The following is a 461,373-nucleotide window of genomic DNA, read 5'->3' as shown; positions in this document are numbered from 1 at the left end:
GAGTAGGGTCACCCCCGGCATGCCCGCTAGCGAGAGGCGCAGAGAAGAGTGACAACCCCCCGGAAGACCCGTGTCGCGATCGTGTTCGGCGGGCGCAGCACTGAGCATGCCATTTCCTGCGTGAGTGCGGGGGCGATCCTGGGCGCGCTGGACCCCGATCAGTACGAGGCCGTACCGGTCGGTATCACCCGGGAGGGGCGCTGGGTCCTCGCCGGGGGCGACCCGTCCCAGTTGGCCATCGCCGGCTCCCGCCTGCCCGAGATCACCGCGGATTCCGGCAATTCGGTGGTGCTGGCGGCCGACCCGACGACGACCGAGCTGATCGTGCGGGACCCTGCGGCGGGCGTCTCCGAGCTGGCCGGGGTGGACGTGGTCTTCCCGGTGCTGCACGGCGCGTACGGCGAGGACGGCACCATCCAGGGGATGCTGGAGATGGCCGGGATTCCGTACGTCGGCGCCAACGTTTTCGCCTCGGCCGCGGCCATGGACAAGGAGTTCACCAAGAAGCTCGCGGTCGCCGAGGGCATCCCGGTCGGGCCGTACGCGGTGCTGCGCGCCGGAGCCTCGCTCGCCGAGAGCGACAAGGAGCGGCTGGGCCTGCCGGTCTTCGTCAAGCCGTCCCGGGCCGGCTCGTCCACCGGCATCACCAAGGTCAGCGACTGGGCCGACCTGGACGCGGCCATCGCGACCGCCCGGGAGATCGACCCGAAGGTGCTGGTCGAGGCCGCGATCGTGGGCCGCGAGATCGAGTGCGGCGTGCTGGAGGGGGAGGCCGGCGGGGCGCCCGAGGCGTCGGTGCTCGCCGAGATCCACATGGACGACGCCGACTGGTACGACTTCGCGACCAAGTACATCGTGGGCAGCCGCTACACGATCCCGGCCGACCTGCCGCCGGCGCTCGCGAAGCAGGTCCAGGAGTACGCGCTGCGGACCTTCACGGCGTTGGACTGTGCCGGGCTGGCCCGGGTCGACTTCTTCGTGACGGCCGACGGCGAGATCTTCCTGAACGAGATCAACACCATGCCGGGGATGACGCCGACCTCGATGTTCCCGCAGATGTGGGCGGCCGCCGGGCTCGAGTACCCGAAGGTCGTGGACCGGCTGATCCGCACCGCGATCCGGCGCGGCACCGGCCTGCACTAGCCCACTAGGCCGGGAAGCAGCCGCTGGGCACGCCCTCCGTGATCGACTTGTCGGTCTCCACGACGAGGTCGGAGAACTCGTTCGCCCACTGCGCCCGTTTCTCGTAGGACGTCGGCACGACCACCTGCACCGGGACCTCGCGGTCCATCGTGGTGAAGGTGGTCTTGCCGGCGCCTTCCGCGAAGTGCCAGCAGACCTGGTTCATCACCAGCAGGTCGGAGACGAGCGGCACGCACGTCCCGGAGGTGTCGTCCACCGTGGCGCACATCTTCGGCTGGGCGACGCCGCACGCGACGGTGATCGGCGGCTCGCCGTAGGCCCCGTTCTGCTCCGGGCCGGCGCTGACCTTGCGGGCCGGCAGGTCACGCAGCTGGTTGGGCAGTTGCGAGGTCACCGCCAGGCAGACCTGGGTGGCCCGCGGGGAGAGCTTGGGCGCGGCGATCTCGACCGCCGTGCTGGGCACGACGATCGGACCGCTCGCGCTCGGCGCCGGGTCCGCCTCCGGCGCTGTGGACCTGTTGATCTGCACGAAGGCGACGGCACCCACGATCAGGACCGCCGGAACGGCCACCGCGGTCGCCCAGATGGCGGCGATCCGGCGAGTGTTGTCCGGGGCATCCGCTCCCTGTTCGGGAGTGTCCCGTGGGGTGTCGACGTCGATCATGTTCAGAGGTTTACCACGGAGCAGGTGAGTGTCCGGGTGATGCCCGGCACGTACTGGACCTTGCTCACAATCAGACTGCCGAGCTCGTCGACGGTGTGGGCCTCGGTGAGCACCACCACGTCGTACGGGCCGGTGACCGCGTCGACTCGGACCACTCCCGGTATTTTCTCGATCGCGGCGGCCACGTCACGGGCCTTCCCGACCTCCGTTTGGATGAGGATGTATGCCTGGACCACGATCGACTCCATTCGTCCGCCACCGTCGGTGATCCCCGATCGTGAAACTACCGTACGAAGCGACCCGGCAGCGGGACGCCACCATCGAAGGACGTGCACGTGAGCATCGCAGAGTCCGGTGAATTCGGACTAATAGGCCGAATTGTGTCACGCCTCGACGCCGGCTCGGCCACCCTGCTCGGCCCGGGTGACGACGCCGCCGTGGTACGCGCGGCCGATGGCCGGGTGGTGGCCTCCACCGACGTGCTCGTCGAGGGCCGGCATTTCCGGCGCGACTGGTGCGGCCCGACCGACGTCGGGCACCGGGCCGCCGCGGCGAACCTGGCCGACATCGCCGCGATGGGCGCCACCCCGACCGCGCTGCTGGTCGCGCTCTGCGTGCCGGTCGACCTGGACCCGTCCTGGGCCGAAGGGCTCGCCGACGGGCTGACCCGGGAGGCCGCGCGCTGCGGGGCGAGCGTGGTCGGCGGGGACATCTCCGCCAGCCCCACGCTCACCATCGCGGTCACCGCCCTGGGCGACCTCGGCGGGCTCGACCCGGTGCGCCGCGACGGCGCCCGGCCCGGCGACATCCTCGCGCTGGCCGGCCGGATCGGGTACGCCGCGGCCGGCTACACCGTGCTGTCCCGGGGCTTCCGCACCCCCAAGATCCTGGTCGAGGCGTACCGGCGGCCGGAGCTGCGGTACGAGGCCGGGCCGGAGGCCGCCCGGCGCGGCGCCACCTCGATGATCGACGTCTCGGACGGGTTGGTGCAGGACCTCGGGCACCTGGCCGCCGCCAGCGCGGTCGGGATCGACATCCGTTCGGGCGCCTTCGAGGTGCCGGATCAGATGCGGGACGCGGCCCAGGCGCTCGGTACCGACCCGTACCAGTGGGTCCTCGCGGGCGGCGACGACCACCCGCTCGCCGCGACCTTCCCGGCCGGGACGCGGCTGCCGGAGGGCTGGCGGGAGATCGGCTCGGTGCACGACGGCTCCGGCGTCACGGTCGACCGGAAGCCCTGGACCGGACCGTTGGGCTGGGATCACTTCCGGTGATTCGGAGTGCCGGTTTCCGCTTTACATCAGTGATCTTAAAAGCATAGATTCCCATGCACGATGCGGCGGCGCTCCCGGCGGGGGACGGCGAAGTCTGCCGTCGATGCATGAGCGCTGTCCGCAGTGGTCTCTTGGCGCCGGCCGGGAGCGTGTCCATCGATCCTGATGTTCACACTCGTCACCGGAGTACCACGTGCTCTCTTTCCGGCCCCCTGGGCCATTCCCACGGCGGACCGCGGTAGTAGCGGCCAGCCTTGTCGTTTCCCTGCTAGCCAGTTTCGCCCACTCGCCGGAGGCCTGGGCGGCGAAACCGAAGCCGTATGCCCCCACCTCGGCGAAACCGGTTCCTGACGTCCCGGTGAAGACCGCGGCGATCGCACCGGCGAAGGCGGCCGTACAGCCGGCATCAGCGTCGGCGCGGCCCGCGCCGGTCTGGCCGAAGGCGGCCGGCGCGGTCCTCGACGTGTCCGCGGGGGATGCGTCCGCCGCGGGATCGGACCTCCTGCCGATCCGAGTCACGCAGCCGGCCAGGGCGGCCACCTCGCGGTCGGCTCGGCCGGGTCCGGGCCGGATCCGTGCGGAGGTGCTCGCCCGGACGGCCACCGACCGGGCCGGTGTCCGTGGCGTCCTGATGCGCCTGGGCCGTGCGGACGGCGTCACGACGCCGGGGGACACCAGGATCACGCTCGACTACCGGTCGTTCGCCACGGCCTACGGCGCGGACTGGTCGAGCCGGTTGCGGCTGGTGACCCTGCCGGCGTGCGCGCTGACCACGCCGGAGCGCAAGGAGTGCGCGGCGCGGCCACTGGCCTCGTCGAATGACGTCGCGGCGAAGACGCTGTCGGCCACGATGACGGTCTCCAGCACGTCGACGCTGGTCGCGGCGACCGCGTCGGCGTCCGGCCCGGCCGGCGACTACAAGGCCAGCACGCTCAACCCGTCGTCGACCTGGGCGGTCGGCGGCAACACGGGCTCGTTCACCTGGCAGTACCCGATGCGGGTCCCGCCGGCGCTGGCCGGACCGACCCCGCAGCTCGCCCTCGCCTACTCGTCGCAGTCCGTCGACGGCCAGAGCGCGGCCTCGAACAACCAGCCCGGCTGGGCCGGTGAGGGTTTCGACGCGTCCTTCAGTGGATTCGTCGAGCGGCGCTACGTGTCGTGTGCCGAGGACATGAACGGCTCGGCGAACAACGACAAGAAGACCGGTGACAGCTGCTGGGAGACGAGCAACGCGACGCTGTCGATCCCTGGCCACTCCGGCGAGATGCTCTACAACGCGACCGAGAACCGCTGGCACCTTCGCGGTGACGACGGGTCCCGGATCGAGCGCAAGACCGGCGCGACCAACGGCGACAACGACGGCGAATACTGGGTGCTCACCACCACCGACGGGGTGCAGTACTGGTTCGGCCTCAACCGCCTGCCGGGTTGGACGACCGGTAAGCCGCTGACGAATTCGACGCTGACCGCGCCGATCTTCGGCAACGACCCGGGCGAGCCGTGCCACGCCAGCGCGTTCGCCGACTCGGCCTGCACCCAGGCATGGCGCTGGAACCTCGACTACGTCGTCGACCTGTCCGGCAACTCCATGTCCTTCTGGTACCAGAAGGAGACCAACAAGTACGGCAAGAACCTGAAGGCCGACGACCCTGTCTCCTACGACCGCGCCGGCAACCTGGAGCGGATCGACTACGGGACGCGCCGGATCAACGGGGTCGACTCGGTACTCGGCACTCTCGCTCCGATGCGGGTCGACATCGCGGTGGCCGACCGGTGCCTGAGCGACTGCGAAAAGCACGACGCGACGCACTGGCCGGACGTGCCGTGGGACCAGTCTTGCATCGGGGACAAGTGCGACGACAAGCTGTCGCCGACCTACTGGACCACCAAGAGACTGGCGAGCGTCACCACCCAGGTGCGCAACGGCTCCGGGTACACCGACGTGGAGCGCTGGACGCTGCGGCACACCTTCCCGGACCCGGGTGACGGCACCCGTGCCGGGCTGTGGCTGTCGAAGGTGTCCCACGACGGCCTCGTCGGCGGCACCACGGACCTGCCGGACACCGAGTTCACCCCGGTGCAGATGGCCAACCGGGTGGACGCCACGGGGGACTTCGCCGCGGCGATGAACTGGATGCGGATCTCCCGTATCCGGACCGAGAGCGGTGGCTCGACCAGCGTCGTCTACTCCGAGCCGGACTGCAAGGCCGGCGAGACCATGCCTACGCCGGAGACGAACACCCGGCGCTGCTACCCGGTGCGCTGGGTGCCCGAGGGCTACACCGACCCGGTCACCGACTGGTTCCACAAGTACGTCGTGACCACGGTCTACGAGAACGACAACACCGGTGGCGTCCCGCCGATGGGCAGCGACCGGGTCGTCTACTCGTACCGGTACCTCGACGGCGCGGCCTGGCATTACACAGATGACGACGGTCTGGTCAAAAAGAAGTACAAGACCTGGTCCGACTATCGCGGGTACGGCACGGTAGGTGTCACCGTCGGCGACGCCAAGGACCACCCGACCTACACCGAGATGCGGTACTTCCGCGGGATGAACGGCGACCGGCTCAACGCCGGCGGCGGTGCCAAGGCGGCGACCCTCGACGGCATCGCCGACGAGGACTGGTATGCCGGCACCACCCGCTCGACGTCGGTACTCCACGGGCCGGGCGGCGCGGTGGTGTCCCGCCTGGTCAACACGCCTTGGGCGTCGTCGCCGACCGCCACCCGCACGATCAACGGCGACACGGTTACCGCCCGGTACAGCCGGGTCGCGACGGCCGCCCGCTACACCACGCTCGACGGGGGGCGGGATGAGCGCGTCGTCAAGACGAACACCACCTACGACGCGTACGGCATGGCGGTCGAGGTCGAGGACCTGGGCGACGAGGCGGTCACCGGCGACGAGGAGTGCACCAGGACCGACTACACGCCGCGGAACACCACGGCGTGGATCATGGATCGGGTCCACCGCAATCAGGCCTATGCGGTCAAGTGCGCCGACGTCTCGGCCACGCTCGCCGAGGACAAGGTGATCGGGGAGACCCGCACCCTGTACGACGGCGGGGCGTTCGAGGCGACCCCGAGCAAGGGCCTGGTCACCGAGTCCCAGGAGATGGCGGCCTGGAACAGCGGCGCGCCGACCTTCACCGCGATGGAGAAGAAGGCGTACGACGTGCACGGCCGGGCGACCTCGTCCACCGATGCCCGGGGATTCACGACCACGACCGCCTACACTCCGGCCACCGACGGGCCGGTCACCGCCACGGTGACCAAGAACGCGCTGCTGCACGCGACCGCGACCACCCTGGATCCGGCCTGGAACCTGCCGGTCACCATCGTGGATGCGAACGGCAAGCGGACCGACCTCGACTACGACGGGCTCGGCCGGATGACCGCGGTCTGGCAGCCGGGCCGCAGCAAGGCGACCCAGACGCCTCAGCTGAAGTTCTCCTACCAGGTGCGGAACGACGCGCCCTCGGTCGTCGGCACCTCGAAGCTGACGAAGTCCGGCAACTACGTGACGTCGTACGAACTGCTGGACGGTCTGCTCCGGCAGCGCCAGACCCAGGCGCCGTCGCCCACCGGCGGCCGGATCATCACCGAGAAGTTCTACGACTCGGCGGGGCGAGCGGCTCTCACGTACGACAAGTACAACGCCGCGGGTGACGCCGGCGGCACCCTGCTCGCCACCACCGACCGGGCGTTCGTGCCACGGCAGAGTCGGGTCGAGTACGACGGCGCGGGCCGGGTCGTCGCGGATGTCTTCCAGCCGTACGGCGTCGAGCGGTGGCGGATCAGCACGTCGTACGCGGGGGACCGGACCGACGTCACCCCGGCCGCCGGTGGCACGGCGACCTCGAAGGTCCTGGACGCCCGGGACAGGCTCGTCGAGCTGCGTCAGTACCACGGCGCCACCCCGACCCCGGGGACGCCGGGCAGCTGGGACACCACGACGTACCAGTACGACACCCGCAGCCTGCTCACCAAGGTCGTCGACACCAGCGGCGACGAGTGGACCACCAAGTACGACATCCGTGGCCGGGCGCTCGAGACCCGGGATCCGGACAAGGGCCTGACCACCAACACTTACGACAACGCCGGCAATCTGCTCACCTCGACGGACGCCCGAGGTAAGAAGATCGCCTACGAGTACGACAGTCTCGGCCGCAAGCGTGCGGCTTACGACAACTCGGTCAACGGGACCATGCGCGCCCAGTGGATCTACGACACCGTTGCCAAGGGCATGTTGTCGCAGTCGACACGATTCGTCGGGTCGGCCGCCTACCAGTTCAAGTACCTCGATTACACCGATGGCTACCAGGCTGGCAACACCCAGGTCATCATCCCGGAGTCCGAGACCGGGCTGGCTGGAATCTACAACTTCAACCACACCTACAACGTGGACGGGACGCTCGCGTCGAGCAGCATCCCGGACACCAGAAGCGACCTTCCGGCCGAGACGCTCCTCTACCGCTACAGCGACATGGGGCTGCCGACCGGTCTGGACACCCTGTACGGCAGCGTGAACATGTCGTACGTCGCGGACACCGACTACAACGCGCTCGGCGAGATGGACCAGGTCGAGCTCTACACCGGTACCGGGGGCCGGGTCTACACCAAGTACACCCGGGAGCTGGAAACCGGCCGGCTGACCGGCATCCGCACCGACCGGGACTCGATCGCGCCCTACGTGCTGACCGACACCACGTATCAGTACGACGACTTCGGCAACATCACCAAGGCGGTTGACGCCGCGCCGGAGACGACCGATGAAACGCAGTGCTTCACCTACGACAACCTGCGCAGGCTCACCCAGGCCTGGACACCGGGCAGCGGGGACTGCACGGCGGCTCCATCGACAACGGCGTTGGGCGGTCCGGCGCCGTATTGGCAGAACTGGCAGTTCGACGCGCTCGGCAACCGCACCAAGGAGGTCACGCACACTTCGGGCGGTGACGTCACCACCGACTACACGTACCCGAAGGCCGGGGCCAGCGTGGTCCGGCCGCACGCGCTGACCGGCACCACCGGCGCCCGGACCGGCTCGTACACCTATGACGTGACCGGCAACATGGTGACCCGGCCCAGCGGGTCGGGAACCCAGACGATGACGTGGGACCCAGAGGGAAAGCTGGAGACGTCGACCGACGCCGGCGGCCAGACCACGTTCATCTACGACGCCGACGGCAACCGCCTGATCCGGCGTGACCCGGCTGGCCGGACCCTCTACCTGGCCGGGGTGGAGATCCGGTTTGCCGCCGGCACCGGCGCCACCAGTAGCACCCGCTATTACACGTTCGGCGGGAGCACAGTTGCCATGCGCAACAGCGCGGGGTTGAACTGGTGCGCCTCCGACCACCAGGGCACGTCGGTGGTCTCGGTGGAGGCCGGCACGCAGCGGGCCACGGTCCGGCGGCAGACGCCGTACGGCGTCGCGCGCGGCGCCGCGGTCGCCTGGCCGACGGACAAGGGCTTTGTCGGTGGCACGAACGACAACACCGGGCTGACCACGCTCGGCGCCCGGCAGTACGACACCGCACTGGGCCGCTTCATCTCCCTCGACCCGGTGCTCGACCTGCTCGATCCGCAGCAGATCAACGGGTACAGCTACGCCAACAACAGCCCGTTCACGCTCTCCGACCCGAGCGGGCTCAAGTTCGACGATGAAAGCGGCAAGGACTACGCCAAGCGACTTGAGAAGCAAAGGGCCGACAAAGCAGCCAGGATCAAGCCGGTGCCGGCGTGGAAGGGCAAGAGCTGGATCTCATACTCCAACCCGACCCGGCACCATGCGGCGGTAAAGGCCGCAGCCGCGGTGATCGCGGCCAAGGTGATGGAGATGGGTGGCGACCCGAATGCGGTGCGCCTGGAGTACCCGGTCGAAGGCGGCTGCACTCGGAAACACAAGGGCGCCTGTGACCATGACGGCTCGGCCGACATCGTCTACATCGATCGGGACACCGACACCATCTATGTCTGGGAGGTCAAGAGCCTCGGCGTGGCGTTCGAGGCCGAGCCTCAGGTGAACAAGTACCTCAAGAAACTGCAGGGCAGTGGCCCGGATCAGTTCCGCTCGGCGAGGAAGGGATGGCGGCTCGGCGAGATCGTCCCCGGTTTCAGTTCGGGCACCGAGGAGGGATTGGCGGTCACCGACATCATCAATCCCCTGCATCCCACCGCCGAGACCGGCGGCCTCGTGTACACACACTTCCGGGTTCCCCGGCCGCAGCTGTATGTGCGATATGTTCCGGTTCCGGCCAAGGTTCCGGTGCAGCAGAACACCCCGCAAGAGAAGGGATCCGACAATCACCCTTGGTTGGTGCCGGCCATCATCGGCACGGGCGCGGCAATCATCGTCGGCATCGGCGTCGGTGCCTGCGTCGTTGGTACCGTCGGCGTCTGCGGTGTTGTGCTGGGCGGTGGCGCGCTAGGCACCGCACTCGCTACGGCGTGACCAGGGGCACCGTCACTCAGCTGAGGCCACCGAGAGGAAGTAGATGGACGCCGAGGCGTTGCTTGATGAGTTCGCGGTCCGGCTCGGCGAGTACCTTGCCGGGCAGGGGTTCGAGGCCGATGAATGGACGTTCCGCCGCTATTCGGAGCATCGGGACGCCCTCATCATCGAATTCCAGAGAGCGAAGCTGTGGAACGACGAGGAGGCGTACTTCTTTATCAACGTGTCCCTCTCGTTGAACCCGACGTGGGAATACCGGTGCTCGTTGGAAGGCAGGTCCGCCGACGAGCCGCCACGGGGCACCGCCGGCAAGCTGCTCACCCGGATCGAGCCGGTCAGCCCCTACGAGGACTGCTGGCGGATCGTCAACGAGGCGACCCTGGTCGACGTCCTGAACAAGGCGTGCGGTCAGCTCGGCGAAGTGCTTCCGCAACTCGCCGAGCTGCTCGATCGCACCGAGTTGCTCGGCCGGCTACCGGAGATCTTCGGCCGTGGCGCCGCTTGGCGGTTCCACGGCTGGATCCTCGCTGAACGCGGACCCTCCCCGGAACTCGAGCGCCTGCTCGCCGAGGAGGTACGGGCGCATCCGGTCTCGAGCGAGATCGCGGACGAGATCCGGGGTTACGCGGCGACCAAAGCCTGACGGCACCCTTGGGGCGGACTTCGGTCCGCTCCAAGGGCGTCCCCTACGCTGGCTACGTGGCACAGATCAAGATCAGAACGGCTCGTTTCGATGAGCCGGAGGTGGTGGAGCTGGTCGCGGAGAACATGCGCGACCTCTCCGAGCGGTACGGCGGCACCGGCGACGACACCCCGATCGCCGTGGCTGACTTCCTCCCGCCCGACGGCGCCTTCCTGGTGGCCGTCCGGGCCGAGGACGACCGGCTGGTGGCCAGCGCCGCCTGGCGCCGGCACGGGTCCGACGCCGAGCTGAAGCGGATGTTCACCCGGGCCGAGGCGCGGGGTCAGGGCCTGGCGCGGCGGATGCTCACCGCCGTCGAGGAGTCGGCGCGGGCGGCCGGCTGTGAGCGGGTCATCCTGGAGACCGGGGACAAACAGCCCGAGGCGATCGCGCTCTACCTTTCCGCCGGATACGAGCGGATCGAGGACTTCGGGTACTACAAGGGGCACGACGGCGTGCTGTCGTACGCGAAGAAGATCTGACTTTCCGCTCCACGCAGAAAAGCCGCCGAGTCAGCGACTCGGCGGCTTTTCGGGAAGACCTCAGGCGCGGGCGACCTTGCCGGCCTTGATGCACGAGGTGCAGACCTTGAGCTTCTTGGTCGTGCCGCCACCAGCGGGAGTGCGCACCGACTGGATGTTCGGGTTCCAGCGACGGTTGGTCCGCACGTGCGAGTGGGACACATTGTGACCGAAGCCCGGTCGCTTGGCACAGATGTCGCACACGGCAGCCACGGGATACTCCTGGTTGATTCGAAGAACAGATAGTGCCTAGAGAGAGTCTCGCCAGGCAACCCCGCTACCCTACCCGACTCGGTGGCCCGACAGCCAATCGCCCCCGGTCAGGGTGCGTGCACAGCGATTGTCGGTGGTGGTTAGTAGGATTTTCGAGTGCTGGAGACCCTCGATGCCGCTGCGGTGCACCGCTGGTGCCACGGTGGGCTGGAGGCGCTCCGGGCCCACCAGCGTGAGATCGACGATCTGAACGTCTATCCGGTGCCCGACGGTGACACCGGGACCAACCTGGTGCTCACCCTCACCGCCGCGCGGGAGGCGGTCGATTCGGCCCTGCACGAGGAGCCGCGCACCCCGCTCGGCCGGCTGATGGGCCGGATGGCGCGCGGCGCCCTGCTCGGCGCGCGCGGCAACTCCGGCGTGATCGTCTCGCAGATCCTCCGCGGCATGGCCGACTCGTTCGCCAGCACGGTCGCGGTCCGCGGCACCGAGCTGGCCCAGGCCCTGCGCCAGGCCACCGACGCGGCGTACTCGGCTGTCGCCCGCCCGGTCGAGGGCACGGTGCTGTCCGTGGTGGCGGCCGCCGCCGAGGGTGCCGGCCGGATCAAGTCCGACAGCCTGGTCACCGTCGCCCGGGCGGCCGCGCGGGCAGCCTCCGAAGCCCTCGACCGGACTCCGCACCAGCTTCCCGTCCTGGCCCGGGCCGGCGTGGTGGACGCCGGCGGGCGCGGCCTGTGCCTGCTCCTCGACGCGCTGGTCGACACGGTCGAGGAGAGCGACTTCACGCCGTCCCCGCTGCCGGTTGTCGTGCCCTCCGCCGCGCATGATCACCATGGCTGCGAGGGGCACGGCTACGAGGTCCAGTACCTGCTCGACGCCGTACCGGAAGCGGTCGAGAAACTCCGCGGCGACCTGGCCGGGATGGGCGACTCCCTGGTCGTCGTCGGCTCCGGGGACGGCGTGTGGAACGTGCACATCCACGTCACCGAGATCGGCCCGGCCATCGAGGCCGGCGTCGAGGCCGGCCGGCCGCACCGGATCCGGGTCACCCCCTTGACGGAGAAACGGCCCGGCGCGGACTCGCGTGGCGCGGTGGTCGTCGCCGCGGGCGGGGGCCTGGCCGCGCTCTTCGAGGCCGAGGGCGCCGTCGTCGTCGACCGGAACCCGTCCACCGCCGAGTTCCTGGCTGCAGTGCACGCCTGCGACGCCGCCGCGGTCGTCCTGCTACCGAACGACGCGAACACGCAGGCCGTGGCCGTCTCCGCGGCTCGCGAGGCGGAGGCCGCCGGGGTGCGCGTCAGCGTGGTGCCCACCCGCTCCCCGGTGCAGGCCCTGGCCGCCCTCGCGGTGCGCGACAGCGGCCGCTCGTTCGCCGACGACGTGATCGCGATGGCCGAGGCGGCCGGCGCCTGCCGCTACGGCGAGGTCTGCACCGCCCAGCGCGACGCCCTGACCGTCGCCGGGCCGTGCCGGGCCGGCGACCTGCTCGGCCTGGTCGACGGCGAGGTGCACGTGATCGGCGACGACCTGGCCGAGGTCAGCCGGCGACTGCTGGACCGGATGCTCGGCGGCGGCGGTGAGCTGGTCACCCTGATCCTCGGTGCGGACGCCCCCGCCGACCTCGAGGACGACCTGCGCGACCACGCGCATCGCACCTGGCCCTTCATCGAGCTGCACTGCTACACCGGCGGCCAGCCCCGCTACCACCTGTTGGCAGGAGTCGAATGACCACGACCGACACCCCGTTGACCAAGGTGCTCGGCGCGAAGACCGCCAAGGCCCTGGCGGAACATCTCGAACTGGACACCGCCGGTGACCTGATCTATCACTTCCCCCGGCGCTACGACCAGCGCGGCGAGCACACCGACCTGCGCCGGCTGGAGGTCGGCGAGCAGGTCACCGTGCTGGCCCAGGTGCAGGGGATCGGCGTCAAACCCATGCGGCAGCGCAGCGGCAACCTGCTCGAGGTGACCATCGGGGACGGCTCCGGGGCGACGCTCACCTGCACGTTCTTCAACCAGGCGTGGCGTGAGCGGGAGCTGACCCGGGGCCGCTGGGGGCTGTTCGCCGGCAAGGTCACCGACTTCCGCGGCAAGCGGCAGCTCAACAGTCCGAACTATCAGCTGCTCAAGGCGGACGCCACGCAGGACGAGGCGGCCGAGGAGATCGAGGAGTTCGCCGGCGCGCTGATCCCGGTCTACCCGGCCGCGCAGGCCGTGGCGACCTGGACGATCGCCAAGTGTGTCCGGACCCTGCTGGACACGTTCGAGCCGCCGGCCGACCCGATACCCCGCTCGGTGCGAGCCGGCCGCAACCTGGTCGGGATCGGCACCGCGCTGCGGGAGATCCACCGGCCCAGCTCGGAGGCCGCGCTCTACTCGGCGAAACACCGGCTGAAGTGGGACGAGGCGTTCGCCGTGCAGGTCACCCTGGCGCAGCGCCGGACCCGCGCCGCGGCCGCCCCCGGCACCGCCCGTCCCCGCCGTGACGACGGGATGCTGGCCAAGTTCGACGCCTCGCTGCCCTATGAGCTGACCGAGGGCCAGCGGACGGTGGGCGAGGAGATCGCCGACGACCTGGCCCGGGCGCACCCGATGCACCGGCTGCTGCAGGGCGAGGTCGGCTCCGGCAAGACGCTGGTCTCGGTGCGCGCGATGCTCCAGGTGGTGGACGCCGGCGGGCAGGCCGCGCTGCTCGCCCCCACCGAGGTCCTGGCCACCCAGCATTTCCGCGGGATCGGCGCGCAGCTCGGCGCCCTCGGCCGGGCCGGTGAGCTGGACGGCGACCACTCCGGCACGCAGCTGACCCTGGTCACCGGCTCGCTGGGCGCGGCGGCCCGGCGTGCGGCGCTGGCCAAGGTCGCGGACGGGACCGCCGGGATCGTCGTCGGCACCCACGCCCTGCTGTACGAGGGTGTCGACTTCAAGGATCTCGGCCTGATCGTGGTGGACGAGCAGCACCGGTTCGGCGTGGAGCAGCGGGACGCGCTGCGCGCCAAGGCGGCCCGTCCGCCGCACGTGCTGGTGATGACCGCGACGCCGATCCCGCGGACGGTCGCGATGACCGTCTACGGCGACCTGGAGACCTCGGTGCTCTCCCAGCTGCCGCGCGGGCGGTCGCCGATCGCCTCGCACGTGGTCCCGGCGCTGGAGAAACCGGCGTACCTCGACCGCGCCTGGAAACGGGTCCGCGAGGAGGTCCAGGCCGGCCATCAGGCGTACGTCGTCTGTCCCCGGATCGGCGAGGGGCCGGAGGACGACTCCTCCCCGCCGTCGGACAACGAACCCGCCCGGCGCCCCCCGCTCGCCGTCACCGAGGTGCTGCCGGCGCTCCAGCAGGAGTACCTCAAGGGCCTGCGGATCGAGATGCTGCACGGCAAGATGCCGCCCGACGAGAAGGACGCGGTGATGCGCCGCTTCGCCGCCGGCGACGTGGACGTGCTGGTGGCGACCACGGTGATCGAGGTCGGCGTCGACGTGCCGAACTCCACCGTCATGATCATCATGGACGCCGACCGGTTCGGGGTGTCCCAGCTGCACCAGTTGCGCGGCCGGGTCGGCCGGGGCTCCGCGCCCGGCATCTGCCTGCTGCACACCGAGGCGGTGGAGGGCTCGGCGGCCCGCGAGCGGCTGGACGCGGTCGCTTCCACCACCGACGGCTTCAAGCTCTCCGAGATCGACCTGGAGCAGCGGCGGGAGGGCGACGTGCTGGGGGCGTCGCAGTCCGGCAAGCACTCACACCTGCGGCTGCTGTCGCTGCTGCGGGACGAGAAGCTGATCAAGGAGGCCCGGGCCGAGGCGGCCACCCTTGTCGCGGAGGACCCGGACCTGACCACCCATCCGGCGCTGGCCGCGTCGGTCGCCGCGCTGGTCGACGAGGACCGCGCCGAGTACTTGGAGAAGGGATGATCTTCCACCTCTGCCCACGTTCCGTGTGGGAGTCCGTTTCGGACAGCTACTCCGGTGACACGCTGGAGACCGAGGGCTTCATCCACTGCTCCGACCCGGAATGGGTGCACGTTCCGGCAACGCTGCGCTTCCGTGGGCGGACCGATCTGGTGCTCTTGGAGATCGACCCGGATAAGATCGATGTCCCGGTGGTCTGGGAGGACGGAAGCCCGCCGGACCCTTCGGGCCGCCAATTTCCGCATGTGTACGGGCCTCTGCCGGTTGCAGCCGTGGTTGCCGTCCACGAGTTTCAGCCGCTGTCGGACGGCTCGTTCGCGCCCTTCCCGCTGCGTACGGATCGGCAGGAGTAAGCGAAACAACTCCCCGGGCCGACGGCGGCGATCGACCACGGCCCTGACCTCCAGCTCGATTGAAAGAGGGATCATGCAGGTCTCGGTGGGGGACACGACCGGCGAGATCAAGTTGTGCGGAACTTCGTCGGAGCTGGTCGGCTCAGCTGAGATGCTGCTCTCCGGTGAAGGTTTCCATCGTGCTCGCATCGGAGGGCGATCCGTCGCCGTACACCCGATTTCTTTCCTGTCTCAGGTTTGTTCCGGAGGCGGCTCCGGTGGTGATCCGCTGGATGGCGGAGAGTGATTCTCTCGAGATGGCCTTCTGTGATTGACCGGGTGCTCGGGTTCGATCCGGAGACGCCGTCGGTCTTGCCTGCGATGAGGGCCGGACGCGGAGTCACCGCCCTGGTCATCGCTCATCTGTCAGGGGAAGATCCGCTGGGATGAAAGAAGGGCGCCCGGTGAACCACGCGGGGTGCGCTCCTTCTTCGGTCGCCTTCGGAGCAGACGAATACTGCTCGGTCCCGTTGGGCGACCTCTGAAACACGATTGTGAGCCTAATCACTCTACTGTGAGTCCGTTGCGCATGGTGACGGCGAGGGTTCGAGTTGGTACCCATCCTGGGCTGCAGTGAGGTTCCCGTGGCCTGGTGGCGGCGCTGCCGGTCGTTACAGCGTGTTACGCCTTCAACCGGGATGCCCCGGTAGGACTCCCCAAAATGATCATGAATCTTTAAAATCATCGATTGATTGTTTGCATTTCGCTCTACGGGGGAGCGTCGATGAGCGCTGTTGTCGTGCCCATTTGTCGCCGCACGCGCGGCTGCGTTGCCAGATCAGAGCGTTTCTGGTCGAGCAAGCACGATCGGTGACCGCTGCCGACGACGCTCTCGGGCGGCAGTGACGTCTTCGTCGGGCTGTAGTGCGCGCTCGATCTCGCCTACGCCGGGCAGCGTTCCGTCCCGCGACCCCGCCTCGGACTCCGGTTCAAACCGCTGATCCGCCCTCCCTCCTCATGCCTGGCCGGCGTCGTCAACGGTGCCGCCGGCCAGAGATCCCTCGCCGATTACTCCCCGAAACCGGAGTGCCACGTGTCACCACCCAGATCCCCAAGGCTCCACAGGCGGCGTACCGCCGTACTGGCGGCAAGCCTTACCGTCTCTCTCCTGGTCGGCTTTGCTCAGGCGCCCGACGCCTGGGCGGCGAAGCCGAAGCCCTATACGCCCTCGTCGGCGAAGCCGGTCCCGGATGTACCGGTAAAGGCCGCGAAGATCGCGCCGGCACCGGCGGCGAAGCAGCCGAGGCCGGCATCGGCGCGTACCGCGCCGGTCTGGCCGAAGGCCGCCGGCGAGGAGATCGAGGTTCCAGCGGCGGGCAGGACCGCCGTGACCTCGGAGAATCTTCCGATCCGGGTGGCGCGGTCGGCGAAGAGCCCGGCGTCGCGGGTGCGCGCGGAGGTTCTTGACCGTACGACCACTGAACGCGCCGGAGTCCGCGGTGTGCTGATGCGCCTGGGCCGGGCCGATGGCGTCGCGGCGGCGGGCAAGACCAAGGTCACGGTCGACTACAAGTCCTTCGCCACCGCCTTTGGCGCGGACTGGGCGAGCCGGCTTCGGCTGGTGACGCTGCCCGCGTGTGCGTTGAGCACGCCGGAGAAGAAGGAGTGCGCGGCTGCTCCGCTGAAGTCGGAGAACGACGCGGCGACCCAGACGGTCTCGGCCGAGGTCGCCGTCTCGGGCACGTCAACGTTGATGGCGGCTACCGCCGCGGCGTCCGGCCCGGCCGGTGACTATGCGGCTACTTCGCTGAGCGCCTCGTCGACGTGGAGTGGAGGTGGGAACACCGGCGACTTCACCTGGAACTATCCGATGAGGATCCCGCCGTCGCTGGGCGGTCCGGCACCCAGCCTCGGTCTGGCGTACTCGGCGCAGTCGGTCGATGGGCGGCACGCGGCCTCGAACAACCAGCCCTCCTGGATCGGTGAGGGCTTCGAGATGTCGGCGGGCGGCTACGTCGAGCGCCGCTACCAGTCCTGCCAGGAGGACATGAACGGGAGCGCGAACAACGACAAGAAGACCGGCGACCTGTGCTGGGAGACCAGCAACGCGACGCTCTCCCTCTCCGGCCACTCCGGTGAGCTGATCTACAACTCGACCCAGAACCGTTGGCACCTACGCGGCGACGACGGGACTCGAATCGAGCGCAAGACCGGCGCCACCAACGGCGACAACGACGGCGAGTACTGGGTCGTCACCACCGTCGAGGGCATTCAGTACTGGTTCGGTGTGAACCGCCTGCCGGGCTGGAGCACCGGCAAGCCGCTGACCGACTCGACACTGACGGCGCCGGTGTTCGGCAACGACCCTGGCGAGCCGTGCCACCAGACCGCGTTCAAGGACTCCGACTGCGTGCAGGCGTGGCGCTGGAACCTCGACTACGTCGTCGACCTGTCCGGCAACTCAATGTCGTACTGGTACACGAAGGGCACCAACAAGTACGGCCGGAACCTCGACGCCGACGACGCCGCCTCCTACGACCGCGAAGCGTGGCTGAACCGCATCGACTACGGCACCCGGCGGATCAGCGGGGTCGACTCGGTGCTCAGCACCCTCGCGCCGATGCGGGTCGAGTTCACCGTCGACGACCGCTGCCTCAGCGGCTGCGACACGCACAACGCGACCCGCTGGCCGGATGTGCCATGGGACCAGTCCTGCACCGGAGACTCCTGCAAGGACGACTTCTCGCCGACGTTCTGGAGCACCAAGCGCCTGGCCGCCGTCACCACCAAGGTGCGCGACGGCAGCAGCTACCGCGACGTCGAGAAGTGGACGCTGACGCACTCGTTCCCGGACCCGGGTGACGGCACTCGCGCGGGTCTGTGGCTTTCGAAGCTGTCTCACACCGGTCTGGTCGGCGCCGACGCGTCGGTGCCGGATGTGGAGTTCACGCCGGTGCAGATGCCGAACCGGGTGGACACGACCGGGGACTTCGCGGCCGCGATGAACTGGATGCGGGTCTCCCGGATCCGTACCGACAGCGGCGGTTCGGTCAGCGTCGTGTACTCGGAGCAGGACTGCAAGGCTGGCCAGACGATGCCGAACCCGGCGACCAACACCCGTCGCTGCTATCCGGTGCGCTGGATTCCGGACGGCTACGAGGAACCGGTCACCGACTGGTTCAACAAGTACGTCGTGACCACGGTCTACGAGAACGACAACACCGGTGGCGCGCCGCCGATGGGCAGCCCGCGAGTGGTCTACAAGTACGACTACTACGACGGCGCGGCCTGGCATTACAACGACGACGACGGCCTGATCCAGAAGAAGTACAAGACCTGGTCGGACTACCGCGGCTACGGCCGGGTCGGGGTCACCGTCGGCGACGCCGGAGACAAGCAGTCCTACACCGAGACCCGGTACTTCCGGGGCATGAACGGCGACCGGCTCAACGCCGACGGCGGTGTCAAGCCGGTGAACGTCGACGAGATCGCCGACGAGGACTGGTTCGCCGGACAGACCCGGGAGACCAAAACCTTCGACGGGCCCGGCGGCACGGTCGTCTCCCGCGAGGTGAGTACGCCGTGGGCCTCGTCCGCGACGGCGTCGCGCACGATCAACGGCGACACGGTGAGCGCCCGGTACGTGGGCGTGGAGTCCACCGCCGACTACGTCACGCTGGACGGCGGCCGCGGCGAGCGGGTCACCAAGACGGTCAACACCTACGACGCGTACGGCATGCTGGTCCAGGTCGACGACCTCGGCGAAGACGGCGTGGCCGGCGACGAGCAGTGCATCAAGACCGACTACACGCCGCGTAACACCACCTCGTGGGTGCTGAACCGGATCCACCGCGAGCAGACGTACACCGTGCCCTGCGCGCAGACCACCGGCACCCTCACCGAGGACAAGGTGCTCGGGGAGACCCGCACCCTGTACGACGGCCAGGCTTTCGAGGCGACACCGACCCGCGGTCTGGTCACCCAGACCCAGACGATGTCCGCCTGGAACAACGGCACGCCGACCTTCGTGTCGACCGGTCGCAACACCTACGACGTGCACGGCCGGATCGTCACGGCCTCGGACGCCCTGGACGCCAAGACGACGATCAGCTTCACCCCGGCCACGGACGGACCGGTCACCTCCGCGGTGAGCACGAACCCGCTGCTGCAGAAGACGACGAACACGTTCGAGCCCGCGTGGGGCACCACGACGGCCACCGTCGATCAGAACGACAAGCGCGTCGATACCGAGTACGACTCGCTGGGCCGGCTCAGGAAGGTCTGGAAGCCGGGCCGGGCCAAGGGCACCGACAACCCGAACCTCAAGTACGACTACGACATCAACGCCGACAAGCCGTCGGTCGTCGCCACCTCGGGCCTCAACGCCGCCGGCGACTATGTCACCGCGTACACGCTGTACGACGGGTTGCTGCGGCAGCGGCAGACGCAGTCACCGTCACCGACCGGCGGACGGACCGTCACCGAGTCGTTCTACGACAGCGCCGGACGTTCGGTGCTCAGCTTCGGGGCCTACCACGCCGACGGGAACCCCGGCGGGACTCTGCTGGCGACCACGGACCGGGCCTTCGTGCCGAAGCAGACCCGGACCGTGTACGACGGCGTCGGCCGGGTCGTCGCCAATGTCTTCCAGCCTTTCGGCACCGAGCGTTGGCGCAGCTCGGCCGCGTACGGTGGCGACCGCGTCGACACCACCCCACCATCCGGTGGTACGGCGACGGCAACGGTCGTCGACGCCCGTGGCCGGACCGTGGAGCAACGGCAGTACCACGGGACGACGCCGACCCCGTATACGGCCGGTAGCTGGGATGCCACCAGGTACACCTTCGATTCGCACGGTTACCAATCCAAGATCGTCGACACGGCTGGCAACGACTGGACGTACCGGTACGACGCCCGGGGCCGGGCGCTCGAGACCGACGACCCGGACCACGGCGTCACGACCTACACCTACGACAACGCCGGCAATGTCCTGACCTCGAAGGATGCCCGCGGCAAGACGATCGCCTACCTGTACGACTCGCTCGGTCGTAAGCGCGCCACATACGACGACAAGGTCGGTGGCACGATGCGCGCCCAGTGGATCTACGACACGGTCGCGGTGGGCAAGCTCTCGCAGTCGACCCGGTTCGTCGGCTCGGCCGCCTACCAGACCAAGGTCCTCGACTACACCGACGACTACCTGCCCGGCAACACCCAGGTCATCATCCCGGACAGTGAAACCGGGCTGGGCGGCACCTACAACTACAACGCCACCTACAACCCGGACGGCTCGACGAAGTCGATCAGCGTGCCGGGCACCAACAGCAACCTCCAAGCGGAGACGCTGACCTACGGCTACAACAGCCTCGGGCAGCCGATCACGCTGGACAGCCTCTATGCCGGAACCAACCAGCCGTACGTGGTCGGCACCGACTACAACGCGCTCGGCGAGCTCGACCAGGTCAAGTACCGCACCGGCACCGGTGAGGGCGGCCGGGTCTACACCAAGTACACCCGGGAGCCGGACACCGGACGGCTCACCGGAATCCGCACCGACCGGGACACCGTCGCACCGTACGTCCTGACCGACACCACCTACCAGTACGACGACGCCGGCAACATCATCAAGGCGGCCGACACAGCGCCCGAGGCGACCGACGACACCCAGTGCTTCACGTACGACAACCTGCTCCGGCTGACCCAGGCCTGGACGCCCGAGAACGGCGACTGCGCCGCGGCACCTTCCGTGTCTCTCCTGGGCGGTCCCGCGCCGTACTGGCAAAGCTGGGAATTCGACGCCACGGGTAACCGTACGAAGGAGGTCGTGCACTCCGCCTCGGGTGACGCCACCACCAGCTATGCCTACCCGGCCGCGGGCAGCACCACCGCTCGCCCGCACGCGGTCACCGGCACCACCGGGGCACACACCGGCAGCTACACGTACGACGGCTCCGGCAACATGTTGACCCGGCCCACCGCCACCTCCGGCACCCAGACCCTGACCTGGGACCCGGAAGGCCACCTGAACACGGCCGCCGACAGCACCGGCACGACCACCTACATCTACGACGCCGACGGCAACCGGCTGGTCCAGCGGGACCCGACCGGTCGCACGCTGTACCTGCCGGGCCAGGAGATCCGCTACACCAACAGCTCCGCGGCCGTCTCCTGCACCCGCTACTACAGCTACCTGGGTGGAACCGTCGGGTCCCGGACCAACACCGGTCTGACCTGGCTGTCTCCGGACAACCAGGGAACAGCCGGCGTCGCCGTCTCCGCCTCCGACCAGGGCGCGACGACCCGCCGGCAGAACCCTTACGGAACCCCACGGGGCACCGCCGCCGGCGCCTGGCCCAACAACCGCGGCTTCATCGGTGGCGTCATCGACAACACCGGCCTGATCCACCTCGGCGCCCGCGAATACGACCCGTCCACCGGACGCTTCGTCTCCCCGGACCCGGTCCAGGACCTGACCGATCCGCAGCAGTGGAACGGCTACGCCTACGCCAACAACAGCCCGATCACCCTGAGCGACCCCAGCGGCCTGCTCGTCGACACGGGAAACGGCTCAGGCAACGGCGAGCGCTACAACCCGGTGAGCCGTAAGACCGTCAACACCAGCACGACGAGTGGCGTAACCGCGACGTCTCACCGGAGGCTGAACAACGGCACCACCGTCACCACCTACTCCAGCGGCCGTAAGGAGATCAACGGCGTCGAGATCCGCGCAGGCGGTCCCGACATCGATGCTCTCGCCGCTGGGGTCGATCGGGCCAAGCTCGATTACATCGGGACGCCTTGTTACAAGCGGTGTGACAGCGAAACCTTCGATCTGATCTTCTACGCCTGCGCCTGGAAATACACCGAGTGCGGCGACGGATACACCTGGAAGGCCGAGACCGACCGGACGATCCAAGGGTGCATCGACTATGGCTGCCCTTGGCGCGAATTCGGCGGCGGCGGCGTTGGAATGACCGAAGAGTTCAAAGCGGCTGGACTCAAGGCAAGAGCTGATTGGCGCGCCAAGTCGAAATTCAGCGAAGTCGACGAGACCCCCGGCAAGAACAGCCTGACGAGTAAGTGCAAGAGCTTCAGCGCCGATACTAAGGTGCTCATGGCCGATGGCAGCATCAAGGAGTTCGCGAACCTTGAGGTCGGTGACGAGGTTCTCGCCACCGACCCAGAATCTGGTAAGCAAGGCCCGCGCAGAATCGAGGCTGTTTGGGTCCACAACGATGACCTATATCAGCTCACCGTCGGCGGCGCTCCGATCGTTACCACCGAGGATCACCCGTTCTGGAACGAGACCGACCAGAAGTGGGAAGAGGTTCAGGATCTCGACCGAGGTGACCTGGTCCGCACGCCGACCGGCGTTGCCCGGGTCGGTGAACTCGACCTCGCGGCGCACCGATACGCCAAGGCCTACAACCTCACCATTGCTGACATTCACACGTACTATGTGATCGCCGGCAATACCCCGGTTCTCGTACATAACGAAGGCGAAGGCCGTGGACCTTGGGGTAATGCCCATCCTTGGACCGGCGGTGACTTTCCGATCGGAGGTGCGCGAGACGCGCCCGGGCCGAAGGGTGGAATTTACTACCGGACGAACGATCAGGGTGCTATCACGAACTACGCTGTTTATGACGAAGATGGGATGATCTTGCGTCGTGTTGACCTTACCGGCAACACGCATAGAGGAGTCGAAACGCCGCACATGCAGCCGTGGACATATAACGAAAATAAGAAGACGGGCGGCAAATTCCCGAAGGAAACAGGAGAGGCTTTTCCTGGTGTTGGGCCCGAAGGGGAGCCTCCATTCGGGTGCTAGCAAAATGCGGCTAGCGGCGGCGCCTAACCTATTTATTTCCGAGCAGATGGCTGATTTGGATGAATGTGGATGAACTTCGCTCGCTGGCACGGTCGGCGCTGTGGTCCGATCGTGCACGCGCTGGCGAAGAGCTGAGCTCCTACGTGGGTCGCGCGGATGTTGACGCCGTGCTTCAGGAACTTCTGCTGGACAGGCGGGACACCGGGGTAATCGCGCAAACTGCCGAGGCGCTGCTTGCTCGCGGTGGTACTGCTGCGTGGAGAGTGTTTCTGGTTGTGTGGGGGTTGGCCACACCCGTACAAGCAGATCATCTCGGAGGGGCTACGGGCCAAGTCTTGTTTGAGGCGAGCATGGATGCGGCTAAAGCGCAAGCAATGCGTGAGTGCCTCACTCTTCTGTCGACTGACGAAGACGAGTCGGTCCGGCAGTCGGCAGAAGAATGGCTGCGCCGGGTCAACAGGGCGCTAGCCTACGGAATGGAAGGTTGAGGGGTAGCCTCCCTCGGAAACACAAGATGATCAAGGGGTCTGAACTGCGGAGACGCAGATCAGGCCCCTTGCCGTTTGGGTCCACAACGATGACCTGTATCAGCTCACCGTCGAAGGCGGCCCGATCGTCACCGCCGAGGATCAGCAAGGAGCATGGGACGAGCACTGCGCGGTGGTCAAGGACGGTATGGGGGGGTATGGCGGTTTTACCGGAAAAGAGGGCATGTCAATGGATGCGTACCGCTCACAGCGGACATACAGTGAATGGCTGAAGTTCACGCCGGTCAAGTGATCTGCCATGACCCTGACCGAGTTGTGCTTTCATCTCCGGAAACGGCGCCGAATGTATCTCTTGGACGATCGATTCGCCACGGCGGTTGCCTTCGTGGAGGGCTTCAACACTGCACTCGACGGAGCGCCGTTGGCCGGATTCCAGGATTATGTCGCGGATCGGATCCTCGGCCGCAGGTCATCGCTCCATTGGTCATACATCGTGGGCTCCTTGGAATTCCCTTCGCTCCTGGAGGGCGAACTCGGGATCGACCAGATCCCGATCGGATCGGGGCCCGAGGTCACGGAACTTCTGGTCGATCTACTGGAAGACTTCCAGGCGCGAGGTGCAGCCTCCGGGGGCTGAGGGAACAGGATGCAGGAATGAGATTGATGATCCATCAGGCCGTGCACTATTCGGCCGCATAGCCCAGATTCCGCGAGGTGACACCTGGCCGATGGCTGGGTGTCACCTCTTCACCTGTCAGAGGGATGTCGGCAGGGACAAGAGAAGTGCACCCCGTGATCCACGGGGTGCACTTCTTCTGATCAGCGCAGGTGTGGTCAACAGGGGCATGAGCCGAGGAGTGGGTCGAAGCCCAGCCCTCGGCCGGTCGTTGTTACGGATGGATCGGGCGGCGGGGGATGGCGGCGAGTTAGGCCCACCCGGCGCATCGTGTTGTGATGTATATCACTTTCGAGTGTTGAAGTTGCTGGCTGTAACAATGCGCTCGATGGTTCGACGCCTGTCTTGGCGTGCTGTGAAGCCTCTTCGGATAGGCGCATGCCCGTGACCAGCTGCTACAGCGCGTCACGGCTCGGCGGCGGGCGGCCTTGACGAGGGCTTCCCAGTGGTGATCTTGGATCCGTAAGGTCATCGATCGTTCAGGAGTTTTCGCTCTACGGGGGAGCGTTGATGAGTGCTGCTGTCGTGTCGTTTCGCCGCCGCACGGCCACCGCGAGTTCGGTGGCATCGCTGAGTGCGAACTCGTCTTGATGACCTCCCTGGCTTATTCCCGCTAACTCGCCCTTCTGCGACCTGGCGTCGACCTGCCATTCGGCCCCTCGCCGTCATCGCCTCCTGATCCATCGGGTGAGCAACCGCCGAGGGTTGGCCAGAATGCCGGCCTTCAGCGAGCGCCCGTCACTCCCCCCGAATCTGGAGTCTCACGTGTTTTCCTCCGCGCCCGCTGGATCACCTTCGGTAAGGAGATCCCATTTCAAACGACGTACCTCGGTCCTGGCGGCGAGCCTTGCCGTCACCCTGCTAGGCGGATTCGCGCAAGCGCCTGATGCGTGGGCGGCGAAGCCGAAGCCATACACGCCGTCATCGGCGAAGCCGGTCCCGACGGTGGCGGTGCGGGCCGCGAAGATCGCATCGGAACCGCTTGCCAAGCAGTGGCGGCAGGCGTCGGCACGTCCTGCCCCGAGCTGGCCGAAGGCCGCCGGTGAGGTGATCGATGTGCCAGCGGCGGGGAAACCCGTCGTGGCCTCGGGTGTCCTCCCGATCCGGGTGGCGCGTCCGGCGAAGGGCGCGGCGTCGCGGGTGCGCGCGGAGGTTCTCGACCGTACGACCACTGACCGTGCCGGCGTCCACGGCGTGCTCATGCGCCTGGACCGGGCAGACGGGGTCGCGGTTGCGGGCAAGGCGAAGGTGATCGTCGACTACAAGTCCTTCGCCAACGCCTACGGCGCGGACTGGTCGAGCCGGCTTCGGCTGGTGACGCTGCCGACGTGTGCGTTGAACTCTCCGGAAAAGAAGGAGTGCGCGGCTGCTCCGCTGAAGTCGGAGAACGATGTGGCGGCCCAGACGGTCTCGGCGGAGGTCCCTGTCTCGGGTGTGTCGACATTGATGGCAGCCACTGCGGCCCCTTCGGGGCCGGCAGGAGACTACTCGGCTACATCTCTGAACGCATCGTCCAGCTGGTCTGCCGGTGGCAGCACGGGCGCCTTCACCTGGTCGTATTCGATGCAGGCTCCGCCGTCGCTCGGCGGGCCGGCACCGCATCTCGAGCTCGGATATTCATCGCAGTCGGTCGATGGCCGGCACGCGGCTTCGAACAATCAGCCCTCCTGGATCGGCGAGGGCTTCAGTGCGACCTTCGGCGGCTTCCTCGAACGTCGCTATCAGACCTGTGCCCTCGACATGGACGGCGATGCCAACAATGCCGAGAAGACCGGTGACCTGTGCTGGGAGACCGACAACGCGGTGCTGTCGCTGTCAGGTCATGCCGGCGAGCTGATCTACAACTCGACCGAGAAGCGTTGGCACCTGCGCGGTGATGACGGCACGCGGATCGAGCGCAAGACCGGCGCGAGCAACGGCGACAACGACGGCGAGTACTGGGTCGTCACCACCACCGAGGGTGTGCAGTACTGGTTCGGCGTCAATCGTCTGCCGGGCTGGAGCAGCGGCAAACCGTTGACGAATTCGACGTTGACGGCGCCGGTGTTCGGTAACGACCCGGGCGAGCCATGCCATGCGACGGCGTTCTCCGACTCGGATTGCACGCAGGCCTGGCGCTGGAATCTCGACTACGTCGTCGACCTGTCCGGTAACTCCATGTCGTACTGGTACACGAAGGAATCCAACAAGTACGGCCGGAACATGAAGGCCGACGACGCGGCGGGGTACGACCGGGCCGCGTGGCTCGATCACGTCGACTACGGCACGAGGCGAATCAGTGGTGTCGACTCGGCGCTCAACACACTGGCACCGATGCGGGTCGACTTCGCTGTCGAGGACCGCTGCCTGAACGACTGTGGGGCCCACGACGCGACCCACTGGCCGGACGTTCCATGGGACCAGTCGTGCACCGGAGATTCATGTAAGGACCAACTCCAGCCGACGTTCTGGAGTACCAAGCGTCTGGCGAATGTCACCACCCAGGTACGTGACGGCACCGCCTACCGGAGCGTCGAGAAGTGGACGCTGACCCACACCTTCCCGGACCCGGGTGACGGCACCCGCGCCGGCCTGTGGCTCTCCAAGCTGTCACGTACGGGGCTGATCGGGACCAATGTCTCCGTGCCGGATGTGGAGTTCACGCCGGTGCAGATGCCGAACCGGGTGGACGCGACCGGGGACTTCGCGGCAGCAATGAACTGGATGCGGATCTCCCGGATCCGTACCGAGGCCGGCGGGTCGATCAGTGTCGTGTACTCGGAGCAGGACTGCAAGGCCGGCGAGACGATGCCGAACCCGGCGACCAACACCCGTCGCTGCTATCCGGTGCGCTGGATTCCGGAGGGCTATAAGGATCCGGTCACGGACTGGTTCAACAAGTACGTCGTGACCACGGTCTACGAGAACGACAACACCGGTGGCGCGCCGCCGATGGGCAGCCCGCGAGTGGTCTACAAGTACGACTACTACGACGGCGCGGCCTGGCATTACAACGACGACGACGGCCTGATCCAGAAGAAGTACAAGACCTGGTCGGACTACCGCGGCTACGGCCGGGTCGGGGTCACCGTCGGCGACGCCGGAGACAAGCAGTCCTACACCGAGACCCGCTATTTCCGGGGCATGAACGGCGACCGGCTCAACGCCGATGGTGGCGTCAAGGAGGTGAGCGTCGACGGCATCGCTGACGACGACTGGTTCGTCGGGATGACCCGTGAGACCAAGATGCTGAACGGGTCGGTCGGAGCGGTAGTCACCCGCCAGTTGTATACACCTTGGGCGTCGTCGGCGACTGCCACCCGTACCCTCAACGGTGACACGGTTACCGCCCGATTCGTACGAGTGGGTACGGTCGCGAACCATGTCGCCCTCGACGGCGGCCGTGGTGAGCGGGTCACCAAGTCGGTCAACACCTACGACGGCTACGGCATGGTGGTTCAGGTCGACGACCTGGGCGAGGACGGTGTCGCCGGCGACGAGCAGTGCACCAAGACGAGCTATACCCCGCGGAACACCACCGCCTGGCTTCTGAGCCGGGCACACAAGGTGCAGACGTACGCGGTCAAGTGCGCGGACACCGGCGGCACCTTGACCGAAGAGGATGTCGTCGGCGAGGTCCGGACCAGCTTCGACGGTCAAACCTACGGAACGGCTCCGACCAAGGGCCTGGCCACACAGAGCCAGACGATGGTGACCTGGAACAGCGGTGCGCCGACTTTCTCCGTCGTCGGTAAGACGGGCTACGACGTTCACGGCCGAGTCACCTCGTCCACCGATGCGATGGGCGCGACCAGCACGACGGCGTACACACCGGCAACGGACGGTCCGGTCACCTCGCGGCTCGTCAAGAATCCGCTGCTGCACGAGAGCACTGTGGTCGTCGACCCGGCGTGGGGGTTGACCACCTCGACCATCGATCCCAACGGTAAGCGCACCGATGTGACCTATGACGGGTTGGGGCGTCTGACCGCCGTGTGGAAGCCGGGCCGGACCAAGGGCGTGGACTCCGCGAGTGCGACGTTCGCATACGACATGCGCACCGACGGGCCGAGTGTCGTCAAGAACTCCACCCTCAACGCGGTCGGCAAGTACGTCACGTCATTCCAGCTCTACGACGGTCTGCTCCGGCCGCGGCAGGTGCAGGCACCCTCGCCCTCCGGGGGACGGATCATCTCAGAGTCGTTCTACGACTCGGTCGGCCGAAAAGCACTGCAATTCGACAGCTACCACGCCGACGGAGAGGCAAGCGGAACGCTGCTCGCCACCACCGACCGGGCATTTGTGCCGCGGCAGACCCGCATGATCTACGACGGTGTCGGCCGGGTCGTAGCCAGTGTCTTCCAGCCCTACGGCGTGGAGCGTTGGCGCACGACGACGGCGTACGGCGGCGACAGGACGGACGTCACCCCGCCGGCTGGAGGCACCGCCACCTCCACCGTTGTCGACGCGCGTGGTCGTGCCATCGAACTTCGCCAGTATCGCGGGGCCGCGCCGACGCCCGCCGTCGCGGGCACCTGGGACGCCGCGACGTATGAGTTCGACCGCAGAGGCAACGAGACGAAGGCCGTCGACACCCTTGGTGACGAGTGGACCTACAGGTACGACGTTCGAGGACGCAAGGTCGAGGTCCGCGACCCGGACAAGGGCGCGAACACGTTCACCTATGACAACGCCGGCAATGTTCTTACGTCGACCGATGCGCGTGGCAAGACGGTCGCTTATCAGTACGACACGCTCGGTCGTAAGCGCGCCGTCTACGACGACAAGGTCGGCGGCACGATGCGAGCCCAGTGGATCTACGACACGATCGCGAAGGGGCATCTGTCGCAGTCGACCCGGTTCGTCGGTTCCGCCGCGTACCAGGCGAAAATCCTTGACTACAACGACCGCTACCAGCCGGGCAACACGCAGGTCATCATCCCGGACACCGAAACTGGGCTGGCCGGCACATACAACTACAACGCCACATACAACAGCGATGGCTCGCTCAAATCGACCAGTCTGCCCGGCACGAACCTTGACCTGCCGGCCGAGACACTCAGCATCGGCTACAACGATTTCGGGGAAGCGACCACCCTCGACAGCCTGTACGGCAGTCAGAACCTGCGCTATGTGGTCGGCACCGACTACAACGCGATCGGTGAACTCGACCAGATCAAGCTTTACACCGGCTCGAGTGAAGGTGGCCGGGTCTACTTCAAGTACACCCGAGAGGCGGAGACCGGCCGGGTAACCGGGATCCGTACAGACCGGGACTCGGTCGCGCCGTACATGCTCGGGGACACTAGCTACACCTACGACGACGCCGGCAACATCACCGAGGTAGCCGACGCGGCCCCGGACCCGGTCGATGACACCCAGTGCTACACCTATGACAATCTGCGTCGGCTGACCCAGGCCTGGACGCCGGCCGGTGGCGACTGTAAGGCGGAACCTTCGGCCGGAGCGCTCGGCGGTCCAGCACCGTACTGGTACAGCTGGCAGTTCGACAAGATCGGCAATCGCACCGAGCAGGTCGAGCACGCCGCTGCCGGTGACAGCGTCACTCGATACCAGTACCCCGTACCCGGTGCGGCTAGTGTCCGGCCGCACGCGGTGACCGGGACCACCGGGGCACAGGCCGGCGACTACACGTACGACGCCACCGGCAACATGCTGACCCGGCCGACCCGATCCTCCGGCACCCAGACGATGACCTGGGACCCGGAGGGGCATCTGGACACGGCGACCGACGTCGCCGGGAAGACCAGCTACGTCTACGACGCGGACGGCAACCGACTGATCCGTCGGGATCCGGCCGGTAGCACGCTTTACCTGGCCGGCCAGGAGATTCGCTACACGAAGACCAACGCGACCACAACTGGTACTCGCTACTACACGTTCGGCGGTGCGGTAGTCGGCTCCCGGGTCAGCGCGAAGCTGACCTGGCTGTCACCCGACCATCAGGGCACGGCCTCGATCGCGATCGACTCAACCACGCAACAGGCCACCGTCCGGCGGCAGACGCCGTACGGCACTCCCCGCGGTGCCCAGGTGGCGTGGCCCAATGACCGGGGACTGGTGGGAGGTGTTGAGGACAACACCGGTCTGCTTCATCTCGGCGCCCGGGAGTATGACGCGTCGCTCGGCAGATTCATCTCTGTCGACCCGGTTCAGGACCTCGCCGATCCGCAGCAGTGGAATGCCTACAGCTACGCGGGAAACACCCCCATAAGTCAGAGTGACCCTACTGGCCTTCGTGGCGACGACGCCTATTACGGTCCGAGCGGCGCGGCGACCAAGGAGAACGAAGCGGATCCCGTTGCCGCGGGGGTCAACAATGATGAGGCGAAGCGGGAAGCTGATGCGGAGAACAAGAGAAAGAAAATTTCGGCGGAGGAGTTGAACGACTACAGCACCCGACACCGGGCAGCGCAGAAACAACTCCGTGATTTCATCCAATTCGCGCATCCGACGTGGTATGTCAGAACCGAGTGGCACATTCCCGGTGCCACCAAGTATTCGAATAAAAATCAGCCTGGGTACGCCGACGTAATGGCGTACGACCCGGATACCGAGACGTTCTATATCTGGGAAGTAAAACATGTCGGCGGTAACCCCGTGCCGGCGCCCGGCACCGGTGAGTACAAGGCGCCGAGCGAACTGGAGCATTATATTGAACAATTCAGGGCAAACACCAGGCATGAGGTGAAAATTGAGCCTGGGGAGCGGCTTCCCTACCGGCTCAGTCAGCCGGATCCGGTCACTAAGGGCAAAACACTATGGACCAGCTCTTCCGAGAACGAGGGGCGACCGCCCAACTACCAGGGAGTCGTCATCTACTGGACGACGAACAGAAAAAAGGAAGACTCGACGTTCAATGAGCCGTACGCGACCATGGGCCAGATGCGGGAAGAGTCCTGGAGGAGGCAGAACGAGTTGACTCAGCAGCCGTCGGCGGCGGCTCCCAGCGCCCCGTCCAACTCTTTCGATAACCCGCCGAATCCTCTCGACTGGTTGCTTCCTGTTTCAGTTTCACCTGGCTTCCGAATGCCCCTCAGGCCCGTGCTTATCCGCTAACCTGTCGGCGAGTTGATCGCTGCCTCCGGCGCCCAGGCGGCACGGCCCCGGGCGCCGGACCTTCCATGATCCAGGCTGATCGGGAAGATTAGGATCTGCAATGGCTCGCGTCAGCTGTCGATCTCGAGCTGGAGGCACAGCGAAGGAGTATGCGAAACATGGATTTCTTTCCCGGGCCGAAGGCCCCGATCGACCACAGCCTTGACATCCAGCTGAACGTTGATGGCTCGGCTGAACGGCTCGCCCAGTTGGCCTACCACTGGATCGACCACCTACTCACCGAGGTGGCTGGCGATGCCCGTGCGCAACTGGCCGGTTTGCCGGCGTTGCCCTCGGCGGCCATGAAAGCCCTAGGGGTGGGGGACCTGTTCGGCCTGGTCACGGTGACCAGGCCGAACCCTGCCGGTGGCATGGCCCGGGAGAAGACGCGGACCTTGTCGGTGAAGGGTCTGCAGTGGCTACGGAGCGAGTTGGCGGACACACCGCCGAACTGGGTTCGTCTGGAAACCGGGCGGATCGACGAGTTTGGTGGCCTGGTGGGCGGTGACTTCAGCGCGTCGATCCAGACCTACGATGAGTCTCCAGGGTGGATGCAGCTGCAGGCCGCGGTCCGCGCCTCACGCTTCACGGACCCCGCGCAAGGCTCTCAGGCCCAGCGTCGCTGGCTTGACGCCGTGCGCGCGTACGCCGAACACGCAAATCCAGGTTTCGGGCAGGTCGGCTACCACTATTACGCGGGTAAGACCGTACTCGAGCAGCACACCGACCATCGGGTTGCCGGTCTTCGGCGGGTGGAGCCGCGCTATGCGATCGGTTCATGCCGAGATTGGCTTCGTGGGTACTCGTGGCTGACCCTTGTTCCCGGAGACCTCACCGAAAAGGTCGGTGGGTCCGGGGGGCTCGGCGCGACCGGCGCCTTCGTCGAGGTGGCTCAGCTGGGCGACGGCGGCATGTGGCTACTGGCGACAAATGACTTCCGTGACTATCTACCCGAGAAGGCGGCGGAGGTTTTCCACGCCCTGGCCCCGATCCTGCCTCCGGGAATGCCGGTGCAGGCCGCGCCCTCGCTCGTCGCGCCCCCCGCGCTTCTCGTATACGAGGACCCGAGTGTTTCTCGATAGCCGGGTCGGACGGAGAGGACGCGGCGATGGGTGCGTCGGGTTGGCACTACTTCACTGACTACGAGCCCGACCTCCGTGTTGTCCTCGATCGGCTTCATCGGCAGGCCTTCGGAGCTGGTGAGTACTACTGGCCGGACGACGATGAGGACGACAGCTGGGAGCCGGTCCGACCGGCGACTCTAGAACGGCTTCTGGCCGATGCGGCCGTAGCCAGCACCGGGACGCACTCGGTGCTGGACATCGTACGGGTTGTCGCTCCAGGAGAGTCCGACGGCTTCGGGACGTTGCGTCACCTCATGCCGGAAGAAGTGCATCGATTGTTCGGTACGGCCATGCCCACCCGTGAGCAGTTCCTGCATCGGTTGAGCACCTTAGGCGACTTCGGTCAGCGGTGGAGCGGTTACTGCGTGGTGCTCGACAACGGGGTGGGTGGGATGCGACAGCTCGCTGTTTGGGGATATTCCGGGGACTGACGGATCCGGGCCGCAGGCGTGTCTGGCCGAGCCTTCTGTGATGCATCCGAAGTTTGGCTGAAGGGGGAGTATGCGCGTCTCGGTGGGGGACAAGACTGGCGAGATCGAGTTGTGCGGAACTTCGTCGGAGCTGGCCGGTTTGGCGGAGAGGCTGCTGTCCGGCGAAGGTTCTGTCGCGCTCGCGACTGAGGGCGATCCGTCACCTTACAGCCGATTTCTTTCCAGCCTCAGGTTTGTTCCGGAGGCGGCTCCGGTGGTGATCCGCTGGATCGTGGAGAGTGACTCTCTCGAAATTCGAGGGGGTGGCGCCCATCTCGAATTGTTCGCATCCAACCTCAAGGATTTCGCGGAGGAAGCCGCGCCGTCGGATCACACGCACGTGGAGTATTGCGATCGTGGATACCTGGCCGAGGAGTCGGAGGCCTTGGTGGTGACCTTCTGCGATTGACCCGGTGCGTCAACTTCAACCCGGAGCCTGCGAGGCCAACGACGCCTTGCAGGGTGTGAGGCCGGAGGCGGGATCATCGCCCCGGTCACCGTTGATCTGTCAGGGAAATGTCCGCAGGCACGAAAGAAGCGCACCCGGCGATCCGCAGAGCGCGCTTCTTTCGATCAGCTGGGGTGGAACCAATAGAGGAATGGTTCTATGTTTGGGTCGAAACCCACTCCCCTGATGGTTGTCATTATGGACCCTCTGCACGTCGGTTCCCGTAGGGCCCCGAGGGCGGCGTCGCGATGACGGCCGAGGTCTCGGTCGGAACATCGTCGAGTTGGTACCAAAGTAGTTGTCGTCGGTGCCGGTGGTCGCGAGACCGAGGTGCTGCCGATTGGGGAGGCCGTCCGGCTGGGCGGCGGCCGTCGCAACGATCCCGTGCTGTTCTGATGGGAAGTTTTCGCAGGTGAGCGACCAGCGCGCAGGGGTGGCGGCCGTTTGAGCTGGTCGCGGGGTAGCCATGATGATCTTGAAAATCTAAGATTGTCATTGGTTTCGATCAAGCCCATAAATGAAGAGGGAATCGATGTATTTTGTCGACGTCCGCCGAAGATTGGCCGCCATGTGCGCGGTCACTCTGGTGGCGGCAGGTATACAGGTGGCCACCGGCGCGGATGCCGCCGTGGCGGCGCCCCCGAAGAACGGGAGCTGCGCACCCGAACAGACGGACGGAGCGGTGGCCGGCCGAGCGGCGCGGGACTGCGGGAGGCGTGTGGAGATCCTCGCCGAGCGCACCGAGTCCTCGCAGACATTCGCCAACCCGGACGGCACGCAGACCGTGGAACAGTCGGTCGAGCCGGTCCGGGTGCGTCAGGGCGACACCTGGGTGCCGGTGGACACGACGCTGAAGGTCACCTCGGCCGGTGTCGTGCCGAAGGCCGCGGTGCTGCCGATGACCTTTTCCGGCGGCGGTGACTCGCTGCTCGGCAAACTCCGCGACGGCAAGCGCGAACTGGGCCTCAACTGGCCCGGCAAGCTGCCGAAGCCGGTGCTGGACGGCTCGACCGCGGTCTATCGGGAGGTGCTGGCCGGCGTGGACCTGCGGGTGACCGCCACCGCCACCGGCTTCTCCGAGGTGCTGGTGGTGCGCGACCGCAAGGCCGCGGCCAACCCGAAGCTGAAGGCCCTGAAGCTGGGGCTGGCGGCCAAGGGCCTGAAGGTGAGCGCTGCCGCCGGCGGTGGGTTGGTCGGCAAGGACCCGGCCGGCGCCCAGGTGTTCAACGCTCCCGCGCCGCTCATGTGGGACTCGGCCGGTCCGGTGGACACCCCCGCCGGGGCGTCCGGGGGCGAGGCCACCAAGAAGCCGGCCACGGTGCAGAAGAGCGATCAGGTCGGGAACGAGCGCAGTTCCGGCAAGGCCCGGCGCTCGGTGATGCCGCTCCGGGTGGCCGGCAACGCGGTGACGATCACGCCGGATCAGAAGATGCTGGCCGACCCGACGACCAAGTACCCGGTCTACATCGACCCGTCCGTCACCGGAGGGTTGTCCGGCAACGCCTGGACGTCGGTGTGGAGCAAGTACCCGACGAAGTCGTTCTGGCAGAACAGCACGGCGCTGACCGACGGCAAGCTGACCGGTTCGGCCGGGGCCGGCCGGACCGAGGACTGCACCGGCTGCTCGGACTACATCGTCCGGTCGTTTTTCCGGATGGACACGAGCAAGGTGGTGGGCACTGACGTCAAGTCCGCGGAGTTCCGGATCGAGCAGCGCTGGGCCTGGACGTGTAACCCGTCCACCAACGCGAAGGTCTGGCGCACCGGCACCATCTCGTCGTCGACCACCTGGAACAACCAGCCGACCTGGTACACCGCCAACACGGCGCAGGCCAAGGGCAACCACAAGTACGGCGCGATCCACGGCTGCCTCGGCCCCGGCACGCTCGAGTTCGACGTCTCGAAGCTGGTCGACGGCTCGGCGAGCACGCTCACCCTCGGCATGAAGGCCATCGATGAGGGTACGACCAGCCAGTGGAAGCGGTACGACCCGTCGACCGCGAAGCTGGTGGTCACGTACAACCAGAAGCCGAACGCGCTGCGGGACCTGAAATCGGACGGTAGGGCCTGCGCCACCGGCACCGCCCGGCCGTACGTGCTCTGGACCTACCCGGTGAAGCTGACCGGCACCCAGTCGGACCCGGACACCAGCCAGCAGAACCTGACCACCTCGTTCTACTGGTGGGCCAGGGGCTCCGCGCGTAGCGAGACCAACAAGGTGTCGCAGTCGAACGGCAACCCCGGACCGGTGGTCGGCAACATCCCGTCCGGCAAGTTGGTCGACGGCTCCACCTACGTGTGGCAGGCCAAGACCAGTGACGGCAGCCTGGACACCTGGTCGGGTCTCTGTGAGTTCACCGTCGACGAGACGCCGCCGCCCACGCCGGGCGTGATCAAGTCGACGTCGACCAGCTACACCTCGTCGACGACGCCGAGCGGCGGGCCGGGGATCACCGGCACGTTCTCGGTCGCGGCGCCGACGACGCGGCCTGAGGAGGTTCTGCAGTACGCGTGGTCATTGGACTCCGGCGAACTGTGCACCACCGCGGCGAAGGTGAACGCCGACGCCACCACGCACGGTGGTGCGATGTCCGTGACGCCGGTCAAGGACGGCATCAACACGTTGCGAGTGTGGGCGATCGACCGGGCCAGCCGGTGTTCGGCGACTCCCGCGACATACGTGTTCAGCGTGAAGGCGAACGGTCCCGCCGGGCACTGGACGTTCGGTGAGGCGGACGGCACGACCACGGCCACCGACATTAGCAACCACGGCAACACCCTCACCCTGGGCGGCGGCGCCACCCGGTCGACCGGTCGGAGCGGTGACGGCACTGCCCTGTCCTTGAACGGGACGAGCGGGTTCGCGGCCAAGTCGACCCCGGCCACCTATCCGCACCCGGATACCGGTGCGACCATGACGATGCGGACCGACAGCACGTTCACGGTGACCGCGCGGGTCAAACTGACCGCTACCGGTGGCACCGGCCAGCGCGTCGCGGTCGCCCAGGGCGGCAGCCGAACTTCGGCGTTCACGCTGGGCTACTCCGCCGGCGACAACAAGTGGCGCTTCGCGATGGCGGGAACGGACACCGACGGTGTCGCCTATGTCCAGGCGTTGTCGACCGCTACGGCGACCGCCGGCAAGTGGGTGCATCTGGCCGGGGTCTACGACTCCTCGACCAAGAAACTGACCCTGTACGTCAACGGTGTGGCACAGCCGACGGCGACGTTGACCGGTGGGTTCAACGCCGCTGGCGCGCTGACCATCGGCAAGAGCAAGGTGAGCGGCGCCGACAGTGGCTTCTTCAACGGCGACGTCGACGACGTGCGGGTCTACGCGTTCGCTGAGGCCGCAGCCAAACTGGCCGACATGGCCCTGCCGATGCAGCCCGCGATCTCCTTCCCGAACGGGTCGGAGGCCCCATCCGGTGGCAGCCTGAGGGTCAAGCTCGACGCCGGCGGTGACACCAACGTCACCAAGTTCAAGTACAGCATCGGCGACACCAGCCTGGGCAACACGGTCAATGCCGCCACCGCCGGTGGCAGCGCGACCGTCGACGTTCCGGTCGGCACCATCACCGGCGATCGGCCGTTCTACGCGGTGTCGGTCGACGACGGCGCGCGGGTCGGGCCGTGGAATCAGGGGCAGCTCACCGTCTTCGGGGCGAGCCTGTCCGGTTCCGTGCTGGATACGAACTGGCTCGGTGCCGCCGGCGCCACAGTCACCCTGCAGCCCGGCGGCTACACCACGACCACCGACGCCGCCGGCAGCTACGTCTTCGCCAACCTGCCGCCAGGCAACTACTCGGTGAGCGCCGGTTCCGGTGGCCGGTGTGGCATGGCCGGCAACCAGTCCTACCTGGTCGACAAGCAGGGCTTGTACCTGCAGTTGTACCTGTACCGGATCAAGGACAAACTCGGGCAGACCTGTATCGAGCGGACCGCCAGCTTCGCCACCGGCACCACCGTGTTGCCGCTGACGGGCGACGACGCGGTCACCACGGTCACCCTGCCGTTCTCGTTCCCGTTCTACGGCAGCGCCTACCGGACGGTCTGGGTCGACACGAACGGCGTGCTGTCGTTCGCCAACCCGGGTGGCTCGTACCCGTACCTCGGCTCCGGCGACTTGACGACCATGGCGGGGCAGAACCCGGTGATCGCCCCGTTCTGGGACGACCTGGTCGTCGACGCCTCGGCCAGTGTGCGGACCGCTGTCTCCGGCAGTGGCTCCACGCAACAGGCCGTCGTGGAGTGGCGCAATGTCTACCGCAAGGGCAACACCGCGCAGCGGCTCAGCTTCGAGGTGACGCTGGGCTTCGACGGTTCCGTCACCACCAACTACAGCGGCCTGGACAACGCGACCGAGCAGGGCGACAACGCCCTGGTCGGGATCGCTGCGCCGACCGAGGAGGACGGATTCACCTACTCGACCGGCGACCCGGTGCTGGCCAACGGCAGGGCGATCGTGTTCACCCGCCCCGACTCCGCCGGCATGCTGGAGGTGCACAACCTGTCCGGCACCCTGACCGGGACGGACGGCAAGCCTATCGGTGGCGCGGTCGTCAAGCTCGACCCGAGTGGTTTCACGGCCACGACGGCGGCGAACGGCGCGTACAACTTCACCGGTCTGGTGGCGGACAGCTACCGGGTCACCAGCACGCCGGGCGGCCGGTGCGCGCTGCTGGCGGACAGCCAGGTGCAACTCGACGCCGATGTGGTCCGTGATCTGCGACTGGCGCCGGATTACGGCGCCTTCGGGTATGCCTGCAGCATCGGGGCCGACCAGTACGTTCCCGCGTCGACCGTGCTTCCCGTGACGGGCAGCCAAGGGGAGTACAACGCCCCGCTGAACTTCCCGTTCCCGGTGCTGTACCACGGTCAGACCTACAGCACGGCCACGGTCGGCGTGAACGGTCTGATCATCATGGGTGGCGGACCCGAGGAGGACAGCTACGCCAACGGACCGATGCCCTCGACGGAGACTCCGAACGCGGTGATCGCGCCGTACTGGGATCAGGTCAGCAGGCTGGACCAGAGCACCATCCGCAGCGAGCTGATCGGCACGGCGCCGAACAGGTCCTTTGTGGTGGAGTGGCGTGACGTCAGCATCGACTACCCAACGCCGAGCACCTTCGAGGTGATCTTCCGCGAGGACGGGCGAATCGTCTTCGAGTACGCATCCCTGGTTGCGAACGGTGAGCGGGGGAACGCCGCGTCCATCGGGCTGGAGAGCGCCTCTGGCTCGGCCGCGGCCGTCTACTCCTACAACGAGGCGTCGCTGACCACGCAGTCGTCGATCACCTGGACGCCAGCGGCGGCCGGTACGATCGGCGGAACGCTGACGACCGCGGTCACCGGCGCTCCGATAGCCGACCACGAGATCACCCTGGAGCCGGGTGGCAAGAAGGTGACTACGGACGCCGACGGTAACTACCAGTTCACCGGCGTGCCGGTCGGCGAATACATGGTGACGGCGGCCGGCGTGGGCGATTCGTGCTCCGGCCAGTATGCGTCCGACCTGGTGCAGCATGTGGTGCGGGACACCCGGACCGACCTGTCGTTGATGCTGGCGGGCGACGGACTGGGTTACACGTGCACCGTCGGAACGGGGTCCTTCGCCGACGGCGAGACCCTGCAGACGTTCGGGTCCACCGAAGCTGCCGAGTACTCCTGGAGGGCGACGACGCCGTTCCCGATCAAGCTCTATGGGGAGTCGTACACGAAGGCCCTGGTGGGCGAGAACGGCGCGGTTTCGTTCCGGGATGCCTGCTGTGTGATGCCGTTCAACTATCCGGTGCCAACAGGCAACCCGTCCGACGTGCAGGGTGACGTGTTCGCTTTCTGGGACGACTGGGAGGGCGACACGAACTCGGTGATCTCGACGAAGTCCAGTGGGACGGCCCCGAACCGCAGCTGGATCGTCGAGTGGGACAACGTCTATCTCGACGAAGATCCGTCGGCGCGGGTGAGCTTCCAGGCGGTGTTCACGGAGAACGGCGAGATCACGCTGAACTATCGCGACATCGATCCGGCCAGCCCGGCGGAGCAGGGCAGCACCGGCAGCATCGGCATCGAGGACGCCACCGGCTCGATCGGCTATCGGTACCTGTTCCACCGGGCCGCGCTCAGTGAGGGTCTCAGCGTGACCTATCACCCGGGTGAGCCCGGCCAGGGCAGCGTCACGGGTCTGGTGTCCTGCGCGGGCGGGGCGGCGGAGGGGGTAGCCGTCACGGTTGCCGGTCAGTCGACGACCACCGCGGCCGACGGTAGGTACCGGTTCGACGGGGTGCCGGCGGGTACCTGGCAGGTGATCGCCACCGATTCGGGGCAGACCTGCCTGGGCTCGGTCGCGCAGACCGTGGCCGTCAGCACGAATGCTCAGGGCGCGGCCGATTTCGCGTTGACCGCGAGGCCGGCTGTCGGCAGCTACACGATGTCCGAGCAGCCGATCGACTACACGTCGCTGGACGACGACGCCACCAAGCTGGCGATCAGCGGTGACGACGACTTCATGTCGATCAAGCTGCCGTTCCGGGTCCAGCTCTACGGCGAGTTGTACGGCTCGGGTTGGGTGGACAGCAACGGCTACATTGCCTTCGCGGACCCCGAGACGTCGAAGGTCGGCTATAGCGGCATCCCCACTCCTGGCGCGGAGAGCGGTCCGAACGCGGCCGTCTACCCGCTCTGGAGCGACTGGGTGGTGGATGACGAGGCCGCGGTGCGGACCGCGACTCGTGGCGAGGCGCCGAACCGCCAGTTCGTCGTCGAGTGGAAGAACGTGTACCAGTACGGCGACATCTCGGTCCGGACCAGCTTCCAGGTGATCTTCAACGAAGCTGGCGGGTACGACTTCGTCTATGCCCCTGGTGACGACACCTTCATCCGCAGGGGCGGCGCGTCCACGATCGGTATCGAGGACGCGGACGGCCTCATCGCGATGCAGTACAGCTCCATGCAGCCGGTCTTGCGGCCGGGCACGGGCGTGCACATCGAGTCGCACCTCGCCACAGCTCCGATCGCGGCGTGGCAGCTGGACGAAGGCACGGGCAGCACGGCGGCGGACACCGGGCCGACCGGCGACCATCCCGCGACGCTCACCGGCGTCACCTGGTCGGCCGCTCGGCGGGCGGGCGGCAAGGCGGCGACGTTCAACGGCACCTCGAGTTACGCCGAGACCACTCTGAAGCTGGACACCAGCCAGAGTTTCACGGTGTCGGCGTGGGCCCGGTTGACCGACAAATCGGCTGACCGGACCATCCTCACCCGGGACGCCAGCGGCAGCGCGTCGCTGTACTTCCAGTACCAGAAGTCCACGGACCGGTGGCTCGCGCAGATGCCGTCGGCCACCTCGGGCAGCGGGGTCACCTGGTGGAACGCCTACTCCGCAGCGGCGCCGCAGGCCGGCGTGTGGACCCACCTCGCCGCGGTCTACAACGCGGGGACGAAGGTCCTCACCATCTACGTCAACGGCCGGGCCGAGGGGAGCGTCGCCGACGTCACCCCGTTCAACGACCCGGCCGGCGCGACGTGGATCGGCCGCGGTGGCTCGACCTGGTTCGCCGGCGACCTCAGCGAGGTCAAGCTGTGGGACCGGGCCGTCGATATGACCGAAGTGGTGCACCTGGCCCGTAGCGGCTGGGGCACCCCCGAGGTCGCGACTTGGCTGATCGATAATTCAACGATCGGCACGTATAACGACAGTATCGACACTAGTCACGGTTACGGGAGCCCGCGGAAGCAGTATTGGCTCGACTTTCACAACGCGGTGCTGGGCCAGGGCCGGCGAGCGGACACGCAAGCGGCGGTCTTCACCAAGATCCGGGAGTTGAGCAACGCCAGCGCCGTCACCTTCCTGCCGCTCAACACGACGAAGAGTTTCACCATCACCATGTGGACTCGTCTGGATAAGCTGGACGGCGATGCGATCGCGCTCCAGCGCGAACTCATCAGCCAGGACAACCCGTCGGTGGAGGTCAGGTACCAGAAGTCGACGAACCGTTGGGTCGCCAGCATGGCGTCGACTCCGATGGGCACGCCGACCTGGTTCACCGTGACGTCTACGGTGGCTCCGCAGGCCGGCGCCTGGACGGAATTGACGGTGACGTACGACGCCGAGTCGAAGACTCTGGCTCTCTATGTCGACGGCAAGAGCGAGGGCAGTGTGGCCGGCGTCACGCCGTTCACCTCGAGCGAGACGTACCTTGAATTCTGCTCGGACACCCCCGGCGACGGGTACAGCGGTGCCCTCGACGAAGTCCACATGTGGGATCGGGCGCTGACGCCCAATGAGGTCGGGGTTCTACGGACCACCGACTGATCGATTCAGCAGTGAGCCGAGGGCCGGGCACTTGCCCGGCCCTCGGTGCGTCTCTCATTCATGATCATCTGACAGCCGAACCTCACGACGCCGAACCGGTTGAGGCGTCACTGAACATGGCCGCCACCCGGGGTGACACCGTGGACGGGGTGATCTTCACTGCGACCGCGGCAGCCAAGATACGTCCGAGGCCTACGAGAAGGCGTGCCGGTGACTGGGTGTGCTGCAGTCGATGGGCCGGGCCGGCTCCGCCCTCGACAACGCCGCTGCCGAGGCCTTCAACTCCGCTGTCAAGGTCGAGTACATCCACCAGCGCCGGTTCGTCATCCGGCACGAGGCCCCGGCTGAAGGTCTCGACCTGGATCGTCGACTTCGGAGGTCGCTCCGAAGCTGATTCGGCTGATGGGGCCGCTTACTGCGGGCACATCCGCGCCATTCGGCAGTCTCCCGCGAACCGGATCCACAACGAAAAGGCGCGCCGACCTTTCGGTCGGCGCGCCCCTTCAGTTCAGTGCGCTGTAGCTGCCGCTATCAGGCGGTGAACTTGGTCTTGCGACGGCGAGCGATGAAGAACATCGCCATACCGCCACCGAGCAGCAGAACCGCGATGCCCGCGATGCTGCCGGCAGCGGCACCGGTCACCGGCAGGGACGGCTCGTCGCTGGCCACCGGGGTGGTGGAGGGCGACGCGGTCTCGGTCGGGCCACACTCGATGTCCTTGACCGCGACCTTCAGCGGCTCCAGGTTGAGGCCCTCGAAGGCCACCGTGGCGAACTTGACCTCGGTCAGCTTGAAGGTCACCTTCTCCTCGGAGTCGGCCTTGACCGTGACGGTCTTGGTCTCTTCGCCGTAGGTCACCTTGGCGGTCACCGGGGTGACGTCCTTCGGGTTGTCGATGACGACCGAGACGTCGGTGCAGTCGTTCTGGATGGTGACGGCCGGCGGGGCGCAGTCCTCGGGACGGCTCCAGCTGTACGTCTTCGTTTCGAGCCCGTCGGCGCTCACGGTCACGTCACCGGCGCCGGCCGGGATGATGAGGGACTCGGACTTGCCGGGGGCGACGTTCACGATCTTGGTGGTCTCGCCGTACTTGACGGTGAAGTCGACCGCGTACTTGCCCAGCTCACCGGTGTTGGTGAGGTTGATCGCCTGCTCGCCGATGCAGTTGGGGACGGTGGTGACGGCCGGGGTGGTGCAGGCCTTGGTGCCGCCGTTGTACCAGCCCTGCGGGCCCTTGGAGCGCGAGCCGAGGCCGGTGTCGCTGCCCAGCTTGGTGTTGCCGTAGCGGGCGCCGTCCTTCTCCATCGGATTGATGATCTTGGCGCCGAAGAACAGGTCGACCTGGGTGTTGCAGTCCGGCGCCGCGACTTCCAGCGTGATGGACCGCTTCTGGTCCGTGATCGTGTCGGTCTGGCTGTCGTACTGGTACTGCGGCCAGTTGTCGCCGTTGTTGTCGTTCGGCCTCGGCGCGAAGTAGGAGACCAGGGTGACCGGCTCCTCCTGGCAGAGCTTGGACTTCTCGTCCAGGGTTACGACGGCCTTCCACTTGCCGTCGACCAGCGCGAACGTGTGGTTGAACTCGGTCTTGCTGGCCTCACACGTGGTTTCCGTGTCGGTGCAGCCCTGGACGAGCTTAACGGTTTCCGTGTCGTCCGACTTCTCGGTGAAGCCGTCCTTCGCCCAGGACGCCCGGAAGGAGAGGGTGGCCTCAGTGCCACTGTCGATCTTCTGGGTGAAGACGACCGTGCCCCACTCCTTCCAGCTCTTCGCGGCGGGCACCACGTAGCCCTCGGTGAGTTCGTGGCCGTTCTCGTCGACCGGCTTGGTGCCGTTCGCCGGGATCACCAGCTTGTTCAGCGTTGCGGGGGTCCCGAAGTCGTTCTTGATCGTCCAGGTGACGAGGTTCTTACCGTCGGTGCTGCACACCGTAGAACCCTTGAGTGTGGCGTCGTGGGCGCTGGCGGGGGTGGCGATGGCCACGACACCCGTCAGACCGACCACCGCTCCCGCGAGGAGCGTTGCGGTACGGCGAAGTGATGACTTGATTTTCACGCCTTCTCCTGCGGAGGGGAACAGGGGGACTCACAGGAAGAGAGACGGAGACGGCTGTGGATAGCAGCCGGTCTACGACGACACCTCCCCGCGTCGTCGTGTCGGCGGCGTACCGACGACACAGCGGCGTTGACCTTAGTCACGTCCCACGCCCGGCGAAACACTTAAGCGCGCTCCAAGGGTGTTGATGCGCATCTGAGATCTTCAGTCGACGGTATGGAATCTTGCGAATGCGCTGAGTGCCCAAACAAGCCCGCAAGTGTGGTGAAATCGCACGGCGGTGACCAATGCCCGAGGACCCCATGGGACGGTTCATAGTGGGCGCCGGGAGTGGCCCCGGGAGAGTTCCGCGTGGGCCGGGCCGGCTCTGGCGTAGCGTCTTGCTGTGCTTGTGAAGAACTACGGCCGGCGCCGATGACCAGGATCATCGCCGGTGCCCACGGCGGCCGGCGGCTGCACACCCTCTCCGGCCCGCAGACGCGACCCACATCGGACCGGGTCCGGGAGGCGTTCTTCAGCGCCCTGGATTCGATGACCGATCTGTCCGGTGCGCGGTTCGCCGACCTGTACGCCGGATCCGGCGCGGTTGGCCTGGAAGCGTTGTCCCGCGGGGCAGATCACACTCTTCTGGTCGAATCGGACGCCAGGGCGGCCAAGGTGGTCCGCGACAATGTCGTGGCACTGAAAGTAGGCGCGGCCGCACGCCTGGTGACCGGGAAGGTGTTGCAGGTGCTCGCCACTCCGCCGGGCGGTGAACCGTACGACGTGGTCTTCGCGGATCCGCCCTACGCGGTGGGTAACGACGAGATGGACACTCTGCAACGAGAGCTGCTCACTAACGGGTGGCTGGCCCCGGAGGCCGTGGTGGTGTTCGAGCGTTCCACTCGGACAGAGCCGTTGAGCTGGGTGGATGGTCTGGTCGGGGACCGCACCCGGCGCTACGGCGAGACCACACTTTGGTACGGTCGCCGATCATGAGACGAGCTGTGTGTCCCGGCTCCTTTGATCCGGTCACGAACGGTCACCTCGACATCGTCGGGCGGGCCAGCCGGCTGTTCGACGAGGTGATCGTCGGGGTTCTGATCAACCAGTCGAAGACCGGGATGTTCCCCGTCGAGGAACGACTCGAGATGCTCAGCGAGGTGACCGCCCCGTACAAGAACGTCCGGGTGATGTCCTTCCATGGGCTGCTGGTCGACTTCTGTCGCGACCAGGGTGCCGAGGTCGTGGTCAAGGGCATACGCGCGGTGAGCGACTTCGACTACGAGCTGCAGATGGCGCAGATGAACATCGGGCTCTCCGGTGTGGAGACTCTGTTCATGCCGACCAACCCCCTCTATTCGTTCCTCTCTTCCAGTCTGGTCAAGGACGTGGTCAAGTGGGGTGGCGACGCCTCGGCGTACCTGCCGGACCCGGTGCTGGCACGGCTGGTCAACCGGCTGAAGCAGAATTAGGAGCCACCGGCGCGCCGAAACCAGGCGGGGCGGCGGCACAGTAACGTGATCGCACCACGCTGGGTGGCGGTTCGACGACGGGAGTGAGAAACCGGTGGATCCGCTCGACCGTATCGACGAGCTCATCGAGATCGTCCAGGACGCGCGTTCGGTTCCGATGTCCCGGACGAACTTCATGTTCGATCGGGCCGAGATGATCGAGCGGTTGGAGGAGCTCCGCGCCGAGCTCCCCTCCGAGCTGCGCAAGGCCGCGGCGGTCCTGGACGAGCGGGACCGGATCGTCGATGCCGGCCGCCGGGAGGCGGACCGGATCATCAGCGAGGGTGAGGCCGAACACACCCGCCTGGTCTCGGTCAACGAGATCACCGTCTCGGCGGAGCACGAGGGCTCCCGGATCATCGCCGAGGCGCGGACCGAGGCGCAGCGCCTGCGGGAGGAGGTCGACGACTACGTCGACACCGCGCTGGCTAACTTCGAGCAGTTCCTGACCCGGGCGCTGGCATCGATCGAGCGGGGCCGTGACAAAATGCACGCACTCCGCGAGATCGGTAATTTCCAGGGTGAGGACGCGGAGCGCCCGCTGCCCTTCTGACCGAAACCGCTCCTGGCGAACGTGGGGTCGATTCGACGACGTCCCGCAAGCTCAGGTAATGTTTTCGGCTGGCCTACCCATGGCTGAGGAACATGATGCCCAAGTCACCGCAGAGTCACCTGGATCCCAGGCAGCCGCTGGTCGTCGACACGACGAAGCTACCCCGGCAGCCTGGTGCGACGCGTGCCCTGAACCGGGTGGTGCCGGCGCCGGCGGACCTCGGCCTGGAGTTGATCTCAGTCCCCGAAGGCTCCGACCTCGAGCTCGATCTGAGCATGACGTCGGTCTCCGAGGGGGTCTACATCAACGGCACCGTGCGTGGCTCGCTCAAGGGCGAGTGCGGTCGGTGCCTGAACGAGATCGACAACAGTTTCGTGGTGTCCCTCGCGGAGATGTACGCCTACGAGGACAGCACCACGGAGGAGACCACCGACGAGGACGAAGTGGGCCGGATGCAGGGCGATCTCATCGACCTGGAGCCGGCGGTACGGGACGCGGTAGTGCTGACCTTGCCGACCACCCCCCTCTGCCGGCCGGACTGCCCAGGGCTGTGCCCCGAGTGCGGGGTGCACTTCGACGATCTTCCGGCCGATCACGGTCATGAGGAAGTCGATTCCCGCTGGGCCGCTCTTCGCAACCTGTCAGCCGAGTCGCCAGGGGCGGCTTCGCCGCACCAAAAGCAAGATTCTAAGGAGTAGGAACCGTGGCCGTCCCCAAGCGCAAGATGTCGCGCAGCAACACCCGCTCGCGCCGGGCGAACTGGAAGGCGACCGCGGTTTCGACCGTGGCCTGCCCCCAGTGCAAGTCCCCGAAGCTGCCGCACACCGCTTGCTCGGTCTGCGGCACCTACAACGGCCGTCAGGTCCTCGAGGTCTGACGACACCGAGTGACGCGCCCGATCATCGGGCGGGTCGCACCTGAGCAGTGGCGTTCCACCGGTGCCACGGCTCCCGGACAGCGGACTGTCGGGGAGCCGGGCACCGCGCGGATCGCCGTCGACCTCCTCGGCGGGGACCATGCTCCCGCCGTCGTGGTTGACGGCGCTCTGCGTGCCGTACAGGACGATCCGTCCCTGCACCTGATTCTCGTCGGACCGGCCGAGGCCACCGACGCGGTGTTCGCCGCCCTCGAGCCGGCGCAACGCCATCGCATCACCGTCGTTCTCGGTGACAGTGCCGTCCGGGCCGTCGCCGAGGGCCGCGCCGACGCCGTGGTCTCCGCCGGCGACACCGCGGTCACGGTCGTCTCCGCCACGCGCGCCCTGGGCTGCTGGCCCGGCGTCCGCCGCCCTCCGCTGGCCGCCGTGCTACCCACCGCCACCGGCCACCTGGTCCTGCTCGATGTGGGCTCCACCGTCGATCCCGACGCGGAGACCCTTGCCGTGCACGCCCGGCTCGGCGCCGCCTATGCCACCGCCGTCCACGACGTTCCCGAGCCCCGCGTGGGCCTGCTCACCATCGGTACCGAGCCCGGCAAGGGCGACCGCCTGCGTCGCGCCATGCCGCGACGGCTCGCCGGCCTGCCCCGGTACATCGGCCTGGTCGAGGGGCACGACGTCGTGCTGGGCGAGGCCGCCGACGTCGTGGTCACCGACGGATTCACCGGAAACGTCCTGCTGAAGGCGCTGGAAGCGAGCTATTCCCGCCTCGGCGGCCCCGAGAGCACCCGTGCCGCGGTGCTGCTGGGCGTCAAGGGCGTCGTCGTGGTCTGCCACGGCGCGGCCACCGGAGCCGATCTCGCGGGCGGCATCGCCTTCGCCGCCGACCTGCATCGCCGTGCCGCGATCGCGGCCATCGTCACGTCGCTTTCTGACAACCCCGTGCTGACGTACAACGAGGTATCGCATGATTGACAAGCGCCGCCGTCCCCCCACGATCCCCCTGGAAGAGGCTTTCGGTATTCCGTTCGAGCCCGACCTGCTCGAACGCGCGCTGACCCACCGCTCGTACGCGTACGAGAACGGCGGTCTGCCCACCAACGAGCGCCTGGAGTTCCTCGGCGACTCCGTCCTCGGCGTGGTGATCACGTCGGCCCTCTTCCACAACCATCCGGACCTGCCCGAGGGCCAGCTGGCCAAGCTGCGGGCCAGCGTGGTCAACATGCACGCGCTCGCCGATGTGGCGCGCGGCCTGGGCGACAAGGGCCTCGGCCCGCACCTGCTGCTCGGCAAGGGTGAGGAGACCACCGGCGGCCGGGACAAGGCCAGCATCCTGGCCGACACCCTGGAGGCCCTGCTCGGCGCGATCTACCTGGAGCACGGCCTGGAGGTCGCCGGCGAGGTGATCCACCGGCTGTTCGACCCGCTGATGGCCGAGTCGGCCGGCCGGGGCGCCGCCCTGGACTGGAAGACCAGCCTGCAGGAGCTGACCGCGGCCCTCGGGCTGGGCGTGCCGGACTACGTGATCGAGGACTCCGGTCCGGATCACGCGAAGACGTTCACCGCCTGGGTGGTGGTGGCCGGCGTCCGGTACGGCGGCTCCGACGGCCGCAGCAAGAAGCAGGCCGAGCAGCGCGCCGCCGCGGCCGCCTGGCGGACGCTCACCGAGCGGAACGAAGCCGATGACGACGACAAGCCCGAGTGAGGCGGAGCCGGTGGCGCCGGACGCGGTCGAGCCACCGGAGACCCTCTGGGAGAAGGCCGGCGGCGGGCGCGGCGTCGCCGTCGCGGTCGGGCTGCTCGCGCTGACCCGGGTCGGCCAGCTGCTGATGGTCTGGTGGCTGGGCGGCGCGTCGACCGAGAACGGCGGCGTCTGGCAGCGGCTGCTGGTCTGGGACGGCGGCTGGTTCCTGCGGGTCGCGATGAACGGGTATCCGCACGGGTACACGTACGACGCCAACCATGTCCTGCAAGCCAACGAGCTGGCGTTCTTCCCGCTCTACCCGGCGCTGATCCGTGGCGTCACGATGTTCGGCGTCGCCCCGGGGACCGCCGCCGTTGGCGTGGCCTGGCTCGCCTCGATCGGGGCGGCGGTCGCGCTGCACCTGCTCGGCACCACGCTCTACAGCAAGCGGGCCGGCTGGGCGCTGGTGGCGATCTGCTGCTCGGCGCCGGTCTCCGTGGTGCTGTCCATGGCGTACTCGGAAAGTCTGTTCCTGGCCCTGGTGGCGGGCATGTTCGTCGCCGCCCACCGGCGGGTCTGGCTGCCGGCCGCGCTGTTCGGTCTGGGCGCCGCGTTGACCCGCCCGACCGGCGCCGCCGCCGCGATCGCCCTCGCGGTCGCGGCGATCATGGCGGTCCGGGACTCCACCGAACGGATCAAGCCGTTGGCGGCCGCGGCGACCGCGCTCGCCGGTGTCCCCCTCTTCCTGGCCTGGGTGGGCTGGCGGGTCGGCGACTGGACCGCCTGGTTCCGCATCCAGACGGCCGGCTGGGGCACCTCGTTCGACTACGGGCGCAGCACGGCCGTCTTCCTGCACGCGACGTTCACCGGCGCCGACGGCTGGGTGCAGATCAGCGTCGGCCTGATCCTGCTGGCCGCGCTCGCGGCGGCCGGCGTCGCGCTGGCCGCCAGGCCGTGGCCGCCGCTCGCGGTCTACGGCGTCGTCGCGATGATCCTGGTCTACGGGCAGGCCGGTTTCTATCATTCGAAGCCACGGCTGCTGCTGCCCGTGCTGTTGACGCTGCTGCCGGCGATGGTCGCCGCCGCCCGCGCCCGCCCCCGGGTCGCGGTCCTGTCGATCACCGCGTGGGCCGTCTTCGGCCTCTGGTACGGCGCCTACATGATCACCATCTGGCCCTACACGATGTGAGGACCCCCCTTGCCCGAGCTTCCCGAGGTCGAGACCGTCCGGATCGGCCTGGCCAAGTGGGTGACCGGCCGCACTATCTCGGCGGTCGAGGTACACCACCCGCGGTCGATCCGCCGCCACCTGCCCGGCGACGCCCACTTCGCGGCCGTGCTCACCGGCCGCACCATCCTCGACGTCGCCCGCCGAGGCAAGTACCTCTGGCTGCCCCTCGACTCGGGCGACGCGGTCATCGCCCACCTCGGGATGAGCGGCCAGCTGCTGATGCAGCCCGCGACCGCGGCGGACGAGAAGCACCTGCGCGTCCGGTTCACGTTCACCGACGACGGGCCCGAGCTTCGCTTCGTCGACCAGCGCACGTTCGGCGGTCTGTCGGTCTCCGAGGGCGGCGCGGAGCTGCCGGACGAGATCTCGCACATCGCCCGTGACCCGATGGACCCGCTCTTCGACGACGCCGCGTTCTCGGCCCGGCTGCGCGGCCGGCACACCGAGGTCAAGCGCGCCCTCCTCGACCAGACCCTGATCTCCGGCGTCGGCAACATCTACGCCGACGAGGCCCTGTGGCGGGCGAAGCTGCACGGCACCCGGCCCACCGACAAGCTGACCAGGCCCGCGGTCGAGCGGCTGCTCGGGCACGTCCGCGACGTGCTCGCCGAGGCGATCGTCGCCGGCGGAACGAGCTTCGACGAGCTCTACGTCGACGTCAACGGCGAGAGCGGCTACTTCGACCGCTCGCTGAACGCCTACGGCCGCGAGGGCGAGCCCTGCAAGCGCTGCGGCGCCATCATGCGCCGGGAGAGCTTCATGAACCGCTCCTCCTTCAGCTGCCCCCGCTGCCAGCCGAAACCCCGCTAAAACCCTTTCCGCGGTACGACCATTGGAGCCCCGTGGCCAGGCCACCGGCCAAGCCCCGTGCCGGTCTCGCGCGACGTCAGCGCGGCGCCGGGTCGCGGTCGCGCCGGTGCGGCCGACGGCACGGGACTCCGCCGGTCGTACCGCGGAGATCAGTCGGCGCTGTGTGCGCCACCGCTGTGGCCGCCACCGGCGGGAGCACCGGCCGGGCTGAGGTCCGGGCTCGCGTCGGTGGCCAGGCCGAAGCCGGCGCCGCGGCGGCCCATCAGCCGGCGCGCCGCGGTGAGCATCCCGGCCGGCACCCCGTGCACGAGGTGGCCGTCGCCGGGGCGGGTGCCGTCCCCGTCCCAGCTCTGGTATGCCTCCCACGGGCCGTCGAAGGTGCAGATCCGCGCGCCGAGATCACGGTAGAGCGGATGCGTCGGCACCCCCGGATTGAGCACGACACGGTGCAGGCCGCGGCGGGCGGCCAGCCGGATGGTCAGGGCGACCGGGCCGACGCCGCCGTGACCGGCCGGGGCGCGGTCCAGGAACAGGCCCTCCACGCCGTCGGCCCGCCAGGCGTCCACATCGGTGAGTACGTCGGCGAGGGAGCGGCTGCCCCAGTCCAGGTCGATCCGGCCCAGCGACTGGTGCAGGGTGCGACGCTCGCCGGGGCGTTCGTGGATGATCCAGGTATCGGTGTCCAGCTCCAGCTCGGGGCCGGGGTGGGCGTACGTGGGGAAGAGGGTTTTCACGGAGTCCTCCGGAGTTCGGCGGCGGTCAGGGCGACGATGAGCAGGCCGGCCACGTGCGTCGCGGCGAGGACGGCGACGGCGGTCGGCAGGGGACTGGCGCCGGGCTGCGGGAGCAGCGGCAGCGCCAGGGTGGCCAGCGGGGGGATGGTGGCCAGGGTCGCGGCGACGCCGATCCGGGCGCGCGCCGCCAGCAGGAACGTGATCGCGAAGACCCCGCCCAGCAGGGTTCCGGCGGCCAGCGCGAGCACCGCGTTCCGCGTGCTGCCCAGGCTGGCCAGGGTGTACGGGAGCTGGTACGCGGCCAGTGCGAGCGCCCCGCCCCCGGCCAGCGGCGGGAACAGCCCGGCCAGCGTGATCATCGTGACGTTCCGGATGCGCCGGTCCAGCGCCGCGGGGTTGTCCGTGGAGTCCAGCCCGGCGTCGATCCGCCCGGTGTGCCAGCCGATCAGGGCCTCCAGCATCGGCACCGAGACCAGCAGCGGCAGCGCGGCCAGGGACGATGTGCCGGCCGTGCCGGCCCGCCAGAGCAGCGCCACGCTGATCGCCTGGGCGATGCCGATGACCAGGTACCCGACGCCGCGCCGGCGTTCCACCCGGGTCAGGCTCGGGATCCGGCACTCGCGGCCGAGCAGCACGGCCGGCCGGAACGCCCGGACCAGCACCGCCACGATCATGGCCGGCAGCAGCGTCTCGACCGGCACGTACCGCGCCCAGCCGGCCCCGGCGGCGGTGGCGAGCACCGCGCCGCCAAGCAGCCAGCAGGGCAGGTACCAGCGGATCACGGCGATCTCGGAGCGGCTGACCAGGGCGGCGGTCACCGTGGCGAGGGTGGCCAGCCCGCCGGCCCCGACGGACGCGGCCAGCAGCCGATCGGGCCCGAGCAGCGACGCCGGGGCGATCCAGACCAGTGCGCACCAGAGCACGGTCACGATCGCGAAGCCCGCGCCGACCAGGCGTACCGCCGGCTCGGGCCCGGCCCGCCGGGAGACCGTGACGCCGACACTGGTCAGCGCCTGCGCCGCGGACCAGCCGAGCAGCAGGGTGATGGCCGGAACCGGCCACGCGACCCGGTCCAGCGCGCCGGCACCGGCGACCGCGACGCTGAGTGGGCCGAGGTAGAGCAGGCAGCGCAGGAACACCGGCCAGAGAAAGCCCGGCCGCTTCGGCGGGCTCGCCGCCTCCAGCTCCGGCTGGGAGCCGGTGAGCGAGGTCATCCAGCGGCTTTTCGCCCGGCGGCCGGTGCGGATCTCGGCGCCCGCCTCCCGCTCGCCCTCGGCGAACGCCTTCCAGGCGGCCTCGGCGGCCGCGGCCTTGGCGATCCGTTCCGGACTCAGCTCCGGCGAGCCGTCGGCGAGCTGCTGCTGGTCCAGCTCCCGGATGTCCTCGGCGGCCCGGGGGTAACTCCGGTCGACGACGGGCTCGACGTCGACGAGCCCTGCCGCTCCCATCCCGAGATCGGCGACGGGAGTGCTTTGGGCCCGCTCCGGCACCATCCCGAGATCGGCTGCGGGGGTGCTCAGCGCGCGGTTGCGCCGTCCATGCCGGACGGCCTGCCCGTCCTGCGCGCTCTCCCAGCCGAGATCGGCCGGAAGCGGCGCGGCCGGCTGACGATCCAGCTCCGCCCAATCCCGGAGATGACCTTCCGGGATGCGCTGGTCGATCTCCGCGACCTCCCGGTACGCCGGATTGGCCGCCGCGAACCGAGGCTCCACCGCCCAGCCCGGCCCGTCCACGGGCGCGGTCCAGCCCTGCTCGGCCGCAGGCTCGGCCCAGGCCGGCTCGCTCCCGGGTTCAGCCCAGCCCTGCTCGCCCACGGGTTCGACCCACGCTGGCTCACTGACGGGTTCGACCCAGGCCGGCTCACTGACGGGTTCGACCCACGCTGGCTCACTCACGGGTTCGACCCACGCCGGCTCACTGACGGGCTCGGCCCAGCCCGGCCCGTTCATGGGCTCCGCCGGCGCCGCCCCGTCATCGGGGTGGGCCGACCCGTCCCACGCCACCGCGCCGGGCTCCTCGACCGGCTCCAACCGGGTCGCCAGAGCCCGGGCCAGGCCCGCGAAGAGCAGCGTCTCCGCCGCCCCGTCGATCGGCGACCGCGGCTCCTGCGCATGCCGGGCCGGTGGTCCGAACAGGAAGGTCTCCGTCAACGGGCTGACCTCACGCCGCCCGTCCCGCGCGGAGTCCGGTGGCTCCTCGTCCACCGGATCGACGGTCCGGGCCGCGAGGTAGCGCTCCGCCGCCGCGTCCCATTCGGCCTGCCCTGTGAAGAGGATGTTCTCGGTCGAACCGGCCGGCGACTCGTCGGCGAAGACCGGCCGCACGAACAGCAACGTCTCGGCGACCGCCGCCTCCCGCTCGGAGTCCGACATCACCTCGTACAGCTGCGCACCCAGTCCGTCCGGCGGCTCGAAGCCGTGCCCGGCACGTGGCGACGGGGCCCGGAACGACGGATCGGGACCGTGCTCCGCGGTCGGCCGGTACTCGGCTGAAGCGTCGGTGAACCACCCGCTCGGGCCCTCGCCCGAGTGTGCTCCCGGCTGATCGGCCCGGCGCCACGGGGCCGGCGCCTCCTCGAACGCCGGCGCGTTCGCCGCGTGCCGCGGCTCGCCCGGCACCTGCGGACGGCGCCGCCGGTTGCGGGAGGCGGCACGCGTGGCCCCGCCCGTCCCGCGTGGGGGAGTGATCGTCATTTCAGTCTTCCCTGGTCAGCCAGCGCAACGTGGCCGGCGTCGGAGTTCGGGGCGCCGGCACCGCGAGCGCCAGTTCGATGGCCGGCTCCGGTGGCGGCTCGGCCAGATCGGTGTAGAGGGCGCCGTACACCCGCATCACCCTGTCGGCGGTGAAGTGGTCGAGCGCGCGCCGGCGGGCCGCGCCACCCAGCGCCCGCCGCCGGGGCGTCGCCCGCAGCAGGTCCACGATGGCGATGGCCAGCTCGGACGGGTCGTCGGCGGGCACCACCACGCCGGTCTCGCCGAGCGTCTCGCCGGCCGGTCCGATGTCCAGCGCCACCACCGGGCGGCCCGACATCATCGCCTCGACCAGGCGGGACGGTGGATCCGACGGCCCCGGCACGTGCGCCACCACCTGACCGACGGTGAACCGTTCACACGGGTCGGCGGGGAGCGGATGCATCCGGATGGTGCCGGCGAGCCCGGTCCGTTCGATCTGGTCGGCGCAGTGTTCCTCGTGCGCCTCGGTGACCCCCACCAGGTGCAGCACCGCGTCCGGCAGGGCGGCCGCGATCTCGGTGAACGCGTCCAGCACCAGGGTCAGGCCGCTGTCCGGTCCACCGCTGCCGGCCCACACCAGGGTCGGCGGCGAGTCGATCTCGGCGGCGCCCGGGTACTCCTTCGGATCGACCCCGGCCGGCACCTGGATCAGGCGGGCCGGATCCGCGCCGTGTTCCAGCGCGAAGGTCTGGTGGTAGCCGCTGAGCGGGGCGATCAGGTCCGCCTCGGCATACCCGGTGCGGGCCACGGCGGCGCGGAACCGGCGCAGGAGCAGGCGGACCGCGGGGGAGTGCCGTTCCTCGGTCGGCCGCTGCCGGGCCACCGGGGTGCGGGCCTCGGTGAGCAGCAGCGGTGTGCCGCTGCGCCATCGGCCGGAGAGCGCCGCGAGCAGTGGTGTCGTTCCGCCCACGCAGTGCACCAGGTCGACCTCGGGCACCGGCACGGCGAGAGCGCGCAGGGCGTGCCGCAGCAGGGCAGCCACGATCCGCGCGTCGCGTACGCCGAATCTCGGCAGTTCCTCCACCGCGGCGTCCTGCCGTGCCCACCACACGTCGAGCAGCTTGTCGGCGAGGGGCAGGCGGGTCAGTGGATTCGGCCGGTTGCCGGACACTTCAGCGATCCACCGCAGTCCCGCGGTGAACCGGTCGGGGGCCGACTCGTCGAGCAGGCCGTGGCAGAACTGGGTGACCGCGTCGGCGGCACCCTCGGGCAGTTGGGCGCGGCGCCGCCCGGAGCGGGCCGGTTCGTGGCCGAGCGCGACGGCGCGCGCCGAGCCGACATTGGGTGGAAGCGGGTACGCGGGGGCGGACGGGAGTTCCCGGTCCGTGACGGTGAGCAGCTCGAAGCGGAACCGGTGCAGCCCTTCGACGAGCGTCCGGCACCAACCTCCGAGTGCGTCCCGACGGTACGGGTACCCGCCGCCGGTGAGCAGACAGATGTGCTCGCGCGACGGGGTCGGATTCACGCTGGGGGCAACGACAGAGTGGGCCCGAGCCACCGGAGCATGTCAGCTAGGCGACAGAAATAAGCACCCTTTGTCCTAATTTGTCGACCGTGTTTGCCCGTTTTTGCCCGAAACGCCACGCTGTTCGAGTGGGTTTCACGCCTGATCTGATCAAGCCCGGGCGGCCCCACTCCGGCGGCGAATCGCCCCTTCTCGGTCCCGCTGATTCGCGCCGGGATCGCAGTTTCTTGATCAAATGAGTGGCCCTGAGGGGTCTCCAACGCATACGGTGTTGATCAAACTTCATCCAGTGAATCGGCCGTGCAGTGTCCCACCGGGGCCCCGATGTCGCCGGGAACGCGCATAATCGCTGTTCAAGACCCCCTGGTGGCGTGATTCACTAATGTCGGCCGGGCGACCGTGAACGCTCGGCTTGACGGAGCATGGGTATCGGCGGACTATGGAGATGTCGCCAGTCGCGCCCACTCATGCCTCGACTTGTTTCGGTGCTTGAGTCTTCGCATCTAAAGAATTCCACCATGACAGTGGCGGGACTCTGTGCTCACGCGTGCCCGTGAGTGCTTCGGTGCGTCAGTTCGCGCTGGGCGCACATTGGCCGGCTGTGGTCCGGCGAAGCATTCAATACGAGACGCACCGCGTCACAAGGAGTCACGATGGCGAAGGCCCTCTACGGCCACGTAGGTGCGGCGCCCGATCGGCGCCTGCTCGACGAGGTCACCCGACTGCGTTCCAGGGTGCAAGCCCTGGAGTTCGAGGTCACCCGCCTCCGGGCGGAAAATGATCGTCTGGCGGCGGCAGCCGCCGAAGCGGATGACATTCTACGGCTGACCGAGCCGGCACTGACCTGAGCTCCACCGACCGCCGGGACGTTTCTGCGGGGTGACCGACCGGCGTTCAATCCCCCTCGCACCACAAAACGCATCAAAGAAAAGCGCGCCTCCACAGTTTGTGGCGGCGCGCAGTTTTTTGGGGTGACAGTGACCGAAACGGGGTCTCTCAGGCGGATTTTCTGGCCGCCGGTGATCGGCCGGGCGCGGCGTAGCCGTGCCCCGCGTGGGCCGGGCGGGTAGCCTGCCACCCAGCAGACCATCGTCAACACTCGGAGATCCGTGCACCTCAAGAGCCTGACGGTAAAGGGCTTCAAGTCCTTCGCCTCCGCCACCACGTTGCGGCTGGAGCCGGGCATCACCTGTGTGGTGGGGCCGAACGGTTCCGGCAAGTCCAACGTCGTCGACGCCATCGCCTGGGTGCTCGGCGAGCAGGGTGCGAAGGCGCTGCGCGGCGGCAAGATGGAGGACGTCATCTTCGCCGGCACGGCCGGCCGGGCGCCCCTGGGCCGCGCCGAGGTGACGCTGACCATCGACAACAACGACGGCGCGCTGCCGATCGACTACACCGAGGTCTCGATCACCCGGCGGATGTTCCGCGACGGCGCCAGTGAGTACGAGATCAACGGCAACTCGTGCCGCCTGCTCGACATCCAGGAGCTGCTGAGCGACTCCGGCATCGGCCGGGAGATGCACATCATCGTCGGCCAGGGTCGCCTGGACGCGATGCTGCACGCCAAGCCGGAGGACCGCCGCTCCTTCATCGAGGAGGCGGCCGGCGTCCTCAAGCACCGCAAGCGCAAAGAGAAGGCGATCCGCAAGCTCGACGCGATGCAGGTCAACCTGAACCGGTTGACCGACCTCACCGCCGAGCTGCGCCGTCAGCTCAAGCCGCTGGGCCGGCAGGCCGAGGTGGCCCGGCGAGCCGCTGGCATCCAGTCCGACCTGCGGGACGCGCGGCTCCGGCTGCTCGCCGACGACCTGTTCACCCTGCGTACGACGCTGGACAAGGAGATCGCCGACGAGTCGGCGATGCGTGAGCGGCGCGGCGAGGTCGAGGCGGAGAACCGCGAGGTGCAGCGGATGCTGGCCGACCTGGAGCTGGCGCACGCCGAGGACGCGCCGCTGCTGCAGGCCGCCCAGGACACCTGGTACAAGCTCTCCACCCTGCAGGAACGCTTCCGCTCCACCGAGCAGCTCGCCAGTGAGCGGCTGCGGCACCTGGCCGCCACCCCGGACGACGAGCGCCCGGGCCGCGACCCGGACATGCTCGAGGCCGAGGCCGAGCGGGTCCGGGAGCAGGAGGAGGAGCTGCGCGAGGCGCTCACCGACGACCAGATGCGGCTGGCCGAGGCCGTCGAGCACCGCCAGGAGCTGGAACGCCAGCTCGCCGCCGCCGAGGGCGAGCTGCGGGCGGCCGCGAAGGCGATCGCCGACCGCCGCGAGGGCCTGGCCAAGCTGGCCGGCAACGTGAACGCGGCGCGGGCCCGCACCACCAGCGCGGCCGAGGAGATCGAACGGCTCGCGGCCGCGCACGAGGACGCGCTGATGCGGGCCGAGGCGGCGCAGGCCGAGGTCGACGTGGTCTCCGCCGAGTCGTCGGACGCCGATCGGGACAACGTCGAGCTGGACGCCCGGCACGACGAGGCGGTCGCCGCGCACGACCGGGCCGCCGCTGTGGTGCGCGAGCTCTCCGACGCGGAGCGCGCCGCCGAGAAGGACGCGGCCAGTCTCAAGGCCCGTGAGGAGGCCCTGGCGCTGGGGCTGCGGCGCAAGGACGGCGCGGGCGCGCTGCTGGCCCGGTCCGGCCAGGTGCCGGGCCTGCTTGGCAGCCTCGCGTCGATGCTGACCGTCCGGCCCGGCCACGAGGCGGCGCTCTCCGCGGCCCTGGACACGCTCGCCGACTCGGTGGCGCTGGCGAGTCTGGACGAGGCGGTGGAGGCCGTCCGTACCCTCAAGATCGCCGATGCCGGCCGGGCCGCGCTGGTCATCGCCGCCCCGGCCGGGCCCGGCTCGCAGGGCTCGCTGGACAGCCTGCGCCCGAACCTGCCGGAGGGCGCCCTCTGGGCGCCCGACGTGATCGACTGCCCGGAGCAGATCCGCCCGGCGCTCAACCGCGCGCTGCGCGACGTGGTGCTGGTCGCCGATCTGGCCGCGGCCACCGCGCTGGTCGCCGCGAACGCGGAGCTGCGCGCGGTGACGCCGGACGGCGACGTGCTGGGCGCCTGGGCGGCGGCCGGCGGCTCGGCGAAGGCCACCAGCTACATCGAGGTGCAGGCGGCGGTCGACGAGGCGAAGGCCGGCCGGGCCACCGCCGAGCAGACCATCGCCGAGCTCAAGGAGCAGCTCGGCGAGGTGCGCGCGCGGGTCGCCGAGCTGAAGCAGGCGGTGGCGACGGCCGCCCAGGCCAAGCGGGCCGCCGAGGGCGAGCGGAACGCGGCCGCCCGCCGGCTGGCCGAGCTGGGCGCGGCGGCCCGCTCGGCGAAGGCGGAGAGCGAGCGGCTCGGCGCCTCCCGGCAGAAGGCCGAGGCGGCCCGGGAGGCCGACCTGATGCGGGTGGCCGAGCTGGAGGAGCGGCTGAAGCTGGCCGAGGACACCCCGCTCGACGAGGAGCCGTCGACCGAGGAGCGCGACCGGCTGGCCGCGCTGGTGCCGCAGGCCCGACAGAACGAGATGGAGGTGCGGCTGGCCGTGCGTACGGCGGAGGAGCGGGTCTCCTCCATCGCCGGCCGCGCCGACTCGCTGCTGCGCCAGGCCAATCAGGAGCGACAGGCCCGCGAGCGGGCCGCGGCCCGCCGGGCCGCCCGCGCCCGGGGCGCCGAGATCGCCCGTGCGGTCGCGCTGGGTGCGAACACCGCGCTCGCCCGGGTCCGGATCTCGCTGGCCATGGCCGCCGAGGAGCGCGACCGCATCGCGCACGAGCGGACCAGCCGGGAAGCCGAGCTCCAGGAGGTGCGTGCCACCGCCAAGCGCCTGGTCACCGAGCTGGAGCGGCTGACCAGCGAGGTGCACCGGGACGAGATGGCCCGGGCCGAGCAGCGGATGCGCATCGAGCAGTTGGAGGCCAAGGCCGCCGAGGACTTCTCGCTCGACGTCGAGACGCTGATCGGTGAGTACGGCCCGGAGCAGCTGGTCCCGCCGACCCAGGCGGACGTGGCCGCCGCGGAGAAGGATGGCAAGCCGGCCCCCGAGCCGGTCCCGTTCCACCGGGCCACCCAGGAGAAGCGGGCCAACAAGGCGGAACGTGACCTGACCATGCTCGGCAAGGTCAACCCGCTGGCGCTGGAGGAGTTCGCCGCGCTCGAGGAGCGCTTCAAGTTCCTCTCCGATCAGCTCGAGGACCTCAAGGCCACCCGCAAGGACCTGCTCACCGTGGTCAAGGACGTGGACGACCGGATCCTCGAGGTGTTCACCTCGGCGTTCCACGACACCGCCCGTGAGTTCCAGACCGTCTTCCAGGTGCTCTTCCCGGGCGGCGAGGGCCGGCTGGTGCTCACCGACCCGGAGGACATGCTGACCACCGGCGTCGAGGTCGAGGCCCGCCCGCCGGGTAAGAAGATCAAGCGGCTGTCGCTGCTCTCCGGTGGCGAGCGCTCGCTCACCGCGGTGGCCATGCTCTGCGCCATCTTCCGCGCCCGCCCCTCGCCCTTCTACATCATGGACGAGGTCGAGGCGGCCCTCGACGACGTGAACCTGGGCCGGTTGATTACGCTCTTCCGGCAACTCAGGGAGAAGAGTCAGCTGCTCATCATCACGCACCAGAAGCGGACGATGGAGGTCGCGGACGCGCTGTACGGCGTCACCATGCGGGCCGGCGTCACGCAGGTGATCAGCCAGCGGCTGAGCCCCGACGCGACAAATGAGCCCGCCGCCACCCCCGAGCGGACCGAGGGCTGATCTGACATGGAGGACCAGTAAAAGATGCGCGACCGCGCCCGGGCCTTGTTGATCGACCTGGACGGCGTGCTGCGCCGCTGGGACCCGGCCCCGATGATCGCCGTCGAGGTGAGGTACGGCCTCGCCCCGGCCGCCCTGCTGGAGACCGCGATGTCCTGGGACATCTACCGGCCCGCGATGGCCGGCGAGATCACCGACGCGGAGTGGATGGGCCTGGTCGCGAGCCGGCTGCCGCTGGACGAGCCGGAGGCGGCCGCCGCGGTCGCCGAGTGGCAGGCGTACCGGGGTGAGGTGGACCCGGAGGCGCTGGAGTTCGTCCGCGGCGTGCGCGCCGCCGGCCGCAAGGTCGGGCTGGCCACCAACGCCACCGACCGGCTCCGCGGCGACCTGGACGCGCTCGGCCTGACCGACGAGGTGGACCTGGTCCTCAGCTCGTGGGAGATGAAGGTGCACAAGCCGGCGCCGGAGTACTTCGAGCAGGCCTGTCTCACGCTCGGCGAGCAGCCGAAGCACGTGCTCTTCGTGGACGACGACGACCGGGTGATCCGGGGCGCCAGGTCGGCGAAGCTGTCGGCATCTCGGTGGACCGGGCCGGAGCACCTGCCGTACCTGCGAAAGGTGCTCGATCTGCCGGTTTGATGCCGGACCGGTGTGCCTGGCGCGGTTCGGGGTGACCCGTCCAAGATGGGTGATGTTTCACCGAGGCACACCATCTGGAAGGAACGTCATGTCAGCTGTGGCCAAGATCGGTCTGCTCGCCGGCGGTAGCTTGTTCGTCCTGAGCGCCGCGGCCTGCTCCTCCAGCGACCCGGTTTCCGCTCCGGCGGACGGCTCGGCGCCCGTGGTGAGCAGCGCGCCGGCCTCGACGGCTCCGCCGACGGAGAGCGGGTCGACCACTCCGGCCGGGATCGCGCCCGTCGGCCCGGGAGCGCCGGTCCGCGCGGACCGTCAACTGGTCTTCGCGACCGCGCAGTCGGGTGGCCGGAAGATGCTGACCGTGGGCTCCGACGGTGTCGTGGCCCTGACCGACCGGCTCGGCGACAAGGCCCTCTTCGTGCCGTCGCCGGTCGAGGTCGGCGGCGACCGGTACCTGCTCAAGACCGCGAAGATGATCGAGGGCGGCGAGGCCTGGTGCCTGCACGTGAACTCGCCCGGCGGCGGGCAGCCGCTGAACCTCAAGACCACTGCCTGTGACGCCGGCAAGGAGGACCAGATCTTCACCTTCCCGTTGGCGCCCGGCGGCAAGGGCCGGCTGATCGAGGTCGGCGGCATGTACGTGTTCGCCGAGGGCGCCGACGGTGCGGTGGTGGTCCAGGAGAGCGGCGAGGGTGACGCGATGAGCAGCTTCACGGTGCGGGACGAGGGGAAGTCGACGATCCCGCACCTCGGCGACTAGGCGCTAGTCCCCGGTCACGCCGTCGATCCGCTCCCGGATCAGGTCGGCGTGACCGTTGTGCCGGGCGTACTCCTCGATCATGTGCTGGTAGGCCCAGCGCAGGCTGATCGGGCCGCGCCGGCCGGGGAACTCGTGCTCCAGCGACAGCCCGGCTACCGCCTTGTCACAGACCACGATCTCGGCCCGGAAGGCGGCGAGGTCGGCCTCGGCGTTCGCGGTGGCGACGTCGTCGAAGTCGCCGTCCTGGTTGTCCTCGGTGCAGTACAGGTCGTCGGCGTCGGCCTCCTGGGCGGCGTTGGTGCGAAACCACCACCGCTCGACCCCGGTCATGTGCCGGACCAGGCCGAGCAGGGTCAGGTTGGACGGTTCAGCGCTGGCCAGCTTGAGCTGCTCGGCGGTCAGGCCGGCACACTTCCGCAGCAGGGTCTGCCGGTGCCAGTCCAGCCAGCCCTGGAGCATTGCCCGCTCGTCGCCGGTCATCGGTTCGGGTTCGCGATGCGCCTCGGGCGCGGTCCAGGTAGTCATCGACGACATCCTGCTGCGAAAGTCGATCGGCCGCCATGCGATTTCAGGGCCGGTACGTGGTCGCCGCCACCTCGTACAGGTGACCGTCGCCGTTGGTGCCCTCGATCACCGCGGCGGCGGCGTGCCCGTCCAGGGTCAGCGTGCCCAGCGCGTTGCCGAAGTAGGGCCCGGACGTCCGCTTCCACCGGATCGCCGGCTTCACCACCCCGGCCGACTTCGCCAGGCCCCGAGCGATCCGGGCGACCGGTGGCAGCCAGCTGACCCGCATCAGCGGCCGCAGCGGCAGCGGCACCTCGTTGTGGATCGGTGAGCAGGTCAGCTGCATCACCGGGGTGGCCATGGCGGGACCGAAGTCGGCCCGGGCCACATAGGAGTGGTGCACGTCCCCGGAGAGCACGCTGATCGAGGCGGGGGCCGCGTACGCCCCGCCGGCGCCGACCCGGTGCCCGGGCGCGCCGAGGCCACCCTCCCCGAGCCGCCGGAACAGCTCACCCAGCGCCGTGAAGGACTTCCCGAACGCGGCCCAGTGCTCCAGATCGAAGGCCCGCCGCACCTTCTCGCCGAACGCGGCCCACCGGGGCCGGTGGGACTCGGCGACCCGTTCGTTCCAGGCCTCCAGGTGGTGGATGGCGGGCGGCATCAGCCACGGCAGGGACGAGCCGACGACCAGGTGGTCGTACTCGCCGTGGGCCTGGTCGAGGAACCAGCCCCACTCGGCGGCCGGGAGCATCGCCCGGCTGCCCGGGGTGAGCACACGGTTGCACCGGTTGTCGAGCACGACCAGCCGGGTACGGCCCACGTCGAGGGCGAAGCTCCACTGATACGGCCGGTCGGTGTTCTCCGCCGAGTCCGGCTCGTCCACCTGGCGACCGAACTCGCGCAGCAGATCGGTGGCGTCCTCGGCGGCCGACACCTTCTGGAACAGCGGGTCGGCGGCCAGCTCGTCCGGGCTCAGGTTGCCCAGGTGCTGATAGATCCAGTAGGAGCCGAGCCCGCCTGAGATCCGCTCCCGCCACCACGGCTGCCGGGACATCTCGGCCCGCCAGGAGGCCGAGGTGTTCCAGTCGTCGATCATCTCGTGGTCATCGAAGATCATCACGCTCGGTACGGTGGAGAACAGCCAGCGCACCTCGGGATCGCGCCAGGACTCCAGGTAGAGCTTGGTGTACTCCTCGAACGTGACCACCTGGTCGGCCGGCTGCTCGTGACCGGCCGGGCGGTGCCGGCGCAGGAACCGGCGCACCTTGTGCGAGGTCTCGTCCGCGTAGACCTGGTCGCCGAGCAGGACCAGCAGGTCGGGGCGGTGCCCGGGGTCGGCCATCAGGCGCCGGGCGTACGCGTCCAGCGCGTCCGGGGGCAGGCGCCGGCTGACTGCCTGCGGGGTGCCCTGCCGGCAGGAGCCGAAGAGCAGGGAGACCGGTTGGGCGCTGTCGTCGGCGGCCCGGGTCCGGATCACCGAGGGCGGGTACGGCGAGCCGGCGGCCGGCCAGACCTGATGGTCGTCCAGGTACACCCGGTACGCGTGGGCCGAGTCCGGGGCCAGGCCACTCACCACGATCAGGGCGTAGTGGTGTCCAAACGCGCAGAAGGTGGTCGCCGTCCCGCCGGCTCCGTCGCCCGCCTCGACCCGCACCCGCGCGGGCCCGCTGGTCTCCACCCAGACGGTGGCGCGGTCGCCGACGACCCGGCGCAGCACCGGCCCGATGAGCAGCTGCGCGGTCATCGGACGGGACCGGAGATGTGTCGCATGACAGAGCCTTCCACGCTGGGCTTCTAGGGTGTCCACATCCTTCCCAATCACTGCCCGGAATAGCCAGTACGTGGCCGTTGCCACGGCCCGGCGGCTCATCTGTCAGGATTTCGGCATGGAATACGTGGTCGCCGCAGTGATCCTGCTCGTCGTCCTGGTCGTGGGCGCGGTCGGGCTGGTCGTGCCGAGGATGCGCCGCAAGGAGCTTCCGCCGCCGCCGGTTCCCACGGTGCCCGCGGAGGAGGAGCTCCCCCCGCTCGTCGAGAAGGCTCCCGTCGCCGAGACGCCGGTGACCGAGGCCCCGGTGATCGAGGCGCCGGTGATCGAGGAGCCGCCGGTCGCGGCGCCCACGCCGGTCGTCGAGAAGCCCGAGCCGACCGCCGGCCGCCTGGTCCGGCTGCGTGCCCGGCTGGCCCGCTCGCAGAGCGCGCTGGGCCGTGGCCTGCTCACCGTCCTCTCCCGGGACCACCTGGAGGACGACGACTGGGAGGAGATCGAGGACAGCCTGATCACCGCGGATGTCGGAGTCGAGGCCACCCAGGTGATCGTCGAGCGGCTGCGCGAGCGGGTCCGGATCCTCGGCACCCGGACCGTGGCCGGGGTTCGCGAGCAGCTCACCGAGGAACTGATCGCCGCGCTCGAACCGGACCTTGACCGCAGCCTGCACACCGCCCCGCACGACGGCCGGCCCGCGGTTCTGATGGTGGTCGGCGTGAACGGTGCCGGTAAGACCACCACCTGCGGGAAGATCGGCCGGGTGCTGATCGCGGACGGGCGCACCGTGCTGTTCGGCGCGGCCGACACGTTCCGCGCGGCGGCCACCGAACAGCTGGTCACCTGGGGTGAGCGGGTCGGCGCCGAGACGGTCCGTGGCCCGGCGGGTGGCGACCCGGCCAGCGTGGCCTTCGACGCGGTCAAGCGCGGCATCGACGTCGGCATCGACACCGTGGTGGTGGACACCGCCGGCCGGCTGCAGAACAAGGTCGGCCTGATGGACGAGCTGGGCAAGGTCAAGCGGGTGGTGGAGAAGCACGGCCCGGTCGACGAGACGCTGCTCGTGCTGGACGCCACCACCGGGCAGAACGGGCTGGAGCAGGCCCGGGTATTCACCGAGGTGGTGGATGTCACGGGTGTGGTGCTCACCAAACTCGACGGCACCGCGAAGGGCGGCATCGTCATCGCTGTGCAGCGCAAGCTGGGGATCCCGGTCAAGCTGGTCGGCCTGGGTGAGGGGCCGGACGACCTCGCGCCGTTCGAGCCGGCGGCCTTCGTCGAGGCTCTCCTCGGGGAAACCGCGTAGGCTCGGGTCTGTTCGGGGACATTCAGGGAGGCTGTGGGTGACGCAGGAGCCGCTGCGCGAGATACCGCTGCACGGTGGCAACGTCAGCACGGTGTCCCGGCTCGGTGACACGGTCCGGCGTAACGCGGGGCCGTGGACGCCGGCCGTCCACGCGCTGCTCAATCATCTGGAGCGGGTCGGTTTCACCGGCTCGCCGAGCGCGCTGGGGATGGACGAGAAGGGCCGCGAGGTGCTCACCTACCTCGACGGCGAGTGTGGTGAGTACCCGCTGGCCCCGCATTGGGTGACCGAGGAGGCGCTGGTCACCGTCGCCACCATGCTGCGGATGTTCCACGACGCGCAGTACGGCTTCGTGCCCCCGCCCGGCGCGGTCTGGCGCTCCTTCGGCCCGCCGCCGCCCGACACCGAGGTGATCTGCCACCACGACGCCGCACCGCACAACGTGGTCTGGCGGCCGGACGGCACGCTCGCCCTGATCGACTTCGACCTGGCCTCACCCGGCTCGCGGATCTACGACGTGGCGTATGCGGCGTGGACCTGGGTGCCGCTCTTCAGCGACCGGGACTCGTACACGCTCGGCTGGAAGCGGCCGAACCGGCCGCGGCGCCTGCGACTGTTCGCGGACGCGTACGGGTTGATCCCGCGCGACCGGCACCGGCTGGTGCGGACCATCCGCAAGCGGATCGTCGACCACGTCGAGGGCATCCGCCGGATGGCGGCGGCCGGTGACCCGGCCTTCGTCCGCATCGTGCACAAGGGCCATCTGCGCCGTCCGATGCGTGACCTGCGTCTGCTCGATTACGAACGGCACACGCTGGAGTACGCGCTCCGTTGATCTTGGTAATTGCCGCGTTCGGCATTTTTCCAGCTCAATCATGATCGAATTCGGCCTGTGAGAGTTTCTTCACACGTCGGAAACAACCCGTGACGCGCCGGAAATCGCGCGTAGACCGTGCTCGAAACAGCCAGCCGGAACGCTCTGCGTCGAACCGGCCGACAGGCATTGCCGCCCCACTCGGTCGTGTGTGAGAGGACACCTAATCCGAGAGGAGGCAGCGTGGAGATCAACATCGGCAACACCGCTTGGTTGCTCCTGTCGTCTGCGCTCGTTTTGCTCATGACCCCCGGCCTGGCGCTCTTCTACGGTGGCCTCAACCGGTCCAAGGGCACCCTGAACATGATGATGATGAGCTTCTCCTCCATCGGGATCATCTCGGTGCTGTGGGCGCTCTACGGCTTCAGCCTCGCGTTCGGCGCCAGTGGCAGCGCGGGCCTGAACAACTTCATCGGCAACCTCACCCAGTACGGCGGGACCAGCATCAGCTGGTCCAGCGACCTCTGGGGCACCACCGGCATCCCGGTCTACGTCTTCATGGCGTTCCAGATGATGTTCGCCATCATCACCGTCGCCCTGATCAGCGGCGCCCTCTCGGACCGTCTCAAGTTCGGCGGCTGGGTGCTCTTCGCCATCGGCTGGTTCACGGTGGTCTACGTCCCGGTCGCCCACTGGGTCTGGGGCGGTGGCTGGATCGGCGCCAAGCTCCACGCGCTCGACTTCGCCGGTGGTACCGCGGTGCACATCAACGCCGGTGCGGCCGCCCTCGGCGTCGCCCTGGTGCTCGGCAAGCGGGTCGGCTGGCCGCGGGAGAACATGCGTCCGCACAACGTCCCGTTCGTCGCCCTCGGCGCCGGCCTGCTGTGGTTCGGCTGGTTCGGCTTCAACGCGGGCTCCGAGCTGACCGTCGACAGTGTCACCGGTATCGCGTTCGTCAACACCCAGCTCGCCACCGCCGCGGCGCTGGTCGGCTGGTGCGCAGTCGAGTGGATCCGGGACAAGAAGCCGACCCTGGTCGGCGCCTCCTCCGGCGCCGTCGCCGGCCTGGTCGCCATCACCCCGGCCTGTGGCTTCATCGCCCCGCTGCCGGCCGTGCTGCTCGGCCTGATCGCCGGTGTGGTCTGCGCCCTGGCGGTCGGCCTGAAGTACCGCTTCGGCTACGACGACTCGCTCGACGTGGTCGGCGTCCACTTCGTCGGCGGCTGGATCGGCTCGCTCTTCATCGGTCTCTTCGCCACCAACACCGCGAACGCCGCGATCTCCGATGTGCTCGGTGCCAAGGACGGTCTCTTCTACGGCGGCGGCTTCACCCAGCTCGGCCGGCAGTTCGTCGGCAGCGCGGCGGTCACGGTGTACTCCCTGCTCGCCGCGGCCCTGATCGCCTTCGTCCTGAAGAAGGTCAAGGCCCTGCGGGTCAGCGAGGAGGCCGAGGTCGGCGGCATCGACATCTCGGACCACGGCGAGACCGCGTACGACTTCACCCCGGCCGCGGGTTCCGGCGGCGGCGGAGCGTTCGCCCTGGCGGGCATCGGGACGACCAAGTCGGTCGACGCCGACGGCAAGGTTGACGCCGATGGCAAGGCTGACACCAGCCAGAAGATCCCCGGTTAATCTCTCCCATGGCTGCTGGAATGGAAGGACTGAGCATGAAGCTGGTGACCGCGGTCATCAAGCCGTACCAGCTCGACGCGGTGAAGGAGGCTCTGCACGCCCTCGGCGTCGCCGGGCTCACCGTGAGCGAGGTACAGGGCTACGGCCGGCAGAAGGGGCACACCGAGGTGTACCGGGGTGCCGAGTACACCGTCGAGTTCCTCCCGAAGATCAAGGTAGAGGTGATCACGGACGAGATCGACGTCGAGAAGATCGTCGACGCCGTGGTGACCGCCTCGCGGACCGGCAAGATCGGTGACGGCAAGGTCTGGGTGACGACGGTCGACGACGTCATCCGGGTCCGCACCGGCGAGCGCGGCCTGGACGCGCTGTAAGCACATGACCAACCCGTTGAGTGAGCCGCCGGCCCCGCCCGCACGCCCGGCTGCCGGCGACTCGCTCGACAAACTTCGCGAACATCTGGGTGCCACGGCGCGCGACAAGCGCGCCGTGGCACTCGACGTCTGGCTGAAAGAGCTCTTCCCGAGCCACCTCACCGGCGTCAGCCTGCTCGCGGTGGGCGGGCTGGGCCGCCGCGACTGTGCCCCGTACAGCGACCTGGACCTGGTGCTGCTGCACAACGGGACAGCCGGGATCGACCGGATCGCCTCCGCGCTGTGGTACCCGATCTGGGACGCCCGGCTCGGCCTGGACCACTCGGTGCGCACCCTGCCCGAGGCGCTCTCGGTCGCCCACGACGACGTCAAGGTCGCCCTCGGCCTGCTCGACGCCCGGCACGTGGCCGGCGACGCCGGGCTCTCCGCCGACCTGATCGCGGCCGCCGGAGACCAGTGGCGGCGCACCGCGGTCCGCCTGATGCCGCAGCTCAAGGAACTCACCAAGACCCGCTGGGCCGGCCACGGCGAGCTGGCCTTCCTGCTCGAGGGCGATCTCAAGGAGGCGGCCGGCGGGCTGCGCGACGTGACCCTGCTGCGCGGCATCGGCCGCGCCGGGATCGCCGACACCATGCGCCCCGCGGTGCGCGCCGCCACCCTGCGGCTGCTGGACACCCGGGACGCCCTGCACCTCGCGGTCGGCCGCCGGGTGGACCGCCTGGTCGCCCAGGAGCGGGCCACGGTCGCCGGCCTGCTGGAGATCGAGGACCCGGACACGCTGCTCAGGAGGGTCTCCGGCGACGCGCGTACGGTCGCGCACGCCGTCGACGACGCCTGGCGCGCCATCGACCGGTTGCGCGGCAACCGCCGCCGGCCCGGCGCCCCGGCCGCGTCGGCCCGCCGCCCGATCGCCCGGGACGTGGTCGAGCAGAACGGCGAGCTGGTACTCGCCCGCACCGCGATCGGCCCGGTTCCGGACCCCAGCCTCTCCCTGCGGGTGGCCGCGGCGGCCGCCACCACGCGACTCCCGATCGCCCGGGCCACCTGCGAGTGGCTCGCCGCCTTCTGCCCGCCGCTGCCCACCCCGTGGCCGCCGGCCGCCCGCGCCGCGCTGGTCTCGCTGCTCGGCGCCGGCCCCGGCCTGCTGCCGACCTGGGAGACCTGCGACCGGTACGGCCTGATCGACGCCTGGCTCCCCGAGTGGGCCCGGATGCGCAGCCTCCCGCAGCACCACCCGATCCACCGGTTCACCCTGGACCGGCACCTGGTGCAGGCCGCCTACGAGGCCACCAAGTACGCCCGCGAGGTGGACCGCCCGGACCTGCTGCTGCTCGGCGCGTTCCTGCACGACGTCGGAAAGGGACTGCCGGGCGACCACAGCGTCGTGGGCGCGCCGATCGCCGCCGACATCGCCGCCCGGCTCGGCCTGCCGCCGTCCGACGTGGCCACCGTCGAGAAGATGGTCCGGCTGCACCTGCTCCTCCCGGAGGTGGCCACCCGCCGCGACCTGGCCGACCCGAAGACCATCTCCACGGTCGCCGAGCAGGTCGGCGACTCCACCACCCTCGACCTGCTGCACGCGCTGGCCCGGGCCGACTCGCACGCCACCGGCCCGGCCGCCTGGTCGGACTGGAAGGGCCGGCTGATGGCCGAGCTGGTTCGCCGGGTGCACACCGCGCTGGACACCGGCGCCCTGCCCGAGCCGCCCGAGCCCGATCCCGAGCTGCTCAACGGCACGCTGCCGGTGGTGCACCTGGACGGCGACAAGGTCTCGGTCGCCGCGTCCGACCGCCGGGGCCTGCTCGCGGGGGTGACCGCCTGCCTGGCCATGCACCGGCTGGACGTGGTGGCCGCGAACACCTCGACGGTGGACGGGCGGGCGATCGTCGAGTTCTACACGCAGCCGCGCTACGGAACGCCGTACGATCCGGTCGCCCTCACCGCCGACCTGCGCCGCGTCGCCTCCGGCGACGTCTCGGTGACCCAGCGGGTCCGCGCTCGCGCGATGAGCGCCCGCGGCGGTACCCCCGAGCCGAAGGTGATCTGGCAGCGGGCCGCCGCGACCGACGCGGTGGTGCTGGAGCTGCGCGCGGCCGACTCCCCGGGTCTGCTCTACCGGGTGACGACCGCGCTCGACGAGGCCGGCGCGGAGATCCGGGCGGCCCGCATCTCCACCCTCGGCGGTGACGTCGTCGACGCGTTCTACCTGGTCGGCACGTGGCCCGACCAGGACGCCCGGGACCGGGTGCAACGGGCCGTGCTCGCCGCGGTGTAACCCCGGCGCGGGTAGCGCGTTGGACCATCGATGTTCGGGGAAGAGGATCCGGTCGCCCTGGTCGCCGCCGCGGTGCGCAACCGCGCGGTGGGCCTGCGCGACGAGCTGGCCCATGCCGGGCTGGGCGGCACGGGCACGCTGGCCGAGCTGCTGACGGCGGCCCGTGACGGGCAGGACGGCTGGCTGCGGGCGCGGCGCGAGGCGGTCCGGCCGGCGCTGCTTGCCGTCCTCGCGCAGGTCATCGCGTTGCAGGAGGTGGGGGCGACGGACCGCGCCGACGCCCTCGCGGTGTTCGAGCTGCTCGGCGTCCGTGCGGTGCCGCGCCGCCAGCGCGCGGTCTACGCCCAACTGGCCGGCGCGCCGAAGTTCCGGGTGGACCGGCAGGTGCGGCACGAGATCGTCACCGACCGGGCCAACCCGTTCCGGAACCCGGGCCGGCCGATGGGCCGCTGGCTGCGCCTGTTCCGGGCCGGGCTGCCGGCGCCGGCGGTCGGGTTGGACGACCGGGAGCACCTGCCGCCCTTCGACCGGTTGTGCACCGCCGAGCCGTCGCCGGTGGAACGACCGGAACGGATCACCGTGGTGGTCACCGCGTACCGCCCGGACGAGGGGCTGCTCACCGCGGTCCGCTCGATCCTCCGGCAGTCCTGGCGCAATCTGGAGGTGCTGGTGGTGGACGACGCGTCGCCGCCGGCGTTCGACGAGATCCTGGAGCGGGCCGCGGGGCTGGACCCACGGGTGCGCCTGTTGCGGCAGGCCGAGAACGCCGGGACCTATGTCGCCCGCAACGCCGGCCTGGACGCGGCGACCGGTGACTTCGTGACGTTTCAGGACTCCGACGACTGGTCACACCCGCGCAGGCTGGAATCGCAGGTCATGCCGCTGTTGGCGGAGCCCGGCCTGGTCGCGTCCACGTCGGACGGCCGCCGGGTCACCGAGGACCTGACGCTGACCCGGCTCGGCCGGCGCGGCGGCAAACTCAACCCGTCCGCGCTGCTGTTCCGCCGGGAAGCGGTCCTCGCCCGGGCCGGTTACCTGGACGTGGTCCGCAAGGGCGGCGACTCCGAGTACATCGACCGGATCGTCGCCGCCTTCGGTCCGCGGGCGGTCCGCCACCTGCCGGTGCACCTGGCGTTGATCCGGCTCTCCACCGGATCGCTGTCGCGGGCCGAGATCCTGCCGTACTGGATCCACCCGGCCCGGGCCGCCTACCGCTCCGGCTACGTCGCCTGGCACCGCCGGATCGCCGAGGGTGCGCCGGCCTTCCGGCCGCGGGACGGTGCGGATCGTCCGTTCCCGGCGCCGGCTTACCTGTCGCGGTCCGCTTCGAGCGAGATCCCGATCACCGGGTACGACGTGATCGTCGCGGCCGACTGGCGCGCCGTGGGGGAGACCCAGCGGTCCGCGCTGGCCGAGATCGAGGCGCTGCTCGCGCGGGGGCTGCGGGTGGCGATCCTGCACCTGGAGGACTGGCGGCGGCTGGAGCGCACCCGGCTGCCGGTGCATCACGCGGTGCAGGACCTGGTCAACGCGGGACGGCTGGGGCAGGTGGTGCTCACCGACCCGGTGCGTTGCGGGCTGCTGCTGGTCCGGCAGGCCGAGGTGCTGCGGTTCGCGCCCGTGGAGGAGGTGCGGGTCGTACCCCGTACCGTGCGAATCCTCCTCGACGAGGCGCCGCGCGGCGCGCCGGCGGCCTGTGCCGTCGCGATCGGGCGGCTGTTCGGGGTGACCCCGCTCTGGTGCCCGCGCGGCCCGGCGGTCCGCGCAGCCGCGGGAGACCTGCCCATGACCGATTTTGACCTGCCGACCGTGGCCGCCGCGCCGGTCGCGCCGCCCCGCTCGGCGATCCCGGGGATCCCGGTGGTCGGCACCGAGGTGACCGATCGCCGGCAACTGGCCGTCCTCGGCGGGTTGACCGGTGCCGACGAGCGGATCCTGGTCGCCGACGGGGTGCGTCTGCCCCGGCAGCCCGCCGAGCGCCTGGTCTACCGGGGCTCCGAGGTGGACCCCCGGGAGTTCCTCGGACAACTCGACTTCTACCTGAACTCGGCGGAGTCGGAGCGGCCGGTGCTGGACGCGGCCGCGATGGGTTGCGTCGTGGTGACCGTGTCAGCCGCTCCGGTCGGTGTCCACTGTGGGCCTGGTGAGATCGCCGACGTGGTGCGGCGCCATCAGCGGGATCCGGCGCTCGCGGCGGAACAGCGCCGGCGGGACCGGCTGGTGCTGGCGAAGGCGTACCACCCGGACCTGTTCGCCGGCCGGGTGGCGGAGCTACTGGCGTAACGACGGCTTCGGTTGGGCCGTTAGGGGAGGGTGTGGCCGCCCCCGCGGCCGCGTGCGGGCACGGGAGGTGGCGACAAATGGATCTTCGCAAGCTGGCCGGCCGGGCCCGCGGACTCGGCCCGCTGACCCTCGGCACCGTCGCGCTCACCTCCCTGCTGGTCGCCGGGATCACGGCGGCCGCGCTCGGCGACGCCGGGCGGGTGGCGATGTGCCTGATCGCGATGCTGCTCGCGCTGGTCATGGCCGGGGTGCTGCGGCTGAACCAGCGGATGCTCGGGCTGCGCGCCGACCACCGGGAACTCCGCGACCTGCGGATCGTGCTGGACCAGACGCAGCGGCGGGTGGTCTCCGCGGTGGAACGGCAGCGCCTCGACGCCGCCGACCGGCACCGGGAGCTGACCGACGCGGTCGCCCGGGTGCAGCGGATCACCGACCGGGGCGTACGTGACCTGCGCTTCGCCGTGCCCCGCGAGGTGGAGGCGACCGTGCAGCTCTTCCAGGGCTGCACGCCGCGCGCCCCGATGCCGTCCTCCGGCGACTATGCGCTGAATCCGACAGACCTGCTGGAACTGCTCTTCCTGGTCCGTTCCCGGCGGCCCCGGCTCGTCCTCGAGCTGGGCAGCGGCACGTCCACGGTCTGGCTCGGCTACGTGCTGGAGCAGACCGGCGGCAAGCTGATCTCGCTGGACCACGACCCGGAGTACGCCGACCGCACCCGCGCCGCCCTCCGGGCGCACGGGCTGACCGGGGTCGCCGAGGTGCGCGACGCCCCGCTGACCCCGGTGGAGCTGGGCGACCGCACCTACCCGTGGTACGAACCGGCCGCCCTGGAAGACCTCGACGGCATCGACTTCCTGCTGGTCGACGGCCCGCCGGCGGCCGTGGGACCGGACAGCCGGCACCCCGCGCTACCGGTCGTCGCCCCGCGCCTGGCCGACCGCGCCACGATCGTCTTCGACGACGCGAACCGCAAGGACGAGCAGGCCGCCATCGATCGCTGGCTGGCCACCACCAGTGGCCTGACCCGCGAGGGCGAGCTGCTGGGGCGGCACGCGATCCTCTCGTATGTCCGCTCCGCCGAGCTGGCGACGGCAAGCACCCCCGCCGCATGAAGCGACGGGGGTGCCGGGTGTCGAAGGATCAGTAGCCGAAGTCCTGGGTGACGTACGCGGTGGCGCCCTTGTAAACGACGCCGACGCCGACGGTCTTGGACTTGCAGTTGAGGATGTTGGTGCGGTGACCCGGGCTCTTCATCCACGCGATGACCAGGTCCTTGCCGACGTAGCCGTAGGCGATGTTCTCCGCGGACGGGCTCGGGTAACCGGCGGCCTTCTCACGGGCGGCGAAGCTCGAGCCGCCCCGGCCGGTGTGGCTGAAGTTGCCGGTCTGCGCCATGTAGGCGCTGTGGCCGCGAGCCGCGGCGGTCAGCCGGCTGTCGACCTTGAGGGCGGGGCAGCCGTGGGCGGCGCGCTGCACGTTGGTCAGCTTCACGATGTCAGCCTGCTGTGCGTTCACGGAGACCGCGGCGTTGGCGGGCGACGCGATGAGCGACGCGACGAGCGCGGTGGCGGTGACGACGGCGGTGACAGCGGCGAAACGACGGAACAGTGAGCGCACAGTGGACCCTCTCCGAGTTCGGCGCCTGGCTTGCGGCCAGGTTCACCGTTCCCTTCGGCGGGTCCTCTCGCTCCTTTGATCGCCGTACGGTTGTCGATGCGTCGCTGATTGGTTGCTGAAAAACCCTCCCGCGGGCGCCGGGCCGCCGCCGGTCGCGCTCAATCCCTTTCCGGTACGACCGGTGGAGTCCCCTGAGCGGGCCTTTCGGCCGCGCCCCGCGGTGGGCGGCGTGGGCCGGTGCCGCCTCAGGCCGGGTGCAGCAGGGCCAGCACGGCGTCGGCGTAGCGGCCGTGGTGGTGGCGCCGGGCGAAGTCGCGACCACGGGCGCTCTGCGCGGACCAGCGGGCCGGGCTGCGATGCAGGCGGCGCACGATCCGGTGCAGGTCACCGGGGGTGCAGTAGACGGCGGCCGGGCCGTACTCCGGTTCCCGATCGGGCGGCAGCAGCAGGACGCAGCCGGCGGCGAGCGGGGCGAGCAGGTCCGCCGGAGCGTCCGAGCAGCCCGCGTCGGGGTGCTCCGGGCCGGAGAAGCCGAGATAGAAGTCGAGCTGGTGGAGGAAGCCGCGCGGCGAGACGTCCGGTTCCCGGTAGCTGAGCCAACCGGGTGGGAGCCGGTCCCCGGTCGTGCCGGCGGCGCGGTTCAGGATTCGTACGTCGAAATGCAGTGAATCGCCCACCGCACGCCACAGCGACCGCAACCCCTCGGGATCGTCGCCGATGAACCGCCCGAGGACCGGCCGATCGGCCGACGGCACCCCGCGCGCCATCCGCCACCTGCGGGGATCCACCGTGGGCGGGAGCGCGGCCAGCGCCGGCTCCACCCCGAACAACCGGCGGGCCGCGGCCGCGCACGCCTCGGCGGCGCGGGCCCAGGCGGCGTCCTCCTCGATCACCACCCGGTCGGCGCGCAGACCGCTGGGCAGCGCGGAGGCGAAGGCGAGCGACGCGGGACCGCGCACCACGACCAGCTTCGCGTGCACCCGGTCGTCGAGCATCACCTGGTCCACCGCGCCGACGTTGATCATCTGCTGCACGTCCGGGTCGAGGTTGCGGGTCGCCGCGCCCAGTACCGGCAGGTGCAGCACGGTGACCGGCACGCCGCCGGCGAGCAGGGCCCGGACCGGCTCGGCGCTCTCCGGCCGGGTGAAGTCCCCGGCCAGGACCAGGTCGACGGCGACGGGTGCGGCGGTGTTCCCGGCCACGCCGCGGGCGGCGGCGAACGCCCGGGTCGCCGGCGTGCGCGGCCGGAAGGCGGGCTCCCGGCCGTCGGCGACCCGGGCGTGCCAGGTCTGGAACGCCGAGAGGTACGCGTACCGGGCCGGATGCATCCACCCGGGCGCCATGTCGGTGCCGGAGAGCGAGCCGTCGGAGAGCCGGATCAGCGCCAGGGTCTCGCGGCTCAGGTGCTGAACGGCGGGGCGGCCGAAGACCGCGCGGGCGCGCTCGACGTATTCCGCGTCCGCTCCCTTGCGGACGGTGTCCAGGTAGCCGAGTCTCGCCAGGGCCGGTTCCCGGCGCAGCATCAGCGACGACAGGTTGTACGAGCGGTGCGCCGGATAACCGGGCCGGGTCACCCGGAGATCCGCGCTGACCCGCATCCCCGCCGACGTGGTGGCGAAGAGGTCCCGGTCCGCGAGCAGCGGTGCGACCTGGCGTTCCAGCCGGAGCGGATGCGACCAGTCATCGGAGTCCTGAAATGTCACGAACTCCCCGGTCGCGGCGTCCAGGCCGGCGTTGCGGGCCAGGTAGGTCCCGCCGTTCACGGGCAGCCGGAGCACCCGGACCCGCGGGTCGAGCCCGGCGGCCTCGTCCAGGATCGCGGCCTGCGCCGAGCCGTCGTCGACGATCAGGATCTCCTGGTCGGCCCAGCTCTGTGCGATCAGCGAGCGGATCGTGACCAGCAGCGCCGGCCCGGGCCGGTAGGTGGTGACGATCGTGGTGATCCGCCGCGCGGCGCCAACCTGGTCGACCCGGCCGGAGAGGATCCGGTCGAAGCGGGGCCCGGGCGTGTCCGCGAGCGTGATCCCCGGTGCGGGCAGCAGGCCGTTGAAGCGTTCGAGCCAGCCGGACGGCTCGGCCAGGTCGACGGCGAGCGCTTCCCGGACCGGCCCGGGGATCCGGGGATACCGCTCCGACAGCTCGGCCGCCCGGCCGGCCGAGAGGGCCAGCTGGGCGTGCAGGCCCTGATGCTCCGGGGCGATCGCGTCCGGCCCGTGGACACGCAGCAGCGCGTCGAGGAGCCGGAGGCCGTCGGCCCGGTCCTCCGGCTCCAGGTCCTGGCCGGCGATCACCCGGGCCAGTTCGCCGAGCGCCCACGGGTCGGCGGAGGGCGCCGGCTGATCGACGCCGGCGAGCAGGGCGTCCAGGTCGGTGACTCCGGCCGCGTACGCGAGCAGGGCCCGCGCGTCCGCCGACCGTGCCGCCAGCGCGGCCGTCGCCGGACCGTCCGGACCGGTGCTTTCCAGGACCCGCAGCTGCCGTTCGAGCAGGGCGGATCCGTACGCGCCCGGGGTGATGTGCGTCCGCATGGTCTGCCCAACGCCCCGGCCCGGCGCGGCGTGACGTGAGCGCCCCACGGGTCGTTGCACTCCGGGGACTGCGCCACCGGAGACCGGGACCGAACAGCGGGAGTGCACGATCATGACCACGACCGCCCATGACGTGGCGATCCTCTCGGACTTTCGCTACCCGGGTGGTAACTCGACGGCCATCGCGGCCGAGGTGCGCGCCCAGGCCGAGGCCGGACTGCGCACGGTTCTGGTGCACGTGCCGTCCCCGCACAACCGGGACGGCCTGCCGTTCAGCCCGCGGATCGCCGACCTGCTCCGGGACGGGCTGGCCGAGCTGGCCGCGCCGGACGCCGTCACGCACGCCCGGCTGCTGGTGATCCGCCAGCCCCGGATCTTCACCGCCGACCTGGCCGTGGTGCCCCGGATCCGCGCCGGCCACACCGTCATGGTGCTCAACCAGGCCCCGGGCGACGCCGCGGACCCGCGCCGCTACTACGACTTCGACGAGGTCCGGGACCGGGTCGAGCTGTACTTCGGCCCCGGCATCGAGGGTGCCGGCATCGAGTGGGCGCCGATCAGCCCGCCGATCCGGAGTGCGCTGCCGGTCGCGCCGCTGTCGGCCGAGGACTGGCACGAGATCATCGATGTGGCGCAGTGGTGGACCGAGCGGACCGGACCGGTCGCCGACGTGCCGGTGCTCGGCCGGCACGGGCGGGCCGATCCGGTGAAGTGGCCGCGGACCGCCGACGAGCTGCTGCGGGCCTACCCGGACCGAGCCGACCTGCGGGTCCGGGTGCTGGGCGGCGGGGAGATCGCCACCCGGCTGCTGGGCCGGCTCCCGGCCGGCTGGGACGTGGTCCCGTTCGGCGGCGAGCAGCCGCCCGACTTCCTGCGCAGCATCGACTTCTTCGTCTACTTCCACGACCCCGACCTGGTCGAGGCGTTCGGCCGGACGATCCTGGAGGCGATGGCCGCCGGGGTGCCCGCGATCATCGGCGAGCACTTCCGGCCGATCTTCGGCGACGCCGCCCTCTACTCGACGCCGGCCGGTGTGGAACCGCTGGTCCGCGAGCTCTGGGCGGACCGGGAGCGGTACCGGCGGGTGGCCACCCGGGCCCGGGACTTCGTCGAGAGCCGGTACGGCACCGCCGCCCACCTGGCCCGCCTCGCCGCGCGCGGGGCCGGCGCCCGCCCGGCCGCGCACCGCGCCCCGGCACCGGCCCGGCGTCCGGCCCCGGTACCCCGGCCCCGGCCGGTGCTGATGCTCAGCGACAACGGCGCCGGTCTCGGGCACCTGTCGCGGCTGATGGCGATCGGCCGCCGGCTGCCGGAGGGCCATCCGGCGGTGATCGCCACCCAGTCGTACGGCGCCTCGGTCGCCCACGAGGAGGGCTTCCTCACCGAATACCTGCCGTCCCGCACCGTGCTCGGGCTGCCCAGGCAGCGCTGGGCCGGCTTCCTGCGGTCGCGCCTGGAGCACCTGGTCGACCTGCACCGCCCGGCCGTGGTCGCGGTCGACAGCGTCCCGCACGACGGCATCGTGGCCGCCGCGACCGCCCGCCCGGACGTCACCTGGATCTGGGTGCGCCGGCCGATGTGGCGGCGGGACACCGGCACCGACTGGATCGCCAAGGGCTCCGCCTTCGACGGCATCCTGGAGCCCGGCGAGTTCGCCGCGGCCGCCGACGAGGGCCCGACCGTGGCGGACCGGGCCGGTGTGCACCGGGTCGACCCGATCATGCTGCTGGACCACGCCGACCTGGCCGGCCCGGCGGAGGCGCGGGCCGCGCTCGGGCTGGCGGAGGACCGCCCGGCCGCGCTGTTGCAGCTCGGCGCCGGGAACATCAACGACATCGCGTCGCCGGTCGGCCGGATCGCCGCGCACCTGTGCGAGGCCGGCTTCCAGGTGCTGCTCGCCGAGTCGATGATCGCGACCGAACCGCTGCCGCCGCTGCCCGGGACCCGGGTGGTCAAGGTCTATCCGATCAGCCGTTACCTGCGTGGCTTGGACCTGGTGGTCAGCGCGTCCGGCTACAACTCCTTCCACGAACTGCTCGCCTTCGGGGTGCCGGCGGTGTTCGTGCCGAATCGGGAGACGTCGCTGGACGACCAGGTGGCCCGGGCCAGGTTCGCGGCGGCGGCCGGTGTCGCGCTCTGCGTCGAGGACCCGGCGAGCGACGAACTGGACCGGGTGCTGGCCGAGGCGGTACGGCCGGAGGTGCGCGAGCGACTGGCCCGGCGAAGCGCTGCGGCCGGGATCGGTAACGGGGCGCGGGAGGCGGCGCGCTGGCTGGCCGAGCTGGCGGCGGAGAACGTACGAACCGGAGCGTGAACATGTCCGACTCATCCACCATGGCCCCGGCCGCTTCCCCCACCGGGCTGGAGCTCGAGCGACTGCGCTGGGAGATCGCCGCGCTGACCGGGCGGATGCGCTCGGTCGAGCTGGAGCGCGACTCCTGGCGGGCCCGCTGCGATCGGCTCACCGAGCAACGTGACCGGGAGCGGGAGAAGAGCCGGCGGCTCAGCGACAGCGGCTCGTACCGGCTGGGACGGGCGCTGGTCTCGTTCGCCAAGGAACCGTTGCGTACCTCGCCCCGACTGATCCGCGGTCTGGTCCGGCGGCTACGGCCGGGCCGGGGCGGGATGCCGGTCGTACCCGGGCAGGCCACCCGGGCGCCGTCGGTCCAGCGCCGGCCGGCCCACCTGTACGTCGCGATCGGCCTGGACCACGACGCACTGCGCGACCTCCTGGTCACGATCAACCAGCGCCTGCTGGTGACGCCGGACCACCGGCCGGTGGTCCTCACCGACGATCCGGCGTTCTCGCTGCTGCGCAAGCTCGGGGTGGTGCTGGAGTACCTGCCGGACCGGGCCACCTGGGAGCGGCACCGGCCCGGCCGGGCCTGGGACGACCTGCTCGCCGAGCGACTCGCCCAGCTCTGCCGCGACCACGACACGGAACTGACCGTGGTGGTCGACCGGCTGCGCCCGCCGACCCTCGCGGACCTGCTCAAGGCTTAGGCAGGGCGGCGTCCAGCAGCGGGGCCACCGTCTCGACGTACGTCGTGGTCAGGTGGTTCGAGTCCCGGTAGGCGAGCACGTTCCCGATCACGGGCGGGCAGAACGACGTGCAGAGCCACGGGACCGGGTCGATCACGGTGACCTTCGGGTCGGTGATCTGCGCGATCGCCGCCCGCTGTGCCGGACCGCGCAGGGCCGTCTCCGCGCTCTTCCCGCAGCGGTTGATGCGCTGGAGACGGGCCTGCCGGGCCACGCAGTTCGGTGCCCGTTCGGCGAGGTACGGGGTGTCGGTGATCAGCGCCACCCGCGTGCCCATCCCGGTGAACGCGGCGAACGTCCGCCGCCAGGCCGCCTCCCACTGGGGCTGCTCAGGGGTGCTGGTGTCGACCGGGCGGTAGTTGAAGCTCGACCCGATCACCACCAGGGACGGCTTCAGGGTCCGGAAGCGGGCCAGCGCCGATTTACGGAACAGCGCGCACTCGGTGTACTCGCGTTTCTGGCCGCCGTGCCAGAGCCGCAGGTCGGCCGCGGAGCAGGAGGACTTGCTCAGCGACACCAGTCGCCAGTGCCGCTTGATCGCCACCCGTTCCAGGGCGGGGAACCACTGGGCGGCGTGCGAGTCGCCGAAGAGGGCGACCGTGGTGCGCGAGTTCAGGTCGCCGTAGAGGCAGCCGGTCGGGGCGACCTTCGCCGGCGACTCCACGTGGCAGCCGTCCGCCCAGACCTGGGCCTTGTCCGCGTTCACCTCGGAGAGCTGCGGGGTCAGGTTCGCCGGCAGGGAGCGGGCCGTGCGGCCGGCCCGGACCGCGTGGGCGATCACCTCGTACGGGTCGGCGGCGTGCAGGGTCGCCGTCCGCAGGTCCCGGATCGCCGCCCCGGCCGGCACCGGATGCGGCAGCAGTGCGATGGCGACCGCGGTGGCGGCCACCGCCCCGGAGAGCCCGGCGCCCAGGCCGAGCGCCTGGGCGGGTCGGACGCGTAGTCGCCGGTTGTGCCGGAGCGGGTTCTCCACCAGGTGATACGTCACCCAGGCCAGGCCGAGCGCGGCGACCGAGAGCACCAGGGCGAGCGGCAGGGACGGGTCCACACCGAGCGCGCCCGGGCCGATCAGCAGCACCGGCCAGTGCCACAGGTACCAGCCGTAGGAGAGGCGGCCGACGAACTGCAGCGGGCGGGCGCCGAGCGGGCGGAGACCACCGGCCAGCACGGCGGCCGCGCCGGCCACCGGGAGCAGGGCGGCGAAGCCGGGGTACCGCGTCGAGTCGTCGAAGCACAGGGCCGCGGTGAGGATCGTCACCAGGCCGGCCCCGCCCAGCCAGCCGTTCCGCAGGCCCGGCACGCTCTGCAGGCGGCCCGCGAAGAGCGCCAGCAGCGCGCCCACCCCCAGCTCCCATGCCCGGGTGTGCGGGCCGAAGTACGCCCACGACACCGACCGCTCGGTCTCCAGCACGCCGGCGACGAACGAGGCGGCGACCAGTCCGATGAGCAGGTGCTTGCGCTTGGGCAGCAGGAGCAGCAGCGGCCAGACCAGGTAGAACTGCTCCTCCACGGCGAGCGACCAGAAGTGCTGGAACGGTGACGGGGGCGCGTCGGCGTTCAGGTAGTCCGTACCGGTGCTGGCGAATCTCAGGTTGGCGACGTATCCGGTGGCCGACAGCGCGTCCCGGGCCAACTCGCCCATCCGGATCGACGGCAGCCAGAACCGGGCCGCGATCAGCGTGCTGACCAGCACCAACGCGGCGGCCGGCAGCAGCCGCAGGGCCCGCCGGGCGTAGAACCGGCGGATCGAGATCCGGCCGCCGGCCGCCTCTCGCAGCAGTAGCGAGGTGATCAGGAAGCCGGAGATCACGAAGAAGACGTCCACGCCGACGTAGCCGCCGGCGGCGAAGGGCACTCCGGCGTGACCCAGCACGACCAGCAGCACCGCGACCGCGCGGAGACCTTCGACGTCGGAACGGAAGTTCGGCGGGAGGCTCACACCGTTCTTGAACGCGCCGCGCCGAGCACAGGTGATCGGCCTGTCGGATGCGTCGCAACCTCGTTCCGGCGGCCTCGTTGCCATGGTGTGACAGCTCAGACGTTGAGCGCGACCACACTGCCGGACGCCGGCGCCGAGCGGCGGCCCACCGAAGATCGGTCCCCGGAACAGCGGTCCTGGTGGCCGGTGTGGCGGGGCATCCTGCTGCGGAGCGCGCTGGTCCCGGTCATCGTGCTCGCTCCGCTGGTCGCCCTGCAGCCCAGCGCCGACCACCGGTTCAACACCTACTCCAACGGCGCCCGCTACCTGGCCCACCCGGGAGACCTGTTCTTCGAGGCGGTGCGCTCCGTTCCGCAGTACCTGGCGCTGGGCAACTTCCGGCCGCTCGGCCGGATGGTCGAGTGGACGCTGGACGCCCTGACGTTCGCGATCACCGGCCTGCTCGGCCTGCCGGCCAACGTCTCCCTGCGGCTGGTCTCGTTCGCCAGTGCGGTGCTGCTGACGCTGGCCACGGTGGTCCTCGCCGAGTGTGTGGTGAGCCGCGGCCGCCCGTTCACCGGGCCGCCCTCGCCGGTCGCCGCGGTGCTGCCGTTCGCGGTCGGCGGGAGTTTCGTGGCGGCCGGCCGGACCAGCACCACGGTCCTCTTCGGTGGCCTCTACTTCCTCACCGCCGCGCTGGTGCTGCTGGTCGCCGCGGCCGCCGCCGGGGCCGTGGGCCGGCCCCGGCTCGGCACCCGGCTCGGGGTGCTCGCCGGGGTGACCGGTGCGGTGCTCGCCGGATTCAACGAGATGGCCTGGCTCGCGCTGCCGCTGGCCACCCTCGTCGTGCTGGTCCGCGCCCGGCTGGTGCTCGCCCTGTCCTGGCGGGAGACGGTCCGCGGCGCGGGTGCCCGCTTCACCGGGCTGCTCTGGGCCGGGTTCCTGCCGGTCGCGATCCCGGTCCGGCTGATCATCGCGCGCGAGTGCCTGGCCGGGAGGTGCTACTCCGGCTCCGAGGTGGCGCCGGACGGCATCCTGGGCGCGCTGCCCAACCGGCTGACCTCCTGGGTGCCGCCGCTGATGTGGCAGCGGGCGACCGAGGGGCCGTACGGCCACACCCTCGGCCTCGCCCTGCTGCCCGCCCTCGTGCTGCTGCTCCTGCTGATCCGCCGGTTCTGGCGGGACCTGCCGAGCTGCGAGATCCCGGACCGGCGGCAGGTCTGGGCGCTCGCCGCGACGGGCCTGGGCGTACTGGTCCTGGCTGCCACCATGGGCGCGCTCAACGCCCAGATGCAGCTGCTCGCCGCGGCGGGCTGGTGGGGGCTGGGCTGGCGGGACAGCGCGCTCGCCGGAGCCGGCGGCGCCCTGCTCACAGTCGCGTTGCTGACCGGAGTCTCCGTTCTGGGCCGGCGCAAGGCCGGTACGTATCGCGGCGGGGCGCTCGCCGGCGTACTGCTGCTGGTGCTGATCGCCGCGGTCTCCAGCTCCGCGAACCGGGACTATCGCGCGGCCGCCGCCTCCGAGAAGCCCGCGTTCGTGCACGACCGGGTGGCCCAGGAGATCGCCGACTTCGACCGCTCCGCGGCCGGCGACGCCCGCCGCTGCGCGCTGCGTGAGCAGTACCGCAACGGGCTGCGGCGCGACCGCCGCACCGGGTACCCGGCCGAGCTGCGCCGCTTCGACCAGGCCGTCAACGCGGCGACGTTCCGGCTCGCCCACCGCCCCTTCTGCGCGAAGTTGCCGGCATGATCTCGGTGGTGGCACCGGTCTACAACGAGGGTGCGGGCGTCGACCGCTTCGTCGGGCGGATGGCCGAGGTGCTCCGCGGCCACGACTACGAGCTGGTCCTGGTGGACGACGGCTCCCGTGACGACTCGTGGAGCCGGATCGCCTCGAACGCGCTGCTCGACCCGCGGGTGCGCGGCGTGCGGCTGTCGCGCAACTTCGGCAAGGAGGCCGCGCTGCTGGCCGGCCTGGAGCACGCGGTCGGCGACGCCGTCGTGGTGATCGACGCGGACCTGCAGCATCCGCCGGCCGTGATTCCGGAGATGATCCGCCGCTGGCGGTCCGGTGCCCAGGTGGTCGAGGCGGTGAAACGCAACCGCACCGGCCAGTCGCTGGGCAGCCGCCTCGGTGCTCGCGTCTTCAACCGCGCCTTCACCCGGCTGACCGAGGTCGATCTGGTCAACGCCACCGACTTCCGGCTGCTCGCCCGGCCCGCGCTGGACGCCCTGCTGCGGATGCCCGAGCACTCGTCGTTCTTCCGCGGGACCAGCAGCTGGATCGGCTTCGCCCGGGAGACGATCGAGGTCGACATCGACCAGCGCGCGGGTGGCGGCTCCCGCTGGACCGGGCGGGCCCTGTTCCGGCTCGCGGTGAACGGCCTGACCTCGTTCACCTCGGCCCCGCTGCATCTGGTCACCCTGGTGGGCATGGCGTTCGCCGCGTTCTCGGTCGTTCTCGGCGTGCAGACCATGGTCCGGTGGATGCGCGGGGACTCGGTCGCCGGGTTTCCCACGGTGATCCTGCTGCTCCTGGTCACCGGCACGTTCGTGCTGCTCGGGCTGGGGGTGATCGGGGAGTATCTGGCCCGGATCCACGAGGAGGTCCGGGGCCGGCCCCGCTACCTGGTCCAGGAGCGGGCCGGAGTGCCGCGCGTCGCCGAGCTGGTCGGCGTGGATCGGCTACGGTCGCTCGATGGCCCGGAGCAGTGGATCGAGCGTGCGAGGCAGCGTTGACGAACTCGGTTCGCGCGCTCCGACCCGCCCGGTCCACGAAGCCGGGAAAGCGTCCTTGAAGGGGAGCCTTCTCCGCAGCGCGGAGCTGGCCCGATTGGTCCGCTACGGGTTGAGTGGTGGAGCCAGCGCATTCACCCATTTCGGTATCGGCCTGGTCGGTGTCCACCTGCTGCACCTACGCCCGGTGATCGCCTCGACCACCGGGTTCGTCGCCAGCATCGCGGTCTCCTACCTGCTGCAGCGCGCCTGGGTCTTCCGCTCAGCCGCAGGCCACGCGCTTGCCGGTTCGAAGTTCCTCGTCGTCACCGCGGTCGCCTTCGCGATCAATACCGGGGTGCTCTGGCTGGGCACCGAGCTGCTCTCCGCCCCCTATCCGGTCGTCCAGCCGGTCGCCCTCACCCTGATTCCGATGATCAATTACTTCCTCAACTCCCGCTGGACCTTCTCCACCTGACCTACCCGGTGGCGGGGCTCGCGCGGCGCTGTGGCCACGGGGCTCGGTCGCTGTCGGTCGCGGGCGTAGGTCGTACCGGAAAATGGTTTTGATCTTGAAGGGTCGGGTCAGAGGCGGTGGGCCTCGCGGATGGTGGTGACACCGCGGGTGTCGAAGAAGCGCTTGGCCAGGCGGGCCAGGTGGTCGACGTCGTACTCGCGGTGGTTCTGGACCAGGATGACCAGGTCCGCGGCGGAGACCGCGCCCTCCAGATCGTCCGTGCGGGAGACCGGGACACCGCCGATGTCCCACGTGCCGACGTGCGGGTCGTGATATGCCACGGTCGCGCCCAGCGCGGAGAGCTGGCGGGCCAGCGGCGTCGCCGGGGACTCCCGCTGATCGGCGATGTTGGCCTTGTAGGTGATGCCCAGCAGCAGCACGGTCGCCCCGCGAACCGCCTGGCCGTCGGCGTTGAGCAGGTTCTGCGCGCGCCGGGCCACATACGCCGGCATGGTCGCGTTGATCTCCTGAGCAAGCTCGACGAAGCGGAACGGGTAGCCGAGCTTGCTGCGCACGTTGTGGCTCAGGTAGTTCGGGTCGATCGGGATGCAGTGCCCGCCGACGCCCGGGCCGGGATAGAACGCCTGGAAGCCGAACGGCTTGGTGGACGCCGCGTTGATCACGTCCCAGAGGTCGATGTCCAGCTCGTGGCAGAACCGGGCCATCTCGTTGACCAGTGCGATGTTGACGTGCCGGTACGTGTTCTCGAGCAGCTTCGCCGTCTCCGCCTCGCGGGTGCCGCGCGCCCGGACCACCGTGTCGATGAACCGGCCGTAGAAGCTCTCCGCCGCGTCGGTGCAGTTCGAGGTGTACCCGCCGACCACCTTCGGGGTGTTCTGGGCGCCGTACTCAGCGTTGCCCGGGTCGATCCGCTCCGGCGAGAACGCCAGGTGGAAGTCGATGCCCGCGGTCAGGCCGGAGAGCTGTTCGAGCAGTGGGCGGACCACGTCGTCGGTGGTGCCCGGGTAGGTGGTTGACTCCAGCACCACCAGCATCCCGGGGCGCAGGTTGCGGCCCACCAGGCGGGTCGCGCCGGTGACCGCCCGCAGGTCCGGGCCGTCGCCCTCGGAGAGCGGGGTGGGCACACAGATCACCGCGGTCCGGGCGGTCGCGATCTCGGACTCGTCGGCGGTCGGGCGGAAGCCGTCGGACACCATGTCGGCGACGTCGGCGTCGCTCAGGTCGTCCACGTGCGACCGGCCGTCGGCCAGGGAGTTGACCACGTTCTTGTCGACGTCGAAGCCGAGCACCGACAGACCGGCCCGGATCGCCTGCTGGGCCAGCGGCAGGCCGACGTACCCCAGGCCGAGGATGACCACGTCGTAGCTCAAGGGAATCTCCTTGTGTTTCTCGGGACGGTTCATGCCACCGGGGGGAGGGCTGCCACGCCGGCCGGCCGGCGCGGGCCGATCGGCGGGCGGGAGAGTGCGGCCGGCGACGCCGTGGCGCCGCGCGGATGGCGCAGCTCGAACGGGGAGGGGAAGGGCAGGTACGCCGGCAGGAAGTCGGCCAGCAGCGCCGCCTGCTCGGCCAGCACGGCGGCCGGGCTGTCCACGTCGTTCAGGCAGAACGTGTCCACGTTCCGGGAGCGCAGCAGCCCGGCCAGCCGGAGCGGCGTCCCCGGGTCGGCCAGATCGGCGTACCGGTGCCGGATCCCGCCCGGGACGGCCCGCCCGGTCAGGTACGCGTAGTACTGCTGGAGCGAGGAGAGCATCGACACGTCGTCGGGATGCCGGAACTGGTGCCCCGCGGTGCTCCGGACCTGCTCGGCGAAGCGCTCCTCGAGTTCCGCGAGGACGCTGCGCCGGCACGCGTGCGGCGTGTGCATCATCTTGCGGGTCGGCACCCGGCCGAAGGTTTCCCGGATCAGCCGCCGGTTGTTCTTCGCCGCCGAGTCGGCCGGGCGGTCGCCGGGCCCGCGCGGGGCCAGGTCGACCAGGGACGGTGAGGGGAAGAACCTGGTCAGCCCGCCGGCGGTGAAGAACAGGTCGGGGGTGACCGGCCGGCCCAGGATCACGTCGTCGTTGAGGTAGAGGAAGTGCTCGGCGAGCCCGGGGATCCGGTGCAGCCGCGACTCGATCGCCTGCGAGTTGAAGGTGGGCAGGGCGCCCGTGTCACCGAAGATCTCCCGGTGCCCGACCAGGGTCAGGCCCGGGTGGTCCAGGTCCAGCCAGGACGGCACCTGGTCGTCGGTGACCAGGTAGACGTGGCGTACCCAGGGGGCGAAGCCGTGCAGCGCGCGCAACGAGTAGCGCAGCTCGTCCCGGCTGGTGTAGCGGGAGTCGTTGGCGGCCTCCCCGTTCGCCTCGCCGACCCACGGGTTGCCGGCCAGCGCTCGCGCCTTGCGCCGCCGCCAGGCCGGGTCGCCACCGTCCACCCAGGTGTAGACGGCGTCGACGGGGAAGTCGATGCGGTCCGGGCCGACCGTGGTGAAGCTCTGCCGGGTGCGGTAGGTGGTGGCGTCGTCCGGCGCGCAGAACGCGCCGAAGGCCGGCTCCGGGGCGAGGACGACCGGCTCGCCCGCGGGGATGCGGTCGGCGATCGGGTTGGGGCGTGGCGCGACCAGGCTCGCCCGCTCCCCGTCCGGCCGCCAGAACTCGACCTCGCAGGCGTGCTCCTTGCCGAGGACCAGGCTGCCGGTCGGGTCGGTGACCGGCCAGCAGGCGGCCAGGACCCGGCCCTGCGGGCCGCTCGGCGAGAGCATTCCGTGGTCCCGCCCGGCGATCTCGGCGAGGATGCGGACCACCAGGTCACGTTCGCTCTCCGGTACGCCCACCACGGTGCCCGTGGGACGCGTCGAGGGCACCCGGAACCAGTCGACCCCGGCGAGTCCGAGCGCTCCGGTGACCCGCTCCAGGTTGGCCCGGCGGACCCCGGCCGGGCTGGCCGCCGTGACCACCCGGGCGGACAGCCGGCCGTGCGGGGTACGGACCCGGAGCACCCGGCCGGCCGTCGCGGGCCGGCCCGGCCCGAGCGGCACCAGCGCGCGGGCGATCCGCAGTCGTCGTTCCGGCGCGAGGCGGGGCAGGACGAGCTTCCCGGCGGCCGCGGCGATCCGGCGCCGGATCGGCCAGGGCATGCGTCGCAGAATCACGCCTCCGTCCGTTCGCCGCACCACGCGAGATTTAACGCCGCGACGGAGAGGGAAGTTGCGGTCTATGACTATTAATGCGCTATAGACCATCGATGGGCGGATTGGCGGAAATCCGGGAAGTCCCACCCTTAGGGGAACGTCTCAGGGCCTTGGCCGATGCGTGTTGTTGCACTCGCGCGGCATGGTGGAAGGCAGACGAGATCCGGGAGGCTCTGCGATGGGCAAGGCGATAGTTTTCCTGCTGGCAGTGGTCGGCGGCGTGGTCGTGGCGAGCTGGGTGGCGCACGCGCTGTTCGGTGCGTTCTTCTATCTGGTGCTGACCGCCGCGGTGGTCGGCGGCGGGCTCTGGCTCTACGGGCGGATCAAGCGCGAGATCGCGCCGGGCACCCGCACCCAGCGGCGCATCGAGGCGGCGACGAAGACGTACCGGATGCGGAACAGGTGACCTTCGACCGCTCCGGATAGGCTGGCGGGCGACGCCATCACTAACGACCAACGGGAAGTCGCACTGTGTTTGACACCCTGAGTGACCGCCTGTCCGGGATCTTCACCAAGCTCCGCGGCAAGGGCAGGCTCACCGATGCCGACATCGACGCCACCGCTCGCGAGATCCGTCTCGCGCTGCTGGAGGCTGACGTAGCGCTTCCGGTGGTCAAGGCGTTTATCGCCAACCTGAAGGAGCGGGCGCGGGGCGCCGAGGTCTCCCAGGCCCTCAACCCGGCACAGCAGATCATCAAGATCGTCCACGAAGAGCTGATCAACACGCTCGGTGGCGAGGGGCGGCGGCTCAGCCTCGCCAAGCAGCCGCCCACCGTGATCATGCTGGCCGGTCTGCAGGGTGCCGGTAAGACCACGCTCGCCGGCAAGCTCTCCCGCTGGCTCAAGGGTCAGGGCCACCAGCCGCTGCTGGTCGCCGCCGACCTCCAGCGCCCGAACGCGGTCAATCAGCTGCAGGTGGTCGGCGGCCGGGCCGGCGTCGACGTCTACGCGCCGGAGCCCGGCAGCGGCGTCGGCGACCCGGTCAAGGTCGCCCGTGACTCGATCGAGCACGCCAAGCGCACCGCCAAGGACATCGTCATCGTCGACACCGCCGGTCGTCTCGGCATCGACGAGGAGATGATGCAGCAGGCCCGCGACATCCGTGACGCGGTCCAGCCGGACGAGGTCATCTTCGTCATCGACGCCATGGTCGGCCAGGACGCGGTGCAGACCGCCGAGGCCTTCCGCGACGGGGTCGGGGTCACCGGCGTGGTGCTCTCCAAGCTCGACGGCGACGCCCGCGGTGGCGCCGCGCTCTCCGTCCGGCACGTCACCGGCCAGCCCATCCTGTTCGCCTCCACCGGTGAGAAGCTGGAGGACTTCGACGTCTTCCACCCGGACCGGATGGCCAGCCGGATCCTCGGCATGGGTGACGTGCTGACCCTCATCGAGCAGGCCGAGCAGGCCTTCGACGAGGATCAGAAGGAGAAGATGACCAGCAAGCTGCTCGGTGGCGAGCAGTTCACGCTGGAGGACTTCCTGGACCAGCTGATCGCGGTCCGCCGGATGGGCCCGATCGCCAACATCCTCGGCATGATGCCCGGCATGGGCCAGATGAAAGACCAGCTGGCCGAGCTGGACGACAGCCACTTCGACCGGGTCACCGCGATCATCCGCTCGATGACGCCGAAGGAGCGCACCGAGCCGAAGATCATCAACGCGTCCCGCCGGCTGCGCATCGCGAACGGCTCCGGCGTCACCGTCATGGACGTGAATCAGCTGCTCAACCGCTTCGCCGACGCGCAGAAGATGATGAAGCAGATGACCGGCATGATGGGCCTGCCCGGCAGCCGCCGCAGCGCGACGAAGAGTTCGAAGAACAAGCGCAAGGGCAAGAACAACCGCCCGCGTACGGGTGGCGGGATGCCCGCCGGTCTGCCGGGCGGCTTCCCCGGCGGGATGCCGCAGCTGCCGCCGGGCCTGGACCCGAGCGCGCTGGCCGGCGGGGGCATGCCGCCCGGCTTCAAGCTGCCGAAACTCGACTTCAACAAGCTGAACAAGCCGAAGGACAAGGATCGCTGAATCTGGGCATGGCGCAACTAGTCGTGGGGCAAGTAGCATGAGTGTCGATCCCAGCGAGGAGGAGCTCATGACTGCTGCCCTTGACCGGTTTGGTGACCTTCACGTGAACAGGTCGGACTGGACCGTCGACGATCTGGTCAGCCTTCCGTCGGATCTCTGGTATGAGTTGATCGACGGAAGGCTGATTTTGCCCTCTGCTGTCCCCTTCCATCAGCTACTTGGCGTCGAGCTTGTGCTGGCGCTTCGCCCGGGCTGCCCCACGGGCTACACGCCGGTTCCGGGTCTGTCGCTGCAGGTCGACCGATTCAGCGAGCCTCGCCCGGACGTGGTCGTTGTTGCGAAGAGCGAGTACAAGCGAAGTCCGGTCCCGGTCGACAAGGCACTTCTTGTCGTGGAGATCATTTCGCCTGAGTCCCGCTTCCGGGACATGGACTCGAAGACCAAGATCTATGCGGCGGCGGGTCTCAACCACTACTGGGTCATCGACCCGGATTTCAAACATGGTCTGGAGCTGACGGAGTTCCGGATCGGTAGCAACGGCGAATATGAGCAGGTCGCGAGCACCAGCGGAATTTTCGAGACCGATCTTCCCTACCCCGTGAAGATCGATCTGCCGGTGCTGACGGCGTTGCGAGACGAGGACCTCGCCGCATGGGAAGAGCGCTGATCCGGTAGGACTGTTCTATGGCGTTGCATGTGCGTGGGACTGTGCTGCCGGACGGTGAAGTCCGGGACATCTGGCTGGTCGGGGATCGGGTCACGTTCGAACCCGTGGCGGATGCCGAGACGATCAGCGACGGCGGGTGGATCGTGCCGGGGCTCGTCGACGCGCACTGCCATCTGGGGATCGCGTATGGCGCGAAGCCGATCGAGGGCCTTGACCAGGCCCGTGAGCTGGCCGCGATCGATCGGGACGCGGGCGTGCTGGCGCTGCGGGACGCCGGCTCGCCGTATCCCTATCCGGAGTTGGACGACGAACCCGGAGTGCCCCGTCTGGCCCGCGCCGGTCGGCACGTCGCGGCCCCGCGCCGCTATCTGCGCGACATCGGCGTCGAGGTGGCCGCCGAGGAGGTCGCGGCCACGGTGACCGCGCAGGCCAAGGCCGGCACCGGATGGGTGAAGCTGGTCGGCGACTGGATCGACCGGGAGGTCGGCGACCTGGTGCCGAGCTGGGACGCGGCGACCATGGCCGCGGCGGTGGAGGCCGCACACGCGGCCGGCGCGCGCGCCGCGGTGCACACGTTCTCCGAGGAGGGCGTGGAGATCATGGTCAAGGCCGGGGTGGACTCGGTCGAGCACGGCACCGGCCTGTCCCTCGAGCTGATCGACGAGATGGCCAGGCGAGGGACCGCCCTGGTGCCCACGATGATCAACATCCGGACGTTCGGGAAGATCGCGGATCAGGCGCGGTCCAAGTTCGCCGGGTACGCCGACCACATGATCGCCCTGCGGGACAACTTCCCCGAAGTCGTGCTCGCGGCGTGGGAGGCCGGCGTCCCGATCTATGTGGGCACCGACGCGGGCGGCGGGATCCGGCACGGGCTGGCCGCCGAGGAGATGCTCTACCTGCACGAGGCCGGCATCCCGGCGGTGGATGTGCTGGCCGCCGCGTCCTGGCGGGCACGGGACTGGCTGGGCTTCCCCGGCCTGGTCGAGGGCGGGTTGGCCGACCTGGTGGTCTACGACGCGGACCCCCGGGCCGACCTGCGGGTGGTGCGAGCACCCCGCCGGATCGTGCTGCGAGGCGCCGTCATCAGGTAGCCGGTCGGCGGGTGAACCCCTGGCCCACCCGGCCGGTTGCGCGCGGGACGCGACTAGGATGCTGCCTCATGGCTCGCGTGCTCACTCCCCGTGCGGAGGACTTCCCCCGCTGGTACCAGGACCTCATCGCCAAGGCGCAACTCGCCGACAACGGCCCGGTTCGCGGCACGATGGTGATCCGGCCGGTCGGCTACGCCATCTGGGAGCGCATGCAGGCCGACATGGACGCCCGGATCAAGGAGCAGGGCGTCCAGAACGCCTACTTCCCGCTCTTCATCCCGGAGAACTACCTGCGCCGTGAGGCCGACCACGTGGAGGGCTTCTCGCCGGAGCTGGCCGTGGTCACCCACGCCGGCGGCAAGGAGCTCGCCGAGCCGCTGGTGGTGCGTCCCACCAGCGAGACCGTGATCGGCGAGTTCATGGCCAAGTGGGTCGACTCGTACCGGGACCTGCCGCTGCTGCTCAACCAGTGGGCCAACGTGGTCCGCTGGGAGCTGCGCCCGCGGACGTTCCTGCGGACGACCGAGTTCCTCTGGCAGGAGGGGCACACCGCGCACGCCACCGAGCAGGACGCCCGGCAGCACGCGCAGGACATCCACAAGCACGTCTACCAGGCGTTCATGGAGGAGCTGCTGGCCATCCCGGTGGTGCCCGGCCGCAAGACCAGGGGCGAGCGGTTCGCCGGCGCGACGAACACGATGACCGTCGAGGCCATGATGGGCGACGGCAAGGCGCTGCAGATGGGCACCTCGCACGAGCTCGGGCAGAACTTCGCCAAGGCGTTCGACATCACGTACTCGTCGGCCGACCGCACGGTCGAGCACGCCTGGACCACGTCGTGGGGCACCTCGACCCGGATGGTCGGCGGCCTGATCATGGTGCACGGCGACGACAACGGCCTGCGGGTGCCGCCGCGGCTGGCGCCGATCCAGGTGCAGATCATGGTGGTCAAGGCGGGCGAGGGCGTCGCGGAAGCCGCCGCGCAGCTCCGCGACGACCTCAAGACCGCGGGTGTACGGGTGAAGCTCGACGACCGTGCCGACATCCCGTTCGGCCGCCGCGCCGTCGACGCCGAGCTCCAGGGCATCCCGATCCGGGTCGAGGTCGGCCCCCGTGACCTGGCGAACGGGAACGCCGTGATCGCGCGCCGGGTGGACGGCTCGAAGTCGCCGGTCGCGCTCGCCGAGGTGGCGAACGCGGTGGTCGCCGCGCTCAAGGCGGACCAGCAGCGGCTCTACGACGACGCGCTGGCGTTCCGGGTCGAGCGCACCTTCGAGGTGAAGACGCTGGACGAGGCGATCGAGGCGGCCCAGACGGGCTGGGCCCGGGTGCCGTGGGCGGCGGTCGGTGAGGCCGGCGAGAAGCAGGCGAACGGCAAGGCCGTCACGGTGCGCTGCCTGACCCGTGAGGACGGCTCGATGCCGGAGTCAGACAACGAGCCGGGCCTGGTCGCCTACCTCGGCCGTTCGTACTGACCGTGAGGTTCGCAGCGGGTCGGCTGATCCTGCACCGCGATACCCACCACGGCCGGATCGCCTTCGTGCACCCCGGCCGGGTGATCTCGGACGACGAGCGCGGGCTGCTCATCTGGGTGGCCCGCGACTCGGTGATCGCGGTCGAGACCACGCTGGACGGGCTCTTCCCGCGGGACCTGTCGTTCGTCGACTGGATGACCACGGAGAAGGCACCCCGGATCGCCGGCTGGAAGGGCCCGGGCGTGCTGCGGTTCTTCCCGCCCGGGGCGAACCACTCGGTCTGGTTCTTCCGGGACGACCAGGGTGATTTCACCAACTGGTACGTCAACCTGGAGGAGGCCGCCGTCCGCTGGGATGACGGCGACGTCGCCGGGATCGACGTGATCGACCAGGACCTCGACATCGTGGCCACGCCCGACCGGGCCTGGCGCTGGAAGGACGAGGACGACTTCGCCGAGCGGCTGGCCTCACCCGAGCACTACTGGGTGCCGGACGAGGCGGCGGTCTGGGCGGAGGGCCGCCGGGTGATCGAGTCGATCGAGGCGGGCGCGTTTCCGTTCGACGGCACGTGGACCGATTTCCGGCCGGATCCGTCCTGGCCGGTGCCGGCCGAGCTGCCCACTGGATGGGACCGGCCGGTCGTCGCCAGGTCGTAGCGGGGCCGGTTGGGATTGTCGGCGCCTCATCTGGCAGAATGACTCGTTGGTATCCGGCATGTCGTGAGGCGCCCTCTAACCCCTCACCACGCTGCCAGTCCACGAGACATCGGTCCCGCATCCCCACGTGGGTTCCGGTCGGCTCACCCACGTAGTCACCCAGGAGCGATAAACCGTGGCCGTTAAGATCCGGCTTCTGCGGATGGGCAAGATCCGCAACCCGCAGTACCGCATCGTCGTCGCCGACTCGCGCACCAAGCGCGACGGTCGCGCCATCGAGTACATCGGCATCTACCAGCCGAAGGAACACCCCTCGGTGATCGAGGTCAAGTCCGAGCGCGTGCAGTACTGGCTGTCCGTCGGCGCCCAGCCGAGCGAGCCGGTGCAGCGCATCCTCGAGAAGACCGGCGATTGGCAGAAGTTCAAGGGCCTGCCGGCCCCGGCGCCGCTGCTGGTCGCGCCGAGCAAGCAGAACAAGACCGAGGTGTACGAGGCTGCGGCCAAGGCCGCCGCGGGTCTCACCGACACCAAGCCGGCCGCGACCCCGAAGAAGGGCGCCAAGGCTGAGGCGAAGGCCGCCGAGCCGAACCGCGAGGCTGTCGCCGAGACGGCAGAGGACCCGGCCGGTGCCGGCGCCGACGCGAGCTGACGGGGCGCTCCGGCCGGCGCTGGAGCACCTCGTCAAGGGCATCGTCGACAACCCGGACGACGTCCGGGTTCGCCTGGTCGACTCGCGCCGCGGTAAGCGGCTCGAGGTTCGCGTGCACCCGGAGGACCTGGGAACGGTCATCGGGCGCGGCGGGCGTACGGCCAAGGCGTTGCGTCAGGTGATCGGGTCGATCGGTGGGCGCGGCATCCGCGTCGACATCGTCGACGCGTACTGATCGATGCTGCTCGTCGTCGGCCAGATCGGTAAACCGCACGGCATCCGGGGCGAGGTCTCGGTGGTCGTGCGGACCGACGAACCCGAGGAACGCTTCACCGCCGGTTCGGTGTTCATCACGGAGGTCCCCCGGGACCGCCGGGTGAGCACCGGCCCGGCGGCCGCGCCCGTTCCCGGCGTTCCGTTCAAGGTTCCCGCACAGCTCACCCTCGAGTCGATCCGCTGGCATCAGGGCCGCGGCATCGCCGTCTTCGAGGGCATTCACGACCGCAATGTCGCCGAGGCGATGCGCGGTGTCTACCTCCAGGTGGACAGCGCCGACCTGGCGCCGCCGGCGGATCCGGACGAGTTCCACGACCACCAGCTGATCGGCCTGCGGGTCGTCGCGGCGGACGGCACCGAGTACGGCACGGTGGACCGGATCGATCACGCCCCCTCCTCCGACCTGATCGTGCTGAAGAAGGCCGGTGGCGGTACGGCGCTGATCCCGTTCGTCACCGCGATCGTCCCGACCGTGGACATCGCCGGCGGCCGGATCGTCGTCGACCTACCCGAAGGACTGCTGGATCTGTGAAGGTCGACATCGTCTCGATCTTCCCGGACTACTTCGCCCCGCTCGAACTCTCGCTGATCGGCAAGGCGCGGACCACCGGGACCCTGGACCTGACCGTTCACGATCTGCGCACCTGGACCTATGACGTGCACCGGACGGTGGACGACTCGCCGTACGGCGGCGGTCCCGGCATGGTGATGCGTCCCGAGCCGTGGGGCGAGGCGCTGGACGCGGTCTGCTCGCCATCAACCACCCTGGTCATCCCGTCCCCGGTCGGCAGGCCGTTCACCCAGGCCGACGCGTACGAGCTGGCCGCACTGCCGCACCTGGTCTTCGCCTGCGGGCGGTACGAGGGCATCGACCAGCGGGTGATCGACGACGCCGCGGCCCGGATGCCGGTGCGCGAGGTCTCGCTCGGCGACTACGTGCTCTTCGGTGGCGAGGTCGCGGTCATCGTGATCATGGAAGCGATCACCCGTCTGCTGCCCGGTGTGCTGGGCAACGCCGACTCGCTGACCGAGGAGTCGCACGCGGCCGGCCTCCTCGAAGCCCCGGTCTACACCAAGCCGGCGTCCTGGCGTGACCGGGAGGTGCCGGACGTGCTGCGCTCCGGCGACCACGGGCGGATCGCCCGCTGGCGCCGTACCGAGAGCCTGCTGCGGACCGAGGCCCGGCGACCGGACCTCTTCGCCGCCTACCCGCCGGAAAATCTGGACAAGAAGGACCGGAAAGCGCTGGCCGAGGCCGGATTGGAGCTCCCGCCACCCGGTGTGGCAAAGTAGGGAGGTTGCCGTCTCGCCTCACGCCGTGAGCCGAGACGAGGACCTCCTGGCCGAGCTTGATCAAGACCGGCGTGGGAGGTCAGCAGTACCCATCCGCGTCACCGAACTCCCGGTGCGCTTGAGTATTACGAGGATGCAGCGATGAACACGCTGGACGAGCTCGACGCCCAGTCGCGGCGCACCGACATTCCGGACTTCCGGGCCGGTGACACCCTCAAGGTGTACGCCCGGGTCGTCGAAGGTAACCGTTCCCGTGTCCAGGTCTTCCAGGGCGTCGTGATCGCCCGTCAGGGCTCCGGCCTGCGGGAGACCTTCAAGATCCGGAAGATCAGCTTCGGTGTCGGCGTCGAGCGGACCTACCCGTTCAACAGCCCGGTGATCGACAAGATCGAGGTCGTCACCCGTGGTGACGTCCGTCGCGCCAAGCTCTACTTCCTGCGTGAGCTCCGCGGCAAGAAGGCCAAGATCAAGGAGCTGCGGGAGAAGCAGACCGTCTGAGTCTCTCCACCCCGGCACTCCCAGGCGCAAGCTCAGGCGAACTAAGCTTGCGCCTGTGCCGGATGGATGAACCATTCCAGTCCTACCGCCCGTAACCTTCCCTAGACGGGGAACCCGGGCGGTAGTGCTGTATCCGGGGGCGGTTCGGCCGGTCGGCGTCAGGAGATGCGAAGCGTGGATCCGATGGAGGGCTATCGTCCGTCCCGGCGGCGTTCGATGCTCAGAAGCAAGGAGATGCCGCTCTGGCAGGAGCTGCCGCTGCTGCTGGTGGTGGCGTTCTGCCTGGCAGTGCTGATTCGAACCTTCCTGGTGCAGGCGTTCTACATCCCCTCCGGGTCGATGCAGAAGACCCTGGAGCTCAAGGACCGGGTGCTCGTCAACAAGGTCGTCTACGACATGCGTGACCCGGTGCGCGGCGAGATCGTGGTCTTCCGGGGCACCGACAACTGGGCGCCCGAGGTCACCGAGCCGGTCAGCAACGCGTTCATGGCCAAGCTCGGCCGCACCATCGGAGACCTGGTCGGGGTGAGCCGTCCCGGCGAGCGCGACTTCATCAAACGGGTGATCGGCCTTCCGGGTGACAAGGTTGCCTGCTGTGACGACCAGGGCCGGATCACGGTCAACGGGGTCGGCATCGACGAGAGCTACATCGCCGACGGCTTCAACTCCGACCTGAGCCAGCCGCCGATCGCGGGGCAGTGCAGCAGCCGGAAATTCGCCGAGATCACCGTGCCGGCCGGGCAGATGTTCGTGATGGGTGACCACCGCTCCGTCTCGCAGGACGCTCGCTGCCAGGGCCCGGTGCCGATCGAGAACATCATCGGCCGTGCCTTCGTCACCGTCTGGCCGACCGATCGGTTCAAGAGCCTCACCGTTCCGGACGTCTGGAAGCAGTTCGCCCAGGACCATCCGGCCGCGGCCGCGGGCCCGTCCGAGCCGCAGCCCCGGCGGGAGCCCCAGGTGGCCGGGGGTCTCTTCCCGCTGCTGGTCAGTGTGGTGCTATCCGCGCGTTACGCCATGTCGTTCGTTGCCCGACGACGTAGGCTCCGAGCGTGATTGACGAGCAGACCGAAAAGCGCAGCGGGTCCTTCTGGCGCGAGCTTCCCATCCTGCTGGGCGTGGCGATCCTGGTCGCCGTCCTGGTGCGTGCCTTTGTGCTGCAGACTTTCTACATCCCGTCCCCGTCCATGGAACACACCCTGAACGTGTGGGACCGGGTGCTCGTCAACAAGCTCGTCTACGACTTCCGGGACCCGAAGCGTGGCGAGATCGTCGTCTTCAAGGCGCCCACCCTGTGGCAGTCCGGCGCCGAGGGTGAGGACTTCATCAAGCGGGTCATCGGCACCCCGGGCGATCACGTGGTCTGCTGCGACAGCCAGAGCCGGCTCGTCATCAACGGGCACTCGCTCGACGAGCCGTACATCTACACGGACGCCGACGGCAACCGCAACGAGGTGGCGTCCGCGAAGTTCGACATCGTCGTGCCGTCCGGGCGGCTCTGGGTGATGGGTGACCACCGGGAGGCCTCCGGCGACTCGCTCGAGCACTACGAGCAGAGCACCGCCGCCGACGAGGCGGGCAAGCTGCGGGACGCGACCACCACCATCGACTCGGTGGTCGGGCGGGCCTTCACCATCTTCTGGCCGGCCGGCCGAGCCACATGGCTGACCGTGCCGCACTCGTACGACGGCATCCCGGACGCCTCCACCCGGTGAGAGGGCGGCTCGAAAGATCCACCGCGGGCGCTTAGGCTTGACCGGTGACCGAGTCGAACCAGCCCGTCATCGCGCGCCGTGCCGGCCGGGTGCTCCTCGTCGATCTGGCCGGCCGAGCCCTGCTGCTGCACGGCGGTGACCCGGCCCGTCCGGGGCTGCGCTGGTGGTTCACCCCGGGCGGCGGGCTGGAGCCGGGCGAGAGCCCGGTCGAGGCGGCCGCCCGCGAGCTCTTCGAGGAGACCGGGCTGCGGGTGGAGCCGGTCGAGCTGGGCGAGTCGATCCGGCACGAGCAGGCCGAGTTCTCCTACAGCGGCCGTGACTACGTGCAGACGCAGGACTTCTTTCTGCTGCGGGTGGCCGACTGGCAGGTCGACACGGCCGGGATGGATGCCGAGGAACGGCTCACCATCACCGAGCACCGCTGGTGGTCCACGGCCGAGATCGAGGCCAGCGAGGAGCTGATCTTCCCGGCCGACCTGGCTGGGCTGCTGCGCGCACAGCAGGCCGAGGCCGTACCCGAAATGGGTCTGTGATGCTCGCCCCACCCCGCACCGTCGTGCGCCGCGAGGCCGGGATCTATGCCCTGGAGCAGGCGTTGCAGCGCCGTGGCTTCGAGTATGTGGCCGGGGCGGACGAGGCCGGCCGTGGCGCCTGCGCCGGGCCGCTGGTCGCGGCCGCGGCGATCCTGCCGGCCGGCCGTCGCGGCGAGGTGCCCGGGCTGGCCGACTCCAAGCTGCTCACCGCCGCCGCCCGGGAGCGGGTCTACGGCGAGGTGGTCGCCCGCGCTCTGGCCTGGTCCGTGATGATCATCCCGCCGGCCGAGGTGGACGCCCGCGGTCTGCACGTCTGCAACCTGTCGGCGATGCGCCGCGCGCTCGCCTCACTGACCGTCCGCCCGGAGTACGTGCTGACCGACGGCTTCCCGCTGGACGGACTGGGGGTGCCCGGCCTGGCGGTGTGGAAGGGTGACCGGGTGGCGGCCTGTGTCGCGGCGGCCAGCGTGCTGGCCAAGGTCACCCGGGACAGGCTGATGGTGGAGCTCGACGAGAAGTTCCCGGAATATGGCTTCGCCGTACACAAAGGCTATATAACGGACGAGCATAGCGCCGCGCTGGTGAAACACGGACCCTGCGCCGAGCACCGCTTCTCGTACGTGAACGTCGCCGCCGTCTCGGGGCGGCGCGACGTGCCGCCGCGGGCGCGTCGCCCGGCCACCCCGCCGGCCGACCCGGTGCCGTCGTTGTTCGATGTATCCGTTACCGAGCCGCTGCTGCTTCCGGGAGCGGCTGAGGGTACCGTCGGCGTGGCGTCGGGCGAGCAGCCTCAGCCGTCGCCGTCGGTGGGGGAAGATGAGGCCATGGAGGGCGAAACACGATGAGCGCAGAGGATCTCGAGAAGTACGAGACCGAGATGGAGCTGCAGCTCTACCGGGAGTACCGCGACATCGTCCGCCAGTTCTCCTACGTCGTGGAGACCGAGCGCCGGTTCTACCTGGCCAACCAGGTGGACCTGCACGTGCGCAACTCCGACGGCGAGGTGTATTTCGAGGTCGAGATGCACGACGCCTGGGTCTGGGACATGTACCGTCCTGCCCGGTTCGTCAAGAACGTGCGGGTGATGACGTTCAAGGACGTCAACGTCGAGGAGCTGGAGAAGCCGGACATCTCGCTGCCGGACGACGCCAACTTCGGCGGCTGACGGTTTTCCACACCGGGCGGCTGTCCACAGGGCGGGTCGCCGGTCGGCTGAACGCCGCCCAGACTCGCCCGCATGTTGCTCCTTCTGGCGTTCGTTCTGGCCGCGATCCCGGTTCCCTACGCGTGGCCGGTGTCACCGCCGCAGGTGACCAGACGATTCGAGGCGCCACCCGAGCCCTGGCTCGCCGGGCACCGCGGCGTCGACCTCGGCGGCACGCCCGGGACGGCGGTCCGGGCGACAGCCGCCGGGACCGTGCTCTACGCCGGAGTGCTGGCCGGCCGCGGCGTGGTCAGCGTGGCGCACCCCGGTGGGCTGCGCAGCACCTACGAGCCGGTCAGCCCCGCCGTCGCGGCCGGTGACACGGTGACCGCGGGCGAGTCGCTGGGCACCCTGGACCCGGGGCATCCCGGCTGCCCGGTCGCCGCCTGCCTGCACTGGGGCGTCCGCAGGGGCACGGACTATCTCGATCCGCTCACGCTGCTCGGCCTCGGCCCGGTCCGGCTGCTACCAGTGCCAGGTGTTCAGGACGGCGGGTAACCGCTCGGCGAAGCGGTGGTACTCCTCCGGCCGGTTGTAGATCTGCGCGCTCAGCCGCAGCAGGCCGCGACCACCCCAGGCGTTCACCTGAGACTCCACGCCCAGCTTCTCGGCGATGTGGGCGCGCAACGCGTGCGCCTCCGGGATGGTGGTGGCCACCCCGGCCGGCAGCGGGACGATCCGCATCGAAACACCCGGTCCGGGGTCCGGCAGCTCCGCCGGCGCCAGGCCGAGGGCCTGACCGACGACCCGCTGCCCGTACGCCGCCAGCGCCACGTTGTGCTCCCGGATCGTGTCCAGCCCCAGCGTGCGCATCGCGAAGACACCCGCCGGCGCCGCGAGCCACGGCGTGTAGTCGAGCGTCCCCTGGAACTCGACCGACAGCGGGAAACCCTGATCGTGCTCCCAGGAGACCACCAGCGGATCGATCCGCCGGCGCCACTCCCGCGCCACCACGAGCAGGGAGGTGCCGCGCGGCGCCCACGCCCACTTGTGCAGGTTGCCCACCCAGAAATCGGCGCCGATCTCGTCCACGGTCATCGGCAACATGCCCGGTGCGTGCGCGCCGTCGACCATCACCGGGATACCCGCGTCGCGGCCCGCGGCGACGAGTTCCCGGACCGGCATCAGGGTGGCGGTCGCCGAGGTCAACTGGTCGACGATCAACAGGCGGGTGCGGCCGGGGCGGAGCGCGGACCGTACCCGGGAAACGATCTCCGGCCCGGAGGCGCCGAGCGGCACCGCGACCGTCCGGGCGGTCGCACCGGTGCGCCGGCACTCCCGCCGCACCGCCATCGCGACCGCGCCGTAGGTGTGATCGGTGAGCAGCACCTCGTCTGACTGGCCCAGCCCGGCCGACTGCAGCACCAGGCTGACCGCGGCGGTGGTGTTAGTGGTCAGCGCGCTGCCCTCCGGATCGGCGCCCAGGAACGCGGCCAGATGCCGTCGGGTGTGGACGAGCCGGTCCAGCAGGCCGGGGCCGAAGAACCGCATCGGGTTCAGATCCATCTCGTCGCGCAGCCGTTGCTGGGCGCGCTGCACACTGATCGGAAGCGCGCCGAACGACCCGTGGTTGAGGTAGGACACCGCCGGGTCCAGCGAGAACAGGAGACGGGCGCCGGGAATGGGTTGCGGTGGATCTTCGGCGCTCATGGTTCCCGATCGTACGGTGTCAGGCTCGTGGATGGGCCTGGTTGAATGCGGCCCGCAGTCGTTCGGTGGAGACGTGGGTGTAGATCTGGGTGCTGGACAACGAGCTGTGACCGAGCAGCTCCTGGACTGCGCGCAGATCGGCGCCGCCGTCCAGGAGGTGGGTGGCGGCGGAGTGCCGCAGGTCGTGCGGCTTGGTGTGGGGGAGGCCGGCCGTGCGGGCGGCGGCGGCGACGATCCGGCGGACGACGGTGGGTTGGAGGCGACCGCCCTTGAGACCGAGGAAGAGGGCGTCGTCGTCGCGCTTCGTGGGGTGGCCTTTTCGGGTCTTCCGTGCTCTCCCTACGGCGTTTGCTCGCAGGCTGCCCTCGGCGGTCAGGGTGTCGGTGTTTGGCGTGCTCTTCCCTGTGGTCGGGCCGGGGGTGTTTGGTGTGTTCTCTCCTGTGGTCGGGCCGGGGGTGTTTGGTGTGTTCTCTCCTGTGGTCGGGCCGGGGGTGTTTGGTGTGCTCTCTCCCGTGGGCGGACCGACGGTGCTCGGCGCGTCCCTTCCCGTGGTCAGGGTCGGGCGGCCGTGCTGGAGCCAGACGGCGAGGGCGTCGCGGGCCGGATGGCCGTAGGGGACCGCGCGCTCCTTGCCGCCCTTGCCGAAGACCCGCACCACCTGGCGTGCGTGGTCGAGGTCGGCCCGGTCGAGGCCACAGAGCTCACTGACCCGGATCCCGGTGGCGTAGAGCAGCTCCAGGACGGCTCGGTCGCGGATGGCGGTGGCGTCCGACTCCCTCGTCCCGCTGCTCCCCTCGGCGGATCCCGCTTCCACGCTCGTTCGGGGCTCAGCCACATCAGGTGCGGACGGGCGGGCGCCGGGAGTGCTGACCAGCGCGGCGGCCTGGTCGGCGCGGAGCACGTTGGGCAGGTCACGGTGGGCGCGCGGGCTTGCCAGCCCGGCTCCGGCGTTGCCGGGAGAGAGACCGATCCGATGGGCCCATCCGGTGAAGGACCGGGCCGCCGCGGCACGGCGAGCTTGTGACGTACGGGCGGCGCCCGCGCCCAGGCGAGCCGCGAGCCACCCGCGCAGCACCGGGAGATCCAGGTCCCCGACGGTCGCGCAGCCCTGGTCGGCGGCGTGAGTGAGCAGCGAGACGACGTCACCCAGATAGGCCCGCACGGTATGCGCGGATCGGTCCTCGACCACCGCGAGATGGTGGCCGAACCGATCCACAGCGTCCCGCAGGGCCGGCGGCAGCGCCTCGTGCAGCTCCGTCACACTCTTCGTTTTCGGCCGGCGTCGATAGGCGTCCACGATGTTCAGTGTGCCGCGATTCTTGTCGTACCCCGCCCCTATGTTCGGGTCATGGCGCGCCGTCCGAAGCCCTGTCGCCCGCCGTCGCCGGCATTCAGCCGACGCATGCGGTTGCTCAGGTCCGCGCGGCTTGTGCGGCTGCTGGAGTTCGCGCAGTGGGCGCGGTTGCTTGGGTCTGTGCGGCGTGTGCGGTTGCTGGGGTTGGCGCAGCCTGTGCGGTTGATCGAGTTCGCGCAGTGGGCGCGGTTGCTCGGGTCCGTCCGGCAGGAAGGCGATGCTCCACGGCACCTCGAGGCCCTTGGTCAGCACGGTGACCGCGATCTCCTGCTCGTGCGGCGCGTGCGGCTGCTGGAGTTCGCGCAGCCTGTGCGGTTGATCGAGTTCGCGCAGTGGGCGCGGTTGCTTGGGTCTGTGCGGCGTGTGCGGCTGCTGGGGTTCACGCGGCGCGTGCTCGCGTTGGACTCCGGTCGACGTGGGTCGTTGGTCGAATGCGTTTGGCGCGGGTCGTCGGCGAGCGCATCAAGATCGCCGTTCTCGGTCCTGGGCCCTCGGGCTCGGAGCGTACGCGAGCGTCGGTCAGGGGCGGGTGAGCTGGACCCGGTCGGCGGGGTGGACCGTCTCGTTGCCGTCCGGAGTGATCACGACCAGCACGGGCACGCCCTCGCCGAGCCGGTACTTGCGACGCTCGGCGTCAGTCGGCATCCGGGAGCCGACCCGCTCGCCACGGGCCAGAGTGATCACCTGAACAGGCTCCGGCACCCGGACGAACGTCCCGCGCGGCCGGTCCACCGTGACCAGCCCCTCGGTCCGGAGCTGCCCGATCGCCTGACGCACCGTGGTGCGACTGATCCCGTAATCCTGGGCCAGACGCAGCTCACTGGGCAGGGGCTCCCCGGGGCCCAACTCGCCGGACTTGATGCGATCCCGCAGCAGATCAGCAAGCTGCCGAAAGACCGCACGGTCCGCCGAATGATCGATCATGGCAATTATTTTACGTGACCACAATGCTCCGTCACGTTGTACCTACAGACCTATATAACTATGATGAGAACGCCGCACCGGAAGGGCTCGGCCGGACCGGGCGGAGGAGCGGGCGACGGTTTTGCCAGGCCGGTCGAGAGGCTGCTGGGCGCGACCGCCGCCCGTTCGCCACCTCCGACGACCTGCCCTCGCCGGGCGGTATGACCTGGCATCGGAGCACAGCGCGAGTGTCCCGCTTGCCGCGCAGTGCGTCCTCGCCCGGCTGTGGCGTGAGCGTCCCGATTACCGTGTGTTGTCGCTTCGCCTCGGGTTGCAGCGTGAGTGTCTCGCTTACCGCAGCACTGCGTCCTCGCCCGGCTGGGGCCGTGAGCGTCCCGATTGCCGTGTGGTGCCGCTTTGCCTCGGGTTGCAGCGTGAATGTCTCGCTTACCGCGCACCGCGCAGTGCGTCCTCGCCCGGCTGTGGCAAGTGCGTCCCGATTGCCGTGTGGTGCCGCTTCGCCCTCGGGTTGCAGCGTGAATGTCCCGCTTGCTGCGCGGTGCAATCTCCAGGCCGTTTATGGCCGGCCGGGTCTGGCTACCGCTAGCCAGCAGGGTTTGGCCACCGTGTGGGCGAAGACCTGGAGTTTGCGCCGGCATCTCGCCGCCGTCCGGCCCCTATGGAATGTGGCCGGGGCCGGACGGCGGGTTGTCATGCGGAGGGCGGCTTGCGCCAAGCCCAGGCGAGGAACCGTGCGTGGAGGTTCAGCGGTGTCTCGCCGTCGATGACCATGTCTTCGAGCGCCTCGTACATCTGCGCGGACAGGTAGATCCGCAGCAACGACGGGAAGGCGCGGTATTCGTGCAGCAAGCTGACTTGAGCGGTCGAGCATGGCCAGGGCAGGCCGCAGACGCGGCAGTTCCAATCCGGCCGGTCGTGCAGGTGTTCGGCTTCTTGTGCGGTGGTCAACTGTGTCCCCCGAATCCGGCCCGGTTGACGTCAATGGCATTCACCCGCGGCGCCTGAGCCCGCGAGTCCGTCGTGCGATGGCACCTCTGAACAGCACGTTTCCTTGTGGCGTGGTGAGAGGTGCGGTGTGATGTGGCGCTGTGCGACGGCACCTCTGAACAACACGCTTTCTTGTGGCGTGGTGAGAGGTGCGGTGTGATGTGGCGCTGTGCGACGGCACCTCTGAACAACACACTTCCTACTGGTGTGGTGAGAGATGCGGCGCGGTGTGGCGCCGTGCGGTGCGGCGTGATGTGACGCCGTGCGATGTGGCGCCATGCGTTGCGCTGTGGCGGCGGGGCGCCATGCGGCGTGATTTGGCGCCATGCTGTGCGGTGTGGCGCGGTGCGGTGTGGCGCGGTGCGGTGTGGCGCTGTGCGGTGCGGTGTGGCGAGATGTGGTGCGGTGCCGTGCGGTGTGATGCCACGGGGTGCCTCGCCGTGCGATGTCACGTGACAACTGTGGTGCCGCCGTGCGCTGCGCCGTGATGCCGTGCCGTGCGAAGTCACGCGACGCCATTGGTGCCGTGCCTAGCGGTGGTGTCATGTGATGCCGTGTGACGCGATGCTAAGTGGTGTGCTGCCACGCGGTGCGACGCGTCGTGTGCGGAACTCAGCGACGGTCGCGGCGCCGGTGAAGGTGGTTCTTGAACGGGTCGTTGCAGTGGGCGCGATGACGTTGCCCAGGCGTCAGATTCCCAGCGCGACCCACATTCGGCTCCAGGTGCCTCGGCCGCGGCACCGCGGCCCGTCCCACCGCCTGACCCGCGAGTGCATCTCCGATCGACCGGCTTCCGCCGGATCTGCCCCACCCACATTCCTCCTCGGCGGCCCGGCCGCCACATGGCTCGTCCTCCTCTCGACCGGTGGAGCCATGCCGCCCGGCTGTTCGATGGTCGTGCCGCCCGGCTGTGCGGCTGTCGTGCCGGCCCGCTGTTCGATCGTCTTGTCGTCTGGCTGTGCGGCCGTCGTGCCGCCCTGCTGTTCGATCGTCTTGTCGTCCGGTTGTGCGGCTGTCGTGCCGGCCCGCTGTTCGACCGTCTTGTCGTCCGGCTGTGTGGTCGTCCTGCGCGCCGGAGCCTTGGCGTTGCCGGGGCACATCGAACCGGGGCGGTGCGGCCAGGCGAGGCTTTTGCCGATCTGGAACGACATTGTCGGAATGTGCGGGCCCCGTCCCGCTCTGCTCCGCAGGACCCCGCGGCGGGTACGGCTTAGGCGGCGCCGGCACCAGTCGATCGACGCACGGAGCCGGCAGCCCGCACCGGCATCGGCGCCACAGCGTCCGCCAATCACGGCGGTGACGAGGGGAGAAGGGCACCCCTCCAGTTGTCATGCGACATCTAGTCATGACGGCGATCCTAATGGACGAGCGACTAGCTGTCTTCCGCCAACCTGCTGAGCGCCTAATAGTCCCGCGCCTACGGTCGATCATGTGGGAGTGAAGCCGATCCGCCTCATGGGCGCACACGAGATCCGCATTCGCCTGGGCGGTGTGAGCCGCCAGCGGGCGTACCAGATCACCAGCCGCGCGGACTTTCCCAAGCCGGTCGCCGACTGGCCCAGGGCAAGGTGTGGCTGACCGAGGATGTCGAGGCATGGATGAAGGTCCACCGCCGTGACCTGGACGAATCCGAAGACTGATCGCCTCCGCGCCGCCCGTGGGACGCGGCTGCGCCGTACGGGCCGGGATGTCCGTCCACTCTGCGCGAGCGCGGCGGAGCATCCGGCCCGCCAACCAAAGTTTCCGCATTCCTTCGTTGGGAAAGCGGTGGTGAGGGGCGGGATCGCGACGCCTGCCGTCTACTCAGGAGGCGCGGAATTCGCCGTGGAACGGCGCCTCGTCCGGCGCTGAGCGCGCCAGATCTTTCCCCCGATCGGGTGGTGGGATCATGTGACTAGGCCTCCCGGGTCGCCAGCATGATCCCGTCCTCGGCTCGCATCACGAGCCCGGCGGACTCCAGCAGGGTGAGCCGCCGGAGGACCGTGCGCAGCTCCAGCCGGGCCCGCGCCGCCAACTCCTCCGGGGTCAGCGCCCCGCGCCGGGGAAGTGCCTCCATGATCAGCGCCGATTCCTCGTCCAGCCGGTCCCGGACACGTTCGCGCCCGCGTGGTGGCGGCTCCAGGTACTCCCCGACCCGGCCCACCTCCTCCAGCACGTCGGAGACCGAGGTGACCAGCCGCGCGTCCGGATGCGTTCGCAGCAATTCGTGGCAGCCGACCGACATCGCGGACGTCACCGGTCCCGGTACGACCATCGCGGGCCGGTTCAGGGCCAGGACCCGGCTCATCGTCTGGGTGGCGCCGCTGCGTGCCGCGGCCTCGACCACAACGGTGCCCGCGGTGGCCGCCGCGATCACCCGGTTCCGGATCAGGAATCGGTGCCGCAGCGGCTCCGCACCCGGCGGCCATTCGCTGATCAGCAGGCCCTGCTCGGCGATCCGCGCGAACATCGTCGCGTTGCTCGCCGGGTAGGGCCGATCCACTCCGCAGGCCAGCACCGCCACGGTCGTCCCACTCGCGGCAAGGGCGCCGTGGTGGGCCGCCGCGTCGATCCCGAACGCCCCGCCCGACACCACCGTCCAGCCACGTTCGGTCAGCCCGTACGCCAGATCACTGGCGACATGGACGCCGTACCCGGTCGCCGCCCGCGCCCCGACGATCGCCACCGAGCGCTCCAGCGTCGCGCCGAGCGGCAGGGCGCCGCGCACCCAGAAACAGAGCGGCGGCCGGGTGTCCCGGTTCACCCGGACCCGGCTCTCGACCTCCAGCGTGGCCAGGGTGTCCACCCGGGCGGGCCACTCGTCGTCGGCGGGCACCACCAGACGGGCGCCGAGACTCTCGGCGTACCGCAACGTGGTCTCCGCCACCTGGCGGGCGTCGCCCGCGGCGGACCGGGCGGCGATCGCGGACCGCAGCGAGCGGCTCTGGACGTCCCCGGCGAGCAGCCGATCCAGGGCGGCGGGCGCCCCGGCCTGCTGGACCAGCTCCCAGACCTCCCGATTGCCGGGCTCGGCCAGCCAGGTGAGCGCGGCCCGGGCCGCCCGGTCCGCGCGACCTCCCGGCTCGCTCATCGCGGCACCGCCGATCCGGCGGGACCGATCGCCGAATCGGCGACCGGTCCGAAACCGTGCGAGGCGGGCTGCGGCCGGTCGGCAGCGGCTGCCGCCGGCCCGGCCTCCCCGGTACGAAGTTGCAGAGCCTCCGCCACGTCCTCCTCACCGGGCCGGTCTCGTCCGTCCAGGTCCGCGATGGTCCACGCGAGCCGGAGCACCCTGTCGAATCCCCGTGCCGAAACCGTCCCCCGATCCAGTGCGTTCCGCAGCGCGGCGGTGTCGCGCGCCGGCAGGAGCCACGGCGCCCGCCGCAGTTGCGGCCCCGGCACCTCGGCGTTGACCCGCCACCCGCCCACCGCCCACCGTTCCGCCGCCGCCTCCCGGGCCCGCAGGACCCGGGCCGCCACCGCGACGGACGACTCGGCCGGCGCCTGCGTCGTCATCAGTTGAGCGGCCCGCATCGGCAGCAGATCGATCTTGATGTCGATCCGGTCGAGCAACGGTCCGGAAAGCCGCGCCAGATAGCGGCGCCGGACCAGCGGACTGCAGGTGCAGCACCGGTCGGTCGTGGCGCACGGGCAGGGGTTCGCGGCCAGGACCAGCTGGGCCCGCGCCGGATACTCGGTCGTGCCGCGGGCCCGGGCCAGGACCACCCGCCCGCTCTCCAGCGGTTCCCGCAACGCTTGCAGCGTCGCCCGGCTTATCTCCGGAGCCTCGTCCAGGAACAGGACGCCCCGGTGGGCCAGCGAGAGCGCCCCGGGCCGAGCCAGCCCGCCGCCGCCACCGATCAGCGACGCCAGGCTCGAGCTGTGGTGCGGCGCCTGGTACGGCGGACGCCGCACCAGCCCGCTGTCCGGCGGGAGCACCCCGGCGATCGACTGCAGCGCCGTCACCTCCAGCGCGGCCTCGTCACTCAGCGCGGGCAGGAGCGACGGGAGGCGCTCGGCGAGCATCGTCTTGCCGGCCCCCGGCGGCCCGAACAGAACCAGGTGGTGGCCGCCCGCCGCGGCGATCTCCAACGCGTACCGGCCGAGCCGCTGGCCGGCGACGTCGGCGAGGTCGGGGCCGGCCGGAACCGGTGGCGACGACTCCACCGGCGGGTCGAGCAGCCGGTCGGCGCCCCGGACGAAGTCGACCAGGCGGCGCAGCGAGTCGACGGCCCGAACCGTCACGCCGGGCACCACGGTCGCCTCACGGGCGTTGGCCAGCGGGACGACAACGCGGGTGACACCGGCCTGGGCGGCCGCCGCCACCATCGGGAGCACACCGCGCACCGGGCGGACCGTGCCGTCCAGGCCGAGCTCGCCGAGGACCAGCACCCCTTCCAGCGGCCCGGCGGGCAGTTCACCGGCGCCGGCGAGCAGCGCGGCGGCTATCGCGAGATCGAATCCGCTGCCGTGCTTCGGCAGGGCGGCCGGCAGCAGGTTGACGGTGATCCGCCGGTTGGGCCAGTCGCAGCCGCTGTTGACCACCGCCGCGCGGACCCGGTCGCGGGCCTCGTGCAGCGCGGTGTCCGGCAGGCCGGTCAGCACCACCGCCGGCAGGCCGACGGAGAGGTCCGCCTCCACCTCGACGAGGCGGCCGGTGACGCCGATCAGGCCGACGCAGAGCATCCGGGCGTAGCTCATCAGAACGCCGCCCGGATGTGCACGACCCGGCTGGCGCCCCGCGGCTGTGGGAGCACCTCCACCACGTCGAAGCGGATCTGCCGGGCGGTCGTCCCGGACTCGGCCAGCCAGCGGACGGCGAGCAGTCGCAGTTTCCGCACCTTGCGCGGATCGACGGCGGCGGCCGGCGGTCCGAACGCCGCCGTCGTGCGCGTCTTCACCTCGCAGAACACCACGTCGTCGCCGTCCCGCAGGATCAGGTCGACCTCACCGTCGGCGCATCGCCAGTTGCGGGCCAGCACTCGCAGCCCGCGCTCCTGCAGGTGCCGGGCGGCGAGTCGCTCGCCGTACGCCCCGATCGCCTGTCGCTGAGTCGTCATGCCGCCGGACCGTGGCAGGACCGGTGGCTCGCCGTGGATCGGGGTGTGGACGGATCGTCACTGTGGATTCGCGAACGGTCACCGATGCGGTGTGATATGTGCTCACCTGTGGCCTGAACGCCCTCGGTCGCCTACGGTGCGAATTCGTGGAGCACCGTTACGCGGACGAGTCCGGCCCGAGCTGGTATTCCGGGAGCCGGTACACCGACCCACCCCGATACCCCCGCGAGCCTGAGGTGTCCGGTTCACACGCGTTGCGCGAGGAGCCGTACGACACCGGCAGCATCCGCTTGCCCGAGCAGCGCCCCGCCGATCTCGAGCCCCGCGCTCCGTACGAGTCGGGCCGGATCCCGATCCGTGGCCCGGAGTACCCGACGATCCAGCCGCCGCAGCAGCAGTTGCAGAACGAACCGACGACCCTGGTCCCGCCGGTCACCCCCGAGCGGCCGCGCGCGGAACGCACCCGCCGCCCGGTCTCGTCGGTGATCGTGGCGATCGCGCTGCTCGTCCTGTTCCTTCCGGTGCTGCGGTTGTTGATGAGCGTGACCTTCGCCTCCGATCCCACCGCCCGCGGCATCGTGCCGGCGGTCCTGCTCACCCTCGGCCTGGCGCTGACCGGTTTCGGGCTGTTCGCCGCGACCGGCGGTGCTTCGGTGAGCCGGGACGCCTGGATGCGCCTGCCGTTGGCCTATCTTCCGGCCGGTCTGATCATCCTGCTGGCGGCGGGCCTGGCCGTCGCCTGAGAAAAAACACGTTGGCGTATGCTGGTCACCGGCGACCGCCCACGCGGTCGACCTCGCGCGCCCTCCGGCGGTTCCGAGCGCTGTTCCTAGCGCCGGCCGGTGGCGACGGCCCTCCCTGGTCCCGATCTTCTTCGGGTCCGACTGTGGCCGCCGACCGGGCGCCAGGACGCCCACCGCCGGTGGGCGTGACAACCAGGGAAGATCAGGGAGCACCACCATGGCCGTCGTGACCATGCGCCAGCTGCTGGAGAGCGGTGTCCACTTCGGGCACCAGACCCGTCGCTGGAACCCGAAGATGAAGCGCTTCATCTTCACCGAGCGCAACGGTATCTACATCATCGACCTGCGCCAGACCCTCGACTACATCGAGAAGGCGTACAGCTTCGTCCGTACCACCGTCGCCGAGGGTGGCCACATCCTCTTCGTCGGCACCAAGAAGCAGGCTCAGGAGGCCATCGCCGAGCAGGCGACGCGGGTCGGCCAGCCGTACGTGAACCACCGTTGGCTCGGCGGCATGCTGACCAACTTCCAGACGGTTTACAAGCGCCTTCAGCGGATGAAGGAGCTCGAGGCCCTGGGTGACCTGACCGGCACCGCCGCGGGTTACACCAAGAAGGAGACCCTCCAGCTCTTCCGCGAGAAGACCAAGCTCACCAAGACCCTCGGTGGCCTGCGGGACATGACCAAGACGCCGTCGGCGATCTGGGTCGTGGACACCAAGAAGGAGCACATCGCCGTCGACGAGGCCCGCAAGCTGGGCATCCCGGTCATCGCGGTGCTGGACACCAACTGTGACCCGGACGAGGTCGACTTCCCGATCCCGGGCAACGACGACGCGATCCGCTCGGCTGAGCTGCTGACCCGGGTCATCGCCACCGCCGTCGCCGACGGTCTGATCGCCCGCTCCGGCCGCAACCGCGGCGACGCGGACGCCAAGCCCGAGGCCGGCACCGCCGCCGGCGAGCCGCTGCCCGAGTGGGAGCGGGACCTCTACGAGGGTGCCGAGAAGAAGGCCGATGAGGCCGCCGCCCCGGCCGCTGAGGCTCCGGCCGCCGAGGCCCCGGCCGCTGAGGCCCCGGCCGCTGAGGCTCCGGCCGCCGTCCCCGCCGAGTAAGTCGACCGACGTGCTTCCGGCCGCCGTCGCTTGCCGGTGACGGCGGCCGAATCCCGACTGACATCGAGAGAAGAGTCATGGCTAACTACACCGCCGCGGACGTGAAGAAGCTCCGCGATCTCACCGGTGCCGGCATGATGGACTGCAAGAAGGCGCTCGAGGAGTCTGCGGGCGACTTCGACAAGGCCGTCGAGTTCCTGCGCGTCAAGGGCGCGAAGGATGTCGGCAAGCGGGCCGGCCGCACCGCCGCCAACGGCATCGTCAGCCACTCCGGCAAGGCTCTGCTCGAGCTGAACTGTGAGACCGACTTCGTCGCCAAGACCCCGGACTTCGTCGCGCTGGGTCAGCGCTTCGTCGAGTTCGGCGAGGCCAGCAAGGCCGCCGACGCTGCCGCGCTGCTCGCCGCGACGCTGGAGGACGGCAAGACCGTCGCCGACACCGTTCAGGAGTACGCCGCCAAGATCGGCGAGAAGATCGTCCTGAACCGCTTCACGATCGTCGAGGGCAACGTCGCGGTCTACCTGCACCGCAAGGCGCAGGACCTGCCGCCGCAGGTCGGTGTCCTGGTCGAGTACGCCGGCAAGGACGACGAGGCCGCCGACGCGGACGCTCGTGGCGTCGGCATGCAGATCGCCGCGATGCGGCCGAAGTACCTGACCCGCGACGAGGTTCCGGCCGAGGTCGTCGAGTCGGAGCGCCGGATCGCCGAGCAGACCGCTCGCGAGGAGGGCAAGCCCGAGCAGGCCATCTCGAAGATCGTCGACGGCCGGGTGAACTCCTTCTTCAAGGACTTCGTCCTGCTCGAGCAGGCTTCGGTCGTCGACAACAAGAAGACGGTCAAGCAGGTCGCCAGCGAGGCTGGGATCGAGATCACCCGGTTCGTCCGCTACGAGGTCGGCCAGGAGTAAGGCTCCACAAGCGTTTTGGTACGGGAGGTCGGGTACGCGATTGAGCGTCCGGCCTCCCGGTCGCATAAGGTCTCCTGCAGAAAGTGAAGGGAAGGCGGGACTCATGACGATGGTGACCGAGCAGTCCGCCACGGTTGACGATCAGGACCCGCCGACCATGCGGCCGCGCCGGGTGGTGCTGAAGCTGTCCGGTGAGGTGTTCGGCGGCGGCGCGGTCGGCGTCGACCCCGACGTGGTGCAAGCGCTGGCCAAGCAGATCGCCACGGTGAACCGACGCGGCATCCAGGTGGCCGTCGTGGTCGGTGGCGGCAACTTCTTCCGCGGCGCTGAGCTGCAGAAGCGCGGTATGGACCGAAACCGCGCCGACTACATGGGCATGCTCGGGACGGTGATGAACTGCCTCGCTCTCCAGGACTTCCTGGAGAAGGAGGGGATCGAGACCCGGGTCCAGACGGCTATCCACATGGCCCAGGTCGCCGAGCCGTACATCCCGCTGCGCGCGATCCGGCACCTGGAGAAGGGCCGCGTCGTGATCTTCGGCGCCGGCGCCGGTATGCCGTATTTCTCGACCGACACGGTGACCGCCCAGCGCGCGCTGGAGATCCACGCCGACATGGTGCTGATGAGCAAGAACGGTGTCGACGGGGTGTACACCGCCGACCCGCGGATCGACCCCGACGCGCGCAAGCTGGAGAACATCACCTTCCAGGAGATTCTCCAGCGTGGCCTGCGGGTGGCCGACCAGGCCGCCTTCAGCCTGTGCGAGGAGAACAAGCTGCCCATGCTGGTCTTCGGCGCGGACGGCGACGACACGATCGTGCGCGCGTGCGCGGGCGAGAAGATCGGCACTCTGATCACCGCGTGAGCTCGCGCTCGCCCCGCGGCAGACGTTCCCACATCCGGCACCACCGAAGACAGCAAGGAGGCGAGAAGAGCCGGTGATCGAGGAAACCCTCTTCGAGGCCGAAGAGAAGATGGACAGCGCGGTCGAGCATGCCAAGGAGGAGTTCGCCGCCATCCGGACCGGCCGGGCCACTCCGGCGATGTTCTCGAAGATCATGGTGGACTACTACGGCGCGCCCACCCCGGTGACGCAGATGGCCTCCGTCGGCGTCCCGGAGCCCCGCATGGTCATCGTCAAGCCGTACGACAACACCCAGCTCGGCCCGATCGAGCGCGCCATCCGTGACTCGGACCTCGGGGTCAACCCGAACAACGAAGGCACCCAGCTGCGCATCCACCTCCCGCAGATGACCGAGGAACGCCGCCGCGAGATGATCAAAGTGGCGCGGTCCAAGGCCGAGGAGGGCCGGGTCGCCATCCGCAACGTGCGCCGCAAGGCCAAGGAGCAGATCGACAAGCTGGTCAAGGACGGCGGAACCGGCGAGGATGAGGGCCGTCGCGGCGAGAAGGAGCTCGACGACATCACCCACCGGTACGTCTCGGTCGTCGACGAGCTGGTCAAACACAAGGAAGCCGAGCTACTCGAAGTCTGATGTCCTACCTCGATCCGCGTGCCGGGCAGACCTCCGGCGACGACACGAGCGTGCCGACGCCGTACGCCTATGGCAGCCCCGGTGGCCCGGCGTACCAGAATCCCGCCTGGCACGCGGACGAGCAGCGGCCGGAGACGCCGCCTGCCAAGCGTGGCCCCGGAAAGCGCCGAGCCGGCCGCGGTGAGAAGGGCAAGAGCCGGGCCGGCCGGAACCTTCCCGCCGCCATCGCGGTCGGGGTCAGCCTGGGCCTGGTCGTACTGGCCTCGTTGCTGGTCTGGCCGCCGGCCCTGCTGGGTGTGGTGGTCGTCGCCGCCGCTGTCGGCGTCTGGGAGACAACCCGCGCGCTCTCCGTGACCGGCGCCCGCCCGCCGCTGATCCCACTGATCGCCGGCACCGCGGTGATGACCGGCCTGGCCTGGTACGAGGGCCCGGACGCGCTCACCCTCGGCCTGGTCGCGACGATCGGCGCCGCGTGCCTCTGGCGTCTCGCCGACGGCGTCGCTGCCGTGCGCCGCGACTTCACCGCGACCACCCTGATCGCGGTCTACGTGCCGTTCCTGCTCAGCTTCGCCGGCATGCTGGTGCGCCCGGAGGACGGCCAATGGCGGGTGCTCGCCGTCGTGGTCGCCGTGGTGCTCTCCGACACCGGCGGGTACGCGGCCGGCGTCTTCCTCGGCAAGCACCCGATGGCACCGAAGATCAGCCCGAAGAAGTCCTGGGAGGGCTTCGCGGGCTCGGTCACCGCGTCCGCCATCGGCAGTGCCGCGCTGTTGTTCTTCCTGATGGAGATCCCGGTCTACCACGGCCTGCTGTTCGGTGCGGTGATCTCCGTGGTCGCGGTCCTCGGCGATCTTGCCGAGTCGATGCTGAAGCGGGACCTCGGCGTGAAGGACATGAGCAACCTGCTGCCCGGGCACGGCGGGCTGATGGATCGGCTGGACTCCATCCTCTTCGCGGTCCCTACCGCCTACCTGCTCTTCGCGATCATCGCGCCGAACTAGCTATGGGCGACCTACCCGGAGAGCGTGGGAGACTGGATACGCCATGACGATTCTTCCGGTCATCCCGACCAGTCCCGACCAGCCCGACGCGGTGCCGACTCGGCGCCGTCCGAGCATGCCCCCTCGTCACCTCGCCGACCTGGACCTCGCCGCGCGCAAGACCGCGGTGGCAGGTCTCGGCGAGCCGGCCTTCCGGGCCAAGCAGCTCTCCACCCACTACTTCGGCCGCCTGGTGCGCGACGCCGCGGCGATGACCGACCTGCCGTCGGCCACGCGGGACAAGCTCGCCACCGAGCTGCTGCCCACGCTGCTGACCCCCGTCCGCGAGCAGGCCTGCGACGACGGTGCCACCCGCAAGACGCTGTGGCGGCTGCACGACGGCGCGCTGGTCGAGAGCGTGCTGATGGGCTACCCGGACCGGGTCACGGCCTGTGTTTCCAGCCAGGCGGGCTGCGGCATGGCCTGCCCGTTCTGCGCGACCGGCCAGCAGGGCCTGACCCGTAACCTCTCGGTGGCCGAGATCGTCGACCAGGTGGTCTATCTGGCCGGGGTGGCCGCCTCCGGCGCGGTGACCGGCTCACCGCCCCGGTTGTCCCGGGTGGTTTTCATGGGGATGGGTGAGCCGCTGGCCAACTATCCCCGGGTGATCGAGGCGGTTCGACGGCTGACCACTCCGGCTCCGGAGGGTCTCGGACTTTCACAACGGCACATCACGGTGTCAACTGTGGGTTTGGTGCCCGCAATGCGCCGGTTGATCGCTGAACAGCTTTCGGTGACTCTTGCGTTGTCACTGCATGCCCCCGATGATGATCTGCGCGATGAGCTTGTGCCCGTCAACCAGCGTTGGAAGGTGGCCGAGGTGCTCGATGCCGCGTTTGACTACGCGGCGCAGACCGGTCGTCGGGTTTCCATCGAATACGCCCTGATCAGGGACGTAAACGATCAACCCTGGCGTGCCGACCTGCTAGGCCGCCTACTGCACGGCAAGCTGGCCCATGTGAATCTCATCCCGCTCAACCCGACACCGGGCAGCAAATGGGATGCCAGCCCGAAACCGGTCGAGCGCGAGTTCGTCCGGCGGCTGCGAGAGGCTGGCGTGTCGACGACGGTTCGTGACACTCGCGGCCGGGAAATCGACGGTGCCTGCGGTCAGCTGGCCGCGGGAGAGTTGACGCAGGCAGGCGCAGCAGGCGTCGCAGCCGACGCGGAGGTGGCACAGTGACTGGGCTTAGGTCCCAGCAAACGGAGTGGGAGACGTTGTGACGAGTCAGGGACAGCGTTTCCGGCGGCGTGCGCTGCGCCGGGGCTACAAGGTCGACGAGGTTGACGCATTTCTGGACCGGGTCGAGGCGACCCTCTCCGGTGAGCAGGCCGGCCCGCCGGTGGCCGCGCAGGAAGTGCATGACGTCGTCTTCCGGGTGCGTTTCGGTGGATACGACGAGTGGCAGGTGGACCTGCACCTCGACCGGGTCGAGCGGCAGCTCGCCGAGTTCGAGGAGCGTGGCGGCCGCCCGATCGACCCGATGCGTGACTCGATGCGGAGCGGCCTCACGGCGGACCGTTCCGGCGCTATCGACCGGTCCGGCCCGATCGGCCAGCCGAGCGGCCCGCCGGCGCTCTCCGGTGGCATGCCGCGCAACGGGATGGCCGGCGCCGGCATGGGCATGGGCGGCCCGCAGCAGCCCGGCCCGCAGCAGTTCGGCAACCCCGGTCAGCAGTTCGGTAACCCGGGTATGGGCAACCCCGGCGTGACCCCGGGCATGGCGCAGACCGAGCGGATCCCCGCACCGGTCCGCGACGACCGGATGATGCCCCCGCAGATGCCGCAGCGCCCGCAGCTGCCCCCGCCGGATCCGTACGGTGGCCGTTACGACGAGCCGCCGACCTACGGTGGTCAGCAGCAGCCCCAGCTCCCGCAGCGGAATGCCCCGCAGGGATACGACCAGGGCGGCTACGACGAGCCCACCACCTTCGGCGGCTTCGAGCCCGGCCGGCACGGTCGCACGGACATGACCGCCGAGATCCGGATGCCCGACCGTGACCCGCGTGGCGGCTACGGCGGCCCGCAGCTGCCGCCCGGCCCGATGCAGCAGCCCCCGGGCGGGATGCAGGGCGCCCCGATGAGTGGCCCGCCCGCCGGCTACGGCCCGCCTCAGCAGCAGGCCGGCCCGCCGATGGGCGAGCCGGGCGGTGAGCTCTACCGCGTGGACCAGCTGCGCCGGACGTTCCAGCCGCGCCGCTTCGGCAGCGGGTACGACCCGATGCAGGTGGACCGCCTGTTCGAGAGCATCCTGCAGGCGATGACCGGGCGTGGCCCGATGCCGGTGAACGAGAATGACCTCGACATGCTGCAGTTCGGCCTGGTTCCGAACGGGTACTTCGAGGCCGAGGTCGACGCCGCGCTGCGCGAGGTGAAGGACATCCTGCTGCGCCGGCGGTGACAACGAACGAGAAAAGGGTCCCGCTCCGGCGGGACCCTTTTTCGTGGTGAGATGGATCAGTCGTTCGGCCGGAGACCGGCCTTACGCAGCACGATGTCGCCGACCACGGCGCCGATCAGCCCGATCGCGATCACGACGAGCCACACCTTCTCGGTGTTGCCCTGCTGGTTGCCCCAGAAGAACATCAACAGGACGATCGCCGAGATGATCGCGCCACGCTGCGCCCGCCGCCGGTTGGTCGGCTTCAGCTGGTCCGGAGCGTAGACGTCCTGGTGTTCTTCCGTCGCGGACACGTCGGTTCTCCTCGTCGCTCTCTCGGTGAGTCGGCCATCAGTCTGTCACGGGGTCGCCGGGCGGAACCCGGCAACCCGGCTGTACTTTCGATGCGGTCACACAGCGCTGCCTTGAAAACAGGCGCCGAAGCAGAGGAGCGACAAGTGCGGATCACGGGCACCGGCCATGCGAGCATGCGGATCGACACGGCCGCGGGCAGCATTCTGTGCGATCCGTGGGTGAATCCGGCGTACTTCGCCTCTTGGTTCCCGTTCCCGGACAATTCCCTGCTCGACTGGGAGACTCTGGGCAACGTCGACTACCTGTACGTCTCCCACCTGCACCGGGACCACTTCGACGCGGAGCACCTGAAGCGGTTCATCAACAAGAAGGCCACCGTCCTGCTGCCGGAGTACCCGACCAGCCAGCTCGAGGACGAGCTGCGCGACCTGGGCTTCACAAGCTTCCTGCGGACGAAGTCGGACGAGGTGCACGAGCTCGACGGCGGCCTCAAGGTGATGATCCAGGCGCTGATCAGCCCGACCGACGGCCCGATCGGTGACTCGTCACTCTGGGTGGAGTACGACGGCATCCGCGTGCTGAACCAGAACGACGCCCGCCCGTCGGACCTCACCCGGTTCAACGAGCTCGGCCACGTGCACGCGCACATGCTGCAGTTCTCCGGCGCGATCTGGTACCCGATGGTCTACGAGCTGCCGGACAGCGCGAAGACCGCTTTCGGCAAGCAGAAGCGGGACCGGCAGTTCGACCGCACCTGGCGTTACATCGACGACCTGAAGGCCGACCACGTCTTCCCGATCGCCGGCCCGCCGTGCTTCCTCGACGACTCGCTCTGGCAGTTCAACGACATCCACGGTGACGAGGGGAACATCTTCCCCGACCAGTCGGTCTTCCTGAGCGAGTACGCGAAGGTCGGCGGCACCAACGCCGTCGTGCAGCTCCCGGGCAGCGTGACCGTGCTCTCCGACGGTGGCGCCACGCAGACGACGACGCACCCGATGCCGGTCGAGGAGTTCTTCGCCAACAAGGCCGCCCATCTGGAGGAGATGCGCCAGCGCAAGGCCCCGATCATCGCGGCCGAGAAGGCGTCCTGGCGGCACCCCGAGATCGACGTGCTGGGCGAGTTGAAGAAGCGGATCGAGCCGCTGCTCGAAGAGTCGATCTACATGGCGAAGGGCGTCGGTGGCCCGGTCCGCTTCGACCTGACCGACTCGTTCGGCCCGGACGGCGAGATCATCGAGTCGATCGTGGTCGACTTCCCCGGCAAGCAGGTCCGTCCCTACGCCGACGAGAAGGTCCGCTACCGCTTCAAGACCGGCCGCGCCCTGATCGAGCACCTGATCTACATCGACGAGGGCGACTGGGTCAACTCGCTCTTCCTCTCCTGCCGCTTCTCCGCGGCCCGGATCGGCCAGTACAACGAGTTCGTCTACGCGTTCTTCAAGTGCCTTTCCGAGGAGCGCCTGCAGTACGCCGAGGGTTGGTACGACGAGCACGAGAAGTCGGTCGACGCCGAGGACACCCAGTTCGGCGACTGGACCGTGCAGCGCCGCTGCCCGCACCTGAAGGCCGACCTCTCCCGCTTCGGCATCGTCGAGGGCAACGTCCTGACCTGCCAGTTGCACGGCTGGAAGTTCGACCTGCCCAGCGGCCGCTGCCTGACCGGCGTCGGCCACAAGATCCGGGCCCACAAGACCGAAAACCCCTGACCCATATCGAGGTACGAACCAGGAGTCCCGCCGCAGGCTACAAGCCGAGTCCCGTGCCGATCTCGCGCGACCGCCCGGCCCTTCGGGGTCCCGGGCGCGCCGCACGGTGATGCGGTCGGGACGCCAGGCCGACGGAACTCCGACCGAGCAACGCGACTCACGGTCGCGGCTGGTTCCCCCGGCGGGACCCCAGCCGAGCAACGCGACTCGCCGCCTCGGCTGGTCCCGGTGGTATCCGGGCCGTTATGGCCCCCGCCGACCCCAGCCGCCGATCCCTGGCTGGGGCCGGCGGTGGTGTCGCCACCTTGATCACGACGGTGAGAGCCAGCCGGTCGAAGCGGCTGGTTCTCACCGTCGTGTTGAGCCCTTCATCCGGCGCGCAGCCGATTGGGGCCGGCCGTCGTGTCGCCATGTGACGCGGCCGGGACCCCGAGAGGCCGGCCGGTCGCGCGAGATTCGCACGGGGCTTGGCCTGTGGCCTGGCCAGGGGGCTCCATGGTTCGTACCGGATCAGGATTTTGGTCTTGGGTTTTAAGGGTTGAGGTCTTTCAGGATGCGGACAGCGACGTTGTGGCCGGCGGCGCCGATGACGCTGCCCGCCGGGTGGGTGCCGGCCGAGCCCGCGTAGAGGCCGTCGACTCCGGTGAAATAGGGCATCCGCTGGTCGAAGGCGACGGTGTTGTCGACGTGGTGGATGTGACCGCCGGTGATGCCGAAGTGCTCCTCGATGCCCGGCGGGGTCAGCGGGAAGATATCGGCGACCAGGTCGGACGTGCCCGGGGCGTAGCGGTCGCAGATCGCCAGCAGGCGGTCGACATATGCCGGGAGCTCCGCGTCCCAGGACGAACCGGCGGGCTGGAACGGCACCGACTGCACGAAGAGCGCGGACGAGTGGTGGCCACCGGCGTCCCGCAGGGACGGGTCGACCGTGGTGTGCAGGTACCACTCGATGGTCGGCTCCGAGGGCAGCTCCCCGGCCCGCACCTGCGCCCACATGTTCCGCAGCGCGGCCATCGGCGAGTCGCCCGCGCCGGGCAGCAGATGGATCGTGGAGCCGAACGGCGACGGCGTGCCCTCCGGCAGGCAGGTGAACTCGGGCAGCCCGCGCAGCGCGAGGTTGACCTTGAGAGTGTTGCCGGGGCGCTTCACCGCGTTCATGTGCTCGGTCAGCGCGGAAGGCAGCGTGCCCGCCGGGACCAGGGACATCAGCCGGTACGGATCGCAGCTGCCGAGCACCACCCGAGCGCTGATCGACCGGCCGTCGGCGAGCACGACACCGCTGGCCGCGCCGCCGTCAACGGTCACCGAGGTCACCGCCGAGTCGGTGTAGAGCCGGGCGCCGGCAGCCCGGGCCGCGTCGGCGAAGGTCCGGGAGACCGTGCCCATGCCGCCCTCGGCGATCAGCCAGGTGCCGTCCGCGCCGGGCAGCCGGCACATGTTGTGCACCAGGAAGTTGTGCCCGGTGCCCGGGTCGTCCGGCCCGGCGGTCAGGCCGGACAGGCCGTCGGTGACCGCATACATGCTGGTCAGCAGCTCGCTCTTGAAGCCGAACCGGGCCAGGTAGTCGGCGACCGAGCCACGCACCAGATCGAGGAACGTGCTCTGCAACTGCGGCCGCACGTACCGGTCGGCGATCTCCTCGACCGGTGCCGGCTCCTCGAGCCAGGACGCCGCCAGATCGGCGCGCAGCGCGCCGATCTCCACCGCGAGGGCCTCGTCGGCGGCCGCGTCACGGGCCGAGAAGAACGTCTCCAGCTGCTGCCGGACGGCCTTCCGGTCGCGGCCGAAGAGCAGGAACGGCGAGCCGGGCGGGCCGGGGGTGGGCAGGAAGTAGTGCGGATCGCGGCGCAGCACCGGGATGTCGACGTCGAGCGTGCGCAGCAGCTCCGGCGGCATCAGACCGAGCAGGTAGGAGCCGGTGGACTGGCCGAGGCCGGGCACCTTGGGGAACGGATGCTCGGTGCGGGTCGCGCCGCCGAGCACCCCGGCCGCCTCGAGCACGACGACGTCGAGCCCGGCGCGGGCCAGCAGGATCGCGGAGACCAGGCCGTTGTGACCGGCTCCGATGATCACCACGTCGGCGCGATCGGGAATGGGTGTCATGCCGAGGGACGGTACCCCGCGTCGGTCTCCGGCGCCGCCCTCGATTTTTTGTCTGTGGACAACGGCCCGGCGGCGCGTGTCGCCGCGAATCCCACCAGGACGATCGTGTGGAACAGATAGAGCCACAGCCCGACCGCGACCGTTCCGCCGATCGCGTCGAACCCGCCGAACGGAGCGCCCAGGTCCAGCGGCAGCGAGCAGAACAGCACGAAACCGTGCAGGAAGCCGGAGAGGTTGGCGGCGGTGAATGACCCGATCAGGACCGTCGGCAACCACGGCGGGTGGCCGGGCGCGACGTAGCGGAACACCCAGATCACGACCGGCGTCAGCACCAGCCACGTGACCAGGAACGACAGCGCGACGGCGAGCACCGCCCACCAGCCACCACGGGTCCACAGGCGGCTGGTCGTGGGCAGTGCCAGGAACAGGGTCAGGAGCAGTGCGGGAGAGGCGGCGAGCAGCGGCAGCCAGAGCAGTCGGCCGCGCCAGCCGACCAGCGATTCGCCGGGCCTCGTCAGCGCGGCGAACGCCCGGCGCAGGCCCTCGCCGTAGAGGGTGGCCGGGAGCAGGCTGGCCAGCGCGAGCAGCGGGGTGAGCTGCAGGCCGGCGTCGATCAGGGCGGCCAGGGCACGCGACGCGCCGATCTCGTCGGGGAGGGCGATGACGGCCCGGCCCGTCAGCCTCCGCACCCGATCGGGACCGACGGCCAGGCCGCTCAGCCAGATCGCCAGCAGGGCCACCGGAACTACCGCGATCCCGCTGTAGAAGGTGACCGCGGCGGCGTGCAGCGCCAGGTCGCGCCCACGTAACGGTCTGAGCACCTCGTCGACCACATGTCGCACCCGGATCAGCACGCGTTTGAACTACCCACTTGAGCCCCGTTGTCGACAGGCGGGGGAACAGGATCCACGGCGACAGGATGCCCGCAGTGGAGTGCGGGCTCACTAGGATCACGCGTTCATGACGAGCGATGTGATCTTCACGTTCTCCGCCCAGCCGGACGAGGAACAGAGCAGAGCCGCCCTGCGGCACCTCTTCCGGCAGAATTTCGTCCTCATCCGCAGTCTGGGCACGGCGCTGTTCCTGATCGGGTTGATCTCGCTGACGTGGGACGGTTCGGCCGCCCTGTCCGGGATCTGCCTCGGGCTGGGTGTCGCCTTCGTGTTCGTCGTGCCCCCGCTCGTCCTGCGGCGTATCTGGCGCAAGATGTCCTCGATGCTCAACCTCCCGATCACCTACCGGGTCGACGACCAGGGCGTCTTCGTCGCGAACGAGCTCATGGAACAGCTCCTTCGCTGGCCGGCGGTGACCCGGATCGAAGAGCTGCCCGGGATGACGATCCTCAGGGTGGGTGACAGCGCGTTCGTCACGCTGCGGACCGGGGAACTGTCGGCCGAGGAGGCGGCGGCACTGACCGAGTTCGTGAAGGCCCGGGTCGGCCGAGCAGCCTGAGTGCCGTGCTCCCGGGGCGGTCCGGGAAGATGGGCGACATGCGCGACCTCGTTCTGCTCGGCTCGACCGGATCCATCGGCACCCAGGCCATCGACATCGTGCGCCGCAACCCGGACCGGTTCCGGGTGGTCGCGCTCGGCGCGGGTGGCGGCAACGTCGCACTGCTCGCCGCGCAGGCCCTCGAACTCGAGGTCGACGTGGTCGGGGTCGCGTACTCGTCCGTCGTGCAGGATCTGCAACTGGCCTTCTACGCCGAGGCGCGCAAGCGCGGCTGGTCGTCCGGGAACTTCAAGCTCCCCAAGATCGTGGCGGGGCCGGACGCGATGACCGAGCTCGCGCGCTGGCCCTGTGACGTCGTGCTCAACGGCGTCGTCGGCAGCCTCGGCCTGGCGCCCACGCTGGCCGCGCTGGAGTCCGGCCGGATCCTCGCCCTGGCCAACAAGGAGTCCCTGGTCGCCGGTGGGCCGCTGGTCCGGCGGATCGCCAAGGAGGGCCAGATCGTCCCGGTCGACTCCGAGCACTCCGCGCTGGCCCAGTGCCTGCGCGGCGGGCGGGCGGACGAGGTGCGCCGGCTGGTGCTGACCGCCAGCGGTGGCGCGTTCCGCGGCCGGCGGCGCGACGAGTTGACGAACGTCACGCCGGAGGAGGCGCTCAAGCACCCGACCTGGGACATGGGACCGGTCGTCACGATCAACTCGGCGACCATGGTGAACAAGGCGCTCGAGGTGATCGAGGCGCACGAGCTGTTCGGGGTGCCGTACGACGACCTCGAGGTGATGGTCCACCCCCAGTCCGTGTTGCACTCCCTGGTCGAGTTCACCGACGGGTCGACGCTGGCCCAGGCCAGCCCGCCGGACATGCGGCTGCCGATCGCGCTCGCGCTGGCCTGGCCGGACCGGGTGCCGGCGGCGGCCGCAGGGGTGGACTGGACGCTGGCCCACAACTGGGAGCTGCGCCCGCTCGACAACGAGGCGTTCCCGGCGGTCGAGCTGGCCAAGGAGGCAGGCCGCACCGGCCGCTGCCGGCCGGCCATCTTCAACGCCGCCAACGAGGAGTGTGTGGCCGCTTTCGTCGCCGGTCGGCTACCGTTCCTGGGCATCGTCGACACCTTGGAGAGGGTGCTTGCGTCGGCGCCGGATTTCGCGGAGCCGGGTACCGTCGATGACGTGCTGGCCGCAGAGGCCTGGGCCCGGGCCCAGGCGCAGCGGACGATTGCGACTCTGGCTGAAGGAGCCTGATGCTGTTCTGGCTGGGTGCGGCGGCCTTCGCGCTGACCATCCTGATCTCGGTGAGCCTGCACGAGCTGGGCCACATGATCACGGGCAAGCGCTTCGGTATGAAGGTGACTCAGTACTTCGTCGGCTTCGGCCCGACGATCTTCTCGTTCCGGCGCGGTGAGACGGAGTATGGCCTGAAGGCCATCCCGCTCGGCGGCTTCTGCAAGATCGTCGGGATGACGCCACAGGACGACGACGTGGCGCCGGAGGATCAGCCCCGCGCCATGTGGCGGTTCCCGGTCTGGAAGCGGACCATCGTGATGTCCGCCGGGTCGATCACGCACTTCGCGCTCGCGATCGGCGGCATCTACGTGATGGCGCTCGTCTTCGGCCTGCCCAACCCGGCCTACCCGACGACGGACCCGGAGCTCCGCGCGCTGCCCGCCAAGATCAGGGTTTCCGAGTGCGTCTCGCTCACGCTCGCCGAGGGTGATTGCAAGCCCGGCGTCTCCGGCGTGCCCGGCCCGGCCCAGTCGGCGCGGCTGCAGCAGGGTGACGTGATCACCAAGGTCGGCACCACCCCGGTCGCCAACTACGGCCAACTCGTCGACGCGATTCGCGCACAGCAGGCCGGCCCCGTCGACTTCGGGTACGAGCGCGGTGGCCAGGCCGGCACGACGACCGTCACGCTCGTCCAGGCGGAGCGCCCGGCCGATGACGGCAGCGTCGTCAAGACGGCCATGGCCGGTGTCGGGGCGGACCTCTCGGACACTCCGGTCTACGTCAAGTACGGTCCGGTCGCGGCGTTCTCGGCCACCGGCGACCAGACCGTGGCGATGTTCAAGGCGACCGGTGAGGCGATCAAGAAGGTTCCGCAGAAGCTGCCCGCCCTGTGGCACTCGATCACCGGTGGCGAGCGCGACCCGAACACCCCGATCAGCGTGGTGGGCGCCAGCCGCCTGGGCGGTGAGGCCGTCGAGCACGGCGCCTGGGACCTGTTCTGGCAGATCTTCATCGGGCTGAACGTCTTCATCGGCGTCTTCAACCTGCTGCCGCTGCTGCCGCTCGATGGCGGTCACATCGCCATCGCCTGGTATGAGCGGGTTCGCTCCTGGCTTTACCAGCGGTTGCGTAAACCCGACCCGGGACGGGTCGATTACTACAAGTTGATGCCGCTCACCTACGCGGTCATCCTGATCGGTGGCGCGTTTACGCTGCTCACCGTCACCGCTGACATCATCAACCCGATTACGATCTTCAAGTGAGTGAGATGACCGCGATCAGTCTCGGAATGCCGGCCGTTCCCCCACCGCCGCTGGCCCCGCGCCGGCAGAGCCGGCAGATCAACGTCGGTGGAGTCCTGGTCGGTGGCGGCGCCCCGGTCAGTGTCCAGTCGATGACGACCACGCTCACCTCCGACATCAACGCGACGCTGCAGCAGATCGCCGAGCTGACCGCGTCCGGCTGCCAGATCGTCCGGGTCGCCGTGCCGTCCCAGGACGACGTCGAGGCGCTCCCCGCGATCGCCAAGAAGTCGCAGATCCCGGTGATCGCCGACATCCACTTCCAGCCGAAGTACGTGTTCGCCGCGATCGACGCCGGCTGCGCCGCGGTCCGGGTCAACCCGGGCAACATCCGGCAGTTCGACGACAAGGTCAAGGAGATCGCCAAGGCCGCCGCCGGCGCCGGCGTCCCGATCCGGATCGGCGTCAACGCCGGCTCGCTCGACAAGCGGCTGTTGGAGAAGTACGGCAAGGCCACCGCCGAGGCGCTGGTCGAGTCGGCGCTCTGGGAGTGCTCGCTCTTCGAAGAGCACGGCTTCCGCGACATCAAGATCTCGGTCAAGCACAACGACCCGGTCGTTATGATCCGGGCTTACCGGCAGCTCGCCGAGCAGTGCGACTACCCGCTGCACCTGGGCGTCACCGAGGCCGGACCGGCCTTCCAGGGCACGATCAAGTCGGCCGTGGCGTTCGGCGCGCTGCTCGCCGAGGGCATCGGCGACACCATCCGGGTCTCGCTCTCCGCCCCGCCGGTCGAGGAGATCAAGGTCGGTCAGCAGATCCTGGAGTCGCTCGGACTCCGCGAGCGCGGCCTGGAGATCGTCTCCTGCCCGTCCTGCGGTCGCGCCCAGGTCGACGTCTACACCCTGGCCGAGCAGGTCACCGCGGCCCTCGACGGCTTCCCGGTGCCACTGCGGGTGGCCGTGATGGGCTGCGTCGTCAACGGGCCCGGCGAGGCGCGAGAGGCCGACCTCGGGGTGGCGTCCGGCAACGGCAAGGGCCAGATCTTCGTGAAGGGCAAGGTCATCAAGACGGTGCCTGAAGCGGTGATCGTGGAGACGCTGGTGGAGGAGGCGCTGCGGCTCGCCGACGAGATGGGCGCGGAACTACCGGACGAACTGCGGGAGCTTCTCCCCGGGCCGACTGTGACTGTGCATTGAGCTAGCTGGCTTCGCTTCGCTTCGCGGCACTTCGCCTTGTAACCAATGAGTTGAGGCCCGATTTCCGGCCGCCCGCAAACACCGCGGGTGTCCGGAAATCGGGCCTCAACTCATTGGCGGCGAAGTGCGGGGGTGGGGTGGCTGTGGGCCGGAGTGGAACCCTGCGGGGGGGGATTGGGCCTCGGCTCGGGGGCGGCGGAGTGCGGGGTGTGGAGTTGCTGGGGGTTGGAGCGGTGTTGGTGGGGGAGCGGAGCGGTTAGAAGAGCACGGTCGCGAATGCCCCGGCGGACACGAAACCGCAGCGCTGATAGACCCGCCGCGCCGCGGTGTTGTAGTCGTTCACATAGAGGCTGACCGTGGGGGCGACTCGGCGGAGGGCGTCGTTGACGACGGCGGCCATCGCTGAGGTGGCGATTCCGCGTCCGCGGTAGTCGGGGTGGACCCAGACGCCCTGCACCTGGGTGGTGCGGCGGGTGATGATCGCCAACTCGGCTTTGAAGATGACCTGGTCGCCGGCGAAGCGGGCGTAGGCTCGCTTGCCCTTGGCCAGCTCGGCGACCCGACGGCGGTATCCGCGGCCGCCGTCGTCCTGCAGGGGGGAAACGCCGACCTCCTCGGTGTACATCGCGACCGCGGCTGGGAACAGCTGGTCGACCTCGCTCGGTCGGACCAGGCGTACCTCTGGGTCGGCCGGCGTCGCGGGCGGGCGGTCGGTGACCAGCAGCGGCTGGTTGGGCCGCACGTCCCGCGCCTTTCCCCAGTGCACACTCAGCCGGTCCCAGAGGTCCAGCACGGCATCGGCGCGCCCGATGATCGACGAGCAGACCCGCGGCTCATGGCTGAGCAGGTCGGCGAAGGCCGCGATGGCCGGGGGAGTGGCACCGACCGGGACCAGGTGCGCGCCGGACCAGATGATCGACTCGACTCGGCGGGCGGGCTCGTAACCGTAGATCCGCCCGTCGGACCGCCACCAGTTCAGCCCGTGCGCGGCGACCCGTTCGGCGATCTGGGCACCCGCGTAAGGGTCGGCGTCCAGGATCCGCTCGACCGCCGTGCGCTCCGGCTCACCGAGCTGGCGAATGGGCACCGTCAACACAGCTACCACATTGCCAGATCCGCGTCCCCGGACGCGCATGGCAACCCCAGGACTTCTGAAAGCCTTGCCGGCGACACGTTGCCGATATATCGTCTGACTATCGACAACAGAACGGAGAAGATCTTGAGGTTCGCACACGAGGGACATCGCGGACATCGCATGCGCGGTTTCGGCTTCCCGCCCGGTTTCCCCTTCGGTGGCCCCGGCCCGGGTGGCTTCGGCTCCGGTGGCCCCTTCGGCTCCGGGGAGTTCGGCGGGCGCGGCGGGCGGCGCGGTGGCCGCGGCCGGATCAACGTCCGCCCCGCCGTGCTGGCGCTGCTCCTGGAGCGCCCGATGCACGGCTACGAGATGATTCAGGAGCTCGATGCCCGCACCAACGGCATCTGGCGGCCCAGCCCCGGCTCGATCTACCCCACTCTCCAACTGCTGGAGGACGAGGGCCTGATCGAGGCGACCGCCGACGGCGGCCGCAAGAGCTACCGCCTTACCGAGGACGGTCGCCCCGAGGCCGAGACCGCCGCGCAGAATCCGCCGTGGGCCCAGTTCGGCGACGACACCCTCAACCAGGTGCAGGACTTCCGCGATGCCGCGGTCGGCATCTTCGGTGCGCTCAAGCAGGTCGGTTTCTCCGGCACGCCGGAGCAGCGCCAGCGGGCGCTCGAGGTCCTGAACGAAACGAAGCGCAAGCTCTACGCCATCCTCGCCGACAGCGAGTGACCGGCATCCCGCCCACCGGGCGGCCGGCGTCCCCGGCCGGCCGGTGGGCGCTTCCAGTCCAGCCGCTGCTCGAAGCCGTCCAGCCACTGTTCGAGGCTGTCCAGCCGCTCAGTCGAGGTCGGTGAGACCGAGCAGCTCGCGCAGGGCCGACCTACCCGACGGCGTGACGCGTACCGCCCGCCCGGAGCCGATCCGGTTCACCCACCCCCGGGTCAGGAACGTCTCGCACACCCGGGCCCCGGCCAGCCCGCCCAGGTGCGGCCGGCGTTCGGTCCAGTCGAGGCAGGCCCTGGCCAGCGGCCGGCGGCCCGCCTTCAGCTGGGCGGGCGCCACCCCGAGCCGGTCGATCAGCCAGGTCACACCGTCGCCGGTGACCGCGAACCCGCCCGCTTGATCGAGCAGCCCGGCACCGGTCAGCGCGTCGGTGACCGCTACTCCGAGCCGGCCGGCCAGGTGGTCGTAACAGGTGCGCCCGCGCCGCAGCGCCGCGTCCGCGGTGGCCGCCCGGAGCCCGCGTGCCGGCGGCGTCACCGGCTCCAGCCGGGCGCTGATGTCCTCCAGCAGCCCCGCGACCGAGGGGTCGGCGAGCCGGACGTACCGATGCCGCCCCTGCCGGGCCTCGACCAGCAGCCCGCCGCCGATCAGCCGGTCCAGATGCCCGGTCGCGGTCGACCGGGCCACCCCGGCATGCGTGGCCAGCTCTCCGGCGGTCCAGGCCCGCCCGTCGAGCAGGGCCAGGCACATCGCCGCTCGGGTCCGATCCGCCAGCAGCGCCGCGAACGCCGCCAGTTCCGAGGCGTCAGTCATGTCCCCATTGTTCGGCGGCGACACTTCGGTCCCCACCGAACCTTTCGGGCCTAGGAGTCGCCGCGGCCCAGGGCGCTGATCAGGGAGGTGAGCGCGGAGAGGCCGCCGCGTTCCAGCTCCGGCGTCGGGAGCAGGGCCATCACCGGGATCGTCACGCCCGCGTCGGCGTACGCCTGGACCCGCGCCCGCACCTCGTCCGGGGCGCCGTGCACCACCAACTCGTCGACCAGCGAGTCCGGGATCGAGGCCAGCGCGCCCTTCCGATCCCCGGACTCCCACGCCCGCCACATCGGGGTGAGCGCCTCCTCGCGGCCCAGCCAGCGGTGGAAGGCGGCGTACGCCGGAACGGTCAGGTACGACGTGATCAGCCGGCGCCCGACGGCCCGCGCGTACGCGGCGTCGTCGGTCGGGACGACGAAGATGCGGGTGGCGACGGCGAAGTCCGGGCCGGCCGCCTTGGTCTCGGCCAGTGCGGTGTGCACGTCGGCGGCGGAGAGCCAGTTGAGGATCACCCCGTCGGCCTCGGCCGCGGCCAGGTGCAGCATCTGTGGGCGCAGTGCGGCGAGCAGGATCTGCGGCGGGACGGCCGGCGGTCGCTCCAGCCGGAACCGTTTGACGGTGAAGGTCGGGAACTCCTGGTCGATCAGCTCACCAGAGAGCGCGGCGCGCAGGAATCGGAGCATGTCCCGGCTGCGGGCGAACGGTTTCACGAAGTCGGCGGCGTTCCAGTCGCCGGCCACCACTGGTGAGGAGGCGCCGATGCCGAGCTGGAACCGGCCGGGCGCGGTCTCGGCGAGCGCGGCCGCGGTCATCGCCAGCAGGCCCGGTCCACGGGTGTAGACCGGGGCGATCGCCGTGCCCAGCCGCAGCCGGGGCTCCCAGGCGGCGGCGAGGGCGAGTGGCGTGAACGCGTCGGTGCCGGCCACCTCGGCGGTCCAGGCGTCGGTGAAACCGGCGTCTGCCAGGGCGGGGAAGACGGCGGCGTGGTCGGCCAGCGGAACGCCGCCGAGCGGCACGGTGAGGCCCCATCGCATCGACATGACCTTGATCCTGCCGTCCGCACCCGCGTGATGTCCACCACCCAGGGCTTCCGGGCGCCCGCGACAGGGTAGGTTTTTGTACTGACCAGTCAGTTTAGTTCGAGGAGTCTTGATGCCGGTGCTGAGTGCCACCGGCGCCGGGGTGCGACACCGCCGGCGCTGGCTCCTGCGAGAACTCGACCTCGTGGTCGAGCCCGGCGAGACGGTCGCGATCGTCGGCCCGCCCGGTAGCGGGCGGACCAGCACCCTGCTGGCGCTGGCGCGACGGTTGCGGTTGTCCACCGGCCGGGTCTCCCTCTCCGGTACGGCCGCTCTCGGTCACGTGGCCGGCGTCGACGCCCCGGAGCCGGTCCTCACCGTTCTCGAGCACGTCCGGGAACGGCTCGCGCTGCTCGGGCGTCCGCGACGGGAAGCCGCCTCGGTCCCGCTGTACGGCCTCGACCCGAAGCTGCGCGGGCGGGACCTGACGCCGTACCAGAAGCAGGTTCTGGGTCTTGTCCTGGCCCGCCTGGCCCGGCCCGCGGTGATCGCCCTCGACGGGGTCGACGCCGGTCTGGACGCGCGGGAACAGGCCGAGCTCTGGGGCCTGATCGAGGCGCTCGTCGCTGACGGCCCGGCGGTGCTGGTAACCGCGCGTGCGGTCGACCCGGCCCGGGTCTCCCGGGTGGTCCTGCTGAACGACCCGCAGTCGGCTGAGCCGGGGCGCGCCCAGGTGTGGTCCGCGGAGGAGTACGCCGCGAGCCTGATCGACCCGCCAACCCCCGCGCTCGCGCGCGAAGAGGAGCCCCCCGGTTCCGTGGCTGAGCCGGAGGAAGCGGAGGAGCCGGCGGAGAAGTCCGGTTCCGTGGCTGAGCCGGAGGAAGCGGAGGTGCCGGCGGAGAAGCCCGGTTCCGTGGCTGAGCCGGAGGAAGCGGAGGTGCCGGCGGAGAAGCCCGATTCCGTGGCTGAGCCGGAGGAAGCGGAGGAGCCGGCGGAGAAGCCCGATTCCGTGGCTGAGCCGGAAGAAGCGGAAGACGCGGCGGAAGCCCGCGACGAGAGCGAATCGGACACCGGGGCCAAGGCCACCGGGGAGCAGGGGGAATCGTGACCAGGTTTGCGGCGGTCTTGCTGGCCAGGCTGGAACTCCGGCGTTTCATGCGGAGCCGGCTGACGGCGGCCGCGCTCGCGATCCTCGCGGTCGTCCCGCTGCTCTACGGGGCGCTCTACCTCTACGCCTTCTGGGATCCCTACGGCAAGCTGAACCACATCCCGGCGGCGCTGGTCATCGAGGATCAGCAGGTGTCGGACCAGGACGGCAACGCGGTGCACGCCGGCCGGGATCTGGCCGACAAGCTGATCGAACGGCAGGTCTTCGACTGGCACGTCGTCGACGCGAAAACCGCGGAAGCCGGATTGAGGGACGGCGAATACCACATCGAGCTGCGGATCCCCGCGAACTTCTCCGGCAGTCTGGTGGACGCCCCGGACGCCGTTTCCGTGCCGGAGAACGCGCGGTTGAACGCGATCTCCGACGACTCCACCAACTACCTCTCGGGCGTCTTCGCCCGCACCGCGTTCAACGAGGTCCGGGCGGCCGCGAGTGTCAGCGCCTCGGCGAAGTACTACAACCAGATGCTGATCGGCTTCACCGACCTGCGGACGCAGACGGAGAAGGCCGCCGACGGCGCCGGGCAGGTCACGGACGGGGCCGGCAAGCTGCACGCGGGCGCCGCGAAGGAGGCGGCGGGAATCGACGCCGCCCACGACGGCGCCGGGCAGATCGCCGGCCACCTGGACGCCGCCGGCCGTGGCGCCGACCAGCTCGCCGACGGGCTGAACCAGCTCGAGACCGGTGCCGCGCAGCTGGCCGCCGGCACCGCCCAGGCGGCTGACGGCGGGCGCAGGCTGGCCACGGCGGTCGACGCCGCGACCGACAAGGTCGAACCGATCCTCCGGGACAACGCGGAAACCATCGCGGAGTCCGCGACCCTGGTGGCCGACGGCGCCGACACGTTGGCGAAGAACGTCGGCGCGATCGACGAGGCCGCCGATCAGGCCGTTCAGGACGCGAAGGACCTGCAGAAATATCTGAACGGGCTGCCCGAGGGGACCGACGGCCTGGCCGAGGCGAAGCGCCTGGCCGCGCGCCTGGTCAGCGACGCCGAGCGGATCCAGCAGAGGGTTGACGCCGCCGACCTGGACGGGCTGAGCGCCCGTCTCAAGCAGGTGGCGAAGACCGCGCGCGCGGTCGCCGCGGCCGCGCCGCACCTGGCCGACGACGTGGCCGGCGCCCGCGCGCAGGTGGACCAGCTGGCGAACGGCCTGGACCAGCTGGCCACCGGGGCGAAGCAGCTGAGCACCGGCACCGCCAAGGCCGCGGACGGCGCGACGGAGCTGAAGAACGGCGTCTACCGGCTGGCCGGCGGGGCCCACCAGGTCGACAACGGCCTGACCAAGCTCTCCACCGGCGGGCACCGGATCGCCGACGGCCTGGCCGGTCTCCAGGACGGCGCCCGGCAACTGGCGGACAAGCTGGCCGACGGGGCGGACCAGATCCCGGCGTACGACGACGCCGGCTCGCGCTCGGACATCCTGGCCGACCCGGTCTCCCTGGACCGCGTGGTCCGCAACCCGGCCGGCACGTACGGCGTCGGTTTCGCCCCGTACTTCCTGGCCCTCGCCCTCTGGGTGGGCGCGATGATCAACTACATGCTGCTGCGCCCGCTGAACCGGCGGCACCTGCTCTCCGGCGCTCCCGCGCCCCGGGTCGCCCTGGCCGGGCTGCTGCCCGGTGTGGTGATGGGCATGATCCAGGCCGTCCTGCTCTACGTCGTGGTCCACTTCGGCCTCGGTCTCACCCCGGTCCACCCGTGGGTCAGCCTCGGCCTGCTGCTCGGCACCGCGGCCGTCTTCGCCGCGATCATGCAGCTGACCGGCGCGGCGCTCGGCGCGCCCGGCCGGATCGTCGCGCTGGCCCTGCTGATGCTCCAGCTGACCTCGTCCGGCGGAACCTATCCGGTGCAGACCACGCCGTGGTTCTTCCAGGCGATCCACCCGCTGTTGCCGATGACGTACGTGGTGGACGCGATGCGGCACGCGATCGACGGCGGCCTCACCGGGCCGATCGTCCACGGCGCTCTGATCCTGGGTGGCTTCGGGCTGGCCGCCTTCCTGCTCACCATCCTGCTGGCCGGTCGGCAGCGCCGGATGCGCACCGCGGACCTGTACCCCGACCTCGTCCTTTAACCTGTGCTCGTGGCGATGGACGGGCGGAGCCGGCGCCGGGGTGACACCCGGCAGCGGCTGTACGAGGCCGCGGTGGAGCTGATCGCCGAGCGGGGTTTCTCGGCGACCACCGTGGACGACATCGCCCTGCGCGCGAACGTCGCCAAGGGCACCGTCTACTACAACTTCAAATCCAAGACCGAGCTCTTCGAGGAGCTCCTGCGGCACGGCGTCGGCCTGCTCACCGAGGAGTTCCGGGTCGCGGTCGAGGGGCTGCCGCCACGCGAGGCGGTACGGGCGCTGGTCCGGGCCCAGCTGGCGTACATCAAGCGGTACCGGGCCTTCGCCCAGTTGCTGGTCTCCGAGATGTGGCGGACGAACCGGGAGTGGCAGCAGACCCTGGTCCTGCTCCGCGAGCAGGCGATCGGCGTGATCGCGGAGACGGTCCAGGCCGGGGTGGACTCCGGCGACCTCCCGGCCGACCTGGACGTGCGGGTCGCGTCGGCGGCCCTGTTCGGGGTCGGCCTGGTGGTCGCCGTGGACTGGCTGGTCTTCCAACCGGACCGCCCGATCGAGGACGTCGAGGAGTCCATGCTCGCGATCGTCCGCCGCGTCGCCTGATCAGGAGCGCCGGAGCGCCGCCAGGAACGACGTCTTCACCTGGGTCTTCAGAAGCGATGCCGAGTAGACCCGGGCGCCCACGGCGAGCATCCCCAGCGCGGTGATCACCAGCAGGGCCAGTGCCACCACCGGCTCCCAGATCGGGACGCCCCCGTCGAAGAGGCGGATCGGCATCGCGAGCGGTGACGAGAACGGCACGAACGAGAGGACCCGCATCGCGACCCCGTCGTGCGGAACGCTGAGGACCGCGAAGAACGGGATCAGGACCAGCATCTGCACCGGCGTCGTGGTGCTGGCCAGTTCCTCCTGGCGGGAGGCGAGCGCGCCCACCCCGGCCCAGAGCGAGGCCAGCATGACGAAGCCGACGACGAAGAACGGCAGGAACCAGCCGATCGCCGGCAGGACCGCGGAGAGCAGGCCGGGGGCGGCGTCGGTGACGCTCATACCGACGATCGCGACCACGGCGAGCAGCGCCACCTGCGCGAAGGCGAGCAGGGTCAGCGCGACCACCTTGCCGGCCAGCAGGGCCCGGACCGGGACGCTGGAGACCAGGATCTCGACGATCCGGGTCTGCTTCTCCTCGGTCACGCTCTGCGCGATCTGCATGCCGAACGTGAACGAGGTGAAGAAGAACAGCATCGCGAACGCGAGCGGCACCATCACCTTCAGGACCGGATCGACCTCGCTGGTCTCCAGCAGGCGGACCGGCGGCTCGGTGCTGAGCGCCCGCACCACGTCGCCCGGGCGATCGTCCTTGGCGACCACCTCCGGGCCGGGCAGCACCGCCGCGTCCACCTCCCCGTCCCGGACCAGTTGCTCGGCGGTGGCGGCGTCCGGGACCACCTGGACCTCCAGCCCGTGCTCCTGGAGCACGCTGACCGAGGCGCTGTCGACGACCGCGACCTTGTCCGGGCCCCCGTTGAGCAGCGAGGGCAGCATGATCGACGCGAGCACGATGACCAGGAAGATCCCGGTGCCGATCAGGAAGGCCTTGTCGCGCAGCTTGACCCGGAGCTCCCGGGCGGCGACCAGCTTGGCGGCCTCGAATGTGGTCACTGGATCACCTCTCGGAAGATCTCGGCGAGCGAGGGGCGGACCGGGCCGAACGCGTGCACCGGGCCGCGGTCCAGGGCGGCGTGCAGCACCCGCTGGTCGTCCGCGCCGGGGTCGAGGTCGAAGACGGCGTGCCGGCCGTCCAGGTCGATCAGGGTCACGCCGTCCTGGTCGCGCAGCCAGCCGGCGTCGGTGCCGACCTCGATGGCGTAGCGCGGGAGGGTGTACTGGTCGCGCAGTGTGGCCCGGTCGCCGGCCGCGCGGATCGCGCCGTCCGCGATGATCACCAGGTCGTCGCAGAGACGTTCCACCACGTCGAGCTGGTGGCTGGAGAAGAGCACCGCGGCGCCGCCGGCGGCCCGCTCGCGCAGCACACTCACCACGTTGTCGACGGCCAGCGGGTCGAGCCCGGAGAACGGCTCGTCCAGGACCAGCAGCTCCGGGTCGTGCACGAGGGCGGCGGCGATCTGCGCGCGCTGCTGGTTGCCCAGCGACAGCTTCTGCACGTGGTCGTCGGCCCGTTCGGCCAGTTCCAGGCGCTCCAGCAGGGCCATCGTGCGGCGGCGCGCCTCGGCGGCGCCCAGCCCGTGCAGCCGGCCCAGGTAGACGACCTGCTCCAGGACGGTCATCTTCGGGTAGAGGCCGCGCTCCTCCGGCATGTAGCCGAAGCGGTGCCGGATCTCCTGGTCGAGCGGCTCGCCACGCCAGGTCACCGTGCCCGAGTCGGCGGCCAGTACGCCCAGGATGATCCGCATGGTGGTGGTCTTGCCGGCGCCGTTGGCGCCGACGAATCCGGTCAGCCGCCCGGTCGACACGGTGAACGACACGTCCTTGAGGACCTGCCGATCACCGAACGACCGGTCGACCGCGTCGACGGTGAGAACGGTGTTCATACCATTGACGCTAGGCTTTCCGGCCGTCTCCGGCGTCCGGCACGAGAAGGACGGCGCGGGTCATTCCCGCGAAGGACGAACCACACCCATCTCGTACGCGAGGACCACGGCCTGTGTGCGGTCCCGCGCGCCGAGCTTCATCAGGACGCGGCTGACGTGCGTCTTCACCGTCGTCTCGCCCAGCCGCAGGGCGGTCGCGATCTCCGCGTTCGTCGCGCCACCGGCCAGTTCGACCAGCACCTCGTGCTCGCGTGGGGTCAGCTCGTCGAGCCGCACGGCCGGCTCCGGCGTGCGCTGCCGGGGCGCGCTGAACTCGGCGATCACCCGCCGGGTCACCGCCGGGGCGAGCAGCGCGTCGCCGGCCGCGAGGACTCGAACCGCCTCGGTCAGCGCCTCCGGCGTGCCGTTCTTCAGCAGGAATCCGCTGGCCCCGGCCTGCAACGCCGCGAACAGGTAGTCGTCCCGGTCGAAGGTGGTCAGGATCAGCACCGACGGGCCGCCCGCGGCGGCGATCCGGCGGGTCGCCTCCAGGCCGTCCATCCCGGGCATCTCGACATCCATCAGTACGACGTCGGGGCGCAGCCGCAGCGCCATCTCGACCGCCCGGGCGCCGTCGGCGGCCTCGCCGACCACGGTGATGTCGTCCTCCATCTCGAGGATGACCCGGAACCCCGAGCGCACCAGCTGATGGTCATCCGCAAGCAGGACGGTGATGCTCACGCGGTGGTTCTCGCCTTCTGGTAGGGCAGCCGGGCGCGGACCCGGAAGCCGCGACCGCCACGGCGGCCGTGTTCCAGGGTGCCGTTGTGCACCGCTACCCGTTCCCGCATCCCGATCAGTCCCATCCCGTTTCGTCCCGCTCCGGTGCCGCCGTGCCCGTCGTCGGCGATGTCCAGCTCCAACTCGTCGGCCAGGTATCGGATCCGGAGATCCAGGGTGCCGGCCCCCGAGTGCTTGAGCGTATTGGTGACCGACTCCTGCACGATCCGGTAGGCCGCCTGGGAGAGGGATTCGGGCAACGCGACCGGATCGCCGTACGTGCCGAAGTGAACCTCGAGCCCGGCCTCCCGCGCGCGTTCGACGATCTCTTCGACCCGGTCGATCCCGGCGCCCGGCGCCGTGTCGGTCTCCGCCTCGCTGGAGCGCAGCGCGCCCAGCATGCGGTGCAGCTCGTCCACCGCGGTCCGGGCGCCCTGCTCGATCGCGATCAGTGCCGGGGCTGCCTTCGCCGGATCCTTCTCCAGGGCCCGGCGGCAGGCGGAGGCCTGGATGCCCATCACCGAGACGTGGTGTGCGACCACGTCGTGCAGCTCCCGGGCGATCCGCACGCGCTCGTCGAGGACCGCGCGCCCGGCGGCCGCCGCCTGGGCCGCGCGCAGCTCCTCGGCCTGCCGCTGCAGCTGGTGCCGCCGCCACACCGCGTGCCAGGCGGCGTCACCCATCAGGTACGTGAAGGCGAAATAGACGATGTTCTGCAGGTAGCCGAGGAAGATCGCCGACCAGAGTTCCGGCAGCTCACCGGAGCTGCCGGAGAGGTTCGCCGACACGGCGTCGTGGTACAGCGCGTAGGAGACGGTCAGCCAGCCGAACATCACCGCGATGATCAACAGCCGGAGGTTGCGGGCCCGTTGCCGGTCCTGCCCCCAGGCGCCGAGGGTGTAGATCGCGGCGCACAGGGCGTACGTGGTGACCACCTGCTCCGGGGAGAAGCGGACCTGGCCGAGGATGAAGCCGACCGAGATCAGTGCGGCGACCAGCTCGGGGGCGCGACGGCGCCAGGCCAGCGGCAGGGTGGTCAGCACTGCCCAGAAGATCTGCTCGCCGACCACGGGAGATCGCTCGTTGTCCAGATATCCGGCGCTGCGCAGCAGGAAGAGGCTGAAGACGGCGACGGCGGCGACCGATACGCCGACCCACAGGTCGGTGCGGCGCTGCTTGGCGGTCGGTCCCGGCCGGCGCCACTCTTCGACTTTCCACGATGGCATGCAGAGACGATTACATGTTCTGTCTCGGGGTGGTGTCGCGGCGGGTCTGGATCGGGATGCTGGCGTCCTCGCCGGGGCCGAGTTTGCCGCCCAATGCCCGGATTCGCCGGTGCGCGGCGGCCAGGCGGTCTTCCAGGGTGACGATCCGGACGGCGGCGGCCAGCAGGAAGCCCTGGTCGAGCAGGATCCGGACCCGGCCGGCGAGGTCGAGTTGGTGGCGGGAGTAGCGGCGGTGGCCGCCGGCCGAGCGTTCCGGTTCGATCAGGCCGGTGCCGTCGAGACTGCGGAGAAAGGCCGGTGTCACACCGATCAGCTCGGCGGCCCGGCCCATCGTGTACGCCGGGAGGTCGGCGTCGTACGAGTTCCTGGGCTCCGGGTTGCTGGGCATCGTCTCCCCATGCAAGTCCAAGGCCCCGGCGGGTAACCGGGGCCCTGGCTTTTCAATTCTTGTGCCGACTTTCACTGGCCGGCGCAGGTGGTCGACCGGCTGCGTGCCGCTAGCAGTCGACCGGAGTGATGGGCATCGGCTGCGATCACCTCTTGTCGGGTCGGGGACGTCGTGATTACGCGTTGCTGCGGTATCTCGTCCTCCTTCTCCAACTCAGCGGCTGTGCCAGTTGCGTTGTCGGCCGTGACCGACCCCGCAAACATAACTCTCTTTGGGGCTGATTTCTAGAGTCGCCACTGTAGATTTTTTAGGGCAAAAGTCAGACTGAGCTGCGATAACGCAAGGGGCGGTCAATCCCTGCAAGGGGCTTCACTCGTGTTGCAAGAGCGTGCTGGGGATCGTGGGGGCAGCGATGCGGGGCGGGCGCTTCGCGGCCCGAGGGCCGCGTGCGGAGAGAGAGGTGACCGCGCCCCGCATCGCCGCGGGAAGGTTGTCGACAACCTGGACGAGCGAAGCCTGCCGAGGGATTCGCGATCGCCCTGATGACGTAAAGGCTCGCATCGGAGAAACCTCAGCGGCAACGCAATTAACGCTGATCATTGACGTCCGTAACACAGCGGAGCGATCATCACCGATACCAGTGGCTCAGGTCACACCTTCGGCAAGGGAGCTCGCGCATGAGCACTGAACCAGCCGTTACCGCCAGCGACGAGGAACGCCTCGCGCAACTCGGATACAAGCAGGAACTGCACCGCCGGTTGTCCGGTTTCTCGAACTTCGCCGTCTCCTTCTCGATCATCTCGATCCTGGCCGGCGCGATCACGTCCTATGTGATCGCGATGAACGCCGGTGGACCGTTCGCCATCACGATCGGCTGGCTCCTCGTCGGCGGCATGGTCACCCTGGTGTCGCTGGCGATGGCCGAGGTCTGCTCGGCCTATCCGACCGCCGGCGCGCTCTACTGGTGGGCCGCGGCACTGGCCAAGCGGAACAAGGCGGCCTGGGCCTGGTTCATCGGCTGGTTCAACTTCCTCGGCGAGGTCGCGGTCACCGCGGCGATCGACTTCGGCGCGGCGATGACCACCGCGGCGTTCCTCAGCCTCACCTTCGACATGGAGGTCACGCCGGGCCGTACCTTCCTGATCTTCCTGGTCATCATCGTGGTGCACGGCCTGCTGAACACGTTCGGCGTGAACCTGGTGCGGGTGCTCTCGGACGTCAGCGCCTGGTGGCATCTGGTCGGCGTGGCGGTGATCGTCGTACTGCTGACCGTGCTGCCGGACCAGCACAAGCCGATCTCCGAGGTCTTCTTCGAGGTACGGAACGCGACCGGGTTCGGCTTCACCGGGGCGACGGTCTACGCGGTCCTGATCGGACTGCTGATGGCGCAGTACACCTACACCGGGTACGACGCCTCCGCGCACGTCGCGGAGGAGACCCACGACGCGGCGAACGCGGCGCCCCGCGGCATCGTGCTCTCCGTGGTCGTCTCGGTGATCGCCGGGTTCGTGCTGCTGTTCGCGATCACCTGGTCCATCCAGGACTACGAGGCCGAGGCGGGGACCGCGCTCGGGCTGCCACCGGCGCAGATCTTCATCGACGCGGTCGGGCACGACGTCGGCACGTTCCTGCTCTTCATCTGCATGGTCGCGCAGTGGTTCTGCGGGATGGCCTCGGTCACCGCGAACTCCCGGATGTCGTACGCGTTCGCCCGCGACGGCGCCCTGCCCGGGTCGCGGATCTGGAAGCGGGTCAACCCGCGCACGGGCACACCGACCAACTCGATCTGGCTCTGCGTGACCATCTCGACGATCCTGGTGCTGCCGTCGCTCTGGAACACCACGGCGTACGCGGCGGCCACCTCGATCGCGGTGATCGGCCTGTACATCGCGTACGTCGGCCCGGTCTTCCTGCGCCGCCGCAACACGGACTTCCAGGTCGGGCCGTGGAACCTGGGCCGGTGGAGCGCGCCGATCGGCTGGATCTCGATCGTCTGGGTCGGCGTGATCTGCGTTCTGTTCGTTCTACCCACGGCCGGCCCGATCACGGCGAAGAACTTCAACTACACCATCGTCGCGGTGGCGATCGTGGTCGGCGGCGCCACGATCTGGTGGTTCGCGGGGGCGCGGAAGTGGTTCACCGGCCCACGTTCGAACCTGCTGGAGGCGTCCGCACAGGGTGAGCCGACGATGCCGACGGCCAACGACTGATAGGACTGATCCATGGATCTCGAGGACCTCGACGTAGCGCTCGGCAACGGCTCCATCGACACCGTTCTGCTCGCCCTGACCGACATGCAGGGGCGGTTGCAGGGTAAGCGGCTGCACGGCCGGTACTTCATGGACGAGGTGGTCAGCGGCGGCAGCGAGGGCTGCAACTATCTGCTCGCGGTGGACGTCGACATGAACACCGTCGACGGCTACGAGATGTCCTCCTGGTCCACCGGTTACGGGGACTTCGTGATGCGGCCGGACTTCGCGACGCTGCGGCCGGTGCCGTGGCAGCCGGGCACCGCGCTGGTCCTCGCCGACCTGTTCGACACCGCGGGGGAGCCGGTGCCGGCCTCCCCGCGGCAGATCCTGCGCCGCCAGCTGGACCGGCTGGCGGCGCACGGGCTGACCGCCTTCGCCGGGACCGAGCTGGAGTTCGTGCTCTACCGGGACACGTACGAGCAGGCTTTCGCGCGACGGTACCGCGACCTCACCCCGGCGAATCAGTACAACGTGGACTATTCGCTGCTCGGTACCGCCCGGGTCGAACCGCTGCTGCGCCGGATCCGCAACGACATGTACGGGGCCGGTCTGCTCCCGGAGAGCGCCAAGGGCGAGTGCAACTTCGGCCAGCACGAGATCGCGTTCCGCTACGCCGACGCGCTCACCGCCGCCGACAACCACGTCATCTACAAGAACGGGGCCAAGGAGATCGCCGCCCAGGAGGGCATGGCGCTGACCTTCATGGCCAAGCCCAACGAGCGGGAGGGCAACTCCTGCCACATCCACTTCTCGCTGCGCGGCGAGGACGGGCGGTCGGCGATGCTCGGCGACGGGCCGGCCCATCTGAGCGTGACCGGGCAGCGGGTGCTGGCCGGGCTGCTCGCCACGATGCGGGAGTTCAGCCTGCTGTTCGCGCCGAACATCAACTCGTACAAGCGGTACCAGCCGGGGTCGTTCGCGCCGACCGCGCTGCGGTGGGGGGTGGACAACCGGACCTGCGCGCTGCGGATCGCCGGGCACGGGCAGGGGATGCGGGTGGAGAACCGGGTTCCGGGCGGGGACGTGAATCCGTACCTGGCGATCGCGGCGCTGGTGGCCGGGGCGCTGCACGGCATCGAGAGCGAGTTGTCCCTCGAGGAGGAGTTCGCCGGAAACGCCTACCAGGACGCGACGGCGGAGCGGGTGCCGAGCACCCTGCGCGAGGCGACCGATCTCTGGGCGGCCAGTTCGACAGCGGAAGCCGCATTCGGGGCGGATGTGGTCGCGCACTACGCCAACATGGGCCGGGTGGAGCTGGCGGCCTTCGACGCCGCGGTGACCGACTGGGAACTACGTCGTGGATTTGAACGCCTCTGAGTGTGAGGATCTTGGCGTGGGGACTACTGACGTGATCGATCCGGCGACCGGTGCGGTCTTCACGACCGTACCGTCGCTGGATCTGGCCGAGACCGACGCCGCGATCGAGCGTGCCCGGAAAGCTTTCGAGAGCTGGCGGGCGGTCGCTCCGGGCGATCGCGCGCGGTTGCTCCGCCGCTTCGCGGCGGTGGTCGAGGACCACCTCGAAGAGCTGGCCCGCTTGGAGGTACGCAACGCCGGCCACACCATCGGCAACGCGCGCTGGGAGGCCGGCAACGTCCGGGACGTGCTGAACTACTACGCCGGCGCGCCCGAGCGGCTTTCCGGCCGGCAGATCCCGGTGGCCGGTGGCCTGGACGTGACGTTCCATGAGCCGCTCGGCGTGGTCGGGATCATCGTCCCGTGGAACTTCCCGATGCCGATCGCCGGCTGGGGTTTCGCCCCGGCCCTGGCGGCCGGCAACACGGTCGTGCTGAAGCCGGCCGAGCTCACCCCGCTGACCGCGATCCGCCTCGGCGAGCTGGCCCTGGAGGCCGGGCTGCCGGAGCACGTCTTCCAGGTGCTGCCGGGCAAGGGCAGCGTGGTGGGGCAGCGGTTCGTCACCCACCCGGCGGTCCGCAAGGTCTGCTTCACCGGTTCCACCGAGGTCGGAAAGTCGATCATGGCGGGCTGCGCCGACCAGGTGAAACGGGTGACCCTGGAGCTGGGCGGGAAGTCCGCGAACATCGTCTTCGCGGACGCGGACCTCGAGGCGGCGGCGAACGCTGCGCCCGGGGCGGTGTTCGACAACGCGGGCCAGGACTGCTGCGCACGGTCGCGGTTGCTGGTCGAGGCTTCGGTGTACGACAAGTTCCTCGCCCTGCTGGAACCGGCCGTCGCGAGCTTCCGGGTATTGGACCCGTCCAGCGAGATGTCGGAAATGGGGCCATTGATCTCTTCCGGTCAGCGCGACACCGTCGCCTCGTATGTGACGGGCGCCGACGTGGCGTTCCGGGGTTCCGCGGACTTCGAGAACGGCTGGTGGTTCCCCCCGACCGTCCTTCTCGCCGCATCGCCCGCGGACCGGCATTGGCGCGAGGAGATTTTCGGCCCGGTGGTCAGCGTGCTCCCGTTCCGGGACGAGGCGGAGGCGGTCCGGCTGGCCAACGACACCGAGTATGGCCTCTCCGGCTCCCTGTGGACCCGTGACGTGGGCCGTGCGCTGCGGGTCTCCCGCGCGGTGGAGAGCGGCGCGCTGAGCGTCAACAGCAACTCGTCGGTGCGGTACTGGACCCCGTTCGGCGGGATGAAGCAGTCCGGCCTGGGCCGCGAACTGGGTCCGGACGCGCTGCTGTCGTTCACCGATGTCAAGAACGTGTTCATTTCGATGGGGGCTTGAGTGGAGCGTCTGCAGGACCGGGTCGCCGTGATCACCGGTGCCGGTAGTGGAATCGGATTGGCGACTGCCCGGCGGTTCGCCGCGGAAGGCGCCTTCGTGGTCTGCGTCGATATTTCCGCCGAGGCCGGCAAGGCGATCGCGCAGGAGGTCGGCGGTGAGTTCGTGGCCTGCGACGTCAGCGACGAGGAGCAGGTCAAGGCGCTCTTCGACGGCGTCGTGGAGCGGCACGGGCGGGTGGACATCGCGTTCAACAACGCCGGTATCTCGCCGCCCGACGACGATTCGATCCTGGTCACCGGGATCGAGGCGTGGGAGCGCGTTCTCAAGGTCAACATCACCAGCGTCTTCTTCTGCTGCAAGTACGCGATCCCGCACATGCAGCGGCAGGGCAAGGGCTCGATCATCAACACCGCGTCGTTCGTGGCCCTGCTCGGGGCGGCGACGTCACAGATCGCGTACACCGCGAGCAAGGGCGGGGTGCTGGCGATGACCCGGGAGCTGGGCGTGCAGTTCGCCCGGGAGGGCATCCGGATCAACGCGCTCTGCCCCGGACCGGTGGCCACCCCGCTGCTGCTGGAGCTCTTCGCCAAGGACCCGGAGCGGGCCGCCCGCCGCCTGGTGCACGTGCCGATGGGCCGGTTCGCCGAGCCCGAGGAGATCGCCGCCGCGGTGGCGTTCCTGGCGAGCGACGACGCGTCGTTCATGACCGCGTCCCAGTTCGTCGTCGACGGCGGTATCACCGGCGCGTACGTAACTCCGCTTTAAAAGGTTTAGGCCCCTCCGACCAGGGAAGAAAGCTCCGTGCAGGGGTCGGATCCCTGTTTCGGACGGGACCCGTCGCGCGGCGTCGAATTACCGGCGCCGCGCGTCTGTGCCGGACGAACCGGTGGGTGGTGGCTACGGTTGTGCGATGCGTCCGATCATCGGGATAACGACGTACGTGATGCCGGCCTCCTGGGGCGTCTGGCGGGACCTGCCCACCGCCCTGCTTCCACACGACTACGCCGCCGCGGTCACCCGGGCCGGCGGCCGCGCGGTCCTGATTCCCCCCGATGACCAGGACACCGACGTGCTGCGAGTGCTGGACGGCCTGCTGATCTCCGGCGGCCCGGACATCTCGCCCGGGCTGTACGGCGAGGAGCCCGGCCCGCACACCGTCATCCACCCAGAACGGGACGAGGCCGAGCTGCTGCTGCTCCAGGCCGCGCTCGACCGCGACCTGCCGATCCTCGGCGTCTGCCGGGGCATGCAGCTGCTGGTCGCCGCGCACGGCGGCACCCTGCACCAGCACCTGCCCGACGTGCTCGGCCACGAGCGGCACCGCGTGGCGCCCGCCGTGTACAGCCGGCACGACGCCGTCTTCACGCCCGGCAGCCGGATCGCCGAGCTGATGGGTGCGGACGTGGCCATCAACTGCTTCCACCACCAGGGGGTCGCCGACCCTGGAAAACTGGTCGTTACCGGCCGGGCCGAGGACGGCCTCCCCGAGGCGGTCGAGGACCCGGACCGGCGGTTCCTGCTCGGTGTGCAGTGGCACCCCGAGGTCGGCCGCGACCGGCGGATCTTCGGTGCACTGGTGGCGGCCGCGGCGCAATCCAGCTGAAGGAGTGACGCATCCTCATGCGCAGACCGCTGATCGGCCTCACCTCGTACGCCCAGCACGTGCAGTTCGGCCGCAACGACATGATGGCCGGCATGCTGCCGATGAACTACGTCAAGGCGGTGCACGCGACCGGCGGCCGGGCGGTGCTGGTCACTCCCGACGATCCCGGCACCGACGTGCTGGAGTCCCTGGACGGCATCGTGTTCACCGGCGGCGGCGACGTCGACCCGGCGCACTACGGCGCCGAGCCGCACCCGCAGACCGAAGTGGACGCGATCCGGGACGCCGCCGAGCTGCTGCTGATGCGCGCCGCTCTCGACGCCGACCTGCCGGTGCTGGGCGTCTGCCGGGGACACCAGGTGATGGCGGTGGCGACCGGCGGCGCGCTGCACCAGCACCTGCCCGAGCTGATCGGCCACGACCGGCACCGGGCACACGCCGGCACCGACCCGCTGGCGGCCAGCGCCGGTGACTACGGCCGGCACGACGTCGTGATCGCGGAGGACTCCCGGGCGCACGACCTGTTCGGCCGGCACGTCAGCGTCAACTCGTTCCATCACCAGGCGGTGGCCGACCCCGGGGAGTTCGTGGCGACCGGCTGGTGCCCGGACGACCGGGTCATCGAGATCATCGAGCATCCCGGGCGCCGGTTCGCGCTGGGCGTGCAGTGGCATCCGGAGCGGACCGCGGACCTGCGTGCCTTCGTGGCACTGACGGAGGCGGCCCTGATCGATCGCAAAGTGGCCGCGGTGGTGTAAAAAGGCGGTTCCGGCGGGCCGGTGTTAACGTGCGTCCAAGCCGGCTTTCCGGTCACCCGACCCCCACGGGAGGCTTTCGATGGGCGCCCTGCCGGCCCGGCTGCGCACCGCCTTCGAGCGTGGCGGCGAGATGGGCCGGCGGATGGCCGCGCTGGACTGGTCCGCCTCACCGGCCGGTGACCCGTCGACATGGCCGCCGGAGCTGGTCGACGCGGTGGTCACGGCGCTCGCGTCGCGGGCGCGGATCTGCGTCTTCTGGGGACCGGAACACGTGGTGCTCTACAACGACGCGTACCTCCCGGTGCCGGGCGCCGGGCATCCGGCCCATCTGGGGCGGCCCGGCCGTGAGCTGTGGGCCGAGTCCTGGGATCGGATCAGCGGCCCGTTGCGCCGGGTGGCCGAGACCGACGCGGCGGTCCGCGCCGACGACCTGCTCCTGACCATCGAGCGGAACGGTTCCGTGGAGCAGGCGTACTTCGACGTCTCGTACGCCCCGATCCGGGCGGCGGACGGGTCGGTCTCCGGGTCCACCTGCATCGTCACCGAGACCACCGGGCGGGTGCTGGGGGAGCGGCGGCTGCGCACGCTCGCCGCGCTCGGCCGTCGCCTGACGGGTCTCGCCGATCCGTCCGCGCTGGCCGCCGCGGCCGCCGAGGTGCTCGGCGGGAACCCGGACGACGTGCCGTACGCCGCCGTGGTGCTGGATGACCAGGACACGCACCCGGCGATCCGGAAGGTGATCGCGGCTGGGCGGCCGGGCCGGGTGCCGCTCACCGAACTGGCGAGCGGCACCGGTGCGGCCGTCGCGGAGGAGGCGCTGGCGTTGCCGATCGACGTCGGCGCGGAGACGGTCGGCGCGCTGGTCGTCGGCGTCAACCGGCACCTCACCCTGGCGGGTGACTACCGGGACTTCCTGGAGCTCGCCGCCGCCCAGATCGCCCGGGCGGTGGCCGGGTTCCGCGGCTCGCCCACCCCGATCGGCGGCGAGCCGGCACGCGGAACCGGCCCGCGGTTCCGGGCCGACGGGGGTGCCGACGGTGCCGCCGACGCCGCCGACCTGCGCGACCACGTCGCCCGGCTGCGCGGGCTGGTCGACGCCGCGGTGGCGCTGAACACGGTGGCCGGGACCGTCGAGGTGCTCGACGTGGCGGCCCAGCACGTGCGGGCGATGACGTCGGCCGGCCGGGTGGTGGTGACCGCCCCGGAGATCCGGGCCGAGCGGGACGGCGGTGCCGCCGCGGCGGCCGAGCCCGACGTGGTGCTGCCGTTGCCGGACACCGCCGGGGCCGCGCTCGGCGAGCTGCGGGTCTGGGCCGGGCCGGACGGGCCGGTCGAGCCGGTGCTGCTCACCCAGCTGGCCCGGCTGGTCGGCCTGCGGCTGGCCGGCGCGCGGCTCTACGAGACCGAGCACCGGATCGCCCGTACCCTGCAGCACAGCCTGCTCCCGCAGTCCCTGCCCCGGATCCCCGGAGCGGTGGTGGCCAGCCGGTACGTGGCCGGCAGCAGCGAGGCCCGGGTCGGCGGTGACTGGTACGACGTGATCGCCGTTCCGGACGGCCCGCTCTACCTGGTGATCGGTGACGTGGTCGGCAAGGGCGTGCAGGCGGCCGCCGCGATGGGCCAGCTGCGCAACGCGCTCCGGGCGTACGTCCTCGAGGGTTTCGACTGCGGACCGTCCCTGAGCCGCCTCAACCGCCTGGTGGACACGCTCGGCCGGCGGCAGTTCGCCACGGTCTTCTGCCTGCGCTTCGACCCGCGCACCCGGGTGATGCGCTACTCCTCCGCCGGTCACCCGTCGCCGATCGTGGTCACCCCCGGTGAACTGGGCACCTTCCTGCACCGGACGGCGCTCGGCCCGCCGATCGGGGCCCTCGGTGAGGTGCCCTACCCGACCCGGGAGGTCCAGTTGGCCCCCGGCGACCGGCTGCTGCTCTACACCGACGGGCTGGTCGAGGATCGGACACAGGGCATCGACAGCGGGCTGAGCGAGCTGACCGCGGACGTGGCCAAGCCCACCGAGCACGTGGAGGACCTGCTGGACACCCTGCTGGCGAAGGCGTCCCGGCAGGTCCGCCGCGACGACATCGCGCTGATCGCGCTGGAGGTGACCGAGCCGCGCGAGTTCGTCCTGCGCCTGCCGGCCGATCCGAACCGGCTCAGCGTGCTGCGCAAACGGCTGGACGACTTCCTGGCCGCACACTCGGTGCCGGAGCCGGACCTGTTCGACCTGATCGTCGCGGTCTCCGAGGCGGCCGCGAACGCGATCGAGCACCCGATCGAGCCGAGCGAGCCCTGGATCACCGTGGAGGCGTCCATGCACGCGGACGCGATCGTGGTGACCGTGCGGGACACCGGGCGCTGGCGGCCGGCGACCGACCCGGGGTTCCGCGGGCGCGGGCTGGCGCTGATCGGAGCGCTCACCGAGTTCTCCGTTCACCGCTCCCCGGAGGGGACGGCGGTCACGCTGCGACGGCCTATCCGACCGGCCTGAGCCAGGGCTGCCCACCGAGGCCGGAGATGTCCAGCACGCGGTGGACCCGGTCGGACGGGATCACCTCGAACGTGTCCGGGTAGCGCTCGGCCAGCAGGATCAGGGTGTGGATGGCGGCCGAGTCGAAGAACGTCACCGCGCGCAGGTCGATCGTGGCGCCGGTGATCAGCTCCGGGGTGGCGGCCCGGAAGAGGGCGTCGGCCGTGGACATGTCGACCTCGCCGGCCACCGTCACGGTGACCCGGTCGCCGGAGACCGCGATGGTCGCCGAGAAAGCCGGGTCCTGGCCGTCTTGATCCACCGACCCACGATTTCACAGCGTGCCGGGGGCGGCAAGGACAGGCCCGATCGTGGGTTCACGCGGCGGATAGGCTGTGTTCATGACCGTGCGTGCGCCACTCGTGCCGGGTAAGCAGTCGCCCTGGCGATCGGTCCCGGCAGCCATCACCCGCCCTGAATACGTCGGCAAGAAGCGCCCGAAGGAGTGGCGCGGCTCCCACGTGCAGACGCCCGAGACCATCGAGAAGATGCGGATCGCCGGGCGGATCGCCGCGCAGGCCACCCAGCTGGCCGGCGAGCACTGCAAGCCGGGCGTCACCACCGACGAGATCGACCGGGTGGTGCACGAGTTCATCCTCGACCACGGGGCGTACCCGTCGACGCTGGGCTACAAGGGCTTCCCCAAGTCCTGCTGCACCTCGCTGAACGAGGTGATCTGTCACGGCATTCCGGACTCGACGGTGCTGGAGGACGGCGACATCATCAACGTCGACGTCACCGCGTACATCGGCGGCGTGCACGGTGACACCGACGCGACGTTCCTGGTCGGCAACGTCAGCGAGGAGGCCCGGCTGCTGGTCGAGCGCACCCACGAGGCAATGATGCGGGGCATCCGCGCGATCGCCCCGGGGCGGCCGATCAACGCCATCGGGCGGGTGATCGAGGCGTACGCTCGCCGGTTCGGTTACGGCGTGGTCCGTGACTTCACCGGGCACGGCATCGGCGAGACGTTCCACTCCGGCCTCTACGTGCCGCACTATGACAAGCCGAGCCTCGACACCGTGATGGAGCCGGGGATGACCTTCACCATCGAGCCGATGATCACACTCGGCACCTATGAGTACGACGTCTGGCCCGACAAGTGGACCGTGGTCACCAAGGACCGTAAGTGGACCGCTCAGTTCGAGCACACCCTGGTGGTGACCGAGGACGGTTTCGAGATCCTGACCCTGCCCTGACCGCTCAGGTGGTCGGCCGGCCCGGGAAGGTGAGCGTCAGCGGTGTGATCTGGGCGAGCTTGCGCCACTTGGTGGCACGCACCGCGGAGTCGGTCAACGCCGACAGTGCATCGACCCGCTGTGCGCCCTCGGTGACCGGCAGCACCACCCGCCAGGCCTGGGCCACCCCGTCCTCGATCTGCACCGCCAGCTTCAGCGCGGACGCGCGGTCCTCGACCGGGAACGGCAGCTCGTAACCGGCGGGGACGGGCGGGGTGCTCGCCTTGAGCGTGCCGAGCCGGACCACCAGGTCGTCGCGGCGTACCCGGTGCACGTCCTCGGCGGCGTGTGCCTGGTCCTGCTCGGCGCCCTCGCGCAGGTGCACCCCGATCAGCCCGTACGCCCAGATGGCCGCCTCCTCGGCGGCGAGCGCTCCGGCCAGTTGTTCATTCACGTTCGGAAAACTAGCGCAACGTCTCGACCCGGGCGGTACGAGCGGTGGCGATCGATCGGAAACCGGCGCAACGTCCCGATGTGGGCGGTACGACCGGTGGCGGGTCGATCGGAAACTAGCGCAGTGCTTCGGCGTGGGTGGCGCGAGCGGCGGCGATCGATCCGACCAGCGCGGCCCTCCCGGCCGCCGCGGTCTTGCAGGCGGCCACCGCGGTCTTCTGCGCGGCCAGTTCGGCCTTGCGCAGCCCGGCCACGGTGTCGTCCGCGGTGCCGGGGGCGGAGGGTGCCGCCGATCCGCTCGGCAGCGTGGTGCCGATGACCTTGGCCAGCTCGGTGGCGTGCGCCCGGTGTGCCTGGGCCAGGGGAGTGAGCCTGGCGCTCAGCGTCTGCTGGGTGAGGATCACCCGGTCGTACGCCGAGGCGAGCGCCAGAGCCTCGTCCAGCACCGGCTGCAACGGATCCGGCGCGGGCGCCGGCTCGGGGTCGTCGCCGAAGAGTCCGCAACCGCCCAGCGTGACCAGGCCGACCAGCACGCCGCCGGCGCCCAGCGCCCGGCGGCGGGTGTGTCCCGAATCGCTCATCCGCACCGCGCCAGTCAACACCATCCCCTCCTAGGATGAAGCCCCGGGCCGCTGACCTGCGGATCAGGTGGTTTTGGTGCGGCGATGCTTCGCCTGGCGGGTCGGCGCGTTACGCTCTGGGTCAGCCGCGGGGCCAACCACTGCCCGGCGGCATATAGTCGTTGCAGCATAAAAACGATAGTCGTTGCAACGCAAAAACGAATGAGAGGTCGAGCCCGATGACGCAGCGTGGTCGCGCCGGGGCCCGGCCCGGTGGTCGCCCGAGTCCCCGACGGACCCGGCCGGAGCCGGAGAGCCGGAGCGCTCCCATCGCACCGCGGATCGACCTGACCGCCGCCCGCGCCCGGTTGCGCGAGCTGGTCGGGCCGGTGGTCGCCAAGGCGGGTTACGACCTGGAGGATCTGACCCTGTCCCGGGCCGGCCGCCGGTTCGTGGTCCGGGTGCTGATCGACACGGACGGCGGGATCAGCCTGGACGACGTGGCGGTCGTCTCCCGAGAGATCTCCGAGGCTCTGGACGCCGAGGATGAGCAGGGCGGCGAGGTCCTGGCCGGGGAGTATCAGCTGGAGGTCGGTTCGCCCGGGGTGGACCGGCCGCTGACCGAGCCGCGCCACTGGCGCCGCAACATCGGCCGCCTGGTCGCCGTGAACGGGTTGACCGGCCGCGTGCTGCGCACCGACGACAGCGGCGTGACGCTCGAGGTGGACGGCGCCGAGCGGGAGCTCTCCTACGGCGATCTCGGGCCCGGCAAGGTTCAGATCGAGTTCAAACGCATGGACGAAGCCGATTTCGGCGACGAAGCCGACGACGACGAAGACGAAGACGAAGGGGAGGGCGAGGAATGAACATCGACCTCGCGGCGCTGCGCGCCCTCGAGCGCGAGCGGGAGATCCCGTTCGACACGATCCTCGCGGCCATCGAGACCGCGTTGCTGACGGCGTACCGGCACACCGAGGGCGCGGAGAGCCACGCCCGGGTGGAGATCGACCGCAGGACCGGCGTGGCCTCGGTGCTGGCGCAGGAGTTGGACTCCGACGGCACGGTGGTGCGGGAGTGGGATGACACCCCACACGACTTCGGCCGGATCGCCGCGATGACCGCCAAGCAGGTGATCCTGCAGCGGCTCCGGGAGGCCACCGACGAGCAGCACTTCGGGGAGTACGCGGGTCGCGACGGTGACCTGGTCACCGGCGTGGTGCAGGCCGACGCCGCCCGGGCCGAGAAGGGCATCGTCATCGTCGACCTGGGCAAGCTGGAGGCGGTGCTGCCGCAGTCCGAGCAGGTCCCCGGTGAGTCGTACGAGCACGGATCGCGCCTGCGCTGCATCGTGGTGCACGTCGCCAAGGGTTTCCGCGGCCCGCAGATCACCCTGTCGCGCTCGCACCCCGCCCTGGTCAAGAAGATGTTCGCGCTGGAGGTGCCGGAGATCGCCGACGGCACCGTGGAGATCGCCGCGATCGCCCGTGAGTCCGGTCACCGCACCAAGATCGCGGTGCGGTCCACCGTGCCGGGCGTGAACGCCAAGGGCGCCTGCATCGGCCCGATGGGCCAGCGGGTCCGCGCGGTGATGAGCGAGCTGCACGGTGAGAAGATCGACATCATCGACTGGTCGGATGACCCGGCCCAGTTCGTCGGCAACGCGCTCTCCCCGGCGAAGGCACTCCGGGTCGAGGTGGTCGACGCGGCCACCCGGACGGCCAGGGTGACTGTGCCCGATTTCCAGTTGTCCCTGGCCATCGGCCGGGAGGGGCAGAACGCGCGGCTCGCCGCCCGGCTCACCGGATGGCGCATCGACATCCGTCCGGACAACGAACCTGCTCCAGTCGCGGATCGTGATGCGGCCGAGGCGGGGAACTGACCGGATACGCGGTCGCCGCGATCGAGGGGTAGACTTGCCTTCGGTCGGCCCGACGCGAACCTGTGTCGGTTGCCGCAATCGCGCGCCGGCCGCTTCATTGCTGCGGTTCGTCGCGGTCGGATCCGGGAAAGACCTCCGGCTTCTGCCCGATCCAAACCGCCGACTGCCGGGCCGGGGAGCTCATCTGCATCCCGATCCGGCCTGCTTCGCGCAGGCGGAGCGACGCCGAGCCTTCGGGCGGGCGTTGCGTCTCTCCGGTGTTGCTGACGCCGGACTGCTTGCCGAGCACATCCGCGCGGTCTCCGTGCCGTTCGGAACCACTGATGACGAGGCGTCGTCGCCCCGTCTCGACCCAGCAAGGTAGGACGACCCAGATGAGCACACGATGAAGTCCCTGAAATGACCAGGCTTCTAGTGCACGAGTGAGGTCGCTGCGGGTACTGCTCGCACGACCTCGAAGTGAGGAGTGCAGTGCCAGGCAAGGCCCGCGTACACGAGCTCGCCAAAGAGCTCGGGGTCGACAGCAAGACCGTGCTCGCCACCTTGAAAGAGATGGGCGAGTTCGTTAAGTCCGCATCCAGCACCGTCGAGGCCCCGGTGGCCCGGCGGCTCCGTGGCGCCCTCGAGGCGGGCGGCAGCATTCCCGCGGCTCCGGCCGCTCCGGCTGCGGCCAGTCCCGCCCCTTCCGGGGCCACCTCCACTCCGTCCGCGGCCCCACGGCCCGGTCCGCCGAGCGTCCGGCCCGCGCCGCCACGCCGTCCCGGACCGCCGCCCGGCCCCGGCACGTCCAGCAGCGTCCCGACCTCGCCCGCCCCGTCGCCCGGCCAGCTCGTCCGGCCGAAGCCGCCGGCGCCCGGTCGTCCGGGTCCGACGCCCGGCCCGATCGCGAAGCCGGCCAGCGCGCACGACATCGAGGTGGCGGCCGCTGAGGCGCGCGCCTCAGCGCTGAAGGCCGAGCAGGAGGCCGCCGTCAAGGCGGCGCAGGCGGCTCAGGCCGCCCGCGCTCGCGATGCGGAGCGTCGCGACGCCGAGCGTCGCAACGCCCCGCAGGCTCCGTCGGCTCCCTCCGATGGCGCTCCGCGTGGCCCGCGCCCCGGTCCCGGCGGTATGCCGCCGCGCCCGGGTTCCCCGGCCGCCGGTCGTACCGGTGGTGGCCAGCCAGGCCAGGGTGGTCCCCGTCCGGGTCCGGCCGGTGGCGCTCCGCGTCCGCCTGCCCGTGGTCCGGGTAACAACCCGTTCGGTGTCTCCGGCGGCGCCGGTCAGCGGCCCTCGCCGGCCTCGATGCCGCGTCCGAACCAGCCCGGCATGCCGCCGCGGCCGAGCCCTGCCTCGATGCCGCCGCGGCCCAGCCCCGCGTCCATGCCCTCGCAGCGTCCCGCCGGCCCTGGTGCCGGTCGTGGCGGTCCTGGTGGTGGCGCCGGTCGTCCCGGCGGTCCCGGTGGCGGTCGTGGCGGTGCCGGTGGCGGCTTCCGTCCCGGTGGCGGTGGCGGTGCCGGTGGTGGCTTCCGTCCCGGCGGCGGTGGCGGTGCCGGTGGTGGCTTCCGTCCCGGCGGCGGCGCTCCCGGTGGTGGCGGCGGTGGTTACCGCGGTGGCCCCGGTGGCGGTGGCGGCGGTCCGGCCGGCGCGGGTGCTCCGGGTCGTCCCGGTGGCGCCGGTGGCCGTGGTCGCGGTGGTGGCGCGGCGGGTGCCTTCGGGCGTCCCGGCGGCCGGCCGACCCGTGGCCGCAAGTCGAAGAAGCAGCGGCGTCAAGAGTTCGACAACCTGTCCGCCCCGCAGATGAGCTCCGGCGCTCCGCGTGGTCAGGGCCAGGAGATCCGGCTCTCCCGCGGCGCGTCGCTCTCCGACTTCGCCGACAAGATCAATGCGAACCCGGGCTCGCTCGTCCAGGAGATGTTCAACCTGGGCGAGATGGTGACCGCCACGCAGTCCGTGTCCGACGACACGCTGCTGCTGCTCGGTGAGCACCTGGGCTTCAACGTCGTGATCGTCAGCCCCGAGGACGAGGACCGTGAGCTGCTCGCGCAGTTCAACATCGACCTCGACGCCGAGGTGGCGGAGGACCGTCTGGTCACCCGTCCGCCGGTGGTGACCGTCATGGGTCACGTCGACCACGGTAAGACGAAGCTGCTCGACGCGATCCGCAAGACCAATGTGGTCGCCGGCGAGGCGGGTGGCATCACCCAGCACATCGGCGCCTACCAGGTGCAGTACGAGCACAACGGCGAGGACCGGGCGATCACCTTCATCGACACCCCGGGTCACGAGGCGTTCACCGCCATGCGTGCCCGTGGTGCCCAGGTGACCGACATCGTCATCCTCGTGGTCGCTGCCGACGACGGCGTGATGCCGCAGACGGTCGAGGCGTTGAACCACGCCAAGGCCGCCGAGGTGCCGATCGTCGTGGCGGTCAACAAGGTCGACAAGCCGGACGCCAACCCGGACAAGGTCCGGCAGCAGCTCACCGACTACGGCCTGCTCGCCGAGGAGTACGGCGGCGACACGATGTTCGTGAACGTGGCCGCCAAGCCCGGCATCGGCATCGACGACCTCCTCGAGGCCGTCCTGCTGACCGCCGACGCGTCGCTGGAGCTGACCGCTCCGATCGACGGGCCGGCGCAGGGTGTCGCGGTCGAGGCCCACCTCGACAAGGGCCGCGGTGCGGTCGCGACCGTCCTGGTGCAGAAGGGCACGCTGCGGGCCGGCGACTCGATCGTGGCGGGCGGCGCGCACGGCCGCGTCCGCGCCATGCTCGACGAGAACGGCAAGCAGGTCGCCGAGGCCGGTCCGGCCCGTCCGGTGCTGGTCCTGGGTCTGACGTCGGTGCCGAGCGCCGGTGACACGTTCCTGGCGGCCGAGGACGACCGCACGGTCCGGCAGATCGCCGAGCAGCGGCAGGCTCGCCGTCGTGCGGCCGCGTTCGCCAACTCGGGTGCGAAGGCCACTCTCGAGACGCTCATGGCTCAGCTCAAGGAGGGCGAGAAGACCTCGCTCACGCTGGTCATCAAGGGTGACAGCTCGGGTTCGGTCGAGGCGCTCGAGGACGCGCTGTTCAAGATCGAGATTCCGGACGAGATCCAGCTCAAGGTCATCCACCGCGGCGTCGGTGCGATCACCGAGAGCGACGTCAACCTGGCGTCGGCCTCGTCGGAGCAGACCGCGACGATCATCGGCTTCAACGTCCGGGCCTCGAACAAGGTCAAGGAGATGGCCGACCGCGCCGGCGTGGAGATCCGCTACTACAGCGTGATCTACCAGGCCATCGAGGAGATCGAGGCGGCGCTCAAGGGCCTGCTCAAGCCGGAGTACGAAGAGGTCGAGCTGGGCACGGCGGAGATCCGCGAGGTCTTCCGCTCGTCCAAGATCGGTCTGATCGCCGGTTGTATCGTCCGGTCGGGTCTCATCCGCCGCAACACCAAGGCGCGCATCCTGCGGGAGGGCACCGTGGTGGCGGACAACGTCAACATCAGCTCGCTGAAGCGGTTCAAGGACGACGCGACCGAGGTCCGCGAGGGCTTCGAGTGTGGTATCACCTTCTCCGGTTTCGGCACGCCGCAGGTTGGCGACGTGATCGAGACCTTCGAGATGCGGGAGAAGCCGCGGGCCTGATCCCCGGCTGAGGTTTTCCCTGCGGCCCCGGCGCTTCGGCGTCGGGGCCGCTCCTTTTCGTTCCGGCCCCCGGCTGGGTCGCTTCTTTTCGCTCCAGGCCCCGGCTGGGGGTGGCTCCTTTCCGGTCCGGGTCCCAGCTGGGGTCGCTCCTCTCCGGTCCGGCCCCGGCTGGGAGGATGGACGGCATGCCCCGCTACGCCATGCTGCTCGCCCCGTCCGCCAACCGCGTCTACGCCGACCAGGCGTCCCGCATTTCCCAGGCGGAGCTGGCCGCGTTCGCCCCGGTGCTCTCCTCGGAGCTCGCCGAGATCGGGGTGGCCGAGATCGGCGGGGTGGAGTACCTGACCTTCACCGCCGAGCTGAGCCCCCGGGACATCGCGTACGTGTCGAACCTGTCGTCCGCCTACGCGCTCTTCGAGCTGGTCGGGGACGACCTGCTGCGGCCGCACCAGTTGACCCCACTGGCCCGGTACGACAGCGACCTGATCACCATCCCGAAGTACGCCGGCAAGACCAACGAGCAGTTCACCAAGCTGGTGCTGAACCTCACCCTGCTCGCCTCGGCCTCCGCCGAGCGGATGCTGGACGGTCACCTGACCGTGCTCGACCCGCTCTGTGGCCGGGGCACCACGCTCAACCAGGCGCTGATGTACGGCTACGACGCGCTGGGCGTGGAGATCGACGGTAAGGACGTGGAGGCGTACAAGCTGTTCCTGCAGACCTGGCTGAAGCGCAAGCGGCTCAAGCACACCGCCGAGCTGGTGCCGATGCGCCGCCAGGGCCGCCGGGCCGCCCGCCGCCTGGAGGTGACGATGGCCGCCAGCAAGGACGACCACAAGGCCGGCGCGGTGCAGAAGCTGACCGTGCTGCACGCCGACACCACGGCGCTGGACGGGCTGATCCGGGGCAACGTCGCGGACGTGCTGGTGGCCGACCTGCCGTACGGGGTGGCGCACGGCTCGTACGACGACGCCGGTGGCATCTCCCGGCGGCCGCTGGACCTGCTGGAGCGGGCCGTCCCGGAGTGGCTGCCGCTGCTGCGGCCCGGCGGGGCGATCGGGCTCTCCTGGAACACCAAGGTCGCCCGGCGCGAGCTGGCCGAGGACATCCTGCTCGCCGCCGGGCTGGAGCTGGTCGAGCACGGGCCGCTGGAGCACCGGGTCGACCAGGGCATCGAGCGGGATGTGATCGTCGCCCGGAAAAGGGGCTGACCAGCGCGGGAACGCGGCGTAGCCTGGCTCGCTGATGTATACCGAAACCGCAGTCTTCGACCTGCTGCTGCCCGGCGATTCGCAGTCGCTCAAGCAGAAGCGTTCCTACCTCCGCCCGATCATCGCGATGCTGAAGAAGTTCGAGGTGAGCGTCGCCGAGGTGGGTTTCCACGACCTGCACGGCCGGGCGCAGATCGGGGTGGCCGTGGTCGCCCCCGATACCGCGCAGGCGCGCGCGGTGATCGACACCTGCGAGAACCAGGTGGCCGGTCGGCCCGAGATCGAGCTGCTCTCGGTCAAACGTCGTCTCTACGGCGACGACGACTGACCCGGCTCTCAGCGGGCAAAACCAGTTAGTAGCCAGGCAATGCCGCCTGGGTACGCTTCAGCAATTGGGCGGGGGAAGGTTACCCGCGTGTTCCACAGTCGGAGGTGGGCGAGATGGCGGATCCGGCCAAGGGGCGGCGGCACGCGGAGCGTGTCCGTGAGCTGGTGGCGTCGCTGGTGCGGGAGATCAAGGATCCCCGCCTCGGCATGGTGACGATCACGGACGCCCGGCTTACCGGTGACTTCCGGGAGGCGACCGTCTTCTACACGGTTCTGGGTGACGTGACCGAGCAGGCGTCGACCGCCGCGGCGCTGGAGAGCGCCAAGGGCATGTTGCGCAGCCGGGTCGGGCACGCGCTCGGGCTGCGGCACTCACCGAGCCTGGCGTTCAAGCTCGACAACGTGCTCGACAACGTCAAGGAGATCGACGATCTGCTGGCGGCGGCGCGGCACCGGGACGAGGAGGTGCAACGCCTCGCGGCCGGTAAGAAGTACGCGGGCGACGCCGACCCGTACAAGAGCGAGGAGCCGGAGGACGAGGAGCAGGGCGAGCGGGTGTCAGCCCGCGAGGACCTCGGGTGACTCTGCCGCCGGAGACGGTGCCCGCCGCCGGGCAGTGGGACGCCGCCGTCGCGGCGGTCCGCGCGCTCGGTGGTGACGCCGAGATCCAGCTGGTCTGCCACGTGAGCCCGGACGGGGACGCGCTCGGCAGCATGCTCGGCTTCGGGCTGGGGCTCCGGCGGCTCGGGTACACCCGGGTCCGGGCCACGTTCCCGGGGAAGTTCACCGTGCCGACGCCGTACGCGGAGCTTCCCGGTGTCGACCTGCTGGTGCCGGAGGCGGACGCCTACCCGGCGCCGGCTCTGGTCCTGGTCTTCGACGTGGCCGGCGAGTCGCGCCTGGGCGGTCTCGCCGCCCGGGTCGCGGCGGCGCCGGTCAGCGTGGTCCTCGACCATCACGCGTCGAACACCGGCTTCGGCACGATCCGGCTGGTGGATCCGCGTGCCGCGGCCACCTCGGTGCTCGCCGAGCAGTTCGTCGCGCGGCTCGGTGTGCCGCTGGACGCCGAGATCGCCGAGTGCTTCTACGTGGCGCTGGCCACCGACACCGGGTCGTTCAAGTTCGACATGACCACGGTGGCGGTGCACGAGCTGGCCGCCCGGCTGATCGCCACCGGGCTGCGGCCCGGCGACATCTCCCGGCGGATCTTCGACTCCCGGCCGTTCGGGGCGATGAAGCTGACCGGTGAGGTGCTCGGGCGGGCGGTGCTGGAGCCGGCCGCGGCCGGCGGTCGCGGGCTGGTCTGGACCTACGCCACCCTGGCCGACCTGGCCCGGCACGACCAGCCGCCGTACGTTCTGGACACTCTGATCGACCCGGTCCGCTCGGTCGCCGAGGCGGACGTGTCGGTGCTGGTGCGGCAGGTGGCCGAGCGGGAGTGGGCGGTCTCGCTGCGCAGCAAGGGCGCGGTCGACGTGAGCCGGCTGGCGGTCTCGCAGGGCGGTGGGGGTCATCGCCTGGCGGCCGGTTTCACCGGTTTCGGAGAGCCCCGCGACGTGGTGGACATCGTACGTCGGCTACTTGACGATTTCCTGAATTAGCGCTGTTTCAACAGCTCACAGGGGGTCGCCCGAAAGGGCGGCCCCCTGCTTTTCTTCCCGGATCGCGGGAAGCACCCATACGTTCGGCTTGGTGAACGTTAATTTGGGTCCTGAACGGTGATTTGGTTTTGCGCGGCTGACACCTTCGCCTCCCGTGAGACCTCGAGCCGCCCGTGGCCACCGCCCCGGGTCGCGTCACCTCGCCAGGCGTCCGGCGATCCCGGACCGGCCCATGTGACGCCCCGCTCGACCGCTTCCGGGCGCTCCGCAGGTGTGCGGGCGCCCAACCACACCGTGGAAGGAAACCCGCATGGCTGCCAAGCCGAAGCCTCAGCCCTCCGAAGACGCCCGCGAGCAGGCGCGCCGCGCGCTGCAGACCTCGCTGGACACGCGCCAGTAGGGCACCGATCGGTGTAAGGCACCGATCCGGGTTGTAAGCCTTACTGCCGGGCGGGCATCATGGGACGCCATGAGCCCGTCCGCCAAGCCGATCGCCGGCTCCCGTCAGATCGCCAAGCTCGCCCTGCCGGCGCTCGTGGTGCTCGCCGCCGAGCCGCTGTACGTGCTGGTGGACACCGCGGTGGTCGGCCATCTCGGTCCGGTCCCGCTGGCCGCGGTCGCGGTCGGGGGCACCGTGATGTCGGTCGCCGCCTGGGTCGGCACGCTGATGGCGTACGGGACGACCGGACGCGCCGCCCGCCGCTTCGGCGCGGGTGACCGCGCGGCCGCCGTCGCCGAGGGCGTCCAAGCGTCCTGGCTGGCGTTCGGCCTCGGCCTGCTGCTGGTCCTGCTCGGCACCGCGTTCGCCGGCCCGGTCACGCACGCGCTGGCCGGGAACCCGCAGACCGCCGAAGCCGCCGCCGGATGGCTGCGGATCGCCGTCCTCGGCGCCCCCGGCCTGATGCTCTCCGCGGCCGGGAACGGCTGGATGCGCGGCGTGCAGGACACCCGCCGCCCGCTCGCCATCGTGCTCGGGGCCAATGTGCTCTCGGCACTGCTCTGCCCACTGCTGGTCTACCCGTTCGGCCTGGGCCTGACCGGTTCGGCGATCGCCAACGTGACCGCCCAGTCGCTCGGCGGCGGGCTGTTCCTGTGGTCGCTGATCCGCGAGACGCGGCAACTGCGGCCGGTGCCCTCGGTGATCGTCCAGCAGGTGGTGCTCGGCCGTGACCTGCTGGTCCGGGGCGCGGCGTTCCAGGCGTGCTTCCTTTCCGCCACCGCGGTCGCCTCCCGGTTCGGGGTGGCGGCGGTCGGCGCCCACCAGATCGCGCTGCAGTTGTGGTTCTTCGCCGCGCTCGTGCTGGACGCGGTGGCGATCGCCGCGCAGTCGCTGGTCGGAGCGGCCCTCGGCGCCGGCGACGTGGACCAGGCCCGCGATGTCGCGCGCCGGGTCACCATCGCGGGCGGGGTCTCGGCCGTGGCCTTCGCGGCGCTGGTGGCGGCGGGCGCCTCGGCGATCCCGGCCCTGTTCACCGGCGACGCCGCGGTGCGCGAGCAGACCACGGTGATCTGGCCCTGGTTCGTGGGTCTGCTCCCGTTCGCCGGTGTGGTCTACGCCCTGGACGGTGTCCTGATCGGCGCTGGTGACGTGGCCTATCTGCGCACGACCACAATTCTGGGCGCCCTGCTCGGCTTCCTCCCGATGATCTGGCTGGCCTATGCCTTCGATCTCGGTCTCGCCGGCGTCTGGGCCGGCCTGGCCCTGTTCGTGCTGGTCCGCCTGGTCGCCACGGTCGCCCGCTGGCGCTCGCCACGGTGGCTGGTGGTCGGCGCGACGCGCTGACCGCTCTCAGCTGTTGATTTCATCTTTCGCCGTGACCACCCACGGACCTTGCAGGGTGCGGCGATCGTTCTGGACGCGCCAGCGGCCAGATCGCCGTGCCCGGTCCCGGCGGGAGCGGCGATCTGTACCCCAGCGGACGCACGACATCCAGGTCTTGAAGTTGATCTCGATGGGCCCTCGGCGAACATGAACGAGCAGGAGTCATAGGGTGAACCGGTGGATGGGTTGATTGTGGTGGACAAGCCTGCCGGGATGACGTCGCACGACGTGGTGGCGCGGATCCGGCGGCTGGCGAAGACCCGTCGGGTGGGGCACGGCGGGACGCTCGATCCGATGGCGACCGGCGTGCTCGTCATCGGGGTGAACCGGGCCACCCGGCTGCTGACCTACGTGATCGGCTCCGAGAAGAGCTACACCGCGACGGTTCGCCTGGGCGAGGCGACCGTCACCGACGACGCCGAGGGCGATGTGACCGCGACCGCGTCCACCGCGGCCGTGACCGACGAGGCGATCCGCTCCGGTCTCGCCGTTCAGGTCGGCGAGATCGACCAGGTGCCGAGCGCGGTCAGCGCCATCAAGATCAACGGCCAGCGGGCGTACAAGCGGGTCCGTGACGGCGAGACGGTGGAGATCCCGGCGCGCCGGGTCACCGTGCACCGGCTCGACGTGCTGGACATCCGCCGCCCGGAGGGCCGGGACGTGATCGACGTCGACATCGACGTGACCTGCTCCTCCGGGACGTACATCCGGGCCATCGCCCGGGATCTGGGCACGTCGCTCCAGGTCGGCGGTCATCTCACGGCACTGCGCCGGACGGCGGTGGGCGGCATGACCCTCGACGCCGCGTCGACCCTGGAGCAGCTCGAGGAGCGTGCCCCGGACGTGGTCGGCCTGCCGCTGTCCGAGGCGGCCCGGCGGGCCTTCCCGCAGCGGGTCGCCACCGAGGAGGAGACCCGGGTCCTCCGGCACGGCGGTCCGTTGAGCACGGCCGGAATCGACGGGCCGTACGCGGTCTTCGACCCGGACGGCGAGGTGCTCGCGATCGTGAGCGAGCGGGACGGTCGTGCCCGCGCCGAGATCGTGCTCGCGCCGGCCTGAGGCCGCTCTTCGCGAGCGTCGCCTTGCTGCCGGGGCGTCAGCTGTGCAGGTGGCGGGCGACCGTGGCGACCAGATCAGCGGCGGCGTAGGGCTTGTCGAGGAAGTCGTCACAGCCCGCGTCCAGGGCGGCCTTCTGGTCCTGGGGCAGGACGCTGGCGGTCACCGCGACCACCACCGGCTTCGGGCGGTCCAACGGCGGGTCGTCCGCCTTCAACTCGCGGGCCAGCGTCAGGCCGTTGCCGTCCGGCAGGTTCAGGTCGAGCAGGATCAGGTCGAGCACGGTGTCGCGGACCCGTTCGCGTGCCTCGGTCAGGGTGCCGGCGTCGACCAGTTCGGCGTTGCGGACCGCGTCCACGCTCGCGCGCGAGAGGACCGCCTTGACCAGCATCCGGTTGAGTTCCTCGTCCTCCACGAGAAGGATGCGGTGCCGATCGCTCACTGGTCCTCCTTCAGGGGAACGGCCTCGGTCGATGCCGGGTGGGCGGTGCCGATGAACCGGCCGGGGACGGCGCTGCGCAACTGGACGGCGACGGCCGGCGGGTGGGCGCCGCCGGGGGTACGGCGAGCCGCCGGGTGGGCCGGGTGTTGGGCCGTCGGGTGGTGCCCGAGCAGCGGGGCCAGGCTTTCCCAGCCCGTACCGCCGGCCATCGCCTCGGCGACGACCCCGCCGGCCATCGCGGTCGCGAGCAGCGGGGCGGTGTCGCCGGGCCCGCGCTCGGCCAGCGCGGCGGCGCTCAGCCCCAGCACCGGCGTGTGCCGGCCGGCCGGATCCTGCTCGATCGCGGCGAGCAGGCTGAACCCGTCCGCCGCGGGAGACTGCATGTCGCAGACGATCAGGTCGAAATTCTCCGCGCGGCTGCGGGCCAGGCCGTCCCGGCCGTCCGCGCACGCCACCACATCGGCCCCGCCGGCGCGCAGGCCGTCCTCGATGGCCTGACGGACCGCGTCGTCGTGGTCGATCACCAGCACCCGCGGGGCCGGCCGGGCGGCGATCGCGTTGGCCAGTGCGGCGAGCAGCGCCGGTTGGTCGACCGGTTTGACGAAGTAGTCGTGTGCGCCGAGGGCCAGCCCGGCCGGGGCCTCGTCCAGGATGCTGGCGAAGAAGACCGGCACGGCGGCGAGTGCCGCGTCCGCCTTGAGCCGCCGGATGACCTCCCAGCCGGAGATGCCCGGCAGCTCCACGTCGAGAACGATGGCGTCCGGCCGGTGGGTCCGGGCCACCGCGAGGCCGCTCTCCCCGGTGCCGGCCACCTCGACCCGGTACCCGGCGTTGCTCAGCTGGGTCTGCGTCAGCTCGGCCGATTGCGGGTCGTCCTCGATGAGCAGGATGTACGGCGCGTCGGCGGCCCCGGCGGCGCTCGGCACCGCCACGGGCGCGGCGGGGAGCCGTACCGTGAAGGAACTGCCCTGGCCCGGCACCGAGCGCAGCATGATCTTTCCGTGCTGCGCCTCCACCAGCCGGCGCGTCAGCGCCAGGCCCAGGCCGGTTCCCCCGTGACCCGGTTCCGGGTCGCCGAGCTGCTGGAACTCCTCGAAGACGCGCTCCTTGTGGTGGTCCGCGATGCCCACCCCGGTGTCCGTGACCGTCACCCACACCTCGGTGTCCGATCCGGCAGTGGTGATCGTGATGGTGCCGCCGTTCGGGGTGAACTTGATCGCGTTGGAGAGCAGGTTCTCCGTGATCTGCCGCAGCCGGAGCCGGTCGGCCAGCGCGGTCGCCGGGGTCAGCTCGGTCGACACGGTCAGATTCTTCTCGGCGAAGAGCGGGGCCAGGGTGGTGAGCAGTTCCTCGACCGCGGTGTCCACCCGCACCGGGGCGACCCGCAGGTCCATCCGGCCGGCCTCGACCTTGGTCAGGTCCAGGATGTCGTTGATCAGGCCGAGCAGGTGCCGGCCGCTGCCGTGGATGTGATCGACCCAGTCGGCCGGCACCCGGCGACGGTCGCCCTCCGGCTCCTCCAGCCGCATCAGGTCGCTGAACCCGATGATCGCGTTGAGCGGCGTGCGCAGCTCGTGGCTCATGTTCGCCAGGAAGTTGCTCTTGGCCTTGTTCGCCCTGGTCAGCGCCTCGACCGAGTTGCTCAGCTCAGCCGTCAGCCGACGCTCGCGGACCGCCACCGACTGTCGCTCGGCGAGGACCCCGGCCTGCCCGCCGAGCTCCGCCAGCAGCCGCAGGTCGTCGTCGCTGGACAGATTGCGGTACCGGTTGAGCAGCAGGACCCAGCCCTCGACGTCGGGCGGCACCGGCATCCGCAGCACGGTGACGTAGGCGTCGCGCAGCTCCTCACCGAAGTGCCGGACCAGCGCCGGGTCGCCCTCCCGGAGCCGGGCCGGCCGGCCGGAGCGGATCAGCGCGGTCAGGTCGGCGTCGATCGGCTCGCTCAGCATCTCCAGTGGCGGGCCGGAGTAGGCGATCTGCTCCAGCACCGTCCCGCCGGGCGGCGGGAGCAGCACCGCGACCGCGTCCGCGCCGGTCTGCACCCGCATGATCTCGGCGTACGTCTGCCAGACCTCCTCGGGCGAGTCGGCCGGCGCGCGCAGCAGCCGCTCGGTGACCGACTGCACGGCGGTCGCCGAGGCCTGCCGGCGCAGCCAGCGTGGCGGCACGAACGCGACGAGGTAGCCGATGCCGCTGATCAGGGCGAGGACCCGGCTGGCGTTGGGATACCCCACACTCCCGGCGACGGCCGTGTTCCGGGCGGTGGTGGTGCCGATCACTGTGATCATGATCCCGAAGGTGAAGGTCGCCGCGGCGGCGGTCATCAGCCGGACCCGGGTCGTGCCGGTGCGGGTGCGGGCCGCACCGAACAGCAGGGCGGCGGCGATCATCTCGGCGGTCAGGAAGTACAGCACCGAGGCGGCGACCAGCACCGGCGGGAACGGCCGGGGGATCAGCGCCAGCGGGACCGCCAGGATCAGGAAGCCGATCAGCGTGCTGCGGGTCAGCGTGCTGGAGACGTGGCGTAACCGCCCGGCCAGGCGCATGGTCAGGTAAGGCTGGGCCATAAGGGGCACCGCCGTGACCACGTCGCCCCAGATCGGCCGGGAACCGGACGCCTGCCACAGCATGTCGAGTCCGAAGGCCAGCGTGCACGGGCCGAAGACCAGGGTGACATCTCGTTGCAGCGGGTCGCGCCGGCGCAGGTAGACGACCAGTGCGCGCAGGAAGAGCACCCCGAAGGTGAGATCCGCGGCGAGCAGAACGAGGCCGGTCCAGTCGATCGCCATATCGGGGCCAATCGTACCGATCCGGGCGCTCCCCAGGGGAGATACACCGGCTCCCCGCCATCGATAGGCTAGGGCCGACAACCGAACTGGAGGGGCTTCTCGATGCAGCGGTGGCGAGGATTGGATTCGGTTCCCGGCGGTTGGGGCCGGTCGGTCGTGACCATCGGTGTCTTCGACGGGGTGCACCGCGGACACCAGGCGATCATCGGGCACGCGGTGAAGCGCGCCCGGGACATGGGTCTGCAGTCGGTGGTGATGACCTTCGACCCGCACCCCTCTGAGGTGGTCCGCCCGGGCTCGCACCCGGCGGTGCTCACCGAGGCGATCCGCAAGGCGGAGCTGATCGAACGGCTCGGTGTGGACGCGCTCTGCGTGATTCCGTTCACGCCGGCGTTCTCCCAGCTCACCCCGGAAGAGTTCGTGCACGACGTGCTGGTCGAGGTATTGCACGCGGCCGATGTGGTGATCGGTGACAATTTCCGCTTCGGGCGCCGGGCGGCCGGTGACGCGGCGCTGCTGGAGAGCCTCGGGCGGACGTTCGGCTTCACGGTGGAGGACGCGCCGCTGGTCTCGGCGGACGGGGTGGTGTTCTCGTCGACGTACATCCGCAGCTGTGTCGACGCCGGGGACGTGCGTGCCGCGGCCGCCGCGCTCGGCCGCCCGCACCGCCTCTCCGGCGTGGTGATCCGCGGTGATCAACGCGGCCGTGAGCTGGGCTTTCCCACCGCTAACCTGATGACGCACCGCTACGCCGCGGTGCCCGCCGACGGTGTCTACGCCGCCTGGCTAACCCGCGGTGGGGAGAACGCCGGACGCTGGCCGGCCAGCGTCTCGATCGGCACCAATCCGACGTTCTCCGGGCGCGAGCGCCGGGTGGAGGCGTACGCACTCGGCTTCTCGGGTGATCTGTACGGCGAGCGGGTCAGCCTGGACTTCGTCGCGCATCTTCGCGAACAGCGGAAATACGATTCCATCGAACCGTTGATCGCGCAGATCAGGGCCGACGTGGAAGAGACCCGCGTGTTGCTTCGGTAACCCCCTGGTAGGGTTTGAGCGTCGTATGAATTATTCGACACCGGTCCCGCCACGCCTGCCCGACGCCGCGGGTTGCGGGAACCGCAGAATCGGCAACACAGAAGTTCGGAGATTATGGCGCTCGATCAAGAGACCAAGAACAAGATCATGGGTGAGTACGCGATCAAGGAGGGCGACACCGGTTCGCCCGAGGTTCAGGTCGCCATGCTCACCAAGCGGATCGCCGACCTGACCGAGCACCTCAAGTTCCACAAGCACGACCACCACAGCCGTCGTGGTCTGCTGCTGCTGGTCGGTCAGCGCCGCCGCCTGCTGAACTACGTTCAGAAGAAGGACATCGCGCGCTACCGGACGCTCATCGAGCGTCTCGGCCTGCGCCGATAGTTTTGCGAAGGGAGCGGCTCTAGCCGCTCCCTTCCGATTACCACCCCACGGACCCGCGCGGCTCACACCGGCAGCACCGGTCTCCGGTAGTGGTTCTCAGGCTTTCTCTTGACCTGGGCACTTCGATCGAAGACCGGCCTTCTGAACCGCGCTGTTAGACCGCCGGGTCCTCGACGAAGGAGTACCACACTTCATGACAGAGCAGACCGCTCTCGGGACGGAGTCCCGCACCGCGATCATCGACAACGGGGCGTTCGGCACCCGCGAGGTCGTGTTCTCGACCGGCCGCCTGGCCAAGCAGGCTGCCGGTTCGGTGATCGTCCAGCTCGGCGACACCACCGTTCTCTCCGCGACCACCGCGAGCAAGGCGCCGAAGGAGCACTTCGACTTCTTCCCGCTGACCGTCGACGTCGAGGAGCGGATGTACGCCGCGGGCCGGATCCCCGGCTCGTTCTTCCGGCGTGAGGGTCGTCCCAGCGAGGACGCCATCCTCACCTGCCGCCTGATCGACCGGCCGCTGCGCCCGTCGTTCACCAAGGGCCTGCGCAACGAGGTCCAGGTCGTCGAGACGGTCCTGGCGCTCGACCCGGCCCACCCGTACGACGTGGTCGCCATGAACGCGGCCTCGATGTCCACCAAGCTCTCCGGCCTGCCGTTCAGCGGTCCGGTCGGCTCCACCCGGGTCGCGCACGTCGAGGGCCAGTGGGTCGCGTTCCCGACCCTCGAGGAGCTCGAGCGGGCCACCTTCGACATGGTCGTGGCCGGCCGGGTCCTGGCCGACGGCGACGTCGCGATCATGATGGTCGAGGCCGAGGCCACCCCACACGCGATCAAGCTGATCCAGGCCGGTGCGACCGCTCCGACCGAGGAGATCGTGGCCAGCGGCCTGGAGGCCGCCAAGCCCGCGATCCGCGAGCTGTGCCGCGCGCAGAGCGAGCTTGCCGAGGTCGCCGCGAAGCCGGTCGCCGAGTTCCCGGTCTTCCTGGACTACCAGGACGACGTCTACGCCGCGGTGGCCGAGGCCGTTCGCGCGGAGACCGCCGAGGCGCTGACCATCGCCGGCAAGGCCGAGCGCGAGGAGGCCCTCGACCTGATCAAGGCGAAGGCGCACGAGCTGCTCGACGCCCGGTTTGAGGGCCGGGAGAAGGAGATCAGCGCCGCGTTCCGCTCGGTGACCAAGTCCGAGGTGCGCAACCGCGTGCTGCGCGAGCAGATCCGCATCGACGGCCGTGGCCCGCGTGACATCCGTCCGCTCAGCGCCCAGGTCGGCGTGCTGCCGCGGGTGCACGGCTCGGCGCTGTTCGAGCGTGGCGAGACCCAGATCCTGGGCGTCACCACCCTCAACATGCTGCGCCTGGAGCAGTCGCTGGACACTCTCGCCCCCGAGAAGACCAAGCGCTACATGCACAACTACAACTTCCCGCCGTACTCGACCGGTGAGACCGGCCGGGTGGGCTCGCCGAAGCGGCGTGAGATCGGCCACGGTGCGCTGGCCGAGCGCGCGCTCGTTCCGGTGCTGCCGTCGCGCGAGGAGTTCCCGTACGCGATCCGGCAGGTCTCCGAGGCCCTGAGCTCGAACGGCTCGACCTCGATGGGTTCGGTCTGCGCCTCGACGCTGGCCCTGCTCAGCGCCGGTGTGCCGCTGAAGGCCCCGGTCGCGGGTATCGCGATGGGCCTGATCTCGGACGAGATCGACGGCAAGACCGAGTACATCGCGCTGACCGACATCCTCGGCGCCGAGGACGCGTTCGGCGACATGGACTTCAAGGTCGCCGGCACCAGCGAGTTCGTCACCGCCCTGCAGCTGGACACCAAGCTCGACGGCATCCCGTCGGACGTGCTGGCCGGCGCTCTGCAGCAGGCGCACGAGGCCCGCGCCACCATCCTCGCCGTGATGACCGCGGCCATCGAGGCCCCGGCCGAGATGAGCGAGCACGCGCCGCGGGTCACCACCGTGAAGATCCCGGTCGACAAGATCGGCATGGTGATCGGCCCGAAGGGCCAGACCATCAATGCGATCCAGGACGAGACCGGCGCCGACATCTCCATCGAGGACGACGGCACGATCTACGTCGGCGCGACCAACGGCCCGGCGGCCGAGGCCGCGGTCGAGCGGATCAACGCGATCGCCAACCCGACCATGCCGAAGGCCGGTGACAAGTTCCTCGGCACCGTGGTGAAGACGGCCGCGTTCGGCGCGTTCATCTCGCTGCTGCCCGGCCGGGACGGTCTGCTGCACATCTCCAAGGTGGGCGACGGCAAGCGGGTCGAGAAGGTTGAGGACTTCCTCAACGTCGGCGACCGGGTCGAGGTCCAGATCGCGGAGATCGACCAGCGCGGCAAGATCTACCTGGACAAGGTCCGCCCGGAGGGTGAGGAGGCCCCGGCCGCCGCGGCTCCGGCCGCCGCGCCCGCCGAGGGCCGTCCGGAGCGCGCTCCGCGTGGCGAGGGTGGCGGCGAGCCGCGCCGTCGCCGGTCGCGCCCGTCCGGCGACCGTGGCGAACGCCGCGACTGAGTGACAGCGAACAACCGCGGGCCGGCCGAGAGGCCGGCCCGCGTTTCTACCCGGACCCTGCAGGACGGCGTACGTCTGACCGTCCTGCCCAGCGGTCTGCGCATCATCACCGAGGCGATCCCGACCACCCGCAGCGCCGCTCTCGGCATCTGGGTCGGGGTCGGCTCCCGTGACGAGACCCCGGCGATGTCCGGCGCCTCGCACTTCCTGGAGCACCTGCTCTTCAAGGGCACCCCGAAGCGCACCGCGTTGCAGATCTCCGCGGAGATCGAGGCGGTCGGCGGCGAGACCAACGCCTTCACCACGAAGGAGTTCACCTGCTACTACGCGCGGGTGCTCGACGCCGATCTGCCGCTGGCGGTGGACGTGCTGGTGGACGCGGTGGCCGACTCGATCCTCGAACCGGGGGACGTGGAGACCGAACGTGGCGTGATCCTCGAGGAGATCGCCATGCACGAGGACGAGCCGGGCGACGAGGTGCACGACGTCTTCGCCGAGGCGATCTACGGCGATCATCCGCTGGGCCGGTTGATCTCGGGTACCCCGGAGTCGGTCACCCCGATGACCCGGAACCAGATCAACAACTTCTACCGGAAGCGCTACCAGGCGCCCGAGGTGATCATCGCCGCGGCCGGCAACCTGGACCACGCCGCAGTGGTCCGGCTGGTACGCAAGGCGCTGGCCGGGACGCCGCTGGACACCGAGCCCGCCGAGCCGGCCGGGCCCCGTCCGGGCGACAAGCGGGTCCGGGTGCGCAAGCCGCAGACCGTTGTCCTGCACCGCGACACCGAGCAGGCGCACATCGTGCTCGGCACGGTCGGCCTGAGCCGGTACGACGACCGCCGCTTCGCCCTGGGCGTGCTGAACAACGTTCTCGGCGGCGGCATGTCGAGCCGCCTCTTCCAGGAGATCCGGGAGAAGCGGGGCCTGGCGTACTCGGTGTACTCGTACGCCAGCCAGTACGCCGATTCCGGCCTGTTCGGCGTCTACGCCGGCTGTGCCCCGGGCAAGGCCGGCGAGGTGCTCGACCTGATCCGCACCGAACTCGAACGGGTGGCTGAGAGCGGAATCACCGCCGAGGAGCTGGTTCGAGGCCGGGGCATGGCCAAGGGCGCGTACGTCCTGGGCCTGGAGGACACCGGTTCCCGGATGAGCCGGCTGGCCAAGTCCGAGCTGCTCTACGGCGACCTGATGAGCGTGGACGAGCTGCTGACCCGGGTCGACGCGGTGACGATCGCCGATGTCGGGCAGGTTGCGGCCGACATACTCGCACGTGAACAGTCCCTGGCTGTGGTCGGGCCGTTCGACGAGGGCGCGTTTCCCCCTGGTTAACCTTGGTTCCTGTGACGATGCTGGAGACCCCGCCCGAGACACCCGCTACCCCGACGCCTCCCGACCTGCGCAGGCGACGGATCATCGGGATGCTGATCTGGGCGGTGGTCTTCGCCGTCGGGGTCTGGTTCATCGGGGTGCCCACCAGTGACCCGCTGATCGCGTTCGGGTGGCTGTGGCTGGCCACCATCGCGTGGCGCAACCACGCGCCGCTCCGGACCCACCTGAGCTTCCTGCGGGACTGGCTGCCGATCGCGCTGCTGCTGGTGGTCTACAACGTCTCCCGCAGCTGGGCCGACGACTTCTTCGCCCCGCACGTGACCCCGCTGATCGACACGGACAAGGCGATGTGGGGCTGGCTCACCGGCGGCCAGGTGCCGACGACCTGGCTCCAGGAGCATCTCTACCACCCCGGGCAGACGCCGTGGTGGCTGGCGATCGTCACCCTGGTCTACGTCTCGCACTTCCTGACCGTGCCGACCATCGCGGTGATCCTCTGGGTGCGCGACCGGCGGTCCTGGGCCCGGTTCATGCGCCGGTGGTTCACGCTCTGCGTGTTCGGGCTGGCGACCTACTTCCTCTACCCGGCCGCCCCGCCGTGGTGGGCCCACGAGCACCGACAGCTCGCCGAGCCGGTCGCCCGGATCTCCACCAACGGCTGGGACGTGATCGGCCTGCACGGTGCCGGGAACACCCTCAACGCGCTGCAGGTGGAGCAGTCCAACCCGGTCGCGGCGATGCCCTCGCTGCACACCGCCTGGGCGATGATGGCGGTCGCGTTCTTCCTGCCGCTGGTGCGCCGGCGGTGGTGGCCGCTGCTGTTGGCGTACCCGCTGGCGATGACCTTCACGCTGGTCTACACCGGGGAGCACTACGTGATCGACGTGCTGGTCGGATGGGCGTACGTCGGGCTGGTGTTCCTGGTCGTGGGCCTCGCCGAGCGGTGGTGGGCGGCCCGTCGCCGTACGTTAAGTTGACGCTGTGACTGACCTGTCTGAACCCATCCGTGTCGGTGTCCTCGGCGCCCGGGGCCGTATGGGCCTCGAGGTGTGCAAGGCGGTCGACGCCGCCGCCGATCTCGACCTGGTCGCGCTGATCAACCAGGGCGACTCCCTGGAGAGTGCCAGCGGGTCGGGCGCGCGGGTGCTGGTCGACTTCACCAACCCCGGCGTGGTGATGGAGAACCTGCGCTGGGCGATCGGCCAGGGCATCCACGTGGTGGTCGGCACGTCCGGGTTCACCGAGGAGCGGCTGGCGCAGGTGCGCGGCTGGCTCGCCGAGAAGCCCGGTGTCGGCGTCGTGATCGCGCCGAACTTCGGCATCGGCGCGATCCTGATGATGCGTTTCGCCGCGAGCGCGGCGCGTTACTTCGACTCGGTGGAGATCATCGAGCAGCACCACCCGCGCAAGCTGGACGCGCCCAGCGGCACCGCGATGCACACCGCCCGGTTGATCGCCGAGGCGCGCAAGGCCGCCAACTGCCCGCCGATGCCGGACGCCACCCAGGAGGAGCTCGACGGTGCCCGCGGGACCGACATCGACGGTGTCCGCGTGCACGCCGTCCGGGCCGCCGGCCTGGTGGCGCACCAGGAGGTGCTCTTCGGCGCGGCCGGCGAGACGCTGACCATCCGGCACGACTCGCTGGACCGGTCCTCGTTCATGCCGGGCGTGGTGCTCGCGGTGCGCGAGGTCGTCAAGCGCCCTGGCCTGACCCTGGGCCTGGACGAACTGCTCGACTGAGGTCAGAGCTCGACGTGCAGGCGGAGCTGGGGGACGAGCAGGTCGTCGACGTCCAGCGCCCGCCCCGCGCCGTCCGGCTCCCAGCCGGCCGATTCGAGGAATTTGCGCATCACCGCGTCGGCGTCGTAGGCCCAGGCCACCGCGTATCGGAAGCCGTCCTCGCGCCACAGGTCCACGGCGGCGGCGAGCAACCTGCTGCCGTGGCCCCGGCGCCCCCAGCGCGGCTCGATGAGCAGGTCGGTGACGGCCGCGATGCCCTCGGGCAGCGGCGGCTCCTCCGGCGCCAGGGCCTGCTCGTCGGCCGGACCGGCGGCGGCGAACCCGACCACGTGCTCGGCGGTCTCGCCCTGCTCCACCGCGATCAGCACCCGGTGCCGCGGTGAGGGCGGTGCGGTGATCGCCTCGGTCCAGCCGTCGGTCAGCGCCGCGACGTCGAGCTGGGCGAGCACATGTGCGGGGAACATCCTCCGGTAGGCGCCGCGCCAGGTGGTGATCTGGACACGAGCGATCTCCGGGGCGTCCTCGGGACGCGCGGGACGAACGAAGCCGAGAGCCATGGCGGCAGCCTACAGACGAGCGCGGTAGCGGAGTTTCGGCAGTTCGATCCCGGCGTCCAGCAGCCGGTGTGGCGCGGGCACTCCGTCGGTGGTCATCCCGGCCCGCTCGTAGAACCGCCGGGCCCGCTCGTTGGCGGCCAGCACCCAGAGCCGCATCTCCGGGTAGCAGTCGTCTTTCAGGATCCGCCGGGCCTCGGCGAACAGTCGCCAGCCGGCATCGGTGCCCCACTCACCCGGGTCGACGTAGATCGAGTAGAGCTCGCCGGGTCCCGGATCGTCCCGGTCCAGCCCGAAACTGGCGAACCCGACGATCCGGAGGTCCTGCTCGGCGATCAGGGTGTGCAGTCCGGGCCGCCCGTGAAGACTCCGGCGGCGCTCGGCGAAGACCACCGGGTCGAGGGACGCGAGATGGGCGGCGGGTAGCAGCCCGGCGTAGCTCGCCTGGATGCTGCGCACGTGCACGGCGGCGACCACGTCGAAATCGGCCTCGGTCTGCGCCCGGATCGATGTCACCACCCCGGCGACTTTGTCATACCCCTGGCCTACTCTGCATCCCGATGACCAGTCTCGAGACGATCTCCGTCGCGCAGGCCCGCCGGATCACTCTGGCCGCGCAGGGCTTCACCGACTCGAAACCGGGCGGCACGGCCGGCCCGCGCCATGTTCGCCGGGTGCTGCGCCGTCTGCATCTGATCCAGATGGACTCGGTGAACGTGCTGCAGCGGGCCCACTTCATGCCGCTCTACAGCCGTCTTGGGCCCTACCCGGCGGGTCTGCTGGAGCGGGCGGCCTATCAGAAACCCCGCGAGCTGTTCGAGTTCTGGGGGCACGAGGCCTCCCTGATCCGGACCGAGCTCCAGCCGCTGTTCCGCTGGCGGATGGCGCGCGCCGGTGAATATGCGTGGGGCAACATGCGCCGGATCGTCGCCGAGCAGCCCGAGCTGGTCGCCTGGGTGCTCGACGAGGTGCGCCGGCGCGGCCCGATCACGGCGAACGAGATCGAGCACGACGCCCCGCGCCGCAAGGACCACTGGGGATGGAACTGGTCGGTGGTCAAGCAGGCCCTGGAGTGGCTCTTCTGGAGTGGGCAGGTGACCGCCGCCGAGCGGACCACGTCCTTCGCCCGCCGCTACGACCTGCCCGAGCGGGCGTTGCCGGCCGCGGTGCTGAACGCGCCGACGCCCGAGCCGGCGGAGGCCTTCCGGTCCCTGGTCGAGCTCTCGGCGCGGGCCCTGGGCGTGGCCGCCGAGCCGGAGCTGCGGGACTATTTCCGGCTGCCCACCCAGGCCGCCCGCACGGCGGTGGCCGAGCTGGTCGAGGCCGGAGTGCTGCGCCCGGTGACGGTCCGCGGCTGGAAACCGGTGGCCTACCTGCACGCCGACGCGAAACTGCCGCGCCGGGTCGACGTGGCCACCCTGATCAGCCCGTTCGACCCGTTGATCTGGCAGCGTGAGCGCACCGAGCGGCTCTTCGACCTGAATTACCGCATCGAGATCTACGTGCCGAAACCCAAGCGGCTGTACGGGTACTACGTGCTGCCGTTCCTGCTCGGCGACGGTTTCGCGGCCCGGGTCGACCTCAAGGCGAACCGGCAGGCCGGGGTGCTCGAGGTGCCGGCCGCCTGGCTCGAGCCCCGGGCCGATCAGGAGGTCACCGCCGAGGCGCTCGCCGCCGAGCTGCGCAGGCTGGCCGGCTGGCTCGGCCTGGACGCCGTCGCGGCCCCGGTCGCCGGCGATTTCGCGGGCCCGCTCGCGGCGGCGGTCAAGGCCCTCTGAGGTGTACCGTGGCGCTCATGAGCACCGACCTCCCGCCCTGGCTGGAGGCCCAGCCGTTGCAGGGTCCCCCGGTGCCCCCCGACTGGCCGGCGTATCGGTTCTACACCGCTCCCCAGCCGGACCGGATCACCCGCTTCTTCGACCGTCTCGCGACCCGCTCGCCGATCTGGCTCGCCCCACTCGCGGTGCTGGCCTGCATGGGCGGCGCGGTCGGCTACACGCTGGTCACCGACCCGGCCTCCGCGGAGGCCGGCGCCGAGCCCACCTGCCTGCTGAAATACACGACCGGCTTCGTCTGCCCGGGCTGCGGCGGCACCCGTGCCGCGTGGTACCTGTTGCACGGCGACCTGCCGGCGGCGGCCCGGCACCACGCGCTCTTCGTCTTCGCGGTGCCCTTCCTTCTCTATATGTACTTTGCCTGGGCCGGCCGGAAACTGTTCCGGTGGAGGATTCCGCAACTGACGGTCACTCCGACCGCCATGATCACATTCATGGCGGTCTGGGCGGTCTGGAGCGTCCTGCGTAACCTGCCCTGGGCCCCGTTCACCGCTTTCTACGTGTGACCAAGGCGTCCGATAGGTTGTCAGGTATGACGCACCACCCGCGGCCCTTCGGCCGGCTGCTGACCGCCATGGTCACCCCGTTCGCTCCGGACGGCTCCCTGGACATCGAGGGTGCGGCACGCCTGGCCGCCCACCTCGTCGACGAGCAGCGCAACGACGCGCTCGTGATCAGCGGCACCACCGGGGAGTCCCCGACCACCTCCGACGCGGAGAAGGAAACGCTCCTGCGCGCCGTGGTCGAGGCCGTCGGCGACCGGGCCAAGGTCGTGGCCGGGGTCGGCACCAACAACACCGCGCACACCATCGAGCTGGCGCAGGCCGCCGAGAAGGCCGGTGCGCACGGCCTGCTGGTCGTCACCCCGTACTACAACAAGCCTCCGCAGGCCGGTGTGCTGCGCCACTTCCTGGCGGTGGCCGACGCGTCCGGGCTGCCGATCATGGCGTATGACATTCCGCACCGGGCCGGGACGGCGATCACCACCGAGACCATGTGCCGCCTCGCCGAGCACGAGCGGATCGTCGCGGTGAAGGACGCCAAGGGCGACCTGATCGCCAGCTCGTGGGTGCTGAGCCGGACCGGTCTGGCGTACTACTCCGGCGACGACGCGGCCACCCTGCCGCTGCTCTCGATCGGCGGGGTGGGCCTGGTCGGCACCTCCTCGCACTTCACCGGTGTGCTGGCGAAGGGCATGATCGAGGCGTACGAGCGGGGGGACACGGCCGCCGCGCTGGCCCTGCACCGCCAGGCTCTGCCGCTGTTCACCGGCATTTTCCGGTCCCCGGGGACGATGCTGGTGAAGGCCGGCCTCAACGCTTCCGGACTGCCCGCGGGCCCGGTCCGGTCACCGCTCGTCGACGCGAGCGACGAGGAACTGAAGCAACTGCGCCAGGACGCCGCCGCGGCCGGCATCGTGCTCTGACAGGAAGAGGCGAATGAGTCAAGCTCACGTGGAGCTCGGTCCGCCGCCGCCGCTGCCGGAGGGCGCCCTGCGCGTCATCCCGCTCGGCGGGCTCGGCGCCATCGGCCGGAACATGACGGTCCTCGAGTTCGACGGCAAACTACTGGTGATCGACTGCGGGGTGCTCTTCCCGGATGTCGAGCAACCGGGTGTGGACCTGATCCTCCCCGATTTCGCGCCCATTCTGGACCGGCTCGAGGACGTCCAGGCGATCGTGCTGACCCACGGTCACGAGGACCACATCGGTGCCGTGCCGTACCTGCTGGCACACAAGGCGGACATCCCGCTGGTCGGGTCGGAGTTCACCCTCGCGCTGGTCGAGGCGAAACTGGCCGAGCGCCGGCTGGATCCGTACACGTTGACCGTGCGGGAGGGCGGCATCGAGCGGCTGGGCCCGTTCGAGTGTGAGTTCTTCGCGGTGAACCACTCGATCCCGGACGCGCTGGCGGTCGCCGTGCGTACCCCGGCCGGTCTGGTGCTGCACACCGGCGACTTCAAGATGGACCAGGTCCCGCTGGACGGCCGGATCACCGACCTGGCCGGGTTCGCCCGGCTCGGTGCCGAGGGCGTCGACCTGCTGCTCTCCGACTCGACCAACGCCGAGGTGCCCGGTTTCGTGGCGCCGGAGCGGGACATCGGCCCGGTGCTCAGCTCGATCTTCGGCAAGGCCCGCGGCCGGATCATCGTGGCCAGCTTCGCCTCCCACGTGCACCGCGTCCAGCAGGTGATGGACGCCGCCTGGGAGTACGAGCGGAAGGTCGCCCTGATCGGCCGCTCGATGGTCCGCAACATGGGCATCGCCCGGGACCTCGGCCTGCTGCGCATCCCGGACGGCCTGCTGGTCGGGCTGGACGAGGCCACCCACCTGCCGCCGGACGAGATCGTCTTCATGTCCACCGGGTCGCAGGGCGAGCCGATGAGCGCCCTGGGCCGGATGTCCACCGGGGACCACCGGCACATCACCATCGAGTCCGGCGACACGGTGGTGCTGGCCAGTTCCCTGGTGCCGGGCAACGAGACCTCGGTCTACCGGGTGATCAACCAGCTCTCCCGGGCCGGCGCCACGGTCATCCACAAGGAGACCGCCAAGGTGCACGTCTCCGGCCACGCGCCGGCCGGCGAGCTGCTCTACCTGCTGAACGTGACCCGGCCCAGCAACCTGATGCCGGTGCACGGCGAGTGGCGGCACCTGCGGGCGCACGCCCAGCTCGGCATCGAGTCCGGGGTCGCCCCGGACCGCGTGGTGCTCTGCGAGGACGGCGACGTGGTGGACCTGGTCGAGGGCCACGCCCGCGTGGTCGGCCGGGTTCGCAGCCGGTACGTCTACGTCGACGGCCTAGCGGTCGGTGACGTCAGCGAGTCGCTGCTCACCGAGCGGCGGATCCTCGGCGACGGCGGGTTCATCTCCGCCACCGTGGTCATCGACTCGGTGACCGGCAAGGTGGTCGGCGAGCCGAGCGTGTCCGCGAAGGGGTTCTCCGAGGACCCGGAGGCGTTCAACCCGGTGATCCCGCTGCTGACCGCCGCGCTGCACCGGTCCGCCGAGGACGGCATCACCGATACGCACCAGCTTCAGCAGGTGGTTCGCCGGACGGTCGGGCGCTGGGTGAACGACGCCTACCGCCGCCGGCCGATGATCGTTCCGACGGTCGTCGAGGTCTGAGGAAGGGCGGGCGCGGTTTAAGAGAGGCTTTAGGTTTCCTTTGAAACCTGTGAAAGTCGATTTGTTCCGCGCCCTTTTCAACCAAGTTCCGACGGACTGCGTACTCCCAGGCACGGTGTCGCCCCTACGGCACCCGTGGCGGAGGGAGTACTCCAGATGCAGCGCAGATCGATCGCCGTAGCTGCGGCGGTGGTGGCGGCGACCGCGGCGGCGGTCGCCTTCACCCTGCCGTCGCTGGCCGGCACCACGCCGACCGGCGACAGTGGCACGACGAAGGCGAGCGGGGGCGTTTCCCCGGCACTGCTCGCGGCGATGAAGCGTGACCTGGGCCTCAGCGCGAACCAGGCGACCACCCGGCTGGAGCGGTCGAAGTGGGCAGGTGGGGTCACCGCGACCCTGGCCGCGTCCACCGGCGACAGCTACGCCGGCGCATGGCTCGACGGCAACACCCTCAAGGTCGCGGTGACCGATGCCGACGTGGCCGCCGAGGTGAAGGCCGCCGGCGCCGTACCGGTGCTGGTCAAGCGCAGTGAGGCACAGCTCGATGCGGCCAAGAACAAACTGGACGCGAAGCTCAAGTCGGCCGACGACCTGACCGGCTGGTACGTCGACGCGCCGACAAACAAGCTGGTCATCGTCGCGCAGCCGGGCGCCAAGGCGGAAGCGCTGGCGTTCGCGAGCCGGGCCGGCGTCGCCTCCGACGCGGTCACCGTGCAGATCAGCAACCGGCAGCCGAAGCCGCTCTTCGACGTGCGCGGCGCGGACCCGTACTTCATCGCCCTGGACGGCGGCACCGCCCGCTGCTCGATCGGCTTCTCGGTGGAGGGTGGGTTCGTCACCGCCGGCCACTGTGGCACGCCGGGCACCGAGACCACCGGCTTCAACAACGAGGCGCAGGGTGTGGTGAAGGCCTCGGTCTTCCCGGGCGACGCCGACATGGGCTTCGTCGAGGTCAACGACCAGTGGACCCCGCGCCCGGTGGTCAACGACTTCAAGGGCAACGAACTGCCGGTCGGCGGCAACACCGAGGCCCCGGTCGGCGCGGCGGTCTGCCGCTCCGGCTCGACCACCGGCACGTTCTGCGGCACGATCCTGGCCAAGAACCAGACGGTCGTCTACCCGGAGGGCGCCGTGACCGGCCTGACCCGGACCGACGTCTGCGCCGAGGGCGGTGACTCCGGCGGGCCGTGGCTCTCCGGCGACCAGGCCCAGGGCGTCACCTCGGGTGGTTCCGGCGACTGCACGGTCGGCGGCGAGACGTTCTTCCAGCCGGTCAACGAGATCCTGGCGGAGAACAACCTGACCCTGGTGACCACCGGCGGCGAGGACGAGGGCGGGGCGACCGCCGCGCCGACCGATTCCGCGACGGCGGCTCCGAGCGAGTCGGCCACCGCGGCGCCGTCCGCCTGTTCCGACCTGCCGGTTCAGCGGTCCGGTGCGCTCAGCAAGGCCGGGACCGCGCAGGCCCAGCCGAACGATGGCGCCTTCCGGGCCCGGGCCGGCCGGCACACGGCCTGCCTGGACGCGCCCGACGGGTCGGACTTCGACCTGGTCCTGCAGCGGCTGACCCGGGGCAAGTTCAAGACGGTGGCCAAGGCGACCGGGGACGACGTCAAGACGCTCAGCGTCAACCAGCGGTCCGGGACCTTCCGGTACGTCGTGGTCGCGTCCTCCGGCTCGGGCGACTACACGCTGGGCTTCAACGTGCAGTAGTCACCGCGTACCGCAAAAGATGATCACAAGGGACCGGGGCCGTGAGCGGCCCCGGTCCTCTTGGTCTTGCTAGCTTTTCAGCTCACCGAGCGGTCTTGCTAGCTCTTCAGCTCACCTAGCGCCTCGCCGAGCCGGCAGCCGGTCGCGATCCCGCAGATCAGCGTCTGGTCGAGCTGTTCCGGCGTCACGCCGCGCTCCCAGTCGCTCGACACCTCGCCCACCACGACCACCGTGCCGTCGTCGGTGACCTGCACGTACGCCTTCGGCCAAAGCTGGTCACGGTTCCAGGTGTTGCAGAACTCGTAGAGTCGCGGCACGTCCTCGACCGCGAAGACGTGCTGCATCATCGCCCGGATCTGCAACATCTCCTTGTTCTGCCCGAGCCGGAAGAAGTAGATCAGGTTCCCCTGGAAGTTGCCGGCGATGTCGCCGTCCGCGTCGACGAAGTACGCGAAGCCTCGCGCGTCCAGGGCGGCCTTGATCATCTCGTTGTCGAGTGGTTGCACCTCGCGAGCTTAAAGCCTTCAGGCGCGGCTCTCGAGGAACGCGGCGACGGACCGCCGGGATCGGCGGAAAAGCGAGAACCGGTCACGGTGTGCCTTCTCGATGCGGGTTGCGTCCCCGGCTACGGTGTCTTCCATGGCGGGCCGTACTCCTCCGGCGAGCCGGGGCCGCGCCGCGTCGACCACGCGCGGCGCCGCGACCACGCGTGCCCGTCAACCGGCCCGCCCGGCCAAGAAGGCGGCGGCCAAGCCCGCCGCCCGCAAGCGTCCGGCCCCGAAGAAGGGCGGCAACGCCGGCGCCGGTGTCGCGATCGGGTTGGGCCGCGGTGTCACCGCTCTCTGGATGGGCCTGGCGCACAGCGTGGGGTGGGTCGCCCGGGGTGCCGGGCGCAACGCCCGAGACATCGGCCCGGAGCACCGCCGCGACGGCGCGGGCCTGCTTCTGCTCGGGTTCTCGATCCTGACCGCGGTCGCCGTCTGGGGGCACAGCGCGGGGCCGGTGGGGCAGCGACTGGCCGACGCCGTGCACCTGTTCTTCGGCGGGCTCGGGATCTTCCTGCCGTTGCTGTTCTTCTACGGTTCGATCCGGCTGATGCGCGAGCCGGTCGACCCGGAGCACCGCGGCCGTAACCCGGTCGGCTGGTCGGCGATCATCATCGCCACCGCGAGCCTGCTCTACCTCTCCGACGAGCCAAGTGACGACATCGCGCTGACCGGCAGCGGCGGCCTGCTGGGGTACGGCGTCGGCTCGCTCCTGGAGCGGGCGGTGAGCGCCTGGGTCGCCGTACCGCTGCTGCTCCTGCTCTTCGTCTTCGGCCTGCTGGTGATCACCGCCACCCCGATCAACAAGATTCCGGAGCGGTTGATGCTCCTGGGTGACCTGGTCCTCGGGCGGGCCACGGCTCGGCCCGGCCGCACCGGTCCCCTGCTGGACGACGAGGAGGACTCCGAGGAGGAGGAGCCGCCGGCCAAGCCGCGTCGTTCGGCCCGCCGCCGGCCGGCCACACCGGCCCCGCTCGACGACCTGCTGGAGCCGGAGGAGCCCGAAGAGGACCTGATCCTGCACGACACGGTGGCCCTGCCGAAGGCGCCGGCCCGGCGGAAGAAGCCGGCGCCGGAGCACTCGCCGGCGCCCACCCGGGCCGAGCAGTTGGAGATCTCCGCACTGGCGGGTGGTGACTACCAGTTGCCGCCGGCGGGTCTGCTCGCCACCGGCGCCCCGCCGAAGGCGCGCAGCCGGGCCAACGACGAGATCACGGCCGCGCTCACCGGCGTCTTCGACCAGTTCAACGTGGACGCCTCGGTCACCGGCTTCACCCGTGGCCCGACCGTCACCCGTTACGAGGTGGAGATCGGCCCGGGCACCAAAGTGGAGCGGATCACCCAGCTGTCGCGCAACATCGCGTACGCGGTCAAGTCCCCGGATGTGCGGATCCTCTCGCCGATCCCGGGCAAGAGCGCGGTCGGCGTGGAGATCCCGAACACCGACCCGGAGAACGTGGCGCTCGGCGACGTGCTGCGCTCCCGGGCCGCCACTACCGACCACCATCCGATGGTGGTCGCGCTCGGCAAGGACATCGAGGGCGGGTTCGTGGTGGCGAACCTGGCCAAGATGCCGCACATCCTGATCGCCGGCGCCACCGGCGCGGGCAAGTCCAGCTGCCTCAACTCGCTGCTGGTGTCGCTGCTCACCCGGGCCACCCCGGAGCAGGTGCGGCTGCTGCTGGTCGACCCGAAGCGGGTCGAGATGACGGCGTACGAGGGGATCCCGCACCTGGTCACGCCGATCGTCACGAACCCGAAGAAGGCCGCGGACGCCCTGGAGTGGGTGGTTCGCGAGATGGACATGCGGTACGACGACCTGGCCGCCAACGGGGTCCGCCACATCGACGACTTCAACCGCAAGGTGCGGGCCGGCGAGATCACCGCGCCGCCGGGCAGCGAGCGGGAGATGAAGCCGTACCCGTACCTCCTGGTGATCATCGACGAGCTGGCCGACCTGATGATGGTCGCTCCGCGTGACGTGGAGGACTCGGTCGTCCGGATCACCCAGCTGGCCCGGGCCGCCGGCATCCACCTGGTGCTGGCCACCCAGCGCCCGTCGGTCGACGTGGTGACCGGCCTGATCAAGGCGAACGTGCCGTCCCGGCTCGCCTTCGCGACGTCGTCGCTGGCCGACTCCCGGGTCATCCTGGATCAGCCGGGCGCGGAGAAGCTGCTCGGCCGTGGTGACGGTCTCTTCCTTCCGATGGGCGCTTCGAAGCCCACCCGGATCCAGGGCGCCTGGGTGGACGAGAAGGAGATCGCCAAGGTCGTCAAGTTCTGCAAGGACCAGCGCGAGCCGGAGTTCCGGGAGGGCGTCACCGACGCGCCGCCCAGCAAGAAGAAGGAGATCGACGAGGAGATCGGCGATGACCTGCAGCTGCTGGTTCAGGCCATCGAGCTGGTGGTGACCAGCCAGTTCGGCTCCACGTCGATGTTGCAGCGCAAGCTGCGGGTGGGCTTCGCCAAGGCGGGTCGGCTGATGGACCTGATGGAGACCCGCGGCATCGTCGGCCCGTCGGAGGGCTCGAAGGCCCGCGACGTCCTGATCAAGCCGGACGAGCTCGAAGAGTCTCTCGCGGCTCTGAAGGTGGACTGAACAGCTCCCGGAACGTGAAGGCCTCCGGGGTGGGGCCGTCGGCCTGCAGGCGGCCGAGCCGGGAGACGGCCTGGCGCAGGGTGGGGAGCCTGCCGACCGGGGTCCACCACATGACCAGGGCGGCCTGATGACCGTTCGGGTGGAACCACTCCCGGCGGCGGCGCAGGTAGTCGAGGTGTTCGCTCTGGTAGGCGTAGGCCCGCAGATGCTCGGGGGACTCCCACACCGAGAGCGTGTAGATCCGGCTGGGGTCGGTGGGTGCCGCGATCGTGCCGTCGCCGTTCTCCCCGGCGAGCCGCCAGACGAAGCCTGGCGACCGGTCGGCCAACTCGTTCATCAGGGTGAGGCCGGCGACGAACTCGGCCATTGACGGGTCTTCCAGCGGGGCTAGGAGACGAGCGGTGTTCATCTGGGCCAGGTGGAAGTCGCTCATGACTCCAGTCTCACCAGCCCCAGGCTCTAATGTCAATCAGTTTTAGTTTTAGAGAGGGTCACGCAGCAGCGGCCCGGGGCGGCGTCCATCCGGGCGGCCCACTCGCCGTCCAGGCCGGCGCCGGCCAGCAGGCCGTCGATCATGGCCAGGTTCATGCCGCAGATCACCGGCGGGAACTGCTCGGCCAGCCGGTGGAACGGGCAGTTGCGCAGCTCGATCCGGTCCGGCCCGTCCGGCGCCGGCGCGTAGCCGTGCCCGGTCAGCAGTTCGAGCACGCCCTCCGCCGCGGCGGCCCGCCGCCCGTGGTGTCGCGCCACGGTGTTCAGCACGTTCTCGGCGCCGGCCTGCTCGAGGGCCTCGGCGAGCAGTTCGGCCGCGGTGCGATAGGCCCGCGGCGGCACGCTGACCGCGTGCTCCGCCGCGGCGACCCGGTACAGCTTCGCCGGACGTCCGGCGCCCGGCCCGGTCCGGCCCGTCCTTCGCGCGTACGACGTCTCGAGCAACCCGGCGGCGACGAGTTTGTCCAGGTGGAACGCGGCGAGCGTGCGCCCGATGCCGAGCGCCTCGGCCACCTCGTCCCGCCCCACCGGCTCGGTCCCGTCCGCCACCACCCGGTACGCCTGGCGGCGCACGCCGTCGGCGAGGCTGGCCAGCGCGTCGAGATCGTCGAGGTCTTCCGGAGTCGTCACCCCGCCATCGTATTGTCAATGGGAGTTGGCGCTAGAGTCCGGCTGTCCGGGGGACGGGCATTCCGCGACGGCCCGGTAACCTTGGCGAGTGTCTGTAACTCCTCCTTCTCGCCGTGTCGCCCTCCTCACGCTGGGCTGCGCCCGCAATGAGGTCGACTCGGAAGAGCTCGCCGCCCGTCTCGACGCCGAGGGCTGGGAGGTGGGGACCGATGCGGCCGAGGCCGACGTGGTGCTCGTCAACACCTGCGGATTCGTCGAGAAGGCGAAGCAGGACTCGATCGACACCCTGCTCGCCGCCGCCGACACCGGAGCCAAGGTGGTCGCCGCCGGCTGCATGGCCGAGCGGTACGGGCGCGATCTCGCCGAGAACCTGCCCGAGGCCGACGCGGTGCTCGGCTTCGACGACTACACCGACATCGCCGCCCGGCTGAACGGGGTGCTGGCCGGTGAGAAACACGACGCGCACACCCCGCGGGACCGCCGCGAGCTGCTCCCGATCACCCCGGTGAAGCGGAGCGCCGCCAAGGTGGTCGTGCCCGGCCACGCCACGGTCGACGAGCACACCCCCGCTCACCTGCGCAAGGTGCTGCGCCGCCGGCTCGACTCCGGCCCGGTCGCGTCGCTCAAGCTGGCCAGCGGCTGCGACCGGCGCTGCGCGTTCTGCGCGATCCCGGCGTTCCGTGGCGCGTTCGTCTCCCGTGACCCGCAGGAGCTGCTCGCCGAGGCGGAGTGGCTGGCCAAGACCGGGGTCCGGGAGCTGGTGCTGGTCAGTGAGAACAGCACGTCGTACGGGAAGGATCTCGGCGACCCGCGCCTGCTGGAGAAGCTGCTGCCGCAGCTCGCCGCGGTCGACGGCATCGTCCGGGTCCGCGCCAGCTACCTGCAGCCCGCCGAGACCCGGCCCGGCCTGGTCGAGGCGATCGCCACCACCCCCGGCGTCGCGGCGTACTACGACCTGTCGTTCCAGCACTCCAGCGAGCCGGTGCTGCGCCGGATGCGCCGCTTCGGCTCCACCGAGCGCTTCCTGGAGCTGCTCGACTCGGCCCGCGCCCTGGCCCCCGAGGCCGGCGCCCGGAGCAATTTCATCGTCGGCTTCCCCGGCGAGACCCGGCAGGACGTCGACGAGCTGGCCCGCTTCCTGACCGAGGCCCGGCTCGACGCGATCGGCGTCTTCGACTACAGCGACGAGGACGGCACCGAGGCGGCCGGCCTGCCCGGCAAGATCCGCCCCGACACCGTCAAGCGGCGGTACGACAAGATCGTCGCGCTCGCCGAGGAGCTCTGCGCCCAGCGCGCCGAGGACCGGATCGGCACCGTCGTCGAGGTGCTCGTCGACTCGATCGACGACGGTGAGATCGAGGGACGTGCCGAGCACCAGGCCCCCGAGGTCGACGGCTCCACCACGCTGGTCGGCGGTGACCAGGGCGTCGACCTGGCCGCACTGCGCCCCGGTGACCTGGTCCGCGCCCGGGTCACCGGCACCGAGGGCGTCGACCTGATCGCGGTCCCGACCGAGATGATCTCCGCCGCGCAGGTCGACCGGTGATCGACGAGCCGGTCCCGGTGGCCGCACCCCGCGTGGTGTCGCTCTACAACGCGGCGAACGCGCTGACCGTGATCCGGCTCATCCTCGTCCCGGTCTTCCTGGCCCTGGTGGTGGCGTCCGGGATGACGGACCACGACTGGCGGGTCGGTGCCTGCCTGGCCTTCTGCGTGGCGTCGGCGACCGACTTCGTGGACGGCTGGATCGCCCGCAGATGGCAGCTGGTCACCTCGTTCGGCAAGATCGCCGATCCGATCGCGGACAAGGCGCTGACCGGCACCGCGCTGGTCCTGCTCTCCGCCTACGACGTGCTGCCCTGGTGGATCACGGTGGTGATGCTGGCCCGGGAGTGGGGCGTGACCGCCCTGCGCTTCTGGGTGATCCGGTACGGCGTCATTCCGGCCTCCCGGGGTGGCAAGCTGAAGACCGGGCTGCAGACCGCCGCGATCGCCTGGTATCTCTGGCCCTTCCCGGAGCCGGTCGACGTGGCCGGCCCGTGGCTGATGTGGGCTGCCCTGCTGGTCACCGTCGCCACCGGCTTCGACTACGTGGTCCAGGCCCTGCGACTGCGGCAGGGCGCTCGGCCCGGCTCGTGAGCAGCTGAGGAGTCCCGGTGGAGATGTCGGTGGCGGCCGCGGCTGCGGTGCACTCCCTGGTCGAGCGCCGCGAGACCCTGGCGACCGCGGAGTCGCTGACCGGTGGGCTGGTGGCCGCGACGATCGTGGAGATTCCCGGCGTGAGCGCGGTCTACCGGGGCGGCCTGGTCGTCTACGCGACCGAGTTGAAGAGCGCGCTCGCCGGCGTACCGGCGGAGTTGCTCGAAGAGCGCGGCCCGGTCGACCGTGAGGTCGCCGCCGCGCTGGCCGAGGGCGCCCGGGCCCGCTGCGGCGCCGATTGGGGTCTGGCCACCACCGGTGTCGCGGGTCCCGAGCCGCAGGACGGCAAGCCGGTCGGGCTGGTCTATGTGGCCGTCGCCGGGCCGAATGGCCGCCAGGTGCGCGAATTGCGACTGATCGGCAACCGTATGGCGGTTCGTACCGAAAGTGTGACGGCCGTCCTGCAACTGCTCACCGACGTCCTGCATACCGCCCCAGCTCCGGCCTGACCTGGGAATAGCCTAGAAGGGTTTGGAACGTCCGGCCGGGACGTGCCCGGTGGCGGCCGGAAATTCGGCGGGGCGGGATGTCGCCGTCGCTCGCGACGGGTACGGTTGCGGGAAGCCTCCGGCGTGTTGCCGGTGGCCCTGCCCGCAGGAGGAGGTGCCATGGTCCTGCTACGCCGGGTTATCGGCGACGCACTTCGTGCGCGTCGGCAGGGACAGCACCGCACGCTGCGCGAGGTGTCGACCGCCGCGAACGTCAGCCTGGGTTATCTGTCCGAGATCGAGCGTGGCCAGAAAGAAGCCTCCAGCGAGCTTCTCGCGGCCATCTGCGACGCGCTCGGTGCCCGTCTCTCCGAGCTGCTCGGTGAGGTCAGCAGCACCCTGTCGCTGGCGGAGAACATGGAGGGCGTGCTGGTCCCGGTCGACGACCCGGCAGCCATCGACCCGGTTCGCAAAGTCGCGACGGACGGCCGGGTGTCGGTCTCGGTGCGTCAGGACTCGCCGCTGAAGGCGACCCTGCACACCAAGCGGAATGCCAAGCGCGACGTGATCTACGCGGCCTGAGGAAGACTTCTGACCACCCGGGGAGGCCCATCGGCCTCCCCGGGTGCGTGTGTGCCCGATTCCGTTTCACGTCTCTCGCCCGCGTGCCCCCAGGGGCGTAGCCTCGATCTCAGGCTCGATGCCAGGGGAGACCCTGAGATCCCCCGTAGGTCACGTGACGCCGCTGGCGTCGGGCTGACACGATGGTTTCGCGTTGGTGGCGAGAGCGGTCTCGCCATGACGCCACCGACCGAGCGACATTGAGGGGATACCGCGAGATGGCGAACCCGTTCGTCAAGGGCTGGCATTACATGATGGCGCTCTTCGGCGCGAAGATCGACGAGTACGCCGATCCGAAGGTGCAGATCCAGCAAGCCATCGAGGACGCCCAGCGACAGCACCAGGCCCTCGTCCAGCAGGCCGCCGCCGTCATCGGCAACCAGAGGCAGCTCGAGATGAAGCTGTCCCGCCAGATGTCCGAGGTCGAGAAGTTGCAGGGCATGGCGCGCCAGGCCCTGGTGCTGGCCGACCGGGCCCGCGCCGCCGGCGACGAGTCCGAGGCCCAGAAGTACGAGCAGACCGCACAGACGCTCGCCACTCAGCTGGTCTCCGGTGAACAGTCGATGGAGGATCTGAAGACCCTGCACGACCAGGCGCTCGGCGCCGCCGGGCAGGCCCGCAAGGCGGTCGAGAACAACGCGATGGTGCTCCAGCAGCGCATCGCCGAGCGGTCCCGCCTGCTCAGCCAGCTCGAGCAGGCCAAGATGCAGGAGACCGTGGCCAAGTCGCTGGAGTCCATGTCGCAGTTGGCCGCGCCGGGCAACACCCCGTCGCTGGACCAGGTCCGCGACAAGATCGAGCAGCGGTACGCGAGCGCCATGGGCCGTGCCGAGCTGGCCTCCAACTCGGTCGAGGGCCGCATGCTCGAGGTGCAGAAGTCCAGCCTGGACCTGGCCGGCTCGTCCCGTCTGGAGCAGATCCGGGCCAGCATGGCGGGGGAGAAGCTGGGCGGCGCGGCGTCTCAGCCCGCGGTCGGCCAGCAGAACACCACGCCGGCGGCCGACCCGGCCGGGGTCGCGCGGCTCGACGAGATCCGGGCCAGCATGAACCAGAAGCGCGGCGACACCACCGCCGCCGGCTGATCTCGATCCTGAGCGGCGGGAGGGCAGGACGTGGACGACCGGGGAAAGTACTTTCGTCGGCTCAAGCGGCTGCGCGGGTCGGCGCGCCGCTGGAGCGTGCTCGGCGGCGGGCTGACCGCGGCGACGCTCGTGCTGGTGCCGTACTCCGGGCTCGGCCTCGCGGACGCGGCCTGGGCCGCCGGGGCCGGTGCCTCGGTGGTTCTGGCCCGCTGGCGGTGGCGTGACTTCCGCGAGCTGGAGCGTCAGCCCGCCCCCGCGCCCAGCCTGCCCGGCCCGCGGTTCACCGCGGCCCTGGAGCGCACACAGGTCGGCCGGACGGTGCTGAACGAGGTCCGCCGCCAGAAGAACAGGTATGCACTGCGTGGCTCGGCGATCGCCGACGCCTGGGACCGGATGGACCAGGCCTCGGCGACGATGCTCGCGCTGGCCGGCCGGCTCACCGGCCCCGGCGAGACGGCGGCGCTGGAAGCGGCGACCGCCGAGCAGTGGCTGCGGGACCTGGGGCAGCGGGTGGCCAGTGTGGAGCGGGCCATCCCGCTCGGACAGGCCGCCCAACGGGTCACTCTGGAACAGTCGCACGCCGCGCTGGCCGAGCAGTTCGTCGAGGGTGTTCAGGCCTATGAGGAACTGGTCGCGGCGGCCGCCAGCTATGTGGCCGAGGACGGGCATCCCGTCGCGGACACCCGGCACCCGGCGTATTTCGGCCTGGTCGAGGCGGCCGAGCGGCTCCGTGGGATCGCCGAAGGGCTGGCCGAGCTACGGGATCAGACCGCCCGGTTCAGCTCGGGGGCGCCGCGGCAGGCGCAGGCTGACAGCGCGGGCACCAGTACGTGATCCGCTCCTCCAGTTCGGCCTTCTCCCCGATCCTTCCCGCCGCCGGGGGATAGACCCGGTCCTGCCTGCCGGTGGTCCGGGCCGTGTCATTGCGGCCCTGTCTGCCGAAGGTCCGGGCAGTCTCATCGCGGCCCTGTCTGCCGGTGGCCCGGGCTGTGTCGTCGCGGCCCCGCATGCCGGTGGCCCGGGCTGTGTCGTTGCGGCCCCGCAAGCCGGTGGTCAGCTCTCCGTCGCCGGGGACGGGTGACTTCTCGGCCTTCTGGATCGCTGTGCCACAGCGGCGGCACGGCTGGGCGCGCCGCCCGTAGACGTAACTGGTCTCGCCTCGGCGCAACGAGCCGGTCGTGGTCTGCGTCCAGCGACCCCGGTTCGACGCGACCAGGCGCTGGGCCAGCTCGACCGTCCCGGTCAGGTCGTTGACCTCGGCAACCCTGGTCCACGGCCACAGGCCGCGCAGGAACAGCGTCTCGGCCTTGTAGAGGTTGCCTACACCGGCCAGATTCCGCTGGTCGAGCAGGGCCTCGGCGATTGTCGCGTCCGGGTGCTCGGCGATCCGGCGAACCGCCTCGGCCGGATCCCAGTCGGGGCCCAGCAGGTCGGGCCCCAGATGGCCGACCAGGCTTCCCTCGTCCGCTGTCGGCACCAGCGCGAGGTCGTGCAGGTGGTATCCGACCGCTACCGAGCGGGCGGTACGCAGCACCACCCGGATCAGGTGTGCGGGGCGGCCGGTCCAGCGCTCACCCGGCGCGTATGTCCGCCAGGCGCCCTCCATCCGCAGGTGTGAGTGCAGGGTGTGCGGTTCCCGGCCGTCGCGGGTCAGCCGGAGCAGCAGGTGCTTCCCGCGACTGGCGGACTCGGCCACCGTCCACCCGGTCAGGTCGGTGGTTGCCAGTCTCGGCACCCGGAAGTCAGAACCGGTCAGGACCTCACCGGTCACGGCGCGCTCGACGACGCGCGCGGTGTTCCAGACGGTGTCCCCTTCCGGCATGAGCACCATCCTTCCGCGCTTTGACCGGATTCGTTCACCGGTCCGCCCTACCGTGGCCGTCCCGTCGTGCCTTGGCCCGCGATGCGCCTGGCCCGCGTCGTGCCTTGGCCCGCGTCGTGCCTTGGCCCGCGTCGTGCCTCGGGCCGTCTGGCGTCTCGAGCTGCGTCGTGACTCGGCCGGCACCGCGTCTTGGGTCGCGGCGCGCGTCTCGGGTCGTGCCCGTCCTCATCGGCGGCCGGGAGCGCGTGGCGGTCGTACGCCGGGGTCACGCCGCGCGAGATTCGCACGGGACGAGGCCGCGAGGCCTGTGAACGGGACTCCATCGGTCGTACCAGGGAATGGTTTTGAGCGCGACCCGTCGCCGGCGTCGCGCCCACCGGGTCTATCGGCGTTCGGCGATGCGGACGATGTCGCCCGGGACGACGGAGAGGACGACCACCGCGCGCCCGTTGTTCACCGCGATCGCGACCTGGTCCGCGGAATCGGTGTAAACCAGAAGTTCGCCGGCGTTGACGTCGGCGAAGGTGGCGCCCCGGCGGGCTCGCACCGTGCCGTTCACCGTCAGGTCCGAGCCGAGGCCGGTGAGCATCGAGCCGCCGGCGGCCAACTGCACGTTGCCGAACCGGTCCACGGTCAGCACCTCGGCCTCGATCCAGCCGTCGCCGACGCTGGTCACCGGGTCGGGGAGGCGGACGAGCGAGGCCGGGTCGACGGCCGGACCGGCCTCGGCCGGTTCCGCGCCCGACGCGAGCCGGGCCGCGGCCGGGGCGAACACGTCCCGCCCGTGGAAGGTGCGTGACACGTCGCCGAGCATCCAGTCCTTATTGTTCAGCTCGAACGCCGCGGTGATCCCGCCGAGCGCCTCGGCGGCCCAGATCAGCAGGCCGTTGTCCGGGCCGACGAACAGGCCGTTCGGAGTGACCAGGACCACTCCGCGACGTGCCGTGCCGACACCGGGATCGACCACCGCGAGATGGACCGAGGGCGGAAGGAAGGGCGCGGTCTGGGCCAGCACGGCGGCACCCCGGATGACGTCGGCGGGCGGCACATGGTGTGTGACATCGATCACGCGAACCTCCGGCGTGACCCGGGCGATCGACCCGTGGCAGGCCGCGACGAAACCGTCGAAGGTGCCATAGTCGGTGGTGAAACTGATCCATCCATAACCGGCCATGGTGGCCAAGTTACTGCCAGTCGCCGCCGGAAGCGGCCCGGGCGCGCCGCACGGATCTGGCAGGGTTGATGTCATGCGTCTCGTGATCTTCACCGAACCCCAGCAGGGTGCCAGCTACGACGACCTGCTGAGGGTGGCCAAGGCCGCCGAGGACGGCGGTTTCGACGGCTTCTTCCGTTCCGACCATTACCTCCGGATGGGTGACGGGTCCGGCCTGCCCGGACCCACCGACGCCTGGATCACGCTGGCCGCGCTGGCCGTGCAGACCTCCCGGATCCGGCTCGGCACGCTGGTCAGCTCCGCGACGTTCCGGCTGCCCGGGCCGCTGGCCGTCGCGGTCGCCCAGGTCGACGCGATGAGCGGCGGACGGATCGAGTTCGGGCTCGGCGGCGGCTGGTTCGAGGCCGAGCACCAGGCGTACGGCATTCCGTTCCCGTCGGTCGGCGAGCGCTTCGACCGGCTCGAGGAGCAGCTCGAGATCATCACCAAGCTGTGGAGTACGCCGGTCGGCGAGACGTTCCGCTTCGACGGCAAGCACTACCAGCTCAGCGACTCGCCCGCGCTGCCCAAGCCGGTCCAGTCGCCGCTGCCGGTGATCGTCGGTGGGCACGGCAAGAAGCGCACGCCGGAGCTCGCCGCGCGTTACGCGGCCGAGTTCAACGCCCCGTTCTCCAAGATCGAAGAGCTTTCCCCGCTGTACGAACGCGTCCGTGCGGCCAGCGCCGCGATCGGTCGCGCCGAGCCGCCGGCGTTCAGCGCGGCTGCGGTGCTCTGTGTCGGCCGGGACGACGCCGAAGTGCGCCGCCGGGCCGCCGCGATCGGCCGTGAGGTCGAGGAGATGCGGGAGAACGGCGGCATCGTGGGTACGCCCGCGGAAGCGATCGAGATCATCGGACGGTACGGCGAGGCGGGGGCGTCCCGGCTCTACCTGCAGGTCCTCGACCTGGCCGACATTGATCACGTGAACCTGGTCGCTTCCGAGGTCCAGCCGAAGCTCTGAGCGGCGCGTCGCGGTTCTGTGGGCGGCCGTCCTCCGGGGCGGCCGCCGAGCGGTTTCGGCGGCTGTTCTCCGGGCTGGTTGCGGGCGGTTGCTCTCCGGCCGGTTTGCGGGTGGCTGTTCTCCGGGCTGGTTGCGGGTGGCTGTTTCCCGGGTCGGTTTGCGGGTGGGTGCTCTCCGGGCCGGTTTGCGGTGACTGTTCTCCGCTAACCGCGCAGGCGCAGGCCGCGTGGGGTTGCCCGGAAACCTGCCGCGGTCAGGGCGTCCCGCAGCGGCGACGTGTGCACGGACTCGCCGTCCGCACGCTCCACCGACATCGGCCCCAGCGCACCCGACCGCACCGAAGCCGCCAGCGCCTGCCCGGCAGCCGTCAACGCCCCGGCATCGTCCACGAACGACAGCAGGGTCCGCCCGCCCCGCTCGACGTAGAGCACCAGTTCACCCCCGACCAGCACGACCAGCGCCCCCGCCTTGCGCCCGGCCCGGTGCCCGGCTTTCGCGACCGGCTCGCCGTCGCCACTGTCCACGATCCGCTCCGGCCAGGGCAGCGCCGCCCCGTACGGATTGGCGGGATCCGCCGCGGCCAGCACCAGCGCCCCCACCCTCGTACGCGCGGCCAGCTCGGCCGGTTCCGCTAAGGCCCGCAGCCGGTCCACCGCCCCCGGCACCGCGAACTGCGCCGCCCCCAGGCCCTCCACGAAGTAACCGCGGCGCGCCGCACCGCGTTCCTCCAGCGCGCTCAGCACCGGATAAACCGCAGCGAAACCGCCGGTCACACCCTCCGCCAGCACCGCGCCCCGGGTCACCACCCCGTGCCGCTCCAGCAGGAGGTCGGCGAGCGCGGCCGCGCGCCGGGTCGGATCCAGGTCACGATCCGGCAGGCGTGACCAGCGCCCGGCCATGTTCGGCGGACCGGTCCGCGACGGCAGGCTGGGCCGTCCCGGCCGGCGGTACCTGGTCCGGGCCGGCGTCGACCTGGCCTTGTGGGCGCCGCTGCCGCCGAGCAGTGCCCGCAGCGGAGCGAACGTGTCGTTGGTCAGGTGCCCGGCCCACACCAGGTCCCACACCGTCGCGGCCAGGCCGGCATCGTCGGTCGAACCGACCCGGTCGGCGAGCGACCGGAAGAACAGCGCCTGGCCGTCCCCGAGCACGTCCAGCACGGCCTGGTGCTCCGGGGTCAGCGCCAACTCGTCGTCGGCCGGGGGGAGCAGCAGGGGCGCACTGTCCGCGTACGCCAGGGTGACCCATCCGTCGCCGCCCGCGATCGAACCGGACCCTGCCCACAACACCTCCCCACTCCCGCACAGCTCGTCGAGGAGCGGCGGCGTGTAGTCGGCCACCCGCGCCGGCAACACCAGCCGCTCCCAGGCCGAGGCCGGCACCGCCAGCCCCTGTACCTGCTCGATCGCCGCTGCCAGCGCGTCCACCCCGCGAGCGTTCCCGCCCACCTGGTGCCACCGGGGCAGGAACGCGGCCAGCGCCTTCGGCGGCACCGGCTCGATCTCCCGCCGCAGCGCCGCCAGCGATCGCCGCCGCAGCATGCGCAGCACCTCGGCGTCACACCACTCGGTGCCCGCGCCGTCCGGGGAGAACTCGCCGGAGGTGACCCGGCCGGTCGCGCTCAGCCGCTTGAGCGCCTGCTCCACCACGAAGACGCCCAGCCCGAACCGGGCCGCGCAGGTCGCCGCCGCAAACGGTCCGTGCGTGCGCGCATACCGCGCGACCAGGTCACCGAGCGGATCGGCGACCGGTTCCAGGTACGCCTCGGGGATCCCGACCGGCAGCGCCACCCCGAGCGCGTCCCGGTACCGCCCCGCGTCGTCGATCCCGATCCAGCGCTCCTCGCCGGCCACCCGCACCCGGATGGCCCGGCGGTCCGCCTCCAGCGACAGCACCCAGTCCTCGGGCACGCCGCGCTCGGTCAGCTCCGCGACGGACAGTTCCCCGAGCAGCCGGAGCAGCTCGGCCGCGTCCTCCCGGTCGCGCGGGCTGCGCTGCGTGGTCCGCCACTGCAACTGCGCCTCGGCCTCGATCACCACCGCCGGGTCGAGCAGCTCCCGCAGGTCGACCCGGCCGAGCAACTCGCCGAGCAGGGTCGAGTCCAGGGCCAGAGCCGCTGCGCGCCGCTCGGCCAGGGGCGCGTCCCCCTCGTACAGGAAAGCGCCCACGTATCCGAAGAGCAGCGACCGGGCGAACGGCGACGGCCGCGAGGTCTCCGCCTCGACCAGCCGGACCTTGCGCCCGGAGATCTCCCGCATCAGGCCGACGAGGCCTGGGACGTCGAAGACGTCCCGCAGGCACTCGCGGGCCGCCTCCAGGGTCACCGGGAAGTCGGCGAACTCCCGGGCCACGTCGAGCAACTGCGCCGACCGTTGCCGTTGTTGCCAGAGAGGCTGGCGGCGACGCGGGTCGCGGCGAGGCAGCAGCAGTGACCGCGCCGCGCACTCCCGGAACCGGGAGGCGAAGAGCGCGGACGTGCCCACCGAATCCTCGACGATCTGGGCGATCTCCTCGGCGTCGAACGCGACCAGGTCGGCGCCGGGCGGCTCGTCCGCGGTGTCCGGGAGGCGGATCACGATGCCGTCGTCGGAGGGCATCACCTGGCCGTCCACGCCGTACCGCTCGCTGAGCCGGCGGCCGATCGCCAGGGCCCACGGCGCGTTCACCCGGGCGCCGAGCACACAGTGCACGGTCATCCGCCAGTCGCCCAGCTCGTCGCGGAAACGCTCGACCACGACGGTCCGGTCGTCCGGCAGGTGGCGGGTGGACTCCCGCTGCTCACGCAAGTAGCTCACCAGGTTGCCGGCCGCCCAGTCGTCGAGGCCGGACTCGCGCAGCGCGCTGGTAGCGGCATCGTCGCCGGCCTTGGCCAGCGTGCGCAGTCGTGCCCCGATCGCCCGGCCCAGCTCGATCGGCCGGCCCGGCGAGTCACCCTTCCAGAACGGCATCCGGGCCGGGGCGCCCGGTGCGGGCGACACCAGCACCCGGTCGGGGGTGATGTCCTCGATCCGCCAGGAGGTCGAGCCGAGCAGGAAGACATCGCCGACCCGGGACTCGTAGACCATCTCCTCGTCCAGCTCGCCGACCCGGGAGGCGCGCTCGGCCCCGGCCAGGAAGACTCCGAACGTGCCCCGATCCGGGATCGTCCCGCCGCTGGTCACGGCGAGCCGCTGGGCGCCCGGACGGCCGGTCAGCAGGTCGGTGCCGCGGTCCCAGACCAGCCGGGGGCGGAGCTCGGCGAAGGCGGTCGACGGGTACCGCCCGGAGAGCATGTCCAGCACCGCGTGCAGGGCGGACTCGGGCAACTCGGCGAACGGTGCGGCCCGGCGGACCAGCGTGGCCAGCTCGTCGACCGGCCAGGGCTCCAGCGCCACCATCGCGACCACCTGCTGGGCCAGCACGTCGAGCGGATTGCGTGGGTAGCGCAACTCCTCGATCGCGCCCGTGCTCATCCGCTCCGCGACGACGGCACAGGACAGCAGGTCACCGCGGTGCTTGGGGAAGACGACCCCGCGCGACACCGCGCCGACCTGGTGGCCGGCCCGGCCGATGCGCTGCAGCCCGGCCGCCACCGTGGGCGGCGCCTCGATCTGGACGACCAGGTCGACCGCGCCCATGTCGATGCCGAGCTCCAGACTCGAGGTGGCGACGACGGCGGGCAACCGGCCGGATTTGAGCGCCTCCTCGATCTGTTTGCGCTCCTCGCGGGAGACGCTGCCGTGGTGGGCCCGGGCGATCAGGGGCGGAGCGCCCTGCGCGACCGCGGACTGGGCCATGATCGCCGCCGGCATCCCGGCGGCACCGTTGCCCACCACCGCCGTGGGGTCGCCCGAGCCACCGGCAGAAGTGCTCTCGCCGCGCTCGTTGAGCCGGGTGATCTCGGCGCGTTCGCCGGCCAGCTCGTTCAGCCGGGCGCAGAGTCGTTCCGCACCGCGTCGCGAGTTGGTGAAGACGATGGTCGACCGATGCGCCTCGATCAGATCGAGCACCCGCTCCTCGACGGCCGGCCAGATCGACGGTGTGTGCCGGCCGCCTTCCGGATCGTCGTCGGTGGGCGCCTCGTCCAGCCGGGTCATGTCCTCCACCGGCACCTGGACGGACACCTCGATCGTCTTGACGCTGGGCGGCCGGATGATCTCCACGTGCTGCGGACCGCCGAGGAACCGGGCGGTCTCCTCGATCGGGCGCACCGTCGCGGACAGGCCGATCCGCTGCGCCGGGCGATCCAGCAGCGCGTCCAGCCGCTCCAGGGAGAGCGCCAGATGGGCACCGCGCTTGGTGGCCGCGACCGCGTGCACCTCGTCGATGATCACCGTCTCGACGCCTCGCAGCGACTCCCGCGCCGCCGAGGTGAGCAGCAGGAACAGCGACTCCGGGGTGGTGATCAGGATGTCCGGCGGGGTGCGGGCGAACCCGCGCCGCTCGTCGGCGGGGGTGTCCCCGGTACGCATCCCGACGGTGATCTCGGGTGGGGGCAGGCCGAGCCGGCCCGCCGCCTGCCTGATGCCGGTGAGCGGCGCTCGCAGGTTGCGCTCCACGTCGACGGCCAGCGCCTTCAACGGGCTCACGTAGAGGACCCGGCACCGGCGTCGGACCTGCTCGGGAATCGGCTCGCGGGCCAGCTGATCGAGGGCCCAGAGGAAGGCGGCCAGCGTCTTGCCGGAACCGGTGGGCGCGACCACGAGCGCGTGCCGGCCGGCGCCGATCGCCCGCCAGGCGCCGTCCTGAGCGGCGGTGGGCGCGGCGAACGCGGCCGTGAACCACGCCCTGGTGGCCGGACCGAACTTCTCGAGCACCTCTCGCACGCCATCCATCCTCTCCCGGGCGTACGACAAAAACGCGCCGCCGGAACCCGGGGCGGGGCCCGGGTGATCGTCGTTCCTCGGGCGGTCTGTACTTGATTATCCTGATAGCCGACGTGATGGGTGGTTGCCGATGGCGGTCAGGCAGATGCTCGTCGCAGGCCGGTACCGTCTTCTGGAACCGGTCGGCGCAGGTGGAATGGGACGGGTCTGGCTGGCCCGCGATCAGATGCTGGACCGGGACGTCGCGATCAAGGAGATCGTTCCGCCCGACTGGATGGCCGAGGCCGAGAAGAACCGGCTGCACAACCGGACCCTGCGGGAGGCTCGGAGCGCGGCCCGACTGACGCATCCGCACGTGGTCCGGGTCTACGACGTGATGCACGCCGAGGGGCTGTCCTGGATCGTCATGGAATACGTCGCGTCCCGGTCGCTCTATCAGATGTTGATCACGAGGGGGCCGTACCCGCCGGTCGAGGCGGCCCGGATCGGCCTGGCCGTGCTGGACGCGCTGACCGCCGCGCACCGGGCCGGCGTCCTGCACCGCGACATCAAGCCGCACAACGTCCTGATCGGCTCCGACGGACGGATCCTGCTGACCGATTTCGGTCTGGCCATGCTCGTCGACGACGGCATGATCACCACGCCCGGCCTGATCGTGGGCTCCCCTCAGTACGTCTCGCCGGAGCGGGCCCGGGACGGCGCCTCCACGGTGGCGTCGGACCTGTGGTCGTTCGGGGCGACGCTGTACGCGGCGGTCGAGGGCCGGTCCCCGTTCGCCCGGGACAGTGCAATGGCGACGCTGGCCGCGCTGGCCACCGAGTCCCCCGACCCGCCGCAGCGGGCCGGGCCGCTCGGCCCGATCCTTGAGGGCCTTCTCCGGTACGACCCGGAAGCGCGGCCGGGTGCGCGGGAGGTCGAGCGGACGCTCAGGGCGGTGGTCGAGGCGGATGCCGCCCAGTGGTGCCGGAGTCCCGCCGCCGACCATCCGCTCGTCGATCACACGGCGGGTGGTGCGGACCCAGACGAGGAGACGCGCCCGACCGTGTTCGATCAGCCGATGGGGAGCGCGGCCGGTTCGAAGGGGTTCGGCGGGGCGAACCGCGTGGACACCGGCGATCTGGCCCGAACCAGCCCCGTCGCGACCTCGGCGCAGACCGGCGAGCCGCCGGGCATCTCGGCGGATCTCGAGTCTGCTGTCGTCGGCGGCGAGCCGCCGGAGGACGCCGACGACTCGGATGGGTGGTGGCTACCCCCGGAGGGTCTACCGGCCCGCGCTTCCCGCAGGGGGCATAGCGACCATGCTCTGAACGGGTACGTCGAGGGTGCGTCCGCCGCTTCCGGCAGGGAGCACAGTTCTCGTGGCCGGAGTGGTTACGTCGAGGAGGCGTCCGCCGCTTCCGGAAGGGAGCACGGTTCTCGTGGCCGGAGTGGTTACGTCGAGGAGGCGTCCGCCGCTTCCGGCAGGGAGCACAGTTCTCGTGCCCGGAGTGGTTACGTCGAGGAGGCGGCCATCGCTTCCGGCAGGGAGCGCAGCTCCCCTACCCGGAGCGGCTACATCGAGGGCGCGTTCACCCGCGCCGGCGAATCCAGCGACAGCCTCGTCTCTCGGGGCCCAGCGGCCGCTGCGGGCCGTGCCCGCAGCGCCGGCGATCACCGCGTCCCGTTGAGCCACGAATCGTCGCGGTCTTGGCCGAATCGCCATCCGGTCACCGTAGGCGAGCCCGCGGTGACCCCGTCGCTGCGCCGCGGCAATCAGGTGCTGGTTCGCGCGATTCCCGCACCCCGCTCCCGGGCCTCCGGCCCGTCGTCCTGGGAGGAGTGGCCGCCGCGGCGCTGGTCGCTCCGCTCCCGGTCGGTGACCCGGCTGGCGATCGCCGGTCTTCTGGCCGTCATCGCGCTCGGCGGTGGCCTTCTCGCGATCGTCGTGCTCGGCGGCAGACTGCTCAGCATTGATCCGATCGGACAGGGCGGCTCCACCCGGCCGGTGGAGCGTCGGCCAGCATCGTCGCCGGCGACCCCCGTATCAGTGCGAGCCGCCGCCTTCTCGCCGGCCTTCTTCGACGGGCGGCGGGCTGCCGGTGCCCTGGTGGTGCCGAAGGCGACGCGGCCCGGCGGCCCACCCTCCAACGGCACCAAGCACGGTTGACCGCCGTTCATCCGGTCCGGTGTGCCAGCGAGCCGCTCCTGGCGCATCCGCGTTCGGGCTCGGTCCGAGCCCTGAGGTGCTCGGTGGTGGTCCGCTCGGACCGGGCGTGTTCGGGCTCCGTCCGAGCGCCCCGAGGTGCTCGGACGTGATCAGCTCAGACTGGCCGTTGCCAGCTTGATGCTGAACCCGACGAACAGCGCGCCCACTCCGGTGGCCGCGCCGGCGGCCAGCCGTCGGCGCCGCCGGAACTGTCCGGCCAGGGAGCGGCCGCCGAAGATCAGCGCGGTCAGGTAGAGCGCGCTGAAGAACTGCACGACCGCCCCGAGCACCAGGAACGACAGCGCCGGATGCGCGTACCCCGGCTCGACGAACTGGATGAAGAACGAGACGAAGAACAGGATCGCCTTCGGGTTCAGCACGCTGATCACCGCTGCCCGCCGGAACGGCCGCTGTATCTCGGCCAACTCCTCCTCGACCGCGGCGGCGGCCACCTCGCCGCGGGTCCGCCACCGGCTCCAGGCGGAGCGAAGGATGTTCACGCCGACCCAGGCAAGGTATGCGGCGCCGGCGTACTTCAGCACCAGGAACAGCGGCGGGTACGTCCCCAGCAGCGAGGACACACCCGTCGCGGACAGGATCATGAGCACCGCGTCGCCGAGGAACACCCCGGCCGCCGCCTGGTATCCGGCTCGCACCCCACGACGGGCGCCGACCGAGAGCACGAAGATCGAGTTGGGCCCGGGCAGCAGGACGATCGCCACCACGCCGAGTACGTACGTCCAGAAATCAGTGATGCCAAGCACGAGTCACACCCTCCCCGGCCTGATCAGCCGAGGGCCAGTCGGTCCCGCAGGCGCTGCGCCGCGGCCGGCCACTCCTCCGCGGTCAGCGCGAAGACTACGGTGTCCCGCCAGCTGCCGTCGGGCCGCAGTCGTTGCCTGCGGATCAACCCGTCCCGGCTGGCACCGAGCCGGGCGATCGCGTTCTGGGAGCGGTCGTTGCGGATGTCCGTGTACCAGAAGACCTTGGCCGCACCGAGCACGTCGAACGCCCGCTCCAGCAACAACAGCTTCGCCTCGGTGTTGACCCCGGTCCGCCACCACTTCCGGCCGAGCATGGTGTGCCCGATCCCGACCGATCGCCGATTCGGGTCGACGTCGTGGTAGGTGGTGATGCCCATAACGGCTCCGGTGGCCGGGTCGACCTGGGCCCAGCCCGCGCGGTCGCCCCGCCACTGGCCACGGATCACCTCGGCGATGTCCGCCGCCGTGTCCTCCACGGTGCGCGCCTGTGGCTGCGGGATGTGCCGCCAGACCTCCTCGTCGTCCAGCGCCTCGAACATGCCCGGTGCATGCGACGGTGACAGCGGCTCCAGTCGGACGTGCCGGCCCTCCAGCAGGACCGGGGTCTGCCAGGCGGTCGTGGGGTTGCCGGCCAGATAGGCGGGTGGGGGCACCGGGACGCCCGCCTGGGTCTCCGGCGGCCCGGTGACCCGGCGGACCGGGAGCACCCCGGCCCAGTGCGGCAGGGCGAGGTCCTCCGGATCGTCGATCACCCCGCCGTCCCGCGCCCGGACCGACACCTCGACCAACGGCAGTGCCAGCACGTTGGTCTGGGCCATCTCCCGCTTCGTCGGTGGCCGGCTGTCCGCGGCACGGCCGGCGCCGGACTTCTCCACCAGCGCGTGCATGGCCGCTGTCTTCTCGGCCAGGTCGGTGACCGGCCGGGCGACGCCGTGCACGACCACCGAGCGGTAATTGGCGCTGTGGTGCATGTGGGAGCGCCCGTAGACCAGGCCGTCGAGCAGGGTCACGCTCACGCAGACCGGGATGCCGTCGGTGCCGGCCGTCAGTGCCATCCGGCCGCCGGTGGAACCGTGCAGGTAGAGCGTCTCGCCGACGCGGACGTGCAGGGTCGGCAGCACGCGGGGCTCGCCCTGCACCACGAAGCCGACCGCGCAGTCGAACGCCTCGTCGAGGATGGCGTGCGCCCTCTCCCGGTCGTAGTGCATGCGGTCGCGCGTGCGGGTCGCGGTGGTGCGATCGGTAGCGGCGTAGACATCGGTCATCAGGACCTCCCCGGTGGCGCGATTTCGCGTGCGATCCACTTGTCTGTAGACCTGTACTAGTACATAATTCTTGCTGTGGCAGAACAATATCAGGTCAGTGGTCAGACCGCCGCTGAGATTTCGGCGAGCATCGAATCCGGCGTGGTGCGAGGCGACTGGGTCTTCGGCGCGGCGCTGCCACCGGTGCGGGTCCTGGCCGGCGCTCTGCACGTCAGCCCCGCCACCGTCGCCAAGGCGTATCAGGAGCTACGGCAACGCGGCGTCGTGGAGACCGAGGGCCGGCGTGGCACCCGGATCCGGTTGCGTCCTCCGGTGGCACCACCCCGATCGGTGGTCCGGCTCGCCGTGCCGGATGGTGTCCTGGACCTCTCCGCGGGCGAGCCCGACCTGCGCCTCCTGCCACCGTTGGGGCCGGCCCTGCGGGCGCTCGCCGATCAGGTCGGCCCGGCGCGGGGCTACGCCTCGGCGGTGACCATGCCGGAGCTGATCGAGGTGGCCCGCCACCGTCTGCTCGCCGAGGGGGTTCCGGTCGCCGACGCGGCGATCGCCGTCACTGCCAGCACGCTCGACTCGATGGAGCGCCTGCTCGCCGCTCATCTCCGGCCGGGCGACGCGGTCGCCGTCGAGGACCCCGGCTGGGCGAACCTGTTGGATCTGATCGCGGCCCTGGGCCTGCGGCCGCTGCCCGTCGCGGTGGACCAGGAGGGGCCCGAGCCCGAGTCGCTCGCCGCCGCGTTGCGGGCCGGCGCGCGCGCCGTGGTGATCACCGTCCGCGCGCAGAACCCGACGGGTGCCGCAGTCGGCGCCGCCCGGGCCGTCGTGCTGCGGGAGCTGCTCGCCAAGCATCCCGAGGTGCTGTTGGTGGAGGACGACCACGCAGCCGAGCTGTCCCTCGAGCCACCGCACTGCGTTGGCCCGGTGACCAGATGGTGGGCGTTCGTGCGGTCGGCCTCGAAGCCGTTCGGGCCGGACCTGCGCATCGCCGTGCTGGCCGGCGACGAGACGTCGATCGCCCGGGTCGTCGGCCGGATGCGGCTCGGTATGGGCTGGGTCTCCACCCTGTCGCAGCGGCTACTGCTCCAGCTCTGGCGCGACGCCGAGGTCACCGAGTTGGTGGCGGAGGCCGCCCATTCGTACGCGGCTCGCTGCACCGCCCTGATCGGTCTGCTTCACGCACAGGGCGTCCCGGCCTACGGCGCCACCGGCATCAACGTCTGGGTTCCGGTCCCCGACGAGACCCATGCGGTCGCCGCGCTGCGCGACGCGGGTTACGCGGTGGCGGCCGGCGCGCTGTTCCGGGTCTCCTCACCACCCGGTATCCGGATCACCGTCAGCCCGCTCGACGAGCCGGACCTGCCGGCACTGGCCGCGGCGGTCGCGGCGGCGGCCCGCCCCACCGCTCGGGGTGCTCTGATGCGGTGACCGTGTGCGCAAAGCCTTGCTCCGGTGCTGTGACCTCGGATGCGAGCGACCTGCTCTGGTTCGGCGGCCTGTGCGGGCTTTGCCCTGGTGCGGTGACCTCAGAGGCGGGCGCTCTGCTCTGGACCGGTGGCCTCGTCCGCGAGCGTCCGGCTTTGATGCGACGAATTCGTGCACCTTGCTCTCGTCTCGCCCGGGTGCGAAGCCGGTAATCCGGACAGGTGAGTCCGGTCGGCGTGCGGCGGGAGACTACGGGTAGAAACGGAGGTATGCCAGGGATCGAAGCGCCGGCCGGTGCCCAACAGTGGGTGCCGTCACGACCGCACAGCATCGATGAGCTCAAGCAGGCCGCCGCCGGCTGCCAGGGCTGTGAGCTCCACGAGAACGCGACTCAGACGGTCTTCGGCCGGGGCGCTCCGCACGCGAAGATCGTCTTCGTCGGTGAGCAGCCGGGTGACATCGAGGACCAGAAGGGCCTGCCGTTCGTCGGCCCGGCGGGACGCCTGCTGCGGGAAGCCGTGGACGATGCCGGAATCGACCCGACCGATCTATACATCACGAATTCGGTGAAGCACTTCCGGTTTGAGCTGCGGGGGAGCAGGCGCATCCATCAGACGCCCGGCCCCGCCCACATTACCGCCTGTCGCCCGTGGCTGGTCTCCGAGTTCGCCCTGTTGAAGCCGGAGCTCGTGGTCATCCTCGGTGCGACCGCCGGCAAGGCGTTGCTGGGCCCGTCGTTCCGGGTCAACCGCTCCCGAGGTCGGCTGATGGCGTGGCCGGGGTCGGCCGAGCATCCGGAGGACTTCCCGGTCGCTGAGATCCGGGCGCTGGCCACGATCCACCCGTCGGCGGTGCTGCGCGCGGACAATCGGGACATCGCCTATCAGGGTCTGGTTGACGACCTGAAGATCGCCGCCAAGGCCGTCTCCGCCTGAATTCGTCGGCCGATCGGGTGCTGTGCGGTCCTCTCGACGTACGGCACCCGGCTGTTGAAGGAACGCGCGTGCCGGACGTCACAGGAGATCTGGCCGTCTTCGCGGAACAGGGCGCACCGGATCCGCGTGGGTAGGCTCGGTGCGTGCGATTGACGGACTTTTGGGGACGCCTCGAGCAGGTGTTCGGGGCGGCTTATGCCCGCAGCTTCGCGGCAGATCACGCTTTTGCGGATCTGAGCGGCCGCACCATCGACGATGCCATTGCTCAGGGTGTCGATACCGCTACCATCTGGCGCGCCGTGGTGGCTGCATACCCTGATCGGGTGCCGTCTCGGCTGCGGTGAGTCATTTTTCGTACGCTTGTTCTGGCGTGTCGCTCGATGTAGTACAAGTGTTCGGCTATTGTCCACAGCGACTCGGCCATCCACAGCCCTCGGTAGGGCGGAGGATTTTTGTCATACCCACCGCATACCGTGTCGGCCGTGGCGAAGAACGCGAAGTCCAATACAGGGGTGGCGGCAATGGTGGCAGGACCGGACCGGGAAAAGGCGCTCGAACTGGCGCTGGCACAGATCGACAAACAGTTCGGCAAGGGCTCCGTGATGCGGCTCGGCGAGCGGCCCGTCGTGCAGACGGCCGTCATCCCGACCAGCTCGATCGCCCTCGACGTCGCTCTCGGCGTCGGTGGCCTGCCGCGCGGCCGGGTCATCGAGATCTACGGGCCGGAGTCCAGCGGTAAGACCACGGTCGCGCTGCACGCGGTGGCGAACGCGCAGAAGGCCGGTGGCACCGCCGCGTTCATCGACGCGGAGCACGCCCTGGACCCGGAGTACGCGCGAGCACTCGGCGTCGACACCGACGCGCTGCTGGTGTCCCAGCCGGACACCGGTGAGCAGGCGCTGGAGATCGCGGACATGCTGATCCGCTCCGGCGCGCTCGACATCATCGTCATCGACTCGGTCGCGGCACTGGTGCCGCGTGCCGAGATCGAGGGCGAGATGGGCGACAGCCACGTCGGTCTGCAGGCCCGCCTGATGAGCCAGGCGCTCCGCAAGATCACCGGCGTGCTCAACAACACGGGCACCACCGCGATCTTCATCAACCAGCTCCGCGAGAAGATCGGCGTGATGTTCGGTTCGCCGGAGACCACGACCGGTGGTCGCGCGCTGAAGTTCTACGCGTCGGTCCGGCTCGACGTGCGCCGCATCGAGAGCCTGAAGGACGGCACCGACGTGGTCGGTAACCGTACCCGGGTCAAGGTTGTGAAGAACAAGGTCGCGGCGCCGTTCAAGCAGGCCGAGTTCGACATCATGTATGGCAAGGGCATCTCCCGCGAGGGCTCGCTCATCGACGTCGGCGTCGAGCAGAGCATCATCCGCAAGTCCGGTGCGTGGTACACGTACGACGGCGACCAGCTCGGCCAGGGCAAGGAGAAGGCGCGGGAGTTCCTCAAGGAGAACCCCGACGTCGCCGCCGAGATCGAGAAGAAGATCCTGGAGAAGCTCGGCGTCGGGCAGACCGCCGGGGACGCCGCCGGCGGCCCCGAGCTCCCGCCGGTCGACTTCTGATCCGGTAAGCCGCGATGGCCGGACGACGTGGTGCCCGGTCCGGGCGCGGATGGGATGCCATTCCGCCCCGGACCGGTGCCGACGCGTCTGATGGTGACAGTTCAGGCGACCCGGTCCGGCGGGAGTCCCGGCGCGGTGCCTATGGGCGCCGTCGCCGGTCCGAGGCTGACGACGAGGGGCTCTGGCAGACCTTCGGCTCCTCCAGCGAGAGCCCGGAGGAAGCCGCGGACCTGTCCGGCTCGTTAGCCGGAGCTGCCTTCGATGTGCCTGCCCGGGAGGCCGGAGTCGTCTTCGACGTGTCTCCCCGGGAGGCCGGAGTCGCCTTCGATCTGCCTGTCCGGGGGACGGGAGACGCCTTCGACACGTCCGTCCGAGGGCTGGGAGGCGCCGCTGGCCGCAGAGCGGAAGGTGCCGCTGGCCCGGGAGACGGCATTGCTGGCCGGAGATCGGACGGCGTTGCCGGCGGGAGAGCAGACGGCGCCGCTGGCCGGAGAGCAGAAAGCAGCGCCAGCGGGAGAGGGGACGGCGCCGCTGGCCGGAGGAGCGGCGTTGCTGGTCGGAGGGCGGAAGGTGCCGCCGACGCGCCTGCTCGAAAAGCCTCGTCTCAACAGAGTGAGTCCGAGCGAGCGCGAGAGATCTGTCTGCATCAGCTCGCCGCGCGCCCGCGGACCCGTGCCGAGCTGGCCAAGGCGATGGCCCGGAAGGAGATCTCCGAGGAGGTCATCGCCGAAGTCCTGGACCGGTATGACGAGGTCGGCATCATCGACGACGCGGCGTTCGCCCGGGCCTGGGTGTCCAGCCGGCATCACGGCCGGGGTCTGGCCCGCCGTGCGCTCGCCAACGAGCTGCGGCAGCGCGGGGTCGACGCCGAGGTGGCGAGCGAGGCCCTGGGCGCCGTCGACGACGAGTCGGAGGCGGCGATCGCCCGAGCTCTCGTCGATCGCAAGCTGCGTACCGCCACCGGCACGCCGGAAGCCGTCTTCCGGCGTCTCGTCGCCATGCTTGCTCGTAAGGGTTACCCCGCAGGCATCGCCATCCGCGCCGTCAAAGACGCGCTGGCCGCCCGCGACGAGGAAGCCGCCGAGTTCGCCGAGGCCGTGGACGCCGATGCCCTGGCCGATCAGGCGGACGAAGCCCTCTCCTGACAAAGCTCAGCGGGCGGCCTTGAGCGGGCGGCCTTGAGTGGGAGCCCCTGGGGCGAGCGGCCGTGAGCGGGCGGGGCGGACCGTCCTCAGCTGACCTTCCCAATCGACCCGGACCCGCCGAGGCCGTGGACGCGGATGTCCTGGCCGATCAGGCGGACGAAGCCCTCTCCTGACAACGCTCAGCGGGCGGCCCTGAGCGGGCGGCCCTGAGCGGGCGGCCCTGAGCGGGCGGCCCTGAGCGGGCGGCCCTGAGCGGGCGGCCCTGAGCGGGCGGCCCTGAGCGGGCGGCCCTGAGCGGGCGGCCCTGAGCGGGCGGCCCTGAGCGGGCGGCCCTGAGCGGGCGGGGCGGACCGTCCTCAGCTGACCTTCCCTATCGACCCGGACTCGCCGAGCTTGTGTGCACGATCCCACCCGGCCGAGGAAAGTTTGGCCATGGTTGCGCTTTGTAACAAGTGCCTATGAGCGGAGAGAAACCGATCCCGATCGGCCCGGACCAGTCAAGCCGGTTTCCGCTCGCCCGCTCGACAACTCGCGAACAGCCGTCGCCGCAACCGGCTCGAGCAGTCTGCCCGGGGGCATTGGTGACGGTCGCCGCAATAGGAGCTATATAGCCGAGACACGAGTAAATCAGCCATTTTGTCGCAAATCCCCAGCCCTGACACGGCTCATCCGGTCATCGTCACGCTCAGTGCGATGGACGGTCGGTTGCCGACGCGCGGGATAATGGCTGGATGCCTTCCCGCGGTCGCTGATTCGGGTGGGTGGCCCGTCCCCAGAAGCGCTCGATGTTACGGCACATCGGAAATATCCGGGCGATATCGTGAGCTGGGCCTAAGCGAGTCTGTGCCCTACGTCCTATCCACTGCCGAATCATGAGTCCTTGACCGAAGCGGCACTCGCGACCTAGCCTCGCGTTACACAAGGTTTGCTCGACCATCGCAAGCAACAGTCACAACATAGATCGCATCACATTACGGCATCACTTGGCGGGCTTGCCCGCTGAAGACGTCGCCTGCCGCTGACCGCGCGGGAGGCGGTGCGACATACCAGCGGTCGACCCCACAACTACACACACTCTGATCCGAGGCATCAGCAGCCGACCCGGATGTGGAAGCCAACCGGCGTCGCCGGCGGGGTTCGACAGGGCCTGAGGAGCGAGAAATCGTTCAAGGCTTTGTCACACTCCGTTGACGATCGCCAGGCGGCTTCAGCGCCGGACGCCAGGCGACCCCTCAGGACCGGGACCGGTCGTGACGACGGCGCGAGTGGGGGCACTTCCGCCCCGCCGAAGTCGACGACGCGTCGGGCCGGGTCAGGTCGTAAGGGCGGCGGAAGCGGTGAGCGGCACGACCGGCGGCACCGAGGGATGCGCGCAGCTGGTCGAGCGCAACCCACCGCACCGACAACCGGGCGGGCGAAGCGACCAGCCGAGCATCCGGCAAAGCGGGAGACCGCCGAGCCGACCCGAAGCCGCTCGCAAGCCAGGCAGCCGATCCGAGCCGGAACCCCGGCCCGCTGAAGCAGCCGCAGGACTTGCTCACTGAAGCAGTCAGCAGGGGGCCGAGGCAGCCGGTTGGAACGGCTGTTGAGGTGCCGGCGGGAAGCTGAAGCAGCCAGCAGGGGCCGAGGCAGCCGTTAGGAACGGCCGCTGGGGCGCCAGCAGGAAGCCGAGGCAGCCAGCATGATTGGCCTGCTGAGGCAGCCCGCAGGTAGCTGCAGCATCCTGCAGCATCCTGCAGGACCCGGCTCACTGAAGCGGCCTGCAGGACCGGAAAGCCGGAAACCCACCGGCTCGCCGCCCAGCCCCGGAAGGGCCAGCTCCCGCAAGGGCCAGCCCCGGAAAGGCCAGCCCCCGCAAGGGCCAGCCCCGAAGAGGCCAGCCCAGCAAAGCAGGGCCCGGACCCAGAGAAACCGACGAACCGGACCGGATAGGCAAATGCCACCCCGGGAAGCCGGAACAGGCGGCACCCAGCCTCCCCGAGAGGAGAAGCTGGTAGCCGTACGGCGGAGCGTGTGAGCCGGGGCCGCCTGTGGTCATCTGCCTTGGTCGGGCATCCCGCACAGAGCCCGCGCGCGTGCACACCGCGCTGGCAGCGAAGGGAGATGGCCCCGTTGTACTGGGTGCTCGTGGTAGCAGTCGTCTTGCTCGCCGTGTCGGTGATCGCCGGACTGACGCTCGGCGCCCGAGCGCTGCGACAACTCCGGACCGAACGGCAGGATGCCCAGGATCGGCAGGAGCAGGAGGTCGGCGACGCCCAGGCGAAGGTCGCCGACGCGAACGCCAAGGCCGCCTCGGTCCGCGCCGAGGCCGCCGCCGCGAAGGCCGAGGCCGCCGCTGCCCGGGCTGAGGCCCGCCGGGTGCTGGAGAACGCGCACAGCGAGGCCGACACCGTCCTGGAGCATGCCCACCGCCAGGCCGAGGCGGATGTCGAGCAGCTGCGCACCGCGGCCCGCCGCTCCGGTGAGCGGGAGATCGCCCTGCTCAACGCGACGGTCAAGGAGCAGGCCGCGGAGGTCGAGCGCCGGGCCGCCCGGATCGACGAGCGGGAGCGGTTGCACGCCGACGAGGTGGAGCGTCTGGTCGAGCGGGAGCGACGCCTCGGGTCGCTGGAGTCGGATCTCGTGAAGCGGGAGGCCGCGCTCAGCATCCGCGAGGCCGACCTGGCCGCGGCCGAGGAGACCAAGCGTAAGGCGCTGGAGCGGATCGCCGGGCTGACCGCGGACACCGCCCGCAGCGAGCTGATCGAGTCGATCGAGGGGCAGGCCAAGCGCGAGGCCGCGATCCTGATCCGGGATATCGAGGCGGACGCGCGGAACACCGCGGACACCCGGGCCCGGCACATCGTGGTGGACGCGATCCAGCGGATCGCCAGCGAGCAGACCTCGGAGAGCGTGGTCAGCGTGCTGCACCTGCCGAGCGATGAGATGAAGGGCCGGATCATCGGCCGGGAGGGCCGCAACATCCGGGCCTTCGAGTCGACCACCGGGGTCAACCTGATCATCGACGACACTCCCGAGGCGGTGCTGCTCTCCTGCTTCGACCCGGTCCGCCGGGAGGTGGGCCGGCTGACCCTGGAGAAGCTGGTGCTGGACGGCCGGATCCACCCGCACCGGATCGAGGAGGTCTTCGACAGCGCCAAGAACGAGGTGGAGCGGCTCTGCGACCGCGCCGCCGAGGAGGCCCTGGTCGACGTCGGGATCACCAATATCCACCCGGAGCTGATGAAGCTGCTGGGCCGCCTGCGGTACCGCACCAGTTACGGCCAGAACGTGCTCAAGCACCTGGTGGAGACCGCGCACATCGCTGGAATCATGGCCGCCGAGCTGGGGCTGGACGCGAAGACGATCAAGCGGGCGGCGTTCCTGCACGACATCGGCAAGGCGCTGACCCACGAGGTGGAGGGCAGCCACGCGCTGATCGGCGCGGACGTGGCCCGCAAGTACGGCGAGCACGAGGACGTCGTGCACGCCATCGAAGCGCATCACAACGAGGTGCCGCCGCAGACCATCGAGGCCGTCCTGACGCAGGCGTCCGACGCCTGCTCCGGCGGCCGTCCGGGCGCCCGGCGGGAGAGCCTGGAGGCGTACGTCAAGCGCCTGGAGCGGATCGAGGAGATCGCCGCCGGCAAGATCGGTGTCGAGAAGGTCTTCGCGATGCAGGCCGGTCGCGAGATCCGGGTGATGGTCCGCCCGGACGACATCGACGACATCGGCGCCGCTGTGCTCGCCCGCGACGTCGCCAAGCAGATCGAGGAGGAGCTGACCTACCCCGGCCAGATCCGCGTCACGGTCGTCCGCGAGTCCCGGGTCACCGAACTGGCCCGATAAGGGCACCAATCAAGATCAAAACCATCATCCGGTACGAACGATCGCGAACCGTGACCAGGCAGAGCCGAGTCCCGCCGCGAGGCGATCGCCGACGTCTCAGATCTGCCGCGTCGCGTCCGTGACCGGCAGCGGCTTCGCCGCGGTGGTCCGAACCCGGCCCATCCGCCGCTGCAGCCACCACGCCAGGGCCGACAGCAGCCCACAGATCCCGATGTAGATCGCCGCCACCACGAGGTACGCGGGCACGTACGGGAACCCGAAGGTCAGCCGCCCACCGATCGTCTTCCCGACCGTGAGCAGCTCGGGGTACGTGATGATGAACCCGAGCGCGGTGTCCTTGAGCAGCACCACGAGCTGGCTGACGATCGCCGGGAGCATCGACCGGACCGCCTGTGGCAGCAGGATCATCCGCATCACCTGGCTCTTGCGCAGCCCGATCGCGTATGCCGCCTCGGACTGTCCGCGCGGCACCGCGTTGATGCCGGCCCGGAAGATCTCCGCAAGCACCGACCCGTTGTACAGCGTCAGGCCGATCACCAGCGCCCACAGGTTGCTGATCGACCAGCCGTACTGCAGCGGCACGTAGTACCCGAAGAAGATCAGGATCAGCAGCGGGATCGCCCGGAACAGCTCGACCACCGCGACCGATGGGCCGCGCAGGATCCGGTGGTCGCTGAGCCGCCCGGCTGCGAAGATCGCCCCGAAGAGCAGGGCCAGCACCGTCGCGATCCCGGCCGCCTTGAGCGTGGCCACCAGGCCGTTGACCAGCTCCATCTGGACGGCCTGGTACTCGAACTGCGCCCAGCGCCGCTCCTCGAACTGACCCGTCCGGTAGAACCGGTAGACCACGAAGGCGATCAGGGCGGCGATGGCCAGCGTGGCCAGCACCCCGATGATCAGGTTGCGCCGGCGGCCACGCGGGCCGGGCAGGTCGTACAGCACCGAAGAGCTCATGACGCCACCTCCGCTTCGCTCCGGCGTCGCCATGAGCTATTGACTGAGTCCATTGATTCGCTCGCAAGCTCGCTCATGACGCCACCTCCGCTTCGCTCCGGCGTCGCCATGAGCTATTGACTGAGTCCATTGATTCGCTCGCAAGCTCGCTCATGACGCCACCTCCGCTTCGCTCCGGCGTCGCCATGAGCTATTGACTGAGTCCATTGATTCGCTCGCAAGCTCGCTCATGACGCCACCTCCGCTTCGCTCCGGCGTCGCCATGAGCTATCGACTGAGTCCATTGATTCGCTCGCAAGCTCGCTCATCGCGCCACCGCCAACTTGCGCTCGAGGAACCGCTGCAGCAGCACCAGGGGCGTGATCAGGACCAGGAAGCCGATGGCGATCCAGAGCAGCACGTAGAACTGCGGCTCGCCGAACTCGGCCATGTAGGCCGGGATGGCTCCGGCCTCCAGCACCGAGAAGCCGGCCGCCACGGTGGTGTTCTTCAGCATCGCGATCAGGACGCTCATCAGCGGTGGCACCATCGAGCGCAGCGCCTGCGGCAGCACCACCTGGGTGAGCACCTGGGCGAAGGTGAGGCCGAGGGCCCGGGCCGCCTCGGCCTGTCCCGGTGGGACCGTGTTGACGCCGGCCCGGACCACCTCACAGATGAAGGCCGCGGTGTAGACCGTGAGCGCGACGAAGGCCGCGGTGAAGTACTCGAAGTCGACGTCGAGCTTCGGGACGGCGAAGACCAGGAACGCGAAGACCAGCGTCAGCGGCGTGTTGCGCACGATGTTGACGTACGTCGCGCCGAACCAGCGCAGCGCCGGGATCGGTGACACCCGGAACGCGCCGAGCAGGACGCCCAGCAGCAGGCTCCCGACGGCCGCGATCAGGAACAGCTTCACCGTGTTCCCGAAGCCTTTGCCGAACAGGCTCCAGTGGTCCGTCAGTACGTGCAGGAACTCCGTCATTCCCCGTCCTTCGCCCGCACCGGCCGATGCCGGGCGGATCGGATCCGCCCGGCATCGGTTCCAGCGATGTGGATCAGTAGCGCTCGACGGCCGGCGGCGTGGCCGGCGAGCCCGACTTGCCCAGCGTGCCGTCGTAGATCTTCTGCCAGGTGCCGTCCTTGAACGCGGCCTCCAGCTGGTTGTTGACGTAGTCGCGCAGCGCCTTGTCGTCGTGCGGCAGGCCGATGCCGTACTTCTCGGTGCTGAACGGCTTGCCGACGACCTTCAGGTCGGTCGAGTTCTGCGCGGCGTAGCCCTTGAGGATCGCGTCGTCGGTGGTGACGGCGTCGACCTTCTTGTCGAGCAGCTGCGAGACGCACTCGGAGTACGTCTTGAACTCGACGATGTTCTCCGGCTCGGTCAGCTTCTCGTCCCGGACCCGCTGGATCGGGGTGGAGCCGGTGGCCGAGCAGACCTTCTTGCCCTTGAGGGTCTCCTTGCCGGTGATCGCCGACTCGTCCTTGCGGACCAGCAGGTCCTGGCCGGCGACGAAGTACGGCCCGGCGAACGCGACGTCCGCCTTGCGCTTGTCGGTGATGGAGTAGGTGCCGACGTAGTAGTCGATCTCCCCACCCTTGATCGCGGTCTCCCGGTTGGCCGACGGGATCTCCTTGTACTCGATCTTCGCCGGGTCGACACCCAGCTTCGACGCGATGTACTGGGCGACCTCGATGTCGAAGCCGCAGCGCTTGCCGGAGGTGTCCTTGTAGCCCAGGTTCGGCTGGTCGAACTTGACCCCGACGACGACCTTGCCGGCCGACTTGATCTTGTCGAAGGTGGCGCTGCCGGCGACCGCCGCGGCGCTGTCCGCGGTGAAGGTCGCGCCCGAGGACTGGCAGGTGTCGGAGACCGGCGCCGCGCCACTGGCGGTGCTGTCGCCACTGGCCGTCGGGGTGCCCTCCTTGCCGCACGCCGCCAGCGTGAAGGCGAATGTCGCAGCGGTGGCAAACACCGCTACCCGCTTCATGCCCATGATCAACTCTCTCCTCTGCTCCAGTGGTGACTGGAATCGGCTTGGGGGCCGGTCATCGGGGGATTACTCAGTGCGTCAAGATCTTGGAAAGGAAGTCCTTCGCCCGGTCGCTCTTCGGGTTCGCGAAGAACTCCGCCGGGGAAGCCTGCTCGACCAACTGCCCGTCGGCCATGAAGACCACCCGGTGCGCCGCGTGCCGGGCGAAGCCCATCTCATGGGTGACCACGACCATGGTCATCCCGTCCTTTGCCAGCGACGTCATCACGTCCAGCACCTCGCCGACCATCTCCGGGTCGAGTGCGCTGGTCGGCTCGTCGAAGAGCAGCGCCTTGGGCTGCATGGCGAGGGCCCGGGCGATCGCGACGCGCTGCTGCTGGCCGCCGGACAGCTGGGCCGGGAACTTGTCCGCCTGGCTGGCGATGCCCACCCGCTCCAGCAGGGACATCGCGCGCTCACGGGCCGCGGCGGGCTTCTCCCCGCGGACCTTCACCGGGCCGAGCATCACGTTCTGCAGGATGGTCTTGTGCGCGAACAGGTTGAACGACTGGAAGACCATGCCGACCTCGCTGCGCAGCCGGGCGAGCGCCCGGCCCTCGGCGGGCAGTTTCCGGCCGTCGAAGGTGATCGAGCCGGAGTCGATCGGCTCCAGCCGGTTGATCGCCCGGCACAGGGTCGACTTGCCGGAGCCGGACGGTCCGATCACGACGACCACCTCGCCGCGCGCGACAGACAGATCGACATCCTGCAGCACGTGCAGCGGGCCGAACCACTTGTTCACGTTCTCCAGAACGATCAGAGCCTCGCCTGTCACCCCGTGTCCATCCGCTTGTCGGGTCACTGTTGGCAGCCACCATAGGGGGGCATCGGTATCGGAAGGTGACGAGATTGGTCACGGAGCGGTAACGCAGCCGCCACAGGGCGAAAGGGACGGACACCATGACGGGTATGGCTGGCCTCTGGAACTGGTCCGCCGCCGGGCGGATCGAGCCCGAGCGGGTACGGAACGCCCTGGCCGGGGCGCTGGACCGGCCGGTGGCCGAGATAGAGGGGGCGGGTCCGGGCAGCCTGCTTTGCGACGTCTATCACGTCGGTGGCGATTTCCCGACACTGATCGATGTATTTCTGGCGCCCGACGACGTGGCCGAGGCGACGATCGCGAGCGCCGTCGCGGTCCGGCTGGGCGCCGACGTGCTGCTCCCGGACGACTCCCTGAATCCCACGCGGTACGTACTGGCCGAGCCGGACGGGACGCTGCGGGTCGTGCACGCCGACGAGGAGGAGACCGACGACGGGGTCGAGCGCCGGCACGTCCGGCCCTGCACCGGTGCCGACCCGGCGTGCGCGGCCGGGCCGGGATGCGGTCGCCCGGTGGCGGCCTGACCGCGGGTCGGTTTCTCCGCTCCCACGCAGTACCCTGGTCAATTGCCATGACTACCGACTTGCAGGGCGCCTCCCGCACGTATGACGTGCGCACCTACGGCTGCCAGATGAACGTGCACGACAGCGAGCGCATCTCCGGTCTGATGGAGGACGCGGGCTATGTGCGGGCCGCCGATCCCGAGGCGGCCGACGTCGTGGTCTTCAACACCTGCGCGGTCCGGGAGAACGCCGACAACCGCCTCTACGGCAACCTCGGCCACCTGCGCCCGACCAAGGTGAAGAACCCGGGCATGCAGATCGCGGTCGGCGGCTGCCTGGCGCAGAAGGACAAGGGCGACATCGTCAAGAAGGCGCCCTGGGTCGACGTGGTCTTCGGCACCCACAACATCGGCTCCCTGCCGGCGCTGCTGGAGCGTGCCCGGCACAACGAGGAGGCGCAGGTCGAGATCCTCGAGTCGCTCGAGGTCTTCCCGTCCACGCTGCCGACCAAGCGCGAGTCGACCTACGCCGGTTGGGTCTCCATCTCGGTGGGTTGCAACAACACCTGCACGTTCTGCATCGTCCCGTCCCTGCGCGGCAAGGAGAAGGACCGCCGTCCCGGCGACGTCCTGGCCGAGGTGCGCGCCCTGGTCGCCGAGGGCGTCCTCGAGGTGACCCTGCTCGGGCAGAACGTGAACTCCTACGGTGTCGAGTTCGGCGACAAGCTTGCCTTCGGCAAACTGCTGCGCGCCTGTGGCGAGGTGGAGGGTCTGGAGCGGGTCCGGTTCACCAGCCCGCACCCGAAGGACTTCACCGACGACGTGATCGCCGCGATGGCCGAGACGCCGAACGTCTGCCACTCGCTGCACATGCCGCTGCAGTCCGGCTCCGACCGGGTGCTCAAGGCCATGCGGCGCAGTTACCGCCAGGAGAAATACCTGGGCATCATCGAGAAGGTGCGGGCGGCGATGCCGGACGCCGCGATCACCACGGACATCATCGTCGGTTTCCCCGGCGAGACCGACGAGGACTTCGAGCAGACCCTCGAGGTGGTCCGCCAGGCCCGCTTCTCCAGCGCCTTCACGTTCCAGTATTCGAAGCGTCCCGGCACCCCCGCCGCGACCATGGACGAGCAGATCCCGAAGAAGGTCGTCCAGGAGCGGTACGACCGTCTGATCACGACCCTGGAAGAGATCACCTGGGCCGAGAACAAGAAGCTCGTCGGGGAGCGGGTCGAGGTCCTGGTCGCGGTCGGCGAGGGCCGCAAGGACGAGCGCACCGGCCGGATGAGCGGCCGCGCCCGCGACGGCCGCCTGGTCCACTTCGCGACCGGCGACCTCTCCGGTGCGAACGCTCCGCGTCCCGGCGACATCGTCGAGACCGTGATCACCTACGCCGCGCCGCACCACCTGAACGCCGACGGCGACCCGCTGAGCCACCGCCGCACCCGGGCCGGTGACGCCTTCGAGGCCGGCGTCACCCCGAAGCTCAAGGGCGTCTCTCTCGGGCTCCCGACCATCGGCGTCCCGGCCCCGCTGCCGGCCGCCGCCGACGGCTGCGCCCTCTGAGCGGTCCGATCCGACCCGTCGCGGCCCGCGCTTCCCTCCGGCACACCGGGGGTCTGCGCGGGCCGTGTCCGTTCTCCGCCGCCGGGCCGCTGCCGGTCGTCCTTCACCCGATCCGGCGGTACGGCGGCAGACCGGCGACCGTCCTCAGCTGCCGCAACAGCGCGGAGGTTCCGGGCGGGTCGGGCGTGTCCCCGTACACCGCCGCGTAGACCTTCCGGCACGTGTCGGCCAGCTCCACCGTCCGTACCCCCGGATTCTGATGTGCGGCGAGCGCGAGCGCCGGCAGCACGGTGACCCCCAGACCCGCCGCGACCAGCGCCTGCACCGCGACGTAGTCGTCGGTGGTGAACCGGATGTCGGGCGTGAAGCCGGACGCCGCGCACGCCCGCGACAGCTCGCCCCGGCACCGCTCGCAGCCCGTGATCCACGGCCGTTCCCGGTGGTCGGTGAGCGCGTCCCCGGGCCACCCGGGCGGAACCACCAGGTGCAGCGGCTCCTCCAGCAGCAGCTCGGCCCGTAACCCGTCGAGATCCGGCGTGTCCTCACCCGGATAGGCGAACAGCAGCGCCACCTCGACCTCGCCGCTGCGCAGCAGGCGCACCGCCTCGGGCGGCTCGGCCTCGGTGAAGCGCAGGTCGACCCCGGCGTGCTCGACCGCGAAACCGGCCGCGGCCGCCGGCACGAACGTGCCCAGCGCGGACGGGAACGCGGCCAGCCGGACCCGCCCGGAGCGTAGCCCCGTGTGCGCGGCCAGCTCCGCCTCGGCGGCGTCGAGACGGCCCAGGATCTCCTCGGCGCGTTCGGCGAGCATGCGGCCGGCGTCGGTGAGCCGGATGCCGCGTCCGGCCCGCTGGACCAGGCGGCTGCCGGTCTCCGCCTCCAGCCGGGCCAGGTGGTGGCTGACCGACGGCTGGGCGTAGTGCAGGGCCTGGGCGGCGGCGGTCACCGAGCCGTGCCGGGCCACCGCCACCAGCACCCGGAGGCGGGTCACGTCGAGCATCCCGGCAACCTATCAATCCGGTCTATGGAACTGCCCGTGAACCGGCATTGGACCAATGGATCGATCCCGTTCGAGGATCGACGGCATGGAGTTGACCTTCGCGGACATCCAGGCCGCGCACGATGTCGTCCGCCGCCACCTGCCGCCCACCCCGCTCTGGAGCTATCCGCTGCTGGACCGGGAGCTCGGCACGTCGGTGCTGGTCAAGCACGAGAACACGCAGCCGGTCGGGGCGTTCAAGGTGCGCGGCGGGCTGACCCTGCTGGACGCTCTGCCCGAGGCGGACCGAGCGCGCGGCACGGTCACCTGGTCGACCGGGAACCACGCGCAGTCGATGGCCTACGCCAGTCACCTCTACGGGGCGCGGTGCACAGTGGTCATGCCGGCGAACGCGAGCCCGGGCCGGGCCGCCGCGGTCGAGGCGTGGGGCGGCCGGGTGGTGCTGACCGGGGCGACCCTGGAGGAGGCTTGTCGGCATGCCGAGAGGCTCGCCGCTGACTCCGGCGCGCGGCTGGTCAGCCCGGGCGACACGCCCGAGTTGCTGGCCGGGGTGGGCACGGTCTACCTCGAGATCCTCCAGCAGCGGCCGGAGGTGGATGTGATCGTCGTGCCGGTGGGCAGCGGGACCGGCGCGGCCGGGGCCTGCCTGGTGGCCGGTGCCCTGGCGCCGGGCTGCGCGGTGATCGGCGTGCAGTCGGCCGCCTCACCGGCCGCGCACGACTCCTGGCGCGCCGGCGAACTGCTCGCCCGGCCGAACCGGAGCACGGTCGCCGGCCTCGCGACCGGTCGCGGCTACGCGCTGCCGCAGCGCGTGATGCGGGCCGGTCTCGCCGATTTCCTGCTGGTCACCGACGACGAGATCGGCGCGGCCCGGCGCCTGCTGGCGACCGCCGCGCACACCCTGGCGGAGGGGGCCGGAGCGGCCGGGATCGCGGCCGTGCTGAGCCGGCCGGACCTGTTCGCCGGGCGGTCGGTGGCGGTGGTCTGCACCGGCGGCAACGCCGACCGGTCCGAGTTGGACACCCTGGTCGATCGGCGGGAGGAGGACGAGCCGCTCGCGACGGCGGGGATAAGTGTCGGGGGACAATCCGTGACATTCCGGACATTCTAAGCAAGGCTTGGATCAAGGTCGTCCGTTTGCCGGACACCGGAGCGAGCCGGGCAATGGCGCCCGGGCGCGAGACGACGGCAGCGAGGGGTAGCGATGGTACGCATCGGCGTGACCGGCCATGTCCGGTTGCAGCCATCCGCTCATCGGGTGATCGCCCGGGACCTGAGGCGGCTCCTCCGCGGTTACCCGGGGGTCCACGGCGTGACCTGCCTGGCCGAGGGGGCCGACCGGCTCTTCGCCGAGGCGGTGATGGCCTGCCGGGGCTCCTTCGAGGCGGTCCTGCCGGTGCCGGAGATCTCCGCCGCCCCGGAGGAGGACCGTAGCCTCCGGTCCCTGCTGCGCTTCGCCAGCGACGTCACCAAGATCACTGTCCCGGGTCCGCCCGAGGCGTCCTACACGGCGGCCAGCCACGAGATGGTCCTGCGCAGCGACGTCCTGGTCGCCGTCTGGGACGGCAGCGACGAGGGCCTGCGCGGCGGCACCGCCGAGACCGTGGAGTTCGCCCGGCAACAGGGGCGGGAGGTCCGGGTGGTGTGGCCGGAGCTGCCGCCGGATTGCCAGGAAGAGCTGATGTCGACCAGGTCGACGAGGTCCTCCTGGCTCGGCCGCTGTATCCCGCGATGGCCGGGTCAGGCGAGCGCCCCGGCCGCGATCGCCGGGTCGAACCGGGCCGGCTGACCGCGCGTACCGGAGAAAGCCGAAAGGCGGTGGCCCCGACCGGGGCCACCGCCTGACGTGAAAGCGAGCCTCAGCTGGTCTGCTCGGCCAGGGCCAGGAACTGCTTCTTGGCGGCGAGGGCCCGCTCGGCCTCCTTGACCCGGCGGGCGTCGCCGGCCGCCTGGGCCCGGGCCAGCCGCTGCTCGGCCTCGGCGACCTGGTCGCGCATCTGACGCAGCAGCGGGTTGTCCTTCGGGCTTGTCTTGCGCCACGCCGAGTCCATCGCGACCCGGATCCGCTCCTCGGCGGCCCGCCAGCGGCGGTCCAGCCCGGCCGCGGCCTCCCGCGGCACCCGCCCGGCGTCGTGCCAGGCGGCCTGCGCGTCCCGCAGCTTGTTCTGCGCGCCACGGGCGTCCGCCTCGACGTCGACCGCCTCGAGCTCGGCCAGGATCGCCTGCTTGCGCTCCAGGTTGCCCTGGTACTCCGCGTCGCGGGCGGAGAAGACCTCGCTGCGCCGGGTGAAGAACGCGTCCTGAGCGGCCCGGAAGCGTTCCCAGAGGCGCTGCTCGGCCTCCTTGGCGGCGCGCGGCGCGGCCTTCCACTCGGTCATCAGGTCCTTGAGCCGGTTGGCCGTGTTGGACCAGTCGTCCGAACCGGAGAGCTGCTCGGCCTCCTTGACCAGCTCTTCCTTGGCGGTCTGGGCCTGCTTGCGCTGCCCGTCGAGGGTGGCGAAGTGCGCGCCCCGGCGCCGGGTGAAGCCGTCGCGGGCGGCGGCGAACCGCTTCCACAGCTCACCGTCGGACTTCTTGTCGACGCCGCGGATCGTCTTCCACTCGTCGAGGATCTCCTTGAGCCGGTCACCCGCCGTCTTCCAGCCGGTGGCGTCGGCGGCGATCTTCTCCGCCTCCTCGACGAGGGCGGTCTTGCGGGCCAGCGCCTCGGTCCGGGCCACCTCACGGGCGGCCTTGGCCTCGCCGGCCTTCTCCTCGGCCAGGGTGGCAAGCTTCTCCAGCCGGGTGGCGAGGCCGTCGATGTCACCCACCACGTGCGCCTCGTCCAGCGTCGCGCGCAGGCGCTTGACGCTGCTCAGCGAGTGGGCCGCGTCCGCCGCGCCCGACTTGAGGCGGGCCTCGACGAGGTCGACCTCGGTCACCAGGTCCTCGAATCGCCGGGCGAAGTGGGCCAAGCCCTCCTCCGGCGTACCGGCCTGCCACGAGCCGACCACCCGATCGCCCTCGGCGGTCTTCACGTACACGGTGCCGTCGGCATCCACGCGCCCGAAAGCCGTCCAGTCGTTCATGAGCTCATCCTCGTTCTCCCGGCGCCGAAGCCAGCTCTGGCTCGGCCACCGCCATGGCGCAGTGGAATGCCAACCTTCTCAGTGGCATTCTTTCTCGCGCATTGTCACAGGTCCAACCCGGTTAGGGGAAAGCTCCCACCGACGACCGTGACACAACCTTGTCCTACGGTTGCTCTGTGCCATTAAGTCCGGGTCCTCGCGTGGTCACCGTCGTCGGTCCGACGGCGGCGGGAAAGTCCGCATTGAGCATCGCACTCGCGCACGAGTTGGGTGGCGAGGTGGTCAATGCCGACTCTATGCAGCTGTACCGCGGGATGGACATCGGCACCGCGAAACTCAGCGTGGCGGAGCGCGACGGCGTGCCGCATCACCTGCTCGATATCTGGGACGTCAAGGTCACCGCGGCGGTCGCCGAATATCAGGCGCTGGCCCGGGCGGCGATCGACGACATCCTCGCGCGCGGCCGGGTTCCGCTGCTGGTCGGCGGCTCCGGCCTGTACGTGCGCGCGGTCCTGGAGGAGTTCGAGTTCCCCGGGACGGACCCGGCGATCCGGGCCCGGCTGGAGGCGGAGCTGGCCGAGACCGGCCCGGCGCCGCTCTTCACCCGGCTCACCGAGCGTGATCCGGTCGCCGCGGCGAAGATCCTGCCCTCCAACGGCCGCCGGATCGTCCGGGCCCTCGAGGTGATCGAGCTGACCGGACAGCCGTTCACCGCCGCGCTGCCCGACCCGAAGCCGTACTACGAGGCGGTGCAGCTCGGTGTGGACCGGGACGTCGCCGAGCTGGACGACCGGATCGCGCTGCGGGTCGACCTGATGTGGTCGGCGGGCCTGCTGGACGAGGTGCGCGCCCTGGACGCGGCCGGGATCCGGGACGGCCGGACCGCCTCCCGGGCGCTCGGTTACCAGCAGGCGCTCGCTCAGCTGGACGGCACGATGACCGAGGCCGAGGCGAAGGAGGAGACGGTCCGCGGCACCCGCCGGTTCGTCCGGCGGCAGCGCTCCTGGTTCCGCCGGGACCCGGCGATCACCTGGTTGGACGGCGCCGCACCGACGCTCGTAGCCGATGCCCTGGCTCTTGCGCGATGATGGACCGCGTGTTTTTCACCAAGGGCCACGGCACCGCCAACGATTTCGTCATCCTCTCCGACCCCGACGGCGAGCTGGAGCTGACGCCGGCGCTGGTCGCCGCGCTCTGCGACCGGCGGCGCGGTGTCGGGGGCGACGGCGTGCTGCGGGTGGTGCGCGCCGCGAAACACCCCGAGGGGGCCGGCCAGGCGGCCGACGCCGAGTGGTTCATGGACTACTGGAACAGCGACGGCTCGATCGCCGAGATGTGCGGCAACGGGGTGCGCGTGTTCGCTCGCTACCTGGTGGCGAACCGGCTGGCCGCGCCGGGCGCCGAGGGCCTGCCGGTGGCGACCCGCGCCGGGATCATGCTCGCGGTGGTCGAGGCCGACACGATCAGGGTACGGATGAGCACCCCCAAGGTGTACGCGGCCAGCACCGCGACCGTCGGCATCCTGACCGTCCCCGGCCTCGCGGTCGACTGCGGCAACCCGCACCTGGTCTGCGGCCTGCACGACGGCGTCGAGCTGGCCGGTCTGGACCTCAGCACCGGCCCGGCGGTCGACAGGTCGCTCTTCAAGGCCGGGGTGAACGTCGAGTTCGTCGAGGCGGCCGAGGCCCTGGACGGGCTGGACCGGCACGTCAGGATGCGGGTGCACGAGCGGGGCTCGGGCGAGACCATGTCGTGCGGCACCGGCGCGCTGGCGGTCGGCGCTGTCGCGCTGCGGGAGGCGGGCCTGAGCAGCGGCTCGGTCGCGGTGGACGTGCTCGGCGGCCGGCTCGTGGTCACCTGCGACGAGCAGGGCGCCTGGTGGCTGGCCGGGCCGGCCGTGCTGGTCGCCTCCGGTGAGGTGACCGTGCCGGTCCCCGGTCACCAGCCGGGGTGAACTGAGCGTCGGGCTTGCGGGGGTCCGGGGCTGAGTCCGTACCCCCGCAAGGCTTTTGATCCTCAGAAGATGCCCTCGGGGGCCCCTTCCAGCTCGGACTCGGAAGCCGCCGCCGCGTTGGCCGGAGCCGGCCCGCCGCGCACGACCGCGCGGATCGCGGCCGCGACCGCCGGGGTGACCCGCGGGTCGAACACGCTCGGGATGATCACCGTGGGGTTGAGCTTGTCCTCGCCCACCACGTCGGCGATCGCCCGGGCCGCGGCCAGCGCCATCTCCTCGGTGAACTCCTCGGCGCTGGCGTCCAGCATGCCGCGGAACACGCCCGGGAAGGCCAGCACGTTGTTGATCTGGTTGGGCTGGTCGGAGCGGCCGGTGGCGACGATCGCGGCGTGCTTGCGGGCCTCCCGCGGGTCGACCTCCGGGTCCGGGTTCGCCATCGCGAAGACGATCGACCGGTCCGCCATCTTCGCGATGTCGTCGCCGGTCAGCAGGTTCGGCGCGGAGACGCCGATGAAGACGTCCGCGCCGGCGATCGCGCCGGGCAGGTCGCCGGAGTAGTTCGCCTTGTTGGTGTGCTCGGCCAGCCACTGCATCGACGGGTTCAGGCCGGTCATGCCGCGGTGCAGGGCGCCGTTCCGGTCGTAAGCGATGATGTCGCTCACGCCCTGCCGCATCAGCAGCTTCATGATCGCGGTGCCGGCCGCGCCGGCGCCGGAGACCACCACCTTGACGTCCTCCATCTGCTTGCCCACCACCCGCAGCGCGTTGGTGAGCGCGGCCAGCACGCAGATCGCGGTGCCGTGCTGGTCGTCGTGGAAGACCGGGATGTCCAACTGCTCACGCAGCCGCGCCTCGATCTCGAAGCACCGCGGCGCGGCGATGTCCTCCAGGTTGATGCCGCCGTAGGCGGGAGCGATCGCCTTGACGATCCGGACGATCTCGTCGGTGTCCTGGGTGTCCAGCACCACCGGCCAGGCGTCCACCCCGCCGAACCGCTTGAAGAGCGCGGCCTTGCCCTCCATCACCGGCATCGCCGCGGCCGGGCCGATGTTGCCCAGGCCCAGCACCGCCGAGCCGTCGCTGACCACGGCCACGGTGTTGCGCTTGATGGTCAGCCGCCGGGCGTCCGCCGGGTTCTCCGCGATCGCCATGCAGACCCGGGCCACGCCCGGCGTGTACGCCCGGGACAGCTCGTCCCGGTTGCGCAGCGCGACCTTCGACGAGACCTCGATCTTCCCGCCCAGGTGCAGCAGGAACGTCCGGTCGGAGACCTTCCGGACATCCACGCCGTCCTGGTCCTCGAGCTGCTTGACGACCTGGTCGGCGTGCGCGGAGTCGGCGGTGTCGCAGGTCAGGTCGACCACCACCCGGGTGGGGTCGGAGTCCACCACGTCCAGTGCCGTCACGATCGCCCCGGCCTCGCCGACACAGGTGGTGAGCCGGCCGATGGACGAGGCGTCCGCGGTGACGGCGATGCGGATCGTGATCGAGAATCCTGCGCTCGGCAGGCGGGTGGTCAACACGGTGTTCCCTCCGACGTTGGTGGGGGTGGCTAACGAATTGTCGCTCGGTCGGAATGTTCGATTGCCGCCCGGTGCTCACTTGAGGGTCACGCCCGGTTATGTGGATGCGCTCGCCGGTGACACGTGCCAGGATCGGGTTACAGGAGGTCACTTTTGCGAAACACGTACCAGACACCCGTCCTTGACGAGCCGGATCTGACTACCGGCGATCTCGAGCTCGAGGAGCGGCACTCGCTCAGGCGGGTGGCCGGTCTCTCCACCGAGCTCACCGACATCACCGAGGTCGAGTACCGCCAGCTGCGACTGGAGCGTGTCGTGCTGGTCGGCGTCTGGACCGAGGGCAGCGTCGATGACGCGGAGAACTCGCTGGCCGAGCTCGCGCAGCTCGCCGAGACCGCCGGTTCCCAGGTCCTCGAGGGCCTGATCCAGCGCCGTAAGCAGCCGGACGCGGCCACCTTCATCGGCCGGGGCAAGGTCGACGAACTGCGTGACGTGGTGGTCAGCACCGGCGCCGACACGGTCATCTGCGACGGCGAGCTCTCCCCGTCCCAGCTGCGCAAGCTGGAGCAGGAGGTCAAGGTCAAGGTGGTCGACCGGACCGCCCTGATCCTGGACATCTTCGCCCAGCACGCGAAGAGCAAAGAGGGCAAGGCTCAGGTCGAGCTGGCCCAGCTGCAGTACCTCCTGCCGCGACTGCGCGGCTGGGGTGACTCGCTCTCCCGGCAGGGTGGCGGCGCGGGCGGCGGTTCCGGCGGTGGCGGCGTGGGCACGCGCGGTCCCGGTGAGACCAAGCTGGAGACCGACCGGCGCCGGATCAACTACCGGATCTCGCGGCTGCGGCGCGAGATCAAGGCCATGCGCACGATCCGGGAGACCAAGCGGTCCCGCCGGCAGTCCAGCGGCACGCCCGCGGTGGCCATCGCCGGTTACACCAACGCCGGCAAGTCCAGCCTGCTGAACCGGCTGACCGAGGCCGGCGTGCTGGTCGAGAACGCGCTCTTCGCCACCCTCGACCCGACCACCCGGCGCACCGCGGCGGAGGACGGCCGGGTCTACACCCTCTCCGACACCGTCGGGTTCGTCCGGCACCTGCCGCACCAGATCGTCGAGGCGTTCCGCTCGACGCTGGAGGAGGTGGCCGAGGCCGACCTGGTGGTGCACGTCGTCGACGGCGCCCACCCCGACCCGGAGGGTCAGGTCAGCGCGGTCCGCGAGGTGCTCGGCGAGGTCGGTGCGGACCGGATTCCCGAGCTGCTGGTGGTCAACAAGATGGACGCCGCCGACGAGGAGACGGTTCTGCGGCTCAAGCGGGCCTGGCCGGATGCCGTCTTCGTCTCGGCGCGCTCCGGATCGGGCATCCACGAGCTGCGGACGGCCATCGCGGAGCGGCTGCCCCGGCCGGCGGTGGATCTGCGGATCCTCCTGCCGTACGACCGGGGGGACCTGGTGGCCCGGGTGCACCGGACCGGTCAGGTGCTTCAGTCCCGGCACCTGGATGACGGCACGGAGCTGCAGGTCCGGGTCGACGAGCGACTCGCGGCCGACCTGGAACCGTTTCGTTGCTGAGCGTTACCTGTGTCGGGTACCAAATCAGACACCTGGTTACCTTTGACCTGGCTTGATCCACGCGTTACACCGATGGGTGACGCCGCATGCGACACTGTGCGGATGCGGCGTCTCGTGTTCTCGATCGTGCTGGGCGTGGGTCTGGTAGCGATCGGTGGCACCGGCGCGTCTGCCGCTGACCCGACGCCACAGCCGACGGTCAGTGCCAAGGCGACGGCCGGTAAGAAAATTTGTCAGGTCAAGGATCCGCTCCTCGACGAGATCTCCGGTCTCGTCGCGACGAAGACCGGCTTCGTCGCGATCAATGACAGCACGGACGACCGGCGGAGGAAGATCTTCTTCCTCGACACCAAGTGCACCGTCAAGAGCAAGATCGACCTGGGCGGCTCGCGGGACACCGAGGACATGGTCCTCTCGCCCGACGGCAAGACGCTCTGGATCGCCGACACCGGCGACAACGACGTGCTCAAGGGCGGCGGCGACACCCGGACGAACGTCGCGCTGTGGAGCGTGCCGCTCAACAAGGGCAAGGACCCGGTGATCCACCGGCTCAGCTACCCCGACGGGGACAAGCACGACGCCGAGGCGCTGCTGCTGGACGGTGACGGCACGCCGATCATCGTGACCAAGGAGCTCAGCAACGCCTACATCTACAAGCCGTCCGCCGCGCTGAAGAACAACAACGACACCGGCGTTCCGCTGACCAAGGTCGGTGAGCTGTCGCTGTCGCCGACCGAGACCAAGGGCAACGCGTTCGCCATGACCTTCAACCGAACGGTCACCGGCGGGTCGATCGCCCCCGGCGGCGGCAAGGTCGTGCTGCGCACCTACACCGACGCGGTCGAGTGGGACGTCAAGGGCGGCGACGTGTTGGCCGCGCTGAAGACCAAGCCGCGCGTCACCGGCCTGCCGAACGAGACGTTCGGCGAGGCGATCTCGTACAGCCCGGACGGGAAGTACTTCTTCACCGTCTCCGACATGAACGGCGACGAAGACGCCGAGAACTCGATCCTGCGGTACGAGCCGGCCACCGAGGTCGCGACGATCTCCAAGAAGCAGTCCACCGACGGGGCCGCGTCCGACTCGTGGTACTCGGACCTGAGTGTGGGTGACATCACGAAGCTGGTCGGCGGGGTCGGTGTCCTCGGCTTCCTGCTGGTCGCGATCGGCGTCATCGGGATCGTCCGGTTTCGTAAGGCGAACCCCCGTGGGGCCGACGTAGACGACGCTCCGAGCGGTGCGATCGCCAAGGCGGACCCGAAGACCGAGCTGATCGGCGTCGGCAGCGGGCCTGTTCCGCCGCGCGGCGGTGCTCCCTTCGCCGACGGGCCGAGTGGCCCGGTGTACGGCGCGAAGGCCGCCGGCGGCCAGCAGCAGCGCCCCCCGGTGTACGGCGGTGGTAAGCCCAACGGTGGCGGTGGCCCCGGCGCCGGCGGACCGCAGTACGGCCGGCCCGCCGGTCAGCAGCCGCGCGGTCCGCAGCAGCAGCCGCCACGGCCTCCACAGCAGCAGCCGCCGGCCCGTGGCCCGCAGCAGCGTCCGCAGGGCCAGCAGCAGCCGCCACGGCCCCCGCAGCAGCCGCAGCGTGGTCCGGGCCCCCAGCAACAGCCACGTGGCCCTCAGCCGCCGCAGCGGGCCCCACAGCAGCAGCAACCCAATCGTGGTGGCGGCGCTGGCGGTGGCGTCTACGGCGGCCAGCAGCGTCCGCCGCAGGGCGGTGGCCAGCCGCCTCGCCCCGGCACCTACGGCGGTGGACGTCCGCCCCAGGGCCACGACGGCGACCGTCGCTGAGTCAGCACAAAGGGCCGGTACCTCGTACGGGGTGCCGGCCCTTTGCCGTTCCAGGTATTGCCGGGAGCGACCGCGGCGTCGCGACGCCGCAGCCACGGGGCGTGGCTGCGAAGCCTGCGGACGGGACGCGTAGGTCGTACCGGACGAAGGTTTTGAATCTCAGACGCGGCGCAGGACCGCGACCACCTTGCCCATGATCGTCGCGTCGTCACCGGGGATCGGGTCGAAGGCCGGGTTGGCCGGCATCAGCCAGACGTGACCGTCGCGCTGGCGGTAGCTCTTCACGGTCGCCTCGCCGTCGATCATCGCGGCGACGATGTCACCGGCCTCCGCGGTCGGCTGCTGGCGCACCACCACCCAGTCGCGGTTGCAGATCGCGGCGTCGATCATCGAGTCGCCCTTGACCTCGAGCATGAAGACGTCGCCCTCGCCGACCAGCTCGCGCGGCAGCGGGAAGAAGTCCTCCACCGTCTGCTCGGCCAGGATCGGGCCACCGGCGGCGATCCGGCCGACCAGGGGGACGTAGGCCGGCTGCGGCCGGGCGGCCCGCAGCGCCTCGTCGTCGACCGTCTCGCCGGGGGAGCGGACGTCCACGGCGCGTGGCCGGTTCGGGTCGCGCCGCAGGTAGCCCTTGGTCTCCAGGGCCTTCAACTGGTACGCCACGCTGGAGGGTGAGACCAGGCCGACGGCCTCGCCGATCTCCCGCACGCTGGGCGGGTAACCGTACTTCTCGCCCCACTCGCGGATGAAGTCGAGGATCCGCCGCTGCCGGGTGGTCAGGTCGTCGGCGACCGGCTGCGTCACGTTGCCGAGCGGGGTCACCGAGCGCAACTGCGGGGCGTCCGCCGAGCGGGCCCGGCTCGGCGTGCGGCGACGCATGGCGGCCGCGCTGCTGCCGGACTCCGGGGTCCTGGTGGGCTGCTGCCCGATCGGTTGCTGCTGTCGGCTCGTGCGGTCGTCGGTCGACACGTCCGCCCTCCCTGTCGGCCAGTGCCTCTCGGCACGTGGTGCGTCGCGGAGCCGGACGCGCCGTGGGGATGACGTTTGTCCGGCTGACCCCTCTTGAGAGGAAACCGTAGTAGGCGGGTCCAGCTTATTCAAACATCTGTACGAGATTTCTCCGGCGTGTCGTGTCCGGAGACTGGATTTTCGTACTCCCGTTCTGATAGACCGTCGTACGGGCGTTCTATCGAACGGGTGTCCGAGAGAGGGGATCTGTCATGGTGATCACTGGTGAAGCCAGGCACGCCGCGCCACCCCTGCGACTGACCCGGCGCGGCCGGGTGGTGCTCCTCGGCCTCTTCTTCGCCATGGCGATCCTGGCGAGTGTCGTGCTGTTCACGACCGCGTCGCATACCTGACCGTTTTCGTCCGGCGCGGCGTCGTCGCCCGGTCGGCAATCGGTTTCCCGACGCGCCCGGTGACCGTGCCGTCACTCCAGCGTGTTGAGGCGCAAAATACGGCGCGTCGGCACGTCTGCCAACTTGCATCGGCGTCCGCCGCGGCATAGCGTCGTCCCCAACATCTAGTGGTTACAAGTTGTAAGTCATCCACAGGTTGGGTTTTCCCTCCCCGGTTTTCCGCAAGTCAAGTCACAGTCCCGCGATGGTCGGTACATTGCGAGGCTGTGCTTCGGCGTGTCTGGATCTGCCCGGGAGAGGGGGCGAAGGGAGAGATCGCGGTGCGTTGCCCGTACTGCCGGCACGCCGACTCGCGTGTCGTGGACTCGCGCGAGGCCGACGACGGTCAGTTGATTCGTCGCCGTCGCTCGTGTCCCGAGTGCGGCAAGCGCTTCACCACGGTCGAGGAGGCGGTTCTCGCGGTGGTCAAGCGCAGCGGCGTCACCGAGCCCTTCAGCCGGACGAAGATCATGAGTGGCGTTCGGAAGGCCTGTCAGGGCCGGCCCGTCGACGAGGACTCGATCGCGCTGCTCGCGCAGCGGGTCGAGGAGACCGTCCGGGCGCGGGGCGCCGCGGAGATTCCGAGCCACGAGGTCGGCCTGGCGATCCTCACGCCGTTGCGTGAACTCGACCAGGTCGCCTACCTGCGGTTCGCCAGCGTCTACAAGGCCTTCGACTCACTCGACGAGTTCGAGAACGAGATCGCCGCGCTCCGCGACGCGCCGATCGTCCGGGAAGCCGGGACGCGACACGCCGTCGCGCCGCGGTCCGGCACGGCCCGCGCACCCAAGATCAACGGCTGATCACCCGGCCACACGAGAGCTACACCTGTCAGCAGCACTACGAGGGGGAGCACGTTCATATGGCCGGAGACGGCATCACTGCGGGTCGCCAGCGCAGCCGGGCAAGCGCGAACGGCGTGGCAGCCGGGGGGCTGAGTGTGGAGCGGGTGTGGACGACGGCGGGCGTCCACCCGTACGACGAGGTCGAGTGGGAGCGCCGCGACGTCGTCATGACCAACTGGCGTGACGGCTCGATCAACTTCGAGCAGCGCGGCGTGGAGTTCCCGGCGTTCTGGAGCGTGAACGCCGCGAACATCGTGACGACCAAGTACTTCCGGGGCGCGGTGGGGACGCCCGAGCGGGAGACCTCGCTCCGGCAGCTGATCGACCGGGTGGTCAAGACCTACCGGAAGGCCGGCGAGGAGCACGGTTACTTCGCCACCCCGGCCGACGCCGAACTGTTCGAGCACGAGCTGACCTGGATGCTGCTGCACCAGGTGTTCAGCTTCAACTCGCCGGTCTGGTTCAACGTCGGCACCAAGTCGCCGCAGCAGGTCAGCGCCTGCTTCATCCTCTCGGTCGACGACTCGATGGACTCGATCCTCGAGTGGTACAAGGAAGAGGGCCTGATCTTCAAGGGCGGCTCCGGCTCGGGCGTCAACCTGTCCCGGATCCGGTCGTCCAAGGAACTGCTGTCGTCCGGGGGGACGGCGAGCGGTCCGGTCAGCTTCATGCGCGGCGCGGACGCCAGCGCGGGCACCATCAAGTCCGGTGGCGCCACCCGTCGTGCGGCCAAGATGGTCATCCTCGACGTGGACCACCCGGACATCGAGGAGTTCGTCTCGACCAAGGCGCGCGAGGAGGACAAGATCCGCGCGCTGCGGGACGCCGGCTTCGACATGGACCTGGGCGGCGCCGACATCGTCAGCGTGCAGTACCAGAACGCCAACAACTCGGTGCGGGTCAGCGACGAGTTCATGCGGGCGTACGAGGAGGGCACCGAGTTCGGTCTCCGTGGCCGGCTCAACGGCGAGGTCATCACGACCATCGACGCCAAGAAGCTGTTCCGCGGCATCGCCCAGGCCGCGTGGGAGTGCGCCGACCCGGGCCTGCAGTACGACGACACCATCAACGACTGGCACACCAACCCCGAGACCGGCCGGATCACCGCGTCCAACCCCTGCTCGGAGTACATGTCGCTGGACGACTCGTCCTGCAACCTGGCGTCGCTCAACCTGATGAAGTTCCTCAAGGCCGACGGTGGCTTCGAGGTGGAGAAGTTCGTCAAGAGCGTCGAGTTCATCATCACCGCGATGGACATCTCGATCTGCTTCGCGGACTTCCCGACCGAGAAGATCGGGATCACCACCCGGGCGTACCGCCAGCTCGGCATCGGGTACGCGAACATCGGCGCCCTGCTGATGGCGTCCGGCCTGCCGTACGACTCGGACGGTGGCCGCAGTGTCGCCGCGGCGATCACCTCGCTGATGACCGGTACCGCGTACCGCCGCTCGGCCGAGCTGGCCGGCGTCGTCGGCGCGTACGACGGCTACGCCCGCAACGCCGAGGCGCACCAGCGCGTCATGCGCAAGCACGCCGCCGGCAACGACGAGATCCGTCCCCAGGGCGTCGTCGCCACCGAGATCGTCCGTGAGGCCACCAAGCAGTGGAAGAACGGCAACAAGATCGGTGAGAAGAACGGCTGGCGCAACGCCCAGGCGTCGGTGCTCGCCCCGACCGGCACCATCGGCCTGATGATGGACTGCGACACCACCGGCATCGAGCCCGACCTGGCGCTGGTCAAGTTCAAGAAGCTGGTCGGCGGCGGCTCGATGCAGATCGTCAACCAGACCGTGCCGCGCGCGCTGCGCAGCCTCGGATACCCCGAGGAGCAGGTCGAGGCGATCGTCGAGCACATCTCCGAGCACGGCAACGTGGTGGACGCGCCCGGCCTCAAGCCCGAGCACTACGCGGTCTTCGACTGCGCCATGGGCGAGCGGTCGATCGCCCCGCTCGGCCACGTCCGGATGATGGCCGCGGTTCAGCCGTTCATCTCCGGCGCCATCTCCAAGACGGTCAACATGCCGGAGACGGCGACCGTCGAGGAGATCGAGGAGATCCACTACCAGGGCTGGAAGCTCGGCCTGAAGGCGCTCGCGATCTACCGCGACAACTGCAAGGTCGGCCAGCCGCTCTCGGCGGGCAAGACCGCCAAGGCGGCCGCTCCGGTCGAGGAGAAGGCGGTCGAGAAGATCGTGGAGAAGGTGGTCGAGTACCGCCCGATCCGCAAGCGGCTGCCGAAGAAGCGCCCGTCCGAGACGGTCTCCTTCTCGGTCGGCGGCGCCGAGGGCTACCTCACCGCGTCGTCCTACCCGGACGACGGCCTCGGCGAGGTCTTCCTGAAGATGTCGAAGCAGGGCTCCACCCTGGCGGGTGTCATGGACGCCTTCTCGGTGGCGATCTCGATAGGGCTTCAGTACGGCGTCCCGCTCGAGACGTTCGTCAGCAAGTTCACCAACATGCGCTTCGAGCCGGCCGGGATGACCGACGACCCGGACGTGCGCATGGCGTCCTCGGTGATGGACTACATCTTCCGTCGCCTGGCGCTGGACTTCCTGCCCTACGACACCCGCTCCGAGCTGGGCATCTTCACCGCCAAGGAGCGCGTCGCCCAGGCCCAGGCCGAGGCCGCCGCCGAGGCCGCCGCGGTCGACCTGGCCGGGATGGCCGCGTCCGCCCCGGTCGTCACCCCCGGCTCGGCCACGGTCACGGTCGCCGAGGCGAAGGCCTCGACGAGCGCTCCGGAGCCGGCCAAGGAAGCGCCGGCCACCGCCGGCTCCTCGACCGAGCTGCTGGAGATCGTCACCGGCCACGCCGCGGACGCGCCGCTCTGCTTCACCTGCGGCACGAAGATGCGCCGCGCCGGCAGCTGCTACGTCTGCGAGGGCTGCGGCTCCACCTCCGGCTGCAGCTGAAGCCGGGATGTCTCCGGTGACTGACTCCTGAAAGCAGTCACTGGCGTCCTACCTCGGATGCCTCCCACCCGTCTCCGGGTGGGAGGCATCTGCCTCGGGCGTGCTGCCGGTCGATGCGGACGGCAGACAAAATCAAGATCCATTTCCGGGTACGACCTGTGGGGCCCCGCGGCCAGGCTCACGCCGAGTCCCGTGCCGACCTCGCGCGAGGCCCGCGCACCCCGGCCCCCTGCCGCGAGCTCGGCATGGGCGCTGTTCTGCTGCTGACGACCGGCACCGCCGGCCGGCGGGTTGACCTGGCATTACGGTGGGATTCGTGCACGAGCCTCACGATGAGCCAGGTCTGCTGGAGCCCGCTCAACTGTTCGCCGCCCTGCGGCACGGCGCTCCGGATCTCCCGCCGGTGGTGTCGCCGCACGACGTGGTGATCGCGGCGGCCGGCACCTGGGGCCGGTACGGCTCTGTCATCGTCCTCCGGCGTGACCACGAGGAGGACAACGCCCTGCTCGACGACGTCTACCTGCTGGAACGTTCGCCCGAGGGCGAGTGGCTGTGGCCCGGTGGCGGCTCGGGCTCCGGCATGCCGGAGTGGGTGCTCGACCGTCCCGACGGACCTCTGCCCGGCTCGCGCGGCAGCGACCTGGTGAACCTGGGCGCCCAGCTGGCCCAGGTCGGCGGCGACTGGCTGGCGGAGCTGACCGTGATGGCGAGCCGGGCCGTCACCACCGTCGAGGTGCGGTACGGCGGCGCGGAGATCTCCGTCCGCGTCCCGCCCAGCGGCCTGGTGACCCTTCCCGGTGTCGTCGGCTCGCCCGATGATGTCGCCGAGTTCAGGGGCTTCGATGACACCGGCGGTCTGCGAGCCGTCGAACACTACCGGCCCCTGACCGAATCCGACCGCCGGGACGGCTGGCCCGACGAGTCGCTGTGGGTCCGCAGCGACTCCCGTGACCGAATGTGAGCAGTCTCAGCGCCGGGCGGGCGCCTCGCGGAGCCAGGCGCCGAACTCCACCGCGCTGCGTACGCCGTGCTTCAGCACCGCGGTGCAGATGTCGAAGCCACCGACCTCGTCCGGGTACTCCGGGCGCTGATGCCAGATGGTCTTGATGGCCAGGATCGCCTGCCGCTCCTCGTCGGTGATCCGGCCGGCCAGGTCCCGGTGCCACTCGCTGACGTCGCCGTGATCGTCGTGCAGCCAGACGGAGAGATCGACCCGCCACTCGCCGACGGTCAGCGTCACGTGGAAGCGCTCGTCGCGCTGTTTGCCGGTGGGGGAGCGGTCGCCACGCTCGTCCACGTAGGAGAACGCGGTCAGGCCCGGGATCTGCACCGCCTTGCCGAGCAGCGCGAGGACGTCCTCGGGTTTGAAGTCCGGACCGCCGAGCAGCATGACGTCGAGGTCGCGCCAGACCATCAGGCCGGACACGTAGCTGCCGGTGGGGACGAGCGCTCCGAGCGGCTCGAGCAGCGCGAGCACGGAACGCGCCTCCGCCTGTAGTTCTTCGGGCCGGCCCATGTCGCCCTCCTTCCGTATCCGTCGACCGGGCCTGTGGTGTTCGGCACGGTCGTGTCACCGGTGCCCATTGTGGGACGTGCCCGCGGCGTGGCCGTTGCCGGGCCCGCGGATCTACCCCGGTGACCTCGGCAGCTTTAACGTGTAAGTTCTAGTGGTGAGCAGCTTAGACGTCGTATCGACCCGGGTGAACGCCGCCAAGATCGCAGTTGGCGTCACGTTCGCCATGAACGGGCTGGCCCTCGCGGGCTGGCTGTCCCGGGCACCCGCCATCCGGGACGGGCTGGAGCTCTCGATCGCCGGGTTCGGCCTGCTGCTGCTCTGCATGTCCGGCACCTCGGTCGCGTCGATCCCGCTGGCCGGTCCGCTGGTGCAGCGGGTGGGTCCGGCCCGGGCGGTGTTCCTGGGCAGCATGTCGATGGCCTTCGGCCTGGCGGTGCTGGCCACCGCGACGCTGCTCGGCTCGGTCGTCCTGGCCGGCCTGGCACTGCTCTTCTGCGGCTTCGGCACCAGCACCTGGGACGTCGCGATGAACGTCGAGGCGGCCGACGTCGAGCGCCGGCTCGGGCGGACGATCATGCCCCGCTTTCATGCCGGCTTCAGCCTGGGCACGGTGGGCGGCGCCGGGGTCGGTGCGGTCGCGTCGGCGAGCGGCCTGCCGATCTGGGCGCAGCTCTACCTCACGACCGCGATCGTCGTGGTGGTCCAGATCATGGTCGTCCGCCGCTTCCTGCCGCACGTCGACCCCGAGCCCGGCGCGAAGCCCGCGATGACCGCCGGCCAGGCGTGGCGGGAGCCGCGGACCATTCTGATCGGCCTGATCCTGCTCGGATTCGGCTTCACCGAGGGCAGCGCCAACGACTGGCTCGCGATCAGCCTGGTCGACGGCTACCACGCCGGGGACACACTCGGCGCGATCGGTTTCGGCGTCTTCGTCACCGCGATGACCCTGGGCCGGATGTACGGCGGCCCCGCCGCCGACCGCTGGGGCCGGGTCCCGGTGCTCCGCCTCACCGCGGTCGCCGCCGTCGTCGGCCTGCTCCTGGTCGTCTTCGGCGGCTCGGTCCAGGTCGCCCTGGTCGGTGCCCTCTTCTGGGGCGTCGGCGCCTCCCTCGGCTTCCCGATCGGCATGAGCGCCGCCGCCGACGACCCGCTCCGCGCCGCCATGCGCGTCTCGGTCGCCGGTTCGATCGGCTACGGGGCGTTCCTGGCCGGCCCGCCGCTGATCGGCTTCCTCGCCGAGCACTTCGGCGTCCGCAACGGCCTGCTCTGCGTCTTCGGCGCGCTCGTCATCGGCCTGGTCGCCTCGCACGCCGCCAAGCCGCTCCCCACCCGCTGATCGAGTCCCGGCCGCCGGTGCCGCAGGGAACCCGGCCGCCGCTGAAAACCTGGCCGCTGCCGGGACCCGGCCGCCGGCGGGTTCCCAACGGCCGGGAGCGTGGGTCAGCGGTGCTCGCCGAGGAAGTCGGTGATCAGCGAGGCGAGCAGGGTGGGCTGTTCGATCACCATGGCCTGGGAGGCGTCGGCGAGCTCGAAGTGGCGCACGTGCGGAGACCGCTGAGCCTGGGCCAGCAGGTAGCGGCGGTGGGCGGCGTACAGGTCGGCGAACGGCTGCTGCTCCGGCAGGTCCCGGGTGGCCAGCACGAGCAGCTCGGGGCAGGTGGTCGCGGCGTAGACCGGGGCCAGGTCCAGCTCGCTCATCAGGGCGCGCAGTTGAGTGGTGGTCTCGAAGGAGGGGCGGAACGTTGTCCGTCCGTCCTTGCCGTGCACCAGGTTGCGCCGGAAGCCCTCGACCCACACCTTCTCGTTGGCGCCCATGTCGCGCGCCGCCATCTGCTGCCGCTCCACCAGGTCGGCCAGCTCGTCGGCCTCGACGGTCTGACCGGCGGCGGCCTCGATCATGTCGAAGACGCCAGCCAGGCGCTCCAGGTCGGCGGCGGCCTGCTCCGGGCTGAGGCCGGGAAGCTGCTCGGGGCGGGTCGGCGGTGGGTTGCCGTCCAGGCTGACGACGCCGGGCGACTCCGGGTGCCGCTGGCCCCAGAGCGCGGCCAGCATGCCGCCCAGCGAGTGTCCGACCACGGCGGGGCGCTCCAGCTCCAGCTTCACGCAGACCGCGGCCAGATCGCCGAGCGCGGCGTCCCAGCTCCACGGGCCGTCCGCGGAGCGGCCGTGCCCACGCAGGTCGACGGTGACCACCCGATGGTGTGGCCGCAGCGCGCGCGCCAGCGTGGTCATCTGCGCGAGGTTGCCGCCCAGGCCGTGCAGGAGCAGCAGCGGGGGCTCGTCACCTCCGAAGTCACGAACGGCGAGCTGCACGTTCCCCACGTCGACAAGGCTGTCGTTGATCATTGCCCCTCCTCGTTTCCGCGCGAACCGTCGTCAACCGTAGGCGCTGACCGGCTCGAGAGCAGGCGCTCCCGAATCGCGAGGTAACGATTACCCCAAGTAATCAAGGGGTCGCCACTTTCCTGAAACGCTTCGGAGCAATAGGGTGTGCCCCGAACCCGGGAGGATCACAGGTGCGCAAGGTTCTGGCCGCACTCGGCGTCGTCATGTTGCTCGCCGTCTCCGGCTGCGACAAGCCGGACGACGCGGTCATCAGCCTTCCTCCGGTCGCTGCTCCCGAGGCCCCGGCCGCTTCGGCGGGAGGCGCCTGCATCCTCTGGGACTGGACCTTCATCGAGAAGAAGATCGGCGTCCGGTTCTCCGTCGCCGCCTCCGATCAGGTCGACGACACCTCGACGTGCGTGGTGCAGACGGTGAGCGGCTCGTGGCCGGACCTGTCGCTCTCCGTGGTCGAGCAGACCAAGGCGGACGCCAAGATCTTCCTGGCCTCCCGCATGCCGGAGAAGTCGGTCAAGCTCAAGGGCCTCGGCAAGGCGGGTTATCGCCTGAACACCGCGGCGACCGGCGGACACGGCCCGTCCGTGGAGATCGGCTGGCTGAGCGAGGCCGAGCAGCTCCAGACGCTGAAGTTCACCTTCGCCAAGGGCGCGTCGAACTCGGCGGTGACCCAGATGAACACCAAGCTGCTCGACCTGGCCAAGGCGATGGACACCACCGACGGGTGAGCTGGGCCCCGCCGAGGCGGAGCCCAGCCAGGGCTCAGCGAGCGGCGACGAACACCCGCGACGCCACCTCACGCGGCAGCCGGATCTTGTCCCCCGACTTGTCGATGGTGACCCCGTCCCGCTCCTGGGCGACCGTCACGGTCGTACCCGGATCGATGCCGGCGGCGTGCAGCTGCCGCAACACATCCGCGTTCGTCTGGACGCTCTCGCAGATCCGGGAGACCACGACGCTGCCGGTCAGGCCGGGGAACGCCAGGTTGCGCTCACCGTGGCCGAGCTGGTCGGGGGTGCCGTCCTCGGGCAGACCGAGCTGTTCCAGCCCGGGGATCGGGTTGCCGTACGGCGAGCGGGTGGGCTTGTTCAGCAGTTCGTAGACCCGGCGCTCGACCGAGTCGCTCATCACGTGTTCCCACCGGCACGCCTCCTCGTGGGCTTCCTCCCACGGCATGCCGATCACGTTGACCAGCAGCAGCTCCGCCAGCCGGTGCTTGCGCATGACGGAGACGGCGGTGTTGCGCCCCTCCTCGGTCAGCACCAGGTGACGGTCGCCCTCGACGGTGAGCAGCCCGTCCCGTTCCATGCGGGCGACCGTCTGGCTCACCGTCGGGCCGCTCTGGTGCAGGCGCTCGGCGATGCGCGCGCGCAGCGGAGGCACGCCTTCTTCTTCGAGTTCGAGAATGGTCCGGAGATACATCTCGGTGGTATCGACAAGGTCGTTCACGATGCGGTCCTCCCAGCAGCGATGTTACCGCGTGGCGGGGGGTTGACATCCGCCCCGAGCAAGTGCCAGGAGACCCTACCGGAGGCCGGGACCGCGTGATCTCGCCGGAGTACTGACAAAAGCCGCGGGTACCACAGAAGAATGCGGCGGGTACCGCAGACGGGGGAACCCGGCGCGGGGCGGAAACCGTGGGAGCATGGCGGCATGGCGGACGATCCGACGGCGGTGGTCTGGGACAAGGCCCTGCTCGACTACGACATGGGCGATCATCCGCTCAACCCGGTACGCGTCGAGTTGACCCTCGCGCTCGCCCGCGAACTGGGCGTCCTCGACCGCCCGGGTGTGCAGTTGATCACGCCGCGCCCGGCCACCGAGGCGGAGCTCACCCGGGTGCATCGGGAGGACTACCTCGACGCGGTGCGCCAGGCCCCGATCGATCCGTTCTTCCAGGGCTGGGGGCTGAACACCCCGGACAACCCGGTCTTCGACGGCATGCACGAGTCCTCGGCCCGGATCTGCGGCGCGAGCATCGCGGCCGTCGAGGCGGTCTGGCACGGCGCCGCGCGCCGCGCGGTGAACGTGGCCGGTGGGCTGCACCACGCGATGCCCGCGCGGGCGGCCGGTTTCTGCGTCTACAACGACCCGGCGGTGGCCATCGCCTGGCTGCTGGACCACGGCGCGCAGCGGGTGGCCTACCTGGACGTCGACGTGCACCACGGCGACGGCGTGCAGGCGATCTTCTACGACGACCCGCGGGTGCTCACGATCAGCCTGCACGAGACGCCGCTGGCGCTCTTCCCGGGCACCGGGTTCTGCGACGAGACCGGCGGCCCGGGCGCCGAGGGCACCTCGGTGAACGTGCCGCTGCCGCCGGGCACCGGCGACGCCGGCTGGCTGAAGGCATACCACGCGGTGGTGCCGTCGGTGATCCGGGCGTTCGCTCCGGAGATCATCGTGAGCCAGTGCGGGGCGGACGCGCACCGGCTCGACCCGCTCGCCGATCTGATGCTCTCGGTTGACTGCCAGCGCGCGGCGTACGTGGCGATGCGGGAACTGGCCGACGAGGTCTGCGGCGGCCGCTGGGTGGCGCTGGGCGGCGGCGGGTATGCCCTGGTCGAAGTCGTGCCCCGAGCGTGGTCGCACCTGCTCGCGGTGGCCACCGGCGACCCGCTGGACCCGAAGATCCCCACCCCGAAGTCGTGGCGCAGGCTCGCCGCCGAGCGCCGCCCGGGCACCGCTGTCCCGGAGACGATGGGTGACGGGGTGGAGCCGCCGGTGGAGGTCTGGTCGCCGGGGACCGAGAGCGATCCGGTCGACCGGGCGATCCTCGCGGCGCGGTCGGCGGTCTTCCCCCTGCACGGGCTCGACCCCCACGACCCCCGGGATTGACCGATGGAGCGCAGCGCAGACGTCCTGCTCGCCGACGGGAGTGCCGCGCACCTGCGGCAGATCGGCCCCGAGGACGCTCCGGCCATCGTGGAGTTCCACTCCCGGATGAGCGACCGCACCCGGTACCTACGGTATTTCTCGCCCTATCCGCGGATCCCGGAACGCGACCTGAAGCGGTTCGTCAACGTCGATCACCGGGACCGGGAGGCTTTCGTCACGGTCGCCGCCGACGGCCGGATCACCTCTGTCGGCCGGTACGAACGTCTCGGCCCGGACTCGCCGGAGGCCGAGGTCGCGTTCGTGGTGGAGGACGCCGAGCAGGGCCGGGGGATCGGCTCGGTGCTGCTGGAGCACCTGGCCGACGCGGCCCGCGACCACGGCATCAACCTCTTCGTCGCCGAGGTGCTCCCGGAGAACGGCGGCATGCTGCGGGTCTTCGGCGACTCCGGCTACCAGGTGCGGCGCCGCTACGCGGACGGCGTGGTCCATCTCAGCTTCCCGATCGCGCCCACCGAGAAGTCCCGTGAGGTGCAGGAGTCCCGCGAGCACCTGACCGAGGCCCGGTCGATCGCCCGGCTGATCGCCCCGCGCGGCATCGCCATCTACGGCGCCAGCGCCAGCGGCCACGGGATCGGCGCGGCGATGCTCGGCAATCTCCGTGACGGCGGCTTCACCGGGGGGATCGTGCCGGTCCACCCCACCGCCGCCCGGGTCGCGGGGCTCACGGCGTACCGGAAAGCCTCGGACGCCGGAACCCCCATCGATCTCGCCGTGATCGCTGTCCCCGCCGACCGTGTCGCGGAGGCCCTGGCCGACGCGGCGGCGGCGGGCGCGGGTGGTGTGGTGATCGGATCCTCGGGGTTCGCCGAGGCGGGTCCGGAGGGCGCGGACCGGCAGCGGCAGCTGATCGAGACCGCGTACGCCGCGGGGCTGCGGGTGATCGGCCCGAGCAGTTTCGGGATCGCCAACACCGATCCGGCGGTCCGGCTGAACGCCACCATGGCGCCGCGGCTGCCGGCCGCCGGCCGGGTCGGCTTCTTCGCGCAGAGCGGCGCGCTCGGGGTGGCGCTGCTGGCCGAGGCGGACCGGCGTGGCCTGGGTCTGTCCAGCTTCGTCTCGGCCGGTAACCGGGCCGACGTCTCCGGCAACGACTTGCTCCAGTACTGGCGGGACGATCCGGGCACCGACGTGGTGCTGCTCTACCTGGAGACGTTCGGCAACCCGCGCAAGTTCGCCCGGCTGGCTCGCCGGATGAGCCGCCACAAGCCGGTGGTCGCGGTGGCCTCGGCGACCCGCCCGCCCGGGCTGGCCGGCGACCTGCCCGGCCCGGACGCGCACGCGGTCACCGCGCTCTTCGCCCGTTCCGGGGTGATCCGGGTGGACACCGTGCAGGAGCTTTTCGACGTCGGCGTGCTCCTCGCCCACCAGCCGCTGCCGACCGGGAACCGGGTCGCCGTGGTCGGCAACTCGTCCGCGCTGGCCGCGCTCGCCGAGGTGGCCTGCCGGGCGGCCGGCCTGGTAGTGGCCGACGGGTACCCGCACGACCTGAGCCCGATGGCCTCCGCGCACGACCTGGCCGACGCGCTCGCCGACGCCGCGGTCGACGATCGGGTGGACGCGCTGGTCGTGGTCTTCGCCCCGGTGGTGCCCGGTCAGCAACTCTCCGAAGAGGACGCGGACTTCGCGGCGGCGCTCGCCAGCGTGGCGCTGGCCGGGGAGAAGCCGACCGTGGCGACGCTGGTCTTCGGCAAGGTGCCGCCCCGCGTCCCGGTGTACCCGTCGGTCGAGGAGGCGGTCCGCGCGCTGGCCCGGGTGGTCAACTACGCGGAATGGCTGCGCCGCCCGCCGGGCGTCATGCCGGCGCTGCCCGGAGTCGACCCGGCCGCGGCGGAGACCGTGGAGACGACGGCGGAGCTGCTGGCGGCGTACGGGATCCCGGTGGTTCCCTCGACGCTCGCCCGCTCCGCGGACGAGGCGGTCGCCGCCGCGGCGGAGCTGGGCTATCCGGTCGCGATCAAGACGGCGGACAGCGGCTTACGCCAGCGGATCGATCTGGGCGCGGTACGGCTGGCGCTCAACGACGAGGAGGGCGTACGTACGGCGTACCGCTATCTCGCCGCCACCTTCGGCCCGGACGTGCTCGTGCAGACCATGGTCGCGCCGGGCGTGGCGTGCGTGGTCGAGGTGATCGAGGATCCGGCTTTCGGCCCGGTGGTCGGCTTCGGGCTCAGCGGCGTGGCCAGCGAACTGCTCGGCGACCTGGCCTGGCGGGCCGCCCCGCTGACCGACCGGGCCGCCGAGGCGCTGGTCGACGAGCCGCGGGCGGCGCCGCTGCTGCACGGTTACCACGGCTCGACCCCGGTGGACCGGGCCGCGCTGATCGACCTGCTGCTGCGGGTGGGCCGGCTCGCCGATGAGCACCCGCGGGTGCGGTCGCTGCTGCTCAACCCGGTGCTGATGCGGCCGGACGGTTTCTCGGTGCTGCACGCGGCGGCCGAGTTCGGCACCCCGGGAGTCCGCCCGGACACGGGGCCACGGCGCCTGCACAGCGCATGAGAACGGCCCCGGAGACTCCGGGGCCGTTCTCAACGAAGCACAGCTCAGACGGCGTACGCCTCGAGGCGGGAGGCCCGCTCCGGGTCACGCAGCTTCAGCATCGTCCGTCACCTTCTCGATCTGGCGGATCCGCTCCCGGCTGAGACCGAACTCGCGGCCCACCTCGTCGAGGGTGCGCTGGCGGCCGTCGTCCAGGCCGAAGCGCAGCCGGATCACCGCGGACTCCCGCTCGGAGAGGGTGGCCAGCACGATCTCCACCTCGCTGCGCAGCTCGCCCTGCGCGGCGCCCTCACCGGGCTGGTTCGGGCCGGCCGCGGCGACGAAGTCACCGAGGGCGCTCTCCCCGTCCTCGCCGACCGCCTGGTCCAGGCTGACCGGCTCCCGGTCGTACGAGATGAGCTCGATGACCTGGTATTCCGGCACGCTCATCGCCTTGGCGATCTCCGCGATGCTGGGCTCCCGGCCGAGCTGGGTGGCCAGGTCCCGGCGGGACCGGACCATCCGGTTGACCTGCTCGACCATGTGCACCGGGATGCGGATGGTGCGGGCCTGGTCGGCCATCGCGCGGGTGATGGCCTGGCGGATCCACCACGTCGCGTAGGTCGAGAACTTGTAGCCCTTGCTGTAGTCGAACTTCTCGACCGCGCGGATCAGGCCGAGGTTGCCCTCCTGGATCAGGTCGAGGAAGGCCATGCCGCGACCGGTGTACCGCTTCGCGATGCTGACCACCAGCCGCAGGTTCGCCTCGAGCAGGTGGTTCTTCGCGGCCCGGCCCTCGGTGATGATGATCTTCAGCAGCGGCGCCAGGTCGGCGTCGGCGTCCGGCAGCTTCTCCTCGGCGTAGAGGCCCGCCTCGATCCGCTTGGAGAGTGTGACCTCCTCGACAGCGGTGAGCAGCCGGGTCCGGCCGATCCCGTTCAGGTAGGCGCGGACCAGGTCGGCGGAGACACCGCGCTCGTCCGTCGCGTCGAGGTCGGCCATCGGCTCGACCTCATCGGTCATGATGTCCTGAACCGTCGCCTTCGTCTCCAGCACCACTTCACTGCCTCCCCGTTCTCGTGCGTCCAGCCGCATCCGTGCCGGTGACGAGAAGCTTTGTCGCAGGCGCGTTAAGCGGAGGTGAGGCCAGCGTCCAGGTGGCATGAATCGGGGAGAACCCTGACGTCGGCAAGCCGACAAGAAGGGTGAAACGGGCGCTTTGTGGTTGTCGTACCGAGATAATGTGCTGGGCCGAGAGGAGTGACCGTGGTCTTCAAGAGGATGCTTCAGGCACTCGGGGTGGGCGGGCCGTCCATCGACACAGTGCTGGCGAACCCGAATTGCCGCCCGGGCGGTGAGCTGGCGGGTCAGGTTCATGTCGTCGGCGGCGACCACGCGGTCGACGTCGAGTACATCGCGATCGGTCTGATGACCCGCGTCGAGGTGGAGAGCGGCGACAACGAGTACCACACCGATCAGGAGTTCCACCGGCAGCGACTGACCGGCTCCTTCCGGCTCGAGGCGGGCGCCCGGCACGAGGTGCCGTTCCGCTTCCAGGTGCCGTGGCAGACGCCGATCACCGAGGTGTACGGCCAGCACCTGCACGGCATGACGATGGGTCTGGCCACCGAGCTGGAGGTGGCCCGCGCGGTCGACAAGTCCGATCTGGACGCGGTGAAGGTGCATCCGCTCCCGGCCCAGGAAACCATCCTGGAAGCGCTGCTGCGGCTCGGTTTCCGGTTCCACAAGGCGGACGTGGAGCGCGGCCGGGTCTACGGCGTGGAGCAGGAGCTGCCGTTCTACCAGGAGATCGAGTTCTACCCGCCGCCGCAGTACGCGAGCGGCATCAACCAGCTGGAGCTGACCTTCCTGCCCACGCCGAGCAAACTCCAGGTGGTGCTGGAGCTGGACAAGCGCGGCGGCCTGTTCACCGAGGGGCACGACGCGTTCGGCAGCTTCGACGTGGACTACGCGACCCTGGACCAGGTGGACTGGACCGGTCAGCTGGACAACTGGCTGCGCCAGGCCGCCCGCCGCCGCGGCCTCTTCTAGCCGGGGCTCGGCGGGACCGCGTCAGAGCTCCAGGAGCAGTGTTCGCGGTCCCACGTTCACACTTTCCACCAGCATGTGCGCCCGGAAGCGGCCGGTCTCGACCGTCGCTCCCCGGGCGCGCAGTGCTTCCACGTACGCGGTTACCAGCGGCTCGGCCACCTCAGCCGGCGCGGCCGAGTTCCAGGTCGGGCGGCGGCCCTTGCGCGCGTCGCCGTACAGCGTGAACTGGCTGATCACCAGCAGCGGGGCGTCCTCGTCCGAGGCGGATCGGTCGCCGTCCAGGATCCGCAGCTCCCAGGTCTTGCGGGCCAGTTCGGCGGCTTTCGCCGGGGTGTCGTCGTGGGTGATCCCGACCAGGACCAGCAGCCCGTCGGAGATTTTGCCGACGACCTCGTCGTCGACCGTGACGCTCGCCCGGCTCACCGTCTGCACCAAAGCCCGCATGTCGCCCTCGCCGCCCTGGCCGCCACGCGGTTCGCGGCGATCCGGATTCGGACGCTATCCGACGCCTTGGCCGACCGTGCCGCCGGCGTCCCGGCCGCACCCGGCTCACGGCACCTTCGTCTCGCCGCTCGAGCACCGAGTGAGCCGTTCGGGCACCGAGTGAGCCGTTCGGGCACCGGATGAGCCGTTCGGGCACCGGATGATGGGTGAGACGGGTGTGCCGCACGGCGGAGCAGGCGGAACCGGCATCATGACCCTATGAGTTTCTCGCTGCCCATCCCCGCCGAGGCCAACGCGCTGCTCGACCGGAGTCCGCTGGCCATGCTTCTCGGACTCGTGCTGGACCAGCAGATCACCATGGAGAAGGCGTTCACCTCGCCGCTCGTGCTGGCGCAGCGGCTGGGGCACGAGCCGACCGCGACCGAGCTCGCCGACTTCGACCCGGAGGCGCTGCTGGAGATCTTCGCGACCCCGCCGGCGCTGCATCGCTTCCCGAAGGCGATGGCGACCCGGGTCCAGGAGGTCTGCCGGGTGGTGGCCGACCGGTACGACGGGGACGTCGAGGGGCTCTGGCGGGACGTGCCGACCGGTGCCGAGCTGTACCAGCGGATCTTCGCGCTGCCCGGGTTCGGCAAGCAGAAGGCGCAGATCTTCGTGGCGCTGCTCGGCAAACAGTGCGGCGTGCGACCGGACGGCTGGCGCGCGGCCGCCGGTGGGTACGGCGAGGAGGGCGCGCACCGCTCGGTCGCCGACATCGTCGACGACGAATCGCTGGTCAAGGTCCGGGAGTACAAGCGGGCGGCGAAGGCCGAGGCGAAGGCCGCGAAGGGCTAGTCCGGTTGGCCGGAAGGGTTCGTCCGGTGCGAGGATGGCGGGGTCGAACGGGAGAGCCCCTGTGAAGAAGCAGCCCCCGGTGGTGATCACCAGTGCCGCCCGGAGCCCCAGCGATCAGTTGCGCAGCCGGGAGATCCGCTACGTGACGATGATGAGCGTTCGGGCCGGCTGCCTGATCCTCGGCGGGGTGCTGGTCAGCGTCCGGCCCCCGTTGCTGCCGGTCTGGCTGACCCTCTGCGCCATCGCCATGGTTCTGCTGCCCTGGATGGCGGTGCTGATCGCCAACGACGGGCCGCCCAAGACCAAGGCCGAGCGGCTCGCCGACGCGGCGGCCCGGGAGCAGCGGCAGATGGCTCTCGCCGAGCCCTCCGCGGAGCCGACCCCCGAGCCGGTCACCATCGACTCGGACATCGTCGACCCCGACGTCGCCGGCCCTGACGAAGAACATCGTCGGCCCTGACGAAGAGCATCGCCGGCTCCGCCGAAGAAATGTCGCCGGCCCTGACGAAGACCTGGCGGAGCGCGCGGACCGGACGCTAGGGCCGGGCGCCGATCCGCCGCACGGCCGCGGCGCCGAGGACGGCGCCGGCCTCCAGCGCGGCCGGTGGCTTCGCGCCGTCCAACCACGCTTCCAGCAGGCCCGCGGCGAAGGCGTCACCGGCACCGGTCGGATCCTTCATCGGTACGGGTACGACCGGCGCCGACCACGACGAGCCGTCCCGGGTCGCCCAGACGGCTCCGGCGGCCCCCCGCTTGACCACGACGTTGCTCGCGACCGCGGTCAGCCGTGCCGCCTGCGTGACGGCGTCACCCGGCCCGGCGAGCACGTCGGCCTCGTCGGCGTTGCACAGGAGCAGGTCGATCCCGCGTACCCAGGCAAGGAAGACCTCGGCCCCGACGTCGCGCAACGGGGCGGCGGACGCCGCGTCGACGCTCACCGTGAGTCCGTGTTCCCTCGCCGCCGCGAGGGCCGCCAGGCCCGCCGGCCGTGACCCGGCGTGCAGCAGCGGATATCCGGACAGGTGCAGGTGACTCCCCGGTGTCGCGGCCGCGATCACCGCGGTCACGTGCGCGGGATCGAGCAGCAGGCAGGCGCCCCGGTCGGTGATCATGGTGCGCTCGTCGGCGCCGGTGAGGACCACCACACTGCCGGTGGCCGTCCCCGGGAGCACCTGGATCGCGTCGTCCACTCCGGCCGCGGTCAGCTCGGCCACCCGGTCCCGGCCGGCCTGGTCGTCGCCGACCGCCGCCACCAGGGTGGCCGCCCGCCCGGCGTGGGCCAGCCAGGCGGCGGTGTTGGCCGCTTGGCCACCGCCGCTCACCCGGATGGCGGCGGCGGTGTCCGAGCCGGGCCGGATCGGCCCGTCGTGCTCGACCAGCACGTCGGTGACCAGGTCACCGACGACGATCACGAGGCTCATCGGTCAGGCCGGCACGGCGAAGCCCAGCGGGGCGCCGGTCCCGGCGTTCTCGGCGGCCGCGATCCGGGCGGCCAGGGCCGCGTTGCGCAGGATGATCCGGACGTTCACCGCCAGGCTCTGCCCGTCGGTGCTGGAGTGGAAGTGCGCCAGCAGGAACGGGGTGACCGCCTTGCCGGTGACGCCCTGCTCGGCGAGGAGCGCGAGCCCCGAGGCCAGGGTCCGGTCGTGCAGCTCCGGGTCCAGCTGCTCGTCGGTCGGCAGTGGGTTGGCCAGTACCAGTGCGCCCTCGCTGACCTCCTGGTCGCGCCGGGCCCGGATGAAGTCGGCGACCTGCTCCGGCGAGTCCAGCTGCCAGTCCACGTCGAAGCCGCCGTCGGTGATGAAGAAGCCGGGGAAGCGCCGGGTGCCGTAGCCGGCCACCGAGACGCCGAGGGTCTCCAGCCGCTCCAGGGTCGCGCCCACGTCGAGGATCGACTTGACCCCGGCGCAGATCACCACTATCGGGGTCCGGGCCAGCGCGGTCAGGTCGGCGGACTCGTCGAACGTGAGGTTCGCCTCGCGGTGCACCCCACCCAGGCCACCGGTGGCGAACACGCCGATCCCGGCCGCGGCGGCGACCGCGCTGGTGGCGGCGACCGTGGTGGCGCCGTCGGCGCGCTTGGCGGCGGCGATGGCCAGGTCCCGCACCGAGAGCTTGGCCACGTCGCCGGCGAGCGCCAGGTGTTCGATCTGCGCGTCCTCCAGGCCGACGATCAGCTCGCCGCCGATCATGCCGATAGTGGCGGGGACGGCGCCGTTGTCGCGGACCGTCTGTTCGATCTCGCGGGCCACCCGCAGGTTGTCCGGGTGGGGCAGGCCGTGCGAGATGATCGTGCTCTCCAGGGCCACCACCGGTCGGCCGTCCCGGCGGGCACGGATCACGTGGTCGCCGTAGCGAATAGCGAAGTCAGTCACGTCGGTAACGGTACGGGCCTGGGCAGCGACGTTGTCGTTGGACCGACCCGGCGTGAGGTGTCAGACTTGTCGGTCGGAGCTTGCTCCATGACTAAAAGATCTCTTGAAGGGCAGATACCCGTGAGCACCCAGATCCTGGAGCGTCCGGAGACCAAGGACGCCGACACCGGTCCGGAGATGTTCCACTACGTGCGCAAGGAAAAGATCGCGGAGAGCGCGGTCATGGGCACCCACGTGGTGGCTCTCTGCGGTGAGACGTTCCCGGTGACCAAGACGCCCAAGCCGGGCTCGCCGGTCTGTCCGGCCTGCAAGGAGATCTACGAAGCCATGAAGGCCTGATCGAGGCGTGACGGGCGGATACGGGCTGCTCGTCGCGGACCTGATCGGGGTGGCGGTCTTCGCCGCCTCCGGTGGGTCGGCCGGCGTCGCGAAACGCCTCGACCTGTTCGGGGTCGCCTTCGTCGGCTTCGCGGCGGCCCTGGGCGGTGGCATCCTGCGCGACCTGACGATCGGCGCCGTCCCACCCCTGGCCTTCGCCGACTGGCGGTATGCGACGACCGCGGTGCTCGCCTCGGTCGCGGTCTTCTGGCTGCATCCGAGACTGAACCGGCTCCGGCGGACGGTCCTTGTCCTGGACGCGGCCGGCCTTGGCCTGTTCACCGCCACCGGCACGTTGAAGGCGCTCGAGGCCGGTGTTCCGCCGGTCGGCGCGTGCCTGCTGGGCATGCTCACCGCCATCGGCGGTGGCCTGATCCGCGATCTGCTCACCGGGGAGATCCCGATGGTGTTGCAACGCGAGATCTACGCGATGGTCGCGCTCGGGGGAGCGATCGTCGTCACCATTCTGCAACGGCTGGGCCTCACCGGCCTGGGTCCGCTGGTCACAGCCGCGGTATTGATGACCGGGGTGCGTCTGCTCGCGCTCTACCGTCGCTGGTCGGCTCCCGTGGCGGTGCCGTAACCGGCGATTCGCCCCGGCTCATGGCTATGCTGGTACCCGGCCTCCGCGACTGAACCGCGGAGGTTTTTCCATGGATGAAGGGATCACCGGAGTTTGAGCCCGTCCCTGCCGAATCTGGAGACCTTCCCACCCCTGCGGGCCTGGCAGCGCAAGGCGATGGTGGAGTACCTCCGCCGCCGCTCCGAGGACTTCATGGCCGTGGCGACGCCCGGCGCCGGCAAGACCACCTTCGCCCTCCGGCTCGCCGCCGAGATGCTGGTCGACGGCACGGTGGACGCGGTGACCGTGGTCTGCCCGACCGAGCACCTGAAGACCCAGTGGGCGCAGGCGGCGGCCCGGGTCGGCATCCAGCTCGACCCGCAGTTCCGCAACGCCGAGATCCACTCCTCCCGTGACTTCCACGGGGCGGTGGTCACCTACGCCCAGGTCGGCATGGCGCCGCAGGTGCACAAACGGCGCACCATCACCCGGCGCACCTTCGTCATCCTGGACGAGATCCACCACGCCGGCGACTCGCGGACCTGGGGCGACGGGGTCAAGGACGCCTTCGATCCGGCCGAGCGGCGGCTGCTGCTCACCGGAACCCCGTTCCGCTCCGACGAGAACCCGATCCCGTTCGTGCAGTACGAGCGGGGCATGGACGGGATCCAGCGATCCAAGGCCGACTCGGTCTACGGCTACGCCGACGCGCTGCGCGACCGGGTTGTCCGGCCGGTCATGTTCATGGCGTACTCCGGGGAGACCCGGTGGCGCACCAACGCCGGTGACGAGCTGGCCGCTCGGCTCGGCGAACCGATGACCAAGGACCTGATCGCGCAGGCCTGGCGGACCGCGCTGGACCACCGGGGCGACTGGATGCCGCAGGTGATGCAGGCCGCCCACAACCGGCTGCTGAGGGTCCGTGAGGGCATGCCGGACGCCGGCGGACTGGTCATCGCCAGCGACCAGACGGCCGCCCGGGCGTACGCGAAACTGCTGCATGACCTGACCGGCGAGTCGCCCGTCGTGGTCCTCTCCGACGATGACGGCGCCTCCGGCCGGATCGCTGAGTTCGCCGCCTCGAACAGGCACTGGATGGTCGCCGTCCGGATGGTGTCCGAGGGCGTCGACATCCCGCGCCTGGCCGTCGGTGTCTACGCCACCAGCGCCTCCACCCCGCTCTACTTCGCCCAGGCGATCGGCCGGTTCGTCCGGTCCCGGCAACCCGGCGAGACCGCCACCGTCTTCCTGCCCAGCGTGCCGCATCTGCTCGGGCTGGCCAGCGAGATGGAGGCGGAGCGCAACCATGTGCTCGGTGCGCCCAAGGAGAAGGACGGCCTGGACGACGAGCTGCTGGAGCGGGCGCAGAAGTCCGAGGACGCGATCGGCGACCTGGAAAAGCAGTTCGAGGCGCTGTCCGCGACCGCCGAGCTGCAGGAGGTCATCTACGACGGCACGTCGTTCGGCATGCCGGCCCGGACCGGCACGGCCGAGGAGGCCGACTATCTGGGCCTGCCCGGCCTGCTCACCCCGGACGAGGTCACCATGCTGCTGAACAAGCGGCAGACCGAGCAGCTCGCCGTGCAGAAGAGGCTGGAGCAGGAGACGGCGAGGAACGCGCCGGAGCCGGCGCCCCGCGAGCCGGTCGTGGTGTTGAGCGCGGGGGAGCGGCGGGCCACCCTGCGGCGGCAGCTGAACACTCTGGTCGCGGCCCACCACCACCGGACCAACCTGCCGCACGGGAAGATCCACGCCGAGCTGCGACGGCTCTGTGGGGGCCCGCCGAGCGCGCAGGCCACCATCGAGCAGCTCGAGGAGCGGATCGCGACCATCCAGACCTTCTAGCGGCCGTTCCGGCCCCCTGTCGGTCGATAGGGGGCCCGAGTGCCGCGACTGGCGTTTACGCCGGCTGGAGCGGGCGTGGACCGGCCTACGGCCACCGTGTGGGTCTCGCCGCGACGATCGGGAGCACGCCAAAGGGGCGCCTCGCAAGAGGCGCCCCTTTTTCGCGTCTTTAGTTGTGGGGGGACCGCTGTTGCTTAGTTGCTGGAGTTCGACATCATGTCGGCGCCGCGCCAGGTGAAATCCGGATCGGCGGAGTACTGCACCGCGATCTTCACCAGGTCATCGGCGTAACGGTTGGCGTGGTGGCCGCAGAAGACCAGTTCGCCACCGCCTGCCAGGGTCAAACGGAGCTTCCCTGCTGCATTGCAGCGGTCGCACCGTTCATCGGCTGCTAGACCGGCCAGGCTTCCCGCCGGCGGCGTGAGGGTCGGGGTCATCGCCTTCCTCCTCTGTTCGTCACCGATGAACATGTTCCTCGGCTACTGCTCACACATCGTGCAACACCCTGCGGCTTTGCGGCCTTCCCAGAGTGCCCCGGGGGGACCGAGGTCACACCGGTTGCGACTAGTGTGCCGTGATCCCAGGGTGCCACGTCAACGATCACTTCTACACAACGGTCTGATCACCACCCGTTGATGTACGGGTGGTGACCAAACGGACACGGAATGTTGACTAAAAGTTCTAGTCGAGGTAGTCGCGAAGTACCTGCGACCGGGACGGGTGCCGCAGCTTCGACATCGTCTTGGACTCGATCTGGCGGATCCGCTCGCGGGTCACGCCGTAGACCTGACCGATCTCGTCCAGGGTGCGCGGCTGCCCGTCGGTCAGACCGAAGCGCAACCGGACCACGCCCGCCTCCCGCTCGGAGAGCGTCTGCAGCACCTGCTGGAGCTGGTCCTGCAGCAGCGAGAAGGAGACCGCGTCGACCGCGACGACCGCCTCGGAGTCCTCGATGAAGTCACCGAGCTGGCTGTCGCCCTCGTCGCCGATCGTCTGGTCCAGGGAGATGGGCTCACGCGCGTACTGCTGGATCTCCAGCACCTTCTCCGGCGTGATGTCCATTTCCTTGGCCAGCTCCTCCGGGGTGGGCTCGCGGCCCAGGTCCTGGAGCAGCTCGCGCTGGATGCGGCCGAGCTTGTTGATGACCTCGACCATGTGCACCGGGATGCGGATGGTGCGGGCCTGGTCGGCCATCGCGCGGGTGATGGCCTGGCGGATCCACCACGTCGCGTAGGTCGAGAACTTGTAGCCCTTGCTGTAGTCGAACTTCTCGACCGCGCGGATCAGGCCGAGGTTGCCCTCCTGGATCAGGTCGAGGAAGGCCATGCCGCGACCGGTGTACCGCTTCGCGATGCTGACCACCAGCCGCAGGTTCGCCTCGAGCAGGTGGTTCTTGGCCCGCTCGCCGTCCCGGTTGATCCACTTGAGGTCGCGCTCGAAGTTGCGCTCGAGCGCCTCCTCGCCCTCCTCGGCGGCGCGCAGCCGCTCGGCGGCGTAGAGGCCGGCCTCGATCCGCTTGGCGAGCTCGACCTCCTGCTCCGCGTTGAGCAGCGGAACCTTGCCGATCTGCTTGAGGTAGGCGCGGACCGAGTCGGCCGACGCGGTCAGCTCCGCGTCGCGGCGGGCCTGCTTGAGGGCCTCGGACTCCTCGTCGTCCCACTCGAAGTCGCCGTCGGTGGCCGAGCTGGCGGCGTCGGTGGCGGCGGCCGCGACCATCGCGGCCGGCTCCTCGACCACCACGTCCTCGATCTCGGCGGCGAGCTCCTCGGGGTCGATCTCCTCGCCCTCGGGGCCCTCCTCGCCGGGCTTGGCGGCCTTCGCCGGGCTCGCCTTGGCGGGTCCGGCGACGGACTTGGTGGCCTTGGCCGGGGCGGCCTTGCGGACCGGAGCGGCCTTCTTGGCCGGGGTCGCGCCGGTGCCGTCACCGGCCGGGGCGGCCTGCTTCGGAGCGGCCGTCGCCTTCTTCACCGGAGCCGTCTTGGCGGTGGTCGCCTTGGACGCCGGGGTGGCCGATCGGGCGGCAGCCACCTTGCGGCGGGTGCTGGCCGATCCGTCGACGACAACGGTGATGCCGGCGTCCACCAGGCCGCGCAGGATCTTCTTGGCCTGCGCGGGGTTGACCGCGGCGGACTCCAGCGTGTGCGCGACCTGAGCCGATGTGAGCTGCCCGCCAGCACCCTGGGCATGGGTGATCAAGGCCTCGGTGAGAGAGCGAACGTCGGCACCGTTCTGGTGGGCTTCTGTCACGAATGACCTTCCGGAGGCGATGAGTTTGGGCATGGCCATGGTCCAGCGCAGCACGCGGGGGCGAGTCTCGCCGGAGTCGATTTGGGGAGCCCCCGGGTCACGGACCTTCCCGCAGTGTGGGTCCGTGAAGCGTGGGCAGGGGTGAATTGTAGCGCCGTCCGACGAGATCCTCCTTCCGCAGCACGCCGCCGGGGGCCGACGACCTCGTGGGAGACGCTCCGAGCGAGAATCGTATCGGCGGAAAGGACCCAAACGTGAGCGAGATTTCTCCGGGTTCGTCACCCGAGGAGCTGTTGTCGATCGCCGTCCGGGTGGCCCGGGAGGCGGCGGCCACCGCGCGCCGGATGCGCGACGAGGCGATCGGCGACGTGCAGACGAAGAGCACCGACACGGACGTCGTCACCGCGGCGGACAAGGCGGTCGAGCGGCAGGTGGTGGAGACGCTGCGGGCCGAGCGGCCGGGCGACACGGTGCTGGGCGAGGAGTACGGCGGGGCCGAGGCCGCGCCCGGCACGGTCCGCTGGGTGGTGGACCCGATCGACGGGACCGTGAACTACCTCTACGGCCTGCCGCAGTACGCGGTCTCCCTGGCCGCCGAGGTGGACGGCGAGGTGCTGGCCGGGGTGGTCCGGAACGCGGCCACCGGCGACGAGTGGACCGCGACCCGGGGCGGCGGCGCGTGGCGCGACGGGCGGCGGCTCACCTGCTCCACCGAGACCGTGCTGGGCCAGGCGCTGATCGGCACCGGTTTCGGGTACGACCCGCTCCGGCGGGCGCATCAGGGCAGGGTCTTCGCTCAGATGATCACCCGAGTGCGGGACATCCGGCGGTTCGGTGCGGCATCTCTCGACCTCTGCCTGGCCGCGGAGGGCAAACTGGACGCGTTCTTCGAGAAAGGTCTCAACCCGTGGGATCACGCGGCCGGTGGACTGATCGCGGCCGAGGCCGGGATGGTCGTCGCCGGCCTGAACGGCGTGCCCGCCGGCCCGGAGATGGTCCTGCTGGCCCCGCCGGCGCTCTTCCCGGCGCTGCACGACCTGCTGGCCGAGCTAGACGCGGCGGGCGGCCCGTAAGCCGCCCGCGCGGTTCAGTCGTCCTCGGGCTTCTTGGTGGCCGGCTTGACGCAGGCGCCCGGTGGCAGGGTGGGCTCGCCGATCTCGACCAGCGACTGGTTGACCTCGGTGGTGGTCGCCAGCGACTGGAACTGGGATCCGATCACTACCTCGATGACCGTGCCCTTACGCTTGGCGTTGTAGACCATGTCGGACTGGGCCAGGAAGTACGCCTGGACCAGTTGCGCCTTGCCGACCGCGTCCGGGCCGAAACGGATCTCCGCGACGCCCTTGAACTTCGTCTTGCTCTGGCCGGAGCGCTGCACGGTGAACCGGCGGTTCTTGAATTCGGTCGACACGCTGTCCGCCAGGCCGACCTGATTGGTGCCGTTGAGGATCTTGAGAGTCACCTCGGCGGGGTCGTCAGGCAGTCGCACATCTGCGAGCGGGGCGCCGTCGGGGCAGTTGGCGCCGTTGGCGATGTCCGCCTGCTTGTCGCGGACCAGCGCAACGATGACGAAGACAATCGCGGCCACGGCGAGCACGCCGACGACGACGAGCGCTCGGACGCGCGCAAAGCTCATGGGTTCGGCTCCAGGATCGGACGACAGGCCCCGGTGAGGTCGCCGGGCCTGTCGAGAGGTTAGCGTCTGTCCGCCAGGGGCGCGGAAACAGGGAATGCTTCCGGCGTGCCGACGATGATCCAGAGGCTGGTACCCCTACTTTGATGTCGCCTCAGTCACATCGGGAACAATGTGCCGCCAGTGGGCGTACAACTGTGCCGCGACAGCGGTAACGTTCCGCGCTCGCCAGGCCCGTCCTCGGTGTCCGAACGAGTGTCAGAAATCGTCTGGCGGAACCGGGAACCGAAACCATGTCATCGGCGTTACTAACGCCAAATGACACATCGATACAGGAGAGTGAAAACCGATGGCCACCGACTACGACGCCCCGCGTCGCGATGAGGTCGACCTCGGCGAGGACAGCCTCGAGGAGCTCAAGTCCCGCCGCGCCGACTCCCAGTCCGGTGCGGTCGACGTGGACGAGGTCGAGGTGGCGGAGAGCTTCGAGCTGCCCGGTGCCGACCTCGCCGACGAGGAGCTGACCGTCAAGGTTCTGCCGATGCAGACCGACGAGTTCCGCTGCTCCCGCTGTTTCCTCGTGCATCACCGCAGCCAGTTGGCGACCGAGCGGAACGGGGAGCTGATCTGCCGCGAGTGCGCCTGACGGCGTGCTCGCGCGCAGAGCGCCTTCCACCCGGTGCCCGGCACCGGGTTCGATACGGGAATTGACACGGGGTTTGACCCTGGTGCGGAACCGGGCATTGTGCCGGTGACGACGAGGGGGAGGACGACGATGAGTCAACCGGATCATGTGGCCGACTCCGAGTCCACCGCCGGCACCGACCCGCGGGCGACACCGGTCGAGGCCCACACCGACGAGGAAATGGGCCGCACTGTCGCGGCCCTCACCGCCGACGACCTCGAGTCGTCCGGTCGTCGGCGCCTGCTCGGCCGTCTGGTCGGTGACGTGCGCCGTCGCGGCGTGGGCCGGCTGTTCAAGCCCGGGGCCGCGCTGCGCTGGATGGCCGACATGGTCGCCGAGGTGGCGCCGCACGTGCCGGTGCGCGACCGGGAGACACTGCGCCGGCACTTTCCGGACCTGGACGACGACGCCCTCGCGGAGCGGCTCATCCGCAACGCGGCCCGGGCCACGGCCGGCGTGGGTGCGACGGGTGGCGGGATCGCCTCGATCGAGTGGGTCGCGACACCGACCCTGCTCTCGGCTCCGGTGCTACTCGCCGCCGAGACGATCGCCGTGGTCGCGATCGAGATCAAACTGATCGGCGAGCTGCACGAGGCGTACGGCGAGTCGATCCCCGGCAGCGGCACCGAGCGTGCGATCGCCCTGGTCCGTTCCTGGGCCGGTCAGCGTGGGATCAATCCCCTGGTGCCCGGGGCCGGTGTCGCCGGGGTGCTGAGCACCGCCGCCCGTGTCGAGCTGCAGAAGACCCTGTTGCGCCGGTTCGGGCGCAACCTCACCTCGCTGGGGCCGATGCTGACCGGTGCCGCCGTCGCCGGTTACCTGAACCGGCGGGCCACCCGTTCGATCGGTGAGCTGGTCGCCGCCGACCTCAGGAAGCGGGCGCTCAAGAAGCCTGTGCGGCCCGCGCTCGACGACTGACCGCGAGCAGCGTGGTGGCCAGCTCGACCGGCCGCCGGGTGCTGACCACCCAGTACGGCGTGGGATCGGCGGGATCGTCGAGCAGCACCTGCACCGCGGTGCCGATCCACGGCCGCTGCACCACGAAGGCGAACGGGTGCGCGCCGACACCCAGCGCCTCCCGCTTGCCGGCCGCGTCCAGCGCGACCACGTCGGCGATCACCGCGACCGGCAGCCGCGCGTCGTCGACCAGGAATTCGTCGCCGTCGACCGTGACCCGCAGCCGGCCCAGCGGGACCAGCAGCAGGACCGAGATCGGGAGCAGCACCGCGTAGGGCAGCCAGTTGGGGATCCCGGAGACGCCCAGGGCCAGCTCGGTGGCGAGGATCGCGCCGATCAGCAGGCTCGCCGGCCAGGCCCACCACGGCAGACCGAGGCGTTCCTGGTGGGTCTCCGCGGTGCGGACCGGGGGCTGCGGTGTCACCCTCGAAGGGTACGGCGTGCCTCCATTGCGGGGCGCGGCAGGATGGCAGGGTAGGCACCGACCCGAAGCCGTACCAGTGTGAGGAACGCTTTCTTGACCGACGTCGTCATCCAGGTCCGCCGAATCGATCCCGACCTACCCCTGCCGGCCTACGCGCACCCGGGTGACGCCGGCGCCGACCTGGTCGCGGCGGAGGAGGCGGAGATCGCGCCGGGGGCGCGCGTCAAGGTTCGGACCGGCATCGCGGTCGCCATCCCGGAGGGTTTCGTCGGGCTGGTCCATCCCCGTTCCGGACTGGCGGCTCGCCTAGGGGTGACGGTGCTCAACGCGCCCGGTACGGTCGACGCCGGTTACCGTGGCGAGATCCTCGTGAACCTGATCAATCACGACCGGGCGGAGACTGTGAAGATCGCTCGTGGTGACCGGATCGCCCAGCTCGTCGTCCAGCGGGTGGAGCGGGCGGTGTTCCACGCGGTGGACACCCTCGACGACACCACACGGGGCGCGGGCGGGCACGGTTCCACCGGCGGCCACCAGGCACTCTGAGCCCTGTCTCGCAGACAAGGAAAGGCTGGAAGTGATGTTCTCCCGTAAGCGCGGTGGCGCCAAGCACGTTCGCGCGGCCGACGCGCCGCCCTCCAAGGCGCTCGCCCAGAGCCTGGCGGCCGACGGGGAGCCCCCCGCGCCCGAGTTCGGCCCGTGGGACGTCAGATACGCCCCGGCCGATGTGCAGCGGCTCGATCTGGGCAGCCTGCAGATCCCGGCGATCGAGGGCGTCGAGGTGCGGGTGCAGGCCAACCCGGACGGCGCGGTCGAGCAGATCGTCCTGGTGGACGGTGACAGCGCCCTGCAGCTCGGGGTTTTCGCGGCACCGCGCACCGAGGGCATCTGGGACGAGGTACGCGAGGAGATCGTCACCGCGATGACCTCCGACGGCGTCCAGGCGCACGAGGTGGCCGGGCGGTACGGCACCGAGCTGGTGGCCCGGGTGAACACCCCGGACGGCCCGGCGGACGTGCGGTTCGTCGGTGTGGACGGCCCGCGCTGGATGCTCCGGGCGCTGTTCCAGGGCGCCGCGGCCGCCGACCCGTCCCGCGAGGGTGCGCTCGGCGTGGCGCTGCAGGGTCTGGTCGTGGTCCGCGACGAGGAGCCCCGGCCGGTCCGGGAGCCGCTGCCGCTGCGGCTGCCGCGTGAGATGGCGGAACAAAACCCCACACAGCAGGTCTGAGGCCAGAGCGGGTTACCGTGAAGTCATGACCATCGAGGAGCGCACCGGCCTGCGCCGATTCCTGGACCGGTTGACCGCCACCGACTCCGAGCTGGATGCCCAGGAGTTGCAGCGGGACGCGGTCAAGTGCGGCGCGATGCCAGCCGGCGACTGCCGGCGTGGACAGGTCGTTTCGGTGTCCGGGCGACTGCGCACCGTGGCGTACACTCCACGAACCAACCTGCCCACCCTGGAGGCCGACCTCTGGGACGGCAGCGACGTGGTCACGCTGGTCTTCCTGGGCCGTCGGTCGATCTCCGGCATCGAGCCCGGCCGCCAGCTCACCGCGCGTGGCCGGATCGCGATCCGGGATGACCGCAAGGTCATCTACAACCCGTACTACGAGCTGGAGGCGCCGCGGTGACACCCGGCAACGAGCCGCGTCACGTGGCGCACGAAACCGTCGAGGAGCGGCTCGCCGAGGACATCGTCGAGGAGCTCGACCTGCACCCGGTGCCTCAGCGGGACGAGGAGGAGCCGCTCCCGCCGCTGAGCGAGCAGATCGCCGAGCAGCTCGGCGGCGTGCGCGGGCTGATCGAGTCGAGCATTCCGGTGCTCGCCTTCGTGGTCTTCAACGTGCTGCTCGGCGAGTCCGTCGTGGGCCTGGAGAAGCGCACGGCGCTGCTCTGGGCCATCGTCGGGTCGGTCGGTTCGGCCCTCGTCATCGGCGGCGTCCGACTGGCCCGCAAGCAGCCGATCCGGCACGCGGTGAACGGGCTGTTCGGCATCGCGCTGGGCGCGTACTTCGCCTGGAAGAGCGGCGACGCGAAGAACTTCTACCTGCCCGGCATCCTGCTCACCTTCGCGCAGGCGGGGGCGCTGCTGCTCTCGGTGGTGTTCCGGAAGCCCGCGATCGGGTACGCGTGGGGCATCATGGCGAACAAGGGCCGGCAGGACTGGTTCGACAACGCCCGGCTGTTCCGGACGTTCCAGTGGCTCACCCTGGTCTGGGTGGCGTCGCTGGCCCTGCGCGCGGGGATCCAGTTCTACCTGTGGAAGCTCGGTGAGGCGAATGCCCTCGGCATCGTCCGGATCCTGGTGAGCTGGCCGATCTACGCCGCGACGTTCGCCTTCACCGCCTGGGCGATCCACCGGGTCACGTCGGCCCAGCAGTCCGAGCTGAAAGAGGCCTAGCGCTATTCGGTCGTGGTACCCAGCACCACGGCGCGGACCTGGTCCTCCACCTCCGAGGTGCACACGAAGATCAGCTCGTCACCGGCCTCCAGCGGGTCGTCCGGCGTGGGCACCACCACCCGCTTGCCGCGCAGGATGGCGACCAGCGCGGAGTCCCGGGGCATCGGCACCGACCGCAGCGGCTGCCCCTCGTAGGGCGCGTTCCTCGGCAGGGTGATCTCCACCAGGTTGGCCTCACCCTGCCGGAACGTCATCAGCCGGACGAGGTCGCCGACCGTCACCGCCTCCTCGACCAGGGCGGCCATCAGGCGCGGCTTGCTGACCGACACGTCGACGCCCCACTGCTCGGTGAAGAGCCATTCGTTCTCCGCCCGGTTCACCCGGGCCACCACCCGGCCGACCGCGAACTCGGTCTTGGCCAGCAGCGACACCACCAGGTTGACCTTGTCGTCGCCGGTCGCGGCGACCACCACGTCGCAGGACGCGACGTCGGCCTCCTCCAGGCTGCTCAGCTCGCAGGCGTCGGCGAGGATCCACTGCGCTCGGGGCACCCGCTCCGGGCAGAGCTGGCGGGGCTGCCGCTCGATCAGCATCACCTCGTGGCCGTTGCCGATCAGCTCCTGAGCGATGGACCGGCCGACGTTGCCGGCTCCCGCGATCGCGATGCGCATGTCAGTGCCCTTCGTTTCCGGTGCGCCCGGCGATGTCCAGAACCTTGCCCACGGTGTCGTCGGTGACCAGCATGAAGACCTGGTCGCCGTCCTGCAGCACGAGGGACGGCTGGGCGAGGGCGCCGACCCCGAAACGCAACAGGTAGGCCACCCGGGCGCCGGTCCCCTCCTCCAGGGACTTCAGGGTCCGGCCCACCCAGTCCCGGTGCAGCGGCACCTCGACGATGCTGACCACGCTGGTCGGGTCGCGGAAGACCTCGTTGTGTTCCTCGGGCAACAGGAAACGGAACATCCGGTCGGCGGCCCAGCGGATCGTGGCGATCGTCGGGATGCCGAGCCGTTCGTAGACCTGGGCCCGCTTGGCGTCGTAGATCCGGGCGACCACCCGGGAGACGCCGAACGTCTCGCGGGCCAGCCGGGCCGAGATGATGTTCGAGTTGTCGCCGCTGGAGACGGCCGCGAACGCGTCGGCCCGCTCGATGCCGGCGGCCCGCAGCACGTCCCGGTCGAAACCGATGCCGTTCACCGTGAGGCCACCGAAGTCCGAGCCGAGCCTGCGGAAGGCCTCGGCGTTCTGATCGATCACGGCGACCTGATGGCCCCGCTTGTCGAGGCTCTGCGCCAGCGTGGAACCGAGCCGGCCGCACCCCATGATCACCACGTGCACGGTTCGTGCCTTCCCATATCGCCTACCGTCCTCGATGAGCCTGCCATGCCGCTCTGCTGCGCGGTGTCCGGGGCGGCCAACGCGGCGAGACGTGCGGCCGTACCCTTCACTCGTGGCAAGTACCACCTCCCTAGCCAAGCGGCTGCTGCTCGGCCGGCCGTTCCGTTCCGACAAGTTGCAGCACACGCTGCTCCCCAAGCGGATCGCTCTGCCGGTGTTCGCCAGCGACGCCCTCTCCAGCGTGGCGTACGCGCCGGACGAGATCCTGCTGACCCTCTCGATCGCCGGAGCGGCCGCTTTCGCGTACTCCCCGTGGGTAACGCTCGCGGTCGCGGTGGTGATGGTGACCGTGGTCGCCAGCTATCGGCAGAACGTGCACGCCTACCCGTCCGGCGGCGGTGACTACGAGGTGGCCACGGTCAATCTCGGGCCGCGGGCCGGGCTCGGGGTGGCCAGCGCGCTGCTGGTCGACTACATCCTCACCGTCGCGGTCTCGGTCTCGTCCGGGGTGAACAACCTCGGCTCGGTCGTTCCCTGGGTGGCGGACAACCGGGTCGCCGTCGCGATCGCGGCGGTCAGCGTGCTCACCGCGCTCAACCTGCGTGGCCTGCGGGAGGCCGGGATGGCGTTCGCCATCCCGACGTACCTGTTCATCATCGTGATCCTCGGGATGATCGCGACCGGCGTCTTCAAGATCTTCATCCTCGGTCAGGATCTGCGCGCGCCCAGCGCGGGCCTTACGATCACCGCCGAGGAGCACCACCTCACCAGCTTCGCCTTCGTCTTCCTGCTGCTGCGGACGTTCTCCTCGGGCTGTGCCGCGCTCACCGGCGTCGAGGCGATCTCCAACGGCGTGCCCGCCTTCAAGCCGCCGAAGAGCAAGAACGCCGCGACCACGCTGATGATGCTGGGCGGCCTGGCGATCGTGATGCTGGCCGGCATCGTCCTGCTGGCCAACAAGACCCATCTGCAGTACGTCGAGGACCCTGCCACGCAGATCGTGTCCGGCACCGGGTTCTACGAGCAGAAGACGGTCACCGCGCAGCTCGCGCAGACCGTGTTCGGCGCGGACTCGTTCCTCTTCATGGTGACCGGCGCGATCACCGCGCTGATCCTGTTCCTCGCGGCGAACACGGCGTTCAACGGCTTTCCGGTGCTCGGCTCGATCATGGCCCAGGACCGTTACCTGCCCCGGCAGTTCCACACCCGTGGTGACCGGCTGGCCTTCAGCAACGGCATTCTCTTCCTGGCCATCGCCGCGGTGGTGCTGATCGTCGGGTTCCAGGCCGAGACCACCCGGCTGATCCAGCTCTACATCGTCGGCGTGTTCGTGTCGTTCACCCTGTCGCAGGGCGGCATGATCCGGCACTGGAACCGGCTGCTGAAGATCCAGCGCGATCCGGAACGCCGGCGTCAGATGATCCGTTCCCGGGCGATCAACACGTTCGGCATGGGCCTGACCGGCGCGGTCCTGATCGTGGTGCTGATCACCAAGTTCCTGCTCGGCGCGTGGATCGCGATCGCCGCGATGATCCTGTTCTACGTGCTGATGCTGGCCATCCACCGGCACTACACCCGGGTCTCCGAGGAGCTGCAGCCCACCGAGGAGCGGCCGGTGCTGCCGTCCCGCAACCACGCGGTGGTGCTGGTCAGCAAGGTGCACCTGCCGACGCTGCGGGCGGTGGCCTACGCGCAGGCCACCCGGCCGGACACGATCACCGCGGTCACGGTCAACGTCGACGACAAGGACACCCGCAACATCCAGGCCGAGTGGGAACGCCGCGAGCTGCCGGTCCCGCTCACCGTCGTCGACTCGCCGTACCGGGAGATCACCAGGCCGATCATCGACTTCGTGAAGAGCGTGCGCCGCGCCTCGCCGCGCGACGTGGTCACCGTCTTCGTCCCGGAGTACGTGGTCGGCCGCTGGTGGGAGAACCTGTTGCACAACCAGAGTGCGTTGCGCATCAAGGGCCGGCTGCTCTTCGAGCCGGGTGTGATGGTGACCAGCGTGCCGTGGCAGCTGCGCTCCAGCCAGGACCGTGACCTGGACCGGCTGGACCGTGGGCTGAGCCACGCGCCGGCGCGTGGCCCTCGGGTCCGGCCTGCGGATGTCGCTTCCGCCACTGCCACGTCCGATTCCGATCAGAGCGGCGGCGAGCAGTCTTGACGACCCCCATGGATGATCTCGTCGAGGGCGACCGGATCGAGCTGACCGTGGGCGCGCCGGCGCACGGCGGGCACTGCGTGGCCCGCTTCGGCGGCCCGCACGGCCGGGTGATCTTCGTCCGGCACGCGCTGCCCGGCGAGCGGGTCACCGCGGAGATCACCGAGCGGCACCGCGGCTACCTGCGCGCCGACGCGGTGGAGATCCATGAGGCGTCCCCGGACCGGGTCGAGCCGCCCTGCCGCTTCGCCCACCCGGGCGGCTGCGGTGGCTGCGACCTCCAGCACGTTTCGGCCGACGCGCAGTTGCGGTGGAAGACGCAGGTGGTCCGGGAACAGCTGAGCCGGTTGGGCGGGCTGACGCCCGAGGAGCAGGACAAGATTTTCGTACGGACGGAGCCGCTCGGCACCGGGCTCCTGAACTGGCGCAGCCGGATCCGGTACGCGGTCGACGCCGCCGACCGCCCCGGGCTGCTTCAGCACAGGTCACACCAGGTGGTGCCGATCGACCGCTGCCTGATCGCCCACCCGGCGATCCAGGAGCTGGATCTGCTCCGGCGCTCGTGGCCCGGCTCCGCCGCGCTCCAGGCGGTCGCCTCCAGCGGCGGTGACGTCGTCACGCTGGAGCGCCCGGCCGGGACGTCCGGTTCCGCGGACGGAGACCCCACGGAGGAACCGAACGGGACCGGGCTCGCCCGGCTCTCCGGCCCGGAGCGGGTCACCGAGGTCGTCGGCGGCCGCACCTGGGAGATCCCGCCGGACAGTTTCTGGCAGGTGCACCCGGAGGCCGCGGCGACGCTGACCACGGCGGTGCTGGAGATGCTGCGGCCGGCCGAGGGTGAGGTCACTTGGGACCTGTACGGGGGAGCGGGCCTGTTCGCCGCCGCCGTGGCCCCGCTGACCGGCGCGCGGACCACGGTGGTCGAGTCGTCCCCGGCCGGGGTGGCCGCGGCCCGTGCCAACCTGGCCGACCTGCCCCGGGTCGAGGTGGTCCAGGCCGCGGTCGAGACGGCGCTGAGCCGGCGCCGGATCGCCGGGCCGGTCGATCTGGTCGTGCTGGACCCGCCGCGGGCCGGTGCGGGCGCCGGGGTGGTCCGGGGCATCGCGGCGGCGGAACCCCGGGCGGTCGTCTACGTGGCGTGCGATCCGGCGGCGCTGGCCCGGGACGTGAAGACGTTCCGGTCGCTGGGCTGGCAGCTCGCGGAGTTGCGCGCGTTCGACTGCTTCCCGATGACTCAGCACGTCGAGTGTGTCGCCCTCTTCCTGCCCGCCTGACGCCGCTCTCCGGAGCCGGTCCCGGCGATCGTGAGCGCCGGCCGGCCGGGCCGGGGAGGGGCGGCCGGCTCGCCGGGTGTCCGGAGAGCCGGCCGGGAGGTCACGGGTTGGCGCGCTCGGCGGCGCTGACGGCGTTGCGGAAGAGCATGGCGACCGTGGTGGGGCCGACCCCGCCGACCCGTGGCGTGATGGCGCCGGCCACCGCGGCACAGGACTCGTCGACGTCGGGCAGCAGGCGGCGGCCCTCGTAGCGGACGCCGGCGCCGATCACGGTCGCCCCGGGCTTGACGTGTTCCGGCTGGATGATGCCGGGGACACCGACCGCGGCGATCAGGATCTCGGCGCGCCGGGTGTAGCGCGGCCAGTCCTTGACCCCGGTGTGCACCACGGTGACGGCGGCGTTCGCGGTCGGGCGCTTCTGCGCGAGCAGCATCGCGAGCGGGCGACCCAGAGTGGCGCCGCGACCGAGAATGACCACCTCGCGGCCGGCCACCTCGATGCCGTGGTGCGCCAGCAGCGCTTCGATGCCGGCCGGGGTGCAGGGCAGCGGGCCCGGCAGGCCGACCGCGAGCCGGCCCATGTTGAGCGGGTGCATCCCGTCGACGTCCTTGTCCGGGTCGAGGGTCTGCAGCGCCGCGTCGTAGTCCAGGTGGGCCGGGATCGGGTACTGGATCAGGACGCCGTGCACGTCCTTGTCGTCGTTGAACTCGGCGATCACCTTGAGCAGGTCGTCCTGGGTGACGTCGCCGCTCAGGTGCCGGTGCGGGGACTCGAAACCGAGCTCGCCGGCCTGCTTCTGCTTGATCCGGATGTAGCCGGCGCTGGCGTCGTCGTCGCCGACCAGGATGGTGGCGAGGCTGGGCCGGATGCCGCGCTCCTTGAGGCGGGCGACCCGGTCGCGGACGTCGGCCAGGACGGCCTCGGCGACCGGCGCGCCGGGCAGGAGGCGGGCGCCGGTGGTCTCGATGGTCATATGTCTGCTCCTCGGCCGGGGAGCCCAGGCGGTCGACTCCCGTGACGAGCTCCCCGATGGTTCGACCATCCTCGTGCCGCCAGTCGCTGCTTGCCTCCCAGGATGCCGGATGCGGTAGCCCGGCGGGCGGCCGGGGTGCCGGAAAGAACCACCCGACGGCGGGTCAGGAGCTCGCGGTCGAAGCCGTGCCCGGTTGCGGCGCGGAGGTGGGGGAGGCGGTGACGGCGGAGTGCGGATCGTCGTCGAAGCTGGACTCGTCGAACGGAGCGGCGCCGGAGAGGACCCGCTCGACCTGCTCGCGGTCGATCTCCCGGGTCCAGGTGCCGATCAGGACCGTGGCGACCGCGTTGCCGGCGAAGTTGGTCAGGGCGCGGGCCTCGGACATCAGGCGATCGATGCCGACGATCAGGCCAACGCCTGGGACCAGGTCGGGGCGGTGGCTCTGCAGGCCGCCGGCGAGCGTCGCCAGGCCGGCGCCGGTGACACCGGCGGCGCCCTTGGAGGCCACGATCATGAAGAGCAGCAGGCCGATCTGCTGACCCGTGGAGAGCGGCTGGTCCAGTGCGTCCGCGATGAAGAGCGAGGCCATGGTCAGGTAGATCGCGGTGCCGTCCAGGTTGAACGAGTAGCCCGTGGGCACCACGATCCCGACCACCGGCCGGCTGACGCCCAGGTGGCCCATCTTGGCGATCAGCCGGGGCAGCGCCGACTCGGACGACGACGTGGAGAGGATCAGCAGGAACTCGCGGGCCAGGTACCGCAGCAGCCGGAAGATCGACATCCCGGCGGCCAGCCGGAGCAGCAGCCCGAGGACCGCGAACACGAAGATCGCACAGGTGATGTAGAAGCCGGCCATGATGGCGGCCAGGCTCTTCAGCGCGTCGAAGCCGGTGGCGCCGACCAGCGCCGCCATCGCGCCGAACGCGCCGATCGGCGCCAGCCACATGATCATCGCGAGGATCTTGAACACCACCCGCTGGGCCAGCGCGACCGCCTGGATCACCGGCTCGCCACGCGGACCCAGCGACTGCACGGCGAACCCGACCAGTAGCGCCACCAGCAGCGTTTGCAGCACCTGGGTACTGGTCAGCGCGGAGATCAGGGTGTCCGGGATGATGCCCAGGACGAAGTCGACGCCCCCCTCGGCCTGCTTGCTCACCTGGGCCGTGCCGGTCCGCGCGACCTCCTCGCTCAGGTGCAGGCCGGATCCGGGATGCAGGATGTTGCCGACGACCAGGCCGATCGCCAGGGCGACGGTCGACATGATCAGGAAGTAGCCGAGGGCCAGGCCGCCGACCCGGCCGACCTGGGCGGCCCGCCGGATCGAGCCGACGCCGAGCACCAGGGTGCAGAAGATCACCGGGGCGATCATCATCCGGATCAGGGCGACGAAGCCGGTGCCGAGCGGCTTGAGCTCGATCGCGAAGTCCGGGAAGAGGAAGCCCACGGTGATCCCGAGGGCCATCGCGAGAAGCACGGCGAGGTAGAGGAGGTGGCTGCGGTCCCGGCGCCGCGGGGCATCGACGGACATGCATGCACCGTACTCGTAACTGTGAATCGAATCACTGCCTACCACGGAAAACCTCATCCGTCTGGGGATTGTGAAGGTGGTGTGGAGGATTCGGGACCTGTCCGTTCACTCCAGGTCGCGGCCGGACGGCACCCCGATAGACTGCTTCCTCATGAGCGACTCCCCCTCGACCCCGGCCGGCCTGCTGTCGGCCGTCACCGATCCCGGTGCTCTCAAGCGGCTGACCCCGGAGCAGTTGACCCTGCTCGCGGCCGAGATCCGTGACTTCCTGGTCGCCAAGGTGTCGCGGACCGGGGGCCACCTCGGCCCGAACCTCGGTGTGGTCGAGATGACCCTCGCGATGCACCGGGTCTTCGACTCGCCCCGCGACAAGATCCTCTTCGATACCGGTCACCAGGCGTACGTGCACAAGATCGTCACTGGTCGCCAGGAGGGCTTCGACCTGCTCCGCCAGCGAGGTGGCCTGACCGGCTACCCGAGCCAGGCGGAGAGCGAGCACGACCTCATCGAGAACTCGCACGCCTCCACCGCCCTCTCCTACGCCGATGGCCTGGCCAAGGCGTTCGCGCTGCGCGGCGAGGACCGGCACGTGGTGGCCGTGGTCGGTGACGGCGCGCTGACCGGTGGCATGTGCTGGGAGGCGCTCAACAACATCGCCGCCACCAAGAACAGGCTGGTCATCGTCGTCAACGACAACGGCCGGTCGTACGCACCGACCATCGGCGGCCTCGCCGACCACCTCTCCACCCTCCGGCTGAACCCCGGCTACGAGAAGGTGCTCGACCTGGTCAAGGACGCGCTCGGCTCGACCCCGGTGGTCGGCAAGCCGGTCTTCGAGGTGCTGCACGCGGTCAAGCGCGGCATCAAGGACGCGATCAGCCCGCAGCCGATGTTCGAGGACCTGGGCCTGAAGTACATCGGCCCGGTGGACGGCCACGACCAGCAGGCGATGGAGTCCGCGCTGCGGCGGGCCAAGGGCTTCAACGCGCCCGTCATCGTGCACGCGGTCACCCGCAAGGGCTACGGCTACCGCCCCGCCGAGCAGGACGAGGCGGACTGCCTGCACGGCCCCGGCGCGTTCGACCCGCAGACCGGCGCGCTCACCGCGAAGCCGTCGCTGAAGTGGACGAAGGTCTTCGCCGAGGAGCTCGTGAAGATCGCCGACGAGCGGCCGGACGTGGTCGGCATCACCGCCGCGATGGCCGAGCCGACCGGCATCGCCACGCTGGCCAAGAAGTACCCCGAGCGGGTGTACGACGTCGGCATCGCCGAGCAGCACGCCGCCACGAGCGCGGCCGGCCTGGCGATGGGTGGCCTGCACCCGGTGGTCGCGGTCTACGCGACGTTCCTGAACCGCGCCTTCGACCAGGTCCTGCTCGACGTGGCGATGCACGCCCTGCCGGTCACCTTCGTGCTGGACCGGGCCGGCGTCACCGGCCCCGACGGCCCGAGCCACTACGGCATCTGGGACATGAGCGTCTTCGGCGCGGTCCCCGGCCTCCGGCTCGCCGCGCCCCGGGACGCCGCCACCCTGCGCGAGGAGCTGCGCGAGGCGGTCGCGGTCGACGACGGCCCGACCATCGTGCGCTTCCCGACCGGCGCGGTCGCCGCAGACACCCCGGCGCTGCGCCGGGTCGGCCAGGTCGACGTGCTGCGTGAGACCGAGCCCCGCCCGGACGGGCGCAGGGACATCCTGGTGGTCGCGGTGGGCTCGTTCGTGGGCCTCGGCCTGGACACCGCGGAGCGGCTCGTGGAGCAGGGCTACAGCGTCACCGTCGTCGACCCGCGCTGGGTCCGCCCGGTGCCGATCGAGCTGACCGGCCTGGCCGCCCAGCACCGTCTGGTGGTGACCCTGGAGGACGGCATCCGCACCGGTGGCGTCGGTGACGCGGTGGCCGCCGCGCTGCGTGACGCCGGGGTGCCCGTGCCGCTGCGCGACTTCGGCGTGCCGGCCGGCTTCCACCCGCACGGCACCCGTGCCGAGATCCTCACCTCGCTCGGTCTGACCGCGCAGGACATCGCCCGGGACGTGACCGAGTGGGTCTCCCGGCTGGACGCGGGCCACCCGGTGGAGCAGCCCGCGCTCTGACAGAAGCACGACGGGCGGCTCCGTTACTGAACCGTTAGATTTGACGGATGGGTGCGGAGCCGTTCGGCGAGCCGGTCGTCATCGACCTCGGGCTCGGCCGGGGTGAGCCGGAGACCTACGAGCGGCCCTGGCGGGCCGCCGCCCCGCGCTGGTTCACGCCGGTCCTGGTCGCGGTGCTGCTGCTGGTCAGCTCGGCCGCCTCGGCGACCCTGCCGAAGCCGCCGCTGACCCCGTTGCTGCGGATCCCGATGGGCCCCGCCGACCCTTACGCGATCCCTGACGCCGGTCGGCTGCTCATCCAGACCTCCGGCCTGGTCACCGCGTACGACCTGAGCACCGGAGCGCTGCGCTGGCAGGCCGACGGGACGACCCCGGTCTATCGGCTGCGCACCGGCGACGGCCTCCTGCTGACGCAGCCGTGGACCGGCGGCCGCCCCTCGGACGGCACCGCCGCGATCTCGCTGACCACCGGAGCCAAGGCCTGGGACAACCCGCGCAGCGTGATCACCTTCACCGGCAGCGACGCGCTGCTCGCGGTGACCGGGACGCGCAGTCTCTCCGGCAGCAACCGCCGTGTGCAGGGCCTGATCGAGGTGCTCGACCCGATCACCGGAACCAGCCGCTGGCAGCTACGGGTGCCGTCCACCGCGGTGGTGCTCGGCGTGCCCGGTCCCGCCGACACCAGCCCCCGGATGCTGGTGGTCCGCGACGACCGGACCGCTGTCCTCTACGACGTCGCCGACGGCCGGCTGCTGGCCACCCGGGATCTGCCGGCGGCCAACTACGGCCCGGAGAACCCGGTGGTGGCGGGCGGGGTCGTGCTGCTGCGGCATCCCGGGCTGAGCGGGATGGAGGTCTCCGCGTACGACCCGGTGACGCTGCGTCCGCTCTGGAGTGAAGTCGCCGACGGCACCTTCGAGGTACGCGCCTGCGGCCTGCTCGCCTGCCTCCTCGGCCAGTACGGCGTGCACGCCGTCGACCCGGAGACCGGGGACCGGCGCTGGACCCGGGCCCGCTGGCAGGCCGTCGAGGAGCGTGGCTCCGTCCTGCTGGCCTACCCGGACACCGACATCAGCCGGCCGGTCGGCCTGGTGGACAGCGTGACCGGCCGGGTGCTGGTCGACCTGACCGGCTGGCTGCCGCTGGCCGGGGCGAACAGCGCCGGCGACCTGCTGGTCATCCGAGAGGTGCCGGTCGGCGCGCGTACCATGGTCGCGGTCGCCGACCAGGTCACCGGACATCTGCGGCCGATCGCCCTGCTGCCCGCCGGGACCGGCGACTGCGAGGCTGCCCCCGGCCGGCTGATCTGCCGGGAGATGATCGGTGAACTGGTGGTGTGGGCCTACGACGAGGCAGTCGGCCCGGGCTGAGCAAGGCCGTACGGGAAAGGACGGGGTGTGGCGCTGATCGAGCTGGACCGCGAAGCCCACCTCGACCCGCCGCACGCCTCGCGCCCCCCGCTCTCCGCCTATCGCCGCACCGGCCTGCTGCTGGCCCTGGTTCTGCTCGCCGTCCTGGGCGGCGCGGCGCCCGCCGCCGCCATCCGCTGGCGCTATCTCGGCGCCGTCACCGCCTCGATCGCTCCGGACGGCCCGATCCAACTCGCCGGTGGCCGGCTCTACACCGTCGACAGCACCGGGCGGGAGCCGTCCGTCACCGCCTGGGGCCCGGCCGCCCCGCCGGTCCGGCTCTGGACGATCGAGGTCCCGGCCGGTGGCGAGCGCGGCATCATCCCGGTCGCCTCGGTGACCGTCCGGCAGGCCGGTGAGGTGGTGCTGTTGACCGCCGGCGTCGCCACCACCGCGGTGGACGCGGACACCGGCCTGATCCGCTGGTCCTCCCCGATCGCGGTGACCGTGCTCCCGGGCAGCGGCATCGGCGTCACGGTGGACCGGGTGTTCCGCCCCGGCACCGAGTACGACCAGGAGTCCGGCGATCCGGGCCCGCTCTACTTCTCGGCCACGGGCGAGCCGCACACCGAGCCGCCGCTGCGCACCGAGGTCCGCGGCCTGGATCTGAGCGACGGGCGGACTCTCTGGACCTCAACGCCGGGCGGTTCGGTGACCGTCGACCAGGTGCCCGGTGCCGAGCCGGCCGTGCTGATCACCTCGTCCCGGCGGCTCACCCTGGTCGCCGGCCGGACCGGGAAACCGCTTCGGGAGACCGAGCTGCCGCAGTTCGCCGGGCAGGGGCCGGCCAGCGGCTCACTGCTCGGCGACGTCGCCCTGATCAGCTATCAGAACCCCGGCCGGCAGGTCGCCTTCGAGGCCCGGACCCTGCGGCAGCTGTGGTCCCGCAAGGTGCCGGAGCTGGTCGCCGACCCGGCCGACTGCCAGGACGTGCTCTGCGACGGCGAGCACGGCGACCTGCGGGTGCTCGACCCGGGCACCGGGCAGGCCCGGTGGCGGGTGCAGGAGGACGTCGACCTGGCGATCCGCGCCGGCTACGTGCTGGAGACGGACGCCGCCTCGGGCGAGCCGGTGCGGCTGGCCGACCCGCGCACCGGGGAGCTGCGGGTGGACCTGGCCGGCTGGGCCGGGCAGGTGGGCGGGGCGGCCGACGAGCCGCTGCTGCTGAGCCGTAAGGAGAAACGGGACGGGCGGGTGTTCGCAGCGGTGGTGCCCGGACACGCGGAGATCCACCGGCTCGGGGTGGCCGGCAGCGGACTCGGGGAGTGCGACTCGGACGCGTACTACCTGGTCTGCCGGTCGTCGGGCGGACTGCGGATCTGGGCGTACCGGGTCTAGCGATCAGGCGCCGGCGCTGGGGGTGCCGGCGTTCTCGTCGGTGCCGATGTCGCAGATCTGCAGGACGTCCATCAGGCCGTTCTGCGCGGGGATTCCGAAGGTGTCGCCCGCCCGCTGGTGATCGTCCGCCATCGCGATGAACGCGTCGTGCAGCTTCTGATCGGTGGTGTCCTCCGCGATCTCGCGGTAGGCGGTCGCCTGGGCTCCGTAATACGCCGCCCAGATCTTCTGGCGCTCCGCCTCCGGCAGCGGCTCGCCCTTGCCCTTGCTCTGCACCGCCCGCCGCATCTCCTGCGCCTCCGGCGCGGCCGTCCGGCTGCCCAGCATGAATTGCTTCTGGGTCTCGAGCCAGCGCTCGCACGGGGTGCCCTCGGGCTTGTCGCCGGTCAGCCCGCAGCCGCTCAGGAGCAGCGTGGCAGTCACGGCGGCAGCAAAGACGATTTTCACAGGTGGCACTGTACGTGATCAGCGCCGCGGTGCCGGTCGGGCCGGGTCAGCGCGGTCCCCGCGTTTGGCGGCTTCGGTAGCCTTCAGCTACGGCCGGCGGGGCCGCCCAGCGGTTACGGAGGTCTGCGATGCGCGTGCTGGTGGTGGAGGACGAGCGGACGATGGCCGACGCCATCGCTCGCGGTCTGCGACGGCACGGGATGGCGGTCGACGTCGCGTACGACGGACTGGAAGGCCACGAGATGGCCTACGTGACCCGTTACGACGTGGTGGTGCTGGACCGCGACCTGCCCGGCATGCACGGTGACGAGATCTGCGCCGCCCTGGTGGAGTCCGGTGCGCTGACCCGGGTGCTGATGCTCACCGCCAGTGGCTCGGTCGCCGATCGGGTGGAGGGTCTGCAGCTCGGGGCCGACGACTACCTGCCCAAGCCGTTCGCCTTCGACGAGCTGGTGGCCCGGGTGCAGGCGCTGGGCCGGCGGGCCACCCCGCCCGCGCCACCGGTGTTCAGCGTCGGCAACGTGGTCCTCGACCCGGGCCGCCGGGCGGTGACCCGCGGCGAGGTGCCGGTGGAGCTCACCAACAAGGAGTTCGGCGTGCTCGAGGTGCTGCTCAAGGCGGGCGGCGCGGTCGTCTCCAGCGAGGAGTTGCTCGAGCGGGTCTGGGACGCGAACACGGATCCCTTCACCACCACGGTCCGGGTGACCGTGATGACCCTGCGGAAGAAGCTCGGGGATCCGCCGCTGATCGAGACCGTCGTCGGCGCCGGTTACCGGGTCGTGACCACGTGACCGTTTACCACGGTCAACAGGGTCAGCTGCAGAGCGTGCTGCACCGGCTGCTGCGGCCCACCCTGCGGTTGCGGCTCACCCTGCTGAACGGGATCCTCCTGGTCACGGCCGGTGCGGTGCTGGTGATGCTGGCCTGGCTGCTGGTCGACGAGTCCCTGCACCCGGCCGACGAGCTGCGCGCCGGCTCGACCGTGACGCTGAAGAACGGCAGCGTTCATGAGGCGCGGTCCTGGCAGACCGAGATGATCGATCAGGCCTCCGACCAGCTGCTGATCAAAGGGCTGAGCGCGCTGGTCGCGATCGGCATCATCGGGACCGCCGGTGGATACCTGCTGACCCGCCGCGCCCTGCGTCCCCTGCACAACGTCACCCAGACCGCCCAGCGGCTCGGCGAGGAGACGCTGGACCAGCGGATCCGGTACGCCGGGGCGGACGACGAGGTGGCCGAGCTGGCCCGGACGTTCGACGCGATGCTGGACCGGCTGGCGGGAGCGTTCGAGTCGCAGAAGCGGTTCGTCGCGAACGCCTCGCACGAGCTGCGCACCCCGCTCGCGGTGATGCGGACCGAGATCGACGTGACGCTCAGCGACCCCGAGGCCGACGTCGCCGAGTACCGCCGGATGGCCCGGGTGGTGCGCGACGCCTCGATGCGGGCCAACGGCCTGGTCGACGCCCTGCTGGTGCTGGCCCGCTCCGAGGCGCAGTCCGGCCGGCGGCTGGTCCGCAAGGTGCCGGCCGACCTGGCCACCAGCGCCTACAACGGGCTGTCGGCGGTGCGGAACGAGGCCGAGCGGATGCGGCTGGAGGTCACCACGGAGCTCGAGGCGGCCCCGGTGGTGGGCGACCCCAGTCTGCTGGACCGGCTCGCCGGCAACCTGGTCGAGAACGCGATCCGGTACAACCACCTGCTCGGCCGGCTCTGGCTGCGGACCACCTCGGTGGGCGGGCAGGCCCGGCTGATCGTCGGCAACACCGGGCACGAGGTGGATCAGTCCGAGGTGCCGGGGCTGTTCGAGCCGTTCCGGCGGGGCGGCTGGGAGCGGACCGGATCGCGCGGCTCCGGCCTGGGGCTCTCGATCGTCCGGGCGGTGTGCGACGCGCACGGCGGCACGGTCTCCGCGGTCGCCCTGCCCGACGGCGGGCTGGAGGTCACCGTCTCGCTGCCGGCCGCGGACACCACACCTGTGGTGGCCGCGACCGCCAGCGTGCCGAGAAGCGGCGGTTAGCTGGTCTTCTCGAGCTCGGAGCGGAGGGAGATGAACTCCTTCTGCGTGGTGCTCTTGGTGGCGTTGTAGAAGAAGACCACGCCGACGCTGCCGTCGTCGGTCCAGGCGCAGATCGCGACGTCCATCCCGGAGATGCTGCTGTCGCCGCACTTGGCCACACCACCGAGCGGGCCCGCGTCGACGTCGGTGACGTTCTCCGCCGTGATCCCGGTCAGGGTCAGGTTGGTGAAGTTCTTGTTGAGCTCGAGCTTCGGGTTCGGGATCGGGGCGGCGACGGCGATCGCCATCACCATGTCCTTCTTGGCGGGCTCACCGTAGAACGCGCCGACGGACTGTGTCGCGCCCGGGTAATCCTTGAGCAGACCGGCCTTCATCGTCTTGGTGACCTCGGTGAACTCCGCGCTCTCCAGCTTCTCCCGGCCACCCAGCGTTACCGGCTCAACCACGGTGATCTTGGCGGCGGCGGCCTTCTTGTCGTCGTCGTTCTTCTTGGCCAGAAGGCCGACCACGGCGAGACCACCGACGCAGAGCACCAGTGCGATGGCCACCGAGAGCAGGACGATCAGCAGGGTCCGAGACTTCTTCGGCGGTGCGGGGGGCGGGAATCCCGGCGCGCCGTAGGCCGGCTGAGGGTACCCGGAGTAGCCCGGAGCGGGCGGCGGATAGCCCGGGGCCGGCTGCGCCTGATCCGGCGTGGGCTGCGCGTAGGCCGGGGTGAAGGGCAGCGTCGGCGGTTGGTCCGGGGCCGGGTCGTGCGAAGGCACGTTCGGGTTCGGCACACCGGGGAAGGGCTGGCCGGCGTAAGGGTCCTGCGACATTGACAACTCCATGATCAGGGGTGACGTGGCGCAGCCTATCCGCCCCGTACGACAGAACGCCGCCCCCGCCCGGCAGACCGGGCGGGGGCGGCGGTGTGAATCGGTCAGGCGCGGCGAACGTTCGCCAGGCCGTCCGGCAGGAACCGCTTACCGGTGACCTGCTCCGCGATGCCGCTGCGGTCCAGGTACGGCGTGATGCCACCGAGGTGGAACGGGTAACCCGCACCGAGGATCATGCACAGGTCGATGTCCTGCGCCTCGGCGACCACACCCTCGTCGAGCATGATCCGGATCTCCTCGGCCAGCGCGGCGAGCGCCCGGGCGCGCACCTCGTCGGCCGTGAGCGGCGCGTCGCCGGCGTCGAGCAGCTTGACGACCTCGGCGTTGATCTCGTCGTCGACCAGCAGCGGCAGGCCGGCGTCGACGATCTTCTTGAGGTTGGGGCTGTCCACGAACCGGTCCGGGAACGCGGTGTGCAGCGTCTCGCCCACGTGGTACGCGACCGCCGGGCCGACCAGCTGCAGCAGCGCGATCGGCCGCATCGGCAGACCCATCGGGTCGAACGCCTCGTTCACCACGTCCAGCGGGGTGCCGGCGTCGATGGCCTTGAAGACCTCGCTGGTGAAGCGGGTGAGCACCCGGTTGACCACGAACGCCGGGGCGTCCTTGACCAGCACCGAGGACTTCTTCAGCTCCTTGCCGACGGCGAACGCGGTGGCCACCGTGGCGTCGTCGGTCTTCTCACCCTTGATGATCTCCAGCAGCGGGAGGACCGCGACCGGGTTGAAGAAGTGGAAGCCGACGACCCGCTCCGGGTGCTCCAGGTCGGCCGCCATCTCGGTCAGGGAGAGCGAGCTGGTGTTGGTGGCGAGGATCGCCTCCGGCTTGACGATCTTCTCGAACTCGGCCCAGATCTGCTTCTTGAGCTCGAGGTTCTCGAAGACCGCCTCGATCACGAAGTCGGCGTCGGCGAAGACCGACCGGTCCACCGAGCCGCTGATCAGGCCGCGCAGCTTGGCCGCGGTGCCGGCGTCCATCCGGCGCTTGCCGACCAGCTTGTCGATCTGCTCGTTGACGTACGCCACGCCCTTGTCCACCCGGGCCTGGTCCAGGTCGGTGAGGACCACCGGGACCTGCAGGCGGCGCAGGAAGAGCAGGGCCAGCTGGGACGCCATCAGACCGGCGCCGACGATGCCGACCTTGGTGACCTTGCGGGCCAGCTTGGCGTCCGGTACGCCCACCGGGCGCTTGGCGCGGCGCTGCACCAGGTCGAACGCGTACAGGCTGGCACGCGCCTCGTCACCCATGATCAGGTCGGCGAGCGCCTCGGTCTCCGCCGCGGTGCCGTCCTCGAACGACGCCTCCTTGGCCAGGGCCAGCAGCTCCAGGGCCTTGTTGGCGGACGGGACCGCGCCGTGCAGCTTCTCGTCCAGCTGGTTCTTGGCGAACCAGAGCACGCCGTCCCACATGTCCCGGTCGATCTCGGGACGCTCGACCGCGATGTCGCCCTTGACGACGCCCGCGGCCCAGGCCAGCGAGTCCTCCAGGAAGTCGGCCGCCTCGAAGAGCGCGTCGGCGACGCCCATCTCCTTGGCCTGCTTCGGGCGCAGCACCTTCTGGGTCAGCGGGTTCTGCAGGATCACCTGGGCGGCGCCGGCGATGCCGATCAGGTTCGGCAGCAGCTGGCTGCCGCCCCAGCCGGGGATCAGGCCGATCGCGACCTCGGGCAGGCCGAGCGCGGCCGCACCGGTGGAGACCGTGCGGTAGTGGCAGTGCAGGGCGACCTCGAGGCCACCGCCGAGCGCCGCGCCGTTCACGAACGCGAACGTCGGGATCTCGCTGTTCTTCAGCCGGGCGAACACCCGGTGACCCAGCTCGCCCAGCTCGACGGCCTGCTCGCGGGAGGAGAGCAGCGGCATGCCGGTGATGTCGGCGCCGACGCAGAAGATGTACGGCTTGCCGGTGACCGCGATGAACGCCGGGTCGGCTTCGATGGCGGCGGTGATCGCCTCGTCGAGCGAGCGCAGGCCGGCCGGACCGAAGCTGTTCGGCTTCTTGTGGTCGAAGCCGTTGTCCAGGGTGATCAGCGCGACCGGCTTGTCCAGACCGGGGACCCGGACGGAGCGGACGAGAGCCTTGGTTACTACCTCGTTCGGGTTCTCGATCACTTGTCGAAGCCTTCCCAGTTCGGGTTCTCCCAGATCACGGTGCCACCCATGCCGATACCGATGCACATCGCGTTCATGCCGTACCGGACCTCGGGGTGCTCCTCGAAGTGCCGGGCGAGCTGCGTCATCAGGCGCACGCCGGAGGACGCGAGGGGGTGGCCGATGGCGATGGCGCCGCCCCACGGGTTGACCCGCGGGTCGTCGTCGGCGATCCCGTAGTGGTCCAGGAGCGCCAGCACCTGCACCGCGAAGGCCTCGTTCAGCTCGAACAGGCCGATGTCGTCGATGGTCAGGCCGGCCTTCTTCAGCGCCTTCTCGGTCGACGGGATCGGGCCGTAACCCATGATCTCCGGCTCGACGCCGGCGTAGGCGAAGGACACCATCCGCATCGCGACGGGCAGGCCCAGCTCGCGGGCGGTCGCCTCGTCGGCCAGGATCGCCGCGGTGGCACCGTCGTTGAGGCCGGCCGCGTTACCCGCGGTGACCCGGCCGTGCGGGCGGAACGGGGTCTTCAGGGTGGCGAGCTTCTCCATCGAGGTCTCGCGCGGCGCCTCGTCGACGGTGGCCAGGCCCCAGCCCAGCTCCGAGCTGCGGATGGCGACCGGGACCATGTCCGGCTGCAGCTTGCCGTTGGCGTACGCCTTGGCGACCTTGATCTGCGAGTTCAGCGCGAACGCGTCGGTCCGCTCCTTGGTGATGTGCGGGAGCCGGTCGTGCAGGTTCTCCGCCGTCGAGCCCATCACCAGGGCGGAGGGGTCGACCAGCTTCTCGGTCAGGATCCGCGGGTTCGGGTCGGCGCCCTCACCCATCGGGTGCCGGCCCATGTGCTCGACGCCGCCGGCCACGGCGATGTCGTACGCCCCCATCGCGATGCCGCCGGCGACGTTGGTCACCGCGGTCATCGCGCCGGCGCACATCCGGTCGACGGCGTAGCCGGGGACCGTCTTCGGCAGCCCGGAGAGCAGGGCCGCGGTCCGGCCGATGGTCAGGCCCTGGTCGCCGGTCTGGGTGGTGGCCGCGATCGCGACCTCGTCCACGCGCTCCGGCGGGAGCTGGGGGTTCCGCTTGACCAGTTCTCGGATGCAGCGGATCACCAGGTCGTCGGCGCGGGTCTCGGCGTACATGCCGCCCGCCTTGCCGAACGGGGTGCGGACGCCGTCGACGAAGACGACCTCGCGTACTTCACGGGGCACAGCAAGCCTCCTAGCGGGCGTGAACCCAAATGTGCCGCCGATGCTACTCGCCGGTAACTAGAGACTGCCAGGCCCTCGACAAAGTTCACAAAGCCGCTGCTGGCGGAGGCAGAACCGCGGCCAGCTGGCTCGCGATCAGCCCGACCTGCCAGTTACGCGCCCCGAAGCCGCGCAGCGTGTCGCTCACCGTCTGCGCGCTGATCTCGTCCGGCGGGGACCAGGCCAGCCGGCGGATGTAATCCGGGCTGATCAGGTTCTCCGGCGGCAGCCGGTGCGTCTCCGCGGTGCCCACCACGACCTGCCGGCAGCGCGCCAGGCGAGCCGCGGCCACCGGGTCGCGCTCGGCCCAGCGGTGCGGCGGGGGTGGACCCTCCACCGGCTGGTTCACCGGCAGCGCGTCGTCCGGCAGCGCCCGGGCCTGGTCCAGCGCGTCCAGCCAGATCTTGGCGAGACGGCGCACCGAACGGCCACCGAAACCGGGGATGGCGAGCAGGGTCCGCTCGTCCTTCGGATCGGCCTCGGCCGCGGCCACGATCGCCGAGTCGGGCAGCACCCGGCCGGGCGCCGAGTCGCGGCGGGCGGCGACGCCGTCGCGGGCGTACCAGAGCGCACGGACGCGGGACTGGGCCCGCGCACCGCGCACCCGGTGGATGCCCGAGGTGCGGCGCCACGGATCGGCGCGCACCCGGGGCGGCCGGTCCGCGCCGGCCACCAGGGCCGCGAACTCCTCCGCGGCCCAGGCGGCCTTGCCCTGCCGGTCCAGCTCGGCGGCGAGCAGGTCGCGCAGGTCGGTGAGGAGCTCCACGTCGAGCGCGGCGTAGGTGAGCCAGGACTCCGGCAGCGGCCGGGTCGACCAGTCCGCCGCCGAGTGATGCTTCTCCAGGGAGAAGCCGAGCAGCAGCTCGGTGAGCGCGGCCAGGCCGACCCGCTCGAACCCGGCCAGCCGGGCGGCCAGCTCGGTGTCGAAGAGCCGGCGCGGCTTCATCCCGAGCTCGGCCAGGCAGGGCAGGTCCTGACTGGCGGCGTGCAGCACCCACTCGGTGTCGGCCAGAGCCACGTCCAGGGTGCGCAGGTCGTCCAGCGGCAACGGGTCGATCAGCACGGTGCCGGCGCCGGCCCGGCGTAACTGCACCAGGTACGCCCGCTGGGTGTACCGGTAGCCGGACGCGCGCTCCGCGTCGACGGCGACCGGGCCGGTGCCCGCGGCCATCCGGGCCACGAGCTCGGCAAGCTCGGCGGCGCTCTCCACGGGCGCGGGGGTGCCATCGCGGGGCGCGGTCAGGGGAACAGCCTCGGAACCGCCAGAACTCGGGTCGGGCGGCACGGCGTGCGGTCCGTCCCCTGCTGACTCCGGCGCGTCCCGACGGCGCAGGGGTGTTTCGTCGGTCACTCCGTAACCGTACGGGGGTCACACCCTTGCCGTGCGCAGCCGGGTCCCGGCGCGTCGATTCTCGATCGACTTCCTGGTTCAACCATTGCGCGGTTTGCTCCGTATACCCGAGTGCCACGCCGAGACCACCGGGAGGCCGTGCGGATGACCGCCACCTACGAGCCCTTCACCCCAGCCGGTTCACCCGAGCCGCAGCGGGACCGCTACGCCTCGCGGCAGGACGAGCGGCACGGTGACGGATACCGCCGTCCGGAGGATCCGTGGGCGGAACAGCCGCGCTCCTGGGAGCAGGGGCCGTCGTGGTCCACGCCCGAGCCGGCCCCGCGCTGGTCCGAGTCGCCGGGTTACGAGCAGCAGCCCAGCGGACAGTCCCGATACGAGCAGCCCCAGTACCAGCAGCCTCAGTACGAGCAGCCTCAGTACGAGCAGCCCGGATTCGAGCAGCCCCGGTTCGAGCAGCCGGCCGCGGCCTACGGCGCCCCCGGGTATGCCACGCCGGCCCCGGCCTACGAGCCGGCCGCCCCGCGATCCGCCCGGATGTCCGCTCTGTCGGGCTCCGGGAAGGCCAGGACGGTGATCCTGGGCCTGGTCGTGGTCCTGCTCGCGGTCACCGCCTGGCAGGCGTACCGCATCGAGACCATGATCAAGAGCAGTAACGCGCTCGCCACCCAGGTCGCCGGCGAGAAGAACCGCAGCGCCGAGTTGGAGAAGGCCCTCACCACCGTCTTCGACCCCGAGGGCATCGCCTCGGCCGCCCTCCCCAGCGTCTTCCGGGTCCGCGCCGGAGACTTCACCGGCACCGCGTTCTCGGTCGGCACCAAGGCCAGCGGCGGCACCGCGAACCTGTTCACCAACTTCCACGTCGTCGAATCGGTCTGGAAGGCCGGGGGCCGCTCGGTCACCCTGGAGCGCGGCTCGACCAGGATCAGCGCGACGATCGTCAAGGTGAGTGAGAGCAAGGACCTCGCCCTGCTCCGCGCCAAGCAGCGGATCGCGCCGCTCGGTGTCGCTCCCGGCCAGGTCAAGCCGGGCCAGCAGGTGGTCGTGGTGGGTGCTCCGCTCGGCCTCGACGACACGGTCACCACGGGTGTGATCAGCGCCTTCCGCGAGGACGACGCCGACGGCCCGACGATCCAGTTCGACGCCCCGATCAACCCCGGCAACTCCGGCGGCCCGGTGGTCAACACCAGCAAGCAGGTGGTGGGGCTGGCCACGGCCAAGGCCCGCGACGCCGAAGGCATCGGCCTCGCCATCCCGATCGCCACAGCCTGCAGCACGTTCGACGTCTGCTGACCCTTGCCACCCAGCGCCCGGGTCTGGTGATCCCTTCGCCACCGCAGCCTCTTCGACGTCAACTGATCGCTTCGGTCGTAGCCTGCAGCGCCTCCGGCGTCTGCTGATCCCTTCCGGTCAACCAGCCCGGGCCGCCCATCCCGGCCCGGGCTGTTTCGGTCCGGGTAGGCGAGTTAACTGCTTTAACCCTTTTCGCAGTACGGCCGATGGAGCCTCGTGGGCAGGCTTTTCGGCCGAGCCCCGTGATGCTCTCGCGCGGCGCAGGCGCGGCGCCGGACCGTCCGGCGCCCACCGGCCACGCTCGTGAAGACCTCAAACCGCCCGGTGCCCAAGCCCAGTTGGCCCGCCAGTGATTTCTCGAGTCGGAACAGGTCCGTGCGGCCCGGCTCGGTCTTGCGAGCTGGGACCGGTGGCGGTTTCGCGGGCCGGGATACGTCTGTGTGGCCTAGCCCGGAGTTGCGGGCTGGGTCTGGTGGTGTTTTCGCCGGTCGGGATACGCCCGTGTGGCCCGGCTCGGTGTTGCGGGCTGGGTCTGGTGGCGGTTTCGCGGGCCGGGATGCGTCTGTGAGGGCCGGCTCGGGACCGTGGACTGGGTCTGGTGGCGGTTTCGGGGACGAGGACGGGCTCGTGGGAGCCAGCCGGGGGCGCGTGGCGGTCTTGGGTCGCGGGTGCCTCGCGCGGGAGCGGCACGGGACTTGGCCCGAGAGGGCTGGAGGCGGGACGCCATCGGTCGTACCCGGAAAAGAAACCGCGTGGGGAGGGGCGGCGCCGGCGGCAGCGGGGCGCGGGTTTCGGCATACCGGAGCGCGGACCTGGAGGTTTTCGTGGCGCGGCGGTGGGCTGGGCGGCGGTAAGCCGCGCGGTGGTGGGCTGGGCGGCGGTAAGCCGCGCGGTGGTGGGCCGCGTGATGGTGGGCCGCGCGGTGGTGGGCCGCGCGGTGGTGGGCCGCGCGGTGGTGGGCCGCGCGGTGGTGGGCCGCGTGATGGTGGGCTGGGGGGTGATGGCCCGCGTGAGGGTGAGTTGGGCAGGGGTGGGCCACGCGGTGGTGAGTTGGGCAGGGGTGGGCCGCGTGGTGGTGAGTTGGGCAAGAGGTGGGTGCGTGGCGGTGGGGCGGCCGGGTCAGGAGGCGGGGGTGCGGTGGCGGTCGGAGAGGGAGGCGACGCCGGGTGGTGGGAGACCGGCGGTCGAGGCGAGCATGGCGCACCAGCCGCGCAGGTGGGCGACGAAGTCGTCGGAGATCGGGGTCCAGGAGGCGCGGACCTCCAGGTCCGCGGTGGGGGCCGGGCCGGCCAGTTCGCCGAAGCGGGTGGAGGCGGTCTGGGTGACCGTGCCGCCGATCGCGGTGTAGGTGGCCGAGTGCTGGTCGAGGGCGTCGGTCAGCCAGGTCCAGGCCACGGCGGGCAGCAGCGGGTCGGTCGCCAGGTCGGCTTCCAGCTCCGCGGTGACCAGGGTGACCAGACGGAGGTCGCCGCGCCACGCGTCGTGGCCGGCCGGGTCGTGCAGGAGGATGAGCCGGCCGCTGGCGACCTCGTCGCCGGCGCGCAGGACGGTGGCGCTGAGCGCGAAGGAGTAGGGCGCGAGACGCTGCGGCGCGGCGATCTCCTCGAGCAGGATCTCCGGCCGTGGCGAGTCCGCGCGCAACGCGGCCACCGCGCGGGTGAACGCCTCGGGAACAGCGGAGGGGGACGCCATGGGGGAAGAGTATGCCGATCTACGGTCCGGCCGCCGTCGCCGCGCCGCCGGGGCTTCTTCGGGCACGTGGCACGATGACGTGGTGACCGTTCTCGAGGATTCCCCGTTCGTTCGGGCCTGTCGTGGCCGATCGGGGCCGCACACGCCGGTCTGGTTCATGCGGCAGGCCGGGCGTTCGCTGCCCGAGTACCGCAAGATCCGTGAGGGGATCGGCATGCTCGAGTCGTGCCGCCGGCCCGACCTGGTCACCGAGATCACCCTGCAGCCGGTCCGCCGGCACGACGTGGACGCGGCGATCCTGTTCAGTGACATCGTGGTCCCGATCGCGGCGGCCGGTGTCGACCTGGACATCGTCGCCGGCACCGGTCCGGTCGTCGCCGAGCCGATCCGGTCCGCGGCAGACCTGGAGCGGCTGCGTCCGATCACCGCGGACGACGTGGACTTCGTCGCCGAGGCGGTCCGGCTGCTGGTCGCCGAGCTCGGCGCGACCCCGCTGATCGGCTTCGCAGGGGCCCCGTTCACGCTGGCCAGCTACCTGATCGAGGGCGGGCCGTCGCGGACGTATCTGAAGACCAAGGCGATGATGTACGGCGCGCCTGACCTGTGGGAGGCCCTGCTGGGCCGGCTCGCGGAGATCACCCTGACGTTCCTGCGGACGCAGGTGGCCGCCGGGGTCAGCGCGGTGCAGCTGTTCGACTCGTGGGCCGGCGCGCTCTCCGAGGCGGACTACCGGCGATATGTGATGCCGCACTCGGCGACGGTGCTGCGCGGGCTGGCCGAGGCCGGCGTGCCGCGGATCCACTTCGGGGTGGGCACCGCGGTGCTGCTGGAGGCGATGGGCGAGGCGGGCGCGGACGTGGTCGGCGTCGACTGGCGTACCCCACTGGACGTGGCCACCAAGCGGATCGGCCCGGAGCGGGCGGTGCAGGGCAACCTGGACCCGGCGATCCTCTTCGCCGGCTGGGACGTCGTCGAGCGGGAGGCCCGCCGGGTGCTGGAGCAGGGCCGGTCGGCGCCGGGTCACGTGTTCAATCTCGGTCACGGCGTGATGCCCGAGACGGACCCCGAGATCCTCACCCGGCTGGTCGCCCTGGTGCACGAGGTCTCCGCCCGATAGGCCCTTCGGCCCTGGGCCGGGCCGGTCCGCGTCACACAGGCTGACCCCGCTGGGCGGCGGAGCGCGCGGCCTGGGAGGGTGGGGAGCGTGCGGAAGCGGATCGCGGTCATCGGCGGCGGCATCGCCGGGCTGGCGGCCGCCGTGCGGCTGCGGGACGTGATGCCCGCGGACACCGAGATCATCGTGTACGAGCAGGGCGACGCCCTCGGCGGCAAACTGCGCACCGGTGAGCTGACCGGCGTCCCGGTCGAGCGCGGCGCCGAGTCGTTCCTGAACAGCGGCCCCGACGGCGGCGAGTCCCCGGCGGTGGCCTTCGCCCGCCGGGTCGGCCTGGGTGACGCCCTGGTGCATCCGGCCGCCCAGCCGGCCGCGCTGGCGATCGGCGGCGAGCTGGTCCGGATTCCGCCGGGCACCCTGGTCGGCGTGCCCGGCGACCTGTCGGCCCTGGACGGGGTCGCGCTGCCGGAGGACTCCGCCGACCGGGACACCGGCCGTCCGCTGCTCGCCCCGGGCGAGGACATCGCGGTCGGTGAGCTGGTCCGCTCGCGGTACGGCGCCCAGGTGGTGGAGCGGCTGGTCGACCCGATGCTCGGCGGGGTCTACGCGGGCCGCGCCGACCGGCTCTCGCTGCGCGCCACGATGCCGCAGCTGGCCCGCACCGCGGAGACCGAGCACACGCTGCGGGGCGCGGTCCGGGCGGCCCAGGCGCTCAGCAAGCGAACCCCCGGGCAGCCGGTCTTCGCGGCCGTGGACGGCGGGATGAGCCGGCTGATCGGGGCGGCCGTCGCGGCGGCCGGGGCGCGGATCAGTCTCGGACTGCCGGTGCGGGAGATCGTTCGTACCGGTGGTCGATGGCGGCTCACCCTGGGAGCGGTGCCGGACCCGCGCACCGACGAGGTGGACGCGGTGATCCTGGCCGTCCCGGCGAAGCCGGCGGCCCGGCTGCTGTCCGGCGTCGCGCCGCAGGCCGCGGCGCCGATCGGCGAGCTCGACTATGCCAGTGTCGCGCTGGTCGGGATGGCCCTGCCGCCCGGCACACCGCTGCCGGAGCTCTCCGGCTTCCTGGTCCCGCCGGGCGAGGGCACCCTGGTCAAGGCGGCCACCTTCTTCACCCGGAAATGGCCGCACCTGACCGGGCCGGACGGGCCGGTGATCGTGCGGGCCTCGCTGGGCCGGGCCGGCGAGCAGGAGCGCCTGCAGCTGAGCGACCCGGAGCTGCTCGAGATCGCGCACCGGGAACTGGGCGAGCTGGCCGGCCGGAAGCTGCCGCCGGCGGCCGAGTCGTGGATCCAGCGCTGGGGCGGCGGATTGCCGCAGTACACGCCGGGCCACCCGGATCGGGTGCGGGCGGCACGGGCCGCGTTGCCCCCGGGGCTGGCGCTGGCCGGCGCGGCCCTGGACGGGGTGGGCATCCCGGTCTGTGTGGCCAGTGGTGAGCGGGCGGCGGATGATGTGAGCAGTTACTTGGAGGAAGCATGAGCGAGCAGACCAACGCGGCTCGGATCAACGAGCTCAACGCCACCATCCGGTACACGATGTGGTCGGTCTTCCGGGTGTCCACCCCGCTGCCGGCGTTGCGCGACAACCTGGCCGGTGAGGTCGACGCGCTCTTCGAGCAGCTGGCGGCGAAGGACGTGACGATCCGCGGCACCTACGACGTGTCCGGGCTGCGTGCCGACGCGGACATCATGATCTGGTGGCACTCCGGCGACCCGGACGCCCTGCAGGAGGCGTACTCGTTGTTCCGGCGCACCGTGCTGGGCCGGCACCTGGTCCCGGTCTGGTCGCAGATGGCGCTGCACCGGCCGGCCGAGTTCAACCGGAGCCACCTGCCGGCGTTCCTGGCCGGCGAGGAGGCCCGGTCGTACGTCTGCGTCTACCCGTTCGTCCGCTCCTACGAGTGGTACCTGCTGCCCGACGCGGAGCGCCGCGAGCTGCTCGCCGAGCACGGCCAGATGGCCCGCGGGTACCCGGACGTGCGCGCCAACACGGTCGCGTCGTTCGCCCTCGGCGACTACGAGTGGATGCTGGCGTTCGAGGCGGACGAGCTGCACCGGATCGTCGATCTGATGCGTGACCTGCGGGCCTCCCGGGCGCGCCGGCATGTCCGCGAGGAGGTGCCGTTCTACACCGGCCGGCGCCGCTCGATCAGCGAATTGGCTGCGGCGCTGCCTTAGCTAGCTCTGCTGGTTTGGCTTCGCTTCGCTCCGCGGGCGATTGCCTTGTAACCGATGAGTTGAGGCCCGGTTTTCCAACGTCCGCAAAACCCGCGGCCGTCGGAAAACCGGGCCTCAACTCATCGGCGGCAATCGCCGGGGGTGTGGTTAAGGGTGGGTGTTGTTAGTGGGGTGGGCGGCGCATGGGGGTGTGGGGGATTCCGTCTTCGATGAATTCGGGGCCGGTGGGTTTGAAGCCGTAGCGGGTGTAGAACTTGGTCAGGTATGACTGGGCGTCGAGGACGTTGGGGCGGTTGCCGATGATTTCCAGGGCGTGCTCCAGCAGTCGGCCGGCCAGCCCGGTGCCCCGTGCGGACTTGGCCGTCACCACGCGGCCGATCCGTTCCACGCCGTGGTCGTCGAGGATCCGTAGATAGGCGCGGATCTCCCGGTCGCGGGCGAACCACACGTGCCGGGTGCCGGGTTCGGTGTCGCGACCGTCCAGGTCGGGGTAGACGCACTGCTGCTCGACCACGAACACGTCGCTGCGCAGGCGGAGGATCTCGTACAGCGTGGTGGTGGTGAGGTCGCGGAAGGACGCGACACGCGGCTCGTCGTGTGGTTCCGGGTGCATCGGCACAGCGTATTCGCTTGTGGAGGAGCGTCCGGCGGTCTACGGCGGTCTGTTAGAAAAGGGCCATGGCCGTTGACACGCAGTACGAAGAACTTCTCCGGCGGGTGCTGGAGACCGGGACCGCGAAGAGCGACCGCACCGGGACCGGCACCCGCAGCCTCTTCGGTGAGCGCCTGCGCTACGACCTGTCCCAGGGGTTTCCGCTGGTCACGACGAAGCGGGTGCACTTCAAGTCGATCGCCGTCGAGCTGCTCTGGTTCCTCCGCGGGGACACGAACGTCCAGTGGCTGCGCGACCAGGGTGTGACCATCTGGGACGAGTGGGCCGCCCCGGACGGGGAGTTGGGCCCGGTCTACGGCTACCAGTGGCGGTCCTGGCCGTCGCCCGAGGGGAACATCGACCAGATCTCCGAGATTCTGGACACTCTCCGAAAGAACCCGGATTCGCGGCGCATGCTGGTCTCGGCCTGGAACGTGAGCGATCTGGGCAAGATGGCGCTGATGCCGTGCCACGCGATGTTCCAGTTCTACGTCGCCGACGGCCGGCTCTCCTGCCAGCTCTACCAGCGCAGCGCCGACCTCTTCCTCGGCGTGCCGTTCAACATCGCGTCGTACGCCCTGCTCACCCGCATGATCGCCGACGAGGTCGGGCTGATGCCGGGTGACTTCATCTGGGTCGGCGGCGACTGCCACATCTACGACAACCACGTCGAGCAGGTGCGGGAACAGCTCAGCCGGGACGCGTACCCGTTCCCCGAACTGGAGATCGCCCCCGCGCCGGATCTGTTCTCCCACCGCTTCGAGGACTTCCATCTGATCGACTACCGCCACCACCCGGCGATCAAGGCGCCGGTGGCCGTATGACCGTGCACATGATCTGGGCCGAGGCCCGGAACCGGGTGATCGGCGCCGGGGGAGCCATCCCCTGGCACGTCCCGGGCGAGCAGGCGATCTTCAAGGAGCGCACGATGGGCGCGACCGTGGTGATGGGCCGCGCCACCTGGGACTCGTTGCCGCGCCGCCCCCTTCCGGGGCGGCGCAACGTGGTGCTCACCCGGGACCGGTCCTGGTCGGCGGAGGGCGCGGAGGTCGTCCACGATCCGGCGGAGATCGCCGGGGACGACTTCTGGGTGATGGGCGGCGCGGCGGTCTACGCCGCTCTGCTGCCCAGGGCCGGGCACATCGTGCGGACGACCGTCGACCTGGACGTCACGGGTGACACCTACGCCCCGGAGCTCGGCCCGGAGTGGCGGGTGACCGCCTCCACGGGATGGCTGACCGCGTCGAACGGCGTCCGGTTCCTGGTCGAGGACCTCGAGTCGCCGATCAGTCCCGCGGGTCGAGCCTGATCGACAGGCTGTTCACGCAGTGCCGCGTGTTCTTCGGGGTGAAGCCCTCGCCCCGGAACACGTGGCCCAGGTGCCCGTCGCAGCGCGTGCACCGGATCTCGACGCGGGTCATCCCGAGGGTGCGGTCCTCGATCTCCTTGACCGCGCCCGGGATGGCGTCGTCGAACGACGGCCAGCCGCAGTGCGAGTCGAACTTGGTGTCGCTCGGGTAGAGCTCAGCGCCGCAGCCGCGGCAGCGGTACATCCCCTCGGTCTTGGTCTCGACATACTCCCCGCTCCAGGGGGGCTCGGTGCCCGCCTCGCGGAGCACTTTGAACTCGGCCGGGTTGAGCCGGATCCGCCACTCGTCCTCAGTGGTGGGCAGCGCGGTCTCCTCAGTTGCCATGCCGTCAACCGTACGTCGTGAGCCGTCGCACCGGCGGTGCGGCGGCGCGCGCCGTCGAACCGTTGAGCCGTCTATGGAAGCTGCATCCCCGACGTTCCGGCCGACCTTCCAGCAGGCGTTCGGCCACGGCCTCTACCTCGGCGCGCTGAGCGCGGCGGCGAGTGTCACGACGGGGGTGATCGCGACCCTGTTCTGGCCGGGGCCGGTGAGCCCGCCGGGCTGGTCCTGGGCGCTGCTGGTGTTCGCGCCGCTGCTGCTCGGCGTCGCGATCGGGATCATGTCGGGCCGCCGGACCGGGGTCGAGGTCGGCAGCCGGGGGATCCGGACGTCGTCGTTGCTGGGGGAGGGCGAGGCGGCCTGGAAGCACGTGGTCGACCTGCGCGCGGAGCGCCGGGGCCGGCGCAACGTGGTCTCGGTCTACCTCGATTCGGGGGCCAGCGTGCAGCTTCACGCTCCGTACAGCGGGGGCCTGTTCGCCGCGGACCCGCAGTTCGAGCTCAAGGTGTTTGCTTTGTCCCATTTATGGCGAAGTCACCGATTCGGTGGTCTTCCGAGTTGAAGACGCGCCGGAGGGTCTTTTCGGGTAAAACGGGCATTCCCCGCTAAGCTCCCGTGCGACCATGCAACCGTACTCAACAGCAACAGAACGGGAACTCCTCATGAGCTTTGTTCGTCGACTGGCCGTGGGCCTCCCCGCGGCCGGCGTCACCGCCTTCGCCGCGCTCGCCGTCTCGTCCCCGGTTCTCGCCGCCGCTGTCGGCGTCGAGGCCGGGCACCCGGCCGTCATGGCCAGCCCGGACCGGGGCCACGCGGGTTACGGCGCCGTGGCTCCGGCCGCGGTCGCTCCGACCCGTGGACAGGCCGGTTACGGTTCCGAGGCTCCGGCCGCGGCGGCTCCGGCGGCCACCACGGCTCCGGCGGCCACCACGGCGCCGGCTGCCGCCGCGCCGGCCGCGGTGACCCCGAGCGAGACCGCGACGGGCGCCACCCGCGGGCACAAGGGCTACGGCAGCCCGGCTCCCAGCCTGCCGGTCGGGCAGGTGGCCGCGGCCTCGATCCCGCCCAGCCTGAGCCCGGCGACGGCGACCCCGTCGCCGACGACCAAGGGCGAGGTCAGCTCCGGTTCGCTGCCGCTGACCGGCGGTCCGGTGGGTGCCACCATCGGCGTCGGTGCCGTGCTCGTGACCGCGGGCGCCGGTGCGCTCTGGTACACCCGTCGCCGCAAGGTTTCTTGATCTAAATATATGTCCGATTTGTGAGGGTCACCCGGCTTTGTCGGGTGGCCCTCGACTTTTGTCATAGGGTCGGGACATGCCGAAAGCCGCTGCGGAAGAACACCAGATCGCCGGCCACACCGTGCGCCTGAGCAGCCCCGACAAGGTCGTCTTCGCCGAGCGTGGCTACACCAAGCGGGACGTCTTCGAGTACTACCTGTCGGTCGGCGACGGCATCCTGCGCGCGCTGCGCGACCGGCCCACCACCCTGCAACGCTTCCCGGACGGTCTCGACGGGGAGGCGTTCTTCCAGAAGCGGATCCCCACCCGCGGCGTCCCGGACTGGATCAAGACCGCGACGATCAAATTCCCGAGCATGCGTACGGCGGACGAGCTCTGCCCCGCCGACCTCGCCCACGTGGCATGGGCCGCGCAGATGGGGACCGTGGTGTTCCACCCGTGGCCGGTCCGCGGGTCCACCCCGGACAACCCGGACGAGCTGCGGATCGACCTCGACCCGCAGCCGGGGCTGAACTTCGGGGACGTGACCGCCGCCGCCGAGGTGGTGCACGAGGTGCTCGACGAGCTCGGCTGGGTGGGTTACCCCAAGACGTCCGGCGGCCGGGGCGTGCACGTCTACGTCCGGATCGCGCCCCACTGGGACTTCGTGCAGGTGCGCCGGGCCGCGATCGCGCTGGCCCGCGAGGTGGAGCGGCGCAACCCCGCCGGGATCACCACCGCCTGGTGGAAGGAGGAGCGCGGCCAGAAAGTGTTCCTGGACTTCAACCAGATGGCCCGGGACCGGACCATCGCCTGCGCGTACTCGTTGCGGGCCAATCCCCGGGCCACCGTCTCCACGCCGGTCACCTGGGACGAGCTGACCCGGGTCGAGCCCGACGACTTCGACCTGCGGACGGTGCCGAAGCGGATCGGCGAGATCGGGGACCCGCACGCCGGGATCGACGACCTCGCGCACGACCTGACGCCGCTGCTGGAGTGGGTGGAGCGGGACGAGAAGGCCGGGCTGGGGGACATGCCGTACCCGCCGGAGCATCCGAAGATGGCGGGCGAGCCGAAGCGGGTCCAGCCCTCCAAGGACCGTGACCGCGTCAGAGAGTGAGCTTCATGCCCTCGTGCGAGGCGACGAAGCCCAGCCGCTCGTAGAAGCGGTGCGCGTCGGTGCGCCGCTTGTCCGTGGTCAGCTGGACCATCCGGCAACCGCGCTGCCGGGCCCGCTCGATCGCCCAGTGCATCATCTCCGCGCCGAGCCCGCGCCCGCGCCGGTCGGCGTGGATCCGGACCGCCTCGACCAGCAGCCGCCACCCGCCGCCACGGCTCAGCCCCGGGATCCAGGTGAGCTGGCAGCTGCCGACGACCACACCGTCCTCGACCGCCACGATCAGCTCGTTGTTCGGATCGGCCTCGATCGCCTCGAAGGCGGCCCGGATCGTCGGCTCGAGCCCGGTCGGAACCTCGCCGTATCCACGTTCCCGGGTGATCGCGTCGTCGGCGAGCAGGGCCAGCACGGCCGGGACGTCGGTGACGGTGGCGACTCGAAATTCCATGATCGCTATCTTGGCAGCGTCACTTGATCGGACAGCGCAGGCCGGCTTTCGGCACTGTCAGATCGATGAGGTAACCGTCCACGGCCGACACGATGCAGTCGGTCGACGGGTACGCCGTGTGGCCCTCGCCCTCCCAGGTCAGCACGTGCCCGCTGCCCAGCATGCTCGCCAGGTCCGCGGTGTTCTCGTAGGGCGTGGCCGGGTCGCCGGTCGTGCCGACCACGACGATCGGCGGTGCCCCGTTCGCCTTGCCGGCCGGGAACGGGTCCCGTTTGCCCGGCCAGTACGTGCACGGCAGCATGCCCAGCGCCAGCGGGGCGCCGAAGACCGGGTACTTCTTCCGCCACTCGGACTGCAGCTTGCGAACCTCGGCGACGGTCGGCGCCCCGTCGGTGTCCGCGCAGTTCACCGCGAGGTTGGCGTCGAACAGGTTGGAGTAGCTGCCGTCCCGCTCGCGCTCGGCGTACTGGTCGGCGAGGTCCAGGATGCCCTTGGCGTCGCCGTCCGCCAGGTCGGCGATCGCCTGCGCCAGGCTGCTCCAGCCGGATTCGGTGTAGAGCGACGAGATCAGCCCGACGAAGACCCAGCCCGAGGTGGCCTCGCGCCCGTCCCGGTACTTCACCGGGGAGGACTCGGCCTTGGCCAGCGCGTCGGTCACCGCCTTGCGCGGGTCGGCCGAGACCGGGCACTTGCCGGCGTTCGCCTTGCACCACGTGGTGAAGTTGCCGAACGCCCGCTCGAAGCCCTTGGCCTGGCTCTCCGACCCCTGCACGTAGCTCTCCGTGGGATCGACCGCGCCGTCCAGCACCAGGGCCCGGATGTTCTGCGGGAAGAGCTGCGCGTACGTCGCGCCGAGCAGGGTGCCGTAGGAGAAGCCCAGGTAGCTCAGCTTGCTGTCACCCACCGCGATGCGCAGCGCGTCCATGTCATGGGCCGCCTGCTCGGTGGAGAAGTTCGGCAACTGGTCGCCGTACTTCTGGCCGCAGCCGTCGGCGATCCGCTTGTTCAGCGCCACGACCTCGTCGAACTCCGCCTGACTGACCGGGTCCGGGTCGGCGGCGAAGCTGGCGTCCTGGTCGCTGTCGCTGATGCACTTGAGCGGGCTGGAACGGCCCACCCCGCGCGGGTCGAAGCCGACGAGGTCGAACCGGTCGGTGATCTCCTTGGGCAGGCCGCCCAGGCTCTGCCCGAACGAGAGGTAGACGGCGAGGTCGATGCCGGAGCCGCCCGGGCCGCCGGGGTTGAGCAGGAGCGAGCCGATCCGGTTGCGCTGCGACTTGGAGTGGACACGGATCATCGAGATGTCGTACGTCTGCCCGTTCTTCGGCCGCGACCAGTCGCGCGGCACCGCGACCGTGGCGCAGTCGTAGCTCATCCCCGCCGCACCGCGGCCGACCAGCTTCTCCGGCACCCCGGAGCAGGGGGACCACTGCGCCGGCGCGCCGAGCGTCGAGGCGGCGGCCGGCACCCCGTCCGATGAGGTGGCCGGATCACCCGCGCCCTTCGGCGCGAACGCGGGCACGGTGCAGCCCCCGGTGGTCATGACCATCACGGCGAGCAGGGCGATGGCCGAACGTGATCGACGGGGCACGGGGCGACCTTTCCACGGCTGGGCACCCAGGCTAGCCGGTCGTCCGGAGCCCGGCGCTCAGCGGCTGGTGAGCACCTCGGCCAGATCGAAGCTCACCGGGCGTTCCAGCTGCTCATACGTGCAGGTCCGGGGCTCGCGGTCGGGCCGCCAGCGCTCGAACTGGGCGGTGTGCCGGAACCGGACACCCTCCATGTAGTCGTAGCGGACCTCGACCACGCGCTCCGGGCGCAGCGGGGTGAACGACAGGTCCTTGCCGCTGTTCCAGCGACTCGTCTCGTTCTTGCGCGGGGTGCGCTCGCCCTGCGCGTGCGCGGCCCAGTCCCAGGGATGGCCCTCGAACCCGGTGACCAGCGGCTGCAACTCCTCGAACAGCTCCTCGCGCACCTTCATCGGGAACGAGCCGATCACCCCGACCGAGGCCAGCACGTCCCGCTCGTCGTAGAGGCCGAGCAGCAGCGAGCCGATCCGGTTCTCGGCCGACTTGTGCACGCGGTAGCCGGCCACCACGCAATCCGCGGTGCGCTTGTGCTTGATCTTGAACATCACCCGTTTGTCCGGCTGGTAGGTCAGCTCCGGGCCCTTGGCGATCAGGCCGTCCAGCCCGGCGCCCTCGAACTGCTCGAACCATCGCCGGGCGGTGGCCAGGTCGTCGGTGGCCGGGGTGACGTACACCGGAGGCTCGGCCCCGGCCAGCGCCCGCACCAGGCGTTCCCGCCGCTCCCCGAAGGGCAGCAGGGTCAGGTCCTCGTCGCCGAGCGCGAGCAGGTCGAAGGCGACGAAGCCCGCCGGGGTCTGCTCGGAGAGCAGCTTGACGCGGCTGGCCGCGGGGTGGATCCGCTGCTGCAGGGCCTCGAAGTCGAGGGTGTTGCGCCCGGTGTCGGCGACGATCACCTCGCCGTCGATCACCGCCCGCTCCGGGAAGTTGGCCAGCACCGCCCGCACGACCTCGGGGAAGTAGCGGGTCATCGGCTTCTCGTTCCGGCTGCCGATCTCCACCTCGTCGCCGTCCCGGAAGATGATCGACCGGAACCCGTCCCACTTCGGCTCGTAGATCTGCCCCGGTGGGATCTCCGCGACGGGTTTGGCGAGCATCGGCTTGACCGGGTGCTGGATCGGCAGCTGCATCCGCCCAGTCTGCCGTGAAAGTTCCGAGCGTGAAGCCCTTTACCCGGCCCCTGGGGCAGACTCCACCATCGACAGCATGAGATCGCAGCCCACCGCTTTGTCCATCGGGGAGTTCGGCCGGCTGGCCGGGCTCTCGATCAAGGCGCTCCGGCTCTACGACGTCTCCGGCCTGCTGCCGCCCGCCGAGGTCGACGAGCCCAGTGGCTATCGCCGCTACACCGCCGATCAGCTGGACCGGGCCCGCCGGATCAGCATGCTGCGCCGGCTCGGCGTGCCGCTCGCGGCGATCGGGGAGATGCTCGCACTCTCCGACGCGGAAGCGGTCACCCGCCTCGACCGCTGGTGGGCCGGGGAGGACGCGGCCATGGAGGCGCGCCGATCCAGCTACCTCTGGTTGCGGACCAGGCTCGCGCACGGCGACGACCCGGAAAGGGACTATGCCGTACGGATGGAGCGCCGCTCCGGGCGCAAGGTGGCCACCATCCGCGCACAGGTCGATCAGCAGGCCCTGGTGCCGGCGATCGGCACCGCCCAGTGGGCGATCCGGGCGCACCTCGACGAGCAGGGCGCCGTGCACGGCCCGGAGCACTGGGTGGTCTTTCACGGTCTGGTCACCCCGGACACCGAGGCCACCATCGAGGTCTGCGTGCCCTGCTCGGGACCGGTCGAGCCGAGCGGGGAGATCACGCTCCGGCTGGAGCCGGGACGCCTGCTGGCCTACGCCGAGGTGCTGCGCGACGACTGCTTCTACCCCCGGATCACGGCCGCCTACGAGGCGGTTCACCAGCACGTGACCACGGCCGGTCTGGTGGCCGCCGGTCCGCCCCGGGAGATCTACCTGAACCACTGGGAGCGGCTGGCCGGCGACGACCCGTTCTGCCGCGTGGCTCAACCTGTCGAGGAGTGATGAGGATGGACTGGACCCGGCAGACCCGATTCTCCGACCCGGGCCGGCACCACGAGCGGCTCGCCGCGCTGCGCGGTGACGTCGCCGCGATCGGTGGGGTCGTGCGCAATCTGACCGTGCACTACCGCGCTTCCGGCATCGATTTCCCGCCATCGCGGCTCGCCGAGATCGACACACGCTGGGTGAGCCGGATGCTCGATCTCGACCACGAGCGGTTCGGCGGGGCGCCGCTCGATACGCCCCGGCCGATCGAGCAGCGGCTGGTCGGCTGCTGCCGGGACGCGGCGCTGCTGACCGTCGCGGCGCTGCGGGCGCACGGGGTCCCGGCGCGCAGCCGGGTGGGCTTCGCCGGATACCTGGTGCCGAATTTTCACGTCGACCACGTGATCGCGGAGTACCACGACGGGTCGCGGTGGATCGGCGTGGACCCCGGGGTGGACCTTTCGGATGTGCCGCTGACCCCGGCCGGGTTGCACACCGCGGCGCAGACCTGGCGAGCCATGCGGCGAGGCGAGATCGACCCTTCGACGTACGGGGTGGGGCCCGACCACGAGATCGGCGGGCCGTGGCTGATCCTGGACTATCTGACGAGGGAGCTGGCCCACCGGATGGGCGACGAGCTGCTGCTCTGGGACCTCTTCGGGGAGGGCATCCCATATTCGCGGATGGAGTGGTCCGAGCTCCCCACCGAGCTTCCGGACGACCTCACCCACCTGGACGAGATCGCCGACCTGCTGATCGCCGCCGATGCCGGGGACGATGCCGCCGAGCAGAAGCTGGGCGCCCGCTATGCCGAGGACTCCCGGCTCCATCCCGGAGCGACCGTCTTCTGCGCCTCGCCGCGGGGCGCTCGCTACGCGGTGGAGCTGGCGTCAGTGAACCAGGAGGCCGACTAGTCGCTCCAGCTCAGCGCCCGCGTCGTCGGCCAGCCCCATGTGGACCGGGCCGGCCCGGAGGATCGTGCTGCGCGGGGCGACCAGCCAGCGGAAGCGCTCGCCGAGCTTCATCCCGGCGGACGCGCCACCGCCGGAGCAGGTCTTCTCCCAGGACTCCAGCGCGCCTCGGACGGCGGTCACGTCGGCGGCCGGGTCGAGGCAGAGCAGGCGCCGCTCGTCCAGGTGGGTGCGGGCGGCCAGGAAATCCTGGCGCTGGCAGTAGAGCAGTACGCCGACGTTGATCACTTCGCCGCGTTCGATCCGGGGCACGGCCTGGATGACGGCGTACTCGTAGGGGATCTTCTTCACGGCAGCCAGGCCTCCGGCTGCGCGGCGCGACGGGTGAGATGGCCGAGGTATGCGTCCCGGTCGCCGTCCTCCAGCCAGTCCTCCGGGACCAGCGCGACCACCTCGGCGAGCAGTTCGGGGGTGATCCGGGCGGCGAGCGCCGGACCCTCGGTGGCGAGCAGCGTGGCGTAGGGCTTGAGCACGTGGTCGTCCCACTTGTAGGGGCGGTGCACCACGCTCTCCGCCCGCGCCCAGTTGTGGTGGAAGTAGAGGGTGGCGCCGTGGTCGATCAGCCACAGGTCGCCGTGCCAGATCAGCAGGTTCGGGTTGCGCCAGCTGCGGTCCACGTTCTCGACGAACGCGTCGAACGCGAGGACCCGGCTGGCCAGGCCGGCCTCGACCGGATGCGCGATCGGGTCGTAACCCAGCGAGCCGGGCAGGAAGTCCATCCCGAGGTTGCCGCCGGCGCTGGCCTTGATCAGCTCCTGGATCTCCTCGTCGGGCTCGGCGCGGGCCACCACCGGGTCCAGCTCGACCCGGGCCAGGTCCGGCGCCGGCAGGCCGAGGCGGCGCGCCAGCTCCCCGGCGATCACCTCGGCGACCAGCGCCTTCGGCCCCTGCCCGGCGCCACGGAACTTCACCACGTATGTCCCCAGGTCGTCGGCCTCGACGACGCCGGGCAGCGAACCACCCTCTCGCAGTGGGGTGACATAACGGATAGCGGTGACCTCGCGCAGCACCCGATCACCCTAGCTGGGCTTGCTTGCCTCGCTTCGCTCGGCGGCATTTCGCCCCTTCAGGCCGATGGCGAGAGCACCGGAAACGACTGCGCTTCGCTGGCCGCAGTTCGGCGCTCTCGCCATCGACGGTCTGGGTTACCCCAGCTCAGTTGGTGTTGGGGCCCTGGCGGCGGAGCTCGTCGACCTTTGTCATGGCTGTGCGCAGGTCGGACAGCCAGTCCTCGGTGTGCTGGCCGACCAGGCGGACGCACCAGGCGAGCGCGTCCGACCGGGAGCGGGCGACGCCCGCGTCGACCAGGGTGTCGAGCACCTGCCGCTCGGGCTGGCGCAGCCGGGTCATCACCGGGGCGGCCAGGTGCGTGTAGAGCTCCGAGGCGTCGCCACAGCGTGCACCCCAGGCGACCTTGCGCTGGTAGCGGTGCTCGACCTGGCGGGCGACCCGGATCCGGTCGTCCCGGGTGTTCTCCCGGAACTGGGCGATCCGCCCGCCCTGGGCGGCGGCCCGATCGGCGTCGGTGGCCTCGGCGGCCAGGTCCGGCTCGGGCAGCCGGCCCCAGATGATGATCTCGTCGCGGTCGACCACGACCTCGGGCGGCTCGGTGAACCACCCGTCCGGCACCGCGCCGGTCACCCAGGCGGCGGCGTCGTCAGCGGGCGGCGGCTCGGTGCGGGCCCCGGGCGGGGCGGGACGAAAACGCATGACGACCTCCTCGGTCCTTGCAGTGATTACATACTTACACCGCAATCACGTAAGTCGCCACCGCAACCCGTCGGGCCTGGCGTTTCTCTGGACTTGAGCAGTTGCTCAAATGCGTCTAGCCTTCGGTTTGAGCGGTCGCTCAAACGGGGGGCGACCGCTCCTGAACAGGGGTGAGGTGTATCCGAATGCGGAACTCAGCGGAGTCGTCCCAGCCGGCGGCGAACAACTGGGCGGTGCCACCGGAGCTGGAGAAGGCCAAGATCCGTCCGGCCAACTGGTGGCTCGCGGGGCTGGTCGGGGTCGTCGGGCTGGCGGCCTTCGTCGTGACGGTGCGGTCGGGGCGGGCCGACAGCGCGCTGCTCTTCGTGGCCCTCCCGATCCTGCTCGCGGTCGCGCTGGCGCTGACGCCGGGCCGCAGCGCGCACGGCAAGGCGTTCCGGATGACGACGATCGCCCTGCTGCTGGCGGCGGTCTGGCTGCACGAGGGCGCCATCTGCGTCCTGCTCGCCGCGCCGTTGGTATACCTGGTCGTGCACGGGGTGACCGGCGTGCTGCGGGCGGCGGAGCGTGGGGGGCGCCGCACCCTGGCCGTCCTGCCGCTGCCGTTGCTGCTGGCCGGCGGATTCGAGGGGACGAGTCCGGCCTTCCGGGTGCACCCGGATCAGTCGGTCGAGGTCACCCGGGTGGTCGCGCTCGCCCCGGAGCAGGTACGGGCGATGATCGAGGCCGGCCCGGCACCGGTGGACACCAGGTCGCTGTCGCTGCGGGCGCTCGGCGTGCCGATGCCGGAGCACGTGCACGGCGACGGTCTCGAGACCGGGGACCGCTGGACATTCGCCTATCACGGCAGCTCGCACGGGCCGGGCGGGGACATCGTCACCGAGGTGCGCGATGCCGGTCCGGAGCGGGTCACCTGGGCGGTCGTCGAGGACACCTCGATCACCAACCGCTGGGTGGGCATGCGGGACGCCACGCTCAGCTGGCACGCGGTGGCCGGCGGGACGGCGGTCACGCTGCGGATCGACTACCGGCGCGGCCTCGACCCGAGCTGGTACTTCGGACCGCTCCAGGATCGTTTCATGCACGCCGGGGCGGCTCACGTGCTGGACATGCTGGCCCTGCGATGACGCTGATCCGGTACCTGGCCCTCCTGCTGCCGGCCCTGGCCGTGGTGGGAGCGGGAACGCCGTGCGGCCGGAAGGACCGGGTGGGCGCCTTCCTCTCCTTCCTGGCCGCCCTGCTCGGTATCGCCGCCCTCAACGAACTCGCCGTCGCCTTCCACTGGTACGAGTTCGCCCAGGTCGACGCCGCCTATCGGGGCATGCCGGTCGACCTGTGGCTCGGCTGGGCCGCCCTCTGGGGTCCGATCCCGGTCCTGCTCCACCGCTACCTGCGCCTTCCGGTCGCGCTCGGTCTGCTGTTCTGGATCGACCTGCTGGCGATGCCCCGCCTCGAGCCGCTGCTCCACCTCGAACCGTCGTGGTTGCACGGCGAGTTTCTCGGCCTGGCCGTGGTCGCTCTCCCGGCCCAGTTGCTCGGGCGCTGGACCGCCACCGGACGCCGGTTGTACGCGCGGGTCGGGCTTCAGATGATCGTCTTCACCGGCCTGATCCTGTGGCTGCTGCCGACCGCGGCGTTCACGCTCGGCGATGGCTCCTGGCGCCACCTGCTCGACCTGCCCGGTCCGGTGCTCGGCGTGCTCGCCCAGGTCGCCGCCGTCCTCGGGTTGCCGGCCGTGGCCGCGGTCCGCGAGTTCGCGGTACGCGGTGGCGGCACCCCGTTCCCCTGGGATCCGCCCGCGCGGCTGGTCACCACCGGCCCGTACGCCTATGTCGCCAACCCGATGCAGCTCAGCATGATCGCCGAGCTGCTCCTGCTGGCCGGCGTCGCGCACAGCCTGGCGCTGGCCGCCGCCGCCCTCGTCGCGATCGCGTTCTCGGCCGGTGTCGCCGCGCCGCACGAGCGGGGTGACCTGATCGGACGGCACGGCGCCGAATGGCTCGACTATCGCCGGCACGTGCGTGACTGGCTGCCCCGGGCCCAGCCGTACCCGGCGGTCGAGCCGGCCCGGATCTGGCTGGACGACGACTGCGGCCCGTGCTCGGCGACCCGGGACTTCATGGCGCGGCGATCACCCGTACGGTTGGATCTCGTGCCCGCCGCGACCCATCCGACGACGTTGTGGCGGGCCCGTTACACGGCCGGCGACGGATACTCCGCCACGGGGGTGGCGGCGGTCGCGTCCGCGTTCGATCATCTGGGACTCGGATGGGCGTACGTCGGATGGTTTCTTCGCCTCCCGGCGGTTGATCGTCTCGCGCAACTGATCACCGATGCCCAGATCGCACCACCCCACCCGGCCGGAGGAGAACGGTGAGCGACACCAAGCAACGCCTGCTCGACGGGGCCCTCGCCGCCGTGCGTGACCACGGGGTGACCGGGACCTCGGCCCGCAGCATCGCCGCCGCGGCCGGGGTCAATCAGGCGCTGGTCTTCTACCACTTCGGCTCGGTCGACGACCTGCTCGGTGCGGCCTGCCGGCAGGCCACCGAGCAGCGGGTGGCGTACTACGCCGACCGGTTCGCCGCGGTCACCTCGCTGCGCGAGCTGCTCGAGGTCGGCCGTGACCTGCACACCACCGAGCTGGCCCAGGGCAACGTGTCGGTGCTCGCGCAGACCCTCGCCGCGGCGCAGAACAACGAGCGGCTGGCCGAGTCGATCCGGGGCACGTTCCAGCTCTGGACCGCCGAGATCGAGACGGTGCTGCACCGGGTGCTGGCCGGATCGCCGATCGCCGAGGTGGCCGACGTGCCGGGGCTGGCGCAGGCGATCTCGTCGGCCTTCGTCGGGCTGGAGCTCTTCGAGGGGATCGACGCGGAGGGTGGCCGGCGGGCGCTCGACGCGATCGACCAGCTCGCGGTGCTGGTCGAGGTGATGGACGAGTTGGGCCCGCTGGCCACCCGGGTGCTGCGCTCGAGGATCAAGCGGGCCGGGCGGAAATAGCGCCGGCCGGAGAAGCTCAGAGGACGAAGACGTCGGTCCAGAGCTGCCGCGACCGGCCGGAGAGCGCGTCCATCAGGCCGACGGCCTGGCTGTCCGTCAGCCCGGCGACGAAGTCGATCACCGCTCGCCCCCGCGCCCGGGCCAGCCGCTCCGGCGTGCCCTTCGGCAGCTCCGCCTCGCCCAGCTCCACCAGGTCCCGCAGCCTCCGTGGCAGCCGGTCCGCCTCCTCCGGGTCGGTCAGCCAGGCCAGCAACGCCTCCACCAGCGTCGCCAGCAACCGCGCCTGACCGCGCTGGTGCAGCGCCAGATCCGGCCGGGCCAGCACGAACCGGTTCTGCACGAACTTGAGGATCTGCACCTCGTGCCACTGCGCCACGGTCAGCTGCACGTGCCCGCTGCGGACCGCCGCCTGCTCGGTCATCTCCACCGAGTCGACCAGCCGCCGGGTCCAGGTCGCCGAGAACGCCGCCACCCGCGCCTCGGCCGCCACCGAACCGTCGAACGGCTGCGCCAGCAGGCCGTCCACCAGCTCGGCGCGGACCAGTTCGACCGCATCGGCGAACGCGTCGTCGTCGGCGATCCAGCTCTCCTTACGGTGCAGGCTGCGGCGCAGCGACTCGATCGCGCCGCCGGCCCGCTTCAGGTCGGTCGCGGTGCCCCAGCGCTGCCAGGCCATCAACTCGGTGGCGACCGAGCCCTGCTGCAACACACCGACCCGGTGCACATCCTCCAGATCGTGGATGGCGTACGCGATGTCGTCGGCGGTGTCCATCACCGAGGCCTCGACGGTCTGCTGCCAGTCCGCGACCCGCCCGGCGAACGCCGCCCGTGCCGCCCGGACGTCGTCGATCTCGGTGGAGTACGCCCCGAACTTCGCCGACCCGCCGTCCGGCTCGTCCGGGTGGACGGCCGCACCGCGTGGCGGCGGGTCCATGAACCGCGGGTGCGGCTCCGGATGTCCGTGCCGGGTCCACGGGTACTTCAGGATCGCCGCGCGGGTGGCGTTCGTCAGGTTGAGTCCGATGGTGGCCTGCCCACCGATCTCGGTGCTGGTCACGATCCGGTACGACTGGGCGTTGCCCTCGAAGCCGTCCCGCAGCCCGAGGCGCTGCCGGGCCAGCCGATCCAGCACGCGCTCGCCGAGATGCCCGAACGGCGGGTGCCCGAGGTCGTGTGCGAGCGCCGCGGCCTCCACCACGTCCGGGTCACAGCCGCCCAGCTTGTCCGCGAGGTCCGGGTCGCCGTCCCGGACCCGCTCGGCGATCGCCCGGGCCACCTGGGCCACCTTCAGACTGTGCGTGAGCCGGTTGTGCACCAGCAGCCCGGCCCCGCCGGGGCTGATCACCTGGGTGACCCCGGCGAGGCGGGCGAAGAACGGCGAGCTGACGATCCGGTCGCGGTCCACCCGGAACGGGCTGAAGGCGAGGTCACCGGGGGCGACCGTGGTATCGCCGAAGAGCCGCTGGGCACGTGGATCGTCCATGCCTCGGGAGATTACCGGGACTGCAACGCGTCCAGCGCCACGGCCATCGCAATGACCAGGCGACGGTCCAGGTTCGGCTCGTGGATCGCGACCCGGTACGTGTCCCGGAAACCCCACTTGCGCTCGACGGAGAACGCGGGGCGACCGGCGACCACGAAGTCGAAGTGGTACGGCAGCCACGACAGCTCGTCGACGAAGCGGCGAATGAGCGCCACCCACTGGTTCCGCTCCTGGCCGACGATCTCCGGCCAGCCCGGCTGCTCCAGCACCCAGGTGGAGCGGAGCAGCGAGGCGCCGAACTTCTTGCGGAACAGGCCGATGGGGGTGCCGGCCGCGTCGAGCACGTCGTAGGTCGCGCCCAGGTCGATCACCTGACGCGCCTTGAAGCCGAGCACCGGGACCTGCTTGGTGTCGTCGGTGTAGAGGGTGACCTGCTCCTTGAACGCCAACCGCTTCTGCTGGGCGAAGGCGAGGAGACCGGCCTCCTGGCCGTCGGGGCCGGCGGCGTGCACCTCGTACTGGTTGACCATCAAACGGATGCGCTGACGCACGATGAGCTGCGTCTGCTGCTGGAGGATATCGATCGTCACCGCGGCAGTGTGTCACACGCGTTACTTGCTGAGCGCAGGCTGAGGGAGCCGGTGGGCGAGACGCCCTCGATCAGGTCAGACTGGGCGTATGGCGAAGCGTGTTCGTACTCGTACGGTGATGGCTCTGGCCCTCGGCGCCGCGGCGGTCTGGGCCGCTCGCGATCTGCCCGCGCAGATCGGCGCGAGAGCGCGCGGGGCGCGCCGCGCCCGGATGGAGGCCTCTCCGCAGTTCTCCGGCGGCAAGTTCCGCAACACCGTGCCCGCGACCGAGGTGGCCGCCGCCTCCATGCCCCGGCTGTTCGTCGCCGCGGTGACCGACCGCGACGCTCGCCGGCCGCACCAGCCGATCCCGGTGCTCACGCCGCCCCCGGCCCCGGCGCCCGCCGACGGCCTGCACGTCACGTGGTACGGGCACTCCTCCGCGCTGATCGAGATCGAGGGCAGCCGGGTGCTGCTCGACCCGGTCTGGAGCGAGCGCTGCTCCCCGTCCCGCCTGACCGGCCCGCGCCGCCTGCACCAGCCGCCGGTCCCGCTGCGCGAGCTGCCCCCGCTGGACGCGGTCGTGATCTCCCACGACCACTACGACCACCTCGACATGGAGAGCATCCGGAACCTGGTCGACCTGCAGGCCGCCCCGTTCCTGGTCCCGCTCGGCGTGGGCGCGCACCTGGAGCGCTGGGGTGTCCCCGCCTCCCGCATCATCGAGCTCGACTGGAACGAGTCGCACCGGATCGGCTCGCTCGAGCTGATCGCGACCCCCGCCCGGCACTTCTCCGGGCGTGGCTTCAACCGGGACGAGACCCTCTGGGCCAGCTGGGTGATCAAGGGATCGACCCGCCGGGCCTTCTACTCCGGTGACACCGGCTACTTTCCCGGCTTCGCCGCGATCGGCGCGGAGCACGGCCCGTTCGACGTCACGCTGGTGCAGGTCGGGGCGTACGGCGACGCCTGGCCCGACATCCACATGTTCCCGGAGGACGGCGTCTCGGTGCACGTCGACGTCCGTGGCGGCCTGATGATCCCGGTCCACTGGGCGACGTTCAACCTGGCCCTGCACGACTGGCCCGAGCCCGCCGACCGGACCTGGAGCGAGGCCAAGGCCCGTGGCGTGCGGCTGGCGATCCCGCGCCCCGGCGAGCGCGTCGACGTCGACAACCCGCCGCCGGTCGACGGCTGGTGGCAGCAGATCGCCTGACTAGTCGGCGCGAGCCGGCACGCAGATCTCGACGGCGCCCGGAACGACCTTGGCGGTGAATTGCCTGGTCCGTGACCGGGCGCCGCCATCGAGTTCGTACTCCAGCTTCGAGTCCAGCTTGACGTCGATCTTCCGGGCCCGTGTCGTGCGGACGAACGGCGAGCTGTCCGACCGTTTCACCGCCATCGTCCCGAGCGTCCGGGCCCACTGCAGCGCGCCCTGCGCGGTCGCGACCCCGACGTCGAGCCAGCCATCGTCCGGCACCGCCTCGTCGAACGCCTGGATCCCGCCGGTGATCGTCCCGACGTTGCCGATCAGCACACAGCTGGCGGTGTCGTCGAACCAGGTCGCGCCATCCACCTTGATCTTCGTACGCGCGGCCTCGCCCTGGACGTTCCGGACACCGGTCCAGACGTACGCGAGTTTGCCCAGGCGGTCCTTGAGCGCACCGTCCGCGTCCTTGATCATCGCGCCGTCGAAGCCGACGCCGGCCATCACCGCGAAGTGCTCGCCGTCCAGCTTTCCGAGGTCCAGCCGGCGTCGGGAGCCCTCGAAGGCGATTCGCACGGCCTCCTCGAGATCGGTGGGAATGCCCAGGTTGCCGGCGAGCAGGTTGCCGGTCCCGGCCGGCATGATCGCGACCGGCACCTTCGAGCCGGACCGGGCGACCACGTCCAGGGTGCGCTGCACCATCCCGTCGCCGCCCCAGACGACGAGCAGGTCCGGATCCTTGGCGAGCGCTTTGCGTACCCGCTTCGGGGCTTTGCGGCTCTTCGGCACCTCGTACCAGAAGAGCTCCTCGATGTCGCGGTCGGTGAGCCGACGGCGCAGCTCGTCCAGGCCGCCACCGAGAGTCTTGCCCTGATGGGCGACGACGGCGATCGTGCGGTGGGTACTCATGTCGCCGCCGTTACCCGGCCCCCGGGTGCGGTGAAACGTCGGCGGAGGCCACGGCTCGCAATCGGACTCGGGTGATCGCCCGGCCGGTCACCTCGACCACCTCGGCGGTGAACCCGGGCAGCGCGACCTGCTCGCCGGGCTTGGTCGGGATGTGCCCGAGCGACGCCAGCACCATCCCGGCGATCGTGGTGTAGTCGCCGTGCCCGTCGAATCCCAGGTCGTGCAGGGGGAACGAGCCGGGCAGCAGCAGGGCGCCGTCCGGCTCCCGGACGACCGCCGCCACCTCCGGATCGGTCTCGTCGTAGATCTCCCCGACGATCTCCTCGACCAGGTCCTCCATGGTGACGATGCCGTCCACCGCGCCCCGCTCGTCGACCACCAGGGCCAGCTGCCGGCGTTCCGCGCGTAGCTGCCGTAGCGCGTCCGAGACCCGCAGCGTCTCCGGCAGGTAGACGCACGGCCGGGCCAGCTCCTCGACCAGGCCGCTCGCGCCGATCAGGTCGCGCAGGTGCACCACGCCCAGCGCGTCGTCCAGCCCGGCCGGCCCGGCCACCGGCGCCCGGGAGTGCCCGCCGGCGATCAGCAGGCGCAGCGCCTCGGCGGCCGGCGTGCCGATAGGCACGGTGAGCACGTCGCGGCGGGGGACCAGGATCTCCCGCAGGATCCGGTCGGCGATCTGGAAGGCGCCGGCGATGATGGTCCGCTGCTCGGCGGAGAAGTCCCGCTGGGCGGCGACCAGTTCGCGGATCTCTTCGGCGGTGACCTCCTCGCGCTTCGCCCGCGGGTCGCCGCCGGCCAGCCGGACCACCCCGTCGGTGGCCCGGCCGAGCAGCCACACGAGTGGCCGGGAGGCGGTGGAGAGCAGGTAGATCGGGCGGGCCACGAGCAGCGACCAGCCCTCGGTCAGCTGCAACGCGACCCGCTTCGGGGCCAGCTCGCCGAGGACCAGCGTGACGAACGCGAGCACGACCGTGACCAGGACGACCGCGACCGGGCGGGCCGCCGAGCCGAGGAAGCCGAGCGGACCGATCAGCGGTTCGGAGAGCGAGACCGCGGCGATCGCCGAGGCCAGGAAACCGGCCAGGGTGATGCCGATCTGGATGGTGGCGAGGAAGCGGTTGGGGTCACGCGCCAGGCGGGCCAGCACGCGACCGCCGCGGGACTGCCGCTCCAGGCGCTGGACCTGGCTGTCCCGCAGTGAGACCAAGGCCATCTCGCTGCCCGAGAACGCGGCGTTGACCAGCACGAGAATCAGGACGAGAAGGATTTCACCGCCCGTATCATTCACCCGATCACGGTAGCGGGTCCATCGGCCTCAGAAGCGGGCGAAGGACCGCACCGGCCTTCGCGGACCGTGCCGTGGTGCCATCAGCCCGCCCATGGCGAGCAGGTCGCAGACCCGGCCGCGGTGCCCGCGGAACGGCTCGAGCAGCTCGAGCATCCGCTCGTCGGTGCCGCGGGCCTCGCCGGCCAGGGCGTACGCCACGGTGTTGGGAATGTGGTAATCGCCGACGCTGACCGCGTCCGGGTCGCCGAAGGCGGTCCGGACCACCTCGGCCGCGGTCCACGGCCCGATCCCCGGCAGCGCGGTCATCCGCGCCGTGGCCTCCGCCGAGTCGGCACACCGATCCAGGCGCTCGGCGACCTGCGCGGCGCGCAACAGGGTCTGGGTGCGGCGCTGCTCGACGCCGAACGGGTGGAACTCCCAGTAGGCGCGGGCCGCCACGGCGGCCGGATCGGGTGGCAGCACCAGGCCGGCCGGGCCGGGCGCGGGTTCGCCGAAGTGCCGGCAGGTCGCCCGGTACGACCGGTGCGCCTCGAGGCCGGTGACCTTCTGCTCCAGGATCGCGCGCAGCAGCCGGGGGAAGACCTGGCCGGTGGCCGGCATCCGTACCCCGGAGAAGGTCTTCGCCAGCCGGGCCACCACCGGATGTCTCCCGGCCAGCGCGGCGAAGGTGGAGACGTCGTCGCGGAGGCCGGCGATCGCGTCGGCGCGCTCGGCGACCCAGGCCGCCCCCGCCCCGAGGCCGGTGGCGTGCAGTTCCCCGCCGGCACGGGCGAGGTGGAGGGTCGCGGCCCCTTCCGGAGTGCGAATCGCCAACCAGAACTCGTCGTCCCGGAAGAGCCCGCAGGGATCGTGCCCGGGAACCAGCAGTGAGCGGACCGAGGGACCGAATCGGTACCGCTCCGGCGGTGTCAGACGGCGTTTCACCTCGGTGGTCACCGCCAAACTGTGCCTCGCGAACAGGCCGGGAACAAGCCGATGGCCCTGTCCCCAGAACCTGGGGGTCAGGGCCATCGGACGGTGATCGAACGCCCGAGAAGGCTCGATCACCCGGTTGCGGAGCGGTGCCCCGGGTGGAGGCCGGGCAGCCGCGGTTCACGTCCGGCAGGGGGAAGGACGGTCGACGGGCCCGAAGGGGGGTCCCCGGAGGGGTTCGGACCCGTCGAACGGCTGTGCTCCGCGAGCTGCTTGCTCAGCGCACCCGGATCTTGACCACGTCGAAGGCCGGGGTCTGGTTGGCGCGTTCCATCATCGGGATGCGGTGCGAACCGTCACCGGCCCACGAGGCGCACTGCGCGGTACCCGCGGTCGGCAGGCCGGGCACCTGGATGTTGACCGAGTCCGGGGTGGCACCACCCTTGCTGTCCTCGGTCGCCACGAAGAACGCCGGCACACCTTCCGGGGCCGGGGCCTCGTTGGTGTTGGCGAGCATCCGGCAGGCGGTGTGGAAGTGACCGCGGACCAGGCCGTTCTGCAGGACGCTGGACTCCACGTAGTAACCGCCCTGGCCGGCCGCGAGGAACCGGTCACGGATCAGGTTGCGGGTGCTGATCTGGAGGGTGAACGGGGTGTTCCGGTTGACCTGACGCGGCGCCTGGGTGATCAGCAGCGACGGGTTGTTCGCCGCCGAGCCGACCTCACCGAACTCGGTGCTGACGCAGCGGTCGCCCTTCTGGAAACCGTCGTGCTGCGGCAGGTTGCTGGTGGCGCAGCTGTTGGTCAGGATGCCGAGGCCGGCGCCGGGCGGGGGCGTGCTGGGAGCCGCGGTGCCGTTGCCCCCGTTGTTGTTGCCGTTGTTGTTCCCGCCGCCGTTGTTGTTACCGCCGTTGTTGTCGCCGCCCCCGTTGTTGTTGCCACCGTTGTCGGCACCACCGTTGTTGTTGCCGCCACCGTTGTTGTCGCCACCGCCGTTGTTGTTCCCGCCGTTGTCGGCCGGAGCGGAGGTAGCGGCCCCACCGTCGGCGGGGGCGCTGGTCGCGGCGCCACCATCGGCCGGAGCGCTGGTAGCGGCCCCGCCGTTGGCCGGCGCGCTGGTCGCGGCGCCACCGTTGTTGTTACCGCCGTTGTTGTTGCCACCGCCGTTGTTCTTCCCGCCACCGTTGTTCCGGCGCCGGTTCGTCTGCGCGTTGGCGACGTTGTTCATCACCCAGTCCCGGCACCGGGCGCGCACCTGGGCGGTGGTCGCCACGTCCCCGGCACCGTCGTCCGGGTGCTGGGTGACCGTGCCGTTGTTGGTGGTGTACGTGTTCCGGCGGGTGTTGGTGGAGAGCTTGGTCTGACCACCGGCCTTCAGGTTGTCGCAGGCCGCGAGCGCCGACTTGGTGTTGTCGTTGGTGCTCGCGCTGGAGATCTGCGTAACCGTGACGATGCCGCCGAACGCCGCGAGCGTGGCCGCCACGGCGATGATCCGGCGACGCCCGCTGAACCACGTGGAGCCCGTGGAGCTACCAGGGCGCCGGTACTTGGACCTTCGCATGGGGTGACACCTTTCTTCGTCGCCGTCGGGGCGATTTATCTCGGGGGCTACCGGGCGCGGAAGATGCGCATGGTGGTGATCACTCCCACCACGAGCGCGGCAGCAAGGACGAGCAGAACTACGGTGTTGCTGAGACCCGGCACTCCGCCGCCGTTGCTGGCAGCGGCGATCATCTGGTTGTCGATCGGAACCGGGCCCTTCTGGCCGGTAGCCGGAGCCGGTGCGGTCGGCAGCGCCCCGTAATCGACGATCCCGCTGCTCTCCAGCAGGGTCATGTGCGTCATGACGAACTGGTTGGTCTGCTGTGCCAGCTTCCGGACGGTGTCGTTGCGGGTCGACGCCCGGATGGTGGCGATAGCCGGGAAGATCTTGCCGTGCGCGGCGCGGAGCCGGTCGATGAAGATCTGGTCGAACTGCGCCCCGGAGGCGTTACGCATCTCGGCGAGCCAGCCCTGCTGGTCGCCGTTGGGCTGGTTCGGCAGGTCGATGCCGAGCTTCTTGGCCGCGGCCCGGTCCAGACTGTCCAGGGAGACGTGCTGAGCCGCGATCGACTTGCCGATCTTGACGACGTTCGGGTCGTCCGACTTCTCCTGAGCCATGTTGCCGGCCGGGATCTCCCACAGACCGGCGAGCCGAACCTTGATCACGAAGTCACGGTCGGCGGCACTGATCGTGCCCTTCGCGGTGTCGGTCAGCCCCGTGTTCGGAGGCACCGGCACCGCGTCGTCGGCGCGGGCGGCGCTGGCCGGCGTCATCATGAACGCCAGCGTCACCGCCGCGGCACCCATCAGCCAGGACTTCATTTCTTTTCCCACCACTCTCAGTAGCTGTAGTCGCTGCCGGAGCCGCCGGCGCCACTGGAATCACTGCCCGAGTCGCCCGCGGGCGGGGCGACCGGCTTGGAGATCTTCGGAAGGCACGTGAGGTTCTTGGCGCCGGTCGGCGTGATCACGAACCACTTGCCGCTGACGTTCTGGCCCTTCCACTCACCGGGCTTCTTGTCACCGATGTAGCGGTAGAGCGGCCAGCCCTTGAGGGTGAGCTGCTTGGTGCCGTCCGCCCGGGTGACCGTGCCGACCAGCTTCGAGTCGACGCCCTTGAGGGTCGGCTTGCCGTCGTTGGTCAGGGACGGCGGCCAGACCTTGGCGCAGTCGCCGTTGCAGTTGGACTTGGCCGGGTCGTCGCTGTCGTTGTCGAACCGGTAGAGCACGAAGCCGTCCTGGTCCTCGACGACCTTGCCCATCCGCGCCACCGCGGTGCCGGTGAGCGACTTGGTCACCAGATCGTCACTAACCTCGGAAGCGGCACCGGCCGGTGCCGGTTCCGCGGTGCCGGCCGCGTTCGGGTCGACCGCCCCGTCCGTCGCCGCGGCGCCCGGGGTGGCGGCCACGTCGGCGGCGGCGGGCTCAGCGGCGTTGCCGTAGTCGGCCGCGTCGAGTCCGGCCGGAGCGCAGCCGGACAATGCGACCAAAGCGGCCAGCGCCGCGCTGGCGACCATCAACTTGCGCTTCTCCGGTGCCACGGGCTCCTCCGACTGATCGATACCTCTGGCGTGTCCGCGCTGTAGTACGCGAGCAGCGCGGCGGCGGTTGAACATTCGGTTCGATCAAATTGGAGAATTTTTGTTTGAACCCTCCGAGGGGTCGCGCACGTATATGACGGACCCGGTCAGCAAAAAGGGCCCAGCCGATGCCGGCTGGACCCTAATCGTGTTCGTGTGATTACGGAATGCTGATAAGCGTCTCGCCGTTACCGCTCGTCGACAGTTCCTGAACCTGAACGTGGGCGATGTCTTCGCGTGCCGTTCCGGTCACCGCCTGCAACATCAGCGGGGAGGGGTTGGCCGCGGTGCCCCAGCCCTTGTCGCCGATCGTCCAGGTGGCCACCCGCTCCGAGGTGCCGTCGGTGTGCACCACGGTCAGCGCGCAGGTCTTCGGGCCCTTGATGTTGGAGACCGCGAAGGAGATCTGGGTGCCCCAGTCCTTCTTCTCCAGGCCGACCGCGGCGCTGACGTTGCTGCGGGAGTCGGTGCCGCTGTAGTTCTTGCCGGGCAGTGCGGTGCCGCCGATGGGCACGCCGTCGCTGTCCGGCAGCGGGTCGAGCTGGCTGCTGTCGCGCAGAGCGGTGTTGTTGGCGGGCGACGTCGGCTCCGGGGCGAGCCACTTGCCGCCGGCGAAGAGCGAGCCGATGGAGAGCATCGCGAAGACCACCACCGCGGCGGCCAGCGAGTAGAGCCGGCGGCTGTTCGCCCGGCGCCGGTCGGTGCCCACCTCGTGGATCATCTTGCTGAGGAGGACGCCGTCCTTCTCCGACTTCTCCGCGGCCAGCAGAGCCTCCACGTCGACGTCCGCCATCGCGTCCGCGACCTGGACGAAGGACTCCAGCTCGAAGGCGCACTGCGGGCAGTCGATCAGGTGGTCCTCGAACCGGGCGGCATCCCGGTCGCCGAGCACGCCGAGGGCGTAGGACGCAACGTCGTAGTGCTCTTCCTTGGTCATCCCGTCACCCCCCGCTGCTGCAGAGCGGTACGCAGCGCACGCAGAGCGTAATACACGCGGGACTTGGCCGTCCCCAGTGGAAGGTTGAGAACTTCGGCCGCTTCGGGCACGGTCCGGCCCCGGAAGTACGTCTCGATCAGGATCTCCCGGTGCGAGTGGCTCAACTGGCGGAGCGCGTCCGACACCGTCATGGACTGCAGCACCCGGTCCGTGTCGTCCGCGGTGCTCGGGAAGCTCTCCAGCTCGCGGTCGTACGTCTCCGCGGGGCGCGCGTTGGCGCTGCGGTGCTCGTCGATCGCGATCCGGCGGGCCACCGTGACCAGCCACGGGCGCAGCGACTGCTGGCCCTGCGCACCGAGCCGGTGCGCGTTGCGCCAGGCCCGCAGCAGGGTCTCCTGCACGATGTCCTCGGCCCGCTGCCGGTCACCACCGGTCAGCCGCAGCACGAACATCAGCAACGGGCCGGCGTGCTCCTCGTAGAGCAGCTTGACGAGGGTGTCTTCATGGGTCGCGCTGTTGCTCGGCGCGCCGTGGCGCGCCGACTGACGGGGGATCGCGGAACCGGCGTCTTCCTGCGCGCCGCGGCCTCCGTCGAGTGCTTGCCACCTGTTTCCGGAGTGTCGCGCCATCACACGAACCCTCTCCGAAGTGAGCCGCTCGGCCACCGCATGCATCGATACCTCCGCCCGGACCTTTCCCCGTCGCCTGAGATACGGCTGGGGAGCCCGGCCGGGATCAATGCCGGCGCGAGAATTTCCGGGACACTCGGTCTCAAGGGTCCTCCGCTGTGACGATCGTGACGGCGTGCCGGGTCGCGGATCACAGGGGGATTGATCTACGCCGATTCGGACGCCAGGTAAGGCGGAATGATACTCAGTGACATCGGGCCCGAGACATGCCTCTGGAAATAATTTCCCCGCCCGGAGAGGGCTCGATCTCGCTCCGTGAACGCATGATTCCGCTGGGTGCGCACGGATGAGTAATGTGTGGTGAATGGCGTGGCCGCCGGACCGTTCGGAGGATGCCCGGATAACTCTTGGACCCTTTCGAGCGACACCCGGTAGGGAGCGCTCCCATGTCTTGATCTTGCTGCTTGCGCGCTTTCTATGCCTTGTGGGCGGTTTGTTGGCGCCGCATCCTGTGCGGCTGCTGTGCGAGGTCGGCCGGGCTTTCCCGGTTCGTCCGGGGCCGCGGCGCAACCGGTTCGGTGAATTTTCGCGAACGGGGCGTCTTGTTCCGGTATGCGGGCGCTCGTCCCGAAAAATGAGACAAGCGGAGATTCAAACCCTTCGGGGGTACGACCATGGAGTCCCGCCGAGGGCCTCTCGGCCCACGCCCCGTGCCGCCGGGCACCGCGCCGTCCCGGCCGGGCCCGGCCGCCGGCGCGGCTCCCGGTGCCGCGCCGGTCGCCGCGATCAGCGTGAGTGGGCGGTGGCCAACGCCAGTGCCCGGTGCAGCACCCGGGCGTCCCCGAGCATGCCGCGCAGCCGCCGCTCCAGCCCGGCGATCGGCACCAGGTTCTGCGGGGCGCGAGGATCCTTGTACGACGCCGACGCGAACCTCGGCAGCGTCGCCCCGGAGAGCTCGGCCAGCTCGATCGCCTGCTCCACGGTGAGGTCGGGGGAGCACTCCACCCGGACGATCCCGGACCACGGCGCCCCGGTCGACCCGGGCAGCCGCAGGTACCACGACCAGCCGCCCCAGATCGTCCCGAGATGGAAGACCGGGGTCCGCTGCCCGGGCCGCAACGCGGTCACCACGGTGGTCAGCGCCGCCGGCAGATACTGCTTCTGCTGGGTCTTCACGTAACCGATCGTGCGCGGCAGCTGCCGCCGGTTGCGCAACGGGCCGTCCACGATCAGCAAATCCGCGCCGTCCGAGCCACCGTCCCGGGCGGCGCTGGAGATCTCGATCTCCAACGCGGTCAGCGGCCCCTGCACCGCGGCCGGCAGCTTGCTCGCCTCACCACCACCGTTGATCCGGTGAAGCTCGTAGCGGACCGTTCCGGCCTGCAGATCGCCGGCCGACGGGCTGGCGGTGAACAGGCCCCGGCCGACCCGGGCGCCGACCATTTCGGCGGCGCCCCGGGCCAGGTCACACCGGACCACCCCGGCGGCGTACGACGCGGCCAGCCCCGCGTACGACGTCCCGTCCTCCTCGGCCGTCCACAACCCGGCGTCGTTGCGCCGCACCCCGTCGACCAGGAACACCACGTCCGGCGGGGAGGCGCCGGCCGGAACCCCGATCGGCGCCCACTCGGCGGCCGGCACCTCCACGTCCGTGTCGACCTGCGCGCTGCTGGGCGAGGCCGGACCCTCGCCCTCCCCGCCCTCGAAACTGGCCCCGTACGCCGGGTCCCACATGTCGACGAACATCCGTGTCACAAGCCGACCCTCTCGACGTACGCGGTCCGCGCGTCCTTGTGCACCTCGAACCGGACCGGCACCCGCTCGGCGAGCGCGTGCACGTGGGTGACCAGCCCGACCATCCGGTCGCCACGAGCGGCCAGGTTCTCCAGGGTGGCCGCGACCACGTCGAGCGTCGCCGCGTCCAGGGTGCCGAAACCCTCGTCCAGCACGATCGACTCCAGGCTGGCCGCGGTGGTGCTCATCCCGGCGAGCTGCTCGGAGAGCGCCAGGGCGAGAGCGAGCGACGCCTGGAACGTCTCACCGCCGGAGAGCGTGCGCACGCCCCGTCGCAGCCCGGCGTCGTGATGGTCGATGACGAAGAACTCGCCCTTGTCGTGCACCAGTTCGTACTGCCCGCCGGTGAGCTCGCGCAGGATCCGGGACGCGCCGTCGACCAGCATGTCGAGCGCCTCCTCGAGCAACCAGCGCTCGAAGTTGTTCGCCCGCAGGTGCCCGGCCAGGGATTTCGCGACCCGGCTCTCGAGCAGCAGGGACATCCGCTGCTCCTGCTGTTCGCGGGCCTGCTCGCGGCGCTCGACCAGGCGCTGCCAGGCGGCCTCGGCCCGCTCCGCGGTGACGGCGGCCGCCCGGATCAGGGTGGCCTCGGCGTCCTGCGGTGACGCGGCCGGCGGCTGCACCCCGGCGTCGGTGAAGAGCGCCACGATCGCCGCGTGCGCCCCGGCGGTGGCCTCGTGGGCGGCGAGCACGGCGGCCTGCGCCTCCTCCCGCCGGACCGTGCGGGCGTCGTGCTCGGCGCGGGCCCACTCGACCAGGGCCTGCCAGGCGCGGGCCAGGTCGTCCCGGTCGGCGGGCGGGGGCACGAAGCGCGCCAGGCCGTCGCGGACCGCGTCGAACCTGCGCCACGCGGTGCGCTGCTGCTCCTCCGCGGCCCGGACCGCCGCCTGCGCCGAGCGCAGGCCGTCACGTGCCGCGCGGACCGCCGCGGTCGCGTCCTCCAGCCGGCCCTGCAACCGGCCGAACTCGGCGAGCCGCTGCTCGATCGCCGCGACCCCGGGCAGCCCTTGCACGGCCTTGCGCACCTCGGCGAGCCGGGACAGGTGGTGCTCGTACTGCCCGCGCTTGCGCTCCAGATCGCTCTCCAGGTCGCGGGCGACCGCGTCGCGCTGCCGCCAGCGGGCGGTGGCCAGCTCGGCCGCCTCCCGGGCGGCGGTGCCGGTCTCCTCGGCGAGCCGGACCGCCGATTCGCGCGGCACCTCCGGCACCACCGTGACCTGCTGCTCGCAGACCGGGCAGTTGTCGCCGGCGGTCAGGTGCCCGCGCAGGGCGGCCGCGCGGTCCCGCTGCTGGGCGTCGCGGTAGTCCTGCCGGGCCTGCTCCAGCAGCTGCTGGGCGCCGGTGTGCTCGGACTCGGCCAGGTCGGCCGAGGTCCGCGCGTCCCGGCACTCCACCTCGGCGACCGAGACCTTGCCGGCGAACCAGCCCTCCTGCTCGGTGAGGCGCTCCAGCTCGGTGTGCCGGTCCAGGGCCAGCCGCAGCGACCCGGCGTCACCGGCCGCGACCAGCTCGCCGCGGACCTTCTCCTCGAACTCCTCGGCCTCGTGCACCGCCTCCGCCGCCCGGGTGGCGGCGTCCCGGGCAGCGGTGATGGCGCCGGTCGCCTCCGCCAGGCCGTCCGGTGTACGGACCGAGGTGATCAGCGCCAACTCGGCGTCCAGGGTGTCCCGGGTGCCCCGCGCGGCCTCCTCCGCCGCCCGGGCCGCCCGCAGCCCCGGCACCGCGGCCTCCACCGCGCCGGTCAGCTCACGCATCCGCGCCAGGCGTGCAGCCGCCGTCTCGACCGCCTCGTCGGTGGCGTCCTCCAGCGCGACCAGCGACTGATCGACCACGGACAGCTTGGCGTCCGCGGCCTTCCCCTTCTCCGCCGCCTTGACCTGCACCCGCTCGTACATCTGCAGGCCCAGCAGGTTGATCAGGATCTGCTGCCGAGTGGCCGGCTTGGCGTGCAGGAAGTCGGCGAACTGGCCCTGCGGCAGCACCACGCAGCTGGTGAACTGCTCGTACGGCAGACCGACCGCGACCTGCACCGCGGCGTCCATCTCGGCGGGGACGCCGGCCAGCACCTCGCCGAGGTCCTCCAGGTCCATGCCGGTGTCCAGCTTGGTCACGTCGAAGCCGGGCGGCATCAGCTGCAGGCCGGCGCCGGACGTCTTGACGTTGCCCCGGCCGTCCCGGCGGACCACCCGGGTCGCGACGTAGCGGTCGCCGGCCGACTCGAAGACCAGGCGGACCCGGGCCTCGACAGCCGACGGGGCCAGGGCGTTGCCGATGCCCCGAGCCCCGCCCCAGCGCGGGACCTGGCCGTACAGCACGAAACAGATCGCGTCCAGCACCGTCGACTTGCCCGAGCCGGTCGGGCCGACCAGGGCGAAGTAGTCGGCGTCGGTGAAGTCCACGGTGGTCTGGTCGCGGAACACCGTGAACCCGGACATGTCCAACCGCAGGGGCCTCATTGGTTGCTGCTCACCTCGTCGTACAGCTGGTCGAAGAGCTCGCGGACGCCCTCCTCGGCGTTGCCGCGACTGTCCAGGTAGTCGCTGAAGAGCTCGCGCGGCGAGCGGCCGGCCCGTTCCGCCGATCGGGCGCCGGCGCGGTCGGGCAGCATGTCGGGGTCGATGCGGACCTCCAGAGCGTTCGGCAGCAGCTCCTGCACGTCCTCGCGCAGGCCGGGGCGGGGTGCCTCGCGCACCAGGACACGCAGCCAGGCGTCCGGAAGGTTCACCGTGGCGAGCTGTTCCAGGGTGCCGCGGACCGTGCGCAGGGTGAGCGCCGAGGTCACCGGCACGTCCCGGACCTGAGCGGCCTTGTCCACGGCGACGTCGACGATCGCCACCGAGCTGACGTTCTCCTCCTCGCCGAAGTCGACCGCGAGCGGACTTCCGCAGTACCGCACCGGGCAGGGGCCGATCACCCGCTGCGAGCGGTGCAGGTGACCGAGGGCGACATAGTGGGTGTTCTGCGGGAACACGGTGGCGGGCACCGCGTACCCCATGATCGTGTGCGCTTCCCGTTCGCCGCCGCCGGTGCTCGCGCCGACCATGGTCAGGTGCGAGGTGATCAGGTTGACCGCGCCGGGCTCGGCGAAGGACTCGGTCAGCTTGCCGATCAACCGGGCGATCAGATCGGCGTAGGTCTGATTCGACTCCGCCTCGGTCAGCTCGTACATCTCGACGGCGCGAATCGCGTACCGCTGGGAGAGGAACGGCAGGGCGACCAGCCGCCAGCGCTCGCCGCCGGCCGTGGTCCCCTCGATGAGCAGGTCCTGCGGCGCGTTGAAGGAGCCGCGCAGCTCGATGCCGGCGGCGTCGGCCCACGGGCGCAGCGCGTCCAGGGCCTGGCCGTTGTCGTGGTTGCCACCGATCGCCACGACCCGCGCGCCGGTCTTGCGCAGCGCGGAGAGCGCCCGGGTGACCAGGCGGGTCGACTCGGCCGTGGGCGCCGCGGTGTCGTACAGGTCGCCGGCGACGATCACCAGGTCGGGCTGCTCCGCCTGGGCGATCTCGATCACCTGGGCGAGCACCCGGGTGTGCTCCTCGAAGCGGTTCCGGCCCTTCAGAACCTTGCCGACGTGCCAGTCGGAGGTGTGCAGGATGCGCATCGCTGAACCCTAGTCTCCAACCTAGAAGGGGATGTCGTCATCCGCCCCGGCCCGTCCGCCGATCACGGCGAACGGGTCGGCGGACTGCACGATCGACCGGTGCGAGTCGGCCGGCGGGGGACCGGCCTCCGACTTGCGGGTGGCCCAGGCCGGGAACGGGAACTCGACGCAGAGCGGGACCGGGATGTCCGGCTGGTTGACGAACATCGTGCCGGGGCGGGCCAGCAGCGCCCGCTGGCGCATGGCGGGGGGAAGGAACCCGTACTCCGGCCGGGACGCCTCGGCCGGGTCGAGGCGGCCGACCACCCGGATCGCCGAGTTGGTGACGATCCGCCGCTCCACCTCACTGGCGGTCTGCTGCGCGCCGATCAGGATCACGCCCAGCGAGCGGCCGCGCTCGGCGATGTCCAGCAGCACCTCCTTGATCGGGGAGGAGCCATCCCGCGGGGCGTACTTGTTCAGCTCGTCGAGGACCACGAAGAGCAGGGGGCGGCCGGTACCGGACTTCTCCTTCTCCTCGAACTCCGACTTCAGTGTCACGCCGACCACGAACCGCTGCGCGCGATCCGGCAGGTTGTGCAGGTCGACGACGGTGACCTGGGCACTGTCCGCGGTCTTGATCTGGTGCGGGCGGCGCTGCGCCAGATCGCCCCGGATCAGCCTCGACAGGTCGCGCTTGCTGCCGATCAGACGGCGCGCGAACGCGTTGACCGTGCCCATGTTGATCGCGCTGCCCGCCCAGATCGACCGGGTCTCGTCGTCGGTGAGCTGGTCGACGATGTGGTCGACCAGGTCGCCGTAGGAGCCGATGCGGCGGCCGTCGATGCTGATCCCGCCCTCGGCCGGGACCGCGTACCGGTGCAGGTGGGCGGTGACCGAGTGGACCACCATCGTGTACTGCTGACGCTCGTCGTCGGCGTCGGCGAACACGTACGGCAGGAGCTTCGCCGAGCAGAACTCCTCGAGCGTCCAGTAGAACGAGTCGACGCCGGTCAGCCGCCCGCTGACGTCGGGCGAGCCGGTCGAGTCGCCGGCCCGGGGCGGCGCGTACACCCGGACGTCGGTGAACGGGCTGTCGGGCAGGTCGAGCAGCTTGTAGTACGCCCGGGTGGCGTCGTCCAGCCGGGTGTTCGGGTGGTCCAGGAAGAGCAGGTCCTCACCCTTGACGTTGAAGATCAGCGCGCGGGCGTTCGCCCCGTCGGCGCCCAGCTGACCGGAGCGGAACACCGAGTAGAGCAGGAACGTCGCGAAGCTGGTCTTGGTGGCCACCCCGGAGATGCCGGAGATCGAGACGTGCGCGCCCCGGGTGCCGTCGAGGAAGTCCGCGTTGAGGAAAACCGGGACGCCGTCGCGGCCGGTGCCCATCGGGACCCGCCGCTCCATCCGGTCGAAGTGCAGGGCGGCGTCCCGGGTCTCGCCGGAGGCCCGGTGGACGATCGCGCCCGGGGCGGGCGGCACGTAGAGCTCCGGGTCGACGCGGGTGGTGGTGATCTCGGCCGCCTCCTGGACCATGGCCGGCAGCGTGCCGTCGGCGATGGCGAACACGTCCGAGTCGAACTGAGCGCCCTCGTGCCGGGCCCGGACCTGGGTGACCACTCCGGCGATCGTCACCGGCTCGCGGTCCGGCAGGTCCCGCTGGGTCACCACGACGTCGTCGAGCTGCAGGTAGCTGCCGGGAGCGACGGCCGTCCAGAACTGCAGGGGGGTGGCGTCGGCAGTGCCGAGAACCCGGCCGACGGGTCCCAGATCCGGGTTCATCTTCGGTTTTCCGCTGCGGGCCGGCTCAGTTTCGTCAGACACGGAGATCATGGTGCCTCAGAGGTACGACAAAACGCTCGTGCTGGATGCCGGCCACAACTCCTGGGGTCCATCCACAGAGTTATGCACAAGATCTTGATGGGCTGTCGCAGACACGCGGGTCAACTCTTCCGGGCGTACCGGAGGAAGAGCAGGTCCTCCCGGATCAATGCGTGCCGCAGCGACATCCGCCGCGGCGGCGTCGGCGGGCCCTGCGCGATCCGGCCCGCCGCGCCGCCGGCCAGCAGCGGTGCGACCGTGAGGCAGAGCTCGTCGACCAGGTCCGCGGCGATCATCGAGCCGAGCAGGCCGGGACCGCCCTCGCAGAGCACCTGGGTGGCGCCGCGCTCGTGCAGCAGCCGCACCCCGGCGGCCAGGTCGACCCGCTCGTCACCGACCGGGATCACCTCGGCGACCTGGGCGATCGGCGAGGCCGGGGCGCCGCGGCGGGTGAGCACGATCGGCCGGATCGGGGCATCCGAGAAGATCAACTGTGTCGGATCCAGGTCGAGCGAGCCCGAGACGATCACCATGAGCGGGAACTCGGGCAGGCCCCGCGCGATCCGCCAGGCGCGGGCCTCGGGGGTGAGGCGCAGGGCGTCGTACCGCTCGGCGCGGACCGTTCCCGCGGCGACGATCAGCGCGTCGCAGACCATCCGCAGAGTGTCGAAGACCTCCTTGTCGCCGGGGCCCTGCAGCCCGGCGGAGAGGCCGTCGACGCTGACCGCGCCGTCGGCGCTGGCGATGAAGTTCACCCGAATGGTGGACCGCTCGAGTCTCGGGTAACAGGCGACCAGTTCGTCGCGGCCGGAGGGCAGGCCGGCGGGGAGGGCGGTCACGGCCCGGGAGGACCGGTCGCCGGGGGCACCGGTTCGGGCTTGCGGTGCTGGCAGTCGCACCACGACCCGCCCTTGCAGTCCCCGTGCCGCTGCTTCCGGCAATCCTCGCAAATCATGTGCTGAACTCTAGCGCCGTGACCACCCGGGGCCGCCGGGTCACTCGACCCGGTTCAGATCACGGCGACCCGTGCCCCAGGTGTCTGACAGCTGACAGCCGACGCGAGGGCCGGACCCGGCGATGCTTACTGTGAGTTGTGAAATATGGCACATCCTGCCCGGCTTGATGGCCAGGACACGGCCGTGCAACGGGGAGGAAACGCCGAGTGGGCAGGGTGATCACAGGACGCCGTCACCGGCCGTCCGCGACGGGAGGAGTTACATGTTGCTGCGGGTTCGAGTCACCCTGCCGGACCGTCCCGGCGCTCTCGGCCAGATCGCGCGCACCCTGGGGGTCGCCGGCGCGGACATCGTCCAGGTCGTGGTGCTGGAACGACTCGGCGGCCGGGCCGTCGACGACTTCACCGTCGTGTGGCCGGGTGCGGCCCGCGTGGAGCGCCTGCTCGCCGGGCTCGCCGCGATCCCCGGAGTCCAGGTGGACGGGGTCTGGAAGGCGATCGGCGCACCGGTCAACGGCGGCCACGACGCCGAGCTGCTCGCCCAGGTCGCCGCGAACCCGGTGGACGGTCTGGCCACCCTGGTCGACGCGGTGCCCGGGCTCCTCGCCGCGGACTGGGCCGCCGCCGCCACGGTCTCGCCCGACTGGGCCGCGCGCAGCGGCGCCAACGTGCCCCGGGTGGCGTACGCGAGCTGGCGCGCCCCGTCCCCGCTGCGTCTGCCCGAGGTCACCCCGCTGCGGGCCCGCGCGTTCGCGGAGCCGGGCGGCCCGCGTTACGCGGTCGCCCCGTTCGGCCGTGGCGGACTGGTGCTGCTGGTTGCCCGCACCGACGAGGAGGACCTGCCGGCCGCCGCGTTCCACGTGACCGAGGTGGACCGGGTGGCCCAACTGGTCCGCGCCGCCGCGGAGATCCTGGGCGACCGGCTGGACGCCGTGACGTCCGCCACCCCCGCCCAGGTGTGATCGTCTTAACGAGGAAACCGCAGCTACAAGCAATATCACCGCAACAACGCCGGGGCACTCTGGAGACCAGCGAAAGGAGTGCCCCGCATGGCGTTGTGGCGGATCCGGGCAACGGTCGATGACCGTCCCGGCTATCTCTCTGTGCTGACCGCGAGTCTCGCCCTGAAGTCGGTGAACATCCTCGCCGTCCAGGTGCACACCACCGAGGCGGGCGCGGTCGACGACTTCCTGGTCGACGCGCCGGACGCGATGACCGAGTCCGACCTGATGGCGGCCGTGATCAAGGGCCGGGGGCAGGACGCGTTCGTGGCCCGGGCCGAGGCGCAGGGCCTGGCCGACCAGCCCACCCGCGTGCTGGCGATGGCCGGCCGCCTGGTGCACGAGCCGGACGCGCTCGGCGAGTCCCTGCTCACCCTGCTCGACGCGACCGACGTGCGCTGGCGCCCGCAGTCACCCGCCGAGCTGCCCGGCGTGCACGGCGGCCGGATGCTGCTGGCCGACCCGGCCGGCGGCTCCTACGAGGTGCTCCGCGCCCTGCCCGCCTTCACCCCGGCGGAGTACGCGCGAGCGCGGGCCCTGGTCGAGTTGGCCGCCGCGGTCCTCCGCCATCAGCGGGAGAACGTCACGGTCATGCTGCCGGACGGTGCCGAGGTGATCCTGCGCCCGGCCGGCGCGGACGACCTGGCCGCCGTCCATGAGCTGCACCAGCACTGCTCCGCCGACGCCCTGCGCCGGCGCTACCTGGGCGGCGGGGTGCCGACCGAGGATCGGCTGCGCCGCCTGCTGGAGCCGGCGCGCGGGATGACGCTGCTCGCGATCGCGCCGACCGGCCGGGTGGTGGCGATGGCCGCCCTGCTCGCCGAGGGCGACCTGGGCGAGATCGCGGTGCTGGTCGAGGACGCCTGGCAGCGCCGGGGCCTGGGCACCGCGCTGCTGCGCCGGCTGCGCGCGCACGCCGAGCGGGCCGGGTTCGCCGCGCTGGTGGCGCACGTCGCGGCGGACGATGTGGCGATGCTGCGCACCCTGCGCCGGCTCGGGGACTCCTCGACGGTGCGGGACGGCACGGTGATCAGCGTGACCCTGTCGGCGGCCGGCCAGCCGGTGGTCGACGAGACTCCCGCCAACTCGAGTTAGCGGGGTGAGCGGGGTGGCGGCGGGTACTGGTTCAGGCCCGCCGCCACCGACGTTCTCAGCTTTCGCGAAGCCCGTGCTCGACACAGGCCGCCGTCCAGCCGGTCGGCACGACCTGCACCTTCATCCGCCGGCGGCACTCCGGGCAGAAGCGGGGCGGTTCCAGCTCACGCGCTGCGGCACAGGCCGTGTGATCGCCGGCCGAGGCGGGTTCCCCACACCGGTCGCAGAACATCAGAACGTCGCTGACAGGGACTTGACCGGCATCTTCAGGTCCTGGAGCAGGTCCAGGTCGGCGGTGGCCGGACGGCCCAGCGTGGTCAGGTAGTTGCCGACGATCACCGCGTTGATGCCGCCGAGCAGCCCCTCACGCGTACCGAGGTCGCCCAGGGTGATCTCGCGGCCACCGGCGTACCGGAGAATGGTCTTGGGCATCGCCAGCCGGAAGGCGGCGATCGCGCGCAGCGCGTCCTTGCCCTCCACCACCGGGCGGTCGCCGAGCGGGGTGCCGGGCCGCGGGTTGAGGAAGTTCAGCGGGACCTCGTGCGGGTCCAGCGCGGCCAGCTGCGCGGCGAACTCGGCGCGCTGCTCGATCGTCTCGCCCAGCCCGAGGATGCCGCCGCAGCAGACCTCCATCCCGGACTCGCGGACCATCGTCAGCGTGGTCCAGCGCTCCTCCCACGAATGGGTGGTTACCACGTTCGGAAAGTAGGAACGGCAGGTCTCGAGATTGTGGTTGTAGCGGTGCACGCCCATCTCGACCAGATCGTCGACCTGTTCCTGGGAGAGCATGCCGAGGCTGGCGGCGACCTGGATGTCGACCGCCTCCTTGATCGCCTTGACGCCCTCGCGCATCTGGTCCATCAGGCGGCGGTCCGGACCGCGCACCGCGGCCACGATGCAGAACTCGGTCGCACCCGTCGCGGCGGTCTGCCGCGCGGCCTCCACCAGGGACGGGATGTCCAGCCAGACGGAGCGGACCGGGGACGCGAAGAGCCCGGACTGCGAGCAGAAGTGGCAGTCCTCCGGGCAGCCGCCGGTCTTCAGGGAGACGATCCCCTCGACCTCGACCTCCGGGCCGCACCACTTCATCCGCACGTCGTGGGCGAGCTGAAGCAGCTGAGGGAGGTCTTCGTCGGGCAGTCGCAGGATCTCGAGGATCTCGGCCTGGTCGAGGCCGGCGCCACCGTCGAGGACCCGGGCACGCGCCCGGTCGAGGATCTGAGGCATGTCCGTACCCTACAGACTCCCCGGCCCGACGGAGACTGTCGGAGGTGGGTGGTAGTTTCCGGTTCTCGTGATCTCTGGGGGCGTCTTGGCGGACTGGTTGGAGTCGCTCGATCGCCTGGCCCGTGAACGGGCCAAGGCGGGGCTCACCCGTCAGCTGCGGCCGCGAGCGGCCGACGACCAGGTCGTCGACCTGGCGGGCAACGATTACCTCGGCCTTTCCGATCACCCCGCGGTGATCGACGCGGCGCGGTCGGCACTCGAGGTGTACGGGCTCGGCGCCACCGGGTCGCGCCTGGTCCGCGGCAGCACGGACGCGCACGCCGCGCTGGAGTCGGCGCTGGCCGGCTGGCTCGGCACCGCCGACGCGCTGGTCTTCTCCTCTGGCTACCTGGCGAACCTGGCCGTGGTCCGCGCCGCCGCCGCGATCTGCGACCTGGTCGTCTCCGACGCGTACAACCACGCGTCGCTGATCGACGGCTGCAAGATCTCCGGTCGGCCGGTGCGGGTCGCGCCGCACAACGACCCGGCCGGCGTCGCCGCGATCCTGGACGCGCATCCGGGCCGCACCGCCGCGGTGGTCACCGAGTCGGTCTTCTCGGTCGACGGTGACCTGGCCCCGCTCGCCGAGCTGCACGCGGTCACCTCGGCCCGCGGCGCGCTGCTGATCGTCGACGACGCGCACGCGCTCGGCCTGCTCGGGCCCTCCGGCGGGGGTGGCGTCGCGGCGGCCGGCCTGGCCGGGCAGCCCGATGTCATCGTCACCGCCACGCTCTCCAAGTCGCTGGGCGGCGCCGGCGGCGTGATCGCCGGCGCGGAGCCGGTGATCCGTCACCTGATCGACACCGGCCGCACCTTCATCTATGACACCGCCCCGCCGCCGGCCGTGGTGGCCGGCGTGCACGCCGCGATCGAGCTGGCCCGGGTCGCTGAGGACCGGCGTGCGACGCTGTTCGAGCGGGGTGCCCGGATCGCCGCGCGGCTGCGCGCGGCGGGATACCCGGTCGTCGATCCGGCCGCCGGAGTGCTCTCGGTGCCCGCCCCGGGCCCCGAGGCCGCGGTCGCCTGGGCCGCCGACTGCCGGGATCGTGGCGTGGCGGTCGGCTGTTTCCGGCCACCCTCGACCCCGGACGGCAGCTCGCGCCTGCGGCTGACCGTCAACGCGGGCGTGCCCGAAGCGGACTTCGCCCGGGCCCTGGACGTGATCGTGGAGTGCGCACCATGAACGCCGATCCTCTCCGGACCGCCTCCTACCCGGGGGTCGCGGTCACCCCGTTGCCGCGTGGCTGGCGCAGCGGCGGGCACGGGCTGCCCGTCGCGCCGCCGACGCGGGTGCTCGACCCGGCCGACCCGTTGCACACGCACGGGGGCGGGCAGCCGAATCAGGCCGCCGACCCGGTCGACCCGCCGACGGAGCCGGAGGCCGCCGACTTGATCGTCCCACCGGCGGAGCCGGAGGCTGCCGAGCCGGAAGCCGCCGGGCAGGGTGAGCCGGAGTCCGCGGAGACCGCCGAGACCCCGGCGGCCGCGCCGCGCCGGACCCCCGACCCGATCGAGTGGCGCGGGATCGTCCTGGTCACCGGCACCGACACCGAGGTCGGCAAGACCATCACCACCGCCGCCGTGGCCGCCGCCGCCCAGGCCGCCGGCCTGCGGGTGGCGGTCATCAAGCCGGGTCAGACCGGCACGATCACCGGCGCCCCGACCGACGCCGAGGTGGTCACCCGGCTGGCCGGTCCCGACACCGTCCGTACCCTGGCGGAATATCCCGAGCCGCTCGCCCCGCTGGCCGCGGCCAAGGTTGCCGAGCTGCCGCCGCTGGAGCTCTTCGACGTCGTCGACGGCATCCGGGCCGAGGCCGAGAAGCACGACCTGGTCCTGGTCGAGGGCGCCGGCGGCCTGCTGGTGCCGATGGGCCTGCGCCCGTCCGGCGAGCCCTGGACCTTCGCCGACCTGGCCACCACGCTCGCCGCGAACGTGCTGGTGGTGGCGCGGGCCGGGCTCGGCACGCTGAACCACACGGCGCTCACCCTGGAGGCGCTGGAGCGCCGCGGGGTGTCCGCCAAGGTCATCCTCGGAGCCTGGCCCGCCGATCCGGAGCTGGTGCACTGGGCCAACCTGAGCGAGCTGCTCCCGCACCTGGTCGGCGCCCTCCCGGCCGGTGCTGGATCGATGGATCCCGGCGTCTTCCGCCGCTCCGCCCCGGGCTGGCTCACCCCGGCGCTGTACGGCGTGCTGGATAATTGGCGCGTTTGGGCCGAAGAAGCGGGATAGCGACCCTCCGCAGGAGGTGGGCGGCATGCAGACTGGCGGCGTGACTTTCACCCTGACGATCGACTGTGGCGGTGGCGGCATAAAGGGCTCGGTCCTCGACGACGCGGGCACCATGCGGGCTCATCCGATCCGGGTGCCGACTCCGTACCCGTTGCCGCCCGACCTGTTCGTCAAGACCCTGGTCGACCTCGGTGGCCAGCTACCCACCGCGGACCGGGTCACGGTCGGGATGCCCGGCATGATCCGGCACGGTGTCGTGGTGGCCACCCCGCACTACGTGACCAGGAGCGGGCCCCGCACAAAGGTGGATCCCGAGCTGCTCGAGGCCTGGCGTGGGTTCGACGCCCGGACCGCGCTGGCCGAGGCGTTCGGGCTGCCGACCCTGGTGCTCAACGACGCCGAGGTGCACGGCGCCGGGGTGGTCGCGGGCACCGGCTGCGAGCTGGTGCTGACCCTCGGGACCGGGCTGGGCTGCGCCCTCTTCGACGGCGGCGAACTCGCCCCGCACCTGGAGATGTCGCAGGCCCCGGTGCGCTGGGGGATGTCCTACGACACCTACATCGGCGAGCACGAGCGTCGCCGGCTGGGCGACGCGCTCTGGTCCCGCCGGGTCCGCAACGTGATCGAGGGGCTGCGGCCGGTCTTCCTCTGGGACCGGGTCTACCTGGGCGGCGGCAATTCCCGGCTGATCACCCCGGCTCAGCTCGCCCGGATGGGCGACGACGTGGTGGTGGTGCCGAACACGGCCGGCATCGTCGGCGGCGTGCGCGCCTGGACCCTGGGCCAGTGGTGATCCCGGCGGCCGCCGCCGGCGATCAGACGACCTGCCAGACCGAGGTCCGGCGGACGGTGCAGCTCTCCAGCGCCTCGATCACCGGCACGTCGTAGGTGGCCCGCTTGACCAGGCCCTCCGGCAGGTAGGCCCGCCCCGGGTCACCGACCAGCACCAGCGAGCCACGGCCGGCCGCCCGCCGCAGGTACGGCAGCACCCGCGCGGCCATCTCCCGGCTGTAGAAGACGTCCCCGGCCAGCACCACGCCGTACTTGTCGTCGGTGTCCAGCAGGTCGCCCTCGAGCGTCTCGATCGTGACCGCGTTGTCCTCGGCGTTGGCCGCGGCCGCCGCCAGCGACAGCGGGTCGATGTCGTTGGCGACGACCGGCCGCGCCCCGGCTCGCGCCGCCGCGACCGCCACCAGGCCGGAGCCGGTGGCCAGGTCCAGCACGCTGCGGCCGGCGACCAGTCCGGGGTCGTCCAGGATGTGCCGGGCCAGCGCCTGCCCGCCGGCCCAGGCGAACGCCCAGAACGGCGGCGGCTGCTCGGTGCCGCCGGACTCGGTGGCCTCCCAGAGCGCGATCGGTTCCTGGGCCTGCCGGAGATCGATCTCCGGGACGAACGGGACCGGCGCGGGGACGGTGTGAGCGCGTACGAAATCGAGAAGCACCCGACGATTGTGCCCTTTCACTCAGATCCGTGATCTACGAGCCGATCAGTCCGTCAGCAGAAAGCTAGCGCGGGAGGGTGACGGGGATGCCGACGCGGTGGCCGGCCACCCTCTTCGGCGGCTGGATCGTGATCCTCGGTGTGGCCCACGCCTTGGAGCCGGCGCTGCACGGCGGGCTGATCCTGGTCGCCGGCCTCTCCGCGGCCGCCGCAGTGGTGTTCGGCACCTACCGCAGTCAGCCGGACGATCGGCTGCCCTGGTGGCTTCTGGCCGGCGCGACAGCGCTCTCCGGGCTGGGCGCCTCGATCTCCGGTGCCCCGTCGTTCCTGACCGACCGGCTGCTCTGGCTGGAACCGTTCGGCGCCATCCTGTTGCTGGCCTCGTACCCGGTGCTGGCGGTCGCGCTGGCCGTTTTCGTCAGCCGCCGGACCGGCGCGTCGCGGGACGTGCCCGGGCTGCTCGACGCGCTCATCGTCACCTCCGGGGTGGCGTTGCTGATCTGGACGTTCGTGGTCGGCCCGCGAATGTCCAGCTTGACCACGTTCGGCCTGGATCTGGCCCTGCCGCTGGCCGACCTGCTCTGCCTGGGCCTGCTGATCCGGCTCGCCACGCTCCCCGGCCGGCTGGTCGCCTCGGGTTACTGGCTGGGCGCGGGCACCGGGGTGATGCTGATCGCCGACGTGGCCGGGGCGTCCGCGTACGGCCAGCTCGCGCTCTACGCGACCGCCGGGATGGCCGCGCTGATCCCGTCGATGGCCGAGCTGACCCGGGAGTCGACGGCCCCGGTCGTGGAGTCCACCAGCCATGGCCGGCTCGCGCTGCTCGTGGTGGCCGCCCTGGTCGCACCGACCGTGCTGCTGGTCAAGCTGTTCCAGGGCAGCCAGGTGGCCGGCCTGTTCCTGGTGGCTCTGCTCAGCCTGCTGATGCTGATGCTCGTACTGGCCCGGATGTCCGGGATCATGACCAGCCACCGGCAGGCGGTGACGCGGGAGCGGGCGCTGCGCGAGGCGTCGGCGGCGCTGGTCTCGGCGGCCGACGCGGAGACGGTCGGGCTGGCGGTGCGGACCGCGGTGGCCCAGCTGCTGCCCGGCGACGTGCCGCACGGTGTGGTGCTCGCGATCAGCATCACGCAGGTCGAGCCGCTGTCCCCGGAGGCCGCCGCGCAGGCCGCGGTGGACCGGGCGACCGGCACCGCGGCCCGGCTGGTGCAGACCCGGGACGTCGACTGGGCGGTCGCGGTCCGGCTCACCCAGTTCGCCGAGACGTTGCGCTGCCCGATGGTGTTGCAGGACCGGCCGACCGGAGACCCGCTGGTCGGGGTGCTGCACGTGGGCGCGCCCGGTGCGGCGCTGCGCGAGCTGCGGCGATCGGTGGAGGTGCTGGCCGGGCAGGTGGCGCTGGCCCTGGAGCGGATCGCGCTCAGCTACGAGGTGAACCAGCGCAACAGCGAGGCGTACTTCCGGACGCTGATCCTGAACACCGCCGACGTGATCACCATCATCGAGGAGGACGACCGGATCCGGTACGTCAGCCCGTCCGCCCTGGGTGTCTTCGGCGCGGATCCGACCGGGGTGCGCCTGCCCGACGTGATCCACGAGGGGGATCGGGCCCGGCTGGTCGAGGTGCTCGCCGCGGTCCGCGACGGTGATCCGGCCCAGCAGGTCGACTTCCGGGCGGTGAACGCCCGGGGCACTGAACTGCTGCTCGAACTGCACTGCCGGGACCTGCGCGCCGACCGCAGCGTTGCCGGCCTGGTCGTCACCATGCGGGACGTCACCGAGCAGCGGAAGCTCGAACAGGAGCTGATCCACCAGGCGTTCCACGACGCGATGACCGGCCTGGCCAACCGGGTGCTCTTCGCCGACCGGCTCAAGCACGCGCTGGCTCGCGGTGCCCGGGACGGCTCGGTGGTCGGCGTGCTCTTCATCGACCTGGACGACTTCAAGATCGTCAACGACACGCTCGGGCACGCGGTCGGCGACCAGTTGCTGATCGAGGTGGCGCACCGGATCGCCGGCTCGCTGCGCGCCGACGACACCGCGGCGCGGCTCGGCGGCGACGAGTTCGCCGCGCTGGTGGAGAACGTGAACGATCCGGGTGCGGTGGAGGAGACCGCGACGCGGATCCTGGCCGCGCTCGCGCCGCCGATCGCGACGGACGCGAAGACGCTGCACGCGGTGGCCAGCATCGGCATCACCACGACGCTCGAGGCGTCCGACTCGGACGAGCTGCTGCGCCAGGCCGATCTCGCGCTCTACGTGGCCAAAGGGGCCGGCAAGAACCAGTGGCGGCGCTACCAGCGGCACCTGCACGACGAGATGGTGGAGCGGCTGGAGCTGCGCTCGGCGCTGGACCACGCGGTCAACGAGGGCCATTTCCTGCTGCACTACCAGCCGATCGTGGATCTGACCGACGGCGCGGCGGTCGGTTTCGAGGCGCTGGTCCGCTGGGCCCACCCGAACCGCGGCGTGGTCACCCCGGACCAGTTCATCGAGGTGGCCGAGGAGAGCGGCCTGATCGTGCCGATGGGTCGCTGGGTGCTGGAGGAGGCGCTGCACACGGTCGCCGACTGGCGGCGGATCCTGCCGTCCGGCCGGTCGCCGTACGTCGCCGTGAACGTCTCGGTCCGCCAGTTCCGGGAGGCCGGCTTCGTCGAGCACGTCCGCAACGCGCTGCACCGTACCGGGGTGCCGCCGGAGTCGTTGATGCTGGAGATCACCGAGACCCTGCTGATGAAGGACGACGAGCAGCGGGTCTGGGCGGATCTCAGCACGCTGCGCGAGATGGGTATCCGGATCGCCATCGACGACTTCGGCACCGGGTACTCGTCGCTCGGCTATCTGCGCCAGCACCCGATCGACGTTGTGAAGATCGACAAGTCCTTCATCGACGACATGCCGAGCAGCCCGCAGCTGGTCGGCGGGATCGTCAGTCTGGCCCGGTCGTTGCAGCTCACCGTCGTGGCCGAGGGGATCGAGGATGTGACCCGCCGGGATCTGCTGGTGCAGATGGGCTGCCCGCTGGGGCAGGGCTTCCTGTTCTCCAGCCCGTTGAGCTCCACGGAAGTGCTCGCCTGGATGACCGGCGCCGTCGCCGCCGTCTGAGGCTACGGGTCGCGCCGTCCGCGCAGCAGCCCCGATCGGCTCGTGCCGGGCCGCAGGGGCGGCGACTCCGGTCGCCCGGCCCGCTCCGCCAGCCCGGCCACCACCTCGCGCAACGCACTGACCGCATCCGTCTCCGGGCGCCATCCGAGCTCCCCGGCCGCCCGGTCGCAGCACATCAGTGGCGCCTTGAGGGCGAGCTTCACCCAGCCCCGGTCCACCGGTTGCAGGCGCAGCCACCAGCTCAGCGCCGCGGCGCCCTGCAGGGCGAATCCCGGAACCGGTACGGGGATCCCGTGGAACTCCCTGGCCAGCGTCGCCGGATCGAGCACCGGCTCGGCCGCGATGTTGAACGCCCCGCGTACGTCGGCCCGCAGCACCCTCAGATAGGCGTCGGCCACGTCGTCCGCGTGCACCGCTTGCAGCCGCAGTCCCGGGTTCGCCGGCAGCAGCGGCACCCAGCCGAGGCGCAGCAGCCGGACGGGTACCAGTGGCCCGGCGAAGTACCGTCCGATCTCGGTTCCGGCGTCCCGCTGGAAGATCAGCCCGGGCCGGATCCGTACCACCCGCAACGTCGGATGATCCGACTCGATCTCGTCGAGCATTCGCTCGACCATCGCCTTGTGCCGGCTGTAGGACGACTCCGGGATGCCGGTGCGCAGCCACGTCTCCTTGACGTACGCCCATTTCGGTCCCGGCGCGTAGACCCCGACCGAGGACGCTTGCACCAGGGTGGCGACGCCGGCCCGCAGAGCCGCCTGGAACACCGTGCGGCTGCCCAGCACGTTCGTCCGGTACAGCCGCCGGGCGTCGTGGCTGGGCTGGATCTGCCACGCCAGGTTCACCACCGCGTCGGCGCCGTCGAAGATTCGGACCAGCCGCCGCGGGGCGTCGTCCCGGCCGACGTCGACAGAGTGCCATTCCAGGCCGGCGTAGGGACCGTTGTTCTCGGGTGCGCGACGGGCGATCCCGATCGCCTCGACGTCCGGTTCGGTGCGGAGGCGGCGTAACAGCGCGGTGCCGGAGTTACCGGTCGCGCCCACGATGACGACACGCATGTCGGAGGCGTACCCCACCGGCCGTGATCGAATCTGTTTCCCGGGACCATTCATCGTGTCCCCGGTTTTCTCAGGCGATGGGATTGGTACCCGGCGGACCATCGGTTTCCGCCGGGCTTCACAGGGAAGGAACGACAGGCCGTATCGGTACCGGCCCGGCGTCATGGTTTCCGGAACGGCCCGGCGCCGTTTTCCCCGGCGATCAGCACGACCTTTCCGGTACGACCGGTGCCCGCGCCCGTTCCGCGACCATGACCACGAATTAGCCGGTCCGGCGGATCGGCGTCCCCGGAAGGTTCCCGCCGCGCCGCGCCGGGCATTCCGGGCGCGCCGGAGTCGGCGGTCGAACCGCCCTACTCCGGTCCGGCGAATTGTCCCCCGAGCCGATGTTCTCCGATCATGGCGGCTCGGTCGTTCCCCGGCCTGATCGGCGGAAATCCGCTGGTATCGGCCGTCGGCGGGCTCTGATTGACTTTGGTCATCGCTGGAACGGCGTCAGCCGCCGCACCGGCGTGACCAGGCTTTTCTTACGAAAAACGGCGCCACCGGGTGACCCGGTGGCGCCGTTTACAACAGACGGTCCGACTAGCGCTTGGCGTGGTACGCCTCGACGACGTTGCTCGGGATCCGGCCGCGCTCGGAAACGGGGTAGCCGTTCTTGTTCGCCCACTCCCGAATGGCCTGATTCTGGTCACGGCTGGACCGGCTGGTGGCGGCCGGCGTGGCCCGCCGGGCAACCGCCTGAGTGGCGCCGGAACGGCCCAGCCGGGTGGCCGCGGTGAGGAACGGTTCCAGAGCCTTGCGCAGCTTGCCGGCGTTCTTCTCGGACAGGTCGATCGTGTAGTTCACGCCGTCGAGTCCGAATTCGACGGTGCGGTCGGCCTCGCCGCCGTCGAGGTCGTCGGTCAGAAGGGTAATTATCTGCTTGGCCATGTGGTGTTCGCTCCTACAGCGATGTCATTTGGGTGACGGCTGTACGCGAGCGAAGGGGGGTGCGTGCCGCGAATAGTCGTCGTCTCATTCATTGTGTCGCGCACATGGCACTAATTGCAAATTGCCTCCTTGGCATGTCGCAATTCCGCTGCGCATCCGCCCGGCAGCGGAGGGTGGTGGTCGCTGGTGGGAAAGGCTTGCCGCTACCTCTTTTCGAACCTGTGAATGTGCGGTAACGTCACAGGTGGGAGCGCTCCCAGCTCCTCGCGCCGCCGCTGAGCAGTGCTCACTGACTCGAGCCGCCTCGTCGCCGATTCTCCGGTGCCGGGGTGGCTCGCCCCAACCGCCGGCTGTCCGGGTTCTGACACCCGGGCGGCCGCTGGGGGACCTCAGCTCACCGTTGGCGCAGGGCCGCCGGAGCGTGCGCGGGCACCGCCGGCGAGTGCGGCGCGACCGGTTGGACCCGCTGATACTCCGCGCCGAGCGGCGGCCGGGGGTCCGTCTCGCCCCGGTTCGGCCAGAGCGAGATGGCGCGCTCCGCGAGGGCGGTGATGGTCAGCGACGGGTTCACCCCGAGATTGGCCAGCACCGCGGAGCCGTCCACCACGTGCAGTCCCGGATGGCCGAAGACCCGGTGGTACGCGTCCACCACGCCGCTGCTCGCGTCCGCGCCGATCGTGGCGCCGCCCAGGATGTGCGCGGTCATCGGGATGTTGAAGATGTCCCCGACGGTGCCACCGGGGAATCCGTCGATCCGGTCGGCGATCCGGCGGACGGCCTCGTGCCCGACCGGGATCCAGGTCGGGTTCGGGTCGCCGTGCCCCGGGCTGGTGGTCAACCGGCCGCGCCGGGTGCGGCGTACCGTCAGCGAGTTGTCCAGGGTCTGCATGACCAGGGCGATGATCGTCCGGTCGCTCCACCGCCGGGCCGAGAGCGAATAAGCCAGCACGAGCGGGTGCCGCAGGCACTGCCAGAGGAACTTGAGCGGGCGCGGCACCCGGCCACCACCGTCCACCAGCAGCGTGGAGAGCAGGCCCATGGCGTTGCTGCCGGGGCCGTAACGGACCGGCTCGATGTGGGTGTTCGGGTCCGGGTGGAACGACGAGGTGATCGCCACCCCCTGGCTGAACGGCGCGGCGGGCACCTGCTTGGTCTCCGCGCCGAGCAACGCCTCGGAGTTCGTCCTGGTCAGCGAGCCGAGCCGAGCGGAGAGCCCGGGCAGCACCCCGGTGTCCCGCATCGCGTGCAGCAGCCGTTGGGTGCCGAGCGCGCCGGCCGAGAGGATCACCTGGCCGGCGGTGAACGTGCCGTTGCGGGTCTCCACCCGCCAGCCGTCGCCGTCCGGCCGGACCGCGGTGACCTCGGTGTCCGGGTGCACGGTGGCGCCTTTGCGCTCCGCGAGATAGAGGTAGTTGACGTCGAGCCGGTTCTTCGCGCCGAGCGTGCAGCCGATCATGCAGTTGCCGCACTCGACGCAGCCGGTCCGTTCCGGTCCGGCGCCGCCGAAGTAGGGATCGGGCACGGTCTTGCCCGGCTCGCCGAAGAACACCCCGACCGGCGTACGCCGGAACGTGTGCCCGACCCCCATGTCCTCGGCGACCTGCTTGATCACCACATCGGAGGGTGTCATCGTCGGTTGCTCGGTCACGCCGAGCATCCGGGACGCCTGGTCGTAGTGCGGTGCCAGCTCGTGCGCCCAGTCGGTGATGCCGGCCCAGCGCGGATCGGCGAAGAACGGGGCGGGCGGCTGGTAGAGCGTGTTCGCGTAGACCAGCGAACCGCCGCCGACACCCGCCGCGGAGAGCACCATGATGTCCTTGAGCAGGGTGATCCGCTGGATGCCGCGCATGCCGAGCTTCGGCGCCCAGAGGAAGTTCCGCAGGTCCCACGACGTCTTCGGCAGCGTCTCGGGGGTGAAGCGGCGGCCGGCCTCGAGCACCCCGACCCGGTAACCCTTCTCCGCCAGGCGCAGTGCGCTGACGCTGCCGCCGAAACCGCTGCCCACGATCACGATGTCGTAGTCCATCATCGCATCACCTAAGCATTACCCGCCAGTAACCGCTAGACCCGGTTTCAGCGACGGTAGATCGTCATGGAATATCCAACCTGGCCGATCGGGGTAGCGCCGGTGAGCAGCTGCTTCAGCCGGGCGCTGGCCAGCGCGACCCGCGAGTCGGAGATGACGAGGATGCCGTGGACCTGGTCCACCGGGACCGTGTATGGGTCGGCCGCGTCGATGCCGTAGTACGCCGGCACACCGCTGCCCTTGTAGATCAGCCAGGTCTGCTCACCCGGATAGTCCGTCTTCAGCTTCTGCGCGAGCCGGGCCAGGTCCTGACCCCAGTCGACGTTGGAGTCGTGCAGGTTGAGGTGGGTGTCGGCGGTGCCGCCGAAAGCCTCGTTCGAGTACGGCAGGTAGTACGGGAACGTCCGCAGCGAACTGACCGCGACGAAGAGGACGAGCAGCGCGGTCGTCACCCGGGCCCAGCGGATCCGGACCAGCGCGACGGTGCCGGCCGCGACGGCGAGGAAGAGCGGCAGGAAGATCGCATACCGGGTGCCGTACGAACGGGAGCCCGTCATCGCGACCAGCAGCAGCACCGCGGAGACCGGCAGCACGTAGAGTGCGGCCACCCGGAGCCGGGGAATGAAAATCATGGTGAGCGCCCCGGCCGCCCAGAGCGCCAGCATCCCCAGCGGAGTCTTGATCACCAGGGCGGCCGGCAGATAGAACCACAGGTGGCCCTTGTAGCCGTGCCCCAGCAGGAAGCCGTTGTAGGTGCGCAGCTCCAGCTTGAACTGCATCAGCAGCCCGTCCCGGTAGGCCTGGGGGAACGGCAGCCAGTCGACGGCCAGGCCCTTCAGCCCGCCCGGGTGCGGCAGACCCACCGGGGTGGTCCAGCGCAGGTGCGGGTCCACGGCCAGGTAGACGATCCAGACGACGGCGACCGCGATGAGTCCGGTGCCGACCGCGGCGGCCGCGCTGCTGAGCAGCCGCTTCGTCGTCGCGCTTCGCACCGTCGTCTCCTTCGGCGGGGCGTCGGTCGTACCCTCCTCCGTCATCTCCTTCGGCAGGGCGCCGGCCGTGCCCCCTTCCGCCGTCTCCTTCGGCGGGGCGCCGGCAGTGCCCTCCTCCGTCGTCTTCTCCAGCGGGGGGTTGTCGGCGGGCTCGGAGGCGGTGGGTGGCTGAGGTTCGCGGGCCCGCTGCGCGTGCCACATGGAGAGGGCGGCGAGCAGAACCAGCAGCGGTACGGCGGGAAGCGCGCTCGCCCGGGTCGCCAGCGCCGCGCCGAGGGCCAGCCCAGCCAGCGGAAGATAGCGGTACGGCCGGTTCCGCCCCCGCCACACCAGCCAGAACGCCGTGAACAGCAGCCCCGCCGCCGGAACGTCGAGCGTGGCCAGCGATCCGTGCGCGATCACGTCCGGCGAGAACGAGTAGAGCGCCAGCGCGATCAGCCCGCCCACCGGCCCGGCCACGTCCCGCGCGAACGCCAGGACCACCAGCCCGAACAGCAGCGTGAGCAGGATGATCGGCATCCGGGCCGCGAGCAGCAGTCGGAACGGATTGTTCCCGCTCTCGTAGAGCAGATGCCGCCCGAGCGCGGACTGACTTCCCGGGTACGCCGGATCCAGCTCACCCACGTCCTCGAACGCCAGCCCCGCCGCCATGATCAGCTTGCCGAGCGGTGGATGCTCCGGGTTGTACCTCAGGCTGTGCTGTTGCGTGTACACCTCGGCGGTCGCCAGGTACACCGGCTCGTCGATCGTCGGCGTCAGCTGCACCGCTGTGGTCACCATGGCGAACGCCATCTGCCCCAACATCGCAACGACTGCAACCAGGTACAACCAGCGTCGTCGCAGCATCGGGCAAAGATAGCCCGTGCACCGAGTGCATGATCAGCCGGTGAACTCCCCGGCCGGTCTGGCCGACGGGTCGGCGTGTTTCTCCCGCTCGGCGGCGCGCAACTCGACCCGGCGGATCTTGCCGGAGATGGTCTTGGGCAGGTCGGTGAACTCCAGCCGGCGGATCCGCGCGTACGGCGGCATGTGCTCCCGGGCGTGCGCGAAGATCGCCGCCGCCGTCGCCTCGTCCGCCGCCCAGCCCTCGGCGAGCAGCACGTACGCCTTCGGCACGGCCAGCCGTACCGGATCGGGGGAGGGCACCACCGCGGCCTCCACCACCGCCTCGTGCTCGATCAGCACACTCTCCAGCTCGAACGGCGAGATCCGGTAGTCGGAGGCCTTGAACACGTCATCGGTCCGGCCCACGTACGTGATGTAGCCGTCGGAGTCCCGCGAGGCCACGTCGCCGGTGTGGTAGTACCCGTCGGCCATCCGCTCGGCGGTCAGTCCGGGATCACCGTGGTAGCCGACCATCAGCCCGACCGGCCGGGGCTCCATCGCGACGCAGATCTCGCCCTCGCTCGACTCCCGCCCGGTCGCCGGGTCGAGCAGGGCGATCCGGAAGCCCGGCACCGGACGCCCCATCGACCCCGCCCGGACCGGCTGACCGGGCGTGTTGGCGATCTGCACGGACGTCTCGGTCTGCCCGAACCCGTCCCGGATGATCACCCCCCACTTCGCCCTGACCTGCTCGATCACCTCGGGGTTCAGCGGTTCGCCGGCGCCGACGGCGACCCGCGGGGGCGTCTTCAGCTCGGTCAGGTCGGCCTGGATCAGCATCCGCCAGACCGTCGGCGGCGCGCAGAAGCTGGTCACCCCGGCCCGCTGCATCTCGGCCATTAGCCGGGACGCGTCGAACCGGGTGTAGTTGTGGATGAAGACGCAGGCCTCCGCGTTCCACGGGGCGAAGACGTTGCTCCAGGCGTGTTTCGCCCAGCCCGGTGACGAGATGTTCAGGTGCACGTCGCCGGGGCGCAGGCCGATCCAGTACATGGTCGAGAGGTGACCGACCGGGTACGACACGTGGGTGTGCTCGACCAGCTTCGGCAGTGCCGTGGTGCCGGAGGTGAAGTAGAGCAGCAGGGTGTCGTCGGCCCGGGTCACGCCGTCGGGGCTGAAGGCGGCGCTCGCCCGGTACGCCGAGCGGAAGTCGCGCCAGCCCTGCGCCGGGCCCACCGCGATCCGGGTCACCGCCGGGTCGACCTGGTCGAACCTGCCGGCCGCAGAACCTATCGCGATCACGTGCCGGGCGCCGCCACGGGTCACCCGGGCCGCCAGGTCGGCCGCGCCGAGCAGCGGAGTCGCCGGGATCAGCACCGCGCCCAGCTTGATCCCGGCGAGCACGGTCTCCCAGAGCTCGACCTGGTTGCCGAGCATCACCACGATCCGGTCGCCGCGACGCACGCCCTGCTCGCGCAGCCAGTTGGCGACCCGACTGGAGCGTTCGGACATCTCGGCGAACGAGAAGCGCTGCTCGCTGCCGTCCTCCTCGACGATCCAGAGCGCGGGGGCGTCGTTGCCCGCCGCGATCACGTCGAACCAGTCGAGCGCCCAGTTGAACCGGTCGAGCCGGGGCCAGGCGAACTCCTCGTACGCGACGGGGTAGTTCTCGCGGTGGGCGAGCAGGAAGTCCCGCGCCCGCCGGAACCCGGCGGTCGCCTCGGTGTCGGGCATGGCTCCTCCTAGCGGCCCCGTCAGTCTGCTACCGGCTGGCGGGTGCCGCCACCGGGACCGGCTCGGAGTCCGCCGGCGACACGCTCGCCCGGGCGGCCGCCAGCCGCGCCGGGAACGCCTTCGTCGCCTGGTGCAGCCGGATGATCAGAACGAACTCGAAGAGCAGCAGCGCCGCCCCGGAGAAGATCGTCACCTCGAAGATCAGGCCGGTCAGCGGGCCGATGATGTAGACGAACATCTCGTACTCGATGCCGCTGAACAGGTGGGTCCGGATCCGGTTGCGCCTCAGGCAGGCACCGGCCCGGCCTGTCAGGGACCGTGGCTCGTCGCCGGACTCGACCGGGAACCCCAGCGCGTCGAGCTCCTCGGCCATCCCTCGGCGGACCTTGTCCACCTGGCCGCCGTTGAGGTAGCGGATCAGGTCCAGGAAGATCGCCACGGACATCAGCCAGAGGTAGGCGACGTCGTGGTGCCGCGCGTACTGGCCACCGAAGAGGGTGAGCGCGCAGAAGAAGACCCGGACCCGGTCGAGAACGAAGTCCAGCCACTGTCCGAAGACGGTGCCGGTCCCGTTCAGCCGGGCGATCTTGCCGTCCATGCAGTCGACCACGAAGCTGAGGTGGAACAGGACCGCTCCGACGATCAGTCCCCGCTGGTCGCCGCGGGCGAAACCGGCCATGGCGCCGGCCCCGATCACCGTCGCGATCAGGGTCAGCACGTTCGGCGTGAGCCACCGGTACGGCGCTACCAGGCGTACCAGCCGGGACGCGAGTGGATCGACGAGGAGGACGGTCCACCACGCGTCGACCGGTTTGTACGTACGTTCCCGGATCTCCCGCAAAGCCGGATGCCGGCTGGTACAGGCTCCGTCAGCCATGCTCCCGCAGCCCCAACCGGGCGTGCAGTGCCCGCAGCGGGCGCGGCGCCCACCAGTTCCACCGCCCGGCCACCCGCATGAAGGCCGGCACCAGTACCGGCCGGACCAGCAGCGTGTCCAGGATGATGGCCAGGCTGGCGCAGAGGCCGAAGAACTGGATCAGCGACACCCCGGACGAGAGCATGGCCAGGAAGGACACCGACAGGATGCCGGCCGCCGCGCTGATCACCCGGACGCTGCGCGACATCCCCTCGACGACCGCGGTGTGCAGGTCCGCGCCCTGCTCGTACCGCTCGATCACCCGCGACAGCACGAACACCTCATAGTCCATCGAGAGGCCGAACGCCACGCAGAACAGCAGCACCGGGATGCCCACCGCGAGCGGTGTACCGGTCTGCCTGAGCAGCTCGGAGAGGTTGCCGTCCTGGAAGACCCAGACCGCCACGCCGAACACCGCGCTCATCGTCAGCAGGTTCAGCAGCAGCGCCTTCAGCGGTAGCAGCACACTGCCGGTGAGCAGGAAGAGCAGCAGGAACGTGGTGACCACGATCAGGATCCCAGCGAGCGGCAGCCGGGCGCCGATCGAGCCGATGGTGTCCACCAGTTGCGCCGCCGGCCCGGTGACCAGCACCGGAACCTCGGCCGGGACCGGCACGGCACGGATCGCACGGGCCAGGTCGGCACCGGCGTCCGAGTACGGCTCGGCCTCGTTGACCACCGAGAACCAGGTCGCGTCGCCGTTCACGAAGCGGGCGTCGGGGTGCCCCGCGGCGACCACGATCACCCCGCGCTGGTACGTCCCGACCATGCTGTCCACCCGGGTCACGCCGGGCACCTCGGAGAGCCGGGCGGCGTAGTCGGCGGCCCGGATCCGCGCGTCCGTGCCGTGGCCCCAGTGCCTGGCGACGATAACGGTGGCCCCGCTGCCGGTGTCGGTGAACTCGGTGCGGACGGTGTCCGCCACGACCCGGCTCTCCGCGGCCTTGGGCAGCACCCGGTCGTCGGCCAGACCGAAGCGCACGTGCCCGAAAGGGATCGCGAGCCCGATCAGGATCAGGATCACCGGGGTCGCGGTCAGGATCGGCCGGCGCAGCACGAACGCCGCCAGCCGGGCCCAGAACGTCGACTCGGTCCCGGGCTTCCACAGCGCCCATCTGTCGATCCGGTTCCCGAGCACCCGGAGCAGGGCGGGCAGCACCAGCAGAGCGGCGCCGACCGTGGTCACCACCACGGCGATCCCGGCGTAGGCGAACGAGCGCAGGAAGTACTGCGGGAACACCAGCAGGCTGCAGAGCGCCACGGCCACGGTCGCGGCGCTGAACACGATGGTCCGTCCGGCCGTACGCATGGTGTTGCCCAGCGCCGTCACCGGGTCCGGGCAGACCGCCCGCTCCTCGCGGTACCGCGAGACGAACAGCAGGCTGTAATCCACCGCCAGGCCCAGCCCGAGGGCGGTGGCCATGTTGACCGAGAACACCGAGACGTCGGTGATCGCCGCCAGCAGCCGCAGCGTGCCGAGCGTGGTGACGATCGAGAAGAGCCCGATCAGCAGCGGCGCACCGGCGGCGCCGACCGTCCCGAAGACGAGCAGCAACAGCAACAGGGTGATCGGGATGGCGATCGACTCGGCGGTGGTCAGGTCCTTGGTGACCTGGTCGTTGATGTCGTTGTTGATCTGGGTGATGCCGCCGAACGACACGCTGATCGGGCCGTCCCGCGCGACCGAGTGGTGCAGGTCGGCCACCCGGTCCGCACTCTGATCCTCGTCACCGTCCACATGGACCAGCACCATGCCCTTGTCGTGGGTGCGGCTGGCCAGCTGGGGCAGGCGGTTCACCCAGTAGGAACCGGCCACGGTGACCCCGGCCGTGGTGGCGAGCCGCTGGGTGACCTGCTGCGCCACGGCCTGGGTGTCCGGGTCGTCGACGCTGCCGCCGGGTTTGGAGATCAGCACCACCAGGTTCGGGTCGGCGGTGCGGAAGTGCTCGGTGAGCACCTGCCGGGCGCGTACCGAATCGGTGTCCGGATCGTCGAATCCTCCGGCTTTCAACGCGCCCACCACGCCGCCGCTGAAGGCGGCGGCGAGCGCGGCCAGCAGCAGGGCGACGAGCAGGACGAACTTGGGGCGGCGGGCGACGAACCGAACCACCGGACCGGGAGCGACGTGCTGTTCGTCGCTCCCGGTCCGGGGGCGGGTCGGTGTCAGAGAGGTCATATCGGGCGGCTGCTCTCAGGCCGGCTGTGGCACGCGGGCCGGGTCGAGGTGCCGGGCCACCAGATCCACGGTCATCTCGATGTCCTCGATGGTGTGCTCGGCGGTGATGAAGAACCGCAGCCGGGCCAGCCGTTCCTTCACCGCCGGGTACATGATCGGGTTCGCGCTGACCCCGTTCTTGAGCAGCGCGTCGGCCAGCTTGAGGGCCTGCATCGAGTCGCCGGTGATGCACGGGATGACCGGGGTGCCCGAGCTGGGCCCGGTGTCGATCCCGGCCTGCTTGGACAGCCGCAGGAAGGTGGCCGCCCGGTCGTGCAGGGCGGTCAGGCGCTGCGGCTCCTCACGGATGATGTTCAGCGCGGCCAGCGCCGCGGCCGCGTTCGCCGGGCTCATGCCGGCGCTGAAGATGAAGCCCGGCAGCGTGTACCGCAGGTACTCGATCAGCTCGTGCCGCCCGGCGATGTACCCGCCGCAGCTCGCGAGGGACTTGGAGAGGGTGCCCATCCAGATGTCGACGTCGCCGCGGTCCACACCGAAGTGCTCGCCGACACCGCCGCCGTTCGGGCCGAGCACGCCGATGCTGTGCGCCTCGTCGACCATCAGCAGCGCGCCGTGCTTCTTCTTCAGCGCGATCAGGGCCGGCAGGTCGCAGATGTCGCCGTCCATGCTGTAGACGCCCTCGACGATGATCAGCACCCGGCGGTAGCGGTCCCGGATCCGGGTCAGCAGCGCGTCCAGTGCGGCCAGGTCCTGGTGCGGGAACGGCTGGCGGTTGGCCCCGGAGAGCCGGCAGCCCTGCAGGATGCTGTCGTGCGCGAGCGCGTCGTGGACGATCAGGTCCTCCGGGCCGACCATGTGCCCGATGATGCCGACGTTCGTGGAGTGCCCGCCGAGCAGCGAGATCGCGTCCTCGGCGCCGACCAGGTCGGCCAGGGCGCGGTCGAGTTCGTCGTGCAGGCCCCGGTTGCCGGAGAGGATCCGGGCGGCGGAGACCGAGGAGCCGTACCGCTCCACCGCCTCCTTCACCGCGTAGTTGACCATCGGGTGCCCGGACAGGCCCAGGTAGTTGTAGCTGGAGAAGGAGATCAGCTGGCGGCCCTGCACCGTGGTCCGGCTGTTGATCACGCTGTCGTGCACGATGTAGTACGGGTTGGCCACCCCCACCCGCTCGAGGATGTTGCCGCGCGCCTCGAACTGGACGACCTCGGGCAGCTTGGTCACGTCGGCCACCTCCGGCCGGCGGGTGTCCGCCCGCGGTGCCTGTGCCTGCGCCGGGGCCGGTGTGGGGACCGGAGCCGCTTCGGGCACCGCGGCTCCGCCGCCCAGGGCCTGCGCCAGCGTCCGGGCCAGCTCGCCCACCGTGGTGATCCCGAACATCTGCTCGGGGGCGAGGTCGAGGTCCGGCCAGCGGCGCTTGGCCGCCGCGATCAGCTCGGCCGTCATGATCGAGTCGAAGCCCAGGTCGGTGCTGAACGACTGGTCCGCCCGGACCGTGTCGGCCGGGTAGGCGCTGATCTTGCCGACCATCGCCGCGACCTCGGCGAAGACCTGGTTGTCCTCGATCTTCTTCGGGGCGGGCTGGGTGGGCAGGGAGATCCGGGCCGGGGCGGCCGGCGCGGGCTCGGGTTTCGCGGCCGCGGCGGGCTGTGCCGCGACGGCGAACTCGATCGCCGTGTCGGCCGGCTCAACGCCGATGCCCCGCAGGACTGCGAGTTGCTCCCGAAGCAGAGAGATGACGTCGTTCACCGGAAGCTGCTCTCCGTTCCTGGTTACAGGGGCCGGCAGCGCTTCGCGTGCCGGAATTTCTGGGGTACAAGCGGAACGAGCTTCATTTGTACGTACAAATCGGGCCGGGGCTGCGCCGGGCGTCCGACGCCGGACCGTGTAGCGCTGCGTCGCCAGCGGCGACGGCGGCAACGTGACCAGCGGCACTCCCAGGCCCTCGAACAGCGGCGTGAGATCCACCGGAACGCCCGCGACGGCCAGCCGGCCCAACCCCTCCAGCAGCGCGTACCCGCCGTCCGGCTCGGACGGCATCAGCGCGATCGACTCCAGCCCGTGCGCCGACGGCGTCTGCGCGGCCATCCCGAGCAGCGCGTCCCCGGCCGAAACCTGGACCAGGATCTTCGCGCCGGCTTCGACCGCCACGTCCACCGCTTCGCGGAACTGCACCGGGGCTGAGCCCTGCCGCGCCCAGAGCGCGCGCAGCGTCTCCGGGTCGGTCGGCGCGGCCGGGTCCACACTGGAGACCAGCGTGTGCACCGGCTCGCGGACCGGCAGTTGTTCCACACGCTCGGCGATCCGGGAGTCCACGTCGGACATCAACGGCGAATGGAAGGCGTGGGACACGCGCAGCGGCACGACCGGCACGTCCCGGTTCCGGCACCGCTCGACGAGCCGGCCGACCGCGTCCTCGTGCCCGCTCGCGACTACCTGGGTCGGGTGGTTGTAGCAGCCCGCCCAGACCCCCTCGATGCCGGTGCGCAGCTGCTCGAAACCGGCCGCGTCGATCCGGACCGCGGCCATCGTGCCCGGCTCCGGCTCCCCACCGGAGGTGACGGCCGCGCCGCGCTCGATCAGGAACTCGATGCCGTCGTCCGGGGTCAGCGCGCCGGCCGCGACCGCCGCCGCCAGCTCGCCGACGCTGTGCCCGAGCGCCACCTGCGGGGTCACCCCGAGGTCGGTGAGCAGCTGGGTCATCCCGATCCCGGCCACACCGAGGCCGGGCTGGCAGATCGCGGTCGCGCTGACCTTCTCGTCGTCGTCCTCGCCGGGCGTGTCGCAGAGCAGGCTGGTGACCGGTGCGCCGGTGCGCTCGTCGACCCGGTCGGCGAGCGGCCGGACATGACCGGCCAGCGCCGGGAACCGGGCGACCAGGTCGCGCAGCAGACCGGGCCGCAGTGAACCCTGGCCCGGGTAGAGGAAGGCCAGCGAGCGGTGCTCGGGCGCGAGCGGGGCGGTGCCGGCGTACAGGCCCGCGGCCAGACGGCCGGTGGCGCCGGCGGCCAGCGACCGCGCCGCGGCGGCGAGGCGGTCGGCCAGCTCGGCCCGGGTCCGGCACATCACCGCGAGACGGGCGGGGAGCAGCGTGCGGCTGGCCATCGTGCGGGACACGGCGGCGGGGGTCAGCGTCGGGTCGTCGGCGACCAGACCGGAGAGCCGTTCCGCGTACGACGTGAGCAGCTCCCCGTCGTCCGCCGAGAGCAGCACCACCCACGGCCGTTCCCCGCCGGCGTCCTCGTCCTCCGCCTCCGGTGCCGGCGCCTCGCTGAGCACCGCGTGCACGTTCGTACCGCCGAAGCCGAACGAGCTCACCCCGGCACGCCGCCGGTCGTCGGCCGGCGGTGCCCACGGCGTGGGCTCGGTGGCGATCGCGAGTCCCGCCTCGGCCAGCGGCAACTCGGTGTGCGGGTCCATCGTGGCCGGCTGCGGCGGGACGGTCCGGTGGTGCAGGGCCAGCGCGGTCCGCAGCACTCCCGCGGCACCGGCCGCGGGCAGGGTGTGCCCGATGCTCGCCTTGCCCGACGAGAGGTAGCAGTGCCGATCCGCGGACTTGGCGCGCAACCGGCGGATCGCCTCGAGCTCAACCCGGTCGCCGACCGTGGTGCCGGTGCCGTGCGCCTCCAGGAAGTCGATCGCGCCCGGTTCCACCCGTGCGTCCCGGTACGCGGCCCGCATCGCCGCCTCCTGGCCCTCCGCGCGTGGGGTCATCGGCCCGGCGCCCTTGCCGTCGTTGGCGGTGCCGATCCCGTTGAGCACCGCGTAGATCCGGTCACCGGCCTCCAGGGCGTCGTCCAGCGGCCGGAGCACGGCCAGCGACCCGCCCTCGCCGAGCACGAAACCGTCGGCCCGGGAGTCGAACGGCCGGCAGAGCCCGGTCGGCGACAGCGCGCCCACCCGGGAGAAGCCGATCAGCGCGTTCGGGGTGAGGTTCAGGAACACGCCACCGACCAGGGCCGCGCTGCACGAGCCGGTGCGCAGGTGATTGACCGCCTCGTGCATCGCCACCAGCGCGGACGAGCAGGCCGCGTCCACGGCGAACGACGGGCCGCCCAGGTCGAGCAGCTCACTGACGGCGCACGGCGCCATGTTGAGCAGCGCCCCGGCCATCGAGAACGACTGTGGCGGATCGAGCGACACGGCCGCCGCCTCCGCGATGGCGTCCAACAGTTGGGGGTCGACGGCATCCGGCGACAGTGACCCGTTGGCCAGCAGGCTGGCGGTGATCCGGGCGCCGGTCATCTCCCGGTAGTCGGCACCGCCCAGCCCGACGAAGACGCCGGTGGTCGCCCGGTCGAACGGGCGCCGTTCCCAGCCCGCGTCCTGAACCGCCTCGCGGGCCAGGTCGATGAGGAGCCGGTGCTGCGGATCCATGGCTTTCGCGCGCCGCGGCGGGATGCGGTGGTGCAGAGCGGCGAATTTCTCGACCTCGTCGAGAAAGGCCACCTGGTCAGTGTACGTGGAATAGGTGTCACGAAAATTTTTTGAATAGAAAGTTTCGTGATTCCAGCGAGTCGACGGTACGGGCCGGAATTGATGAGCGGCGGCCAGCGAGTTCGCCCAGAACTCGACCACGTCGCGCGCCCCCGGAAAACGGCAGGATAGGCCGACGATGGCAATGTCCAATGATGTTCCCCATGCTTGCGAGCCTGAAGGTCCGCCGGAAAGCGGCCGGGAAAGCGCGGGCAAAGCCGATGGATGATCGTCGGCAGATGCGCTTCGTGAGCAGAGGCTAACGCACGACGAGGCATTTGCACGCAAGGTGTCACGGCGTTTCCACGAGACCTGTGGCTACTTCTGTCAAAACCTAGAACATCCTTGCGCCACCTCCTGTGATCTTTTACTCCGAGTCACTCCTTCGCGTCATTAGCGTGTCGCGGGTGGGTGGTCGGGCCGTTGTTCCGTGCAGGTCGGAGGGATGTTCGTCCCTCGAAAGTGTGTCGATTTGGGAAAAACGCCCGCTTCGCCTAGTTTTGTGCGCCATGAAGCACACGACTATGCGGTGGCTTGCTGCGGCCATGGCGCTGGCCGGTATTGCCACTGCCAGCCCCGCTCAGGCGGCCCCGTCGGAACCCGTTTTTCCCCCCATCCGCATGAACGCGACCGCGTACTACGGCACGCTCGACGTCATCGCCCGTGAGACGCTCGGGCTCAAGGCCCACTTCACGACCTGGGACGGCCACCCGGTGGCCGGCCTGCCGATCCAGTTCACCACCACCGGTGAGCGCTTCCCGATGTGTGAGGCGACCACCGACTTCGGTGGCTGGGCGGAGTGCAAGAACGGCCCGGTCCCGCCGCCCGTCTCGCTGGCGAACCTGCTGGTCAACGGCTACGACGCGGTCTGGCTCGGCAACCGGCGGTTCGCCCCGGTGAGCGCGCACAACAACATCGGTCTCGGCTGACGAGCAATTCGGCACCGGTGCGCGGCTGACCGCGTACCGGAGGATTTGGGATCGCGGCCGTGGGCGCGCACCAACCGGTGACGCGCCCTCGGCCGCCCCCGGCCGGTCTCTTCTGGTTTCCCGGCCGCCCCGGCCGGTCCCTTTTGGTCTTCGGCTGTCTCGGCCGGTCGCTTTCGGCCTCCGGGGCCTCAGCCTCTCTGCCCGCGCAGGTCGGCGCCGACCTCGTGCAGATGGCGCAACGCCTGCCGGTACGACCCGACCAGCCCGGTCATCTCGTAGGGAATCCCGATCTCCGCGCAGTAATCCCGCACGATCGGCTGGGCCTTCCGCAGGTTGGGCGTCGGCATCGCCGGGAACAGGTGATGCTCGATCTGATAGTTCAGACCGCCCAGTGCCACGTCGGTGAGCCACCCGCCGCGCACGTTCCGCGAGGTCAGCACCTGCTTGCGCAGGAAGTCACCGGTCCCGTCGGGATGTGGCATGCCCTTGTGATTGGGCGCGAACGTCATCCCCAGATAGACCCCGAACAGCGCCTGGTGCACCACCAGGAAGGCGAGCGCCTGCCCCGGGGTGAGCACCAGCAGCAGCGCCGCGGCGTACCCGATGAGATGCGCGCCGAGCAGCGCCCACTCCGCGCCGGGTCGCTTGACCGTGCCGTTGCGCAGCGCCCGGACGCTGTCTCGTTTCAGCGAGATCCCGAGCAGGGTGAGCAGCGGAAAGAAGAACCAGGCCTGGTGCCGGGTCAGGAAGCCCTTGCCCTGGGCCGCCTCCCGGGACCAGATCAGCACGCCCGGCCCGACGTCCGGGTCGAGGTCGTCGTGGTTCGGGTTGGCGTGGTGCTTGGTGTGCTTGTCCATCCAGTAGCCGTAGGACATCCCGATCGCCAGGTTGCCGGCGATCAGTCCGGCCCGCGCGCTGGGCTTGTTGGTGCGGAACACCTGCCGGTGCGCCAGATCGTGCGCGACCAGCGCCACCTGGGCGCTGACCACGGCCAGGAAGACCGCCACGGCCAGCGTCCACCAGGACGCGCCGACCAGGAAGAATGCCGTCCAACCGCCGATCAGGGCGAGAGCCACCAGACTCAGGCGTACGGCGTAGTAGCCCGGCCGGCGGCGCAACAGGCCGGCCGCGTTGATCCGTCGGTTGAGCTCGGCGAAGTCACTTCCCGCGGCGCGTGGCCGCTCCGTCGTCGTCGTCATGCCGCAAGACTTGTCGCTCAGCGGTACCGGGTCAGGAGTGCCAACACCCGAATCCGGGTCCGCTCCACCCCCGTATCGGGAGTAGTGCTGGCACTACCGACAATCGAGCGGCGAGCGGGCACCATGGCGCCATGGACTCGCGTGACTGGATACGCGACGGGCTCAGGTCCGTGCTCGCCGGGCTGATCGTCATCCCGCTGGCGGCGCTGAACCTGCCGCTCTTCGCGCTCTCGGTGGCCACCCTGATCCTGGGGGTGGTCCCGGGGCTCGGGCTGCTGCTGTTCCCGCTCGTCACACTGCTGGTCCGAGCCCGTGCCGACCTGGCCCGCCGACTCGGCGCGCAGTCCGGCGTGACGATCTCCCGGCCGTATCGTCCGATGCCCGACGGTGCTCGCCTCGGTCTCTGGCGTTATTACAAGTGGATCCTGACCGACCCGGCCACCTGGCGGGACTTCGCCTGGCTGGTGCCGGGCGCGGTGATCGGCATCGTGCTCGGCGCGCTCACCATCGCCGTCCCGCTCTACGGCCTCGAGGGCATCCTGCTCATCCCATTGTGGATCTGGCTCGGCACCGGGTGGTACGGCTACGGCGCGATCTGGCCGTTCGACACCGTCGGCGACGCCTTCCTCTCCCTGCCGCAGGGCGCTCTGATCCTCTCCATCGGCCTGGCCGCCGCGCCGCACCTGCGACGGTTCGACGCGCTCTTCACCCGCCTGCTGCTCGCCCCGACCCGCAACGCCGAGCTGCGCCTGCGGGTCAGCCAGCTCACCGTCACCCGGGCCGACGCGGTCGACGCGCAGGCGGCCGAGCTGCGCCGGATCGAGCGGGACCTGCACGACGGCGCCCAGGTCCGGCTGGTCTCGCTCGGCATGACCATCGGCCTGGCCGAGGAGATGGTAGAGGCGGACCCGGTCGGCGCCCGCAAGCTGCTGGCCGAGGCCCGCGAGACCAGCACCGCCGCGCTGGCCGACCTGCGGCACGTGGTTCGCGGCATCCATCCGCCGGTGCTCGCCGAGCGCGGCCTGGACGGCGCGGTCCGCGCGCTGGCCCTGGCGCTGCCGATCCCGGTCACGGTGGAGACCGCGCTGCCCGGCCGGCTGGACACGCCGGTCGAGTCCGCGGCCTACTTCGTGGTCGCCGAGGCGCTGGCCAACGTCACCCGGCACAGCTTCGCCCGCACGGTCTCGGTGGAGCTCTGGCACACCGGATCGATCCTGGTCATGCGGATCATCGACGACGGCCTGGGCGGCGCCGACCCGGCCGGCGGCACCGGCCTGCGAGGCATCGAGCGCCGTCTTGCCGCCTTTGATGGCACGATGAGCCTGTCCAGCCCACCGGGCGGACCGACCGTCGTGACCATGGAGCTACCTTGCGCGTCGTTCTCGCCGAAGACCACGCCCTCCTCCGGGACGGGCTGACTCGCCTGCTGGCCGCGCACGCCTGCGAGGTGATCACGGCTGTCGACAACGGACCAGCGCTGCTGCCCGCCCTGATGGAACACCGCCCTGACGTGGCCGTCGTCGACGTCCGCCTGCCACCGACCTTCACCGACGAGGGCCTGCAAGCCGCGATCGCCGCACGCGCCGAAATCCCCGGCATGCCGGTCCTGGTCCTCAGCCAGCACGTCGAGCCGCTCTACGCCCGCGAACTCCTCTCCGACCGTGCGGGCGGCGTCGGCTACCTGCTCAAAGACCGCGTCTCGCACGTCGCCCAGTTCATCGACGCCGTCCGCCGCGTCGCCTCCGGCGGCACCGCCATGGACCCCGAGGTCGTCTACCAACTCCTGGCCCGCCGCCAGTCCCCGCTCTCCGCCCTCACCACCCGCGAACGCGAGGTCCTCGCCCAGATGGCCGAGGGCCGCTCGAACGGCGCCATCGCCACCAAACTGTTCATCGGCGAGAAGGCGGTCAGCAAACACATCAACAGCATCTTCACCAAACTCGACCTGCCACCGTCCGACGACGACAACCGCCGAGTCCTCGCCGTCCTCACCTACCTCAACGCCTGACCACCCGGCCCAACCCATCTCCAACCCAGACCGCCCGGCCCCGCTCGGCCTTCGCGTCTGACCGCCCGGCACCGCTCGCCCTTCGCGTCTGACCGCCCGGCACCGCTCGCCCTTCGCGTCTGACCGCCCGGCCCCGCTCGGCCTCCGCGCCTGACCGCCCAGCCCTGCTTGCCTTCCGCGTCTGATTGGCTGGCCCTGTTTGCCTTCCGCGTCTGGCTGGCTGGTCTTGCTTGCCTTCCGCGTCTGATTGGCTGGCGCCGCTCGCCCTCCGCGCCTGACCGGCTGGCGCCGCTCGCCTTCCGCGCTTGATCGGGCAGTCGTGCTCAGTCTCAACGCCTGCCCGGGCGGTTCTACTCATCGAGATCGGCGTCCTGGAGCAACGCCACCTCCCCGCACCCTATTGCTGGCAGGCTCTCGTGCCTCTCCGGCAGGTTGTCCAGCGCCGACCAACCGACCCGAGCCCCAGCTGCTCCTGATCGTCCTGTCCGGAACACCACAACGGAAGCCGGCCCGCCACCTCAGCCGGCCCTCCCGCTCGCATCACCAGCCTGGTAACCACCATGGCGCCAGTCGGGTGGGTTTGGTTGGTCGTCGTGGTCGGGTCGTCGGTCTTGTGGCCGCTGTGGAGCCCAGCCGGGAGGGTTCGGCTGGTCGTCGTGGTCGTATCGCCGCTGCGGATAGGGCAATGGGAGCCAGCCCCGGCGTCAGGCGCCCCGCCGCTCTCGGGCCTGGCAGCTCTGGCTGGTCCTGGTGGTTGCGTCGCCTTCAGGGGCTTACCAGCCGAGCCGGCAGTGCTGGCTCGGCTGGTCTTGGTGGTCTGATACGTCGCTGGGGCCGGTCGAAAGGGCGTGCTGGCTCGGCTGGTCTTGGTGGTCTGATACGTCGCTGGGGCCGGTCGAAAGGGCGTGCTGGCTCGGCTGGTCTTGGTGGTCCGACACGCCGCTGAGGCCGGTCGAAAGGGCGTGCTGGCTTCGGCGATGAGGGACGTGTCGGGGCGAGTGGAGCGGTCAGCCAAGTCGGTCAGCCAAGTCGGTCAGCCAGGTCGGTCAGCCAGGTCGGTCGGTCAGGTCAGTGGGGATGGGTGAGGCGGGCGACGCGGCCCTGTTCGCCCGAGGCCCAGCAGGTGTGGCGGACGCAGGCGACGGCGTCGAAGCTGCCGGTGTCGAATCGGCGCCAGGTCAGGCCGCCGTCGCTGGACAGGTCGCTGCCGGTCGGACCGACGGCGAACGCGAGACGGCCGAACCATGCGACGCCGGAGCGGTATTCGCCCGGCGGGGAGGTGGCGACGGTCCAGCTTCGGCCGTCGCGGGTGACGGCCGCGCCGGAGGGGGCCGATGCCGGGATTGTGTAGTCGCCGCCTACGGCGAGGCCGTGGTGCGGGTCACGGAAGTCGAGGCCGTAGATGCCGGCGCTCGGGCCGCTCGGGATCGGCGTCGTGGCGACGCGCCAGGTGCGGCCGAGGTCACCGGAGCTGAACACCCGTGCTGTCGCGCCGCCGCCGGTGGCGAAGAAGGCCCTGCCGCCTGCGGAGACCAGGCAGGTTCCGCTCGCGGCGAAGGCGAACTCGCCGTCCAGGGCGGGCGGCATCCCGGCGCTGGGCAGGACCGACCAGGTGCGGCCGCCGTCGCGGGTGGCGAGGATGCGGAATCGGCCGTCGACCGGGTCGGAGAGGGCGAGGCCGTGCCGGTGGTCGAGGAAGGTCAGGCAGTCGTAGAAGGCGGCGGCGTCCTCGTTCTGGAACGTGCGGCTCCAGGTGCGGCCGCCGTCGGAGGTGGTGTAGATCCGCGAGTCGGTGCCGGAGCCGATGGTCAGCGCGACCGCGTGCCGGGCGTCGAACGCCTCGATGTCGCGGAACTGCAGTTGGGCGGCGTCTGCCGGGCCGACCGAGGACCAGCTGCGGCCGCCGTCGATCGTGCGCAGGATGGTGCCGGCGCTGCCCGCCACCCAGGCCACCGAGGAACTGACCGGGGCAAGACCGCGGAAACGCGCGGTGGACCCGGTGTCACTGAGCCGCCAGGCGAGCTTGGCCGAAGAGGCGACGGACGCGGCCTCGAGGGAAGAGCCGGAAGAGGCGAGGGAAGCGGCGTCGAGGGAAGAGCCGGAAGAGGCGAGGGAAGCGGCGTCGAGGGAAGAGCCGGAAGAGGCGAGAGACGCGGCGTCGAGGGAAGAGCCGGAAGAGGCGAGAGACGCGGCGTCGAGGGAAGAGCCGGAAGAGGCGAAGCCGGAGGAGGAGGTGGAGGAGGAGGTGGAAGAAGCGAAGACGGAAGAGGAGGACGAGGCGGCAACGGAAGAGAGGAAAGAGGAAGAGATGGGAGAGGAAGAGACGGAAGAGGAGGCGAGTGAAGAGGAGGAGGGAAAGAGTGATGAAGGGGAGGACGGGGAGGAAGGGGAGTAGGCGGCAGAGGCGGGCGAGGGAGCGGCGATCGCCGCGATCACGGCCAGACCTATCGACAACCTTCGTTTGATCGTCATTCCGCAGAACCTACCGGCTCGGCGAGTGTGTGGCACGGCACTGATCCGTGGGGTGTCACGCGCCCGAAACAAGCAGTTACCACAATGTGGGACATGAAGTCTTCGACCCAGCTCCCCGTCACCGTCGCCATCACCCGGCGGGCCGACCCTTCGCGGACCGCGGAGATGGACGCCTGGGTCCGCGCCGGTGCCTCCCTCGCCGAGGACTTCCCGGGTTTCCTCGGCACCGGCTGGGTCCGGCCCGAGCCCGGCTCCGCCGAATGGCACATGCTCTACCGCTTCGCCGACGCGAACGCGCTCAACGACTGGGAGGAGTCCCCGCAGCGGCGCTGGTGGCTCACCTCCGCCGAGGGGTTCGTCGAGCACACCCGGGTGGAGAAGCGCAGCGGCATCGAGGGCTGGTTCGAACCGTCGCGCGAGCCGCACGTCAAGCAGGAGGAGAAGGCTCCCGCCCGCTGGAAGCAGGCGACCACCATCTGGCTCGGTTTCTTCCCGGTCAGCCTGCTCGCCGCCTGGCTGCTGGCTCCGCACCTGGAGGGCCTGCACATGATCGTGCGCACCCTGATCACCACGCTCGTGCTGACCCCGATCATGACCTACCTGGTGCTGCCCCGGGTGACCCGCGTCCTTCAGCCATGGCTGAAGCGATGACCGGCGAGCGATGACCGGCGAGCGATGACCGGCGAGCGTTAACCGCCCAGCCGGTCGCGCAACCGGACGGTGTCCGCGGCGGTCCAGCCCGGGGGCGGTGCGATGGTCGCCCACCCGTCCACCGTCGTCGTCTTGTAGACGTGTCCGTGCCCGGTCGGCGTCGTGTTCGCGAAGACCAGGTCGCACGTCGTCTGCCAGAACGTCACCCAGGGAAACCAGTGCATGGACGGCGTGACGTCCGGCCCGCGATCGCCGCGCAGCCAGGCCGGCCGTTTCCACAGCATGCTCCAGCTCCACCAGACGACCGGGTCGGACGAGTTCTGCAGGTAGACGACTTTGGGCCGGGGCCCGGGCCGGTCCCGTAGTTCGGCCGCGGTGTCGGCGAACTCCACCGGCAGGCCGGGGTAGACCGGGTCCCAGACCGGTGTGCCGGCCGCCCGCTCGCGGGTGAGCCGCTGGTGGATCGGGTTGGCGAAGGTCGGCCCCTCCATCAGCACCCCGTCCGCCCCGGCGACCAGGGCTTCGGCGCTGCCGAAGGTCACCTCGATCCCGTACGTCCCGAGGCTCTCGCCGAACAGCAACAGCTTGGGCCGCTGGTCGGCGGGCAGCGCCCGCCAGCGGCCCTGTACCGCCGTGATCAGCGCGGACGCCGCGTCGACCACCTCGGACCGGTTCCCGATGAAGGCGATCGAGCTCGGCAGGTACGAGTACTGCATGGAGACCAGCGCGGTGTCCCCGGCGTACATGTATTCGAGCGACTGCGGCACCTTGTTGTCCACCCAGCCGGTGCCGGTCGGAGTGAACAGCGCCACCACCTTCCGCTGGAACGCGCCGGTCCGGTCCATCTCCCGGACCACCAGCTCGGCCCGGCCCTGCAGGGTCTCCGCCGAGGCCAGCCCCGCGTAGAGCCGGATCGGCTCGAGGGCCGGCCGGCCGGCGAACGTGGTCAGCTCCGCACGGCTGGGCGCGCCGTCCACGAAGCTGCGGCCCTGCCGGCCGAGGGTGTCCCACTGCACCAGCGACTGCGGCCCGCCGGAGCGCAGCGCCGACCCGGGCACGTGCACCCCGTTGCCGGTCCCGTTGTTGATCACGGCTGCCGACCGGTCGGCGACCGCGAACAGGTGCGCGACCAGCAGCCCGTCGAACGCGCTGTAGCTGAGCACGGCCACCACCACGGTGCCCGCGCAATACGCCGCCCGGTCCGGCACGATCAGCCGGAAGACCTGGGCGCAGCCGTGGGTGGCCAGCCGCAGGGCCCGTGCGATCAGCAGGATCAGCCCGAAGGTGAGCAGGCTGGCCCCGACGGTCCGGACGATGTCGTACTCCTGGGCCGGTGCCATGCCCAGCCGGAGACGTAGCTCACGCTGCCAGCGGACGCCGAGGACCAGGCAAGTGGCGATCATCGGAAGGAGCAGCACGGCCAGTACCCGCCACCAGATCCGCACGGCCCGGGGTGAGAACCGGAACCGGATCCGGATCAGCGCGCCGATCGCGGTGCCCAGGGCGTAACCCATCGCGGCGGTGATTCCGGCCACAACGCCCTGCAGGATCCCGGTGCGGGGGAGCAGGGAGGGGGTGAAGGCGAGGCAGAAGAAGAAGGCCGCCAGGCCGGCGCCGGTGAGGCTGAGCGGCGCTCGCATGATCCGTGGGCGGAGGTTCTCGAGGGAGCGTCGGGGCCGGGGGATCCGGGCGCGGACCGGCGCGACCGTGTCCGGAGGAGGTGTGACCACCTCTTTTCGCATGCGGTGCTCCGATCATCGACGGGGTGTCGGGTCACATCGCTCGGCGTACGGATTCGGCTACCCCTCCATCATCGGGGGTCGATGCCTCCACGCGCCGCCCCGCTTTCGGGCGGTTTCATGCCACGGCTTCATTCAGTCGGGCCTCCGGTTGCCGATGACATGCGGCGAGGGAGGGAACCGATGCGGGTACGGAACTGGATCGCGGTGGTGGTCAGCTTGCTGTTGCTGGCGGCCGCCGGCGGCGTGGCCATCGTGGTGAACCGTTCGACGCTGAACGCGGCTGACACCGTGCACCGCGCCGACAGCACCGAGCTGGGCACCAACAACGCGATCCTGACCGGACAACTGCAGTTGCTCTCCGTCCAGGAGCTGGCGCAGGTGCTCGCCGAGCGCCCGCTGACCCTGGCCAAGAACGCCGCCGCCGACCGGGCCGTGCTGGTCGCGGCCGCCGCGAAGAGTTCGACCTTCCAGTACGGCATGCTCCTCACCGACCTGGAGGGGCACGTGCTCAACGCGAGCCGTGCCACCGGGCTGCCGGCCACCGACAACGCCGGCTGGGCAGCGATGCGCAAGCAGTTCGCCGCCGGCCAGAAGTACGGCTTCTCGTCGGTGATGACGGTGGACGGCGTCGCGCTCGCCGCCGTGGGGGTGCCGATTCTGACCAGCGGCTCCCCGGTCGGTTTCCTGATCGGTCTCAACCAGGTCGTAGCCACCTCGTTGCAGCACTACCTCGAGCAACTGTCCAACCCGAGTCATCGCGCCGACGTGATCGACAGCACCGGCAGGATCGCCGCGAGCAGCGTGCGCGCCCGGGTCGGTGCCCCGGCTGACACGGGGCTCGTCGCCGAGCTCCGTGGCGACGGAACCCGGCTCGTGGAGTACGACTCGGGCGACGTCACCATGGTCTCGATCGTGGCCGGGCTGCCGAGCGGCTACTCCTACGTCCGTACGCAGACGAAATCCTCGTTCTACGGCGCGGTGCACAGCCGCAGCCAGACGGTGAACTACACGTTGATCGCCATGTTGCTGATCGGTGTGGTCGGCATCTCGGTGCTCGGTTACCGCACCCAGATGCAGCGGCGCCGGGCGGACGAGCGGTTCCAGGCGCTGTTCCAGCACGCGCCGGACATCGTCACGGTCATCGACCGGGAAGGCCGGATGATCTTCACCAGCCCCGGCTCGTCGGCGATCCTCGGCTTCGAACACAGCCTGCTCAACGGGCACAGTGTCTTCGAGCTGGTGCACCCGGAGGATCAGCCGACGATGCGGGCGCGGCTGGAGTCGCTGCTCGCCGACTCGACCGGAGTGCTGCGCTTGCAGTGCCGGGTGCGCGCGGCGAGCGGGGACTACCGCTGGTTCGACTTCACCGCCTCCAATCAGCTGGCGAACCCGGCCCTGAACGGCGTGGTGATCAACGCCCGGGACGTCTCGGAGAACCGGGCGTTCCAGGAGCGGCTGGCGCACGAGGCCCAGCACGACGCGCTGACCGGTCTGCCGAACCGGCGCCGGATGCAGAACGCGCTCAGCTCGTCGCTGCGCCGGGACCCGGTGGCCGTGCTCTTCGTCGATCTGGACGGGTTCAAGCCGGTCAACGACAGGTTCGGGCACGAGGCCGGCGATGAACTGCTGCGTCAGGTTGCCGAGCGGCTGAGCGGCTGCATCCGGAGTGGCGACGTGCTGGCCCGGGTCGGCGGCGACGAGTTCGTGGTGCTGATGCCCGGCACGTTCGGCCCGGACGAGGCCGCGGCGATGTCGCACCGGGTGCGCACGGTGGTGGAGATGCCGTTCCCGATCGCCGGCCACTACGTCGACATCGGCGCCAGCGTGGGTGTCCACCTGGCCGCACCGGCGGAGGACCCGGACGCCGCGTTGCGTGCCGCGGACCACGCGATGTACGAGATCAAGCGCTCCGGCGGCGGCCGCGCGCTGACCCGGATGATGCAGCGGATCGGCCGGCACCGCGCGCCCGAGTGAGCCTCGGGGTCCGCTGCACCGGTCGACGGGCTGAATGACGTTCAGCAAAGTTAGTGCACACTGGGTGCATGAATTCCAAGGTGCTGTCCCGTCGGGACCTCGATTTCCTGCTCTACGAATGGCTCGACGTCCAAGCGCTGACCGGTCGGGAACGGTTCGCCGAGCACTCCCGCGAGACGTTCGACGCGTTCCTGGACGTGTCGCAGCAGATCGCCGAGCGGGACTTCGCGCCCCACAACCGCAAGAACGACCTGCACGAACCGACGTTCGACGGCAACCGGGTGGAGATGATCCCGGAGGTCTCGCACGCGCTGCGGGTCTTCGCCGAGTCCGGGCTGCTCGGCGCGACCATGGACGCCGAGCACGGTGGTCTGCAGCTGCCGCACGTGGTGCAGCGCGCCTGCTTCCTCTGGTTCCAGGCGGCGAACACCGCCTCCTCGGCGTACGCGATGCTCACCGGCGGCAACGCGCACCTGCTGCTCGCCCACGGCACCGAGGAGCAGATCCGCCGCTTCGTCCACCCGATGATCGAGGGCCGGTTCGCCGGCACGATGTGCCTCTCCGAGCCGCAGGCCGGTTCGTCGCTGAGCGACGTCACCACCAGGGCCGTCAAGCAGGCGGACGGCACCTACCGGGTCACCGGCGGCAAGATGTGGATCTCCGGCGGCGACCACGAGCTCACCGAGAACATCATCCACCTGGTCCTGGCCCGGGTGGCCGGGGCGCCGGCGGGGGTGAAGGGCCTGTCGCTGTTCATCGTCCCTAAGCTGGACCTGGCGACGGGGGAGCGGAACGGCGTCACGCTGGCCGGGCTCAACCACAAGATGGGCTACCGCGGCACCACCAACACGGTGCTGGCGTTCGATGACGCGGTCGGTGAGCTGGTGGGCGAGGAGGGCCGCGGCCTTCAGTACATGTTCCACATGATGAACGAGGCGCGGATCGGCGTCGGGTCCGGCGCGGTCGCTCTCGGTTACACCGGGTACCTGCACGCCCTCGCTTACGCTCGGGAGAGGCAGCAGGGCCGCCCGGTCACCGCCAAGGACCCACTGGCACCTCCGGTCCCGATCGTCGATCACCCGGATGTACGACGGATGCTGCTGGCCAGTAAGTCGTACGTCGAAGGCGGTCTCGCTCTCGTCCTTTACGCCGCGAAGCTGCTGGACCAGCCCTCGCCGGAGAACAGCCTGCTCCTCGACGTGCTCACCCCGATCGTCAAGGCCTGGCCGTCGCAGTGGTGCCGGCTCGCCGACGACCACGCCATCCAGATCCACGGCGGCTACGGCTACACCCGGGAGTATCCGGTCGAGCAGTTCTACCGGGACAACCGGCTCAACTCGATCCACGAGGGCACCGACGGCATCCAGGCGCTCGACCTGCTCGGCCGCAAGGTCACCCAGCAGGGCGGCGCCGGCCTGGCCCTGCTCCTCGACCGGATCCGGGCCACCGCCGCTTCGGCCCCCGCCGAGCTGGGTGTGCCGGTGCTGGCGGCCTGCGACCGGCTCGCCGCGACCACCGCCAAACTCTGGGCCGATCCGTCGACCGCGCTCGTCAACGCCACGGCGTACCTCGACGCCGCCGGTCACCTGGTGATCGCCTGGATGTGGCTGGAGCAGCTGAACGCCGCCGCGGACCGGGAAGGCGACTTCTACCAGGGCAAACGGCTGGCCGCGAGGTACTTCGTCACCCACGAGCTGCCCCGGATCGGCCCGATGCTGGACCTGCTCGACTCGGGTGACACGCTGCTTCTCGACCTTGACGACGCCTGGTTGGGATAGTTTCGACGCATGGCCGGTAAAGCCACCGTCATCGAAGTCGGCGACCACGAGGTCCGGGTCTCCAACCCGGACCGGGTCTACTTCCCGGAGCTCGGCGCCACCAAGCTCGACCTGGTCGAGTACTACCTGGCGGTGAGCGACGGGATCGTCCGCGCGCTGCGCGAGCGCCCCTGCATGCTGCACCGCTTCCCGGACGGCCTGGCCGGGGAGAAGGTGCACCAGAAGCGGGTGCCGAACGGCGCGCCGCCCTGGCTGGAGACGGTCCGGGTGAGGTTCCCGCGGTACAACCGGCACGCCGACGAGCTCTGCGTGACCAAACCGGCCGACGTGATCTGGGCGGTCCAGATGTCCACCGTGGAGTTCCATCCGTGGAACTCCCGGCGGGCGGACACCGAGAAACCGGACGAGTGGCGGATCGACCTGGATCCGATGCCGGACTGCCCGTTCGACACGGTCCGCCGGGTCGCCCCGATAGTCCGCGAGGTGCTTGACGAGCTCGGCATCGCCGGCTTCCCGAAAACCTCCGGTGGCAGGGGTCTGCACATCTACGTCCGGATCCAGCCGGAGTGGGGATTCTCGGAGGTACGCCGTGCCGCGCTCGCCTTCGCCCGCGAGGTCGAGCGCCGCGCCCCGCAGGACGTCACGACCACCTGGTGGCGCAAGGACCGGGACCCGAAAGCGCTGTTCATCGACTACAACCAGAACGCGCGCGACCACACGATCGCCAGCGCGTACTCGGTCCGCGGCGTCCCGCAGGCCACCGTCTCCACCCCGATCACCTGGGACGAGATCCCGGACGTCGACCCGCAGGCCTTCACCATCCGCACGGTCCCGGCCCGCTTCGCCGAGCTGGGCGACCTGCACGCCGCCATCGACGACGTGCACCACTCGCTGGACACGCTGCTGGAATGGGCCGACCTTGACGAGCAGGGCGGCCTCAGCGGGCCGGAGGAGTGACCCGGCCGGCGGTGCTCTCGCGGACGATCAGCCGGTGTGGGGCGCGTAGCTCGACCGCCGGCGGCGGGGTGGAGCTGCCGATCCGCAGCAGCAGCCGTTCGACCGCGGTGGTCGCGATCATCTCCTTGTCCGGGGAGATGGTGGTGACGCTCGGGTTCGAGTACCGCCCGTCCTCGATGTCGTCGTAGCCGATCACCGCCACGTCGTCGGGCACCCGCAGACCCCGGCTGACCAGGGTGCGGATGGCGCCGAGCGCGACCAGGTCGGAGTAGCAGAAGACGGCGTCCGGCGGATCCTCGAGGTCGAGCAGGTGGGCCATGGCCTGCGCGCCGTCCTTGCGGTTGAACCGGGGCGTACTGATGATCAGGTCTTCCCGGACGGTCAGGCCACGTGCCTGGAAGGCCTCGCGGAAGCCGCGGGTGCGGCGCTGGGCCGCCTCGCCGGTGGCGTACGGCTGGTCACCGATCGCGGCGACCCGCCGCCGGCCCAGGTCCAGCAGGTGTTCGGTGGCCTCGCGCGAGGCGGCCACGTCGTCTATGCCGATGTGGTCGAAGGTGCCGTCGCTGGTCCGCTCGCCGAGGATGACCAACGGCAGGTTCGGGTCGTGGTCGGCGAGGGCCTGCTGGTCGAGGCCGAGGGGGCTGAAGATGACGCCGTCGAAGAGCAGCCGGCGGGAGCCGTGCGCGATGAACGCGCGTTCGTGCTCGGGATCGCCGTCGGTCTGGTCGATCAAAACGTTGTAGCCGCGGGCCCGGGCCGTCCGGATCACGCTCTGCAGCAACTCGGAGAAGTACGGCGTGTCCAGGTAGGGCACCACCAGCGCGATCTGACCGGAGCGTCCCTGCGCCAGGTTGCGGGCCAGCACGTTGGGCCGGTACCCGAGTTCGTCCACCGCGCGCTGCACCCGGACCCGGGTTCGTTCGGTGACGTTCGCGTACCCGTTGACCACGTTGGAGACGGTTCGGCTGGAAACTCCGGCCAGTTCCGCGACGTCACGTAGCGTGACTTCTCGACGCAATGTGCCCCCTCCGCCCGCGCCAAGTTTCCGGCAGGTTACCCCTTGCCGTCGATTGGACGTCCGTGCATGCTGTTTTGCAGCGCTGCAAAATCGTAGCAACAACGTCCGCGAAGCAGTGAAGAACTGATTGGCCGACCCCCGGTGTGCCAGCACCGGAGGCCGGCTCTTCTGACCCGAACAACTGGATACGAAAATCTGCGAGGACCCAGTGAACGTCAGAAACTTTAGTGTACGACGCTCGGTGGTGGCGACAGTCGCGGCTGTGACCGCGCTGGCCCTCGCCGCGTGCAGCGGCGGTGGATCGGACGCCGACGCCGACAAACCCTCCGGCCCGGTGACCGTGAAGGTGTGGGCGTGGTACCCCTCCTTCCAGAAGATCGTCGACCTGTACAACTCCACGCACACCGACATCAAGATCGAGTGGACGAACGCCGGCGCGGGCCAGGACGAGTACACCAAGCTGCAGACCGCGCTCAAAGCCGGCAAGGGCGCGCCCGACGTGGTCATGCTCGAGTTCCAGGAGCTGCCCACCTACCAGCTCACCAAGCATCTGGTCGATATGGGTAAGTACGGCGCCAACGACCTGAAGGGTCAGTACGTCGACTGGGCGTGGAAGCAGGTCAGCACCGGTGACAAGGTCTACGCCATCCCGGTCGACGCCGGCCCGATGGCGATGCTCTACCGCGAGGACCTGTTCAAGCAGTACGGCCTGACCATCCCGAAGACCTGGGACGAGTACAAGGCCCAGGCCGAGAAGCTGAAGACCGCGTCCGCCGGCAAAGCCTTCATGACCGACTTCGGCGGCAACGACGGCGGCTTCATGACCGGCCTGATGTGGCAGGCGGGCAGCAAGCCGTACTCCTACGACACCGCGAACCCGTCGAACATCGGCATCTCGGTCAACGACGCCGGTGCCAAGCAGGTCATGACGTACTGGGAGGGCATGGTCAACTCCGGCCTCGCCGACACCAAGGCGTACGGCACGACCGACTTCTACAACGGTCTCGGCTCCGGCAAGTACGTCACCTACCTGGCCGCCGGCTGGGGCCCGGGCTACCTGGCCAGCGTGGCCAAGACGACCGCCGGCAAGTGGCGCGCGGCCCCGCTGCCGCAGTGGACCGCCGGCGGCAACGCGCAGGGTGACTGGGGTGGCTCGTCGTTCGCGGTGACCGACCAGGCGAAGAACCCGGAGGCGGCCACCAAGGTCGCGATGGAGATCTACGGAGCGAAGAACACCGACGCCTGGAAGATCGGTATCGACGAGGCCTACCTCTTCCCGACCGCGACCCCGGTGCTCGAATCGGACGCGTTCCTCAAGAAGAAGTACGACTTCTTCGGCGGCCAGACCGTCAACGACGTCTTCGTCCCCGCCTACAAGGCGATCCTGCCGTTCTCCTGGAGCCCGTTCAACAGCTACAACTTCAACCAGCTGACGACCGGGATCAACGGGGCCATCGAGAAGAAGACCTCGTGGACCGCCGCCCTCGACACCGCGCAGGCGAACGTCACCCAGTACGCCACCCAGCAGGGCTTCAAGGTTCAGTAGCAATGACCCAGGTGGAAACCAGGTCCGCGGCCGCTACTGCGGTCGCGGGTCCCCCCACGAAGAAGCGGCGGCATCTGCGTGAAGCCATGACCGGCTGGCTCTTCGTCCTCCCGTTCGTGGTGCTGCTTGTCGCGTTCCTGCTGCTGCCGATGGCGTACGCGTTCAAGCTGAGCCTCTACCGGTCCACCCTGATCGAGGGCGAGCACTTCGCGTTCCTCGAGAACTACACCCAGGCGTTCAAGGATCCGCTGGTCCGCGAGGGTGTGGTCCGGGTGATCGTGTTCGGGCTGGTGCAGACGCCGGTGATGATCGGTATCGCGCTGCTCGCGGCGCTGCTGATCGACCACGCCACCTCCCGGTTCTCGCGATTCTTCCGGCTCGCCGCCTTCGTTCCGTACGCGGTGCCGGTGGTCATCGGCACGCTGATGTGGGGCTTCCTCTACAGCGAGAACGTCGGGCCGTTCAACTCGCTCCTGCACATCGACTTTCTTTCCAGCGACGTCGTCCTCGCCTCGCTCGGCAACGTGGTGACCTGGCAGTGGGCCGGTTACAACATGATCGTGCTGTACGCGGCGCTGCAGGGCCTGCCACGTGAGGTGTACGAGTCGGCGCGCATCGACGGCGCCGGCCCGGCCCAGATCGCGTGGCGGATCAAGACCCCGATGATCTCCTCGGCGATCGTGCTGGCCACGCTCTTCACGATCCTGGGCACCCTGCAGTTCTTCACCGAGCCGCTGATCCTGCAGCCGCTCAACCCGGGCTCGATCACCCAGCACTACACGCCCAACGTTTACGCCTTCAACCAGGCGTTCTCGTTCCAGCAGTACAACTACTCGGCCGCGATCTCGTTCCTGCTCGGCGCGGTGGTCTTCGTCGGGTCGTACATCTTCCTCTTCGCGACCAGGAAACGGAGTGCGCTGTGAATCCGAGGTCCGAGCGCGCCGGGTTCGTACCGCACCTGGTCATGGGGCTGATGGCGGTCTACTTCCTACTGCCGTTCTGGTGGCTGCTGGTCGCCGCGACCAAGGACAACGACGGGCTGTTCCTCTCCGCGCCGCTGTGGTTCTCCGAGTTCCACCTGGTCGGCAACCTGAAGACGGTGTTCTCCCAGGAGAACGGGATCTACCTGGTCTGGCTGCGCAACTCCGCGCTGTACGCGCTGGTCAGCGGCGCCGGCGCGACCGCAGTCTCGGCGCTCGCCGGGTACGCCTTCGCGAAGCTGCGCTTCCCCGGTCGTACCAAACTGTTCGCTCTGCTCCTCGGCCTGATCATGGTGCCGGCGACCGCTCTGGTGCTGCCCACCTATCTGCTGATGTCGCAGGCCGGCCTGGTCGACTCGATCTGGGCGGTGATCCTGCCGTCGCTGCTCAACCCGTTCGGTGTCTACCTGCTGCGGGTCTACACCCACGAGTCGCTGCCGGACGAGATGCTCGAGGCGGCCCGGATCGACGGCGCCGGCGAGCTGCGGGTGTTCACCAGCGTCGCGCTGCCGGCGATGCGCCCGGCCCTGGTCACCGTGCTGCTCTTCTCGATGGTCGCGTCGTGGAACAACTTCTTCCTGCCCCTGGTGATGCTCAGCGACGACCATCTCTTCCCGCTGACGGTCGGCCTGCGTACCTGGTACATGTCCGCGACTCTCGGCAACGGCGGCGAGGCCCTCTTCAACGTCATCGTGACGGGCGCCCTGGTGGCCATCGTGCCGCTGATCGCCGCGTTCCTCCTCCTTCAGCGTTACTGGCGCGGTGGCCTGACCATCGGCGCGGTGAAGTGACGTCTGTCTAAGCGCTTCAGTAAGGAAAGAAATGCTTCGTGCGCGTGTCGCATTGAATCCGGCTGCCGTCGTGGCGCCCGTCAACCGCCGTACCTTCGGCTCGTTCGTGGAGCACATGGGTCGCTGTGTCTACACCGGCATCTACGAGCCGGGTCACCCGAGCGCCGACGAGGACGGCTTCCGCGCCGACGTGCTCGCGCTGGCCCGCGAGCTCGGGGTGACCATGGTTCGCTACCCGGGCGGCAACTTCGTCTCCGGGTACCGCTGGGAGGACGGCATCGGGCCGGCCGAGAAGCGCCCGCGCCGCCGTGACCTGGCCTGGCGCAGCATCGAGACGAACCAGGTCGGCATCGACGAGTTCGCCAAATGGGCGGAGAAGGCCGGCGTCGAGATCATGTACGCGGTCAACCTCGGCACCCGCGGTGTCCAGGAGGCGCTCGACGTGCACGAGTACCTCAACCACCCGGAGGGCACCGAACTCTCCGAGCGGCGGCGGGCGAACGGGGCGGAGAAGCCGTACGGCATCAAGATCTGGTGTCTGGGCAACGAGTTGGACGGCCCCTGGCAGACCGGGCACAAGACCGCCGAGGAGTACGGCCTGCTCGCCGCGGCCACCGCGCGGGCGCTCAAGTCCGCCGAACCGGATCTGGAGCTGGTCGCCTGCGGCAGCTCCAGCTCGTCGATGCCGACCTTCGGCTCCTGGGAGTCGACGGTGCTGGAGCACGCGTACGAGGCGGTCGACTACGTCTCCTGCCACGCGTACTACGAGGAGTACGACGGCGACCTCGGCTCCTTCCTGGCCTGCGCGACCGACATGGACCACTTCGTGAGCAGCATCGTCGCCACCGCGGACGCGGTCGGCGCGCGCCTGAAGAGCAAGAAGAAGATCAACATCTCGTTCGACGAGTGGAACGTCTGGTACCTGTCCCGCTTCCAGAACGCGCCGCCGCCGTCGGAGTGGGAGGTGGCCCCGCGCGTCATCGAGGACCGGTACAACGTCGCCGACGCCGTCGTGGTCGGCAACCTGCTGATCTCCCTGCTCCGGCACAGCGACCGGGTCACCGCGGCCTGCCAGGCCCAACTGGTCAACGTGATCGCCCCGATCATGACCGAGCCCGGCGGCCCGGCCTGGCGGCAGACCGTCTTCCACCCGTTCGCCCGCACCGCCGCGCTGGCCAAGGGCGACGTGCTGGAGACCCGCGTCGACTGCCCGACCTACCAGACCGCCCGGTACGGCGAGGCCGCCCTGATCGACGCGGTCGCCACCCACGATCCGGTGACCGGCGGCGTCACCCTCTTCGTCGTCAACCGCGACCAGGAGAACCCGGTCGAGCTGACCGTCGACCTCTCCGCCTTCGGCGCGGACCTTTCGGTCGCCGAGTCGGTCACCCTCACCGACGACGACGTCCGAGCCACCAACACCAAGGACGACCCGGAGCGCGTCACGCTCCGCCCGACCACCCAGATCCCGACCGGCGCGATCACGACCGGGGACGGCTCGGTCACGATCGCTCTGCCCCGGGTCTCCTGGACCGCCCTGCGCCTCACGCCCGCCTGACCACCCGGCCCGGACCGCGGCTGCCCGTGGTCCGGGCCGGCGTTCCTTCCTGCTGTCCGGGGCGGAGATCAGGAGGGTTGGTAGGACTCCCAGCGGGAGCGGGCGAGGTAGGACAGCCGGGCGCGCTTGTGGCCGAGATCGATCTCCGGGCCCAGTACGAAGCCCTGACGCTCCATCCGGGCGACCGCCCTCTCGTTGCGGACGTCCGGCTCGACGATGAGGCGCCGGGTGGCCGGGTCGCGGAACGAGAAGGCGAGCAGGGCCGGCATGGCGGCGCTGGTCAGGTGCGGCAGGTCCAGATCGCCGGCGGAGAACATCAGGTGTACGCCGAAGTCGCCCGGCTCGACCTCGTAGCACTCGCTGACCGGGTCGTGCTCCGGCTGGTAGGTCTGGAAGACGCCGACCGGCTGCTCGTCGATCAGCATCAGGTACGCGTGGTGGCTGTCCAGGCTGTCGACGAACGCGTAGATGTCGCGCACCTGCTCGACGGTGTGGTCGAGCATGCCCCAGAAACGGTTCCGCGGCTGGATCACCCACGAGTGCACCACTTCGGCGTGCGCTACCGGGTCGAGCGGGATCAGGCTGAACTCGCCCAGGCCGGGGAGTTTCTGGGTAAAGACGGCGGTCATCACGGCTCCTGAGGTGAGATGCAGACGGTCCCAGTCGGTGATCAGGGGGACCAGGTCGCCGTTCGCCCAGAGCGGGAGCTGGTCCAGGAAGTGCGGCGAGTCCGGGGCGTCGACCGCGCCGAACGGCACGACCCACCGGCTGCGCTGCCGGTCCGCGAGGTCCCACACGTAACGGGCGACCGGGCCGCGCCAGCAGAGGTCGCTGACGCCCGGGACGCTGGACGTGTTGAGCACGCAGTCGGCCGAGCCGCCGAGCTCGACACGGGGTGGCTCGCACTCCAGGCCGGGCAGGACGAGCGGGTACAGCAGGTGCCGCGAACCCCAGGTCCCGGCCTGCGCCGGCTCCTCATCGACGAGATCGACGGGATTGACTAGATCGGAAATGGACAGCCCGAGCCCGGCGAGCACCCCGTCCAGCGCGTGACCGATCCGGGCGCGCGGATCGGTCCAGGGCGCGAAGAGCGGGTCGTGGCCGTGGCCGGCGAAGAGCGGCGCGAGGGCCGGATGCTCGTGCAGCCGGCGGGCCGCCGCGGATCGCCGGGCCGCGAGTCGCCCCGCGTCGAGCGAGCCGGCGGGCATCGAGGTGTCCAGGTGGATCTTCTCGGGCGGGAAGCCGGCGTCGAGGAGTTCCCGGATCCGGCGGGCGCGGCCCGGCGGCGAGAAGTCCACACCGTACGGTTCGGTGTCCGGCCGTCGATCGTTGGCGTTGACCGCACTGGCCGCCGCGGCCCGGAAGGGCGGGACCCAGCCGGGCTTCCATTCGTGCCGTGGCTCCCAGGCGGGGACCGGGACCTGCCGGTTGCGGTCGTCCCGTAGCGGCACCCGGCCGGCCGTGAGCTGCAGCAGCCTCCCGCCGCTGTCGGCGACCAGGACGCTGTTGACCGGCTCCACCCAGCCGGCGAACGCGTCGGCCACCTCGTCGGCGGTCGTCGCCCGCAGCAGCGGGAGCAGGGCGTCGAAGCCGAGGTCGGACGCGACCCGGGCGGGGGTGCGCAGGCTCAGGTCGCCGTCGATCACCGGGCCCCGCGCGGTCTCGACGACGTCGACGACGACCGGGTCGCCGTCCCGTACCGAGATCGTCTCCTGATGCCGGTGGACCGGCTCCCAGCCGGCCGGGCCCCGGGCCTGGAGCCCCTCCGGCGTCTCCCGGAGCTCTTCGAAGTAGAGGTCCTGGTAGTCGGCCATGGCGTTGGTGACCGCCCAGGCCACCGAGCCTGCGTGGCCGAAGTGCTGCACCCCGGGCACGCCGGGGAAGGTCAGCCCGGCCACGTCGAACTCCGGGCAGGCAAGCCGGATCTGCTGGTAGACGCCGGGCAGTTCGAGCAGCCGGTGCGGGTCGCCGGCGATCTCGCCGGGCACCGCCCAGGCGTTGCTGCCGGAGCCGCCCGGCCCCTCGATCGCGAACCAGTCGGCCGCGGCGGGGCCGAGCGTCCGTTCGACGTGCGCGCGCCACAACTTGTTGGGGAACGTCCCGAACAGGATGTGCTGCACCTGGAAGACGCCGAGCGACGACCACGGATGCCACTCGATCCCGGCGGAGCGCACGCCGTCCGCGTAGGACGTCAGGAAGCTCCGGGTCTCCTCGGAGAGCAGCGCGAAGCAGCGCCGTGCGGTGCTGTCGAGCCGGACCCGCCGGGCGAACCGGTCCCACGGGACCTCGGCCGGGCCGGCGACCGACGCCAGCCGCCCCTCCGAGCGCAGGCGCTCGACGACGAGCTGCCGCCCCCGATCGGAAGCGGTCACCCGCCCCTGCAGGTAGGCCAGCTCGGCGACCGAGGCGGCGCGCAGGTGCGGGATCCCGTAGTCGTCGCGGTAAAGCCTCATCCGAAGACGGCGATCGGATTCTCCAGCTCACCCGCGAAGATCAGCGAGCCGGCCTGGTCGGTCAGGTCCACCATCTGCAGCGTGTTCCGCAGCTGGAGCCGGTTCAGGCAGGAGTGCTTGAACGTCGGCCGCAGCAGGTCGAGCCGCCCGGCGAGGTCGGGGTGGTCCTTGGCGTGCGCGCGCACGCAGTCCCCGGCGAGGGTCCAGAACTCGCGCTCCGGCAGCACCCCGTCGACCGCCAGGATCCCGGCCAGGTGCCGGAGGAACCCGTCGAAGACGTCGGTGAAGAGGGCGAGCTCCTTGATCTCGGTGCTGACGTCGATCCGGATCCGCTCCACCTCGGGCGGCAGCGGCTGGTCGTTCATCACCGCCACCTCCTCGCCGATGTCCTTCATGAACACCCGGCGCGGTACGTGGTTCTCCAGGACCAGGATCAGGTTCTCGCCGTGCGGCATGAAGGCCAGCTCGTGCTTGAGCAGGCAGTGCACGATCGGCCGCAGGTAGGCCCGGAAGTATCCGGCGACCCACTCGTCCGCACTGACGTCCGACGCCCGGATCAGCTCGGTGACCAGGGCGTTTCCGTCCCGGTCGCGGTGCAGGAGGCTGGCCATGGTGGCGAGCCGCTCGCCCGGCGCGAGCTGCGGCACGGGCGACTCGCGCCAGAGCGCGGCGAGCATCTTCGTGTACGCGCTGGGCGTGCCCGTCCGGTGGTAGGCGTCGCCGGTGTAGCCGACGGAGGCGATCTCCCGAAGCACCCCGAAGCCGTTGGCGCGCAGCTCCTCGTCGCCGTCGACCAGCGCCTTGACCCACTCGTTGATCGGCGGCGTGGCCTGCATGTACTTCGGCGAGAGCCCGCGCAGGAAGCCCATGTTCTGCACCGCGATCGCGGTCTTCACGTAGTGCCGCTCGGGCCGGTCGACGTTGAAGAACGTGCGGATCGACTGCTGCGCGCGGTACTGGTCGTCGCCCTCGTCGAGCGGCACGATCGCCCGCCGGGCCACGTCCGCGGCGAACGTCACGGTGACCTTGTGCTCCCACTGCCACGGGTGCACGGGCAGGTAGCGGTAGTCGTCCGGGTTCAGGCCGTGCCCACGCAGCTGTCTTTCGTACCGGGAAAGGGTCTCCGGTCCGAATTCGGCGAGGTAGTGCTCGCGCTCGTCGCCGGCGGTGACGAACAGGCTCTCGTCCTTGCGGACCGCCACCCAGCGCAGGCGGACCGGCTGCCCGGCCTCCGGGGCGTACGCCTCATGGTCCTTGAGACCGAAACCGATCCGCCCGTTGTTGGCGACGAAGCCGGGGTGCCCCTCGGTCATCGCCGCCTCGATGGTCTGAAACTGCTTGACGGGATCGGCGGCGTGCACGAGTTGTTCCACGGTCTCCCGGCGATGGGTGACCTTCCACGCGGTGCCGGCCAGCGTCGCCGAGATCTCCTCGAGGTACGTCCCGAGCAGCTTCTCCGGGATGCCGAGCGTCTCCCGCAGCCCGGTGATGAACTCCAGCGCGTCGAGCGGCCCTTCCAGGGAGTCCGCGTCGACCACCCAGTGCTCCAGCGCGAACCGCTGCGCGGTGAAGGTCAGCTCGCCGAGCCGGTAGCGGCCGGGGCTCTCGGGCACGGGCGAGATGAGCCGCTCGTGACTGAATTCGGCGATCGCCTTCGCGATCAGGCGACGGTGGGCGTACGCGATCGCGGCGGGCCGCAGGTGCGGCGCGCTCATCTCGTACGCGGTCCGGGTGCAGAAGCTCAGCCGCGCCACCTTGTCGCGCAGCTGGACGTGCTTCTCCTCGACGAAGCCGGCCTCGGCGTTCTTCCGCGCGATCGCCTCGTTGCGCACGTCCGGCTCGACGACCACGCGGTCGATCCGCGGGTCTGCGAAGCAGAAGTCGAGCACCGCGCGCATCACCGCCGAAGTGGTCCCGGCGCGCTGCCCGCCGGCCGGCGGCGCGACCAGCACGTGCATGCCGAGGTCACCGGCCCGCACCGGGTAGTGCTCGGCGAGTTCGCTGTGCGCGGGCTCGTAGGTCTCGGCCAGGAACAGCGGGGTGCCGTCGTCGTCGAGCCCCAGCCACGCGTGGTGGTGCGGGTTGTCGGCGATCTTCCGGTACTCGTCGCGGACTCGCTGCGTGTCGGCGCTCTGCAGGCCCCAGAAGTGCGAGCGGGGGTGGGTCACCCACCGGTGCAGCAGGTCCAGGTCGCGGTCGAGATCGAGGGGTACGAGGTTCATGACGTCACCAGGTGTCGGGGGAGGTCGGCGGTGGGGGCGCCGAACTGCTGGAAGGCGATCCGTTCCTCGATCGGGTAGATCTCCCGGCCGGTCAGGCCCTTGAGGATCACCGAGTTCCGGTACGGCCCCATGCCCAGGTCCGGCGCGGTGAGGCTGTGCGTGTGCTCCTCGGCGTTCTGCACGAAGATCTCGTCGCCGGCCGTGTCGATCGAGTAGTCGACGGCCACATCGAAGCGGCCACGCGCGTCCCAGTTGATCCGGTCGCGGACCGGGTCCAGGAACGACGGCACGCGGGCGGCGTACCCGGTGGCGAGGACCAGGCCCTGGGTGCCCGCGGTGAACGAGCGGCCCTGCTCCAGGTGGTTGAGCGCGAGTGTGTACCGCCCGGCCGCCTCGTCCCAGATCACGCCCGCAAGCTCCACGCCGGGGAACAGGGTGGTCGGGACCGGGCCGTCGAGGCTCTTCGCGTAGAGCGTCTCGTAGATGGCGTCGACCAGGTCCCCGCTGATGCCCTTGTAGAGGTTGCGCTGCTCACGGCCGAGCCGGTCGCGGGTCTCCATCGGCAGCGAGTGGTGGTAGCGGATGTACTCCGGAGAGGTCATCTCCAGGGTCAGCTTGGTGTACTCCATCGGGAAGTACCGCGGCGACCGGGTGATCCAGCTCAGGTGGTAGCCGTACGTGTCGATGTCGGCGAGCAGGTCGTGGTAGATCTCGGCCGCGCTCTGCCCGCTGCCGACCACCGTGATCGAGTCCAGGGACTGCAGCCGCTCCTTGTTGGGGAGGTAGTCGGCGCTGTGCACGTACGGCCCCTGGTCGGCGACGGCCGGGACGCGCGGGGTGGTGCCGATGCCGAGCACCAGTTTGCGGGCCCGGAACGTCTCGCCACCGGTGTGCACCAGGTAGGCCTCACCGTCGTGGGTGACCGTCTGGACCCGGGTGTTCCAGCGGATCGAGCGCAGCTGCCCGGCGACCCACTTGCAGTACGCGTTGTACTCGGCGCGCAGCGGGAAGAAGCTCTCCCGGATGTAGAACGGGTACAGCCGGCCGACCTGCTTGAGGTAGTTCAGGAAGCTGAACCGTGAGGTCGGGTCGGCCATGGTGACGAGGTCGGCCAGGAACGGCACCTGGATGGTGACGCCGTCGATCATCAGGCCGGGATGCCAGTCGAAATCGGGCCGCTGCTCGAGGAAGATTCCGTCGATCTCGGGCCGGTCCTCGGTGAGGGCGGCGAGGCCCAGGTTGAACGGGCCGACGCCGATCGCTACGAAGTCGTACGTTCTCATCAGACCGTCACCGCCGTCTCGGTGCGCGTACTCGACATGTCCTGACCGGTGCTCCGGATCAGGTCCAGCACCTCGCTCAGGTGCACCATCGTGGTGTTCGGGTTGAGCAGGGTGAACTTCAGCCAGTAGTGGCCGTCGATCTTGGTGCCGGCGACGATCGCCTGACCGCCGTAGAAGAGCCGCTGCCGCAGCCGGGGCATCAGGTCGTCGCACTCGGCGACGGTCATCCCGTCCGGCCGGAACCGGAAGAGCACGGTGCTCAGCGTCGGCTCGGCCAGCGCCTCGAAATCCGGGTCCGCCACGATCACGCCGTGGATCTCGCGCGCCCGGTCCACCACCGTGTCGAACATGTCGCCGATCTGCTCGGAGCCCATGGTCCGCAGGGTCATCCAGAGCTTGAGCGCGTCGAACCGCCGCGTGGTCTGCAGGCTCTTGTCCACCTGGTTGGGGACGGTCGCGGTGCGCGGGTTCAGGTAGTCGGCGTGCACCGCGATCCGGCGTAGCGTCTCGCCGCGGCGGACCACGATCGCGCTGCAGCTGACCGGCTGGAAGAAGCTCTTGTGGAAGTCGACGGTCACCGAGTCGGCCCGTTCGATGCCGTCCAGCAGGTGCCGGCGGCGGGGGGAGACGAGCAGGCCGCAGCCGTACGCGGCGTCGACGTGGAACCAGATCCCCTGGTCCTCGCAGATCGCGGCGATCGCCTCGACCGGGTCGATGCGGCCCAGGTCGGTGGTGCCGGCGGTGGCGACCACGGCCATCGGGCGGTCGCCGGCGCGGCGGACCTCGTCGATCGCCGCGGCCAGGGCGACCGGGTCCATCCGGCCGGTGCTGTCGGTGGCGACGCCGACCACCGCGTCCGCGGTCATGCCGAGGATGCCGGCCGACTTGCTGACGCTGAAGTGGCTCTGGGTGGTGGCGAAGATCCGCAGCTTGGGGAGGTCCGCCTCGCGGTCGCGACCGTCGAGCGCCTCCTCCCGGGCCAGCAGCAGCCCCTGCAGGTTGGACTGGGTGCCGCCGCTGGTGAAGACGCCGTCCGCCCCGGGGCCGAAGCCGATCCGGCCGGCGGTCCAGTCGATCAGCCGGCGTTCGATCAGGGTGGCGGTGGCGCTCTGGTCCCAGGTGTCGACCGACGAGTTGACCGCGGCGATCAGCACCTCGGCGCTGAGCGCGGGGATGGCGACCGGGCAGTTCAGGTGGGCGACGTAGGTCGGTTCGTGGAACCAGACCGCGTTGTCCAGGTAGAGCCGGGCGACCTCGTGCAGGGCCGCGCCGGTGTCACCGAGCGGGAGGTCCAGGTCGACGGCGTCGACCTGCTCCTGGAGGTCGGCCACGGTGGCGCCGGAGTACGGCTGTCGCACCGCCTTCACCCGGTCGGCCAGCAGCGCTGACGCGTGCCACACCCCGGACGTGTAGCCGTCCAGCGTGGACCGGGAGAACAGATGCGGGGACACGGGTCCGTCCAACACGGGCCTCCTAATAAGGCAAACCTAACCTAACTTGAGGGCAGGCTAACCGGCTCGACATAAATGTGAAACTTCGGCCCCGCCGCTCGGCGCCCGATTCGCACGGGGTATGACCCGCTTCCTGCGCAATCAAGAGTCGCCGGGAATGCAAGCGTGACGATGCACACAAAGCTGGAGCCCGCCGCTCGTGCGACGGGCTCCAGCGGTGGGAAACGGTCAGAACGCGGTGAGTGTGATCCCGGCGGTGCGCGGATCGCCGTCGTGGACCAGCGACTCGGACCGGATCTCAGGAGGCCGGGCGGTACGCCACCTCGGGATCGAGCAGCGGAGCCCAGGAAGGACGCCACCGGGTGTGGCGACCCTCCACCTCCTCCTGGAGGTTGGTGCGCCACGGGCCGGAGACGCCGTCGTCGTGCCACCAGGCCGGCCACGAGTCGTAGCAGCGTTCGACCTGGTAATTCGTGGCGGTGGTCTCCACCCGCAGGAAGAGCCAGCGGCCGTACCGCGGATCGGACTCGGCCCGGCGCAGGGCGCGGACCAGTTCGGTGAGCCGGCGGAAGGCGGCGTACCGTTCCTCGCCCGGCCGGTCACCCGGCGGGTGCGCGCCGGACTGCGAGCTGAAACTGGTCGCGTCCGCGTACACCAGCAGCGAGCACCGTCCGTCCCCGCCCGGCGCGCGCTCCTGGAGCCAGCGCACCAGCGTGGCGAGCTCATCGGTGTCCGGTGGAGCGGGGCGGCCCAGCTCGGCCGACTCGTGCATGGCGGCCCAGACCAGCCGGTCGTGCTCGCCCTGGCTGAGCCGGCGGATCCGGCGCATCGGCGGGCGCTGCCCCGGCTGGATCCGCGGCGGCCGGGTGCCCGGGGTGATCCCGCCCCGGTCCGCGGCGGCGAGCGCGGCGACGATGTCCGCGGTGTCGCCGAGCAGCGCGGCGAGACGGTTCGCGTCGACCTCGCCACGGACGGCGGCGTGCAGCAGGCCGGCGGCGATCTCCCGGAGGCCCGGCCGGTCGGCCGGGGTGCCGAGGGCGCGCAGCGCGGCCGTCGTCTGCTCCTCGGTGAGCAGCGGCGTGAGCAGCTCGGCCGAGCCGTCCCCGGAACGGTGCTGGTAACGCACCCGCGACCAGCGGCCGTTCTCGTGCCAGATCACGAAGCCCAGCCGGTCACCCTCGGCCAGCGCGGTCAGGTCGGCCCAGGGCAGCCAGTCCGGCGCGCCGGTCAGCGGGTCGGTGGCCGGATCGGCGGAGGTCGCCGCGTGGTGTTCGAGATGGGTGCCGTACAGCACCGCCCGGCGGCCGTCGAGCAGGGCGAAGCGGGTCCAGCCGGTGTCCGGGTCGTCCCGCCGGGCGCCGCGCTCGTCGACGGACCACAGCTCGCCTCGGTGAATGCCGGTCATCGCGGCAGTCAGCGCCGCCCAGCGGGTCCAGAGCAGTCCGGGCGCGGGTAGGTCCACGTCGGTCAGCATCAGTCCACTGTGCCAAATGTCGTCGGGTCGCTGTCACCCACGGGGTCCGGGAGACTCTCGACGGGGCTCAGCGGAGGCGGGGAAGCTCGTCCTGTGCGGCGGAGAGCCAGTCCAGAGCGTATTCCAGGTCGGCCGCGGCGCCACGCCGGCGGTACGACCGGTCGGCCCGGGCGGACGCGGCGCAGGACTCGATGGTGCGGCGCGTGACGGCGTACAGGAAAGGGTCGTCGATCGGAGCGGGCGTGTCGGCCGCGTGCCGGGCCCGGCGGATCCGCAACCGGCGCAGCCCGGCACGGATCGCGTACGCCGCCCAGACGGCCGCGACCGCGATCCCGGCCAGCGGCAGCGGCCGCGCCGGGTCCGGCACCAGGAGCAGCAGCGGCAGCGCCACCAGCAGGCCGGCGGCCGCGACCGCCAGCACCGTCGGACCGTCCGTGACCCGCGGGGCCACCCGGTAGCGGGCGGCGGCGGTGAGCACCTCGCGGCGAACCTGGCCGAGCCGGGCGAAGCCCACCCGGTCAGGGCGGTCGGCGGTCCAGTCCCGGCACTGTGCGTCGCGGATCGCTTCGGCCAGCCCCCGGTCGAGGCGGCGGAGCCGGGGCGCGACACCCCCGGCGAACGGATCGTCCCGGCTCAAGACCAGTCCTTCGACAGATCGTCCAGATACCGTTCCAGGCAGTCGATCGCCTGGCAGAGCAGCAGGTCCGCCTCGGCGATCCGGGCCAGCGCCGGATCCCCGCTCAGCGCCCGTCGCAGCGCGGGCACCCGCCAGTTCGCCCGGCCGGCCCGCCGCAGCCCCATCGAGACCAGCCGGACCCGGGCCCGCTCCAGCGCGAGGGGCACCTCGACCAGCCCGGGGCCGGGTACCTTCGGCGCCGCCGGCCGGACCGGGGCGACCTCCCGGCGGCGTAGCAGCCCGGTCACCTGGAACGCCACGGCCAGCAGCAGGGCGGCGAGGACGAGCGCCACGACCAGACCGCCACCGGCCGCCCGGGCGAGCGCGGCGGACCCCGCCGCCACCCCCGCCGTGACCACCGTCGTGATCAGCACGTTCACCGGCCCGGACCGGCGCCCGGGCACCGTGGCCAGCACCGCGTCCGCGGCGGCCAGCCGGCCGCACGCCGAGCGGATCCAGAACTGGTCCAGGTCGTCGGCGGTCCGGACGATCTCGTCGAACCCGTCCGCGATCAGCGCGCGCACGGCACCCAGGTCGGTGTACGGCGCGCGGACCGGCGACATACTTGCAGCGTCGCACGATGTGGCGAATGTGAACTGTCGGGTTTCCGCACGCCGGATCGCTCAGCTCAATGGCTCACGGGCGGTAACCGTCCGATCCAGGCCGCGGCGGCGTCCGCGGTGGGCACCGTCGGCACGGCCGCCCCGGCCGGCCGATCGATCATGAGCACCGGTACGCCCAACTCCCGCGCCGCCACCAGCTTCGCGTCCGAGCCGCCACTGTCCTTGGTCACCAGAACGTCGATCCGGTGCCCGGCGAGCAGCGCCCTCTCGCCGTCGACGGTGAACGGGCCGCGATCCAGCAGCACCTCGAACCGCCGCGGCACCGGCGGGGCGGGTGGCTCCACCGACCGGGCCAGGAACCAGCAGTGGTCCAGGCCCGCGAAGGCCTGGACGGTCTGCCGCCCGGTGGTCAGGAAGACCCGCGCCGCGGAGGAGGCCCGCAGGAACTCGGCCGCGTCGTCCACGGACGCGACATGGTGCCACTCGTCGCCCGGCGCCGCGGTCCAGCCCGGCCTTCGCAGAACCAGCAGCGGTACGTCCACCGCCCTTGCCGCCGCCACCGCGTGCCGGCTCATCGTCGCCGCGAACGGGTGCGTCGCGTCCACCAGCACGTCGACGCGCTCCCGGGTCAGGTAGCCGGCGAGCCCCGCCACCCCGCCGAAGCCGCCGATCCGGGTCTCCCCGGCGGGCAGCCGGGGTGCGCTGGTCCGGCCGGCCAGCGAGGTGATCACCTGATGCTCCGCGGCGATCAGTCCCGCCAGCTCGCGGGCCTCGGTGGTGCCGCCGAGAACGAGGACCCTCATGGCCGGCAGCGGTCCGCCGAGTAGAGGTGGCTGTCCGGGAACTGGCCGGCGGTCAGGGCCGCACCGACCACGATCACCGCGGTCCGTCTGATCCCGGCCTCCTTGACCTTGACGGCGATGTCGGCGAGCGTGCCCCGGACGACGAGCTCGTCCGGCCGGCTGGCCCGGGCGACCACGGCCACCGGGCAGTCCGCGCCGTAGTTGCCGACCAGGTCCGCGACCACCGCGTCGATCCGCTGCACGGCCAGGTGCAGCACCATCGTGGCCCGGCTCGCACCGAGCGTGGCCAGGTCCTCACCGGGCGGCATCGCGGTGGCCCGCTCCGCGGTCCGGGTCAGGATCACTGTCTGCGCCACCTCCGGAACGGTGAACTCCCGGCCGAGCGTGGCGGCGGCCGCGGCGAAGGCCGGCACGCCGGGCGTCACGTCGTAGGGGACACCGGCCGCGTCGAGGCGGCGCATCTGCTCGGCGACCGCGCTGAACACCGACGGGTCACCGGAGTGCAGCCGGGCCACGTCCTGACCGTTCGCGTGCGCCGCGGTCATCTCGCCGATGATCTCGTCGAGGGTGAGGTTCGCGGTGTCGACCAGGCGGGCGCCGGGCGGGCAGGCGTCGAGCAGCTCGACGGGGACCAGGCTGCCGGCGTAGAGACAGACCGGGGACTCCCCGATCAGGCGGTGGCCGCGCAGCGTGATGAGGTCGGCGGCGCCGGGACCGGCGCCGATGAAGTGCACGGTCATCGAGTCACCGTCCAGATCGTCACGGGCATGAAGGAACGCCAGCCGGTGAAGCCGCCCACCGGCGAGCCGCGCTGCACGGTGAGGCGGGTCAGCTCGCCGCCCAGCCTCGCGTATGCCCCGGCCAGCACCGCCTCCGACTCCACGGTCACGGCGTTCGCGACCAGCCGGCCGCCCGGGCGCAGCGCGGCGAGGCAGCGGTCCAGCACGCCGTCGCGGGTCAGGCCGCCGCCGATGAAGATCGTGTCCGGGTCGGGCAGGCCGTCCAGGGCCTCCGGGGCGCGGCCGTGCACGACCCGCAGGCCGGGCACGCCGAGAGCGGCGGCGTTCGCGGTGATCGTGGCGACCCGTCCGGCATCCGGCTCGACGGCCACCGCCCGGCAGGCCGGGTGGCTGCGCAGCCATTCGATGCCGATGCTGCCGGAACCCGCGCCGACGTCCCAGAGCAGCGCGCCCGGGACGGGTGCGAGAGTGGCCAGGGTCACGGCGCGGACCTCGCGCTTGGTGAGCTGGCCGTCCGTCTCGTACGCGTCGTCCGGCAGCCCCGGGACCAGCGCCGACGGCGGGCCGTCCGCGCACTCGACGGCGATCACGTTGAGCGGGTCGCCGGGCGGCATCGCCCAGTCGCCGGCCGTACCGGTCCGCACGCACTGCCCCGGCCCGCCGAGCTGCTCCAGCACCGTGAGCCGCGCCTCCGGAAAGCCGCGGGCGGTCAGGTGGGCCGCGACGGCGGCCGGGGTCTCCGCGCCGGCGGAGAGGATAAGGAAGCGACAGCCGGGATTCAGGACCCGGCCGATCGTCGGGACCGGGGCCGTCACCAGGCTCACCACATCGGTGCGGGCCAGGTCCCAGCCGAGGTGGGCGGCGGCGAGCGAGACCGAGGACGGGTGGGGGAGGACCCGCAGCCGGTCCGGGCCGAGAACCCGGGCCAGGGTCGCGCCGATGCCGTGGAACATCGGGTCGCCGCTGGCCAGGACGCAGATCCGGCGGTCCGGTTCGCTCTGGAAGAGGCCGGGCAGGGCGGGGAGCAGCGGGGTGGGCCAGGGACGCCTCACCCCTTCGACCGACGCGGGGAGCAGGTCCAGCTGCCGGGGACTCCCGAAGATCAGTTCGGCCGTGTCGAGTATGGAACGCGCCGTACCGGAAAGGTCCGGCAAGCCGCCTGCGCCGATCCCGACAACGGTGACCAGCGGAGGGGTTTCGGAACGCACCCACAGAACCTATCCGGTCCAGGAATCCGGAATTTTCCGGTCCGTGGTTGAGCCATCCGGCGGCGACGTGCGTACGCATTCTTGACGGCTTCCGACCGAGACCGGGCCGTCACGTCGGCCGCAGGGGTGGCGGGCGCCGCGAGACGACTGGTGAGCAGGTGAGGATGATGGCCATACCGGCCTTCCAGGACCAGCGCGAGTTACCGGACGACGACGACGGCTACTTCGCCGGCCTGCGTGCGGAACCGCGCGAGGCCCGTGAGAGCTGGGACTCGCCGTCTCGTTCCGCTGCCCAGTACCCGGAATCCCGCCGGCCCTCCTGGGACTCGCCGTCGCAGGCCACCCGCCCGTCGCAGGATTCCCCTTCGCAGGCGACCCGGTCCGCGCAGGCGACCCGGCCCTCGTGGGACTCGCCGTCGCAGGCGACCCGGCCGTCGTGGGACTCCCCGTCGCAGGCGACCCGGCCGTCGTGGGACTCGCCGTCGCAGGCCACTCGGCCGTCGTGGGATGCGCTTCCCGACTGGCCCGAGCAGGAGCCCGGTCCGCAGTCCCGGCCCGCCGACCCCTACCGGCGCGGCGACATCGTGGTCGAGTCGAGCACCTCCCCGACCGGCTGGAAGGTCGGCACCGGCGTCCCGATGCCGGAGGACGACCGCCCGCCCGCCGAGGCCACCTCGGGCAACCGGCTCTTCACCGTCATGCTGTTCTTCTCCGGGCTGGCCACCAGCATCGCGCTCTGGCTCTTCGACACCCAGGCCGGCACGGTCAACGACACCGCCAGCCTGATGCTCGCCGCCGGCCGGGTCAGCGGCCTGATCGGCGGCTACCTGCTCTTCATCCAGCTGCTGATGATGAGCCGGGTGTCCTGGCTGGAGGAGTGGGTCGGCTCCCGGGACCTGCTCCGCTGGCACCGCTGGCTGGGCACCTCGCTGCTGGTCGCGGTGATCGCGCACATCGTCACCATCGTCTACGGGTACGGCCTGCTCGCCCAGACCGGCGTCGTCGACCAGGCGTGGAGCATGATCACCACGTTCCCGGAGATGATCAGCGCCACGGTCGCCACCGGTCTGCTGGTGCTGCTGTCGTTCACCTCGATCCGGTGGCTGCGCACCCACCTCCCGTACGAGTTCTGGCACCTGATCCACCTCACCGGCTACCTGGTCCTGCTCCTCGGGTACGGCCACCAGATCGCGACCGGCGCGGACCTGAGCGGCCGGTTCGCCTCGTACTTCTGGCCCGGCCTGGGCGCGCTGGTGATCGCCGCGCTGGTCTGGGGCCGGATCGTCGAACCGGTCTGGCTGAACGCCCGGCACCGGTTCAGCGTCGCCGAGGTGGTCGCCGAGGGCACCAACACGTTCTCGATCTACATCGCCGCGAAGAACCTGGACAAACTGCCCGCGCAGGCCGGCCAGTTCATGCGCTGGCGGTTCCTGAACGCCAACGGCTGGTGGCAGTCGCACCCGTTCTCGCTCTCCGCCGCCCCCAACCAGGAGTGGCTGCGCCTGACTGTGACCGTGGCCGGCCGGCACACCGCGAAGCTCGGCCAGCTGCGGCCGGGCACGCCGATCTGGGCGGAAGGGCCGTTCGGCACGTTCACCGCCCAGCGCCGGACCCGCCGCCGGGCGCTGCTGATCGCCGGTGGCAGCGGGATCGCACCGATTCGCGCCCTGCTCGAGGACATGCCGGCGGACACCATCGTGATCTACCGGGCCAGCCGGCCGGACGAACTGGTGTTCCGTGCCGAACTGGAGGAACTCGCCGAGGAGCGGGACGCCTGGGTGCGGTACATCGTCGGATCCCGGACCGACCCGGGGCCGCAGCGGCTGTTCACCGAGAGCGGGCTGCGCGGCCTGGTGCCCGACGTCAACCGGCGCGACGTCTACCTGTGCGGTCCGCCCGGGCTGGTGAACGCGGCGGTCGGGACGCTCAAGCAGCTCGCCGTCCCGGACAGCCAGATCCACCTCGACCCGTTCGAGTTCTGACCCCCCAGCTATCTTTCCAACCCCTACGACCTGGAGTTTCGCCATGCGCCGTAGTACCGCAGCAGCCGTCGGCACCCTCACCGGCGCGGCCCTGATCCTCGGCGTCCGCCTGAGCGTGCAGCCCGCGGCACTGCCGACGGAAGCCGCACCGGTCGCACAGCAGGAGACCGAGGAGCCCGCGCCCGAGGGAACCTCCGCGCCGGCCAAGAAGCCGGCCGCCAACTCGTCCTCCGCGCCGAAGAAGAAGGAGACCACCAAGCCGGCCGCCGAGGACAAGGGGCTCAAGAGCGGCACCTACAAGGGCAAAGCCGTCCAGAACCCGTACGGCACCGTCCAGGTCACCATCAAGGTCAGCGACGGCAAGATCTCCAGCGCGAACGCCACGTACCCGAAGACGGGCTTCAGCGGCACCATCAACCCGGCCGCGATCAGCAAGCTCAGCCAGCAGACCCTCAAGGTCCAGAGCGCCGACGTCGACACGGTGTCCGGTGCCACCTTCACCAGCCAGTCCTACAAGACCTCACTGCAGGCGGCGCTCGACGCCGCGGCGTAGGGTTCCGCTCGTGCGCCACGTCGAACAGGTCATGGGTACGGTCGTCAGCATCGAACTCGCCGACGACCTGCCCGAGCCCCGGCTGCGCGAGCTGATCGAGTCGACGTGCGCCTGGCTGCACGAGGTCGACGCGCGGTTCAGCACGTACAAGGAGGACAGCGAGGTCTCCCGCCTGCAGCGCCGCGAGATCCGCCCGGAGGAGTGCTCGGCGGACCTGCGCCTGGTCCTGGACCGCTGCGCCGACCTGTGGCGGGAGACCGACGGCTACTTCGACGCGTACGCGAAAGGCCCGCTCGACCCGTCCGGCTACGTCAAGGGCTGGTCCGTCGAGGTCGCCTCGGCCCGTCTGGCCGCCGCCGGCTCGACCCGGCACCACCTCAACGCCGGCGGCGACATCCGCATGCGCGGCGCCGCCCCGAACGGCGGCCCCTGGCGGGTCGGCATCCGGCACCCCTGGGAAGCCGACAAGCTGGCCTGGGTGCTGACCGTGCGGGACGGCGCGGTCGCCACCTCCGGCACCTACGAGCGCGGCGCCCACGTCTGGAATCCCCGCACCGGCGGTCCCGCGACCGGTCTGCGCTCGGTCACCGTGGTCGGCCCCGACCTGGCCGTGGCCGACGCGTATGCCACCGCGGCCCTGGCCATGGGCGAACTCGGACTGACCTGGCTGGCCAAGCGCGTCGCCGACGGCTACGAGTCCGCCGCGGTCACCGAGGACGGCCGGGCCTTCACCTCCCCGGGCCTGCCCGTCGCCCCCTGACCCGACCCTCCGGCCGGGCGGCGCGAGCCACTCTCTCAGCGGTCCTCAACCGCGCCCTCCGCGCGCCGTGCTTGCCGCATCCCCTCGCTCGGGACCGCGACTTCGCTCGGGACCGCGACTTCGCTCGGGACCGCGACTTCGCTCGGGACCGCGACTTCGCCCGAGACCGCGACAGGCAGCGCTTGCCGCGCCCGCTGCGCTCAGCGCTTGCCGCGGCCTCAGCGTGCCGTGCCTGCCGGCCTTAGCCGGCGGTGCTTGCCGCGTTCTGGGCTGTCTTCAGCCGCGCCTTCAGCGTGCCGTACCTGCCGCGCCTGCGCCCGCTGCGCTCAGCGCTTGCCGCGTTCTCGGCAGTCTTCAGCCGCGAGTTCAGCGCGCAAAGCTTGCCTCGCCCTCGCCCTCGCCCTCGGCGCGCCGTGCCTGCCGCGCCTGCAGCGCGCCGTGCCTGCCGCGCCTGCAGCGCGCCGTGCCTGCCGCGCCTGCAGCGCGCCGTGCCTGCCGCGCCTGCAGCGCGCCGTGCCTGAGCCGCGTCGTCGGGCGTGGTGCCGGCGTCGTCTCCGGGCGTGACGCCGGCCGGGCTGTCAGAAATCGGCGAACAGGTAGGGGATCCGCTTCGGGAACAGGGTGCCCAACCGGTCCATCGCGGCCGCGTCCAGGTCGCCCAGGCCACGGGTGACGACCTCGACCGGATCCAGGACCCCGAACGCGAGCGCACTGAACCCCGCCGCGCTCAGCGTCGCCGCCGGAGCGCCACCGGAGCTGACCGTCAGCCGGCCGTCGTCGGAGCCGAGCTGCCAGACCCCGCCGATCAGGTCGTCGCCGGCGATCTCCACGGTGATCCCGCCGCTGCCGACCTCGCTCCCGGCGAGCGCCGGCACGTCCAGCACCCGGACCATCGGCGCGTTCTTCCGCGGATAGTCGACCGTGCCCGTGGTGGTGACGGAGAGGTCGGTTCCCCAGAGCTCGGGCAGCTCGTCGGCCTCCATCAGCACCTCGATCCGGGCCACCTGGTCGACATGCCGGGCGAAGAACTGCAGCAACAGCGCACGCCCCAGCGGCCCGGTGCTGAGCAGGTCCGAAGCGAGCAGGTCACCACCGTGCTCGTCGATCCGGTAGCGCACCGCGCCGACCACCTCGTCGCCGACCCGGGCGACCGCGGTCCACACCGGGTCGTCCCGCAGCATCCCGGCACGGGTCTCGTCGAAGACGGCGAACCCGTGCCGCTCCCGCAGCAGACGACGGGCCAGGCCGTCGTACGCCTCGAAGGCGTCCTTGCCCCGGAGACGCTGAACCGACCCGGGAAGCTCGCTGCGCAGCAGCTCAGAAAGCCCCTCCGGAGCGAACCTCGCCACCCGGACCCGGGGAATGCCGACGTAACCGAACCGGGCGTAGAAGCTCGGCCGGAACGGGTAGAGCGCGCTCACCGCACACCCCTGCGCGCGCATCTGTGGGAGCAGTCGCTCCAGCAGCCGCCGGACGAGCCCTTGCCGTCGCGCCTCCGGACGGGAGGCGATCGACGCCACCCCGGCCATCTCCCGCACCAGCCCCCGCACGTTCTGCAGCATCGGGTAGGCGGCCGCGCACGCCAGCGCCTCACCCTCCTCCTCGGCGACCAGCATCGTCGTGGTCTCGAAGAACGCCGCCCGCTCGCGGTGTTTCGTCTCGTCCTCCTCCGTCCAGGGGGAGGAACGGAACGCATAGGCCTGGAGCGGGAACATCTTCGCGGTCCGCTCGGCGGCGGTGATCTGCCGGATTTCCATGCCCCTCATCCAACCGAACCCGGTCCCGATCCCGCGCGCCAGATTGCCTGCCTGTGGACAACTCGCCGGCACTCCGGGCCGGCCACCGCCCTCCCCGGCGTTTGCACTGGTCATGACACGCCGAAGGACCCCGGTTTGGAGAATTAGCAGGTGACCGGATATCGTTTCCCCCGTCGCCAGGGAGACCAGGCGGCAACGCGGACGTAGCGCAGCTGGTAGCGCATCACCTTGCCAAGGTGAGGGTCGCGGGTTCGAATCCCGTCGTCCGCTCGGAGAGGCCTTCACAGGTAATCGTGCGGGGTCGACTCGGTGGAGTGGCCGAGAGGCGAGGCAACGGCCTGCAAAGCCGTGTACACGGGTTCAAATCCCGTCTCCACCTCGCTTGCTGTTCGTTTGAGCGGTGTGAGGGCGATTGGCGCAGCGGGAGCGCGCTTCCTTGACACGGAAGAGGTCACTGGTTCGATCCCAGTATCGCCCACCAGTAGTCGCTATCGAACCGGATGCCCGTTCTGGGTGTCCGGTTCGATTCGTCTCAGGCTTCTGAACTGCGATTATGCGCAGGGTGAAGGCGGTTCGCGCCCCGCTGTGGTCTCGCCGGCCCGTCGACTGTTTAGCCGAGCAGCTGTCGGCTGCTGGTCGGCTCGCGGCGGTGCTGGTTGTTGAGTTCGTGGCGGATGATGGACGATCGCCGGTAGACCTCCTCGCGTACCCGGTTGATCTCGCCGAGGGGGCGGTGTTCCTCGCGCGTCCGCCAGGGGGTGATGGACGTGGTGTCCGCGATGGCGAGGTTGTCGTCGGAGGAGATGTCCTGGCGCGGGATGTCGATCCGGGCCACGGTCACGAACGGCGAGAGCCGTTCGGGCCACTCGCGTGACGTGTTCTCCACCGGCATGAGGTCGAGATCGGTGCAGAGCTGGACCTGCAGCTCGAAGCTGTGGTCGCGTTCGCCGAGCTCCGCGACGAGCGTGTTGCGGTAGGCCTCAGGGTCGTTGGTCACGTCCACGGTCGGCTGGGTCACGCTGGCCGCGGAGGTCGAGGTGGGGATCGCTCGGACCTTGGCGATGTAGTCGCCGTGCCGGAACGCCCCCATGCTCCAGTACGTGTACAGCATGAGGTTCTTGCGGGGGATCGAGGTGAACGAAAGCATCGACAGCAGTTCGTCCCAGAGCCATGCGTCCGGTGACAGTGCCCCGGCGCGGGTCACGAAGTCGTGCAGCCACTGTCGGCGGGTTTCCGGGGACACCAGCGCGTCGGGGAGTTGCGCGAACAATGGTTCGATGACCAGGTAGTCCTTCACCGTGTTGCAGAAGAACGTGGTGTTGTTGATCAGGTTGTAGTCGAATGTGGTGTCGTCCGCCTCGTCGGCCAGCAGCGACCGGCCGGGCACGCCGAACATCTTGATTCCCATGCCGCAGGCGGGGCCGAGGAACGGGTCCGCGCGCAGGTGACCCAGTCCGTTGGAGTAGCGCACGACGGCCTCGAAGGTGCCCGGCGTGGCGTAGATGCCCTGGGCGTACTCGGACGCCATCTCGGGGATCGTGACGACTGCTCGGGCCAGGCCGTACGTCTTGCCGTGAGCGGTGCGCACCGCCCGTCCGACCTGCTGCCGCTTCACCGAGTCCCGCGTGCGTTGTGCCACCATGCCGACCAGTTCGGCCAGGTCCTCGGCGAAGTCGGCCGAAACGTGCTGGGGGTACTCGTCGTACTTGAGGAACCTCATGCTGCCTCTCCTGTCCTGACGCCGGAGTCCCATCCAGGGGCCGGAGACGTGCGGATGCGCGAGCGACCGAACCCCTTGGACGAGGTGGATCACCTGCTCGATCAGAAAGGTAGTGCAAAACTAAATCGTGCACGATGTTTTTGTCTGCGATGAGTCCAACGCCACTACCCGACCGAGTCTCAGGCGAACCGCTCTGCCAGCTCGCGCAGCAGACCGCGCAGGTGGTCGGCATCCTGCGCGGTCATCCCCAACGTGCGCCCCATGGAGCCCGGCACGCAGGCCGCCCTGTCCCTGAGGTCGCGCCCCCGCGGGGTCAGGCTCACCAGCACCGAGCGCTCGTCCTCCGGACTCCGCTCGCGGCGCACCAATTCGGACGTCTCAAGCCGCTTCAACAGCGGCGACAGCGTGCCGTAGTCCAAGCGGAGGGCGGCACCCAACTCCTTGACCGGCAGGCTATCGCGCTCCCACAGCACGAGCATCGCCAAGTACTGCGGGTAGGTGAGCCCCAGCTCCTCCAACAGCGGACGGTACGCCGAGGTGACCGCGCGCGACGCGCTGTACAGCGCGAAACACAGTTGGTCGTTCAGGCGCAGGGAGATCGGCTCGCTCACCGGCCCATTGTCCACCGAGCCCATTCGACCAACTCCCGATCCCGCCGGCCGGCCTGGACTCACTGTCGCTGGATCGGTACGCAGTTGCCCGTGTGGTAGGTGCCGTCGCCGTCGGGCACGAGGGTGTGATCGGCGTTCGCGACCCGGGCGCACACCTTGGGCGCGTCGCCGATGGCCTTGATGTAGGCGTCGTCCTGCGTCCCGACCACCGACGGCTGCCGGTCCTCGACATACCAGACGCCCCGGCGGGACGACGGAGCCTGCATGCCCATGATCTCGTCCGGTGGGTTCGTGCCGTCGCTGCCGTAGAAGTGGAAGTGCTTCCCGCCGTGGATGTCCGGCGCGGTGCCGTGGAAGTCCGCGTCGTATTCGACGGTGAAGGTGCCGTCAACGACCTTCGCCGAGGTGAGGCAGATCCAGCGCGGGTTGCTCTTGATCGCCTTCGTGCACTGCTCGTCGGCGGGGACGGAGGGCGTGTTCCCGGCGGTGCGGTTGTTATTGGTGATGGCCCAGGCCACCGCGCCGCCGCCGAGCAGCAGGATCAGCACGACGCCCGCCGCCAGCAAGGCACCGGGAGCCCAGCCGCGCCGGGACGCCGGCGGAGCCTGCACCGGCGCGGCGTTGCCGGCCGAGGCCGACACGAATGTGGTGCTCCGCGCGGGCGGGGCGGCCGGGATTCCCGCGTTGCCGACCACGGTCGCGCGGGGTAGTGGTGCCGGGTTGACCCGCGCCGCCGGCGCCGGATTCGGGGTCCCGGACGTTCCGCGATACGCCGCGGGAACCGGCCGCCCGGCGGGGGATGCAGGGGCCGCCGACGTGCCGGGCGGGGTTGCGGGTGCCGGGGCGCCGGCCTGAAGCGCCGGTGCCGGAATGCTGGTCTGGGCGGCCGCCGCCGGCATACCGGACGGGGTCGTGGGTGCTGCCTGCCGGCGGGGCGGGACCGGGCTCGGCGGTGTCGCGGCGACGCCCGCGGGCTTCGCCAGCTCTTCGCCGGCCAGCCGGGCCGCGCCGAGCGCGACCGAGTGCTTGGGGTGGGCGTCGGTCACCACCGGCCGGCCCAGCTCGGAGCCGACCAGCTGGGCGACGATCGGCATTCGCGACGAGCCGCCCACGAGCAGAACCGAGTGAACCTGTTCCGGTGTGCAGTCGGCGGATCGGAGGGCCCGCTGCAGTGCCTCGACGGTTCCTTGCAGCGCCGGCCGGACCATGGCTTCCAGCTCGGCGCGGGTGAGCCGGACCTCCGTGGACACGTTGGGCAGCAGGACTCCGATGACGGTGTCGGTGTCGGCGGACAGCGCCTCCTTGGCCTGCACACACTCGTCCCGGAGCCGGGCCACGGTGTTGATCGCCGTGGGGTCGTCCTCGTCGAGCTCCTCCAGTTTGCCGTCGAGCGCCGTACGCACGTGGTTGAAGACCGCGGCGTCGAAATCGATGCCGCCGAGGCGTTCGATGCCCTCCGGCTGCCCCATGACCTCGAACCCGGTCGCGGTCTTGCGCAGCACCGCGGCGTCGAAGGTGCCGCCACCCAGGTCGTACACGGCCACCACGGTGCCCGGCTCGACGCGCTGTTGCTGGGTGTAGTTGATCGCCGCGGCCTCGGGCTCGGTCGTGTAGGTCACCGGCATTTCGAGGTCGGCCATCCGTACGGCCTGGCGCAGCAGGTCCAGTTTGTACGGGCCCCAGTTGGCGGGGTGCGAGACACAGAGGGCGTCGGGCAGGCCGCCCTCGCGGCGGGCCACCTCGTCGACCACCCAGCGGAGCAGCCGCGACATCAGCGCCTCGGCCGACTGCGGCACACCGCCGAGCAGGAACGGCGTGGTGTCGCCCAGCCGCCGCTTGAACTCGCGGGCCACCCGCTGCGGTTCGGAGAGTCCCCGGCGATGCGCCGCGTCCCCGGTCAGGAACGTCTCGTCCTGGCGGAGCAGCACCACCGACGGGACGGCCGCGTTCCGGTCGCCGAGCGACACGGTCTCCGCCCGGCCGTCGCGCCAGATCGCCGCCGCCGTGAATGTGGTGCCGAGGTCAATGCCAAGCGCGTACATCGATGGATGCTCCGTTTTTGATCATCAATACATGGCTCGTCGTTGTGGCACAGGGCCGGGTCGCGCTCATCGCCGTCGCGGGCGTTGGGCGATCATGCCTTCGCAGGATCGGACGGCCACCCGCGCGGCCACCACCAGCTCCGCCGAGGTCAGGGGATTCTCGGCGCGGCGCTGCCAGCGGGCCAGCGCGGCGTGCGCCGCCGCGTCCAGCTCCGCGTCGGAGGCGTCCGGCGCCAGTCGCAGCCGCTGGTGGACCGCGATGCCGGCGCCGCCGATCAGCCGTTCCAGCTCGGCGACCACGTCGGGTTTGCCGGTCACCCATCCGGCCCGCAGGCTGGAGAGCACCCGGAGCTCGTTGAACGGGTGCGCCGAGGCGATGATCTCCTCCACCGCGCCGGCAAGGTACGCGCTGTCCGGCCGGGGGTTCCCGCGGGTGACCTCGGCGAGGGCGAGCAGCGCGGACCTGGACTTGAGCACCTCTCGCCGGTCGAGGAAGAGCGAGCCGAGGACCTCGCGGAGCTGCCCGAGTCCGCTGCGCTCGGTCAGCTCACGGGACAGTTCCGTTGCGGTCGCACAGGTGCCGTGACGCAGCAGTGCCGCCGACAGCCGCAGCCCGAACAGGCCGAACCGGAACAGCAGCGCCTCCCGTTCCATCGAGGTCAGGCCCAGCTCCGGCTGGGCCTGCACGAACCGATCGACGGTGAGCAGCAACTGTTCGGCCTGGGCCACCGGTAGTTCCGAGATCCGGCGCAACCGTGCGAACTCGGTCTCGGTGAGGGTCGCCGCGGTCTCGGCGAGCAGACCCGCTACCGGAACGACGGACTGCACCAGTTGCCGGACGCTGGGGTCGGTGCTCAGCCGGGCGGCGACCCGGCGGGCCGAGGCCATCGCGTCGAGGCGGCCCACGGCGATCTCGTCCGCCCGGGACAGGATCCCGATGGCGTTCACCGGGTTCGGCCGGGACACCTCCACATCGTGGAAGGCGCGCAGGAAGTCGACGTCGTTGCTGTGCAGGTGGCGCATCAGATAGAGGACGGCGTCGGCGGGCGTCTCCTCGTCGTCGGGCGCGAGCAGGTCCCAGGAACGTCGCGACGTCTGTTCGGACAGTGAGCCGATACCCGGGGTGTCGATCAACGTCACGGTGCGCAGCGACTGCGCTGGCCAGCTGACCTCCAGCTGCGCCACGTCGTCCACGCCGAGGTCGCCCAGGTCGATCTCGATGGCGCCGTCGTCCCGGCTGAACCGCAGCTGCCGGGGCGGCCCCTGATTGGTCCGGGCCAGGACCTGATAGGAGTGCCCGTCGGCGTACCAGGTGACGATGCGGGTGCACTCGCCCGCGTCGGTGGGTGCCAGCCGTTCGCCGACCAGCGCGTTGAGCAGCGTCGACTTGCCGGCCTTGACCCGGCCGGCGATGGCCACCCGGAGCGGATCGTCGAGCCGGTCGCGCAGGGCGGCGAGCCGGGCTGCGTCCGGTGTGCCGCGGTACACCTCGACGGCCTGGCCGAGCACGTCCCGCGTACGGTCGATCAGGCTCATCCGGTCACCACATCCGACCGCGGCCCGAGCGTACGGATCCAGACCACCTCGGACTTCACATCCTTACGTCGCTGCTTTCCGGTCTGCCTCGGGTACGTTCCGTTGCCCTTCTCAGACCGACCGTTGGCGAGCGGCTCCGCAGGCGCCCAGAGCATGGCACCCTGAGGCAACTGGTGGAGCACAGCCTGGTGGTCAAGGCATGGGGGCAAATCGACCGTCCGGCCGCACGACCCAGGGCATGGTGCCGTACGGCGGCCTCCGGTGCCTATCGGCCAGCTCACAGTCGGGCGTCGATCTGCCAGCTCACCGCCGGGTGTCGGGGAGCGAGGGCTGACGGTACACACGCGAGCCGTGCCACACCAGCGGTGCGGCCATCTTCGTCGCCCGTAAACTGCCAGGTCGACGGCGGTGAGGGGGAATGCACGCGTGACTGTCGTAGTGGGGGTGGACGGTTCCGGGCGGACCCACCGGCTCGGTGAGATCGCCGCGGCCGCCGGCCGGCCGATCGTTCCCGTGTTCTTCACGACGGTCGACGATCTGGACACGCTGCTGGCGCGTGCCCGTGCCGACGGCGCACTGGTGGTCGTGGACGACGCGCACCGGCTGCCCCCGGAGGCATTGCGGCGGTTGACCGCCGCCGCCCACGCCGGGGTGCCCATGGCGATCGCCCGCCGCCCCACGATCGACCTGCCGGATCTGGCCGATCTCGATGCGGCCGTCGCCGCCACGGGAGCGGTCGAGCAGCTGGGCCCGCTCGACCAGGGAGCCCTGTCTGTACTGATCGCCGCCGCGCTCGGCCGGCCGGCGACAGCGTCGCAGGTGGCCGCCGTCCGGGCCGCCTCGGCGGGCCTGGCGGCCGTGGCCGAGGCGGTCGCCGCCGACCCGGACGGCACGCCGCCGACGTTGGTCAGCCGGCTGCAACGGTGGCTCGCCGGGCCGGGTCGCGACACCGCGGACCTGGCCGTGGTCCTCGCGCTCGAGCTGGACCTCGACGACGACGTCGTCTGCGCGGCCACCGGGCGCGACCCGGCGCAGGCGGCGACGGCGCGGCGCGCGCTGCGTGACCAGGGACTCCTGGCCCCCGACGGCGAGCGGATGATCCCGGCGGTCGCCCGCGCGGTCCTCGCCGACCTGGCCGCGCCGCAGCGTCGTCGGCTGCACGACACCGTCGCGGCGGCCCTGCTGGCCACCGGCGCCGATCCGGTACGCGCCGCGGAGCAACTGCGCGCCGCTCGCGCCCGTACCGTCGCGGCGGCCGACGTGTACCGCCGGGCCGGTGACCGGCTCCGCTTCGCCGCACCGGACCGCGCTCGATCCTGGTACGACGAGGCGCTCAACGCCGGCGCCGAGCCGGCCGCGGTGGCCGCGGGCCGAGCCGAGGCGGCGGTCCTGCTCGGGCTGCCGGTCGACGTGGACGCCGCGACCGCGTCGGATTCCGACGCGGCCCGCCTCGCCGTGGTCGCGGGTGCCGTCGCCGCCTCCGACGGCAGGGCCGGCCGGTCCGCTGAGGCGCTGCTGAGCGCCGGGTCGCCCGGCCCGATGCTGGCCGTACCGGCGCTGATGGCCATCGGTCAGCCGGAGGCGGCGCGAGCCGCCGCCGCCGGTGCGGGCCCGTTGCCGTTGCGTCGCCTGGCCGAGGCGGCGCTGGCGATCGGCGCCCCGGCGACAGCCCTGCCGCTGTTGATCGAGGCCGTCGAGGCGTACGAGCAGGCACCGCCGGAGGTCATGGTTCCGGACCTGCCGCACGCGCTGGGGGCGCTGGTCGCGGTGACCGCCGGCGACACCGCGACCGCCGAACATCTGCTGCAGCGGGCGCTGTCCGCCGGCCTGGGCGGGCCTGCCGCCCAGGATCGGCATCGCACGTTGCTGGCCTGGGTACGGCTGCGCGCCGGCCGCTACGACACCGCCCTGGCCGAAATCCACCGCCGCACCGGCACGCCGTTGCCGGGCCGGGAACGCCTGGTACTCGCCAGCCTCACCGCGGGTATCGCCCGGCGTCGTGGTGACATCGCCCAGCTTCGTAAGGCGTGGGCGCTCGCCGAACCGGTGCTCGCCCGGCGCGCGGTGGACCTGTGCCATCTGGAGCTGATCGAGGAACTGCTGGTCGCCGCCGCCCGGCTGCGGCACCACGGGCGGATCACGCCGATCCTCGACGACCTGGCGGCGATCGTCGACCGGCTGGGCCGGCCGGCCGCCTGGGCGGTCTCGCTCGGCTGGATCCGGCTGCAGATCGCCGTCGTCGGCGAGGACCCGGCGGCGGTGACCGCCGCCGCCGGACACCTCGGTCGGCTCGATCCCGCCGGTGCCCGGCAGCGGGCCCAGTGCCGGGCCGCCGCCCGCTGGGCCGCCGCGCTCACCGGTGAGGTTCACCCCGACGATGTGCTGGCGGACGCCGCCGACCTCGTCGCGGTCGACCTGCCCTGGGAGTCGTCCCGGCTGCTCGGGCAGGCCGCGATCCGCACCGGCGACCCGTCGGCCGCGCGCCGGCTGCTGGAACAGGCACGCGAGTTGTCTCGTACCGAGGGACCGGCCGACGACGCGCCTCCGGACGCGGGCCGGGGTGGCCTGTCCGAGCGGGAGGTCGAGGTGGCCCGGCTGGTGCTGGCGGGCCGGACGCACCGCGAGATCGGATCGCAGCTCTACCTGGCCCCGAAGACGGTGGAGCACCATGTGGCCCGGATCCGGGGCAAACTCGGGGCCGGCAGCCGAGCTGAGATGATCGCCGCGCTGCGCAGTCACCTGCCGGAGGAGCCGTAGCCGGCCGGGACCCCCTAACCCCCTGGAGCCGGAAGGGGGATAGCCCCGATGTGGGGCATCGACTACAACCAGCACTCTTGCATGTGTCCGGCCAACGGGGCTGGCCTGAGGTACAGGAGACGGGCATGGCCGCAATCGAAGTTACTTCGCTGATCATCGAGAACCTCCGGGCGCTGTTCGACAAGGTGTTCAGCAGCGACACGGAAACCGCGAAGTTCCTCGCCGACCCGGCGGGTGCCTTCGCCGCCCACGACATCGATGCGGAGTCGCTCGGCGCGGTCGACCTCAACCAGATCGTCGCGGAGGCCGCCTACGGCAGCAGCGACGGCTCCGCGGGCGGCTACGCCGGTGGGGGCAGCTACAGCGGTGGGGGCAGCTACAGCGGCGGGTCCGGCTACAGCGGCGGGCCCAGCGGCGGCGGCTTCAGCGGCGGCAGCGGGGCCGGTGGCGGCGCCTCGGCGCCGGCCCCGCAGACCGTGCAGCAGGTCACCCAGGTCGCGCAGACCTTCACCACGCAGAACATCATCGACAACTCCCGGACCTTTACTGACAACTCCGTCGATATCGACAACTCGGTCGACGTGGACCTGGACGGGCCGGTGCTTGGCGACATCGACATCGACGCCACCAACGTCAACCAGACCGGCGACGGCGACGTCGCCACCACCGGCGACGGCGACGTCAACGCGGCCACCGGCGACGGCGCGGTGGCTCAGCAGGGCGACGGCGACCAGGTCGCCGCGACCGGCGGCTCGGTGGCGGCGGGCGGCGACGCGGTGGCCGCGACCGGCGAAAACTCGTCGGTGGAGGTCGTCGGCGGGGACAAGGTCACCGCTGGGGACGGCTCGGTGGTCGGCACCGGGAGCGGCGACGTGCTCGGCGCGACCGGCGACGGTGCGTTCGTCGGCAACTCCGGCACCGGCGACGTGGTCGGCAACACCGGCGACAACGCTGTGACCGCGGGTGGCGACATCGCCGGCGCGGTCAACACCGGCGTCAACTCCGGCGTGCAGGCCGATGGCGACGTCGACAAGGCGGTCCTGGGCGACAACTTCGGCATCGTCGCCGACGACCTGGACAAGGCCGTGGTCGGGGACAACAACCAGGCCGCTCAGTTCGACATCGACACCAGTGGCGGCGCCGGCGGCACCGCCAACGGCGCCGGGGGCGCCGGCGGTATCGGCGGCGATGCCACCGCTGATGGCGGCAGCGCGGGCAGTGGCGCCGTCGGCGCCGGGGTCGGTATCGGCGCCGGGGTCGGGGTCGGCATCCGCGGCAGCGGTGAAGGTCGCGGCGCGGGCGCGGGCGAGGGCGGCGACGGCGGCGACGGGGGAGCCGGCGGCACCGCGATCGGCGGCAGCGCCGCGGGCGGCGCGGGTGTCGGCGGCAACGCGGGCGGCGGCGCGGGTGGCGCGGCAGGGCCCATCAACATCAACTTTGGTGGCGGCAGCCAGACCAACGTCACCGACTCCCGGGTCGAGGACTCGGCCGTGTCCGGCCGCGGAGACGCGACCACGACCCAGGACTCGTTCAACGACCAGTCGACCAACGACTCGTTCAACGACCAGTCCACGAACGACTCGTTCAACGCGGACGACTCGATCCACGCCGACGATTCACACCTCATCACCGAATCGGCCGACCACTTCGACGGGCACGACCACGGCGCGGGCGACAGCGTCGAGGCGGACCCGGGCCACGTGGCCTGATCCGCAGACCGGTCCGAGGAGATCGGGCCTGAAGCAGAACTGTGTGGCGTGGTGGGTCGGCGGACCTGCCACGCCGCGCCGGCTCTCCGGCCGATGCTCGGCCGGCGCCGGCTCGCCGTACCCTGCAGTGACCGGAAGGAACGACGTTGACCGCAACCACCGCGCCGGCCGAGGCCGACAACACGCTGCGGCGTGCCGTCGAGATCGTCGACCTCGCGCAACGCGCCTGTGCGGCGTACGACCGCCCGGACCTCGGTGCCCGGCTCGCCGCGGTTCGCGCGACCCTGGCCGATCCGGTGGTGCACATCGTCGTGGTGGGTGAATTCAAACAGGGCAAGAGCTCGCTGGTGAACGCCCTGGTCGGGACCAAGGTCTGCCCGGTCAACGACGATGTCGCCACCGCGCTGCCGACCTACGTGCGGTACGGCAAGGAGCCGTCCGCCGAAGTACTTCTCGACGAGGTCCCGCCGCGGCGCGAGCCGGTGACCCTGGACCGGGTACGGGATTTCGTCCTGGAAAAGGACACCGGAGGCGTGGTGGAGGGTGCCACCGGGGTGGAGGTCCGGCTGCCGCGCCAGCTGCTCGCGGGCGGCCTGGTCATCGTCGACACCCCCGGGGTTGGCGGCCTCGGCTCGATGCACGCCGCCGCCAGCCTGACCGCGGCGTCCATGGCCGACGCGGTGCTGTTCGTCACCGACGCGGCACAGGAGCTCACCCGCAGTGAGCTGGAGTTTCTGCGTCAGGCCCGTGAGGTGTGCGCGACGGCCGTGTGCGTGCTCACCAAGACGGACTTCTACCCGTACTGGCGCAAGATCCGTGATCTCAACGCGGGACACCTGCGTGCCGTCGGCGAGATGCCCATCGTTCCCGTCTCGTCGGAGCTCCGGCTGCAGGCCGTCGCCGGCAACGACAAGGAACTCAACGCCGAATCCGGCTTTCCGGACCTGGTCAAGTTCGTCGCCCAGCGGGTTTCCGGCGGAGCGGCCGCCCGGGTCGCCGTGCAGGCGGGCGAGGCGGTCGTCGGCATCTGCGCGCAGCTGACGAGCCAGTTCGAGGCCGAGCGGGCCGCACTCGCGGACCCGGACGCCGCGGCCACCGTGATGGGCGAGCTCACCGAGGTGAAACAGCGCGTCGAGGCGCTCAAGGCCGCCGCGGCCAAGTGGCAGCAGACGCTCGGCGACGGAATCGCCGACCTCAACTCCGACATCGACCATGACCTGCGTGGCCGGATCCGCCGGCTGGTGGAGGAGGCCGACACCCGGATCGAGGAGGGTGACCCGGCCGACGACTGGGCGGAGAACGAGCGCTGGCTGAAGGCGCGGGCCGCCCAGGAGCTGATGGCCAACTACCTGCTGCTGCGGGATCGCGCGATCGGTCTCAGCGACGAGGTGGCCACCCACTTCGAGGAGGCCGCGGGTCAGGTCCTGCGCCAGGTGGCGATCACCGACCCACTGTCGCTGGCCGGCACCGCCCAGGTCGAGCACAAGATCGAATTGGCCAAGATGAAGCTCGGAAAGCAGGCCATGGTGGCCCTCAAGAGCGCCTACGGGGGAGCGCTCATGTTCACCATGCTGGGTACGCTGAGCGGCATCGCGCTCGGCCCGATCGGCATCGGCATCGGCCTCGTGATGGGCCGCAAGGGCCTGCGCGAAGAGAAGAAGCGGCAACGCACGAGCCGGCAGAACCAGGCGCGGAACGCCGTCCGGCGCTACTGCGACGAGGTGACGTTCGTGATGACCAAGGATTCCCGCGACACCCTGCGCCGAATCCAACGGCAGCTTCGTGATCACTACAGCGGCCTGGCCGACGAACTGGCCCGATCCAACGCCAAGGCGCTGACCGCCGCGTCCGAGGCCGCGCAGCGCACCACGGCCCAGCGGGAGAGCCGGCTGCGTGATCTGACGGCCGAGCTGGATCGCCTGCGGCAGCTGCACGAGCACGCGGCGGCTATCGCTTCCTGACCCGGCCCGCCTTCCGGTTTCGCCACCTGACCCGCCGTTTGACCTCGCCGCGCGTTCGGGTGGGCTGTCAGTACAGACCGTGACGTGGTCAGCCGAGGTCGAGGTCGTCGAGGTCGTCGATCTCCGGAGCCTCATCGGGCAGCGTGGGCGGTGCCCACAGCTCGGCGGTCGGCAGCGCCACGTCCGCCGGCTCGGGCAGGTCGGCGTATTCGCCCGGTGTCGCCTCCGGCACCCCGTCATGGAACGCGATGTCGTCCGGTGCCGCGGTGAAGTCGTGGCCGTGGCCGAACGCCATGTCCAACGAGGCCGACTCGGTACCCACGATCCCCTCGGCGCCGCCGTGGCTGCCGTCACCGGTGAGATGCCCCGCGTCGAGGTCGAAGGCGTCATCGCCGGACGCATGCCCCGCGTCGATGTCGTAGCTGTCGACAGCCGGATCGATTTCCGCTGCCGCCAGGGCCGTGACCTCGTTGAATGTCGCCGTGGGCGCGGTGGCGAGCAGATCGGGAAGCTTGTCGATCTCGACCGCCGCGGCGTCGCCCTCGGGGATCGGGCCGTGCGTCATGACGAACGGGGCCAGATGTTCGGCGATCTCGGCGGGAGCGGTGTCCGCGAAACTGACCACGGCCTCGGCGAGCAGCTCCGCCGGAAGATCCGGATGCCCGCCGGCGTGCAGCGCCGCGGCGAGATCGCCCGAGGTCGCGGCGTTGCCGGTCAACCCCGCGATGATCTCGTGAAGGGATCGCGCCGCTGTCATGCCACTACTGTAGGTAGGGCACCACCGGTGCAGGCAAGGGGGACATCCCCTGGCTCGCCCCTAATGCGAATGGGCCGAGGGTGCCGTCGGCGGTGGTGTCATCGGGCCGGCCGGGCCAGCCGGATGCGGGTACCTGCCCGAAGCTCCGGTGACGTTGCGGGCTCCAGCCGGGTGTAGCACTCAGCGCTGATCCCTGCCAGGGTGGCGACGTCCTCGCGGCGCAGCCCGGGCACCGGCGGCCACCGCCGTACACGGGCAGAGTTTGGTGAGATTCCCTTGGCGGGCCGAGGTCCTGGAGACTGCCCGGCCATGCGGTGAAGGGTCCGCGCGTGTCGGCCTCGTCGTCCGAAGTCGGTGTGGCGGCTCACGGTTGATCTGCGTGGCTGGAAGCTCTCACCGGAGGGCGGCCGCTGCTGCCTTGCACACCAAGGCCCACTCCGGCACCGGGGTGCTCGCTACCCCGTGATGGACAGCGTGGATTCGGCTACCAGGATTTGATTGCGGCCCGCCCGCTTGGCCCGGTACAACGCCTCGTCGGCGAGGCGCAGCAGGTCGTCGGGGCTGCCGGTGGCGGCCAACTGCGCGACGCCGGCACTGAACGTGACGTTCAGCGTGCCGAGTGGCGTGTCGACCGGGGTGGCGGCGCACTGCCGGCGCCAGCTGTCGGCGCGCTCGGCCGCGGTCTGCGCGTCGACACCCGGCAGGACGACCACGAACTCCTCGCCGCCGTAGCGGGCCACCATGTCGCCCTCCCGGACCGAGCCGGTCAGCTGCCGGGCCAGGTCGACGAGCACCTGGTCGCCGACCGCGTGCCCGTACCGGTCGTTGACGGCCTTGAAACAGTCCACGTCGATCATCACGATCGACAGCGGGTGGCCGTCGGCGGCGGCGTGGGCCTGCGCCTTCAGCACCGCGTCCAGCTGCCGCCGGTTGTACACCCCGGTGAGGCCGTCGCGCACGGCCTGCTCGGTCAGCTCGGCTCGGAGCCGCTCCAACTCGGTGATGTCCCGTGCCACCACGACAGTGCAGGCGCAACTGCCGTCGGCCGCCTCGATCTTGACGACCCGGAAGTCGTACACCTCGCCCGAGGCGCCGGAGATGGTGGTCTGGCTCGTGCCGGCGATCATGGCGGTGAAATGCGGGTCGGCGACCTCCTGCCATCGCTTGCCGATCACGGCGCCGCCCGCCGGGTTCACTGCGGCGAGCAGTTTGGTTGCCGCCGGGTTGACGTCGAGGAACCGGCCGTGGGGGTCCAGCACCATCACCGCGTCGCTGAGCGCCGAGATGACCTGTGCATAGGTGACCGGCACCCGTTCGGAGGTCACACCCGAGCGATCAGACCACCACCAGACGACACCGGAGACCAGGAACAGCAGAGGCGTCAGATCAAGCCCCTGCATGTCCACGTCGATGAACACCGTCACCAGGTTGCCCACCGTCGGCGCGATCGCGCCGACCAGGAACCACCGGTACATCCGCCGCTGTCCGCGGACCGCCCGGCGCATCGCCCGGATCACCAGTACCGTTCCGACCGCCATCAAGACGTAGCCGTACAGGACGTGCACCCAGTACGCCGGACCGGGCTGCACGATGACCCCGAAGGTGCCCGCCTCGAGCTGCCGGTAAAAGGTGTGGTGCCACGGATCGGTGGCGATGACGGCCACCAGCAGCAAAGGCTCGATCAGGATCAGCGCGGGCCGTGGCGGCCGGTGCCCCGAGGAGACCGTGGTGTGCCAGAAGAAGCCCGCGACGACCATCGCAACGCCGGGGAAGATCGCATAGTTGAAACCGAGCGCCAGCCCGAGCGTCGGCGCCACGAGGGAGCAGGCGCTGGCCAGCGACCATTCCGCCGCGCCGGCCATGACGAGGCTTAGCGGAACGGCCAGCGGTGTCTCGGACCGCCGCCGATACGTCAACGCGGCGTACACCACAGCAATCAAGCCGGCTCCCGCGTACAGGGCGACGATTGCCATCCGCATCTCTACCCCTTCCCCGCGTTGACACCCGCACAGGTCGGCGCCAGGAAGGGCGAGTTGAGCAGACGCCTGGGACATCACGTCGTCGGGGCTTCGAAGGGATAGGTCGGACCTTTGGCATCCACGCCGACCGTCCGAGCGCCGTACGGGCTTGTACGGACAACTCCGCCACGTCTTCCCGGCCGAACTCGGTGGACCGATCGTCTGTGGCACACGTCCGGTACCGACGGCCGGCGACGAAAGGATCTCCATCATGAGGATGCGACCCGCACGGGCACTGAAGCGCGCGATCATCGGCGGCGTCGCCCTGCTCGCCGGAGTGGGACTCACCGCCACCGCCGCATCCGCCCGAGCGGTCCCCGCCGGCTCCGCGGCCGCCGGGGTTCCGGCGCACGCCGACGGGATCGCGAGCACTACGACGGCGGTCGTCGTCACTCCGGACGGTAAGCCCGACATGGACAGCAGCAGCGACTCGCCCTCGGTGTCGGCCGACGGGCGGTACGTGGCGTTCCGGTCGACGTCGAAGCGACTGGTCCCCGGCGACACCAACCGCTCGTCTGACGTCTTCGTCCAGGACCGGCAGACCGGTACCCTCGAGCGGGTCAGCGTCGATTCCGCCGGTCACCAAGGCACCGGGGACAGCGATGCTCCGTCGATCTCTGCCGATGGCCGGTTCGTCGCGTTCATCTCCAAGTCGACGAACCTGGTACCGGGCGACACCAACGGCTGGCCCGATGTCTTCGTCCACGACCGGCAGACCGGTACCACGGAGCGGGTCAGCCAGGGCAGGGGCGGCGAGGAATCGAACTGGGAGAGCTTCAACCCGAGTCTCTCCGGCGACGGCCGCTTCGTCGTGTTCGAATCGGTCGCCACCAACCTGGTGGCCGGTGACACCAACGACGTACACGATGCGTTCGTCGTCGACCGGCAGACTGGACGTACCGAGCGGGTCAGTGTCGACTCGTACGGCCGGGAGGCGACCGACATCGTCACCCAGAGCTCGATCTCGGCCGACGGCCGCTACATCGCGTTCGTCTCCGCGGCCCCCAATCTGGACCTGCGTCCGGACACGAACCACGCCGCCGACGTCTTCGTGCACGACCGCTCCACCGCAGAGACCGAGCGGGTCAGCGTGACCGCGGCCGGTACCCAGGCCCCGGGGCCCAGCCTGGTCGCGCAAATCTCGGGCGACGGCCGCCACGTGGCTTTCGAGGCGGACGGCAATCTGGTCCCCGAGGACACCAACAATCAGGCCGACATTTACGTCCGCGACTTGAACACCGGTGCACTGACCTGGGCCAGCCGCGAGGCGTTCCTGCGACCCGCCGAGACCCCGGGGCGGACTCCGACGGTGCGGCCCGCGATCTCCGCCGACGGCAGGTTCGTCGCGTTCACGTCTGGCCAGGACGGGCTCGTTCCCCACGACGGGAACAGCAAGTGGGACATCTTCGTACGAGACGTGCGGACCGGCGGCATCGAACTGGCCAGTTCGGCCGACGACGGCACGCAGGCGACGGACGAGAGCCGCGACCCGTCGATCTCCGCCGACGGCCGGTTCGTGGCGTTCAGTTCGTATGCCCGGAACCTGGTGCCCGGTGCGGACGATGAATTCCACTACGTCCTGCCGCACATCTTCCTGCGCGACCGAGGCAACTGACGCGGTACCGCACTCCGCGTACAACGGGCAAGGGGTGTTGAGGCCGCCGCCTCAGAAGACGAAGGCGAAGCCGAGGACACCGAAAGCGAAAACGAACCCGGCCGGCGTGTGCAGCGCCCGGTGGAAGGCGATGCTCTCCAACAGCCCGGGGCTGCGCTCGGCGACCCGCAGGCCGAACATCCAGCACACCAGCTCGGCCGCCGCGGCGAACAGGCCGATCAGGAAGATCGGCCCGTAGCCGCCGCCCTCGGCGATCCGACCGGTCGCGACGATCCACACGGCCCACGCGGCGGCCGCGGCGACCGCCGGGATCTGGACGCACTCGATGCCGAGCAGATATCGCTGCCTCCGGCTCAGCGGCTGGTCCGGTTCGACGCCGGCGGGTGGCAGGTCCCGCGTCGCTGATGGCAGGTCCCGCGTCCCGGGCGGCTCGGGATCAGGAAGATCCCGGATGCTCGGGGCGGGGGCCGGCCGGGGCCGGGGGACGGGTACGACCGCGGGTTTCTCCTGGGGAGGTGCGGGGACGGGATATCCGGCGAGGGTCAGAACGGCGCGGGTCTGCGGCGCTGCGGGCAGGGCGGCGGTTCGAGGCCGGGCGACGGCCGCAATTTCAAGATCGGCGATGGTACGGAAGTGTGGATCCGCCTCGTCGAGGAACGGATCGAACGGCGCCGTCCGCGAAAGTGGCGGCGCTGGTGGCGATGGGACGGCAGCGGTGGTGAGGTCCCACCGGACGCCGGGCGTCTCGCAGCCGGTGTCGTGCAGGATCCGGACGAGGTCGTCGATCCAGGTCTCCAGCCCGTGAACCGGGGTCCGTTCGCTGAGTGGCGCGAGCACCCCGGTCATCAGGTGCGCGCGGACCTCGGCGGGCATGCTGACGCCGTCCAGGTTGGCGACCCATCCGGTACGTGGTGAGACCCGGCTGATCAGGCACAGGGCGACGGTGCCGAACCCGAACACGTCGGAGGCCACACTGGTGTCCGCGTCCGGGACGTCCCACGGGATGCCGTTCTGCCGGGCCAGGGCGCCGAGCAGTTCAGGGCTCGCGAAGTTGAGCTTGCCGACCGTCCGGCTGAGCGCACCCTGGTTGCGGGCGCTGGTGAAGTCGATGAGGACGGCCCGGCCGTCCTCGGTGACGAGCACATTGTTCGGCTCGATGTCCTGGTGGATGATCGGGCCGCGTCTGCTCAGCTCGCGTAGCACGCCGGCGAGCGTTCGCAGGATCCCGGTGCCGTCCAGCTCGTCGCCGGGTCTCGCCTCGAGCGCCGTGTCCATCCGCTGCGCGAGACTCTGCCCCTCGATCCACTCCAGTACCTGCACCGGCACCGGCTCGCCGTCCGGCCGGCCGCCGGCATCCCAGACGTGGCCGATGAAGTCGTCGATGCTGCGGCAGATGCCGGGCACTGTGGACAGGGTTCGCAGGATGACCGCGCCCTTGTTCCACGACTCGTACTGGACCTCCGGGGGCCGGGGATCGCCGGCGGCCGGGCCGCGCCAGACCCGGACCGTCACTTTCGGACCGTCGGGCCCCGGGCCGCGTCCGGGGTAGACGACGGCCTGGCCGCCCTCGGCGAGCGGGGAACCGAGGTGGTAGAGCGTTTCGGGGGCATTTGGATCTCGGCCGCAAATTCTAATGATCATTTTCGCCATCGTGCCCACACCACGCCCTTTGATCCAGTTCGGCAATCAGACGGCCGGTCTAGTTCCGGTTGCGATTTTCTACCCCTTCGGTTGAGAGTGCAAGCATTCCCATGTGTCACCGATCCTCGTACAGTCGGTAGCCTGACGGCGAGCTGAGAGGGTCCCGGATGGTGGTAACGTCGCTGGATAGGCGACCTTGTCCAGTGTGCGCGGAACCGCCGATTGAGGTTCCGCAACGTCCACTTAGATGCAAAGTGTGCGACTGGGAATTGTTTTCCACCGTCCGTGCGGGTTCACTTTCGGCAGCCCGGCAAACGGCATTCGACACCGCTCTCACCCGGGCTCGGCAGGAATATGATCTGCGGGCCGCGACGGTAGCCGGAGTCGCCCTCGACCCGGATCCACGGGTCGGTTACGCGCGACTGGTGAAATATGTCCGGACCGGACCCGGCGACGGCCGCCCTCGCCACGTCGCCAAGGAATCGAAAACGGTCACTCTCATGGGCATGGTGGACGCGTTGCGCGACACCGAGGCCCACACCCGGATGTCGTTCCTCGAAGTGGACGTCCGTGGCCTGACTCTCTCGACCGCCGCCGACTCCATTCCCGACCTGGCGCCGGTCTGGTCTCGACTGTGGAACCAGGTCTGCGCGGAGGTCCCCGGCCACCACGAGAAGCAGCTGTTCCAGCTCGCCGGCGGTGTCGGCCGGGCCCCGGTCAGCCGGACCGCCTGGCGTGCCGCGGTCGCCGAGGCGCTGGACCAGCTCGCCGCCCACGTCGTCCGGCCCCTCATCCTGGTCGAGCCGCCCGCCGGCTGGGTGCTGCTCGAACAGGCCGCACGCGCCGCCCTGCGCAGACTCGCCCCCGACCTGACCCTGCCCTGGCAGAGCAGCCTGACCGACCTGAACCGGCTCAGCGCCCACATCATGGCCGGGGTGCCCCGGCCCGAGGGCTACGACGTGCTGCTCGGCTGGCCGGGCACGACCGGCATCGCCGAGGCCCGACCGCAGCGGGTCCTGCCCCGGGCCGTCGTCGCGGCCGGCGACACCCGTTCCGAGCAGGTTGTCGTCTACGGGCCGCCGCACGGGAGCGAGACCCTGGTACCGGTCGTCCGGCACGGAGCCGACCCGGCCGACCCGGCAGCGGTCGTCGACGTGGCCGCCCTCACCCTCGGCCCGGGCGAACAGGCGATGCTGACCGTCCGGCAGGAGGGCCCCGGCACCGTCCGGATCGTCCACCCCGCGGCGCGTCCCGGCCGGGCCGCCTGGGCGTCCGCGGCGCACCTCGAGGACCTGCTGCGCCTGGACGAGAGCCGAACCGAAGTCGACGTGCTGGTCACCGTCGAGCTCGGGCAGCCCGTCGGCCAGAACGGCAGTGTCACCGACCGGCTCGGTGTCGCCCGTACCGTGGTCGGCGACCTGGCCCGGATGGCCGGGCGAACCGCCTCGGTGCGCGCCGCCGTCGTCGGATACGGCGACCACCTGCGCCGCGGCCTCGACGTCGACCTCGTCCAGCAGGGACTCGGCGACCCGCGCGACGCGCTGGCCCGGCTCGCCGAGATGAGGCCGCTGATGGCGGCACGCGGCCTGACCGCCCCGCTGGAGGAGGCCCTGGCCGTCGCCGTCGGGCTCGACTGGCGGCCCGCCGCCCGCAAAGTGATCGTCGTGCTCGCCGGTCGGCCCGCCCACCCGGCCCAGCAGAAGCCCAGCCTGATCAAATGCCTGGCCGACCTGGACCTCGACCGGCTGGTCGCCGCTCTGCCGCCCGGCGCCGAGATCATCCCGGCACTCACCGGCCCGGCAGCCGAGCGCGGCGGCCCCGGCGGGCGTGCCGGCGGCGGGTGGGCCGACGAGGTATGGGCCCTGCTGTCACCGCGGACACCGGTGATGAGCGCACCCCACCTGCAGGAGGTCCTGGAACAGCTGCTCGCCCCGGACGAAGAGCCCATCAACCTCCGGCTCGCCCTGGGCGAGCCGGTCCCGTAAGCGTCCCGACGAAGCTAGGAACCACAATGACATCCGCGTTCCGTGAGGACCCGTACGAGTCCGAGTCGGCAGCATCGACCAACCCGCAGCGCCCGGCGGCCCGGCCGATGCCGGGACCCCGGCCCATGCCGGCGGCCCGGCCGATGCCGGCCGCGCCCACCCGCGGGCCGTCCGCGGATCAGACGCAGATCGTGCTGGTCGGGCGAGCCGGTGGCGGCAAGACGACCTTCCTGTCGGCGATCCTCGACGGCGGACCCGACCCGGACGTGTACGGCGACTGGCGGGCGATCGTCCCGTCGGCGGGTTCGGCGCTGATCGACGAACTGCAGGCGTCCGTCGAGGAACAACGGTTCCCGACGGCGACGGTCGAGGCCGCGACCGAGACGTGGACCATCCGGGGCGAGTACCGCGACCGGGTGCGCAAGCGGATCCTGGCCCGCTCGGTCCTCGAACCCGGCGAGAAGCTGGAGTTCGAGCTGGTCGTCGTCGATCCGCCCGGCGGCAACTTCCTGGCGCCGGGCACCACCGGGATCCTCGGCCCGCTCGCCGACGCCCGTGGGCTGATCCTGCTGATCGACCCGACCCGGATGATCCCGGCGGCGGTCAAGGAGCGCACCGAGCCCGGCAAGGAACTCGTGGCGACGTTCCGCTACTTCAACCGGCTGATGCGCGGCCTGGACGCCAAGCTCGCCGAACAGGGCAACAAGGGCCGCCTCCCGCACCACGTCGCGGTCTGCGTGACCAAGTTCGACGACCCGGTGGTCTACGCCGAGGCGAGGGACGCCGGCCTGGTCATGATGGACGAGGGCCGGCAGCCGACCGTGGCCAGCGGCGACCCCGCCAAGGCGTTCTTCGAGCTGCTCTGCCGTAAGAGCGTCGGCGCCAACGACGCCCGGATTCCCGAGATCATCAACGCCCGGTTCCGGCCGGAGCGCCTGGAGTTCCACGTGATCTCGTCCATCGGCTTCTACATCGACCCGGACGAGGGGTTCGACGAGGAGGACTCCAACAACGTCGTCGGTGACGGCAGCATCCGCAGCCACAACCCGATCAACGTCTGGGAGACGCTGATCGACCTGTACGAGTCGATCCGGTCGGAGCAGTGACGTGGCGGTGGTCGACGCGTGGGCCTGGTGGAGCAAGGAGATCGGCAGCGACCGCGACTACTCGGTCATCGACTCCGGCAGCTTCGGCGAGGAACTGAGCGGGATCGACGATGAGATCCGGGCGCTGTCACTCGGTAACCCGCCATCGGCCGGCCACGAGGGCGGACTGCCGTGGGTGTCGTTCGCGTCGACGGCCGAACCCCATCCGCGGACCAGGGTGTGCTGGTGGGACTGGACCGAAGGCAGGGACGTCGGCGGCCGCCCGATTCTGGCGGTGCTCTACCTGCGCCTCGATCTGCCCGGCCCGCCCGGGATGGAGGCGCTCGCCGGCTACGCCCGTACCCTCTGGCAGCAACACCGCCGCGACCGTGCCGCGCTCTCCACCGACCCGCCGCCCATCGTGGGGGCGGACCTCGGTGACCTGACCGTCGATCCGGACCTTCGCCGGTGGGCGGCCGCCGTGGCAGCGCTGGCCCTGTGTACCCGGGTCCGGGTCATCACCCGGGACGGCGACACACCCGAGCAGGCCGCCCGCCTGCTCGATGGGATCGTGGCGCTGTTGCCCGCACCGGTTCGCAACACCCTCGTGGTGACGACCGGCATCAACCGTGACACCAACGGCCCGTACATCATCGCGGTCGGGCGTGCCGCCGAGCGAGACGCCGAGCTGGTCCACCCGGACACGATGCCTGACCTGCGGGCGTTCCCGGAGGCCGAGGCCTACCGGCTGATGCTGGAACGTCTGTTCGCGATCTACCCGGTCGAGAAGGTCGTCGCCTACCTGACCGCCGCCCCGTCACTGTCACACAAGCTCGGCAAGGCCGCCGCCCAGGCCGGTACCGCCTACCTCGCCCGGATGGACCGGCTCACCGAGGTCGGCGACGCCCTGCTGCGTCGTGAACCCGTCGAACTCGACGAGGTACGCCTGCTCGTCGACACGAACACGCTGACCGACCGGCTCCCCAAGCCCGCACACGGCGCCTTCCTGCGGCATCTGCTGCAGCATGGCGACGCCGAGGACCTGAACCGGGTCGCCGGACAGTGGCTGCCCGGCACCGAGACGTTACTGATCGACGCCGTCGGTGACCGCGAACGCCGGCAGACCCTCTCCGCGGAGTGGATCGAGGCGGCGATCGTGCCGGTCGAGGTCGCCGATGCCGACCGGGTCCTGCTGCCACTGCTCGACCGGTACGGCGCCACCGCCCCGGTCGCCGCCCTGCTGGCCGCCGTCGTGCCCGTCCTCGCCGCCGACGCCACCCGCGCCCGGCTGCTGCAGACCGCGCGGCAGGACCAGTGCGCGGAACTGGTCCGGCTCACCGGGACCGAGGTGCCACGCTGGCTTGCCGGCGCCGACCACGCGCCCGACTGGACGAAACTGCTGGTCGACGCCGTTATGGGGAATCGCGGGTCCCGGCCCGACGTCACCGACCCGCACTGGCTGGCCGTCGCCGCCGATCTGGCCGGAAAGCGGCACCCCGCCCTGCGGGCGCTCGAAACGCTGCTGTCCGACCTCGTCGCCGCCGCGACACACACCCCGAAGCGAAACCCGTGCGGGCTCTGGCTCGAGACCCTGCCGGTCGCCGATTCGGCGAGCCGGGCCAGCGCCGACTTCGTACTGCTGATCTCCGGGCAGACGCTACCGCCCGGGCTGCGCTCCGGTTCGCCCTTCGCGCGGACCGAGGTGTACGCCCGGTACCTCGCCGACCAGGTGACCCGCTTCCCGGAGAGCGCCGAACGGGTCCGCCTCAACCTGGTCCGGTGGCTGGCACATCCCGACGCCACCGAGGACGCCGTGATCCTGCTCGACCTGCTCCTGCGTTCCGGCCGCTTCGAGCACGACGAGGTGCTCGACGCCGTCGCCCAGGTGGTCGAGGACCGGCCCGACCTGCTCGACCGGCACAGCACCAACGAGCTGATCGTTCAGGCACTGGACACCCATCCGGGACTGAGGCAGCTCGTCCGGCTGCGCTCGGTCCGGCTCGCCGCCCAGGCCGGGGTCTCCCGCGCCGACCTGGCCGCAACCGTCGCCTGTGCCCTCCGGGAGGGCTGCGAGCCGGTCTCGCTGTGGCCGGAACTGAGCGCCTGGCCCGGCGCGCGCGACGCGGAACAGCTGTACGACCTGACGGGCGAGGTCGGCTCCCAGCTCTCCGGCGAGACCGGGCTTCGGGCGATGCGGGCCGGCGCCACCACGCTGCTGATCGCCCTGCCGCGTCGCACCCAGGACCGGGTCAGCCGCCGGATCCTGGCCGAGGTGACGAAGGAGGCTGACCGCATCGAGAAAGAGATCGCCTCGCTGACCGAGGAACAGCGGCTCATGACCGACCTGCGGGAACTGTTGCAGGCCCCGCCGGAGCCGGCCGATGACCCGCAGTACAGCTGGTGGGAGCAGCTGTGGGCCACCGTTCGGAGGCTTTGGTCACCCGGCGACCGGGAGGTGCGGCGGTGAGCGGAGCGGGTATCGACTGGCGGCCCGCCCGGACCGTCGTGGCCACCTGGCCGCTGGGGAGCGAGCCGATCACGCTGCCGTCCGAACTCACCTACCGCGGCTCGGCCGTCCGGCTCGGCGTCCCGGAGACCGCCGCACCGGGAGATCGGGTGCTGACCGGCAGCGACGTGGCGACCCTGCTGCACCAGGGCGACACCGGTACGGCCGGCCACTACTTCGGGCTGCTCGCGGCACAGACCCCACCCGGTGCGGGGGTGCCCACCGTGGTCGCCGTCCCCGGCCTGTTCAGCGACGACCCCGCCGCCGTACACGCCCTGCACGATCTGCTCACCACAACGGTCCGGCTGCCCGTCCTCCGGATCGTCGGCGTACCCCTCGCCGTCGCCGCCTACGCCACTCTGACCGGTGCCCGCCTCCACTCCGAACCGGGCACCCCACTGGTCGTCTGCGACCTCGACGACGCCGGCGCGGTCGTGACCGTCCTGAACACCATCGGCCAGCAGGTCCGCCCACACCCGACAGCCGGGGTGTCCAGCCCGGCGAAGGCCTTCGACCGGGCCGGCCGGATCGGCGGCGCCGTGATGAAAGCCGTAGGTCTGATCGGGCCGGTCCCGTTCGACCTGATCGTGCTCGGCGACCCCGAACCGCGGCAACTGGTGACCGAGGCCGTCACCGCCCAGCACCCAGCCCCCGTACGGGAGATCCGCCTGCAGGCCCCGGCTTCCGCCGTCGCCGTCGGCGCCGCCGCCATCGCGGCCGCCGCGGTCACCGTCGACGACGTCTGCCCGTTCGGGGTGGAACTGCCGGTCCACGACATCACCGACGGCTACCTGAGCAGCCGCTGGCAGCGGCTCGCCGACCCCGACACCCTTCGCACCGGTACGCCCGGCTCCCCGCCCGCCGGCGGGCACGGTGACCTGGAGGTCGAGGTGGCGGCCGGCTCCGTCCTGACGGTCCGGCTCACCGCCGACGGCTACCGGCCGCTCGACGTGACCACGGAACCGAACCTGCCCGCCGGCCTCTACCGGGTCGCGGCCGTGCTCGACGAGGCCGGACTCGCGCTCCTGTTCACCCCGCCGGGCGCGGAACCGCTGCGGGTGCCCCTCGACGCCGGAAAGGCCAGTTCGTGACAACGCTGCTCAGCCGCCTCGCCGTCCCCGTCGCGGTCACCGCCGCGCTGGCCGTCGCCATACCCGTCCCCGCGTCCGCCGACGAGGGTCGCGGCGCCATGTATGCGGCGCTCGGCGTGGACGACGTCGGGGCCGACTACCTGTTCCTGATCGACGCGTCGACCTCGATGCGGCCGTCGTTCAGCAACCTGAAGAAGGAACTGACCACGTTCTCCGGATCGCTCGCCTCCGGTGACCGGCTGGCCTTCGTGCCGTTCGGGGCGCAACCCGACCCGCAGCCGTGGCTGCCCGCGAAATCCAGCGAGAGCAGCGCGGCCATCGCCGGGCTGGACACGCCCGACCAGAAAGACACCGACTTCCTCACCGCACTGAACTGGGCCGTCGACCACCTCGCCAGGGACACCAGCGCCGCCGGCCGGGTCGCCACCGTGGTCCTGCTCACCGACGGCGACCCGTCGGCGCCCGGTCTCGCCGAATGCGCACTCCCGCCGGCCTCGACCTGGGCGCCGGTGCGATCCCGGGTGCGGGAGTTGGAGGGGACCCGGCCGGTGCACGCGTACGCCGTACCCCTCGAATTGAAGGCCAAGCAGTGCCACGGCCCGACGCCGTTGTCGGTTCTCCAGCAGGCGTTCCCCTCCGGGGAGCAGATCAACCCGGGAGCGAGTACGACCGTGTACCTCGATCAGGCCAAGGAGTCGGCGCGGGCGGAGAAGGCCCGGCAGTTGTTGTCCAGCAAGGGTGAGCTCGACAAGACCGTCACGATCACCTGGCCGGACGGGGTGCACAGCCTCGACCCGACCCAGGCCGGGGTGCGGCTCCCGGTGCGGCTCGCCGTCTCGGGCAGCGGCCCCGCCAAGGTGGCGGACCTGACCGGCACCCTCAGCGTGAAGGTCACCGACGACGACGGGACCCGTGCCGTCGAAGTGCCGGTCACCGCCGACCCGGCCACCGTCACCATCCCCGCCGGCGGCCAGGCCGCCACCGTCGTGCTCACCGCGAACCTGCCGCAGCCGGGCGGCCGGACCATCCTGCGGGAGGACGTCACCCTCGCCGGCACGGTCTCCTTGAACGGCCGGATCAGCGCGCCCTGGCTGGACCTCGCCGGCGGTGACCTGGCCTCGAAGCTGACCTCGACGATCACCCCCGCCCAGGCCGAAGTCGCCGGCACCGGCAGTCGCGGGGTGCCGAACGCGTACTGGCTGGTCCTGCTCGTCCTGGCGGTCGTCGCCGCGGTGTGGCCGCTCGTCCGCTACCACCGGGCCCGGCCGCTGATGTCCGGCGACCTCGACATCAAACTCCGCGACGGCCAGACCACGACGGTGACGCTCCACAACCGGCGCACGGTCCGCAAGGCGGTCGGCGACGGCACGCTCCATCTGCGGGGCGTCCGCGAGGACGGCACGGCGAAGATGGCCGTCACCTGGACCCCCGCGATCGGCTCCGCCGCCGTCAAGACCCTCTCCGCCGGTAAACGGGTGATCCTCGGCAGCGTCGACGTCCGCCACCGCCCCCGCGGTGCCTAGCGCGGTGATTACGCGGAAGCGCCCCTCGCCATGACTCATGGCAAGGGGCGCTTCCGGAAGGGCTCCGAGCGGTCCTGCTAGACGTGCCAGACCAGGCTGCCGTGCCGGATCTGGGTGGTGATCAGGACGGCCAGCACGATCAGGTCGGCGACTCCGAGCGCGACCGCGATCAGGCCGGCGTTGCGGCTGGGCGTGCCGGAGCCGTGCCGGCGAGCGGTGATCGCGCCGAGCGCGATGGCGGTCGGCCCGAACACGACGTTGAAGAAGAACAGGCCGGCCACGCCCAGTGCCAGCGACCCCACCGCGCGGTCGTCGAGGCTGCCGACGCGTTTGACGAAGTTCATGGCGGTCCTTCCTTGGGTCAGTGGCGCCGGGAGAGCGCCGCGGCGCGCCGGGTGACGAGGAGAACGGCGGCGGCCAGCAGCACGCCCACCGCTATGAGCAGTGGCTGTCCGGTGAACAGGGCCGGGCCGGCGATCAGGGCGATCATCGCGATCGTGGCCATCAGTGCCGCCATTTGCTGCCCCCTTTCAGTTGACAGTTGTTTACTGAATTCACCATAGGTCTCCGCCATCTCAGTGGACAGGTGTTTACTGAGTGACATGAACCACCGCCACCCGGCGCCCCTCGACCGGCTCACCCGGCCGGAGCAGAAGGCGCGCACCCGGCAGGCGCTGCTCGACGCGGCACTGTCCCTGATGGAGCAACGAAGCCTGAGCAGCATCGGCCTGCGGGAGGTCACCCGTGCGGCGGGGGTCACCCCGACCGCCTTCTACCGGCACTTTCCCGACGTCGACAGCCTCGGCGTGGCCCTGGTCGACGAGTGCCTCGGCAGCCTGCGGGCCACCATACGCACCGTCCGGGACGGGCTCAGCTCCAGCGATGAGGTGATCAACCGGTCGATCGGCATCCTCACCCGGCAGGTGCACGACCACCGGGAGCACTTCCGCTTCATCGCCCGGGAGCGTCACGGCGGCGTGCCGGCGGTCCGCGCCGCGATCGCCGAGCAGCTCGATCTGTTCGCCGCCGAGCTGGCCACCGATCTGGCCGGCGACAAGTTGCTCGGCGGCCCGCAATTCGACCGATGGATCGCCACCGACCTGCGGATGGTCACCAGCCTCATCGTCAACCACATGGTGTGGACGGCCGCGGCGTTGCTCGACGCGCCGCCGGACTCCGCCGACGCCGAGGCGCGGGTGGTCGACGCGGCAAGTCGCCAGTTGCGGCTGATCGTGCTGGGCGCCCGGCATTGGGCCACGGAGGATTGAGGCACCATCTGGACGGGTGAGCGGCGACGGTCGAGCGCCAAGTGGCAAGAACGCCGTACAACCGCAGGTCAGACGGTGTGTGATAAGCCGCGTGAGGATCTTTCAGGCTTTGGTCACCGCTGTGCTCGCCGCCGGCGTCGTGCTCGCGGATCCGCTCCCGGCCAGCGCCGACGACCCACACGTCCTGCCGCTGGACCCGGTGACCTTCGAGGAGCTCGGAGCGATCCTCCAGCTGTACGTGCCACCCACTCACTCCGTACAGGCGGCCGATCCGACCGCGAGTGCCCGATGCGGGCCGGCCGCTCCCGAGCCGGTGCCGGACGGCGAGCCGATCGTCGTCACGATCGGCTCGGCCGAGCCGTTCACGGTCGGGAAGATCGACGCGGCGACCTGGCGGAATCCGCCGGTCAAGGATCCGTCCTGGCGGCTCAACTTCCAGGGGCTGATGTGGATGCGGCCGCTCGCCCGGCGTGCGGCCCAGGACGGGCAGTCACAGTCGCTGGCCGCGCTGGTCGCCCAGGCGGTGGACTTCCACCGCGACGACCCCGACCCGGAGACCAGCACTTCCGGCTGGGACGAGGGCAGTGCGCTGCGCCGGCTCGAGACCGAGAGCTGCCTGTACAGCCTGACCCAGGCGGTGGAGCTGATCCCCGGCATGACCGATGACGCGGCGGTCCTGCTCGGCTCGCGCTATTACGGGCCGCCGAACTCTCCGGTGCACAACCACGGGCTGATGGCCAACCTGCAGCTCGTCCGTGCCGGCGACCTGCTCGGCATGTCGTTGTGGACGGACACAGCCGTCGAGCGGATGGCGGCCGAGGCGCCGCTCGCCTTCTCCCGGGCCGGGTTGGCGTACGAGCAGTCCTCCGGTTATCAGGGCGTGAACGCGGCCCTGTGGGAGCGGGCGGCCGCGGTGCTCGGCGACTCGCCCGGCACCGTGGCGACAGCGGACGAGCTGATGAAGACCGTCGCCAAGGCCTGGGTGGCGTACTCGTGGGAGACCGAGCCGGACGGCAAGATCGTGCAGATCGGCGACTCCGAAGAGCAACCCGGCCAGGTCGGCACCCTCACCACCCCGCGGGTCCTGCGCGACGACCAGACCGGCCACGTGATCGGCCGGTGGTCCTGGACCGACCCGCTGACCAGCTACTACACCATCCGGTACGGGCCGCCCCGGCGCGCCCACGGCCATGAGGACCGGGCCGGCGGCGTCACTTGGACCACCATGGGAACCCGGGTGCTGGTCGGGCCCGGCAAGTTCACCTACGACAAGGAATCGCCCTGGTACGTCTGGATGATCAGCCCGACCAGCCACAACGTCGCCGTACCGGACAAGGGCACCGTCCGCCTGGGCCAGACCGCGAAGTTGACGGCGGCGAAGGTGCAGGCTCCCGCGCATGCTTGGACCTTCACCGACACCATCTACAACACCCCGCACACGCGCAACATCAATGTCAACCGCGACACCCGCCGCATTCGGGTCTCCGACTCGTTCCCCAAGTCCGCGTTGTGGCGGCAGCACTGGCACCTGGCTCCGGGCTGGACGCAGACCTCCGGAAAGGTCAACGGCACCACGCTGACCTTCGGCCACCCGTCCGGCCGGAAACTCACCGTGACCACCACCGGGCGTGTTTCGGGCATCCTCGAGGCGCAGACGAATCCCATCAATGGATGGCACTTCCCCACCGCCGGTGTCATGACGCCGGGTCCGCAGATCGTCGTGCGTTCCTACCGCCGGTCGAGCATCACCACGTTCACAGTCAAGTAACAGGGAACCGCGAAGGGCGAAGGGCGAGTGTGGCCGTGGTCGCATCCGCGGCTTCGAGCCGGCTCCAGACCTTAGGTCTGGCTGAGGCACGGCCGATGAAGGAGGCGTCGATTTCAGGTACTGGGAAGGACGCGTCGTGCGCTTCGGTCGATCGGGTGTGGGAAGGCGGCTCGGAGCGGCGTTCTCCGTGCTCGCGGTGCTGATGGTCGCCGCTGCCGGCGCGGGCTGGTTGGCGATGACGCGCCAGCAGCACGCGCAGGATCAGGCGGCGCGCCTGGAGAAGGTGCACCGGGACGTGGAGCTGGTCAACTTCCAGCTGGCGGACATCTCCGGCTGGCAGGGACTGGTCTTCTCCGACATCGCGGCCTACGGCGCCGAGAAGGCGCTGGGCAAGGACGGCTTCAACCGTCAGGCGATGCTGAAGACCAAGGACAAGCTGTACGAGAGCTTCACCAAGGCCCACACCGCCGACATGACGCCCCAGGAACGGGAGCTGTACGCGAAGCTCAAGCCGGCTTGGGACGACTTCTTCAGCTGGGACGCCAAGATCATGGACTGGATGCGGGACGACACCCGGGCCAGCAAGGTCAAGGCCATGGAGGCCACCAACGACGGCCCCGCGGCGGAGTCGTACGGCGTGATCGCCGACACGGCGGACGCCCTGAGCGAATCGGTGGACAAGCGCATCGAGGAGGCTCACCAGGAGAGCCAGGACGCCCAGCGGATGGGTCTTTACACCATGGGCGGTGTGCTGCTCGTCGCGCTCGCCTTGGCGGCCGTGCTGAGCATCGTGGCCACCCGGTCCGTCATCCGGCCGCTGTCGGTCGTCGTCGACGCGCTCGGCAAGCTCGCCAAGGGCGACCTCACCGTCAACGTCGACGTCCGGCGCAAGGACGAGCTCGGGCAGCTCGGCACGGCCCTGAACGAGACGGTCGAGTCGTTGCGCGACACCGTGGGTGCGCTCTCCGGGCACGCCGACTCGCTCGCCGGCGCCTCCGACGACCTGTCCCGGGCGTCCGAGCAGATCGCCTCCTCCGCCGACGAGACCAGCGCGCAGGCCCAGGAAGTGACCCGTTCCGCCGCGCAGGTGTCGGCGAACGTGGACACCGTCGCGATGGGCAGCGACGAGATGGGCGCCGCGATCCGGGAGATCGCGCAGAACGCCGGTCAGGCCGCCGCCGTAGCGGCCGAGGCCGTCAGCGTGGCCCAGACGACCAACAAGACCGTCGGCAAGCTCGGCGTCTCCTCGGCGGAGGTCGGCAACGTCGTCAAGCTGATCACCGCGATCGCCGAGCAGACCAACCTGCTCGCGCTCAACGCCACCATCGAGGCCGCCCGGGCCGGTGAGGCCGGTAAGGGATTCGCGGTCGTCGCCAGCGAGGTCAAGGACCTGGCCCAGGAGACCGCGAAGGCGACCGAGGACATCTCGCAGCGGGTGGAGGCGATCCAGGCCGACACCGCGAGCGCGGTGGAGGCCATCGAGCAGATCGCCGAGATCATCGAGCGGATCAGCAAGTACCAGATCATGATCTCCGCCGCGGTCGAGGAGCAGACCGCGACCACGGGGGAGATGGGCCGCAACGTCACGGAGGCCGCCGCGACCAGCCGCGACATCGCCACCACGATCGCGGCGGTGGCGCAGGCCGCGGAGATCACCACGACCGGTGTGAGCCGTTCCCAGCAGGCCGCTTCCGACCTCGCGCGGATGGGCGGGGAGCTGCGGGCCCTGGTGTCCCGCTTCCAGCTGGGCTGAGATACCGCCCGGTCTCGTCGAGCCCGCGATCCGTTACCGATTCTTCGGTAACGGATCGCGGGCTTTCGTGGTCCTCGAGGCGCCTTTTCCTCGAATGCGTCAGGACGTGGATCTGGCCAGTTCGTCGAGTTTCGCTTTGACGGTGTTCCGCAGGTCGTCGCCGGATGCGGCGTTGACGACCTGGACGTTCGCCGCCGCGGTCCCACCGTTGACGGTGATGAACCTGGCCTGGGGATTCGTCCCGGCGACCTTGGTCGCGGCCGCGACCTGCGGGTCGCCGACCGCGATGATCACCTGGCACTGACTGCCGGTCAGGGAATTGACGAATCCTTCCGCGTTGTCGGCTGTCTGCGGGCCGGTGACCGAAAGATTCTGCACTTTTACCAGAGTCGTCACGGAAATCTGCTGCATGGACGTCCAGACCGATTGAGCGGGTTCTTTCGCGACCCCGTCCTGGTCGGTGAGCAGGCAGGCGGTCGCGTCCAGGTATTCGCGCTGACGCGGCTCAGGGTCCGGCCACAGTGCCCACGTCGTGATCCCGGCGGCGACGACGAGGAGCGATCCGGCGGCGACGAGGCGCCCGCGACCCCTGGTGAGGAAGGTTTCTGGCCGAATCCATGTACCACGGCTTGACCTTGACTTCTGGGGCATCGACGGAGGGTATGCAGATGAACGCGCTCAGATCAAGATCTTGCTTTAATCGATGACCGTGCATCATGCTTCCCCGAATCTTGGAAGAAGCTGTGAACACGGGGGCTTTACATGAGACGGCGAATAGCTGTCGTCACGGCACTGGCCTTGGGTCTGTCCGTAGGCGTACCGCCCGAAGTCGTTCCTGAACACGGAGGATGGCCGCTCTCGGGGCTGCTTTCCGCCCTTCGGCAGGCGCCGGCCCTGGCCGCCGTCGCCGGGCTGCCCAAACAGGAGCGTGGTGGGGCGACGGGTGACGTCGACCATTACGTGTCGACCGGTAAGACCCAGGCCAACGGTGGCGCCGGGACGGCGCCCGGCCGTGGCAAGGGCATCGTCGACCCCGAGCAGCCGAACAAGCCGGCGCAGAAGGCGGTCACCACGCCGAAGAAGCCCGGTGACGAGAACAGCTTCGACAAGCTTACGAGCAAGCGGCTGCCGAAGCGGTCGTCGGCGACGTATGACGAGTTCGAGAACGAGGACGGCTCGTTCACTCGGGTGATCTCGGATGAGCGGGTCAACTTCAAGGCTCCGGATGGTTCGTACCAGCCGATCGACACGAAGCTGACCAAGCGCGGCGATCGCCTGGAGACCGGCGCGAACTCGATCGACGTCTCGCTGCTCGCGACCGGCGCCGACACCACCCCGACCGCCGCCACCCCGACCGTCGCGCCTTCGGCGTCGACGCCGGCCGCACCGGAATCCCCCGCCGCGCCGAGCCTGCGGGTCGAGTCGGCCGAGGACGCGCTGGTCGCGGTGACCACCGCCTCGGGTTACTCGATGGCGTACGACCTGGCCGGCGCCGCCGCGGTGCCCGCGGTCGTGAACGGCTCGACCGCGACGTACAACGAAATCCTGCCCGGCACCGACCTCGAGCTGCGAACGACCAACAGCGGCACCAAGGACACCCTGATCCTGAAGTCGCCCGCGGCCGGTAACGAGTGGGTGTTCCCGCTCAAGCTGCAGGGCCTGACCGCGAAGAAGCAGAGCGACGGCTCGCTGAACCTGGTCGCAGCCGACGGCAAGGTCGCCATGCGGGTCCCGCGGGGATACATGCAGGACTCCAAGGTCGACCCGCATTCGGGCGCACCGGCCGAGTCCATCGCCGTGCAGTACGACCTGATCACCGTCGACGGTGGTCCGGCGCTGAAGGTGACGGCCGACGCGGCGTGGCTCAACGACCCGGCGCGGCAGTATCCGGTGCGCATGGACCCGGAGATCTCGACCGCCGACACCGGTGACATCTTCACCGACAACAGCACGTCCACCGTCGAGCACAACGGCGACAACCTGCCGGTCGGCACCTGGAACGGTGGCGACACCATCTCCCGGTCGTTCATGCACTTCGACGAGTTCGACAACGACGGCCTGGTCGGGACGCAGATCAAGTCGGCGAAGCTGTTCATGTTCCACACCTGGTCGTACAACTGCGGCGACCACGACCCGATCTACGTCCGGCGGGCCACCAGCAAGTGGACCGTCGCCGACATCGAGGCGGCCAACGGCGTCCTGAGCTCCGGGCCGACCTACTCGTCGCCGATCGCCACCTGGACGATCACCGACAACTACCCGGCGTGCACCAACACCGGTGGCAACCGCGGCACCGGCGCGTGGCGTTCGGTGTCGCTGCCGACGCAGACGTTCAACGGCTGGTCGACCGGCACGATGTCGAACTTCGGCCTGGCGCTGACCGCGTCGGAGAGCGACTCGACGGCGTTCAAGCGGTTCACCTCGGCCAACTACGGCGATACCGGGACCGACCCGCGCATCGAGATCACCTACGACTACAACACCGACCCGCAGGTCAACGAGCAGTACCCGGCGTACGGGGCGACCGCGGCGACGCTGACGCCGGAGCTGATCGCCGACGCGAACGACCCGGACAACTGGCCGAAGACGCTGGAGTACAACTTCTTCGTCTACGACAAGGACCAGAAGACCCAGATCGCCACCTCGGGCTGGCAGGCGAAGAAGTCCTGGACGGTGCCGGTCGGCACGTTCACCTGGAACGAGTCCTACTACTGGACGGTCCAGGTCCGCGACGGTCTGGCCGACAACCACGAATACCTGATCAAGAACCTGCTGACGACACCGGTTCCGCAGCCGTCGATCACGTCCGCGTTGTCGCAGAACCCGGGTCAGGGCTTCGACTCGGTGATCGGTAACTACACGACGGCCGCGCGGGACGCGATGGTCAACACCATCGGCCCGCCACTGGAGATCAACCGGCAGTACAACAGCAGTGACCCGCGGATCGGTCAGGCGTTCGGCGCGGGCTGGTCGAGCATCGCCGATGTGAAGGCGACCGAGAAGCCGGTCACCATCAACGGCTCGCAGCGGATCAACACCGTCGTGGTGACCTACCCGACCGGTCGCGAGCTCGCGTTCGGCCGCAACAACGACGGCAGCTACCTCTCGCCGGCCGGTCAGGCTTCCACCTTCACCGAGGCTACGGTCGATGACAAGCGTGTCTACCGGCTGACCGAGAAGGACGGCACGACCTACGAGTTCAAGCAACTCGTAACGGATTCGCCGGAATTCCCCGTGATGTCCATCAAGGACGCGTCCGGCCGTACGCAGACGTTCGCCTACACCGACGGCCGGCTCACCACGATCACCGCGGCCTCCGGCCGAACCCTGGATCTGATCTGGACGGAGACGTCGCCGAAGCACGTCGCCTATGTCGCCACCGACCCGGTCACGCCGGGGGACTGGGACTCGGTCAACACCTGGAAGTACGAGTACACCGGCGACTCGCTGACGAAGGTCTGCCCCCCGGACAACTGGGGTGACTGCCACACATACCAGTACAACGCCACCGGCTCGCTGTTCCCGACCGCGATGGTCAACGCCCGGCCGCATTCGTACTGGCGGTTGAACGAGACCACCGGCACCACCGCGGCCAGCTCGATGCTGGAGAACGCCGGTGCCGACGTCGGCACCTACAGTGGGGTGACCCTGGGACAGGGCGGCCCGCTGGCCGGTACGACCTCCACCGCGGCCGCTTTCAACGGCACCTCCTCGCAGCTTCAGATTCCGTCGAACCTCGCCTCCGACGGCGCGAACCAGGCGATCAGCATGTGGTTCAAGTCGTCCACGACCGGCGGCGACAGCGTGCTCTACGGCCAGTCGATGGAGGCGGCGGCCTCGACCGCGGCGACCACCAACCGCGCCTACAACCCGAACCTGTACATCGGCTCGGACGGCCAGCTGATGGGTGGCTTCGCGAAGGCCCCGAAGCTGGGTGCCTCGCTCGGCACGCTGACCGCGGTCGGCCAGGGCCAGTGCCTCACCGTGCCGGGCAACGTCTCGACCAACGGGACCCGGCTGGCGATCGCCAACTGCGCCGGCACCGCGAACCAGCTGTTCACCTGGGCCACCAGCCGGCAGCTCCAGGTGACCACCGGCGGCGTGGTCAAGTGCGTGGACACCGAGGACCAGGAGGCCACCAACGGCACCGACCTGGTCATCAACACCTGTGCCTCGACCGCGGGCAGCCAGCGGTGGGACGTGCAGGCCGACGGCCAGATCGTCAGCGACTTCTCCGGCCTCTGCCTGGACTCCGTCGGTGACGGGTCGCAGACCAACGCCCTGATGCAGATCTGGGCCTGTGGCAAGTCGCGTCCGGTCGACCAGCTCTTCCTGACCCGCATCCACACCCCGATGGCGGCCACCACCACCGTGAACGGCGTGGTGTCGGCGCTGAAGGTGAACGACAACGCCTGGCACCACGTGGTGCTGTCCGCCTCCGGCAACCGGCAGGACCTGTACCTCGACGGCAAGCCGGTCGCGTTCGAGACCGGCGTGACCGTGCAGGACATCACCCCGGCCTCCTCGTTCATCGGCAAGGGCTTCCTCGGCGGCGGCTGGCCCAACCAGTCGCACGCCAACGCCAACAGCAACCTGGGCACCCGGGACTACTTCACCGGCTCCATCGCCGACGTGGCGGTCTTCGACACCCCGGTCGACGGGCAGCTCGCCGCCGACCTGTACAGCACCCGCAACTCTGTCAGCCTGATGACGAAGGTGGTCCGGCCCTCCGGCAACGCCACCGCGGAGATCGCGTACGACCCGATCACCAGCCGGGTGAGCCAGGTCAAGGACGGCAACGGCGAGACCTGGACGCCGGAGAAGCCGGCCATCGTCGGCTCGACCAAGATCTACGAGAGCGCCGTGCTCGGTGGCGCGCCGACCAACTACTGGCGGATGGCCGAGTCCGGGGTGACCCAGGCGGTCAACCAGGTCAACGGCAACATCGCCACGTACAACTCGGTCGGCCTCGGCTCGGTGGACGGCCCGTTCGGAACGGCGAACAAGGCCGCCTCCCTCAACGGCACGAGCTCCTTCGTGGCACTGCCCACCGATGTGACGCCGGCGGGGAACAGCTCGGTCTCGATGTGGTTCAACACGACCACCGTCAAAGACGTCCTGCTGGGCATGAAGAGCTCCACCCGGTTCGACACCCCGACGATGTGGATCGATGCCGACGGCAAGCTGCGCGCGCTGTCGCCGTCGAAGACCCCCACCGGCCCGCTCAACAGCACCCAGATCCCCGGCAAGTGTGCCGACGTCCAGGGCAGCGGCACCGCCGACGACACGCCGATCCAGATCTACACCTGTAACGGCACCGCCGCGCAGAACTGGACGTTCACGCCGGACTCGGCCAACGTCAACTTCACGGTTCGCGCCCTGGGCAAGTGCCTGGCGGCCAAGGGCGGCACGCTGACCACCGGCACCAAGGTCGTCCTCGACACCTGCGACAACACCGCCGGACAGTCCTGGGTGCCGATCAACGGCGCGCTGATGGCCGGCAGCAAGACGTCGGGTGTGTGTCTGGACGACCCGGGCCAGTCGAAGACCGACGGCACCGACCTCCAGCTCTACACCTGCAACTACGGCAAGGCGCAGACGTGGATGCCGGCGCTGACGAGCAAGGCGGCGGTCAACGACGGCAAGTGGCACCACGCGGTGCTGGCCACCAGCGGCCTCGCTCAGACGCTCTACGTCGACGGCGCCAAGGTCCAGTCGACGAGCGGCTCGGTGGCCATGGCTCCCGACCAGGCGGCGGCCTACACCCTCGGCCAGGGCTACACCGACGGCCTGGGCAGCACCACCGTGACCAGCCGCGGCAGCCTGTTCCACCTGGAGCCGAACGTCGCGAACTACTTCGCCGGCAGTGTCGCCGAGGTGGCGTTCTACGCCTCCGAGGTGGATGCGACGCAGGCGCAGTACCAGTTCAAGGCGAAGGCCGCGGCCACGGCGGCGCCGTCGGGTCAGATCAACTATGTGGTGACCGGGCCGAAGGACCCGACGACGGGGCAGCCGGCGAAGACCACGACGATCAACGATCTGACGTACGGCCGGAAGGCCGCCGAGATCGACGCGTTGGGTAACACGACGCGGTTCGGTTACAGCGGTAAGGGCAACCTGCGTACGGTCACCGACCCCAACGGCAACATGACGATCAACGAGTACGACGTGCGCGGCAACGTCGTGACGGTGACGACGTGCCAGGACCGGTCAGCGAACATCTGCTCGACGTCGTACTCGACGTACTTCCCGGACGCCACGACGCTCAAGCCGGCGCCGAACATCCGTAACGACCGGCTGATCGAGCAGCGGTCACCGGGCTCGCAGTCGGCGACCGACAACACGTACCTGACCCGGTATGAGTACGACGACCAGGGCAACCGGGTCAGCGAGACCGATCCGCTGGGTCGCCGGACCACGATCACCTACACCGACGGGACGACCCGTGGTGGTTTCCAGGGTGGAACGGCACCGGCTGGTCTGCCGTGGCGGGTGGTCAAGCCCGGCGGCGGTATGCAGACGATCCTGTACTACCCGAACGGTGACGTCGCCGAGGCGACCGACCCGGCCGGTGAGGTCACGCGGTACGAGTACGACGGTCTCGGCCGTACGGTCAAGGAGATCGACGTCGTCAAGGGCGTGCCCGGCGCGACGGTGGGCTACACCCACGACCGCCAGGACCGGGTGGTCACGGTGAAGGACGCGGCGATCACGAACGCGGTGACCGGCGCGGTGCACACGCCGGTGACGACGCTGTCGTACGACATCGACGGGCAGTTGACCGCCGAGACCGTCTCGGACGCGACCGGTGGTGACGCGTCCCGGACGGTGACCTACGGCTATGACAGCTTCGGCCGCCGGACCTCCGAAACCGACGAGCGTGGCAAGAAGATCGAGATCGGGTACGACTCGTACGGCCAGGTGAACCGGCAGACGCACGCTGACGGTTCGACGGTGATCACGAACTACGACGCGGTCGGCAATGAGGTGTCGACGGTCGTCAAGAACTTCACCGGTGACCCGGACTCCCCGTCCGCGGCGCGGGATCTGAAGGTTCGGCAGTTGTCGTACGACCCGGCCGGTCGGCTGGCGTCCGAGACCGATGCCATGGGCTGGGTCAACGAGTTCAAGTACACCGACAACAACCTGCTGGTGTCGGTGACCCGTACCAACGGCTGCGACACGGCGGTGACGCCGGGCTGCACGAAGCAGTCGTATGTGCTGGAGAGCAACTCGTACGACACCGCGGGCAACGTGGTCACGCAGATCTCCAACAACGGCCGCACGAAGACGACCCGCGCGTACGACACCTTGGGCCGGAACACGTCCGCGACCATCGAGGTGGCCGAAGACGGCGAGACCACTACCAACCGCACCACCACGTACACCTACTCGGCCGAGGATGAGCTGCTGGGCACCACGCTCGGCGACGGCTCGGCGGTGCTCTCCTCGATCGGTAACACATACGATCGGCTCGGTCGGGTACGGCAGCAGACCAGCTATCTCTCCGCGGGTGTCACTCCGACGTTGCGGTGGAAGCTGGACGAGAAGACCGGGACGACGACCGCGGATGCGGCCGCCAACAACCCCGGCACCCTGTCCAACGGGGTCGCCTGGTCCACCGAGCGTGGTGGCGCGGCCGTCTTCGCTGGTGGTGCATCCGGCACGATCGCCGGTCAGGCGCCGGTGGACACGCTGCAGCCGTACACGCTGAGCGCCTGGGTCAAGCTGGCCAACAAGGATGCCGACGGATTCGTCGCGGCGATGCCCGGTGACATCGGTAGCTCCGCGCTGAAGGTCTACTACGAGAAGGCGACCGACTCGTGGCGTCTGGCCATGGCCGTGCGCGATGCCAACGGTGAGACCAGTTGGCCAAGTGGTGACAGCACGTACACGACTGGGTCGGCGACCACGGAGTGGACGCACCTCGCGGTGACGGTCACGCCGAACCCGGCGGTGGGTGGCGCCAATACCGCTCAGCTGTATGTGAACGGTGCGGTCAAGGCGGCGCTGTCGACCACGAAACAGCTCAACAACCAGGCGACCGGCCTGCTCGTCGGTGGTCAGAACGCGACCAGCGGCATCTTCGCCGGCCAGATCGACGACGTGCAGGCGTACCAGAAGGCGCTGACCGCGACTGAGATCGGCCAGCTGCAGAGCGGCGCACTCCCGGCCGCCGGTGCCCAGGTCAGCCGGATCAGCTACGGCTTGGACAGCGACGGGTCGATCACCTCGGTGACCGACGCGAAGGGCACGAATACCTACATCCAGAACGACGCGGTAGGCCGCGCCGTGGTGACGACCAGCCCGGAGATCAGCTCGGTCACCGGCGAGGACGCCCCGGTACGTACTCGCTCTGTCACCCGCGTCGGGTTCAACACGTTCGGTGAGGTGACCGAGGAGAAGGACCCGTACGGCAACGTCTCGATCAACCGGTACGACGGCGTGGGCCAGATCGTGGAGCAGGAGCTGCCTCAGTACACGGCGCCTGGTGCGAGCACGGCTCTGCGGCCGAAGACCGCCGCCGAGTACAACAGCGTCGGGCAGGTCATCTCCAGCACCGATCCGCTGGGTGCGGTCACGCGTTACACGTACGACCAGCTCGGCCGTACGACCAAGGTGGTCACGCCGGATGACGGTGTGACCCGGTACAAGTACGACGACAACGGTGAGTTGCTGTCGCACACCGACCCGAACGGTGCGCAGGCCACCTCGACCACCGACTACCTGGGTCGCACGATCACGGCTACCGAGGCGGTCCGGCAGGCGGGCACCGGTTACACCACCACCTACACGTACGACAGCAGCCCGTGGCCGACCAGCGTCAAGTCGGCCAGCGGCGTGGTCACCAACTTCAAGTACAACAGCATCGGCGAGCAGACCGCGGTCACAGATGCCGCGGGCGGTGTCACCAAGACGAAGTACGACGGAGTCGGACGTCCGGTCAAGGTGACCGCGCCGGACGGCAGCTATGCCACCGGCACCTACGACATGCTCGGCCGGACCGTCAGCTCCTCGAAGTATGCGGCGACAACCGGTGAGCTGCTGAGCACCCAGACTCAGCGGTTCGACATCAGCGGCAACGTCTTGACCGCGAGTAACGAGTTCAATCCGGCGGTTGCCGCGAACACGGATCTACCGGGCAGCAAGCACGAGACCACGTTCGAGTACGACGAGATCGGCCAGCTGGTCAAGCAGTTGGAGCCGATCAGCGCCTCTGACTCGATCGAGTCGAAGTTCGGCTACGACGTGGGTGGGCGGCAGACCCGGTTCACCGACGGGCGGAACAACCGGTTCATCACCACGTACAACGCGTGGGGTCTGCCGGAGCAGCAGATCGAGCCGGCCACGGCCAGCACGCCCGGCCTGCCCGACCGGACCTTCACCATGACCTACGACGGTGGCGGCCGGGCGACCCGCGTGGACTCCCCGGGCGGGGTGACCGCGACGTCGGAGTACGACGTCATGGGCCGGCTGATCAAGAGTTCCGGTAGTGGTGCGCAGGTCGAGACGAAGGACCGTTCCTTCACCTACGACCTGACTGGGCGGGTGACCTCGTTCACCGGCGCGGCCGGGAAGAACACGGTGCAGTACGACGACCGCGGTTTGATCACCTCGATCGCCGGCGTCTCCGGCAACTCCTCGTACGCGTACAACGCGGACGGCGCGTTGACCACTCGCACCGACGGGGCCGGCACGACGTCCTACACGTACGAGACCAGCACCGGCCGGCCGTCGAAGGTGGACAACGACACCGCCGGTGTGCACATGGGCTACAGCTACGACTCGATGTCGCGGGTGAAGCAGATCGCCTACGGCGGCAACACCCGCACCTTCACCTACAACAAGTTCAGCCAGTTGGAGTCGGACGAGGTCAAGACCTCGGCGGGCGCCAGTGTCGGGAAGATCGCCTACGGGTTCGATCTCGACGGCAACATGACCAGCAAGACGACGACCGGGTTCAACGGGGCATCGACCAACACCTACAAGTACGACTGGGCGAACCGGCTCACGCAGTGGGACAACGGCGTCACTCCGACCGTCTACGCCTACGACAAGTCCGGTAACCGGATCCAGGCCGGGTCGAAGACGTTCACCTACGACGAGCGCAACCAGCTCGTGAAGGAGAACTCCACCGGCACCACCTACCAGTACTCGCCGCGTGGAACCCTGACCTCGACGGTCACCAACGGGGTGGAGACCAAGACCGTCACGGACGCGTTCAACCAGGTCATCTCGCAGGGGACGAAGAACGGTGGTACGTCCACCTACTCCTACGACGGTCTGGGCAGGATGATCCTGCCGAACCTGACTTACACCGGGCTCGGCAACGATGTAGCGGCCGACGGCACCACCGTCTACGTCCGCGATATCGGCGACGATCTGGTCGGTGTCGCGTCCGGCAGCAACCAGCGTTACGCCTGGACCGACCTGCACACCGATGTGGTCGGCGAGTTCAGCGCTACCGGTACTGCTCTGAGTGGGTCGGTGTCGTACGACCCGTGGGGCAAGATCATGGCCAGCGGCGGGATGATCGGCAAGCTCGGCTACCAGCAGGAGTGGACCGACCAGGGCACTGGCAAGGTCAACATGTTGTCGCGCTGGTATGACCCGGAGACCGGCGCGTTCGACACCCGCGACACCGTGGACAACGACCCGACTTCGGGCGCGGGTGCGGCGAACAAGTTCGCGTACGCCGAGGGCAACCCGATGACCAACACCGATCCCACCGGTGAGGGCGTCGGCGGCAAGTGCGGCAAGTACGACTACGCCTGCGAGGTGGCCAAGTATCAGGCCGCGTTGAAGGTCTACAACACGGCCATGGAGGTCCGCGAGCGCGGCATGAAGGCCGTCGGCCAGGAGATCGTCGCGCAGGAGGCCGCGTACCTGCGGGCCCTGCGGGAGAGCAACACCTCCTTGCTGGACATCCTGCTGCAGGTCGGCATCGGGATGCTGCTCGACATGATCGGCTACAACTCGCTGGTCGGTTGTCTCGGCGGCAGTGTCATGGACTGTGTCGACCTGGCGTTGAGCGCGCTCGGCCCAATCAAGGCACTGAAGATCGGTAGGTCGCTGTACAAGGCCGCGGACCGGGCGTTCGCCGGCTACCGGTTGTGGAAGCGGATCGTCGAAGGCGCCCGCACGGTGATGCGGCGTGCTCAGGACATGCTCAACCTGGCGCGCAAGAAGCTCAACGACCTGATGTCGAAGGTGCCGAAGAAGCCGAAGCCGCCGAAGAAGAAGCCGAAGCCGCCGGCGAAAAAGAAGCCCAAGCCGAAGCCGAAGCCGGAGAAGAAGCCGGCCCCGTCCAAGCAGGCCAAGAAGCCCAAGCCGCAGAAGGCCCCGAAGAAGCAGGACAAGCCGAGCAAGAGCAAGCCGAAGCAGTCGAAGCAGAAGGACAAGTCCAACTCGAAGAAGGAGAAGGAGTCCAAGCGGCAGAAGGAGGAAGGATCAGATGACTCGGATGATTCAGATGATTCGGAAACTGCCAGCTCCTGTCCGGACGAGCCGACGCCGGTAGACCCGGAGACGCACAGCTTCGATCCGTCGACCAAGGTGTTGATGGCCGACGGAACGACGCGGCCGATCTCCGAGGTCAACGTCGGTGACTCGGTCCTGACCAAGGATCCGGTCACGGGCGAGGTCAGCTCGCGGCAGGTCACCCTGCTGCACTCCAACCGTGACCTTGACCTGACCGACGTCACGGTGTCGGCGGAGCCCGCCGACGCCGACAAGCGGACGGCGGATCAGACCGAGGGTAAGGGCGGCCGTAGTACCCGCGGCCCAACCGAGCCGACGGTCCTCAAGACCACGGCGCACCATCCCTTCTGGGACGCGACCACCAAGAAGTGGATCGACGCGGCTGAACTGGTCCCGAACAAGTCGACCCTGGTCGGCCCGGACGGCGAACTGCAGTACGTCACCGGAGTCAAGAACTTCGCCGGCGCGGAGATCATGCGCGACCTCACGGTCGCCGACGTCCACACGTACTATGTTGTTGCTGGCCAGCAGCCTGTACTCGTCCACAACAACAACGCTTGTTCGGTCGCGGGCCGGTTTGCTTACAAGCGGGCACTGCATTTCCATGAACAACTCAAGACCACTGATTACCGAGGCGGATACGACTTCAGGTATGGAACCACCGCGGTTGTTCTAGCCATGGACAAGAAGGGCAAGCTGCGTACGATCGTCGCCTCCAACGAGGATGTCCTGGACTCGCGTATTCGGGGCGCCCTCAACAAAGCAAGGGGAGACGTCGAAGCGACAGGCGAAGGTCACGCAGAGATCACAGCGCTCAACTATATGGAGGAACAGGGCTGGACCTTCGTCGGCGGTGCAACGAACAGGAACACCTGTCCGTACTGCATCAACGAGCTACGTGATCGTGGCTACGCGCAAGAGGGTCCAAAAGAGCGTGGCTATGTCCAGAAGAACAACACGAAGAAGAGCTGGTTCGTTTGGGGCCACAGGATGTTCAGGCGGAAGTAGATGACATCAGAGGATCAGATGCGTGCTGACGGTGACGGCAGTGAGGCGACACGTATTGCCGTTGCTCTCATCCTTCTGCGCTACTGTGCTTGGTCTCCTGGCCAGGGCCAGCCCGAGTGGCGTACGTCGGCACGCGATCTGATGTCACAAGCTGTTCGATTGGCGACTGCGATAGTCGAGCAGGAGCCCGGTTGGCGTACGTCGATCGAGCAGCTGTCGGTAGGGGTGGAGGATTGGCTTGAAGGGTACGACCCGGATGCTGGTCCTTTCCGCACGAAGATCTTCCAGCACATCAACCTGATCTTCGATGCACTTCGCCTGATTAGCGATCCCGGTCGTCGAGAGCTTCTGGAGAGCTGTTTCAGGCGTGCCGACCAGCTTGCGGAAGGTGCCGTTTATCGCGGAACCAAGCACTATCAAGGACAGTGGAGTTTTGTGGATCTGAAGCAGCGCGAGGGAGAGATCAGGGCGTTGGCCAGCGATGATTCAGCGCAGGCCCGCAGTCTCAGCCGAGACTTCTCCCGCCTGTACGCAGACGTTCTTGAGAACTCGTTCACCGTCGTAAGCTGAGAGCGCCGAGGCTTCAGCTCCGCGGCCCGCTACCGATTCCTCGGTAACGGGCCGCGGGCGTTTCATCGGCTCGAAGGCGTCTTCCCGGAATGGGTCAGGACCCGGCTTTGGCCAGTTCGCCGAGCTTGGCTTTGACGGTGGGGGCATGAATAGATAAGCGCGGGCTCTTGATTGGCAGATGGTTCCCACGCCAACTGCTCTCAAGAGCCTGTGAGGTCATTGCTCCACTCCTGCGGGCGCCCGCCCGCCGGCGACCCGCCGAGGCTGACCGGAAGCCCGCTGTCGACGGCGGCCGGAACCCCACTCGGAACATGTCGTCTGTCGACCGAAGAACGTGTGAGATACCGCTGATAGCCATCCGGACAATCGGCCGGTACGGTACAGACGCCGTGCCCGGTGATCTTCTGCCGCTTCGGTGGGACAGACGGCTGATTGGGGAGTAATCAATGCCCGGAGCAGGCCGCTGGCTGAGCTGGTCACGCCGACGGCGGCCCGACCAGGGCGACCTCCCCGCCGCACCAGAGCAGGCCCCGGCCCCGCCGGAGCCGCAGCCGGAAGCGGCGCAGCTGCCGCAGCCGGTGGAGAAGCCGGACCCGTGGCGTCCGATCGCCGGCGAGTTCGCCCTCCGCCTCCTCACCCTCACCTGGGAAGCCGTCCACCACATCGGAGAGGCTGAGTTCCGCGAGCAGGACCCCGAACGACGCAAGATCCTGTTCCGGATCGATCACTCCGTCACCCGGGTCCGCCGTCTCGCCGAAAACCTGCGGGTCCTCACCGGAGAGCCGTTCGACGACCCGGACCAGCAGATCACCTCCCTGCGCGACGTGACCCACGCGGCCGGCTCGGCCGTCGAGCACTACGAGCGCCTCCACTTCGGACCGATCGCCGACCTCGCGGTCGCGGCCGTCGCGGCCGACGACGTGATCCGGATCCTGACCGAGCTGATCGACAACGCCGACCGCTACTCGCCGCCGACCGAGCCGGTCACCATCTCCGCGCACCTGACCGGCGACGGCGACGTGGTGATCCGCGTCGAGGACGTCGGGATCGGCCTCAACCCGGCACATCTGCCGTGGATCGAGCGGCTGCTGTCGGACCCGGCCGGTCCGGACGCCGGTGACCTGCATCCGGGGCATCTTGGCCTGACCGTCGCCGCCGTGCTCACCCGCCGGCACTCGTCGCTGCGGGTCCGCCTCGTGCCCCGGCAGGCGCGGGGCACGACCGCGATGCTGCTGATCGGCGCGGAACTGCTCTGCGAGGCGCCGCGGAGCGAACCGATGGCCGCTCCCGCTTCCGTGCCCGCTGCCGCACCGCCGCTCACCGGGAACCATCAGAACGACGTGACCATGGTGCTTCCGGTGCTGCAGAAGCCGATGCCCCGCCGTGTGCCGGGCAGCGTCCGCGGCGCCGGCCTGCCACCGGCCGCCCCGGTCCCGGCCCCGGCACACCAGACCGCCTGGCACGACGACGCCGCCGACTTCAACGCCGGCGTGGACGCCGCCCGCGCCAACGCTTCCCAGCAGAGCGCGACCCCTCAGCCGAGCGTCGCCTCCCAGCGAAGCGCCACGCCCCAAGAGAGCACCGCCTCCCAGCAGAGCGCCCTTCAACAGAGCACCACTTCCCAGCAGAGTGCCCTCCAACAGAGCACCACTTCCCAGCAGAGCGTCCTCCAACAGAGCACCGCCCTCCGACAGAGCGCCCCCCAGCAAAGCATCGCCCCCCAGGAAGAGCCGAAGGACCGCAATGACTGACTACCGTTCCCCCGCCGGTGCCAGCGAAGGGACCAATGACGCCCAGCCGGACATCTCCTGGCTGATCGGCCAACTGGTCCGCGAGGTCCCCACGATCACCGCCGTCGTTCTGGTCTCCGCCGACGGCCTGCAACTCGCCTCCTCCGGCCACCTGAGCCGCGAGCACACCGAGAGCGTCGCCGCCCTCGCCGCCGGTTTCCTCGGTATCACCGGCCAGCTCGGCGGCCTGCTGCAGCTCGGCGCCCCGGAGAATCTGAGCATCCGCTACCCGCACGGCCACCTGGCCTTCCTGCGGATCGACGACCCCTCCGGCGAGTTCGTCGCGGCCCTGCTGGTCTCCGCCCAGCCGCAGACCCAAATCGGTCAGCTGGGGTACGCCATGACCACCTTCAGCCAGGCCGTCGGCCACGCCCTCACCCCGGAAACCCGGCACGCGCTGCACCAGAACACTCTGCCCGCGCCGGCTCGCTGATCGGAGGCACCGATGGCTCGAAGGCCGGGGTTGCACTGGAAGGTGCGCCCGTACATGACCGCCCGGGGACGAACCAGCAGCCGTAACCCGCTGTTGGTTCATACTCTGGTCTCCACCGGTGACCGGTACGACCCGGTCCTCGCCGCCAGCCTGGCCCCAGCTTCCCGGTCGCTCTACGAGCAGGCCCGTCGGATGTGTTCGGTCGCCGAGCTGTCGGCGGCCTGCGGGCTGCCGCTCGGCCTGACCCGTCTGCTGATCAATGACCTGCTCAAAATCGGTCAGCTGGTCGTGCATGACGCCCGTTCCTCGCAAGACCTAGCGCTCCTGGAGAGACTTCGTGCCGGCCTTCTCCGACTCACGTGAGGCGAACCTGAACAGGCAGCTGACCTCGGCGAAGATCGTCATCGCCGGTGGCTTCGGCGTCGGCAAGACCACCGCCGTCGAGGCGATCTCGGAGATCCCGGCGATCCGCACCGAGTCCTGGATGACCGCGGCGGCGGCCCAGATCGACCGTCTCGACCCGGGCATCGACAAGGTCACCACCACGGTCGCGATGGACTTCGGCCGGGTGACCATCGACGACTCGCTCGTGCTGTACCTGTTCGGCACGCCGGGCCAGCCCCGGTTCTGGCCGATGTGGGACGACCTGGTCCGGGGCGCGGTCGGCGCGCTGGTCCTGGTCGACACCAACAATCTGGAGAACTCGTTCGCCGCGGTCAACTACTTCGAGAACGACGCGACGGTGCCCTGGATCGTCTGCGTCAACCCGTTCCACGGGATTCAGACCCACGAGCTCTCCGCCGTACGGGAGGCGCTGACCCTGCCTCCGCACGTCCCGTTGATCGCCGCTGACGTCCGCGATCCGCGCAACGTCGCGCGCGCGTTGCTGGCCGTGGTGAACCACGCGACCGAGCGAGCCACCGCCCACGCCGCGACTGGCGTCGGGTAGTACTACAGGAGGCGGTATTTTGCGCAAGATCCTTATTGTCGGGGCCGGTCAGGCCGGCCTTCAGCTCGCTCTCGGGCTGCGGGCCGAGGGCTATGAGGTCACCCTCATGTCGGCGCGGACCCCGGAGGAGATCCGGACCGGCTGGCCGACCTCCACCCAGGCGATGTTCGACCTGGCGCTGGGCACCGAGCGGGCGTACGGGCTGAACCACTGGGAGGAGCAGACGCCGCCGATCCACGGCCTGCGCCCCCAGCTCTCCGTCGAGAAGGGCCAGTTGGCGCTGGCGTTCAACGCGCCCCTGGAGCGCCCGGCCCAGTCCACCGACCAGCGGATCAAGATGGCCCGCTGGCTGGAGGACGCCGAGGAGCGCGGCGTCGAGGTGATCTACAACGCGGTCACCACCCAGGACCTCGACGCGATCACCCAGCTCGGCCGGTACGACCTGACCGTGGTCGCGGCGGGCAAGGGCGACCTGGTCGCGATGTTCGACCGGGACCCGGCCCGCTCGCCCTACACCGAGCCGCAGCGGGGCCTCGCCGTGGCGTACGTCCATGGTCTGGAGCCGGACCCGGAGTGGCCGGAGCCGCACGTCGGTTTCCACGCCCTGCCGGGCCTGGGCGAGCTGTTCGTGATCCCGGCCCTGACCCACACCGGTCCGTGCGACATCCTCTTCTGGGAGGCGATCCCGGGCGGCCCGCTGGACCGCTGGGCCGGTCACACCGGCCGGATGGCCCCCGAGGAGCACCTGGAGATCACCCTCGAGCTGATCCGCGAGTACCTGCCCTGGGTCGCCGCGCGGGCCGGGAACGTGCGGCTCACCGACGCCAAGGCCACCCTGCACGGCCGCTACACGCCGACCGTCCGGCGGCCGGTCGGCCACCTGCCCGGCGGCGGCACGGCGCTCGGCCTCGCTGACGTGGTCATCGCCAACGATCCGATCACCGGCCAGGGCAGCAACACCGCGGCCAAGGCCGCGAGTCACTACCTGCGGGCCATCCTGGAGCGCGGCGACCAGCCGTTCGACGAGCGGTGGATGACCGACACGTTCGAGGCGTTCTGGACCGCGCACGGCCAGGCGGTGACCGGGTGGACCAACGCCATGCTCCAGCCGCTCCCGCCGCACGTGCAGCAGTTGCTCGGCGCCTCCTCGCAGAACGTGGAGATCGCCCGCCGCTTCGCGGCCGGCTTCAACGACCCCAACGACCTGCTCAACTGGTTCGTCGACCCGGAGAAGGCCGCCGCCTACCTCGCCGAGGTCAACGGCGCCTGAAGCCCGATCTTCCGGTACGACTGTGGGCGCGCCGATCCGGCGCGCCCACAGTCGTCAGGTCCCGGGAAGCCGGGGTCCGGACCGGACCGTCGAGCTCTCCGGGCTCCCGGTATCTCAGGTGCCGGTCGTTCCGCTCTGGACGGTTCCCTGGTTCTGGTCGGTCGTGCCGTTCTGGTCGGTCATTCCGTCCTGACCGGTCGTGCCGGACTGGCCGTCCTGGCCGCCCGGGTCGCCACCGAAGCCGCCACCGCCGGGCATCCCGCCACCGCCGGGCATCCCGCCACCGCCCGGCATCCCGCCACCACCGGGCCCGCCCTGCTGGGTGACGCCGGCCGGGGTCGAGGAACCACCCACGGCCGTCATGATCCCGGCGGTGATGCCGGAGCTGGCCACCGCGGTGGCGAGCACGGCGGCGATCAGGATGGTCTTCGGGCTGCGGGGCTTGCGGGCTTTCGCCTCCGCCGGCGTCGGCGGCTTCCAGGGCCCACCCGCCGGCCGGCTCGATGTCGCACCGGGCGGGGCGGCCGCGGGAGTACTGCTGACGTCCAGGACCGGGCCGGTCCGGGTCCATTCCGGCGCGGTATGGACCGGCTCGGCGGGCTCGGACTGGACGGCGGTGGGTGCGGACCACTGGTCCCGCGGCGGAAGGGTCCGCAGGGTGCCGGCCTCGTCGGGTGCCGTCGTGGGCGTTCCGGCTGCTTCGTACTGACTCATCTCGGCGACTCCTCGTCACTTGGTGTGCCGAAATAGTTGCCACCCGCCTTGTGCGGCCCCTGTCCCCGATGTGAGCGTCTCCTGTCAATCATGGAAGCGAAGACGGAAAGCCCGCGCCGGCGGGCGGAAGCCGGGCAGAAGACGACCGGATGCCAGCTTTGGTGGCTTATGGGCGATCTCGCGTACCGGAAACCATTAGTGGACTCACGGGGAATTCTTAGGAACCGCTCTTAGGGTCAAGTAATGCTGAGTGTGGCGGTCGTGTCGTGATGACCGTGCTCCGGCCGGACGGCTCCGAACCTCCCGAGCCCTCCCCGCGGGAGCCGAGCCCCAGCGCGATGGCCCGGTGGAACACTCCGGACCGGCGCCGCAAGGCGCTGATCGCCCTGGTCGCGGTCTGGGCCGTGGTGATCACCGTGGTGGCGTTCACCCGCGGTGGCGGCCAGAGTTCCGCGCGGACCGCGACGCCCAGACCGGCGCCGTCCGGCTCCAGGACACCGCTCACGGTCCCCGAGATCTACCAGACGTTGCTGCCGTCCGTGGTGCTGATCCAGACCACCGGCCACGACGCGAAGAAGGCACTGGAGTCGGCCACCGGCACCGGGGTGATCGCCAACGCGGACGGCAGCGTGATGACCGCCGATCACGTCGTCGACGGCGCCGAGACGATCAAGCTGACGTACGCCGACGGCACCTCCACCACGGCCCAGGTCACCAGCCGGAACGCGAAGCTGGACATCGCCACGCTGACCCCGGCGAAGCTGCCGGAGACGCTTGTCCCGGCGGTGCTCGGCGGTGGGGTGCGGGTCGGCGACACGGTCGTGGCGATCGGCAATCCGCTGGGCCTGGTCGACTCCACCAGCAGCGGCGTCGTCTCCGGGCTGAACCGGAAGCTGACCCGGGCCGAGCAGGACGACATCTCCGGGCTCATCCAGTTCGACGCCGCGGTCAACCCGGGCAACTCCGGCGGCCCGCTGGTCAACGACCGGGGTCAGGTGGTCGGCATCGTGGTGGCGCTGGCCAACCCGACGGCGGCGGGCACCTTCATCGGCATCGGTTTCGCCGTCCCGATCGGTGCCGCTCTGGGCGGAGACGAGGACGGCGGCGGCCGGGCGCCGCCACTGTGAAGAAGCACAATCACGACCTGAGGACGGACACATGACCTGGACCGACGCTCCGCCGGCCGCCGCCGGGCCGATCGAGAAGGTGCTCTACGAGGTCAAGAAGACCATCGTGGGTCAGGACCTCCTGCTCGAGCGCCTGATCGTGGCCCTGCTCGCCCGCGGTCACATCCTGGTCGAGGGTGTCCCCGGCCTGGCCAAGACGCTCGCGGTGAAGTCGCTGGCGGAGGCGATCGGCGGGGACTTCCACCGGGTCCAGTTCACCCCCGACCTGGTGCCCGCGGACATCGTCGGCACCCGGATCTACCACCAGCCGAGCGGCGAGTTCCAGGTGCAGCTCGGGCCGGTCTTCACCAACCTGCTGCTGGCCGACGAGATCAACCGGGCGCCGGCCAAGGTGCAGAGCGCGCTGCTGGAGACCATGCAGGAGCGGCAGGTCACGATCGGCCGGGAGACCCACAAGCTGCCCGACCCGTTCCTGGTCATGGCCACCCAGAACCCGATCGAGAACGAGGGCGTCTATCCGTTGCCCGAGGCCCAGGTGGACCGGTTCATGATGAAGGTCGTGATCGGCTACCCGAGCCCCACCGAGGAGTTCGTGGTGGTGGAGCGGGCGCTCGCGCCGGCCGCCGTGCTCCAGCGGATCATCGACCCGGAGACCCTGGTCGGCCTGCAACAGGCCGCCGACCAGGTGTACGTCGACCCGTCCCTGATCGAGTTCGCCGTGCAGCTGGCCAACGCGTCGCGCGACCCCGCCCGGGTCGGCCTGACCGAACTCTCGCGGTACGTGACGTTCGGCGCCAGCCCACGCTCCTCGATCAGCCTCGTCCTGGCCGCCCGCGCCCTGGCGTACCTCCGGGGCCGGGAGTACGCCGTCCCCGAGGACCTCTCCGACCTGGCCCTGGACGTGCTGCGGCACCGGATGGTGCTCTCCTACGAGGCGCTCTCCGACGACGTCACCGCCGACCTGATCCTCTCCAAGATCCTGGCGAACCTGCAGTTCCCGGAGCCCACCGGCCGGGGCCGCTGAACCATGCCGACACCCGCCGACCGCCTGCTGCGGCGCCTGGAGTGGCGGCTCGGCCGCCGCCTCGACGGGCGGTTGCAGGGCGCCTACCGCACGGTCTGGCACGGCGCCGGCATCGACTTCACCGACCTGCGCGCCTACACGCCGGAGGACGACGTCCGGCACATCGACTGGAACGTCACCGCCCGGCTGGACGAGCCGTTCGTCCGCAAGTACACGGAGGACCGCGAGGTCACCGCGTGGCTGGTGGTCGACAAGTCGGCGTCGATGCGGTTCGGCGGGCACGAGGGGAAGGACTCGGTCGCGACGGAGCTGGCGGTGAGCCTGGCGCGGGTGGTGTCACAGGGTGGCAACCGGGTCGGCGCGATCCTCTTCGACAACGCCGCGCACCGGATCGTCCCGCCGCGTACCGGCCGCGACCAGATTCTTCGGATCGCTCACGAGCTGCTGAAACCACCGGTCAAGGCCCCGACGGGGCGGACCCGCGGGGCGAAGCGGGCGCCCGCCACCACGGATCTCTCCGCGATGCTGCGGCTCGCCGCGATGACCACCGCGAAACGGCGCGGCCTGATCTTCGTGATGTCCGACTTCATCGGCGAGCCGGGCTGGGACCGCCCGCTCGGCATGCTCACCCACCGGCACGAGGTGGTGGTCATCCGGGTCGTCGACCCCGCCGAACTGGACCTGCCCGACCTCGGCGTGATCCTGGTCGAGGACGCCGAGACCGGTGAGCAGATCCTGGTCGACACCAGTGACCCGCTGCTGCGCGGCCGCCTCGCCGGCCAGGTCGACGCCCGTGAGGCGGAACTCGCCGACGCGATGCGGCGGGCCGGGGTCGGCGCCCACCGGATCACCACCGACCAGGACCTGCTCGCCGCGCTCGTGGACCTGGTACACACCTCCGGACGGGGCCGCCGATGAGCTTCCTGTATCCGTACGTCCTGGTCCTGGCCGTGCTGCTCACCGGCGGCGCGGTCGCCGCCTACGTCGCGCTGCAACGACGCCGGGCCGCGGCGCTCGAGGCCGCCGGCTTCGGCACGCTGATCGGTGGGAGCCTGCGGCGCCATCTGCCGTACGCCCTCCTGCTCGGCGCCCTGCCGATCCTGCTCGTGGGTCTCGCCCGCCCACAGGCCCAGGTCACCGTCCCGCGGGTCGCCGGCACCGTGCTGCTCGCCTTCGACGTCTCCAACAGCATGGCCGCCACCGACGTCGCCCCGACCCGCCTCGCCGCGGCCCAGGCCGCCGCCACCGAGTTCGTCGACCGGCAACCGGACACCGTGGACGTCGGTGTGCTGGTCTTCGGCGATCAGGCGCTGCTCACCCAGGCGCCGACCGACGACCACCCCGCCGCGGCCGCCGCGATCGCCCGGGTGAAAGCCGGCGGCGGCACCTCGCTCGGCCAGGCCATCCTGGTCGGGCTGAGCAACATCACCGGCAAACCGGTGAGCCTGCCGCAGAACGGTGCCACCCCGGACACCAGCGCGCTCGGATACTGGCCGTCGGCGACGATCGTGGTCTTCTCCGACGGCGAGAACACCGGCGGGCCGGACGTGGAGGCCGCCGCCGAGCTGGCCGCCGCGGCCGGAGTGCGGATCCAGACCGTCGGCGTCGGCACCGCCGGGGGCGCGACCGTCGAGGTGGACGGCTACCAGCTGAACACCGCGCTGGACGAGCGCACGATGAGCACGATCGCGCAGGTCACCGGCGGGGCCTACCACGCGGCCGGGGACGCCGGCACGCTCAGCGACACCACCGGGTCGATCGATCTCAGGCTGACCATGAAGAAGGAGCCGCTGGAGCTGACCGGGCCGTTCGCCGGGGCCGCGCTGCTCCTGCTGGCGCTCGGCGGCCTGCTCGGCACACGCTGGCACGGGAGGATCGTGTGATGTCGTTCCACTGGCCGTGGGCGTTGGCGGCACTCCTGGTCGTACCGCTGCTGTTGCTGGTCCGTTGGTGGTTGAACCGCCGCCGGAAGCGGACCGCGGTGACCGTCTCCAGCGTGGCGCTGATCCGGGCCGCGCTGCCCGGAAGGTCCGCCTGGCGCCGCCGCCTCCCGGTCCTGCTCTTCCTGGCCGGCCTGCTGGCCCTGGCCGCCGGCCTGGCCCGGCCGCAGGCCAGGGTCGCGGTGCCGTCCAACAACACCTCGATCCTGCTGGCCATCGACGTCTCCGGCTCGATGTGCAGCACCGACGTCGAACCGAACCGGCTCGCCGCCGCGACCGAGGCGGCCCGCGAGTTCGTCAGGTCGCAGAGCGACGGCACGAAGATCGGCCTGGTCGCGTTCTCCGGGATCGCCGGGTTGCTGGTCACCCCGACCACCGACAAGGACAAGCTGACCGACGCGATCGACACCCTGCGGACCGCCCGCGGCACCGCGATCGGGCAGGCGATCCTCACCTCGCTCGACGCCATCGCGGAGACGAACCCGGACGTCGCGGGGACCGGGGCGGACCTGGGCGACGCCGCGCCGGGCGTGGCCGGCGACTACGAGCCGGACACCATCGTGGTGCTCACCGACGGCTCGAACACCACCGGCGTCGACCCGGTCACCGCGGCCGAGCAGGCAGCGGCCCGCCGGGTGCGGGTCTTCACGATCGGCTTCGGCACCACCGAGCCGTCCCAGATGATCTGCACCGCCGACCAGCTCAGCGGGGACACGTTCATGGGCGGCGGGTTCGGCGGTGGCGGGTTCGGTGGCGGAGGCCGCGGCCGGGTCCAGGAGATCGACGAGGAGGCGCTGACCCGGGTGGCGGACCTGACCGGCGGCCGGTACTTCAAGGCGCAGGACGCCGACGAGTTGAACGGCGTGCTCGGCGACCTGCCCAAGGAGATCGGCCTGCACAAGGAGAACGTCGAGATCAGCTTCTGGTTCGTGCTGGCCGGGGCGCTGCTGGTGGTCACCGGCGTGGGACTGTCGTTGTGGTGGAACCGGCCGAGGGTCCGTCATGGCTGACGGGCGGGGGCCGCGGGCGGTGCTCGACTTCGGGGACCCGGAGTTCCTGATCGATCCGTACCCGGCCCTCGCCCGGCTGCGGTCACGGACTCCGATCGGCTGGCACGAGCCGACCGGGCGGTGGCTGGCCGCGGGGCACGCCGAGGCGAGCGCGGTCCTGCGGGACCGGCGGCTGGGCCGGTTCTGGACGGACCGGGAACCGGCCGAGGTCTGGGAGCCGTTCAACACGCTGCACCGCAACCAGATGATGGAGAACGAGCCGCCGGTGCACACCCGGCTGCGGACGCTGGTGGCACAGGCCTTCGGGCGTGGTCACGTGGAGCGGCTCGGGCCGTCGATCGCCGCCGCGGCGGACGCTCTACTGGACCGCGTCGGGCCGGAGTTCGACCTGCTCACGGAGCTTGCCGAGCCACTCGCGGTGACCGTGATCGCGGAGCTGCTCGGCGTTCCCGAGGCGGATCGGCACCGGCTGCGGCCCTGGTCGGCGGCGATCGTGCGGATGTACGAGGTGTCCCGTACGAAATCGGATGAGGAGGCCGCGCTCACCGCCTGCCGGGAGTTCGCGGATTACCTCGGCCATCTCGCGGCGGCCCGCCGGGCCGAGCCGCGCGACGACCTGATCACCCACCTCGTCGTGGTCCGCGACAGCGATGATCGACTCTCCGGTCCCGAACTCGTCGCGTCCGCGATCCTGCTGCTCAACGCGGGGCACGAGGCGTCGGTGAACGCGCTCGGCGGCGGGGTGGTGGCGCTGATGCGCCACCGCGAACAATGGGACCGGCTGGTCGCCGACCGCGCTCTGGTCCCGGCCGCGATCGAGGAATTCCTGCGGTACGACCCTCCCCTGCACATGTTCGTCCGTACCGCCGCCAGGGATGTGGTGATCGGCGGGGTGACCGTGCCGGCCGGGGCCGAGGTGGCCGCGCTGCTCGGCGCGGCGAACCGGGATCCGCTGGTCTTCACCGACCCGGACGTCTTCGACATCGGCCGGGACCCGAACCCGCACCTGGGCTTCGGCGCCGGCCTGCACTTCTGCCTCGGCGCCCCGCTCGCCCGACTGGAACTGCGGGCGGCGCTGACCGCGCTGGTGGCGCGGATGCCGGAGCTGAAACTGGCCGCCGAGCCGCCGCAGCGGCCGACGTTCGTGCTGCGCGCCTTCAAGGAGATCCGGCTGCGGCCGTCCGCCTGAGCCCGGCGACCGGTTCCTGTCGCCCTTTCGATACCGGCAACCAGGTCCCGGCCGTTGGCTCGATTCTCCCAGACCCTCGGCCTGACCTGGCCGGACGTTCAACGGGCCGGGATCGTTCGAACGGATGGCCCACCCGAATCCGTACCTATGCGAGATTGGCGCGCGTGTTCGAGGAGGCCCCGATGGAAGAATCATTTCTGGCGTACACCGCCGGCCACGCCGATGGCTCGGCCGGACGACGTGACGCGCAGCGGGCTGACGACCCGGAGACCGGGCCGGACTACCGGATCGGTGTGGTGGACGGCGGTGTCGCGGCGTTCCAGGCGGAGTTGATCGCCGAGGTCCGCCGCCTCCAGGACGAGAGCCTCTGACGCTGCCGGGAACCCGGCTGGCCGCCAGAGGCGTATCGGTCCGCTGATGTGCTCCTGGCGACCAGCCGGGCTCCGGCGCGGGCTGTCGCCACCGCGGAGCCGCCGAGGGCCGGCGCAGGGTCTTCGGGGCGCCGAGGGCCGGCGGATCTGGCTGCCGTCGGCTCCGACCAGGGGTTTCTGGGGTTTCCTGGGCCCTTCTCCGGCGCGAAGGGGGACCCACTTTGGCATGGGTTCGAAGGTTCGGCTAAGGTTTCTCTCGTCGCCAGGGAAACCGGGTGGCAACGCGGACGTAGCGCAGCTGGTAGCGCATCACCTTGCCAAGGTGAGGGTCGCGGGTTCGAATCCCGTCGTCCGCTCGGAGAGGCTGTTGCCGGTTCCATTGGGCACCGGCCTGCTCGGTGGAGTGGCCGAGAGGCGAGGCAACGGCCTGCAAAGCCGTGTACACGGGTTCAAATCCCGTCTCCACCTCGCTTGCTGTTCGTTTGAGCGGCGTGAGGGCGATTGGCGCAGCGGGAGCGCGCTTCCTTGACACGGAAGAGGTCACTGGTTCGATCCCAGTATCGCCCACCAGAGTTTTCACAGGTCAACGGCTCGTTACCGATTTCGCGGTAACGAGCCGTTCCTATTTTGCTGCTTACTTTGGGCGCGAGCATGATGGTCGTTCGGCCGAAACCCGGCAGTAAGGCGGTCGCGGCGTCGACTCGATTCACCGTCGAAGCTCGGCCACCTCGCCCAACCGTTCCAGCTTGTGCGGGTTGCGGATCGCGTAGATCTGGGTGATCCGGCCGTCCGCGATGACGAACGACACGGCCGTGTCGTTCTCCCCGCCGGGGTCGATACGGGCCGCGATACCGCCGTTGAGGTCGACGATGAAAGCCCTGGCACCGGGCGCGACCTCGGCGAAGCGGGCCATCACCGGGGCGAGCTTCGCGGCCCCGCGAACCGGCTTCGGGATTGTCGGGGCCAGACCGCCGCCGTCGCCCACGACGAGCACGTCGGGAGCCAGCACCCTGAGCAGTCCGGGCACGTCGCCGGTGGTCAGAGCGGCGAGGAAACGCTCGACCACCTGCTCCTGCTCGGTGCGGCTCACCGACATCCGCGGCCGGCGCGCCGCCACGTGCTTGCGGGCTCGCGTCGCGATCTGGCGCACCGCCGCCGGCGACTTGTCCAACGCCTCGGCGATCTCGTCGTACGGCACGTCGAAGACCTCGCGGAGCACGAAGACCGCGCGCTCCGTCGGTAACAGCGTCTCGAGGACCGCCAGCATGGCGATCGACACGCTCTCCGCAAGCTCGACGTCCTCAGCGACGTCGGGGCTGGTCAGCACGGGCTCGGGCAGCCACTCGCCCACGTACTCCTCGCGCTGCCGCGCAAGCGTGCGCAGCCGGTTCAGGCAGAGCCGGGTCGCGATCCGCACGAGATACGCCCGAGGCTCCCGGACCTCGCGGCGCTCGGCGTCGACCAACGCGGCCCACCGCAGCCAGGTCTCCTGCACCACGTCCTCGGCGTCCGCGACCGAGCCGAGCATCTCGTAGGCGACGGTGAACAGCAGGCTGCGGTGAGCGACAAAGGGGTCCTCGCTCATGACGCGGACGCTACTCCCGGTCGCTGGGCCAGCGGCTTCAAGCCGCACGTGGCGGCAAAGCCGTCGGATTCGATGCCGAGCGCCACGTTGCCACGCGTGCTCATGTTCGCGAATGCGATCACCGAGGTGAGCTCGACCACGGCGGGAGGTCCCAGCTCGGCGTGCAGCCGGTCCACCAGCTCGTCGGTCACGGTCGGCGGTGTCTGGCTCATCGCCTCGGCGTACTCCAGGACGTCCCGTTCCAGTGCGGTGAAGACGTCCGCCTCCCGCCACCGCGGGATCTCGCGCGCCTTCGCCACGTCGAGCCCCTTGTTGCGTGCCTCGAAGTAGTGGAAGTCCAGGCACCACGTGCAGCCGACCAACGACGCGACCGCCATATGGGCGAACGACTTCAGGCTCTCGTCGCAGGCGTCCCACTTCTGCACCTTGCCGCCGAGGCCGAAGCTGGCGAACAGCACCCTGGGGTGGTGCCAATAGACGCCCACCGCCGTCGGCACCTTGCCCAGCTTCTTTTCGATCATCCACTTGATCAGCGCTCCCTTGGCGCCGGTGACCTTGGCCGGGGGGATGCGGGTCGTGTGCTGCATGTTCTCTCCTGTGTCGGTGCCTGCGCCGCCGGGTAGGTAGGTCGTCATGCCATGAAGACACCGACCGGGCCGCGGATGTGACATCGAGCGGGAGAAACGTCTGGCCTGTTCGTCCGGCCTGGCCCGGCCCGGACGCCAACAGCCACGGCACCGGATCAACCGCCGGTACGGCCGCCGACCGTGTCGAGGTGCCGCAGCGCCTGCGCGTACGAGGAGATCAGTCCGGTCTCGAGGTACGGCACGCGCTGGCTCGCGCAGAAGTCCTTGACCAGTCGCTGGGCCCGGCGCAGATTGCCCCGCGGCATCGACGGAAACAGGTGGTGCTCGATCTGATAGTTGAGGCCGCCAAGGACGAAGTCGGTGAGCCAGTGGCCCCGTACGTTGCGCGATGTGAGGACCTGCCGGCGTAGATAGTCGGCGTTGTCGGCGGCGGTCAGCGTGGGCATGCCCTTGTGGTTGGGCGCGAAGCAGCAGCCCAGGTACAACCCGAACAACGCCTCGTGGATCGCCACGAAGGCCAGTGCCTTGCCGGGTGGAAGCACCACGACGACGACCGCCAGGCACGCCACGAAGTGCAGGGCGATCAACAGCGCCTCGCGTATGCGGGAACGGTCCCGGTCGGCGAGCAGGTATCGCACGCTGGCGACCCGTAGGCTGACCGCCTCCAACGACAGCAGCGGGAAGAACATCCACGCCTGGTAGCGATGGAAGGCCCGGGCGACACGCCCGCTGGCCTGCGCCTGCCGGGTGGTGAAGACCAGCGCACCCGCGCCGATGTCCGGGTCCTTGTCCTCGTCGTTGGGATGCGCGTGATGACGGTTGTGCTTGTCCACCCACCAGCCGTAGCTGAAGCCGACGCCGAGATTGGCGAGCACCACACCGAGCCGATGGTTACCGCGCACGGACCGGAAGATCTGCCGGTGCCCCGCGTCATGACCGAGAAAACCCAGCTGCGTGGAGACAACCGCGAAGTACCCGGCCACCAGCAACTGCCACCAGGAATTACCGATCACCAGCAAGGCGGCGAACCCGGCGGCCCCGAGGGCCACGACGAGAGAGATCAGCGCGGTGTAGTAGCCGGGCCGCCGATCGAGGAGCCCGGCCTGCTTGACCTGCCGGGACAATACGGAATACGCGCTTCCACGGGGTGCCGTGATCACGCAGGTGGAATCACCTGGGCTGCGGGTGGGGATGTCGGTATCCGTCACGATCGCTCCAGCAGCGTGCCGAGGACGAGAGGCCGCCGAGGTCCAGAGCGATCAATTCCACATTACCCCTGCCGGGCCGCCCAAAACACCAGGCGGGCGGAGCGCTGCGCTCACCCACGACGATCATTGTCGCGCGCAGCGGGGCTTCGGCTGAGGCGCGTCGTCGTTCGCACGGGTGTTTCTTGGTTCGGGGATTCCCGGCCGGCACGGCGCGCCGGTCCGACTGAAACAGGCGTAGGGTGGAGACATTCCGGGATCGACGACATCCACCCTGAGGTGCCCGCCACGCCGGCAACACCGCGAGGGGGACGCCATGTCCCACGCTTACAACGCACCCGTCGCCACTGCGGCACCGCCGCAGGTTGCGCCCATCGCACCGGCAGCGCCGATGACGGATCGCGTGCCCCGTACCCGCACCGGCTCGGTGTGGTTCGGCCTCTGCACTTCGGCGCTGTTGGCCGTGGTGCTGATCATCTTCATGCTGCAGAACACTGGCAGCGTGCAGGTCGCCTTCTTGGGAATGAGCGGTAGCCTGCCGCTGGCCCTGGCGCTGCTGATCGCCGCAGTCGGCGCGGCAATTCTGATCACGGTGGTCGGCACGGTCCGGATCGCCCAGCTGCACCGCCTGTCCAGCCGCCGCTGACTGGACTGGCGTCGCAAGCCGGCACCCGGGTTCGATACCCCGAGGTTCGGCACCCCTGTGGACCACCACCTCCAGGACCACCACACCGCCCACCAGTCCGCCGCCGGTTTCGAACCGCGCGTGAACATCGGCGGCGGGCGAAAGGAGCCGACCATGAACGTCACGACCGCCGAGGCGCGCATGACCATCGTCTCGGCGACGCCGTCGTCCGTCCCGCGGCTCCGCCTTGAACCCACCGGCTCCCGGCGCACCCTGCTCGACGGCGCCTGGTGGCCACGCAGCACCGATCCCGTCGTCGAACTACCCGGCCTGATCCTGGCCATCGACAAGATCCGCGGTCCGGTCACCCGGCTCGTGCTGGCGGCTTCGGGCTGGGACAGCCACCCCCGCCGCCTCAGTGTGCACGGCAGAGTGCTCCGGCTGGGATACTTCGCCAGCCAACCGCTCAGCCTGCTGACCGCGATCTGCGCCCGCAACGAACGCGTCGATCTGCTGGTCGTCGCACCCGGCACCACAAGCGGCACCGCCGACGCGGCGATGATCCTGGCCGCCACCACCACCAACCTCGTCCATGCCCAGAACATCCTCCTGGCTGTCAGCAGATCAGCCACCCAGGAGTCCGCCGGTAGCGCACCCGAAGAAGCATGGGAAACCGACGGCGGACGGCTCGGTCCCGTCCCGGCGCAGCGCCGGGTGCCAGAAACCAGCCGGGTGTGACCGGTGAAGCCGGGTCAGGCGCCGCCCAAGAGGGAATGCGCCCAACGACGCCGGCGTCGCCCAACGGGGTACGCCCGGTCAGTCACCGCGTCGAGAACGCAGCCTTCTACCGCGCTGTGGTCGCGGTTGACCGGGCACCCTCGGCCCATGACGCACGGCCGTTTGAGACCGCCCGAGGATAGGTGGGCTTGACCCGTTTCCGCGGGCAGGGGTCGATGTGTTGATCTTTATTCAGGCGGGCAGCACAGGATGCCGGGTATGGCGTTGAGCAGCCGCCCCAATCACCCTCTTCCGGGAGAATTGGGTGATGAGTGCAGACGTGGTGCTGGCCTTCGTGCTGGCCGCCGTCGCCGTGGTTGTCCTGGCGGGGTGGGTCGCGGACCGTACCGGCCTGCCCGCCGCAGCTCTGTTGACCTTGGCAGGGATCGCCTGTTCCCTGCTACCGGTCCCGGTCGTCGCCCTGAATCCGTCCTTCGTCCTGGCCTTCGTCATTCCGCCGCTGCTCTACAGCGCCGCACTGGATTCCTCGTTGTTGGACATCCGGCGCAACCTGGGCACGGTGATCAGCCTGTCGGTGCTGCTGGTCCTGCTCACGGCGCTGGCCATCGGTGTCGGGTTCGCCTGGTTCGTCGGCGGGGCCACCTTGGCGGTGGGGGTGGCGGTCGGCGCAGCCGTCGCACCGCCGGACCCGGTTGCCGCACTCGCGGTCGCCCGTACCTCCGGGCTACCCGTCCGCCTCGTCACCCTCATCCAGGGTGAAGGTCTGCTCAACGACGCCACGGCACTCACCCTGCTCGCCGTCGCCGTCGCGGCGGAGACCGGCGACGGGTTCTCCACGTCGGCGGCGGTCGGCCACTTCCTGCTGGCCGCCGCCGGCGGCATCATCGCGGGCGGCGTCGTCGCGTACGGTGTGCGGCTGCTCCGCCACGTCGCCAGGGAGCCGTTGACCGCCAATGCGGTATCGCTGGCCACCCCGTACGCGGCGTACCTGCTCGCCGAGCAGTTCCACGTCTCCGGAGTGCTGGCCGTCGTGGTGACGGGCCTGATCATCGGACATGACGCGCCCCGCTGGGTGGACGGCGAGAGCCGGCTGCAGACCGGCGCCGTCTGGCGCCTCGCCGACTTCCTCCTGCAGGGACTCGTGTTCCTGCTGATCGGTCAGCAACTCCCGCGAATTCTGCACGGGCTGCAGCAGTACGACGCCGCCACCGTCCTGCCCGCGGTCACCGTGACCACCGGCGTGCTACTGCTGCTGCGACCGCTGTGGCTGGTGCTGACCCACAAGCTGCCGGCGGCGGTGCACACCCGGCTCGGCACTGCCCGTGGACGCGGCTGGGCCGCCAACGCCCTCACCGGCCGCGAGGTCGTCGCCCTGAGCTGGTCGGGAACCCGGGGCGTGATCAGTCTCGCCGCGATCTTCACCGTGCCGCTGACGAAGGCGGACGGCACCCCGTTCCCTCTTCGCTCCCTGCTCGTCTTCTGCGCACTCGTCGCTGTGCTGGTCACCCTCCTCGGACAGGGCCTGACCTTCGCCCCGCTGGTGCGGCGCCTGCGGCTGCATGCCAGCGAGGCGGATCAGGCGAAACTGCGCAACGAAGCCCGTTCGGCGTCCGTCCACGCGGCGCTGATCAGGTTGGCCGAGATTCGCGATGACGATCTGGACACCGATCCTCGATTGATCGAACACATGCGGGAGCAGCTCCATGTCCGGCTGCGCCGGTATCAGAGCAGGCTGGACACCCTGCGTGCCGCCGGCGGCCACGCCGCGTCAACCTCACCCGAGTACGAGGCGGGATCGAGGATTCGCCGCGCCATCATCGACGCACAACGCCAGGAACTCCTGCGGTGGCGCGACGCCGGTCGGCTGCCCGACACCGGCCTGCGCGTACTCGAACGTGAACTCGACCATGAGGAGCGGCTCTTGCCGCGAAAGTAGAACAGATTGCTGTCCGTCGGTTTCGATGCGGCGTAAGAAGAGCAGGAGCCCGGTATGGACAACCGGCGGCTCGTCCGATGGATTCAGGTTGACGAGGAGGTGCCTGTTGACGTGCGTGAAATCACTTGCTCGATCGGTCGCGTACGGAGGCCAACGGTGAATTCCGTGCTAGGTTGACCTAGTTGCAGTTTTGATTTCCTAAGACGTTTTCGGCGCCCGATGGGTCATCCAACCCCTCTGGGCGCTTTTCGTTTTCGTGTCGGTTCCGACGCGGGTGATCAACGCGGCGGCGTAGGGGCCGCATCGTGCGGCCCCTGACAGCCTGCGAAGGAGCAGTCATGGCTACAGGTACCGTGAAATGGTTCAACGGCGACAAGGGTTTCGGCTTCATCACGCCGGACGGCGGCGGAGCGGACGTGTTCGCCCACTTCTCCGCGATCTCGACGAGTGGCTTCCGCAGCCTCGATGAGAACCAGAAGGTGGAGTTCGACATCGCCCAGGGAAACAAGGGTCCGCAGGCGGAGAACATCCGCCCGCTCTGATCTACATTCTGCCAACGGCGGCTCGACTGGTTCAGCGGGCCGCCGTTCGGCGTTTCACGTAACGGCGCCTGCTGGGTATCCAAGCCCTGTCAGGCGCTTTTTGCGTTTGCGTCACGACGTGTTCGCCCGTTTCTCCGCCATCGAGATGAGCGGGTTTCGCGGCCCTGAGGAAAATCAGCGCGTCGATTTCGAAGTCACCCAGGGCCCGAATGGCCCCAGGCGACGAACCTCCGCGCAATCCAAGGTCGGCTTTGTCCGGCAGCCCACTGGCTCAGCGAGGCCGCCGGACAGCCGATAAGAAACCGAGCGGCCTTTCCGGGTCCGGCGACCTGAATCCAGGCGCCCGCCCGCGGCGGTGGCCGCTCGCCAAACACGATTGACCACACCCCGAGGATGCTGATTGAAACCAAGCCATGAGCACGCTGTTCTGTTCCGGGCGCCGTCCGCGGCACCTGCCGCCGACATCGCCGAGAAGTCAGGTCTGACCGTCGACGCTGGACTCGCGGCGATGCGTAAGCTGCGCTTCCCGTTCATGACCCAGACGGTGCCCCCAACCGGGACCGCCGAACTCGGCCGCGCCGCATAGCGGTGATCGCGGGGCCGCGAGGGAGGACGTGCCGGCGGCCTCCCGGACCCCGATGAACGACCCGGCGCCGCGTCAGCCTGGCGGAGGCCGGTCGCCGTGCGGGCCGTACAGGTGCAGGATCTCCGTGGGGCGGTCGGTGGCCGGGCCGAACCAGTGCGGTTCGGCGGTGTCGAAGTCGGCGGTGTCGCCGGGATGTAGCAGCAGCTCACGGTCGCTGAGCAGCAGGCGTACGTCCCCGGACAGGACGTAGAACCAGGCGTGTCCGGGATGGGTCACCTGCCGGGGCGGCCCGGGGCTGGGGCCGAGGATCTGCTTGAAGACCTGGAGACGGCCGGGGTACGCGGTCAGCGGGACCACCACGCTGGGATTGCCGGTCCGGGGTTCGGTGCGGTGCGGAGTCAGATGGACGCGGGGGTCGCCGGTGGGCGGGGCGCCGATCAGGTGCTCCAGGGCCATGCGGTGCGTACGGGCCAGCGGGATCAGCAGGTCGAGCGTGGGCCGCCGCTTGCCGGACTCCAGGCGCGAGAGGGTGCTGACCGACAGCCCGGTTGCGGTGCCAAGGTCCTCCAGGGTGAGACCGCGGTCCTGACGGATGCGGCGCAGACGGGGGCCGATGCCGTCGAGCAACTGCGCCAGTGCGAGATCCATGGAAGCAGTTTGCAGCCTTCGCAAGTTCGCTGGATGGCGCGGGGCCGGTCCGGCGAGCATTCCGGTCGTGAATGAGAAGACACATCGGTGGTGGGTGCTGGCGATCTGCTGCACCAGCATCTTTCTGGTCGGGGTGGACACGACGGCGGTCAACGTGGCGCTGCCGTCGATCGGACGGGAGCTGCGGCTCGGCGTACCGGAACTGGAATGGACCGTCGACGCCTACACCCTGGTGCTGGCCAGCCTGTTGATCACCTCGGGCGCGCTGGCCGATCGGATCGGCCGGCGTCGGGTCTTCCGGATCGGGCTGATGCTGTTCGCGCTGGGCTCGGTGGGGTGCGCGCTCGCGCCGGACCTGCCGGCGCTGGTCGTGGCCCGAGTGCTCCAGGGCGTGGGCGGGTCGATGCTCAGCCCGGTCGCGCTGGCCATCGTGGTGAGTGCGATCACGGATCCGCGGGAGCGTGCGCAGGCCGTCGGGATCTGGGCGGCGGTGTTCGGGCTCAGCATGGCGGCCGGGCCGGTGCTCAGCGGAGTGCTGATCTCCGGGCCGGGGTGGCGGGCGGTGTTCTGGGCCAACCTGCCGATCATCGGGATCGTCCTGGCGCTGAGCGCGGCCTATGTGCCGGAGTCGCGGTCGCCGCGGCCCCGGCGCCTGGATCCGCCCGGTCAGGTATTGCTGAGCATCCTGGTGGCGGCGGTGGTCGCGGTGCTCATCGAGGGGCCGCGGGTGGGCTGGTGGTCCGGGTGGTCGATCGGGGCGTACGTCGTGATCGTCGCCGCCGCCCTCATCTTCGTCCGCGTGCAGGCGACCCGGGCCGAGCCGTTGATGGAGCTGTCGCTGTTCCGGCGGCTGCCGTTCACCGCGGCGGTGGGCGGCGCGGTGGTGGTCTTCCTGGCGCTTAACGTCACGTTGCTGCTCGGCACGCTCTACCTGCAACAGGTGCGGGGCCTGAGCCCGGTCGCGGCCGGCGCGGTCACGCTGCCGATGGCGATCGCGGCCACGGTCTGCGCGCCGATCTCCGGATATCTGGTGGGCCGGGTGGGCCCGCGTCTGCCGCTGCGGCTGGCGGGGGCGAGCATCGCGGCCGGTGGAGTCCTGCTGGTCGGGCTCGGTGACCGGACCGCGATGGCGGTGCTGCTGGTGGCGTACCTGTTCGCCGGGATCGGGGTGGGTTTCGCGAACGCGCCGATCACCAACACCGCGGTCAGCGGGCTGCCGCCGGCGCGGTCCGGGGTAGCCGGCGGGATCGCGTCGACCGCGCGGCAGGTCGGCGCGGCGCTCGGGATCGCGCTGGCCGGTGGCCTGGTCGCGGAGCCGGCCGTGGGGGGCCTGGCGGTGGCGACGCGGCCGGGATGGGCTCTGGTCGCGAGCTGCGGTGGGCTGCTCCTGCTGGTCGCGCAGGCATCACCGGCCACCGGATCGCAAAATCGTTCCGGGATGCGGGCTTCCCGGCTAGCTTGAAGCCGTGTTGCCGCAGAACGCCATGACGCTCCCAGGAGTCCTCGTGACCCCTGATCTCGTCGGGAGTTCGGATTTCCGGGCCGAGGCGGGAAGCCGGGCCACATTGTCGCTGGAGACCTACGGTGACAGTTGGTCTCCCGCCTCCGACGAGGATCCCCGACAGCCCGTGGTGGCTCTGCCCGGATCGGCTGTCGAGCCCACCGAACTGCTGCTCACCGGCATCGTGCTGCCGTTCCTCCGGTCCTGCCCGCTCGGCGGGTGGGTTCTGGAGGTCGACGGCGTCCCGATCCATGTCGGCACCTCGCATCCGGATTCGCCGCCGGACGCCGGGGGATGGGTCCGATTCCGAGGCCGGGTCAGCGTCGCCGACGGGTATGTCGAGGACGAGGTGCAAGCGGCGTTGCGGCGCCCGACGGCACGATCGTGGCTGGTGCGGAGCATTGTGCGGCTCAAGCCCTCCGCCAGCGGCAGGCGACGGATCTTCCGTCCGGAGACGGTCCCGTCGATCAAGCGCACCACGGACGCGAGCAGCTATCTGCTCGACCTGTGCGCTCCCGCGTCTCCCGTCTGACCTGGCATCTCACCGTGGTTTCCCGTCGTCGCCGCTCGACTGTTCCGCGTTGATTGATTCCCGGCCGACCTGGTCGAAATCAATCATTCCGGTGGTTAGAAAGATCCGCAGTCGAGAGTCCAAGCGGGCTTGTGATGAAAGGAACCACACCCATGTCTCTTCTGCGTATGGCCGCCACCGGTGCGGCAGTGCTCGCCGCGACGGCCGGCGTGACGCTGGTCAACAGCACCCCGGCGCTGGCGAGCACGCCGGCCGGGTGCGGCAGCGTGCACCAGATCGGCACGACCCGGGTGCTGACCGTGAGCGGCGTCGAGGCGGCCTCGGTGAAGCAGTACTACGGCTGCGGCAACAACTACGCCTACATCTATGTCTGGGAGCAGTACCGCAACGCACACTCGAATTGGGACCTGGAGGTCTATGTCGTCAACCACGACGACAGCGGTTCGGACTACGGCCGCGCGGTGCTGAACAACACCACCCGGTCGGAGCTGTGGGGTCCGGCGGCGGACACCGCCGCGCACTGTACGCACGTCACCGGCTTCCTCAACTCCACGGGCGGATCGACCAGCAAGGTCTGCTGAGATCCGCGGACCGGCGACGGTGGCAGGGGGCCTCGCACACCGGCGATGAGCCGGTGTGCGACGTCCCCGCTGCGGATTAGCTCGCTCGGGCAATTTGTTCTGGCGTCGCGGTCCATTTCTCCGGCGGCGCGCTCCGACCATTCTTGGACTTCTGTTTCCGGTGCGGCGAGTCCTGGAGTTGATCAATGCGCACTGAGTTGGTCAGATATGACGGCGGTGCGCCGTCCTTCACCGTGACGGTGGTGGAATTCGCCGGCGCCATCGAGCCTTTGCTCGGCCTTTCCGGACTGGTCGCGAAAGTGATGGCCTCTCGCGTCGAGGCGGAACGCATCAAGGCGACGGCGGCCCGGGACCGGCAACAGCACGAGCGGGCCATGACCGGCATGCGGCAGCAGGCGACCGCCGCCGATCGGCACTCCCGGCGGATGTACCAGGCCAAGAAGGCCGAGATCGCAGCCGCCGAACGAGCCGACGTCCGGCGCGGCGAGATCGAGCTGAGCCGCCTCGAACGGGACTTCGACGCCGCGTTGTGCGCGATCAAGGTGGAGGGTGCCGTCCGCCGGCACGAGGCCGACCGCCGATTCGCGACCGAGATGCACCGGATCGACAGCGCGTTGCAGGCGGAGATGGCCCGCCTGGCCGACCGGCGGCGCCGCGATCAGCAGTCCTTCGCCCTGGCCCGGCAGCGGTTGCGCCTGGCCGAGAAGGCCCGGAGCGACATCGGCAAGGCGATGAGTGAGGCCACCCGGATGATGCGGGGGCGTTCCCGGTTCGCCGAGATCGCGGCGTTGACCGTGCCGGCCCTGTCCCAGGCCATGGCCGCCGTCGTGACCCGGCAGCAGGACGGCACGGTCGCCGTCCTCGACGCCCTCTGCCTGCCGCAGCGCCCGATGGGCGGGGGAAAGCAGAGCCGCGGATGACCTGCCTGTCACTGCTCGTACTGATCGGGATCTGTGTGGCCCTGGCGGCCTGGGTCAACCGGGGGAACCAACGGTCCGTCCAAGGGCCCACGAGGCCGAGGGGCGGACCCGCCGTCGGCTATCAGCCGCACCGGCCGGCGACGAAACAGCGGAGCAAACCGGCCCGCAAGTCCGGACCGCCGGCCGGGCCGGCGCCGAACCGGGCAGTGGGACTCAGCAAGGCGCAGACCCAGGCCGTCCTCAAGCGCGCCCTGGGCGCGGCGCGCGAAGCCGAACAGCAGCGGCTGCGTGCCCTGGTGCTCGAGCAGGAGCGACGGATCGCCGCGCGGCTGCGCCAGGGGCAGGGCGCCCTCGACTTCGCCGAGCTCCGCGCCCTGCATGAGAAGTCATGGCAGACCGCCGATCTGGCGAAGGCGTCACTCGACGGTGCCCGCTCGACCGAGCAGGCGATCAGCGAGACCATCCGCGCCACCCACCGCGCGATCGAGACGGAGCAGGCCCGGGGCGGCCGGGGTGTCCCCGCGATGCGGCAGGCCCTGGACGCGCTGCACGTCGACCGGGATGTGGTGCGAACCTACCGTGACCGCTACAGGCAGGACCTGGACCGGTTGAACCAGGAGACCGGCCGGCTGCGTGATTCGATCGGGGCGAACTGCGGCGAGCAGGGCCGCCGCTGGTACCAGACCCGGATGGAACGAAAAGCGCGTAGAGAAGGTCGTCTCTGACTGCGGGAAAATCGGCCGTTCGGTCGAACGCATTCGGATGAATTTGTAATTCCTCCGGATGCTAAGGGGCGCTTTTCGATCATCGCGGGTGATTTAGCATTCACCGCGTGGAATTGAGACTTGCCGTGGATGACGATTCTGGCGAGGCGGCGACCCTGGGCCGTTGGCTGACCAGCGAGCGTGCGTTGCGGGGCAGCCTGCAGCGGGAGGCCGCGCCGGTGGCGGCGGGAAAGATGGGAAGCGCCGCGGAATTCGTGGTGAAGGTGGCCGAAGCGGCGGTCTCCGGTGTGCTGGTCGCACTGGCCCAGTCCCTGATCACGTTCGCCATGCAGCGGCGTCGCTCGATCACGATCAACGTGGCGGCGGCGGACGGGGCTTCGCACCCGATCGACATCACCGGGTCCGACGACTACCGCAGGCTCGCCGCGGACCTGGCCCGACTCGCCGCCCAGCACGAGCAGCGGCCCGGGCGGCAGGCCGGTGGGCAGCGAGCACGACGGAGGTCATAGCGAGGTGCGGCTCCCCGATCCGCGGCGGTCCAATGTCGTCATCATCGGCACCAGCCGGTACCGGGCCGCCGACCTGCCGGACCTGCCCGGGGTCTGGAACAACGTCAACCAGCTGAAGACGCTGTTCACCGACCCGCGCCACGGCATCGTCCCCGACACCCGCTGCCGGACCATCCTGGATCCGATCGGCATGGTGGAGGTCTACCGGGTTCTCCAGGAGCAGGCCAAGGCCGCCACCGATACGCTGCTGTTCTACTTCGCGGGGCACGGCGAGATCGATGATCGCTCCGGTCTCTGTCTGAGCATGACCGATACGGATCGGGACGCTCTGGCGGTCAGCGCGCTGCGGTTCGAGTCCGTGCGGGAGCTGCTGAACAAGAGTCCGGCCCAGCACAGGATCGTGATCCTGGACTGCTGTTTCAGCGGCCGGGCCCTGCACACCGCGGCCGCCGACGACGGGATCTACGTCCTCACCGCTACCAGCGAGACCGTCAAGGCGGAAGCGCCGGTGGGGCAGACGTACACCGCGTTCAGTGGTGAGCTGATCCGGCTGCTGCGTGACGGCGTGGACGGCGGGCCGGAGATGCTGACCATCGACACCGTCTACCGCAGGCTGCGAGATGTCCTGTCCGCCAAGGACTTCCCCAAGCCGGCGAATCTCGCGACCGGTAGCGCCGCGGACATCGTCATCGGCCGGAACCGGTGGGCGGCCCGCAAACCTGCCGCGTCGCCGGTCAGGCCCGCCGCGGTCAACCCGGTGGCGCTCAAACCCGCCGTGTCCAAACCCGTGCCGCTCAAACCCGCTGTGTCCAAACCTGTCCCGCTCAAACCCGCCGGCGCACCCAGGGCGAGAGCGACGAATCCCAAACCCGCGCCGAAGTACGGCGCCCTGCCCCGGCTGATGTTCAGCCCGGACAGCGGCACCCTGGTCGCCGCCGGTCCTGGCGGGCTGATCCGGGTCTGGGACGTCGCCAGCCGTCGGATGCGCCACCGGCTGCCCTGCACGATGCTGTCTTCGGCGCACTGCGTCCTCGGGTTGCACGGCACCGCGCTGGCCGTCACCGGTCGAGACGACGCGATCAGCGTCTGGAACGTCACCGACGGGCGGCAACGGTCCCGGATCGACGCCTCGGGCAACGCGGTCGCGTGTCACCCGACCAGACCGCTGCTGGCCGCCGTGACCAGAGACTTCCGGATCAATCTCTGGAACCTGCGCGGCGGCGAGCGGATACGGACCCTCAGCGGCCACACCGGCGCCGTGTCCCGGGTCAGCTTCAGCCCGGACGGTACGAAGGTGCTGAGCACGGGCCAGGACGGCACGTTGCGGATCTGGGAGGTGAGCACCGGCAGACGGCGGACCGTCGTCGAAGGGCTCGGGGCATCGCCGCGGCGGATCGCCGTCCACGCCGAGGCCGGCTGGGTGGCCTCTACCCTCCCCGACGGCCGGATCCGGCTCTTCTCACTCGCCTCCGGCAACCGGATGAACGATCTGCCAACCGGCGGCGACATCGTCGAGCTGCACTCCACTCACGACGGTCGAGCGCTGGCCGTGCTCGACTCCACCGGCCGGATCCGGCTCTACGACGTCACGACCGGGCGTGCCTGCCTGCGACTTCCCGCCGACCCGGAACCCGCGAGCCGGATCCTGATCGGGCCGGGCCGGATGTTCGCCACCGTCGCGGGCACCGGTCCGATCCAGATCCGTGGCGGACGCGACGGTGAGGTACTGCACGTCCTCCGCGACGGCGGCAACGCCCGCTATCTCCGGTTCGCCCCGGACGGTCGTCACCTCGCCCTCGGCGGACGGGACAGTTCGGTGCGGCTCTACGACCTGCGCGACGGCCGGTATCTGCCGCTGCGGGAGAAGCCGGTGGCGCAGCCCGTTCAGCAGAAGCGGGCGCGGGTCCTGGAGACGGCCGGGCTCAACGACCGGTCGTGGCTCACCCGCTGGGGGATCGGGCCGATCGAGCTGTAGGAACGGGCTGGGGTCAGACTGCGGGGAAGTCGGCCAGTTCGTTCACGGCGGTCTCCAGGGTCGTGTCGACGCCGTGCTCGATCATCCGCGCGAAGGTGGGGTCACCGCCGGCCGCGGCCCGTCGGATGCCCTCGGCCGACGCGAGCACCCGTTGCTGGACGATCGGGATGAAATCGCCGATGGTGCCGCCCCAGCCGTACGAGTCCAGGAACAACCGCAGCCGGCGCGGTCGGTCGGCGAAAGCCGTGAAGCCCTCCGCCGCCACCACCTGGCGGGCGTGCAGAGGCACCCAGCCGAAGGCGGTGAAGGCCAGGTCCCACTCGACCGTGACGGGCCCGGCGAAATCCCAGTCGAAGAACCCGACCAGACGATCATCGAGCCAGGCCGCGTTGTACGGGGCCGCGTCGTTGTGGCCGATGATCAGTCCCGGTCGCCATTCCGCTCGTTCGCGCCAGATCGCGTCGGCGGCGGGCACGAAGCCGGCGACCGCGGTGTGGAAGTCACGCAGCCAGTGGGCGACCTGACGTAACGCGTCGTCGCCATGCACCCAACCCGGCCACGGCCGCGCCGCTCCGACGACTGCGCCGGGCAGGAAGGAGAGCACCTCCCGGCCCTGGTCGTCGAGGCCCAGTGCCCGGGGCGCTCGGTCGAAGCCCACCTCTTCCAGATGCCGTAGCAGGGCGTGCACGGCCGGCGTCCAGGGCCCGGAAACGCGGCGGACGGTGTCGCCCACCCGTACCGCGCCACCGTCGTAGCCACCGGAAAGACGATGCTCTTCGATCACCAGCACATCCTGACCCACGGGCTGGCACCACTGTCATAGGCGTTGTCTATGAGAGTGGTGGGGGAATGGCCGCTACCGGGAGAGGCCGTTCGGGCGAAGCCTGAAGTCGTGATCGTTCTCGCTGAGGTTCCCAGCCGTCGCCGCGTGCCGCCCCAGGCCGTCGGGCTCGGCGTGGCCGTCGTGCTCGGGCTGGCCGCGACCGCCGTCGGGACCCGGATCCCGGTGCTCGGGGCGCCGGTCTTCGCCGTGATCGCCGGGGTGCTGTTGAGTCCGCTGGCCCGGCGGCGCCCCGATCTCCTGCGGCCGGGGGTGGACCTGGCCAAGGGGCCGATCCTGCAGCTCTCCGTGGTGCTGCTCGGCGCTCAGCTGTCGCTCGGCGAGGTGCTGTCGGTCGGTGCCGGGTCGCTGCCGGTCATGCTGGGCACGCTCGGTGTCTGCCTGCTGCTGGCCTGGCCGGTCGGCCGCTGGCTCGGGGTCCCGGGCGACCTGCGCACGCTGATCGCTGTCGGCACCGGTGTCTGCGGCGCCTCGGCGATCGCGGCGACGACCCCCGCGCTGCGGGCGAAGAGCAACGATGTGGCGTACGCGATCTCGACGATCTTCCTGTTCAACGTGGTCGCCGTGCTGGTCTTCCCGCCGCTCGGGCACGCGCTCGGGCTGAGTATGCACGCGTTCGGACTGTTCGCGGGCACGGCTGTCAACGACACCAGCTCGGTGGTGGCCGCCGCGGGTGCCTACGGTGACGACGCCGTCCGGTACGCCGTCGTCGTCAAGCTCGCCCGCGCCCTGATGATCATTCCGATCGTCCTCGTCCTGACCGTCCTGACCCGCCGCCGCGAGGGACTGGGCGAGAGCTCGAAGGTCCGTCTCGCGGCCTCCCTTGTCCCCTGGTTCCTGGTCGGCTTCCTCGCCGTGGCCGCGCTGAACACCACCGGGTTGATCCCCGGCGCCGCGCAGGTCGCGCTGCATCACGTGGCGCTGCTGTTCGTCGCGATCGCCCTCGCCGGGGTGGGTCTGTCGACCGACACGGCCGCCGTACGCCGTGCCGGCGCCCGGCCGCTGCTGCTCGGCCTGATCCTCTGGGGCGCGGTCAGCCTGACCAGCCTGGGCCTGCAGTACCTGGTCGGCCGGTGAGGTGGATCGGGAACGGGCCGGAACCCGCCGTACCTGTGACAGACTGCGCCCGATGCCACTGCCGCCCTGGATGAACGACCTGCCGGCGCTCGACCTGCTGCTCTCGGTCGCCGAGACGGGCAGCGTCGGGCGTGCCGCGCAGGTGCACGGGATCACCCAGCCCAGCGCCAGCGAGCGGCTGGCGAAACTGGAGCGCCGGCTGGGCGTTCCGCTGCTGGTGCGCTCCCGGCGCGGGAGCCTCCTCACTCCCGCGGGTGAGGCGGTCGTCGCCTGGTCGCACGACGTCGTCAACGCCGCGCAGACCCTCGCCGACGGGGTGCTGACCCTGCGCGCCGACCGTGAGGTGCGGCTGCGCATCTCGGCGAGCCTGACCGTGGCCGAGTACCTGCTGCCGGGCTGGCTGCTCAGCCTGCGCCGGGCCCATCCCGGCCTGGACATCGCGGCCGGTGTCGCGAACAGCCGGGGCGTCGTCGAAGCCGTCCGGTCCGGCGCGGCAGACCTGGGGTTCGTCGAGTCGCCCGACATCCCCGCCGACCTGAGCTCCCGCGTCATCGGCGAAGACCGGCTCGAGCTGGTGGTCGCCGCCGGCTATCCGCTCGCCGCGCAGGCCTGGCGCAGCCTGCGGCCCACCGACCTGGTCGACCAGACGCTGCTGCTGCGGGAGGCGGGCTCCGGCACGCGGGACACCTTCCTGAGCGCGCTCGAGCAGGCGCTCGGCTTCGCGCCGACGCTGCCGCACGCCATCAGCCTCGGCTCGACCACGACCATCCTCGCCACCGTCCGTGCCGGCGGCGGCGTCGGTGTGGTCAGCGCCCGGGCCGCCGGCGCCGCCGTCGCCGCGGGCGACCTGGTCCAGCTGCGGGTCGACGGCCTCGCGCTGTCCCGCCCGCTGCACGCGCTCTGGGTCGGCCGCGCGCCGACGGCCGCCGCGTCGGAGCTGCTGGCGATCGCCGCCGCCCGGGGTCAGCGGTAGGCGGGATGCCCGGTCAGGGCCTGGCCGATCACCAGGGTGTGGATCTCGGAGGTGCCCTCGTAGGTCAGCACGGACTCCAGGTTGTTGGCGTGGCGCAGCGGGGAGTACTCGAGCGTGACGCCGCTGGCGCCGAGGATGGTGCGGCACTCCCGGGCGATCGCCAGGGCCTTGCGGACGTTGTTGAGCTTGCCGACGCTGACCTGGTGCGGCTTGAGCGTGCCGGCGTCCTTCAAACGGCCCAGATGTACGGCGAGCAGCGCGGCCGTGTTCAGGTCGACCGCCATGTTCGCCAGCTTCTCCTGGGTGAGCTGGAACGCGGCGATCGGCCGGTCGAACTGGACCCGGGTGTTCGCGTAGTCGAGCGCGGTGCGCAGACAGTCCCGGCCCGCGCCGGTGGCGCCGAAGATGATGCCGAACCGGGCCTCGTTCAGGCAGCTCAGCGGGGCGCCGAGGCTGCGGGCGCCGGGCAGGCGGGCGGAGTCGGGCAGGCGGACCTCGTCCAGGATCAGCTCGCCGGTGATCGACGCGCGCAGGGACAGCTTCTGCTTGATGGTGCGGGTGGTGAACCCGGGAGTGCCCTTCGGCACGAGGAAGCCGCGCACGCCGTCCTCGGTCTGGGCCCAGACGGTGGCGATGTCCGCGATGCTGCCGTTGGTGATCCACATCTTGGTGCCGGTGAGGATCCAGTCGTCGCCATCCCGGACCGCGCGGGTGCGCATGTTGGCCGGGTCGCTGCCGAAGTCCGGCTCGGTCAGGCCGAAGCAGCCGATCGCCTCGCCGGCCGCCATCCGGGGTAGCCACTCGAGCTTCTGCTGCTCCGAGCCGTACTTCCAGATCGAGAACATCGCCAGGGAGCCCTGCACCGAGACGAAGCTGCGCAGGCCCGAGTCGCCGGCCTCCAGCTCGAGGCAGGCCAGGCCGTACGCCACCGCGCTGGTCCCGGCGCATCCGTACCCGTCCAGGTGCATCCCGAGAACACCGAGTTTGCCCAGCTCGAGGGCGAGTTCGCGGGGGAAGGTGCCGGCCTCGAACCAGTCCGCGACGTGCGGCCGGACCCGGTCGGCGACGAAGCGGGCGACCGTCTCCTGGATCTGCCGTTCCTCGTCGCTCAACAGCCCGGCGATGTCGAGCAGTTCGAGCGGGTCGGTCACGGTCATCTGTCCTCCAAAGGTCTGCGGCCACCATGGGCGCACCCGATTCAGCGATGGTACGGGCGTGTCGGCCTGGTTACGGTGAGGCCCAACAAACGTCACGGGGGTTACGGCACCGAGGGGACACGATGGCCGAGGCCAGTCTGCTCGACTATTTGGGTCCAGGTGATCACGCCTGCCTCGTTTTCGACGACGAGCCGGTGTGGGCCCGTGGCGTGGCGGCGTTCATCCGGGCCGGACTGCGTCAATATCACCGGATCCTGTACTGCGGGCCGGGTGCCGGCCGCCTGCCGGGGGTGCTCGCCGGTCAGGGCCTGGACATCACGGCCGCGCTGGACAGTGGGCAGCTATCGGTCGCCGGGGCGGAGGCGGCCTACCTGTCGGACGGGGTCTTCGACCCGGAGGCGAGCCTCGCGGCCTGGCAGGGCGAGGTCGAGACGGCCCGCGCGGCCGGCTACCGCGGCATGCGTGGCATCGGTGACATGTCCTGGGCCCTCCGGCACACCGGCATCGACCAGCTCTCCTGGTACGAGGCCCGGGTCAACCGGATCTGCGTGGACGGCTACACGACGGGCGTCTGCCTCTACGACCGCCGTCTGTTCAGCGAACCGGATCTGTGCCGGGTCACCCGTTCGCACCCGGCCACGATCACCCGGTACACCGATCCGTCCCGGGTGCCGCTGTTGCACGCGGTGCGTACCGGAAAGCTCGGCCTGCGGCTGGCGGGCGAGGCCGACCTCTCCAACCGGCAGGCGCTGCGCGCGATGGTGGAGCACCTGGTCGAGGACACCGCGACGGACCGGGCGCCGGTGACCCTGGACCTCAGCGACCTGCGGTTCGCCGACTCGGCCGCCGCCCGGATCCTGCTCGCCTCGGCCGCGGACGGCAAGCACCGGCTGCGGGTGGTCGGCGCCTCCCGGTCGGTGCGCAGGCTGCTGGCCTTCCACTGGTCGGGCCCGGCCGGCAGCCTGCGAATGGACTGACCGCCTACTTCTCGGCCAGGTTGGTGATCGGCGTCGGCTGGTTGATGTTCGCCGGCGCGTTCCACTTCTGGATGTCCTCGGTGGTGCACTTGGCGATCTTGACCTTGCTGGTGCCGTCGCCGTGGAAGTCGCCGCTGATGCCGGTGCCCTGCTCGGTGGGCTGCAGGCAGTTCCCCTTGAAGTCCATGATCCGGTAGCTGGTGCCGTAGTCGCCGGTGTCGTGGTAAACGGTCCAGGTCAGCGCCGGCTGGCCCTGGGTCGCGGCGTCCTTGCACGACACCACCGTGACCCAGGAGATCGAGGTGGGGGTGCCCGGCGACCTCAAGCAGTAGTTGTTGTTGGCGGAGCCGTTGTTGGCGTTGCTGTTGGCGGTGCTGTTGTTGACGATGATCGGTCCGGTGGCGGAGATCGCCGGCAGCACCGGCACGGGGTGGACCCACTGCTGGTTGAAGTCGACGAGGGCGCCCGGGTCCTGCTTGCAGAACCAGGCGATCATGTACGTCGAGCCGGTCGACTTGTCCGTCACGTCCAGGCAACGACTGAACTGCTTGTAGTTGACCAGCTGGTTGGTGGCGTCACCGGCCATGCCCGAGCCGACGCCCGGAGCGGAACGCCAGATGTTCTTGGTGGCGGTGGCGCCGCACCCGGCGAGGACCACCGCCCGGTCCGTGACGGAACCCGGGGTCTTGAGGTTCATGCAGAAGCTGCCGTCGGACTTGCTGGCCGAGGTGGTGGCGTGGAAGACGCTGCTGCCGTCCAGGGCCCACTGGTAGGTCGTGGTCCGGACGGTCGGGCAGGCCTGGAAGACCACCGGGGTGGTGCCGCTGACCCGGGTGGAGTTGGCGAACAGGCACATGCCCAGCGGCGCGGTGGACGACTCCGAGTAGATCAGTTTGAGGTACAGGTCGGAGGTGTAGCCGAACTGCTGCTGGCTGCTGCCGTTGCACTGCTGCGAGGTGACCGGGGTTCCGGCCGCGGGGCTCGCCGCGGATCCGGCGTCGAGGCACTGGTCGACCAGATTGTTGTTCTGGTCCTTGACGCTCGAGGTAGCGATCTTGATCTGGCCACCCGGGATGTTGGTGTTGCTGGTCGAGAAGACGTAGGTGGCGGTCAGGGTCCGCGTGGTCGCCCCGCTGCTGCCGGCTGACGTGAGGGTCGCGGTGGTGGGTACGTCGTTGACGACGCAGCCACCCATCTCCTTGCCGTTCTGGTCGCGGTAGATGACCGTGACCTGGTACGTCGACTTCACGCCGCCGCCGGTCGTGTCGACCGCACCGGTCATCGTGCAGGGCGGCAGGTTCTCCAGGTGGCCGTTCTGCTCCTCGTCCGACGCGGCGCGCACGCGCGCCATCATCACGTCCAGGCCCGCCTGGGCGGCGTCGAGCGCGGCCCCGCGCTGGTCGTAGCTCTGGGTGCTCTTGATCTGGCGGATCACGATCGGCGCCAGGGTCGCCGAGAGCGACAGCGCGACGGTGACGACGAGCAGCGCCAGCGGCATCGACCCCTCATCCCGGCGGAGCGAGGGAGAGCGGCGGAGCGAGAACCTCATACGGTCGGCCTTCCCTTGCTGCAGTCGTTGAGCGCGGGCGTGTTGCGGTTGGTGTTCTGCGCCGTGAAGAGCACGTCCAGGGGCAGATCGGTGGTGCCGACCTTGCCGCTGAACCGGAGCCGGACCTGGTGGTGCTCGAGCTCGTAGGACTTGCCGACGCCGCTGGTGCCGGGGCTCGCCGAGGCGTACGGCCGGTTGCCGGGGGCGTAGACGGTGAACGGCGCGACGGTGCCGGTCTGAGCCAGGTCACCGGCGATCGTCGTCCGCGCGTTCGGGGCCGCCGTCTTCTGTGGGTCCCATTCCGCCGTGGTCAGCGCGCCGTTCTTGAAGGCCAGCTGCCGGCAGACGGACTTGGTGTCGGCCTTGGTGGCGTACTCCAGGTACCAGCCGGTGCCCACCTCCCCGGGCGTGGAGACCCAGGTGGCGTAGCGGATCTCCCGGTCCAGCCGGCGGAAGCTGTTGCCGAGCTGACTCCGGGCGGTGCTGAGGCCGTCGGCCCGGTTGACGTTGGAATAGATAACGATGATCGCGCCGGTGACCAGCACCATGATGAAGCTCATGATCGACGTGGCGACGATGAGGTCGATCAGGGAGAAGCCCTCGTCGTCCGCCGGGGTCCGGTTGTCGTCGCTCATGAGATCCGCCAGGTGAAGGTGAGGATGCTGGTGTGCGCGGGAGTCAGGGTGCCGGCCGTCGCGGAGACCGTGTATAGCCCCGACGTGGTCGGTGTTCCCGAGACGACCCCGGTCAGCGCGTTGTAGGTCAGGCCCGGTGGCAGCCCGGTGACGGTCACCGTGGGGGAGAGGCCCAGCAGGGTTCCGTTGGTGGTCAGCGTCAGTGACGCCGCGGTGCCCTTGACGGTCGCCTGATCGGGCGCGGTGAGTGCGGGCGCCGTGAAGACCAGTGAGTCGGCGGTGTTCACGATGATCACGATCTGCTGGCTGGCGGTTCGGCCGGCGCTGTCGGTGACGGTGATCGTGGGCAGGAACCGGCCGGAGGCGGTCGGATTTCCGTTGGTGAAACCCTGCTTGGGATGCATCGTCACACCCGGCGGCAGGCCGGTGGCGCTGTAGGTGTAGGCGGGGGTGCCGCCGGAGCCGACCGCGGTGAGATCGAACTTCGAGCCCAGGTCGATCGTCTGGTCGACCAGCGGATCCAGGATCAGGCCGGGTTGCACGGTCAGCGTGTAGGACTTTGCGGGACCGACGTGCTTGTTGCCGTCGGTGACGACCACGGTCACGGTGAAGGCGCCGACGACGGACGGGTTGCCCGAGATGACGGCGGTCGCCGGGTCGAACCGCAGCCCGGCCGGGAGGCCGCTCACCTGGTACGTGTAAGGCGCCTTTCCGCCGGTGGCGGTGAGGGTCAGGCTGTACGGGTCCCCGGTGCGCACGACCGGGTTGGCGGGCAGGACCGGCGTGGGCACCTGGTAGACGGTGAACCTGACCGCCGCGGTGTTGCTGCGGTTCAGGCGGTCGGTGACGGTCGCCGTGGTCGACAGCGGGCTCGCCGCGGCCGCTGTCGCGGTCGGCACGCCCGTGATCATCCCGGCCGGGGACATCGAGAGCCCGTCCGGCAGCTTGGCGATCGTCCAGGTGTTCGGGAGCTGGCCACCCTCGGCCTTCATCTGGTACGAGACGGAGTCACCGACGTACCACGTCTGGTCGTTCTTCCCGGGGATCTGCTTCGGCGCCGGGCGGTTGAAGTCGAAGGTCGGCTCGGAGCCGCTGGACACCAGCGTCGTGGCGACGTGGGTGCAGATGCTGTTCGCGCAGGACGAGTCGGACCAGGTCTCGAAGACCACGACCCGGAAGAACCGCAGGATGTCGGTGCTGTCGGCCGGCGCGCCCGCGGTCTCGGGGTAGACGCACTCGGTGGTGCCGGTCAGGTAGACCTCGCACTTGCCGACGTAGATGTTCTGCGTGAAGGTGGTGCCCTCCACCGTGACCTGCTGGGCCGACGTGGAGATCGGCGCGTCCGCACCCACCGTGGAGGCGGCGTCGGTGATCATCGGGTCGCCGGCCACCAGCATCGACGCCAGGTACGGCTTGACCGCCCGGAGGTAGGGCTTCTTCTCGAGGTCGGCCTTGAGCACGAGGTCGAACTGCTCCTGGGTCGCGTTCACGCTGCGGCCGCTCAGCAGGGCGCTGCCCTTGAGGCCACGCACCTGCTCCATGGCGGTCGCGGCGAGTTGCACCGCGGCCTGCTGGGTCCGCTGCTTGTTGACGTAGGCCAGGCTGTTCACGAAGAAGGGGGCGGCGGCGAGCATGGTGACGCTCACCACGGCAAGCGCGACGACCGTCTCGAGCAGGCTGAAGCCCTCGTCGCCGTTGCCCCGCTCTTGTTCGCTGCCCACGCACTCCCCCGGCGTCTCGATTCGCTCTGCCTCAGATCGGCAGCTGGGAGAGACCGTTTAGCTGTTCCGGGTGGGCCGGCCGGGTGCGCCCGGCGGCGAAACCAGTCAGGAAACGAGAAGCAT

The 461,373-nt window shown here is 70.5% G+C and carries 376 protein-coding genes, 6 tRNA genes, 5 pseudogenes and 1 riboswitch; of the genes and pseudogenes, 240 read left to right on the top strand and 147 right to left on the bottom strand.

Annotated features, from left to right (window positions below; translation table 11 throughout):
- Nucleotides 1-48: 48 nt before the first annotated feature.
- Nucleotides 49-1,143 carry a D-alanine--D-alanine ligase family protein gene (locus CHC09_RS02655; RefSeq protein ID WP_089291297.1) on the top strand — a complete coding sequence of 365 codons (1,095 nt, stop codon included), beginning with the start codon at nt 49-51 and terminating at the stop codon, nt 1,141-1,143.
- A gap of 4 nt (nt 1,144-1,147) precedes the next feature.
- Here CHC09_RS02655 and CHC09_RS02650 read toward each other — a convergent pair whose 3' ends face one another.
- Together CHC09_RS02650 and CHC09_RS02645 are read right to left on the bottom strand one after the other, a co-directional pair.
- Nucleotides 1,148-1,807, bottom strand: a complete 660-nt coding sequence (locus CHC09_RS02650) for a DUF3515 family protein (RefSeq protein WP_089291296.1) — start codon at nt 1,805-1,807, stop codon at nt 1,148-1,150.
- A 2-nt stretch (nt 1,808-1,809) separates the two neighbouring features.
- Nucleotides 1,810-2,043: an Lrp/AsnC family transcriptional regulator gene (locus tag CHC09_RS02645; protein WP_067685920.1), complete on the bottom strand. Its 234-nt coding sequence runs from the start codon at nt 2,041-2,043 to the stop codon at nt 1,810-1,812.
- Nucleotides 2,044-2,142: 99 nt separating this feature from the next.
- Between CHC09_RS02645 and CHC09_RS02640 the strand changes: the two genes are divergently transcribed.
- The 4 genes from CHC09_RS02640 to CHC09_RS02625 all read left to right on the top strand — a co-directional run bounded on the left by CHC09_RS02640 (nt 2,143) and on the right by CHC09_RS02625 (nt 10,705).
- The gene (locus tag CHC09_RS02640; protein WP_089291295.1) at nt 2,143-3,081 is read left to right on the top strand and encodes a thiamine-phosphate kinase; all 939 of its coding nucleotides are present in this window, start codon (nt 2,143-2,145) and stop codon (nt 3,079-3,081) included.
- Between the two features lie 358 nt (nt 3,082-3,439).
- Nucleotides 3,440-9,541: an RHS repeat-associated core domain-containing protein gene (locus CHC09_RS02635; protein ID WP_307833919.1), complete on the top strand. Its 6,102-nt coding sequence runs from the start codon at nt 3,440-3,442 to the stop codon at nt 9,539-9,541.
- Nucleotides 9,542-9,584: 43 nt separating this feature from the next.
- Nucleotides 9,585-10,184 carry a DUF4304 domain-containing protein gene (locus CHC09_RS02630; RefSeq protein ID WP_089291294.1) on the top strand — a complete coding sequence of 200 codons (600 nt, stop codon included), beginning with the start codon at nt 9,585-9,587 and terminating at the stop codon, nt 10,182-10,184.
- A gap of 56 nt (nt 10,185-10,240) precedes the next feature.
- Nucleotides 10,241-10,705, top strand: coding sequence for a GNAT family N-acetyltransferase (locus CHC09_RS02625; protein WP_089291823.1), 465 nt, complete (start codon nt 10,241-10,243; stop codon nt 10,703-10,705).
- A gap of 60 nt (nt 10,706-10,765) precedes the next feature.
- Here the strand turns inward: CHC09_RS02625 and rpmB are convergent, their stop codons facing one another.
- On the bottom strand, nt 10,766-10,957 hold the full coding sequence (gene rpmB / locus CHC09_RS02620; protein WP_089291293.1) for a 50S ribosomal protein L28: 192 nt from the start codon (nt 10,955-10,957) through the stop codon (nt 10,766-10,768).
- A gap of 156 nt (nt 10,958-11,113) precedes the next feature.
- Here rpmB and CHC09_RS02615 point away from each other — a divergent pair, with 156 nt between their 5' ends.
- Genes CHC09_RS02615 through CHC09_RS02605 form a run of 3 tightly spaced genes read left to right on the top strand, consistent with a single transcriptional unit; the run spans nt 11,114 to nt 15,215 of the window.
- Nucleotides 11,114-12,685, top strand: coding sequence for a DAK2 domain-containing protein (locus CHC09_RS02615; protein ID WP_089291292.1), 1,572 nt, complete (start codon nt 11,114-11,116; stop codon nt 12,683-12,685).
- Nucleotides 12,682-14,865, top strand: coding sequence for an ATP-dependent DNA helicase RecG (recG, locus tag CHC09_RS02610; protein WP_089291291.1), 2,184 nt, complete (start codon nt 12,682-12,684; stop codon nt 14,863-14,865). The genes CHC09_RS02615 and recG overlap by 4 nt, the downstream gene beginning before the upstream one ends.
- The gene (locus CHC09_RS02605) at nt 14,862-15,215 is read left to right on the top strand and encodes a DUF952 domain-containing protein (RefSeq protein ID WP_089291290.1); all 354 of its coding nucleotides are present in this window, start codon (nt 14,862-14,864) and stop codon (nt 15,213-15,215) included. Before recG ends, CHC09_RS02605 begins: the two co-directional genes overlap by 4 nt.
- A gap of 1,197 nt (nt 15,216-16,412) precedes the next feature.
- Here CHC09_RS02605 and CHC09_RS44910 read toward each other — a convergent pair.
- Nucleotides 16,413-16,673 (bottom strand): hypothetical protein, encoded by a 261-nt coding sequence (locus CHC09_RS44910; protein ID WP_143232196.1) that lies wholly within the window; start codon nt 16,671-16,673, stop codon nt 16,413-16,415.
- Nucleotides 16,674-16,701: 28 nt separating this feature from the next.
- Between CHC09_RS44910 and CHC09_RS02600 the strand changes: the two genes are divergently transcribed.
- The 8 genes from CHC09_RS02600 to CHC09_RS46090 all read left to right on the top strand — a co-directional run bounded on the left by CHC09_RS02600 (nt 16,702) and on the right by CHC09_RS46090 (nt 42,040).
- Nucleotides 16,702-23,025 (top strand): RHS repeat-associated core domain-containing protein, encoded by a 6,324-nt coding sequence (locus tag CHC09_RS02600; protein WP_143232195.1) that lies wholly within the window; start codon nt 16,702-16,704, stop codon nt 23,023-23,025.
- 786 nt (nt 23,026-23,811) lie between these two features.
- Nucleotides 23,812-24,150, top strand: a complete 339-nt coding sequence (locus tag CHC09_RS02595) for a hypothetical protein (protein ID WP_089291288.1) — start codon at nt 23,812-23,814, stop codon at nt 24,148-24,150.
- Between the two features lie 804 nt (nt 24,151-24,954).
- On the top strand, nt 24,955-31,248 hold the full coding sequence (locus CHC09_RS02590; protein WP_307833920.1) for an RHS repeat-associated core domain-containing protein: 6,294 nt from the start codon (nt 24,955-24,957) through the stop codon (nt 31,246-31,248).
- Nucleotides 31,249-31,406: 158 nt separating this feature from the next.
- Nucleotides 31,407-32,369 (top strand): hypothetical protein, encoded by a 963-nt coding sequence (locus CHC09_RS02585; RefSeq protein ID WP_089291286.1) that lies wholly within the window; start codon nt 31,407-31,409, stop codon nt 32,367-32,369.
- 26 nt (nt 32,370-32,395) lie between these two features.
- Nucleotides 32,396-32,842, top strand: coding sequence for a hypothetical protein (locus CHC09_RS02580; RefSeq protein WP_089291285.1), 447 nt, complete (start codon nt 32,396-32,398; stop codon nt 32,840-32,842).
- Between the two features lie 70 nt (nt 32,843-32,912).
- The gene (locus CHC09_RS02575) at nt 32,913-33,290 is read left to right on the top strand and encodes an Imm32 family immunity protein (RefSeq protein WP_089291284.1); all 378 of its coding nucleotides are present in this window, start codon (nt 32,913-32,915) and stop codon (nt 33,288-33,290) included.
- A gap of 757 nt (nt 33,291-34,047) precedes the next feature.
- On the top strand, nt 34,048-41,646 hold the full coding sequence (locus CHC09_RS02565) for a LamG-like jellyroll fold domain-containing protein (RefSeq protein WP_179276923.1): 7,599 nt from the start codon (nt 34,048-34,050) through the stop codon (nt 41,644-41,646).
- A 220-nt stretch (nt 41,647-41,866) separates the two neighbouring features.
- Complete coding sequence (locus CHC09_RS46090) at nt 41,867-42,040, top strand: hypothetical protein (protein WP_179276922.1); 174 nt, start codon at nt 41,867-41,869, stop codon at nt 42,038-42,040.
- A 137-nt stretch (nt 42,041-42,177) separates the two neighbouring features.
- Here CHC09_RS46090 and CHC09_RS02555 read toward each other — a convergent pair whose 3' ends face one another.
- Nucleotides 42,178-43,698 carry a cell wall anchor protein gene (locus tag CHC09_RS02555; protein WP_143232192.1) on the bottom strand — a complete coding sequence of 507 codons (1,521 nt, stop codon included), beginning with the start codon at nt 43,696-43,698 and terminating at the stop codon, nt 42,178-42,180.
- Between the two features lie 414 nt (nt 43,699-44,112).
- On the opposite strand from CHC09_RS02555, the gene rsmD reads away from it, so the two are divergent.
- The 9 genes from rsmD (at nt 44,113) to mutM (ending at nt 50,346) form a co-directional block, all read left to right on the top strand.
- Nucleotides 44,113-44,676, top strand: coding sequence for a 16S rRNA (guanine(966)-N(2))-methyltransferase RsmD (gene rsmD, locus CHC09_RS02550; protein ID WP_089291281.1), 564 nt, complete (start codon nt 44,113-44,115; stop codon nt 44,674-44,676).
- Nucleotides 44,673-45,152: a pantetheine-phosphate adenylyltransferase gene (coaD, locus tag CHC09_RS02545; protein ID WP_089291280.1), complete on the top strand. Its 480-nt coding sequence runs from the start codon at nt 44,673-44,675 to the stop codon at nt 45,150-45,152. Before rsmD ends, coaD begins: the two co-directional genes overlap by 4 nt.
- Before the next feature lie 94 nt (nt 45,153-45,246).
- Nucleotides 45,247-45,744 carry an SPFH domain-containing protein gene (locus tag CHC09_RS02540; RefSeq protein WP_089291279.1) on the top strand — a complete coding sequence of 166 codons (498 nt, stop codon included), beginning with the start codon at nt 45,247-45,249 and terminating at the stop codon, nt 45,742-45,744.
- Between the two features lie 95 nt (nt 45,745-45,839).
- A complete protein-coding gene (locus CHC09_RS02535) occupies nt 45,840-46,442 on the top strand; it encodes a YceD family protein (RefSeq protein ID WP_089291821.1) in 603 nt (200 codons plus the stop codon).
- Nucleotides 46,443-46,447: 5 nt separating this feature from the next.
- A complete protein-coding gene (rpmF, locus tag CHC09_RS02530) occupies nt 46,448-46,621 on the top strand; it encodes a 50S ribosomal protein L32 (RefSeq protein ID WP_014694262.1) in 174 nt (57 codons plus the stop codon).
- 111 nt (nt 46,622-46,732) lie between these two features.
- Nucleotides 46,733-47,596: a phosphate acyltransferase PlsX gene (locus tag CHC09_RS02525; protein WP_239138073.1), complete on the top strand. Its 864-nt coding sequence runs from the start codon at nt 46,733-46,735 to the stop codon at nt 47,594-47,596.
- A complete protein-coding gene (gene rnc, locus CHC09_RS02520; protein WP_089291277.1) occupies nt 47,589-48,326 on the top strand; it encodes a ribonuclease III in 738 nt (245 codons plus the stop codon). Before CHC09_RS02525 ends, rnc begins: the two co-directional genes overlap by 8 nt.
- Entirely contained in the window at nt 48,304-49,494 is a 1,191-nt protein-coding gene (locus CHC09_RS02515; RefSeq protein WP_089291276.1) for a mannosyltransferase family protein, read from the top strand. Before rnc ends, CHC09_RS02515 begins: the two co-directional genes overlap by 23 nt.
- Nucleotides 49,495-49,503: 9 nt before the next feature.
- Nucleotides 49,504-50,346, top strand: a complete 843-nt coding sequence (gene mutM / locus CHC09_RS02510) for a bifunctional DNA-formamidopyrimidine glycosylase/DNA-(apurinic or apyrimidinic site) lyase (RefSeq protein WP_089291275.1) — start codon at nt 49,504-49,506, stop codon at nt 50,344-50,346.
- A gap of 149 nt (nt 50,347-50,495) precedes the next feature.
- Here mutM and CHC09_RS02505 read toward each other — a convergent pair whose 3' ends face one another.
- Genes CHC09_RS02505 through CHC09_RS02495 form a run of 3 tightly spaced genes read right to left on the bottom strand, consistent with a single transcriptional unit; the run spans nt 50,496 to nt 55,277 of the window.
- The gene (locus CHC09_RS02505; protein ID WP_089291274.1) at nt 50,496-51,080 is read right to left on the bottom strand and encodes a spherulation-specific family 4 protein; all 585 of its coding nucleotides are present in this window, start codon (nt 51,078-51,080) and stop codon (nt 50,496-50,498) included.
- Nucleotides 51,077-53,773 (bottom strand): hypothetical protein, encoded by a 2,697-nt coding sequence (locus CHC09_RS47370; RefSeq protein ID WP_143232191.1) that lies wholly within the window; start codon nt 53,771-53,773, stop codon nt 51,077-51,079. Before CHC09_RS47370 ends, CHC09_RS02505 begins: the two co-directional genes overlap by 4 nt.
- A 1-nt stretch (nt 53,774) precedes the next feature.
- Nucleotides 53,775-55,277, bottom strand: coding sequence for a DUF3492 domain-containing protein (locus CHC09_RS02495; protein ID WP_089291273.1), 1,503 nt, complete (start codon nt 55,275-55,277; stop codon nt 53,775-53,777).
- Between the two features lie 653 nt (nt 55,278-55,930).
- Between CHC09_RS02495 and CHC09_RS02490 the strand changes: the two genes are divergently transcribed.
- From CHC09_RS02490 to CHC09_RS02475, 4 genes are all read left to right on the top strand, one after another.
- Entirely contained in the window at nt 55,931-56,125 is a 195-nt protein-coding gene (locus CHC09_RS02490; RefSeq protein ID WP_089291272.1) for a hypothetical protein, read from the top strand.
- 261 nt (nt 56,126-56,386) lie between these two features.
- The gene (gene smc, locus CHC09_RS02485) at nt 56,387-60,001 is read left to right on the top strand and encodes a chromosome segregation protein SMC (protein ID WP_089291271.1); all 3,615 of its coding nucleotides are present in this window, start codon (nt 56,387-56,389) and stop codon (nt 59,999-60,001) included.
- Between the two features lie 24 nt (nt 60,002-60,025).
- Nucleotides 60,026-60,640, top strand: a complete 615-nt coding sequence (locus CHC09_RS02480; RefSeq protein WP_089291270.1) for an HAD family hydrolase — start codon at nt 60,026-60,028, stop codon at nt 60,638-60,640.
- Between the two features lie 88 nt (nt 60,641-60,728).
- Nucleotides 60,729-61,397, top strand: coding sequence for a hypothetical protein (locus tag CHC09_RS02475; RefSeq protein ID WP_143232190.1), 669 nt, complete (start codon nt 60,729-60,731; stop codon nt 61,395-61,397).
- 3 nt (nt 61,398-61,400) lie between these two features.
- Here the strand turns inward: CHC09_RS02475 and CHC09_RS02470 are convergent, their stop codons facing one another.
- Nucleotides 61,401-61,922, bottom strand: a complete 522-nt coding sequence (locus tag CHC09_RS02470) for a DinB family protein (protein ID WP_089291268.1) — start codon at nt 61,920-61,922, stop codon at nt 61,401-61,403.
- Between the two features lie 43 nt (nt 61,923-61,965).
- Entirely contained in the window at nt 61,966-63,645 is a 1,680-nt protein-coding gene (locus CHC09_RS02465; protein ID WP_089291267.1) for an alkaline phosphatase D family protein, read from the bottom strand.
- Nucleotides 63,646-63,787: 142 nt separating this feature from the next.
- On the opposite strand from CHC09_RS02465, the gene ftsY reads away from it, so the two are divergent.
- The 7 genes from ftsY to CHC09_RS02430 all read left to right on the top strand — a co-directional run bounded on the left by ftsY (nt 63,788) and on the right by CHC09_RS02430 (nt 73,462).
- Entirely contained in the window at nt 63,788-64,972 is a 1,185-nt protein-coding gene (gene ftsY / locus CHC09_RS02460; protein WP_089291266.1) for a signal recognition particle-docking protein FtsY, read from the top strand.
- Nucleotides 64,973-65,009: 37 nt separating this feature from the next.
- A complete protein-coding gene (locus CHC09_RS02455) occupies nt 65,010-65,807 on the top strand; it encodes an aminoglycoside phosphotransferase family protein (RefSeq protein WP_089291265.1) in 798 nt (265 codons plus the stop codon).
- 282 nt (nt 65,808-66,089) lie between these two features.
- Nucleotides 66,090-67,418 (top strand): ammonium transporter, encoded by a 1,329-nt coding sequence (locus CHC09_RS02450; protein WP_373871881.1) that lies wholly within the window; start codon nt 66,090-66,092, stop codon nt 67,416-67,418.
- A gap of 35 nt (nt 67,419-67,453) precedes the next feature.
- A complete protein-coding gene (locus CHC09_RS02445) occupies nt 67,454-67,792 on the top strand; it encodes a P-II family nitrogen regulator (RefSeq protein ID WP_014694245.1) in 339 nt (112 codons plus the stop codon).
- Nucleotides 67,793-67,796: 4 nt separating this feature from the next.
- The gene (locus CHC09_RS02440; RefSeq protein WP_089291262.1) at nt 67,797-70,067 is read left to right on the top strand and encodes a [protein-PII] uridylyltransferase; all 2,271 of its coding nucleotides are present in this window, start codon (nt 67,797-67,799) and stop codon (nt 70,065-70,067) included.
- 30 nt (nt 70,068-70,097) lie between these two features.
- A complete protein-coding gene (locus tag CHC09_RS48295) occupies nt 70,098-72,350 on the top strand; it encodes a glycosyltransferase family A protein (protein WP_089291261.1) in 2,253 nt (750 codons plus the stop codon).
- A gap of 77 nt (nt 72,351-72,427) precedes the next feature.
- On the top strand, nt 72,428-73,462 hold the full coding sequence (locus tag CHC09_RS02430) for an O-methyltransferase (RefSeq protein ID WP_089291260.1): 1,035 nt from the start codon (nt 72,428-72,430) through the stop codon (nt 73,460-73,462).
- Nucleotides 73,463-73,490: 28 nt separating this feature from the next.
- Here CHC09_RS02430 and CHC09_RS02425 read toward each other — a convergent pair whose 3' ends face one another.
- Both CHC09_RS02425 and CHC09_RS02420 read right to left on the bottom strand, forming a co-directional pair.
- A complete protein-coding gene (locus CHC09_RS02425; protein WP_089291259.1) occupies nt 73,491-73,967 on the bottom strand; it encodes a CAP domain-containing protein in 477 nt (158 codons plus the stop codon).
- Between the two features lie 245 nt (nt 73,968-74,212).
- Nucleotides 74,213-76,495 (bottom strand): glycosyltransferase, encoded by a 2,283-nt coding sequence (locus tag CHC09_RS02420; protein WP_089291258.1) that lies wholly within the window; start codon nt 76,493-76,495, stop codon nt 74,213-74,215.
- A gap of 112 nt (nt 76,496-76,607) precedes the next feature.
- On the opposite strand from CHC09_RS02420, the gene CHC09_RS02415 reads away from it, so the two are divergent.
- A complete protein-coding gene (locus CHC09_RS02415) occupies nt 76,608-78,809 on the top strand; it encodes a glycosyltransferase (RefSeq protein ID WP_089291257.1) in 2,202 nt (733 codons plus the stop codon).
- A 2-nt stretch (nt 78,810-78,811) separates the two neighbouring features.
- Nucleotides 78,812-79,498 (top strand): hypothetical protein, encoded by a 687-nt coding sequence (locus CHC09_RS02410; RefSeq protein WP_239138056.1) that lies wholly within the window; start codon nt 78,812-78,814, stop codon nt 79,496-79,498.
- Here CHC09_RS02410 and CHC09_RS02405 read toward each other — a convergent pair.
- A complete protein-coding gene (locus CHC09_RS02405) occupies nt 79,488-81,476 on the bottom strand; it encodes an acyltransferase family protein (RefSeq protein WP_089291256.1) in 1,989 nt (662 codons plus the stop codon). The genes CHC09_RS02410 and CHC09_RS02405 overlap by 11 nt on opposite strands.
- A 102-nt stretch (nt 81,477-81,578) precedes the next feature.
- On the opposite strand from CHC09_RS02405, the gene CHC09_RS02400 reads away from it, so the two are divergent.
- From CHC09_RS02400 to CHC09_RS02390, 3 genes are read left to right on the top strand one after another with little or no spacing between them, the layout of a single operon-like run.
- Nucleotides 81,579-83,204 (top strand): hypothetical protein, encoded by a 1,626-nt coding sequence (locus CHC09_RS02400; protein ID WP_089291255.1) that lies wholly within the window; start codon nt 81,579-81,581, stop codon nt 83,202-83,204.
- A complete protein-coding gene (locus CHC09_RS02395; protein ID WP_089291254.1) occupies nt 83,201-84,193 on the top strand; it encodes a glycosyltransferase family 2 protein in 993 nt (330 codons plus the stop codon). The genes CHC09_RS02400 and CHC09_RS02395 overlap by 4 nt, the downstream gene beginning before the upstream one ends.
- A 55-nt stretch (nt 84,194-84,248) precedes the next feature.
- Entirely contained in the window at nt 84,249-84,647 is a 399-nt protein-coding gene (locus CHC09_RS02390; protein WP_239138058.1) for a GtrA family protein, read from the top strand.
- A gap of 107 nt (nt 84,648-84,754) precedes the next feature.
- Here the strand turns inward: CHC09_RS02390 and CHC09_RS02385 are convergent, their stop codons facing one another.
- Both CHC09_RS02385 and CHC09_RS02380 read right to left on the bottom strand, forming a co-directional pair.
- Nucleotides 84,755-86,017 carry a nucleotide sugar dehydrogenase gene (locus CHC09_RS02385; RefSeq protein WP_089291252.1) on the bottom strand — a complete coding sequence of 421 codons (1,263 nt, stop codon included), beginning with the start codon at nt 86,015-86,017 and terminating at the stop codon, nt 84,755-84,757.
- Between the two features lie 29 nt (nt 86,018-86,046).
- A complete protein-coding gene (locus CHC09_RS02380) occupies nt 86,047-87,765 on the bottom strand; it encodes a stealth family protein (RefSeq protein WP_239138060.1) in 1,719 nt (572 codons plus the stop codon).
- Between the two features lie 232 nt (nt 87,766-87,997).
- Here CHC09_RS02380 and CHC09_RS02375 point away from each other — a divergent pair, with 232 nt between their 5' ends.
- The 17 genes from CHC09_RS02375 (at nt 87,998) to CHC09_RS02295 (ending at nt 100,399) form a co-directional block, all read left to right on the top strand.
- Entirely contained in the window at nt 87,998-88,225 is a 228-nt protein-coding gene (locus CHC09_RS02375; RefSeq protein ID WP_089291250.1) for a hypothetical protein, read from the top strand.
- Nucleotides 88,226-88,290: 65 nt separating this feature from the next.
- Complete coding sequence (gene ffh / locus CHC09_RS02370) at nt 88,291-89,841, top strand: signal recognition particle protein (protein WP_089291249.1); 1,551 nt, start codon at nt 88,291-88,293, stop codon at nt 89,839-89,841.
- 67 nt (nt 89,842-89,908) lie between these two features.
- Complete coding sequence (locus CHC09_RS02365; protein ID WP_089291818.1) at nt 89,909-90,508, top strand: Uma2 family endonuclease; 600 nt, start codon at nt 89,909-89,911, stop codon at nt 90,506-90,508.
- A gap of 17 nt (nt 90,509-90,525) precedes the next feature.
- A complete protein-coding gene (locus CHC09_RS02360) occupies nt 90,526-91,602 on the top strand; it encodes an amidohydrolase family protein (RefSeq protein ID WP_089291248.1) in 1,077 nt (358 codons plus the stop codon).
- Between the two features lie 68 nt (nt 91,603-91,670).
- Nucleotides 91,671-93,077: a proline--tRNA ligase gene (proS, locus tag CHC09_RS02355; RefSeq protein ID WP_089291247.1), complete on the top strand. Its 1,407-nt coding sequence runs from the start codon at nt 91,671-91,673 to the stop codon at nt 93,075-93,077.
- A 2-nt stretch (nt 93,078-93,079) separates the two neighbouring features.
- Nucleotides 93,080-93,733 carry a ribonuclease FAU-1 family protein gene (locus CHC09_RS02350; RefSeq protein ID WP_089291246.1) on the top strand — a complete coding sequence of 218 codons (654 nt, stop codon included), beginning with the start codon at nt 93,080-93,082 and terminating at the stop codon, nt 93,731-93,733.
- Nucleotides 93,734-93,908: 175 nt separating this feature from the next.
- Nucleotides 93,909-94,382, top strand: a complete 474-nt coding sequence (gene rpsP / locus CHC09_RS02345) for a 30S ribosomal protein S16 (protein ID WP_089291245.1) — start codon at nt 93,909-93,911, stop codon at nt 94,380-94,382.
- Nucleotides 94,360-94,617 carry an RNA-binding protein gene (locus CHC09_RS02340; protein ID WP_014447131.1) on the top strand — a complete coding sequence of 86 codons (258 nt, stop codon included), beginning with the start codon at nt 94,360-94,362 and terminating at the stop codon, nt 94,615-94,617. Before rpsP ends, CHC09_RS02340 begins: the two co-directional genes overlap by 23 nt.
- Before the next feature lie 6 nt (nt 94,618-94,623).
- The gene (rimM, locus tag CHC09_RS02335; protein WP_179276949.1) at nt 94,624-95,190 is read left to right on the top strand and encodes a ribosome maturation factor RimM; all 567 of its coding nucleotides are present in this window, start codon (nt 94,624-94,626) and stop codon (nt 95,188-95,190) included.
- A complete protein-coding gene (gene trmD / locus CHC09_RS02330) occupies nt 95,187-95,951 on the top strand; it encodes a tRNA (guanosine(37)-N1)-methyltransferase TrmD (protein ID WP_089291243.1) in 765 nt (254 codons plus the stop codon). The genes rimM and trmD overlap by 4 nt, the downstream gene beginning before the upstream one ends.
- A gap of 141 nt (nt 95,952-96,092) precedes the next feature.
- The gene (gene rplS / locus CHC09_RS02325; RefSeq protein ID WP_089291242.1) at nt 96,093-96,449 is read left to right on the top strand and encodes a 50S ribosomal protein L19; all 357 of its coding nucleotides are present in this window, start codon (nt 96,093-96,095) and stop codon (nt 96,447-96,449) included.
- A gap of 165 nt (nt 96,450-96,614) precedes the next feature.
- Entirely contained in the window at nt 96,615-97,505 is an 891-nt protein-coding gene (gene lepB / locus CHC09_RS02320) for a signal peptidase I (RefSeq protein ID WP_089291241.1), read from the top strand.
- Nucleotides 97,502-98,164 (top strand): signal peptidase I, encoded by a 663-nt coding sequence (gene lepB / locus CHC09_RS02315; RefSeq protein WP_089291240.1) that lies wholly within the window; start codon nt 97,502-97,504, stop codon nt 98,162-98,164. The genes lepB (CHC09_RS02320) and lepB (CHC09_RS02315) overlap by 4 nt, the downstream gene beginning before the upstream one ends.
- A gap of 44 nt (nt 98,165-98,208) precedes the next feature.
- On the top strand, nt 98,209-98,697 hold the full coding sequence (locus tag CHC09_RS02310) for an NUDIX hydrolase (protein WP_239138062.1): 489 nt from the start codon (nt 98,209-98,211) through the stop codon (nt 98,695-98,697).
- On the top strand, nt 98,697-99,542 hold the full coding sequence (locus tag CHC09_RS02305) for a ribonuclease HII (RefSeq protein ID WP_089291239.1): 846 nt from the start codon (nt 98,697-98,699) through the stop codon (nt 99,540-99,542). The genes CHC09_RS02310 and CHC09_RS02305 overlap by 1 nt, the downstream gene beginning before the upstream one ends.
- The gene (locus CHC09_RS02300) at nt 99,539-99,862 is read left to right on the top strand and encodes a DUF2469 domain-containing protein (protein WP_043532656.1); all 324 of its coding nucleotides are present in this window, start codon (nt 99,539-99,541) and stop codon (nt 99,860-99,862) included. Before CHC09_RS02305 ends, CHC09_RS02300 begins: the two co-directional genes overlap by 4 nt.
- A 72-nt stretch (nt 99,863-99,934) precedes the next feature.
- Nucleotides 99,935-100,399 carry a murein hydrolase activator EnvC family protein gene (locus tag CHC09_RS02295; protein ID WP_089291238.1) on the top strand — a complete coding sequence of 155 codons (465 nt, stop codon included), beginning with the start codon at nt 99,935-99,937 and terminating at the stop codon, nt 100,397-100,399.
- Here the strand turns inward: CHC09_RS02295 and CHC09_RS02290 are convergent.
- From CHC09_RS02290 to CHC09_RS44895, 5 genes are all read right to left on the bottom strand, one after another.
- Nucleotides 100,367-101,551: an aminotransferase class V-fold PLP-dependent enzyme gene (locus tag CHC09_RS02290; RefSeq protein WP_089291237.1), complete on the bottom strand. Its 1,185-nt coding sequence runs from the start codon at nt 101,549-101,551 to the stop codon at nt 100,367-100,369. The genes CHC09_RS02295 and CHC09_RS02290 overlap by 33 nt on opposite strands.
- Nucleotides 101,552-101,570: 19 nt before the next feature.
- Nucleotides 101,571-102,812, bottom strand: a complete 1,242-nt coding sequence (locus CHC09_RS48290; protein ID WP_280523913.1) for a tyrosine-type recombinase/integrase — start codon at nt 102,810-102,812, stop codon at nt 101,571-101,573.
- Between the two features lie 612 nt (nt 102,813-103,424).
- Nucleotides 103,425-103,829 carry a GntR family transcriptional regulator gene (locus CHC09_RS02280; protein ID WP_089291236.1) on the bottom strand — a complete coding sequence of 135 codons (405 nt, stop codon included), beginning with the start codon at nt 103,827-103,829 and terminating at the stop codon, nt 103,425-103,427.
- A 690-nt stretch (nt 103,830-104,519) separates the two neighbouring features.
- Entirely contained in the window at nt 104,520-104,777 is a 258-nt protein-coding gene (locus tag CHC09_RS02275; protein WP_239138086.1) for a hypothetical protein, read from the bottom strand.
- A 728-nt stretch (nt 104,778-105,505) separates the two neighbouring features.
- Complete coding sequence (locus tag CHC09_RS44895) at nt 105,506-105,967, bottom strand: hypothetical protein (protein WP_143232189.1); 462 nt, start codon at nt 105,965-105,967, stop codon at nt 105,506-105,508.
- A 304-nt stretch (nt 105,968-106,271) separates the two neighbouring features.
- Here CHC09_RS44895 and CHC09_RS02270 point away from each other — a divergent pair.
- A pseudogene (locus tag CHC09_RS02270) lies at nt 106,272-106,456 on the top strand (DNA-binding protein).
- Nucleotides 106,457-106,710: 254 nt separating this feature from the next.
- Here the strand turns inward: CHC09_RS02270 and dprA are convergent.
- The 3 genes from dprA to CHC09_RS02255 are packed head-to-tail and all read right to left on the bottom strand — an operon-like array spanning nt 106,711 to nt 109,855.
- Nucleotides 106,711-107,886: a DNA-processing protein DprA gene (gene dprA, locus CHC09_RS02265; RefSeq protein WP_089291234.1), complete on the bottom strand. Its 1,176-nt coding sequence runs from the start codon at nt 107,884-107,886 to the stop codon at nt 106,711-106,713.
- Nucleotides 107,883-109,496 (bottom strand): YifB family Mg chelatase-like AAA ATPase, encoded by a 1,614-nt coding sequence (locus tag CHC09_RS02260; RefSeq protein WP_089291233.1) that lies wholly within the window; start codon nt 109,494-109,496, stop codon nt 107,883-107,885. Before CHC09_RS02260 ends, dprA begins: the two co-directional genes overlap by 4 nt.
- The gene (locus tag CHC09_RS02255) at nt 109,496-109,855 is read right to left on the bottom strand and encodes a YraN family protein (protein ID WP_089291232.1); all 360 of its coding nucleotides are present in this window, start codon (nt 109,853-109,855) and stop codon (nt 109,496-109,498) included. Before CHC09_RS02255 ends, CHC09_RS02260 begins: the two co-directional genes overlap by 1 nt.
- Nucleotides 109,856-110,001: 146 nt before the next feature.
- Between CHC09_RS02255 and CHC09_RS02250 the strand changes: the two genes are divergently transcribed.
- From CHC09_RS02250 to CHC09_RS02215, 8 genes are all read left to right on the top strand, one after another.
- On the top strand, nt 110,002-110,598 hold the full coding sequence (locus tag CHC09_RS02250) for a hypothetical protein (protein ID WP_143232188.1): 597 nt from the start codon (nt 110,002-110,004) through the stop codon (nt 110,596-110,598).
- A gap of 217 nt (nt 110,599-110,815) precedes the next feature.
- A complete protein-coding gene (rpsB, locus tag CHC09_RS02245; protein ID WP_089291230.1) occupies nt 110,816-111,712 on the top strand; it encodes a 30S ribosomal protein S2 in 897 nt (298 codons plus the stop codon).
- Nucleotides 111,713-111,789: 77 nt separating this feature from the next.
- Nucleotides 111,790-112,620, top strand: coding sequence for a translation elongation factor Ts (gene tsf, locus CHC09_RS02240; RefSeq protein WP_089291229.1), 831 nt, complete (start codon nt 111,790-111,792; stop codon nt 112,618-112,620).
- A gap of 157 nt (nt 112,621-112,777) precedes the next feature.
- Nucleotides 112,778-113,485: a UMP kinase gene (pyrH, locus tag CHC09_RS02235; RefSeq protein WP_218827156.1), complete on the top strand. Its 708-nt coding sequence runs from the start codon at nt 112,778-112,780 to the stop codon at nt 113,483-113,485.
- A gap of 73 nt (nt 113,486-113,558) precedes the next feature.
- The gene (gene frr / locus CHC09_RS02230; RefSeq protein WP_089291227.1) at nt 113,559-114,116 is read left to right on the top strand and encodes a ribosome recycling factor; all 558 of its coding nucleotides are present in this window, start codon (nt 113,559-113,561) and stop codon (nt 114,114-114,116) included.
- A complete protein-coding gene (locus CHC09_RS02225; protein WP_089291226.1) occupies nt 114,116-115,117 on the top strand; it encodes a phosphatidate cytidylyltransferase in 1,002 nt (333 codons plus the stop codon). Before frr ends, CHC09_RS02225 begins: the two co-directional genes overlap by 1 nt.
- A gap of 43 nt (nt 115,118-115,160) precedes the next feature.
- On the top strand, nt 115,161-116,339 hold the full coding sequence (rlmN, locus tag CHC09_RS02220) for a dual-specificity RNA methyltransferase RlmN (RefSeq protein ID WP_089291225.1): 1,179 nt from the start codon (nt 115,161-115,163) through the stop codon (nt 116,337-116,339).
- Nucleotides 116,340-116,376: 37 nt separating this feature from the next.
- Entirely contained in the window at nt 116,377-117,558 is a 1,182-nt protein-coding gene (locus CHC09_RS02215) for a DivIVA domain-containing protein (protein WP_089291224.1), read from the top strand.
- A 56-nt stretch (nt 117,559-117,614) separates the two neighbouring features.
- Here the strand turns inward: CHC09_RS02215 and CHC09_RS02210 are convergent, their stop codons facing one another.
- A complete protein-coding gene (locus tag CHC09_RS02210; protein WP_089291223.1) occupies nt 117,615-117,851 on the bottom strand; it encodes a DUF2631 domain-containing protein in 237 nt (78 codons plus the stop codon).
- 144 nt (nt 117,852-117,995) lie between these two features.
- Between CHC09_RS02210 and CHC09_RS02205 the strand changes: the two genes are divergently transcribed.
- On the top strand, nt 117,996-119,561 hold the full coding sequence (locus CHC09_RS02205) for a Rieske 2Fe-2S domain-containing protein (RefSeq protein ID WP_089291222.1): 1,566 nt from the start codon (nt 117,996-117,998) through the stop codon (nt 119,559-119,561).
- 531 nt (nt 119,562-120,092) lie between these two features.
- On the opposite strand, the gene CHC09_RS02200 is transcribed toward CHC09_RS02205, so the two are convergent.
- Together CHC09_RS02200 and CHC09_RS02195 are read right to left on the bottom strand one after the other, a co-directional pair.
- Nucleotides 120,093-121,664, bottom strand: a complete 1,572-nt coding sequence (locus tag CHC09_RS02200) for a phytoene desaturase family protein (protein ID WP_089291221.1) — start codon at nt 121,662-121,664, stop codon at nt 120,093-120,095.
- On the bottom strand, nt 121,661-122,506 hold the full coding sequence (locus CHC09_RS02195) for a YhjD/YihY/BrkB family envelope integrity protein (RefSeq protein WP_244911588.1): 846 nt from the start codon (nt 122,504-122,506) through the stop codon (nt 121,661-121,663). Before CHC09_RS02195 ends, CHC09_RS02200 begins: the two co-directional genes overlap by 4 nt.
- Nucleotides 122,507-122,624: 118 nt before the next feature.
- Between CHC09_RS02195 and CHC09_RS02190 the strand changes: the two genes are divergently transcribed.
- From CHC09_RS02190 to ispG, 4 genes are read left to right on the top strand one after another with little or no spacing between them, the layout of a single operon-like run.
- Nucleotides 122,625-123,116 carry a YcxB family protein gene (locus CHC09_RS02190; protein WP_089291219.1) on the top strand — a complete coding sequence of 164 codons (492 nt, stop codon included), beginning with the start codon at nt 122,625-122,627 and terminating at the stop codon, nt 123,114-123,116.
- Nucleotides 123,117-123,145: 29 nt separating this feature from the next.
- Entirely contained in the window at nt 123,146-124,354 is a 1,209-nt protein-coding gene (dxr, locus tag CHC09_RS02185) for a 1-deoxy-D-xylulose-5-phosphate reductoisomerase (RefSeq protein ID WP_089291218.1), read from the top strand.
- Entirely contained in the window at nt 124,354-125,598 is a 1,245-nt protein-coding gene (locus CHC09_RS02180; RefSeq protein WP_089291217.1) for a M50 family metallopeptidase, read from the top strand. Before dxr ends, CHC09_RS02180 begins: the two co-directional genes overlap by 1 nt.
- A gap of 5 nt (nt 125,599-125,603) precedes the next feature.
- On the top strand, nt 125,604-126,776 hold the full coding sequence (ispG, locus tag CHC09_RS02175; protein WP_089291815.1) for a flavodoxin-dependent (E)-4-hydroxy-3-methylbut-2-enyl-diphosphate synthase: 1,173 nt from the start codon (nt 125,604-125,606) through the stop codon (nt 126,774-126,776).
- 256 nt (nt 126,777-127,032) lie between these two features.
- On the opposite strand, the gene CHC09_RS02170 is transcribed toward ispG, so the two are convergent.
- Nucleotides 127,033-127,872, bottom strand: coding sequence for a GNAT family N-acetyltransferase (locus CHC09_RS02170; RefSeq protein WP_089291216.1), 840 nt, complete (start codon nt 127,870-127,872; stop codon nt 127,033-127,035).
- Nucleotides 127,873-128,031: 159 nt separating this feature from the next.
- Here CHC09_RS02170 and CHC09_RS02165 point away from each other — a divergent pair, with 159 nt between their 5' ends.
- Complete coding sequence (locus tag CHC09_RS02165; protein WP_089291215.1) at nt 128,032-128,589, top strand: PadR family transcriptional regulator; 558 nt, start codon at nt 128,032-128,034, stop codon at nt 128,587-128,589.
- 108 nt (nt 128,590-128,697) lie between these two features.
- On the opposite strand, the gene CHC09_RS02160 is transcribed toward CHC09_RS02165, so the two are convergent.
- Nucleotides 128,698-129,396 (bottom strand): ArsR/SmtB family transcription factor, encoded by a 699-nt coding sequence (locus CHC09_RS02160; RefSeq protein ID WP_089291214.1) that lies wholly within the window; start codon nt 129,394-129,396, stop codon nt 128,698-128,700.
- Nucleotides 129,397-129,446: 50 nt separating this feature from the next.
- Nucleotides 129,447-130,436 (bottom strand): LLM class F420-dependent oxidoreductase, encoded by a 990-nt coding sequence (locus CHC09_RS02155; RefSeq protein WP_089291213.1) that lies wholly within the window; start codon nt 130,434-130,436, stop codon nt 129,447-129,449.
- A 112-nt stretch (nt 130,437-130,548) separates the two neighbouring features.
- Between CHC09_RS02155 and CHC09_RS02150 the strand changes: the two genes are divergently transcribed.
- Genes CHC09_RS02150 through CHC09_RS02140 form a run of 3 tightly spaced genes read left to right on the top strand, consistent with a single transcriptional unit; the run spans nt 130,549 to nt 134,261 of the window.
- The gene (locus tag CHC09_RS02150) at nt 130,549-131,523 is read left to right on the top strand and encodes an ABC transporter ATP-binding protein (protein WP_089291212.1); all 975 of its coding nucleotides are present in this window, start codon (nt 130,549-130,551) and stop codon (nt 131,521-131,523) included.
- Nucleotides 131,520-133,661 carry a YhgE/Pip domain-containing protein gene (locus tag CHC09_RS02145; RefSeq protein ID WP_239138089.1) on the top strand — a complete coding sequence of 714 codons (2,142 nt, stop codon included), beginning with the start codon at nt 131,520-131,522 and terminating at the stop codon, nt 133,659-133,661. Before CHC09_RS02150 ends, CHC09_RS02145 begins: the two co-directional genes overlap by 4 nt.
- Before the next feature lie 15 nt (nt 133,662-133,676).
- Complete coding sequence (locus tag CHC09_RS02140) at nt 133,677-134,261, top strand: TetR/AcrR family transcriptional regulator (RefSeq protein ID WP_089291814.1); 585 nt, start codon at nt 133,677-133,679, stop codon at nt 134,259-134,261.
- Here the strand turns inward: CHC09_RS02140 and CHC09_RS02135 are convergent, their stop codons facing one another.
- The 5 genes from CHC09_RS02135 to CHC09_RS02115 are packed head-to-tail and all read right to left on the bottom strand — an operon-like array spanning nt 134,262 to nt 138,580.
- On the bottom strand, nt 134,262-135,317 hold the full coding sequence (locus CHC09_RS02135; RefSeq protein ID WP_089291210.1) for an ABC transporter permease: 1,056 nt from the start codon (nt 135,315-135,317) through the stop codon (nt 134,262-134,264).
- Nucleotides 135,314-136,207 carry an ABC transporter ATP-binding protein gene (locus CHC09_RS02130; protein ID WP_089291209.1) on the bottom strand — a complete coding sequence of 298 codons (894 nt, stop codon included), beginning with the start codon at nt 136,205-136,207 and terminating at the stop codon, nt 135,314-135,316. Before CHC09_RS02130 ends, CHC09_RS02135 begins: the two co-directional genes overlap by 4 nt.
- Before the next feature lie 60 nt (nt 136,208-136,267).
- Nucleotides 136,268-136,927, bottom strand: coding sequence for a response regulator (locus CHC09_RS02125; protein WP_089291208.1), 660 nt, complete (start codon nt 136,925-136,927; stop codon nt 136,268-136,270).
- Entirely contained in the window at nt 136,924-138,192 is a 1,269-nt protein-coding gene (locus CHC09_RS02120; RefSeq protein ID WP_089291207.1) for a sensor histidine kinase, read from the bottom strand. The genes CHC09_RS02125 and CHC09_RS02120 overlap by 4 nt, the downstream gene beginning before the upstream one ends.
- 10 nt (nt 138,193-138,202) lie before the next feature.
- Nucleotides 138,203-138,580 (bottom strand): MerR family transcriptional regulator, encoded by a 378-nt coding sequence (locus tag CHC09_RS02115; RefSeq protein WP_089291813.1) that lies wholly within the window; start codon nt 138,578-138,580, stop codon nt 138,203-138,205.
- Between the two features lie 677 nt (nt 138,581-139,257).
- On the opposite strand from CHC09_RS02115, the gene CHC09_RS02110 reads away from it, so the two are divergent.
- The 7 genes from CHC09_RS02110 (at nt 139,258) to CHC09_RS02080 (ending at nt 148,379) form a co-directional block, all read left to right on the top strand.
- Entirely contained in the window at nt 139,258-140,790 is a 1,533-nt protein-coding gene (locus CHC09_RS02110) for an amino acid permease (RefSeq protein WP_089291206.1), read from the top strand.
- Between the two features lie 12 nt (nt 140,791-140,802).
- The gene (locus CHC09_RS02105; protein ID WP_089291205.1) at nt 140,803-142,149 is read left to right on the top strand and encodes a glutamine synthetase family protein; all 1,347 of its coding nucleotides are present in this window, start codon (nt 140,803-140,805) and stop codon (nt 142,147-142,149) included.
- A 16-nt stretch (nt 142,150-142,165) separates the two neighbouring features.
- Nucleotides 142,166-143,527, top strand: a complete 1,362-nt coding sequence (locus CHC09_RS02100) for an aldehyde dehydrogenase family protein (RefSeq protein ID WP_179276920.1) — start codon at nt 142,166-142,168, stop codon at nt 143,525-143,527.
- Nucleotides 143,528-144,292: a 3-oxoacyl-ACP reductase gene (locus tag CHC09_RS02095; protein ID WP_089291203.1), complete on the top strand. Its 765-nt coding sequence runs from the start codon at nt 143,528-143,530 to the stop codon at nt 144,290-144,292.
- A 145-nt stretch (nt 144,293-144,437) separates the two neighbouring features.
- On the top strand, nt 144,438-145,130 hold the full coding sequence (locus CHC09_RS02090) for a gamma-glutamyl-gamma-aminobutyrate hydrolase family protein (RefSeq protein WP_089291202.1): 693 nt from the start codon (nt 144,438-144,440) through the stop codon (nt 145,128-145,130).
- Between the two features lie 17 nt (nt 145,131-145,147).
- Nucleotides 145,148-145,888: a gamma-glutamyl-gamma-aminobutyrate hydrolase family protein gene (locus CHC09_RS02085; RefSeq protein ID WP_089291201.1), complete on the top strand. Its 741-nt coding sequence runs from the start codon at nt 145,148-145,150 to the stop codon at nt 145,886-145,888.
- Between the two features lie 79 nt (nt 145,889-145,967).
- Nucleotides 145,968-148,379: a SpoIIE family protein phosphatase gene (locus tag CHC09_RS02080; RefSeq protein ID WP_089291200.1), complete on the top strand. Its 2,412-nt coding sequence runs from the start codon at nt 145,968-145,970 to the stop codon at nt 148,377-148,379.
- On the opposite strand, the gene CHC09_RS02075 is transcribed toward CHC09_RS02080, so the two are convergent.
- The gene (locus CHC09_RS02075; protein WP_089291199.1) at nt 148,363-148,680 is read right to left on the bottom strand and encodes an STAS domain-containing protein; all 318 of its coding nucleotides are present in this window, start codon (nt 148,678-148,680) and stop codon (nt 148,363-148,365) included. The genes CHC09_RS02080 and CHC09_RS02075 overlap by 17 nt on opposite strands.
- Before the next feature lie 79 nt (nt 148,681-148,759).
- Here CHC09_RS02075 and map point away from each other — a divergent pair, with 79 nt between their 5' ends.
- Nucleotides 148,760-149,617, top strand: coding sequence for a type I methionyl aminopeptidase (gene map, locus CHC09_RS02070; RefSeq protein WP_089291812.1), 858 nt, complete (start codon nt 148,760-148,762; stop codon nt 149,615-149,617).
- A 4-nt stretch (nt 149,618-149,621) separates the two neighbouring features.
- Here the strand turns inward: map and CHC09_RS02065 are convergent, their stop codons facing one another.
- Nucleotides 149,622-150,050 (bottom strand): ferritin-like domain-containing protein, encoded by a 429-nt coding sequence (locus CHC09_RS02065; RefSeq protein ID WP_089291198.1) that lies wholly within the window; start codon nt 150,048-150,050, stop codon nt 149,622-149,624.
- Between the two features lie 115 nt (nt 150,051-150,165).
- Nucleotides 150,166-150,654 (bottom strand): hypothetical protein, encoded by a 489-nt coding sequence (locus CHC09_RS02060; protein ID WP_089291197.1) that lies wholly within the window; start codon nt 150,652-150,654, stop codon nt 150,166-150,168.
- 194 nt (nt 150,655-150,848) lie between these two features.
- On the opposite strand from CHC09_RS02060, the gene rimP reads away from it, so the two are divergent.
- The 10 genes from rimP (at nt 150,849) to truB (ending at nt 162,114) form a co-directional block, all read left to right on the top strand.
- Nucleotides 150,849-151,475, top strand: coding sequence for a ribosome maturation factor RimP (gene rimP / locus CHC09_RS02055; RefSeq protein WP_089291196.1), 627 nt, complete (start codon nt 150,849-150,851; stop codon nt 151,473-151,475).
- The gene (nusA, locus tag CHC09_RS02050) at nt 151,472-152,488 is read left to right on the top strand and encodes a transcription termination factor NusA (RefSeq protein WP_089291195.1); all 1,017 of its coding nucleotides are present in this window, start codon (nt 151,472-151,474) and stop codon (nt 152,486-152,488) included. Before rimP ends, nusA begins: the two co-directional genes overlap by 4 nt.
- Complete coding sequence (locus CHC09_RS02045) at nt 152,466-152,852, top strand: YlxR family protein (protein WP_089291811.1); 387 nt, start codon at nt 152,466-152,468, stop codon at nt 152,850-152,852. Before nusA ends, CHC09_RS02045 begins: the two co-directional genes overlap by 23 nt.
- 107 nt (nt 152,853-152,959) lie before the next feature.
- Nucleotides 152,960-156,094: a translation initiation factor IF-2 gene (gene infB, locus CHC09_RS02040; protein WP_089291194.1), complete on the top strand. Its 3,135-nt coding sequence runs from the start codon at nt 152,960-152,962 to the stop codon at nt 156,092-156,094.
- Between the two features lie 185 nt (nt 156,095-156,279).
- Nucleotides 156,280-157,305 carry a TRM11 family SAM-dependent methyltransferase gene (locus CHC09_RS02035; RefSeq protein ID WP_089291193.1) on the top strand — a complete coding sequence of 342 codons (1,026 nt, stop codon included), beginning with the start codon at nt 156,280-156,282 and terminating at the stop codon, nt 157,303-157,305.
- Between the two features lie 34 nt (nt 157,306-157,339).
- The gene (locus CHC09_RS02030; RefSeq protein ID WP_089291192.1) at nt 157,340-157,633 is read left to right on the top strand and encodes a DUF503 domain-containing protein; all 294 of its coding nucleotides are present in this window, start codon (nt 157,340-157,342) and stop codon (nt 157,631-157,633) included.
- Between the two features lie 113 nt (nt 157,634-157,746).
- Entirely contained in the window at nt 157,747-158,214 is a 468-nt protein-coding gene (rbfA, locus tag CHC09_RS02025; protein ID WP_089291810.1) for a 30S ribosome-binding factor RbfA, read from the top strand.
- The gene (locus CHC09_RS02020) at nt 158,211-159,233 is read left to right on the top strand and encodes a DHH family phosphoesterase (RefSeq protein WP_089291191.1); all 1,023 of its coding nucleotides are present in this window, start codon (nt 158,211-158,213) and stop codon (nt 159,231-159,233) included. Before rbfA ends, CHC09_RS02020 begins: the two co-directional genes overlap by 4 nt.
- 469 nt (nt 159,234-159,702) lie before the next feature.
- A complete protein-coding gene (locus CHC09_RS02015; protein ID WP_089291190.1) occupies nt 159,703-161,016 on the top strand; it encodes an MATE family efflux transporter in 1,314 nt (437 codons plus the stop codon).
- A gap of 216 nt (nt 161,017-161,232) precedes the next feature.
- Nucleotides 161,233-162,114, top strand: a complete 882-nt coding sequence (truB, locus tag CHC09_RS02010) for a tRNA pseudouridine(55) synthase TruB (RefSeq protein ID WP_179276919.1) — start codon at nt 161,233-161,235, stop codon at nt 162,112-162,114.
- A gap of 37 nt (nt 162,115-162,151) precedes the next feature.
- On the opposite strand, the gene CHC09_RS02005 is transcribed toward truB, so the two are convergent.
- Both CHC09_RS02005 and CHC09_RS02000 read right to left on the bottom strand, forming a co-directional pair.
- On the bottom strand, nt 162,152-162,553 hold the full coding sequence (locus tag CHC09_RS02005; RefSeq protein ID WP_239138091.1) for a response regulator: 402 nt from the start codon (nt 162,551-162,553) through the stop codon (nt 162,152-162,154).
- A complete protein-coding gene (locus CHC09_RS02000; RefSeq protein ID WP_089291188.1) occupies nt 162,550-165,342 on the bottom strand; it encodes an ATP-binding response regulator in 2,793 nt (930 codons plus the stop codon). The genes CHC09_RS02005 and CHC09_RS02000 overlap by 4 nt, the downstream gene beginning before the upstream one ends.
- A 102-nt stretch (nt 165,343-165,444) precedes the next feature.
- Between CHC09_RS02000 and CHC09_RS01995 the strand changes: the two genes are divergently transcribed.
- The 6 genes from CHC09_RS01995 (at nt 165,445) to dapB (ending at nt 172,348) form a co-directional block, all read left to right on the top strand.
- On the top strand, nt 165,445-166,377 hold the full coding sequence (locus CHC09_RS01995) for a bifunctional riboflavin kinase/FAD synthetase (protein ID WP_089291187.1): 933 nt from the start codon (nt 165,445-165,447) through the stop codon (nt 166,375-166,377).
- Nucleotides 166,378-166,491: 114 nt separating this feature from the next.
- Complete coding sequence (gene rpsO / locus CHC09_RS01990; RefSeq protein WP_089291186.1) at nt 166,492-166,761, top strand: 30S ribosomal protein S15; 270 nt, start codon at nt 166,492-166,494, stop codon at nt 166,759-166,761.
- Nucleotides 166,762-166,954: 193 nt separating this feature from the next.
- Nucleotides 166,955-169,276: a polyribonucleotide nucleotidyltransferase gene (locus tag CHC09_RS01985; RefSeq protein ID WP_089291185.1), complete on the top strand. Its 2,322-nt coding sequence runs from the start codon at nt 166,955-166,957 to the stop codon at nt 169,274-169,276.
- Nucleotides 169,277-170,608 (top strand): M16 family metallopeptidase, encoded by a 1,332-nt coding sequence (locus CHC09_RS01980; RefSeq protein WP_089291184.1) that lies wholly within the window; start codon nt 169,277-169,279, stop codon nt 170,606-170,608.
- Between the two features lie 17 nt (nt 170,609-170,625).
- Nucleotides 170,626-171,585 (top strand): phosphatase PAP2 family protein, encoded by a 960-nt coding sequence (locus tag CHC09_RS01975; protein WP_089291808.1) that lies wholly within the window; start codon nt 170,626-170,628, stop codon nt 171,583-171,585.
- Between the two features lie 4 nt (nt 171,586-171,589).
- Complete coding sequence (gene dapB, locus CHC09_RS01970; RefSeq protein WP_089291183.1) at nt 171,590-172,348, top strand: 4-hydroxy-tetrahydrodipicolinate reductase; 759 nt, start codon at nt 171,590-171,592, stop codon at nt 172,346-172,348.
- A 2-nt stretch (nt 172,349-172,350) separates the two neighbouring features.
- Here the strand turns inward: dapB and CHC09_RS01965 are convergent, their stop codons facing one another.
- Nucleotides 172,351-172,905, bottom strand: coding sequence for a GNAT family N-acetyltransferase (locus CHC09_RS01965; RefSeq protein ID WP_089291182.1), 555 nt, complete (start codon nt 172,903-172,905; stop codon nt 172,351-172,353).
- 9 nt (nt 172,906-172,914) lie between these two features.
- A complete protein-coding gene (locus CHC09_RS01960; protein WP_089291181.1) occupies nt 172,915-173,421 on the bottom strand; it encodes a GNAT family N-acetyltransferase in 507 nt (168 codons plus the stop codon).
- Nucleotides 173,422-173,462: 41 nt separating this feature from the next.
- Here CHC09_RS01960 and CHC09_RS01955 point away from each other — a divergent pair, with 41 nt between their 5' ends.
- The 5 genes from CHC09_RS01955 (at nt 173,463) to CHC09_RS01935 (ending at nt 179,578) form a co-directional block, all read left to right on the top strand.
- Nucleotides 173,463-174,680 (top strand): winged helix-turn-helix domain-containing protein, encoded by a 1,218-nt coding sequence (locus CHC09_RS01955; protein WP_089291180.1) that lies wholly within the window; start codon nt 173,463-173,465, stop codon nt 174,678-174,680.
- Between the two features lie 17 nt (nt 174,681-174,697).
- A complete protein-coding gene (locus CHC09_RS01950; protein ID WP_089291807.1) occupies nt 174,698-175,243 on the top strand; it encodes a DUF2752 domain-containing protein in 546 nt (181 codons plus the stop codon).
- A gap of 26 nt (nt 175,244-175,269) precedes the next feature.
- Entirely contained in the window at nt 175,270-176,163 is an 894-nt protein-coding gene (dapA, locus tag CHC09_RS01945; protein WP_089291179.1) for a 4-hydroxy-tetrahydrodipicolinate synthase, read from the top strand.
- A gap of 13 nt (nt 176,164-176,176) precedes the next feature.
- On the top strand, nt 176,177-177,865 hold the full coding sequence (locus CHC09_RS01940) for a ribonuclease J (RefSeq protein ID WP_089291178.1): 1,689 nt from the start codon (nt 176,177-176,179) through the stop codon (nt 177,863-177,865).
- 156 nt (nt 177,866-178,021) lie between these two features.
- A complete protein-coding gene (locus CHC09_RS01935; RefSeq protein ID WP_089291177.1) occupies nt 178,022-179,578 on the top strand; it encodes a S1 family peptidase in 1,557 nt (518 codons plus the stop codon).
- A gap of 98 nt (nt 179,579-179,676) precedes the next feature.
- Here the strand turns inward: CHC09_RS01935 and CHC09_RS01930 are convergent, their stop codons facing one another.
- The gene (locus tag CHC09_RS01930; protein ID WP_307833924.1) at nt 179,677-180,084 is read right to left on the bottom strand and encodes a type III secretion system chaperone family protein; all 408 of its coding nucleotides are present in this window, start codon (nt 180,082-180,084) and stop codon (nt 179,677-179,679) included.
- A gap of 133 nt (nt 180,085-180,217) precedes the next feature.
- Between CHC09_RS01930 and CHC09_RS01925 the strand changes: the two genes are divergently transcribed.
- Nucleotides 180,218-182,722: an FtsK/SpoIIIE family DNA translocase gene (locus CHC09_RS01925; RefSeq protein WP_089291176.1), complete on the top strand. Its 2,505-nt coding sequence runs from the start codon at nt 180,218-180,220 to the stop codon at nt 182,720-182,722.
- On the opposite strand, the gene CHC09_RS01920 is transcribed toward CHC09_RS01925, so the two are convergent.
- Nucleotides 182,673-183,155 carry a DUF3291 domain-containing protein gene (locus CHC09_RS01920; protein ID WP_089291175.1) on the bottom strand — a complete coding sequence of 161 codons (483 nt, stop codon included), beginning with the start codon at nt 183,153-183,155 and terminating at the stop codon, nt 182,673-182,675. The genes CHC09_RS01925 and CHC09_RS01920 overlap by 50 nt on opposite strands.
- Before the next feature lie 32 nt (nt 183,156-183,187).
- Nucleotides 183,188-183,844, bottom strand: a complete 657-nt coding sequence (locus CHC09_RS01915; RefSeq protein WP_089291174.1) for a helix-turn-helix transcriptional regulator — start codon at nt 183,842-183,844, stop codon at nt 183,188-183,190.
- An 88-nt stretch (nt 183,845-183,932) separates the two neighbouring features.
- Between CHC09_RS01915 and rimO the strand changes: the two genes are divergently transcribed.
- The 6 genes from rimO (at nt 183,933) to pspM (ending at nt 189,008) form a co-directional block, all read left to right on the top strand.
- Nucleotides 183,933-185,390: a 30S ribosomal protein S12 methylthiotransferase RimO gene (gene rimO / locus CHC09_RS01910; protein ID WP_089291173.1), complete on the top strand. Its 1,458-nt coding sequence runs from the start codon at nt 183,933-183,935 to the stop codon at nt 185,388-185,390.
- Nucleotides 185,387-185,983 (top strand): CDP-diacylglycerol--glycerol-3-phosphate 3-phosphatidyltransferase, encoded by a 597-nt coding sequence (gene pgsA / locus CHC09_RS01905; RefSeq protein WP_089291172.1) that lies wholly within the window; start codon nt 185,387-185,389, stop codon nt 185,981-185,983. The genes rimO and pgsA overlap by 4 nt, the downstream gene beginning before the upstream one ends.
- Before the next feature lie 23 nt (nt 185,984-186,006).
- Nucleotides 186,007-186,492: a CinA family protein gene (locus CHC09_RS01900; protein ID WP_089291805.1), complete on the top strand. Its 486-nt coding sequence runs from the start codon at nt 186,007-186,009 to the stop codon at nt 186,490-186,492.
- A gap of 159 nt (nt 186,493-186,651) precedes the next feature.
- On the top strand, nt 186,652-187,053 hold the full coding sequence (locus CHC09_RS01895; RefSeq protein ID WP_089291171.1) for a helix-turn-helix domain-containing protein: 402 nt from the start codon (nt 186,652-186,654) through the stop codon (nt 187,051-187,053).
- 257 nt (nt 187,054-187,310) lie between these two features.
- The gene (locus tag CHC09_RS01890) at nt 187,311-188,174 is read left to right on the top strand and encodes a PspA/IM30 family protein (protein ID WP_089291170.1); all 864 of its coding nucleotides are present in this window, start codon (nt 187,311-187,313) and stop codon (nt 188,172-188,174) included.
- A 30-nt stretch (nt 188,175-188,204) separates the two neighbouring features.
- Nucleotides 188,205-189,008, top strand: coding sequence for a phage shock envelope stress response protein PspM (gene pspM / locus CHC09_RS01885; RefSeq protein WP_089291169.1), 804 nt, complete (start codon nt 188,205-188,207; stop codon nt 189,006-189,008).
- A gap of 250 nt (nt 189,009-189,258) precedes the next feature.
- Here the strand turns inward: pspM and CHC09_RS01880 are convergent.
- Together CHC09_RS01880 and CHC09_RS01875 are read right to left on the bottom strand one after the other, a co-directional pair.
- A pseudogene (locus CHC09_RS01880) lies at nt 189,259-189,996 on the bottom strand (DNA-formamidopyrimidine glycosylase family protein); the annotation flags it as partial.
- A gap of 382 nt (nt 189,997-190,378) precedes the next feature.
- Nucleotides 190,379-191,170: an SAM hydrolase/SAM-dependent halogenase family protein gene (locus CHC09_RS01875; RefSeq protein ID WP_089291168.1), complete on the bottom strand. Its 792-nt coding sequence runs from the start codon at nt 191,168-191,170 to the stop codon at nt 190,379-190,381.
- A 73-nt stretch (nt 191,171-191,243) separates the two neighbouring features.
- Here CHC09_RS01875 and CHC09_RS01870 point away from each other — a divergent pair, with 73 nt between their 5' ends.
- Nucleotides 191,244-192,170, top strand: a complete 927-nt coding sequence (locus CHC09_RS01870) for an LLM class F420-dependent oxidoreductase (protein WP_089291167.1) — start codon at nt 191,244-191,246, stop codon at nt 192,168-192,170.
- A 203-nt stretch (nt 192,171-192,373) separates the two neighbouring features.
- Here CHC09_RS01870 and CHC09_RS01865 read toward each other — a convergent pair whose 3' ends face one another.
- Complete coding sequence (locus CHC09_RS01865; RefSeq protein ID WP_089291166.1) at nt 192,374-196,981, bottom strand: ATP-dependent helicase; 4,608 nt, start codon at nt 196,979-196,981, stop codon at nt 192,374-192,376.
- A gap of 121 nt (nt 196,982-197,102) precedes the next feature.
- Between CHC09_RS01865 and CHC09_RS47055 the strand changes: the two genes are divergently transcribed.
- Complete coding sequence (locus tag CHC09_RS47055; protein ID WP_203833021.1) at nt 197,103-199,118, top strand: serine/threonine-protein kinase; 2,016 nt, start codon at nt 197,103-197,105, stop codon at nt 199,116-199,118.
- A gap of 149 nt (nt 199,119-199,267) precedes the next feature.
- Here the strand turns inward: CHC09_RS47055 and leuE are convergent, their stop codons facing one another.
- Together leuE and CHC09_RS01850 are read right to left on the bottom strand one after the other, a co-directional pair.
- Nucleotides 199,268-199,921 carry a leucine efflux protein LeuE gene (gene leuE, locus CHC09_RS01855; RefSeq protein ID WP_089291165.1) on the bottom strand — a complete coding sequence of 218 codons (654 nt, stop codon included), beginning with the start codon at nt 199,919-199,921 and terminating at the stop codon, nt 199,268-199,270.
- Nucleotides 199,922-199,944: 23 nt separating this feature from the next.
- The gene (locus CHC09_RS01850) at nt 199,945-201,186 is read right to left on the bottom strand and encodes a bifunctional pyridoxamine 5'-phosphate oxidase family protein/GNAT family N-acetyltransferase (RefSeq protein ID WP_089291164.1); all 1,242 of its coding nucleotides are present in this window, start codon (nt 201,184-201,186) and stop codon (nt 199,945-199,947) included.
- A 75-nt stretch (nt 201,187-201,261) separates the two neighbouring features.
- Between CHC09_RS01850 and CHC09_RS01845 the strand changes: the two genes are divergently transcribed.
- The 6 genes from CHC09_RS01845 (at nt 201,262) to rny (ending at nt 210,081) form a co-directional block, all read left to right on the top strand.
- Nucleotides 201,262-202,608 (top strand): aminotransferase class I/II-fold pyridoxal phosphate-dependent enzyme, encoded by a 1,347-nt coding sequence (locus CHC09_RS01845; RefSeq protein ID WP_089291163.1) that lies wholly within the window; start codon nt 201,262-201,264, stop codon nt 202,606-202,608.
- A gap of 266 nt (nt 202,609-202,874) precedes the next feature.
- Complete coding sequence (locus CHC09_RS01840; RefSeq protein WP_089291162.1) at nt 202,875-203,540, top strand: UdgX family uracil-DNA binding protein; 666 nt, start codon at nt 202,875-202,877, stop codon at nt 203,538-203,540.
- Between the two features lie 143 nt (nt 203,541-203,683).
- Entirely contained in the window at nt 203,684-203,884 is a 201-nt protein-coding gene (locus CHC09_RS01835) for a DUF3046 domain-containing protein (protein WP_089291161.1), read from the top strand.
- A 177-nt stretch (nt 203,885-204,061) separates the two neighbouring features.
- Nucleotides 204,062-205,108, top strand: coding sequence for a recombinase RecA (gene recA / locus CHC09_RS01830; RefSeq protein ID WP_089291160.1), 1,047 nt, complete (start codon nt 204,062-204,064; stop codon nt 205,106-205,108).
- A 431-nt stretch (nt 205,109-205,539) separates the two neighbouring features.
- Nucleotides 205,540-206,253, top strand: a complete 714-nt coding sequence (locus CHC09_RS01825; RefSeq protein WP_089291803.1) for a regulatory protein RecX — start codon at nt 205,540-205,542, stop codon at nt 206,251-206,253.
- A 2,103-nt stretch (nt 206,254-208,356) separates the two neighbouring features.
- Complete coding sequence (gene rny, locus CHC09_RS01820; RefSeq protein WP_089291159.1) at nt 208,357-210,081, top strand: ribonuclease Y; 1,725 nt, start codon at nt 208,357-208,359, stop codon at nt 210,079-210,081.
- Nucleotides 210,082-210,177: 96 nt separating this feature from the next.
- Here rny and CHC09_RS01815 read toward each other — a convergent pair whose 3' ends face one another.
- From CHC09_RS01815 to CHC09_RS01800, 4 genes are all read right to left on the bottom strand, one after another.
- Nucleotides 210,178-211,035: an amino acid ABC transporter permease gene (locus CHC09_RS01815; RefSeq protein ID WP_218827153.1), complete on the bottom strand. Its 858-nt coding sequence runs from the start codon at nt 211,033-211,035 to the stop codon at nt 210,178-210,180.
- A 304-nt stretch (nt 211,036-211,339) separates the two neighbouring features.
- A complete protein-coding gene (locus tag CHC09_RS01810; RefSeq protein WP_089291157.1) occupies nt 211,340-211,996 on the bottom strand; it encodes an amino acid ABC transporter permease in 657 nt (218 codons plus the stop codon).
- Between the two features lie 73 nt (nt 211,997-212,069).
- Complete coding sequence (locus CHC09_RS01805; RefSeq protein WP_089291156.1) at nt 212,070-213,008, bottom strand: glutamate ABC transporter substrate-binding protein; 939 nt, start codon at nt 213,006-213,008, stop codon at nt 212,070-212,072.
- Between the two features lie 67 nt (nt 213,009-213,075).
- Entirely contained in the window at nt 213,076-213,819 is a 744-nt protein-coding gene (locus tag CHC09_RS01800; RefSeq protein WP_089291155.1) for an amino acid ABC transporter ATP-binding protein, read from the bottom strand.
- A gap of 134 nt (nt 213,820-213,953) precedes the next feature.
- Between CHC09_RS01800 and CHC09_RS01795 the strand changes: the two genes are divergently transcribed.
- Nucleotides 213,954-214,388: a hypothetical protein gene (locus tag CHC09_RS01795; RefSeq protein WP_239138096.1), complete on the top strand. Its 435-nt coding sequence runs from the start codon at nt 213,954-213,956 to the stop codon at nt 214,386-214,388.
- A 47-nt stretch (nt 214,389-214,435) separates the two neighbouring features.
- Complete coding sequence (miaB, locus tag CHC09_RS01790) at nt 214,436-215,935, top strand: tRNA (N6-isopentenyl adenosine(37)-C2)-methylthiotransferase MiaB (RefSeq protein ID WP_089291153.1); 1,500 nt, start codon at nt 214,436-214,438, stop codon at nt 215,933-215,935.
- Nucleotides 215,936-216,038: 103 nt separating this feature from the next.
- Here miaB and CHC09_RS01785 read toward each other — a convergent pair whose 3' ends face one another.
- A complete protein-coding gene (locus CHC09_RS01785) occupies nt 216,039-216,935 on the bottom strand; it encodes a LysR family transcriptional regulator (RefSeq protein WP_089291152.1) in 897 nt (298 codons plus the stop codon).
- Between the two features lie 85 nt (nt 216,936-217,020).
- On the opposite strand from CHC09_RS01785, the gene CHC09_RS01780 reads away from it, so the two are divergent.
- Together CHC09_RS01780 and CHC09_RS01775 are read left to right on the top strand one after the other, a co-directional pair.
- Complete coding sequence (locus tag CHC09_RS01780) at nt 217,021-218,046, top strand: threonine ammonia-lyase (protein ID WP_089291151.1); 1,026 nt, start codon at nt 217,021-217,023, stop codon at nt 218,044-218,046.
- A gap of 93 nt (nt 218,047-218,139) precedes the next feature.
- Nucleotides 218,140-218,724, top strand: coding sequence for a hypothetical protein (locus tag CHC09_RS01775; RefSeq protein WP_089291150.1), 585 nt, complete (start codon nt 218,140-218,142; stop codon nt 218,722-218,724).
- 70 nt (nt 218,725-218,794) lie between these two features.
- Here the strand turns inward: CHC09_RS01775 and CHC09_RS01770 are convergent, their stop codons facing one another.
- Nucleotides 218,795-220,003: a DUF349 domain-containing protein gene (locus CHC09_RS01770; RefSeq protein WP_089291149.1), complete on the bottom strand. Its 1,209-nt coding sequence runs from the start codon at nt 220,001-220,003 to the stop codon at nt 218,795-218,797.
- 158 nt (nt 220,004-220,161) lie between these two features.
- Between CHC09_RS01770 and miaA the strand changes: the two genes are divergently transcribed.
- A complete protein-coding gene (gene miaA, locus CHC09_RS01765) occupies nt 220,162-221,091 on the top strand; it encodes a tRNA (adenosine(37)-N6)-dimethylallyltransferase MiaA (protein WP_239138097.1) in 930 nt (309 codons plus the stop codon).
- A complete protein-coding gene (gene dapF, locus CHC09_RS01760; RefSeq protein WP_373871882.1) occupies nt 221,091-221,957 on the top strand; it encodes a diaminopimelate epimerase in 867 nt (288 codons plus the stop codon). The genes miaA and dapF overlap by 1 nt, the downstream gene beginning before the upstream one ends.
- A gap of 62 nt (nt 221,958-222,019) precedes the next feature.
- Here the strand turns inward: dapF and CHC09_RS01755 are convergent, their stop codons facing one another.
- Nucleotides 222,020-223,480: an NAD-dependent malic enzyme gene (locus tag CHC09_RS01755; RefSeq protein WP_089291147.1), complete on the bottom strand. Its 1,461-nt coding sequence runs from the start codon at nt 223,478-223,480 to the stop codon at nt 222,020-222,022.
- A 153-nt stretch (nt 223,481-223,633) separates the two neighbouring features.
- On the opposite strand from CHC09_RS01755, the gene hflX reads away from it, so the two are divergent.
- Entirely contained in the window at nt 223,634-225,046 is a 1,413-nt protein-coding gene (gene hflX / locus CHC09_RS01750; RefSeq protein WP_089291146.1) for a GTPase HflX, read from the top strand.
- A gap of 102 nt (nt 225,047-225,148) precedes the next feature.
- Nucleotides 225,149-226,837 (top strand): WD40 repeat domain-containing protein, encoded by a 1,689-nt coding sequence (locus CHC09_RS01745; RefSeq protein WP_143232187.1) that lies wholly within the window; start codon nt 225,149-225,151, stop codon nt 226,835-226,837.
- A 159-nt stretch (nt 226,838-226,996) separates the two neighbouring features.
- Here the strand turns inward: CHC09_RS01745 and lexA are convergent, their stop codons facing one another.
- Nucleotides 226,997-227,806: a transcriptional repressor LexA gene (gene lexA / locus CHC09_RS01740; RefSeq protein ID WP_089291144.1), complete on the bottom strand. Its 810-nt coding sequence runs from the start codon at nt 227,804-227,806 to the stop codon at nt 226,997-226,999.
- A gap of 251 nt (nt 227,807-228,057) precedes the next feature.
- Here lexA and CHC09_RS46085 point away from each other — a divergent pair, with 251 nt between their 5' ends.
- From CHC09_RS46085 to CHC09_RS01725, 4 genes are all read left to right on the top strand, one after another.
- Complete coding sequence (locus CHC09_RS46085) at nt 228,058-228,198, top strand: hypothetical protein (RefSeq protein WP_179276918.1); 141 nt, start codon at nt 228,058-228,060, stop codon at nt 228,196-228,198.
- Between the two features lie 320 nt (nt 228,199-228,518).
- Nucleotides 228,519-229,040 carry a transcriptional regulator NrdR gene (nrdR, locus tag CHC09_RS01735; protein ID WP_089291143.1) on the top strand — a complete coding sequence of 174 codons (522 nt, stop codon included), beginning with the start codon at nt 228,519-228,521 and terminating at the stop codon, nt 229,038-229,040.
- A gap of 59 nt (nt 229,041-229,099) precedes the next feature.
- A complete protein-coding gene (locus tag CHC09_RS01730) occupies nt 229,100-231,994 on the top strand; it encodes a vitamin B12-dependent ribonucleotide reductase (protein ID WP_089291142.1) in 2,895 nt (964 codons plus the stop codon).
- A gap of 316 nt (nt 231,995-232,310) precedes the next feature.
- On the top strand, nt 232,311-232,955 hold the full coding sequence (locus CHC09_RS01725) for a hypothetical protein (protein ID WP_143232186.1): 645 nt from the start codon (nt 232,311-232,313) through the stop codon (nt 232,953-232,955).
- Nucleotides 232,956-232,961: 6 nt separating this feature from the next.
- Here the strand turns inward: CHC09_RS01725 and CHC09_RS01720 are convergent, their stop codons facing one another.
- Nucleotides 232,962-233,510 (bottom strand): hypothetical protein, encoded by a 549-nt coding sequence (locus tag CHC09_RS01720; protein ID WP_089291140.1) that lies wholly within the window; start codon nt 233,508-233,510, stop codon nt 232,962-232,964.
- Between the two features lie 154 nt (nt 233,511-233,664).
- Between CHC09_RS01720 and CHC09_RS01715 the strand changes: the two genes are divergently transcribed.
- A complete protein-coding gene (locus CHC09_RS01715) occupies nt 233,665-234,846 on the top strand; it encodes an MFS transporter (RefSeq protein WP_089291801.1) in 1,182 nt (393 codons plus the stop codon).
- A 104-nt stretch (nt 234,847-234,950) separates the two neighbouring features.
- Here CHC09_RS01715 and CHC09_RS01710 read toward each other — a convergent pair whose 3' ends face one another.
- Nucleotides 234,951-235,856: an alpha/beta fold hydrolase gene (locus tag CHC09_RS01710; RefSeq protein WP_089291139.1), complete on the bottom strand. Its 906-nt coding sequence runs from the start codon at nt 235,854-235,856 to the stop codon at nt 234,951-234,953.
- A gap of 170 nt (nt 235,857-236,026) precedes the next feature.
- Between CHC09_RS01710 and CHC09_RS01705 the strand changes: the two genes are divergently transcribed.
- Nucleotides 236,027-236,578: a hypothetical protein gene (locus CHC09_RS01705; RefSeq protein WP_089291138.1), complete on the top strand. Its 552-nt coding sequence runs from the start codon at nt 236,027-236,029 to the stop codon at nt 236,576-236,578.
- A 34-nt stretch (nt 236,579-236,612) separates the two neighbouring features.
- Here the strand turns inward: CHC09_RS01705 and CHC09_RS01700 are convergent, their stop codons facing one another.
- Entirely contained in the window at nt 236,613-237,302 is a 690-nt protein-coding gene (locus CHC09_RS01700; protein ID WP_089291137.1) for an iron-dependent transcriptional repressor DtxR, read from the bottom strand.
- 201 nt (nt 237,303-237,503) lie between these two features.
- Between CHC09_RS01700 and CHC09_RS01695 the strand changes: the two genes are divergently transcribed.
- Together CHC09_RS01695 and CHC09_RS01690 are read left to right on the top strand one after the other, a co-directional pair.
- A complete protein-coding gene (locus CHC09_RS01695) occupies nt 237,504-238,688 on the top strand; it encodes an acetoin utilization protein AcuC (RefSeq protein WP_089291136.1) in 1,185 nt (394 codons plus the stop codon).
- Between the two features lie 3 nt (nt 238,689-238,691).
- A complete protein-coding gene (locus CHC09_RS01690; protein WP_089291135.1) occupies nt 238,692-241,244 on the top strand; it encodes a bifunctional acetate--CoA ligase family protein/GNAT family N-acetyltransferase in 2,553 nt (850 codons plus the stop codon).
- 44 nt (nt 241,245-241,288) lie between these two features.
- Here CHC09_RS01690 and sigB read toward each other — a convergent pair.
- Nucleotides 241,289-242,246: pseudogene (gene sigB, locus CHC09_RS01685) on the bottom strand (RNA polymerase sigma factor SigB).
- Nucleotides 242,247-242,489: 243 nt separating this feature from the next.
- Here sigB and CHC09_RS01680 point away from each other — a divergent pair.
- Nucleotides 242,490-243,275, top strand: a complete 786-nt coding sequence (locus tag CHC09_RS01680) for a sporulation protein (protein ID WP_089291800.1) — start codon at nt 242,490-242,492, stop codon at nt 243,273-243,275.
- 21 nt (nt 243,276-243,296) lie between these two features.
- Here the strand turns inward: CHC09_RS01680 and dtd are convergent, their stop codons facing one another.
- Nucleotides 243,297-243,719 (bottom strand): D-aminoacyl-tRNA deacylase, encoded by a 423-nt coding sequence (gene dtd, locus CHC09_RS01675; RefSeq protein ID WP_089291134.1) that lies wholly within the window; start codon nt 243,717-243,719, stop codon nt 243,297-243,299.
- A 258-nt stretch (nt 243,720-243,977) separates the two neighbouring features.
- On the opposite strand from dtd, the gene CHC09_RS01670 reads away from it, so the two are divergent.
- Nucleotides 243,978-244,553, top strand: coding sequence for an HhH-GPD-type base excision DNA repair protein (locus CHC09_RS01670; RefSeq protein WP_089291133.1), 576 nt, complete (start codon nt 243,978-243,980; stop codon nt 244,551-244,553).
- 61 nt (nt 244,554-244,614) lie between these two features.
- Nucleotides 244,615-245,013: a DUF3099 domain-containing protein gene (locus CHC09_RS01665; RefSeq protein ID WP_089291132.1), complete on the top strand. Its 399-nt coding sequence runs from the start codon at nt 244,615-244,617 to the stop codon at nt 245,011-245,013.
- Nucleotides 245,014-245,089: 76 nt separating this feature from the next.
- Here CHC09_RS01665 and CHC09_RS01660 read toward each other — a convergent pair whose 3' ends face one another.
- Together CHC09_RS01660 and CHC09_RS01655 are read right to left on the bottom strand one after the other, a co-directional pair.
- Nucleotides 245,090-245,974, bottom strand: a complete 885-nt coding sequence (locus CHC09_RS01660; protein WP_089291131.1) for a carbohydrate kinase family protein — start codon at nt 245,972-245,974, stop codon at nt 245,090-245,092.
- A 3-nt stretch (nt 245,975-245,977) separates the two neighbouring features.
- Nucleotides 245,978-246,928, bottom strand: a complete 951-nt coding sequence (locus CHC09_RS01655; protein WP_089291130.1) for a pseudouridine-5'-phosphate glycosidase — start codon at nt 246,926-246,928, stop codon at nt 245,978-245,980.
- A gap of 114 nt (nt 246,929-247,042) precedes the next feature.
- Here CHC09_RS01655 and CHC09_RS01650 point away from each other — a divergent pair, with 114 nt between their 5' ends.
- From CHC09_RS01650 to CHC09_RS01640, 3 genes are all read left to right on the top strand, one after another.
- Complete coding sequence (locus tag CHC09_RS01650; RefSeq protein ID WP_089291799.1) at nt 247,043-247,267, top strand: DUF3039 domain-containing protein; 225 nt, start codon at nt 247,043-247,045, stop codon at nt 247,265-247,267.
- A 7-nt stretch (nt 247,268-247,274) separates the two neighbouring features.
- On the top strand, nt 247,275-247,889 hold the full coding sequence (locus tag CHC09_RS01645) for a trimeric intracellular cation channel family protein (protein ID WP_089291129.1): 615 nt from the start codon (nt 247,275-247,277) through the stop codon (nt 247,887-247,889).
- Between the two features lie 156 nt (nt 247,890-248,045).
- A complete protein-coding gene (locus CHC09_RS01640) occupies nt 248,046-249,713 on the top strand; it encodes a DEAD/DEAH box helicase (protein ID WP_239138104.1) in 1,668 nt (555 codons plus the stop codon).
- Nucleotides 249,714-249,907: 194 nt separating this feature from the next.
- Here the strand turns inward: CHC09_RS01640 and CHC09_RS01635 are convergent, their stop codons facing one another.
- Together CHC09_RS01635 and CHC09_RS01630 are read right to left on the bottom strand one after the other, a co-directional pair.
- Nucleotides 249,908-250,150: a DUF7455 domain-containing protein gene (locus tag CHC09_RS01635; RefSeq protein ID WP_089291798.1), complete on the bottom strand. Its 243-nt coding sequence runs from the start codon at nt 250,148-250,150 to the stop codon at nt 249,908-249,910.
- Nucleotides 250,151-250,394: 244 nt separating this feature from the next.
- Complete coding sequence (locus tag CHC09_RS01630; RefSeq protein ID WP_089291797.1) at nt 250,395-251,960, bottom strand: RNA polymerase sigma factor; 1,566 nt, start codon at nt 251,958-251,960, stop codon at nt 250,395-250,397.
- 254 nt (nt 251,961-252,214) lie between these two features.
- On the opposite strand from CHC09_RS01630, the gene CHC09_RS01625 reads away from it, so the two are divergent.
- Nucleotides 252,215-253,033 carry an inositol monophosphatase family protein gene (locus CHC09_RS01625; RefSeq protein WP_089291127.1) on the top strand — a complete coding sequence of 273 codons (819 nt, stop codon included), beginning with the start codon at nt 252,215-252,217 and terminating at the stop codon, nt 253,031-253,033.
- Between the two features lie 14 nt (nt 253,034-253,047).
- On the opposite strand, the gene CHC09_RS01620 is transcribed toward CHC09_RS01625, so the two are convergent.
- Nucleotides 253,048-253,596, bottom strand: a complete 549-nt coding sequence (locus tag CHC09_RS01620; RefSeq protein ID WP_089291126.1) for a LytR C-terminal domain-containing protein — start codon at nt 253,594-253,596, stop codon at nt 253,048-253,050.
- A gap of 346 nt (nt 253,597-253,942) precedes the next feature.
- On the opposite strand from CHC09_RS01620, the gene CHC09_RS01615 reads away from it, so the two are divergent.
- Both CHC09_RS01615 and CHC09_RS01610 read left to right on the top strand, forming a co-directional pair.
- Nucleotides 253,943-254,239 carry a DUF4193 domain-containing protein gene (locus tag CHC09_RS01615; protein WP_014694055.1) on the top strand — a complete coding sequence of 99 codons (297 nt, stop codon included), beginning with the start codon at nt 253,943-253,945 and terminating at the stop codon, nt 254,237-254,239.
- Nucleotides 254,240-254,458: 219 nt separating this feature from the next.
- The gene (locus CHC09_RS01610) at nt 254,459-255,196 is read left to right on the top strand and encodes a hypothetical protein (protein ID WP_089291796.1); all 738 of its coding nucleotides are present in this window, start codon (nt 254,459-254,461) and stop codon (nt 255,194-255,196) included.
- Here the strand turns inward: CHC09_RS01610 and CHC09_RS01605 are convergent.
- On the bottom strand, nt 255,162-255,659 hold the full coding sequence (locus tag CHC09_RS01605; RefSeq protein WP_089291125.1) for a DUF3093 domain-containing protein: 498 nt from the start codon (nt 255,657-255,659) through the stop codon (nt 255,162-255,164). The two genes, CHC09_RS01610 and CHC09_RS01605, sit on opposite strands and share 35 nt — an antisense overlap.
- A gap of 93 nt (nt 255,660-255,752) precedes the next feature.
- On the opposite strand from CHC09_RS01605, the gene dut reads away from it, so the two are divergent.
- From dut to CHC09_RS01585, 4 genes are read left to right on the top strand one after another with little or no spacing between them, the layout of a single operon-like run.
- Entirely contained in the window at nt 255,753-256,205 is a 453-nt protein-coding gene (gene dut, locus CHC09_RS01600) for a dUTP diphosphatase (RefSeq protein ID WP_089291124.1), read from the top strand.
- A 34-nt stretch (nt 256,206-256,239) separates the two neighbouring features.
- Nucleotides 256,240-256,887 (top strand): DUF3710 domain-containing protein, encoded by a 648-nt coding sequence (locus CHC09_RS01595; RefSeq protein WP_089291123.1) that lies wholly within the window; start codon nt 256,240-256,242, stop codon nt 256,885-256,887.
- 25 nt (nt 256,888-256,912) lie between these two features.
- Nucleotides 256,913-257,290, top strand: a complete 378-nt coding sequence (locus tag CHC09_RS01590; RefSeq protein WP_089291122.1) for an OB-fold nucleic acid binding domain-containing protein — start codon at nt 256,913-256,915, stop codon at nt 257,288-257,290.
- Between the two features lie 23 nt (nt 257,291-257,313).
- A complete protein-coding gene (locus CHC09_RS01585) occupies nt 257,314-258,060 on the top strand; it encodes a DUF3159 domain-containing protein (RefSeq protein WP_239138098.1) in 747 nt (248 codons plus the stop codon).
- A gap of 2 nt (nt 258,061-258,062) precedes the next feature.
- Here CHC09_RS01585 and CHC09_RS01580 read toward each other — a convergent pair whose 3' ends face one another.
- Together CHC09_RS01580 and CHC09_RS01575 are read right to left on the bottom strand one after the other, a co-directional pair.
- Entirely contained in the window at nt 258,063-258,731 is a 669-nt protein-coding gene (locus tag CHC09_RS01580) for a potassium channel family protein (protein ID WP_089291120.1), read from the bottom strand.
- Between the two features lies 1 nt (nt 258,732).
- Complete coding sequence (locus tag CHC09_RS01575; RefSeq protein WP_089291119.1) at nt 258,733-259,398, bottom strand: potassium channel family protein; 666 nt, start codon at nt 259,396-259,398, stop codon at nt 258,733-258,735.
- 112 nt (nt 259,399-259,510) lie between these two features.
- Between CHC09_RS01575 and CHC09_RS01570 the strand changes: the two genes are divergently transcribed.
- Together CHC09_RS01570 and CHC09_RS01565 are read left to right on the top strand one after the other, a co-directional pair.
- A complete protein-coding gene (locus CHC09_RS01570; RefSeq protein WP_239138099.1) occupies nt 259,511-261,565 on the top strand; it encodes an APC family permease in 2,055 nt (684 codons plus the stop codon).
- Nucleotides 261,566-261,573: 8 nt separating this feature from the next.
- Nucleotides 261,574-262,836, top strand: coding sequence for a class I SAM-dependent RNA methyltransferase (locus CHC09_RS01565; RefSeq protein WP_089291117.1), 1,263 nt, complete (start codon nt 261,574-261,576; stop codon nt 262,834-262,836).
- A 100-nt stretch (nt 262,837-262,936) separates the two neighbouring features.
- Here CHC09_RS01565 and CHC09_RS01560 read toward each other — a convergent pair whose 3' ends face one another.
- Both CHC09_RS01560 and CHC09_RS01555 read right to left on the bottom strand, forming a co-directional pair.
- Nucleotides 262,937-263,809 (bottom strand): bifunctional 5,10-methylenetetrahydrofolate dehydrogenase/5,10-methenyltetrahydrofolate cyclohydrolase, encoded by an 873-nt coding sequence (locus tag CHC09_RS01560; protein ID WP_089291116.1) that lies wholly within the window; start codon nt 263,807-263,809, stop codon nt 262,937-262,939.
- 15 nt (nt 263,810-263,824) lie between these two features.
- A riboswitch (ZMP/ZTP riboswitch) is annotated at nt 263,825-263,906 on the bottom strand.
- Nucleotides 263,907-263,972: 66 nt separating this feature from the next.
- Entirely contained in the window at nt 263,973-265,340 is a 1,368-nt protein-coding gene (locus CHC09_RS01555) for a cation:dicarboxylate symporter family transporter (protein WP_089291115.1), read from the bottom strand.
- 151 nt (nt 265,341-265,491) lie between these two features.
- On the opposite strand from CHC09_RS01555, the gene dxs reads away from it, so the two are divergent.
- From dxs to CHC09_RS01540, 3 genes are read left to right on the top strand one after another with little or no spacing between them, the layout of a single operon-like run.
- The gene (gene dxs / locus CHC09_RS01550) at nt 265,492-267,429 is read left to right on the top strand and encodes a 1-deoxy-D-xylulose-5-phosphate synthase (protein WP_089291114.1); all 1,938 of its coding nucleotides are present in this window, start codon (nt 265,492-265,494) and stop codon (nt 267,427-267,429) included.
- Nucleotides 267,430-267,476: 47 nt separating this feature from the next.
- Nucleotides 267,477-268,799: an outer membrane protein assembly factor BamB family protein gene (locus CHC09_RS01545; RefSeq protein ID WP_089291113.1), complete on the top strand. Its 1,323-nt coding sequence runs from the start codon at nt 267,477-267,479 to the stop codon at nt 268,797-268,799.
- Nucleotides 268,800-268,826: 27 nt separating this feature from the next.
- Nucleotides 268,827-270,176 (top strand): outer membrane protein assembly factor BamB family protein, encoded by a 1,350-nt coding sequence (locus CHC09_RS01540; RefSeq protein ID WP_089291112.1) that lies wholly within the window; start codon nt 268,827-268,829, stop codon nt 270,174-270,176.
- 3 nt (nt 270,177-270,179) lie between these two features.
- Here CHC09_RS01540 and CHC09_RS01535 read toward each other — a convergent pair whose 3' ends face one another.
- A complete protein-coding gene (locus tag CHC09_RS01535; protein WP_143232185.1) occupies nt 270,180-270,623 on the bottom strand; it encodes a YdgH/BhsA/McbA family protein in 444 nt (147 codons plus the stop codon).
- Nucleotides 270,624-270,751: 128 nt separating this feature from the next.
- On the opposite strand from CHC09_RS01535, the gene CHC09_RS01530 reads away from it, so the two are divergent.
- Nucleotides 270,752-271,414, top strand: a complete 663-nt coding sequence (locus CHC09_RS01530) for a response regulator transcription factor (RefSeq protein WP_089291110.1) — start codon at nt 270,752-270,754, stop codon at nt 271,412-271,414.
- Nucleotides 271,411-272,640, top strand: coding sequence for a sensor histidine kinase (locus CHC09_RS01525; protein WP_089291109.1), 1,230 nt, complete (start codon nt 271,411-271,413; stop codon nt 272,638-272,640). The genes CHC09_RS01530 and CHC09_RS01525 overlap by 4 nt, the downstream gene beginning before the upstream one ends.
- On the opposite strand, the gene CHC09_RS01520 is transcribed toward CHC09_RS01525, so the two are convergent.
- The 4 genes from CHC09_RS01520 to CHC09_RS01505 form a co-directional block, all read right to left on the bottom strand.
- A complete protein-coding gene (locus tag CHC09_RS01520) occupies nt 272,637-273,458 on the bottom strand; it encodes a hypothetical protein (RefSeq protein ID WP_089291108.1) in 822 nt (273 codons plus the stop codon). The genes CHC09_RS01525 and CHC09_RS01520 overlap by 4 nt on opposite strands.
- Before the next feature lie 104 nt (nt 273,459-273,562).
- Nucleotides 273,563-275,626, bottom strand: coding sequence for a 3-hydroxyacyl-CoA dehydrogenase NAD-binding domain-containing protein (locus CHC09_RS01515; RefSeq protein WP_089291107.1), 2,064 nt, complete (start codon nt 275,624-275,626; stop codon nt 273,563-273,565).
- The gene (locus CHC09_RS01510) at nt 275,623-276,819 is read right to left on the bottom strand and encodes a thiolase family protein (protein WP_089291106.1); all 1,197 of its coding nucleotides are present in this window, start codon (nt 276,817-276,819) and stop codon (nt 275,623-275,625) included. Before CHC09_RS01510 ends, CHC09_RS01515 begins: the two co-directional genes overlap by 4 nt.
- 85 nt (nt 276,820-276,904) lie before the next feature.
- Nucleotides 276,905-278,209: an HRDC domain-containing protein gene (locus CHC09_RS01505; protein ID WP_089291105.1), complete on the bottom strand. Its 1,305-nt coding sequence runs from the start codon at nt 278,207-278,209 to the stop codon at nt 276,905-276,907.
- Between the two features lie 144 nt (nt 278,210-278,353).
- Between CHC09_RS01505 and CHC09_RS01500 the strand changes: the two genes are divergently transcribed.
- The gene (locus CHC09_RS01500) at nt 278,354-279,502 is read left to right on the top strand and encodes a S1C family serine protease (RefSeq protein WP_089291104.1); all 1,149 of its coding nucleotides are present in this window, start codon (nt 278,354-278,356) and stop codon (nt 279,500-279,502) included.
- A gap of 1,119 nt (nt 279,503-280,621) precedes the next feature.
- Here the strand turns inward: CHC09_RS01500 and CHC09_RS01495 are convergent.
- Nucleotides 280,622-281,194 (bottom strand): DUF3000 domain-containing protein, encoded by a 573-nt coding sequence (locus CHC09_RS01495; protein WP_089291103.1) that lies wholly within the window; start codon nt 281,192-281,194, stop codon nt 280,622-280,624.
- Nucleotides 281,195-281,276: 82 nt separating this feature from the next.
- On the opposite strand from CHC09_RS01495, the gene hemE reads away from it, so the two are divergent.
- From hemE to hemQ, 3 genes are all read left to right on the top strand, one after another.
- The gene (gene hemE, locus CHC09_RS01490) at nt 281,277-282,311 is read left to right on the top strand and encodes a uroporphyrinogen decarboxylase (RefSeq protein ID WP_143232184.1); all 1,035 of its coding nucleotides are present in this window, start codon (nt 281,277-281,279) and stop codon (nt 282,309-282,311) included.
- 78 nt (nt 282,312-282,389) lie between these two features.
- Complete coding sequence (gene hemG, locus CHC09_RS01485; RefSeq protein ID WP_179276916.1) at nt 282,390-283,790, top strand: protoporphyrinogen oxidase; 1,401 nt, start codon at nt 282,390-282,392, stop codon at nt 283,788-283,790.
- Entirely contained in the window at nt 283,787-284,488 is a 702-nt protein-coding gene (gene hemQ, locus CHC09_RS01480) for a hydrogen peroxide-dependent heme synthase (RefSeq protein WP_089291100.1), read from the top strand. Before hemG ends, hemQ begins: the two co-directional genes overlap by 4 nt.
- A gap of 163 nt (nt 284,489-284,651) precedes the next feature.
- Here the strand turns inward: hemQ and CHC09_RS01475 are convergent, their stop codons facing one another.
- On the bottom strand, nt 284,652-285,101 hold the full coding sequence (locus CHC09_RS01475) for a GNAT family N-acetyltransferase (RefSeq protein ID WP_089291795.1): 450 nt from the start codon (nt 285,099-285,101) through the stop codon (nt 284,652-284,654).
- Between the two features lie 65 nt (nt 285,102-285,166).
- Between CHC09_RS01475 and CHC09_RS01470 the strand changes: the two genes are divergently transcribed.
- Both CHC09_RS01470 and CHC09_RS01465 read left to right on the top strand, forming a co-directional pair.
- The gene (locus CHC09_RS01470) at nt 285,167-285,964 is read left to right on the top strand and encodes a thymidylate synthase (protein WP_089291099.1); all 798 of its coding nucleotides are present in this window, start codon (nt 285,167-285,169) and stop codon (nt 285,962-285,964) included.
- Nucleotides 285,961-286,449: a dihydrofolate reductase gene (locus CHC09_RS01465; RefSeq protein ID WP_089291098.1), complete on the top strand. Its 489-nt coding sequence runs from the start codon at nt 285,961-285,963 to the stop codon at nt 286,447-286,449. The genes CHC09_RS01470 and CHC09_RS01465 overlap by 4 nt, the downstream gene beginning before the upstream one ends.
- Here the strand turns inward: CHC09_RS01465 and msrB are convergent.
- Complete coding sequence (gene msrB / locus CHC09_RS01460) at nt 286,427-286,834, bottom strand: peptide-methionine (R)-S-oxide reductase MsrB (protein WP_089291097.1); 408 nt, start codon at nt 286,832-286,834, stop codon at nt 286,427-286,429. The two genes, CHC09_RS01465 and msrB, sit on opposite strands and share 23 nt — an antisense overlap.
- Nucleotides 286,835-286,907: 73 nt before the next feature.
- Here msrB and CHC09_RS01455 point away from each other — a divergent pair, with 73 nt between their 5' ends.
- The 3 genes from CHC09_RS01455 (at nt 286,908) to ligD (CHC09_RS01445) (ending at nt 289,168) form a co-directional block, all read left to right on the top strand.
- Nucleotides 286,908-287,393 carry a hypothetical protein gene (locus CHC09_RS01455; protein ID WP_089291096.1) on the top strand — a complete coding sequence of 162 codons (486 nt, stop codon included), beginning with the start codon at nt 286,908-286,910 and terminating at the stop codon, nt 287,391-287,393.
- A 100-nt stretch (nt 287,394-287,493) separates the two neighbouring features.
- Entirely contained in the window at nt 287,494-288,069 is a 576-nt protein-coding gene (locus CHC09_RS46080) for a hypothetical protein (protein WP_179276915.1), read from the top strand.
- A 76-nt stretch (nt 288,070-288,145) separates the two neighbouring features.
- Entirely contained in the window at nt 288,146-289,168 is a 1,023-nt protein-coding gene (gene ligD / locus CHC09_RS01445; RefSeq protein ID WP_089291094.1) for a non-homologous end-joining DNA ligase, read from the top strand.
- Here the strand turns inward: ligD (CHC09_RS01445) and CHC09_RS01440 are convergent.
- The 3 genes from CHC09_RS01440 to CHC09_RS01430 form a co-directional block, all read right to left on the bottom strand.
- A complete protein-coding gene (locus CHC09_RS01440; protein WP_089291093.1) occupies nt 289,158-289,613 on the bottom strand; it encodes a GNAT family N-acetyltransferase in 456 nt (151 codons plus the stop codon). The genes ligD (CHC09_RS01445) and CHC09_RS01440 overlap by 11 nt on opposite strands.
- A 19-nt stretch (nt 289,614-289,632) precedes the next feature.
- Nucleotides 289,633-291,162 carry an alpha/beta hydrolase gene (locus tag CHC09_RS01435; RefSeq protein ID WP_089291794.1) on the bottom strand — a complete coding sequence of 510 codons (1,530 nt, stop codon included), beginning with the start codon at nt 291,160-291,162 and terminating at the stop codon, nt 289,633-289,635.
- 99 nt (nt 291,163-291,261) lie between these two features.
- Entirely contained in the window at nt 291,262-292,329 is a 1,068-nt protein-coding gene (locus tag CHC09_RS01430) for an ATP-dependent DNA ligase (RefSeq protein WP_089291092.1), read from the bottom strand.
- Nucleotides 292,330-292,405: 76 nt separating this feature from the next.
- On the opposite strand from CHC09_RS01430, the gene CHC09_RS01425 reads away from it, so the two are divergent.
- Both CHC09_RS01425 and CHC09_RS01420 read left to right on the top strand, forming a co-directional pair.
- Nucleotides 292,406-293,236 carry a MerR family transcriptional regulator gene (locus CHC09_RS01425; protein ID WP_089291091.1) on the top strand — a complete coding sequence of 277 codons (831 nt, stop codon included), beginning with the start codon at nt 292,406-292,408 and terminating at the stop codon, nt 293,234-293,236.
- A gap of 5 nt (nt 293,237-293,241) precedes the next feature.
- Nucleotides 293,242-294,132, top strand: a complete 891-nt coding sequence (locus tag CHC09_RS01420; protein WP_089291090.1) for a transglutaminase-like domain-containing protein — start codon at nt 293,242-293,244, stop codon at nt 294,130-294,132.
- Here the strand turns inward: CHC09_RS01420 and CHC09_RS01415 are convergent.
- The 3 genes from CHC09_RS01415 to CHC09_RS01405 all read right to left on the bottom strand — a co-directional run bounded on the left by CHC09_RS01415 (nt 294,109) and on the right by CHC09_RS01405 (nt 295,899).
- Nucleotides 294,109-294,480 (bottom strand): DUF3037 domain-containing protein, encoded by a 372-nt coding sequence (locus CHC09_RS01415; RefSeq protein WP_179276914.1) that lies wholly within the window; start codon nt 294,478-294,480, stop codon nt 294,109-294,111. The two genes, CHC09_RS01420 and CHC09_RS01415, sit on opposite strands and share 24 nt — an antisense overlap.
- Nucleotides 294,477-295,199 carry a HipA family kinase gene (locus CHC09_RS01410; RefSeq protein WP_089291089.1) on the bottom strand — a complete coding sequence of 241 codons (723 nt, stop codon included), beginning with the start codon at nt 295,197-295,199 and terminating at the stop codon, nt 294,477-294,479. Before CHC09_RS01410 ends, CHC09_RS01415 begins: the two co-directional genes overlap by 4 nt.
- A gap of 145 nt (nt 295,200-295,344) precedes the next feature.
- On the bottom strand, nt 295,345-295,899 hold the full coding sequence (locus tag CHC09_RS01405; RefSeq protein ID WP_089291088.1) for a hypothetical protein: 555 nt from the start codon (nt 295,897-295,899) through the stop codon (nt 295,345-295,347).
- A gap of 185 nt (nt 295,900-296,084) precedes the next feature.
- Here CHC09_RS01405 and CHC09_RS01400 point away from each other — a divergent pair, with 185 nt between their 5' ends.
- From CHC09_RS01400 to CHC09_RS01390, 3 genes and pseudogenes are all read left to right on the top strand, one after another.
- Complete coding sequence (locus tag CHC09_RS01400; RefSeq protein ID WP_239138100.1) at nt 296,085-297,026, top strand: hypothetical protein; 942 nt, start codon at nt 296,085-296,087, stop codon at nt 297,024-297,026.
- Nucleotides 297,023-298,336, top strand: a pseudogene (locus CHC09_RS01395) (isoprenylcysteine carboxylmethyltransferase family protein). The gene CHC09_RS01400 and the pseudogene CHC09_RS01395 overlap by 4 nt, the downstream one beginning before the upstream one ends.
- Nucleotides 298,294-298,902, top strand: coding sequence for a TetR/AcrR family transcriptional regulator (locus CHC09_RS01390; protein WP_307833925.1), 609 nt, complete (start codon nt 298,294-298,296; stop codon nt 298,900-298,902). Before CHC09_RS01395 ends, CHC09_RS01390 begins: the two are co-directional and overlap by 43 nt.
- 16 nt (nt 298,903-298,918) lie before the next feature.
- On the opposite strand, the gene CHC09_RS01385 is transcribed toward CHC09_RS01390, so the two are convergent.
- A complete protein-coding gene (locus tag CHC09_RS01385) occupies nt 298,919-300,385 on the bottom strand; it encodes a deoxyguanosinetriphosphate triphosphohydrolase family protein (protein ID WP_089291085.1) in 1,467 nt (488 codons plus the stop codon).
- A gap of 11 nt (nt 300,386-300,396) precedes the next feature.
- A complete protein-coding gene (locus CHC09_RS01380; RefSeq protein ID WP_373871886.1) occupies nt 300,397-300,915 on the bottom strand; it encodes an LURP-one-related family protein in 519 nt (172 codons plus the stop codon).
- A 148-nt stretch (nt 300,916-301,063) separates the two neighbouring features.
- Here CHC09_RS01380 and CHC09_RS01375 point away from each other — a divergent pair, with 148 nt between their 5' ends.
- The gene (locus CHC09_RS01375; RefSeq protein WP_089291083.1) at nt 301,064-302,170 is read left to right on the top strand and encodes an MBL fold metallo-hydrolase; all 1,107 of its coding nucleotides are present in this window, start codon (nt 301,064-301,066) and stop codon (nt 302,168-302,170) included.
- Here the strand turns inward: CHC09_RS01375 and CHC09_RS01370 are convergent, their stop codons facing one another.
- From CHC09_RS01370 to CHC09_RS01310, 13 genes are all read right to left on the bottom strand, one after another.
- Nucleotides 302,171-303,070: a diacylglycerol/lipid kinase family protein gene (locus tag CHC09_RS01370; protein WP_089291082.1), complete on the bottom strand. Its 900-nt coding sequence runs from the start codon at nt 303,068-303,070 to the stop codon at nt 302,171-302,173.
- A gap of 10 nt (nt 303,071-303,080) precedes the next feature.
- Nucleotides 303,081-304,358, bottom strand: a complete 1,278-nt coding sequence (locus CHC09_RS01365; RefSeq protein WP_089291081.1) for a hemolysin family protein — start codon at nt 304,356-304,358, stop codon at nt 303,081-303,083.
- A 27-nt stretch (nt 304,359-304,385) separates the two neighbouring features.
- Nucleotides 304,386-305,282 carry a DNA-3-methyladenine glycosylase family protein gene (locus tag CHC09_RS01360; protein ID WP_179276946.1) on the bottom strand — a complete coding sequence of 299 codons (897 nt, stop codon included), beginning with the start codon at nt 305,280-305,282 and terminating at the stop codon, nt 304,386-304,388.
- A gap of 265 nt (nt 305,283-305,547) precedes the next feature.
- Nucleotides 305,548-306,831 (bottom strand): Pecanex-like protein 1, encoded by a 1,284-nt coding sequence (locus tag CHC09_RS01355; protein WP_089291079.1) that lies wholly within the window; start codon nt 306,829-306,831, stop codon nt 305,548-305,550.
- A 47-nt stretch (nt 306,832-306,878) separates the two neighbouring features.
- Nucleotides 306,879-307,634 carry a DUF4142 domain-containing protein gene (locus CHC09_RS01350; RefSeq protein ID WP_089291078.1) on the bottom strand — a complete coding sequence of 252 codons (756 nt, stop codon included), beginning with the start codon at nt 307,632-307,634 and terminating at the stop codon, nt 306,879-306,881.
- Nucleotides 307,635-307,651: 17 nt separating this feature from the next.
- Nucleotides 307,652-308,353, bottom strand: coding sequence for a hypothetical protein (locus tag CHC09_RS01345; RefSeq protein WP_373871883.1), 702 nt, complete (start codon nt 308,351-308,353; stop codon nt 307,652-307,654).
- A 199-nt stretch (nt 308,354-308,552) separates the two neighbouring features.
- Entirely contained in the window at nt 308,553-309,329 is a 777-nt protein-coding gene (locus CHC09_RS01340) for a zf-HC2 domain-containing protein (RefSeq protein ID WP_089291077.1), read from the bottom strand.
- On the bottom strand, nt 309,326-310,003 hold the full coding sequence (locus tag CHC09_RS01335) for a sigma-70 family RNA polymerase sigma factor (protein WP_089291076.1): 678 nt from the start codon (nt 310,001-310,003) through the stop codon (nt 309,326-309,328). Before CHC09_RS01335 ends, CHC09_RS01340 begins: the two co-directional genes overlap by 4 nt.
- A 741-nt stretch (nt 310,004-310,744) precedes the next feature.
- Nucleotides 310,745-311,713 (bottom strand): hypothetical protein, encoded by a 969-nt coding sequence (locus CHC09_RS01330; protein WP_179276913.1) that lies wholly within the window; start codon nt 311,711-311,713, stop codon nt 310,745-310,747.
- Nucleotides 311,710-314,208, bottom strand: a complete 2,499-nt coding sequence (locus tag CHC09_RS01325; RefSeq protein ID WP_089291074.1) for an AAA family ATPase — start codon at nt 314,206-314,208, stop codon at nt 311,710-311,712. Before CHC09_RS01325 ends, CHC09_RS01330 begins: the two co-directional genes overlap by 4 nt.
- On the bottom strand, nt 314,205-315,353 hold the full coding sequence (locus CHC09_RS01320) for an exonuclease SbcCD subunit D (RefSeq protein WP_089291073.1): 1,149 nt from the start codon (nt 315,351-315,353) through the stop codon (nt 314,205-314,207). The genes CHC09_RS01325 and CHC09_RS01320 overlap by 4 nt, the downstream gene beginning before the upstream one ends.
- 21 nt (nt 315,354-315,374) lie before the next feature.
- The gene (locus CHC09_RS01315; RefSeq protein ID WP_089291072.1) at nt 315,375-317,111 is read right to left on the bottom strand and encodes an ATP-binding protein; all 1,737 of its coding nucleotides are present in this window, start codon (nt 317,109-317,111) and stop codon (nt 315,375-315,377) included.
- A gap of 161 nt (nt 317,112-317,272) precedes the next feature.
- Nucleotides 317,273-317,989 (bottom strand): pyrimidine reductase family protein, encoded by a 717-nt coding sequence (locus CHC09_RS01310; protein WP_373871885.1) that lies wholly within the window; start codon nt 317,987-317,989, stop codon nt 317,273-317,275.
- Nucleotides 317,990-318,368: 379 nt separating this feature from the next.
- Between CHC09_RS01310 and CHC09_RS01305 the strand changes: the two genes are divergently transcribed.
- Both CHC09_RS01305 and CHC09_RS01300 read left to right on the top strand, forming a co-directional pair.
- Nucleotides 318,369-319,067 carry an ACT domain-containing protein gene (locus tag CHC09_RS01305; RefSeq protein WP_089291070.1) on the top strand — a complete coding sequence of 233 codons (699 nt, stop codon included), beginning with the start codon at nt 318,369-318,371 and terminating at the stop codon, nt 319,065-319,067.
- 87 nt (nt 319,068-319,154) lie between these two features.
- Nucleotides 319,155-320,201 (top strand): GNAT family N-acetyltransferase, encoded by a 1,047-nt coding sequence (locus CHC09_RS01300; RefSeq protein WP_089291069.1) that lies wholly within the window; start codon nt 319,155-319,157, stop codon nt 320,199-320,201.
- Nucleotides 320,202-320,256: 55 nt separating this feature from the next.
- Here the strand turns inward: CHC09_RS01300 and bsaP are convergent, their stop codons facing one another.
- Both bsaP and bioB read right to left on the bottom strand, forming a co-directional pair.
- Nucleotides 320,257-320,433, bottom strand: coding sequence for a biotin synthase auxiliary protein BsaP (bsaP, locus tag CHC09_RS49015; RefSeq protein WP_444978733.1), 177 nt, complete (start codon nt 320,431-320,433; stop codon nt 320,257-320,259).
- Entirely contained in the window at nt 320,433-321,428 is a 996-nt protein-coding gene (gene bioB / locus CHC09_RS01295; protein WP_089291068.1) for a biotin synthase BioB, read from the bottom strand. The genes bsaP and bioB overlap by 1 nt, the downstream gene beginning before the upstream one ends.
- Before the next feature lie 85 nt (nt 321,429-321,513).
- Here bioB and CHC09_RS01290 point away from each other — a divergent pair, with 85 nt between their 5' ends.
- From CHC09_RS01290 to CHC09_RS01280, 3 genes are all read left to right on the top strand, one after another.
- Entirely contained in the window at nt 321,514-322,650 is a 1,137-nt protein-coding gene (locus tag CHC09_RS01290; protein ID WP_089291067.1) for an 8-amino-7-oxononanoate synthase, read from the top strand.
- A 326-nt stretch (nt 322,651-322,976) separates the two neighbouring features.
- Nucleotides 322,977-323,699, top strand: coding sequence for a dethiobiotin synthase (gene bioD / locus CHC09_RS01285; RefSeq protein WP_089291790.1), 723 nt, complete (start codon nt 322,977-322,979; stop codon nt 323,697-323,699).
- 40 nt (nt 323,700-323,739) lie between these two features.
- Nucleotides 323,740-324,492, top strand: coding sequence for an ROK family protein (locus CHC09_RS01280; protein WP_089291789.1), 753 nt, complete (start codon nt 323,740-323,742; stop codon nt 324,490-324,492).
- Between the two features lie 22 nt (nt 324,493-324,514).
- On the opposite strand, the gene CHC09_RS01275 is transcribed toward CHC09_RS01280, so the two are convergent.
- The gene (locus tag CHC09_RS01275) at nt 324,515-325,141 is read right to left on the bottom strand and encodes a class I SAM-dependent methyltransferase (RefSeq protein ID WP_089291066.1); all 627 of its coding nucleotides are present in this window, start codon (nt 325,139-325,141) and stop codon (nt 324,515-324,517) included.
- Nucleotides 325,142-325,227: 86 nt separating this feature from the next.
- Between CHC09_RS01275 and CHC09_RS01270 the strand changes: the two genes are divergently transcribed.
- Nucleotides 325,228-328,245: a putative bifunctional diguanylate cyclase/phosphodiesterase gene (locus CHC09_RS01270; RefSeq protein WP_089291065.1), complete on the top strand. Its 3,018-nt coding sequence runs from the start codon at nt 325,228-325,230 to the stop codon at nt 328,243-328,245.
- 2 nt (nt 328,246-328,247) lie between these two features.
- Here CHC09_RS01270 and CHC09_RS01265 read toward each other — a convergent pair whose 3' ends face one another.
- The 8 genes from CHC09_RS01265 to CHC09_RS01225 all read right to left on the bottom strand — a co-directional run bounded on the left by CHC09_RS01265 (nt 328,248) and on the right by CHC09_RS01225 (nt 343,528).
- Nucleotides 328,248-329,300, bottom strand: coding sequence for an NAD-dependent epimerase/dehydratase family protein (locus tag CHC09_RS01265; RefSeq protein WP_089291788.1), 1,053 nt, complete (start codon nt 329,298-329,300; stop codon nt 328,248-328,250).
- Nucleotides 329,301-329,885: 585 nt separating this feature from the next.
- Nucleotides 329,886-330,233 (bottom strand): histone-like nucleoid-structuring protein Lsr2, encoded by a 348-nt coding sequence (locus CHC09_RS01260; protein WP_089291064.1) that lies wholly within the window; start codon nt 330,231-330,233, stop codon nt 329,886-329,888.
- Nucleotides 330,234-330,627: 394 nt separating this feature from the next.
- Nucleotides 330,628-332,259 carry a GMC oxidoreductase gene (locus CHC09_RS01255; RefSeq protein ID WP_203833024.1) on the bottom strand — a complete coding sequence of 544 codons (1,632 nt, stop codon included), beginning with the start codon at nt 332,257-332,259 and terminating at the stop codon, nt 330,628-330,630.
- A gap of 47 nt (nt 332,260-332,306) precedes the next feature.
- A complete protein-coding gene (locus tag CHC09_RS47350; protein WP_239138101.1) occupies nt 332,307-334,097 on the bottom strand; it encodes a glycosyltransferase family 39 protein in 1,791 nt (596 codons plus the stop codon).
- Nucleotides 334,098-334,130: 33 nt separating this feature from the next.
- Nucleotides 334,131-335,810, bottom strand: coding sequence for an AMP-binding protein (locus CHC09_RS01240; RefSeq protein ID WP_089291062.1), 1,680 nt, complete (start codon nt 335,808-335,810; stop codon nt 334,131-334,133).
- A gap of 28 nt (nt 335,811-335,838) precedes the next feature.
- Nucleotides 335,839-336,687, bottom strand: coding sequence for a CDP-alcohol phosphatidyltransferase family protein (locus CHC09_RS01235; RefSeq protein ID WP_089291061.1), 849 nt, complete (start codon nt 336,685-336,687; stop codon nt 335,839-335,841).
- Nucleotides 336,680-338,902, bottom strand: a complete 2,223-nt coding sequence (locus tag CHC09_RS01230) for an MMPL family transporter (protein ID WP_089291060.1) — start codon at nt 338,900-338,902, stop codon at nt 336,680-336,682. The genes CHC09_RS01235 and CHC09_RS01230 overlap by 8 nt, the downstream gene beginning before the upstream one ends.
- Before the next feature lie 15 nt (nt 338,903-338,917).
- Nucleotides 338,918-343,528, bottom strand: coding sequence for a type I polyketide synthase (locus CHC09_RS01225; protein WP_280523909.1), 4,611 nt, complete (start codon nt 343,526-343,528; stop codon nt 338,918-338,920).
- Between the two features lie 467 nt (nt 343,529-343,995).
- Here CHC09_RS01225 and CHC09_RS01220 point away from each other — a divergent pair, with 467 nt between their 5' ends.
- Nucleotides 343,996-344,304: a hypothetical protein gene (locus CHC09_RS01220; protein ID WP_239138103.1), complete on the top strand. Its 309-nt coding sequence runs from the start codon at nt 343,996-343,998 to the stop codon at nt 344,302-344,304.
- A gap of 188 nt (nt 344,305-344,492) precedes the next feature.
- Here CHC09_RS01220 and CHC09_RS01215 read toward each other — a convergent pair whose 3' ends face one another.
- On the bottom strand, nt 344,493-345,503 hold the full coding sequence (locus CHC09_RS01215) for a fatty acid desaturase family protein (protein ID WP_089291058.1): 1,011 nt from the start codon (nt 345,501-345,503) through the stop codon (nt 344,493-344,495).
- 131 nt (nt 345,504-345,634) lie between these two features.
- Between CHC09_RS01215 and CHC09_RS01210 the strand changes: the two genes are divergently transcribed.
- Nucleotides 345,635-346,921: a sensor histidine kinase gene (locus CHC09_RS01210; protein WP_089291057.1), complete on the top strand. Its 1,287-nt coding sequence runs from the start codon at nt 345,635-345,637 to the stop codon at nt 346,919-346,921.
- A complete protein-coding gene (locus CHC09_RS01205; RefSeq protein WP_089291056.1) occupies nt 346,873-347,511 on the top strand; it encodes a response regulator in 639 nt (212 codons plus the stop codon). Before CHC09_RS01210 ends, CHC09_RS01205 begins: the two co-directional genes overlap by 49 nt.
- A 1,068-nt stretch (nt 347,512-348,579) precedes the next feature.
- On the opposite strand, the gene CHC09_RS01200 is transcribed toward CHC09_RS01205, so the two are convergent.
- On the bottom strand, nt 348,580-349,455 hold the full coding sequence (locus CHC09_RS01200) for a WD40/YVTN/BNR-like repeat-containing protein (protein ID WP_244911587.1): 876 nt from the start codon (nt 349,453-349,455) through the stop codon (nt 348,580-348,582).
- Between CHC09_RS01200 and CHC09_RS46075 the strand changes: the two genes are divergently transcribed.
- Together CHC09_RS46075 and CHC09_RS01195 are read left to right on the top strand one after the other, a co-directional pair.
- Complete coding sequence (locus tag CHC09_RS46075) at nt 349,433-349,906, top strand: hypothetical protein (protein WP_179276896.1); 474 nt, start codon at nt 349,433-349,435, stop codon at nt 349,904-349,906. The genes CHC09_RS01200 and CHC09_RS46075 overlap by 23 nt on opposite strands.
- Before the next feature lie 170 nt (nt 349,907-350,076).
- A complete protein-coding gene (locus CHC09_RS01195) occupies nt 350,077-350,634 on the top strand; it encodes an antibiotic biosynthesis monooxygenase (protein WP_089291786.1) in 558 nt (185 codons plus the stop codon).
- 38 nt (nt 350,635-350,672) lie between these two features.
- Here CHC09_RS01195 and CHC09_RS01190 read toward each other — a convergent pair whose 3' ends face one another.
- Nucleotides 350,673-352,376, bottom strand: coding sequence for an alpha/beta hydrolase (locus CHC09_RS01190; protein WP_089291055.1), 1,704 nt, complete (start codon nt 352,374-352,376; stop codon nt 350,673-350,675).
- 180 nt (nt 352,377-352,556) lie between these two features.
- On the opposite strand from CHC09_RS01190, the gene CHC09_RS01185 reads away from it, so the two are divergent.
- From CHC09_RS01185 to ligD (CHC09_RS01175), 3 genes are all read left to right on the top strand, one after another.
- Nucleotides 352,557-354,350, top strand: a complete 1,794-nt coding sequence (locus tag CHC09_RS01185; protein ID WP_089291054.1) for a sensor domain-containing diguanylate cyclase — start codon at nt 352,557-352,559, stop codon at nt 354,348-354,350.
- 68 nt (nt 354,351-354,418) lie between these two features.
- Complete coding sequence (locus tag CHC09_RS01180) at nt 354,419-356,128, top strand: acyl-CoA dehydrogenase (RefSeq protein WP_089291053.1); 1,710 nt, start codon at nt 354,419-354,421, stop codon at nt 356,126-356,128.
- Nucleotides 356,129-356,137: 9 nt separating this feature from the next.
- On the top strand, nt 356,138-357,085 hold the full coding sequence (gene ligD, locus CHC09_RS01175; RefSeq protein WP_089291052.1) for a non-homologous end-joining DNA ligase: 948 nt from the start codon (nt 356,138-356,140) through the stop codon (nt 357,083-357,085).
- On the opposite strand, the gene CHC09_RS01170 is transcribed toward ligD (CHC09_RS01175), so the two are convergent.
- Nucleotides 357,066-358,103 (bottom strand): LacI family DNA-binding transcriptional regulator, encoded by a 1,038-nt coding sequence (locus CHC09_RS01170; protein WP_089291051.1) that lies wholly within the window; start codon nt 358,101-358,103, stop codon nt 357,066-357,068. The genes ligD (CHC09_RS01175) and CHC09_RS01170 overlap by 20 nt on opposite strands.
- 262 nt (nt 358,104-358,365) lie before the next feature.
- Here CHC09_RS01170 and CHC09_RS01165 point away from each other — a divergent pair, with 262 nt between their 5' ends.
- Genes CHC09_RS01165 through arfA form a run of 4 tightly spaced genes read left to right on the top strand, consistent with a single transcriptional unit; the run spans nt 358,366 to nt 362,978 of the window.
- A complete protein-coding gene (locus CHC09_RS01165) occupies nt 358,366-359,649 on the top strand; it encodes an ABC transporter substrate-binding protein (protein ID WP_143232182.1) in 1,284 nt (427 codons plus the stop codon).
- 2 nt (nt 359,650-359,651) lie between these two features.
- Nucleotides 359,652-360,572, top strand: coding sequence for a carbohydrate ABC transporter permease (locus CHC09_RS01160; RefSeq protein WP_089291049.1), 921 nt, complete (start codon nt 359,652-359,654; stop codon nt 360,570-360,572).
- Nucleotides 360,569-361,420: a carbohydrate ABC transporter permease gene (locus CHC09_RS01155; protein ID WP_239138107.1), complete on the top strand. Its 852-nt coding sequence runs from the start codon at nt 360,569-360,571 to the stop codon at nt 361,418-361,420. The genes CHC09_RS01160 and CHC09_RS01155 overlap by 4 nt, the downstream gene beginning before the upstream one ends.
- A gap of 31 nt (nt 361,421-361,451) precedes the next feature.
- A complete protein-coding gene (arfA, locus tag CHC09_RS01150) occupies nt 361,452-362,978 on the top strand; it encodes an arabinosylfuranosidase ArfA (RefSeq protein WP_089291048.1) in 1,527 nt (508 codons plus the stop codon).
- Between the two features lie 68 nt (nt 362,979-363,046).
- Here arfA and CHC09_RS01145 read toward each other — a convergent pair whose 3' ends face one another.
- From CHC09_RS01145 to cbiE, 10 genes are all read right to left on the bottom strand, one after another.
- Nucleotides 363,047-365,431 carry a GNAT family N-acetyltransferase gene (locus CHC09_RS01145; RefSeq protein WP_089291047.1) on the bottom strand — a complete coding sequence of 795 codons (2,385 nt, stop codon included), beginning with the start codon at nt 365,429-365,431 and terminating at the stop codon, nt 363,047-363,049.
- Nucleotides 365,428-367,653, bottom strand: a complete 2,226-nt coding sequence (locus CHC09_RS01140; RefSeq protein WP_089291046.1) for a GNAT family N-acetyltransferase — start codon at nt 367,651-367,653, stop codon at nt 365,428-365,430. Before CHC09_RS01140 ends, CHC09_RS01145 begins: the two co-directional genes overlap by 4 nt.
- Nucleotides 367,650-368,936, bottom strand: a complete 1,287-nt coding sequence (locus CHC09_RS01135; protein WP_089291045.1) for a lysine N(6)-hydroxylase/L-ornithine N(5)-oxygenase family protein — start codon at nt 368,934-368,936, stop codon at nt 367,650-367,652. Before CHC09_RS01135 ends, CHC09_RS01140 begins: the two co-directional genes overlap by 4 nt.
- Nucleotides 368,936-370,402, bottom strand: a complete 1,467-nt coding sequence (locus CHC09_RS01130) for a pyridoxal phosphate-dependent decarboxylase family protein (RefSeq protein ID WP_203833027.1) — start codon at nt 370,400-370,402, stop codon at nt 368,936-368,938. The genes CHC09_RS01135 and CHC09_RS01130 overlap by 1 nt, the downstream gene beginning before the upstream one ends.
- A gap of 283 nt (nt 370,403-370,685) precedes the next feature.
- The gene (locus CHC09_RS01125; protein ID WP_089291043.1) at nt 370,686-371,861 is read right to left on the bottom strand and encodes a hypothetical protein; all 1,176 of its coding nucleotides are present in this window, start codon (nt 371,859-371,861) and stop codon (nt 370,686-370,688) included.
- A 67-nt stretch (nt 371,862-371,928) separates the two neighbouring features.
- Nucleotides 371,929-372,498, bottom strand: a complete 570-nt coding sequence (locus CHC09_RS46070) for a hypothetical protein (RefSeq protein WP_179276912.1) — start codon at nt 372,496-372,498, stop codon at nt 371,929-371,931.
- Nucleotides 372,495-373,100 (bottom strand): hypothetical protein, encoded by a 606-nt coding sequence (locus tag CHC09_RS46065; protein ID WP_089291041.1) that lies wholly within the window; start codon nt 373,098-373,100, stop codon nt 372,495-372,497. Before CHC09_RS46065 ends, CHC09_RS46070 begins: the two co-directional genes overlap by 4 nt.
- 65 nt (nt 373,101-373,165) lie before the next feature.
- Entirely contained in the window at nt 373,166-373,903 is a 738-nt protein-coding gene (locus CHC09_RS01110; protein WP_089291040.1) for a cobalt-precorrin-6A reductase, read from the bottom strand.
- Nucleotides 373,900-374,643 (bottom strand): precorrin-4 C(11)-methyltransferase, encoded by a 744-nt coding sequence (gene cobM, locus CHC09_RS01105; protein WP_089291039.1) that lies wholly within the window; start codon nt 374,641-374,643, stop codon nt 373,900-373,902. Before cobM ends, CHC09_RS01110 begins: the two co-directional genes overlap by 4 nt.
- Nucleotides 374,640-375,851, bottom strand: coding sequence for a precorrin-6y C5,15-methyltransferase (decarboxylating) subunit CbiE (cbiE, locus tag CHC09_RS01100; RefSeq protein WP_089291038.1), 1,212 nt, complete (start codon nt 375,849-375,851; stop codon nt 374,640-374,642). The genes cobM and cbiE overlap by 4 nt, the downstream gene beginning before the upstream one ends.
- A 164-nt stretch (nt 375,852-376,015) precedes the next feature.
- Between cbiE and CHC09_RS01095 the strand changes: the two genes are divergently transcribed.
- Genes CHC09_RS01095 through CHC09_RS01085 form a run of 3 tightly spaced genes read left to right on the top strand, consistent with a single transcriptional unit; the run spans nt 376,016 to nt 379,146 of the window.
- Nucleotides 376,016-377,833, top strand: a complete 1,818-nt coding sequence (locus CHC09_RS01095; RefSeq protein ID WP_425320676.1) for a ferric reductase-like transmembrane domain-containing protein — start codon at nt 376,016-376,018, stop codon at nt 377,831-377,833.
- A 43-nt stretch (nt 377,834-377,876) separates the two neighbouring features.
- Entirely contained in the window at nt 377,877-378,386 is a 510-nt protein-coding gene (locus tag CHC09_RS01090; RefSeq protein ID WP_089291036.1) for an FMN-binding protein, read from the top strand.
- A gap of 31 nt (nt 378,387-378,417) precedes the next feature.
- The gene (locus tag CHC09_RS01085; protein ID WP_089291035.1) at nt 378,418-379,146 is read left to right on the top strand and encodes an FAD:protein FMN transferase; all 729 of its coding nucleotides are present in this window, start codon (nt 378,418-378,420) and stop codon (nt 379,144-379,146) included.
- A gap of 578 nt (nt 379,147-379,724) precedes the next feature.
- On the opposite strand, the gene CHC09_RS01080 is transcribed toward CHC09_RS01085, so the two are convergent.
- Nucleotides 379,725-380,903, bottom strand: coding sequence for a GNAT family N-acetyltransferase (locus tag CHC09_RS01080; RefSeq protein ID WP_179276911.1), 1,179 nt, complete (start codon nt 380,901-380,903; stop codon nt 379,725-379,727).
- Between the two features lie 197 nt (nt 380,904-381,100).
- Between CHC09_RS01080 and CHC09_RS01075 the strand changes: the two genes are divergently transcribed.
- The 3 genes from CHC09_RS01075 to CHC09_RS01065 all read left to right on the top strand — a co-directional run bounded on the left by CHC09_RS01075 (nt 381,101) and on the right by CHC09_RS01065 (nt 381,384).
- A tRNA-Gly gene (locus CHC09_RS01075) sits at nt 381,101-381,173 on the top strand.
- A gap of 38 nt (nt 381,174-381,211) precedes the next feature.
- A tRNA-Cys gene (locus CHC09_RS01070) sits at nt 381,212-381,282 on the top strand.
- Nucleotides 381,283-381,309: 27 nt separating this feature from the next.
- Nucleotides 381,310-381,384, top strand: a tRNA-Val gene (locus tag CHC09_RS01065).
- Between the two features lie 129 nt (nt 381,385-381,513).
- On the opposite strand, the gene CHC09_RS01060 is transcribed toward CHC09_RS01065, so the two are convergent.
- The 4 genes from CHC09_RS01060 to CHC09_RS01045 all read right to left on the bottom strand — a co-directional run bounded on the left by CHC09_RS01060 (nt 381,514) and on the right by CHC09_RS01045 (nt 386,812).
- Complete coding sequence (locus CHC09_RS01060) at nt 381,514-382,623, bottom strand: catalase family protein (protein ID WP_089291033.1); 1,110 nt, start codon at nt 382,621-382,623, stop codon at nt 381,514-381,516.
- 179 nt (nt 382,624-382,802) lie between these two features.
- On the bottom strand, nt 382,803-383,234 hold the full coding sequence (locus CHC09_RS01055; protein WP_275407853.1) for a MarR family winged helix-turn-helix transcriptional regulator: 432 nt from the start codon (nt 383,232-383,234) through the stop codon (nt 382,803-382,805).
- Between the two features lie 59 nt (nt 383,235-383,293).
- Entirely contained in the window at nt 383,294-385,276 is a 1,983-nt protein-coding gene (locus tag CHC09_RS48285) for an Hsp70 family protein (protein ID WP_089291031.1), read from the bottom strand.
- A gap of 66 nt (nt 385,277-385,342) precedes the next feature.
- Entirely contained in the window at nt 385,343-386,812 is a 1,470-nt protein-coding gene (locus tag CHC09_RS01045) for a dynamin family protein (RefSeq protein ID WP_089291030.1), read from the bottom strand.
- Between the two features lie 426 nt (nt 386,813-387,238).
- On the opposite strand from CHC09_RS01045, the gene CHC09_RS01040 reads away from it, so the two are divergent.
- The 3 genes from CHC09_RS01040 (at nt 387,239) to CHC09_RS01030 (ending at nt 393,239) form a co-directional block, all read left to right on the top strand.
- Nucleotides 387,239-389,569, top strand: coding sequence for a LuxR C-terminal-related transcriptional regulator (locus CHC09_RS01040; protein WP_239138109.1), 2,331 nt, complete (start codon nt 387,239-387,241; stop codon nt 389,567-389,569).
- A gap of 125 nt (nt 389,570-389,694) precedes the next feature.
- Nucleotides 389,695-391,278, top strand: a complete 1,584-nt coding sequence (locus CHC09_RS01035) for a hypothetical protein (protein ID WP_089291028.1) — start codon at nt 389,695-389,697, stop codon at nt 391,276-391,278.
- A gap of 146 nt (nt 391,279-391,424) precedes the next feature.
- Nucleotides 391,425-393,239: a dynamin family protein gene (locus CHC09_RS01030; protein WP_089291027.1), complete on the top strand. Its 1,815-nt coding sequence runs from the start codon at nt 391,425-391,427 to the stop codon at nt 393,237-393,239.
- Between the two features lie 88 nt (nt 393,240-393,327).
- On the opposite strand, the gene CHC09_RS01025 is transcribed toward CHC09_RS01030, so the two are convergent.
- Both CHC09_RS01025 and CHC09_RS01020 read right to left on the bottom strand, forming a co-directional pair.
- On the bottom strand, nt 393,328-393,996 hold the full coding sequence (locus tag CHC09_RS01025; RefSeq protein ID WP_143232180.1) for a hypothetical protein: 669 nt from the start codon (nt 393,994-393,996) through the stop codon (nt 393,328-393,330).
- Nucleotides 393,997-394,451: 455 nt separating this feature from the next.
- Nucleotides 394,452-395,975 (bottom strand): sensor domain-containing diguanylate cyclase, encoded by a 1,524-nt coding sequence (locus CHC09_RS01020; RefSeq protein WP_179276910.1) that lies wholly within the window; start codon nt 395,973-395,975, stop codon nt 394,452-394,454.
- Nucleotides 395,976-396,225: 250 nt separating this feature from the next.
- Between CHC09_RS01020 and CHC09_RS01015 the strand changes: the two genes are divergently transcribed.
- Nucleotides 396,226-397,629, top strand: coding sequence for a TolB family protein (locus tag CHC09_RS01015; RefSeq protein ID WP_203833028.1), 1,404 nt, complete (start codon nt 396,226-396,228; stop codon nt 397,627-397,629).
- A 51-nt stretch (nt 397,630-397,680) separates the two neighbouring features.
- On the opposite strand, the gene CHC09_RS01010 is transcribed toward CHC09_RS01015, so the two are convergent.
- On the bottom strand, nt 397,681-399,270 hold the full coding sequence (locus CHC09_RS01010; RefSeq protein WP_179276909.1) for a protein kinase domain-containing protein: 1,590 nt from the start codon (nt 399,268-399,270) through the stop codon (nt 397,681-397,683).
- 500 nt (nt 399,271-399,770) lie between these two features.
- On the opposite strand from CHC09_RS01010, the gene CHC09_RS01005 reads away from it, so the two are divergent.
- From CHC09_RS01005 to CHC09_RS00985, 5 genes are read left to right on the top strand one after another with little or no spacing between them, the layout of a single operon-like run.
- The gene (locus tag CHC09_RS01005; RefSeq protein ID WP_089291023.1) at nt 399,771-401,255 is read left to right on the top strand and encodes a hypothetical protein; all 1,485 of its coding nucleotides are present in this window, start codon (nt 399,771-399,773) and stop codon (nt 401,253-401,255) included.
- A 26-nt stretch (nt 401,256-401,281) separates the two neighbouring features.
- Nucleotides 401,282-402,361 carry a hypothetical protein gene (locus CHC09_RS01000; protein WP_089291022.1) on the top strand — a complete coding sequence of 360 codons (1,080 nt, stop codon included), beginning with the start codon at nt 401,282-401,284 and terminating at the stop codon, nt 402,359-402,361.
- A gap of 1 nt (nt 402,362) precedes the next feature.
- Nucleotides 402,363-404,807 (top strand): hypothetical protein, encoded by a 2,445-nt coding sequence (locus CHC09_RS00995; RefSeq protein ID WP_089291021.1) that lies wholly within the window; start codon nt 402,363-402,365, stop codon nt 404,805-404,807.
- Nucleotides 404,804-405,937, top strand: coding sequence for a hypothetical protein (locus tag CHC09_RS00990; protein WP_143232176.1), 1,134 nt, complete (start codon nt 404,804-404,806; stop codon nt 405,935-405,937). Before CHC09_RS00995 ends, CHC09_RS00990 begins: the two co-directional genes overlap by 4 nt.
- Complete coding sequence (locus CHC09_RS00985; RefSeq protein ID WP_089291019.1) at nt 405,934-407,460, top strand: vWA domain-containing protein; 1,527 nt, start codon at nt 405,934-405,936, stop codon at nt 407,458-407,460. The genes CHC09_RS00990 and CHC09_RS00985 overlap by 4 nt, the downstream gene beginning before the upstream one ends.
- Nucleotides 407,461-407,537: 77 nt before the next feature.
- Here the strand turns inward: CHC09_RS00985 and CHC09_RS00980 are convergent, their stop codons facing one another.
- Entirely contained in the window at nt 407,538-407,804 is a 267-nt protein-coding gene (locus CHC09_RS00980) for a hypothetical protein (protein ID WP_089291018.1), read from the bottom strand.
- 17 nt (nt 407,805-407,821) lie between these two features.
- A complete protein-coding gene (locus CHC09_RS46060; RefSeq protein WP_179276908.1) occupies nt 407,822-407,977 on the bottom strand; it encodes a hypothetical protein in 156 nt (51 codons plus the stop codon).
- Between the two features lie 85 nt (nt 407,978-408,062).
- Here CHC09_RS46060 and CHC09_RS00975 point away from each other — a divergent pair, with 85 nt between their 5' ends.
- From CHC09_RS00975 to CHC09_RS00965, 3 genes are all read left to right on the top strand, one after another.
- Nucleotides 408,063-408,728 (top strand): TetR family transcriptional regulator, encoded by a 666-nt coding sequence (locus tag CHC09_RS00975; RefSeq protein WP_089291017.1) that lies wholly within the window; start codon nt 408,063-408,065, stop codon nt 408,726-408,728.
- A gap of 91 nt (nt 408,729-408,819) precedes the next feature.
- Nucleotides 408,820-410,496: a heparinase II/III domain-containing protein gene (locus CHC09_RS00970; RefSeq protein ID WP_143232175.1), complete on the top strand. Its 1,677-nt coding sequence runs from the start codon at nt 408,820-408,822 to the stop codon at nt 410,494-410,496.
- A gap of 136 nt (nt 410,497-410,632) precedes the next feature.
- Entirely contained in the window at nt 410,633-412,249 is a 1,617-nt protein-coding gene (locus tag CHC09_RS00965; protein WP_239138110.1) for a methyl-accepting chemotaxis protein, read from the top strand.
- 99 nt (nt 412,250-412,348) lie between these two features.
- On the opposite strand, the gene CHC09_RS44870 is transcribed toward CHC09_RS00965, so the two are convergent.
- Entirely contained in the window at nt 412,349-412,900 is a 552-nt protein-coding gene (locus CHC09_RS44870; protein WP_143232174.1) for a type 1 periplasmic-binding domain-containing protein, read from the bottom strand.
- A gap of 111 nt (nt 412,901-413,011) precedes the next feature.
- Between CHC09_RS44870 and CHC09_RS00955 the strand changes: the two genes are divergently transcribed.
- From CHC09_RS00955 to CHC09_RS00925, 7 genes are all read left to right on the top strand, one after another.
- Nucleotides 413,012-424,738 carry a LamG-like jellyroll fold domain-containing protein gene (locus CHC09_RS00955; RefSeq protein ID WP_089291014.1) on the top strand — a complete coding sequence of 3,909 codons (11,727 nt, stop codon included), beginning with the start codon at nt 413,012-413,014 and terminating at the stop codon, nt 424,736-424,738.
- Complete coding sequence (locus tag CHC09_RS00950) at nt 424,739-425,308, top strand: hypothetical protein (RefSeq protein ID WP_143232173.1); 570 nt, start codon at nt 424,739-424,741, stop codon at nt 425,306-425,308.
- Nucleotides 425,309-425,754: 446 nt separating this feature from the next.
- Nucleotides 425,755-427,059 (top strand): sensor histidine kinase, encoded by a 1,305-nt coding sequence (locus CHC09_RS00945; protein WP_089291012.1) that lies wholly within the window; start codon nt 425,755-425,757, stop codon nt 427,057-427,059.
- A complete protein-coding gene (locus CHC09_RS00940) occupies nt 427,052-427,531 on the top strand; it encodes a roadblock/LC7 domain-containing protein (RefSeq protein WP_089291011.1) in 480 nt (159 codons plus the stop codon). The genes CHC09_RS00945 and CHC09_RS00940 overlap by 8 nt, the downstream gene beginning before the upstream one ends.
- Before the next feature lie 54 nt (nt 427,532-427,585).
- On the top strand, nt 427,586-427,894 hold the full coding sequence (locus CHC09_RS00935; protein WP_203833030.1) for a DUF742 domain-containing protein: 309 nt from the start codon (nt 427,586-427,588) through the stop codon (nt 427,892-427,894).
- A complete protein-coding gene (locus CHC09_RS00930) occupies nt 427,869-428,480 on the top strand; it encodes a GTP-binding protein (protein ID WP_218827152.1) in 612 nt (203 codons plus the stop codon). The genes CHC09_RS00935 and CHC09_RS00930 overlap by 26 nt, the downstream gene beginning before the upstream one ends.
- Before the next feature lie 19 nt (nt 428,481-428,499).
- Entirely contained in the window at nt 428,500-429,750 is a 1,251-nt protein-coding gene (locus tag CHC09_RS00925; RefSeq protein ID WP_089291009.1) for a styrene monooxygenase/indole monooxygenase family protein, read from the top strand.
- A 114-nt stretch (nt 429,751-429,864) separates the two neighbouring features.
- Here CHC09_RS00925 and CHC09_RS46055 read toward each other — a convergent pair whose 3' ends face one another.
- Nucleotides 429,865-430,464 (bottom strand): hypothetical protein, encoded by a 600-nt coding sequence (locus CHC09_RS46055; protein WP_179276907.1) that lies wholly within the window; start codon nt 430,462-430,464, stop codon nt 429,865-429,867.
- Nucleotides 430,465-430,733: 269 nt separating this feature from the next.
- On the opposite strand from CHC09_RS46055, the gene CHC09_RS00915 reads away from it, so the two are divergent.
- The 10 genes from CHC09_RS00915 (at nt 430,734) to CHC09_RS00870 (ending at nt 437,695) form a co-directional block, all read left to right on the top strand.
- Nucleotides 430,734-431,591, top strand: a complete 858-nt coding sequence (locus CHC09_RS00915; protein ID WP_089291007.1) for a S1C family serine protease — start codon at nt 430,734-430,736, stop codon at nt 431,589-431,591.
- Between the two features lie 31 nt (nt 431,592-431,622).
- The gene (locus CHC09_RS00910; RefSeq protein ID WP_089291006.1) at nt 431,623-432,615 is read left to right on the top strand and encodes an AAA family ATPase; all 993 of its coding nucleotides are present in this window, start codon (nt 431,623-431,625) and stop codon (nt 432,613-432,615) included.
- A gap of 3 nt (nt 432,616-432,618) precedes the next feature.
- Nucleotides 432,619-433,533 carry a DUF58 domain-containing protein gene (locus CHC09_RS00905; RefSeq protein WP_089291005.1) on the top strand — a complete coding sequence of 305 codons (915 nt, stop codon included), beginning with the start codon at nt 432,619-432,621 and terminating at the stop codon, nt 433,531-433,533.
- The gene (locus tag CHC09_RS00900) at nt 433,530-434,498 is read left to right on the top strand and encodes a VWA domain-containing protein (RefSeq protein WP_089291004.1); all 969 of its coding nucleotides are present in this window, start codon (nt 433,530-433,532) and stop codon (nt 434,496-434,498) included. Before CHC09_RS00905 ends, CHC09_RS00900 begins: the two co-directional genes overlap by 4 nt.
- Nucleotides 434,498-435,565, top strand: coding sequence for a VWA domain-containing protein (locus tag CHC09_RS00895; protein WP_089291003.1), 1,068 nt, complete (start codon nt 434,498-434,500; stop codon nt 435,563-435,565). Before CHC09_RS00900 ends, CHC09_RS00895 begins: the two co-directional genes overlap by 1 nt.
- A complete protein-coding gene (locus CHC09_RS00890; RefSeq protein WP_179276906.1) occupies nt 435,558-436,754 on the top strand; it encodes a cytochrome P450 in 1,197 nt (398 codons plus the stop codon). Before CHC09_RS00895 ends, CHC09_RS00890 begins: the two co-directional genes overlap by 8 nt.
- Nucleotides 436,755-436,936: 182 nt before the next feature.
- On the top strand, nt 436,937-437,125 hold the full coding sequence (locus tag CHC09_RS00885; RefSeq protein ID WP_089291781.1) for a hypothetical protein: 189 nt from the start codon (nt 436,937-436,939) through the stop codon (nt 437,123-437,125).
- Nucleotides 437,126-437,408: 283 nt separating this feature from the next.
- Nucleotides 437,409-437,481, top strand: a tRNA-Gly gene (locus CHC09_RS00880).
- Between the two features lie 41 nt (nt 437,482-437,522).
- A tRNA-Cys gene (locus CHC09_RS00875) sits at nt 437,523-437,593 on the top strand.
- Between the two features lie 27 nt (nt 437,594-437,620).
- Nucleotides 437,621-437,695, top strand: a tRNA-Val gene (locus CHC09_RS00870).
- A 136-nt stretch (nt 437,696-437,831) separates the two neighbouring features.
- Here the strand turns inward: CHC09_RS00870 and CHC09_RS00865 are convergent.
- The 3 genes from CHC09_RS00865 to CHC09_RS00855 form a co-directional block, all read right to left on the bottom strand.
- Nucleotides 437,832-438,710, bottom strand: coding sequence for an RNA polymerase sigma-70 factor (locus CHC09_RS00865; RefSeq protein ID WP_089291002.1), 879 nt, complete (start codon nt 438,708-438,710; stop codon nt 437,832-437,834).
- Nucleotides 438,707-439,297 carry a carboxymuconolactone decarboxylase family protein gene (locus tag CHC09_RS00860; RefSeq protein WP_089291780.1) on the bottom strand — a complete coding sequence of 197 codons (591 nt, stop codon included), beginning with the start codon at nt 439,295-439,297 and terminating at the stop codon, nt 438,707-438,709. The genes CHC09_RS00865 and CHC09_RS00860 overlap by 4 nt, the downstream gene beginning before the upstream one ends.
- A gap of 155 nt (nt 439,298-439,452) precedes the next feature.
- Nucleotides 439,453-440,457 (bottom strand): acyl-CoA desaturase, encoded by a 1,005-nt coding sequence (locus CHC09_RS00855; RefSeq protein WP_089291001.1) that lies wholly within the window; start codon nt 440,455-440,457, stop codon nt 439,453-439,455.
- A 361-nt stretch (nt 440,458-440,818) separates the two neighbouring features.
- On the opposite strand from CHC09_RS00855, the gene CHC09_RS00850 reads away from it, so the two are divergent.
- The 6 genes and pseudogenes from CHC09_RS00850 (at nt 440,819) to CHC09_RS44865 (ending at nt 444,929) form a co-directional block, all read left to right on the top strand.
- Nucleotides 440,819-441,148 (top strand): LapA family protein, encoded by a 330-nt coding sequence (locus CHC09_RS00850; protein ID WP_089291000.1) that lies wholly within the window; start codon nt 440,819-440,821, stop codon nt 441,146-441,148.
- Between the two features lie 153 nt (nt 441,149-441,301).
- Nucleotides 441,302-441,865: a DUF5994 family protein gene (locus CHC09_RS00845; protein WP_143232172.1), complete on the top strand. Its 564-nt coding sequence runs from the start codon at nt 441,302-441,304 to the stop codon at nt 441,863-441,865.
- Nucleotides 441,866-442,172: 307 nt separating this feature from the next.
- Nucleotides 442,173-443,801 (top strand): Na+/H+ antiporter, encoded by a 1,629-nt coding sequence (locus CHC09_RS00840; protein ID WP_089290998.1) that lies wholly within the window; start codon nt 442,173-442,175, stop codon nt 443,799-443,801.
- A gap of 338 nt (nt 443,802-444,139) precedes the next feature.
- Nucleotides 444,140-444,343, top strand: a complete 204-nt coding sequence (locus tag CHC09_RS00835) for a cold-shock protein (RefSeq protein ID WP_089290997.1) — start codon at nt 444,140-444,142, stop codon at nt 444,341-444,343.
- A 115-nt stretch (nt 444,344-444,458) separates the two neighbouring features.
- Nucleotides 444,459-444,563 (top strand): annotated as a pseudogene (locus CHC09_RS47335) (cold-shock protein); the annotation flags it as partial.
- Nucleotides 444,564-444,743: 180 nt separating this feature from the next.
- A complete protein-coding gene (locus tag CHC09_RS44865; RefSeq protein ID WP_143232171.1) occupies nt 444,744-444,929 on the top strand; it encodes a hypothetical protein in 186 nt (61 codons plus the stop codon).
- Nucleotides 444,930-445,001: 72 nt separating this feature from the next.
- Here CHC09_RS44865 and CHC09_RS00825 read toward each other — a convergent pair whose 3' ends face one another.
- Entirely contained in the window at nt 445,002-445,577 is a 576-nt protein-coding gene (locus tag CHC09_RS00825) for a helix-turn-helix transcriptional regulator (protein WP_089290995.1), read from the bottom strand.
- A 67-nt stretch (nt 445,578-445,644) separates the two neighbouring features.
- Here CHC09_RS00825 and CHC09_RS00820 point away from each other — a divergent pair, with 67 nt between their 5' ends.
- The 7 genes from CHC09_RS00820 to CHC09_RS00790 all read left to right on the top strand — a co-directional run bounded on the left by CHC09_RS00820 (nt 445,645) and on the right by CHC09_RS00790 (nt 452,320).
- Nucleotides 445,645-447,039, top strand: coding sequence for an MFS transporter (locus CHC09_RS00820; RefSeq protein WP_239138111.1), 1,395 nt, complete (start codon nt 445,645-445,647; stop codon nt 447,037-447,039).
- A gap of 43 nt (nt 447,040-447,082) precedes the next feature.
- Complete coding sequence (locus tag CHC09_RS00815) at nt 447,083-447,610, top strand: hypothetical protein (protein ID WP_143232170.1); 528 nt, start codon at nt 447,083-447,085, stop codon at nt 447,608-447,610.
- 152 nt (nt 447,611-447,762) lie between these two features.
- Nucleotides 447,763-448,191 (top strand): hypothetical protein, encoded by a 429-nt coding sequence (locus CHC09_RS00810; protein WP_143232169.1) that lies wholly within the window; start codon nt 447,763-447,765, stop codon nt 448,189-448,191.
- Between the two features lie 185 nt (nt 448,192-448,376).
- Complete coding sequence (locus tag CHC09_RS00805) at nt 448,377-449,111, top strand: hypothetical protein (protein ID WP_089290991.1); 735 nt, start codon at nt 448,377-448,379, stop codon at nt 449,109-449,111.
- A 206-nt stretch (nt 449,112-449,317) separates the two neighbouring features.
- Nucleotides 449,318-449,836, top strand: a complete 519-nt coding sequence (locus CHC09_RS00800) for a hypothetical protein (RefSeq protein ID WP_143232168.1) — start codon at nt 449,318-449,320, stop codon at nt 449,834-449,836.
- A 125-nt stretch (nt 449,837-449,961) separates the two neighbouring features.
- Nucleotides 449,962-450,345 carry an effector-associated constant component EACC1 gene (locus CHC09_RS00795; protein WP_089290989.1) on the top strand — a complete coding sequence of 128 codons (384 nt, stop codon included), beginning with the start codon at nt 449,962-449,964 and terminating at the stop codon, nt 450,343-450,345.
- 4 nt (nt 450,346-450,349) lie between these two features.
- Nucleotides 450,350-452,320, top strand: coding sequence for a caspase, EACC1-associated type (locus CHC09_RS00790; protein ID WP_179276905.1), 1,971 nt, complete (start codon nt 450,350-450,352; stop codon nt 452,318-452,320).
- Between the two features lie 13 nt (nt 452,321-452,333).
- Here the strand turns inward: CHC09_RS00790 and CHC09_RS00785 are convergent, their stop codons facing one another.
- The gene (locus CHC09_RS00785; protein WP_239138112.1) at nt 452,334-453,104 is read right to left on the bottom strand and encodes a phosphotransferase; all 771 of its coding nucleotides are present in this window, start codon (nt 453,102-453,104) and stop codon (nt 452,334-452,336) included.
- A 108-nt stretch (nt 453,105-453,212) separates the two neighbouring features.
- Here CHC09_RS00785 and CHC09_RS00780 point away from each other — a divergent pair, with 108 nt between their 5' ends.
- Nucleotides 453,213-454,238: a YeiH family protein gene (locus CHC09_RS00780; RefSeq protein WP_239138113.1), complete on the top strand. Its 1,026-nt coding sequence runs from the start codon at nt 453,213-453,215 to the stop codon at nt 454,236-454,238.
- Nucleotides 454,239-454,290: 52 nt separating this feature from the next.
- Nucleotides 454,291-455,211 carry a LysR substrate-binding domain-containing protein gene (locus tag CHC09_RS00775; RefSeq protein WP_089290986.1) on the top strand — a complete coding sequence of 307 codons (921 nt, stop codon included), beginning with the start codon at nt 454,291-454,293 and terminating at the stop codon, nt 455,209-455,211.
- On the opposite strand, the gene CHC09_RS00770 is transcribed toward CHC09_RS00775, so the two are convergent.
- Nucleotides 455,202-456,368, bottom strand: coding sequence for an acyl-CoA dehydrogenase family protein (locus tag CHC09_RS00770; protein ID WP_089290985.1), 1,167 nt, complete (start codon nt 456,366-456,368; stop codon nt 455,202-455,204). The genes CHC09_RS00775 and CHC09_RS00770 overlap by 10 nt on opposite strands.
- Before the next feature lie 122 nt (nt 456,369-456,490).
- Between CHC09_RS00770 and CHC09_RS00765 the strand changes: the two genes are divergently transcribed.
- Nucleotides 456,491-457,345 (top strand): MEDS domain-containing protein, encoded by an 855-nt coding sequence (locus CHC09_RS00765; RefSeq protein ID WP_179276904.1) that lies wholly within the window; start codon nt 456,491-456,493, stop codon nt 457,343-457,345.
- A gap of 4 nt (nt 457,346-457,349) precedes the next feature.
- Here CHC09_RS00765 and CHC09_RS00760 read toward each other — a convergent pair whose 3' ends face one another.
- Genes CHC09_RS00760 through CHC09_RS00750 form a run of 3 tightly spaced genes read right to left on the bottom strand, consistent with a single transcriptional unit; the run spans nt 457,350 to nt 461,250 of the window.
- On the bottom strand, nt 457,350-458,843 hold the full coding sequence (locus CHC09_RS00760) for a ricin-type beta-trefoil lectin domain protein (protein WP_089290983.1): 1,494 nt from the start codon (nt 458,841-458,843) through the stop codon (nt 457,350-457,352).
- Between the two features lie 47 nt (nt 458,844-458,890).
- Nucleotides 458,891-459,529, bottom strand: coding sequence for a PulJ/GspJ family protein (locus CHC09_RS00755; RefSeq protein ID WP_089290982.1), 639 nt, complete (start codon nt 459,527-459,529; stop codon nt 458,891-458,893).
- Nucleotides 459,526-461,250 (bottom strand): putative Ig domain-containing protein, encoded by a 1,725-nt coding sequence (locus CHC09_RS00750; protein ID WP_089290981.1) that lies wholly within the window; start codon nt 461,248-461,250, stop codon nt 459,526-459,528. The genes CHC09_RS00755 and CHC09_RS00750 overlap by 4 nt, the downstream gene beginning before the upstream one ends.
- Nucleotides 461,251-461,373 lie beyond the last annotated feature (123 nt).

This window comes from Actinoplanes regularis, from assembly GCF_900188005.1.
Classification (GTDB): Bacteria; Actinomycetota; Actinomycetes; order Mycobacteriales; family Micromonosporaceae; genus Actinoplanes; species Actinoplanes regularis.
This window is presented reverse-complemented; position numbering and strand designations above follow the sequence as displayed.

Bases quoted from the DNA above. Each gene is read 5' to 3' on its own strand.
- CHC09_RS01875 (WP_089291168.1), bottom strand. From the start codon at position 191,170: ATGGCCGGTTATGGATGGATCAGTTTCACCACCGACTATGGCACCTTC.
- CHC09_RS01690 (WP_089291135.1), top strand. From the start codon at position 238,692: ATGGAGCGCAGCGCAGACGTCCTGCTCGCCGACGGGAGTGCCGCGCAC.
- CHC09_RS02060 (WP_089291197.1), bottom strand. From the start codon at position 150,654: ATGGTGTTGACTGGCGCGGTGCGGATGAGCGATTCGGGACACACCCGC.
- ispG (WP_089291815.1), top strand. From the start codon at position 125,604: ATGACCGCGATCAGTCTCGGAATGCCGGCCGTTCCCCCACCGCCGCTG.
- ligD (WP_089291094.1), top strand. From the start codon at position 288,146: ATGCCGAAAGCCGCTGCGGAAGAACACCAGATCGCCGGCCACACCGTG.
- proS (WP_089291247.1), top strand. From the start codon at position 91,671: ATGGCTCGCGTGCTCACTCCCCGTGCGGAGGACTTCCCCCGCTGGTAC.
- CHC09_RS00935 (WP_203833030.1), top strand. From the start codon at position 427,586: ATGACCGCCCGGGGACGAACCAGCAGCCGTAACCCGCTGTTGGTTCAT.
- CHC09_RS00860 (WP_089291780.1), bottom strand. From the start codon at position 439,297: ATGCAGCACACGACCCGCATCCCCCCGGCCAAGGTCACCGGCGCCAAG.
- CHC09_RS02180 (WP_089291217.1), top strand. From the start codon at position 124,354: ATGCTGTTCTGGCTGGGTGCGGCGGCCTTCGCGCTGACCATCCTGATC.
- CHC09_RS01080 (WP_179276911.1), bottom strand. From the start codon at position 380,903: ATGGAAATCCGGCAGATCACCGCCGCCGAGCGGACCGCGAAGATGTTC.
- CHC09_RS01465 (WP_089291098.1), top strand. From the start codon at position 285,961: ATGACCGTGCACATGATCTGGGCCGAGGCCCGGAACCGGGTGATCGGC.
- CHC09_RS02515 (WP_089291276.1), top strand. From the start codon at position 48,304: ATGACGACGACAAGCCCGAGTGAGGCGGAGCCGGTGGCGCCGGACGCG.
- CHC09_RS01455 (WP_089291096.1), top strand. From the start codon at position 286,908: ATGGAAGCTGCATCCCCGACGTTCCGGCCGACCTTCCAGCAGGCGTTC.
- rny (WP_089291159.1), top strand. From the start codon at position 208,357: ATGGCCCCGTTGTACTGGGTGCTCGTGGTAGCAGTCGTCTTGCTCGCC.
- bioB (WP_089291068.1), bottom strand. From the start codon at position 321,428: ATGCCTCAGATCCTCGACCGGGCGCGTGCCCGGGTCCTCGACGGTGGC.
- CHC09_RS44870 (WP_143232174.1), bottom strand. From the start codon at position 412,900: ATGCCCCAGAAGTCAAGGTCAAGCCGTGGTACATGGATTCGGCCAGAA.
- CHC09_RS01805 (WP_089291156.1), bottom strand. From the start codon at position 213,008: ATGGGCATGAAGCGGGTAGCGGTGTTTGCCACCGCTGCGACATTCGCC.
- rlmN (WP_089291225.1), top strand. From the start codon at position 115,161: ATGACGATTCTTCCGGTCATCCCGACCAGTCCCGACCAGCCCGACGCG.
- CHC09_RS01185 (WP_089291054.1), top strand. From the start codon at position 352,557: ATGCGGGTACGGAACTGGATCGCGGTGGTGGTCAGCTTGCTGTTGCTG.
- CHC09_RS02410 (WP_239138056.1), top strand. From the start codon at position 78,812: ATGTCCGACTCATCCACCATGGCCCCGGCCGCTTCCCCCACCGGGCTG.
- CHC09_RS01840 (WP_089291162.1), top strand. From the start codon at position 202,875: ATGCCAGGGATCGAAGCGCCGGCCGGTGCCCAACAGTGGGTGCCGTCA.
- CHC09_RS46065 (WP_089291041.1), bottom strand. From the start codon at position 373,100: ATGTCGCCGGTCCGCGCGCCGTACACCGACCTGGGTGCCGTGCGCGCG.
- CHC09_RS02115 (WP_089291813.1), bottom strand. From the start codon at position 138,580: ATGCCCAGCAACCCGGAGCCCAGGAACTCGTACGACGCCGACCTCCCG.
- CHC09_RS01620 (WP_089291126.1), bottom strand. From the start codon at position 253,596: ATGAGCTTTGCGCGCGTCCGAGCGCTCGTCGTCGTCGGCGTGCTCGCC.
- CHC09_RS02630 (WP_089291294.1), top strand. From the start codon at position 9,585: ATGGACGCCGAGGCGTTGCTTGATGAGTTCGCGGTCCGGCTCGGCGAG.
- CHC09_RS01045 (WP_089291030.1), bottom strand. From the start codon at position 386,812: ATGAGCCTGATCGACCGTACGCGGGACGTGCTCGGCCAGGCCGTCGAG.
- CHC09_RS02295 (WP_089291238.1), top strand. From the start codon at position 99,935: ATGTTGCTCCTTCTGGCGTTCGTTCTGGCCGCGATCCCGGTTCCCTAC.
- CHC09_RS02365 (WP_089291818.1), top strand. From the start codon at position 89,909: ATGACTGCTGCCCTTGACCGGTTTGGTGACCTTCACGTGAACAGGTCG.
- CHC09_RS01810 (WP_089291157.1), bottom strand. From the start codon at position 211,996: ATGACGGAGTTCCTGCACGTACTGACGGACCACTGGAGCCTGTTCGGC.
- dxr (WP_089291218.1), top strand. From the start codon at position 123,146: ATGGGCGACATGCGCGACCTCGTTCTGCTCGGCTCGACCGGATCCATC.
- CHC09_RS01010 (WP_179276909.1), bottom strand. From the start codon at position 399,270: ATGATCATTAGAATTTGCGGCCGAGATCCAAATGCCCCCGAAACGCTC.
- CHC09_RS01005 (WP_089291023.1), top strand. From the start codon at position 399,771: ATGGGCATGGTGGACGCGTTGCGCGACACCGAGGCCCACACCCGGATG.
- CHC09_RS01580 (WP_089291120.1), bottom strand. From the start codon at position 258,731: ATGCGCATCGCGATCGCGGGAGCCGGCAACGTCGGCCGGTCCATCGCT.
- CHC09_RS02580 (WP_089291285.1), top strand. From the start codon at position 32,396: ATGGGTGCGTCGGGTTGGCACTACTTCACTGACTACGAGCCCGACCTC.
- CHC09_RS02595 (WP_089291288.1), top strand. From the start codon at position 23,812: ATGACCCTGACCGAGTTGTGCTTTCATCTCCGGAAACGGCGCCGAATG.
- CHC09_RS00940 (WP_089291011.1), top strand. From the start codon at position 427,052: ATGACTGACTACCGTTCCCCCGCCGGTGCCAGCGAAGGGACCAATGAC.
- CHC09_RS00885 (WP_089291781.1), top strand. From the start codon at position 436,937: ATGGAAGAATCATTTCTGGCGTACACCGCCGGCCACGCCGATGGCTCG.
- CHC09_RS01640 (WP_239138104.1), top strand. From the start codon at position 248,046: ATGGTGGAGTACCTCCGCCGCCGCTCCGAGGACTTCATGGCCGTGGCG.
- CHC09_RS46055 (WP_179276907.1), bottom strand. From the start codon at position 430,464: ATGAGTCAGTACGAAGCAGCCGGAACGCCCACGACGGCACCCGACGAG.
- CHC09_RS01895 (WP_089291171.1), top strand. From the start codon at position 186,652: ATGGTCCTGCTACGCCGGGTTATCGGCGACGCACTTCGTGCGCGTCGG.
- CHC09_RS02140 (WP_089291814.1), top strand. From the start codon at position 133,677: ATGGACGGGCGGAGCCGGCGCCGGGGTGACACCCGGCAGCGGCTGTAC.
- recG (WP_089291291.1), top strand. From the start codon at position 12,682: ATGACCACGACCGACACCCCGTTGACCAAGGTGCTCGGCGCGAAGACC.
- CHC09_RS01300 (WP_089291069.1), top strand. From the start codon at position 319,155: ATGGCGTTGTGGCGGATCCGGGCAACGGTCGATGACCGTCCCGGCTAT.
- CHC09_RS02360 (WP_089291248.1), top strand. From the start codon at position 90,526: ATGGCGTTGCATGTGCGTGGGACTGTGCTGCCGGACGGTGAAGTCCGG.
- CHC09_RS01220 (WP_239138103.1), top strand. From the start codon at position 343,996: ATGAACGCGACCGCGTACTACGGCACGCTCGACGTCATCGCCCGTGAG.
- CHC09_RS02105 (WP_089291205.1), top strand. From the start codon at position 140,803: ATGGATCTCGAGGACCTCGACGTAGCGCTCGGCAACGGCTCCATCGAC.
- CHC09_RS02450 (WP_373871881.1), top strand. From the start codon at position 66,090: ATGACCCCCGGCCTGGCGCTCTTCTACGGTGGCCTCAACCGGTCCAAG.
- CHC09_RS01495 (WP_089291103.1), bottom strand. From the start codon at position 281,194: ATGGCGTCCCCCTCCGCTGTTCCCGAGGCGTTCACCCGCGCGGTGGCC.
- CHC09_RS01965 (WP_089291182.1), bottom strand. From the start codon at position 172,905: ATGGCTCTCGGCTTCGTTCGTCCCGCGCGTCCCGAGGACGCCCCGGAG.
- CHC09_RS01375 (WP_089291083.1), top strand. From the start codon at position 301,064: ATGGCGAAGCGTGTTCGTACTCGTACGGTGATGGCTCTGGCCCTCGGC.
- CHC09_RS01565 (WP_089291117.1), top strand. From the start codon at position 261,574: ATGGATGATCTCGTCGAGGGCGACCGGATCGAGCTGACCGTGGGCGCG.
- CHC09_RS01850 (WP_089291164.1), bottom strand. From the start codon at position 201,186: ATGACCGATGTCTACGCCGCTACCGATCGCACCACCGCGACCCGCACG.
- CHC09_RS01425 (WP_089291091.1), top strand. From the start codon at position 292,406: ATGAGATCGCAGCCCACCGCTTTGTCCATCGGGGAGTTCGGCCGGCTG.
- CHC09_RS01085 (WP_089291035.1), top strand. From the start codon at position 378,418: ATGGGTACGGTCGTCAGCATCGAACTCGCCGACGACCTGCCCGAGCCC.
- CHC09_RS00890 (WP_179276906.1), top strand. From the start codon at position 435,558: ATGGCTGACGGGCGGGGGCCGCGGGCGGTGCTCGACTTCGGGGACCCG.
- CHC09_RS48295 (WP_089291261.1), top strand. From the start codon at position 70,098: ATGTTCGGGGAAGAGGATCCGGTCGCCCTGGTCGCCGCCGCGGTGCGC.
- CHC09_RS01900 (WP_089291805.1), top strand. From the start codon at position 186,007: ATGTCGGTGGCGGCCGCGGCTGCGGTGCACTCCCTGGTCGAGCGCCGC.
- CHC09_RS01430 (WP_089291092.1), bottom strand. From the start codon at position 292,329: ATGCAGCTGCCGATCCAGCACCCGGTCAAGCCGATGCTCGCCAAACCC.
- CHC09_RS01255 (WP_203833024.1), bottom strand. From the start codon at position 332,259: ATGGACTACGACATCGTGATCGTGGGCAGCGGTTTCGGCGGCAGCGTC.
- rpsO (WP_089291186.1), top strand. From the start codon at position 166,492: ATGGCGCTCGATCAAGAGACCAAGAACAAGATCATGGGTGAGTACGCG.
- CHC09_RS00775 (WP_089290986.1), top strand. From the start codon at position 454,291: ATGCCACTGCCGCCCTGGATGAACGACCTGCCGGCGCTCGACCTGCTG.
- rpsB (WP_089291230.1), top strand. From the start codon at position 110,816: ATGGCCGTCGTGACCATGCGCCAGCTGCTGGAGAGCGGTGTCCACTTC.
- CHC09_RS02445 (WP_014694245.1), top strand. From the start codon at position 67,454: ATGAAGCTGGTGACCGCGGTCATCAAGCCGTACCAGCTCGACGCGGTG.
- CHC09_RS02045 (WP_089291811.1), top strand. From the start codon at position 152,466: ATGCGGCCGAGGCGGGGAACTGACCGGATACGCGGTCGCCGCGATCGA.
- ftsY (WP_089291266.1), top strand. From the start codon at position 63,788: ATGGAATACGTGGTCGCCGCAGTGATCCTGCTCGTCGTCCTGGTCGTG.
- tsf (WP_089291229.1), top strand. From the start codon at position 111,790: ATGGCTAACTACACCGCCGCGGACGTGAAGAAGCTCCGCGATCTCACC.
- CHC09_RS00895 (WP_089291003.1), top strand. From the start codon at position 434,498: ATGTCGTTCCACTGGCCGTGGGCGTTGGCGGCACTCCTGGTCGTACCG.
- CHC09_RS01995 (WP_089291187.1), top strand. From the start codon at position 165,445: ATGCAGCGGTGGCGAGGATTGGATTCGGTTCCCGGCGGTTGGGGCCGG.
- CHC09_RS00975 (WP_089291017.1), top strand. From the start codon at position 408,063: ATGAACCACCGCCACCCGGCGCCCCTCGACCGGCTCACCCGGCCGGAG.
- CHC09_RS01530 (WP_089291110.1), top strand. From the start codon at position 270,752: ATGCGCGTGCTGGTGGTGGAGGACGAGCGGACGATGGCCGACGCCATC.
- CHC09_RS01060 (WP_089291033.1), bottom strand. From the start codon at position 382,623: ATGAGGTTCCTCAAGTACGACGAGTACCCCCAGCACGTTTCGGCCGAC.
- rbfA (WP_089291810.1), top strand. From the start codon at position 157,747: ATGGCGGATCCGGCCAAGGGGCGGCGGCACGCGGAGCGTGTCCGTGAG.
- CHC09_RS01140 (WP_089291046.1), bottom strand. From the start codon at position 367,653: ATGAACCTCGTACCCCTCGATCTCGACCGCGACCTGGACCTGCTGCAC.
- CHC09_RS02120 (WP_089291207.1), bottom strand. From the start codon at position 138,192: ATGCCATCGTGGAAAGTCGAAGAGTGGCGCCGGCCGGGACCGACCGCC.
- CHC09_RS02535 (WP_089291821.1), top strand. From the start codon at position 45,840: ATGCCCAAGTCACCGCAGAGTCACCTGGATCCCAGGCAGCCGCTGGTC.
- CHC09_RS02080 (WP_089291200.1), top strand. From the start codon at position 145,968: ATGGGCGCCCTGCCGGCCCGGCTGCGCACCGCCTTCGAGCGTGGCGGC.
- CHC09_RS01195 (WP_089291786.1), top strand. From the start codon at position 350,077: ATGAAGTCTTCGACCCAGCTCCCCGTCACCGTCGCCATCACCCGGCGG.
- CHC09_RS01975 (WP_089291808.1), top strand. From the start codon at position 170,626: ATGCTGGAGACCCCGCCCGAGACACCCGCTACCCCGACGCCTCCCGAC.
- CHC09_RS00755 (WP_089290982.1), bottom strand. From the start codon at position 459,529: ATGAGCGACGACAACCGGACCCCGGCGGACGACGAGGGCTTCTCCCTG.
- CHC09_RS01240 (WP_089291062.1), bottom strand. From the start codon at position 335,810: ATGCCCGACACCGAGGCGACCGCCGGGTTCCGGCGGGCGCGGGACTTC.
- CHC09_RS02465 (WP_089291267.1), bottom strand. From the start codon at position 63,645: ATGACCGCGCAGCTGCTCATCGGGCCGGTGCTGCGCCGGGTCGTCGGC.
- cobM (WP_089291039.1), bottom strand. From the start codon at position 374,643: ATGACCGTGCACTTCATCGGCGCCGGTCCCGGCGCCGCCGACCTCATC.
- CHC09_RS01720 (WP_089291140.1), bottom strand. From the start codon at position 233,510: ATGGGCCGGCCCGAAGAACTACAGGCGGAGGCGCGTTCCGTGCTCGCG.
- CHC09_RS01595 (WP_089291123.1), top strand. From the start codon at position 256,240: ATGTTCTCCCGTAAGCGCGGTGGCGCCAAGCACGTTCGCGCGGCCGAC.
- CHC09_RS01560 (WP_089291116.1), bottom strand. From the start codon at position 263,809: ATGACCATCGAGACCACCGGCGCCCGCCTCCTGCCCGGCGCGCCGGTC.
- CHC09_RS00835 (WP_089290997.1), top strand. From the start codon at position 444,140: ATGGCTACAGGTACCGTGAAATGGTTCAACGGCGACAAGGGTTTCGGC.
- CHC09_RS01670 (WP_089291133.1), top strand. From the start codon at position 243,978: ATGAGTTTCTCGCTGCCCATCCCCGCCGAGGCCAACGCGCTGCTCGAC.
- CHC09_RS01400 (WP_239138100.1), top strand. From the start codon at position 296,085: ATGCGGAACTCAGCGGAGTCGTCCCAGCCGGCGGCGAACAACTGGGCG.
- CHC09_RS01925 (WP_089291176.1), top strand. From the start codon at position 180,218: ATGGCGGGCCGTACTCCTCCGGCGAGCCGGGGCCGCGCCGCGTCGACC.
- CHC09_RS01775 (WP_089291150.1), top strand. From the start codon at position 218,140: ATGGTACGCATCGGCGTGACCGGCCATGTCCGGTTGCAGCCATCCGCT.
- bsaP (WP_444978733.1), bottom strand. From the start codon at position 320,433: ATGTTCTGCGACCGGTGTGGGGAACCCGCCTCGGCCGGCGATCACACG.
- CHC09_RS01135 (WP_089291045.1), bottom strand. From the start codon at position 368,936: ATGAGAACGTACGACTTCGTAGCGATCGGCGTCGGCCCGTTCAACCTG.
- recA (WP_089291160.1), top strand. From the start codon at position 204,062: ATGGTGGCAGGACCGGACCGGGAAAAGGCGCTCGAACTGGCGCTGGCA.
- CHC09_RS02585 (WP_089291286.1), top strand. From the start codon at position 31,407: ATGGATTTCTTTCCCGGGCCGAAGGCCCCGATCGACCACAGCCTTGAC.
- CHC09_RS01160 (WP_089291049.1), top strand. From the start codon at position 359,652: ATGACCCAGGTGGAAACCAGGTCCGCGGCCGCTACTGCGGTCGCGGGT.
- CHC09_RS02600 (WP_143232195.1), top strand. From the start codon at position 16,702: ATGCGCCTGGGCCGGGCCGATGGCGTCGCGGCGGCGGGCAAGACCAAG.
- CHC09_RS01325 (WP_089291074.1), bottom strand. From the start codon at position 314,208: ATGAGGCCCCTGCGGTTGGACATGTCCGGGTTCACGGTGTTCCGCGAC.
- coaD (WP_089291280.1), top strand. From the start codon at position 44,673: ATGAGACGAGCTGTGTGTCCCGGCTCCTTTGATCCGGTCACGAACGGT.
- CHC09_RS01235 (WP_089291061.1), bottom strand. From the start codon at position 336,687: ATGGCTGACGGAGCCTGTACCAGCCGGCATCCGGCTTTGCGGGAGATC.
- CHC09_RS01865 (WP_089291166.1), bottom strand. From the start codon at position 196,981: ATGGATGGCGTGCGAGAGGTGCTCGAGAAGTTCGGTCCGGCCACCAGG.
- CHC09_RS01950 (WP_089291807.1), top strand. From the start codon at position 174,698: ATGAGCACCGACCTCCCGCCCTGGCTGGAGGCCCAGCCGTTGCAGGGT.
- CHC09_RS01870 (WP_089291167.1), top strand. From the start codon at position 191,244: ATGCGTCTCGTGATCTTCACCGAACCCCAGCAGGGTGCCAGCTACGAC.
- CHC09_RS00845 (WP_143232172.1), top strand. From the start codon at position 441,302: ATGAACGTCACGACCGCCGAGGCGCGCATGACCATCGTCTCGGCGACG.
- CHC09_RS01470 (WP_089291099.1), top strand. From the start codon at position 285,167: ATGGCCGTTGACACGCAGTACGAAGAACTTCTCCGGCGGGTGCTGGAG.
- CHC09_RS02030 (WP_089291192.1), top strand. From the start codon at position 157,340: ATGTATACCGAAACCGCAGTCTTCGACCTGCTGCTGCCCGGCGATTCG.
- CHC09_RS01405 (WP_089291088.1), bottom strand. From the start codon at position 295,899: ATGCGTTTTCGTCCCGCCCCGCCCGGGGCCCGCACCGAGCCGCCGCCC.
- CHC09_RS46060 (WP_179276908.1), bottom strand. From the start codon at position 407,977: ATGGCGGCACTGATGGCCACGATCGCGATGATCGCCCTGATCGCCGGC.
- CHC09_RS02280 (WP_089291236.1), bottom strand. From the start codon at position 103,829: ATGATCGATCATTCGGCGGACCGTGCGGTCTTTCGGCAGCTTGCTGAT.
- CHC09_RS01985 (WP_089291185.1), top strand. From the start codon at position 166,955: ATGACAGAGCAGACCGCTCTCGGGACGGAGTCCCGCACCGCGATCATC.
- CHC09_RS01305 (WP_089291070.1), top strand. From the start codon at position 318,369: ATGTTGCTGCGGGTTCGAGTCACCCTGCCGGACCGTCCCGGCGCTCTC.
- CHC09_RS01610 (WP_089291796.1), top strand. From the start codon at position 254,459: ATGGGCCGCACTGTCGCGGCCCTCACCGCCGACGACCTCGAGTCGTCC.
- msrB (WP_089291097.1), bottom strand. From the start codon at position 286,834: ATGGCAACTGAGGAGACCGCGCTGCCCACCACTGAGGACGAGTGGCGG.
- CHC09_RS02415 (WP_089291257.1), top strand. From the start codon at position 76,608: ATGACCACGACCGCCCATGACGTGGCGATCCTCTCGGACTTTCGCTAC.
- CHC09_RS02190 (WP_089291219.1), top strand. From the start codon at position 122,625: ATGACGAGCGATGTGATCTTCACGTTCTCCGCCCAGCCGGACGAGGAA.
- CHC09_RS01315 (WP_089291072.1), bottom strand. From the start codon at position 317,111: ATGAACCCGGATCTGGGACCCGTCGGCCGGGTTCTCGGCACTGCCGAC.
- CHC09_RS01340 (WP_089291077.1), bottom strand. From the start codon at position 309,329: ATGACCAAGGAAGAGCACTACGACGTTGCGTCCTACGCCCTCGGCGTG.
- CHC09_RS01590 (WP_089291122.1), top strand. From the start codon at position 256,913: ATGACCATCGAGGAGCGCACCGGCCTGCGCCGATTCCTGGACCGGTTG.
- CHC09_RS01420 (WP_089291090.1), top strand. From the start codon at position 293,242: ATGGACTGGACCCGGCAGACCCGATTCTCCGACCCGGGCCGGCACCAC.
- lepB (WP_089291241.1), top strand. From the start codon at position 96,615: ATGCGAAGCGTGGATCCGATGGAGGGCTATCGTCCGTCCCGGCGGCGT.
- CHC09_RS00915 (WP_089291007.1), top strand. From the start codon at position 430,734: ATGACCGTGCTCCGGCCGGACGGCTCCGAACCTCCCGAGCCCTCCCCG.
- CHC09_RS02130 (WP_089291209.1), bottom strand. From the start codon at position 136,207: ATGAACACCGTTCTCACCGTCGACGCGGTCGACCGGTCGTTCGGTGAT.
- CHC09_RS47055 (WP_203833021.1), top strand. From the start codon at position 197,103: ATGGCGGTCAGGCAGATGCTCGTCGCAGGCCGGTACCGTCTTCTGGAA.
- CHC09_RS00765 (WP_179276904.1), top strand. From the start codon at position 456,491: ATGGCCGAGGCCAGTCTGCTCGACTATTTGGGTCCAGGTGATCACGCC.
- rsmD (WP_089291281.1), top strand. From the start codon at position 44,113: ATGACCAGGATCATCGCCGGTGCCCACGGCGGCCGGCGGCTGCACACC.
- CHC09_RS44895 (WP_143232189.1), bottom strand. From the start codon at position 105,967: ATGTCGTTCCAGATCGGCAAAAGCCTCGCCTGGCCGCACCGCCCCGGT.
- CHC09_RS01270 (WP_089291065.1), top strand. From the start codon at position 325,228: ATGCCGACGCGGTGGCCGGCCACCCTCTTCGGCGGCTGGATCGTGATC.
- nusA (WP_089291195.1), top strand. From the start codon at position 151,472: ATGAACATCGACCTCGCGGCGCTGCGCGCCCTCGAGCGCGAGCGGGAG.
- rnc (WP_089291277.1), top strand. From the start codon at position 47,589: ATGATTGACAAGCGCCGCCGTCCCCCCACGATCCCCCTGGAAGAGGCT.
- CHC09_RS01035 (WP_089291028.1), top strand. From the start codon at position 389,695: ATGGCCGCAATCGAAGTTACTTCGCTGATCATCGAGAACCTCCGGGCG.
- CHC09_RS01815 (WP_218827153.1), bottom strand. From the start codon at position 211,035: ATGAGCTCTTCGGTGCTGTACGACCTGCCCGGCCCGCGTGGCCGCCGG.
- CHC09_RS01730 (WP_089291142.1), top strand. From the start codon at position 229,100: ATGGCCGGAGACGGCATCACTGCGGGTCGCCAGCGCAGCCGGGCAAGC.
- dapA (WP_089291179.1), top strand. From the start codon at position 175,270: ATGACGCACCACCCGCGGCCCTTCGGCCGGCTGCTGACCGCCATGGTC.
- CHC09_RS01355 (WP_089291079.1), bottom strand. From the start codon at position 306,831: ATGCGAAGGTCCAAGTACCGGCGCCCTGGTAGCTCCACGGGCTCCACG.
- CHC09_RS02575 (WP_089291284.1), top strand. From the start codon at position 32,913: ATGCGCGTCTCGGTGGGGGACAAGACTGGCGAGATCGAGTTGTGCGGA.
- CHC09_RS00850 (WP_089291000.1), top strand. From the start codon at position 440,819: ATGTCCCACGCTTACAACGCACCCGTCGCCACTGCGGCACCGCCGCAG.
- CHC09_RS01320 (WP_089291073.1), bottom strand. From the start codon at position 315,353: ATGCGCATCCTGCACACCTCCGACTGGCACGTCGGCAAGGTTCTGAAG.
- CHC09_RS02110 (WP_089291206.1), top strand. From the start codon at position 139,258: ATGAGCACTGAACCAGCCGTTACCGCCAGCGACGAGGAACGCCTCGCG.
- CHC09_RS48285 (WP_089291031.1), bottom strand. From the start codon at position 385,276: ATGTACGCGCTTGGCATTGACCTCGGCACCACATTCACGGCGGCGGCG.
- CHC09_RS01475 (WP_089291795.1), bottom strand. From the start codon at position 285,101: ATGCACCCGGAACCACACGACGAGCCGCGTGTCGCGTCCTTCCGCGAC.
- CHC09_RS02430 (WP_089291260.1), top strand. From the start codon at position 72,428: ATGGATCTTCGCAAGCTGGCCGGCCGGGCCCGCGGACTCGGCCCGCTG.
- CHC09_RS01380 (WP_373871886.1), bottom strand. From the start codon at position 300,915: ATGGTCAACCAGTACGAGGTGCACGCCGCCGGCCCCGACGGCCAGGAG.
- CHC09_RS01520 (WP_089291108.1), bottom strand. From the start codon at position 273,458: ATGTCGCAGGACCCTTACGCCGGCCAGCCCTTCCCCGGTGTGCCGAAC.
- CHC09_RS02380 (WP_239138060.1), bottom strand. From the start codon at position 87,765: ATGCCCTGGCCGATCCGGCGCCGGATCGCCGCGGCCGCCGGGAAGCTC.
- arfA (WP_089291048.1), top strand. From the start codon at position 361,452: ATGCTTCGTGCGCGTGTCGCATTGAATCCGGCTGCCGTCGTGGCGCCC.
- dapF (WP_373871882.1), top strand. From the start codon at position 221,091: ATGGACCGCGTGTTTTTCACCAAGGGCCACGGCACCGCCAACGATTTC.
- CHC09_RS00980 (WP_089291018.1), bottom strand. From the start codon at position 407,804: ATGAACTTCGTCAAACGCGTCGGCAGCCTCGACGACCGCGCGGTGGGG.
- dprA (WP_089291234.1), bottom strand. From the start codon at position 107,886: ATGAGCGAGCCGGGAGGTCGCGCGGACCGGGCGGCCCGGGCCGCGCTC.
- CHC09_RS00950 (WP_143232173.1), top strand. From the start codon at position 424,739: ATGACATCAGAGGATCAGATGCGTGCTGACGGTGACGGCAGTGAGGCG.
- CHC09_RS02470 (WP_089291268.1), bottom strand. From the start codon at position 61,922: ATGACTACCTGGACCGCGCCCGAGGCGCATCGCGAACCCGAACCGATG.
- CHC09_RS01635 (WP_089291798.1), bottom strand. From the start codon at position 250,150: ATGACCCCGACCCTCACGCCGCCGGCGGGAAGCCTGGCCGGTCTAGCA.
- CHC09_RS01095 (WP_425320676.1), top strand. From the start codon at position 376,016: ATGATGGCCATACCGGCCTTCCAGGACCAGCGCGAGTTACCGGACGAC.
- CHC09_RS01770 (WP_089291149.1), bottom strand. From the start codon at position 220,003: ATGAACGACTGGACGGCTTTCGGGCGCGTGGATGCCGACGGCACCGTG.
- CHC09_RS01920 (WP_089291175.1), bottom strand. From the start codon at position 183,155: ATGAGCGACTTCCACCTGGCCCAGATGAACACCGCTCGTCTCCTAGCC.
- dxs (WP_089291114.1), top strand. From the start codon at position 265,492: ATGAGCGACTCCCCCTCGACCCCGGCCGGCCTGCTGTCGGCCGTCACC.
- CHC09_RS02225 (WP_089291226.1), top strand. From the start codon at position 114,116: ATGTCCTACCTCGATCCGCGTGCCGGGCAGACCTCCGGCGACGACACG.
- CHC09_RS02475 (WP_143232190.1), top strand. From the start codon at position 60,729: ATGTCAGCTGTGGCCAAGATCGGTCTGCTCGCCGGCGGTAGCTTGTTC.
- miaB (WP_089291153.1), top strand. From the start codon at position 214,436: ATGACTACCGACTTGCAGGGCGCCTCCCGCACGTATGACGTGCGCACC.
- CHC09_RS02090 (WP_089291202.1), top strand. From the start codon at position 144,438: ATGCGTCCGATCATCGGGATAACGACGTACGTGATGCCGGCCTCCTGG.
- CHC09_RS46085 (WP_179276918.1), top strand. From the start codon at position 228,058: ATGGTGATCACTGGTGAAGCCAGGCACGCCGCGCCACCCCTGCGACTG.
- CHC09_RS01440 (WP_089291093.1), bottom strand. From the start codon at position 289,613: ATGGAATTTCGAGTCGCCACCGTCACCGACGTCCCGGCCGTGCTGGCC.
- CHC09_RS00840 (WP_089290998.1), top strand. From the start codon at position 442,173: ATGAGTGCAGACGTGGTGCTGGCCTTCGTGCTGGCCGCCGTCGCCGTG.
- CHC09_RS01370 (WP_089291082.1), bottom strand. From the start codon at position 303,070: ATGAGTACCCACCGCACGATCGCCGTCGTCGCCCATCAGGGCAAGACT.
- CHC09_RS02150 (WP_089291212.1), top strand. From the start codon at position 130,549: ATGCCGGTGCTGAGTGCCACCGGCGCCGGGGTGCGACACCGCCGGCGC.
- CHC09_RS01940 (WP_089291178.1), top strand. From the start codon at position 176,177: ATGAGTCAAGCTCACGTGGAGCTCGGTCCGCCGCCGCCGCTGCCGGAG.
- rimP (WP_089291196.1), top strand. From the start codon at position 150,849: ATGACGCAGCGTGGTCGCGCCGGGGCCCGGCCCGGTGGTCGCCCGAGT.
- CHC09_RS00805 (WP_089290991.1), top strand. From the start codon at position 448,377: ATGCGCACTGAGTTGGTCAGATATGACGGCGGTGCGCCGTCCTTCACC.
- CHC09_RS02420 (WP_089291258.1), bottom strand. From the start codon at position 76,495: ATGCGGACGCACATCACCCCGGGCGCGTACGGATCCGCCCTGCTCGAA.
- CHC09_RS02605 (WP_089291290.1), top strand. From the start codon at position 14,862: ATGATCTTCCACCTCTGCCCACGTTCCGTGTGGGAGTCCGTTTCGGAC.
- CHC09_RS01745 (WP_143232187.1), top strand. From the start codon at position 225,149: ATGCGGCGTCTCGTGTTCTCGATCGTGCTGGGCGTGGGTCTGGTAGCG.
- CHC09_RS02255 (WP_089291232.1), bottom strand. From the start codon at position 109,855: ATGACGACTCAGCGACAGGCGATCGGGGCGTACGGCGAGCGACTCGCC.
- CHC09_RS00910 (WP_089291006.1), top strand. From the start codon at position 431,623: ATGACCTGGACCGACGCTCCGCCGGCCGCCGCCGGGCCGATCGAGAAG.
- CHC09_RS02490 (WP_089291272.1), top strand. From the start codon at position 55,931: ATGGCGAAGGCCCTCTACGGCCACGTAGGTGCGGCGCCCGATCGGCGC.
- CHC09_RS00865 (WP_089291002.1), bottom strand. From the start codon at position 438,710: ATGAGCGAGGACCCCTTTGTCGCTCACCGCAGCCTGCTGTTCACCGTC.
- CHC09_RS01785 (WP_089291152.1), bottom strand. From the start codon at position 216,935: ATGCTCGACGTGACCCGCCTCCGGGTGCTGGTGGCGGTGGCCCGGCAC.
- CHC09_RS02480 (WP_089291270.1), top strand. From the start codon at position 60,026: ATGCGCGACCGCGCCCGGGCCTTGTTGATCGACCTGGACGGCGTGCTG.
- CHC09_RS01020 (WP_179276910.1), bottom strand. From the start codon at position 395,975: ATGCGGATGGCAATCGTCGCCCTGTACGCGGGAGCCGGCTTGATTGCT.
- dtd (WP_089291134.1), bottom strand. From the start codon at position 243,719: ATGCGGGCTTTGGTGCAGACGGTGAGCCGGGCGAGCGTCACGGTCGAC.
- CHC09_RS01335 (WP_089291076.1), bottom strand. From the start codon at position 310,003: ATGCATGCGGTGGCCGAGCGGCTCACTTCGGAGAGGGTTCGTGTGATG.
- CHC09_RS01190 (WP_089291055.1), bottom strand. From the start codon at position 352,376: ATGCGAAAAGAGGTGGTCACACCTCCTCCGGACACGGTCGCGCCGGTC.
- CHC09_RS01090 (WP_089291036.1), top strand. From the start codon at position 377,877: ATGCGCCGTAGTACCGCAGCAGCCGTCGGCACCCTCACCGGCGCGGCC.
- CHC09_RS02260 (WP_089291233.1), bottom strand. From the start codon at position 109,496: ATGAGCTACGCCCGGATGCTCTGCGTCGGCCTGATCGGCGTCACCGGC.
- CHC09_RS00955 (WP_089291014.1), top strand. From the start codon at position 413,012: ATGAGACGGCGAATAGCTGTCGTCACGGCACTGGCCTTGGGTCTGTCC.
- hemQ (WP_089291100.1), top strand. From the start codon at position 283,787: ATGAGCGAGCAGACCAACGCGGCTCGGATCAACGAGCTCAACGCCACC.
- CHC09_RS01795 (WP_239138096.1), top strand. From the start codon at position 213,954: ATGGCTGGCCTCTGGAACTGGTCCGCCGCCGGGCGGATCGAGCCCGAG.
- CHC09_RS02155 (WP_089291213.1), bottom strand. From the start codon at position 130,436: ATGTCGATGCGATGGGGCCTCACCGTGCCGCTCGGCGGCGTTCCGCTG.
- CHC09_RS46075 (WP_179276896.1), top strand. From the start codon at position 349,433: ATGGTGCCGGCGCTGCCCGCCACCCAGGCCACCGAGGAACTGACCGGG.
- CHC09_RS01555 (WP_089291115.1), bottom strand. From the start codon at position 265,340: ATGTCCGTCGATGCCCCGCGGCGCCGGGACCGCAGCCACCTCCTCTAC.
- CHC09_RS01210 (WP_089291057.1), top strand. From the start codon at position 345,635: ATGGACTCGCGTGACTGGATACGCGACGGGCTCAGGTCCGTGCTCGCC.
- CHC09_RS01230 (WP_089291060.1), bottom strand. From the start codon at position 338,902: ATGACCTCTCTGACACCGACCCGCCCCCGGACCGGGAGCGACGAACAG.
- CHC09_RS01615 (WP_014694055.1), top strand. From the start codon at position 253,943: ATGGCCACCGACTACGACGCCCCGCGTCGCGATGAGGTCGACCTCGGC.
- CHC09_RS02085 (WP_089291201.1), top strand. From the start codon at position 145,148: ATGCGCAGACCGCTGATCGGCCTCACCTCGTACGCCCAGCACGTGCAG.
- CHC09_RS00770 (WP_089290985.1), bottom strand. From the start codon at position 456,368: ATGACCGTGACCGACCCGCTCGAACTGCTCGACATCGCCGGGCTGTTG.
- CHC09_RS02200 (WP_089291221.1), bottom strand. From the start codon at position 121,664: ATGACACCCATTCCCGATCGCGCCGACGTGGTGATCATCGGAGCCGGT.
- CHC09_RS01180 (WP_089291053.1), top strand. From the start codon at position 354,419: ATGAATTCCAAGGTGCTGTCCCGTCGGGACCTCGATTTCCTGCTCTAC.
- CHC09_RS47370 (WP_143232191.1), bottom strand. From the start codon at position 53,773: ATGACGATCACTCCCCCACGCGGGACGGGCGGGGCCACGCGTGCCGCC.
- CHC09_RS00905 (WP_089291005.1), top strand. From the start codon at position 432,619: ATGCCGACACCCGCCGACCGCCTGCTGCGGCGCCTGGAGTGGCGGCTC.
- CHC09_RS00900 (WP_089291004.1), top strand. From the start codon at position 433,530: ATGAGCTTCCTGTATCCGTACGTCCTGGTCCTGGCCGTGCTGCTCACC.
- CHC09_RS01435 (WP_089291794.1), bottom strand. From the start codon at position 291,162: ATGGTCATGACCACCGGGGGCTGCACCGTGCCCGCGTTCGCGCCGAAG.
- CHC09_RS01265 (WP_089291788.1), bottom strand. From the start codon at position 329,300: ATGCGTGTCGTCATCGTGGGCGCGACCGGTAACTCCGGCACCGCGCTG.
- CHC09_RS00825 (WP_089290995.1), bottom strand. From the start codon at position 445,577: ATGGATCTCGCACTGGCGCAGTTGCTCGACGGCATCGGCCCCCGTCTG.
- CHC09_RS01500 (WP_089291104.1), top strand. From the start codon at position 278,354: ATGACCGCCACCTACGAGCCCTTCACCCCAGCCGGTTCACCCGAGCCG.
- CHC09_RS01660 (WP_089291131.1), bottom strand. From the start codon at position 245,974: ATGAGCCTCGTGATCGTCGTCGGTGACCTGGTCACCGACGTGCTGGTC.
- rplS (WP_089291242.1), top strand. From the start codon at position 96,093: ATGAACACGCTGGACGAGCTCGACGCCCAGTCGCGGCGCACCGACATT.
- CHC09_RS01890 (WP_089291170.1), top strand. From the start codon at position 187,311: ATGGCGAACCCGTTCGTCAAGGGCTGGCATTACATGATGGCGCTCTTC.
- ligD (WP_089291052.1), top strand. From the start codon at position 356,138: ATGGCCGGTAAAGCCACCGTCATCGAAGTCGGCGACCACGAGGTCCGG.
- CHC09_RS01025 (WP_143232180.1), bottom strand. From the start codon at position 393,996: ATGACAGCGGCGCGATCCCTTCACGAGATCATCGCGGGGTTGACCGGC.
- CHC09_RS00945 (WP_089291012.1), top strand. From the start codon at position 425,755: ATGCCCGGAGCAGGCCGCTGGCTGAGCTGGTCACGCCGACGGCGGCCC.
- CHC09_RS01110 (WP_089291040.1), bottom strand. From the start codon at position 373,903: ATGAGGGTCCTCGTTCTCGGCGGCACCACCGAGGCCCGCGAGCTGGCG.
- CHC09_RS01015 (WP_203833028.1), top strand. From the start codon at position 396,226: ATGAGGATGCGACCCGCACGGGCACTGAAGCGCGCGATCATCGGCGGC.
- CHC09_RS01710 (WP_089291139.1), bottom strand. From the start codon at position 235,856: ATGATCAACGACAGCCTTGTCGACGTGGGGAACGTGCAGCTCGCCGTT.
- CHC09_RS00760 (WP_089290983.1), bottom strand. From the start codon at position 458,843: ATGCCGCTGGCGCTGCTCGTCGTCACCGTCGCGCTGTCGCTCTCGGCG.
- CHC09_RS02300 (WP_043532656.1), top strand. From the start codon at position 99,539: ATGAGCGCAGAGGATCTCGAGAAGTACGAGACCGAGATGGAGCTGCAG.
- CHC09_RS02165 (WP_089291215.1), top strand. From the start codon at position 128,032: ATGCGCGGTTTCGGCTTCCCGCCCGGTTTCCCCTTCGGTGGCCCCGGC.
- CHC09_RS02305 (WP_089291239.1), top strand. From the start codon at position 98,697: ATGCTCGCCCCACCCCGCACCGTCGTGCGCCGCGAGGCCGGGATCTAT.
- CHC09_RS02015 (WP_089291190.1), top strand. From the start codon at position 159,703: ATGAGCCCGTCCGCCAAGCCGATCGCCGGCTCCCGTCAGATCGCCAAG.
- map (WP_089291812.1), top strand. From the start codon at position 148,760: ATGACCGTGCGTGCGCCACTCGTGCCGGGTAAGCAGTCGCCCTGGCGA.
- CHC09_RS01780 (WP_089291151.1), top strand. From the start codon at position 217,021: ATGGAGTTGACCTTCGCGGACATCCAGGCCGCGCACGATGTCGTCCGC.
- CHC09_RS02160 (WP_089291214.1), bottom strand. From the start codon at position 129,396: ATGACTGACGCCTCGGAACTGGCGGCGTTCGCGGCGCTGCTGGCGGAT.
- CHC09_RS01000 (WP_089291022.1), top strand. From the start codon at position 401,282: ATGACATCCGCGTTCCGTGAGGACCCGTACGAGTCCGAGTCGGCAGCA.
- CHC09_RS02440 (WP_089291262.1), top strand. From the start codon at position 67,797: ATGACCAACCCGTTGAGTGAGCCGCCGGCCCCGCCCGCACGCCCGGCT.
- CHC09_RS01260 (WP_089291064.1), bottom strand. From the start codon at position 330,233: ATGGCCAAGCAGATAATTACCCTTCTGACCGACGACCTCGACGGCGGC.
- CHC09_RS01385 (WP_089291085.1), bottom strand. From the start codon at position 300,385: ATGGACGATCCACGTGCCCAGCGGCTCTTCGGCGATACCACGGTCGCC.
- CHC09_RS01935 (WP_089291177.1), top strand. From the start codon at position 178,022: ATGCAGCGCAGATCGATCGCCGTAGCTGCGGCGGTGGTGGCGGCGACC.
- CHC09_RS01145 (WP_089291047.1), bottom strand. From the start codon at position 365,431: ATGAGGCTTTACCGCGACGACTACGGGATCCCGCACCTGCGCGCCGCC.
- CHC09_RS47350 (WP_239138101.1), bottom strand. From the start codon at position 334,097: ATGCTGCGACGACGCTGGTTGTACCTGGTTGCAGTCGTTGCGATGTTG.
- CHC09_RS01215 (WP_089291058.1), bottom strand. From the start codon at position 345,503: ATGACGACGACGACGGAGCGGCCACGCGCCGCGGGAAGTGACTTCGCC.
- CHC09_RS01545 (WP_089291113.1), top strand. From the start codon at position 267,477: ATGGGTGCGGAGCCGTTCGGCGAGCCGGTCGTCATCGACCTCGGGCTC.
- CHC09_RS01955 (WP_089291180.1), top strand. From the start codon at position 173,463: ATGACCAGTCTCGAGACGATCTCCGTCGCGCAGGCCCGCCGGATCACT.
- CHC09_RS01350 (WP_089291078.1), bottom strand. From the start codon at position 307,634: ATGAAGTCCTGGCTGATGGGTGCCGCGGCGGTGACGCTGGCGTTCATG.
- CHC09_RS02290 (WP_089291237.1), bottom strand. From the start codon at position 101,551: ATGAGCGCCGAAGATCCACCGCAACCCATTCCCGGCGCCCGTCTCCTG.
- CHC09_RS02000 (WP_089291188.1), bottom strand. From the start codon at position 165,342: ATGGCGATCGACTGGACCGGCCTCGTTCTGCTCGCCGCGGATCTCACC.
- CHC09_RS02035 (WP_089291193.1), top strand. From the start codon at position 156,280: ATGCCCCGCTACGCCATGCTGCTCGCCCCGTCCGCCAACCGCGTCTAC.
- pyrH (WP_218827156.1), top strand. From the start codon at position 112,778: ATGCGGCCGCGCCGGGTGGTGCTGAAGCTGTCCGGTGAGGTGTTCGGC.
- CHC09_RS01125 (WP_089291043.1), bottom strand. From the start codon at position 371,861: ATGCTGACCGACGTGGACCTACCCGCGCCCGGACTGCTCTGGACCCGC.
- CHC09_RS02650 (WP_089291296.1), bottom strand. From the start codon at position 1,807: ATGATCGACGTCGACACCCCACGGGACACTCCCGAACAGGGAGCGGAT.
- CHC09_RS02375 (WP_089291250.1), top strand. From the start codon at position 87,998: ATGGGCAAGGCGATAGTTTTCCTGCTGGCAGTGGTCGGCGGCGTGGTC.
- CHC09_RS01695 (WP_089291136.1), top strand. From the start codon at position 237,504: ATGGCGGACGATCCGACGGCGGTGGTCTGGGACAAGGCCCTGCTCGAC.
- CHC09_RS46080 (WP_179276915.1), top strand. From the start codon at position 287,494: ATGAGCTTTGTTCGTCGACTGGCCGTGGGCCTCCCCGCGGCCGGCGTC.
- CHC09_RS00810 (WP_143232169.1), top strand. From the start codon at position 447,763: ATGTCTCTTCTGCGTATGGCCGCCACCGGTGCGGCAGTGCTCGCCGCG.
- CHC09_RS02395 (WP_089291254.1), top strand. From the start codon at position 83,201: ATGATCTCGGTGGTGGCACCGGTCTACAACGAGGGTGCGGGCGTCGAC.